The organism is Fusobacterium ulcerans (genome assembly GCF_003019675.1).
Classification (GTDB): Bacteria; Fusobacteriota; Fusobacteriia; order Fusobacteriales; family Fusobacteriaceae; genus Fusobacterium_A; species Fusobacterium_A ulcerans.
Map to the genome: position 1 here is coordinate 1730145 of NZ_CP028105.1, position 461373 is coordinate 2191517.

The 461373-nt window shown below is 30.8% G+C and carries 416 protein-coding genes, 1 pseudogene and 2 riboswitches (2 of these 419 running past the window's edge); of the genes and pseudogenes, 286 read left to right on the forward strand and 131 right to left on the reverse strand.

Going from position 1 to position 461373, the window contains the following annotated elements; all coding sequences use genetic code 11:
- Together C4N20_RS08085 and C4N20_RS08090 are read left to right on the forward strand one after the other, a co-directional pair.
- Nucleotides 1-202, forward strand: partial view of an ABC transporter ATP-binding protein gene (locus tag C4N20_RS08085; protein ID WP_005978873.1) — the final stretch only. The gene continues 725 nt to the left of window position 1, outside the view; only the last 202 of its 927 coding nucleotides appear in the window; the start codon falls outside the window, past its left edge; the stop codon is at nt 200-202.
- A 182-nt stretch (nt 203-384) separates the two neighbouring features.
- Nucleotides 385-999 (forward strand): dual specificity protein phosphatase family protein, encoded by a 615-nt coding sequence (locus C4N20_RS08090; protein WP_005978875.1) that lies wholly within the window; start codon nt 385-387, stop codon nt 997-999.
- Nucleotides 1000-1093: 94 nt separating this feature from the next.
- Here C4N20_RS08090 and C4N20_RS08095 read toward each other — a convergent pair whose 3' ends face one another.
- Nucleotides 1094-2014 (reverse strand): carbon-nitrogen hydrolase family protein, encoded by a 921-nt coding sequence (locus C4N20_RS08095; RefSeq protein WP_005978877.1) that lies wholly within the window; start codon nt 2012-2014, stop codon nt 1094-1096.
- A gap of 316 nt (nt 2015-2330) precedes the next feature.
- Here C4N20_RS08095 and C4N20_RS08100 point away from each other — a divergent pair, with 316 nt between their 5' ends.
- The 6 genes from C4N20_RS08100 to C4N20_RS08125 all read left to right on the forward strand — a co-directional run bounded on the left by C4N20_RS08100 (nt 2331) and on the right by C4N20_RS08125 (nt 7575).
- Nucleotides 2331-2825, forward strand: a complete 495-nt coding sequence (locus C4N20_RS08100; protein ID WP_005978879.1) for a GNAT family N-acetyltransferase — start codon at nt 2331-2333, stop codon at nt 2823-2825.
- A gap of 286 nt (nt 2826-3111) precedes the next feature.
- The gene (locus C4N20_RS08105; protein ID WP_005978881.1) at nt 3112-3402 is read left to right on the forward strand and encodes a Smr/MutS family protein; all 291 of its coding nucleotides are present in this window, start codon (nt 3112-3114) and stop codon (nt 3400-3402) included.
- 38 nt (nt 3403-3440) lie between these two features.
- A complete protein-coding gene (gene aroF / locus C4N20_RS08110; protein ID WP_005978883.1) occupies nt 3441-4454 on the forward strand; it encodes a 3-deoxy-7-phosphoheptulonate synthase in 1014 nt (337 codons plus the stop codon).
- A 13-nt stretch (nt 4455-4467) separates the two neighbouring features.
- The gene (pgeF, locus tag C4N20_RS08115) at nt 4468-5184 is read left to right on the forward strand and encodes a peptidoglycan editing factor PgeF (protein WP_005978885.1); all 717 of its coding nucleotides are present in this window, start codon (nt 4468-4470) and stop codon (nt 5182-5184) included.
- A 30-nt stretch (nt 5185-5214) separates the two neighbouring features.
- The gene (locus tag C4N20_RS08120; protein WP_005978886.1) at nt 5215-6549 is read left to right on the forward strand and encodes an MATE family efflux transporter; all 1335 of its coding nucleotides are present in this window, start codon (nt 5215-5217) and stop codon (nt 6547-6549) included.
- An 18-nt stretch (nt 6550-6567) separates the two neighbouring features.
- Nucleotides 6568-7575, forward strand: coding sequence for a hypothetical protein (locus C4N20_RS08125; protein WP_005978888.1), 1008 nt, complete (start codon nt 6568-6570; stop codon nt 7573-7575).
- 26 nt (nt 7576-7601) lie between these two features.
- Here C4N20_RS08125 and C4N20_RS08130 read toward each other — a convergent pair whose 3' ends face one another.
- On the reverse strand, nt 7602-8291 hold the full coding sequence (locus C4N20_RS08130) for a LexA family transcriptional regulator (RefSeq protein WP_005978890.1): 690 nt from the start codon (nt 8289-8291) through the stop codon (nt 7602-7604).
- 178 nt (nt 8292-8469) lie between these two features.
- Between C4N20_RS08130 and C4N20_RS08135 the strand changes: the two genes are divergently transcribed.
- From C4N20_RS08135 to ileS (C4N20_RS08150), 4 genes are all read left to right on the forward strand, one after another.
- Nucleotides 8470-8688, forward strand: coding sequence for a hypothetical protein (locus C4N20_RS08135; RefSeq protein ID WP_005978891.1), 219 nt, complete (start codon nt 8470-8472; stop codon nt 8686-8688).
- 246 nt (nt 8689-8934) lie between these two features.
- On the forward strand, nt 8935-9324 hold the full coding sequence (locus C4N20_RS08140; RefSeq protein ID WP_005978893.1) for a PTS-dependent dihydroxyacetone kinase phosphotransferase subunit DhaM: 390 nt from the start codon (nt 8935-8937) through the stop codon (nt 9322-9324).
- Nucleotides 9325-9396: 72 nt separating this feature from the next.
- Entirely contained in the window at nt 9397-10743 is a 1347-nt protein-coding gene (locus C4N20_RS08145; RefSeq protein ID WP_005978895.1) for an MATE family efflux transporter, read from the forward strand.
- 448 nt (nt 10744-11191) lie between these two features.
- Nucleotides 11192-14308: an isoleucine--tRNA ligase gene (gene ileS / locus C4N20_RS08150; RefSeq protein ID WP_005978897.1), complete on the forward strand. Its 3117-nt coding sequence runs from the start codon at nt 11192-11194 to the stop codon at nt 14306-14308.
- A 222-nt stretch (nt 14309-14530) separates the two neighbouring features.
- Here ileS (C4N20_RS08150) and C4N20_RS08155 read toward each other — a convergent pair whose 3' ends face one another.
- Together C4N20_RS08155 and C4N20_RS08160 are read right to left on the reverse strand one after the other, a co-directional pair.
- Nucleotides 14531-15034: a flavodoxin gene (locus tag C4N20_RS08155; protein ID WP_005978899.1), complete on the reverse strand. Its 504-nt coding sequence runs from the start codon at nt 15032-15034 to the stop codon at nt 14531-14533.
- 11 nt (nt 15035-15045) lie between these two features.
- Nucleotides 15046-15750: a tRNA threonylcarbamoyladenosine dehydratase gene (locus C4N20_RS08160; RefSeq protein ID WP_035960370.1), complete on the reverse strand. Its 705-nt coding sequence runs from the start codon at nt 15748-15750 to the stop codon at nt 15046-15048.
- A gap of 252 nt (nt 15751-16002) precedes the next feature.
- Here C4N20_RS08160 and C4N20_RS08165 point away from each other — a divergent pair, with 252 nt between their 5' ends.
- The 6 genes from C4N20_RS08165 to C4N20_RS08190 all read left to right on the forward strand — a co-directional run bounded on the left by C4N20_RS08165 (nt 16003) and on the right by C4N20_RS08190 (nt 22574).
- Nucleotides 16003-17016, forward strand: coding sequence for a LacI family DNA-binding transcriptional regulator (locus tag C4N20_RS08165; RefSeq protein ID WP_005978905.1), 1014 nt, complete (start codon nt 16003-16005; stop codon nt 17014-17016).
- Nucleotides 17017-17054: 38 nt separating this feature from the next.
- Entirely contained in the window at nt 17055-18053 is a 999-nt protein-coding gene (locus C4N20_RS08170) for a substrate-binding domain-containing protein (protein ID WP_005978907.1), read from the forward strand.
- An 89-nt stretch (nt 18054-18142) separates the two neighbouring features.
- The gene (locus C4N20_RS08175) at nt 18143-19615 is read left to right on the forward strand and encodes a sugar ABC transporter ATP-binding protein (protein ID WP_005978909.1); all 1473 of its coding nucleotides are present in this window, start codon (nt 18143-18145) and stop codon (nt 19613-19615) included.
- Nucleotides 19612-20574 (forward strand): ABC transporter permease, encoded by a 963-nt coding sequence (locus C4N20_RS08180; protein ID WP_005978911.1) that lies wholly within the window; start codon nt 19612-19614, stop codon nt 20572-20574. The genes C4N20_RS08175 and C4N20_RS08180 overlap by 4 nt, the downstream gene beginning before the upstream one ends.
- A gap of 26 nt (nt 20575-20600) precedes the next feature.
- Nucleotides 20601-21527 (forward strand): sugar phosphate isomerase/epimerase family protein, encoded by a 927-nt coding sequence (locus C4N20_RS08185; RefSeq protein ID WP_005978913.1) that lies wholly within the window; start codon nt 20601-20603, stop codon nt 21525-21527.
- A gap of 9 nt (nt 21528-21536) precedes the next feature.
- Nucleotides 21537-22574, forward strand: a complete 1038-nt coding sequence (locus C4N20_RS08190) for a Gfo/Idh/MocA family protein (protein WP_005978915.1) — start codon at nt 21537-21539, stop codon at nt 22572-22574.
- A gap of 65 nt (nt 22575-22639) precedes the next feature.
- Here C4N20_RS08190 and C4N20_RS08195 read toward each other — a convergent pair whose 3' ends face one another.
- Genes C4N20_RS08195 through C4N20_RS08230 form a run of 8 tightly spaced genes read right to left on the reverse strand, consistent with a single transcriptional unit; the run spans nt 22640 to nt 32469 of the window.
- The gene (locus C4N20_RS08195; protein WP_005978916.1) at nt 22640-23698 is read right to left on the reverse strand and encodes a hypothetical protein; all 1059 of its coding nucleotides are present in this window, start codon (nt 23696-23698) and stop codon (nt 22640-22642) included.
- Complete coding sequence (locus C4N20_RS08200; RefSeq protein ID WP_005978918.1) at nt 23682-25013, reverse strand: B12-binding domain-containing radical SAM protein; 1332 nt, start codon at nt 25011-25013, stop codon at nt 23682-23684. Before C4N20_RS08200 ends, C4N20_RS08195 begins: the two co-directional genes overlap by 17 nt.
- Before the next feature lie 3 nt (nt 25014-25016).
- A complete protein-coding gene (locus C4N20_RS08205) occupies nt 25017-26357 on the reverse strand; it encodes a B12-binding domain-containing radical SAM protein (protein WP_005978920.1) in 1341 nt (446 codons plus the stop codon).
- Nucleotides 26354-27880 carry a GH3 auxin-responsive promoter family protein gene (locus C4N20_RS08210; protein ID WP_005978922.1) on the reverse strand — a complete coding sequence of 509 codons (1527 nt, stop codon included), beginning with the start codon at nt 27878-27880 and terminating at the stop codon, nt 26354-26356. The genes C4N20_RS08205 and C4N20_RS08210 overlap by 4 nt, the downstream gene beginning before the upstream one ends.
- Nucleotides 27877-28593, reverse strand: coding sequence for a hypothetical protein (locus C4N20_RS08215; protein WP_005978924.1), 717 nt, complete (start codon nt 28591-28593; stop codon nt 27877-27879). The genes C4N20_RS08210 and C4N20_RS08215 overlap by 4 nt, the downstream gene beginning before the upstream one ends.
- Before the next feature lie 10 nt (nt 28594-28603).
- Complete coding sequence (locus tag C4N20_RS08220) at nt 28604-29938, reverse strand: B12-binding domain-containing radical SAM protein (protein ID WP_005978926.1); 1335 nt, start codon at nt 29936-29938, stop codon at nt 28604-28606.
- Nucleotide 29939: 1 nt separating this feature from the next.
- Complete coding sequence (locus tag C4N20_RS08225) at nt 29940-31244, reverse strand: B12-binding domain-containing radical SAM protein (RefSeq protein ID WP_005978928.1); 1305 nt, start codon at nt 31242-31244, stop codon at nt 29940-29942.
- Nucleotide 31245: 1 nt separating this feature from the next.
- Nucleotides 31246-32469, reverse strand: coding sequence for a B12-binding domain-containing radical SAM protein (locus tag C4N20_RS08230; RefSeq protein WP_005978929.1), 1224 nt, complete (start codon nt 32467-32469; stop codon nt 31246-31248).
- A 520-nt stretch (nt 32470-32989) separates the two neighbouring features.
- On the opposite strand from C4N20_RS08230, the gene rplU reads away from it, so the two are divergent.
- The 3 genes from rplU to rpmA are packed head-to-tail and all read left to right on the forward strand — an operon-like array spanning nt 32990 to nt 33929.
- Complete coding sequence (gene rplU, locus C4N20_RS08235) at nt 32990-33301, forward strand: 50S ribosomal protein L21 (RefSeq protein ID WP_005949930.1); 312 nt, start codon at nt 32990-32992, stop codon at nt 33299-33301.
- Between the two features lie 7 nt (nt 33302-33308).
- A complete protein-coding gene (locus C4N20_RS08240) occupies nt 33309-33644 on the forward strand; it encodes a ribosomal-processing cysteine protease Prp (RefSeq protein ID WP_005978932.1) in 336 nt (111 codons plus the stop codon).
- Nucleotides 33645-33929 carry a 50S ribosomal protein L27 gene (rpmA, locus tag C4N20_RS08245; protein WP_005978935.1) on the forward strand — a complete coding sequence of 95 codons (285 nt, stop codon included), beginning with the start codon at nt 33645-33647 and terminating at the stop codon, nt 33927-33929. It abuts the gene before it with no gap.
- Between the two features lie 52 nt (nt 33930-33981).
- On the opposite strand, the gene C4N20_RS08250 is transcribed toward rpmA, so the two are convergent.
- Entirely contained in the window at nt 33982-34851 is an 870-nt protein-coding gene (locus C4N20_RS08250) for a LysR family transcriptional regulator (protein ID WP_005978937.1), read from the reverse strand.
- Nucleotides 34852-34984: 133 nt separating this feature from the next.
- Between C4N20_RS08250 and C4N20_RS08255 the strand changes: the two genes are divergently transcribed.
- The 3 genes and pseudogenes from C4N20_RS08255 (at nt 34985) to C4N20_RS08265 (ending at nt 39250) form a co-directional block, all read left to right on the forward strand.
- Complete coding sequence (locus C4N20_RS08255) at nt 34985-36232, forward strand: threonine synthase (protein WP_005978939.1); 1248 nt, start codon at nt 34985-34987, stop codon at nt 36230-36232.
- A gap of 19 nt (nt 36233-36251) precedes the next feature.
- The gene (gene nhaC / locus C4N20_RS08260; protein WP_005978941.1) at nt 36252-37637 is read left to right on the forward strand and encodes a Na+/H+ antiporter NhaC; all 1386 of its coding nucleotides are present in this window, start codon (nt 36252-36254) and stop codon (nt 37635-37637) included.
- 145 nt (nt 37638-37782) lie between these two features.
- Nucleotides 37783-39250: pseudogene (locus C4N20_RS08265) on the forward strand (IS1182 family transposase).
- Between the two features lie 169 nt (nt 39251-39419).
- Here the strand turns inward: C4N20_RS08265 and C4N20_RS08270 are convergent.
- The 7 genes from C4N20_RS08270 to C4N20_RS08300 form a co-directional block, all read right to left on the reverse strand.
- Nucleotides 39420-40889 (reverse strand): glycoside hydrolase family 1 protein, encoded by a 1470-nt coding sequence (locus C4N20_RS08270; protein WP_005978947.1) that lies wholly within the window; start codon nt 40887-40889, stop codon nt 39420-39422.
- Between the two features lie 98 nt (nt 40890-40987).
- Nucleotides 40988-42859, reverse strand: coding sequence for a beta-glucoside-specific PTS transporter subunit IIABC (locus C4N20_RS08275; protein ID WP_005978948.1), 1872 nt, complete (start codon nt 42857-42859; stop codon nt 40988-40990).
- Nucleotides 42860-43024: 165 nt separating this feature from the next.
- Nucleotides 43025-43825 (reverse strand): MurR/RpiR family transcriptional regulator, encoded by an 801-nt coding sequence (locus C4N20_RS08280; RefSeq protein ID WP_005978949.1) that lies wholly within the window; start codon nt 43823-43825, stop codon nt 43025-43027.
- Nucleotides 43826-44219: 394 nt separating this feature from the next.
- Nucleotides 44220-44696, reverse strand: a complete 477-nt coding sequence (locus C4N20_RS08285) for a nucleoside recognition domain-containing protein (RefSeq protein ID WP_005978950.1) — start codon at nt 44694-44696, stop codon at nt 44220-44222.
- Nucleotides 44689-45330 (reverse strand): nucleoside recognition domain-containing protein, encoded by a 642-nt coding sequence (locus C4N20_RS08290; RefSeq protein WP_005978952.1) that lies wholly within the window; start codon nt 45328-45330, stop codon nt 44689-44691. Before C4N20_RS08290 ends, C4N20_RS08285 begins: the two co-directional genes overlap by 8 nt.
- Before the next feature lie 14 nt (nt 45331-45344).
- Nucleotides 45345-46520, reverse strand: coding sequence for a M20/M25/M40 family metallo-hydrolase (locus C4N20_RS08295; protein ID WP_005978955.1), 1176 nt, complete (start codon nt 46518-46520; stop codon nt 45345-45347).
- Nucleotides 46521-46530: 10 nt separating this feature from the next.
- Complete coding sequence (locus tag C4N20_RS08300) at nt 46531-47511, reverse strand: methyltransferase domain-containing protein (RefSeq protein ID WP_106878569.1); 981 nt, start codon at nt 47509-47511, stop codon at nt 46531-46533.
- A gap of 325 nt (nt 47512-47836) precedes the next feature.
- On the opposite strand from C4N20_RS08300, the gene C4N20_RS08305 reads away from it, so the two are divergent.
- From C4N20_RS08305 to C4N20_RS08330, 6 genes are all read left to right on the forward strand, one after another.
- Nucleotides 47837-49570, forward strand: coding sequence for a sigma-54 interaction domain-containing protein (locus C4N20_RS08305; RefSeq protein WP_005978959.1), 1734 nt, complete (start codon nt 47837-47839; stop codon nt 49568-49570).
- Between the two features lie 211 nt (nt 49571-49781).
- A complete protein-coding gene (gene dpaL / locus C4N20_RS08310) occupies nt 49782-51014 on the forward strand; it encodes a diaminopropionate ammonia-lyase (RefSeq protein WP_005978961.1) in 1233 nt (410 codons plus the stop codon).
- A gap of 14 nt (nt 51015-51028) precedes the next feature.
- Nucleotides 51029-51970: an AEC family transporter gene (locus C4N20_RS08315; RefSeq protein ID WP_005978963.1), complete on the forward strand. Its 942-nt coding sequence runs from the start codon at nt 51029-51031 to the stop codon at nt 51968-51970.
- A 24-nt stretch (nt 51971-51994) separates the two neighbouring features.
- Entirely contained in the window at nt 51995-53365 is a 1371-nt protein-coding gene (locus C4N20_RS08320) for a Na+/H+ antiporter NhaC family protein (RefSeq protein WP_005978965.1), read from the forward strand.
- 15 nt (nt 53366-53380) lie between these two features.
- Complete coding sequence (locus C4N20_RS08325) at nt 53381-54565, forward strand: M20/M25/M40 family metallo-hydrolase (RefSeq protein ID WP_005978966.1); 1185 nt, start codon at nt 53381-53383, stop codon at nt 54563-54565.
- Between the two features lie 12 nt (nt 54566-54577).
- A complete protein-coding gene (locus C4N20_RS08330; protein ID WP_106878570.1) occupies nt 54578-55489 on the forward strand; it encodes an AEC family transporter in 912 nt (303 codons plus the stop codon).
- A gap of 120 nt (nt 55490-55609) precedes the next feature.
- On the opposite strand, the gene C4N20_RS08335 is transcribed toward C4N20_RS08330, so the two are convergent.
- Nucleotides 55610-56851, reverse strand: coding sequence for a 2,3-bisphosphoglycerate-independent phosphoglycerate mutase (locus C4N20_RS08335; protein ID WP_005978968.1), 1242 nt, complete (start codon nt 56849-56851; stop codon nt 55610-55612).
- A 14-nt stretch (nt 56852-56865) separates the two neighbouring features.
- Nucleotides 56866-58305, reverse strand: a complete 1440-nt coding sequence (locus tag C4N20_RS08340; RefSeq protein ID WP_005978970.1) for an SLC13 family permease — start codon at nt 58303-58305, stop codon at nt 56866-56868.
- 172 nt (nt 58306-58477) lie between these two features.
- Here C4N20_RS08340 and C4N20_RS08345 point away from each other — a divergent pair, with 172 nt between their 5' ends.
- The 4 genes from C4N20_RS08345 (at nt 58478) to C4N20_RS08360 (ending at nt 62596) form a co-directional block, all read left to right on the forward strand.
- The gene (locus C4N20_RS08345; RefSeq protein ID WP_005978972.1) at nt 58478-59359 is read left to right on the forward strand and encodes a LysR family transcriptional regulator; all 882 of its coding nucleotides are present in this window, start codon (nt 58478-58480) and stop codon (nt 59357-59359) included.
- Between the two features lie 222 nt (nt 59360-59581).
- Complete coding sequence (gene tnpA / locus C4N20_RS08350; protein WP_005981031.1) at nt 59582-60043, forward strand: IS200/IS605 family transposase; 462 nt, start codon at nt 59582-59584, stop codon at nt 60041-60043.
- A gap of 279 nt (nt 60044-60322) precedes the next feature.
- Nucleotides 60323-61861, forward strand: a complete 1539-nt coding sequence (locus C4N20_RS08355) for an ABC transporter permease/substrate-binding protein (RefSeq protein ID WP_005978979.1) — start codon at nt 60323-60325, stop codon at nt 61859-61861.
- 3 nt (nt 61862-61864) lie between these two features.
- Nucleotides 61865-62596, forward strand: a complete 732-nt coding sequence (locus tag C4N20_RS08360; RefSeq protein ID WP_005978982.1) for an ATP-binding cassette domain-containing protein — start codon at nt 61865-61867, stop codon at nt 62594-62596.
- A 117-nt stretch (nt 62597-62713) separates the two neighbouring features.
- Here the strand turns inward: C4N20_RS08360 and C4N20_RS08365 are convergent, their stop codons facing one another.
- The 5 genes from C4N20_RS08365 to C4N20_RS08385 all read right to left on the reverse strand — a co-directional run bounded on the left by C4N20_RS08365 (nt 62714) and on the right by C4N20_RS08385 (nt 68636).
- The gene (locus C4N20_RS08365; RefSeq protein ID WP_005978984.1) at nt 62714-64069 is read right to left on the reverse strand and encodes a short-chain fatty acid transporter; all 1356 of its coding nucleotides are present in this window, start codon (nt 64067-64069) and stop codon (nt 62714-62716) included.
- Between the two features lie 37 nt (nt 64070-64106).
- Nucleotides 64107-65009 (reverse strand): beta-keto acid cleavage family enzyme, encoded by a 903-nt coding sequence (locus tag C4N20_RS08370; protein WP_005978986.1) that lies wholly within the window; start codon nt 65007-65009, stop codon nt 64107-64109.
- Nucleotides 65010-65028: 19 nt separating this feature from the next.
- Nucleotides 65029-65970 carry a 3-hydroxyacyl-CoA dehydrogenase family protein gene (locus tag C4N20_RS08375; protein ID WP_005978988.1) on the reverse strand — a complete coding sequence of 314 codons (942 nt, stop codon included), beginning with the start codon at nt 65968-65970 and terminating at the stop codon, nt 65029-65031.
- A 206-nt stretch (nt 65971-66176) separates the two neighbouring features.
- Nucleotides 66177-67556 (reverse strand): sigma-54 interaction domain-containing protein, encoded by a 1380-nt coding sequence (locus C4N20_RS08380; RefSeq protein ID WP_005978989.1) that lies wholly within the window; start codon nt 67554-67556, stop codon nt 66177-66179.
- A 168-nt stretch (nt 67557-67724) separates the two neighbouring features.
- Complete coding sequence (locus tag C4N20_RS08385) at nt 67725-68636, reverse strand: LysR family transcriptional regulator (RefSeq protein ID WP_005978991.1); 912 nt, start codon at nt 68634-68636, stop codon at nt 67725-67727.
- Between the two features lie 163 nt (nt 68637-68799).
- Here C4N20_RS08385 and C4N20_RS08390 point away from each other — a divergent pair, with 163 nt between their 5' ends.
- From C4N20_RS08390 to C4N20_RS08440, 11 genes are all read left to right on the forward strand, one after another.
- Nucleotides 68800-70212 (forward strand): YfcC family protein, encoded by a 1413-nt coding sequence (locus C4N20_RS08390; protein WP_005978993.1) that lies wholly within the window; start codon nt 68800-68802, stop codon nt 70210-70212.
- Nucleotides 70213-70228: 16 nt separating this feature from the next.
- Nucleotides 70229-71398 (forward strand): M20 family metallopeptidase, encoded by a 1170-nt coding sequence (locus tag C4N20_RS08395; protein ID WP_005978994.1) that lies wholly within the window; start codon nt 70229-70231, stop codon nt 71396-71398.
- 54 nt (nt 71399-71452) lie between these two features.
- Nucleotides 71453-72208 carry an HpcH/HpaI aldolase family protein gene (locus C4N20_RS08400; protein ID WP_005978995.1) on the forward strand — a complete coding sequence of 252 codons (756 nt, stop codon included), beginning with the start codon at nt 71453-71455 and terminating at the stop codon, nt 72206-72208.
- A gap of 157 nt (nt 72209-72365) precedes the next feature.
- Nucleotides 72366-72629, forward strand: a complete 264-nt coding sequence (gene citD, locus C4N20_RS08405; RefSeq protein ID WP_005978996.1) for a citrate lyase acyl carrier protein — start codon at nt 72366-72368, stop codon at nt 72627-72629.
- Nucleotides 72629-73510 carry an HpcH/HpaI aldolase/citrate lyase family protein gene (locus C4N20_RS08410; RefSeq protein WP_005978997.1) on the forward strand — a complete coding sequence of 294 codons (882 nt, stop codon included), beginning with the start codon at nt 72629-72631 and terminating at the stop codon, nt 73508-73510. Before citD ends, C4N20_RS08410 begins: the two co-directional genes overlap by 1 nt.
- 24 nt (nt 73511-73534) lie before the next feature.
- Nucleotides 73535-75085, forward strand: coding sequence for a citrate lyase subunit alpha (gene citF, locus C4N20_RS08415; protein ID WP_197712119.1), 1551 nt, complete (start codon nt 73535-73537; stop codon nt 75083-75085).
- A gap of 216 nt (nt 75086-75301) precedes the next feature.
- Nucleotides 75302-76630 carry a Na+/H+ antiporter NhaC family protein gene (locus tag C4N20_RS08420; RefSeq protein ID WP_005978999.1) on the forward strand — a complete coding sequence of 443 codons (1329 nt, stop codon included), beginning with the start codon at nt 75302-75304 and terminating at the stop codon, nt 76628-76630.
- A 16-nt stretch (nt 76631-76646) separates the two neighbouring features.
- Nucleotides 76647-77192: a YbaK/EbsC family protein gene (locus C4N20_RS08425; protein WP_005979000.1), complete on the forward strand. Its 546-nt coding sequence runs from the start codon at nt 76647-76649 to the stop codon at nt 77190-77192.
- A 51-nt stretch (nt 77193-77243) separates the two neighbouring features.
- Nucleotides 77244-77735, forward strand: a complete 492-nt coding sequence (locus tag C4N20_RS08430; RefSeq protein WP_005979001.1) for a GNAT family N-acetyltransferase — start codon at nt 77244-77246, stop codon at nt 77733-77735.
- Nucleotides 77736-77899: 164 nt separating this feature from the next.
- On the forward strand, nt 77900-78478 hold the full coding sequence (locus tag C4N20_RS08435) for a sugar O-acetyltransferase (RefSeq protein ID WP_005979003.1): 579 nt from the start codon (nt 77900-77902) through the stop codon (nt 78476-78478).
- Between the two features lie 42 nt (nt 78479-78520).
- Nucleotides 78521-78946 carry a cyclophilin-like fold protein gene (locus C4N20_RS08440; RefSeq protein WP_005979005.1) on the forward strand — a complete coding sequence of 142 codons (426 nt, stop codon included), beginning with the start codon at nt 78521-78523 and terminating at the stop codon, nt 78944-78946.
- A 173-nt stretch (nt 78947-79119) separates the two neighbouring features.
- On the opposite strand, the gene C4N20_RS08445 is transcribed toward C4N20_RS08440, so the two are convergent.
- Nucleotides 79120-79827: a YoaK family protein gene (locus tag C4N20_RS08445; RefSeq protein ID WP_005979007.1), complete on the reverse strand. Its 708-nt coding sequence runs from the start codon at nt 79825-79827 to the stop codon at nt 79120-79122.
- Between the two features lie 473 nt (nt 79828-80300).
- Between C4N20_RS08445 and C4N20_RS08450 the strand changes: the two genes are divergently transcribed.
- From C4N20_RS08450 to C4N20_RS08465, 4 genes are all read left to right on the forward strand, one after another.
- Nucleotides 80301-82088, forward strand: a complete 1788-nt coding sequence (locus C4N20_RS08450; RefSeq protein WP_231940491.1) for an FUSC family protein — start codon at nt 80301-80303, stop codon at nt 82086-82088.
- A gap of 89 nt (nt 82089-82177) precedes the next feature.
- On the forward strand, nt 82178-82915 hold the full coding sequence (locus tag C4N20_RS08455) for a MurR/RpiR family transcriptional regulator (protein WP_005979011.1): 738 nt from the start codon (nt 82178-82180) through the stop codon (nt 82913-82915).
- A gap of 141 nt (nt 82916-83056) precedes the next feature.
- A complete protein-coding gene (locus C4N20_RS08460) occupies nt 83057-84610 on the forward strand; it encodes a PTS transporter subunit EIIC (RefSeq protein ID WP_005979014.1) in 1554 nt (517 codons plus the stop codon).
- Nucleotides 84611-84638: 28 nt separating this feature from the next.
- Nucleotides 84639-85967 carry a family 4 glycosyl hydrolase gene (locus C4N20_RS08465; protein WP_005979015.1) on the forward strand — a complete coding sequence of 443 codons (1329 nt, stop codon included), beginning with the start codon at nt 84639-84641 and terminating at the stop codon, nt 85965-85967.
- A gap of 70 nt (nt 85968-86037) precedes the next feature.
- Here C4N20_RS08465 and C4N20_RS08470 read toward each other — a convergent pair whose 3' ends face one another.
- Nucleotides 86038-87111 (reverse strand): iron-containing alcohol dehydrogenase family protein, encoded by a 1074-nt coding sequence (locus C4N20_RS08470; protein WP_005979017.1) that lies wholly within the window; start codon nt 87109-87111, stop codon nt 86038-86040.
- Between the two features lie 40 nt (nt 87112-87151).
- Nucleotides 87152-88336: a hypothetical protein gene (locus C4N20_RS08475; RefSeq protein WP_005979019.1), complete on the reverse strand. Its 1185-nt coding sequence runs from the start codon at nt 88334-88336 to the stop codon at nt 87152-87154.
- Between the two features lie 739 nt (nt 88337-89075).
- Between C4N20_RS08475 and C4N20_RS08480 the strand changes: the two genes are divergently transcribed.
- The 17 genes from C4N20_RS08480 (at nt 89076) to C4N20_RS08560 (ending at nt 108953) form a co-directional block, all read left to right on the forward strand.
- Nucleotides 89076-89633, forward strand: coding sequence for a flavodoxin (locus C4N20_RS08480; RefSeq protein ID WP_005979021.1), 558 nt, complete (start codon nt 89076-89078; stop codon nt 89631-89633).
- Between the two features lie 52 nt (nt 89634-89685).
- Complete coding sequence (locus C4N20_RS08485) at nt 89686-90765, forward strand: metallophosphoesterase (RefSeq protein ID WP_005979023.1); 1080 nt, start codon at nt 89686-89688, stop codon at nt 90763-90765.
- Nucleotides 90766-91028: 263 nt separating this feature from the next.
- The gene (locus C4N20_RS08490; RefSeq protein ID WP_106878619.1) at nt 91029-93851 is read left to right on the forward strand and encodes a DUF3427 domain-containing protein; all 2823 of its coding nucleotides are present in this window, start codon (nt 91029-91031) and stop codon (nt 93849-93851) included.
- 408 nt (nt 93852-94259) lie between these two features.
- The gene (gene glsA / locus C4N20_RS08495) at nt 94260-95174 is read left to right on the forward strand and encodes a glutaminase A (RefSeq protein WP_005979025.1); all 915 of its coding nucleotides are present in this window, start codon (nt 94260-94262) and stop codon (nt 95172-95174) included.
- A gap of 82 nt (nt 95175-95256) precedes the next feature.
- Nucleotides 95257-96672: an alanine/glycine:cation symporter family protein gene (locus C4N20_RS08500; RefSeq protein ID WP_005979027.1), complete on the forward strand. Its 1416-nt coding sequence runs from the start codon at nt 95257-95259 to the stop codon at nt 96670-96672.
- A 253-nt stretch (nt 96673-96925) separates the two neighbouring features.
- Nucleotides 96926-97975, forward strand: coding sequence for an ROK family transcriptional regulator (locus C4N20_RS08505; protein ID WP_005979028.1), 1050 nt, complete (start codon nt 96926-96928; stop codon nt 97973-97975).
- A gap of 9 nt (nt 97976-97984) precedes the next feature.
- Nucleotides 97985-98896 (forward strand): N-acetylglucosamine kinase, encoded by a 912-nt coding sequence (locus C4N20_RS08510; protein ID WP_005979031.1) that lies wholly within the window; start codon nt 97985-97987, stop codon nt 98894-98896.
- 12 nt (nt 98897-98908) lie between these two features.
- Entirely contained in the window at nt 98909-100060 is a 1152-nt protein-coding gene (locus tag C4N20_RS08515; protein ID WP_005979033.1) for a hypothetical protein, read from the forward strand.
- Nucleotides 100054-101550 (forward strand): sugar ABC transporter ATP-binding protein, encoded by a 1497-nt coding sequence (locus tag C4N20_RS08520; RefSeq protein ID WP_005979035.1) that lies wholly within the window; start codon nt 100054-100056, stop codon nt 101548-101550. Before C4N20_RS08515 ends, C4N20_RS08520 begins: the two co-directional genes overlap by 7 nt.
- A 12-nt stretch (nt 101551-101562) precedes the next feature.
- Nucleotides 101563-102513 (forward strand): ABC transporter permease, encoded by a 951-nt coding sequence (locus C4N20_RS08525; protein WP_005979037.1) that lies wholly within the window; start codon nt 101563-101565, stop codon nt 102511-102513.
- 29 nt (nt 102514-102542) lie between these two features.
- On the forward strand, nt 102543-103466 hold the full coding sequence (locus C4N20_RS08530) for a sugar ABC transporter substrate-binding protein (protein ID WP_005979039.1): 924 nt from the start codon (nt 102543-102545) through the stop codon (nt 103464-103466).
- Between the two features lie 92 nt (nt 103467-103558).
- Nucleotides 103559-103981 carry a HutP family protein gene (locus C4N20_RS08535; protein ID WP_005979041.1) on the forward strand — a complete coding sequence of 141 codons (423 nt, stop codon included), beginning with the start codon at nt 103559-103561 and terminating at the stop codon, nt 103979-103981.
- A gap of 258 nt (nt 103982-104239) precedes the next feature.
- A complete protein-coding gene (locus C4N20_RS08540; protein WP_005979042.1) occupies nt 104240-105211 on the forward strand; it encodes an ABC transporter substrate-binding protein in 972 nt (323 codons plus the stop codon).
- 21 nt (nt 105212-105232) lie between these two features.
- Nucleotides 105233-106123 carry an ABC transporter permease gene (locus tag C4N20_RS08545; RefSeq protein WP_005979044.1) on the forward strand — a complete coding sequence of 297 codons (891 nt, stop codon included), beginning with the start codon at nt 105233-105235 and terminating at the stop codon, nt 106121-106123.
- The gene (locus tag C4N20_RS08550; protein WP_005979046.1) at nt 106089-106865 is read left to right on the forward strand and encodes an ABC transporter ATP-binding protein; all 777 of its coding nucleotides are present in this window, start codon (nt 106089-106091) and stop codon (nt 106863-106865) included. The genes C4N20_RS08545 and C4N20_RS08550 overlap by 35 nt, the downstream gene beginning before the upstream one ends.
- Nucleotides 106866-107043: 178 nt before the next feature.
- Complete coding sequence (locus C4N20_RS08555; RefSeq protein WP_005979049.1) at nt 107044-107865, forward strand: Mrp/NBP35 family ATP-binding protein; 822 nt, start codon at nt 107044-107046, stop codon at nt 107863-107865.
- A gap of 230 nt (nt 107866-108095) precedes the next feature.
- Entirely contained in the window at nt 108096-108953 is an 858-nt protein-coding gene (locus tag C4N20_RS08560) for an endonuclease/exonuclease/phosphatase family protein (RefSeq protein WP_005979051.1), read from the forward strand.
- A 62-nt stretch (nt 108954-109015) separates the two neighbouring features.
- Here the strand turns inward: C4N20_RS08560 and C4N20_RS08565 are convergent, their stop codons facing one another.
- Nucleotides 109016-110359, reverse strand: a complete 1344-nt coding sequence (locus tag C4N20_RS08565) for a Na+/H+ antiporter NhaC family protein (protein WP_005979053.1) — start codon at nt 110357-110359, stop codon at nt 109016-109018.
- Between the two features lie 20 nt (nt 110360-110379).
- Nucleotides 110380-111567: a methionine gamma-lyase gene (gene megL / locus C4N20_RS08570; protein ID WP_005979055.1), complete on the reverse strand. Its 1188-nt coding sequence runs from the start codon at nt 111565-111567 to the stop codon at nt 110380-110382.
- 185 nt (nt 111568-111752) lie between these two features.
- Here megL and pdxR point away from each other — a divergent pair, with 185 nt between their 5' ends.
- Nucleotides 111753-113192, forward strand: a complete 1440-nt coding sequence (gene pdxR, locus C4N20_RS08575; RefSeq protein WP_005979057.1) for a MocR-like pyridoxine biosynthesis transcription factor PdxR — start codon at nt 111753-111755, stop codon at nt 113190-113192.
- A gap of 87 nt (nt 113193-113279) precedes the next feature.
- Here pdxR and C4N20_RS08580 read toward each other — a convergent pair whose 3' ends face one another.
- Genes C4N20_RS08580 through kdpF form a run of 4 tightly spaced genes read right to left on the reverse strand, consistent with a single transcriptional unit; the run spans nt 113280 to nt 117645 of the window.
- Nucleotides 113280-113849 (reverse strand): potassium-transporting ATPase subunit C, encoded by a 570-nt coding sequence (locus C4N20_RS08580; RefSeq protein WP_005979059.1) that lies wholly within the window; start codon nt 113847-113849, stop codon nt 113280-113282.
- Between the two features lie 18 nt (nt 113850-113867).
- Nucleotides 113868-115922 carry a potassium-transporting ATPase subunit KdpB gene (gene kdpB, locus C4N20_RS08585; RefSeq protein WP_005979061.1) on the reverse strand — a complete coding sequence of 685 codons (2055 nt, stop codon included), beginning with the start codon at nt 115920-115922 and terminating at the stop codon, nt 113868-113870.
- Between the two features lie 6 nt (nt 115923-115928).
- Complete coding sequence (gene kdpA, locus C4N20_RS08590; protein WP_005979063.1) at nt 115929-117554, reverse strand: potassium-transporting ATPase subunit KdpA; 1626 nt, start codon at nt 117552-117554, stop codon at nt 115929-115931.
- Between the two features lie 13 nt (nt 117555-117567).
- Nucleotides 117568-117645: a K(+)-transporting ATPase subunit F gene (kdpF, locus tag C4N20_RS16845; protein ID WP_081583132.1), complete on the reverse strand. Its 78-nt coding sequence runs from the start codon at nt 117643-117645 to the stop codon at nt 117568-117570.
- A gap of 472 nt (nt 117646-118117) precedes the next feature.
- Nucleotides 118118-118251: riboswitch (cyclic di-AMP (ydaO/yuaA leader) on the forward strand.
- A 70-nt stretch (nt 118252-118321) separates the two neighbouring features.
- Here kdpF and C4N20_RS08600 point away from each other — a divergent pair.
- From C4N20_RS08600 to C4N20_RS08615, 4 genes are read left to right on the forward strand one after another with little or no spacing between them, the layout of a single operon-like run.
- Nucleotides 118322-120187, forward strand: a complete 1866-nt coding sequence (locus C4N20_RS08600) for an ATP-binding protein (protein WP_231940492.1) — start codon at nt 118322-118324, stop codon at nt 120185-120187.
- A gap of 19 nt (nt 120188-120206) precedes the next feature.
- A complete protein-coding gene (locus C4N20_RS08605; protein ID WP_040490792.1) occupies nt 120207-120584 on the forward strand; it encodes a response regulator in 378 nt (125 codons plus the stop codon).
- Entirely contained in the window at nt 120581-121252 is a 672-nt protein-coding gene (locus C4N20_RS08610; RefSeq protein ID WP_008698289.1) for a sigma-54-dependent transcriptional regulator, read from the forward strand. Before C4N20_RS08605 ends, C4N20_RS08610 begins: the two co-directional genes overlap by 4 nt.
- A gap of 9 nt (nt 121253-121261) precedes the next feature.
- Complete coding sequence (locus C4N20_RS08615; RefSeq protein ID WP_005979065.1) at nt 121262-122404, forward strand: universal stress protein; 1143 nt, start codon at nt 121262-121264, stop codon at nt 122402-122404.
- A gap of 63 nt (nt 122405-122467) precedes the next feature.
- Here the strand turns inward: C4N20_RS08615 and C4N20_RS08620 are convergent, their stop codons facing one another.
- Both C4N20_RS08620 and C4N20_RS08625 read right to left on the reverse strand, forming a co-directional pair.
- Entirely contained in the window at nt 122468-123301 is an 834-nt protein-coding gene (locus tag C4N20_RS08620) for a peptidoglycan DD-metalloendopeptidase family protein (RefSeq protein WP_040490796.1), read from the reverse strand.
- A gap of 17 nt (nt 123302-123318) precedes the next feature.
- Nucleotides 123319-124653, reverse strand: a complete 1335-nt coding sequence (locus C4N20_RS08625) for an MATE family efflux transporter (RefSeq protein WP_005979069.1) — start codon at nt 124651-124653, stop codon at nt 123319-123321.
- A gap of 171 nt (nt 124654-124824) precedes the next feature.
- Nucleotides 124825-124942: riboswitch (FMN riboswitch) on the forward strand.
- Between the two features lie 88 nt (nt 124943-125030).
- Between C4N20_RS08625 and ribH the strand changes: the two genes are divergently transcribed.
- The 33 genes from ribH to disA all read left to right on the forward strand — a co-directional run bounded on the left by ribH (nt 125031) and on the right by disA (nt 154515).
- Nucleotides 125031-125492 (forward strand): 6,7-dimethyl-8-ribityllumazine synthase, encoded by a 462-nt coding sequence (ribH, locus tag C4N20_RS08630; RefSeq protein ID WP_005979071.1) that lies wholly within the window; start codon nt 125031-125033, stop codon nt 125490-125492.
- Nucleotides 125493-125509: 17 nt separating this feature from the next.
- Nucleotides 125510-126571 (forward strand): bifunctional diaminohydroxyphosphoribosylaminopyrimidine deaminase/5-amino-6-(5-phosphoribosylamino)uracil reductase RibD, encoded by a 1062-nt coding sequence (gene ribD, locus C4N20_RS08635; RefSeq protein ID WP_005979073.1) that lies wholly within the window; start codon nt 125510-125512, stop codon nt 126569-126571.
- A gap of 17 nt (nt 126572-126588) precedes the next feature.
- Complete coding sequence (locus tag C4N20_RS08640) at nt 126589-127236, forward strand: riboflavin synthase (RefSeq protein ID WP_040490855.1); 648 nt, start codon at nt 126589-126591, stop codon at nt 127234-127236.
- 17 nt (nt 127237-127253) lie between these two features.
- Nucleotides 127254-128447, forward strand: a complete 1194-nt coding sequence (locus C4N20_RS08645) for a bifunctional 3,4-dihydroxy-2-butanone-4-phosphate synthase/GTP cyclohydrolase II (RefSeq protein WP_005979077.1) — start codon at nt 127254-127256, stop codon at nt 128445-128447.
- Between the two features lie 113 nt (nt 128448-128560).
- Nucleotides 128561-129502, forward strand: a complete 942-nt coding sequence (locus C4N20_RS08650; RefSeq protein ID WP_005979079.1) for an RluA family pseudouridine synthase — start codon at nt 128561-128563, stop codon at nt 129500-129502.
- Between the two features lie 13 nt (nt 129503-129515).
- Nucleotides 129516-130235: a ribonuclease HII gene (locus tag C4N20_RS08655; RefSeq protein ID WP_005979081.1), complete on the forward strand. Its 720-nt coding sequence runs from the start codon at nt 129516-129518 to the stop codon at nt 130233-130235.
- Nucleotides 130236-130250: 15 nt separating this feature from the next.
- A complete protein-coding gene (locus C4N20_RS08660) occupies nt 130251-130610 on the forward strand; it encodes a YraN family protein (RefSeq protein WP_005979083.1) in 360 nt (119 codons plus the stop codon).
- Nucleotides 130594-130797 carry a zinc ribbon domain-containing protein gene (locus tag C4N20_RS08665; RefSeq protein WP_008698156.1) on the forward strand — a complete coding sequence of 68 codons (204 nt, stop codon included), beginning with the start codon at nt 130594-130596 and terminating at the stop codon, nt 130795-130797. The genes C4N20_RS08660 and C4N20_RS08665 overlap by 17 nt, the downstream gene beginning before the upstream one ends.
- Nucleotides 130772-131410 (forward strand): ComF family protein, encoded by a 639-nt coding sequence (locus C4N20_RS08670; RefSeq protein ID WP_005979085.1) that lies wholly within the window; start codon nt 130772-130774, stop codon nt 131408-131410. The genes C4N20_RS08665 and C4N20_RS08670 overlap by 26 nt, the downstream gene beginning before the upstream one ends.
- Nucleotides 131411-131428: 18 nt before the next feature.
- Entirely contained in the window at nt 131429-132040 is a 612-nt protein-coding gene (locus C4N20_RS08675) for a hypothetical protein (RefSeq protein ID WP_005979087.1), read from the forward strand.
- A gap of 93 nt (nt 132041-132133) precedes the next feature.
- Nucleotides 132134-132889, forward strand: a complete 756-nt coding sequence (gene tpiA, locus C4N20_RS08680; RefSeq protein ID WP_005979089.1) for a triose-phosphate isomerase — start codon at nt 132134-132136, stop codon at nt 132887-132889.
- A gap of 17 nt (nt 132890-132906) precedes the next feature.
- On the forward strand, nt 132907-134427 hold the full coding sequence (gene gpmI / locus C4N20_RS08685; RefSeq protein ID WP_005979091.1) for a 2,3-bisphosphoglycerate-independent phosphoglycerate mutase: 1521 nt from the start codon (nt 132907-132909) through the stop codon (nt 134425-134427).
- A 182-nt stretch (nt 134428-134609) separates the two neighbouring features.
- Nucleotides 134610-134744 (forward strand): hypothetical protein, encoded by a 135-nt coding sequence (locus C4N20_RS16790; RefSeq protein ID WP_005979093.1) that lies wholly within the window; start codon nt 134610-134612, stop codon nt 134742-134744.
- 144 nt (nt 134745-134888) lie between these two features.
- Nucleotides 134889-136373: a Na+/H+ antiporter NhaC family protein gene (locus tag C4N20_RS08690; protein ID WP_005979095.1), complete on the forward strand. Its 1485-nt coding sequence runs from the start codon at nt 134889-134891 to the stop codon at nt 136371-136373.
- Nucleotides 136374-136573: 200 nt separating this feature from the next.
- Entirely contained in the window at nt 136574-136933 is a 360-nt protein-coding gene (locus tag C4N20_RS08695) for a hypothetical protein (protein ID WP_005979097.1), read from the forward strand.
- 53 nt (nt 136934-136986) lie between these two features.
- Entirely contained in the window at nt 136987-138477 is a 1491-nt protein-coding gene (locus tag C4N20_RS08700; RefSeq protein ID WP_005979099.1) for a Na+/H+ antiporter NhaC family protein, read from the forward strand.
- A gap of 116 nt (nt 138478-138593) precedes the next feature.
- Nucleotides 138594-138944 carry a hypothetical protein gene (locus C4N20_RS08705; protein ID WP_005979102.1) on the forward strand — a complete coding sequence of 117 codons (351 nt, stop codon included), beginning with the start codon at nt 138594-138596 and terminating at the stop codon, nt 138942-138944.
- 53 nt (nt 138945-138997) lie between these two features.
- The gene (gene gltS / locus C4N20_RS08710; protein ID WP_005979105.1) at nt 138998-140191 is read left to right on the forward strand and encodes a sodium/glutamate symporter; all 1194 of its coding nucleotides are present in this window, start codon (nt 138998-139000) and stop codon (nt 140189-140191) included.
- Between the two features lie 464 nt (nt 140192-140655).
- Nucleotides 140656-141588 carry a LysR family transcriptional regulator gene (locus tag C4N20_RS08715; RefSeq protein ID WP_005979107.1) on the forward strand — a complete coding sequence of 311 codons (933 nt, stop codon included), beginning with the start codon at nt 140656-140658 and terminating at the stop codon, nt 141586-141588.
- A 132-nt stretch (nt 141589-141720) separates the two neighbouring features.
- Nucleotides 141721-142818, forward strand: a complete 1098-nt coding sequence (gene ychF, locus C4N20_RS08720) for a redox-regulated ATPase YchF (RefSeq protein ID WP_005979110.1) — start codon at nt 141721-141723, stop codon at nt 142816-142818.
- An 84-nt stretch (nt 142819-142902) separates the two neighbouring features.
- Complete coding sequence (locus tag C4N20_RS08725) at nt 142903-143397, forward strand: YceD family protein (RefSeq protein ID WP_005979112.1); 495 nt, start codon at nt 142903-142905, stop codon at nt 143395-143397.
- Between the two features lie 36 nt (nt 143398-143433).
- Nucleotides 143434-143616: a 50S ribosomal protein L32 gene (gene rpmF / locus C4N20_RS08730; RefSeq protein WP_005949123.1), complete on the forward strand. Its 183-nt coding sequence runs from the start codon at nt 143434-143436 to the stop codon at nt 143614-143616.
- A 161-nt stretch (nt 143617-143777) separates the two neighbouring features.
- Nucleotides 143778-144794 (forward strand): phosphate acyltransferase PlsX, encoded by a 1017-nt coding sequence (plsX, locus tag C4N20_RS08735; RefSeq protein ID WP_005979114.1) that lies wholly within the window; start codon nt 143778-143780, stop codon nt 144792-144794.
- Nucleotides 144795-144802: 8 nt separating this feature from the next.
- The gene (locus tag C4N20_RS08740; protein ID WP_005979117.1) at nt 144803-145795 is read left to right on the forward strand and encodes a beta-ketoacyl-ACP synthase III; all 993 of its coding nucleotides are present in this window, start codon (nt 144803-144805) and stop codon (nt 145793-145795) included.
- 66 nt (nt 145796-145861) lie between these two features.
- Entirely contained in the window at nt 145862-146776 is a 915-nt protein-coding gene (gene fabD / locus C4N20_RS08745) for an ACP S-malonyltransferase (protein WP_005979119.1), read from the forward strand.
- Nucleotides 146777-146821: 45 nt separating this feature from the next.
- A complete protein-coding gene (gene acpP / locus C4N20_RS08750; protein WP_005979121.1) occupies nt 146822-147046 on the forward strand; it encodes an acyl carrier protein in 225 nt (74 codons plus the stop codon).
- Nucleotides 147047-147128: 82 nt separating this feature from the next.
- Complete coding sequence (fabF, locus tag C4N20_RS08755; protein WP_005979123.1) at nt 147129-148367, forward strand: beta-ketoacyl-ACP synthase II; 1239 nt, start codon at nt 147129-147131, stop codon at nt 148365-148367.
- An 18-nt stretch (nt 148368-148385) separates the two neighbouring features.
- The gene (rnc, locus tag C4N20_RS08760) at nt 148386-149093 is read left to right on the forward strand and encodes a ribonuclease III (protein WP_005979125.1); all 708 of its coding nucleotides are present in this window, start codon (nt 148386-148388) and stop codon (nt 149091-149093) included.
- Entirely contained in the window at nt 149080-150120 is a 1041-nt protein-coding gene (locus tag C4N20_RS08765) for an elongator complex protein 3 (protein ID WP_005979128.1), read from the forward strand. The genes rnc and C4N20_RS08765 overlap by 14 nt, the downstream gene beginning before the upstream one ends.
- Complete coding sequence (locus C4N20_RS08770; RefSeq protein WP_005979130.1) at nt 150101-151570, forward strand: Rne/Rng family ribonuclease; 1470 nt, start codon at nt 150101-150103, stop codon at nt 151568-151570. Before C4N20_RS08765 ends, C4N20_RS08770 begins: the two co-directional genes overlap by 20 nt.
- A gap of 11 nt (nt 151571-151581) precedes the next feature.
- Nucleotides 151582-152076: a pantetheine-phosphate adenylyltransferase gene (gene coaD / locus C4N20_RS08775; protein ID WP_005979132.1), complete on the forward strand. Its 495-nt coding sequence runs from the start codon at nt 151582-151584 to the stop codon at nt 152074-152076.
- A gap of 68 nt (nt 152077-152144) precedes the next feature.
- Nucleotides 152145-153476, forward strand: a complete 1332-nt coding sequence (radA, locus tag C4N20_RS08780; RefSeq protein WP_371417991.1) for a DNA repair protein RadA — start codon at nt 152145-152147, stop codon at nt 153474-153476.
- Nucleotides 153466-154515 carry a DNA integrity scanning diadenylate cyclase DisA gene (disA, locus tag C4N20_RS08785; RefSeq protein WP_005979138.1) on the forward strand — a complete coding sequence of 350 codons (1050 nt, stop codon included), beginning with the start codon at nt 153466-153468 and terminating at the stop codon, nt 154513-154515. The genes radA and disA overlap by 11 nt, the downstream gene beginning before the upstream one ends.
- A gap of 60 nt (nt 154516-154575) precedes the next feature.
- Here disA and C4N20_RS08790 read toward each other — a convergent pair whose 3' ends face one another.
- Nucleotides 154576-155463: an ABC transporter substrate-binding protein gene (locus C4N20_RS08790; RefSeq protein ID WP_005979141.1), complete on the reverse strand. Its 888-nt coding sequence runs from the start codon at nt 155461-155463 to the stop codon at nt 154576-154578.
- Between the two features lie 741 nt (nt 155464-156204).
- On the opposite strand from C4N20_RS08790, the gene C4N20_RS08795 reads away from it, so the two are divergent.
- Nucleotides 156205-157209 (forward strand): bile acid:sodium symporter family protein, encoded by a 1005-nt coding sequence (locus tag C4N20_RS08795; RefSeq protein WP_005979145.1) that lies wholly within the window; start codon nt 156205-156207, stop codon nt 157207-157209.
- Nucleotides 157210-157227: 18 nt separating this feature from the next.
- A complete protein-coding gene (locus tag C4N20_RS08800; protein ID WP_005979146.1) occupies nt 157228-158301 on the forward strand; it encodes an iron-containing alcohol dehydrogenase family protein in 1074 nt (357 codons plus the stop codon).
- Between the two features lie 110 nt (nt 158302-158411).
- Here the strand turns inward: C4N20_RS08800 and C4N20_RS08805 are convergent, their stop codons facing one another.
- The 3 genes from C4N20_RS08805 to C4N20_RS08815 all read right to left on the reverse strand — a co-directional run bounded on the left by C4N20_RS08805 (nt 158412) and on the right by C4N20_RS08815 (nt 162210).
- Nucleotides 158412-160148 carry an ABC transporter ATP-binding protein gene (locus C4N20_RS08805; RefSeq protein ID WP_005979148.1) on the reverse strand — a complete coding sequence of 579 codons (1737 nt, stop codon included), beginning with the start codon at nt 160146-160148 and terminating at the stop codon, nt 158412-158414.
- On the reverse strand, nt 160138-161868 hold the full coding sequence (locus C4N20_RS08810; RefSeq protein ID WP_005979150.1) for an ABC transporter ATP-binding protein: 1731 nt from the start codon (nt 161866-161868) through the stop codon (nt 160138-160140). Before C4N20_RS08810 ends, C4N20_RS08805 begins: the two co-directional genes overlap by 11 nt.
- Before the next feature lie 144 nt (nt 161869-162012).
- Nucleotides 162013-162210, reverse strand: coding sequence for a cold-shock protein (locus C4N20_RS08815; RefSeq protein WP_005979152.1), 198 nt, complete (start codon nt 162208-162210; stop codon nt 162013-162015).
- A gap of 317 nt (nt 162211-162527) precedes the next feature.
- Here C4N20_RS08815 and C4N20_RS08820 point away from each other — a divergent pair, with 317 nt between their 5' ends.
- From C4N20_RS08820 to dgoD, 9 genes are all read left to right on the forward strand, one after another.
- On the forward strand, nt 162528-163883 hold the full coding sequence (locus C4N20_RS08820; RefSeq protein WP_005979154.1) for an MATE family efflux transporter: 1356 nt from the start codon (nt 162528-162530) through the stop codon (nt 163881-163883).
- An 87-nt stretch (nt 163884-163970) separates the two neighbouring features.
- Complete coding sequence (locus C4N20_RS08825; protein ID WP_005979156.1) at nt 163971-164339, forward strand: pyridoxamine 5'-phosphate oxidase family protein; 369 nt, start codon at nt 163971-163973, stop codon at nt 164337-164339.
- Nucleotides 164340-164625: 286 nt separating this feature from the next.
- A complete protein-coding gene (locus C4N20_RS08830; RefSeq protein WP_005979158.1) occupies nt 164626-165264 on the forward strand; it encodes a bifunctional 4-hydroxy-2-oxoglutarate aldolase/2-dehydro-3-deoxy-phosphogluconate aldolase in 639 nt (212 codons plus the stop codon).
- Nucleotides 165265-165280: 16 nt separating this feature from the next.
- Complete coding sequence (locus C4N20_RS08835; protein ID WP_005979159.1) at nt 165281-166231, forward strand: 2-dehydro-3-deoxygalactonokinase; 951 nt, start codon at nt 165281-165283, stop codon at nt 166229-166231.
- 11 nt (nt 166232-166242) lie between these two features.
- Nucleotides 166243-166989, forward strand: a complete 747-nt coding sequence (locus C4N20_RS08840; protein ID WP_005979161.1) for an IclR family transcriptional regulator — start codon at nt 166243-166245, stop codon at nt 166987-166989.
- An 18-nt stretch (nt 166990-167007) separates the two neighbouring features.
- On the forward strand, nt 167008-167979 hold the full coding sequence (locus C4N20_RS08845; protein ID WP_005979163.1) for a TRAP transporter substrate-binding protein: 972 nt from the start codon (nt 167008-167010) through the stop codon (nt 167977-167979).
- Nucleotides 167980-168003: 24 nt separating this feature from the next.
- Entirely contained in the window at nt 168004-168468 is a 465-nt protein-coding gene (locus C4N20_RS08850; protein ID WP_005979165.1) for a TRAP transporter small permease, read from the forward strand.
- Nucleotides 168469-168470: 2 nt separating this feature from the next.
- Entirely contained in the window at nt 168471-169754 is a 1284-nt protein-coding gene (locus C4N20_RS08855) for a TRAP transporter large permease (RefSeq protein ID WP_005979167.1), read from the forward strand.
- A 16-nt stretch (nt 169755-169770) separates the two neighbouring features.
- Nucleotides 169771-170922: a galactonate dehydratase gene (gene dgoD / locus C4N20_RS08860; RefSeq protein WP_005979169.1), complete on the forward strand. Its 1152-nt coding sequence runs from the start codon at nt 169771-169773 to the stop codon at nt 170920-170922.
- 47 nt (nt 170923-170969) lie between these two features.
- Here the strand turns inward: dgoD and C4N20_RS08865 are convergent, their stop codons facing one another.
- On the reverse strand, nt 170970-171500 hold the full coding sequence (locus C4N20_RS08865; RefSeq protein WP_005979170.1) for a hypothetical protein: 531 nt from the start codon (nt 171498-171500) through the stop codon (nt 170970-170972).
- Between the two features lie 160 nt (nt 171501-171660).
- Here C4N20_RS08865 and C4N20_RS08870 point away from each other — a divergent pair, with 160 nt between their 5' ends.
- From C4N20_RS08870 to C4N20_RS08900, 7 genes are all read left to right on the forward strand, one after another.
- Nucleotides 171661-172644, forward strand: coding sequence for a D-isomer specific 2-hydroxyacid dehydrogenase family protein (locus C4N20_RS08870; protein ID WP_005979172.1), 984 nt, complete (start codon nt 171661-171663; stop codon nt 172642-172644).
- Between the two features lie 26 nt (nt 172645-172670).
- Nucleotides 172671-174185, forward strand: a complete 1515-nt coding sequence (locus C4N20_RS08875; protein WP_005979175.1) for a sigma-54 interaction domain-containing protein — start codon at nt 172671-172673, stop codon at nt 174183-174185.
- A 239-nt stretch (nt 174186-174424) separates the two neighbouring features.
- Nucleotides 174425-175255, forward strand: a complete 831-nt coding sequence (locus C4N20_RS08880) for a beta-keto acid cleavage family enzyme (protein WP_005979177.1) — start codon at nt 174425-174427, stop codon at nt 175253-175255.
- A 2-nt stretch (nt 175256-175257) separates the two neighbouring features.
- Nucleotides 175258-176205, forward strand: coding sequence for a 3-hydroxyacyl-CoA dehydrogenase family protein (locus C4N20_RS08885; protein ID WP_005979179.1), 948 nt, complete (start codon nt 175258-175260; stop codon nt 176203-176205).
- Nucleotides 176206-176222: 17 nt separating this feature from the next.
- On the forward strand, nt 176223-177593 hold the full coding sequence (locus tag C4N20_RS08890) for a short-chain fatty acid transporter (RefSeq protein WP_005979181.1): 1371 nt from the start codon (nt 176223-176225) through the stop codon (nt 177591-177593).
- Nucleotides 177594-177822: 229 nt separating this feature from the next.
- Nucleotides 177823-179316: a DUF1538 domain-containing protein gene (locus C4N20_RS08895; protein ID WP_005979183.1), complete on the forward strand. Its 1494-nt coding sequence runs from the start codon at nt 177823-177825 to the stop codon at nt 179314-179316.
- The gene (locus C4N20_RS08900; RefSeq protein ID WP_005979185.1) at nt 179306-179977 is read left to right on the forward strand and encodes a P-II family nitrogen regulator; all 672 of its coding nucleotides are present in this window, start codon (nt 179306-179308) and stop codon (nt 179975-179977) included. Before C4N20_RS08895 ends, C4N20_RS08900 begins: the two co-directional genes overlap by 11 nt.
- 68 nt (nt 179978-180045) lie before the next feature.
- On the opposite strand, the gene C4N20_RS08905 is transcribed toward C4N20_RS08900, so the two are convergent.
- The 3 genes from C4N20_RS08905 to C4N20_RS08915 all read right to left on the reverse strand — a co-directional run bounded on the left by C4N20_RS08905 (nt 180046) and on the right by C4N20_RS08915 (nt 181288).
- The gene (locus C4N20_RS08905) at nt 180046-180240 is read right to left on the reverse strand and encodes a YMGG-like glycine zipper-containing protein (RefSeq protein ID WP_005979187.1); all 195 of its coding nucleotides are present in this window, start codon (nt 180238-180240) and stop codon (nt 180046-180048) included.
- Nucleotides 180241-180317: 77 nt separating this feature from the next.
- Complete coding sequence (locus C4N20_RS08910) at nt 180318-180629, reverse strand: hypothetical protein (RefSeq protein WP_005979189.1); 312 nt, start codon at nt 180627-180629, stop codon at nt 180318-180320.
- Nucleotides 180626-181288: a flavin reductase family protein gene (locus C4N20_RS08915; protein ID WP_005979191.1), complete on the reverse strand. Its 663-nt coding sequence runs from the start codon at nt 181286-181288 to the stop codon at nt 180626-180628. Before C4N20_RS08915 ends, C4N20_RS08910 begins: the two co-directional genes overlap by 4 nt.
- A gap of 149 nt (nt 181289-181437) precedes the next feature.
- Here C4N20_RS08915 and C4N20_RS08920 point away from each other — a divergent pair, with 149 nt between their 5' ends.
- Genes C4N20_RS08920 through minE form a run of 3 tightly spaced genes read left to right on the forward strand, consistent with a single transcriptional unit; the run spans nt 181438 to nt 183198 of the window.
- On the forward strand, nt 181438-182100 hold the full coding sequence (locus tag C4N20_RS08920) for a septum site-determining protein MinC (protein ID WP_005979193.1): 663 nt from the start codon (nt 181438-181440) through the stop codon (nt 182098-182100).
- Between the two features lie 29 nt (nt 182101-182129).
- On the forward strand, nt 182130-182921 hold the full coding sequence (gene minD / locus C4N20_RS08925; protein WP_005979195.1) for a septum site-determining protein MinD: 792 nt from the start codon (nt 182130-182132) through the stop codon (nt 182919-182921).
- Between the two features lie 7 nt (nt 182922-182928).
- On the forward strand, nt 182929-183198 hold the full coding sequence (minE, locus tag C4N20_RS08930; RefSeq protein ID WP_005979197.1) for a cell division topological specificity factor MinE: 270 nt from the start codon (nt 182929-182931) through the stop codon (nt 183196-183198).
- Between the two features lie 112 nt (nt 183199-183310).
- Here minE and fomA read toward each other — a convergent pair whose 3' ends face one another.
- From fomA to C4N20_RS08965, 6 genes are all read right to left on the reverse strand, one after another.
- Nucleotides 183311-184393, reverse strand: coding sequence for a major outer membrane protein FomA (fomA, locus tag C4N20_RS08935; RefSeq protein WP_005979198.1), 1083 nt, complete (start codon nt 184391-184393; stop codon nt 183311-183313).
- A 173-nt stretch (nt 184394-184566) separates the two neighbouring features.
- Nucleotides 184567-186042 (reverse strand): ArnT family glycosyltransferase, encoded by a 1476-nt coding sequence (locus C4N20_RS08945; protein ID WP_005979200.1) that lies wholly within the window; start codon nt 186040-186042, stop codon nt 184567-184569.
- Nucleotides 186043-186091: 49 nt separating this feature from the next.
- The gene (locus tag C4N20_RS08950; RefSeq protein ID WP_005979202.1) at nt 186092-186904 is read right to left on the reverse strand and encodes a Cof-type HAD-IIB family hydrolase; all 813 of its coding nucleotides are present in this window, start codon (nt 186902-186904) and stop codon (nt 186092-186094) included.
- 47 nt (nt 186905-186951) lie between these two features.
- Complete coding sequence (locus tag C4N20_RS08955; RefSeq protein WP_005979204.1) at nt 186952-188445, reverse strand: DHA2 family efflux MFS transporter permease subunit; 1494 nt, start codon at nt 188443-188445, stop codon at nt 186952-186954.
- Between the two features lie 11 nt (nt 188446-188456).
- The gene (locus tag C4N20_RS08960) at nt 188457-189641 is read right to left on the reverse strand and encodes an HlyD family secretion protein (RefSeq protein WP_005979206.1); all 1185 of its coding nucleotides are present in this window, start codon (nt 189639-189641) and stop codon (nt 188457-188459) included.
- A 15-nt stretch (nt 189642-189656) separates the two neighbouring features.
- Nucleotides 189657-191078 carry a TolC family protein gene (locus C4N20_RS08965; RefSeq protein ID WP_005979207.1) on the reverse strand — a complete coding sequence of 474 codons (1422 nt, stop codon included), beginning with the start codon at nt 191076-191078 and terminating at the stop codon, nt 189657-189659.
- Nucleotides 191079-191569: 491 nt separating this feature from the next.
- Here C4N20_RS08965 and C4N20_RS08970 point away from each other — a divergent pair, with 491 nt between their 5' ends.
- Entirely contained in the window at nt 191570-191935 is a 366-nt protein-coding gene (locus C4N20_RS08970) for an adhesion protein FadA (protein ID WP_005979209.1), read from the forward strand.
- 18 nt (nt 191936-191953) lie between these two features.
- Nucleotides 191954-192169 (forward strand): hypothetical protein, encoded by a 216-nt coding sequence (locus C4N20_RS08975; protein ID WP_005979211.1) that lies wholly within the window; start codon nt 191954-191956, stop codon nt 192167-192169.
- A gap of 58 nt (nt 192170-192227) precedes the next feature.
- On the opposite strand, the gene C4N20_RS08980 is transcribed toward C4N20_RS08975, so the two are convergent.
- Entirely contained in the window at nt 192228-193580 is a 1353-nt protein-coding gene (locus tag C4N20_RS08980; RefSeq protein WP_005979213.1) for an MATE family efflux transporter, read from the reverse strand.
- 322 nt (nt 193581-193902) lie between these two features.
- On the opposite strand from C4N20_RS08980, the gene C4N20_RS08985 reads away from it, so the two are divergent.
- From C4N20_RS08985 to murI, 18 genes are all read left to right on the forward strand, one after another.
- Complete coding sequence (locus C4N20_RS08985) at nt 193903-194928, forward strand: type IV pilus twitching motility protein PilT (RefSeq protein ID WP_106878571.1); 1026 nt, start codon at nt 193903-193905, stop codon at nt 194926-194928.
- Nucleotides 194928-195530, forward strand: a complete 603-nt coding sequence (locus tag C4N20_RS08990) for a sugar O-acetyltransferase (protein WP_005979215.1) — start codon at nt 194928-194930, stop codon at nt 195528-195530. Before C4N20_RS08985 ends, C4N20_RS08990 begins: the two co-directional genes overlap by 1 nt.
- Nucleotides 195524-196927, forward strand: a complete 1404-nt coding sequence (locus C4N20_RS08995; protein WP_005979217.1) for a coproporphyrinogen III oxidase — start codon at nt 195524-195526, stop codon at nt 196925-196927. Before C4N20_RS08990 ends, C4N20_RS08995 begins: the two co-directional genes overlap by 7 nt.
- The gene (locus C4N20_RS09000; RefSeq protein WP_005979219.1) at nt 196928-197452 is read left to right on the forward strand and encodes a ComEA family DNA-binding protein; all 525 of its coding nucleotides are present in this window, start codon (nt 196928-196930) and stop codon (nt 197450-197452) included.
- Between the two features lie 11 nt (nt 197453-197463).
- The gene (gene hslO / locus C4N20_RS09005; RefSeq protein WP_005979221.1) at nt 197464-198357 is read left to right on the forward strand and encodes an Hsp33 family molecular chaperone HslO; all 894 of its coding nucleotides are present in this window, start codon (nt 197464-197466) and stop codon (nt 198355-198357) included.
- Nucleotides 198358-199116 carry a TatD family hydrolase gene (locus tag C4N20_RS09010; protein ID WP_005979223.1) on the forward strand — a complete coding sequence of 253 codons (759 nt, stop codon included), beginning with the start codon at nt 198358-198360 and terminating at the stop codon, nt 199114-199116.
- A 16-nt stretch (nt 199117-199132) separates the two neighbouring features.
- Nucleotides 199133-199954 carry a putative RNA methyltransferase gene (locus tag C4N20_RS09015; RefSeq protein WP_005979225.1) on the forward strand — a complete coding sequence of 274 codons (822 nt, stop codon included), beginning with the start codon at nt 199133-199135 and terminating at the stop codon, nt 199952-199954.
- Nucleotides 199955-199971: 17 nt separating this feature from the next.
- On the forward strand, nt 199972-200355 hold the full coding sequence (gene acpS, locus C4N20_RS09020; RefSeq protein ID WP_005979227.1) for a holo-ACP synthase: 384 nt from the start codon (nt 199972-199974) through the stop codon (nt 200353-200355).
- Entirely contained in the window at nt 200342-200806 is a 465-nt protein-coding gene (locus C4N20_RS09025; RefSeq protein ID WP_005979229.1) for an NADH-quinone oxidoreductase subunit NuoE family protein, read from the forward strand. Before acpS ends, C4N20_RS09025 begins: the two co-directional genes overlap by 14 nt.
- Nucleotides 200807-200826: 20 nt before the next feature.
- Nucleotides 200827-201928, forward strand: a protein-coding gene (prfB, locus tag C4N20_RS09030; RefSeq protein ID WP_106878572.1) for a peptide chain release factor 2 whose coding sequence is annotated in 2 segments (ribosomal slippage) — nt 200827-200898 and nt 200900-201928 — 1101 coding nt in all. Because the reading frame shifts where the segments join, the coding sequence is not laid out codon by codon here.
- Between the two features lie 70 nt (nt 201929-201998).
- Complete coding sequence (gene gltX, locus C4N20_RS09035) at nt 201999-203513, forward strand: glutamate--tRNA ligase (RefSeq protein ID WP_005979233.1); 1515 nt, start codon at nt 201999-202001, stop codon at nt 203511-203513.
- A 141-nt stretch (nt 203514-203654) separates the two neighbouring features.
- Complete coding sequence (locus tag C4N20_RS09040; RefSeq protein ID WP_005979237.1) at nt 203655-204233, forward strand: tetratricopeptide repeat protein; 579 nt, start codon at nt 203655-203657, stop codon at nt 204231-204233.
- Nucleotides 204234-204310: 77 nt separating this feature from the next.
- Nucleotides 204311-204856 (forward strand): J domain-containing protein, encoded by a 546-nt coding sequence (locus C4N20_RS09045; RefSeq protein WP_005979239.1) that lies wholly within the window; start codon nt 204311-204313, stop codon nt 204854-204856.
- A gap of 90 nt (nt 204857-204946) precedes the next feature.
- Nucleotides 204947-206296: a bifunctional UDP-N-acetylglucosamine diphosphorylase/glucosamine-1-phosphate N-acetyltransferase GlmU gene (gene glmU / locus C4N20_RS09050; protein WP_005979241.1), complete on the forward strand. Its 1350-nt coding sequence runs from the start codon at nt 204947-204949 to the stop codon at nt 206294-206296.
- A gap of 3 nt (nt 206297-206299) precedes the next feature.
- Nucleotides 206300-207277, forward strand: a complete 978-nt coding sequence (locus C4N20_RS09055) for a ribose-phosphate diphosphokinase (protein ID WP_005979243.1) — start codon at nt 206300-206302, stop codon at nt 207275-207277.
- A 125-nt stretch (nt 207278-207402) separates the two neighbouring features.
- On the forward strand, nt 207403-208053 hold the full coding sequence (locus C4N20_RS09060) for an L-threonylcarbamoyladenylate synthase (protein WP_005979245.1): 651 nt from the start codon (nt 207403-207405) through the stop codon (nt 208051-208053).
- Entirely contained in the window at nt 208053-208490 is a 438-nt protein-coding gene (locus C4N20_RS09065; RefSeq protein ID WP_005979247.1) for a hypothetical protein, read from the forward strand. Before C4N20_RS09060 ends, C4N20_RS09065 begins: the two co-directional genes overlap by 1 nt.
- A gap of 25 nt (nt 208491-208515) precedes the next feature.
- On the forward strand, nt 208516-209307 hold the full coding sequence (gene murI / locus C4N20_RS09070) for a glutamate racemase (RefSeq protein ID WP_005979249.1): 792 nt from the start codon (nt 208516-208518) through the stop codon (nt 209305-209307).
- Between the two features lie 20 nt (nt 209308-209327).
- On the opposite strand, the gene C4N20_RS09075 is transcribed toward murI, so the two are convergent.
- Nucleotides 209328-210245, reverse strand: a complete 918-nt coding sequence (locus tag C4N20_RS09075) for an aminoglycoside phosphotransferase family protein (protein WP_005979252.1) — start codon at nt 210243-210245, stop codon at nt 209328-209330.
- A 23-nt stretch (nt 210246-210268) separates the two neighbouring features.
- Complete coding sequence (gene trpS / locus C4N20_RS09080; RefSeq protein WP_005979254.1) at nt 210269-211255, reverse strand: tryptophan--tRNA ligase; 987 nt, start codon at nt 211253-211255, stop codon at nt 210269-210271.
- Nucleotides 211256-211402: 147 nt separating this feature from the next.
- On the opposite strand from trpS, the gene C4N20_RS09085 reads away from it, so the two are divergent.
- The 11 genes from C4N20_RS09085 to der all read left to right on the forward strand — a co-directional run bounded on the left by C4N20_RS09085 (nt 211403) and on the right by der (nt 225140).
- Nucleotides 211403-212350 (forward strand): ROK family protein, encoded by a 948-nt coding sequence (locus C4N20_RS09085; protein WP_005979255.1) that lies wholly within the window; start codon nt 211403-211405, stop codon nt 212348-212350.
- Between the two features lie 222 nt (nt 212351-212572).
- Entirely contained in the window at nt 212573-213610 is a 1038-nt protein-coding gene (gene mglB, locus C4N20_RS09090; protein WP_005979257.1) for a galactose/glucose ABC transporter substrate-binding protein MglB, read from the forward strand.
- Between the two features lie 117 nt (nt 213611-213727).
- Complete coding sequence (mglA, locus tag C4N20_RS09095; RefSeq protein WP_005979258.1) at nt 213728-215230, forward strand: galactose/methyl galactoside ABC transporter ATP-binding protein MglA; 1503 nt, start codon at nt 213728-213730, stop codon at nt 215228-215230.
- A gap of 18 nt (nt 215231-215248) precedes the next feature.
- Nucleotides 215249-216268: a galactose/methyl galactoside ABC transporter permease MglC gene (gene mglC / locus C4N20_RS09100; RefSeq protein WP_005979260.1), complete on the forward strand. Its 1020-nt coding sequence runs from the start codon at nt 215249-215251 to the stop codon at nt 216266-216268.
- 190 nt (nt 216269-216458) lie between these two features.
- Complete coding sequence (locus tag C4N20_RS09105; RefSeq protein WP_005979262.1) at nt 216459-217379, forward strand: AraC family transcriptional regulator; 921 nt, start codon at nt 216459-216461, stop codon at nt 217377-217379.
- A gap of 156 nt (nt 217380-217535) precedes the next feature.
- Complete coding sequence (locus C4N20_RS09110; RefSeq protein ID WP_005979264.1) at nt 217536-218483, forward strand: ABC transporter ATP-binding protein; 948 nt, start codon at nt 217536-217538, stop codon at nt 218481-218483.
- Nucleotides 218474-219229: an ABC transporter permease gene (locus C4N20_RS09115; protein ID WP_005979266.1), complete on the forward strand. Its 756-nt coding sequence runs from the start codon at nt 218474-218476 to the stop codon at nt 219227-219229. Before C4N20_RS09110 ends, C4N20_RS09115 begins: the two co-directional genes overlap by 10 nt.
- 46 nt (nt 219230-219275) lie before the next feature.
- Complete coding sequence (locus C4N20_RS09120) at nt 219276-220109, forward strand: AraC family transcriptional regulator (RefSeq protein WP_005979268.1); 834 nt, start codon at nt 219276-219278, stop codon at nt 220107-220109.
- A gap of 171 nt (nt 220110-220280) precedes the next feature.
- Nucleotides 220281-221888, forward strand: coding sequence for a CTP synthase (locus tag C4N20_RS09125; RefSeq protein ID WP_005979270.1), 1608 nt, complete (start codon nt 220281-220283; stop codon nt 221886-221888).
- Nucleotides 221889-222075: 187 nt separating this feature from the next.
- Nucleotides 222076-223785 carry a YgiQ family radical SAM protein gene (locus C4N20_RS09130; protein ID WP_005979272.1) on the forward strand — a complete coding sequence of 570 codons (1710 nt, stop codon included), beginning with the start codon at nt 222076-222078 and terminating at the stop codon, nt 223783-223785.
- A gap of 29 nt (nt 223786-223814) precedes the next feature.
- Nucleotides 223815-225140, forward strand: a complete 1326-nt coding sequence (der, locus tag C4N20_RS09135) for a ribosome biogenesis GTPase Der (protein ID WP_005979274.1) — start codon at nt 223815-223817, stop codon at nt 225138-225140.
- Nucleotides 225141-225183: 43 nt separating this feature from the next.
- Here the strand turns inward: der and C4N20_RS09140 are convergent, their stop codons facing one another.
- The 10 genes from C4N20_RS09140 to C4N20_RS09185 all read right to left on the reverse strand — a co-directional run bounded on the left by C4N20_RS09140 (nt 225184) and on the right by C4N20_RS09185 (nt 236185).
- Nucleotides 225184-225552, reverse strand: coding sequence for a VOC family protein (locus C4N20_RS09140; protein ID WP_005979276.1), 369 nt, complete (start codon nt 225550-225552; stop codon nt 225184-225186).
- A 278-nt stretch (nt 225553-225830) separates the two neighbouring features.
- Nucleotides 225831-227099, reverse strand: a complete 1269-nt coding sequence (locus C4N20_RS09145; protein WP_005979278.1) for a four-carbon acid sugar kinase family protein — start codon at nt 227097-227099, stop codon at nt 225831-225833.
- Nucleotides 227100-227115: 16 nt separating this feature from the next.
- Nucleotides 227116-228018 carry a 4-hydroxy-tetrahydrodipicolinate synthase gene (gene dapA / locus C4N20_RS09150; RefSeq protein WP_005979279.1) on the reverse strand — a complete coding sequence of 301 codons (903 nt, stop codon included), beginning with the start codon at nt 228016-228018 and terminating at the stop codon, nt 227116-227118.
- 18 nt (nt 228019-228036) lie between these two features.
- Nucleotides 228037-229563, reverse strand: a complete 1527-nt coding sequence (locus C4N20_RS09155; protein WP_005979280.1) for an FAD-binding protein — start codon at nt 229561-229563, stop codon at nt 228037-228039.
- Between the two features lie 19 nt (nt 229564-229582).
- The gene (locus tag C4N20_RS09160) at nt 229583-230026 is read right to left on the reverse strand and encodes a NanQ anomerase/TabA/YiaL family protein (protein ID WP_005979281.1); all 444 of its coding nucleotides are present in this window, start codon (nt 230024-230026) and stop codon (nt 229583-229585) included.
- 11 nt (nt 230027-230037) lie between these two features.
- The gene (locus C4N20_RS09165) at nt 230038-231927 is read right to left on the reverse strand and encodes a TRAP transporter permease (protein ID WP_005979286.1); all 1890 of its coding nucleotides are present in this window, start codon (nt 231925-231927) and stop codon (nt 230038-230040) included.
- Between the two features lie 70 nt (nt 231928-231997).
- Nucleotides 231998-233023 carry a TAXI family TRAP transporter solute-binding subunit gene (locus C4N20_RS09170; protein ID WP_005979288.1) on the reverse strand — a complete coding sequence of 342 codons (1026 nt, stop codon included), beginning with the start codon at nt 233021-233023 and terminating at the stop codon, nt 231998-232000.
- 23 nt (nt 233024-233046) lie between these two features.
- Entirely contained in the window at nt 233047-234084 is a 1038-nt protein-coding gene (pdxA, locus tag C4N20_RS09175) for a 4-hydroxythreonine-4-phosphate dehydrogenase PdxA (protein ID WP_231940493.1), read from the reverse strand.
- 13 nt (nt 234085-234097) lie between these two features.
- Complete coding sequence (locus C4N20_RS09180) at nt 234098-235255, reverse strand: iron-containing alcohol dehydrogenase (protein ID WP_005979292.1); 1158 nt, start codon at nt 235253-235255, stop codon at nt 234098-234100.
- Between the two features lie 249 nt (nt 235256-235504).
- The gene (locus C4N20_RS09185) at nt 235505-236185 is read right to left on the reverse strand and encodes a GntR family transcriptional regulator (protein WP_005979294.1); all 681 of its coding nucleotides are present in this window, start codon (nt 236183-236185) and stop codon (nt 235505-235507) included.
- Between the two features lie 446 nt (nt 236186-236631).
- On the opposite strand from C4N20_RS09185, the gene C4N20_RS09190 reads away from it, so the two are divergent.
- From C4N20_RS09190 to C4N20_RS09200, 3 genes are all read left to right on the forward strand, one after another.
- Nucleotides 236632-237345 carry an MBL fold metallo-hydrolase gene (locus C4N20_RS09190; RefSeq protein WP_005979296.1) on the forward strand — a complete coding sequence of 238 codons (714 nt, stop codon included), beginning with the start codon at nt 236632-236634 and terminating at the stop codon, nt 237343-237345.
- Between the two features lie 109 nt (nt 237346-237454).
- On the forward strand, nt 237455-240202 hold the full coding sequence (locus tag C4N20_RS09195) for a DEAD/DEAH box helicase (RefSeq protein WP_005979297.1): 2748 nt from the start codon (nt 237455-237457) through the stop codon (nt 240200-240202).
- A gap of 19 nt (nt 240203-240221) precedes the next feature.
- Complete coding sequence (locus C4N20_RS09200; RefSeq protein ID WP_005979300.1) at nt 240222-241988, forward strand: hypothetical protein; 1767 nt, start codon at nt 240222-240224, stop codon at nt 241986-241988.
- A gap of 306 nt (nt 241989-242294) precedes the next feature.
- On the opposite strand, the gene C4N20_RS09205 is transcribed toward C4N20_RS09200, so the two are convergent.
- Complete coding sequence (locus tag C4N20_RS09205) at nt 242295-243473, reverse strand: replication initiation protein (protein WP_005979302.1); 1179 nt, start codon at nt 243471-243473, stop codon at nt 242295-242297.
- Nucleotides 243474-243773: 300 nt separating this feature from the next.
- On the opposite strand from C4N20_RS09205, the gene C4N20_RS09210 reads away from it, so the two are divergent.
- From C4N20_RS09210 to C4N20_RS09325, 24 genes are all read left to right on the forward strand, one after another.
- Complete coding sequence (locus tag C4N20_RS09210; RefSeq protein WP_005979304.1) at nt 243774-244895, forward strand: amidohydrolase/deacetylase family metallohydrolase; 1122 nt, start codon at nt 243774-243776, stop codon at nt 244893-244895.
- Nucleotides 244895-245260, forward strand: a complete 366-nt coding sequence (locus tag C4N20_RS09215; protein WP_005979306.1) for a hypothetical protein — start codon at nt 244895-244897, stop codon at nt 245258-245260. The genes C4N20_RS09210 and C4N20_RS09215 overlap by 1 nt, the downstream gene beginning before the upstream one ends.
- 34 nt (nt 245261-245294) lie before the next feature.
- Nucleotides 245295-245660, forward strand: coding sequence for an SFCGS family glycine-rich protein (locus tag C4N20_RS09220; RefSeq protein ID WP_005979308.1), 366 nt, complete (start codon nt 245295-245297; stop codon nt 245658-245660).
- A gap of 23 nt (nt 245661-245683) precedes the next feature.
- A complete protein-coding gene (locus tag C4N20_RS09225; protein WP_005979310.1) occupies nt 245684-245968 on the forward strand; it encodes a DUF4312 family protein in 285 nt (94 codons plus the stop codon).
- 13 nt (nt 245969-245981) lie between these two features.
- Nucleotides 245982-246701 carry a DUF4311 domain-containing protein gene (locus C4N20_RS09230; protein ID WP_005979312.1) on the forward strand — a complete coding sequence of 240 codons (720 nt, stop codon included), beginning with the start codon at nt 245982-245984 and terminating at the stop codon, nt 246699-246701.
- Nucleotides 246702-246716: 15 nt separating this feature from the next.
- Nucleotides 246717-247355 (forward strand): DUF4310 family protein, encoded by a 639-nt coding sequence (locus C4N20_RS09235; RefSeq protein ID WP_005979314.1) that lies wholly within the window; start codon nt 246717-246719, stop codon nt 247353-247355.
- A 22-nt stretch (nt 247356-247377) separates the two neighbouring features.
- On the forward strand, nt 247378-248481 hold the full coding sequence (locus C4N20_RS09240) for a DgaE family pyridoxal phosphate-dependent ammonia lyase (protein ID WP_005979316.1): 1104 nt from the start codon (nt 247378-247380) through the stop codon (nt 248479-248481).
- Nucleotides 248482-248494: 13 nt separating this feature from the next.
- Nucleotides 248495-249244: a 2-dehydro-3-deoxy-phosphogluconate aldolase gene (gene dagF, locus C4N20_RS09245; protein ID WP_005979318.1), complete on the forward strand. Its 750-nt coding sequence runs from the start codon at nt 248495-248497 to the stop codon at nt 249242-249244.
- A 1-nt stretch (nt 249245) separates the two neighbouring features.
- Nucleotides 249246-249902, forward strand: a complete 657-nt coding sequence (locus C4N20_RS09250; RefSeq protein WP_005979320.1) for an HAD family hydrolase — start codon at nt 249246-249248, stop codon at nt 249900-249902.
- A gap of 168 nt (nt 249903-250070) precedes the next feature.
- Nucleotides 250071-253496, forward strand: a complete 3426-nt coding sequence (locus C4N20_RS09255; protein ID WP_005979322.1) for a DNA polymerase III subunit alpha — start codon at nt 250071-250073, stop codon at nt 253494-253496.
- Nucleotides 253497-253562: 66 nt separating this feature from the next.
- The gene (locus C4N20_RS09260) at nt 253563-253976 is read left to right on the forward strand and encodes an acetyl-CoA carboxylase biotin carboxyl carrier protein (protein WP_005979324.1); all 414 of its coding nucleotides are present in this window, start codon (nt 253563-253565) and stop codon (nt 253974-253976) included.
- Between the two features lie 39 nt (nt 253977-254015).
- Nucleotides 254016-255368: an acetyl-CoA carboxylase biotin carboxylase subunit gene (gene accC / locus C4N20_RS09265; RefSeq protein ID WP_005979325.1), complete on the forward strand. Its 1353-nt coding sequence runs from the start codon at nt 254016-254018 to the stop codon at nt 255366-255368.
- 62 nt (nt 255369-255430) lie between these two features.
- Nucleotides 255431-255811: an Asp23/Gls24 family envelope stress response protein gene (locus C4N20_RS09270; protein ID WP_005979326.1), complete on the forward strand. Its 381-nt coding sequence runs from the start codon at nt 255431-255433 to the stop codon at nt 255809-255811.
- A gap of 53 nt (nt 255812-255864) precedes the next feature.
- Nucleotides 255865-256383 (forward strand): alkaline shock response membrane anchor protein AmaP, encoded by a 519-nt coding sequence (gene amaP, locus C4N20_RS09275; protein ID WP_005979329.1) that lies wholly within the window; start codon nt 255865-255867, stop codon nt 256381-256383.
- Nucleotides 256384-256395: 12 nt separating this feature from the next.
- Nucleotides 256396-256620 carry a DUF2273 domain-containing protein gene (locus C4N20_RS09280; RefSeq protein ID WP_005979331.1) on the forward strand — a complete coding sequence of 75 codons (225 nt, stop codon included), beginning with the start codon at nt 256396-256398 and terminating at the stop codon, nt 256618-256620.
- Between the two features lie 12 nt (nt 256621-256632).
- Nucleotides 256633-257031, forward strand: a complete 399-nt coding sequence (nusB, locus tag C4N20_RS09285) for a transcription antitermination factor NusB (RefSeq protein ID WP_005979332.1) — start codon at nt 256633-256635, stop codon at nt 257029-257031.
- Nucleotides 257032-257211: 180 nt separating this feature from the next.
- Nucleotides 257212-257916, forward strand: a complete 705-nt coding sequence (locus tag C4N20_RS09290) for a hypothetical protein (protein WP_005979334.1) — start codon at nt 257212-257214, stop codon at nt 257914-257916.
- Between the two features lie 261 nt (nt 257917-258177).
- Entirely contained in the window at nt 258178-258648 is a 471-nt protein-coding gene (locus C4N20_RS09295) for a thermonuclease family protein (protein WP_005979338.1), read from the forward strand.
- Between the two features lie 4 nt (nt 258649-258652).
- On the forward strand, nt 258653-260152 hold the full coding sequence (locus C4N20_RS09300; RefSeq protein WP_005979341.1) for a carboxypeptidase M32: 1500 nt from the start codon (nt 258653-258655) through the stop codon (nt 260150-260152).
- Nucleotides 260153-260171: 19 nt separating this feature from the next.
- The gene (locus C4N20_RS09305; protein WP_005979343.1) at nt 260172-262031 is read left to right on the forward strand and encodes a DUF2207 domain-containing protein; all 1860 of its coding nucleotides are present in this window, start codon (nt 260172-260174) and stop codon (nt 262029-262031) included.
- 40 nt (nt 262032-262071) lie between these two features.
- A complete protein-coding gene (locus tag C4N20_RS09310) occupies nt 262072-262614 on the forward strand; it encodes a LemA family protein (RefSeq protein ID WP_005979345.1) in 543 nt (180 codons plus the stop codon).
- 252 nt (nt 262615-262866) lie between these two features.
- Nucleotides 262867-264138, forward strand: a complete 1272-nt coding sequence (locus C4N20_RS09315) for a 2-hydroxycarboxylate transporter family protein (protein WP_005979347.1) — start codon at nt 262867-262869, stop codon at nt 264136-264138.
- A gap of 234 nt (nt 264139-264372) precedes the next feature.
- The gene (locus C4N20_RS09320) at nt 264373-265644 is read left to right on the forward strand and encodes a 2-hydroxycarboxylate transporter family protein (RefSeq protein ID WP_005979349.1); all 1272 of its coding nucleotides are present in this window, start codon (nt 264373-264375) and stop codon (nt 265642-265644) included.
- A 258-nt stretch (nt 265645-265902) separates the two neighbouring features.
- Nucleotides 265903-266616, forward strand: coding sequence for an MgtC/SapB family protein (locus tag C4N20_RS09325; protein ID WP_005979351.1), 714 nt, complete (start codon nt 265903-265905; stop codon nt 266614-266616).
- A 45-nt stretch (nt 266617-266661) separates the two neighbouring features.
- Here C4N20_RS09325 and C4N20_RS09330 read toward each other — a convergent pair whose 3' ends face one another.
- Nucleotides 266662-268110 carry an SLC13 family permease gene (locus C4N20_RS09330; protein WP_005979353.1) on the reverse strand — a complete coding sequence of 483 codons (1449 nt, stop codon included), beginning with the start codon at nt 268108-268110 and terminating at the stop codon, nt 266662-266664.
- 253 nt (nt 268111-268363) lie between these two features.
- Nucleotides 268364-268807 carry a toxin-antitoxin system YwqK family antitoxin gene (locus C4N20_RS09335; RefSeq protein WP_005979355.1) on the reverse strand — a complete coding sequence of 148 codons (444 nt, stop codon included), beginning with the start codon at nt 268805-268807 and terminating at the stop codon, nt 268364-268366.
- A 229-nt stretch (nt 268808-269036) separates the two neighbouring features.
- Here C4N20_RS09335 and C4N20_RS09340 point away from each other — a divergent pair, with 229 nt between their 5' ends.
- From C4N20_RS09340 to C4N20_RS09355, 4 genes are read left to right on the forward strand one after another with little or no spacing between them, the layout of a single operon-like run.
- Nucleotides 269037-269795: an MgtC/SapB family protein gene (locus C4N20_RS09340; RefSeq protein WP_040490806.1), complete on the forward strand. Its 759-nt coding sequence runs from the start codon at nt 269037-269039 to the stop codon at nt 269793-269795.
- Nucleotides 269796-269840: 45 nt separating this feature from the next.
- Nucleotides 269841-270815, forward strand: coding sequence for a tripartite tricarboxylate transporter substrate binding protein (locus C4N20_RS09345; RefSeq protein WP_005979359.1), 975 nt, complete (start codon nt 269841-269843; stop codon nt 270813-270815).
- Nucleotides 270816-270823: 8 nt separating this feature from the next.
- Complete coding sequence (locus tag C4N20_RS09350; protein WP_005979360.1) at nt 270824-271252, forward strand: tripartite tricarboxylate transporter TctB family protein; 429 nt, start codon at nt 270824-270826, stop codon at nt 271250-271252.
- A gap of 11 nt (nt 271253-271263) precedes the next feature.
- Nucleotides 271264-272742 carry a tripartite tricarboxylate transporter permease gene (locus C4N20_RS09355; protein WP_005979362.1) on the forward strand — a complete coding sequence of 493 codons (1479 nt, stop codon included), beginning with the start codon at nt 271264-271266 and terminating at the stop codon, nt 272740-272742.
- A 30-nt stretch (nt 272743-272772) separates the two neighbouring features.
- Here C4N20_RS09355 and C4N20_RS09360 read toward each other — a convergent pair whose 3' ends face one another.
- From C4N20_RS09360 to C4N20_RS09380, 5 genes are all read right to left on the reverse strand, one after another.
- Nucleotides 272773-274524, reverse strand: coding sequence for a sensor histidine kinase (locus C4N20_RS09360; RefSeq protein ID WP_005979364.1), 1752 nt, complete (start codon nt 274522-274524; stop codon nt 272773-272775).
- Between the two features lie 15 nt (nt 274525-274539).
- Nucleotides 274540-275259, reverse strand: a complete 720-nt coding sequence (locus tag C4N20_RS09365; protein WP_005979366.1) for a response regulator transcription factor — start codon at nt 275257-275259, stop codon at nt 274540-274542.
- A 103-nt stretch (nt 275260-275362) separates the two neighbouring features.
- On the reverse strand, nt 275363-276352 hold the full coding sequence (galE, locus tag C4N20_RS09370; RefSeq protein ID WP_005979368.1) for a UDP-glucose 4-epimerase GalE: 990 nt from the start codon (nt 276350-276352) through the stop codon (nt 275363-275365).
- A gap of 61 nt (nt 276353-276413) precedes the next feature.
- A complete protein-coding gene (galT, locus tag C4N20_RS09375) occupies nt 276414-277934 on the reverse strand; it encodes a UDP-glucose--hexose-1-phosphate uridylyltransferase (protein ID WP_005979371.1) in 1521 nt (506 codons plus the stop codon).
- Entirely contained in the window at nt 277934-279109 is a 1176-nt protein-coding gene (locus C4N20_RS09380) for a galactokinase (protein WP_005979373.1), read from the reverse strand. The genes galT and C4N20_RS09380 overlap by 1 nt, the downstream gene beginning before the upstream one ends.
- 187 nt (nt 279110-279296) lie before the next feature.
- Between C4N20_RS09380 and C4N20_RS09385 the strand changes: the two genes are divergently transcribed.
- On the forward strand, nt 279297-280463 hold the full coding sequence (locus C4N20_RS09385; protein WP_005979375.1) for an ROK family protein: 1167 nt from the start codon (nt 279297-279299) through the stop codon (nt 280461-280463).
- 17 nt (nt 280464-280480) lie between these two features.
- Nucleotides 280481-281533, forward strand: coding sequence for a DUF6709 family protein (locus tag C4N20_RS09390; protein ID WP_005979377.1), 1053 nt, complete (start codon nt 280481-280483; stop codon nt 281531-281533).
- A 60-nt stretch (nt 281534-281593) separates the two neighbouring features.
- Here C4N20_RS09390 and C4N20_RS09395 read toward each other — a convergent pair whose 3' ends face one another.
- The gene (locus C4N20_RS09395; RefSeq protein WP_005979379.1) at nt 281594-281896 is read right to left on the reverse strand and encodes an FMN-binding protein; all 303 of its coding nucleotides are present in this window, start codon (nt 281894-281896) and stop codon (nt 281594-281596) included.
- A gap of 455 nt (nt 281897-282351) precedes the next feature.
- Between C4N20_RS09395 and obgE the strand changes: the two genes are divergently transcribed.
- From obgE to folK, 24 genes are all read left to right on the forward strand, one after another.
- Nucleotides 282352-283638 carry a GTPase ObgE gene (gene obgE, locus C4N20_RS09400; RefSeq protein ID WP_005979382.1) on the forward strand — a complete coding sequence of 429 codons (1287 nt, stop codon included), beginning with the start codon at nt 282352-282354 and terminating at the stop codon, nt 283636-283638.
- Nucleotides 283639-283709: 71 nt separating this feature from the next.
- On the forward strand, nt 283710-284612 hold the full coding sequence (gene miaA, locus C4N20_RS09405; protein ID WP_005979384.1) for a tRNA (adenosine(37)-N6)-dimethylallyltransferase MiaA: 903 nt from the start codon (nt 283710-283712) through the stop codon (nt 284610-284612).
- Between the two features lie 145 nt (nt 284613-284757).
- Entirely contained in the window at nt 284758-285219 is a 462-nt protein-coding gene (locus tag C4N20_RS09410) for a hypothetical protein (protein ID WP_231940495.1), read from the forward strand.
- A gap of 7 nt (nt 285220-285226) precedes the next feature.
- Nucleotides 285227-285619 (forward strand): ATP-binding protein, encoded by a 393-nt coding sequence (locus C4N20_RS09415; RefSeq protein WP_005979387.1) that lies wholly within the window; start codon nt 285227-285229, stop codon nt 285617-285619.
- A 3-nt stretch (nt 285620-285622) separates the two neighbouring features.
- Complete coding sequence (locus C4N20_RS09420) at nt 285623-285970, forward strand: STAS domain-containing protein (RefSeq protein WP_005979389.1); 348 nt, start codon at nt 285623-285625, stop codon at nt 285968-285970.
- 27 nt (nt 285971-285997) lie between these two features.
- Entirely contained in the window at nt 285998-287563 is a 1566-nt protein-coding gene (gene rny / locus C4N20_RS09425; RefSeq protein ID WP_005979392.1) for a ribonuclease Y, read from the forward strand.
- Between the two features lie 126 nt (nt 287564-287689).
- Nucleotides 287690-288481, forward strand: a complete 792-nt coding sequence (locus C4N20_RS09430) for a TIGR00282 family metallophosphoesterase (protein ID WP_005979393.1) — start codon at nt 287690-287692, stop codon at nt 288479-288481.
- Between the two features lie 11 nt (nt 288482-288492).
- On the forward strand, nt 288493-289425 hold the full coding sequence (gene prmA, locus C4N20_RS09435) for a 50S ribosomal protein L11 methyltransferase (protein WP_005979395.1): 933 nt from the start codon (nt 288493-288495) through the stop codon (nt 289423-289425).
- A gap of 15 nt (nt 289426-289440) precedes the next feature.
- The gene (gene cmk, locus C4N20_RS09440) at nt 289441-290100 is read left to right on the forward strand and encodes a (d)CMP kinase (RefSeq protein ID WP_005979397.1); all 660 of its coding nucleotides are present in this window, start codon (nt 289441-289443) and stop codon (nt 290098-290100) included.
- Complete coding sequence (locus C4N20_RS09445) at nt 290101-291342, forward strand: 3-deoxy-D-manno-octulosonic acid transferase (protein ID WP_040490812.1); 1242 nt, start codon at nt 290101-290103, stop codon at nt 291340-291342.
- Nucleotides 291342-292043 (forward strand): tRNA (guanosine(46)-N7)-methyltransferase TrmB, encoded by a 702-nt coding sequence (trmB, locus tag C4N20_RS09450; RefSeq protein ID WP_040490814.1) that lies wholly within the window; start codon nt 291342-291344, stop codon nt 292041-292043. Before C4N20_RS09445 ends, trmB begins: the two co-directional genes overlap by 1 nt.
- An 18-nt stretch (nt 292044-292061) precedes the next feature.
- A complete protein-coding gene (locus C4N20_RS09455) occupies nt 292062-293342 on the forward strand; it encodes an adenylosuccinate synthase (RefSeq protein WP_005979399.1) in 1281 nt (426 codons plus the stop codon).
- A gap of 143 nt (nt 293343-293485) precedes the next feature.
- The gene (gene ylxM, locus C4N20_RS09460) at nt 293486-293797 is read left to right on the forward strand and encodes a YlxM family DNA-binding protein (RefSeq protein ID WP_035960408.1); all 312 of its coding nucleotides are present in this window, start codon (nt 293486-293488) and stop codon (nt 293795-293797) included.
- 12 nt (nt 293798-293809) lie between these two features.
- Nucleotides 293810-295150 carry a signal recognition particle protein gene (gene ffh / locus C4N20_RS09465; RefSeq protein ID WP_005979403.1) on the forward strand — a complete coding sequence of 447 codons (1341 nt, stop codon included), beginning with the start codon at nt 293810-293812 and terminating at the stop codon, nt 295148-295150.
- Between the two features lie 42 nt (nt 295151-295192).
- Entirely contained in the window at nt 295193-295456 is a 264-nt protein-coding gene (rpsP, locus tag C4N20_RS09470) for a 30S ribosomal protein S16 (RefSeq protein WP_005949426.1), read from the forward strand.
- A 141-nt stretch (nt 295457-295597) separates the two neighbouring features.
- On the forward strand, nt 295598-297763 hold the full coding sequence (locus C4N20_RS09475) for a Tex family protein (protein ID WP_005979406.1): 2166 nt from the start codon (nt 295598-295600) through the stop codon (nt 297761-297763).
- A 3-nt stretch (nt 297764-297766) separates the two neighbouring features.
- Nucleotides 297767-300172 carry a sensor histidine kinase gene (locus tag C4N20_RS09480; RefSeq protein ID WP_005979409.1) on the forward strand — a complete coding sequence of 802 codons (2406 nt, stop codon included), beginning with the start codon at nt 297767-297769 and terminating at the stop codon, nt 300170-300172.
- A 2-nt stretch (nt 300173-300174) separates the two neighbouring features.
- The gene (gene ileS, locus C4N20_RS09485) at nt 300175-302976 is read left to right on the forward strand and encodes an isoleucine--tRNA ligase (protein ID WP_005979411.1); all 2802 of its coding nucleotides are present in this window, start codon (nt 300175-300177) and stop codon (nt 302974-302976) included.
- 8 nt (nt 302977-302984) lie between these two features.
- The gene (gene lspA / locus C4N20_RS09490) at nt 302985-303440 is read left to right on the forward strand and encodes a signal peptidase II (RefSeq protein WP_005979414.1); all 456 of its coding nucleotides are present in this window, start codon (nt 302985-302987) and stop codon (nt 303438-303440) included.
- A 13-nt stretch (nt 303441-303453) separates the two neighbouring features.
- Nucleotides 303454-304323, forward strand: coding sequence for a glycine--tRNA ligase subunit alpha (glyQ, locus tag C4N20_RS09495; protein ID WP_005979416.1), 870 nt, complete (start codon nt 303454-303456; stop codon nt 304321-304323).
- 58 nt (nt 304324-304381) lie between these two features.
- On the forward strand, nt 304382-306454 hold the full coding sequence (gene glyS, locus C4N20_RS09500; protein WP_005979418.1) for a glycine--tRNA ligase subunit beta: 2073 nt from the start codon (nt 304382-304384) through the stop codon (nt 306452-306454).
- Between the two features lie 60 nt (nt 306455-306514).
- Nucleotides 306515-307546 (forward strand): PTS sugar transporter subunit IIC, encoded by a 1032-nt coding sequence (locus tag C4N20_RS09505; RefSeq protein WP_005979420.1) that lies wholly within the window; start codon nt 306515-306517, stop codon nt 307544-307546.
- Nucleotides 307547-307561: 15 nt separating this feature from the next.
- Complete coding sequence (gene folE / locus C4N20_RS09510) at nt 307562-308122, forward strand: GTP cyclohydrolase I FolE (protein ID WP_005979422.1); 561 nt, start codon at nt 307562-307564, stop codon at nt 308120-308122.
- A gap of 18 nt (nt 308123-308140) precedes the next feature.
- Nucleotides 308141-308989, forward strand: a complete 849-nt coding sequence (gene folK, locus C4N20_RS09515) for a 2-amino-4-hydroxy-6-hydroxymethyldihydropteridine diphosphokinase (RefSeq protein WP_005979424.1) — start codon at nt 308141-308143, stop codon at nt 308987-308989.
- A gap of 87 nt (nt 308990-309076) precedes the next feature.
- On the opposite strand, the gene C4N20_RS09520 is transcribed toward folK, so the two are convergent.
- Together C4N20_RS09520 and ahpC are read right to left on the reverse strand one after the other, a co-directional pair.
- Nucleotides 309077-310708 (reverse strand): FAD-dependent oxidoreductase, encoded by a 1632-nt coding sequence (locus tag C4N20_RS09520; protein WP_005979427.1) that lies wholly within the window; start codon nt 310706-310708, stop codon nt 309077-309079.
- A 74-nt stretch (nt 310709-310782) separates the two neighbouring features.
- Nucleotides 310783-311343 carry an alkyl hydroperoxide reductase subunit C gene (gene ahpC, locus C4N20_RS09525; protein ID WP_005949472.1) on the reverse strand — a complete coding sequence of 187 codons (561 nt, stop codon included), beginning with the start codon at nt 311341-311343 and terminating at the stop codon, nt 310783-310785.
- Between the two features lie 207 nt (nt 311344-311550).
- Between ahpC and folP the strand changes: the two genes are divergently transcribed.
- Entirely contained in the window at nt 311551-312369 is an 819-nt protein-coding gene (gene folP / locus C4N20_RS09530) for a dihydropteroate synthase (protein WP_005979429.1), read from the forward strand.
- A 132-nt stretch (nt 312370-312501) separates the two neighbouring features.
- Here the strand turns inward: folP and C4N20_RS09535 are convergent, their stop codons facing one another.
- From C4N20_RS09535 to C4N20_RS09550, 4 genes are all read right to left on the reverse strand, one after another.
- Nucleotides 312502-313326, reverse strand: a complete 825-nt coding sequence (locus C4N20_RS09535) for an SIMPL domain-containing protein (protein ID WP_005979431.1) — start codon at nt 313324-313326, stop codon at nt 312502-312504.
- Nucleotides 313327-313338: 12 nt separating this feature from the next.
- Nucleotides 313339-313677 (reverse strand): hypothetical protein, encoded by a 339-nt coding sequence (locus C4N20_RS09540; RefSeq protein ID WP_005979433.1) that lies wholly within the window; start codon nt 313675-313677, stop codon nt 313339-313341.
- A 122-nt stretch (nt 313678-313799) separates the two neighbouring features.
- Nucleotides 313800-314444, reverse strand: coding sequence for a DUF421 domain-containing protein (locus C4N20_RS09545; RefSeq protein WP_005979436.1), 645 nt, complete (start codon nt 314442-314444; stop codon nt 313800-313802).
- 12 nt (nt 314445-314456) lie between these two features.
- Complete coding sequence (locus C4N20_RS09550) at nt 314457-314903, reverse strand: DUF3290 domain-containing protein (RefSeq protein WP_005979438.1); 447 nt, start codon at nt 314901-314903, stop codon at nt 314457-314459.
- 142 nt (nt 314904-315045) lie between these two features.
- Here C4N20_RS09550 and C4N20_RS09555 point away from each other — a divergent pair, with 142 nt between their 5' ends.
- On the forward strand, nt 315046-315702 hold the full coding sequence (locus C4N20_RS09555; RefSeq protein WP_005979440.1) for an SMI1/KNR4 family protein: 657 nt from the start codon (nt 315046-315048) through the stop codon (nt 315700-315702).
- Nucleotides 315703-315752: 50 nt separating this feature from the next.
- Here C4N20_RS09555 and C4N20_RS09560 read toward each other — a convergent pair whose 3' ends face one another.
- Entirely contained in the window at nt 315753-316349 is a 597-nt protein-coding gene (locus tag C4N20_RS09560) for a hypothetical protein (RefSeq protein WP_005979442.1), read from the reverse strand.
- Between the two features lie 339 nt (nt 316350-316688).
- Here C4N20_RS09560 and C4N20_RS09565 point away from each other — a divergent pair, with 339 nt between their 5' ends.
- The 3 genes from C4N20_RS09565 (at nt 316689) to C4N20_RS09575 (ending at nt 318363) form a co-directional block, all read left to right on the forward strand.
- Complete coding sequence (locus C4N20_RS09565; protein WP_005979444.1) at nt 316689-317213, forward strand: hypothetical protein; 525 nt, start codon at nt 316689-316691, stop codon at nt 317211-317213.
- Nucleotides 317214-317411: 198 nt separating this feature from the next.
- Nucleotides 317412-317639 (forward strand): hypothetical protein, encoded by a 228-nt coding sequence (locus C4N20_RS09570; protein ID WP_005979446.1) that lies wholly within the window; start codon nt 317412-317414, stop codon nt 317637-317639.
- A gap of 43 nt (nt 317640-317682) precedes the next feature.
- A complete protein-coding gene (locus C4N20_RS09575; protein WP_005979448.1) occupies nt 317683-318363 on the forward strand; it encodes a hypothetical protein in 681 nt (226 codons plus the stop codon).
- A 71-nt stretch (nt 318364-318434) separates the two neighbouring features.
- On the opposite strand, the gene C4N20_RS09580 is transcribed toward C4N20_RS09575, so the two are convergent.
- The 5 genes from C4N20_RS09580 to C4N20_RS09595 form a co-directional block, all read right to left on the reverse strand.
- Entirely contained in the window at nt 318435-319673 is a 1239-nt protein-coding gene (locus C4N20_RS09580) for a nitrogenase component 1 (protein ID WP_005979450.1), read from the reverse strand.
- Nucleotides 319660-320838: a nitrogenase component 1 gene (locus tag C4N20_RS09585; RefSeq protein ID WP_040490820.1), complete on the reverse strand. Its 1179-nt coding sequence runs from the start codon at nt 320836-320838 to the stop codon at nt 319660-319662. Before C4N20_RS09585 ends, C4N20_RS09580 begins: the two co-directional genes overlap by 14 nt.
- Nucleotides 320838-320990, reverse strand: coding sequence for a hypothetical protein (locus tag C4N20_RS16500; protein ID WP_167537214.1), 153 nt, complete (start codon nt 320988-320990; stop codon nt 320838-320840). The genes C4N20_RS09585 and C4N20_RS16500 overlap by 1 nt, the downstream gene beginning before the upstream one ends.
- A gap of 23 nt (nt 320991-321013) precedes the next feature.
- A complete protein-coding gene (locus tag C4N20_RS09590) occupies nt 321014-321775 on the reverse strand; it encodes a nucleotide-binding protein (protein ID WP_005979452.1) in 762 nt (253 codons plus the stop codon).
- Nucleotides 321776-322189: 414 nt separating this feature from the next.
- Complete coding sequence (locus C4N20_RS09595) at nt 322190-323326, reverse strand: ROK family protein (protein ID WP_005979454.1); 1137 nt, start codon at nt 323324-323326, stop codon at nt 322190-322192.
- A gap of 286 nt (nt 323327-323612) precedes the next feature.
- Between C4N20_RS09595 and C4N20_RS09600 the strand changes: the two genes are divergently transcribed.
- Both C4N20_RS09600 and C4N20_RS09605 read left to right on the forward strand, forming a co-directional pair.
- A complete protein-coding gene (locus C4N20_RS09600) occupies nt 323613-325145 on the forward strand; it encodes an AbgT family transporter (protein ID WP_005979456.1) in 1533 nt (510 codons plus the stop codon).
- A 24-nt stretch (nt 325146-325169) separates the two neighbouring features.
- Complete coding sequence (locus C4N20_RS09605) at nt 325170-326351, forward strand: M20 metallopeptidase family protein (RefSeq protein WP_005979458.1); 1182 nt, start codon at nt 325170-325172, stop codon at nt 326349-326351.
- A 79-nt stretch (nt 326352-326430) separates the two neighbouring features.
- Here the strand turns inward: C4N20_RS09605 and C4N20_RS09610 are convergent, their stop codons facing one another.
- Together C4N20_RS09610 and C4N20_RS09615 are read right to left on the reverse strand one after the other, a co-directional pair.
- Nucleotides 326431-327534: a linear amide C-N hydrolase gene (locus C4N20_RS09610; protein ID WP_005979460.1), complete on the reverse strand. Its 1104-nt coding sequence runs from the start codon at nt 327532-327534 to the stop codon at nt 326431-326433.
- 178 nt (nt 327535-327712) lie between these two features.
- A complete protein-coding gene (locus C4N20_RS09615) occupies nt 327713-328309 on the reverse strand; it encodes a tyrosine-type recombinase/integrase (RefSeq protein ID WP_005979463.1) in 597 nt (198 codons plus the stop codon).
- Nucleotides 328310-329043: 734 nt separating this feature from the next.
- On the opposite strand from C4N20_RS09615, the gene C4N20_RS09620 reads away from it, so the two are divergent.
- The 17 genes from C4N20_RS09620 (at nt 329044) to C4N20_RS09700 (ending at nt 353900) form a co-directional block, all read left to right on the forward strand.
- Nucleotides 329044-329544 carry a hypothetical protein gene (locus C4N20_RS09620; RefSeq protein ID WP_005979465.1) on the forward strand — a complete coding sequence of 167 codons (501 nt, stop codon included), beginning with the start codon at nt 329044-329046 and terminating at the stop codon, nt 329542-329544.
- 30 nt (nt 329545-329574) lie between these two features.
- Nucleotides 329575-330156, forward strand: coding sequence for a hypothetical protein (locus C4N20_RS09625; protein WP_005979467.1), 582 nt, complete (start codon nt 329575-329577; stop codon nt 330154-330156).
- A 14-nt stretch (nt 330157-330170) separates the two neighbouring features.
- Nucleotides 330171-340190, forward strand: coding sequence for an autotransporter-associated N-terminal domain-containing protein (locus C4N20_RS09630; protein WP_005979469.1), 10020 nt, complete (start codon nt 330171-330173; stop codon nt 340188-340190).
- Nucleotides 340191-340246: 56 nt separating this feature from the next.
- Nucleotides 340247-340573 (forward strand): hypothetical protein, encoded by a 327-nt coding sequence (locus C4N20_RS09635; protein ID WP_005979471.1) that lies wholly within the window; start codon nt 340247-340249, stop codon nt 340571-340573.
- A gap of 36 nt (nt 340574-340609) precedes the next feature.
- On the forward strand, nt 340610-341023 hold the full coding sequence (locus C4N20_RS09640) for a hypothetical protein (RefSeq protein WP_005979473.1): 414 nt from the start codon (nt 340610-340612) through the stop codon (nt 341021-341023).
- 8 nt (nt 341024-341031) lie between these two features.
- Nucleotides 341032-341394 (forward strand): adhesion protein FadA, encoded by a 363-nt coding sequence (locus C4N20_RS09645; RefSeq protein WP_005979476.1) that lies wholly within the window; start codon nt 341032-341034, stop codon nt 341392-341394.
- A 30-nt stretch (nt 341395-341424) separates the two neighbouring features.
- Complete coding sequence (locus tag C4N20_RS09650; RefSeq protein WP_005979477.1) at nt 341425-341613, forward strand: hypothetical protein; 189 nt, start codon at nt 341425-341427, stop codon at nt 341611-341613.
- A complete protein-coding gene (locus C4N20_RS09655; RefSeq protein ID WP_005979479.1) occupies nt 341610-341894 on the forward strand; it encodes an HU family DNA-binding protein in 285 nt (94 codons plus the stop codon). Before C4N20_RS09650 ends, C4N20_RS09655 begins: the two co-directional genes overlap by 4 nt.
- A gap of 314 nt (nt 341895-342208) precedes the next feature.
- The gene (locus C4N20_RS09660; RefSeq protein WP_005979480.1) at nt 342209-342853 is read left to right on the forward strand and encodes a GntR family transcriptional regulator; all 645 of its coding nucleotides are present in this window, start codon (nt 342209-342211) and stop codon (nt 342851-342853) included.
- Nucleotides 342854-342945: 92 nt separating this feature from the next.
- A complete protein-coding gene (locus C4N20_RS09665) occupies nt 342946-343926 on the forward strand; it encodes a TAXI family TRAP transporter solute-binding subunit (protein WP_005979482.1) in 981 nt (326 codons plus the stop codon).
- 17 nt (nt 343927-343943) lie between these two features.
- Entirely contained in the window at nt 343944-345830 is a 1887-nt protein-coding gene (locus C4N20_RS09670) for a TRAP transporter permease (protein ID WP_005979484.1), read from the forward strand.
- Nucleotides 345820-346779, forward strand: coding sequence for a hydroxyacid dehydrogenase (locus C4N20_RS09675; RefSeq protein ID WP_005979486.1), 960 nt, complete (start codon nt 345820-345822; stop codon nt 346777-346779). The genes C4N20_RS09670 and C4N20_RS09675 overlap by 11 nt, the downstream gene beginning before the upstream one ends.
- A gap of 460 nt (nt 346780-347239) precedes the next feature.
- Nucleotides 347240-348538: a Na+/H+ antiporter family protein gene (locus tag C4N20_RS09680; protein ID WP_005979488.1), complete on the forward strand. Its 1299-nt coding sequence runs from the start codon at nt 347240-347242 to the stop codon at nt 348536-348538.
- Between the two features lie 35 nt (nt 348539-348573).
- Nucleotides 348574-350109, forward strand: a complete 1536-nt coding sequence (hutH, locus tag C4N20_RS09685; RefSeq protein WP_005979489.1) for a histidine ammonia-lyase — start codon at nt 348574-348576, stop codon at nt 350107-350109.
- Nucleotides 350110-350121: 12 nt separating this feature from the next.
- A complete protein-coding gene (locus C4N20_RS09690; protein WP_005979491.1) occupies nt 350122-352149 on the forward strand; it encodes a urocanate hydratase in 2028 nt (675 codons plus the stop codon).
- Between the two features lie 28 nt (nt 352150-352177).
- A complete protein-coding gene (hutI, locus tag C4N20_RS09695) occupies nt 352178-353443 on the forward strand; it encodes an imidazolonepropionase (protein WP_005979494.1) in 1266 nt (421 codons plus the stop codon).
- Nucleotides 353444-353588: 145 nt separating this feature from the next.
- Nucleotides 353589-353900 (forward strand): hypothetical protein, encoded by a 312-nt coding sequence (locus tag C4N20_RS09700; protein ID WP_227373117.1) that lies wholly within the window; start codon nt 353589-353591, stop codon nt 353898-353900.
- Between the two features lie 58 nt (nt 353901-353958).
- Here the strand turns inward: C4N20_RS09700 and C4N20_RS09705 are convergent, their stop codons facing one another.
- Complete coding sequence (locus C4N20_RS09705) at nt 353959-354375, reverse strand: pyridoxamine 5'-phosphate oxidase family protein (protein ID WP_005979498.1); 417 nt, start codon at nt 354373-354375, stop codon at nt 353959-353961.
- A gap of 115 nt (nt 354376-354490) precedes the next feature.
- On the opposite strand from C4N20_RS09705, the gene C4N20_RS09710 reads away from it, so the two are divergent.
- Entirely contained in the window at nt 354491-355417 is a 927-nt protein-coding gene (locus C4N20_RS09710) for a helix-turn-helix transcriptional regulator (RefSeq protein WP_005979500.1), read from the forward strand.
- Between the two features lie 53 nt (nt 355418-355470).
- Here the strand turns inward: C4N20_RS09710 and C4N20_RS09715 are convergent, their stop codons facing one another.
- The 5 genes from C4N20_RS09715 to C4N20_RS09735 form a co-directional block, all read right to left on the reverse strand.
- Nucleotides 355471-355848, reverse strand: coding sequence for a RidA family protein (locus tag C4N20_RS09715; protein ID WP_005979502.1), 378 nt, complete (start codon nt 355846-355848; stop codon nt 355471-355473).
- Nucleotides 355849-355867: 19 nt separating this feature from the next.
- On the reverse strand, nt 355868-357205 hold the full coding sequence (hydA, locus tag C4N20_RS09720; protein ID WP_005979504.1) for a dihydropyrimidinase: 1338 nt from the start codon (nt 357203-357205) through the stop codon (nt 355868-355870).
- Between the two features lie 30 nt (nt 357206-357235).
- On the reverse strand, nt 357236-358420 hold the full coding sequence (locus tag C4N20_RS09725; protein ID WP_005979506.1) for a YgeY family selenium metabolism-linked hydrolase: 1185 nt from the start codon (nt 358418-358420) through the stop codon (nt 357236-357238).
- 36 nt (nt 358421-358456) lie between these two features.
- Nucleotides 358457-359677: a diaminopropionate ammonia-lyase gene (gene dpaL / locus C4N20_RS09730; RefSeq protein ID WP_106878557.1), complete on the reverse strand. Its 1221-nt coding sequence runs from the start codon at nt 359675-359677 to the stop codon at nt 358457-358459.
- A gap of 186 nt (nt 359678-359863) precedes the next feature.
- The gene (locus tag C4N20_RS09735) at nt 359864-361624 is read right to left on the reverse strand and encodes a sigma-54 interaction domain-containing protein (protein ID WP_005978381.1); all 1761 of its coding nucleotides are present in this window, start codon (nt 361622-361624) and stop codon (nt 359864-359866) included.
- A 278-nt stretch (nt 361625-361902) separates the two neighbouring features.
- Here C4N20_RS09735 and ssnA point away from each other — a divergent pair, with 278 nt between their 5' ends.
- The 8 genes from ssnA to C4N20_RS09785 all read left to right on the forward strand — a co-directional run bounded on the left by ssnA (nt 361903) and on the right by C4N20_RS09785 (nt 374988).
- A complete protein-coding gene (ssnA, locus tag C4N20_RS09740; protein WP_005978378.1) occupies nt 361903-363228 on the forward strand; it encodes a putative aminohydrolase SsnA in 1326 nt (441 codons plus the stop codon).
- A gap of 27 nt (nt 363229-363255) precedes the next feature.
- Nucleotides 363256-364608 (forward strand): nucleobase:cation symporter-2 family protein, encoded by a 1353-nt coding sequence (locus C4N20_RS09745; protein WP_005978375.1) that lies wholly within the window; start codon nt 363256-363258, stop codon nt 364606-364608.
- A 135-nt stretch (nt 364609-364743) separates the two neighbouring features.
- A complete protein-coding gene (locus tag C4N20_RS09750; protein ID WP_005978372.1) occupies nt 364744-365841 on the forward strand; it encodes a 4Fe-4S binding protein in 1098 nt (365 codons plus the stop codon).
- A 17-nt stretch (nt 365842-365858) separates the two neighbouring features.
- Nucleotides 365859-368429 carry a selenium-dependent xanthine dehydrogenase gene (gene xdh / locus C4N20_RS09755; protein WP_005978369.1) on the forward strand — a complete coding sequence of 857 codons (2571 nt, stop codon included), beginning with the start codon at nt 365859-365861 and terminating at the stop codon, nt 368427-368429.
- Between the two features lie 1132 nt (nt 368430-369561).
- Nucleotides 369562-369882 carry an HU family DNA-binding protein gene (locus C4N20_RS09770; RefSeq protein WP_005978367.1) on the forward strand — a complete coding sequence of 107 codons (321 nt, stop codon included), beginning with the start codon at nt 369562-369564 and terminating at the stop codon, nt 369880-369882.
- Between the two features lie 51 nt (nt 369883-369933).
- On the forward strand, nt 369934-374223 hold the full coding sequence (locus tag C4N20_RS09775; RefSeq protein ID WP_005978363.1) for an autotransporter domain-containing protein: 4290 nt from the start codon (nt 369934-369936) through the stop codon (nt 374221-374223).
- 99 nt (nt 374224-374322) lie between these two features.
- On the forward strand, nt 374323-374682 hold the full coding sequence (locus C4N20_RS09780) for a toxin-antitoxin system YwqK family antitoxin (protein ID WP_005978361.1): 360 nt from the start codon (nt 374323-374325) through the stop codon (nt 374680-374682).
- A 15-nt stretch (nt 374683-374697) separates the two neighbouring features.
- Nucleotides 374698-374988, forward strand: coding sequence for an HU family DNA-binding protein (locus C4N20_RS09785; RefSeq protein ID WP_005978358.1), 291 nt, complete (start codon nt 374698-374700; stop codon nt 374986-374988).
- Between the two features lie 96 nt (nt 374989-375084).
- On the opposite strand, the gene ggt (C4N20_RS09790) is transcribed toward C4N20_RS09785, so the two are convergent.
- From ggt (C4N20_RS09790) to C4N20_RS09845, 12 genes are all read right to left on the reverse strand, one after another.
- The gene (gene ggt / locus C4N20_RS09790; RefSeq protein WP_005978355.1) at nt 375085-376692 is read right to left on the reverse strand and encodes a gamma-glutamyltransferase; all 1608 of its coding nucleotides are present in this window, start codon (nt 376690-376692) and stop codon (nt 375085-375087) included.
- Between the two features lie 52 nt (nt 376693-376744).
- On the reverse strand, nt 376745-377929 hold the full coding sequence (locus tag C4N20_RS09795; RefSeq protein WP_005978352.1) for a hypothetical protein: 1185 nt from the start codon (nt 377927-377929) through the stop codon (nt 376745-376747).
- A 28-nt stretch (nt 377930-377957) separates the two neighbouring features.
- Nucleotides 377958-379475, reverse strand: a complete 1518-nt coding sequence (locus tag C4N20_RS09800; RefSeq protein WP_005978349.1) for an ABC transporter substrate-binding protein — start codon at nt 379473-379475, stop codon at nt 377958-377960.
- Between the two features lie 303 nt (nt 379476-379778).
- Entirely contained in the window at nt 379779-380465 is a 687-nt protein-coding gene (locus tag C4N20_RS09805; protein ID WP_005978346.1) for a DUF554 domain-containing protein, read from the reverse strand.
- A 23-nt stretch (nt 380466-380488) separates the two neighbouring features.
- Nucleotides 380489-381265, reverse strand: coding sequence for a Cof-type HAD-IIB family hydrolase (locus tag C4N20_RS09810; protein WP_005978343.1), 777 nt, complete (start codon nt 381263-381265; stop codon nt 380489-380491).
- Between the two features lie 173 nt (nt 381266-381438).
- Nucleotides 381439-381801 carry a hypothetical protein gene (locus tag C4N20_RS09815; RefSeq protein WP_005978340.1) on the reverse strand — a complete coding sequence of 121 codons (363 nt, stop codon included), beginning with the start codon at nt 381799-381801 and terminating at the stop codon, nt 381439-381441.
- Nucleotides 381802-381858: 57 nt separating this feature from the next.
- On the reverse strand, nt 381859-383184 hold the full coding sequence (locus C4N20_RS09820) for a sensor histidine kinase (protein ID WP_005978337.1): 1326 nt from the start codon (nt 383182-383184) through the stop codon (nt 381859-381861).
- The gene (locus C4N20_RS09825; protein ID WP_005978334.1) at nt 383168-383833 is read right to left on the reverse strand and encodes a response regulator transcription factor; all 666 of its coding nucleotides are present in this window, start codon (nt 383831-383833) and stop codon (nt 383168-383170) included. Before C4N20_RS09825 ends, C4N20_RS09820 begins: the two co-directional genes overlap by 17 nt.
- 19 nt (nt 383834-383852) lie before the next feature.
- Nucleotides 383853-388208, reverse strand: coding sequence for a DUF5724 domain-containing protein (locus tag C4N20_RS09830; protein WP_005978332.1), 4356 nt, complete (start codon nt 388206-388208; stop codon nt 383853-383855).
- A 118-nt stretch (nt 388209-388326) separates the two neighbouring features.
- Nucleotides 388327-389532 carry a response regulator gene (locus tag C4N20_RS09835; protein ID WP_016361809.1) on the reverse strand — a complete coding sequence of 402 codons (1206 nt, stop codon included), beginning with the start codon at nt 389530-389532 and terminating at the stop codon, nt 388327-388329.
- Nucleotides 389529-390899, reverse strand: a complete 1371-nt coding sequence (locus C4N20_RS09840) for a sodium/glutamate symporter (RefSeq protein ID WP_005978329.1) — start codon at nt 390897-390899, stop codon at nt 389529-389531. Before C4N20_RS09840 ends, C4N20_RS09835 begins: the two co-directional genes overlap by 4 nt.
- Nucleotides 390900-390921: 22 nt before the next feature.
- Nucleotides 390922-392322, reverse strand: coding sequence for a M20 family metallopeptidase (locus C4N20_RS09845; protein ID WP_005978326.1), 1401 nt, complete (start codon nt 392320-392322; stop codon nt 390922-390924).
- Between the two features lie 251 nt (nt 392323-392573).
- On the opposite strand from C4N20_RS09845, the gene C4N20_RS09850 reads away from it, so the two are divergent.
- A complete protein-coding gene (locus C4N20_RS09850) occupies nt 392574-392945 on the forward strand; it encodes a hypothetical protein (protein ID WP_005978324.1) in 372 nt (123 codons plus the stop codon).
- Nucleotides 392942-393613: a Crp/Fnr family transcriptional regulator gene (locus C4N20_RS09855; protein WP_005978321.1), complete on the forward strand. Its 672-nt coding sequence runs from the start codon at nt 392942-392944 to the stop codon at nt 393611-393613. Before C4N20_RS09850 ends, C4N20_RS09855 begins: the two co-directional genes overlap by 4 nt.
- 64 nt (nt 393614-393677) lie before the next feature.
- On the opposite strand, the gene trxA is transcribed toward C4N20_RS09855, so the two are convergent.
- Nucleotides 393678-393992: a thioredoxin gene (gene trxA / locus C4N20_RS09860; protein WP_005978318.1), complete on the reverse strand. Its 315-nt coding sequence runs from the start codon at nt 393990-393992 to the stop codon at nt 393678-393680.
- Between the two features lie 173 nt (nt 393993-394165).
- On the opposite strand from trxA, the gene C4N20_RS09865 reads away from it, so the two are divergent.
- On the forward strand, nt 394166-395110 hold the full coding sequence (locus C4N20_RS09865; RefSeq protein WP_005978314.1) for a D-2-hydroxyacid dehydrogenase: 945 nt from the start codon (nt 394166-394168) through the stop codon (nt 395108-395110).
- A 212-nt stretch (nt 395111-395322) separates the two neighbouring features.
- On the opposite strand, the gene C4N20_RS09870 is transcribed toward C4N20_RS09865, so the two are convergent.
- The 11 genes from C4N20_RS09870 to C4N20_RS09920 all read right to left on the reverse strand — a co-directional run bounded on the left by C4N20_RS09870 (nt 395323) and on the right by C4N20_RS09920 (nt 406912).
- Nucleotides 395323-395895 (reverse strand): TetR/AcrR family transcriptional regulator, encoded by a 573-nt coding sequence (locus C4N20_RS09870; protein ID WP_005978313.1) that lies wholly within the window; start codon nt 395893-395895, stop codon nt 395323-395325.
- A 22-nt stretch (nt 395896-395917) separates the two neighbouring features.
- Nucleotides 395918-397261: an OmpP1/FadL family transporter gene (locus C4N20_RS09875; protein ID WP_005978311.1), complete on the reverse strand. Its 1344-nt coding sequence runs from the start codon at nt 397259-397261 to the stop codon at nt 395918-395920.
- A 92-nt stretch (nt 397262-397353) separates the two neighbouring features.
- A complete protein-coding gene (locus C4N20_RS09880; RefSeq protein ID WP_005978308.1) occupies nt 397354-399318 on the reverse strand; it encodes a fructose-bisphosphatase class III in 1965 nt (654 codons plus the stop codon).
- A 28-nt stretch (nt 399319-399346) separates the two neighbouring features.
- The gene (gene ppdK / locus C4N20_RS09885) at nt 399347-401938 is read right to left on the reverse strand and encodes a pyruvate, phosphate dikinase (RefSeq protein WP_005978307.1); all 2592 of its coding nucleotides are present in this window, start codon (nt 401936-401938) and stop codon (nt 399347-399349) included.
- Nucleotides 401939-401947: 9 nt separating this feature from the next.
- The gene (locus tag C4N20_RS09890) at nt 401948-402553 is read right to left on the reverse strand and encodes a CBS domain-containing protein (protein ID WP_005978304.1); all 606 of its coding nucleotides are present in this window, start codon (nt 402551-402553) and stop codon (nt 401948-401950) included.
- 212 nt (nt 402554-402765) lie between these two features.
- Complete coding sequence (gene yfcE, locus C4N20_RS09895) at nt 402766-403308, reverse strand: phosphodiesterase (protein WP_005978301.1); 543 nt, start codon at nt 403306-403308, stop codon at nt 402766-402768.
- A gap of 23 nt (nt 403309-403331) precedes the next feature.
- A complete protein-coding gene (gene nadD / locus C4N20_RS09900) occupies nt 403332-403898 on the reverse strand; it encodes a nicotinate-nucleotide adenylyltransferase (protein WP_005978298.1) in 567 nt (188 codons plus the stop codon).
- A complete protein-coding gene (locus C4N20_RS09905) occupies nt 403895-404347 on the reverse strand; it encodes a PTS sugar transporter subunit IIA (RefSeq protein ID WP_005978295.1) in 453 nt (150 codons plus the stop codon). The genes nadD and C4N20_RS09905 overlap by 4 nt, the downstream gene beginning before the upstream one ends.
- 11 nt (nt 404348-404358) lie before the next feature.
- Nucleotides 404359-405171 (reverse strand): hypothetical protein, encoded by an 813-nt coding sequence (locus C4N20_RS09910; protein ID WP_005978293.1) that lies wholly within the window; start codon nt 405169-405171, stop codon nt 404359-404361.
- Nucleotides 405164-406183 (reverse strand): tetraacyldisaccharide 4'-kinase, encoded by a 1020-nt coding sequence (gene lpxK / locus C4N20_RS09915; RefSeq protein ID WP_005978290.1) that lies wholly within the window; start codon nt 406181-406183, stop codon nt 405164-405166. The genes C4N20_RS09910 and lpxK overlap by 8 nt, the downstream gene beginning before the upstream one ends.
- A 267-nt stretch (nt 406184-406450) precedes the next feature.
- The gene (locus C4N20_RS09920; protein WP_040490747.1) at nt 406451-406912 is read right to left on the reverse strand and encodes a CAP domain-containing protein; all 462 of its coding nucleotides are present in this window, start codon (nt 406910-406912) and stop codon (nt 406451-406453) included.
- Between the two features lie 178 nt (nt 406913-407090).
- Here C4N20_RS09920 and C4N20_RS09925 point away from each other — a divergent pair, with 178 nt between their 5' ends.
- From C4N20_RS09925 to C4N20_RS09935, 3 genes are all read left to right on the forward strand, one after another.
- Nucleotides 407091-409055, forward strand: coding sequence for a glycogen debranching protein (locus C4N20_RS09925; protein WP_005978282.1), 1965 nt, complete (start codon nt 407091-407093; stop codon nt 409053-409055).
- Between the two features lie 105 nt (nt 409056-409160).
- Nucleotides 409161-410939 (forward strand): DUF4401 domain-containing protein, encoded by a 1779-nt coding sequence (locus C4N20_RS09930; protein ID WP_005978279.1) that lies wholly within the window; start codon nt 409161-409163, stop codon nt 410937-410939.
- Nucleotides 410936-411412 (forward strand): GDYXXLXY domain-containing protein, encoded by a 477-nt coding sequence (locus C4N20_RS09935; RefSeq protein WP_005978276.1) that lies wholly within the window; start codon nt 410936-410938, stop codon nt 411410-411412. The genes C4N20_RS09930 and C4N20_RS09935 overlap by 4 nt, the downstream gene beginning before the upstream one ends.
- A gap of 156 nt (nt 411413-411568) precedes the next feature.
- Here C4N20_RS09935 and C4N20_RS09940 read toward each other — a convergent pair whose 3' ends face one another.
- From C4N20_RS09940 to C4N20_RS09965, 6 genes are all read right to left on the reverse strand, one after another.
- Nucleotides 411569-413068, reverse strand: coding sequence for a YifB family Mg chelatase-like AAA ATPase (locus C4N20_RS09940; protein WP_005978274.1), 1500 nt, complete (start codon nt 413066-413068; stop codon nt 411569-411571).
- Between the two features lie 87 nt (nt 413069-413155).
- Nucleotides 413156-414094 (reverse strand): thiamine pyrophosphate-dependent enzyme, encoded by a 939-nt coding sequence (locus C4N20_RS09945; protein ID WP_005978271.1) that lies wholly within the window; start codon nt 414092-414094, stop codon nt 413156-413158.
- Nucleotides 414095-414105: 11 nt separating this feature from the next.
- Nucleotides 414106-415284, reverse strand: coding sequence for a 2-ketoisovalerate ferredoxin oxidoreductase subunit alpha (gene porA / locus C4N20_RS09950; protein WP_005978268.1), 1179 nt, complete (start codon nt 415282-415284; stop codon nt 414106-414108).
- A gap of 16 nt (nt 415285-415300) precedes the next feature.
- Entirely contained in the window at nt 415301-415603 is a 303-nt protein-coding gene (locus tag C4N20_RS09955) for a 4Fe-4S binding protein (RefSeq protein ID WP_005978265.1), read from the reverse strand.
- Nucleotides 415603-416178 (reverse strand): 2-oxoacid:acceptor oxidoreductase subunit gamma family protein, encoded by a 576-nt coding sequence (locus tag C4N20_RS09960; protein ID WP_005978261.1) that lies wholly within the window; start codon nt 416176-416178, stop codon nt 415603-415605. Before C4N20_RS09960 ends, C4N20_RS09955 begins: the two co-directional genes overlap by 1 nt.
- A gap of 278 nt (nt 416179-416456) precedes the next feature.
- On the reverse strand, nt 416457-418067 hold the full coding sequence (locus tag C4N20_RS09965; RefSeq protein WP_005978252.1) for an AbgT family transporter: 1611 nt from the start codon (nt 418065-418067) through the stop codon (nt 416457-416459).
- A gap of 473 nt (nt 418068-418540) precedes the next feature.
- On the opposite strand from C4N20_RS09965, the gene C4N20_RS09970 reads away from it, so the two are divergent.
- The 7 genes from C4N20_RS09970 (at nt 418541) to C4N20_RS10000 (ending at nt 425790) form a co-directional block, all read left to right on the forward strand.
- Complete coding sequence (locus tag C4N20_RS09970; protein ID WP_231940496.1) at nt 418541-419107, forward strand: manganese efflux pump MntP; 567 nt, start codon at nt 418541-418543, stop codon at nt 419105-419107.
- A gap of 262 nt (nt 419108-419369) precedes the next feature.
- Nucleotides 419370-420995 carry an FAD-dependent oxidoreductase gene (locus C4N20_RS09975; RefSeq protein WP_005978247.1) on the forward strand — a complete coding sequence of 542 codons (1626 nt, stop codon included), beginning with the start codon at nt 419370-419372 and terminating at the stop codon, nt 420993-420995.
- A gap of 287 nt (nt 420996-421282) precedes the next feature.
- Nucleotides 421283-422473, forward strand: coding sequence for an ATP-grasp domain-containing protein (locus C4N20_RS09980; protein ID WP_005978244.1), 1191 nt, complete (start codon nt 421283-421285; stop codon nt 422471-422473).
- Between the two features lie 20 nt (nt 422474-422493).
- A complete protein-coding gene (locus tag C4N20_RS09985; protein ID WP_005978241.1) occupies nt 422494-423249 on the forward strand; it encodes an esterase family protein in 756 nt (251 codons plus the stop codon).
- A gap of 19 nt (nt 423250-423268) precedes the next feature.
- A complete protein-coding gene (locus C4N20_RS09990; protein WP_005978237.1) occupies nt 423269-424027 on the forward strand; it encodes an alpha/beta hydrolase-fold protein in 759 nt (252 codons plus the stop codon).
- A gap of 20 nt (nt 424028-424047) precedes the next feature.
- Nucleotides 424048-424329, forward strand: a complete 282-nt coding sequence (locus tag C4N20_RS09995) for a hypothetical protein (protein WP_005978234.1) — start codon at nt 424048-424050, stop codon at nt 424327-424329.
- 108 nt (nt 424330-424437) lie between these two features.
- Complete coding sequence (locus tag C4N20_RS10000; protein WP_005978231.1) at nt 424438-425790, forward strand: esterase/lipase family protein; 1353 nt, start codon at nt 424438-424440, stop codon at nt 425788-425790.
- A 155-nt stretch (nt 425791-425945) separates the two neighbouring features.
- Here C4N20_RS10000 and C4N20_RS10005 read toward each other — a convergent pair whose 3' ends face one another.
- The 5 genes from C4N20_RS10005 to C4N20_RS10025 are packed head-to-tail and all read right to left on the reverse strand — an operon-like array spanning nt 425946 to nt 431830.
- Complete coding sequence (locus C4N20_RS10005; protein WP_005978228.1) at nt 425946-428168, reverse strand: putative 2-aminoethylphosphonate ABC transporter permease subunit; 2223 nt, start codon at nt 428166-428168, stop codon at nt 425946-425948.
- Nucleotides 428169-428176: 8 nt separating this feature from the next.
- Complete coding sequence (locus tag C4N20_RS10010) at nt 428177-429142, reverse strand: ABC transporter ATP-binding protein (protein WP_005978226.1); 966 nt, start codon at nt 429140-429142, stop codon at nt 428177-428179.
- 2 nt (nt 429143-429144) lie between these two features.
- The gene (locus C4N20_RS10015; protein WP_005978223.1) at nt 429145-430167 is read right to left on the reverse strand and encodes an extracellular solute-binding protein; all 1023 of its coding nucleotides are present in this window, start codon (nt 430165-430167) and stop codon (nt 429145-429147) included.
- Nucleotides 430167-430895 carry a phosphocholine cytidylyltransferase family protein gene (locus C4N20_RS10020; protein WP_005978219.1) on the reverse strand — a complete coding sequence of 243 codons (729 nt, stop codon included), beginning with the start codon at nt 430893-430895 and terminating at the stop codon, nt 430167-430169. Before C4N20_RS10020 ends, C4N20_RS10015 begins: the two co-directional genes overlap by 1 nt.
- Complete coding sequence (locus C4N20_RS10025; protein WP_005978215.1) at nt 430892-431830, reverse strand: winged helix-turn-helix transcriptional regulator; 939 nt, start codon at nt 431828-431830, stop codon at nt 430892-430894. Before C4N20_RS10025 ends, C4N20_RS10020 begins: the two co-directional genes overlap by 4 nt.
- 304 nt (nt 431831-432134) lie before the next feature.
- Here C4N20_RS10025 and C4N20_RS10030 point away from each other — a divergent pair, with 304 nt between their 5' ends.
- Entirely contained in the window at nt 432135-433481 is a 1347-nt protein-coding gene (locus tag C4N20_RS10030) for an alanine/glycine:cation symporter family protein (RefSeq protein WP_005978212.1), read from the forward strand.
- 8 nt (nt 433482-433489) lie between these two features.
- Here C4N20_RS10030 and C4N20_RS10035 read toward each other — a convergent pair whose 3' ends face one another.
- Entirely contained in the window at nt 433490-434131 is a 642-nt protein-coding gene (locus tag C4N20_RS10035) for a response regulator (RefSeq protein ID WP_005978209.1), read from the reverse strand.
- Nucleotides 434121-435518: a sensor histidine kinase gene (locus C4N20_RS10040; RefSeq protein ID WP_005978205.1), complete on the reverse strand. Its 1398-nt coding sequence runs from the start codon at nt 435516-435518 to the stop codon at nt 434121-434123. The genes C4N20_RS10035 and C4N20_RS10040 overlap by 11 nt, the downstream gene beginning before the upstream one ends.
- Before the next feature lie 231 nt (nt 435519-435749).
- Here C4N20_RS10040 and ggt (C4N20_RS10045) point away from each other — a divergent pair, with 231 nt between their 5' ends.
- The 26 genes from ggt (C4N20_RS10045) to dnaB all read left to right on the forward strand — a co-directional run.
- Nucleotides 435750-437453 (forward strand): gamma-glutamyltransferase, encoded by a 1704-nt coding sequence (gene ggt / locus C4N20_RS10045; RefSeq protein ID WP_005978201.1) that lies wholly within the window; start codon nt 435750-435752, stop codon nt 437451-437453.
- Nucleotides 437454-437534: 81 nt separating this feature from the next.
- Nucleotides 437535-439289 (forward strand): gamma-glutamyltransferase, encoded by a 1755-nt coding sequence (gene ggt, locus C4N20_RS10050; protein WP_005978198.1) that lies wholly within the window; start codon nt 437535-437537, stop codon nt 439287-439289.
- A 55-nt stretch (nt 439290-439344) separates the two neighbouring features.
- Entirely contained in the window at nt 439345-439878 is a 534-nt protein-coding gene (locus C4N20_RS10055; RefSeq protein ID WP_005978196.1) for a DUF6305 family protein, read from the forward strand.
- Nucleotides 439879-439935: 57 nt separating this feature from the next.
- Nucleotides 439936-441207, forward strand: coding sequence for a TRAP transporter large permease subunit (locus C4N20_RS10060; RefSeq protein WP_005978193.1), 1272 nt, complete (start codon nt 439936-439938; stop codon nt 441205-441207).
- 17 nt (nt 441208-441224) lie between these two features.
- Entirely contained in the window at nt 441225-441371 is a 147-nt protein-coding gene (locus C4N20_RS16505; protein WP_005978189.1) for a hypothetical protein, read from the forward strand.
- A 12-nt stretch (nt 441372-441383) separates the two neighbouring features.
- Nucleotides 441384-442511: a succinylglutamate desuccinylase/aspartoacylase family protein gene (locus tag C4N20_RS10065; RefSeq protein ID WP_005978186.1), complete on the forward strand. Its 1128-nt coding sequence runs from the start codon at nt 441384-441386 to the stop codon at nt 442509-442511.
- Nucleotides 442512-442531: 20 nt separating this feature from the next.
- The gene (locus C4N20_RS10070) at nt 442532-443209 is read left to right on the forward strand and encodes a M99 family carboxypeptidase catalytic domain-containing protein (RefSeq protein ID WP_005978183.1); all 678 of its coding nucleotides are present in this window, start codon (nt 442532-442534) and stop codon (nt 443207-443209) included.
- Nucleotides 443210-443213: 4 nt separating this feature from the next.
- Nucleotides 443214-444359: a poly-gamma-glutamate synthase PgsB gene (pgsB, locus tag C4N20_RS10075; RefSeq protein WP_005978180.1), complete on the forward strand. Its 1146-nt coding sequence runs from the start codon at nt 443214-443216 to the stop codon at nt 444357-444359.
- Nucleotides 444352-444810 (forward strand): poly-gamma-glutamate biosynthesis protein PgsC, encoded by a 459-nt coding sequence (pgsC, locus tag C4N20_RS10080; RefSeq protein WP_005978178.1) that lies wholly within the window; start codon nt 444352-444354, stop codon nt 444808-444810. Before pgsB ends, pgsC begins: the two co-directional genes overlap by 8 nt.
- A complete protein-coding gene (pgsW, locus tag C4N20_RS10085; RefSeq protein WP_005978176.1) occupies nt 444807-445859 on the forward strand; it encodes a poly-gamma-glutamate system protein in 1053 nt (350 codons plus the stop codon). The genes pgsC and pgsW overlap by 4 nt, the downstream gene beginning before the upstream one ends.
- A gap of 96 nt (nt 445860-445955) precedes the next feature.
- Nucleotides 445956-446276, forward strand: a complete 321-nt coding sequence (locus C4N20_RS10090; protein ID WP_005946734.1) for an HU family DNA-binding protein — start codon at nt 445956-445958, stop codon at nt 446274-446276.
- 282 nt (nt 446277-446558) lie between these two features.
- Nucleotides 446559-447161 (forward strand): glycerol-3-phosphate 1-O-acyltransferase PlsY, encoded by a 603-nt coding sequence (gene plsY, locus C4N20_RS10095; RefSeq protein ID WP_005978172.1) that lies wholly within the window; start codon nt 446559-446561, stop codon nt 447159-447161.
- 12 nt (nt 447162-447173) lie between these two features.
- Complete coding sequence (locus C4N20_RS10100) at nt 447174-448175, forward strand: NAD(P)H-dependent glycerol-3-phosphate dehydrogenase (RefSeq protein WP_005978169.1); 1002 nt, start codon at nt 447174-447176, stop codon at nt 448173-448175.
- A 29-nt stretch (nt 448176-448204) separates the two neighbouring features.
- The gene (locus tag C4N20_RS10105) at nt 448205-449026 is read left to right on the forward strand and encodes a sigma-70 family RNA polymerase sigma factor (RefSeq protein ID WP_005978166.1); all 822 of its coding nucleotides are present in this window, start codon (nt 448205-448207) and stop codon (nt 449024-449026) included.
- Nucleotides 449027-449049: 23 nt separating this feature from the next.
- Nucleotides 449050-450180 (forward strand): DNA polymerase III subunit beta, encoded by a 1131-nt coding sequence (dnaN, locus tag C4N20_RS10110; protein WP_005978163.1) that lies wholly within the window; start codon nt 449050-449052, stop codon nt 450178-450180.
- Between the two features lie 123 nt (nt 450181-450303).
- Nucleotides 450304-450852: a DUF116 domain-containing protein gene (locus C4N20_RS10115; RefSeq protein WP_005978161.1), complete on the forward strand. Its 549-nt coding sequence runs from the start codon at nt 450304-450306 to the stop codon at nt 450850-450852.
- The gene (locus C4N20_RS10120; protein ID WP_005978159.1) at nt 450849-453701 is read left to right on the forward strand and encodes a tetratricopeptide repeat protein; all 2853 of its coding nucleotides are present in this window, start codon (nt 450849-450851) and stop codon (nt 453699-453701) included. The genes C4N20_RS10115 and C4N20_RS10120 overlap by 4 nt, the downstream gene beginning before the upstream one ends.
- Complete coding sequence (locus tag C4N20_RS10125) at nt 453698-454039, forward strand: hypothetical protein (protein ID WP_005978157.1); 342 nt, start codon at nt 453698-453700, stop codon at nt 454037-454039. Before C4N20_RS10120 ends, C4N20_RS10125 begins: the two co-directional genes overlap by 4 nt.
- 37 nt (nt 454040-454076) lie before the next feature.
- Entirely contained in the window at nt 454077-454688 is a 612-nt protein-coding gene (locus tag C4N20_RS10130; protein ID WP_005978154.1) for a MotA/TolQ/ExbB proton channel family protein, read from the forward strand.
- An 8-nt stretch (nt 454689-454696) separates the two neighbouring features.
- Nucleotides 454697-455134, forward strand: coding sequence for an ExbD/TolR family protein (locus C4N20_RS10135; RefSeq protein ID WP_005978151.1), 438 nt, complete (start codon nt 454697-454699; stop codon nt 455132-455134).
- 10 nt (nt 455135-455144) lie between these two features.
- The gene (locus tag C4N20_RS10140) at nt 455145-456080 is read left to right on the forward strand and encodes an energy transducer TonB (protein WP_005978149.1); all 936 of its coding nucleotides are present in this window, start codon (nt 455145-455147) and stop codon (nt 456078-456080) included.
- 17 nt (nt 456081-456097) lie between these two features.
- Complete coding sequence (locus C4N20_RS10145) at nt 456098-457489, forward strand: sigma-54-dependent transcriptional regulator (RefSeq protein WP_005978148.1); 1392 nt, start codon at nt 456098-456100, stop codon at nt 457487-457489.
- 6 nt (nt 457490-457495) lie between these two features.
- A complete protein-coding gene (gene dnaX / locus C4N20_RS10150) occupies nt 457496-458950 on the forward strand; it encodes a DNA polymerase III subunit gamma/tau (RefSeq protein ID WP_005978145.1) in 1455 nt (484 codons plus the stop codon).
- A 24-nt stretch (nt 458951-458974) separates the two neighbouring features.
- Nucleotides 458975-459781: a hypothetical protein gene (locus tag C4N20_RS10155; RefSeq protein ID WP_005978143.1), complete on the forward strand. Its 807-nt coding sequence runs from the start codon at nt 458975-458977 to the stop codon at nt 459779-459781.
- Between the two features lie 15 nt (nt 459782-459796).
- Nucleotides 459797-460246, forward strand: a complete 450-nt coding sequence (rplI, locus tag C4N20_RS10160) for a 50S ribosomal protein L9 (protein WP_005978141.1) — start codon at nt 459797-459799, stop codon at nt 460244-460246.
- Between the two features lie 26 nt (nt 460247-460272).
- Nucleotides 460273-461373, forward strand: partial view of a replicative DNA helicase gene (gene dnaB, locus C4N20_RS10165; RefSeq protein WP_005978138.1) — the 5' portion only. 240 nt of this gene lie beyond the right edge of the window; only the first 1101 of its 1341 coding nucleotides appear in the window; the start codon lies at nt 460273-460275; its stop codon lies beyond the right edge, outside the window.

A 461373-nucleotide genomic window follows, 5' to 3' on the forward strand; every position in this document is an offset into this window, starting at 1 on the left:
CAACCCTATACACCCATATACAAAAAGTCTTTTGTCAGCAATTCCATTGCCTGATCCGAGAGTGGAGAAGACAAGAATTGCAATGACTTATGACTACAAGAGCAGTGGAATAGATTACACAAAAGGAAAGCAGAATCACATAGATGGACAGCACTATGTATTGGCAACAGATGAAGAACTGAATCAATGGACTAAAAAATAAAATAAAAGACCTTGAAAAAAGAATCAGGGTCTTTTTTATTGCTTAAAAACAGCAAAAATAGATTTAAATAGTATTCTTCTCTATTTTCTTCTAAATATAAAACATATTAGAAAACAATAGTATATGCTATAATTAAGCTAAAATAAAAACAATACTGTTATCAAAGAAAGAGGGAATGCTATATGAATACTAAAACTCTAAAAATAAAAAAAATGCTGCCAATTATTATGATATTTTTTAGTTTTTTTATTTTAACTAATTGTTCAGCTCAATCAATAAATAAAACATCTGATTCAAAAAAATGGGCTGTTCCAATAAAAGTACAGGGAGCAGACAATTTTTATAAAGTTTCTGAAACCTTATTTCGTTCAGAACAACCTACAGAAGATGGGATGAAAAATATAGAAGCTTTTGGAATTGGAACTGTAATTTCTTTGCGTTCTAGACAAAAGGATGTGGAACTGGCTAAAAATACAGAATTAAATCTCATACATGTAAGTATGAGAGCATGGAATCCTAAATATGAAGATGCAGTAAAAGTGATGTATTTTTTAAATCCAAATAATCCAGAAACAAATAAGAAACCAATATTAATTCATTGCTATCATGGAGCAGATCGTACAGGAATGATGGTTGCCTTATATAGAATGGTCTATCAGAACTGGGAAAGAGAAGAAGCTCTAAATGAAATGCTGAATGGAGGATATGGCTACCATTCAATGTGGAAGGATATAGTTACTTTTATAAAAACAGTAGATGTAGAGCAGCTTAGAAAAGACAGCCAAATAGTAAATTAAAGTAAAAAATATTGAAGAAAATTAAAAAGAGGAAGACTTAAAGACAAGTTATATTCGACTTGTAAGTATTCCTCTTTTTTAATATATTTATAAATTATTCTTTAATTTTTAATTCAAGCACATCAGGTCTAGAATAGTGCCCACAGGCATCAAATTCCATACGGCTCATAGGAACTTTTTCCATATCCAGTTCTGCATAAATAATTTCTTCTTTATCCCAAACAGGATCAGTTACATAATGTCCATAAGGATCAACTATGCAGCTTCCACCACGGCATACAGTATCAGAAAGTTTTGCAATTTCATCTGGACAGTGTAAATCATCAGGATACATATCTTTTGTAAAGTACATATCGCAGTTGATGAAGTAGCAGTGACCTTCAATAGCTATGTGACGAATAGTTGCCTGCCATTCTTCATTATCATTAGTGTTAGGGGAAATATACAGAGTAACACCTTTCTCATATAGGGCAACTCTTGCTAAAGGCATATAGCTTTCCCAACAGATAAGGCTTCCCATTGTTCCCCAAGGAGTATCAACTACTGGGAAATATCCTTTGTCAGCATCTCCCCAAACAACACGTTCAGCACCAGTAGGTTTTAATTTTCTATGGACAGCGACTAGTTCTCCATCTGGCGAGAAAAATAGATTTGTATTATAAAGTGTAGCACTAACAGGGTCACGTTCAGAAACTCCAATACTCACATAGGCATTAGCTTTTTTGGCAGCTTCTCCTATAGCTTTTGTTTCTTCACCAGGGACTAAGATAGAATTGTCATAATACATTTTCCAGTCTTTACGACCTTCAGCATTACGGCTTCCTACAGTAAAACCAAAAGTCATTCCATATGGATATCCAGGAATAAACAGCTCTGGAAATACAATTAATTCGCTTTGTTTTTCAGCAGCTTCTTCAATAAACTTGATAGTTTTTTCAGTACAAAGCTGTTTATCAAACATTATTGGAGCAGCCTGCACAACAGCGATTTTACACTTGTTATTTAAATCTTTCATAATTTTCCCCCTTTTTAAACCAGAAATTTTATGTTAATCTTAAATATTTGACATTATTATTATATCAAAAATACAAGGGGGTTGTCATATATTTTATTTTTTATGCAGAATAATTTTATAAAAGTAAAGAACTTTTTTATATCTTTGGATAATCTTGGAGTGAAAAAATAATTGACTCAGTACAATAAAAATGTTAAAAGTAGATAGTTTTATTCTGTGAAGTAAGGAAGATATTATTGGGATCAATTAAATATTTTATATTAAATAAATATAAAGGTTTAGTGATTTTATACAGCAATTTTTGGAGGGGGAAACTATGAATTTCATAATCAGAGAGTATAAAAATGAAGATCTGGATTTTATTGTTGAGAAGCATTGGGATATATATTCAACAGAGTATGGATATGTAAAAAGAAGTTTTTACGATTATGTAAAAAAAACTTTGGAGGATTTCCTTGCTGTAACAAAGTTTGAAAGAGAAAAAATCTGGATTGCTGAAGCAGAAGGAAAGCCAATTGGAGCAATAGCTTTGATTATACCTGATTCTGACAAGCCATGGGAAGGGCAGCTTCGTTGGTTTATTGTTGAAAAAGAATATAGAAAATATGGAATAGGCAGAGCATTGATGGATAAACTACTGGAGTTTGCTGAAAAATGTGAGTATAAACATATTTTCCTCTGGACAGCAAGTAACTTAGGCAGAGCATTATCATTCTATAATCATCAAGGATTTTATGAAACAGATAGATTTTTGGAAACTGAATGGTGTGATGAACCAATTTATGAAATTAAATTAGAGAAAGATATTTAAAAATTATAAATAATAATTAATATGTAGAAAAATAAAAATCTAAATTAAATTAGAAAAATTTGTGTAATTAACGAAGCAAGTAAAATATAAAAAATAATATTGTTTGAACGAAGTGAGTTAAAATCCAGTAAATGATTAAAAAGTATTATTTTAAATAAAGTTATGAGGGATATTTCCATAAGAGGATATATCTCTTTTATTTTTTTGTAAATTATGTTATTCTATTAAATAAGGCTAAAGTTTTTGACAGGCTTTTTCGTAAAAAAAATTAGGAGATCTTGCTGAAATGTATAATGAAATCGACCTTCATCAAATGAACTTTGATGATGCTTTGAGGGTTTTTATAACTAAATATAATGCTTTATACAAAAAAGGCGAAAGAAAAGAGATAAAAGTGATACATGGATACGGCTCGAAATTTTTAGATGGAGAAGCTGTAATAAGAACGAAAATAAGGCAGTTCTTCTCTAAAAATAAAGACTGTGTAAGAATGAGAATAGATTTGAATCCTGGAGTGACATATGTCATGCCGTTGAAAAATCTTCCACAGCCTAAAAAGAAAAAAAATGGATTTTAGCTGATAGAGAATCTAAACTATTTAATCGGAAGGTAATTATGTATATAAAAACTAAAAAAAATATTGGTGAACAGGAAAAAGAAAAAATAATAGAATTTTTAAAAAGCAATGGATTAGGAATTATAATAACAGAAGATGAGGATATCCTGAAAATAGGAGTAATGGGAAATAAAAAAAATGTAGATCTAGATGTACTTCTGTCTTTTGATGGTGTTGATGAAATGGTTCCCATTGGAAAAAGCTATAAATTTGTCAGCAGGGAATTTCAAAAAGAAGATACTGTGATAGACATCAAAGGAAGAAAAATAGGTGGAGGAAACTTCATGCTTATGGCTGGTCCTTGTGCTGTTGAGAGCAGAAAATCAATATTTGAAATAGCTGAAAGAGTAAAAAAATCTGGAGCTCAGGCATTGAGAGGAGGAGCTTTTAAACCAAGAACATCTCCTTATGATTTTCAAGGTTTGGGAGAAGAGGGACTAAAATACATGAAAGAGGCAGCAGACAAGTACGACCTTTTAGTAGTAACAGAAGTAATGGATACTCAGGATATATCTCTTGTATCCAAATATGCTGATATACTTCAGGTAGGGGCAAGAAATATGCAGAACTTCAGCCTTCTTAAAATGCTGGGGAAATGTGATAAGCCTATACTTTTAAAGAGAGGGCTAAGTGCTACAATGAGAGATCTTCTTATGGCAGCAGAATATATAGTTGCATATGGAAATACAAAAATAATACTGTGTGAAAGAGGAATCAGAACCTTTGAAACAATAACTAGAAATACTGTGGATATAAATGCCATTCCTTTAATAAAAGAGAAATCACATCTTCCAATAATAATAGATGCAAGTCATGGAACAGGAAGAAGAAATCTTGTAGAGCCTGTAACATTGGCAGGAGTAATAGCTGGGGCAGATGGGGCAATGGTAGAAGTACATGAAAATCCAGAATGTGCAATTTCTGATGGAGTTCAATCATTAGATTTCCCTGGATTTGAAAAACTGACAGAAAATTTGAAAAAAGTTTTGGAAGTAAAGAAAAATCTCGTATAGAAAGAGGTAAGATATGTTTGAAGATAAAGGAAATCATTTAATAATAAAAGAATTTGAAGATATGGGAATAGGAACTATATTTACAGATATAACTTATGGAAATGCAAAACAGAAAACACGTGAAGAACTTGTAAAAGATTTTGCCCTTGGAGAGAGAAAACTTGTATCTGGATATCAGACTCACAGTAAAAATATACAGATAATAAAGGAGATAGAGAAAGAATATTTTGAAAATACAGATGGATTTATAACAGACAGGAAAGATGTTGTTATATTTACCAAATATGCAGACTGTCTTCCTGTATATATCTATGATCCTATAAAGGAAGTCATAGGACTGGTACATTCTGGATGGAGAGGAACTCTTCAGGAAATAGCTCTGGAAGCTGTAAAATTAATGGAAGAAAATTATGGAACAGATATAAAAAATGTTTATTTTGCTTTTGGTATAGGTATTGGTCAGGAAAATTATGAAGTAGGACAGGAATTTAAAGATCTATTTTCAGAAAAGTTTCCATCTGATATAGTAGCAGAAAGTTTTGTAGAAAAAAATGGAAAACTGTATTTTGATAATCAGAAATTTAATCATTTAAATTTAATAGCAAATGGAGCGGACAAATCTAAAATAATAACAAATGGATATTGTACATTCAGGGATAAGAGATTCCAATCTTTCAGAAGAGATAAAGAAAATTCGGGAAGAGCAGGAGGCTTTATTTATTTTAAATGATTATGAAACATTTATTGGGGGAGAGTAATCTTGGATAAAACTTTTTATAGAAATCTTTTGGCAATAACTATGCCCATTGCATTTCAAAATATAATTTCATACAGTGTAAATATGATGGATACACTTATGCTGGGAAGCTTAGGAGAAACTGTGTTGTCAGCTTCAAGTCTGGCTGGACAGGTATTTTTTCTGTTCTCTATACTTGTATCTGGATTGGGATGTGGAGCAGGAGTTTTATGCAGTCAATATTTTGGAAAAAGAGATTTAAAAAATCTGAGAAAAATAGCAGCAATGGTATTAAAACTGGCAATAGGATTGAGTGTCATATTTACTTTGATACTTTTAATATGTCCAGCTGCGGTTATGAAAATATTTACTCCTGAAGCAGCAGTAATAGAACAGGGAGCAAAATATTTAAGGGTAATTGCTGTGTCATATATATGTTTTGGAATAACTACAACATTTTTAATAGTATTGAGAAGCCTGCAAGATGTAAAGCTTTCTCTTTGGATATATACAGTATCATTTTTTACAAATGTATTTTTTAACTATGTATTCATCTTTGGACATTTTGGATTTCCAAGAATGGGAATAGTTGGAGCTGCATTAGGAACAGTAATGGCAAGAGGTGTAGAAGTAGCTCTTGTGATAATATATTTGAGAAAATATGAGAAAGTTTTAAAATTCAAGCCTATAATGTTAAAGCTTTATGATCGTATATTGTTTAAAGATATGATAAAATATGGGCTTCCTGTAATAGTTGGAGAATTGTTCTGGGGAATAGGACTTTCAGCTCACTCGGCAATCTTAGGGCATATGGGAGAAGCTGTAGTAGCAGCTAACAGTATATGTAATGTACTGCATCAATTTGCTCTTTCCTTTGTACAGGGAGTAGGAAGTGCTTCAGCTGTAATTATGGGGAGATATATTGGAGCTGGAGAATTTGATATGGCTAAGAAAGCTTCAAAAGCTCTTGTAAAATTCTTTGCTGTATGCGGAGTAATAACTGCTGCATTTTTATTGAGTGTAAGCGGACCATTTTTCTCATTCTACAGCTTACAGCCAGCTACATTGAAACTAGCTAAACATTTTATGCTTGCGTATGCTTTTATTACTATGTTCAGAGCAGTATCAGCCCCTATTATAGGAGGAATATTGTGGGGAAGTGGAGATACAAGATTTGCAGCAACTATAGATATATCATTCCTATGGTGTCTGCTTCCAATAGGATTTATGGCAGCTTTTAAATGGCACTGGAATCCAGCTCTAGTTCTTGTTATATTGAGGCTTGAGACGCCATTGAAAATGGTAGCCTGTTTGATAAGACTTCGTGGAGATAAATGGATAAAATCAACAGTGAGATAGAATATTCAGGAGGAAAAAATGAAAAAGAGTCTATTGATAATTTTAGCTGTACTTTCAATAAATCTTTATGGAGAAACTGTATATAGAGCAGCTGTAAAAGATTTAAAAATGGAAGAACTAGCAGGAACTTATTCAACAGAGAAAATAAGTAATTCTCTTAAAGGGTATAGAAATAAAAAAGAGGACTTGAATGAGCAGGCTGCAAAAGCAGTTCTTGTAGATTTAGGAGCATTATCTGTAGAAGATCTGAATTTTGGAAAGAATATAGATGAAAAACTAGGAAACTTTGTAACAGATTATATAAATACGCAAGAAAATTATATAGGAAATGTTTCTGATAAAAACCTTATAGAAAGATTAAATAATAAATGGAATAAAGGAAAAGTAATAGAAGATAGTTCTTTAAATTCTGCTTTGAATAAAGCTCTGCAAAAGGGGCTTACAACTGGATATAATATAAAAGACAGAAAAGAATATGCAAATTTTGATAAAAATCTTACAGTAAGCTATGGGCACAGTGATATGATACATGCCTCACAAATTATTGGACTTTTAAAAAGTGAAGGGATAGATGCTAAAGTACAGTTAGAACTTAAAACATCAGCTTTCATATATTTGCCAGAATGGGGAAAACCAGGTTACACACATACAAAAATGTCAGATGGAACTATAATAGCTCATCCATTGGAGTATGATCTTAAACTACAATTTGAAAATAAAAAAGACAAAGAAAAGTTTTTTGAGCTTATAGATAAATATGCTAAAAAAGATAGTGAAGATGAGAAAGGATTATTATATGAGTCATGGTGGCAGCCTTTTATACAGACAGAAAAAACAGAGGGGTATGAAATGCTTATAGACAACATAGCTTCTGACAGTAAATATGATGCTCATATTCTTACACTTCCTGAAAAATCAAAAGCTTTAGTTGAGGAATTGAAAAAAAATAAAAATATTAAAGTAACAACAAAGGAAGTATGGGTTAATCCAGCATTTTACAGATTCATGCTTGGAGAATATAAATAAAAAAAGAGGGTTCCCTCTTTTTTTATTTATTGAATATCATTTACAACTTTTAATACTTTCCCTATAACGCTAAACTCTTCACCAGGTCCAATATAAATAGGTTGATAATTAGGATTATCACTAATAAGTGCAATATAATTTGCAGTTATTTTTAATCTTTTTACATATGATTCTCCATTTACTATAAAAGCTCCTATTTCACCATTTCTAACTTCTACTCCTTTTCTGCAAAGTATTATAGAAGAATTTTTAATAGTAGGCTCCATAGAATCTCCTTTCACATTAACAGCAAAAAGAGTATCAATATTTCTTATTCCTGGGATAGAGATAAAGTCCACAGGCCCTTCTTCAGTAAATACTCCTATTCCAGCACTTATTCTTGAATAAAGAGGAATATAGTTGTCGAAATTTTTTAATTCATAAATATCAGCCTTTGGTGGAGCGTCTTTTTGTTTTTCTAGTCTTTTAAGCTCTTCTAATATAAGGGGAGGAGTTTTCTCAATAGCTGCCAGATATTTAAAATCAGCAGCTTCCTTATCACTAAGCTGTAGTATTGCAATCATCTTATCAAGTATCTCTTCACTAGGTGGATTTCTTACCTCTCCTCTTTCAATTGTATTATAATACGATTGAGTAATTCCTATTGTTTTGGCTAACTTATTTTGGCTGTAACCAAGTTCCTCTCTTTTGAATCTCAAAAAGGTTTTAAAGTCCATTGTAATACCTCCCATATCTATATATAATTAATTATAGTATAAAAATAAAAATTTTACAACAAAAATAAAAAAAAATACAATAAAAATAAAAAAGTATTGACAAAAGCGTCATCATATAATAATATATAATTAAATATAGATATCAGTGTTTTTAGATATGGTGAAGGGGGTAAAGGATATGAAAATATTAATAAAGAATAAAAAATGGGAGACTTCATTTAAGACTGTAAAGCTAATATGTAATGTATCTTCTGAAAATAAAATATTTAATATAAGCTTTAATTACAATGGGAAAAATATTAATATAAAGACTTACAACCTTGACTATACATTTAAATATCTTGAAAAACTTTTTGACAGCGCAAATATGCAGGAAGCAGCCAGACTTGCAAGCTGAATAGATATAAATAAAAAAAGATAATAAAATAAGAGGAAATTTTTATGATCTGTAGGATTTTAAAGATTTCTTTTTTTATTTTCAAAAAAAAATAACACTATATATAAAAGTTATGTTATAATATAAAAGTTGAAAAACAGTGTCAAAAGTATGAATAAAAACCAAAAAATATTTTCAGCTATTGACAATTAAATAAAAAGAAGTTATATAGGTTAGTATAAAAATATAAGTTTCTATGGGGGAAATATGGTAGGAATAGTAGTAGTTGCACATAATCCTAAACTTTCACAAGAGATAATCAATTTTTGTATGGAGCTTAAAAATAGTGATTTTATGCTGGAGAATGGTGGCGGACTAGAAAATGATAATGGGTATGGGACCTGTCCTGAAGTTATAACCAAAGCAATAAGAAGAGCTAATCAAGGTGATGGAGTAGTAATACTTTGCGATCTTGGAAGTTCAGTGAGCAATGCAGAAACAGCAAAAGAAAAACTAAAAAATGAAATAAGGGTAGAAATAGTGGATGCACCAATAGTGGAAGGAACAATAGTAGGAGTTTCTTCTAATCATCCAAAGGTAAATTTAGAGACATTAGTAGAATTTATAAAGGAATCAAAAGAGTTTCCAAAGTTTTAAGGGAAAGATAACTTAAGAGGGATACCAGCTTTTAGGTTATCTTTTTCTTTTGTAATAGAGAAGGTGAGAAAAATGAGTAATGAATTAGAAAGTAAAAATGTCAGCAGGCTGTTTTTTAAGTTTGCTGTTCCTAGTATAGTAGGAATGTTGATAGTATCTATACAAATGATGGTAGATGGTATATTTATAGCAAATACTCAGGGAGCTTCAGGACTTGCAGCAATTAATCTGTCTATGCCCATAATATTGTTTACCAACAGTATAGCCCTAATGATAGCAGCTGGTGGAGGAGTATACTGTTCAATTGCTTTAGGAAAAGGAAAATTTAAAAGAGCTAATGAGATAATGTCCTTTACTCTTCAAATATTTGTAGTGTTTTTAGGAAGCATATCTCTTTTAGGATTTCTTTTTATAAATGGAATAATAGGAATATTAGGAGCAACGGAAATTCTAGCACCATTAGTAAAAGCTTATCTTTTGACTATGCTGGTATTGAATATACCATATAATATACCAATATTTACAGAGGGATTTATAAAAATAGCTGGAAAGCCAAATCTTGTATTTTTAAGCTGTATGATATGTCTTACAGGAAATGTTTTAATGGACTATCTTTTCATAATAAAGTTGGATATGGGAGTATTTGGGGCAGCTCTTGCTACTTCTATAGCTAATGGAACTGCTGGAGTAGTTCTTATGTGGAATTATTTTAAAAACAGAAGCAGGCTTAATATAGTAAAACCTAATGGAAGCAGAATACTTTTAGGGAAAATATTATATAATGGAAGTTCTGAAATGCTGACAATGGTATCAAGTGCTCTTGCTACTTTTATCTTCAACTATATACTTATCAGAAGAATAGGAGAAATAGGAGTATCAGCCCTAACTATAGTTTTCTATGTGAATACAGTGGTAAATATATGCCTTTTTGGATTATCTCAGGCACTTCAGCCAATAGTTTCCTACAATCTTGGAGCTAGAAGAACGGAACAGATATACAAGGTAATGAAAACAGCTTTCTTTACTGGAGGGAGTATAGGATTTTTCTTTTTCTTTGTAATGAAATTCAACAGTGGCCCTATTATAAGAGTATTTTCAAAAGATAATGTTGATTTGATGGCTCTGACAGGAAGAGCTTTGAGTTTTGTAGTATTTCAATATCTGTTTTCATTTGTGAATGTTATAACCAGCTCATTTTTAACTGCTGTAGAAAAACCTATGGAATCAGCAGCTGTGGCAATGTGTCGTTCTCTTATATGTGTAGCAGGGCTCCTTTTCATATTGCCTATATTTTTGGGAGAAAAGGGATTGTGGCTGGCTCTTCCTCTGGGAGAACTTTTGTGCATGACTGTGAGTGTACCTCTTTTGATAGTATCATATAAGAAAATAAAAATAAGAATAACTAAAAATCTAGTATAGATAATTAGATAGTCATATAAACAAAAATAAAAAAATATGTTAGATTTCTTATAATAAAAAATTGTGAGGAAAAATAGAGATATAGAATTATTTAATAAGATTGAGGGAAATAAAAGAGATATAAAAGCGGAAATAACAAATAGATAAAAACTTGTTGAAAATATTAAGGATTATTATATAAACTTATACTTAAAGAAAATTAAAATGGGGTTTACTTTTGTATAGGATATGTGATATATTGTACTTAGAAAATATAACAAGGAGAAGAAAATGACTTTAAGAGCTGCCATAATTATAATAATATCAATAATATGCTTTCAATAAAAATATTATAGATGTTATTTATGTAGTCTAAGTTATTCTTCTTAAGGAAATAAATTAAAAGTTGAAGACAGCCTGCATAGCTGTCTTTTTTATTACAATCTAAACTTTTTATCAGGAGGGTTTTATGTACAAAAAAGTGTCTACGAGTTTGAATTTCGTAGAAAGAGAAAAAGAAATTGAAAAATACTGGGAAGAGAACAAAATTTTTGAAAAGAGTCTGGAATTAAGAAAAGGGGATAAGACATATACTTTCTATGACGGACCTCCTACAGCTAATGGGAAACCGCATATAGGGCACGTTTTAACTCGTGTAATAAAAGATATGGTACCTAGATACAGAACTATGAAAGGCTATGATGTACCAAGAAAAGCTGGATGGGATACTCATGGGCTTCCAGTAGAGCTTGAGGTAGAAAAATTATTGGGAATAAATGGAAAAGATCAAATAGAAAGTTATGGACTACAACCATTTATTGAAGAGTGTAAAACAAGTGTGTGGAAATATAAGGGAATGTGGGAGGACTTTTCTAAAACAGTTGGATTCTGGGCTGACATGGAAAATCCATATGTAACTTATGACAATAACTTCATTGAATCTGAATGGTGGGCATTGAAGCAAATATGGGAAAAAGATTTACTTTACAAAGGATTTAAAATCGTTCCTTACTGCCCAAGATGTGGAACACCTCTATCAAGTCACGAAGTGGCACAAGGATATAAAGATGTAAAAGAAAGATCTGCAATAGTTAGATTTAAAGTAAAAGATGAAGATGCATATATTTTAGCTTGGACAACTACTCCTTGGACACTGCCTTCAAATGTGGCTCTTTGTGTAAATCCAAATGAAACTTATGTAAAAGTTCAGCATGAAGGATATACTTACTACATGGCAGAAGCTTTAGTTCCAACAGTATTGAAAGAAAACTATACTATTCTTGAAAGTTATAAAGGAAAAGACTTAGAGTACAAAGAATATGTACCTCTATTTAATTTTGTAAAACCAGATAAAAAATGCTGGTATGTAACTTGTGATACTTATGTTACATTGACTGATGGTACTGGAGTAGTTCATACAGCCCCTGCATTTGGAGAAGATGACGCCAATGTAGGAAGAAAATATGATCTTCCATTTGTACAATTAGTAGATTCTAAAGGAGAAATGACAGAAGAAACACTTTGGCCTGGAGTATTCTGTAAAAAAGCAGATAAAGATATTTTGAAAACTCTTGAACAGAATGGACTTCTTTTTGATGCACCTGTATTCGAGCATAATTATCCTCACTGCTGGAGATGTGACACTCCTCTTATCTATTATGCAAGAGAATCTTGGTTTATCAAAATGACAGCTGTAAAAGAAGACCTTATCAGAAACAATGACACTATCAACTGGATACCAAAGACTATAGGAAAAGGACGTTTTGGTGACTGGCTTGAAAATGTTCAAGACTGGGGAATCAGCCGTAATCGTTACTGGGGAACTCCTCTGAATGTATGGGAATGTGAATGCGGACATAATCATGCTATTGGAAGCATAGAAGAATTAAAATCTATGTCACCTAACTGTCCAGAAAATATTGAGCTTCACCGTCCATATATAGATGCAGTAACTATAACTTGTCCTCATTGTGGAAAACAAATGACAAGAGTGCCAGAAGTTATTGACTGTTGGTTTGACTCAGGATCAATGCCTTTTGCTCAGCATCATTATCCATTTGAAAATAAAGATTTATTTGAAAAACAATTCCCAGCAGACTTCATATCTGAAGCTGTTGACCAAACAAGAGGTTGGTTCTATTCACTTCTTGCAATATCTACATTGATTTTCAATAAAGCACCATACAAAAATGTAATTGTATTGGGACATGTCCAAGATGAGAATGGACAGAAAATGTCTAAATCTAAAGGAAATGCAGTAGACCCATTTGATGCACTTGCTACTTATGGAGCAGATGCTATTCGTTGGTACTTCTATATAAATTCAGCTCCTTGGCTTCCTAACAGATTCCATGGAAAAGCAGTTCAGGAAGGACAGCGTAAATTCATGGCTACATTATGGAATACATATGCTTTCTTTGTTCTTTATGCTGAGATAGATCAGTTTGATGCTACAAAATATACTTTAGACAAAGATAAATTAACTGTTATGGATAAATGGCTTCTTTCTAAATTAAATACAGTAGTAAAAGGTGTAGATGAAAATCTTGCTGATTACAAACTTCTTGAAGCTGCAAGACTTCTTCAAGATTTTGTAGATGAATTAAGCAACTGGTATGTAAGAAGAAGCAGAGAACGTTTCTGGGTACAAGATATGACTGATGATAAAATCACAGCATATATGACTTTATATACAGCTCTTGTTACTATTTCAAAAGCTGCTGCACCAATGATTCCGTTTATGACAGAGGAAATTTATCGTAATCTGGTATGCAGTATAGATAAAAATGCACCTGAAAGTATTCATTTGACTGATTTCCCTGAAGTGCATGAAGACCTTATAGATAAAGCACTTGAAGAGGATATGGAAGAAGTTCTTCAGGTAGTTACTCTAGGAAGAGCAGCAAGAAATGCAGCTAATATTAAAAATAGACAACCAGTAGCTAATATCTATGTAAAAGCTGGGCATAAAGTTGGAGAGCTTTATCAAAATATTATAAAAGAAGAACTTAATATTAAAGAGATTCACTTTGTAGAGGATACATCGCAATTTACTTCATATACTTTCAAACCTCAGCTAAAAGTATTGGGGCAAAAGTATGGTAAGAAAGTAAATGAGATTCGTACTCTTCTGGCAGAGATGGATGGAAGCAAAGCTAAAAAAGAGCTGGACACTAATGGAGTTTTAGTTCTTAAATTAGCTGATGGAGAGGAAGCATCTCTTACTGTAGATGATCTGTTGATAGAAACAGCTCAAACAGAAGGATATATGCCGCTTGAAGATAGAGGAATAACTGTTGTACTTGATACTAAACTTACTCCTGAATTAATAGAAGAGGGATTTGTAAGAGAAATTATCAGTAAAATTCAATCTATGCGTAAAGAGGCAGACTTTGATGTAACTGACCACATTACATTCTATGAAAAAGATAATGACAAAATTAAAGAAATCATTGAAAGAAATGCTGAAGAAATTAAGCATGATACTCTTGCTGATGAAATAGTTTTTGGAGAAGCAGATGGATTCACAGGAGAATTTAATGTGAATGGAGAAAAGGTTGTCTTTGGAGTAAAAGTAAATAAGTAATATAAATAAAAAAGAGGTTGATTTATTAAGAAAAGTATAATTTTAGAACTTTTCCAGTAGAAAGGGTTGTTATTAATTTCGTTCCTAAAACTAAAAACAGTAAACTTATTGCATTCAAACATACTGTTTTTCACGTTTTACTTACTTCATTAATTACACAAGCCTTTCTAATTTCCAAATTTCTAAAATCTATCTTAGCTTATTAGTCAACCTCTTTAATTTTTAGTTGAAATATGGTTTAATTTTTTCTATCCATTCTTTAATTCTATCTGGAGTGTCTGTTCCTTGATTTCCTTCATCAAGAGCAAGACCTACAAATTTTCCATCTACAACTGCTTCAGTTTCTTCATAATGATATCCTTCTGTAGAAGTGAATCCAATAACTTTTGCCCCATTTTTTACAACAGCATCATAAAGTATTTTCATAGCTCCAACATATGATTCACCAAAAGCAAACTGGTTTCCAAGTCCTGCTATGGCAACAGTTTTACCAGTGAAATCTATATTTTTAAACTCTTCAAAAATATTGTTCCAATCCTCTTGTAATTCTCCAACTCCATAAGTAGGAGATACAAGAATAAGATTTTCATAATCTTTTATTTCAGATATTCCATCAGCTACATTATATGTTTGGTAGTCATCTTTTCTAAGATAGAATTCTATCTCATCAACTATACCAGTAGTATTTCCAGATGTTGTTCCATAAAAAATTCCTATTTTTTTCATCTTTATTCCTCCTATAAATTACAGATATCTTTTACAACTTCACTTGCTATTATAAGCCCAGCACTTGAAGGAACAAAAGATATGCTGCCAACATTTACTTTTTTCTCTCTGCTCCCAGTTTCATTTTCAGGCTTTCTGGGAATCTCTTTTGAATAAACCACTTTTAATTTTTTAATTCTTCTATTTTTTAATTCTTTTCTCATAACACGAGCTAAAGGGCATACAGAAGTTTTATAAATATCAGCTACTTCAAGCATTGTCGGCTCGATTTTATTTCCAGTTCCCATGGAAGAAATAATTGGAGTGCCAGTATTTTGAGCTGTTTCAGCTAATATCAGTTTAGAAGTTACTAAATCAATAGCATCAACTATATAATCATATTTTTTGTCTTTAAAAAATTTATCATAATTTTCCATTGAAAATTTTTCTGGATACTCATGTATTTTTATATCTGGATTGATAGAAAGAAGTCTGTCTTTCATAACAGAGGTTTTTAATTTTCCTACAGTATTTTGTAGGGCAATAATCTGTCTGTTAAGATTGGTGATATCCACAGTATCAAAATCTACAATGGATAATTCTCCAACACCAGCTCTGGCTAGAGCTTCTATGACAAAGCCTCCCACTCCTCCAACACCAAATACTATTACATGAGAATTTTGAAGTTTTTCAAGGTTTTCCTTTCCTATCAAAAGTTCAGTTCTTTGAAATATCATGTCATCATCCTCAAATATATTATTTACTATCTTAGTAAATAATATATTATTTTTCATAAAAAATCAACAATATATTTTTTATAATTTAAACATTACAGAGGGTTTTTAAAATAAAAAATGAAAATAATTGGAAGAAAATGTAAGTAAATAGAAAAAAATGTTTAAAAAGCTATTGACAAAGTAGAGATCATGAGTTATATAATTTATCAACAGGAGAAATGAAAACGTTTTCAAAAAGAGGTGTACAACAAGATGAAAATAAATGATGTAGCAGAATATGCAGGAGTTTCATTAGCTACTGTTTCGAGAGTTATAAATGGAAAAAATGTAAAAAAAGAGACAAGAGAAAAGGTAGAAGAAGCTATAAAAAAATTAAATTATACACCAAATTTTATGGCAAGCAGTCTTCAAAGAACTAAGAGTAATATGCTTTTGATAATAGTTCCAGAGATATCAAACCCTTACTACTCTGCTATTTTAGAAGGAGTAGAAGTAACAGCAAAAAGCATGGGGTACAATATTATTTTGGGAAGCAGCTACTCATCAGAAGCACAATTATTAGATTATCTCACTCTGCTAAATACCAAACTTGTAGATGGAATAATACTTATGGAGAAAATAAGAAAAGATAAGATAATGGAAAAGATAAAAGATGAAAACGTTTTCAAAAAGATAGTTCAGTGCAGTGAGTACATAGAAGAAAACGAACTTACTTATGTAACTATAGATCATAAAAAAGCAGCATATGAAGCTGTAAGTCATCTTATATCAATAGGGAAGAAAGATATATACCTTTTCTCAATGAAAAAAGATTATACATATTCTACATTGAGAAGAGAAGGTTTGATAGAAGCTATGAGAGATAATGGGCTGGAATTTAAAAAGGAAAATGAAGTACTTTTAGATGAATTATCTATAAAAGAAGCTCAAAAACATATGAATATAATTTTAAATAACAGAGAGGTAGAAAATATAGGAATATTTGCAGTATCAGATGTGATAGCGATAGGAATATTAAAAGCTCTCAATACTAAAAATATAAAAATACCACAGGAAGCAGCAGTGATAGGATTTGACAACATAGATTTTTCAGCAGTTACAGAACCATCACTTACAACAGTATCACAGCCGGGATATGAATTAGGAGCAGAATCAGTAAAAAGCTTGGTAAGAAAAATAACAGGAGAATGCAATGATCCTGAAAAAATTATTTTAGACCATGAGCTTATAGTCAGAGAAACAACCAATAAATTTGTTTTAAAGTAGAGAGACATCTCTAATAAAATATAAGGAGGATTGATTTGATGAAGAGATTTTTTACATTATTAGCGGCATTACTGCTTTTAAGTGTAGCTGCATTTGCAAGTGCTGGAGGGAAAGTTTTAGGAATTGTTATGCCTAATGCAACTCACGGATTTTTAGGAGAGAGTATAAAACACGCTAGAGCAGCAGCTGAAGAGTATTCTAAAGCTAATGGATTTAGCTACAAATTCCTTACTTCTGCTGAAGCATCAGAACAAAATAACCAGTTAGATACTTTAATCAATGAAAAAGTTGATTGTATTGTTTTATGGCCACACAATGGAAATGAATTGAGATCTGGGGCTATGAAAGTTATGGAAGCTAAGATTCCATTAATTATTTATGACCGTTTAATTGATGAATTTAAACCTACTGCTGAAGTTATGGGAGATAACTTTACAATAGGGGAAGAGACTGGAAGATATCTGAATAAATACTTTGCTGAAGATTTGAAAAAAGGAAAAGTTAATATCCTTGAGTTCAAAGGAGATAATTCAACAGTTCCTCAACAACGTTCAGATGGATTTGCAAAAACTGCTGATAAAAATATCAACATTCTTCAACAATTCAGTACTGACTGGCAAAGAGCAAAAGCTCAAGAACAAATGGAAACACTTCTTAACAGTTTGAAAAAAGATGAAGTAGAAAGTATAAAAGCTGTATTTACTCATGATGATGAAGTTATGCTTGGAGTATTAGATGCAATAATGAGTTATAGTGGAAATGCTAAACTTAACATTAAACTTGTAACTGGTGTTGGTGGAAGAAGGGAAAATATAGAAACTTTTGATATATTCAAAAATGATTTAGGAATAGATCAAGTAACTTATTTGTTCTCTCCTACAATGGTAAGAGACGCAGTTAAAATGGGTGCAGATATATTAGATGGAAAAACATTCTCTGGACTATATCTTATTCCTACAGAAACAATAGATAACAATAACTATAAAGACTATATGAAGAGTGAGCATTGGAAAATAAGATACGAAAGTGGAATCTAAAATAAATTAATTTGAGGGTGGGAATTCCCACCCTTATTTAAAAAATGGGGTGGGTGATAAAAATCATGCTTTTGGAGATGAGGAATATAGTGAAATGTTTTGGTCCTGTACAGGCTTTGAAAGATGTTTCCCTCAGTGTAGATAAAGGTGAAATACATGGACTATTAGGAGAGAATGGAGCAGGGAAATCCACTCTGATGAATATTCTGGCAGGGACATTTCCGCCTACACAGGGAGAGATTTATTTTAATGGAGAGAAAATAGAGGACCTGAATACTAAGAAAACACAGGGAATGGGGATAAGATTTATACATCAGGAATTAAATCTTGTAAATGATCTTACTGTCTATGAAAATCTTTTTCTTGGAGAGGAGCTTCTTAATAAATATGGACTTCTAAATAAAAAAGAAATGATAAAACGATCTAAAGAAATTCTTGAAAAAATGAATCTAGATATTGATCCTGAAATGGAAGTAAGACATTTGGAGACATCAAGAAAACAGCTCGTTGAAATAGCGAAAGCTCTTCTTTTTGACGCGAAGCTTATAATAATGGACGAACCTACAACAGCCTTAACTAATAAAGAGATAGAAATGCTTTTTGTTCTTATGAGAAGATTAAAGGAACAGGGAGTAACTATGATTTATATATCTCATAAAATGCCGGAGCTTTTCAGTATCTGTGACAGATATACAGTGCTTAGAGATGGAAGATTTATAGAAAGCGGTTATTTTAAGGATATAAACGAAAGAAAAGCTACTGAACTTTTAGTGGGAAGATGTATAGAAAATGAAAAGATAGAAAAAGAAAAAATATCAGAAGAAATATTGATGGAAGTAAAAAATATAACTTCAGAAGGAAAATTTAAAGATATATCTTTTAATTTGAGAAAAGGGGAAGTTATAGCAGTTACAGGACTGCATGGAGATGGAAGAGATCAGCTTGCAGAGGCGTTATACGGGGTATGTAAAATAAATTCTGGAGAAGTATGGGTAAATGGAAAGAAACTTGGATATAGAAGTATAAAAGATACAGTGGAAAATGGAATAAGTATGGTACAGAGAAATAGAAAAGAACGTTCTATTATAAAAGATATGAGTATACTTAATAATTTTTCTGTTTCAAGATTTGTTTCAAAACATAAAAAACTTTTTATTGATGATAAATCAGAAATAGAAAGATTTGATACAAGAAAAAAAGAGATGTCCACAAAAATTGGACACTATGATGACTATATAACATCACTTTCAGGAGGAAATCAGCAAAAGATAATTATTGGAAGATGTCTTGAACTGGATACTGATGTGATAATTTTAGATAATCCTACACAGGGGATAGATGTAGGGGCTAAATTTGAAATTTACAAGATAATCAATGAATTGGCTAAAACTGGAAAGGGAATAATAATATTCAGTTCTGAATATCCAGAGATAAATAAAGTAGCAGACAGGTGTTTTGTAATGTATAAAGGAAGAATAAATAAAGAACTGACAAGAGATGAGTTCAGTGAGATAAATATCATGCACTATGCTACAGGAGCAAATATGGAGGAAAAAATATGAGTCAGTTGAATAAAAATCTAGATATGAAAAAAATATATTCTAATTATACATTTGTATTTTCTTTTTTAGTACTTGTTGTAATAGCAACTGTAATAAACCACTCATTCCTGTCATGGACAAATTTATCTACACTTATGCTTCAATCATCTATTAAAGGGATAATAGCACTTGGAATGACTCTTATTATCATATCAGGGCAGATAGATTTGTCAGTGGGATCACAATGTGCCCTTGTAGCAGGATTAGGAGTAGTTGTTCTCAACAGAACAGAGAGCCCTTTTATAATGCTCCTTTTCTGTATGGCATTTGGAGCTTTGCTTGGAACTATCAATGGACTGATAACAAATAAAGGAAAAATAGCTCCTTTCATAGTTACCCTTGCTACAATGAGTGCCTACAGATCAATAATAGTTCAGCTTGGACAAGGTGGACCTTTCAATATTAAGATGAAGATACTTATGAGTTTCAGAAAGATAGCAGCAGGAAAATTTTTAGGTGTGCCTAACCTTGCAATAATTTTTGTAATAATAACTATACTTATGGTTATTTTAGTGAAATATACAAAATTTGGAAGATATGTTTATGCTGTAGGTTCTAATGAGAATGCTACTTTCCTTACTGGAGTAAATGTAGTGAAAGTAAAAACATTATGTTTTACCCTTACAGGATTTTTAACAGGAATAGCTTCATTCCTTCTATCATCAAGACTTACTTCTATCACAGCAGCCAATGTGGGAATGTCTTTTGAGTTGGATGCAATAGCAGCAGTTGCTATTGGAGGAACATCTATGAGTGGAGGAAGAGGAAAAATAATGGGAACTTTTCTGGGAGCTATAATGCTTCAAATGATAGAAGGTATCCTTATAGCAGCTCGTATTCCGCCATTCCTGTCAGGTTTGGTAAAAGGAATAATAATAATTCTGGCAGTAATTTTCCAAAGTAAAAAAGGTAATGATTAAAATATAACAAACTTATGGAGGTTCATATGAAATTAGGATTTTTAACTGGTATCATGGGAGATATGTCTATATATGAAAAAATAGAATGGGCTCATAAGATAGGTTTTGAAACATTAGAAGTTTCATGCTGGCCTAAAACTAATTCCAGAGATTATTCAGGAAGTGATATAGATGTAGCGAATTTTACTAAGGAAGAGGCGGATAAATTAAACAGATTCCTTAAAGAAAATGAGATGACTATTGTAACTCTTGCTTACTATGATAATAACTTAGACCATGATCCTGTAAAGAGAAAGGGATATAATGATCATTTGATAAAAGTAATAGATGCAGCTTCACTTTTAGGAGTAAAAAATGTAGGAACTTTCATAGGAAGAGATATGACACTTCCAATAGAGGAAAACTTTGATGAAATGGAAAAAGTTTTTAAGCCTATACTTGAGTATGCAAAAGAAAAAAATGTGAGAATAATAATAGAAAATTGCTCTATGCCAGGATGGCATGAAAGCGGATGGGCAGGAACTATATCATATTCTCCAGAATTATGGGATGAGATGTTTAAAAGACTTCCATATGATAATTTTGGATTGAACTATGATCCATCACATTTGTTATGGCTGGGAATAGACTATACTCAAGCTTTGAAAGATTACAAGGATAAAATATTTGAAGTTCATGCTAAAGATACAGAGGTATTTGAGGACAAAAAAAAATATTACAGTATTTTAGGAAAACAATTAGGGAGAAAAGATAACTGGGATCTGGGATTCTGGAGACATAGAATGCCTGGAAAAGGTGATATAGACTGGAAAAAATTTATTGATACACTAAAAGAGATTGGTTATGATGATGAATTGGTAATAGAACATGAAGATTTAGAGTATCAGGATACAGTTAAAAAAGTAAAAGAGGGTCTTGAATTGGGGTATAAATATTTAAAGGAAAGGATGTAGGAGGCAGAGATGAAAAAAATAAAAGTAGGAATAATCGGATGTGGTTCTATAACTGAAAAAAGACATGCTCCTGAATATTTAGACAACCCTCATGTAGAGATAACAGCATTTTATGATTTGAATAAAAAAAGAGCTGAATTGATGGTGGAAAAATTCGGTGGAAAAGTTGTAGATGAATATATGGAAATCTTAAATGATCCAGAAATAGATGCTGTAAGTGACTGTACTCCTAATAATATGCATTGTATTATATCTACCAAAGCTATGGAGCTAGGAAAACATGTATTGTGCGAAAAACCTATGACTAAAAATGTAGAGGAAGCAGAAGAAATAGCAGAGATGCAGAAAAAAACTAGAAAAATATTTATGATGGATCATAATCAGAGATTTACAGAAGCTCATAAAAGAGTGAGAGATATAATAAGAAGTGGGAAATTAGGAAAAGTAATTACTTTCAGAACCACTTTTGGGCATGGAGGCCCTGAATCATGGACAGAGAGTAAATCTAAAAATACATGGTTCTTCCAGAAAGATAAGTGTGAATTTGGAGTAATAGGAGATTTGGGAGTTCATAAAATAGATCTTATCAGATATCTTACAGAGTCAGAATTTGAAAGTGTATGTGGAATGGGAGGAACTCTTCATAAAACTTTTGAAAATGGAGATCCTGTAGAAGTTTATGATAATGCAATCTGTGTATTGAAAATGGTGTGTGGAGCAATAGGAACAGGAACTTTCAGCTGGACATATTATGGACAGGAAGATAATTCAACTATTTTGTACATGGAGAAAGGGATAATCAGAATATATGATGACCCTAAATATCAAATAAAAATAATCTATGAAGATGGAAAAATGGAAGAATTGGAAGTTGAAGCTATACAGACAAATGATAATCAGACAAAAACTGGAGTGATAGATGCTTTTGTAGATACTATTTTGGAGAATAAGAAATCTCCTGTAACAGCGGAAGATGGACTTATTTCTATTAGAGTAGTAAAAGGAATAATAAAAGCTATTGAAGAGAAAAAAGAGATAAGACTATAAAGAGGTGTAAATAAAAAATAATAAGGACAGTTGTTTAAGCTAACAGCTGTCCTTTTTTTATGTTATTATAAAAATGCTACCTCTAATTTCAAAAGAGCTTCTTTGAGTTCATCAGTGGTTTTATCTTCTTTATCCCAAGTTACATGATATATCCTGCTTCGATATTTAATATTTTTGATTCGTGAAAAGGCTTTATTTAAAGGATCTTTTTCTAAAAGCCCTAACATTACAAAATCACGTTTGGGGGAAATTTTTAGCAGCTGTGTGATAAGTTCATATCCAAGTTCGACATTGTTATCCTTTACCATTATACCCATAGATGTATAGTCAGCAGAATGATTTTCTTTTGGAAATGAAGGATATTTTAAAAGCCGTGTAGGAAGTTTTGAAATATATTTGTAGATTCCTGAATAACTTTTTATCACATAGTTTTTATAATCCTGTTGATTGAGAAAGTATCCTATTCCTAATAATTGAGAATTTTCATAGATACCGTAAAATTCTCCATTTTTTAAATCATTGCTGTTCAATGAAGGGTATATGAGATTATATTTTTCAGCTTCTTTTATATAAAACTCTTCAGCTTGAGAGAAATCACATCTAGCTATTTGAAAATTCGTTTTCTTGAAATTTCCTGTTTTACAAAAATATACAATATAACTGTCAAGAAATCTATATTCAGGCATATTTTTATGTCTTTTTTCCAAAAGCAGGAGAGCAGCTGTATTTTCTTCAAGAATAGAGCTGTAGTAAAAGTCTATATAATTTTTAGTTTCTTCATAAAGAAATCTGTATATCTCTGGAATGCACATAACTCTTCTTTGATATTCAGGAATAACCTTTAACCCTGTAAGATATCCAGCTCTTTTAATTTTTCCATTTACAAGAGCAGGTCTTACTATACATCCCCCCATTCCAACAGCTTCTCCATGTTCCTTTTCCCTGAGAATATATATATAAGATTCAGTTCCCTCTTTCTCAAAAGAAGCAAGGGGATCGTCTCCTCTTAAATACTGTATTTCTATTCCCCCGCTAAAACTTCCACTTTTCATAATTTTTTCAATATCTGCGGTATCCTTTTTTTCTGCCCTTGTTAGAGTAAATTTTTTATTTTGGAAACTCATCTAAATTCCTCCCTATAGGTACATTTATTTTTTGATCAATTTCGCTGTTTATACTTAAATTCATTATCCAAAAGAGGCTCCACAGCATAGGACTGCTGTATCTCATAGCCTGTATTCCTCTTTTGAATACAGTTTTAAAAGAAGCAAATTCCTTTCTTGCATTCTGACATGCTTTACTCAGTTCTTCAGGACTCATTTGTTTAGGCTTAAATGCCAGCTCTCCATAGTTGTAATTTTCTTCCAGCCACCATTTATCATACAACAGTCTGTTGTCGCTTTTCAATCTATCATAGAGTTTTGTTCCAGGAAAGGGAAGTAAATGATTGAATGCTGCTGTATAAAAATTATGTTTCTTGGAAAATTCGACTGCCTTTTTGATAGTATTTTGTGTATCATTGTCATAGCCAAAGACAAAAGTGGCATAAATTCCTATTCCAGCATTATGTATTCGCTGAACAAGCTCATCTCGTTCAGCTTCCATAATATTCACAGCTTTATTCATCTGTTTAAGATTATCTGTATCAAGACTTTCAAAACCTATCAATATTATTTCGCAGCCACTTTTTTTCATTGCAGTAAGAAGATCCTTGTCTTTTGCCATATTTAGAGTTCCTTGTCCAGCCCATTTTATTTTTAAAGGTTCTAGTTTTCTAAAAAGTTCCATGGCATTTTTTCTGTCTGCTACTAGATTATCATCTACTAAAAAGTGATACTTATGTTTAGAATCTTTTATATCTCTTACTATGTCTTCATGAGGTCTAGGGTAGTAATGAAATTTATAGTACCCTGCTATAGCACAAAATTCACAGCTGTTACAACACCCCCGTCCTGTTTCCACAAGAGATACAGGTACATATTTTTTCCCTTCAAATATGCTTTTATCAGGCTGGGTATGAAGGTATGTCGTTTCTCCCTTATATCTTTTCTTTAGAGTGCTGCAACGGCAGTCTTCTATCACCTCATTCCATACCCTCTCTGCATTTCCTGTGATAATGCAGTCTGCATACTTTTCAGCTTCTTCAGGTATCAAAGTAACATGATATCCTCCTAATATTACTTTTATTCCTCTTCTCCTGAAATTCTCTGCTATTTCATAGCTTCTTTTAGCAGTATAGGTTTCCACAGGAATTACCACTGCATCAGCTTTATCTTCATAATCTATCAATTCGATTCTATCATCATAGAGAACTGTTTCTACATCTGAAGGAGTAAGAGATTTTAATACTGCTATTGTAAGAGGTTCCATTTTCCAGGTCCCTATATATTTTTCGCCTTTTTTCTTTCCAATGGCAGGAACAATAAATATTATTTTCAATTCTTATTTCCCCCCCTCTGATAAAGGTATATCTGAGTTATCACACATAACTTCTTTAGTGAAATACTCATATTTTTTTGCGTAATTTCTATAACCAAAATTTAAAGGAAAAGAAAGCCATGGACTATGATTGAAAGGAGCCAGCCTCTTTAAAATATTTTTTGTTTTATATGTCTCATTCCATGCCCATGCAGTTCCATCTTCCAATTGCTTTTTTGTCATTTTTTTAGGTTGAAATACACAATGCTCTACATCGTACATTGCCCAATTATGCTCTATTATTCTTCCCTGTTTTTCCAGTTCAGCATAGAAATCAGTTTTGGGAAAAGGAGTAAGAATACTGTATCTAGGAAGATCAATTTTTGATTTTATTACAGCCTCAACTGTTCTTTCAAAAACAGAAGCATCCTCTTCATCTCCTCCAAAAGCAAAACATCCTTGTACAAGTATTCCATTATCATGAAGTCTCTTCATAAGTTCCGAATATCCATTTACATTATTTATTCCCTTGTTCACATATTTTTGAGAGTCCTGAGAGATAGATTCAAAACCTATAAGAAGACCTTTGCAGCCACTTTTATGAAAAACATCTATCAGCTCATCATCTATTCCAACTGATGAGGTTGCCAGCCCTAACCAATATTTTTTTAGAGGTATCATTTCTCTGAAAAGTTCTAATGCATACTCTCTATCTGCTATGAGATTTACATCAGGAAATAGAACTATTTTTGAGTTAAAAGTTTCTATTTCTTCTATTACTTCTTTCACAGGACGTTTATATATTTTCTTTCCAAAAGCTGCTGGGTAGGCACAGAAAGTACAAGGAAGAGAACAACCTCTTACAGCTTCTATTGTATTTTTTGTTATGTATCCTTTTTTTAATAAATCTCTTCTTGGCAATGGCTTTCCTGCCATGGAAAAATCATTTCCCTGTACATAGAGTCTTTTTAACTGTTTTAGTTTAAAATCCATTATCATTTGAGGAAATGTAAATTCTGAAAATCCTGTCATTACAACATCTGCATGCTTTAGAGCTTCGTCTGGCATAAGAGAAGGATGTACCCCTCCAAGGACAGTTTTTATACCTCTGCTTCTGAAATAATCTGAATAAGCATAACATCTTTGAGCTGTTCCTGTAATACAGGTAATAACAATGAGGTCAGCTTTTATGTTTAAAGGTATTTTTTCAGATGATTCATCAAATATTTCAACCTCTGCATCTATCTCTGCTGGTATAAGTGATGCCAGTGTTGTGAGAGTAAGAGGTGCATAATGAAGCACCTTTCCAAAATTTCCATTATATCTGTGCATAGCCCCAGATGGAGCTAAGAAAACTATCCTCATTTTTCCCCCTTTTGTAAATATCCTGTATATACTTTATCCCATCCGTTTTCCAGAGAAAGTATTTTCAGTTTTATGTCTCCTAATCTCTGCCCTTTTTTTAAGCAGTATTCTGTATATTCTTTTTCAGGTTCTCCTGTAAGTATGAATACTTCAATCTCTTTTAACTGACCAAGTTTTCTGCAATAATCATAATGGAAGTTTCTTCTGAACATCTCATCTATTTTCAAGTTAGAGATTTTCCACTGACTTTTCAAATAAAGTCTGTATCTATTTTTTTCTGGTGTCAGCATAAAATATTGTGCTTTCAGCTCTTCATAAATTTTACCTGCAAACTCTTCACTTATCTTTTCTCCAAAGAGATCAGAGACAATTCCTTTTCTTCCAGAAAATCTGATGACAGGATTTCCATTTTTAACAGTTGTTACTGTGATTATATCTCCTATACAATATCTATACAAACCACCACTTGTAGTAAGTACTATTTCATAATTTTTTCCAGCTTCCAATTGATAAGCAAGTTTTACATCTCTGGTTTCCATTTCTATAAATTCAAAAAAATGTGAATAGTAACTTATTCTGCTTCCCTCTTCATCTCCAATAGGAAAGGAAAGAAATCCCTCTGTAGCTAGAATTCCCTTTGGCTGTATTGCTGCTGTCTTAAAAATGTTTTTCAGATCATTAATATAGTGGGCAGCATTTCCATCACCCCAGCAGCTGATAACTTTTAAATCTTTCCACACTTCAGAATATTCCCCATTGATAAGATACTTTTCTATATCTTTTCTTCTTCTGAATGAAATTTTTTTTAAGAGCTTCTTTTTATTTTTCTCTATGTATTGTATCAGCAGAAGTAAAAATGATGGACTCCATACAGATATAAGAGAAAGATTTTTTGTTTCTAAAAGTTTTACAGTTGTTTTCAAATAAAAATTATCCATATCTTTCTCTAGCTTTATATTTTTAGGAGAGGCAAATATTATATCCATAAGATAATTTTCTATTTTGCCAAAATATTCACTATCCTCTTCAAAACCAATTGGAATTCCTCCAGATGTATATTTTTTTTCAGTAGCCATAGGAGTAACAGACCAGTAACTTTTCCCTTTTTTTATTTCAGGAAAATTATTATATAGTGAGTATATCCAAGGTTTAATCCCAGCTTGAAACTCTCTTTTTAATCCTTCTGTATATGGAATTAATTTACTGGATGACGTAGAGCCGCTTGTTGGTTCCAAAAGAATTATTTCCTCTTTAGTAAGGATATTTTTTTCACCATTTTTTATCAGTTCTATATATTCCAGATAGTCTTCATAATTTGTGAGAGGAACTTTTTCTCTATATTCTTCAGGTGTTTTTATCTCACTGAAGTTGTATTTTTTTCCATATAAAGTATCTTTATTTTTTTCAAGTATTTCTTTGAGCTTTTCTTCTTGAACTTCTTTAATATTTTTACAGCTCGTATATTTTTCATACTCTTTTTTATAAATGGAGCAGATGAGTGTATTTACAAACCAACATATCATTTTTCTCTCTCCAGTGAAAGCAAAGATTTTACCTCATTTAAGAGATTCTCTTTTTTGAGTTTTGTTATGCATACCATATCATTTCCCATAAAATATTTGGGATTTTTTTCTTGAAAAAATTTTATATCTTTATTTTTCAAATGCCTTTCTGTAATATCTGCAACTCCCTCTTTCAATTTATCTTTTTTTATTTTTTTATATTCTATAACTCCAGTTTTTTTATTATATTCTTCAGGATAGAAATTTTTACCAAAATTATCCATTATTTTTTTCATCTCTACTGGTATTCCTGTAAGGGAGTTTGGATAAAATTCTTTAAAAAAAGTTGGAAGGATTTTATATGTTTTATATCCTTTGACAATGAGAAACCAGTAAAAATCTTCATATTTTTCACCTATATCAAAGAAAAAATCTGCAAATATTCTAAATAGTTCCAAGCTTCCCCAGCTATTTTTATGTATTATTGTATCTCCAGAAAATATTCCATGTATTTCCTTTCCCTCAACAGAAAAATTTATCAGCTTTTGTGTTGAAAATCCCTTTATATTTCCTTTTTCATCTTTTAATATTATACAGTAATCTTTGTTGTAAAAATCCATTGTAAAAACATCTTTCTCCATGTTGTCATAAAATTTTGTCATAAGTTCATACATTTCATCAATAGCTTTATTGCTAATTTTGTCTATACTAACAATTTTTCCTTTTAGATTCATTTGTTCTCCCTTATTTATTTCCAAATTTCATTCCTTGTTTTTTATGCACCTCTTTTCTGAAAAGAGGATTATAGATAAGATATGTAAAAAATCTATATGGTGTTCTCATATTTGTTTTAAAATCAAAAGCTCTTCTAAATATAGAGAAAGGGCTGTTGAATTTTTTTCGACACCAAAAAGAAATTTCTGTTAATTCATCAGGTGTCATATTTTTAGGAAGAATAGCTGAATAGTTAAATTTATATTCATCATGAAGCCACCATTTTCCATCATAGAGAAGCCTTCCTTCCTCCTTTAGTTTTTCATAAAGGGGAGTTCCAGGATAAGGCATCAAAATATTGTATGCTGCGAAACAGAATTTATTTTCAATAGCAAAGTTACAAGTTTCCTGAATACTCTCCATGGTATCTCCATCATGCCCAACTGTAAATGCCGCCCATGTCTGAAGACCCCAGCTTCTCAATATTTCTATTTCTTTTTTATATTTATCAAACTTTTTTTGTCTATTTGAACTTTTATTCATGTTCTTAAGGTTTTCTTCATTTATAGATTCAAATCCTATTACTAATCCTAAACAGCCGCTTTTTACCATGAGTTCCATGAGTTCATTGTCATAAAGCATATCCATACTTCCTTGACTTACCCATTTTATTTTTAATGGTATTAATGCTTTGAATAGTTCTTTTGCTTTTTGAAAATCTGCTGTGATATTGTCATCTACAAAGAAAATTAATTTTCTTTTCTGGCTTTTTATTTCTGTAACAACATCTTCTACTCTTCTGCAAAAGTGTCTATTTTTGAAATATGCACTGGAAGCACAGAAATTACATCTATACCTGCACCCTCTGGAAAATTGGATAAGAGTTATGGGAAGATATCCCTTTCCCTCAAAGATATCTCTTCTTGTAATGATATTTTTTTGAGGAATGAGAGGCTGTTCACCCTCATATTTTTTTTTCAGTTTTCCAACTCTTAGATCTTCTATCATTTCTTCCCATACAGGTTCAGCATCTCCCACTATGATAGAATCACAATATTCCTGAACTTCAGATGGTATCAGCATTGCATGCATTCCACCCATAAGGGTTTTTACTCCTTTATTTCTATAGTTTTCAGCTATTTCATAAGCTCGTTTAGCTGTGAAAGTTTCTACTGTGAGCACTGCTAAATCTGTATATTCATCATAAGGAATTTCTTCCATTCTGTCATCATACATCACTACTTTTATATCTTCTGGGGTAAGGGCAGCTAATATTCCTAACTGGAGAGGTTCCATTCGTCCTTCATCTACATAAAGATTATCTCCTTTTTTTCCTATATTAGGCTTTATCAATGTTATTTTCACTTCATCTTCCTCCCAGTACTCTTCCTTGTTTTAGATGAATCTCTTTTCTGGAAACTATATTTATCAAAAGATATATCCACATATTTTTCAAAGAAAGATGAAGTTTGTTTTTTATCAATCTTTTTAATATATTCTTTATGCTGTAAAATTCAAAACGAGCATTTTTACATAGATTTTTTAAATCCTCAGGAGACATTCCTACAGGGGCATATACAGTATCTCCATAACAATACCCTTCTTCCAGCCACCATTTTTTATACAACAATCTTTCTGATTTTTCCAGTCTATCATAAAGTTTTGTGCCTGGCATAGGTATTAAAGGGTTAAAATTTGCAACTGCAAAGTTATGTTTGTGAGCAAAATCTATTGTTCCTTTTACATTTTCCAAGGTATCATAGTCGTATCCAAAAATGAAAGTACCATATATAAGCAATCCATGTTTATATATATTTTCCACAGCATTATCATAATCACTGATTGTTAGATTAGCTTTTTTATTCATCTGTTGAAGATTCAGACTGTTCATAGATTCAAAACCTATCACTACCATAAAACAGCCGCTTTTTTTCATTTCTTCCAGTATATCATCTTGGAAAGCTATCTCTAAACTTATTTGGCATACCCATCTTTTTTTTAAAGGCTTTATTATCTGAAGAAATTTAAAAAAACTTTCTTTATTATAAAAGAGATTATCATCAATAAAGAATAGTATTTTTTCATTAAGAACTTTCAATTCTCTTTCTAGAATATCCCAGTTTTTCTGCCTTACATTTTCTCGATACATTGATTTTATAGAGCAGAAATCACAGTCAAATTTACACCCTCTGGAAAATTGCACTATTCCCACAGGCTGATATTTCCTTCCTTCAAAAGATTTGTGATAATGATCTATATATCCAAGCTCTCTGCTAAATTTTGATGTATATCTTTTTTTTAATTTGCCTTTCTGGTAGTCTTCAATCATTTTGCTCCATGTATCTTCAGCATCTCCTACTAAGACACAATCGCAGTATAGTTCACTCTCCTCTGGTAGTACAGTGGAATGAAATCCTCCTACAACAGTGATATTACTATCTTTTTTATATTTTTGGGATAACATATATGTTCTCTTGATAGAAAAAGTCTCTGCTGAAAAAACAATTATATCAGAAGCTATTTCTTCAGGAAGTTTTTCTATCCTGTCATCAAAAAATTCTAACTCAATTCCTTCAGGGGTAAGACTGTCAAGTATAGGAAATATAAGAGGTTTCATTGCATCACTGCTGTTCTTCTCAAACATATTTACTCTTATTATTGTTACCTTCATTCTAATCTCCTTGTATTCCTAGGTATTTAAAGCCTATATTTGCTCCAAGGAGTATGAACTTTTCTGTGAGAGTTTTATTTGAAGAATTTTTTATTCTAAACCATATATTTTTAAATGTGTAGGTTTTTCTCCATACTTCTCTGTATATTTCATCAAGTCTCTTCATAGACATATTTTCTGGTTGAAAAACTGTGTTGTTTTGTGTATATTTAGACCAGTCTTTTATAATTATTCGGCCTTCTTTGTCCATTTTTCTATATAGCTCAGAATTTGGCAAAGGAGTCAAAATAGAAAATCTTGCCAAATCTAGTCCTAAATATTTTATTTTTTCAGGGAGTGCCAGCAAATCTTCTTCAGTGTCTCCATCCATTCCTAATACAAAACAACCATTTATTGCTATATTATATTTATGAGCTCTATCTATGCAATCTTTATATCTTTCTACATTGGAAAATTTTTTATTTACTCCTTTTAAAGTTTCTTCTCTAAGAGATTCAAACCCTATGAGAATACCTGAACATCCGCTTCTTTTGGCAGCTTCCATAAGCTCATCATCAAAAGGAGCATCAGCTGTGCCATTTCCAGCCCATTTTATTTTTAACTTTTCCATTTCTTTCATTAATTTTAAAGAATATTCTTTAGGATAAAAGAAATTTGGATCAAAAAATATTATTTTATCACTCTTTAAACTTTTTATTTCTTCAATCACATCTTCTACTGGTCTGGGATTACTTTTCCACATCTCGCTTATAGCACAAAAACTGCATTTGTTGTCACAGCCTCTATCAGCTATTACTGGCGATACCTTCATATATCTTTTACTTTTTATCAAATTTCTTGGAACCATTTTTATTTTTCTTACATCTATATTTTGGTTATTATATATTTTTTTGGGTTCTCCTTTGAGATAATCATGAAAAAATTCAGGAAGAGATATCTCACCTGCTCCTATTATTACAGTATCACAATGTTCTGCTGCTTCTTTAGGTACAGCAGAGGTATGATATCCTCCCATAACAATATATGCACCTCTTTTTTTAAATTCTTTTGAATGTATATATGCCTGTTTGCTGGAAGAGGTATCAAAAGATATTACAATAATGTCATATTTTTTCTTATCATAATCTACTTTATAGGATATCTCATCACAAGCATCTATTTCTGCAATTATATCTTTTGGTACTAGTGATACCAATGTAGGTAGAGTAAGTGATGGATATGTCATTAGATTGGAAAATATTCCTCTGTATGATTTTTCTGTTTTGTTCCAAGCATGAATAAAAAGTATTTTTAAAATATCAATCCCTCCCTTAATGTTTCTTATTACTATTATAGTATATTTTTTCTATAAAAATAAGAAGTAATATTTAGTGAGAATCAAGATACAGGAACTGTTTTAATAGAAATTTGTATATAATAATATTTATAAGATATAAAACAAATTAGGTTCAAAGAAAAATAGTAGTTAAATTTTTCTTTTTTAGGTATTTATTAAAAAGTTATAACTTTTATTACAGAATTGTAAAAAGTAAAAAAATTATAAAATTAAAATGTTCTAATAAAATTTATCATAGAGTTTTTTTATTCTCCTTGAGGAAAGAAAATATTTTACATCAAAGCTTAATAAATCTCTTCTTTTTATTGACATTTCATATATATTATGATATACTTTACCGTAGATTACGCTTGGAAAGGGTCATCAGCAACCCTAGGCCAGCGATTGCAATACTTTTGGAGGTGTTAAAATGTACGCAGTTATAAAAACTGGTGGTAAACAGTACAAAGTAGCAGAAGGTGACGTATTAAGAGTAGAAAAATTAAATGCTGAAGTTAACGCAACTGTAGAATTAACTGAAGTTCTTTTAGTAGCTAATGGAGAAACTGTAAAAGTTGGAACTCCTGTAGTTGACGGAGCTAAAGTAGTAGCAGAAGTAGTAGCTCAAGGTAAAGGTGCTAAAGTTGTTAACTTCAAATACAAGCCAAAAACAGGATACCACAGAAAAAAAGGTCACAGACAATTATTTACTGAGATCAAAGTTACTTCAATCAACGCTTAATTAATTTATGACAAGAGTTGAAATCTTTAGAAAAAATGGTAGAATTGTGGGATACAAGGCTACTGGTCATTCAGACTATGCTGAATATGGAGAAGATATAGTATGTGCAGCACTGTCAATGGCATTACAAATGCCCTTGGGAGGAATGCAGGACGTTCTTGAGCTGATACCCAAATTTGATATAGATTCTGATGGATACCTTAGGGTAGATATGAGAGGAATGGATAATAAAGGTAAAGAAAGGGAACTAGATACTCTTCTAGAAAGCATGGCTTTAATGGTTGAAAATTTATCAAAAGAATATCCTAAAAATGTAAAGCTTGTAGAGAAGGAGGAAAAATAGATGCAATTTACTTTAAATATACAATTATTTGCACATAAAAAAGGGCAAGGTTCTGTTAAAAACGGAAGAGACTCAAATCCTAAATATCTTGGAATCAAAAAATATGATGGAGAAGTTGTTAAAGCTGGAAACATCATAGTTAGACAAAGAGGAACTGCTATCCATGCAGGAAACAACATGGGAGTTGGGAAAGACCACACTTTATTTGCTTTAATTGATGGTTATGTAAAATTTGAAAGACTTGGAAAAGACAAAAAACAAGTTTCAATTTACTCTGAAAAATAATAGCATTTAATAAAAATACTGAGAAGCTAGAGAAATCAAAGCTTCTCATTTTTTATATAAATTTTATTTCTTTCAAAAAAGAATTTATATATTTATTATCAAATCTTTCTTTCCTCACAGAGATAAAAATATTAGTAACCATTTCCTCTCTATCTAAAATTGGAATTTCAATAAGAGTTCCCTTTTTTATCTCATTTTTCACCATAGCAAATGGAAGAAAAGTAACACCCTTTCCAAGCAAAACAAATTTTTTAGAAGTTGCTAACATGTTGGGCTGAATATTGTAAACTTTGTTTTGAGTAAAAATATTTTTTGATAAATCAACCATACTTCCACTCCAAACATCAGAAAATATAACAGAAAGATTCCTTAATTCTGATAATTCTATCCCTCCTTTCAATAAGTTATATTTTTCATTTCCTACCAAAATTACTCTTTCTTTTTTATATAGTTTTGAAATTATTCTTGAATTAGTTATTTCATAGGTAGTAAAAGTAATATCAAAAATTCCGTTATTCACCATAGGAATTAGTTCTTCTGTATGAGAAATAAATATTTCCGTTGCTATTTCTGGATTATTTTCTACAAACTTTTCTAAATATTCCTCTATAAGAGCGTCATAAAACCATTGAACAGCTCCTATTTTAACTCTCTCTTGGTAAATATTTAAATAATTTATCTCCTTCAAAATATTATCAGATAATTTATCCATTGTCTTAGCATATTCTAAAAAGATTTTTCCTTCTGGAGTCAAAGAAACATATTTTTTATCTCTAACAAATAACTTTTTTCCTACTTCATTTTCTAAATTTTTTATTCTTAAAGAAACTGTTGACTGGACCACATGAACTAGTTCCGCCGTTCTATTGAAATTTTGACAAGAAGCTAATACTATAAAAGTTTTTATTTCATCTAAGCTCATCTACCATCACCTCTTTAATTTATTTTTCCGATTATAGCAATTATAACAAATCGTTATACAAAAGTAAATGGATATGTTATATTTCAATTATAAAAAATACACTTTAACTAAAAAACTAACAGAGGGTGATGAAATGAGCTATTTAAAAAATATTGTATGTCCTCATTGCGGAAGAGAATTAGAAACAGAATTTTATAAAGCATGTCCATACTGCAAAGAAAAAGGAATTTATACAAACTATGAGACAATCTATGATTTAAAAAATACAAAACTAGACAAAAATAATAACGAGAAAGGAATTTATAAATATTCATCTTTTTTTCCACTAAAAGAAAATTCTTCTAAAATAAGTATTAACGAAGGAAATACTCCTTTAATAAAACTAGAAAGATTAGGAAAGCTATGGGGATTAGATAATCTTTATTTAAAAGATGAAAGCAAAAATCCTACAATGTCTCATAAAGACAGAATGTGTTCTTTAATGATTTCCAAAGCAATAGAGATGAAGGCTCCTGGAGTAGTAATTGCCTCTACTGGAAATCAGGGAGCAGCTGTTGCTGCATACTGTGCAGTAGCTAAAATTCCTTGTGTTATCTTTACTACACCAAATGTTTCTCCAACTATGAAAATATTTATGCAGTCTTTTGGAGCTTATGTTTTTGTAACTCCAACTATGGAAGATAGAGTTACAATGATGAAAAAATTAGTTGAGGAATACAATTATTTTCCTGCAAGTGGATTAGAAAATCCTCCTATTGGAAGTTGCTGTTTTGCTATTGATGCATATAAGACAATAGCATTTGAAGTTTTTGAGCAGCTAAATAATAATATTCCTGATTACTTTATTGTTCCTATTTCCTATGGAGATACCCTCTATGGAATATATAAAGGAATGAGTGACTTAAAGGAGATGGGATATGTAGACAAAACTCCAAAATTTGTTGCTGCTGAAGTATTTGGAGCTGCAAAAACAACTTTGGCTGCTGATTCTTCTGTTCCTTTAGCTGTAGAAACTTCTTCATCTATACAAACATCTATAGCAGCTGGAAATATAGCATACCTTACATTAAAAGCTTTAAAAGAAAGCAATGGATCTGCTGAAACTAGTTGTGATGAAGAAGCATTAGAGATGCAGAAACTTCTTTGTGAAACTGAAGGAATCCTTGCAGAGACATCCTCAGTAGCTAGCTTAGTTGCTTTGAAAAAAATGCTGGAAAATAAAAAAATATCTTCATCAGATAAAATTGTTCTTCTCCTTACATCTACAGGAGTAAAAACTCCTGAGATTATTGAACAATGGCTACCTAAACTACCTAGTATAAATCCTAATATGGAATCTTTTAAAGAGGAAATGTTAAATACGTATAAATTTAAATTTTAAATAACAAGGGGGAAAAATTATGGAATTAGTTAGACAAAAAGCTACTACAAAATATGCTGTATTTGTTTTATTTACTATACTTTTTATTGCCTTAGGAGCAAATATTTTGTTGAAAGCTCCTATTCAACCTATGTTCTTAATTGTATGGCTATTTATCTATCCAGCTTGTATGCGTTTAGGTTACTCTTTTAAAGAGATAGATGATGGAGTTATGGAATCATGCAAAAAAGGATTAGGAGCGGTTTTAATATTAATGGCTGTTGGAGCTATAATAAGTACTTGGATAGCAGCTGGAACTGTTCCTGCAATTATATACTACGGTTTGAAATTGATAAGCCCTAAAATGTTTCTTCTTGCTACTTTCTTGTTATGTAGTTTTGTTTCAATAGCTTGTGGTACTTCTTGGGGAACAATGGGAACAGCTGGAATAGCTATGTTTGCTATTGGAGAAAGTTTAGGTATTCCTACTGGAATGACCATTGGAGCTATTATTAGTGGATCGTATCTTGGAGATATGATTTCACCTATGTCTGACAGTACCAATGTTGCTGCCGCTGCTGCGGGAACTGATTTGATAACTCATTGTAAAGAACTACTTTATTTAGCTTTCCCTGTATCTGTAGTTACAGGAATAATATACTATATCTTAGGTTTAAAATTTGCTGTTGATAATTTTGATGATAGTTATATAGTTCATGTTAGCAGCTTGCTAACTTCAAATTTTAAAACTGGATTAATTGCTTTTATTCCAATGATATTTCTGTTACTTTTATTATTCTTTAAAAAGCCAGCAATGTTATCAATGGTTGCCTCATCTCTTGTAGCAGGATTAATAGCAGTTCTCTATCAAGGAATGCCTCTAAAAAATATGATTCCTGTATTCTGGGCTGGATTTAAAATTAATAGTGGCGAGGTTTTTCTGGATACTCTTTTAAATAGAGGAGGAGTTCAAAGTATGTTCTCTTCAGCTTGTATGATGCTATTTGCCTTTGGAATGATAGGAGCCCTAAATGTAGTGGGAATATTAGATGCTTTAGTAAATCCAATAGTAAAAAAGATAAAAACTGTAACTCAGTTAACTGGAATCAGCCAGCTTATTTCAATAATAGGAAATACTATGGGAACAAATACATTTTCACTTTTAATGACAGGTTCTCTTTTAGCACCTGTATATAAGAAATTTAATCTAGATCCAACAAATCTTTCTAAAGCAATAAATTCTACTTCAACAGTTATATGTCCATTTATCCCTTGGAATGCTTCAGGAATATTTGTATTAGGACTTTTTGGTGGAAGTGTCACAGACTTTATCCCTTATGCTTTTTATTCATACTTGATGCCTATAACAGCTTTCATGGCAGTAGTTTTCAGATTGAAAGTTAAATATAATAAAAATACTGATTAAAAAATACTGGGGCTGTTGCAAATTCAAAATAGCCCAATTACCCAAAAAGCTGACTTGAAGTTTTCTTCTTGTCAGCTTTTTCTTTTAAAATAAAAAAAGGTATAAAATACTAAAAATTTTTTCAAATTTCTAATATAATATACCTATGCAAAAACCAATTAATAATAACATTTTTTTTCAATTAAATCAACCCAAACTTTTTAACTTTTTACAATATGAAATTTCTGATAATGATCCTGTAAGAAAACTTAGCTCAATATTGGAGGGATTAGATTTTAGTAGTTTAATGCAAGTATTTTCTTACAAAACAAAGGTACATCCTATCAGAATGTTTTCTATCATTGTTTATGCCTATTCGCGCAATTTAACTTCTACTAGAGATATAGAAATGGCTTGCCATGAAAATATTAAATTTAGGTTTCTTTTACAAAATTCTAAAATTCCTGTTCACTCTACTATTTCTAGATTTTTAGCAAAAACTGAAGATATTCTTCAAGATCTATTTGAACAATTCATTGAAAAAATTTTTGAAATGGAAGATATTTCTACTGAAACAATATATATTGATGGTACTAAAATTGAAGCATATGCTAATAAATATACATTTGTTTGGAAAAAATCTATTGAGAAATACAGAGATAGATTAGATGAAAAAATTCTTGAACTAATTTCAAATTTTAATGATGATTTCAACTTACAATATGACAACTTCCTTGAAATATATTCGTATCTTTCTAATTTGAATTTTCAAATAGTCAAAGGTAGAGGAAAGCGAAAATCTAAAGAACAAAAATATTTAGAATTATGCGCAGAATACTTAGAAAAGTATCAAAAATATTCTAATCATTTTAAAAATCTTAATGGTAGAAATAGCTATTCAAAAACCGATATAGATGCTACTTTTATAAGAATGAAAGATGACCATATGAGAAATGGTCAATTAAAACCTGGATATAATCTACAAATAGGAGTGATTAGCGAATATATTTCTTCATATGAAATTTTTTCTAACCCTTCTGATTCTAAAACTTTGATTCCATTTTTAGAGAAAATTTCATCTCAAAATTTAGAAATTAAAAATATTGTAGCTGATGCAGGATATGAAAGTATTTCAAATTATGAATATTTGGAAAAAATGGACTTTACTTCATATATAAAACCAATATATTTTGAAAAATCTAAAATCAGAAAGTTTAAAAATGATTTAAACAGAGTAGAAAATTTAATATATGATCATTCTGAAAATAAGCTATTTAGAAAAGATGGATTAGAATTAGAATTTCTATACTCTAACAAAAATAATACAGTTCAATATTTTTGGAATCCTGAAACTAACAAAAAAATTAAGTACAATGCGTTTATCAAATAAATCAAAAGAGAATGTATCAAGCGATTATGGAAAACAATTAAGAATGAATAGAAGTATTCAAGTAGAAGGTGCTTTTGCAGTTTTGAAAGAAGATATGAAATTGCGAAAATTAAAAGTTCGAAGTAAAAAAAGTGTTTTAAGAGAAATATGTCTGTTTTGTATAGCTTACAACTTCAACAGATATCTAAGCAGAAATATAAATAATCGCTTAGGAACAACACTTCACTCATTAAAAGTAGCTTAGATAAATAAAAAATCATCTACTTCTTTTTTTGATACTTAAAAATAAATATAAAAATATAAGTTAGCAGAAATCTATAAAATAGATTTCTATTTTTTTATGTAAAATAAGAGAGGCTGCACAAATTAGTTTATAAATCACTAATTTGTAACAGCCCCTAAAATGATATTATTTAATCTAAAAGATTATTTCCATTAGTAACTATTACTTCTTTATACCATTCAAATGACTTTTTTTTGTATCTTTTATAACTGCCATTTCCATCATCATCTAAATCAACATAGATAAATCCATAACGTTTACTCATTTGACAAGTTGACATGCTTATTAAATCTATACAACCCCAAGGAGTATATCCCATTACCTCTACTCCCTCTTCTATTGCTTCTGCAATAGCTGAAATATGTTCTTTAAAATATTGAATACGATAATCATCTTGAATAGTTCCATCAGCTTCAATAGTATCATTATATCCCAAACCATTTTCAACTATAAATAATGGTTTTTCATATCTGTCATATAAGTCAATCAATGAAGTTGTTAAACCTGTAGGATCGATTTGCCAGTCCCAATCTGTTATATCCAGATATGGATTTTTAACACTGCTGCTTATATTTCCACTTACTCTTTCTTTTCCCTCTTCATTTATACTTGAAATTTTACTCATGTAATAACTGAATGCTACATAGTCAACAGTATATTTCTTTAAGACTTCCTCATCTTCTTTTTCAAAATGGATAGTAAGATTCTTTCTTTCCCACTCGTTTTTTATATGCTGTGGGTAAGCACCTCTTACCTGAACATCTGAATAAAAATTATTTTTTCTATTATCTTTTAAAGCTAATAACACATTTTGAGGATGGCAATTTTCTGGATAAGATAATGTTTTAGTAATCATACATCCCATCTCAGCTTCTGGTATCATCTCATGCAGATATTTTGTTGCTAATGCACTTGCCACAAATTGATGATGTAAAGATTGATATACAACTTCTTCAAATTTATCTTTTGGGAATCTGTCAGGAACCATTCCTAATGTTGTAAAAGGATGTCTGAATACACTATCAATTTCATTAAATGTAAGCCAATATTTTACCAATCCTTTATATCTTGTATAAACTGTTTTACAAAATTTTAAAAATAATTCTATTACTTCACGTTGATACCATCCTTGAAAATTGTTGCAGATATATAGTGGAAGTTCATAGTGATGCAGTGTTACAAGTGGTTCTATATTTCTTTTTTTCATTTCTTTGAAAAGATCTTCATAAAATTTTAATCCTGCTTCATTTGGTTTTTCTTCCATTCCTGTTGGATATATTCTTGTCCACTGAATAGATACTCTAAGTGTTTTAAATCCCATCTCTTGAAATAAGTCCAAATCTTCTTTGTAGTGATGATAAAAATCTATTCCGTGTCTTTTTGGATATTCAACAGTATCATCTGTAGCCATCGCACGTTCAATATCTTCGCTTTTGATTTCATGAAGAGATTTATAATCTTTTTTATTAACATTCTTTTTTATTCTAGTGCAATCTGCAATAGATATTCCTTTTCCATCTATATTCCAAGCTCCTTCACATTGATTCGCCGCAGTAGCTCCTCCCCACAAAAAATCTGCTGGAAAAATATTTTTTTTCACAAAATTACCTCCTAATTTAAACTAAATATAAATTTTAAAGATTTAATAAATCTTTTTTTGTTATGATCAAAAACTTTAAATTAAATTTATTTTAAATATTATTGATTTTTAATAACTGGTCTGATTATTAAAATATCATTATTTTGTTTTACTTCACCTAGATTTAATACTCCTATATCAGAATATTCTTCACTATTAGAAATTACCATCATTGTAGTTGTATCATATCCTGCCCTTTTTATTTTTTCTATATCAAATTCTATTAAGATATCTCCTGCTTTTACTTTCTGCCCATCTTTTACCTTTTTTATAAATCCTTCTCCATTCATTTCAACTGTATTAATACCAATGTGCATCAATATTTCTGCTTCTTTATCAGTTACCATTCCTACTGCATGTCCTGTGACAAATACAGTTGAAATTTCTCCATCAGCAGGAGCATAAAGTACTCCTTTTTGAGGTATGATTCCTACTCCTTTTCCAATAGATCCTGATGCAAAAGCTTCATCTTTTACCTTGCTTAATTCTATTGCCTCTCCTTCAATACAAGATTTGATAATTATATCCTCAGCTTCATTTTTAGTATTACTGCTATTTTTCTCATGAATTTCTATGTCATCTTTTTCATCTATTCCTAAAAAGTAAGTGATTACTGCTGTTATTACAAAGGCAAGTGTAATTCCAATAACATAATATACAAATGTTTCTCCTAAAAATGCAGGTAAAGTAGTCAGTGCTGGAAATACATAGACTATAGCTTTAGTATGCATCATTCCCATAAATCCACCTGCTATTGCTCCTCCTATTACTTGAGCTATAAAAGGCTTTCTATATTTTAAAGAAATTCCATATACAATTGGTTCTGTAATTCCTCCTAGTAAAGCTGGAATTGTAGCTGAAAGTGCATATGCTTTATTTTCTTTATTTTTTGCTTTCAAAAATACTCCAAATGCAGCTCCTGCACTGGCAAATGTTGCTGCTGCTATCATAGGACGTATTACATCATAACCATATGTTGAAATATTATTGATCATAATAGGTACAACACCCCACTGAACTCCCAACATTACAAGAAAAGTCCATCCAGCTCCAATAACGGCTCCTGTTAATAGCCCATTTTTTACACTTAAAAAATTAACTAAATTACCTACCTGATCTGCAAGGTATACTCCAATTGGTCCAATTACAATAATAGTAAGAGGAACCATTATAAGAAGAGCAACAAATGAAAGAGCAAATAATTCTATATTTTTAGGAATGAATTTTTTTAAAACCTTTTCTAATTTAGAATAAATCAAAATAGAAACAATAGCTGGAACCAGACTTCCAGAATAGCCTATCAAGACTACAGGAATTCCTAAAAATGATGTCATATCACCTGGTTTTGACATAAGCTTTGTAAAATTTGGCTCCATTAATGTCGCCACTATTGCTAGTGCTATATATGGATTGCATTTAAAAGCTTTTGCAGAAGAATAAGCTAAAAATAATGGTAAAAAGTAAAATACACTGTTTCCAGCTGCTGCTAAAATCTTGTATGTTCCCCCACTTGTATCCAATATTCCTAATGTTGTTGTAAGAATAACAAGAAGAGCTTTTATCATACCAGCTCCTGCTAAAGCAATAACAATTGGATTTAGAATTGCTGACATCATATTTAAAGCTCGTGTAAACAAAGTTCCACTTTTTTTCTCTTCTTTTACTTCTGTTTCTCCTATTGAATACTGTCTTTGAATTGCATTAAAAATATCTTCTACAGCATTTCCCACTACCACTTGAAATTGACCATTTCCTTTTACTATTGAAATTACTCCCTTAAGTTTTGATAAACTATTTTCATCAGTTTTTGTTTCATCTTTCAGTTTAAATCTTAATCTAGTTACACAATGTGTCAAATTTACTATATTATTCTCTCCACCAATAAGAAATATAATCTCTTTTGCTAATTGGTCATAATTTTGTTTCGCCATGTTATAACCTCCATAATATTTTACTTTCTGAATTTATAGCCATATCATATCATATTTTTTTATCAACATTTAAAAGTTCGTTTTTTGGAAACTATATACTATTAATCTCTTAAAAATAAAAATAGTGTATTATTTAATTTGATATAATACACTATTTCTATAAAATTATTTGTTTTTTATTAACTGACGATATTTATTTACAATATGATCATTTATCAAAGGATAAATTATAGAATGACTTTGAATTTCTGAATTATGATGGAAGGCTATGCAATTATCAATACCAGAATAATTTTTCATCTCTTCATTTCCAGTTATCAAAACGATCTTTGCTTTTGTTCTTGAATAATCTTTTTCTTCTTGAAATTCAGATAACTGATATTTTTTTAAATAAAATCCAGAATTAGAATATATAATTATCAATGTTTCTTCATCTGCTCTTCTAATAAATGTATCTTGTTTCACATCATCTAAATTTGTAATTAAAAATTTACCATTATAAGCTAATTTCATTTGCAGATCAATAGCCCCAATTTCTGAAAACAGCAAGCCAAAACTTGCTACTTTTTTGTAACGAATGAGGTCTTGTGCCAGTTTCTCTATATTTTTTAAATTTTCCTCTCCATTTAATGAGTCTATATCCTGCTGAATACATTTTAAATATGAGCTGTAGCCATATTTTTCTATATATTCAGCTATATTTTGATTATAATTTAAATTATAGCCATATCTATTTTCCTTGAAAGAGGCAGAAGCTTTAAAATCTGCATAATCTTCAAAATTTAAAATTCTGATAAATTTAGAGATTGTAGACTTTGATACACTGCATAATTTTGCTACTTCTCCAATAGAAAGCTCATGCAATGAATGAAAATTCATTAATAATGTCATTGCAATGTGATAGTTTGTAGAATCTAAATCATTATCATTTAACATAATTAAAAGTCTATTTAATAAATTCCCCATATTATTCCTCCAATATATTTCCATATTGTTATAATAAAAATTTAATGATTTAATAAAGTATAAATTATATTTTATATTATGTCAAGAAATGCCCTCTAGCTTACTTCTCTTATGTTGATAGTAAAACTAAAGTTAGAAGATGGAGAAGATATATTATAATGGAGAATCTAAAATCCTTTATAATTTTTAGTATGGTATTTTGTAAGCTGAAGAAATTTACTGGTTTCAATTAATGAAAATATATAAAAAAACTCCTTTGATATAATTAATTAGGTTTGCTGGCCAATCAACTAATCAAAGGAGGTCATAAGGTGTATGACAAAACAGTTTATCACACAAAATATGGAATTGTAAATACTATATTATATAATAAGAGCAATTAAAGTATTTACATCTATCTAAATATCCCCAGTATTATTTTTGTTATAAACATTGCTACAGCTGCGTCAATTAAAGGAATGAATAATAATATTTTATAATATTTTTTTGAAACTCCTGATACCAATACGATTCTGGCATAGTGTCCAATCAAAGTTCCCATTAATATTACAGCTGGATATAGTATAGTAGCCTGTTCCTGAGTAATTGTTCCATTTTGATAGAGCATTAATCCAGCAGCAGCCCCAGCAGCTTTAGCAAAAAAGGCAGCGATGATAACTAATGCAGCTTCACCTGGAAGCCCAAATATTCCCATAACAGGATTCAATACTTTGGCTATTATATTCATCAGCCCTGTTGTCTGAAGAAAAACTATCAAAGCATAAGCTAGTACCATGGCTGGAGCAATTTGTTCAAGTGCAATAGTTAATCCTTTTTTTGCTCCTTTCATAAATACTTCAACAGTACTTACATTATTTTTAATATTATCCATATTGAACTTCCCCCTCTGTTACTTTATTTCTGTTCTTATAGATCATAAATCTTATAATATTAGCCCCCATTATTTTTACTACTAACTGAATTAATATTATTCCCCCAAGTGGAAGAAGTGATATAGAAAGAAGAGGTCCCCCTGCTGAAATAGTATTTGTTACTACTGCTGAAGCAGCATATTGATAAGAAACAAAAATAGCTCTTTCTTCATCAGTTATATATTTATCATCATATAATTCTTTTGTCATTACAGCACCTATATCTGATGAAGTAAAAGAACTTACAAAAGCCAGTCCTGCTACACCTGGAATTCCCATTATAGGTTTTAGAATAGGTTTAAAAAATTTAGCTGCTGCTTCCAGTGCTCCGAGCTCTTGTGCCACTGCAATCAATCCAGAAGAAAGCATCAGTGATGGAACTAATGTAAGAGCTACTAAGAATCCTTGTCTTGTACCTATTCCTCCTTTTCCTGCAAAGTCTGCCCCTTCAGATATTTTTCCAAATGTACCTAGTAAATAACTGAAATCCAATGCTCTTAGTGTTGGATGATTTTTAAGTAACCCTGAGAACATGACTATTAATGTAAATAGTGATACCCATCCTGTAATTTCTCTTTTTTTCTCTGCTGTCATTTTCTTTCCCCCTGTTAGAACTTTTCTGGTAAAGTTAAGATTGTTTTAAGAATAAGTTTAGCTCTTTCTGTCATAGAACTTATTATAGCTCTTTCTCTAATAGTATGGTTTTCAAATCCTCTTACTCCCATACCACATAGAGTTGGAATTCCTAAAGCTACACTATATGCAGCATCAGATCCTCCACCTAAATAACATGGATATGGAGATCCGAATCCTAATTCTTCTGAGTTCTTTTTCAATAGTTCAAAAAGTTTGTGATTTTTTTCTGTTTCTTCCATTGGATCAGATAAAGAAAGTTTTTCTATTACAGCTGTAGTCCCCTCTACATAAGATGTATCTGCTATTTTCTTTAAAAATGCTTCAAGAATAGGGACATCACTGCTTTTTCTGAACCTTACATTTATTGTCATTGTACAATTTTCAGGAATTGTATTTTGGCTTGTTCCCCCATCAAATAGTCCTACATTATAGTGAATATTGTCATAATCATTTTCTTTTTCAATGTTTAGAGTTTTGTATGCAGCTTCTCTTATTGCACTGATTCCATTTTGAGGCTCATTTCCAGAGTGGGCAGCTTTTCCTTTTATAGTTATCTTGTAGTTAGCAGCTCCTTTTCTTCCAACGACTACTCTTCCATCTTCAAATCCTGTTTCACAGTCAATGGCAGCTTTGAACCCTTTTACTTCTTCTAGGAAAAAGTCTTTTCCTTCCCCATTAGTAAACCTATGTCCTACTTCTTCATCCCCAGAAAAAGCCAGTTTTACAAATTTATCATAACCGATGTGGTTCAAAGCTCTTGCTACAAGAATAGCTACTATTACTCCCCCTTTACAGTCCAAAACCCCAGGGCCATACATCATATTATTTTCTTCATCAACTTTAACTATTTCTTCCCCAAATAGCCCTTTATTATGAACTGTATCAAGGTGTCCAAGAAGAGCCATTTCTAAATCCTTACTGCCATTATCAAAATATGCTGATATACTGTTAGCTCCTACTGGAAATTTACGAATTTTAGTAGTCATTCCAAAATTTTTAAGATTTTTCTCTAAAAACTCTGTTGCAGCATTAACACTTTCAATGTCTGCTGATGGACTTTCATATTTACATAAATCTACCCATAGCTTTTTCATTGTTTTTTCTTCTTGATCAATAAAACTAAATGCTTCTTTTAAATTGTAGTTCATACTTTCCCTCCTATTTGATGTTAGTAACTTTTATTAAAACCATTTTCTGGTCAAATCTGATTTCATTGTTTTCTAATCTTAAATTAGCCCCAATATCGATATTATTCAAAGCAAATCCTCGCATTATATTAAATAATAGGTTGTTTGGATCTTTAAAATTTGAAAGTGAAATCCAATTATAAAATTCTCTTTCTGTTTTCCAAGTTTGAATTTTAGCTTCTATGAAAGAATTGTCTTTTAAGAATTTTTTTATTTCATTCAATGTATAAAAACGATTGTGTGAAAAATCTCTGATTTTATTAAATGTATCTTGTAAAATAGCTTCTTCCTTATCTTCAGAAGCAACTATATCAACCAAGATTACTTCACCAAAATTTTTTAAAACTCTTTTTATTTCTGAAAAAACGATGTGTGGATTGGCAAAATGATGAACGGCAAGCCTTGTTATTACTGTATCAAAAGTGTTGTCTTCAAATTGTAAATTATGAGCATCTCCTTCAACAGCTATGATATTGTCTATTTTTTTCTCTATACAATCTTTTTTTAATTTTTCTGTCATAGCCTTACTTATATCCAGAGCATAAACTTCTTTTGCGTATTTTGCTGTTTCAATAGCCAGCATTCCTGTTCCGCATCCTAAGTCTAAGACTTTTTTATTTTTATATGGATAACCAGCATTTATTATTTTCTCTATATATTCCTTTTTAATAATAAATTCGAATTTATTATATTCCTCAGCTTGATTATCAAATGAATATTTGTTTTTTTCAGCATAATTTTCTAAAGATTGAGCATTATCAATTTCTAATGTTATTAATAGTTTTTTCTCTGAATTGAAACTGATTTTTTCTCCATTTTCATATCGACTTAGGGTTTTTAAAGAAATGCCTGATTTTTTTGCTAATTCAGCTTGAGTCATTTTATTTTTTTTTCTAGTATCAATTACTTTTAAGTAAGTATTATTATTACTTTCTATATTATTTTCGGACATAATTATCACATTTTGATCTTTTTTTATTTTTAATGATAAAATATATTGATTATATTGTCAATAAAAAAAATTTTTTGCCTATTTTATGGGTCTTTTGGAAATATTCTTATTTTCACTGTCTCAAAAATGTCTTTTAAAAAAATAAATATAAGAATCTTAAAATGATTAATTGTAAGAAATTATAGTTGAGTATAAAAAAGCAGGAAACTAGAAAACAAAAGAGATTTTCTTATGTTATTAAAAATAAATTGTTTTAGAATTAAAAAATAAGTGATATAGTAATAAATAATAGAGGTAAAATAAAACTTTCAGTGGGGGGAGAAAAATGGAAGGAATTTTACAGCAGATGCAGGGGATAGCTCAAAAATATGTAGATATTTTGTCTGAAATTTTAAAAATCGATGTAACTATAATTGATATAAGGCAGATAAGAATAGCTGGAAGTGGAAGAATGCAAGAGCGATTGGGAGATATGTCGTCATATGGTTATATAGTTAAAACTTGTTTAGAAAGTAAAAAAAGAATTGTTTTAACTAATCCAGAAGATTCAGAAATATGTTTTTCTTGTCCTAAGAAAGCTACTTGTGATAATAAAAGTGAAGTATGGCAGCCGCTTATTTTAGATGATAAAGTAATTGGTGCATTGGGATTTGTATGCTTTAATCAAAAGCAAAAGAATCATTTTGAAAAAAACTATAATTTATTTTTAAAATTTTTAGAGCAGTTTAGTGATCTTATAGTGAGTAAAGCAAGAGATGTAATAGAATTTAATAGGAATAAAGATGTACTTTTGCTATTTGAAAATGTAATAGATAGAGTAGAAATGGGAATGATAGTTCTCAATAAAGAAGAAGAGGCAGTAAAAATAAATCAGCTTGCAAGAAAAATATTACATATAAACGAAGCAGGGAAAAAACTGCCAGATATACTTTTTTCTGAAACTGGTAAAAAGGTTTTGGATTTAAAAGAATATCAAATTCAGATAGAAAATATAACATATACTGCTATAGGGAAATTTTATGATGTAGAGCTAGAAGATTACAAAAAAGTATTTCTCTTTCAGAATGCAGTATATGATGAAGAGAATATTTTAGGAATAAATAATTCTTTACAAAAACGTGATATTGATAAAATACTTGGGGTATCTTCTAAAATTATGAGTATAAAAGAAAAGATACAAATAATAGCCCCTTCTGCTTCAAGTGTATTTATAACAGGAGAAAGTGGAACTGGAAAAGAGTTAGTAGCTACAGCACTTCATTCTGAAAGTGAAAGAAAAAATTTTCCATTTATAGCATTTAATTGTGCTTCCATTCCTGAAAACTTATTAGAAAGTGAGTTATTTGGATATGTCAAAGGAGCTTTTACAGGAGCTGATAATAAAGGAAGAATAGGAATATTTGAAGCAGCAAATGGAGGAACTCTGTTTTTAGATGAAGTTGGAGATATGCCATCATATTTACAAGTGAAATTACTGCGTGTTTTGGAAAGAAAAGAAATTACAAGATTGGGAAGCAACCAAGTAATAAAGATAGATGTAAGATTAATTGCTGCAACTAATAAAAATATGGAAGAATTAGTGACAAAAGGTGAGTTTAGGGAAGACCTGTACTATAGACTCAATGTCATTCCTATAAAGTTACCACCTTTGAGAGAAAGAAAAGAGGATATAAAAATATTAGCTAAAAATTTTATAGATAAATACAGCAGTATACTGAATAAGACAGTGAGTGGTATAGATCAAAATTTCTGGAGAAAGATGGAAGAATATTCATGGCCTGGAAATGTAAGAGAGCTGCAAAATAGTATGGAATATGTAGTTAATATGATGAAATATACAGAAGTAATAAACTTCAGGCTGCTTCCTCATAAAGTTTTAGGAAAACATATTACAATAGATGAGGAAGAAAATTTTAATTTGGAACATATGGAAAAAAGAATGATAGAAAAACTTTTGAATATTTATGGATATTCACCAGAGGCAAAACAGGAAATAGCAAAGAAATTAGGAATTGGAATAGCTACCTTATACAGAAAGATAAAAGTATATGAACTATAATTATTGTAATTCCGTTCTGTTATTGAAATGATAACAAGGTATCATTTCAATATGATTAAAAATAAAGAGCTGATATCAAAATGATAACAGAGAAATTATTTACAGAGAGAAACTGTGAAAATTTCTCTGTTTTTTTATGTGGAAAAATAAAATAGATATGGCATGAAACTTGCTTTTATTTAAAGCAAGTAAATTACAGTAGGAAAGTTTTATGAAAGAATGGAAGGATAAATTTTATGTAGATATCATAAAAAATGAAAAAATATCAGATGAAGCAGAGATAAGATTCTTAGCAGTGGAAGATATGGAAAAAGTAAAAAGTTTTCATCAGTCTTTAGACAGTTATAAAAGAACACCTTTAGTAAGGTTAAAAAGCTTAGCCGAAAAATTGAAAGTAAAAGAAATACTTGTAAAAGATGAATCATATCGTTTTGGGTTGAAGGCATTTAAAGGATTGGGAGGAATATATGCTCTTAGCAGAGTGGTATGTAAAAAACTGGGATTAAATATAGAGGATATAAGCTTTTCAGATTTAAAATCAGAAGAAATAAGAGAAAAGATATCAGATATGACTTTTATAACAGCAACAGATGGAAATCATGGAAAGGGAGTAGCATGGTCAGCAGCACAATTAGGCTGTAAAGCAGTGGTCTTTATGCCAAAAGGTTCGTCAGAAACAAGGGCACAGGCAATAAGAAATATGGGAGATACAGAAGTAACAATAACAAATATGGGGTATGACGATACAGTAAGATTTGCATCAAAAATGAGTGAAGAAAATGGCTGGTATTTAGTACAGGATACTTCATGGGAAGGATATCAGGAGATACCAAAATGGATAATTCAAGGATATACAACTATGGGTGCAGAAGCAGCAGAACAAATGGAAGAAATGGAAATAGAAGCACCAACACATATATTTTTGCAGGCAGGAGTAGGAGCAATGTCTGGAGGAATAATGGGATATTTAAAAAATAGATATAAGGATAATAAACCTGTATTTGCAGTAGTGGAACCTAAAGAGGTTGCCTGTATCTATGAATCAGCAAGAGTAAATGACAGTGAACCTCATGCAGCAACAGGGACTGGGGAAACAATAATGGCAGGTTTAAACTGTGGAGAACCATGCACAGTTACATGGCCGATACTGAGAGAATATTCAGATTATTATTTTTCATGTCCAGATTTTACAGCTGCTAAGGGAATGAGAATGATGGCAAATCCAATAGGAAAGGACAGAAAAATAATATCAGGGGAATCAGGAGCAGTAACCTTAGGAATAACAGCATTATTACTGGAAAAGAAGGAACTGGAAGATATAAAAGAGGATATGAAATTGAATGAAAATTCAATAATACTTTTGTTCAGCACTGAGGGAGATACAGATCCAGAAGTTTATAAAAGTATTATAGAAAATAGGCAGAACATAGAACCAGAGAAATAAGAGAGGGATAAAATATGAATAGCTTTCAAACTGCTTTAAGTGCAGTGCTGCCAATGTTTGTTATGTTGGTGATGGGAAATTTTTTGAAAAGAATAAAAATGGTAGATGAGCATACTTTAAATAAGATGAATACTTTATGCTTTAAAACATTTTTATCAATATCTTTATACTATAACATTTACGGGGCAAATATAGCAGAAGTTTTTAATGGAAAACTATTGATGTTTGCAGTAATAACTCAGTTTATTATACTTGGAATTTCATTTATAGCAGCTATACCAGTAACAAAAGGTAAAAAGAAAAGAGGAGCTTTAATACATGGAATTTTTCATACAAACTTTGTTATTTTTGGAACATTGATAGGTACAGCACTATGTGGAGAAGGAAATATTGGGGCAATTTCATTGTTGATAGCAGTAATAGTCCCAGTGCAGAATATATTGTCAGTTATCACTTTAGAAATGTTTAGGGAAGGAGGGAAAATAAGTTTTAAACAGATAGCAAAAGGAGTTATAAAAAATCCTTATGTCATAGCAGCTATACTTGGATGTTTGACTCATTTATTTGGAATAAAATATCCAGATTTAATAGCCAATATATTTCGTGATTTAGGGAGATGCGGTACACCAGTAGCTTTGATTGTAATGGGAGGGTTATTTAATTTCGGAGCTGTCTATGAAAATATTAAAAGTATCGTGACAGGAGTTGTATGCAGACTGATAATAGTTCCAGCTATATTAATACCTATATCTATATGGCTTGGATTCAGAGGGGGAGATTTAATAGGTCTTATGTGTATATTCGTTGCTCCATGTGCAATTACATCTTTTAATTTAGCAAGTGCAATGGATTCAGATGCAGATTTAGCAGCTCAGCTGGTGGTATTTACATCAGTAGTATCTATTTTTACAATTTTTATTTGGATATTTACTTTAAGTCAATTAGGCTTAATTTAAGTTTTTAATTTAAGGGGAGGGACTATGAAAAAAGAATTGAGTTTTAGTTATGCATTATTTACCGTGATATTATCATTTTCTGTTATTATGATTCCAGCAGTTTTTTTAGGAGCAAGAACACAGCCGTTATTTTTAATTTCATGGATGATAGCAATTCCATTATGTATGAGGCTGGGATATACTTATAAAGAACTACAGACAGGATTAATGACTTTCGCAGCTAAGTCATTAGTTCCAATGACAATAGTATTATGTGTTGGAGCTTTAATAGGAACATGGAATGCTTGTGGAACAGTACCACTTATAACAAAGTTGGGGCTTCTTACAATTAATCCCAAATATTTCTTAATTATGTCATTCTTTATATGTATAATTTTTTCATTATTTACAGGAACATCATTTGGAACTTGTGGAACAGCTGGTGTAGCTCTAATGGGAGTAGGGTTAAGCATGGGAATAAATCCACTGATTATAGCTGCTCCAATAATAGGAGGAGCATATTTTGGAGATGCTATATCGCCATTATCAGACAGTACAAATGTTGCTGCTGGAACAGTGGGTATCGATTTATTTGATAGTATAAAATATCAGGCAATAACAACATTGCCAGCAGCTTTAATATGTGGAGTAATATATTTTATGATGGGAAGAAATGTTGACTACTCTATGGCTGATATTACAGTAATAAATGAAGTTGTAAAAGGAATAGACAGTAGTTACAAATTAGGAATAATACCTTTGATTCCAATGGTTGTAGTATTAATTATGTTGTTGAAGAAAGTTCCATCAATTCCTTCAATATTAAGTGGAAGTATTTCAGGATTTTTAGTAGCATGGCTGTATCAGGGACAGAGTTTTAAAAATGTAGTTCAAAGTATGTGGGGAGGATTTGTACTTAATAGTGATAATGCATTTATAAAGCAGATATTCAGTCGTGGAGGAATTACAAGCATGTCAGGAACAGCATTTTTATTTGTTTTTGCCTTTGGATTATTTGGAATTTTAAATACAGCAGGGATAATAGATAAAGTAGTAGAACCTTTGACAAAAAAAGTTAAAGGACGTCTTGGAGGAACAATTTGTACAGTTATACTTGGATTTATTTCTAATATAACATCAGCTTCTGGAAACTTTTCATTTGTATTTACAGGAAGTCTGATGACGCCAGTATATGAAAAAGCTAATTTGAGCAAATGGGATTTAACTCGTGCTATGTCTGTAGGATGTCTTTTAAGTGGACTTCTTGTTCCTTGGAATTCTAATCCTTTGACAGTAACAGGATTTTTAGGAGTAGATACAATAGATATGTTGCCATATATGTTTACTCCATTGGTAACAGCAGCAGTTCTTTTTGTAGTAACAGGTTTGAACTTAGATAAAAAATTTAAAAAATAAAAGGAGAAAATAAATATGAATAAATATTATAATGAAATAAATAATTTTATAGAGGAACATAGAGAGGAAATGCTAAAAAAATGGGAGACTTTTGTCAACCTCGAAGGACATTATAATGAAAAAGAAAATGTAGAAAAAGCTCAGGAATGGTTGAGAAAAGAATTTGAAGAAGAGGGATTTGAATGCTATATAAAAGAAGTAGCATCAGATAAAGCAGGGATATTAGTAGGGATGTTGGGGAAAGAGAGAGGAACTGCTCCTATTATTTTTTCAGGGCATATAGATACAGTACATCGTACAGGCTCATTTGGAGAAAAACCGTTTAAAATAGAGGATGGAAAAGCATTTGGTCCTGGGGTATTAGATATGAAAGGTGGGATATTAATTTCTCTTTATGCAGTAAAAGCTTTAAATTCAATTGGATACAATGAGCATCCAATAAAAATAATGTATGCAGGAGAAGAGGAATCTGATCATATAGGAAATGATGCAGATTTATTCTATGAAAATGAGAGCAGAGGGGCAATTTGTGCTTTTAATATGGAAACAGGGCATATAACAAATAGTTTATGTGTAGGACGTAAAGCTCAGTATACATTTTTTGCAACAATAAAAGGACTTGGAGGGCATGCTGGAAATGAATTTACAAAAGGGAAAAATGCTATTCATGAAGCTGTATATAAAATAAATGAGATGATGAAATTAACAGATTTGAATAAAGGAACTACAGTTACAACAAGTGTCATCCATGCTGGAGAAAATACTTCATCTATTCCAGATTTATGTAAAGTTGTATTTGATGTTCGTTTCACCAATGCAAAAGAGGGAGAATATATTGCTGAATATGTAGATAAGGTTATGAATACTGCATATATAGAAGGGACTGTAACTGAGTATTATAAAAATCTAGCAAAATTAAAAGCCTTTGATGGAGAGCCTCAAGTAATGAAGTTGTTTAATTTTGTTAATGAGGTGGCTAAAGAAAATGAATTCTCAGAATTTGGGCAGATAAAATTGGGAGGGGCATCTGATGCTGGAAATATAGCAGCTTCAGGAATACCAGTAATATGTTCATGTGGAGTAATAGGAGAATTTAATCATAATATAAGAGAGTATGCAGTAGTGGAGTCGTTATTTGACAGAAGTAAAATATTTGCATTAGCAGTTTTAGAAATAAATAAAATGATAGAAAATAAATAAAAGGAGCTAGCCATGATTACAATGGTATTATTAAATCAAATTATAGTTATGTTTTTATTGATGGGAGTAGGAATAGTACTGTATAGAAAAAAATTATTAAGTGAACAGGGAGCAAAGGATTTAGGAGCTATTTTAATAAAAGTGATAATACCATGTGTAATAATAAAATCATATTTTATAAAATTTTCTATAGAAAAATTAGAAGAACTTGCTATTTCTGGAGGATTATCTTTGCTATCTTTATTAATAGCGATGGCAGTAGCTGGTTTTATTTATAAAAAAAATAAAAAGATAGAAAATTTTGCATCTTCATTTTCAAATGCTGGATTTATAGGAATTCCATTAGTACAGGCTGCTTTTGGAGATTCAGCAGTATTTTATATAGCTTCATATATAGCATTGTTAAATTTATTTCAATGGACTTATGGAGTATTTATTATAACTGAAAATAGAGACGCTATAAAATTGAAAAAAATAATCTGTAATTCTGTATTTATAAGTTTGATTGTAGGGATAGGTATATTTATGCTGAATATACCAATTCCTGAAACAATAAAAAGAACAGTAGGATTTATTGCTGGAATGAATTCTCCAGTTGCTATGATAATATTGGGGGTATATCTATCAAAAATAGAAATAAAAAGTATTTTTACAAATAAGGATATATATTTCTGTGTTTTGCTGAGAGTAATTATTATTCCAGTTATTACATTATTTATATTTTATTTCTTACCAATAGATAATATGCTGATTATAATGATAATATTAATAGCGGCATGTACTCCAGTAGGAGCTAATATAGTTATTTTTGCTCAGCAGTATGATAAAGATTACCTCTTATCTTTAAAAACAGTTTGTTTAAGCACAGTTATATCAATTATAACTATTCCTTTGTTTTTTATGTTGGTTCAAATTATATATTAAAGTATTATTTGGAGGAGATTATAATTAAAAAATAGGTGTTGGGATTTTTAGGTACCAACACCTATTTTTATGGGGTGCAAAAAACAGGCTAACTTCTAATATCAATTAAATTTAAAATAATTAATTTCCCTGTTTAACTGTTAATTCTAAATAATCAAGCAGAATACTTATAAGATCAGAACCTTTAATTCTATTTAATCCACCTTGACTGCAAGAAATTTCATCATATTTCTCAACATAATCTTTTCTGATACTTTTTCCATTTATTAAAACGGGAACAGGATCTCCGCTATGTTCTTTTCTTTCACAAGGAGTTGAATGATCAGCAGCTAGAGCAATGATTACATCATCTAATTTTTCTTCTTTAATAAGATCAAGAACAATTTTCAGCATGTTATCATATTTCTCTATAGTCTCAACTTTTCCCTGAGGATTATTGTCATGCCCCATTAAGTCAGTAGCTTTATAATGAAGAACAACAAGATCATTAGTTTTTAAAGCTTCCACTGCTGCTTTTGCCTTCTCTTCAATATTTGTATCAATATTTCCTGTAAAACTGCTTTTGTGTATAGTTTCAAACCCAGCTAGATTTGCAACACCTAATACTGTATCTTCAGCAGCGACACAACAAGCTTTAAATTTTAATTTTTCTGTTATTTTTTTGATTTTAGGCATTTTTCCTGCACCTCTTGTAACAATACAGTTGGCAGAGAATTTACCCTCTTCGATTCTTTTTATATTTAAAGGATGATTTTTCAAAATCTCATGAGCTTTTACAATAACCTTATTCAATAGATCAGCAGTGAAAGCAGCTTCTTTGCTGTCATCTTTTGCTGTAGAAGTTTTTATTCTAAGTCCTTCTTTTTTAGGGTCTGTGTCAGAGATAGCAGAAGATAGATTTTCTCCTCTAAGAACCATAACTGCTCTATGTTCAGTTGCTTCTTTGAAAAGAACTGTAATTCCATCAATTACTATTCCGTTTAAAGCATCTGCCAGTTCCTTTGTACCCTCTCTGATTCTTCCAGCTCTACGGTCAACTATGTGCATCTCATCATCCACAGTAGCAAAGTTGCATCTAAAGGCAACATCTCCCTCTATTAATTCCATTCCTTTTCCAAAAGCTTCAATAGGTCCTCTTCCGGGATAATCTTCAATTCCATAACCAAATAGAATCAAGTGTCCAAGGTCTGTACCTACTGGTACTCCTGCTTTGTATAAATCCATAATTCCTGTTGTTCCATTTTTTGCAAGCATATCTAAAGTTTCAGTTTTAGCATATTCTAAAGGAGTCTTATTTCCAAGTACCTCACAAGGTCTGTCTCCTAATCCATCTGCAATAGCTAAAAGTACTTTTCTTTCCATAATTATTTATCTCCTTATATAACGAATTTTATCCATGTGAAGTAAATCAATGATAGTGAACATGATCCTATGAAACAAGAAATTAATCCATACACAAGTTCATCTTTAACATCAAAGTAGCCAGTACCAAAGTATAGAGTATTAACTTTTGAATGTGGTGGTAGTGTAATTGTATATGCTATTCCAAAAGAACAAACAAGAGCTAGTGCCACAGGATCTATTCCAAGCTGTTTTGATAATGCAATAACAGCTGGAATCAAGATAGTTGTTCTTACTGTTTTGCTTGTAAAGATAAGGTGACTGAATACAGTTATGAAAATTAAAGTAACTGCTACTAAAGAATGAGACATTTTGTCTAATCCAATAAGATTTATTAATTTATCAATAGCCCATGCAGCTCCCCCGCTGTTATCTACTGCATTTCCTACAGCATAAGCCCCTGCTGAGAATACCATTAAGTCCCATTTGATATTAGCTTGTTTCCAAGTTATAACTCCGATTCCAGGAAGCAGGCAAAGAAGCATACTTAAAACAGCAGTTTGCTCAGTACTGATTTTAAATCCAAACCATGCTTGCTGATAATCTCCTGTTGCCCATAAGAATAGTGTTAACATGAAGATAACTAAAGCTTTCTTTTCATTAAGTGACATAGGTCCAAGATCAGCCAGTTGTTTTTTCAATGAAATTGTTGCATTGCTCATTACATCACCAAGTTCATTTTTATGGCTGTATAGTTTAAGTCCTACAATAAAGGCAATTATAGTAGTAAGAAGAGCTTGAGGCAGAGAACCTAATAACCAAGACATATATCCAACGCTTGCTCCAGTCTGTTCATTTATAAATCCAAGAGCTAGGACTTGTGCTGAAGTTGCTGTCATTACTACTGATGTAGCAAAAGCATTGTTCTGTACTCCCTGAAGCATTATCAGTTTTCCAAAATTACTTTTTCCTGGTACAGCTTTGTACACTTCAAGTATAACTAAGATAATTGGAGCAATCAATGAAGCTCTTGCAGTTGTAGATGGTACAAAGAATGCTAGTATATAGTTGATGAATACAAAAACTATTAATGTTTGAGTAGGAGTTTTTGAGAACTTAGTTGTTAGAATAAGTGCAATTCTTTTTCCAAGATTTGAAGCACTCATTGCTGAAGTTAATACGAATGCAGCTACCATAAGCCAGATAATACTGTAACCTAAAGTTTCAAAAGCTTGACTTTGTTTTTTTACAGCTCCGATTAATGGAAGCAACAGAATGATAATAATTGAAGTTTGATAAATAGGAATTGGCTTGGCAATCCACATTATTAAGGCAAATGTAAATAGAGCTAAACTTTTTTGAGCTGCTACTGACATACCTTGAGGCAGAGACATTAATAGTATTGCAAAGAATACAATAACCGCCCCTATGATACTGAGTATGGGTACTAGATTTTTCTTTTGAGTGTCTGACATTTTAATTCTTCCTCCCTTTGTTTTAACACTTACTAATAAATCGATTTTAGTAATTTTTGTATTTTATAAGTTACTGTTGAATCTATTATAAACATTTCAGTTTATTAATGCAATCGAATTATCTTTACATTTTGATAACTTTTTGTTATCATTTGTATGGGAGGAGATTTTTATGGATATAGATAAAATAGAATCATTTGTAACTTTAGCGGAAATAAAGCACTTTGCAAAAGCGTCAGAAGTGCTCTATATTTCACAGCCAGCTTTAAGTAAAAGAATTCAGGCTCTGGAAGATGAGCTTAATGTACCTCTTTTTAATCGGATTGGGAAGAAAATATTTCTTACTGTTCAGGGGGAATATTTTAAAAAATATGCAGAGGAAATGCTGGCATCTTATTATAATGCAAGAGAATATATAAAGCAGATTGAAAATTTAGAACATGGAACTTTAAATTTTGGAACAACAAACTTTATTGGAGTGTATCTGATGCCAGAATTTATTTCAAAGTTTCATAATAAATACCCAAAGATAGAGATAAATATGGTAATTAATTCTTCTAAAAATATATTAAATATGCTTCATAAAAATCAGCTGGAATTTATTTTTCTTTCAGATTACATTGTGGAGGAAGATGACTACTATGTTATTAAGAAATATATTGATGATAATCTGAAATTGATAGTTGGGAATAAACATAGGTTATTTGGACAAAAATCATGCTCTTTATTTGATGTTGCAGATGATTTATATATAACTAAAGAACCTACTTCATCTCAGTCTAAATTTTTAGATAAAATATTTAAGAAACATAATTTTGATTTTAATAATAAACTTTTCATCAGTCATCAGGAGGCTATTAAAGAATCTGTTATTAATAATATTGGAATTTCAATTCTTTCTGTAAATTCTGTAAAGAGAGAGTTGGAAAGTGGATTGGTAACAGCTCTTGATTTTGATGAAGAGGATATTCAAAGGGAGATACAGTATGTTTATATAAAAAATAAATTTCTGACTCCTGCTGCAAATGAGTTTATAAAATTAATATCTGAGTAGATGTAAGAGATGTATTTTAATGTTTAGAAGGAATAAAACTTACAATTTAACAAAAAATGGTGCTGGGTTTTAATACAGCACCATTTTTCTATTTGTATAAAAAAACCACTTGCTAAGCGAGTGGTACAAAAAAGCCGGAAGGCTATGCTTAGAAAATAAAAGCTCCTTTGATATAATTAATTAGGTTTGCCGGCCGATTAACTAATCAAAGGAGGTCATAAAATGTATGACAATAATAGTCTATCACATACAACATGGAATTGTAAATATCATATCATATTCGCACCAAAATATAGAAGGCAGGTAATATATGGAAAAATCAAAGGAGATATAGGGCAGATATTAAGAAAACTCTGCGAATTTAAAGGAGTAGAAATAATAGAGGCTAATGCCTGTAAAGACCATATACATATGTTGGTAAGTATACCTCCGAAAATAAGCATATCAAGTTTTATGGGATATTTGAAAGGGAAAAGTTCATTGATGATATTTGATAAACATGCAAATTTAAAATATAAATATGGGAATAGACATTTTTGGTGTAGAGGATATTATGTTGATACAGTAGGAAGAAATAAAGAAAGGATCGCAAAATATATAAGAGAACAGTTGCAAGAAGATATAGCGAATGATCAATTGACATTGAAAGAGTATATAGATCCTTTCGGAGAAAAAACAAACTAAAGCACACCAGCTACTTAAGTAGCTGAATGAAGAATTACGCGGTTGGCAAACCATTCAGTAAGGCTTAAGCCTAAGCTAGTACCATACCCTTATAGGGTGGAGCAAACCACCACTTGAAGTGGTGGTTTGTGATTATATCTATTTTTCATATCTATTATAATTTTTTAATTTCTTAAATTTTTATTTTTAAACTATGACACACTGATGTCAGAATTTAAATGCTATACTTAAATAACAAAAGCCTAGTGGGACCCATTAAAAAAAGATTAAGGAGTTTTTATGATTATACAAATTTTTAAAATATTATTGGAACGAAAAAATTTCTTTCTGGATTTGCTCTGGCAGCATATTTATATTTCATTTACAGCAGTAATAATTGCAGCTGTAATAGGACTTGGAATTGGTATTTTTATCGAGAGGTTTCGTTATACTTCAAAGATAGTTTTATTAGCAGTAAATTTTCTGTATACTATTCCATCTATTGCCCTGCTGGGATTTCTAATTCCTTTTTCAGGAATAGGAAACAAGACAGCAATTACTGCACTTATTATATATGCAATGCTTCCAATGGTACGAAATACGTATATAGGGCTTGCAAATGTTTCTCCAGCTATATTAGAAGCTTCAAAGGGAATGGGAAGTACAAAGTGGCAGACTCTTTTCAGAATAAAGTTCCCTCTGGCGTTTCCAGTTATTTTTTCAGGATTCAGGAGTATGGTTACTATGACGATTGCACTAGCTGGAATAGCTTCCTTCATAGGAGCAGGGGGACTGGGAGTAGCAATTTATCGAGGAATTACAACAAACAATCCAATCATGACTATGGCAGGAAGTCTGCTTATTGCTCTGCTGGCAATATTCTTTGATACAATTCTTAATTTTGGAGAAAAATTATTAATAAAAAGAAAAAAGAGAAAACCTCTTTGTAGTATTATTATAGGAATAATTGGTGTAATAGTATTAATTAAACTTAGTGTTTCTCTATTTTTTACACCTGTTTCTAATATAATTCATATAGCTACAAAACCTATGACAGAACAATATATTTTAGGAGAGATGTTAAAGGAATTAATAGAGCATGATACAGATTTAACTGTAAAGCTCACATCTGGAGTTGGTGGAGGGACTACTAACATCCAACTGGGAATGGAGGCTGGAAAATTTGACTTATATCCAGAGTATACAGGAACTGGATGGAACCAAGTGTTGAAAGAAAAAGGAATCTATACAGAAAAGTTTTTTGGAGAGATGAATAAGAAATATCAGGAAGAGTTTAAAATGGTATGGCTTGGAATGTATGGGTTTAATAATACTTATGGTTTAGCAGTTAATAAAAAAACAGCAGATAAATATAATTTGAAAACTTATTCAGATTTGGCAAAAATATCTGACAGTTTAATTTTTGGAGCAGAGTATGATTTCTTTGAACGTGAAGATGGATATGATGCTTTATCAAAAGCTTACAATATGAGATTTTCTTCTACAATGGATATGGATATTGGTTTGAAATATCAGGCGATGAAAGATGGGAAAATAGATGTTATGAATATATTTACAACAGATGGACAGCTAGCAGGAGCTGATATTGTTGTACTTGAAGATGATCTCTCTTTTTATCCTTCATACAAGGCTGGAAATATTGTGAGAATAGAGGTGCTTGAAGCTCATCCAGAGTTAAAAGATGTCCTCTTAAAACTTGAAAACACTATAACTGACAGTGACATGGCAGAGATGAATTATCAGGTTGAAAGTATGAAACAGGAACCTAGTAATGTAGCACATAAATTTTTAGCTGAAAAAGGATATGTAAAGGAGTAAAATATGAAGGAGAAAATTATATTTGAAAATATTTCTAAAAGCTATGGGGATAAAAAAATTCTCAAAGATATAAATTTGAAAATAGAAGAGGGGGAGTTTGTTACAATTTTAGGTCCTTCAGGATGTGGAAAAACTACTCTTCTAAAACTGGTAAACAGACTTCTTAGTTTTGATGAGGGAAGTATATTGATTGATGGAAAAGATATTTTAAAAAGCAATCCAGTAGATTTACGGCGTAATATTGGGTATGCCATTCAGGGAAGTGTACTTTTCCCTCATATGATTGTAGAACAGAATATTTCATATGTTCCCTCTCTCCTCAACGGAAATGATAAAAAAAGAACAGAGACGGCAGTTCATAAATGGCTGAAAATTGTAGGATTAGATGAGAGCCTTTTAGAGCATTATCCAGATGAAATTTCAGGAGGACAGCAGCAGAGAGTTGGTATAGCAAGAGCTTTGGCAGCTTCACCAGATATTCTTCTCATGGATGAACCTTTTAGTGCAGTAGATGAAATTACTCGTAAAAATTTACAGGATGAGATAATGAGAATACAGAGTGAAACAGGGATCACAATACTATTTGTGACACACGATGTGGAAGAAGCTTTGAGATTGGGAACAAAAGTTCTGATTTTAAATAATGGTTCAATAGAGCAGTTTGATATTCCAGAAAATATATTGAAAAACCCTGCAAGCAATTTTATAAAGGAATTAATAAAATATCAGAAATAAAAGAGAAAAAATTTATGGAAAATACAGAAAGTTTTAAATTAGATCACAAAAAGATGTACTGAATATTCAAAAAAAGAGGTTGATTTCTAAGTCAACCTCTTTTAGTTTTAAAGTTTTTTAGAATAAAAATGTCCACATAAGTATTGATGCCAGAATAATAATTCCTGTCCATAAGAATACCATAACACAGTATCCCATAATATCTCTGACTCCAAGTTTAGCTATTCCTAAAGCAGGTAATGCCCAAAATGGTTGTATCATATTTGTCCAAGTATCCCCCCAGCACAAAGACATAGTAGTCAATGCTGGACTTACTCCCAAAGCATGTCCTGCTGGAAATAGTACTGGTGCCTGTACTGCCCATTGCCCTCCAGCAGATGGAACAAACATATTTACTATGGCTGCACTTCCAAAAGATAGTAATGGGAATGTATTTATTGTAGACATAGCTACCATTTTTTCAGATATCAATCCTGCTATTGAGACTCCAGTGGAATTTAATCCTGTCATCATTCCCATAATTCCAGCATAGAATGGAAACTGTAATATGATTCCAGCTGAATTTCTTGCAGCATTTCCAACAGCCTGTATATAGTTGATAGGTGTTTTATGTAGTAAAATTCCAAATATCAGAAGAATGAAGTTCATTATATCTATATTAAGACTTTTACCAAGGATGAAAAAGTGATTTATTACAAAAGTGATTCCTGATATAAATATCAATACTGGTATGATCTTACTGTATTCAAGACGTTGAGCTACAGTAGGTTTTGCAGGTCTTTCCATTACTACAGTTTCTTCTTTTAATAAATTTGCATCAATAGTTTTTGTATTTTCTTCACTAGGATGCATAGCTGCATTTAGCAGAGGAAGAGTTATAAGCATTATTAAAAGAGCTATTAAAGTAGTGATATGGTAACTTGTACTTCCTAAAGAAATAAGTTCAGTAACTGTTCCCCCAGTTATTTTTGTAAGTTCATCTACATTACTTGCTGCTTTCAATGTGATTGAACTAGTTAAAACAGACAGCATGAATGTTGAATATGCAGATGCTATTAAAAGAGGATAATCTACTTTTCTTACTGTTTTTGCAACTTCTTTTGCAAGAATAGCTCCAATTACTAATCCAAATCCCCATTGAATCAGAGTAGCTATAGCTGCTGAAAAAGTAACAAAAGCAACTGCCTGCTTTGGAGTTTTTGGAATCAAGGCAAGTTTTTTTACCAATTTATGAAAAATTGGAGCAGTTGCTAGACAGTTTCCGAATATTATTACAAGTACCATCTGCATTGAAAATCCCAGAAACCCCCAGAATCCATTTCCCCAATGTAATACCATTTGATAAGGTGTTTCTCCATTTGTCAGGACTCCTAACAAAAATACTATTGCTGATAATATTAATGCAAAAATAAAAGGATCAGGTAAAAATGCCTGTACCATGTTTGTACAGAAATTTGTTAACTTTTTAATCATGTCTTACCTCCAAGATATTTTTTATTTTAGATAAATTTTATTTGGCAAAAAGAATTTCTCTTGCTTCATCTGATGTAGCTATTTCTTTTCCTAACAATTCTATTATTTCTTTTATTTTTTTCACTCCATCAGCATTTGATTTTGCTAGCTTTCCTTTTTCTATGTATAGGTTATCTTCCATTCCAACTCTTGCGTTTCCCCCCAGAATAACAGCTGTTGTTACTATATCAAATTGATCTTTTCCAGCAGCGGCACATGACCATACAAAGTTATCTCCTAATTGTTTTTTTGCTGTGTTATATAAAAACAGAAGATTATCTACTGTAGCAGGAAGTCCTCCCATAATTCCCAGAACAAATTGAATATATACAGGACCTTTTAATAAGCCTTTTTTCATAAAATATGCAATATTATTTATCATACCTACTTCATATACTTCGAATTCAGGCTTTGTACCATTTTCTCCCATAACTTTTATATAATCTTCTATCCCTTGAAAAGTATTTACAAAGGGAAGATTATATGTATTTTTGACAAATGGAATTTCCCAGTCATATTTTGGTTCTTTTATTTTGTCAGCAATAGGAGAAAAACAGAAATTTACAGAGCCAGCATTACATGAAGCAAGTTCTGCTTTGCATGAGGGAACAGCTGCAAGTCTTTCTTCAGAAGACATTCCAATGGCTCCTCCAGTAGTTATTCCTATCACAACTTTACATCTTTTTCTTATCTCTTCTACAATGCTTTTCATTATTTTAGGATCACCAGTAGGTTCTCCATTTTCTTCTTTTCGAGCATGTATATGAACTACTGCTGCTCCTGCTTCATAAGCGGCTACTGCCTCGTCTATTATCTGTTGTGGAGTAACTGGAAGGTATTCAGACATACTTGGAATATGTACTGCTCCAGTTATTGCTGCTGTGATAATTGTTTTCTTCATGTTCATTCCCCCTTCTGTTTTAATAATTCTTACTTGCTTTAAGCTGAATTATTAATCGTCTAAAAAAATCTTTTCTTATTTTTTCTTTTTTATCTTTAGGATATTTAAAAAACCCTTCATCTGTTTTTAAACCTAAACAGCCTTCTTTAATTTTTTGTTTCATCAAATCACAGGCTTTGTCTGAGTTATTTAATTCCTTAAAAAGATTATCTTCCACTGCACACCAGATATCTAACCCTCCTAAATCAGCTGATTCTAATATTCCAGTTGTAGCACTTCTAAATCCTGGGCCATACTTTAATGCTTTTTCAACATCTTCTGATGAAGCAGCTCCTGTTTCAATAAGATGAAAAACTTCCCTTGCCAATGCATGAAGCAGCCTGTTGGCTATCATTCCTGGAATATCTTTCTTTACTTTTATTGGTTGTTTTTCAATACTTATATACAGAGCATAGACATCTGAAAATATATCTTCAGACATATTTCCAAAATATGAAAGTTCTATTATAGGCATAAGATGAGCTGGATTATACCAATGACATATCATTACACGTTTTTTTCTTTCAATAGAAATATCTTTTGTAATTTCTGATAATGATAAGCTTGATGTATTACTGGATAATATTGTATGTATAGGACAGATTTTATCTAATTGATTAAATAATTCCTGTTTTGATTTTATATCTTCAGATATTGTTTCTATTACATAGTCAGCATTTTCTATAGTTTCTTTTAGGCTGGAAAAAATTTTTATATTAGATAAAGTTAAGTTTATTAATTCTTTATCTATATATTTTTCTTCTGCCATAAATTCTAATTCAGATTTTATTTCATCTATTACATTTTCATGATTTTTTTTATTTCTGTCATACATACTTACTTTATAGCCATACATAGCAAATACATTTGCTATGCCATGTCCCATTGTTCCAGCACCAATTACACTTATATTTTTGATCATAGAATACCTCCAATTACTTTACTACTATACTATTCTTTGTCTATGTTATAGAGATGTTGTATTTTGGGGATATGGTGAATACAGGTTAGCTTTATATAAGCATTTTTTGTGCCAATCAAAATATCCCTTTATTTCAGAAAAATTATTTTTTATAAAATGAAAAAAGTCCTATTTCTAGGACAAAATGTTGCAGTTATTGACAGGTGTTACTGTTCAATATCATATTTTTTCATTTTAAAATAGAGTAAACTTCTGTTTATATTCAATAATAAAGCTGCTTTTGTTTTGTTGTTTTTAGATTTTTCTAAAGCTGCAATTATTGCATTTTTTTCACTGTCATTCTTTATATTTCTTAGAGAATCCTTATTTTTCATAATGTTTTTAGAATTGTTTATCTTGTCTAGAAAAAATTGACAGTCTTTTAATTCTATACTGTCACCTTTACATAAAAAAGCTGCTCTTTCTATAACATGTTTTAATTCCCTTACATTACCTGGCCAGTCATATTTTTTAAATATTTCTAATACTTGTGGAGATATTTTCTTAATTTCAAAATACTCTTCTTCATTAAATTTATTTATAAAATATTTGCATAAAATAGGAATATCTTTTATATGTTCTCTCAAAGGAGGAATATTCAGTTCTACTACATTTATTCTATAATATAAATCCTCTCTGAATTTTTTTTCTTTTACTAGATTTTCTAAATCAGAGTTTGTACAGCAGATTATTCTTATATTTAATTTTATTGTTTCCAGTCCTCCAACTCTCTCTATCTCTTTTTCCTGAAGGACACGAAGTAATTTTGCCTGTAATGAAAGAGGCATCTCTCCTATTTCATCTAATAAAATAGTTCCATTGTTTGCTAATTCAAATTTTCCAATTTTCCCACCTTTTCTAGCTCCTGAAAAAGCCCCCTCTTCATAACCAAACAACTCAGCTTCAAGGAGGTCTTTTGGAATAGATGCACAGTTTATTTTTATGTAATTGTTTAAACTACGATTACTTAAATATTGAATTGCATCAGCAAAAACTTCTTTTCCTACTCCTGTTTCTCCAGTTATAAGTATAGGGAAATTAGATTTTGCATATTCTTCTATCAAGTTTTTTGATTTTTTGATTTCAGGAGATATTCCAATTATTCGTGATAATGGATTTGAAGTTTGTTGATAATGTTCCAGTTGTTTTTTAATTTTTCTGTTTTCTTCTTTAATTTTTGTTATCTCTTTTTCTAAAGCTTTTACTTCTGACATATTGTTTAGAGTAGTCATAGCTACTGCTCCAATAATTTTTTCTTCATATATGATAGGATATCTGTTGCATATCAAGGTTATATTTTTATTATGTTCATAATCAAAAAAATTCATGACTGCTCCTATTTCAGGAATACCAGTATTTATAACATTCAGTAACCTGGTATTAGGAATGATTTTATCCACTCTTTTACCTATGGCGTTTTCTTGTTTTATTCCTAATAATCGAGCATAGATTCTGTTAAGATAAATTACTTCTCCAGCAGCATTTATTATTATAAAATTAGAAAAAGCTTCCAATCCTTCTCTTAATAAAGTGTTGTTGTCTATCATATACTTTCCCTCCAATGTTTTATGAAAAACAGGTATATATTCAATTTTTATACTTTTTTATTTAGTGTTTATAAAAATATTGTATAATTTTTTCAAATAAAAGTATAGACTTAATATTATGAGTGAATGAAATCTAAGAAAGCCTTGAAAAAGCAAAAAGATTTATTTTTATACAAATGTTTTCCTAATCAATGAAATGAAATCTTGAATATATGTAGGAAGATAAAAATCTTTTCTATAGGCAACACAAATGTTTACAAAAAAATCAGGAGCTCCTACTTCATAGAAATTAACTGGCTTGTAGTAAGAAAAATATTTTGCATAACTTGCCATAGTAAAGGCAACGCCATATTCTTCAGCAGCAAGTTGGGAAGCAGCTTCCATATTTCTGATAACAAAAATTTTTTCAGGATTGACTTTAGCATGTGCCAAAGCTTTGTTAGTAAAAGTTCTCGTAGCTTGTTCAATATCTTGAATTATAAACCTATTATTTTTTACATGATTTAAGTCTAGCCATGGGTATTCATGGCCTTTAATTTTAACAGCATATTTACAGGCAGGGTTATTGGGAGATATAGCAATAAGGAGTTTGTCTTTGTAGATAGAAATAACATTCAACTTATCAAGAGAGACTAACTTATTTGTAAAAATGATATCCAATTCACCTTCTAATAACATTTTCTCCATTTCTTCACTGCTTATTTCAGAACAAATAATCTCTATATTTGGGTAGCTTTTTTCAAATTTTACGAGTAATTCTGGAATAAAAAAGCTAGTACGGCGAATATGGGTCCCAATTCTTATTCTACCAGTATATCCAGCAACTAAATCTGAAAGCTCTCCTAAAAATTGATTTTGAATTATAAGAAGTTCTTTTGCTCTTTTCACATATAATTCTCCAGCTTGAGTAAGAACCATTTTTTTCCCAATATATTGAAATAACTTTATTCCCATTCTCTCTTCCAAACGTTTTAGAAAAATACTGAGAGTAGGTTGTGAGACATATAATTCTTCAGCAGCTTTTGTAATATTTCCGTGTTTAGCTAAAACTGTAACATATTCCTGTTCTCTTAAGTCCATATTCCTTCTCCTTTTTCTAAAATATAGCTTTAAGCTATACTAAATAAAACAATTTTAAATTAGACTAATAGTTATAATTGTATTATAATAATTTTAATTTAAAAAAGCAATACAAAACTATGCATGGTTTTAATACAAAAAAATAGGAAAGAGGAGAAAAGTTATGGAAAAAGGAAAAGAAAAAGCCAAAAAACAATTTAAAATGCCGCACACTTTTGTAATTATCTTTGTTATTATAGTATCAGCCGTAGTTTTGACTTGGATTATTCCAGGAGGAGAATATGCAAGATATGCTAATGAAAAAGGGATAAAAGTAATAGATCCAACTAAATTTAATTATATAAAAAATACTCCAGTGAATCCACTGATGATTCCTATGTATATAGTAGAAGCCTTTATTAAAAATATAGATCTTCTATTGGTAATATTGTTTTCAGGTGGAGCATTTCATATGCTGACTAAAAGTGAAGCTCTTCAAACTGTAATAGCTAAACTGGCAAAGAAATTTTCTAATCATATAGGGGTATTTATTCCTATTCTTACTTTAGTATTTGGACTTATATGCACAACTCAAGGAGTAAATATGTTTATTGCCTTTGCTCCTGTAATGGTAATGATGTCACTGGCATTGGGATTGGATTCTCTTTGTGGAGTAGCTATAATTCTATTAGGAGGAGCTATTGGTTTCTCTACAGGAACTCTTAATGTCAGTACAACAATAATCAGCCAAAAAATAGCAGATCTTCCTTTGTATTCAGGAATAGGATATCGTTCTATATGTTTTGTAGTATATTTTATAGCAACAAATATATATCTGGTAAGATATGCAAAGAAAGTAAGAAAAAATCCAGAGCTTTCTCCTATGTATGATTTAGATTTGAAAAATGAACTTAAAGAAACTACTAATTTAGAAAATTTTGGAGATATGGATGGACGTAAATGGGCTATAATTTTATGTTTGGTAGCAGCATTGGGAGCAATAGTTTATGGATGTATACTTCTTGGTTGGAGCCTGAAGGAACAATCTTGTATTTTTCTTACTTTAGGAATAGTAGTAGGAATAATAGCTGGATTTGACGCTAATACAATATGTAAAGAATTTCTAAATGGATGTAAAATAATGTTGGGAGCAGCATTTATAATTGGACTTGCAAGAAGTATAGGTAGTATAATGGCAGATGGACAGATCATTGATACTGTTGTTCATTCCCTAGCTAAAGTACTGAATCTTATTCCTTTTTATCTACAGGGAGTAGGAATGTTGATTGCTAATACTATAATTAATGTATTTATAACATCAGGTTCAGGACAGGCATCAGTGGTTATGCCAATAATGATTCCTTTAGCTGACTTAATTGGAATGACAAGACAGACTACAATTTTAGCATTTAACTTTGGAGATGGATTCTGTAACTATATTCTTCCTACATCAACTGCATTAATGGGAATAATAGGAGCAGCCAATATTCCTTATGATCGTTGGATGAAATTTATGTGGAAATGTTTTGTTCTATGGTTGGTAGTAGGATCAGTCATGATTATAATAGCACAAATTATAAAATTAGGCCCAATGTAAAAAAGAGGAGAAAAAAATGAAAGAAAACTTATTTAAAGAAATAGAAATAGAGAAAAAGAAATTAATAGAGATGTCAGATTTTATCTTTGATAATCCAGAGTATGATGGAAACGAGATAAAAGCAGCAGAGATATTGACAAAATATTTAGAAGAAAATGGCTTTCAGGTGGAGAGAGGAATAGCTGATCTGCCTACAGCTTTTAGAGCAGTATATAAAAAGGGAAATGAAGGGGCAAGAATAGGAATACTTTGTGAGTATGATGCATTACAGGGACTGGGACATGGATGTGGTCATCATATGCAAGGACCTTCTTGTGTAGGAGCAGCAGTAGCACTAAAAAATATAATTAAAGATAAAGACTTTTCAATAGTGGTCTATGGAACTCCTGGAGAAGAAACTTTTGGAGGAAAGCTAAATATGCTCAAAGCAGGATATTTCAAAGATATAGATGTAGCTTTGATGATGCATGGAGCACCAGATACTTGTACAGATATAAAATGTCTGGCTCAATCAGCTTTTACTGTAACTTATCATGGAAAGAGAGCTCATGCTGCTCTTATGCCAGAAAGTGGAAGAAGTGCTTTTGATGCTTTATTATTATCATTCCAAGGAATAGAATTTATGAGGGAACATGTAAAAGATGATGTACGTATGCACTATACTGTTAAAGAGTTGCCTGGACCAGAAAATGTAGTTCCAGCAAGAGCAGTAGGGAAATTTTCACTTCGTTCTTTTTCAAGAGAATATCTTGATACTGTAGTAGAACGTTTCAAAGATGTAATCAGAGGAGCAGCTATTATGAGTGGAGTAGAATATGAACTCACAGAAGGAAAGGCTCTTGATAATAAAATACCAGTATTGTCATTAAATGACCTCTTTATTAAAAATGCTGAATTAATAGGAATCCCTGGAATTACAAAACCTAGAGAAAAAACTGGTTCAACTGATTTTGGAAATGTTATGCATGAGATACCAGGAAGCTGTATCAGAGTAAAATTTGTTCCAACAGGAACATCTTCACATTCTCTTGATTATGTAAATGCTGGAAAGTCAGAGGATGCACATAATTGTGTAATATATGGAGCAAAAGCTATTGCTGGAACAGCTTATGACATGATTAATGATGAAAAAATATTGCAGGAAATTAAAGAAGAGTATATAAATAATAGAAAGATATATAAATAAAATTTAAAATAGAAGGAGGAGTATGGTAATTTCTGTAATTATCATATAAGAAATATGGAGAAGAATTTAAAAAAAAGATTAAAAGAAGAAACTTTATATGGAACATTTGTTCCTTTTGCATTGGGAGATGTTGCTGACTATACTTCAAGACTTGGATTTGATTTTATTATTATTGATAACGAACATGGAATTATGAATCAGGAAACAATATTCGATATGATAAGAGCAGCTCAATGCCAGAGAACTCCTGTTCTTGTTAGATGTACAAACAGTACTCCAGATATGATTCATAAGGTGCTGGATATGGGAGCAGAGGGAATACTTGTCCCTGTTATAAATACAGCTGAAGATGCCAGAGAAGTATTAAAATCAGCACTTTATCCACCAATGGGAGAGAGAGGAATAGCATATTTCACAAGAGCATCATCATATGGAATGATAGAAGATAAAACTGAATTTCTGAAAAAAGCAAATGAAGAGGTCTTTATAAGTATTCAACTGGAAACAGGAGCTGCTATAGAAAATCTAGATGAAATATTAGAGGTAGAAGGAATAGATATGTTCTTCATAGGGCCAAATGATCTGGCAGCATCTTTAGGACTTCCAAATTCACATCCAGAAATGGGAAGAATTATAAAGGAAACTATAGATAAAATTACAGCTAAAGGAAAAACAGCAGGAATTTTTGTAACTGATGATGAAACAGCTAGAAAATACACTGGATATGGAGCTAAGCTTATACTTACTTCTATAACTAAATATTTGACACAGGGAGTAAAAGAATATTTGAGAAAAGCTAAGAATAGTTAATACTGATAAAAGAGGATGACACTTAAGCAGAGATTTAGGTCTGGTTTTTAGTCACCTCTTTTATGAACTTTATATTAATTCTATATTAAGAAAAAATTGGGTATAATATGAATATCTAAAAAGCAAGATTAATAAGAGAAACAAAGGAGGAAGTAATATGGTGGGAGTATGTGGAAATGAAAAAGATTCAGATGCTTTGGTTACTGTGAATTTAGATAATGTTGGAATTAAAATAGAGATAGAATCAAAGAATAAAAAGATGTTTGGGAATCTTATGGAAAAAGCTGTAAGAGAAGTACTGGCTGATATGAAAATAGAAAATGCAAAAGTACTGGTACAAGATTTTGGAGCTTTGGACTTTGTAATAAAAGGAAGAACAAGAACAGCAGTGAGAAGAGCTGTAGCAGGAGGGGAGAAATAATGGAAAGAAGAGCAAGAAGAACCATGATGTTTGCACCAGCAAATAATCCCAAAATGTTGGTAACAGCTCATCTTTATGGTCCAGACTGTGTATTGTTTGATCTGGAAGATGCTGTTAAATATGCAGATAAAGATGCTGCAAGAGATTTGTTGGCTGAAGCATTAAAAGTGGTAGATTATGGAGATACTGAAATTTTTGCAAGAATTAATCCTTTAAGTACAGAATTTGGAAAAGATGATGTAAGAGTATTGGTTCCAGCTGGGCTTAGAAAAATGAGACTGGCTATGTGTGAAACTCCAGAACAGGTAAAAGAACTAGACCAGTTATTAACTAAAGTTGAGAAAGAACATGGAATAGAAAATGGAGCCTGTAAAATACAGTGTTCTTTAGAAACTCCTTTGGCAGTTATGAATGCAGTAAGCATTGCAACAGCATCTTCAAGGGTGATATCTATATCTTTTGGAGCAGAGGATTTCACAAGAACTATGGGAGCAGAGAGAACTAAAGAGGGAAAAGAACTGTTTGTAGCTAGAACTATGGTAGTAATGGCAGCTGCTATTGCAGGAGTAGATGCTATTGATACTGTATGGTCTGACTTAGATGATGAAGAAGGATTCAAAGAAGAGGTAAAAACATCAATGAACTTAGGATTTGCAGGAAAATCTTGTATTCATCCATCACAGGTAAAAATAGTTCATAAGATATTTACACCAAATAAAGAGGAACTTGAAAAATCATTGGAAATAGTGAAAGCGGCAGAAGCTGCCAATATTAATAAAGGTGGAGTAATCACTGTAAATGGAAAAATGGTAGATATTCCAGTAATAGCCAAAGCAGAAAAAGTAGTTAGACTGGCTAAAAGTGCAGGAATGATTAAATAGTTAGGAGGACGAGATAAGGTGGAAATAAAAAATATAAAAAATAAAGCAGAAAGAGAAATCCCTGAATATATTGAAGGATATGGAGAGGTAAAACCTTATGCTGGGCCTTTTGCTACAGAACCAACAGGAAGAAAATATGCTCCATTAAAAAGTTTTTCCAGACCAGGGGACTCAAAAATATTAAGTTCAATAAAGGAAGCGGTAGAGAAATGTGAAATAAAAGATGGAATGACAATATCTTTCCATCATCATTTAAGAAATGGAGACTATGTACTTAATATGGTAATGGATGAAATTGCTAAGTTAGGAATAAAAAACCTTAATTTAGTATGTTCTTCATTGACAAAGGCACATGAACCATTGATTGAACATATCAGAAATGGAGTAGTTACTGGGATAAATACTTCTGGTCTGAGAGGTGAAATAGCTAAAGAAATTTCTAAAAATAACATTTTGGGAAGACCAGTAGTATTTAGAACTCATGGTGGAAGAGCAAGAGCTATAGAAGCAGGAGAATTGAAAATAGATGTAGCCTTTATAGCAGCTCCAGCCTGTGACAGAATGGGAAATATGAATGGAACAGAAGGAAAATCAGCATTTGGAGCTATGGGGTATCCAATGGTGGATGCTCAATATGCAGAAAAAGTTGTGGCTATAACTGACAACTTAATGCCATTTCCTCTAAAGAAAATAAGTATTCCAATGACACAGACAGATTATGTAGTAGAAGTTGAATCTATTGGAGATCCTGAACAGATAGCAACTGGAGCAACAAGAATAACTAAAAATCCTCAGGAGCTTTTAATTGCTGAGAAAGCATCTGAAGTATTGACAGCATCTGGATATATAAAAAATGGTTTTTCATTTCAGGCAGGTTCTGGAGGAGCTTCTCTGGCAGTGTGCAAATATTTGAAAGAATATATGAATGAAAATAATATCAAGGGGTCATTTGCAGCTGGAGGAATAACAGCTACTATGGTTGAACTTTTAGAAGAGGGATATTTTGAAGCTTTGCTGGATACTCAGAGTTTTGACAGTGCAGCAGCAGAATCAATGATTAAAAATCCAACTCATATAGAGATGTCAGCTTCTATGTATGCCAATCCCCATAATAAAGGATGTAGTGCTCATCAATTGGATGTAATGATATTGTCAGCAACAGAAATAGATGTGAGCTACAATATAAATTCACTTACTGGGTCAACAGGAATAATAATGGGAGCATTGGGGGGAGCACCTGATACAGCAGCAGGAGCAAAACTTACAGTGGTAGTAGCTCCGACTATGAGAAAGAGAATCCCAATAGTTACAGACAGAGTGACTACTGTGGTAACACCGGGAGAGACAGTTGATGTATTGGTAACTGAGAGAGGAATCTGTGTAAATCCTAAGAGAACGGAGTTGATAGAGATATTGACAGCAGCTGGAATTCCTTTAAAAACGATAGAGGAATTGAAAGAAGAAGTTGAAAAATTAACAGGAGTTCCAGAAAAGTTTTCTACTTCTGATACAGTGGTAGCAGTAGTGGAATACAGAGATGGAACTGTAATAGATGTAGTGAGACAGGCTAAATAGAAATAAAAATAATTGAGGATGAACTTACAAAGTGTATTTTTATAAGTCATCCTCTTTTTTTATTATATTATTTCTTATACAGCTCTGTTATTCTCAATTATTATAGGAAGAGCTGGAATTTATTTTTTTATAGCTTAAATATAATGGAATTTAGTGATAGAATAAACTATAATACTTCGTAAATAGATGTATTTTTACTCAAGGGAGGAAAGAGGTATGAAAAAAATTCTATTTTTGCTTATGTTCTTTTTTTTATTTTCATATGTTGCAGTAAATAAATTTACTCTTGGAATAATAGTTTTTATAGTGTATATAGGATTTGCCCTACTGGCACTAAAAAAAGAAAATACACTGGATTCTATTATAGATATTTCTCTTGAGTACAGCAAAAAGTCTAAAGTAGTTTTAATGATATTTATGTTTGTAGGAGCTTTGACAGCCAGCTGGCTTTCTTCAGGAACGATTCCCGGGATTGTATATTTTGGAATAAAATTTATAAATCCGGGTCTTTTCATATTCTTTTCTTTTCTCATAACAAGTATAATAGCCTTTTTTCTTGGTAGTTCATTTGGAACGGCAAGTACAATAGGGATTGCTCTTATGGCGATAGCCAGAAGTGGAAATATAGATGTTAATATTGTGGGAGCTTCAATAATCTCTGGAATATATTTTGGAGACAGGTGGTCTCCTCTTTCGTCTAGTGCCAATTTAGTAGCTGTTCTTACAAGAGTGGACATATATTCAAATTTAAAAAATATGATAAAATCAATGATAATTCCATATATCTTAACGAGTCTGTTCTATATATTTTTATCTAGAAGTTATGTTCTTGATATAACAGAAAATAGTATTTCAGGGCTTATTTTTAATAACTATAATTTAGATGTAAAGTTTATATTTGTTCCTGTTGTATCAATCATTATTTTTTCGCTTTTAAGGATAAATGTAAGAATATCTATGGGAGTAAGCATACTTTTAGCTTCGATTGTAGCTGTAGTCGTTCAAAAAGAAACGATTATGAATGTGGTAAAATATTTAACTTTAGGGTATTATAAGTTTGATGGAACAGCTTTAGAGAAAATTATCAAAGGGGGAGGGGTTAAATCAATGCTGAATGCTTCCGCCCTCATAATTATTTCATGTGCTCTTATAGGAGTTTTAGAACAGCTGAATATACTTAGTTATATAAAAAATAAAATAATGAATGTAAAAAATAGAGCTGAGTTATTCAGAAATACGATACTTGTAAGTATTATAACAGGAATGGTAGGAGCTAATCAGACTATTGCAGTGATAATGACTGAAAATATTGTAGAAAAAGTTTATGATGAAAAGAAAGTTCACAGATTAGAATTGGCAAAAGATATAGAGAATTCAGCAATAGTTTTACCAGCAATTATACCATGGAATATAGCCTGTTATCTTCCATGCACAATGCTGGGAATTGGAAGCATAAAATTTATTCCCTATGCAGCATATATATACCTGATTCCAGCGTGTACTTACATATATTATAGATTTATTCTAAAGGAAAAAGAACTTTAAAAGAAAGGATAAGATTATGGAAGAAAAATTTGAAGTATCAGAGTTATTATCAGGAAGACCAGACAGAGAGATTTCAGACAAAGAAAAAGATTGTTATGATATGCTGGATGAATTAGGTATTTCTTATGAAAGAGTAGAATTTAATATCTTTCCTGAAACACTGGAAGATTTATGCAAATCAGATGAGAAATTGAAAATGCCTGGTATAAAAAATTTAATGTTTAAAACTAAAAATGGAAGTCAGTTTTTTTTACTGGTCTTAGCAAGAAGTGAAAAGTTGGATATAAAAGAATTTAGAGCAAAACATGGTCTTTCTAAGATAGAAATGGCAAAGGATGTCGACTTGGAAAAAGTTTTGAATACTCACTCTGGAGCAGTGAGCATAACAGAATTGATGTATGATAAAGATAATAAAATAAAATTATATATAGATGAGAAGCTTTTAGAGCAGGAATATATGCGTTTTCATCCAAATGAAAATTTAGCTACTCTTAAAATAAAGATGAAAGACTTTAAGGAAAAGGTGATTCCATATTTAAAGCATGAAGTTAATATCTTATAATTCAGAAAAGACTAATTTAAATATAATATTGGTAAAAAAGGGGAGATTAAGATGGTAGAAATAAGAATGGCTGAAAAAGAAGATGTGGCAAAAATAGTAATGATCGAGAGGGAATGTTTTCCAGCAGCTGAAGCAGCAAAAGAGGAAGATATTTATAAAAGATTTGAAGTATTTGGAGAGAATTTTATAGTAGCAGTGGAAGATGGAAAAGTGATTGGTTTTGTAAATGGCTGTACAACAGATAAACCAGAACTTCCAGATGAATTATACCATAATCCATTATTGCATAATGCAGCAGGAGATTATCAGACAGTATTTGGACTTGATGTGCTTCCAGAATATAGAAAAAAAGGAGTAGCTGGAGAGTTGCTGAAACACATGATATCTTTGAGTAAAGCAAGAAAGAAAAAAGGTATTATTTTAACTTGTAAAGATTATTTAATTGGATACTATGAAAAATTTGGATTTGAAAATCAGGGAGTATCTGCATCTTCTCATGGAGGAGCAAAGTGGAATAATATGTTTTTGAATCTTGAAAAATAGAAAAAAATAGAAGTAAAGATAAATATTTGAAAAAATATAAAATGCTTTTTAAGCATTGGCTGCAATACAACATAGGTATTTGACGTGATGTGAATAGAATAGTAATATAAAAGTAGTTAAATACAAATTTTAGCTACTTTTTTTAATTAATTTAGGAGGTTCTTATGACTGAGTTTGAAAAAATGATTAATGGACAGGAATATAATACTAAGGACAAAGAACTTAGAGCATTGAGCAGCAGAGGAAAAAATTTAATCAAAGAATATAATATGCTTCTTGCTGAGGATATAAATGAGAGAGAAAAGAAGATAAAAGAAATATTGGAGAAATGCGGAAAAAATGTCAGAATTAATCAACCTTTCTATGTGGACTATGGCTGCAATATTTCAGTGGGAGATAATGTTGTAATTAATATGAACTGCACATTTTTAGATACTTCTAAAATTACAATAGGAAATAATGTATTGATAGCTCCAGATGTAAAAATATATACAGCTGTTCATCCTTTAAGGGGAGAAGAGAGAATGATAATCAATAGTGATGGAAGTGTAAATATAAAAACAAATGCTTCTCCTGTAACGATAGGAAATGATGTGTGGATAGGAGGAGGAACTATCATAATATCTGGGGTGACAATAGGAAATAATGTTGTCATAGGAGCTGGGAGTGTAGTAACAAAATCTGTTCCAGATAATACAATAGCCTTTGGAAATCCTTGTAAAGTAATAAAAGAAAATAAGTAGATGATATAAAAACTATAAAAAATTAAATAAGGAGGGAGAAAAATGAGTATGGAAATGTTACTGATGGGAATTATGGTATTTTTTTCAATAACAGCATTTGGAGAAATAGAAGCTGAGAGAATAAAATTTTCCTTTGAAGGAAAGGAAATAGTAGTATTGCTGAGAGATAACAGTGCAGCAAAAAGTTTGCTGGAGCAGCTGCCATTGACATTGAAATTTGAAAATTATGGAGGAACAGAAAAAATAAGCTATCCACCTGAAAAGTTGGATATCAGCAAAGCACCAAACAACTGTACTCCATCAGCAGGAGATTTGACATACTACGCTCCTTGGGGAAATTTAGCATTTTTCCATAAAGATTATAGAAATTCTGATGGATTGGTACCACTTGGAAGAATTGAGACTGGAATTGAAAATCTGCAAGAAATCAATGAAAATTTTTCTGTAACAGTTGAAAGAATAAAATAACAGAAAAAGTTTATGAAAAATATATGTATATGAGCAATAATAATATGAGGGATTTATGGAAGAAAGATCGTAGGGAAATAAGAAAAAGTATAGAGATAATGCTGAAAAATTTTTAAGCCCATGTTTTAGAAAAAAATTCTAAAATCTATGGGCTTTTTATATTGGATTTTAAATCATTTTATAAACTCATCAAGCTCCTTCTGTTTCTCTTCCTCCTTGATAAACATCATCAAGAAAACTAAAAGAAGTATTACACATGGAATAAGAACAGCTTTTTCTAGAAATCGATTAGTGAGAAAGTAACTTGCAACAGCACCAAAGAGAAAAAACAGAATAATTATAAAGCAAAGGAATCCTTTACCTTTTGCACTTTTATCTCTTTTTTTACGCCAGATAAAAAAATATTCAGTACCTGAACGCAAATTTCCTGTGCACATAGTTGTAGTAAGAGAACAGCCTTGAATTTTTCGAAATGCCTCAAACTGCATAGAGCATACAAAAGAAACGTTGATATTTACCAAAATATTATATTTCTGTGGGATAAAGGCATCAGCTATAAGTATTATCAGCTCAATAAGTATAATAACTTGCCGCCAGTGTATGTTGATATCTTGATTTTCTTTTTCTTGATAGTGAGACCTGACTCTTTCCACTAAAATTACAGCAAGTGCAAAAGCAATAATTGGAAAGATATATCGTATTGCATGTTTCCATTCTCTTTGAGCTAGATAGAGAGATAAAAATATCATGTTGCCTGTTTGAGCATTAGCAAATACTTCTCCACGACAAACATAGGTATACAAATCTAAAAAACCGCCAGAAAAAGCAAGCAGAGCACCAAGCAGAAAAGATTCTGACATTTGTCCATGACTTTTTTTCATTTAATTCATCTCCTCTTATTTTAAGGTATGAATGGGCAGTCGAACTTACAGTGAAAAGTTAAGTATCAAAGAGCTCTTTATAAAAATTATATCACAAAATAGATACTAGATATATAAACTATTTTTAAATGAAAAATTCTGTAAAAATAAAAAAAATATATAGTAACCTTGTATCTTATAAGTTTTAAATGATTATTATAAAGAATTATATAAAAAAGAGGAAATATGTATTATAATATAGATATGAAGAATAAAGTCTTATAAGGGTGAGTACAATGAAACAGACTAAAATAAATCTATTAAAAATAAAAGAACGGTTTAAAAAAGTTTTTCCAGTTATATTTGTTTCGCTTTTCCTCTTTTTTACACTGTGGCACTTTTTTGGAATAGGTAATACTATATTGCCTCCTTTTCTAACTTTGCTGTTTTTATTCAGATATCAGGAAGATTTTAATATAAAGAAACTTTTGAGAATGTATGGAATTATATTTGTTGTAGCACTTATGGCATTTCTGAGCAGAAGAAATCTTTTCCTTTGTGCATCTCTGAATTTTTTAGTTCCTTTTATGCTGGTGTATCTATTTACAAATAAATTTAATCCAAAAGCTTATTATATTTATGGAATGGAATTTATCTTTTTGCAGTTCATTCCTCTTCCATTAGAAGGATTTATACTACAGTTGGGAGCTTTGCTCTATGGGGTTTCGGTTATTACTATAGCACTGTATGTTCATTCTAAAATAATCAAGAGAAAGAGAAATTATGGTACAGTGAGAAAAGGAATGAAAAATCTCACATGTCAAATTGAAAAATTGATAAAGAATGAAGATTTTTCAACTGAAGCAGAAGAACTTATGGAAATGATGGTTCATCTGAATCAGGTTATTTACTCGACACGAAATTATAAATATCTAGCAACTGGATATGGAAAAATCAACTATTATTTTATGGTTATTTTTCAAAGATTCCACTATTTTATGAAGTATCTATCTGAAGAAAAGCAAGAACTTAATGCAGAAGATAAGGAATATCTTCTGCATTTAAGTGAGATTTTTACTCTTGTGGGAGAAAATCTAAATGAGAAAGATAACAATTTTTTGAAAGAGAAAATTGAAGAATTTTTAAATGGATATGATTTGAGTTTGCTTAAAGAGAGAGAAGCAATAACAGCAATATTAGACGTTTTAAAATTTATTCTCTCTGAGATAGAAAAAACTTCTAAGTATAAAACAGAAAAGAAATGGCAGCTTCCAAATCCAGTTCATAAACCTGAAAGTATAAGAGAAATATTAAAATTAGATTTGTTTCAGGTAAGATTTGCAATTCGTCTTTCAATAACTTTGTGTATAGCTTTTTCTTTTGTGCAGTATACTAAACTGGATCACTCTTACTGGTATCCAATGAGTGTATTCTTTATGCTTATGCCTTATTCTGAGGAAAGTATTTTAAAAATAAATAATCGTATATTGGGAACAGTAATCGGACTTTTTATTGTATTCTTTATGGGAGTATTTTTTCAGGGAACAGTGGAAAGAGGAATTCTTATAGTTCTTCTTACTTCACTGATGTATTATTCCACTCCTACTTCATGGATAATGACTATGTATAGTACTTGTTTTGGAATGGTTCTTACAACAATGATTCTGCAAGTGGAACAGGCAGTTATTTTAAGGACAATGTATGTGGGAATGGCTGTTGTTACAGCATTTTTCATGAACTATTTTGTATTTCCGAATACAGTAAAAAGAGAATTTCAGCATAATCTAAATCAGCTCTTTGATATAGATACTAAAATAATCAAGGAAATAACTAAAACTTTAAAGGGAAATATAGATTTTAATGTAGTTCGTGATTTGATTGTTCATTCAAATATGGTTTCCAAAGAGATAAAAACATATGTAAGCGAAAATTTATCAGAGGGAGAAAAGGAATTTTATCTGCATCTTCTTTCAATAAATCATAAGCTTATCATGGAGATGGAGCAGCTCAATGGATATATTTACAAGAATAAATCCGATATGGATTTAGAAAACAATATGATTATTCAGGAATTGTTTAATAACTTTGAAGAAGCTATAAATGAGATACAGAAAAATTATGAGAAAAATGAGTTATCTAATTTTCCAAAATTAGACAAAGAATTAAGATTTTCTAAAAAGTTAGATGACAAACTGTATTTTAATTTTCTGGCATTTAACTGCTTGAAAACAGTGGGACATTTGACAGAATATACTTCTAAAATTCATGCAGGTTCTCATTAGATTATAAAATATGGAAGTATATAAAAAATAATCTAAATAGAGTATAATACAGATAACAGCTTCAGAGATATCAGCTTTAGGAGGAAAATATGGTAGAATTGGCAAAATATTTTGATGATTTGACTAATAGTGAAAAGATAGTTTTTAACTATATATATAACCATCAAAAAGAAGTAATAAATATGAAAATAACTGATCTTGCCAGAGAAGCTTTGACTTCTAAAACAGTTATCATTAATATGGCGCAGAAATTAGGATTTTTAGGATATGCAGATTTTAAATATTATTTAAAAAGTGGTAATCTTCCTAAGAAAAATAAAAATAAATATGAAGAGCTAGAAGATGAATTAAAGGATAATATCCAAAAAACATTTTCTCTGGTAAATATAGAAAGTATAAAAGGGGTAATTAAAGAGATACAGAAGGCTAAAACAATTTATATAGCTGCCAGAGGAACAAGTAAATCTGTAGGTTCTCATTTGAATCATCTTTTACTTACATTAGGAATAAGATGTATATTTTTAGAAGATTATAACCTTACGTCTATAGTGAGCAGGACATTAGATATAAATGAAATGGTTATACTGATTTCACTTTCTGGAAAAACTGAAAAAATATTAGAAGTGGCTAATATAGCAAAATTAAAAAAGGCTAAAGTTATTTCAGTAACATGTTTTGATAGAAATCCTTTAAGTGATATAGCTGATTACAAACTTTATTGTGCTTCCCAAAGTTGTGATACAAAATTTAATGACAGTGTTTCAAGGATAGGAATGTTTTTAATAGTAGAAATGATAATAGCAATGTTGAAAGATAAAATGACCTAGGTCATTTTAAGTGACATAAGTAATGAGATAAGTGCTAGGTCAGCTGTTTTTTGTTGTACCTGTAATATAAGTATGATAACATGAAATCACTTAGGGGGAAACTAAGAGGATTTCATGTTTTTTATTTAAAAGGGAGGGAAAATGTTAAAAAAATACAGCGATCAAATACAAAAATTTGGACGATCATTGTTACTGCCAATAGGAGTAATGGCACCAGTAGGAATGATTTTGGGAATTACAGGAGCATTTGTGCAGTCATATATGATTGCTAGATTTCCAGGACTTGGTAATCCTATTATTAATACAACATTAGTGAGTTTGAGAACTATAGCTGGAACAGTTTTTGACAACATACCATTGATGTTTGCTATGGGAGTGGCATATGGTATGAGTAAAAGGGATAAGGGAATAGCAGTTTTTGCTTCTGTTCTGGGGTATCTTATTTTAATAATATCAATGAGTGTATGGTTGAGCGTAACAGGAAATATGGCAGCACCAAATGTAATGAGTCAAATGGGGCAGATAAAGGTATTGGGTATTCAAACATTAAATATAAATGCAATGGGTGGAATAGCAGCAGGATTAGTAGCAGCATGGGCAACAGATAAATTTTATAATTTAGAACTGCCAATAGCTTTTGCATTCTTTGCTGGAAAGAAATCAGTTTCTATAATATGTATGGGAATAATGTTGGTAATTGGAATTACATTACCATTTATATGGCAATATTTTGTAACTGGCTTAACAGGACTGTCTGTTATATTTTTGAGTAAAGTCGGACCTTTTTTTACTGCTGCTGGAGAGAGATTATTTATACCATTTGGATTACATCATTTATGGAATGCTCTTTTTAGATTTACAGAAGCAGGAGGAAGTTATGTAATAGATGGAACTACTTATGTAGGAGTGGTGCCAACTATGAATCATGTATTATTTACACTTGGACCTAATAGTGAGTATTGGGCACTTATGCCGAAACTTACTAGATTTATGGCTCAACAGCAAATGTTATGTACAATGTTTGCTTTTCCAGCAATAGCACTTGCCATGTATCATACAGCATATAAGGAAAATAAGAAAATGGTAAAAGGTTTGATGATTACATGTGTAATGACAGCATTATTAGGAAATGTAACAGAACCCCTTGAGTTTTCATTTGTTTTTATAGCTCCATTGCTATATGTTATTTATGCTTGTATCATAGGAATTGGAGCAGTTGCACTTTCTCTGGTAAATGTAGGAATAGGGTATATTCGTGGAACGATATTTGACTTTGCTATTTTTGGATTATTATATAAAGATACAAATTGGGTATCTTTCATAATTGTAGGATTAATATTATCAGTAGCTACTTATTTTATATTTAAATATTTTATACTGAAATTTAATATAAAGACACCAGGTAGAGAAGATGCTCCATCATTAGATAATACTTTAATAAAGGAAAAAAGATATAGTGAAATAGCAGATATAGTAATAGAAGGACTTGGAGGAAGAAGTAATATAGTTAATGTAGATAATTGCATTACAAGATTAAGAATAGATTTAGTAGATACAAAATTAGTAGATCAAAAAATATTAGAGAAATCAGGATATTCTGGATTATTTTTTCCACTGCCAAAACATATACATATTGTTTATGGACCATTAGTTGAATTTGTAAGAAATGCCATAGATGATAAATTAAAGAAATAATAAACTGAAAATAAGGAAGGTAAAACAGATGAAAAGAAAATCACATATTATAACTATAGCTGGAGCTGGAAGTGCTCGTGTACCTGCACTTTTGGGGAATTTAATAGAATATAAAGATAGATTTCCAGTAAGTAAAATAATTATGTATGATATAGACAATGAACGTATGGGACAAATGGAAGCTTATGACAGACTTGTATTAAAATGTTATTATCCAGAAGCAGAAATTGTATTTACAACAGATGCAGAGACTGCATATTCAAAAACAGATTTCATATTTTGCCAGATGCGTGTGGGTAAGGGAGAAATGCGTAGTAATGATGAAAAAATTCCATTAAAATATGGTCTTGTAGGTCAGGAAACATGTGGACCGGGAGGGTTTTCATATGGAATGCGTTCTTTACAGGGAATGAAAGAAATGGTGGAAAAGGTTCGTTCATATTCAAAAGAAACATGGATATTGAATTATACTAATCCAGCAGCTATAGTGGCTTTGGGGTTGGATCGTATGTTTCCTGAGGATAAAAGAATATTAAATTTATGTGATCAGCCATATTCATTATTAAAATCTTATGCCAAGATATTAGAAGTGGATCAGGAAGAGCTTGTACCTAAATATTTTGGACTTAATCATTTTGGGTGGTTTACTGATTTAAAAGATAAAGCTGGAAATGATCTTTTTGAAAAATTAAGAACATATTTAAGAGATCATGATTTTCAGCCGTTTAATGCAGAGCAAAGAGCAAAATCTTGGCTGGACACTTATGTGAGAGTAAATAAATATATGAAGTTTTTTGATGAATATATTCCAACTACATATATGCAGTATTATATGTTTGCTGATGAAATAGTAGAAGAATCTGATCCTGAATATACGAGGGCAGATGAAGCTAAAGATGGAAGAGAAAAAGAGGTGTTTGAAACTTGTAAATCGGCAGAAGGCAAAACTACTATGGAAGGTATCGAGATGCTGACAAATAGTGTATTTGGAAAATTGATGGTGGAAGTTGCAGAATCAATAGCATATGATTTAAATAATCCTTTTGTTGTAATGGTGAAAAATAATGGACTTATAACTAATTTTCCAGCAGAAGCGATAGTGGAAGTAGATGGAACAATAGGAAAAGATGGAGCTAAGGGAAATTATGTAGGAGAAATAAAACCATTCTATAAAGGGCTTATGGAAGGACAGTATGCTTATGAATTATTAACAGTTGAAGCTTTTATGGAAAAAAGTTATACGAAAGCTCTTCAGGCATTAACATTAAATAGGACAGTAATAAGTCCTGTAAAAGCAAAAATGGTGTTGGATGACTTAATGAGTGTGAGCAAAGATTTCTGGGTTTTAGAAAAGTAACATATAAATAAGCTGACTATAAAGTTAGAATGATTTCTACTTATAAGTCAGCTTTTTTTTCATATTTTAATTATTTTTCGTAGGCTTCTAATTTTCTTACAGCTTCCCAAATTATTTCTTTAGTAACAGGGAAAGCAGATACATTTAAATCAGGAACATCTACAGCTTTTTGAATTACTCCCTCCATTTCCTTTTCACTTGTATCAAGATTTTTATACGATACAGGAAGTCCAATACTCTTATAAAATGGCATTATTCTATTGATTTCATCAGTTTTTCCATCTACCATAAGCAGTACAAGAACTCCATAAGAAACTATCTCACCGTGCAAATGACTGACTTCAACATGATGTATAGTGGAGAATCCATAGCACAGTGCATGAGCAATAGAACTGTTGTAGTCATTTATTACATAGTTTGAAACGATTCCAGTTGTAACAATTATAGCAAGGATTGTTTCTTCTAATTCAGTAGATACTCTATCTGCTTTGCAGTCATCAAGAGCTTTTTTCCCATATTTAACAAGGGGCTCCTGACATAGTTTTGATAGAGTTACTCCTAGAGCATTTGAATGATTCAAAGATTTACCCCTAGAAGAAAATTCAGGCTCATATCCCTTTGCCATAGTATCTCCAATTCCTGCCCACAGATACCTCTCTGGAGCTTCTGTAATTATTTTTGTGCTGATGAAAGTGTGTTCTGCTGGTGCAAATCTCCAGTATAGATTTTTAAAAGACCCATTTTCATTATACATTGCACAAACTGAAGTAACAGAAGCACAAGTTGAAGATATAGTTGGAAAAGTGAAAAGAGGCTTTTTTAATTGTCCAGTAAGACATTTACAGGTATCAATAGCTTTTCCACCTCCAAAGACAAAAACCATATCAGCTTCTATAACTGATTTTTCCTGTTTCAGTTTTTCAATATTCTCATAACATGCCTCCCCGCCAAACCAAAGAGTATCAATAACTTCAAGAGTGCTGTTTTTAATCGCCTCTTTTACTATATCGCTGGCTTTGGACAAAGCTGTTTTTCCTCCTATAAAGACTACTTTTTTCCCATATGCTTCACAAATAGAAGGAACTTCTGTGTAAGGGTTTTCTCCAATGCTGTAATTTGGTAAAAATATATTTTTTGTTTCCATTTAAATTTCTCCTTTATATTTTAGTTTTGTATGATAATTTCTATTTAGCAAAAGCCTGTTTCCCTTTTACAACTACTGTAAAATTATTTTCAGCTGCATATTTTTTATTTTTATAGACTCCAACTGTTAAAAATGGAATGATGATAATTGCAATTCCTAAGTATCCACAATACCCATATCCATATTTTATGATTTTGCTAAGTCCTATCATTGATACACTCATAGATATAATCATACAGAAACTTGAAGTTATAATTCTTCTTATGATTGGTTTTTCAATTTTTTCCATAATTTTTATAGAAGAGAATCTTGAAACAAATCCATATATAGTAGTTACACCAGTTGAGATGAAACATAACAGCAAAGCAATATTATAGAACCAGTACAAAATATTAGTATCTAACTGCTGACAGATATACAAAGAAGGCAATGTAGTAGCTCCAGCCTGAGTAAAGTCACCATGCCATCCCAACAGCATAACTACTGACATTCCCAAAGCAATAGAATTCATTACAAAAGCTATTATCATTGATTTTGATACATTTTCCTTTTCTCCTAATTGCTTTCCACAGGCTATCATTGTAGGAATGACAACTGACTGGAATCCAGCATATGTAAAAGCATTTAAAATAGATTTTTTTACTACAGCTCCATCTGTAAAAAATCCCTGAGAAAAGATTAGAGATATTTCAGGAGCTTTAGCTTTTATTCCCATGAAAAATATTATGAAAGTAGATATTAAAATGCATATAGACATTACAGTAGAAACTTTAGACACCAAACTGGAACCAAATATAGTCATAACAAGTAAAATAGCTCCGACGCTCATTGCAGCCATTTTATATCCCATGATTCCATTAGCTGATATCAATGAAGCTGCTCCAGCAATAACTGCTCCCACAGCACAGATTACCATTATATTGAAATATACTTCAAAGACCCATTCCAATTTATCAAAAGGGTGGTACAAAGTTTCAAAAAGTTCCTTGTAGTTTTTTAAATTTCTTGAATTTCTCATAATGATGCATTCTCTTATAGTAAGAGCTAAAAGAGCCATTGCTACTATGGCAGAAACTATTCCCCATACACCAGTTACAACAAAGTATTGTGTAGTCTGATTACCACTGGCAAAACCTCCTCCAGCATGTGAGCTGAATAAAACACTTGCAACTGCAAATACTGCTCCGAATCCAATTTTAGCATAGTTATTATTTTCTTTTATCATGATTTCTCTCCTCTGTCTTATATTTTCTAAATAATGATGAATCTCCACAACTAGCAGCCCTATTTAGAAACAGAGTAGTATTGATTTGAAATTGATATATTTTATTATTATTTTATTTATATTTTTTTCTTTAAAGTTTTTTTCAAATATTATTTTCATACTAACCTCCAAAATTTTCTAATAAAAAAAGACCCTAACCAAAATTAGGGTCTCCAAGTTTCAAATTTAAAACTTAATATTTTATATAATAAAATTTAGAGGAAGTTCCTAATATGATTTTTCGTACTCAAAAATATATTGCTTATAAGAGTTATAACCAATAAACTGAGTATGAGGTTTGTCATATTAGAAATAAACATACTGTGCTTTCTCCTTTTTAATTATTTTTTTAAATTAATTGACTAATGATACAACATATAAAAATAAAATGCAAGTATTTTTTCAAAAATAATTTTGAAGAAAATAAATTATTACATGAATAAATAAAAAATGAATAAGATTATACAATAGCAAAGAATTCTTTTTTTCTGAAATTATTTTAGCTCTAAATTTTTTGAAAAGACTGAATAAAATACAAAATAAAGTTTTTAGAAAAAATATACTTGACTTAGAGTTAACTCTAGGTGATACACTAATTTAACTAAAGTTAGTTATTCATGTGCAATTGGGCATATTTTATGAAACTTGACTGATTATTGATTTATTTTTTATAAATCTTGATATTTGAAGGAGGAAAATTATGAAAAAATTATTGCTCATCCTGTCTTTATTCAGTATTTTTTCTTTAACTGGATATGGTGCTGAAAGTAAAATTTTGATAGCTTATTTTACACGTACTAACAACACTGAAAAAATAGCTGAGATGATACAGGAATATACAAAAGGAGATATATTTAAAATAGAAGTTCTCAATCCTTATCCTGAAGCATACAGAGCAACTACTGACCAGGCAAAAAAAGAATTGGAATCAGAATATCTTCCACCTTTAAAATCTAAAATTGAAAACTTAGATTCTTATGATACAATATTTATTGAATATCCTATCTGGTGGGGAACTGTTCCTACTCCAATGAGAACTTTCCTATCAGAAAATGATATATCTGGAAAAACTATCATTCCTTTCTGCACACATGGTGGAGGCGGAGCAGGTACAAGTACAGCAGATTTAACAGCCCTTGCTCCAAAGTCTACAGTAGTAAGTGATGGATATGTAACAAGAAATGCTGGTGCTGGAAGAACTCAGGGAGAAGTTACTCAGTGGCTGGATTCACTAAAAGACAGATGGAACAAAAATTAATTTTGAGAAGAGATAAAAAATTATATACAAATTTTAGAACGGAGTTGAAGAAATGAGTTATTTTTTTCTAGCATTATCCACAACACTATTTATTCTTAATTTTTTTGTTATGTGGAAAACAGTTAAATATGTATTTCCCTCAGATAAAAAAATATTTTTTATAATACTATTTTTAATATTAATTGTACTTTTATATGGATATCAGTTTTTCAACTCATATTTTGTATCTAATTTTTCATATGGAAGTAATAGAATTCTTTCATATATAGTTTACTATTATTTAGCATTTGTTATCTATGGATCAATGGTATACTTTATAGTTTCGATTATAGAAATGATATTTAGATATAAATTAAATCTGAATTTATATAAGCCTGGCTTTATAATTATCTTTATAATATTAGCAATAGGAACTTTTTATAAACACAATACTTTATTGACTGAATATGAAATAGATAGTGGAGGGAAAATATCTGCTCCTCTGAATATAGTTTTGGTTTCAGATGTTCATTTAGGACATATAAACGGAAATGCTTCATTAATAAAGATGATAGACAAAGTAAATTCTCTGAAACCAGATGTTGTTCTTATAGCTGGAGATCTTATAGATATGTATTTAGAACCTGTTTTAGAAAGAAATATGTTAGATGAATTAAAAAATATAAAAAGCACTTATGGATCTTATTTCACTCTTGGAAATCATGATATATATGGAAGTAAAGCTGACATGCTTACAGAAATACTTAGGAATAATGCTGTAACTATCGTATTGAGAGATGAAAAAATGCTTGTTAATAATGAAATATATATAGCTGGAAGAGATAATTTTTCTAAAAAGCCTATAAGTGAGATATTAAATGGAAAAGAGGATAAACCTGTTATTCTTATCCAACATACACCTGATACAATAGATGAAGCAGTGGAGAATAAAACTTTTCTGCAAGTTTCGGGACATACTCACAAAGGACAGATGTTTCCAGGGAGATTATTTACTAAAAAAATGTTTAAAGTTGATTATGGACATGAAAAGATAGAAGATACTAATATAATAGTTTCTTCTGGATATGGAACTTGGGGGCCTCCTATTCGTATAGGAAGTCAGTCAGAAATAGTTTTAATTAAAATTAGATAAAATATCTAAGAACAGAGCAAAGTTAAAGTGATAAAATAAATCTAAAAAAATTATATGTGTAGCTGAAAGTTGATAAGCTCCTTTACAGTAGACAGATGAAATAATAAAAATTTCTCTGCTGTGAAGGGGCATTTTTTATGGAAAAATTATTATATAGATTCTCTTCATATCATATTTTTTATAAAAAAGTTAAACTTCCTATCAAATTTAGCTGTAAAATGATAAAATATTCTTTGGATAGTGTTCAAACAGGAGGAAAAAATATGGAAACGAATTTAATTGAAAGCTTCAAAACAAGCTCAATAAATTTAAATATAGAATCAAGTAAAAACTTTCAGCATAGACTGCTTTGTAATAAAGATGAGAAAATTATAACAACTTTAAGAAAAGAACTGGAGAGCTGTGATGAGTTTATAATTTCAGTAGCCTTTATAACAGAAGGAGGGCTGGCTCTGATTTTAGAAGAACTGAAAGAACTTGAAAACAGGAATATAAAAGGGAAAATTCTTACAGGAGATTATTTGAATTTTACTGAGCCTAAAGCTCTAAAGAGACTGCTAAATTATAAAAATATAGAATTGAAAATATTATCTAAAGAAAAATTTCATGCTAAGGGATATTTTTTTAGAAAAGATAATTTGTGGACTTTAGTAGTTGGGAGCAGCAATTTAACTCAGACAGCTTTAACAGTAAATTTCGAGTGGAATTTAAAAGTAAATTCTCTGGAAAATGGGAAGATTGCAAAGGATATTTTAAGCAGCTTCAATGATATTTTTGAAAGACTTCCAAAGTTGGATTTAGAAATGATAGAAAACTATGAAAAAGTATATAAACTTTCAAAGAGTTATTCTAAAGCTCAGGAAAAATTACAAAATCCTTTGTTTAAAAAAGAGATAAAGCCAAATATTATGCAGAAAGAAGCATTGGATAATTTAAGTGAGCTGAGAGAAAATGAAAAAGAAGGACTATTGATTAGTGCAACTGGAACAGGAAAAACATATTTAAGTGCCTTTGATGTAAAAAAAGTAAAACCTGAAAAAATGCTTTTTATAGCTCATAGAAAAACTATAATAAAAAAAGCTAAGTATACTTTTGAAAGTATTATAAGCAATAAAAAAATGGCAATCTATGGAGATGAAGATATTTCAGATGCAGACTATATATTTGCCATGGTTCAGACTTTAAATAAAAAAGAACATTTAGAAAGATTTCCTAAAGACTATTTTAATTATATAATAATTGATGAAGTTCATCACAGTGGAGCTAAAACTTATCAAAGTGTAATAAATTATTTTAAGCCAGATTTTCTGTTGGGAATGACAGCAACTCCAGAGAGAAGTGATGATTTTGATATATATGGACTTTTTAATCACAATATAGCTTATGAAATAAGACTTTATGATGCTTTGAGAGAAAATCTTCTGTGTCCATTTCATTATTTTGGAATCTCAGATATAACTGTAAATGGTGAATGTATTGATGGAAAAACTTCTATAAAAAATCTTACTTTAGATCAAAGGATAGATCATATAATTGAAAAGAGCAGATATTATGGATATAGTGGAGAAAAACTCCATGGGCTGATGTTTGTATCAAGAGTGGAAGAGGCAAATATATTAGCTGAAAAGCTTAATGAAAAAGGAATAAAATCTATAGCACTTACAGGAGACCATGGGGATAATGCAAGAGAAAATGCTATTGAAAAGCTAGAGAAAGGTGAAGTAGAATATCTGATAACTGTTGATATATTTAATGAAGGAGTTGATATACCATGTGTAAATCAAGTTATTCTTCTAAGACCAACAGAATCTTCTATTGTATATATTCAGCAACTTGGAAGAGGGTTGAGAAAAAATGAGAATAAGGAGTTTGTTGTAGTTTTAGACTTTATAGGAAACTATGAAAAGAACTTCTTAATTCCAACTGCTATTTCCCAAAATAATAGCTTTGACAAAGATTTTATGAAGAGATTTATTTTAAATGGAACAAATATGATTCCAGGAGAAAGCTCAATATCTTTTGAAGAAATAGTAAAAGAGAGAATATTTGAAAATATAAACAAGACAAATTTTTCAACTAAGAAAAATATAGAGCATGATTTTGAACTTCTGGAAAAACAATTAGGAAGGATCCCATTGTTAAATGATTTCTTTGTAAGAAATATGATAGATCCAAGTGTAATATTAAAGTTTAAAAAAGATTATGACAGTGTTTTGAAAGCTTTGAGACCTGATACAGAATTTGGTATTTTATCAGAGATGGAAAAGAATTTTTTGACTTTCCTGTCAAGTTTCTTTACTCCTGCTAAAAGAGTTCATGAAATGGTAATATTGCTGGAAGGTATTAAGGAGTCAAAAATTTCAATAGAAAAGATAGAAGAGATTTTAGAGAAAGAATATAAGCTAAAAGATCAAAAAGAAAATATTGAAAATGGAATAAAACATCTTTCTAAAGAAATATTTACTAGCCTTTCTACTATGAAGGGATTTGAACCTATTTTAGAAAAAGCTGGCGGAGAATATCAAATAGATAAAAATTTTAAAAATGGATATAAAAATAATAAATATTTTAGAGATTTAATTGATGACTTGATTAAATATAATCTTGCTTATGTAGAGAAAAACTATAAACAATATGGAAAAGATTCTATTCAAAAATATAAACAATACACAAAACTGGAAGGATTCTGGCAGCTGAATCTGGACTTTAATAATGGATATCAGGTGAGTGGTTATATGGTATTTGAAGAAGCTAAAAAAGTTGTAATGTTTGTGACAATGGAAGACTCAAGTATTTTTGATAATAAGTTTTTAGATCAGCAAAGATTTCCATGGTTTTCTAAAAATAACAGATGCCTGAGCAGAAATAATAAGTTGACAGCTGAGGGAAAAATAGCAAAAAATTATTATATATTGGAAATATTTGTTAAGAAAAGTTCAGGAGAAAGTTTTTACTATTTAGGTCAAGCTGAAAAGGTTTTAAAAGCAAAGGAATGCTTTACTGAAAAGGGAGTTCCTCGTGTGGAGTATGAACTGAAATTAAAGAATGAAGTGCCAAAGGATCTTTTTGATTATTTAATGGTATAGTTAAAAAGAGAAGGAAATGCAGAGATGCTTTCAAAATATATAATAAAATTTGTACAGAAAAATAGAAATTAAGAAGTTTAAAACAAATATATATTTCATATAAAAATTGAATTGATTAAATGAATACAAAAATTATCTGTCTAAGAAAAAATATTTTTAAAATTATTATTATTGAAATATATTTTCAGAATATATTTAAAGTATATATAAAATACAAAGGGAAGCAACATAAAAAAGAACAAAGAGAAAATATAAATCATAGATTCACCAAGATATAATATTTATATTCTATAAATTGTATTAATATTGAAAATTCATTGACAAAATGTTACACTAAGTTTATATTATAAATGGATGTTTTTTATTTTTTATAAAATTAAAAAACCTTTATGATATCAGGAGGAACTCATGAAAGATTTATTAGATAAGTTAGTAAAGAAAAATATAGCAGAAACAAAATTAGGGACAGTTGCAAGCTATATTCCAGAACTTGATAAGGCTAAAAAAGATGCATTGGGATTATACATAATTGATGTAAATGGAAATGAATATTGTTCTGGAGATTGGGATACAAAATTTACAATTCAGAGCATATCTAAAATAGTAACTTTGATGTTGGCAATATTAGATAATGGAGAGGAATATGTTTTTTCTAAAGTGGGAATGGAGCCAACAGGAGATCCATTCAATTCTATTAAAAAGCTTGAAACTTCAAGCAGAAGAAAACCTTACAATCCTCTTATAAATGCAGGAGCTATAGCAATAGCTTCAATGATAAAAGGAAAAGATGTAAGAGATAAATTTCAGAGACTTTTAGATTTTCTTAGAAAAATATCTGAAGATGAAACTTTAGATGTAAATTATAAGATTTATTGTGGAGAATCTGAAACAGGAAATAGAAACAGAGCGATGGGATATTTCCTTAAAGGAGAAGGAATAATAGAGGGAGATGTTGAAGACGCATTGGATATATATTTTAAACAATGTTCAATAGAAGTAACAGCAAAAACACTTGCAAAGATAGCATTATTTTTAGCAAATAATGGTAAACTAAGCAGTGGAGAAATTGTAATTACTCCTAGAATAGCTACTATTGTAAAAACTTTAATGGTAACTTGTGGAATGTATGATAGCTCTGGAGAATTTGCTGTAAGAGCAGGAATTCCATCTAAAAGTGGTGTAGGAGGAGGAATTCTTTCTGTAGTACCAGGAAAAATGGGAATAGGAGTGTACGGACCATCTCTTGATAAAAAAGGAAATTCAATTGCAGGGGTACTTTTGCTGGAAGATTTATCCAGTGAGTTAAATCTGACAATATTTTAACCAGAAAAAATTTTGTTCAAGTAAATAAAATATGGTAAAATAAACAGAACTATATAATAAAATACTAGCATAGGAGGAAAGAATGGTTTTTTTGTATGATGCATTTAACTGGCTGAACAATTTTATCTGGTCGTATATATTGATTATACTTCTTGTAGGATTAGGTGTATATTTTAGTTTTAAAACAGGGTTTGTTCAATTTAGAATGTTAGGGGAAATGTTTAGACTTCTTGGTGAAGGAGCTATGAAGAATGAAAGCTCTAATGAAAAACATGGGTCAAGTGGAATTTCTTCATTTCAGGCATTTTGTATTTCAACAGCTTCGAGAGTTGGGACAGGAAATATGGCAGGAGTTGCTATAGCTATTGTTATAGGAGGTCCAGGAGCTGTATTCTGGATGTGGGTAATGGCTCTTATAGGTTCAAGTTCAAGCTTTGTAGAAAGTACACTTGCACAAATATATAAAGTAAAAGAGGGAGATCACTTTAGAGGTGGACCAGCTTACTATATGGAAAAAGCTTTAGGAAAAAGATGGATGGGAGTTGTATTTTCAATTCTTATTTCTATAACTTTTGGACTTATATTTAATTCAGTACAGGCTAATACAGTATCATTTGCATTTGAAAAAGCTTTTAACGTTAATAGAATGTATTTAGGAATAGCAATATCTATTGCTACTGCTATTATCATTTTTGGTGGAGTAAAAAGAATAGCTCGTGCAGTGGAATATATAGTTCCTGTAATGGCTGTAGCATATGTTGCTGTAGCGTTGTTCGTTCTAGTAAAAAATTTTACAATGATACCATCTGTTATTGAATCTATAGTTTCTAATGCTCTTGGATTTAAACAAGCAGTAGGTGGAGGACTTGGAGTAGTAATAATGCAGGGGGTAAAAAGAGGATTATTCTCAAATGAGGCTGGAATGGGAAGTGCTCCCAATGCAGCAGCAACTGCAAATGTTACACATCCAGTAAAGCAAGGACTTATTCAAACTTTGGGAGTATTTACAGATACTATATTAATATGTTCTGCAACTGCTTTCATTATATTGATGTCTGGAGTAGATTTACAGGGAGAATCTAATGGAATACAGCTGACTCAGGAAGCTCTTGTTTCACAGGTTGGACCTTGGGGAAGTATATTCATTGCTATATGTATATTTTTATTTGCCTTCTCGTCTATCATAGGAAATTATTACTATGGAGAAACAAATATAGAATTCTTAAATGGAAATAAAATATGGTTAAATATTTACAGATGCTTTGTTGTATTTATGGTAATGTATGGATGTCTTGCTAAAGTTCAGATAGTTTGGGATATGGCAGACTTATTTATGGGATTCATGGCGATAATGAATCTAGTGGTAATAGCAATACTTTATAAAGTGGCAATTGCAGCTCTTCGCGATTATATAACTCAGAAGAAAAAAGGTTTAAATCCTCAATTTAAAACTTCAGCTGTTCCAGGATTAAAAAATGCTGAATGTTGGGATGAATAAAAATAACTAGATAATAATTAATAAAAAGATGATCAAGAGTTTGATGATATTTCAACTTTTAGTCATCTTTTTTTATTGCTTAATTTTTTTTTGAAAAATTAATTCTTTTTATGATGTGTGATATTGAAAAATGATTCAGTATAAGAAAAAAACGTTTTAAAATAAGTCACAAAAAAGTTGACAACAAAAAAATGATAGAGTATACTAATATTAATTAATAAAGTTTCTTTATTAGAAAAGAGAGGGGAATATTATGACAACAATTAATGGAAAACCTAAAATAATAAAAGAAATAAACATGGCTTTAGTTAGAAAAAATATCATAAGAAATTCACCTATAACAAAGCCAGAGTTGTCAAAATTATTAGGGCTCAGCCTTCCTACTATAAATAAATGTGTAGATGAACTTCTTGAAAAAGAAATTGTAAAAGTATTTGAAGGAGAAGTAGAAGTAAAGGGGAGTGGAAAGAAACCTATATTCTATGAGATAAACAGCGATCATGTATCATATATAGCTGCGTACTTTAAAGGAACTGTCCTTACAGTGAGAGAATACAATCTTCTTGGTAAAGTGAAAAATGAAAAAGTAAAAAAATTAAAAGAAGACAGTGATGAAAAAATATTGATTTCTGTTTTAGATAAAATGATAAAAGAATCTAAAAATAAAGAGAATATAGAGGCTATTTCCATTGGAATAGCAGGAATAATGGAAGAAAATGGAAGTATAAACAATGTCTATACTCTGAAAAATTTTAATGGAATATTTTTGAAAGAGGTATTGGAAGAAAGATATGATATTCCAATAATAATAGAAAATGATGCAAATCTAGTAACTTTTGGACTTGTGGATAAGATAGAATTTAATACAAGAGATCTTGTATATATTTATTTAGGAACTGGAATAGGAACTGGAACTGTAATAAATGGAAAACTTCACAAAGGAAAATCTAATTTTTCAGGAGAGATAGGGGAGCTTCCAGTATCAACAGATAAGACTTTGGAAGATGACTATAAGGAAATAATAAAAAGAAAAGATATGGAAAAATTTGAGAAACTGATAATCTTTATACTTATGATAAATATTTCTATATTAAATCCTGAAATAATAGTATTGAGCAGTGATATATTAAAAATAGAAAAAAGTCTGTTAAAACGTATAATCAAGAAAATATCTGAAAGATTTGGAGAAGAAAATATGCCAGAGATAATTCTTGACAGCAATGATATTGAAAATGGAATGAAGGGAGCTTTAAAACTAGCTCTTCAAGAAAGTGACAAGGACTTGAAAATAATAGGGAAATAGAGGTAGAAAATGGGATATATATTATCAGTAGATGGTGGGGGAAGTAAAACTTCATATTGCCTTTATGAGATAGAAAGTAGTCATAAAGAATATATTAAAGGAGAAAGTACCAACTATAAAAATATAGGGATAGAAACAGTAAAAAAAAATCTGGAAGAAAATATAAATAAAATAATGGAAAGTAGGAATATTACTTTTCAAGATATAAAATATTTTGTATTTGGTCTTTCTAGTTGTGATACAGCTGAAGATTACAAGCTTTTCAAAGAATTACTTAATAGTATTGGGATAAAAGAAAATCTTGTGATAATGAATGATGCAGAACTGGCATTCAGAGCTATATGTCCATTTGAAGATGGAGGAGTTATTGTATCAGGAACAGGGTCTATAGGTTTTGCTTTTGACAAAGACAAAGTCATAAGAGTTGGAGGCTGGGGAAAGGACCTCAGTGATCTTGGTTCAGGATACTGGATTGGAAGAAAATTTCTTGAGAAATATATTCTTTATTTAGAAGATATGGAAGAGAAAGATGATTCTTTTGACAGAATGGAAATTTTGGGAAATGACAGAAAAAAACAACTGGAAAAAATAGTTGAAAAATATGACACAGCAGAAAAAATAGCAAGTATAGCAAGATTTGTTATAGAGGAAAAAGATACTTCTCTATGCAGTAAAATATTGGATAAAGCAGTGGAAAAACTTATGATGATGATAAAAGAAATATCTAAGAGCATAGAAAAAGACAGCTACATATTGGTATTATCTGGAGGAGTAGCTATAAGTGATGCAGTTACAGATAAGATACAGAAAAAAATAGTAGAAAATGCTTTAGGAAACAGAATAAAGCTGATACCTAATAGATATGAACCAGTAGATGGAGGAATAAATATAGGACTTAACTATCTTCAAAAGAATAAATAAATGGTGGTGGAAATGAAAAAGTATTTACAGGTATTTTCTGGAGGATTCTCAAATTTAGAAGTAGATATAGACAAACTAAAAGAAAAACTTTTAAAGATAATGGCTATAAAGAAAATAGATGGAATTATTATTGGATGGAATGAAAATAGGGAACTGTATAGAGAATTGAAAGATTTTCTAAAATCTTATGGAACAAAACTATATTTCTGGCTTCCTGTATTTTCTGAACTGTCACATTACAAAGAATTTAATAAAGTTTTAGATTATACTGGAAAAGAAATAGAAAATTTCTCATTTCAAGAGGGAGAAAATTTTGAATTTTACTGTCCTAATACCATTAAAAATATAGAAAATGTAAAAAGTATATTTGATGAAAAGTTTTCAGATTATGAGATAGATGGAGTATTTCTGGATAAAATAAGATACCCAGCATTTTCAAATGGAGGAAAAGCTGTATTCAGCTGTTTCTGTCCTGTATGCGTGGAAAAAATGAAAAAAAGAGGGATAGATGTAGAAAAATTAAAAGAATACATTGATAAAACTTTTGAAAATCAAGGAAATAATCCACTTGAAATACAAAGTTATAAAGATTTTAGGTATGAATTTCAAGATAAAGAAATGAATCAATATTTTCAATTTAAAAATGATTCAATAACTGAAAAAATAAATGAACTGATAAATTTCTTTAAAAATAAGGGATTGGAAGTGGGGCTGGATACATATGCCTCTGATATTTCTTATCTCTTTGGGCAGGATATAATCAGGCTCAGTGAGAAAGCGGATTTTATAAAACCTATGTATTATAGAAAAACTTATGCTCCAGCAGGAATTCCTTTTGAAATACAGACTTATGGAGAACTATATAATAAAAAAGCTGGAGAGTTTCTTTTGAATATCATAGGAGAAAAGGATTTAAAAGATAATATAGGAAAAGAACAGATGATAAAAGAGATAAAATATCTGACTGAAAATTTAAAAAATATATGTGTAGGAATAGATTTCAATAAGAAGGAAAATATAGCATTAAGTGATGCAGAATATATAAAAGAGGTATTTGATATTTTAGAAGAGGGAAATTCAGAAGGGATAGTTCTTTCATGGGATTTAATGAGCATACCAGAGGAACATCTGGATATATTTTTGAAAAGGGAGGAGAAATGCTAGTAGGAGATGTAATTCTAAATTGTAAAAACATAAGCAAATCTTTTTCTAAAGTAGAAGTTTTAAAAAATATAAACATTGAAATAAAAAAGGGAGAAGTTCATGCCATAATAGGTGCAAATGGGGCTGGGAAATCTACTTTGATGAAAATAATCTGCGGAGTGCATGAAGCTAACGGTGGAGAGCTGATTTATAAAGGGAAGGCAGAGAAATTTAAAACGCCTCTTGAAGCACAGGAAAAAGGAATTAGTATAATATATCAAGAGCTGAGTCTTGTATCTACACTTAAAAACTATGAAAATCTTTTTGTAGGAAATGAAATAAAAAAATATGGAATATTTACTGATGACACAGCAATGATAAAAAGATTTAAGGAACTGTGTGAGAGACTGAATTTTGATATAGATCCTATGGAAATAACAAGAAATATGAGTATATCAAAACAGCAGATGATAGAGATACTTAAAGTAGTGGCAAATGATTCTGACATTATAATAATGGATGAACCAACAACTTCACTATCAGAAAAAGAAAAAAAATCTTTGTTTGATGTAATAAGAAAATTGAAAGAAGCAGGAAAAACAGTTATATATATTTCCCATATGCTGGAAGAAGTATTTTCAGTATGTGACAGGATAAGTGTATTGAGAGATGGAGAATTTATAGCTACTAAAAAAGTTTCAGAGCTTACAAAGGATAAAGTAGTGGAACTGATGACAGGAAAAGTAGTTAAAAGAGGAAGCATAAGAGAGAAAAAAGATAATAGAAATGAAACAGTCCTTGAGGTAAAGGGTCTGGAATATAAGAATATATTAAAAGATCTATCTTTTCAGGTAAAAAGAGGGGAAGTAGTAGGGATAGCAGGGCTGGTTGGCTCTGGAAGAAGTGAACTGGCAGAATGTATATTTGGAGCAAGGGAGATAAATAAAGGAGATATTTATTTAGAAGGAGAAAAGCAGAACTTCTCGCATCCTAAAGATGCTATAAAAAATGGAATAGGGCTGATACCTGAAGACAGAAAGAATTTTGGGCTTATAATGAAACATACAATTAAAGATAACTCCACATTGATACAGATAAAGAAAATGTTAGCAGGACCTCTTTTGAGTAATAAAAAAGAGAATGAACATATTGAGGAAGCTATAAAAGATCTTTCAATAAAAGTTTCAGATTATAATTTAAAAGTATCAAGTCTCAGTGGTGGAAATCAGCAGAAAATAGTTATATCAAAGTGGAAAGATATGGACTTAAAAATATTAATATTTGATGAGCCTACAAAAGGAATAGATGTAAATGCCAAAGAAGATATTTTTAAAGTAATAGAGGATTATGCAGCTAAAGGAGTGGGAATAATCTTTATATCCTCTGATCTTGAAGAGGTAGAAAGAGTAGCTGACAGAGTTCTTGTTTTGAAAAGAGGAAATTTTATCAGTGAACTTAGGGGAAATGATATAAATATAGAAAAAATAAACTATTTGGCGTTGAATGGTTAGAATGGAGGATATATGTTAGAACAGGTAAAAAATTCTTTTAGAAGAGAGAATCTTTTGAAAAATTATGGAATAATAATAGGGTTTTTAGTACTATGTACAATAATAAGTTTTGCAACACCTAATTTTCTTACTAGAAACAATATACTTAATTTATTGAGACAATCATCTATAATCGGAGTTATTGCAACAGGAATGACTTTTGTAATAATATCTGGAAATTTTGACATATCAGTAGGAAAAATAGCTGCCTTAGGAGGAACTATAATAATGAGTATGATTTCAAATGGTCATAGCTTTATTGTTGCTCTTCTAGCTGCACTTTTAGCAGGAGCAGTTATTGGATTAATTAACGGATTTGCAGTTGCAGTCATTAAAATACCATCTCTTATAGCAACTATGGGAATGGTCGTAATTTTACAGGGGCTCATTTTTATATATACAGGGGGATATCCAATTTCAGGAACTAATCCAGTTCTTTCTCTTATTGGAAGAGGCTATATCTTAGGAATACCTGTACCTGTTATAATTTTCTTCCTTGGGGTAATACTGGCTAATGTAGTTTTAAGAAAAACAGTAATGGGAAGAAGAATATATGCAGTAGGAGGGAATGAAGATTCCAGCAGACTGTCAGGTATAGATACTATAAAGTATAAAATAATGGTATTCATGATAAATGGTATGGCCTCAATAATAGGGGGACTTATTCTTGTATCAAGATTGAGCACAGCTACTCCTACAGCAGGAGAGGGATACGATATGGATGCAATAGCTTCAGTAGTTATCGGGGGAACAAGTGTAAATGGTGGAGAAGGAAACGTTATGAGAACAATAATCGGAGTTCTTCTCATGAGTGTTATAAGCAATAGTTTCAATCTTATAGGTGTGAGTATATATTTCCAATATGTATTTAAAGGAATAATAATACTGGCAGCAGTAGGATTTGGAAGTTTTAAGAAAAAATAGATTTCAATATAATAAAAAGGAGGAAGAAGATGAAAAAATTATTATTAGGTGCTTTATGTTTAGTAGTTGGTGCAACTGCTTTTGCAGCAGAAAAAGTTATTGGAGTGTCTTTACCTGGACCAGTAGGATATTTTATAGCAGTAAGAGATGGAATGGATACACAGGCTAAAAAAGAGGGATTAAAGTTGGAATATACTGATGCTAACTGGGATCCAATCAAACAGTTATCACAAATAGAAGATCTAGTAGCTAAAAAAGTAGATGTAATAGCAGTAGCAGCAGCAGATTCAGAAGCTATCAAAGGAGCAATTGCAATAGCTAATGAAGCAAAAATACCAGTTATAGCTTTTACAAATGCAATTGGAAGTGACGAAGATGGTAAGTATGATGGTGTAGTTACTTATGTTGGACAAAACGAAGTAAAAACAGGAGCTTTAACAGGGAAAATAGCTAAAAATTTATTAAAAAAAGATGACGCTAAAATAGTTCTTATAGAAGGAGTTCCAGGAACACCTCCTCAAAGAAACAGAAAAAAAGGACTTACTGAAGAAATAGCTGGAACAAAAATGGAAATTGTATATAATCAAACAAGCAGATGGGAAAAAGAAAGAGCTATGAAAATAGTTGAAGACCTTATCCAAAAAAATCAAAAGATGGATATAATAATAACTCAAGATGATAACTCAGCTATGGGTGCTGGAATGGCTTTACAAGAAGCTGGATTAAAAGATAAAATATATGTAATAGGACTTGGAGGAAGCAAGGAAGGGCTTGCAGCAATAAAAGATGGTCTTATTGATGGAACTACATATATGTCAGCAGTAGAAGAGGGAGCAAAAACTATAGAAGCAGCAGGAAAATTATTAAAAGGTGAAAAACTTGATCCTGTGACTCCTATGATTCAAGTGGAAGTAAATAAAGAAAATGTAAATAACTTTAAAGGTGAATGGTAAAATAATTTAGAAGGAAGTGCAAAATACTTTGTACTTCCTTCTTTTTTTGTGGTATGCTATATTTGTATATATGAAAATTGAGAGGTGTAAAAATGCAGTATAAAAGTAAAGATATAGCAAAAGCTTCAGTTATAATGGCTATGAGTTCAAGAGAGGAAGAAGCAGAACTTAAAATAAAATATTTAGATTCAGGAATAAAAACAGCTGCTGTAGATATAGGAGGAAATGTTGTAGATTCTATCTCTAAAATATTGGAGAGAGCTCTGGTAGCATCTAAAAGAAATGGAATAATATCAGAATCACATATATATGAAGGAGCTTTGACAGGAGCAACTAGAGAAGCTATAGCACAGATAATGGATAAAGCAGTTGGATTTAATGTAGGAGGAAAAATAGGAATTGCAAGATGTCAGGAACATCTTTCAGTATGTATTTTTCTTACAATAGGTATGTTCAGACTAGATGAAGTAGTAATAGGGCTTGGTCACAGAGCAGTACCAATAGATCACGAATAAAATAACGGTTGACAAAAGTGAGGATTTTTTATATAATCATCATTAATAAAATATGTAGAATTGTAGAATAGTAGAAATTGAAGAAGAAATGAAAAACAGTAGAGTAGAATTGTAGGATAGTAGGAAAATTTAATACTTTGTAGCAGAGTCACCTTATTTTTAAGGGGGATTTGTTGTATTATGTTTATTTTACCTTTTTACAATTTTATGTAAAAAGGTTTTTTTAATTTCCTCATCAATAATAATCAGGAGGAGAGAATGAAGATGAGAGTAGGACAGAGATTAATAATGATGGTGATAATGTTTTTAGTTATAGCAGGAGTAAAGAGTAATGCACAGGAAGGAAAAAAATTTAAAATAGGTATTTCACAATTTGCAGAACACCCAGCATTAGATGATGTTAGAAGAGGTTTTGAAGATGAATTAAAATCTTTAGGGGTAGAGGCAGATATAACATATAAAAACTCACAGGGAGATACTGGTGTAGCTGGAGTAATAGCACAGAAATTTGTATCAGATAAATCAGATCTTATTTTTGGAATAGCAACTGTATCAGCTCAGGCTGCTAAACAGTCAACTGATAAGATCCCAGTTCTTTTCAGTGCAGTAACAGATCCAGTAAATTCTCAACTAGTAAAAACAATGGATAAGGTAGGAGGAAATGTAACAGGAACTACTGATGCAACTCCTATGGAAAAACAGTTGGAACTGTTTAAGAAAATTAATCCTGAAATTAAAAGGATAGGAATAATATATAATACAAGTGAATCAAACTCAGAAATCCAAGTAGCAAATGCAAAAGAAATAGGAGCAAAATTGGGACTTGAAATAAGAGCTGTTGGTGTAAATAATATAAATGATATACCTCAGGCTGTAAATTCTCTAGTATCTAAAGTAGATGGATTTTACACTATCACAGATAATATAGTTGCTTCTGCTATAAATCTTATCTCTATGGCAGCTAATGAAAGAGGATTGGTAACAGTGGGAGCAGAGGAAGCTCATGTAAAAGGAGGAATACTTTTAACAGATGGGCTTAGCTACTATGAATTGGGAAGACAAACTGGCCGTATGGCTAAAGAAATACTTGTAGATGGAAAGAAACCAGAAGATATGCCAGTGGAAACATTGGCTAACACTACTAAAGTAGTAAATGAAAAAACAATGAAAAAACTTAAATTAAATAAAGAGCTTCCAGTTTTTGAAGGAGCAGAGTTTATAGAACAATAGGAAAAGAAAAAGGGGTAAAAAATGAATTCATTAATGACTATATCAATAGAACAGGGACTCATATTTGCAGTATTGGCAATGGGAGTATTTATAACATATAAAATATTGGATTTTCCTGACTTATCAGTTGAAGGAACATTTCCATTTGGAGCATTTATCTTTGCAAGATTTGCAACTTTAGGTCTTGATCCAGTGACAAGCACAATATTAGCATTTGCCTTTGGCACATTAGCTGGAGTGATAACATATTTTCTTCATATAAAAATGAAAATAGCTCCGATATTAGCTGGAATCCTTACAATGACTATACTTTATTCTGTAAATTTAAGAATAAATGGAAAAGCTAATATTCCTCTATATAATAGCCCATCTGTTTTCTCATTTGGAAATAAGATAGTAGTTCTTGTGATAATAGTCGTAATTATAAAAGTATTGATGGATATGTTTCTTAAAACAGAGATAGGATATCTTCTCATAGCAACTGGAGATAATGAAACACTTGTAAAATCTCTAGGTGTAAGCTGTGATAAATTTAAACTTTTAGGACTTATGCTTTCAAATGGACTTGTAGCTGTAAGTGGAGCTCTTATGGGACAGATACAGGGATTTGCAGATATAAATATGGGGACATCTATAATAGTTTCTGCACTTGCTTCTATAATAATAGGAGATACAATCCTTAAAAAATCTACAAAACTAAGAGGGACAACAAGGGCTATAATGGGAGCCATAAGTTATAAGATAATAGGTGGAGCAGCAATAGATTTAGGACTTGCTCCAACAGATTTGAAGGCTATCAGTGCAATAATAGTGATAATATTTATAGGATATAACAATGCATCATTCTTTAGTTTGAAAAAGAAGGGAGGAGAAGAGAATGCTGGAAATAAAAAACTTGTCAAAGAGCTTTAATAGTGGAACTGAAAATGAATTAAATATATTTGAAAATTTTAATCTTAATATAGAGGAAAGTGAATTTGTAGCAATACTGGGATCAAATGGGTGTGGAAAAAGTACTCTTTTTAATCTTATCAGTGGTTCATTAAAAGAGGATGCTGGAAGTATCTCTCTTGATGAAACATCAATAAATAATTTAAAAGAGGAAGATAGAGCATGGGGAATAGGAAAAGTTCACCAAGATCCATCAAAAGGAGTATCTCCTTCTCTTACTATATTGGAAAATCTTTCTTTGGCAGATAAAAAATGTGAAAAATTTTCTTTGAGAAATCTTATAAAAAAAGATAAAATAAAAAGATTTGTAGAGATTTTAAAAGAAGTGGATTTAGGACTTGAAAATAAACTGGATACTCAGGTAAAATTTCTTTCAGGAGGACAAAGACAGGCTCTTTCTCTTATTATGGCAACTCTTAAAAAGCCAAAACTTCTCCTTTTAGATGAACATACAGCAGCTCTTGATCCTAAGACATCAAAGGTAATAATGGAAAAAACAAAGCAGCTTATTGATAAGCAGCATATTACAGCTATGATGATATCTCATAATTTAAGAGATGCAGTGCAGTATGCTGACAGGATAATTATGTTGGATAAAGGAAGAGTTATCCTTGATGTAGAAAGTAAAAAAATAACTGAATCAGAACTTGCTAAAATCTATAATTCCAAGATAGAAAAGGAACAGATGAGAGCAGCAGGATAAAATAAAATCAAGTTTTAGAGTTTTTAAGTTAGAAATATTCTAGTGAAAAAGTTCTAAGACTTTTTTATTTGAAAAAATATTTTTATATCTTGACAAGTGTTTGATACTAATTGACAAAAAAGGATGTAAGTAGTATTATAATAGATAGTTTGGTAGAAAAATTTAGGGAGGGAATCAAATGTCAGATTGTAATACTTGTCCATCAGGAAGCAGTTGTACAAAAGATAAAGAGAGCTGTGGAATAGTAAATAATCCACACAATAACATAAAAAAAGTAATCGGAGTAATGAGTGGAAAAGGTGGAGTTGGAAAATCTACAGTAACAACTTTATTTGCAAAAGAACTTAGTAAATTGGGATACAAAGTTGGAATAATGGATGCAGATATAACTGGACCAAGCATTCCTAGATTAATGGGAATGAAAGATGAAAAGGCTATGGGAGATGGAGAAAGCATATATCCTGTAATGTCTAAAGAGGGAATAAAAGTTATTTCTCTTAACCTGTTAATAGATGATGAAAACGAGCCAGTAATCTGGAGAGGACCAGTAGTAGGGGGAGCTGTAAAACAGTTCTGGGAAGATGTAATATGGGGAGACCTTGACTTCCTGCTAATAGATATGCCGCCAGGAACAGGAGACGTAGCTTTGACAGTTATGCAGTCTACACCAGTTAATGGAGTAGTAATGGTATCTGTTCCTCAGGATATGGTATCTATGATAGTTGCAAAAGCTGTAAATATGACTAAGAAAATGAATATACCTGTACTAGGTGTAGTAGAAAATATGAGCTATATAGTTTGCCCAGGATGTGAAACTAAAATAAGCTTCAACGAAGAAAATGGAACTAACGATTTCTTAAATGAAATGGGACTTACTCTATTGGGAGAACTTCCTATGACTAGAGGAATAGCAGGGCTTACAAAAGGTAAAGAAGATGGAATAGGAGAATTATTCACACCTATTGCTATAAATATTATTAAAGAAATTGAAAAATTATAATAAATAATTATTTGGAAAAATGTGGATGGTTAATCAATGAGCTATTCACATTTTTTTATTGCTTTACACATTGAAATAGAACGAAACATATTAAAATAAAATAATAATTTCCGATTTTTTAATAATAAAAATAAAAAAACAGTTGAAATTTTAATTCATAAGTGTTACTATGAAGTTGGATATTGAATACAAAATATCCTGTTAAAAATTAAAAAAATAGGGGGATTAATATGAAAAAAGCATTAGCATTATTATTTGTAATTCTTTCTGTTGTATCTTTTGCAGAAACAAAAGTTTTATACAATAAGAAGATAACAAAAAATAATCCAAAGATGAAAATCATGACTTACAACATTGCAGCAGGGGCGAATAATTTCAAAGTAGATTTAAAGGTAACAGCAGAAACAATTAAAAAGGTAAATCCAGACATTGTTGCAATACAGGAAGTAGATAGAAATACTAATCGTAGTGGTAAAATAGATCAAGCTCAAATTCTAGCAGATCTTACTGGATATAATATGGTATTTGGAAAGACTATAGACCATGATGGTGGGGACTATGGAATAGCAATTTTATCTAAACATCCTATTTTGAGTCAGCAAAGTCTTATTTTACCTTCTTTCCCTAATGGAGATACAACAAGTCCTGGCTATGAACAAAGAATAGCTTTAATTACTCAAATAGAGGTTCCAGGATTTGAAGTGCCAATTACATTTATTAATACTCATTTAGACTGGCATGAAGATCCAGCAGTTCGTTTACAGCAAATAAGAACTATAAATGAAATAACTCTTGATATGAGAGGAATAAAAATATTAGCAGGAGATTTCAACGATACTGTTAATTCTGTAATAGGAAAAGAAATGGAAAGATATTGGGTGTCAGTTTTTGATGATAAGATAGATCACAGAACATGGCCAGCAGTAAATCCAGAAGTTGCAATTGATCAGATATATTTAAATAAAGCACAAGTGTGGGAAGCAAAAACATATGTGCCTAACAAAGAAAATGAAAAAGATGGAATTCAATGGAATAAAGTAAGTGATCATATTCCTGTAATTGTAGATTTAAAATTATTAGAACAATAATTAGTTGTAATAAAAGAAAAAGAGGGTGAAAATTATTTCACCCTCTTTTTGTATAATAATATTTAATTTGCTTTTACTTTATTTTTGTCTAATTTAGCAATGATTTTTTCATTGATAGAGAAGAATATGAATACTACTGTGAAGATGAACAATAATAATTGATACCATAATAGAGGTATGATGTCTAATGGAGAAACTTTTCCAGCTGTAAATCCTAAGAGGATAAGCATTTGAGCTCCATAAGGGATAAGTCCTTGGAATATACAAGAGAATATATCCAATATAGCAGCACTTTCTCTGAGATCAACATTATATTTTTGGCATATTTTTTTGGCAATAGAACCATTTATAATGATAGCAACAGTATTATTAGCAACTGCCATATCTGTTACTGCAACCAGAAGTCCAACACCAATTTTAGCACTTTTCTTACCAACTATTATTTTTTGTATCTGTTCAATCAACCATTGTATACCACCAGCTTTTGTAGACATAGTAGCCAGCCCTCCTGTCAATAATGAAAGAAGGAATATTTCATTCATACCTAGGAAACCATTGTATATTTCATTTGTTAAAGAAAGTAAAGTAAAGTCTCCATGAGCTAATCCAATTATTCCTGAAAGGAATATACCACTAGTAAGTACAACGAAAACGTTTATACCTGTGATAGCTAAGATTAGAACTACAAGATATGGTAATACTTTCAAGAAATTATATGCAAGAACTTCTATGTGAGGAACATGGTCAGGTTTTCCAAATACTAAGAGAAGAATAATTGTAATAATAGCAGCTGGAGCAGCTATGTACAAGTTTACTCTAAATTTATCTCTCATTTCTACACCTTGTGTTTTTGTTGCTGCAATAGTAGTATCAGATATAACAGAAAGGTTGTCCCCAAACATTGCTCCACCCATAACAGCAGCTAAGATAAGAGGAAGAGGAACTCCACTCTTTTCAGCCAGACCTACTGCAATTGGAGTAATAGAAACTATCGCTCCTACAGAAGTACCTGTAGCTGTAGATATAAAAGAAGCTATTATAAATAATCCTGCTGCTATATAGTGAGCTGGGATATAAGTAAGTCCCATATTAACAGTAGCATCTACTCCACCCATGGCTTTAGATACACCTGCAAAAGCTCCTGCAAGCAGATAAATTATACACATTGTAATTATATCCTGATGCCCACAACCTTCAAGGAAAGTATCGAATTTTTCTATGATACTTCCTTTGAATAATATGAAAGCAGCAATTATACCAACAAAAACAGCTACTGGTGCTGGCAATTGATAGAATGCCATTCCAACACCTTTCATTTGAAGCACTACTCCTGTTCCGAGGTAGATAGCAACAAATATTAGAAAGGGAATTAACCCTACAAAACTTGGTTTAGCTTTGTTCTCCATATAGACCTCCTATTGTATTTCTATATTTTGCTGAGACCGTATTCTAAATCTGCAATAATATCTTCGATATTTTCAAGACCAACTGATAATCTTACTAATCCATCAGTTATTCCAGCTTCCATTCTTTCCTCTTTAGTGTAAGGAGAGTGAGTCATAGAAGCAGGGTGTTGAATTAAAGTTTCAGTGTCTCCAAGAGATACAGCCAAAGAACATAGTTTTAAATTATTTAGAAGAATCTTTCCAGCTTCAAATCCACCTTTTAATTCAAAAGACATGATTCCGCCAAAAGCATCCATTTGTTTTGCTGCAATTTCGTGACCTGGGTGAGATTTAAGTCCAGGGAAATAAACTTCAGCAACTTTATCGTGAGCTTCTAAGAATTCAGCAACTTTTAGAGCATTTTCACAATGTTTTCTCATTCTTACTTCTAGAGTTTTCATTCCTCTGATTATCAAGTAAGCTTCCATAGGTCCTAAAACTGATCCTGTCATATCTTTTATTCCAACTAATCTTATTTGATCAACTAAATCTTTTCTAGAAATAACCATACCTGCAATAACGTCTCCATGTCCGTTTAGGTATTTTGTAGCTGAGTGAACAACTATATCTGCTCCCAATTCAAGAGGTCTTTGACAATAAGGAGTAGAGAATGTATTGTCAACAACAACTAAAGTATTTGGGTTAGTATGAGCTATCTCAGCTATTGCTTTAATATCAACTATTTTTAAGTTAGGGTTAGCTGGAGTTTCAAGATATACAGCTCTAGTATTAGGCTTCATAGCTTTTTTAACAGCTTCTCCATCAGCAGTATCAACAAAACTTACTTCGATTCCAAATCTTGATAATCCATGACTGAAGAAAGCGAAAGTACATCCATAAAGAGTTTTATCAGAAATAATATGATCTCCAGCTTTTAGGATAGTCCACATAACTGAAGAGATAGCTCCCATACCAGATGATGTAGCTACAGCTGCTTCACCAGATTCTAATTGAGCTATTTTATCTTCTAAAACAGTAGTTGTAGGATTTCCAAGTCTTGAGTATATATATCCTGGTTCTTCTAGTGCAAATCTTTTCCCACCTTGTTCTGCTGAATCAAATACGAAAGTAGAAGTTTGAAATATAGGCACAGCAAGTGTACCATAAGGGTTTTTACAGCTACCTCCATGAATACTTACAGTTCCAAATCCTGCTTTTTTGTTTTCCATAATTATTTCCTCCTTGAAAATGTTAATTAAATGATATAAATATATAATATGAGAATAAAACGCTTTGTTATAATACGATTTTATTATATAATATAAGAAAAATCAAACATTCAACCTTGAAAGTGTCTTATGACACTTTAAAAAATTATTATTAGGTCACCTCAAAATGGGAGGAAAATATTACTATGAATGAAAAAATCATTAGGAATACAGGAACCAATTTTTATACTCAGCTGTATGAACTATTGAAAGCAGAAATAGTTGCAAAAAAAATGAAACCTGATTCAAAGTTTTATTCTGTAAGACAAACAGTTATTAAGTTTGATGTAAATATCAATACAGTTTTGAGAGTCTACAGAATGCTTGAGGAGAATGGGTATATATATTCAATAAAAGGAAAGGGCTGCTTTGTAAAAGAGCACTCAGATTTCACTATAAGCGATAAAGTTATTCCTATTATGGAGAGCTTTAGATATGGACAGCAAAATGAACTTCCTGAGATAAATTTTTCAAATGGTACACCATCAAAAGATTTCTTTCCAGTAGAAGTGTATCAGAAACTTTCGGAAAAAGCAATAAAAGATTGTGGAAGAGAGCTATTTGGTTATCAACATGTACAGGGGCTGACAAGTTTAAGAGAAGTGCTGGCTGATTATCTTGAAAAAGATGATATCTTTGTAGAAAGGGAAGATATAATTATAACATCAGGAACACAGCAATCTTTGGATATAGTAGTAAAAGCTTTTGGATGCCACCCAGTAAAAACAGTGGTTATATCCAATCCTACTTATCCAAATGCTATAAATCTTTTAGGAGATATATGTAATGTAAAAACTATGGATCTTGAAAATGATGGCTGGGATATGGAAAAATTTGAAGAAATGATAAAAAAAGAAAAAATACATATGGTATATGTAGTTTCTAATTTTCAAAATCCAACTGGAATAGTGTGGTCAGATGAGAAGAAAAAGAAGCTTATTCAATTAGCAGAAGAATATGATTTTTATATAATAGAGGATGACTGCTTCTCTGAATTTTATTATGATGAAAATAAGGTTTATTCTATAAAAAGTATGGATAAGACTGGAGAAGAGAGAGTAATTTATATAAGAACATATTCAAAAATGTTTATGCCAGGAATAGCACTAGCTTTTATGATACCTCCTAGAAAATTTATGGAGAAGTTTGTATTGATAAAATATGGGCTTGATCCAAATACTCCAGGATTAAATCAGAAGATATTAGAATATTTTATAGCTGAAGGACATCTTGACAGACATTTAGAGGAATCAAAAAAGATTCTGGCAGTTAAGTTTCAAAAAATGCTGTCTCTATTATTGAAAATACCTCATATAAAAATAATAAATGTTCCAAGAGGAGGATTTTTTGTCTGGATAGAGCTGGCTGATTATATAGATGGAGAAAAATTTTATTATAAGTGCAAGTTGAGAGGATTATCAATACTTCCAGGAAGTATATTCTATTATAATAAGAGAAACTCATGTAAAATAAGAATCAGTTTTCTCTCTACAACTATGGAAGAAATAGAAACAGGAATGAGAATTATGGAAAATGTTCTTATAAATTGTGAAGGAACAAAGAAAATAGTAAAAGAAAAAATATAAAAATAAAACCCCCTCTGAAAGAAATTTTAATAAAACCAGAAGGGGTTTTTTATAAGATTATGAAAATTTATAAATGATATGAAAACATTATTTAAATAATTCCTCCAAAGCTATATTTAATTCTAAAACATTAATCATATCATTTTCTATATTATTTTTTACTAATTCTATAACTTTTTCTTTAGGAATATTATTTGCTTTAGAAATTCTCTCAACCTGTATCATAGCTCCTTGAATTGATATATTAGGATCAACACCTGAACCAGAAGAAGTTATCATTTCTATAGGAATTTCTTTTGTTTCTAAATTAGGATTTTTTTTAAGTAAAAGATCTATATTATTTTTAATATTTTCGTTGTATACAGGGTTGCTTAAAGCAAGATTTGTCCCACCAGAAGCAGGAAGTGTTTCAGCTTCTTCCTTAGAATCATATGTATTATAGTTATAAGCTGAAGGCCTTCCATGAAAATATTTGTCACTTGTGAAAAACTGTCCAATATATTTACTTCCTACAGCTTGGTTATTTTTATATATAATACTTCCATTTGCACTGTCTTTGAAAAAGGTTTGAGCAAATACATTAATTATAATTGTATAAAGTACAGCAATTATGAATAAAGAAATTGTAGTGTAAATACTTTTTTTTATCAATTCCATTTTATTTTCCTCCTATTATTACATTCCTAAAATTGAAAGGAATGGTGTGACGATTAAGTCAATAAATTTTATTCCTATAAATGGAGCAATAATTCCTCCCACTCCATATATACCTAGATTTTTTAATAACATTATTTGAACATTCATAGGTTTATACTTAACTCCTTTTAGAGCAATAGGAACTAAGAGAGGAATGATTACAGCGTTAAAAATTAATGCCGAAATTATTGCACTCATTGGAGAAGAAAGATGCATAATATTAAGTTTTTCCATTTGGGGAATAGCAGCTATAAACATAGCAGGAATAATAGCAAAATATTTTGCTACATCATTAGCTATACTGAATGTAGTTAAAGCCCCACGAGTTATTAATAATTGTTTACCTATTTCTACTACTTCAAGAATTTTTGTAGGGTTAGAATCTAAATCCACCATATTAGCAGCTTCTTTAGCAGCAATAGTACCGCTGTTCATCGCAATACCTACATCAGCTTGAGCAAGTGCAGGAGCATCATTAGTTCCATCACCTGTCATAGCTACCAATTTTCCTTGAGCCTGTTCTCTTTTTATAACTTCAATTTTTTCTTCTGGTGTACATTCAGCTACAAATTCATCTATTCCAGCTTCTTTAGCTATTGTTTCAGCAGTTAAAGGGTTGTCTCCAGTACACATAATAGTTTTGATTCCCATTTTTCTTATGTTATCAAATCTTTCTTTTAGCCCAGGTTTTACTGTATCTTTTAAGTAGATGACTCCATAGATTTTATTATCAACAGCAAGAACTAAAGGAGTTCCACCAAGTCTTGATATTCTATCAATTATATTATCAAGATCTTTAGGTATATCCCCATTTTGTTCATGGACAAATTTTTTGATTGAAGAGCCAGAACCTTTTCTAATTTTTTGACCATTTTCTAGATTTATTCCACTAGTTTTTGTTTGAGCACTAAATTCAATAAATTCAGCTTTATCAAAATCCTTTTCAGCTAAAATAATACCAAGTTTTTTACTTAATTCCACAATAGATCTTCCTTCTGGAGTCAGATCTTTTAATGAGGAAATGGCAGAATATTTTATCATTTCATCTTTTGGGATTCCAGTAACAGGGAAAAAGTCATCAGCAAGTCTGTTACCAAATGTAATAGTTCCTGTTTTATCTAAAATGATGGTATTAATATCTCCACATGTTTCTACAGCTTTACCAGACATTGCAATAACATTAAATTTATTTACTCTGTCCATACCAGCTATTCCTATTGCTGAAAGTAAACCACCAATGGTAGTAGGAATTAAGCATACAAGTAAAGCTATAAGTGTAGATAATGGAAGATGAACTCCAGCATATAATCCCATTGGAAACAGAGTTACAATAACTACTAAAAATATTAGTGTCAAACCAACAAGAACAGTATTTAGAGCAATTTCATTAGGAGTTTTCTTTCTTTCGGCTCCTTCCACAAGATTAATCATTTTATCAAGGAAAGATTCTCCACTTGAAACAGATATTTGAACTTTGATTTTATCACTTACTACACGAGTCCCTCCAGTGACAGAAGAGAAATCTCCCCCAGCCTCTTTTATTACTGGAGCAGATTCTCCAGTAATAGCAGATTCATCTACAGATGCTATTCCTTCAATAACAGTTCCATCATTAGGAATAAGTTCACCAGTATTTACAATGACAATATCTCCCTTTTTTAAAGAACCAGCATCTATTACTACTAGACTTCCATCTTCTTTCAAAAGATTTGCAGAAGTTTCTTTTCTAGTTTTTTTCAAACTGTCGGCTTGAGCTTTTCCTCTCCCTTCAGCAATGGATTCAGCAAAGTTTGCAAAGATTACAGTAACAAAAAGAATAAATGAAATTATACCATTAAATATTCTTAAATCAGCTTCATTTTCTGTAAATAATGAAGGATTTATAGTTAAAATTAAAGTAAGGAAAAAACCTATTTCAACAACAAATATAACTGGATTTTTAATTAAAATTCTAGGATCAAATTTTTTAAAAGATTCAATAAAAGCTTTATTTAATATTTCTTTAGAAATAGATTTAACTTGTTTTTTGCTCATAGTCAATTACCCCCAGATGCTCAAGTGCTCAGCAATAGGTCCTAAAGCCAAAGCTGGTAAAAATGTAAGAGCACCAATTATTAAAATTATAAAGAATAAAATAAAAGAAAAAGTTAAGTTGTCTGTTTTAAATGTAGAAGCATTAACAGGGACAGCTTGTTTTTTATAAAGTGAATATCCAACCATTAACATTAATATCATGCTTATATATCTTCCTAAAAGCATTACTATTCCAGTCATAATATTCCAAAATGCAGTTCCATCTCCAAGACCTTCAAATCCAGAGCCATTATTAGCAGCACTTGAAGTATATTCATAAAGTACTTGAGATATTCCATGAAATCCCGAATTTGTAATTCCAGAGATTCCTAAATCGTTAATCAGAGATATAGCACTAGGAACCAGTATTATAATTGGATGTATCAATATTAAAAATGTTATTATCTGCATTTCTTTGGCTTCAAGTTTTTTTCCAAAAAATTCAGGAGTTCTTCCAACCATAAGTCCACATAGGAAAACTCCAAACATCATATACATAAGGATATTCATAAATCCTACTCCCTTTCCTCCAAAGATACAATTTAGCATCATATTCCATAGAGGCATCATTCCACCTATTGGAGTCAAAGAGTCATGCATATTATTAACGCTTCCTGTTGTAAAGGATGTTGTTATATCTGTAAATAATATAGAGGCTATAAGCCCAAATCTCATCTCTTTACCTTCCATATTAATACCATTTAATCCATATTTAGAGAATATTGGAACGCCCTGTTTTTCAAAGTGGTATAACATGAAGAAAGAAAAAAGAAATAAAGCAAATATTGGTAAAAATATAAACCAAACTTGTTTTTTATTTTTGGCAGCCATTCCAAAACCTATAATAGTAGCTCCTGGAATAATCATCATACACATCATTTCAATATAGTTTGTATACAAAGAAATATTTTCAAAAGGGTGTGATGAATTGGCAGAAAATATTCCTCCTCCATTTGTTCCTAGATGTTTTATTGCTTCCCAAGCAGCCGAAGGTCCTAAGGTAAGTACTTGATATTGTCCTTCAAGTGTTTTTACTACTGCTTGAGTATTAAAAGTTTGAGGAATACCTAAGATAACCAATATAATTGCTGCAATGATTGAGAGAGGAAGTAAAAGTCTAGTTATAGATTTTACTAAATCCTCAAAGAAATTACCTAATCTGATTTTTAATATTCCTCTAATAATTGCCATTGACACAGCAAGTCCACTTGCTGCTGATGTGAACATTAGATTTATTAAGGCTAATCTTGACATTGTTCCATTTAACCATTCACCAGAATAATGCTGTAAATTTGTATTTGTCATAAAACTTACTGCGGTATTAAAAGCTAATGATGGAGAAGAACCATCTAATGCAAGAATAATATATGTTAAAATAAGCATTGTTAAATTGACTCCTAAAAAAGCTCCAATATAAGTTTTAATATTCATATTCTGATTTTTGGTAATCTTAAAAATAAATTTTTCTATTTTTGAAAAAAAAGATTCAAAAATTGTTTCTTCATGCAAAATTAATTTAGATATATGTTTTCCTACAGGAACTATTAATAAAATAAAAACAATAAGAAAAATAAATACATCAAATAGTGACATCTAAAATCCCTCCCTAAAATTTTTCTGGTTTGAATAAAGCATAAAATAAATAACAAAATAAAAAAAATACAACTATTCCCAAAATTATCATTTTGAAATCCTCCTATTATTTAAAAATTTAAAATATTTTAAAAATAGTATTTTTTATATTGAAAATACTATTTTTTTAACAAAAATTGACCAAATTAAAACTGCTGTTAATGCTTAAAATATTTTGAGATTTAAAAAACTAAAAATCTCAAAATATAAAAAAATATTAAGACAAAAAGAGCAGTAGGCAATAAAGAAAATAATTTTATCATATTATAAAACACCTCCAATACAAAATTTAGAATAAAAATAATAATGGTGAAAAATTATTTTTATTTACAAAGAGGTTTCACAGCTATGGATATTACCATTAATTTTTCATAAAAGTCAATAGTTTTTTTATATTTTTTTTTCTTAATTTTTTGCTATACTATAAAAGCAGAGTGAAAAAAAAGCAGAGTGAAAATTTTTTTGTGCAAAAGTACTTGACTTTTATTTTATTTAGGAGTATTATCTGAAAATGAAAATTGAATAATACCAAATCGCTTAGTTTATTTTATTAAATAAAGCGGGGGAACCATTATTTTGGGGCGTATTTCCACTAGGAATAGGATACTTTTCAATCCGAGCCCGTCAGCTAACCTCGTCAGCGTTGAAAAGAGCCTGGGTTTGTTTATTTACAACACCATGACTTTTTTGTTGTGGTGTTTTTTTAGTTTCAAATTACAAAGAGGTAAATGGTGAAAGAGATGAAAGCAGGTATTAAAAGTGTTAAATCAAGAGTTTTTTTAATTTTCATTACAGCTTTGGGAATTTTTACTTTGAACAGTTTATGGGCTATTTTTAATTTTAATATTTTAAACAATTCAATCGAGGGGATATTGGATTCAAATTACAAAAGTATAGTGGCTGCCCAAAATATGACAACATCAGTTGAAAGGCAGGATAGTTTGCAGTTATCTTATATTTTTACACGAGATAAAAAATATATAGCAGATTTTACAAAAAATGAATCACAATTTTATAATTTCTTAAAAAATGCTCAAGATAATGTGACAGAAATTGGAGAAAAAGAAATAGTAGATAAGCTTGGAAATTCTTATGAAGAATATATAAAAAAGTTTTATATTTTTATGAAAATAGAAAATACAGAGGAACAGAGAAATTTTTATTTTAAAGAAATATTTCCCAGATTTGAAAAAATAAAAAATATTTCTAAAAAACTTTTAGAAATTAATCAGGACTCTATGGTGAAAAAAAGATATGAAGCAGGGAAAATAGCAGCTAAAGCTACTCTCTTTACAACAATAATAGCAGTAGTTACAATTCTTTTAGGAATGTTGATAATTATTTATCTTGTTAAAAAGATTTTAAAACAATTTCAAATCTTTATTGAAAAAATAGAAGAAATATCGAAAGAAAATTATTCTCAAAGAATACCTACAAACTTAGATAAAGAATTTAATGAATTAGGAATTGCTTTTAATCAAATGGCAGAAAAATTAAATGATTACAAGAATATAAATATAAAAAAAATAATGACAGAAAAAAGTAAAGCAGAAGCAATTGTTGAGAGCATAAGTGATGGAATAATTGTAACAGATAAGGAAAATAAAATACTTCTTATCAATAATGCTGCTGAAAAACTTTTAAATGTAGAGGAATCAGAATTGCTGGATAAATCATTTTTAACAGCAATTCCAAATAGAAAAATATATGACAGTATTACAGAAGTTAAAAACAATAATGATATAAAATCTACTTTTAAGCAATTAGAAATATCTTTAAACTCCAATGTAGAGAAAAATATTTACTGTAGAGTTTTTATAAATTCCATAATTGGAAAAAATAAAGAAAATTTAGGGATAGTAACTTTGTTGCAGGATATAACAAAACTAAAAGAAATAGATCAGATGAAATCAGATTTTGTGTCAACAGTTTCACATGAATTCAGAACTCCTCTAACTTCTATGGGAATGGCTGTAGAGTTATTGGGAGATGGTTCTGTGGGAACAATAAATGAAACACAGAAAGAACTTTTAAAAGTAATAAAAGAGGATAATGAAAGATTAAATTTCCTTATTAGAGATCTTTTAGATTTATCAAGGTTGGAATCTGGAAAAACTCACATGAAATTTGAAGAATGCAGTATTAAAAAAATTGTGGAAACAGCAGTAAATTCTTTAAAAAACTTTTCTGAAAATAGAAATGTTAAAATAGAAATCAGAAATATAAAAGATTCATTTTTAGTTTTTGCTGATTTGAATAAGATTTTATTAGTTTTGACTAACCTTCTAACCAATGCTATAAAATATAAAAGTGAGGAAAGGGAAGGGAATATAATAGTAGAAGCGTTTAAGAAAGGAAAAAATATAGTTGTTTCTGTAAAAGATAATGGTAAGGGAATTCCAGAGGAATATAAAGAGAAAATATTTAATAAATTTATACAAGTTAAAATTTCTAATGATGGAAAAATAGAAGGAACAGGATTAGGACTTTCTATATGTAAAGAAATTATAAAAGCTCATGGAGGAGAAATATGGGTTGATAGTGTTTTAAATAAAGGAAGTATTTTTTATTTTTCATTAAAAAGTGTAGATTAATATAAAGAACAGGAGAAAAATGTCAAAAAAAATTCTTGTTATAGATGATGAAAAAAATATTTTATTAACTTTAAATTTAATTTTAAGAAATGAGGGTTACGATGTTTTAGTAGCTTCAGATAGTTTAGATGGAGTGATAAAAGCTGGAGAATTAAAACCTGATTTGATATTGTTAGATATATGCCTGCCAAGAGTGGATGGATATTCTGTATGCAGATCATTGAGGTGTGATGTTGATATTGATAAAATACCAATAGTATTTATGAGTTCAAAAAATCAGGAAGAAGATATAAAGGAAGCTTTTGATTCAGGGGGAAATGACTATTTATTAAAACCTTTTACAAAAGAAAAACTATTAGATATTGTTGAGAAAAACATATCAAAAGGAGAAAAATGAAAAAGAAAATATTAATTACAGATGATGAAAAAAATATAAGAACCACTTTAAATTACTGCCTTTCAGCTGAAGGGTTTGAAATAGAAACTGCATCTAATGGCAGCGAGGCATTGGAACTGCTTTTAGAACAGGGAAAAAGTTATGATTTAATATTACTGGATATTAAAATGCCAGATATAAGTGGAATGGAAGTATTGAGAAAGTTGAGGGGAGCAGATAATAAAACTAATATTATTATGATGACTGCATATGGAACTATAAAAGAAGCAGTAGAAGCAATGAAATTAAATGCTATTGACTTTATAAGTAAACCATTCACTCCTGAGCAGATAAGAGTATTAGTAAAGAAAGTATTTTCAAGAGAGGAATTAGAGGAAGAGAAGCTTGAAACTTATGAAGATTATATAGAATATGCAAAATTAAATATAATTGGAAAAAAATTTGAAAAAGGAGAAAGTCTTTTAAAAATAGCTATTGGAAAAAATGTTAATTCCCCAGAAGCACATAATTTATTAGGAGTAATAGCAGAATGTAAAGGAAAGATAGGAGAAGCTCAGAAACAATATAGAGCTGCTTTAGCTTTAGATTCTTCATATGAGCCTGCTGCATGTAATCTTGAAAGAATAACTGAAATGGATTATTCTAATGAAAATATAAAGTTGGGATAGGGATAGGATATGGATGAAGGAAAAAGATTAACCCCAGAAGAAGCATTGAAAATATATAATAAAGAAAAGAATGGAAAACTTAAAATATATCTTGGTTATTCTCCTGGAGTAGGAAAAACTTATACAATGCTCAGAGAAGCAAATATAAGAGCAAGAAGAGGGGAAGATATTTGTATAGGATATATTGAACCTCATGATAGAAAAGCTACAACAGAGCAAATAGGAATATTAGAAGAAATTCCTCCTTTAGAAATAGAATATTGTGGAAAAAGATATAAAGAAGTAGATGTAGAAGGTATAAAAAAAAGAAAACCTGCAACAGTTCTTGTAGATGAACTTGCTCACACTAATATAAAAGGAAGTAAAAATAAAAAAAGATATGAAGATATATTAGAAATACTTGGAGCAGGAATAAATGTTCATACGACTATGAATATACAACATCTTGAAAGTTTAAATGATACAATACACATAATAACAGGTATAGTAGTAAGAGAAACCATTCCTGATAAAATAATAAATATTGCTAATGAAGTGGAAGTTATAGATATTTCATTTACAAGTCTTGAAGAGAGGCTTAAAAGAGGAGAAATATATAATTTTCAAACAGTTCCCAATGCATTAAAAAATTTTTTTAGACAGGGAAATTTAAATGCATTAAGAGAAATAGCATTAAGACAGATAGCTCAAGAGGTTGATAATAATCTAATTGAATACATGAAAGATAAAAAGATAACAACTAATTGGCATACTACAGAAAGAGTTTTAGTGTCAATATCATCAAGCCCTAAAGCAGGAAGGGTAGTTAGATATGGTGCGAGAATAGCTCAAAGATATAAATGTGAATTTTATGTTATATCAATTGAAACTACTGGAATTTTAAAAAAAGGATTCACAGAAGAGGAATGGAAAGTAATAGAGGAACATGAGAATCTAGCTAAAACTTTAGGAGCAGAAGTTGTAAGATTAAAAGGAAAGGATATTGTCAAAGAGATATTAAAATTTTCTTCAGAAAAGAGAATAACTCAGATAGTCTTAGGACATAGTAAAAGAAGCAGATTAACTACTTTTTTTAGAGGGTCAGTTATAAATAAAATAATAGAAAATTCAAAAGGAGCAGAGATAAGAATAGTTCCTTGGGAAAATATGTAAAACTTCCTTTATAATAGACAGAGAAAAGTGAGAAAGATGTTTATTATAAAGGAAGTTTATTTTTTATTTTTCCAATACTGGAGAATCAATGAAAAGGTATGGATTTACAAAAGTTGTTCCAACACTGATTGTAAAATGCAGATGAGGTCCAGTAGTAAAACCTGTATTTCCACTTTTTCCAATTATATCCCCTTTTTTTACTGTATCTCCCTCTTTTACATTTAAAACACTCATATGAGCATAGCTTGAAAATACATTCATTCCATGGTCAATAACAAGAGTATTTCCAGTAGAAGTAAGCTCTTTTGCAAGAACTACCTTTCCAGAATTTGATGCTTTTAAAGGAGTTCCTACAGAAACAGGAAAATCAATACCTGAATGATATCCCACTACCTTATTATTTACAAATCTCATAGCACCAAAGGGGCTGCTGATTTTACTTTGTACAGGAAGGATAAAATTACTGTCCCAAAGTTTTTTTACAGCTGGGCTTTTCTTAGCTTCTGCTACAAAATTAGTCATAACCTTCATATTCTTTTCAGAACGTTTTTCTGACATAGTTTTAGAAACTGTGATATAGCTTTTTTTAAAATTTCCATCAAGAACTTTTACAGTTTTAGAAAAAACTTCATTGTCCCCTTCAGATATTTTTACAGTATACACACCTTCAGGAGTAGAATAATGTACAGGAATAAGAGCCACTTTTTTTCCATCTTCATCAAAGCTTTTTATTTTTATATAAGAATTTTTAAAAGTGATTTTGTAGTCTTTATCAGCAGGATATTCAATATAGAAAAACCCTCCCTGATTGACTTTATCACTTGAAAATACAATATTTTCTGAAGCAGAAGTTAAAATAGTCAAAGTAAGAAACATAAACAATAGTAATTTTTTCATCTTCATCTCCTTTATTTTTAAGCAGAAGCTTCTATATAATTTGTAACAATGATTTTCTTCATAAATGGAATAGTCAGTATAGCTGTCATAAAATCTGCAAAAGGCAGAGCAAGCCAAATACCATTTACTCCTACTAATTTTGGAAGAATAACCAAACCTATAAACACGAAAAGAAAACTTCTAGACATACATATTACATTAGAAAACATAGGTCTGTCAACTGCCTGAAGATAGGCAATGTTTACAAAATTGAATCCAAGAAATGAAAGAGCTACGGAATAAAGAATAAATCCTTTAGCTGATTCAACAACAAGAGGTGCATCATGAGTAAAAATTCTTACTACTGGAGTAGCAAGGAGAATAATTATAAACAGAGAGCCTATTGAAGCTATAAAAGTTATTTTATGAGCAAAGATAAGCATTTTTTTTACTCTTTCCAAATTTGATCTTCCATAGTTAAAACTTACTATTGGCTGTATTCCTTGAGAAAGACCTGTGAAAAGCATTCTAAAGAACATAAAGCTATATGAAATTATTCCATAAGCAGAAGCTCCAAATACTCCTATTGCATTCATAAATGCTATATTGAGAAGAACTGTAATTACAGCAACTGCAAATTCTAAGACAAATGAAGGAAATCCTATTGAAAGAAGTTTCTTTAAAAGAAAGAAATCTATATTTTTTAAAGAAAGATCGAGCTTAAATGTAGAACCAATAAAGTGTTTGCAAAGATATATAGCGGAAACTATCTGACTTATGGCAGTAGCATAAGCTCCCCCCTCAATTCCCAGATTAAATTTAAAGATAAATAAATAATCCAAAACAATATTCATTCCAGCACCTAATAAAGTAGAGACCATTGCTCTCCTTGGAGCATTGTCATTTCTTACAACTGCATTCAATGACATAGACATCATAAGAAAGAAAGTAGCTACTGTACATGGGTACATATATCCTTTTATCATAGGAAGAAGTTTTTCATTTGCTCCCATTGCCATCATCAAAGGATTGGTAAATAAAAATATCATACTTGCTACTATTATATATACAAAAATATTTAGAAGAATTATATGAGAGAAACATTTATTCTGGTATTTTATATCACCTTTCTTAAATGCAATAAGAGTAGCTCCTCCTATTCCAAACATCAGACTAAGGGCAACAGTAAAGTTAATGATAGGATATCCGATATTTACAGCAGCAATTCCATCACTTCCTACTCCTCTTGTAATAAAGACACCATCAGCAATAGTATAAAGAGATGTCACTATCATGCTGATAGTAGAAGGAACAGCAAAACTAAAAAAAAGTTTTGATATCTTTCCAGTCTCCAGATTTAAATTTTGTTTCATTTTTTCACCTTCCAAATATTAATCAAATTTATATGAACAATACATATCATACACTATAAATAAAAATTTTCAATAGAATTTAAGGGAAAATTTTAAAAAACACTGGAAATATCTAGTTGACAAAAATAGAAAGCAGCTTTATACTATTTATGTAGAGAAATTAAATAAAAAAATTATCTTCAGGGCAGGGTGTGATTCCCGACCGGCGGTAAAAGTCCGCGAAGACCTTTGGTCTTGATTTGGTGCAACTCCAAAACCGACAGTATAGTCTGGATGGAAGAAGAGGAAAGAAATCTTTTTTGATTGTCTTTTTTATGCTTTTACAGCCTGGAGTTTATCTGGGCTTTTTTATTTGTCCTGAATCACAAGGAGGAAAAATGAAAGTATTAGAAGGAAATTATGCAGGTAGAGGGTTAAGAGTTGGAATTGTAGCAGCAAGATTTAATGAGTTCATCACATCTAAATTAATAGGTGGAGCAGAAGATGCACTAGTTAGACATGAAGTTGCAAAAGATGATATTGAATTAGCTTGGGTACCTGGAGCATTTGAAATTCCTTTAGCAGCAAAGAAAATGGCAGAATCAGGGAGATATGATGCTGTAATTACTCTAGGAGCAGTAATTAAAGGATCAACACCGCATTTTGATTACGTTTGTGCAGAAGTTTCTAAAGGAGTAGCTACTGTAAGTCTTCAAAGTAATATACCAGTAATATTTGGTGTACTTACTACAAACACTATAGAAGAAGCTATCCAAAGAGCTGGAACAAAAGCAGGAAATAAAGGATTTGATGCTGGAGTTACAGCTATTGAAATGGTAAACTTACTAAAGGGGATGTAATCATGGATAAGAAGTACATGGAGAGGGCATTGGAACTTGCTGCTCTGGGAGAGGGAAATGTAAATCCTAATCCTATGGTAGGAGCAGTAGTAGTAAAAGATGGAAAAATCTTAGGGGAAGGATATCATAGAAAATATGGTGGACCTCATGCAGAAGTTTTTGCTCTGGAAGAAGCTGGAGAAAAAGCTAAGGGAGCAACTATCTATGTTACTTTAGAACCATGTTCTCATTATGGAAAAACTCCTCCATGTGCCAAAAAAATAATAGATATGGGGATAAAAAGATGCGTTATCGCATCTTTAGACCCTAATCCGCTAGTATCTGGAAGAGGTATAAAAATGATGACAGATGCTGGGATTGAAGTAATTACTGGCATCATGGAAAAAGAAGCTTTAGAACTCAATAGAGTTTTTATGAAATATATATCAACAAAGACGCCATATCTATTTTTGAAATGTGGTATAACATTAGATGGAAAAATAGCCAGCAGAACAGGAAATTCAAAATGGATAACTAACGAACTGGCGAGAGAAAAAGTACAAAGACTGAGAAATAAATATATGGGAATAATGGTAGGAATAAATACAGTTCTTGCAGATGACCCAAGTCTTACAGCTAGAATAGAAAATGGAAGAAATCCATATAGAATAGTAATAGACCCATTTTTAGATATTCCTTTAGATTCAAAGTTTGTAAATTTTGAAGATGGAAAAAGTATTCTGGTTACTTCATATAATAATGTAGAAAAAGAAAAAATATCTCTTTTAAAAAATAAAAATGTAAATGTGATTTTTTTAGAAGGGACAAATTTTAAAATATGTGATATATTAAAAAAAGTTGGTGAAACAGGAATAGATGCAGTTCTTTTAGAAGGTGGAAGTTTCCTAATATCAAGAGCTTTTGCTGAAAAAGCTATAGATGGCGGAGAGATATTTATTGCTCCAAAGATACTTGGAGATGGTGAAGCGGTACCTTTTATAAAGGGATTTACCTGTGAAAATATTTCTGATGGATTTCAGCTGGAAAATGTTAAAATAAATAATTATGGAAATAATGTATCGATGGAATTTTACAGATAGAGAGGAGAGTGAGTTCTATTTTTACAGGACTTGTAGAAGAGATGGGAGAAGTCCTTGCTATTGAAAATGGTGAGAAATCTCTTAAAATAAAAATAAAATGTAAAAAAGTCTTAGATAAAAGTAAGATTGGAGATAGTATAGCAACAAATGGAACTTGTCTTACTGCTGTTGAAATAGGAGAGAATTATTTTACTGCTGACTGTATGTATGAAACAGTAAAAAGAACTAATCTGAAAAGACTTAAAGCAGGGGATAAAGTAAATCTTGAAAAATCTATCACATTGGCAACTCCTCTTGGAGGACATCTTGTAACAGGAGATGTAGACTGTGAAGGAACTATTGCTTCAATAGCTTCTGAAGGAATAGCAAAGATATATGAGATAGAGATAGACAGACAATATATGAAATATGTAGTGGAAAAAGGAAGAGTAACTTTAGATGGAGCAAGTCTGACAGTTATGAGAATGACAGACAGTAGTCTGAGTGTATCTCTTATACCACATACACAGGAAATGGTAACATTAGGAAGTAAAAATATAGGAGATCATATAAATGTAGAAACTGATCTCATAGGAAAATATGTAGAAAGACTGCTTAATTTTTCTGGTGAAGATAAAAAAGAAGGAATACTTACAAGAGAGTTTCTCTTGGAAAATGGATTTTAGAGGAGAGTGAATTAAGAATGTTAGATAGAATAGAAGATGCTCTGGAAGACCTAAGAGCTGGTAAATCAATAATTGTAGTAGATGATGAAAATCGTGAAAATGAAGGAGATATAATCTGTGCAGCAGAGTTTGCAACATTGGAAAATGTAAATCTTATGGCAGCTCATGCAAGAGGGCTTATCTGTATGCCTATGTCACAAGAATATATAGAAAAATTAGACCTGCCTCAAATGTGCAGTGACAATACTGATAACCATTGTACAGCTTTCACTGTGTCTATCGACCATGTGGACACAACAACTGGAATATCAGCATATGAACGTGGAATTACAGCTATGAAAGTAGTTGAGGAAGGAGCAAAACCAAAAGATTTCAGAAGACCTGGACATATGTTTCCTCTTAGAGCAAAAGAAGGAGGAGTTCTTGTAAGAAATGGACATACAGAAGCAACTGTAGATCTTATGGTACTTGCAGGACTTAAACCAGTAGGATTATGCTGTGAAATAATGAAAGAAGATGGAATGATGGCAAGAATGGACGATCTTCAAGAATTTGCTAAAAAATTCAATCTTAAAATGATATCTATAGAAGATCTTCAAAAATATAGAAGAAAAAATGAAAAACTTATGGAAATATCTGTAAAAGCAAAAATGCCAACAGCTCAAGGAGAATTTGAAATAGTTGGTTTTGATAATAAACTTGATGATAAGGAACATATTGCTCTTATAAAAGGAGATTTAGAAGGAAAAGAAGATGTTCTTATAAGAATCCATTCAGAATGTTTCACAGGAGATATTCTAGGATCATTGAGATGTGACTGCGGTTCTCAATTGAAAAGAGCTATGAAGAGAGTAGATGAAGAGGGAGAGGGAGCTGTTCTTTATTTAAGACAGGAAGGAAGAGGAATTGGACTTCTTAATAAACTTAGAGCTTATACTCTTCAAGATAATGGAGCAGATACTGTAGAGGCAAATGTAAAACTTGGATTTGATCCAGATATGAGAGATTATTCTATAGCAGCTCAAATGATAAAAGCTCTTGGAATAAAATCAGTAAGAATAATGACAAACAACCCTGAAAAAATTAAAGGGCTGGAAGAATATGGAATAAAAGTAACTGGAAGAGAAGCTATTGAGACAGGATTTAATCCATCAAATGAAAGATATATGAAAACTAAAAAAGAAAAAATGGGTCATATACTTCACATCTAATCTAAGAAAATAAAGTGTTTTGGGAAATGAGTTCACCATTTAAAGAAATGGACTCATTTCTTTTTTTTCTAATAAATGCTATAATTAAAAAAAATAAAAAGTGTGGAGAAATTATGGAAAATATTAAAGAAACTATAACTGTATATGCTGATGAAAATGATAAAGGAAAGAGAATAGACAGTTTTTTGAATGAAGTCATAGATGATGCAACAAGATCCTATATTCAGAAAATAATTGATGGTGGATATGTGGAGATAACTGGAAAGAAAGTTACTAAGAGCGGAAATAAACTCAAAGGAACAGAAACAATTACAGTAAATATTCCAGAAGATGAAATTCTTGATGTGATACCAGAAAATATCCCTCTTAATATAATATATGAAGATAAAGATATAGTTGTTATAAATAAAGCACCTGATATGGTAGTGCATCCTGCACATGGAAATTATAATGGAACCCTTGTGAATGCTCTGTTGTATCATATAAAAGATCTCTCTACTATCAATGGAGTGATAAGACCTGGAATTGTTCACAGGCTGGATAAGGATACAAGTGGAGTCATAGTGGTAGCTAAAAATGATGAAGCTCACTCGACTCTTTCAGATATGTTTAAGGAAAAAACTTTGGAAAAAACATATATCTGTATAGCAAAGGGAATATTTAAAGATAAATCTGGAAGGATAGAAACTCTTATAGGAAGAGATTCAAGAGATAGAAAAAAAATGGCGGTAGTAGATATAAATGGAAAAAATGCTATTTCAAATTATGAAATATTAGATGAAGAGAAAAATTTCTCTCTTGTAAAAGTGAGAATAGAAACTGGAAGAACACATCAGATAAGAGTTCATATGAAATATCTTAATCATCCAATACTGGGAGATTCTGTATATGGAAGCAGTGGTGAAGGAGCCAAGAGACAAATGCTTCATGCGTATAGATTAAAATTTACCCATCCTGTAACAAAAAAAGAGATGGAAGTTACAGCAGATATACCAGAGGATTTTAAAAAGGCAGCAAAATTTGCTGGAGTAAATATAGATAAAATAAATTTCTAAAGAAGGACTGATCATGAAAAATAAAAAAAATGATGAAAGACCAGAAAATCAGCTGGGACTTTTTTCTGTGGAAGAGAAAAAAGTGACAAGAGGAAGAAAGAAGAAAAATATTTTAAGTGAAGAGAAAGAAGCTGCATCACTTCATGACTTTGATATTAACATAGGTGAAGAAATTATAGGAGTAGATGAAGCAGGAAGAGGGCCACTGGCAGGATCTGTAGTAGCTGCTGCTGTAAAGATAAAAGATTATAACAGTGACCTTGATGAGATAAATGATTCAAAACAAATATCGGAAAAAAAGAGAGAAAGACTTTATGATGTGGTAAAAGAACATTTTTATGTAGGAGTAGGAGTAGCTGATGCTAAAGAGATAGATGAAATAAATATACTTAATGCTACTTTTTTAGCAATGAGAAGAGCTCTGGAGAATTTAAAAAAAGAGTGTGAAGGAGAATACCTTGTACTAGTAGATGGAAATTTCAAGATAAGAGAATATAAAGGAAGACAGGAACCTATAGTTAAAGGGGATGGGAAAAGTCTTTCAATAGCGGCCGCTTCTATAATAGCAAAAGTGACAAGGGACAGAATGATGAGAGAGGAAGCTGTTAAATATCCTCTCTATGGATTTGAGAAGCATAAAGGCTATGGAACAAAACAGCACAGAGATGCAATAGAAGAACATGGAGTATTAGATATACACAGAAAAAGTTTTCTCACTAAAATATTAAAATAAAGACTGGAGATTCTTATGAATAAAAGAGAAAAAGGTAGTATTTATGAGGAGAGGGCAGCAGAGTTTTTAGAAAAAAATTCATATAGAATTTTAGATAAAAACTACCATGGAAAACATGGAGAGATAGATTTGATAGCATTAAAGGATAGACAAATCGTATTTATCGAGGTAAAATATAGAGAAACATCTAAATATGGTGATGGTGTAGAGGCTGTAGATAAAAGAAAAGCTGTAAGAATATATAAAACAGCAGAAGAGTATCTTATAAAAAATCATATAGTAGATCACGATGTCAGATTCGACTGTATAAGCTATTTAGGAGATAAACAGAAATGGCTTAAAAATATTTTATGGGGTGATGAAATTGGATTTTAAGTGTGTAAAATGCGGATGTGATAAATATCAGGTAAAAACTTCGATTTTACCAGAAAAAAGTCCAGGGCTAAAGCTGGAATTAAGTACTTATTATATAAAGACATGCTTGAATTGTGGATATACAGAAATATATTCCGCCAAAATAGTGGACATGGAAAAAGATGAAGAGCTTAAGCCAGAGTTTTAGGAAGCTTTTCTTTTCAGTAAAGTGTTCAGTATGTGGAAAAATTATAGAAGATGAAAATAATTATATATGTCATGAGTGTTTCAAAATATTGAAAAGAAAAGCTGAGATGAAAAATATATTTAATTACTATTTTTTATATTATTATGATGAGGATATAAAAAAAATTATAGCAGATTATAAACTTAAGAATAGAAAGGGACTTTCAAGAGAAATTTCTATTTTAATAAAAAAACCTTTAAAGGAACTGATACAAGAAAAAAGAATAAATATAGTGATACCAGTTCCAATAAGCAGAAACAGAATGAGAGAAAGAGGATTTAATCAGATAGAAGAAATATTGGAAGAATTGGATATAGATTATAAAACAATGGATAGAATAAAGGATACAGAACATATGTATTCTATACTGGAAGAGAAAAAAAGAGAAGAAAACATTAAAAAAGCCTTTAAACATAATGAGGTAGATGCAGATGGGAAAAACATACTTATAATAGATGATATAGTAACTACAGGAAGTACAATAAGAGAAGTAGTGAAGGAGATAAGGAAAAGGAGTTCTCCAAAAGAGATCTATGTTTTTTCAATAGCAATGTCGAGATTCTTTAAAAAATAAATGAAAACAGAGGTTATGATGGAAGTATATGTAGATAATGTAAAAGTGGAGATGAAACAGAAAAATTTTAAAAGTTTGGGAAATGCAATTTCTGCAATCAATAAAAAACTTATGAAAGAAAATAAAATACCCCATGAAATATATGTAAATGGGAGCACTTTAAGAGATAATAGTATTATAGGAGGTAAAGATCTCAAAGTTATTGAAGTAATAACAAAAACTCATGGAGCTATGATACTGGAATCAATTCTTACAGCTAAGGAGTCAATTGACAGATATTTTGAAATATTTGATGATATGGAAGAAAGTGGTCAAGAAAGTCTTAATGATGAAGATGAAATTCAGCTCATTGAAATGGTGATTTTTTTGAGATGGTTTTATAATCTTCTTCTTTTAATAAAAGAAAACCACATACTTGATTTTATATATGAAGATTTTGATGAATATATAGAAGATTTCAAAAAAGAACTGGAAGTTGCAGAGCAGGCATATGAAGCAAGAGATCTGATAGGATTTATAGATATACTTGAATTTTCAATAGGAGATCTTCTAATAGAATTTTATGATAATGTAGAAGATTATTACAATGATATCGCAGAAGAAGAAAATCGTAAAAGATTGCTCAATTAATAGTTATTATATGACCAATGATACATTTGAAAAATAATGATTACTGTGATAATATTTATTGAAAAGTAAATATAAAAATGGAGGTTATTTAGGATGAGAAAAAAAGTTATAGCTGGGAACTGGAAAATGAATAAAACTAATGCAGAAGCGGTAGAAATGCTTACTGAATTAAAAGAACTTGTAAAAGGAATAGATAATGTAGGAATAATAATAGGAGCTCCATTCACTGCACTTTCTGATGCTGTAAAAGCTGTAAAAGGAAGTAATATAGCAATAGCAGCGGAAAATGTTTATCCAAAAGATTCAGGAGCATACACAGGAGAAGTTTCTCCATCTATGCTTAAAGCTATAGGAGTAGAATATGTTATTCTAGGACATTCAGAAAGAAGAGAATACTTCAAAGAAAGTGATGAATTCATAAATGAAAAGGTAAAAGCTGTCTTAGCTGCTGGAATGCTGCCAATACTATGTATTGGGGAAAAATTAGAAGAAAGAGAATCAGGAAAAACTGGTGAAGTTACTGAAACTCAAATCAGAGGTGGATTGAAAGATCTTACTGCTGAAGAAGCTAAAAAAGTAATAGTTGCTTATGAACCAGTATGGGCAATAGGAACAGGTAAAACTGCTACACCTGAAATGGCTCAGGAAACACACAGACAAGTAAGAGATGTACTTGTATCTATGTTTGGAAATGAAACTGCTGAAGAGATGATAATCCAATATGGTGGATCAATGAAGCCTGATAATGCTGTTGAATTATTAGCACAAAAGGATATTGATGGAGGACTTATAGGAGGAGCATCTTTAAAAGCTTCTTCATTTGCTGAAATAGTTGTAGCAGGAAAATAAAAGAGGTGGAAAATTAAATGAACAAAAAACCATTAATGCTTATGATATTAGATGGATGGGGTATCAATAAACATCCAGAACAAAAAAATGCAATAGTAGCTGCAAACCCTGAAAATTTTTACAGACTTGAAAAAGAATATCCTCATTCTGAACTGGAAGCTTCTGGTGAAGCTGTTGGTCTTCCAGATGGACAAATGGGAAATTCAGAAGTAGGACATTTAAACATAGGTTCAGGAAGAGTAGTTTATCAGCCATTAGTTGAAATTTCAAAAGATATAAGAGAGGGAACTTTTTTCAATAATAAGGTTCTTAAAGAAGCTTTTGAATATGCTGCAAAAGAAGGAAAATCAGTACATTTTGGAGGATTAGTTTCTCCAGGAGGAGTACACTCACATACTGATCATCTTTATGGTCTTTTGATGATGGCTAAAAAATATGGAGTAAAAGCTTATGTTCATGCTTTTCTTGATGGAAGAGATACAGCTCCTGAGTCTGGAGAAGGATTTTTAAAAGAACTTGAAGCTAAAATGAAAGAAATAGGTGAAGGAACAATAGCAACTATATCTGGTAGATATTATGCTATGGATAGAGACAAGAACTGGGACAGAGTAAAAAAAGCCTATGATGCTATGGTATATGGAATAGGAAATCATGCTTCTTCAGCTATTGAAGCAATAGAAAAATCATATGCTGAAAAAGTAAGTGATGAATTTGTAATTCCTACTGTAGTATGTTCAGAGGGAATTATCAAAAAAGGAGATGTATTTATAAACTTCAACTTTAGACCTGACAGAGCAAGAGAAATAACAAGAGCTTTAAATGATAAAGAATTCTCTGGATTTGAAAGAGAATATCTAGGGCTAAAATATTATTGTATGCGTCAGTATGATTCTACTATAGATGCACCAGTGATTTATGGAGAAAAAGATATAACTAATACTCTTGGTGAAGTTATATCGAAGGCAGGATTAAAACAATTAAGAACTGCTGAAACAGAAAAATATGCCCATGTAACTTTCTTCTTTAATGGAGGAAAGGAAGCTCAATATGAAGGAGAAGAGAGAAAACTTGTAGCATCACCTAAAGTAGCTACATATGATCTCCAGCCTGAGATGTCAGCATGCGGAGTTACAGAAGGACTTATGGAAGCTCTGGATTCAGGGAAATTCGATGTTATTATAGTCAACTATGCCAACCCTGACATGGTAGGTCACACAGGGGTATTTGAAGCTGCTGTAGCTGCTGTGAAGAAAATAGATTTCTGTTTAGGAAAAGTTTCTCAGAAAGTACTTGAACTTGGAGGAACACTTTTAGTGACTGCTGATCATGGAAATGTTGAACTTATGGAAGATCCAGTTACTAAAATACCATTTACTGCACATACAACTAATAGAGTTCCATTTATAATGGTGTCAAATGAGTATAAGAATTATAAACTAGAAGATGGAAAATTATCAGATATAGCTCCAACTATGTTGGAAATTTTGGGTATAAATAAACCAGAAGAAATGAATGGAAAATCACTATTAGTAAAATAAAAAAAATTATAATCTTTTTTTAAAAGGTATCTGTTTTTTAAACAGATACCTTTTTTGTTTGATTAAAAAAATTTTAAGAGATAAAAAGAATAGAAATTTTTTTTAAAATAAAGGATTTTAAAAATAAAAATTGAGAAAGGGGCAATTTTTATACATTTCTCTTAGTAAAAGAAGGTATACAAATGTTAAAAAACATGTGTAATATGTTTAGTTTTGAAATATATAGCTTGACAACTAAACGAAAAGATGGTAAAAAAGTAATAGGAAATGGGAATAAAAGCAGAATGAGTATACCTATGAAAGTTTTATTTTTATGAACTATTCTAGCAGAAGAAAAAAGAAAGTATAGGTTAGGGATATATTTTTTTATTTTTTTTGAAAGAATATAAAATAAAATTTGTAGATACCACTGCTATTGCTTATTCTTAATTTAAACCTAATAATATTTTGGAGGTAAAAATATGATAGCAGTACTTAAGTTAAGTCCGGTTTTTGTGCTAGCAGCACTTATGATAAGCGGATTTGATGCTCTGATCGCAGCACCTTTGGCAACAATAGTTGCAGCATTGATAGCTATGTGGACAGAGAAGAAAAACTTCGCATACATCTTGGATGCAGCGATAACAAATGTAAGAGAAATAACAATAGCATTGTTTATTTTGATGGCAGCTTATGCTCTTGCAGAGACATTCATGTCAACTGGAGTTGGAGCATCAATCATCAATATGGCATTAAACTTGGGGATAACAGGAAAGACTGTTGCACTTACAGGAGCAATAGTAACTTCTGTATTATCAATAGCTACAGGAACAAGCTGGGGAACATTTGCAGCCTGTGCACCTATCTTCTTATGGCTTAACCATATAGTTGGAGGAAATATTCTTCTTACTACAGCAGCAATAGCTGGAGGAGCATGTTTTGGAGATAACATTGGTCTTATTTCTGATACTACAATAGTAAGTTCTGGTATACAAGGGGTAGAAGTTGTTAGAAGAATCAGACACCAAGGTGTATGGTCTGGGCTTGTACTATTATGTGGAGTAGTAGCTTTTGGAGTTGCAGGAATGATGATGGGACTTCCATCAGTAACTGGAAATGGATCTGAAGCTATTAATCAAATACCAGCAGAAGTATGGACAAAACTAGCTGAAGAAAGAGAATCAGCAGTTACATTATTGAATCAAGTAAGAGATGGAGTTCCTTATTATATGGTAATCCCTCTAGTATTGGTTCTTGTTGCAGCATTTATGGGATATCAAACATTTATCTGTTTATTCTTAGGAATAGCAGCAGCATATGTACTTGGTAAATTTGCAGGTACTGTAACTAGTACAACTGATTACTTAAATGACCTTGTAATGACTGGATTTGCAGATGCAGGATCATGGGTTGTAGTAATGATGATGTGGGTAGCAGCCTTTGGTGGAATAATGAAGGTAATGGATGCCTTCAAACCTGTGTCAGACTTAGTTGGAAAAATTTCAAAAAATGTAAGACAGCTTATGTTCTGGAATGCAATTCTTTCAATATTTGGAAACATGGCACTTGCAGATGAAATGGCACAAATAGTAACTATTGGACCAATCATCAGAAACCTTGTTGAAAAGAATGTAGTTGGAAGTGAAGAGGATATATATACTCTTAAACTTAGAAATGCAACATTCAGTGACGCAATGGGAGTATTTGGATCTCAATTGATTCCATGGCACGTTTATATTGGATTCTATATAGGTATAGCTTCTACAGTATATCCTTTACATGAATTCATAGCAATAGATATTATAAAGTATAACTTTATAGCTTTCATAGCTGTATTTAGTATGTTATTCTTAACTTTAACAGGTTTTGATAGATTTATACCTAAATTTGCTCTGCCTAGAGAACCTAAAGTAAGATTAAAAACTGCTGAAGAAAAAAAAGCTGATGAAGCGGCAATTCATGCATAGTAATTAAAAATTGAATAATATGGGGGCAGATTCTATTGCTGTCCCCTATTATTTTACAAAAGTTAAAAATAAAAGAAAAATTTTATATGAAAATTTATGTGGAATAATATTTTTATAAATGTTGACAAAAGGTATAAAAGGTGGTAGTAATATACTTAATATAGACCTTTGAAATTAAACTGAAGGAGGATGGACTGATTATGAAAATAAAATTATTTTATTTTATAATTTCATGTGTATTTGCTGTAATTACTTCAACAAATAATAAAATAGATAAAGTCCATTGGCAGTTTAAAGAAAAAGGACAAAATATACTTTTGTTGGAGATACAGGAAAGTAAAATAAAAAATTATACTTCTATCTTTATTAATAAAATAGAACCAGAAAATGATTTAACTAATAAGATAAAAGGAAAATTTGAAATCTTTTATGAAAATGTTTTTCATACAGAAATAAGCGAAGAGATTAATAGAAATAATAAAGAAGCAGAAATAACGGGCAGGGAATTGCCTTATTATACAATTTTATATCGCTATAAAGATCGAGTACTCCGAATTTGATTTTACCCATCTTTCAGATAATTAAAATCAAATAAAATTAACCGGAGGCAAAGATGGGAATAATAGCAATAATTAAATTAGTACCAGTATTGGTTTTGGCAGCACTTATGATGAGCGGGTTTGATGCTTTAATAGCAGCACCATTAGCAACAATAGTTGCAGCAGCAGTAGCAATGTGGACAGAAAAGAAAAACTTTTCACATGTTTTAGATGCTGCAATAACAAATGTAAGAGAGATAACTATTGCATTGTTTATTCTAATGGCAGCATATGCTATGGCTGAAGTATTTATGGCAACTGGAGTAGGAGCATCAATCATCAATATGGCATTGACTCTTGGAATTACAGGGAAAACAGTTGCTCTTGTAGGAGCAATAGTGACATCTATATTGTCAATAGCTACTGGAACAAGCTGGGGAACATTTGCAGCCTGTGCACCTATCTTCTTATGGCTTAATCACATAGTTGGAGGAAATATTCTGTTAACTGTTGGAGCTATAGCAGGTGGAGCATGCTTTGGTGACAACATTGGTCTTATTTCAGATACTACAATAGTAAGTTCTGGAATACAGGGAGTAGAAGTTGTCAGAAGAGTAAAACATCAAGGTGTATGGTCTGGATTAGTATTGTTATTTGGAATAGTATCTTTTGGTATAGCAGGAATGATTATGGTACCTTCATCAGTAGCTGGAAATGGAGCAGAAGCTATTAGTCAAATACCAGCAGAAGTATGGGCAAAACTAGCTGAAGAGAGAGAATCAGCAGTTATATTGCTGAATCAAGTAAGAGATGGAGTTCCATATTATATGATAATACCATTAATATTAGTTCTTATTACAGCATTTATGGGATATCAGACATTTATATGCCTATTCTTAGGAATAGCATCAGCTTATATTTTAGGAAGATTTGCAGGTACAGTAACTAGCACTGACTCTTTCTTGAATGATCTAATCATGTCAGGATTTGCAGGAGCAGGAGGTTGGGTTGTTGTAATGATGATGTGGGTAGCAGCATTTGGTGGAATAATGAAAATGATGGATGCTTTTAAACCATTATCAGATCTTCTAGGAAGAATATCAAGAAATGTAAGACAGCTTATGTTCTGGAATGCTGTTCTTTCAATATTTGGAAATATGGCTCTTGCAGATGAGATGGCTCAAATAGTTACTATTGGACCTATCATTAAGAACCTTGTAGAAAAAAATGTAGTTGCCAGTGAAGAAGATATGTATACACTGAAATTGAGAAATGCAACATTCAGTGACGCAATGGGAGTATTTGGATCACAATTAATTCCATGGCATGTATACATAGGATTTTATATTGGTATAGCAGCTACAGTTTATCCTTTACATGAATTTGTGCCTATGGACATAATAAAATATAATTTTATTGCGTACATAGCTGTTTTTAGTATGCTTATTTTAACATTGACTGGATGGGATAGATTTATACCTAAATTTGCTCTGCCTAGAGAGCCAAAAGTAAGATTAAAAACAAAAGAAGAGATAGCAGCAGATGAGGCAGCTCTTCGTGTATAGGCATATATTTATGAAAAAACAATACTGTTTTTTATAAAAAAAGACTTCATATTGACATTAATGTTTAAAAGTGGTATAAAGAGTTATGGACAAAAAATAAAAGGGAGGGAAGTATGATGAGAGAGAAAATTTTATATTTTATGATATCTTGTGTATTTGCTATAGTAACTACATCAAGTGCTGCTCCAAATACTTCTCAACCTGTTTTTAGAGAAACGACAACAGATAGATTATTTGAAGCTGGTCAAGGAAATAGTGAGAAAAATTATGTGATTCTCACATTAGAAAAAGTAAAAATGGAAAGCAGGCTTGCTCCTAAAGAAGATATATTTTGGTCAGATGTATTTTTTAAGACAGAAGGTTCTTCTGTTCCAGGAATAAAAACTGAACTAATAGAAAAAACTATTGGAGTAAGAGCTGATTATACAATATTATCACGATACAAGGAGCGGGTGCTTCGGAATTAAAACCTTCATATATTTTTATTTAAAACAATAAAATATTATATGGAGGGAAAATTATGTTGACAGTAAACTTTAATATGGCAGAAACACTGGCGGTTGCAATAGTTGTACTTTTACTTGGTAGAGAGGTTAAGAAAAGAGTTAATTTTCTTGAAAAATTCTTTATCCCTGCTCCAGTTGTAGGAGGAGTTATATTTTCTATACTTCTATTGATTGGTAATAACACTGGTGCTTTTACCTTTAATTTTGATGGTGTCTTGAAAGATTTTCTAATGCTGATATTCTTTACTACAATAGGATTTACTGCAAGTGGAAAACTGTTGAAAAAAGGTGGAGTTGGAGTTGTTATATTCTTAATAACTGCCACAGTTCTTGTAATAATTCAAGACGTAGTTGGAGTTTCAATGGCTAAAGTTTTTGGACTTAATCCATTACTTGGACTAGCTGTAGGTTCTATTCCATTAACAGGAGGACATGGAACTTCTGGAGCTTTTGGACCAGTTCTAGAACAATTAGGAGTTACTGGAGGACTTTCAGTTTCAATAGCTGCTGCAACTTATGGATTAATTGCAGGATGTCTAATTGGTGGACCAATTGCTAAAAGACTTAAAGAAAAATATAATTTAAAACCAAATTTAGAAGAAACAGGAATGTCAATTGAAGAATTAGAAGATGCAACTGTTAATCCTGTTTCAGAATCTACTTTATTTGATGCAGTAGTTGTTATATCATTGGCAATGGGAATTGGATACTGGATAGCACCATTCTTGAAAACTTATGGAGTAGTAATTCCAGCATATATTGGACCAATGTTTATCGCTGCTATAATCAGAAATATAGCTGATATGTCGAAAAAAGAGCTTCCTATGAAAGAAATATCTATCACAGGAAATATAGCACTGTCTCTATTCTTGGCAATGGCATTAATGACATTGAAATTGTGGGAACTTGCTGCACTTGCTGTACCAATAGTAACAATACTATTAATACAAACAGTGATCATGGCAGCTTATGCATACTTTATTACATTCAATTTCAATGGAAAAGACTACGATGCTGCTGTTATAGCAACAGGACACTGTGGATTTGGACTTGGAGCAACTCCAAATGCAATGGCTAACATGGAAGTATTTACTAAAGAAAATGGGCCTGCAACAAGAGCTTTCTTTGTTCTACCTATCGTTGGAGCATTATTTATAGATTTTACAAACGCAACAGTAATAACATTTTTCATCAATATGTTTAAATAAAACCTATTGTTGAACTTTCTATATTTGTTGTGAATACCCTAACTCACAAGGGCTGGTCTTTTATGACCAGCCTTATTTTTATATAATGATATTTTAAATTTAAACATAAAAAAAGTAAAACAGTATATAATTTAATATCTCACAAGAATAATCTTGTAAGACAAAGAGAAATTAATATGTTAAAATTGATATAAGAAGTAAAAAACTACAGTTACAGCTGTAGCTTTTTATAGGGTATGACAAAATTATCTAAAAGATTCAGATAATTTTTTTATCAATCTGGTATATTAATTATGTGTGATATACAAGTGAAATATAATTTTATAGTATAAAAATTTTTTTAGTTTCTATGATTTATATTTAAATTATAGATTTTAAATAGAAAAAAGTAAAACAGTATATAGTTTAACAACTCACAAGAATAAACTTGTGAATATATAATAAGAGGAGAGGGGGAGAAAAATATGACAACAAGTTTTGAAATATTTTTAAAGGTAGCTGAAGAGTTAAGTGTAAGCAGAGCAGCAGCAAGATGTTTTGTAACACAGCAATGTGTAAGTGATCATATAAAAAGATTAGAAGAGGATTATGGAATTTTACTTTTTAATAGAAAACCACATTTTTCTCTGACTGAAGCAGGGCAGATACTTTATGAATCTGTTTTGGATATGCAAAAAATAGAAGAAAATATAAAAATGAAGTTTGATAGATTAAAGAATAATAAAAAACTTACAGTAGGAATGAATGCCACTAGGATAAGCCTTATACTTCCTGAACTTCTTCCTATATATAATGAAATATTTCCAGATGTAGAAATATCTTTTGTGATGCGTGAAACACGGGTGCTTGAACAGATGCTGCTAAAGGGAGAGATAGATGTATTTGTAGGGGTAAATGCAAACAGCAGTTCGAAATACTCTGCTGACCTTCTTGGAATGGAAAAAATAAATATAATAATTTCTTCGAAACTTTTTAAAAAGAATTTTAATTCTAAAAATTTAAAAGAAATGAAAAAAGGAGTAGATTTTTCTGAATTTAAAAATATTTCCTTTGTAAAAGAACCAGGATGGAGCAGAATAAACGAATTAATAGATTTCTATTCAAAACGTGAGGATGTATATTTGAAACCTCTTTACTATACAAGGGATTATGATACACAGATGGCTTTGTGCTCTTCAGGTCTTGTAGCTGTAGTTTGTCCTGGTATGATAACTAAAAAAATTCTGGAACATAATGAAAAAAATTCTAAGGAAAATGAAATATTTATATTTCCTTTGAATAATCAGACTGAGCTCTTAAAAATAGAATTAATAACATTAAAAAAATCTGATGAAAGTGATTATAAAATTAAATTTATAGAGCTGTTAAAAAAACATATGAAAGAAAATATTAATTAATGTAGAAACTCTTTCAAGTAAATAAAAAATGGAGAGCTGTATTATTTTATATGGAGATTTTCTCAGTATTTACAAATATTCTAATATGTGGTAAAATTTGTAGTAATATAAATTTTTAGGAGGGGCTTTTTAATGATTGGAATAGGAATAGTGGGTCTTCCAAATGTAGGAAAATCTACACTTTTTAATGCTATAACGAAAGCTGGAGCTGCTGAGGCAGCAAACTATCCCTTTTGTACAATAGAACCAAATGTAGGGATGGTAACTGTACCAGATAAAAGACTTGATCAACTTTCTGCTATAATTAATCCACAAAGAGTAGTACAGGCAACTGTTGAGTTTATAGATATTGCAGGACTTGTAAAAGGAGCAGCTAAAGGAGAAGGACTTGGAAATAAATTCCTTTCAAATATAAGAACTACTGCTGCTATATGTCAAGTAGTAAGATGTTTTGAAGATGAAAATGTCATTCATGTAAGTGGATCAGTAGATCCAATCAGAGATATCGAGATTATTAATACTGAGCTTATTTTTGCTGATATGGAAACTATAGAGAAAGCTATTGAAAAACATAAAAAATTAGTAACAAGCAAAAATAAAGAATCAATGGAATTAATGCCAGTATTGCTAAAATGCAAGGAACATCTTGATGGTTTTCAGTTGTTGAAAGTATTGACATTGACTCCTGAGGAGACAGAATTATTAAGAACATATCAACTGCTTACTTTAAAACCTATGATATTTGCAGCAAATGTATCTGAAGATGATCTTGCATCTGGAAATGAATATGTTGAAAAGGTAAAAGAATATGCTGAAACAGTAGGATCACAAGTAGTAATAGTTTCTGCAAAAGTGGAAGCTGAACTTCAAGAAATGGATGATGAAGCTGAGAAGCAGGAATACTTAGAAACATTGGGAGTAGAGGAAGCAGGACTTAGTAGATTGATAAGAGCAAGTTTTAAACTTCTGGGGCTTCAGACTTACTTCACAGCAGGAGTGAAGGAAGTAAGAGCTTGGACTATAAAAATAGGAGATACTGCACCTAAAGCAGCTGGAGAAATTCATACTGATTTTGAAAAAGGATTTATTAGAGCTAAAGTAGTTTCTTTTGATGATTTTATCAAATATTCAGGATGGAAAGGGTCGCAGGAAGCAGGAGTGTTAAGATTGGAAGGAAAAGAATATATCGTAAAAGATGGAGACTTAATGGAATTCCTGTTTAATGTTTAAAATAAAATCTTTGTGAAGAAATTTTACTTGACAAGGTTTAAAAAAATTAGTAAAATATCTAGGTATAGATTGGAGGAGGTTGTCTTGAAACTAAGAGTTAAAGATTTTAGCAGCGTTCTTAACAATACTATAAGGTTTGATTTTTATGCAGAAAGCATTGGTGACATTGAACTTTCAGATAAAATACATGTACTAGGAAGTGCAGTTTCTGATAACAATGGAAAGATAGAAATCAGTGGAAAATATTCTACAAAAGCTATTGTCCAATGTGTAAGATGCCTAAAAAATATTGAAATAGATCTAAGTGGAGAATTTACAGGAAGTTTTTTAGATGAAGGAGCATATAGACAATATATGAAAAATCTGAAAGCAGAATGTGAAATAGACAGTAATGAAATTTATGATGAAATCATAGATGGAGAGATAGATCTGTTAGAATTGGTAAGAGAGTATATAATACTTGATCTGCCTCCATACCCACAATGTAATCCTAAGTGCGAAGACGATTCTGAAATAGAAAAGTATAGTGATGATGGAATAAATTCAAGGTGGCAGCAATTATTACAAATAAAAAATTAATTTTTTAAATATGAGTGTAGTAGGAGGGAAACTAAGATGGCAGTACCTAAGAAAAAGACATCTAAGGCTAAAAAGAACATGAGAAGATCTCATCACGCTTTAACTGGAACTGGTTTAGCAACTTGTGAAGTTTGCGGAGCACCAAAAAGACCTCACAGAGTTTGTTTAAGCTGTGGAGACTATAATGGTAAAAAAGTTTTAGCTGGAGACGCTGAGTAATCAACGTAGGATGCAAATTAAATAAAAAAAGACAAGAACCATAATCTTGTCTTTTTTTATATGTATATATTTTTTAAAATTATTGAAATATCTAGTTTTCTATTTCGAAAAAGTAATGTATAATATATGAGAAAATGTTTTTTTATTTTAGGGAGGAAAGAATGAGAATAGCTTTAGATGCTATGGGTGGAGATAATGCCCCAGTGGAAACAATCAAGGGAGCAATAGCCGCTTTGAGTGAAATAGAAAAGTTACAACTTGTATTAGTTGGAAAAAAAGAAGTGATTGAAGCTGAACTTTCTAAATATAAGTATTCTAAAGAGAGAATAGAAATAGTAGATACAAGAGAAGTAATAGAGATGACTGATGATCCTGTGACAGCAGTGAAAACAAAAAAGGATTCTTCTATGAATAGAACTCTTGAATTAGCAAAAGAAGGAACTGTAGATGCTTCTGTTTCAGCAGGAAATACAGGGGCTCTTATCACAGCCAGTCAACTTAAGCTGAAAAGAATAAAGGGAGTGTTAAGACCAGCTATCGCAACTATGTTTCCTAATAAAAAAGGACATATGTTGATGCTTGATGTTGGGGCTACAGCAGATTGTAAACCAGAATTCCTTAATCAGTATGCAATGATGGGTTCTAAGTATGTAGAAATTCTTTTAGGGAGAAAAAAGCCTAAAGTAGGACTTCTAAATATAGGAACAGAAGAAGGAAAAGGTAATGAGGTAACAAGAGGAGCATACGAACTTTTAAAGGAAAATAAAGCAATAAATTTTGTGGGAAATGTTGAAAGTACAGAAGTAATGAATGGTGAAATAGATGTTGTTGTAACAGATGGATTTACAGGAAACATGGTTTTAAAAACAGCAGAAGGAATTGCAAAATTTGTACTGAGTATAATAAAAACTGAGATTAAGAAGAGTGTTATTTATATGTTAGGAGCTCTTCTGCTTCGTCCTGCTTTAAAAATGATAAAATTAAAAATGGATTCTTCTGAATATGGAGGAGCAATATTTTTAGGGCTTAATGGTCTTTCTATAAAAGCACATGGAAATTCAGATTCTAATGGAATAAAAAATGCAATAAAAGTTGCAAACAGATTTGCTGAAATAAACTTTGTAGAGGAATTAAAGAAAGTCATAGATATTGATGTTGATAAAGAAGAAACAAATTAGGAGGTAGAATGGAATTTAAAAGTGTAGGAATCAAAGGAATGGGATATTATGTTCCAGAAAGAATTATGTCTAACTTTGATTTCGAGAAGATATTAGATACTAGTGATGAGTGGATAAGAACAATGACAGGAGTAGAGGAAAGAAGATTTGCAGCTCCTGAAGAAGCAACTTCTGATCTTTGTGTAAAAGCAGCTGAAAAAGCACTGAAAGTTGCAGGAATGACTATAGAAGATATAGACATGATAATTGTAGCCACAGTTACACCAGACTACCCTGTTCAAAGTGCAGCTTGTCTTGTACAGCATAAAATGGGAGCAAGAAATGTACCATCATTTGATGTAAATGCTGCATGTAGTGGATTTATATACTCACTTACAATAGCAGGATCAATGATAAGAAGTGGGATATATAAAAATGTTTTAGTAATTGGAGCAGAAGTTCTTTCAAGAATACTTGATATGACTAATAGAAGTAACTGTATCCTTTTTGGAGATGGAGCAGCGGCAGCTGTAGTATCTGAAGTAGAGGAAGGATATGGAATGCTTTCTACATACCTTGGAGCAGAAGGAGAGGACAATTATGTTCTTAAAATACCAGCAGGAGGAAGTAAAAAACCTAATGATGCTGAAACAATAGCAAATAGAGAGAATTTTCTTGTAATGAAAGGACCGGAAGTTTTCAAATTTGCTGTACACGCTCTTCCATCAGCAACAAACAAAGCTTTAAAAATAGCAAATGTAAAATCTGAAGAGTTAAAAATGATATTTCCACATCAGGCTAATGTAAGAATAATAGAATCAGCAGCTAAAAGAATTCATGTGCCTATGGATAAATTCTATATGAATATTCAAAGATATGGAAATACTTCAGCAGCTTCTGTAGGAATTGCTTTAGGAGAAGCGTTAGAAAAAGGAATGCTTCAAAAAGGAGATTTAATTGCTCTTACAGGATTCGGTGCTGGACTTACTTATGGGTCAATCGTAATGAAATGGGCTTATTAATTATTGACATATTTTGAATGCTGTGATATATTAAAAAAACAGGTGTAATTAATAAGGGGGCTTTTTATGTCAAAAATTGCTTTTGTATTTCCAGGACAGGGAACACAATATGTGGGAATGGGAAAAGAACTTTATGAGAACAGTGAACTGGCAAAAAAAGAATTTGACAGTCTGTTTTCAAAGCTTGATTTTGATCTTAAGACAGTAATGTTTGAAGGACCAGAAGAAGCATTGAAAGAAACAAAAAATACTCAACCGGCTATCGTTTCTATGAGCCTTATACTTACAAAATTATTAGAAGCTAAAGGGGTAAAACCTGATTATGTTGCTGGACACTCAGTTGGGGAATATGCAGCTTTTGGAGCAGCAGGATATTTGAGCACAGAAGATACAGTAAAACTTACAAGTGCAAGAGGAAAATTTATGAATGATACAGCTGTAAAAGTAAATGGTGGAATGGCTGCAATCATTGGACTTGACTCAGAAAAAATAAAAGAAGTATTAACAAATGTTGAAGGAATAGTAGAAGCAGTAAACTTTAATGAACCAAACCAGACAGTAATAGCTGGTCAAAAAGATGCTATTGAAAGAGCATGCACAGCTTTAAAAGAAGCTGGAGCAAGAAGAGCAATGCCTTTAGCAGTATCTGGTCCTTTCCATTCTTCTCTAATGAAAGAAGCTGGAGAGAAATTAAAAGAAGAAGCAGAAAAATATACTTTCCAAATGACAGATGTAAAGCTTGTAGCTAATACTACAGCTGATACTTTAAACAGTATTGAAGATATAAAAAATGAGATATATGCTCAAAGTTTTGGACCAGTAAAATGGGTAGATACTGTAAAAAAATTAAAATCTGAGGGAGTAACAAAAATTTATGAAATTGGTCCTGGTAAAGTATTGGCGGGGCTTGTGAAAAAAATCGACAAGGAAATAGAAATAAAAAATATAGAAAAACTTGAAGATTTGGAAAATTTAATGTAAAATCTAAGTATAATGCATAGATAAAGAATTTTAAGGAGGAAAAAAATGTTAGATAAAATAAGAGAAATCGTAGTAGAACAATTAGGGGTTGACGCTGAACAAGTAACTCCAGAGGCTAACTTCGTAGAAGATTTAGGAGCAGATTCACTAGATACAGTTGAATTAATAATGGCTTTTGAAGAAGAATTCGATGTAGAAATTCCTGATACAGATGCTGAAAAAATCAAAACTGTACAAGACGTTATGGATTACATTGAAGCAAAAAGATAAGAAAATCTAATATATTAAGAAACGGGGTATGAATGTACCCCGTTCCTTATATATAGTATAATTATAAAGTAGAGGTGAGAGTGTGAAAAGAGTAGTAGTTACTGGACTTGGATTAATAACTGCGTTGGGGACTGGTTTAGAAAAAAGTTGGAAAAAAATATTAGCAGGAGAAACTGGAGTAGGGCTTATAGAGTCATATGATACTACAGATATGCCTGTTAAAATAGCAGCTGAAGTAAAAGATTTTGATCCATTAGAATTTGGAATTGAAAAAAAAGAAGTTAAAAAATTGGCAAGAAACACTCAATTTGCTATCGCTGCAACTAAAATGGCATTGGCAGATTCTGGTCTTGTTATAGATGAAAATAATTGTGAAGATGTAGGAGTAATTGTTTCTTCTGGTATTGGAGGAATAGAAATATTCGAAGGACAACATCAGACTATGCTTGAAAAGGGAGTAAAAAGAATATCTCCTTTTACTATACCTGGAATGATATCTAACATGGCAGCAGGAAATATAGGGATATATTTTGGTGCAAAAGGACCAAATAAATCTATAGTTACAGCTTGTGCAGCAGGAACTCATTCGGTTGGGGATGCTTTTGAAATGATAAAAACAGGAAGAGCTAAAGTGATGATAGCTGGAGGAACTGAAGCTTCTATTACTCCATTTGCAATGAATGCTTTTGCTAACATGAAGGCACTATCTACTAGAAATGATGAGCCTCAAAAAGCTTCAAGACCATTCTCAGCAGACAGAGACGGATTTGTAATGGGAGAAGGAGCTGGAATTCTTATTCTTGAAGAATTAGAATCAGCTAAAGCAAGAGGAGCAAAAATATATGCTGAAGTAGTAGGGTATGGAGAAACTTGTGATGCATATCATATAACTGCACCAGCTGATGGTGGAGAGGGAGCTGCAAGAGCTTTCAAAATGGCATTAAAAGAGGGAGACATTGATTTAAATGATGTTGACTATATAAATGCACATGGAACATCTACACCTGCAAATGATAAAAATGAAACTATGGCAATAAAAACTGTATTTGGTGAAAGAGCTAAAGAACTTTTAGTTTCTTCTACTAAGGGAGCTACAGGGCATGGACTAGGGGCAGCAGGAGGAATTGAAGCTGTATTAATAGCTAATACTATTTTTACAGGAGTAGTACCGCCTACTATCAACTATGATAATCCTGATGAAGTTTGTGACCTTAACTATGTACCAAATGCACCAGTAGAAAGAACTGTAGAAGTAGCTATGTCAAGTTCTCTTGGATTTGGTGGACATAATGCTGTTATAGCAATGAGAAAATATAAATAATATAATAAGGAGGATAAGTTGAAAAGGAATTATTTAGAGCTTGAAGGAAACTTAGGTTATTCTTTTAATAATAAAGAGCTTTTAAAAAATTCACTTATCCATAGATCTTTTGGAAATGAACACTGGAGATATAAAAAAATAAGCAATGAAAGACTAGAACTGCTGGGAGATGCAGTTCTAGATCTTGTTGTTACTGAATATCTTTATAAAAGCCATGAAAGTTCAACTGAGGGAGACTTAGCCAAAATAAAATCTATGGTTGTAAGTGAACCTGTACTGGCATCTATTTCTAAAAAAATGGATGTTGGAAAATATCTTCTTTTAAGCAAAGGAGAAGAAATGACAGGTGGAAGAGAGAGAAGCTCTATATTGGGAGATGCATTTGAAGCAATATTAGGAGCAATATATCTTGATTCAGATTTTGAAACAGCAAAAAAATATGCTTTGAGTCATATACAGGATTCAATAGATCATGTAGATAAAAATGAAGATATATTAGATTTTAAAACTATACTGCAAGAATACAGTCAAAGAGAATATAAAATAATACCATCTTATGAAGTGATAAGAGAAACTGGGCCTGATCATCAGAAAATATTTGAAATAGAAGTAAAGATTGGTGATAGAACAGGAAGAGGAACAGGAAAAAATAAAAAAAGTGCAGAACAATCAGCAGCTAAAGAATTATGTAAAAAGTTAGGTGTAAAAACACATGAAGCACTATAATATTCCCATCTTCATAAGTCATTTTGGATGCCCTAATGCTTGTGTTTTCTGTAATCAAAAGAAAATAAATGGACGTGAAACTGATGTGACAATGGAAGATCTGAAAGAAACAATAGAAACATATTTAGAAACTCTGCCAAAGAATTCCAAAAAAGAAGTGGCTTTTTTTGGTGGAACTTTTACAGGGATCTCTTTTGATCTCCAGAGACAATATCTAGAGACGGTACATGAATATATTAAGAAGGGATTAGTAGACGGTATAAGACTATCTACAAGGCCTGACTGCATAAATAAAGAGATAGTGGAACAGTTGAAAAAATATGGAGTGACTTCAGTAGAACTTGGAGTTCAGTCTTTAGATGAAAAAGTATTGAAAGCAACAGCAAGGTACTATCCAGCAGAGGTAGTAGCTGAAGCATGCAGTTTGTTGAAAGAATATAATATAGAACTGGGAATACAGCTTATGATAGGTCTTCCTGAATCAACATTTGAAAGTGATTTTTTCACAGCAGAAAAAGCTCTGAAAATGAATCCTGATACAGCAAGAATATACCCAACTCTTGTAATAAAAGGAACAAAGATGGAAGAGATGTTCAAAGATGGAGAGTATAAGGCTTTATCTATTGAAGAGGCAGTGGAAAGAACTAGAAAAATATACTCACTCCTAGAGAGTAGTGGGGTGAATGTAATAAGAGTTGGATTGCAACCAAGTGAAGACTTAAGAGAAGAAGGGGTAGTTTTGGGAGGACCCTTTCATCCAGCTTTCAGAGAACTTGTGGAGACAGAGATCTACTATAATTTTTTTAAAACTATAGCAGATAGAGAAAAAAAATTAGATATAAGAGCAAATGAGAGAAATATATCAAGACTAGTAGGAATAAAAAAAGCAAATAGAGAGAGACTGAAGGAATATTTTAATATAAAAATAGACAATAGTATTGGAAAAAATGAAGTCATTGTAAATGACAGAATATATTCAAGACTAGATATCCTTAGAAAGGAGATTAATGAACCAGATAGTAATTAATATAGATGAGTTTCAATCCAGAGCAGCAATAATAGAAGATGGAAAAGTTGTAGAAATTCTTGTAGAGAGAGAAGAAGAGGGAAGAATAAATGGAAGTATATACAAGGGAAAAGTAGCCAATGTCCTTCCAGGAATGGAGTCAGCTTTTGTTAATATCGGACTGGAAAAAAATGGTTTTCTTTATGTAAATGATTTGAGAGAATTTGAAGAAAAATATTTAGATGGGATATTAAACAGCAGCAGGCCTATAGAAGATATACTTAATGTAGGAGACGATGTAGTGGTACAGATACTCAATGAGCCTCGAGGAACAAAAGGAGCTAGAGTCACTACACATTTTACAATACCAGGAAAATATCTGGTGCTTATGCCTAATAATGATCATATAGCTATTTCAAAAAAAATAAGAGATGAAGAAGAGAGAGAAAGATTAGAAAATATATTTAAAGAGATAAAGCCTGAAAATATGGGTGTAATAATAAGAACAGCTGCTTTTGGAAAAAGTGAGTTCCATTTTGAAAGGGAGATAGAATATCTTGTAAAGAAATGGGAGGATATAGAAAAGAAAATAAAGGGAGCTAAAATAGGAGAGGTACTGTATAAAGATAATGGAATTATAACTACAGTATTAAGAGATATTTTCTCTAATGACATAGACGAGCTTATAGTAGACAATGAAGAGGTATACTGGGAGGTAATAGATTATATTAACGCTTTCAGTGAGAAGACTCTTAAAACAAAAATAAAGCTGTACAGAGATGGAAAAGAAAAGGATATCTTTGATTTATATGGTATAAATGAAGAGATAGATAAAGCACTTAATGAAGTGGTATGGTTAGAGTGTGGAGGATATCTTGTTATTCAGAAGACAGAAGCTCTTATCAGTATTGATGTAAATACAGGAAAGAACACGGGAAGTTTAAATCTTGAAGAGACAGTTGTAAATACTAATATAGAGGCAGCCAAAGAGATACCTAGACAGCTTAGACTTAGAAATTTTGGTGGGATAATAATAATAGATTTTATTGATATGAGAGTGGAAGAGGATAAAATCAAAGTACTTGAAGCTTTGGAAAAACATTTACAAAGAGACAGAATAAAAAATAATATAGTTCATTTCACTGATCTGGGACTTGTAGAGATGACAAGAAAACGTGCTGGGAAACCTCTGGCATATTATTTTCAGGAAGTATGTCCACATTGTAATGGAACTGGAAAAATAAAATCACAAGATGCACTTATTCATGAGCTCATGAAAGAAATCAAGATGTGTTCAGAAGATAAAGATATCAGTACAATAAAAGTGAAATTATCAAAAACACTTATAGAATCTTTTAAGGAAATATATTTTGAAATTATTAAAGAGTTCTTAAAAATGAAGAAAAAGGCTATAGAATTAGAAGTTGATACAAATAATAGTTGCCAATATGAAATAATTCTGGTTAAATAGAGGAGAGAACTATGAAAATAGGTGTTTATGCTGGAAGCTTTGATCCTATAACTAAGGGTCATTATGATGTTATAAAAAAATCATTAAAAATAACAGATAAGCTTATTGTGGCAGTTATGAACAATAGCAATAAAAAAGGATGGTTTTCTCTTGAAGAGAGAAAAGATATGATAAAACTCCTAGTTGGAGAAGATAGTGATAGAATAGAAGTGAAAAGTTTTGACGGACTACTGATAAATTTTATGAAAGAAAATGGAGCTGATATAATAATCAGAGGATTGAGAGCGGTTTCAGATTATGAATATGAACTGGGATATGCTTTTGCCAATCATGATCTCTCTTATGGAGAAATAGAGACTGTATTTATTCCAGCTGCAAGAGAATATATGTATTTGAGTTCTAGTTCAGTAAGAGAAGCAGCCATGGTAGGAGCCAGACTTGATATATTTGTAGATGATAAAATAGCTGAGATAGTGAAGGAAAAAGCAAAAACTATCAAAGGATAGGAGAAAAAGTGGCTAAAAATAAAAGTTTTTATGTTTGTGGTGAATGTGGATATAAATCATCTAAATGGATGGGAAAGTGTCCTCAATGCAATGAATGGGGTACTTTTGAGGAAGAGATAGAGATAACATCAGCAGGGGCACCTGTAGTTTCTTCAGCTGTTTCTGTAAAAGAGACTGCTGAAAAAGTATATTCATTTTCAGATATAAAAATGGAAGATATGTATAGATACAAAACTGGAGTAGAAGAATTTGACAGAGTACTTGGAGGAGGACTCCTTCAGGGAGAAGTAGTACTGGTAACAGGAAATCCAGGGATAGGAAAATCTACTCTTTTGCTTCAGGTAGCAGATAAATATACATCCTATGGAACAGTCATATATATTTCTGGAGAGGAATCACCTTCTCAGGTAAAAAACAGGGGAGAGAGACTTAAAATAAATGCAAAAGATCTATTCCTTATGGCTGAAACAGATGTTTCAAGTATTTATGAGTATCTTATAGCCAAAAAACCTAAAGTAGTAATAGTGGACTCAATACAGACTTTGTATAATTCTTCACTGGATTCTATACCAGGAACTCCTACACAAATCAGAGAGTGCACTTTAAAGATAATAGAGCTTGCTAAAAAATATAATATATCATTTTTTATAGTAGGACATATAACTAAAGATGGAAAAGTGGCAGGACCAAAAATGCTTGAGCATATGGTAGATGCTGTATTTAATTTTGAAGGAGAAGAGGGGCTCTTCTACAGGATATTGAGAAGTACTAAAAATAGATTTGGTTCAACTAATGAACTGGCTGTTTTCAGTATGGAAGAAGATGGAATGAAAGAGATAAAAAACTCCTCTGAATATTTTTTAAGTGAAAGAGACGAAAAAAATGCAGGAAGCATGGTAGTTCCTGTTTTAGAAGGAACAAAAGTATTTCTTTTAGAGATACAGACACTTCTTACTGAATCAAGTGTTGGGATACCAAAAAGAATAGTTCAGGGATTTGACAGAAACAGAATACAGATACTTACCGCAATAGCAGAGAAAAAAATGCACATGAGCCTTGCTATGAAGGATATGTTTGTAAATATACCAGGGGGCTTGAATATAGAAGACCCAGCAGCAGATTTAGCTGTCCTTATATCCCTTCTGTCAGTATACAGAGGAGTAGAAATAAGTCAAAAAATAGCAGCTATTGGAGAGTTAGGATTAAGGGGAGAAATCAGAAAAGTTTTTTTTATTGAAAAAAGGCTGAAAGAGCTTGAAAAATTAGGATTTAAAGGAGTATATATTCCAGAAGCTAATAGAAAAGAGATAGAAAAAAATAGTAATAAATATAAATTAAAATTAATATATTTAAAAAATTTAGAAGAACTTTTAGAAAGGATGAACAAGGATGGTCAATAAAAAGCTTGAAGAAATGCTCTTGCAAATAACTCCCGGAACGCCTCTGAGAGAAGGATTGTATAATATCATTGATGCAGGAATAGGTGCTTTGATAGTAGTTGGAATGGATGAATCAGTAGAAAAAATGCTTGATGGTGGATTTTATATAAATTGTGACTATACACCAGAAAGAATGTTTGAGTTGGCTAAAATGGATGGAGCTATAATAGTTGATGAAGAATGTAAAACAATAATATATGCAAATGTACATCTTCAAGTTGACAGAAAATATTCATCTGAAGAAAGCGGAACTAGACACAGAACTGCTCAAAGAGCAGGTAAACAGACTGGGAAATTAGTCGTAGCTGTATCTGAAAGAAGAAAAACTATAAGTTTATATAAAGGCGACATGAGATATAAACTTAAAAATATGGCTGAGATTATGAATGAAGCATCACAAGCTTTAAAAACTATGGAAAGATACAGATATGTATTGGATAAATCATTGGCAAATCTAACTATATTGGAACTTGATGATATAGTGACTATTTATGATGCTGCATTAGTTTTACAAAGATTTGAAATGATGATGAGAATAGAGGAAGAGCTAGAAGGCTATGTAGTGGAACTTGGAACAGAAGGAAGACTCATAGAACTTCAATTAGAAGATTTAGCTCAGGATATTCATGAAGAGATGCTGGAATTTTTAAGTGACTATAAGAGTGAAGAAGTTGAATATGAAAGTATCATTACACAGCTTAGGGAATTTACTAATACTGAACTTCTTGAAATTGAAAACTTTGCAAGTGTTCTTGGATATAAGAAAAGCTACAGCAGCTTAGATAATAAAATAAGCCCTAAGGGATATAGAATTCTTGGAAAAATAAGCAAACTTACAAAGAAAGATATTGAAAAATTAGTATCTAACTATGGAGAACTTTCTTCTATACAGGAAGCTCCTATTGAAGAACTATCAGATACAAAGTTGAGTAAATTAAAAATAAAAGCTATAAAAAATGGTTTGAAAAGGCTTAAATTTACAGTAGAATTAGAAAAATAAAAAAAATTATTGAGGATAACCTTTAAGCAGAAATATTGCTTTTATAGGTTATCCTCTTTTTTATTTTTTTATCTCATTCAGCTGTTCATAAAGGACTTCCATAGTTTCGAAAAGTCTTGGAGATCCCCTCAAAAAATCAATAGCATCAAAGACAATAATATTTTTTTCTTTTGCAGCTTTTGTTTCAGAGAGAAGAGGGTTTACTTTTAGTAATTCTCCAACTCCTCCAACATTTTTTGAAATAATAATAACATCTAAATTTTTAGCTAAAATATGTTCAGATGAGATTATTGGCATATTTCCAGTGAGGTCACCAGCAATATTCTCAACTCCCATATAAGTCAAAGTTTTTCCTGGAAGATATTTATTGCTGAATGAAACCAATGGGGAAGCTGAATAAACTATCATTCCTTTTAATTTTAAAGGATTTACTTTCTCTTTTTCTTTTATATTTTCTAATTTTTTCAAACTTTCATTATATAAAATATCTGCTTCTTTTTCTTTATCTAACAGAGCTCCAAATATTTTTATACTTTCCAATATTGTATCAGGACTTTTTATAGTATTATGACAAATAAATGGAACTTTCAATTCTTTTAATGAAGAGACTAAGGAAGAACCTTCATTTAATATTACTAAATCAGGTTCTAAAGAAATAATTTTTTCAAATGATGGTTTATGAGGAGTACCAACAGAAGTTAATTTTTCTGTTTTCTCATATGGCCAGACTTTACTTTGAGAATTTTTTACAATTCCAGCTATACACTCTTCTCCATTGAGCATGAATATAGTTTCAGCTACAGCTAAATCTATAATTACTACTCTGTTATATTTTTTCAATTCTATGGAGTTTCCAAAAGTATCATGCAGAAAATTATCTTTAATTTCATAAGAGTATAAAGAAATACTGGTAAAGAAAGATACTATAAGTAATATTATTTTTTTCACTTTTAACACTCCTTTTATTTTAGTTAAAATTGATACTACAGAAAAATATAATTTAAATAAAGGTTGTTATAATATCTAAATTTAAATCTGTATTATAAACTTTTTTATGATAGGATTATATCAATATAATTATTTTGTGTCAATAAAATTTTGATAATCAAATTAATTTAAAAAGAATAATTTACAGTAAAAATTTATTATAAGAGGCTATGAATTTTAATTTGTTTTAACATTCAATGATAAAAAATTAAGTTTTTTATAGCTAAAGTAATATTTAAAAAATAAAGAGAGTATTAATAGGAAAATGAAAAATAATTTTATTTTTTTCAAAAAAACACTTGTATTTTTTTAGAAAAAGGAGTATTATAAAAAAAATAAAAAATTAAAAAAGGAGTTCAGATATGTATTCATCAGCTAACGTAATAATAATAAGCATATGTATAATATTGGTTATAATAGTCATTATAAGCAATAAATTTTTATATGCAAAAGATTACGTTAGGAAAAATGGACTGAACTTAAGATATTTAGGATAGAATAAATAGATCTGACTAAGTATATTTAGAGTGTATGTTTAACAGCCTGACAGGGCTGTTTTTTTTTACAAAAATTTTTAAAAAATGAAAGGGGAAATAAAATGAAAAAGTACATAACAGATCGGATAAAAAGATCAGAAGCGGACAAAATGGTAAATGGGTATTTAAAACGGAAATTTGATAGGAATAAATAAGGAGATATAAAATGAAATTATTAAATAAATTAAGTGACTTTTTAGGGAAATATTTTATTGTTTTGGTTTTACTTATGGTGGTAGCTGCTATGGCATTGCCACAGGCGTTTATTGCATTGGGGAGAACAAGAGTTTTTGGACAGTCTTTAGTTACAGTAGGGCTGGGATTGATTATGTTTGTTATGGGACTTACTCTTAATGAAAAAGATTTCAAAGTAATTGTAACAAGACCTAAAGATGTATTTATTGGATGTCTTGCTCAATTTACTGTAATGCCTTTTATGGCTTATTTTTTAGCAAAGACATTAAGACTTCCCCCTGAATTGGCAGTAGGACTGGTTCTTTTAGGAACTTGTCCAGGAGGAACTGCAAGTAATGTTATGACTTACCTTGCTAAAGGGGATGTAGCTCTTTCTATTGGAATGACTACTGTATCAACATTGGCAGCACCTATTTTAACACCAGCTCTTACATATTTTCTAGCAGGTCAGTGGGTAGAAATTAATATGTATGCTATGCTCCTTGATATTGTAAAAGTTGTCATTGTTCCTATCTTCTTGGGAATGGCAGTCCATAAAGCATTTGGAGAAAAGGTACATAAAGTATCTAAAGTATTGGTAATTATTCCAATTGTATGTATTCTGATGATTATGGGACTGTGTGTAGCACCTAATAAAATGAATCTTATTAATTCTGGAGCTGTTCTTATTATGGCAGTATGTCTTCATAACTGGTTTGGATTTATTTTAGGATATGCTATTGGGATGTTTGCTAAAATGGATGACTCTAAGAAAAAAGCACTTTCTATTGAAGTGGGATTACAAAATTCTGGACTGGCAGTAGGATTAGCGGCACAATTTGCAAATCCTTTATGTGCATTGCCAGCAGCAGTAGCAACTGTAGTACATCAGGTATCAGGTTCTCTGTTAGCTAATGTATTTTCAGGAAATCTGTCATTTAATTTTTTCAGAAGAAGAGTCAAATCAGCAGCTAATATCAGCATGATGAACAAATAATAAAAGGAGATAAGAAAAATGTCAAATAGAAGCGTATTTTTACCAAATTATAGTATTGGAGATTCAGCATATGATGAAATTATAAAAGTTTGTTCTAACTATGGAAAAAAAGTTGTATTCATTGGAGGAAAAACAGCTTTGGAAAAAGCAAGTCATTTAGTGAAAAATTTAATGGAAGGAAGTGAGCTGGAAGTAGTTGATACATTGTGGTATGGAGGAGAAGCTGCATATGCCAATGTGGAAAAATTGAAAGAGATGAAAGCAGTTCATGAAGCAGATATGATTTTTGCCTTTGGTGGTGGAAAAGCAATAGATACATGCAAAGTTCTTACTGGAGATTTGAATAAGCCTCTATTTGTATTCCCTACTATCTCGTCTACCTGCGCAGCGGTTACATCAGTCTGTGCTATTTACACTGTAAATGGAGTATTTGATGGGCTGTATTGGAGAAGTGCTCCAGCTGAACATACTTTTATCAATACAAAAATTATAGCAGAAGCACCAGATAAATATTTGTGGGCTGGAATAGGAGATACTCTGGCAAAAGGATATGAACCTGAGTTTTCATCAAGAGGAAGAAAGCTGGATCACCCTAATGCTTTGGGAGTGACATTGTCTAAACTTTGTCAGGAACCATTGGTAGAATACGGGTCAAAGGCATTGGCAGACTGTAAAGAAAATAGAGTGTCTGATGATCTTGAGGAAACTGTATTGTCTATTATTGTAAATACAGGGCTTGTATCTAATCATGTTATCAATGACTATAACAGCTGTGTAGCTCATGCAATGTGCTATGGATTCTCTACTATGCCAAAGGTAGAGCATAATCATCTTCATGGAGAAATTGTATCATATGGAGTATTGGTACAGCTAATGCTAGATAATGCTACTAAAGAGATAGATAAACTTCTGCCTTTCTACAGAGAGATAGGACTTCCTACATCATATAAGGACTTTGGAGTGACAAGGGAAGAGATGGAAGGGGTATTGCAGAAAGCTTCTGAAGTAAATGATGTAAAGGTAGCTGCTATGGATATCACCAAGGATAAACTGGCAGATGCAGTAGATAGATTAGAGAGATATGTCAGATAATAAAATGAAAAGGTTAATCAAAGAATTAAACTAAATTAATATATATAATAGTTTTAGATTATAGAGAATAAAAAGAGAGCAAATCAAAAACTTAGATTCACTCTCTTTTGTTATAAAGCATATTGAGTACTGTACAGATTAAAATAAAATCCATTTTGATTCATTAATTCATCATGAGTTCCCTGCTCAGCTATTTTTCCATCTTTTAAGACAAGGATAAGATCAGCATTTTTAATAGTAGAAAGTCTGTGAGCTATTATGAAGCTTGTTCTTCCTTTGATAAGATTAGCTATAGCCTTTTGCAGTCTTATTTCTGTTCTTGTATCAACTCCACTGGTAGCCTCATCGAGAATAAGGAACTTAGGATCAGAAGCAATAATTCTTGCTATTGTAATAAGCTGTTTTTGCCCTTGGGAAAGAATCATATTATCTTCAGTTATCATAGTGTCATAACCATCAGGGAATTTCATGATAAAGTCATGGGCACATGCAAGTTTTGCACTTTCTACAACTTTATCAAATGAAATATCAGTATTTCCATAGCTTATATTATCTCTGATGGTTCCTGTAAAGAGCCAGCTGTCTTGCAGCACCATACCAAAGAGTTTTCTTATTTCACTTTTCTTGTATTCTTCTATATTTATTCCATCCAGAAGTATCTCTCCAGATGTTATGTCGTAAAATCTCATTAAAAGATTTACAATGGTAGTCTTTCCACCTCCAGTAGGTCCTACTATAGCAACTACTTCTCCATTTCCTGTTTTAAAGGAAAGGTTTTTTAGTACAGGAGTTTCTTTATTGTATGCAAAATCTACATTTCTAAATTCAATATTTCCTTTTAAGGAATCAAAATTAATATCTTTTTTACCTACATCTAAGTCTTCCTCTTGATCCATAAATTGGAAGAATCTCTCAGCACTTACCAAAACAGTCTGAATAATACTGTAAGCTTCAGAGATGCTAGCTATTGGTCTGTTAAAAAGTTTTGAGTAAATGACAAAACTTGAAAGTCCTCCAAGAGTTATTTTACCTTGAAGCATAAATATAGCACCAACGAGAATAATGAGAGAATATCCCAGATTTCCTATAAAGTTAAGAGTAGGAAAGTTAAATCCTGCAAGGAAAATTGACTTGATTGCATTTTCCTTATAAGAGGAATTTAGATTTCTAAAATTCTCAATAGCCCTCTCTTCATATGAGAAAGATTTTACTTCTGCCTGACCTGTAAGAATTTCATCTATATATCCACTTAGTTTTCCAAGATACCTTTGCTGGACTCTTCTTTTTTCACGACTTTTTTCAGTTATCTTCTTTAAGAATACTCCTGTAAATGATACCAGCAGAAGCTGTATCAAAGTAAGGGAAGGACTGATATACAGCATTATTCCCAGAGCTGTAAATATAGTAAGTATATTTACTATTACTCTTGTCCCTATTTGTGAAAGGGAACCACTGATATTATCTATATCATTTATCATTATACTGATGATATTTCCCTGTGAGATTCCATCAAAATATTTTAATGGGAATCTGTGAATTTTTTCAATTCCATCTTTTCTCATCTTATTTACAATATCCTGCGATATTATATTCATCTTTATATTTTGCACCAAAGTAAGAACTGCTCCAGTTACATAGGAGAAAAGAAGCAGTATAGACATTTTTCCAAGCTGTAAGAAATTACTTTTGCTCATTTGAAAATGTATCTGGTTTATTCCTTTTCCTACTAGATAAGGTCCTACCAGAGTAAGAAGATTTCCTATTATTGCAAGAAAAATCAGAAAGATAAACTCAGCTTTATATTTTTTTAAATAAGGGAGCAGTTTTTTAAATAAATTATACTTCACAATAAGACCCCCCTGGTATGCAGATTTCCTGTGATTCACATATTTCTCTGTATACCTCACATTTCTCAGCAAGGGCAGCATGAGAATCAAATCCTACTACTTTTCCATTATCCATGACTATGATTCTGTCCATTTTCATAAGAGAAGCAACTCTTTGTGAAATAGTAAGGATAGTAGTATTTTTTAGATAATTTTTAAGTTCATTTTTTAGATTGTATTCTGTAATGAAGTCTAAGGCACTGAAACTGTCATCAAATATTAGAATCTCAGGTTCTTTGATTAAAGTTCTGGCTATGGAAAGCCTTTGTTTCTGTCCACCAGAGAAATTAGTTCCACCTTTAGTCACTTCAGTTTTGTACTGTTCAGGAAGTTTTTCAACAAAATCTTTTCCTTGAACAATAGAGATAACATTTTTTACAGCTTCTTCAGAAGCTTTTTCATTTCCCCATTTGATATTTTGTTCAATACTTTGTGAGAAAAGGAATGACTTCTGCATTACTATTCCAATTTTATCTCTCAATTCTTTTTCTTTGTATTTATTGACATTGATTCCATCTATAAGAACTTCACCTTTAGTTACTTCATAGAATTTAGGAATAAGAGCTATAAGGGAAGTTTTTCCAGAACCTATACCTCCAATTATTCCAATATTTTCACCTTTTTTTATCTTTAAATTTATATTTTCCAGAATATAATTATCAGTTTTATCATATGAGAATGAGACATTTTTAAATTCAATAACTGTATCTGTAAATACTTTTTCAAACTCTTCTTCTGACATATTAGATACATCTTCAAAAAGAACTTCTTTTACCCTTCTATATGATATAGCAGTTCTGCTGTACAAAGTGAAAAGGAACGAAAGAGCATTCATAGAGAAAAGAAGCATATTAAGGTAGTTTATAAAAGCAACAACTTCCCCCAGATGCATTTTTCCATAATTTACTCTGATACCTCCAAACCATAGAACAGCTACAACTCCAATATTCATTATAAGAGTAATAAACGGAAGTTTACTTGCCATTAGATTATCGGCTTCAATTGTTTTTAGTTTAAGATCATCATTTTTTTCTTTAAATCTTTCAGCTTCAATTTTTTCCTTTGAAAGAGCACGGATAACTCTGATACCAGTAAGATTTTCTCTCATTACCAGTGTAAGATTATCAAGTTTTTTCTGTACCTCTGCATATATACCAAAAGATTTTTTCATATAGTACATAGTGGTTCCAACAATAGTAGGTACTATGAATATAAAAAGTATAGCCAGAACAGGATTGATAGAGACAGCCATAATTACAGCTCCTACTCCTGTTACCAGACCTCTTAATACCATTCTTATGCACATAAGAAACATATTCATAATCTGATCTACATCTTTAGTCATTCTTGTAATAAGAGATGCCTGTGTAAATTTATTAAGATGTACAAAATTGAAGCTCTGTATTTTAGTAAATACTTTATCTCTGAGAGTTGCTCCAAAATTTTGAGTTGCATGAACAGAAAAATAGTTGCAGAAGATAGAACAAATATATCCTCCTAATGCAATGGCTACCATAGTTCCACCCATTCGAGTAATATATGTCAAATCTTTATTAGAAACACCTATGTCTATTATTTTAGCCATTATCAAAGGAAGAGATAAATCACAGAATGCTTCTCCCATTTTGAAGAATGCAGCTAACAGAGCTTTAGGTATGAAAGGTTTAAAAATTTTGAACATCATTCCTCCTAAAATTTATATATTTTCCATTTATAATTTTACCATAAAAACCGCAAGAAACAAATACTTTTATAATCAAAATTTTAGAGTATAAAAAAAGGAACTAAGTTTCCTTAGTTCCGATTAAATTCAATACTAAATCAATTATTTTACTTTGATGTTAGCAGCTTGAGGTCCTTTTTGACCTTCGATTACATCATAAGTAACTTCTTCATTTTCATTTAAAGTTTTGAATCCATCTTTTTGGATTTGAGAGAAGTGAGCGAATATATCTTTTCCATCCTCACCAGTAATAAATCCGAATCCTTTTTCTTGGTTAAACCATTTAACTGTACCTTTCATTTGTTTCCTCCATAAATATAAATTTTTTAATGATATAACTTGTGATATTTTGGCAATAGTTATGACAAACTATCAGGTATAAACTTAATACTTAGGAAGATACTTCTTGAAAGACCTTTAAATATTAAAACCTCAAAACTCATAAATCTTTTATCACTACAAAAGATATTATACACTATTTTTTATTAAATGTATAGCTTTATTTTTAAAATTGACATGAAGCAAGTAAAATAGTATAATATACGAGGTCAAATAAAGAAAAAAGCAGGTGGGCAGCTGATAACCCAGCTGCTTTTATTTTTTTAGGAGGAAAATTAATGTTGGATAAATTGAAATTGGATAAAAGATTTATAAAAACTCTATTGGTACTAGCAGTTCCAATAATATTACAAAGTTTAGTTACTGCTTCATTAAATCTTTTGGATAATCTCATGATAGGAAGTCTGGGAGAAAATGAAATAGCAGCTGTAGGAATATCAAATCAATTCTATATGGTGTATTATTATTCTATAATGGGAATAACTCTGGGAGCTGGAATTTTTATGTCACAGTTCTGGGGGAAAAAAGATGTATCCAGTATTCATAAATTTCTGGGGATATCTCTTGTATTTGGAATGGCAGCAACTATATTCTTTGCAGCAGCAGCCTTTTTTGTTCCTGAGAAGATAATGAGTATATTTACAAAAGAATTTATAGTGATATCTTTAGGAAGAGACTATTTGAGAATGGTAGCTTTAAGTTATATATTTACAACTATATCTTTAGCTTTTGCAGCTTCCCTCAGAAGTATAGGGCAGACTAAAATACCAATGTATGGAAGTCTTGTAGGGCTTATGTTTAATGGAATACTTAATTATATATTTATATTTGGAAAATTTGGAGCACCTGCTATGGGAGTTGCTGGAGCAGCTCTGGGAACTACTGTATCAAGATGCATGGAGCTTTCTTTTATTCTTTTCATTATATATAAAAATAAGAATATAGTGGCAGGAAGTATATCACAGCTTTTAGACTTTAACTTTGCTCTTGTGATAAAATTTTTTAAAACAGCTACACCTGTTATTTTTAATGATGTAATGTGGATAGGAGGAATAACAGCATATTTTGTAGCTTATTCAAAACTGGGAACAAATGCTACAGCAACTATGCAGATAGCTAATACAATAAATAATGTATTTAATATATTTGGAATAGGAATAGCCTCAGCTTCTGCTATATTGATAGGGAATAAGATTGGAGCAGGACTTGAAGAGGAAGCAAAAAAGGATGCTCTAAAGATATCGGTATTTGGAGTGATGATTGGAGTGGTCATAGGGATATTATTCTTTGCAGTAGCTCCTCTTATAGCTATGCTCTTTAAGATAACTCCAGAAACATATCATAATGTAATAATTGTACTGAGAATAATGGCAACAGCTCTTCCATTGAGATTCTTTGGAATAGTACAGATTATTGGTGTGCTTCGTGGAGGGGGAGATGTCCTCTATGCTATAATTACAGAACTTGTAGCTGTATGGTGCATTGGTGTTCCATTGTCATTCTTGGGAGCTGTATACTTTAAGTTTCCAATAGTTTTAGTTTATCTCATGGTGTGTCTGGAAGAACCATTTAAAGTAATAGCTACTATTCCAAGGCTGCGTTCAGGAAAGTGGATAAAAAATTTGATAAAATAATATAAGATGAAAAGGAATCAAGAAATATAAATCGTAAACAATATTACAAGAATAAAAAAATAAATTATATAATTAGGAGGAATAAATATGTTTAATGAAGTTTTCACTAATGTTTTAGCACACAATGGTGTTGTATCTATCACAACATGGGCAGATAATTTAGTACATGTTTCTAATACTTGGAATAAATATTTGCAGATTGTGGATAATAAAATTTTGATTCCAGCTGCATGGCTCCATAAAACTGAAAAAAATATAAAAATAAATAATCAGGTAATATTGACATTGGGAAGTCCTGATGTACAAGGAAAAATTGGAATGGGAACTGGGTTTGTAGTAGAGGGAACAGCAAAGTTTCTTGACTCTGGAAAAGAATTTGATATGATGAAAGAGAAGTTTCCATTTTTAACAAGAGTATTGGAAGTAACTGCAAAGAATGTAAGACAGACAATATAGAAGATATAAATAAATATTGAAATTTTTTAATTTTAAAAATTGTATTTATACTAAAAATTGAAGGCAGAGAGAAATCTCTGTTTTTTTTATGGAAAAGCCTAAAAAGTGACATCATTTCGTTTTTAATAACGCAAATACGTTTAAAAATATACATAAGAAACTTTTTTAGAATTTTTTGTATTTTTTATTGACATGGAATAAAAAATATTATATATTTATACCAAGAAGATAATGTATATACATCAAAGAAACGTATTTACGTTATAAAAGGAGGTGTAAATAAAAAATGTATGAAGAATTATTGAAAACATTGAGGGAAGAAAAAGTAGTAGCAATATTAAGAGATGTTCCTTTGGAAAAATTTGAAAAGACATTGGATATTTTAAAAGAAGAAGGAATAAAAATACTTGAAATAACATTGAACAGTAAAGATGTAGAGAAACAATTTGAGATAGTGAATAAAAAATATTCTAATGACTTTATAATAGGAGCAGGAACAGTTGTAACATTGGAAGGATTAGATTTTGCAGCAAAGAATAGATCTAAGTTTATACTTACACCTAATCTGGATGAAGAAATACTGAAAGAAGCAGAAAAAATTGGAATGTTTTGTGTATGTGGTTTCTTTACAGCTTCAGAAGCTATGAAAGCTAAAAAATACAGCTGCTGTAAAATTTTAAAATTATTTCCAGCAGGAGAAGTACCATTCTCTTATTTAAAATCTTTGAGAGGACCGATCAATGATCTTGAATGTATGGCAGTAGGAGGAGTTAACAGAAATAATGTTTCAGAATTTTTAAAAGCAGGTTTCAGCTGTCTTGGAATAGGAAGTTCTCTAGTAGATAATAAACTTATAAAAGCAGATAAATTTGATGAATTAAGAGAAAATATAATTGCTATAAAAAAAGCTGCTGAAATTTTTTAGCAAGGAAATGGTGAGAATGAAAAAAATAGTAACAATTGATGCAGGAACTTCTAATTTAAGAATAAGAATTGTAGAAGGAAAAAACATAATTTTTGAAAGAAAAGAAAATTATGGAGTAAAAATTGGAAAAGAAAAATTTGAAAATGAACTGTATAAACTTTTGAAAGAATGTATAAAAGAGAATGGAATAGAAAAAGAGGAAATTGAATGTATAATTGCTTCTGGAATGATAACCTCAGCTTTAGGATTATTGGAAATTGAGCACTTGCATGTTCCTGTATCTCTGGAGAAATTTTCGAAGAATATAAAAAAAATTAAATTTTTTGAATTTGAAATACATCTAATAACAGGAATAAAAGTAGAAAAGAAATATTTCAGGGAAGAACATCTAAAAAGTATAGATGTAATACGGGGAGAAGAGGTAGAAGTATTTGGGATACTTGAAGAGATAAAGGTAGAAGAACCAACACTTGTAATTCTTCCAGGTTCACATAATAAATTTATAGAAGTATCTGATGGAAATATAGTAGACCTTCTTACAACTATGAGTGGAGAAATCTATGATGTAATGACAAGATACACTATATTAAAAACTTCTGTAGATGAAAAATTTGCTGATAAAATAGAAAAAAAATACTTATCTTTGGGGAATAGAGCTGGTAGAAAATACGGAATAAACCAAGGCTCATTTATGCTTAGAGGACTTGATTTATCAGAAAAACTTACAATAAATGAAAAATCTAATTACCTTTTAGGACTGGTTTTAAGTGAGGATATATCTTCTTTAGAAAAAAATGGATACTTAACAAAATACAAGAAAATAATAATAGCAGGAGGAAATATAATTGCTAAAGGATTGTTTGAACTGTTAGCAGATATGAATTTAGATAATGATATTCAAGTTATTATCTCCAGTGAATTAGCAACAAGAGGAGCATTAAAAATCTGGGAAGAAAGTAAAAAATAAGGTGGGATATTATGTTGAACAAGTCGACTTTGAAAACAATGGAAATACTAGAAAAAATTTCTAACTCAAAAAATGGAATGACAATAACACAACTTTCAAAAGAACTGGAAATTCCAAGAAGTACTGTAGATGATATAGTAAAAGCACTGGTTTCTAAAAAATATCTTTATTGTTCTGATGAAAGCTTAAAATTATATCAGCTTGGGAACAAAATATTTGAACTTTCATTAAAAATGAGAGATAAAAGAGAAGTATTGGATATAGTAACACCATTTTTAAAAGAGTTGGTTGATGAATTTAATGACACATTATTCTTTGGATTAAAGGATGGAGATGATGTGTTGTATCTTTCGAAGATGGAAAGTTCAAAAACTGTAAGGACTACAGCAGTACTTGGAAGCAGAAAATCATTTTACTATACAGGGCTTGGGAAAGCTATCTTATCAACTTATTCTGAAAAGGATTTAGATGAATATATTGCCAGAACAAAATTAGAACCTAGAACTGATTATACAATAATTGAGCCAGAAAAATTAAAAGAAGATATTTTAGGAGCAAAGAGAAGAGGCTACTCTACAGATTATAGGGAAGGGGATATAGAAGTTTCCTGTGTAGCAGCTCCAATATATCAAGAAGGAAAAATATTTGGAGCAATAAGTTTAGCAGGTTTGTACACAACGATAGATGAAGAGGAAACAAAAAGAAGAGGGAAGAAAATAAAAGATACAGCAGAAAAAATATCAGAAATTTTAAGTTAAAAATTAGGAGGAGTGAAGATGAAAAGATTTTTAATGGTATGTATGTTTATTGTTTTGTCAACATTGGGGTATGCTGAGAAAGTTATGAGAGTAGGATTAGGGGTTCCAGAATCACATTTTGAATATAAAGGAATGGAACTTTTTAAGAAAAATCTTGAAGAAAAAACAAATAAGGAGATAAGGGTAGAACTTTATCCATCAAACCAAATAGGAGTTGATCAGGAAGTACTTGAACAAATCAAATTTGGAGCGGCACATATGAATCTTCCTGACCCAGCAGTATTAGGAACATTTGTAAAAGAATTTCAGTTTTTATCATTTCCTTTCATATTTGATAGTCAAGAAAAAGCTATGGAAGTATGCAATGGTGAATGGGGACAGGAATTATTAAAAAAATTAGAAAAAGCAGGATATGTAGGATTAGGTTTTGGACCGTTTGGTTTTAGACATGTAACAAACAATGCAAGAGAAATAAAATCTTTAGAAGATTTTAAAGGATTAAAAATCAGAACAATGCAAAATCCTTTACATTTGAGAGTATTCAGAGCTTTGGGAGCAAATCCTACTCCGATGCCTTTTAGTGAATTATTTTCTGCTCTTCAACAAGGGGTTGTTGATGGACAAGAAAATCCAATGATGAATATTTATTCTCAAAAAATTTCAGAAGTTCAAAAATATGGAACAATGACAGGGCATGTTTACAGCTGGGTTGTATTAGTAGTAGGAAAGAATTTCCATGATTCATTGACACCAGAACAACAAGCTATAATGCAGGAATCTGCTGATATGGCTATAGCTTATATGGCAGAATCAGTAGCAAAAGATGATGAAACAGCAAGAGAAGAAATGGAAAAATCAGGGTTAGTATTTGTGGAACCTTCTGATGAATTTAAAACAAAAATAAAAGAAATAGTAGCTCCAATATTAGAAAAAGAAGGAGATAAAATTAATAAAGATATGTATGAAAAACTTAAAGAAGCAACAAAATAAATCTTTAATGAATAGGAGATAAAAATGGGTGAAAGAAAAGAATTTGAGTATTATGTAATAACAGGAGCAATGTTATTACTTGTACTTATGGGAGTATTGCAAATATTATTCAGATTTGTTCTCAATTTTTCTTTATCATGGACAGAGGAATTAAGTAGATATTTATTTATCTTAATGGTCTATACTGGAGCTTCATTGGCTCTGAAAAGAAAAAAACATGTTAGAGTAGAATTGATAGATATTTATGTAAAAAGCAAAATAAAAAGATGTATTTTTATATTTAATGATATAGTAATGATTTGGTTGCTATTATTAGTAGGATATGCAGGATTAAAAATCTCTATAACAACATATGAAATGGAACAGTTATCTCCTGCTTTGGGATTACCTATGTATTTAGTCTATGGAATAATTCCACTGACTTTCTTATTTGGAGCTTGCAGAGCCTTCCAAGTTTTGATTGCTGAAATCAAAGGAGGGAAAGAATAACAATGCAGATATTTATGATAATGATGATAGTATTTATAATTGCCATTTTTATAGGAATTCCTATTGCATATTGTATAGGTATTTCTGGATTGGTAGGATTGTTTATTAGTGGAATAAGTGTAGAATTTGTAGCCAAAACAGTTTTTACAGGATTGGATAGTTACACGTTTCTAGCTATACCAATGTTTATTCTTGCAGGACTGATAATGGAAAAAGGTGGAATATCCAATAGGCTGATAAAGCTTGCTACTTCATTAGTAGGAAATGTTTATGGAGGATTGGGAATAATAACAGTTATAGCTTGTTTCTTCTTTGCTGCTATTTCAGGATCTTCTCCAGCAACAGTTGCAGCTATTGGGGCAATGATGATTCCAGCAATGAAAGAAGAAGGATATGATACAGCTTTTGCAGGAGCTTTAACGGCAGCTTCTGGTTCTATGGGAGTATTAGTTCCTCCATCAGTTACAATGATAATATATGCAATTACAGCAGAAGTATCAATAGGAGAATTATTCCTTGCAGGATTTGTACCTGGAGCACTTTTAACAGTGTGCTTGATAGTTACTGTATATATAATAGCTAAAAAGAATAATTACAGAAGCAAAAAAGTTGAAAGATTGTCAGGTAAAGATTTTCTTAAAGCAGTTTGGGATGCTAAGTGGTCAATGCTGATTCCATTTATAATTCTAGGAGGGATATACAGTGGAATATTTACAGCAACTGAGTCTGCAATAGTAGCCGTTGTTTATGCTCTGGTAATAAGTATATTTGTTCATAAAGAATTAAAGTTTTCACAAGTGCCTGCAATAGTAGCACAAGCAGCTCTAACAACATCTACTGTAGTAATAATTTTAGGATTTGCAATTGCATTTGCAAGATATTTAACAATGGCACAAATCCCACAAGAATTTGCTAAAGAAATATTGAGATTAACAAATAATGTATATGTAATATATTTAATGTTTATAGCTTTAGCATTTGTAGCAGGAACTTTTATGGCTATAGAAGCACAGATTTTAATTTTTACACCAATGTTTCTTCCAATTTTGAAAAACTTAGGAGTAGATCCAATACATTTTGGAATAATCTTTATAATTTCAGCGCAAATAGGATTCTTAACACCACCAGTTGGAGTAAATCTATTTGTTGCACAAGGAATATCAAACTGTTCAATAGTGGATCTTTCTAAGAAGATATTGCCATTTTTAGCTGCAATGACTTTTGCCCAAATGATATTATTGGTATTCCCAGATATTGTAATGTGTTTACCTAGACTATTTTTTTAAGGAGATGAAATAGAAAATGAAAATAACAAAATATGAATTGTTTGAAATTCCACCAAGATGGTTATTCTTAAAAATAGAAACTGATACTGGATTAGTTGGATGGGGAGAACCAGTAGTGGAAGGAAGAGCAAGTACTGTAAAAGGTGCTGTAAAAGAATTGATGGATAATTACATGATTGGAAAAAATCCATTAACGATAGAAGATCATTGGAATGTATTATACAGAGGAGGGTTCTATAGAGGAGGAGCTATCATGATGAGTGCTCTTGCTGGAATAGATCAAGCACTTTGGGATATAAAAGGAAAATATTTAAATCAGCCAGTGTATGAATTAATGGGTGGAAAATGCAGAGATAAAATGAAGGTTTATTCTTGGATAGGTGGAGATAGACCTAATGATGTAGCAGCAGCAGCTAAAGAAAAGCAGGAGCAAGGATTTACAGCAATAAAAATGAATGCTACTGAGGAATTACAATTTATTGATTCATATGAAAAAGTAGATGCTGTATTAGAAAGAGTAGCTGCTATAAGAAAAGCAACTGGCAAATATTTTGGTATTGCTGTAGATTTTCATGGAAGAGTTCATAAACCAATGGCTAAAATATTGGCTAAAAAATTGGAAGAATATGATTTAATGTTTATTGAAGAACCAGTTTTATGCGAGAATAAAGAATCTTTCAGAGATATTGCCAATGCCACTTCTATTCCAATAGCAACAGGAGAAAGACTATTTTCAAGATGGGACTTTAAAGATATATTATCTAGTGGATATGTAGATATAATACAGCCAGATTTATCACATGCTGGAGGAATTACAGAAGTTAAAAAAATTGCGTCAATGGCAGAAGCATATGATATAGCCGTAGCTCCACATTGTCCATTAGGGCCAATAGCACTTGCTGCATGTCTTCACTTAGATGCAACAACATATAATGCTGTAATTCAGGAACAAAGTATGGGAATACATTATAATAAGGGAAAAGATGTTTTAGATTATGTAAAAAATAAAGAAGATTTTAAGTTTACAGATGGCTATGTAGACATTTGTTCAAAGGCAGGATTAGGAGTAGATGTTAATGAAGAACTTGTAAGAGAACTTTCAAAGACTCTTCATAACTGGAAAAATCCTATATGGAGACATAAGGATGGATCATTTGCTGAATGGTAAAAAATCAAAGATAGGTGGAGTTTCCACCTATCTTTTTGTATTTGGAGTTACATATCCAAAATTATTTTATTCAGAACTTCTAAGGGTGACAGATCACGAAATTCATCTCTCAGCTTTTTTTCTTTCGCTTCCATTTCCTCTTTTTCTTCTGGAGTAAGGGCATTAGGATCATACTCTGGAGGAGCCATATATTTTCTTATACCATATTTTGATACTACTCTGTCTACAGGATCAAAATATATTGTAAGAATAGTTTCTTTCAGCTCATCTTCTCTTTTTAATACTTTTTTAGGAAGGAGTTTTTTTAATATTTCTTTGTGTTCTTCAGTATTTTTTAGATAGTAGCTGCCATTGTAGTAAGTTATGCCATAGAATCTATTTTTCTTGGAAATAACAAAATCAGGTTTTCCAAAGAATTCTCTCATTTCTTTTTCAGTAGATCGGTATGGAATTATCACAGGATTAAGAGATCTTTCCACATGAAAGACAAACATTTTTTCTGTGATAGAAGAGCACCCAGTTAAGAAAATAGTAAAAATAATGATATATAGAAGTCTGGGAACTTTATTTGATTTCAAGGGAATACCCTCCTTAAATTTTTAGTATAATTATCTGTGAAAATTATAGCATAGAATTGTGTCTTTTTTGGAAAATTTCAAAATAAAAAATATAGAAAAAATTCATAAGTATGATATCATAATTATTAAGATAGATTATTAGAGAAATAGGGTGAAAAGTATGAAAATAGCATTTTTTGAATTGAGAAAAGATGAAGAAGAAATATTGAAAAAATTAGAAAAAGAATATAGTGTTGATGTTGTAAAAACAGAGGAGATACTCACACAGGAGACTCTTCTTATGGCTAAAGGCTGTGAAGGAATAAGTATTCTAGGGCACAGCAAATTAGAAAGAGATTTGCTGGACATGATAAAAGAGGCAGGAATAAAATACATATCTACCAGAATAATTGGCTACAATCATATAGATATAGAGCATGCTAAAAAGATAGGATTAAAAATATGTAATGCAGACTATGCTCCTAATGGAGTGGCAGACTTTACAATAATGCTTATACTTTTAACAATAAGGAATTATAAACCGGCTATGTGGAGACAAAATGTAAATGATTATTCTCTTAGTGGCTTAATGGGAAGAGAGATAAGAAATCTTACTATTGGAGTAATTGGAACAGGAAAAATAGGTGGAACAGTAATAAAAAGTCTAGCAGGATTTCAATGCAAAATATTAGCGAATAGTGAATATGAAAGTGATGAGATAAAAAAATATGCTCAATATGTAAGTATGGAAACTTTATACAAAGAATCAGATGTGATTTCTCTCCATGTTCCTTTAACAGATGAATCTTATCATATGATAAATGAGGAAACTATAGATAAAATGAAAGATGGAGTGATACTTATAAATGCTGCCAGAGGAGAACTTATGGATATTCAGGCTTTGATAAAAGGGATAGAAGATCAAAAGATAGGAGCACTGGGGTTGGATGTAATAGAGAATGAAAATGGAATATATCATATGGATAGAAAATCGGATATAATTCAAAATAGAGATATGGCCTACTTACGTCAATTTCCAAATGTAGTATTAACACAACATATGGCTTTTTATACTGATTCTGCAACTGAAAGCATGGTAAGATGTGGAGTAGAAGGACTGGTGGAATTTAAGAAAAAAGGTACATATAGATGTGAGATAGCATAGAATAAATTTTGGGGAGGAAAACTGATATGAGGGAGAGAGATAGTTTAGAAAAAATATGGAAAGATATTGAAAAAGTATTTTTAAAAGCTATGGAAAAAGATAAAACAGTAAAAGAAAAATACGATTTTATCTACAAGGAATATCAGGAGTTTCTCAATAACTATTTTGATTTTAAAGAGATAGCAGATAATCTTTTTGATGGTATTTATATTTCTAATGGTGAAGGAAAAACTCTTTTTATAAATGAGGCTTATACAAGAATAACTGGGATAACAAAAGAAGAAATAATTGGAAAAAATGTCAGAGATATATTGGCAAAAGGGGATATTTATAAAGGAGCAGTAACCTTAGATGTAATAAAAGAAAAAAAGAGAATAAATAATATTGGAAAAATAGTTAAACTGGATAAAGATGTTTTAGTAACTGGAAGCCCAATATTTGATAAATATGGAAATGTAGAACTTGTTGTTATAAATAATAGAGATATAAGTGAATTGAAAGATTTAGAAAATAAAATTGAAAAATTGAAAAAAACATCTTTAAAAGTGGATGAAGAGATTAAGTTTTTAAGAAGCAGACAAATGTCTAATAGGAAACTTATATATAAAAGTGAAAAAATGAATTCTATATTTACTTTAATAAATACAATCGCTCCAACAGATGTAACAGTTTTAATAACTGGAGAATCAGGGACAGGAAAGGAATTAGTAGCTGATGAGATTTTTTATAAAAGTTTTAGAAAAGACAAGCCTTTTATTAAAGTGAATTGTGCTGCTATTCCAAGTGAATTATTAGAAGCAGAATTGTTTGGATATGAAGGGGGAGCATTTACAGATTCTAAGAAAAATGGAAAGATAGGAATGTTTGAGTTGGCAAACGAAGGAACTATTCTATTGGATGAAATAGGGGATATGCCGATAAAACTACAGACAAAACTTTTAAGAGTTCTTCAACAAAAAGAAATTATGAAACTGGGAGGAACACAGCCGATAAAATTAAATATAAGAATTATAGCTTCTACTAATCAAAATTTGAAAGAACAGATAAAGAATGGAAAATTCAGAGAAGATTTGTTTTATCGATTGAATGTAGTTCCAATAGATATAGAACCATTAAGAAAAAGAAAAGAGGATATACCAGAGCTAATATTTGAATTTTTAAATATATTCAATAAAAAATATAATAAAAATACAAAAATAGATAAAGAGGCTATAGAACTTTTAGTAAAATATAAATGGCCTGGAAATATCAGAGAATTAGAAAATTTTCTTGAAAGAATGGTAGTAATAAATACAACTGGAATAATAACTGTAAGAGAAGTAGCTCCAATGATAGATAGTGATGATTTTTTTATGGAAGTAAGTGATTATGATTTAAAAAAAGCAGTATCCTATCTGGAGAAAAGGATGATAAGTAAAGCTTTAAAAAATTTTGGCTCAACAAGAAAGGCGGCTAAACACTTAGGGATTGATCAATCAACAGTGGTAAAAAAATGTAAAAGTTTAGAGATAGATATTCTTAAATTAAAAGAATATGAGTGATGAAATTTGGAATAGGTCAGATGAATTTTTTCATCTGACCTGTTTTTCTTTAGTTTAGAGTTAAAAGTATAAAATTTCACATTTTTAAAATAAAACGATGAAAATAATCATCTATAATAAAAATGCACTTTTTCATAAACCATGAATAAATGTAAATTTTATAATTTAGTGAAAGATGGCATAGCATTTGCTTTATTAATTCATACTATTAATAAAACATAAATGGAGGATGAATTAATATGAGTAAAATAATAATAACAGTAGCTCCAACAGGAGCTTGGCCATCTAAAAAAGATAATCCTAATATACCTTTAACACCAGAAGAAATTGCAAATGATGTGTATGAATGCTATAAGGCAGGAGCGTCTATAGCACATCTTCATATGAGAGATGATATGGGAAAAGGAACAATGGATACTAAAAAATTTGAAGAAACAGTTAAACTTATAAAAGAAAAATGTGATATAGTTATTAATTTAACAACATCAGGAGATCTGAATGCTACTGATGAAACTAGACAGGCACATTTAAAATCAATAAAACCTGATCTTGCTTCTTATGATTGTGGTTCTATGAACTGGATGCATAATAGTTTGTTTATTAATCACCCTAAATTTTTAGAGGAATTAGGATATACAATGCAGGAAAATAATGTCAAACCAGAAATTGAAATTTTTGATGCTGGAATGATATATAATTCATTGTATTATATAAAAAAAGGAGTTTTAAAAGAGCCAGTACACTATCAATTTGTGTTAGGAGCTGCTGGGGGAACAGCTGCAACTGTTGAAAATCTAGTTTATTTAAAAAGTTTAATACCTGAAGGAAGTACTTGGTCAGCACTGGGAATTGGAAGAGGACATATACCTATTCTAATGACAGCTATTGCCATGGGAGGACATGTGCGTGTGGGAATGGAAGATAATGTATATTATGGACCAGCAGAATTAGCTGTTTCAAATGCTCAGCTTGTGGAAAGGGCAGCCAGATTGATTAAAAATTCTATGAATGAAGTAGCAACTCCTGCTGAAGCCAGAGAGATTTTAGGCTTAAAAAATGGAGATGAATAGTTATGATAAAAAATATTTCAGTTATAGGTGCTGGAACAATGGGACATGGAATAGCCGAAGTTTTTGCTCTGCATGGATACAATGTCAGCTTGTATGAGACTAATGCAGAAATAAGAGGGAATGCAAAGAAGGTAATAGAAGATGAGCTCTTGTTTTTATTAGAAAATGATTTTATAAAAAAAGATGATATTCAAAAAACATTAGAAAATATAGAGATGTTTTCTGATTTAAAAGAAGCAGTAAAAGATGCTGATTATGTGATAGAAGCAATTCCAGAAAAAATTGAATTGAAACAAAAATTATTTAAACAATTAGATGAATATTGTAAAAAAGAAACAATTTTTGCAAGTAATACATCAAGTTTGAAATTAGATGAAATGAGCAGAGATATAAGTGAGGACAGAAAAAAAAGAATAATGGTATGTCATTGGTATAATCCAGCTCACTTAATGCCTATTGGAGAACTATCATTTTTTGGAAATATGCCTGAAGAAATATATAAAGAAGTGGAAGAACTTTATTCTAATTCTGGAAAACAAACTGTAAAGATTTTAAAAGATATACCAGGGTTAGTTGCTAATCGGATACAGCAGGCAATAGCCAGAGAAGTCTTTTCATTGATAGAGATGGAAGTGGCAGAACCAGAAGATATAGATAAAGCATTAAAATTTGGACCAGCATTTAGATATGCAACATCTGGTCAATTGGAAATAGCTGATATAGGAGGGTTAGATATTTGGTGTACTGTAGGAGATAATTTATTGAATGTTATGGATAATAGAAAAGAAGCCAATCCTTTATTAAGAAAAAAAGTACTTGAAAATAAACTGGGAATGAAATCAGGAGAAGGTTTTTTCAAGTATCCTAAAGAAAAAATAAATGATATTAAGAATAAATTCAATAAGAAATTGATCATACAGCTAAAAACATCAAAAAACTATGTAGAATAAAATTAGGGGGATAAGATATGGAAAATACTAAATCAACAAATAAAGGAACATTTTTGTGGAGATTAAGTAAAAAATTTCAATTTGCAGCAGATAAATTGATTCCTGATTCATTTGTATTTTGTTTAATACTTACTTTTATAGTTTTTGTTTTAGGAATAATTTTTACAAAGACTGGCCCTGTAAAAATGGTTATACACTGGTATAATGGATTATGGACTCAAATGACTTTTGCATTTCAAATGGCATTTATGGTAGTCACATGTGCTGTATGTGCAAAATCTAAGCAAGTAAAAAAAGTATTAAGATGGATTGCAAGTGTGCCAAAAACACCAATGGGAGCTATGATACTCTTAATGGGATTTGGGTATGTTTCTAGCTTTGTCAACTGGGCTTTTTGTACAGTTGTTACTCCAATTTTAGCTATGCAGCTTTCAAAACAGATAAAAGGGTTGCATTTCCCTATGATGATTGCAGCAGGATATTCTACAATGATTTTAGGGCAGTGCCTAGGACCAAGTGCATCTGTTTACGCTCTTGTTGCAACAAAAGGACATTTTCTTGAGAAAGAAATAGGAATACTTACACAGGCAGATACTGTATATAACAATGTAAATGTGGCTTTGTTTATAATCATGGCAGTGTTTACTGTATTATTAAGTATTTTTACAGTTCCTCCAAAAGAAGAGATTGTAGAATTTAAAACTGCTTTAGATGATGAAGAAATTAATGAAGAAATAGAAGAAAATGAGACAGTTGCAGATAAATTAAATGGAAGCAAAATAATAATGTATCTTATAGGAATATCTGGAATCTTAGTTTTAGGAAATACATTTATAACAAAAGGTTTTCTAGGAGCTTTGAGTGTAAATTTTATTATATTTCTGTTTATTACATTGAATTGCTTCCTGTATAATACTCCAAGAAAATTTGTTGAAGCATATAAAGAAAATATGTTTTTAACTACTGAGATAATAATTCAGTTTCCATTTTATGGGGGAATAGCAGGAATGATGATGGATTCAGGATTTGGAGCTGTTGTAGTTGCAGCAATTATAAACGTTGCAAATGCTTCTACTATGCCAGTTTGGGCATATATATCAGCTTCTGTAACTAACTTATTTATTCCTTCACAAGGAGGACAGTGGATAGTTCAAGGTCCATTATTAGTAGATGCTGCAAAGCAGGTAGATGCTAATATGCTATATGTAATAAATGCTTTTGTATATGGAGATGAAGCAACTAATTTATTACAGCCTTTATATGTTATTCCAGCGTTGTCTGTTGTAGGAATGAAATTAAAAGATGTATGGGGGTTCATGGCATTTATTTGGGTGTTCTGGTTAGTAATTACAACAATTGGACTTTATGTAATACCTATGTTTGTATAAATAATTGAATAAAAATAAATATAAAGCAGTTTTCTTTTGAATTAAATTTAGAGAAAGCTGCTTTTTATATTTATTTCCTTTGGGGAAGAATGAAAATGTGTTAGAATAAAGCTATTAAGTATAAAAGATAATTAAATATCTAACAAGAAAGGAGAGTTTTTATCAAAATTTTTAGTTAGGTTAATTATTTATAAAAAAGAGCGATTATTTAAGAAAGGAAGATGGTAACTTGAATATTTATACTGAAAAATTTAAAGAGGCATTGTCTTCAATACTGCCTATTACAATCATTGTGATAATATTGAATTTTACACTGACACCTCTGGGGACACCTTTGATTATTAGATTTATAATTGGAGCAATTTTAATAACTATTGGACTTTCTATATTTTTGATAGGGGTGGATATAGCGATTACACCTTTGGGAAGTCAGGTAGGAGCCACTCTTGCAAAATCAAATAAAATGTGGATTGTGGTTGTTGGGGGGCTGATTGTAGGATTTTTTATCTCAATTGCTGAACCAGGATTAATTATTTTAGCTGATCAGGTGGATATAGTTACATCTGGACAGATATCAAGCTTGAGTATCCTTGGCATTGTATCAATAGGACTGGCACTTATGCTGGCAATGGGTTTTGTTAGAATTGTAACAAATATACCTTTATACAAGGTACTTACTGTACTTTATATTTTGGTTTTTATATTGGCACTATTTACACCAATAGAATTTTTAACAATTGCCTTTGATGCTTCTGGGGCAACTACAGGAATTTTAGCTGTACCTTTTATACTTGCTTTGGCACTAGGTGTATCTGCGATGAAAAAAGATAGTAAAGCTTCAGAAATGGATAGTTTTGGACTGGTAGCAATAGCATCAGTAGGAGCAATAATGTCAGTTATGATACTGAGTATCTTTTCAGGAACTAGAGATTTTACAGCAAAGCTTGAATTTAATCTCACAGAATCAAATTCTATATTTGGACCTTTTATAGAAAATACACCAGGTTTATTTAAAGAGGGATTTTTAACTATTTTACCTCTGCTTATAATATTTCTTTTCTTTCAAAAGGTTTATTTTAAAATGAGCAGCAAAAATGTTGCAAAGATGGTAAAAGGATTTATTTATGCTTTTATTGGTTTATTTTTGTTTTTGGTAGGAGTTAATACAGGATTTATGGATGTTGGTGGGATTATAGGGCATACTCTGGCATCTTTTGATAATAAGACATATGTGGTTATTATAGCTTTTATTCTTGGGTTTGTAACGATTTTGGCAGAACCAGCAGTTTATGTTCTTACTCATCAGATCGAAAATGTAACTAGTGGATATGTAAAAAGAAAAGCTATTTTAATTGCTCTTTCAATAGGAGTAGGAATTGCAGTGGGATTATCAATGATAAGAATTATTGTGCCTGGGATACAGCTATGGCATTATCTTTTGCCTGGGTATATTATAAGTCTTTCTATGATGTATTTTATTCCTAAACTGTTTGTGGGAATTGCTTTTGATGCTGGAGGGGTAGCAACTGGACCAATGACTACAACTTTTATTCTGGCTTTTACACAAGGGGCCGCAGAGGCAGTAGAGGGAGCAAATATACTTACTGATGGTTTTGGAATGATTGCTACAGTAGCTATGACACCAATAATAACGCTACAGATATTAGGGTTTATTTTTGGAATGAACTTAAAGAAGGGGGAAAGTCTGAAAAATGCAGAATGATTTTATGGATGTAGAACTTGAATTAATGTATATAATAGTTAATTATGGGTTGGGAAGTAAAATAATTAAATATGCAAAAAAATTTGGAGTGACAGGAAGTACAATATGCTTGGGGATAGGAACAATAAAAAATTCCTTCTTAGAATTTCTTGCAATTAATGAGTCTAGAAAAGAGATTATATTAATGGCTGGAGAAAGGAAGATAATTTATTCAACAATGGAGGAATTGAATAAAAAGTTTTCTTTTGATAAACCAAATAAAGGAGTTGCATTTACTGTTCCTGTAAAAGAAGCAATAGGTGTTAGAGGGCTGAAAGAAATTAATTATAATCCTGAAGAAAGTAGAGGTGTAGAAAAATCTATGTATAATCTTATAGTTGTTATTGTTGAAAAAGGTAATGGAGAACATGTTGTTGAAGCTGCAAATAAGGCAGGGTCAAGGGGAGCTACAGTTATCAATGGAAGAGGCTCTGGGATACAGGAAACAAGCAAGCTTTTTGCTATGGATATAGAGCCAGAAAAAGAAATTGTAATGATTATTTCTCAAAGTTCTTTGACTGAAAAGATTGTTTCTTCAATAAGAAAAGATCTTAATATAGATGAGCCTGGAAGAGGAGTTATTTTTGTTCAGGAAGTTAATAAAGCTTGTGGGCTATATTAAAATTGATTAATTTAATTTAAATTAAAATAAAAAAATGAGGCTGGTCTTTTTGACCAGCCTCAAATGTTCTACTTAGTTTTTTCAGATATAATAGCACCAGAAGCTGCTCCAACACCAGCACCAACAATAGTACCAGTATTACCACCTATTATATGCCCAGCTACAGCACCAACTGCTGCACCAGTAGCTATATGTTTTTCAGTACGAGTACATCCTGCAAATACTATAGCTAATACAGCTGCTATTAAAAAAGTCTTTTTCATTTTTATCCCTCCTTTTTATAATGAAAATAAAATGCTCTTCTCATTAAGAGATATACAAAAAAATTAAACTAATCCTTCTATAATTTAATGATAACATATTTTTTACCTTTATAGGTAATATTTTCTTGAATTTTTTTATTTATTTTTTCAAATTTTCTGTGAGTATATTTTCTGGCATGCTTTGGAGGATAGTCCTCAAAGGTTCTGGAAGCCATAAGAGCAATAGTGAGATCCAGTTCAGCTTTATCTGGAGTTACAAGATAATCTTCTCCAGCAAAAGAGAAAAGTATACCTGGGTACATATGGTCGCTTTTTATTGATTTAAAGTTAAAAGTTTTTCCTGTTTGATTTACAAGAAACTGTCCAAGAGCGTTTATTCTATCTATCATTTGTTTTTCACCTTCTTTTTTCCTGTTTGAGTTTTTTTATTTTTTACTGATGGAGCACCAGTTTTTTTAGAAGCAGCTTTTTTTTCAATAGTTTTCTTTTTAGCAACAGAATAACCGAAGCTTCCAATAGCTTCTTTAGGCATTGGGAAATATTCTCCATGAGAATAACTTATGAGGTTTGCCCATTCAAAATGAATTTTTTCATTTTCATCAAGGAGTTTTGAATCTATATGAGAACAAAGAACTTCTGCAAGGAAAAGGTCATGTGTTCCAAGAGGAATTATATCTTTTACTTTACACTCTATATTTATAGGGCATTCATCAATATATGGACTTTTTACTTCTCTCCCTTCCTTCATAGTAAATTTCATTTCCTCTATTTTGTTGTTGGTTCTTCCTGAACGAACACCACAGTAGTCAGTCTCTCTAGTCAGTTTTCTTGTAGGAAGATTTACAGTAAATTCCATAGTTTCTTTTATATATTCATATGAAAGTCTTTCAGGTCTGATAGATATAGACAGCATAGGAGGTTTTGTACAAATAGTTCCAGTCCATGCTACAGTGAAAACATTTTCTTTACCTTCGGAATTTCTGCTGGTAATAAGGACCACAGGAACAGGGTTAAGCACAACGCTGCCCTTAAATAGGTTTTTTTTCATGGGATATCCTTTCTTTATTTAATTCATTTTTAGAAAATTATAACATTTTTTCTCGATTGGTACAAATAATAAAATAAGGATTGTTGTTGCTTATAAAAAAACCATATGATATACTAAGATTATAAAGTTGAGTGAAAAAGGTGAAACTTATGAATAATTATGTTATTTTAAAAGGGAAAAAAGACAGATTAGTGATACACTTAAATTCAGAAGTAGATTTTTTGACTCTTAGAGACAGCTTGGTCGAAAAAGTAAGAGAAGCTAGGAATTTTATTGGAAATGTTCAGCTGGCTATTGAATTTAGCAATAGAATATTATCAGAATTAGAGGAAAATGTACTAATTGATCTAATAAAATTAAATAGTGATATTAATATCACTTATGTATTTTCTGAAAGTGGACCTGAAAAAAAAGATAAGATAAAGTTTTTTAAAGCTGTGACAGAAGAAGGGCCTACAAAGTTTTTTAAAGGGACCTTGAGATCTGGGAGTAAGCTGGAATATGATGGAAATATAGTAATCTTAGGGGATGTAAATCCAGGGGCATTAGTTAGGGCCAGAGGAAATGTAATCGTTCTGGGATATTTGAATGGTACTATTTATGCTGGACTAGATGAAGATTCAGATGCTTTTATAGGTGCTAATTTTATGAATCCTATCCAGATGGTAATCGGTGCAGTTACTGCAAAGCCTATGCAAAAAGAGATTCTTGATACCAACAAGATAGACAGAAAAGGCGGATTCAAAATAGCTTACATCAGAAACAATGAAATATTTATCGAAGATTTTAGTACACGTTCATTTTGTGAATAACCAAAAATTTATGTTGGGAGTGGATTAAGATGGCAAAGGTGTTTGTAGTTACATCAGGAAAAGGAGGAGTAGGAAAAACTACTACTACTGCTAACCTTGGAGCTGGATTGGCTCTTAAAGGGAATAAAGTACTTTTAATAGATACTGATATTGGGTTAAGAAATCTTGATGTTGTAATAGGACTTGAAAATAGAATAGTATATGATCTGGTTGATGTTATAGAAGGGAGATGCAGAATAGCACAGGCTCTTATCAAAGATAAAAGATGTTCTAATTTATGTCTTCTGCCAGCTGCACAGATCAGAGATAAAAATGATATTAATGGTGATCAGATGAAAACTCTGATAGAAGCCTTGAGAAAAGATTTTGATTATATAATAATAGACTGCCCTGCTGGAATAGAACAGGGATTTAAAAATGCAATAGCAGCAGCAGATGAAGCTATTGTAGTTACAACTCCAGAGATATCTGCTACAAGAGATGCAGATAGAATAATAGGATTATTAGAAGCTAATGACATAAGAAGTCCAAAGCTTATAATAAATCGTATAAAAATGGATATGGTAAAAGCTGGAAATATGCTTGGAGTAGAAGATATATTGGATATTCTTGCAATACCACTGCTTGGAGTTATACCTGATGATGAAAATATAGTTATATCAACAAATAAAGGAGAACCTTTAGTATATAAAGGAGAATCTCTGGCAGCAGAAGCATACAGAAATGTTGTAGGAAGAATGACAGGGAAAGATGTTCCTTTCCTTAATCTAGATGTGAAACATGGATTTTTTGATAAACTAAAAATGGTTTTTGGAAAGTAGGTGTGTTATGGGAATTTTTGATTTTTTTAAAAAAAGTGATAATCAATCTAAAAATATTGCCAAGGACAGACTGAAATTGGTTCTGATCCATGATAGAGCGATGCTTCCTTCTGGTGTGCTTGAAGATATGAAAGATGATATAATAGCTGCAATATCTAAATATGTGGATATTGATAGAGACAGTCTGAACATAGAAGTGGCTCAAAGTCCTGAAAATAAAAGAAGAACGACTTTGATAGCTAATATACCATTGATAATAAAAAAAGATGGAGAATAAAAACTAATATAAAAGAGATAAGAGATTGAATAAAAAGCTAAAATTATTTTTTGGCTTAGAAATCAATCTCTTATTATTTTTCAGAATATTTTTTATGGCAAAATTATATTAATTAGAATACAGTAGTCATTCCTACAGTAACAGTAGGCTGCCATCTCCAATGACTTGCTGATTTTTCAGATTCTATTGCCCAGTTTCTGTATTCTGCTCCAGCTATAGCATATACACTGAAAGCAGGAGTGACTTGATAAGTTCCTTGGATTCCAGGATAAGCATATAGAGAGTAAGCTGATTTTTGGCTATCTTCATTTTCGTGTCCATAAAGTTTATATTGGCTCCAGTTGTACTGGTCATATCCACCTTCAAATACAAAGTCCAGCATGAAGTTTTCACTGCTGTTAGTATAAAGATTTGTTACATTATATAAATATGCTTCTACATCAACAGTGAAATCTTTATCTTTTTCCTTTCTTCCACTATCAAATCCATATTTTTTACCTAAGAAGTTTTGTTGAGCAAAAATATTTAATTCAAAAGCAAAATTCAAAGGCAATTCAGTCATTGATTCTAGATTAATTCCTATTTTATTAGCATATTCATCATCATTTGAATCTGCCCATTCATATTCATATTTTGGCCCAATAGTGAAATCTGTAGTTTTGATATAATCATTGTTGAACATATATTCAGCTAAATTAAATCCAGCCCAGTACTCTATTTTTTGAGTTTCATCGGCACTTACATTTTCATATTCTATTCTAGATACAAATTCTACTTTAGAATCTCCAATAGTTCCATGATTATAGAAATAATCTAATTTTATTTCATTTCCATCTTCACCTTTTTGCTTTGGATTGTCTGAGCCATGATTCCAGTCAGAGAATGATTTAACTTCAAATGCAAAAGATTGATTTTCAGTCATTTGAATATCTCCAGAGAGATTGAGTTCAGTATAGTTATTCTTAACCTCATTGTTCCTGTAATTTAGTTCCTCTGCTTTTCCATAGAATCTAGTTTCCAGATTCAATACTCCATTAGGTCTAAATCCTTCTGCTCTGTCTCTGTAGACAATAACTTCTTTTTCAATTACTTGTACAGGAGCCTCTTCAACTACAATAGGAGCTGGAACAACTTCTTTTGCAGATGCAGATGCTGCAACAAGTAAAGAACCTAGTAAAAGGGATAATTTTCTCATTTATGTTTCTCCTTTCAAAATATTTGGTTGCAATAATAAAAATGTTATCATTTTTTAAGAATAAAGTAAAATTCAATAAAATTCTAATAACTATTCAAAAAATTTATAATACAAATATTTTGAAAATAAAATTAAAAAATGGATACATCTTTGACATCCATTTTTTTAATTCTTTAATTACTATATAGATAATAAGCTCTATTATTGTAAAGAAGTTTAAATTTATTATTTTCTTCAATTTCGTCTTTATATTTTTCTCTGCTCACTATAAATATTTTTCTATTTTTTGGAATCTTGGAAATAATATCTTTATTTTCAAGATCTTCTATATTTTTATTTACTTCATAAGAGATATTCAGAAAATCAGAGAACTTATAGGTAATTATTTTGTTGTTGGTATTTTGAATAAGTTGAACTATATTTTTCAAGGTAAATTCATCATTATACTTTGTGAGTAAAAATGGAAAAGTCAAATAGAGAACAAGGGTAGTTCCTATCAGATACTTTATACATTTCTCTCTATTTTTTTCTTTATTGAATAATATGTCAAGGAGCAAAGGAATTATTAAAAGAACCTCTGTTATTTTTATGAAAATATTTCCAATTTTACTATATTTAATTCTCTCCATAAAGGTAAAACCTAAAACAACAAACCCAGTATAAAGAGGAAGAAGATATATTTCCAGCTTACCACTTACAAAAGAGAAGAATATCAATGGAACTACACTCCATGCAAATCCAATTTTTTCAATCAGTGACCATGAGAAATATTTTCTTATATTTTTTAAATAATATATGAAAGCTCCAAGATAGATTATTCCATATGGATAAAGTATCAATGGCAGCCTTACAAGATAAAAATATAGTGGTCTTGAATGAGTTTTTGCTTTTACCATTCTTCCTAGGGTCTCTTGACCTAGGAGAAGAGAAATATATTCTTTTCCATCAGGTTGTATATATATTCCATAAAACCAGATTCCTAAGATTACCAGTATCAGTAATATTCCTCTAAAAAAATGAATTTTTTTGAGGAATGACAGATTTTTTTCAAGAACAAGAAAAGTCAGAATAACTAGAATAGGAATAATAAATCCTGCTCCTCCTTTTGTAAGGACAGCAATACCTATACTCGTATACATGACAATAAGTTTTATTATTCTTGGTTTATTATTATTGATATATGTAGTAAAAAAGAGATAGAGAGCTAATGAAATGAAAAAACTCATAAGCATATCCATTCTTAAAAAAACTGATATTCCTGTAAAATATGGAATAGTCATTAAGATTAAAGTGATAAAAAATCCAAATTTTTCATCTTTTAATTTTGTAAAAAGTTTGAAAGATAAAATTGATATCCCAAAAGATGGAAGAAGACTTCCGAATAAAAGAGATAATGAAAAAAACATATTACTGAAATATGTTTTAAAAAATATTAATATCCAAAAATACAGTGGGGGCTTGTCTGGGTAAAGTTCAGAAAAGTATTTTAATATGAGATAATTTTTAGCTTTTATCATATCTTCAGTTATCACAAAATATTTAAGTTCATTTCTGGCATCTGGATATCTGAGAAAAACTAAAGGAATGAAAATGATAAGATAGATAAGAATAATAAAAATATATTGTTTTTTATGAGATTTCTTTTCCATATTTCCTCCAAAATAAAAGATTTATATGGAAAAGTATCTCATATCAAGGTTAATTTTTAGTAAAAATAAATTTATTTATAAGTTCTGCCATTCCACCTTCATCATTAGATGAAACAACAAAATCCACAATTTCTTTTATTTCAGGCTGAGCATTTGCAACAGCAACAGAAGTCCCAGCAGCTTTAAGCATTGGAAGATCATTGAATGAATCTCCAGCTGCAATTACCTCTTCTATTTTTATTCCCAAAATATCAGCTAATTTTTTTACAGCAGTTCCTTTATCTACACCTAGCTTTGTTACTTCAAGGAAGAAAGGTTTTGATATAGCTATGCTGTATTTGTTTCCATATTCTTTTTTTAATTCCTCTTCTACTTTTTTAAGGTATGAAGGTTCTTCCAGAAGCATACATTTTACAGCATCTCTATCTACAGTTTTTTTAAAATCTTCAACTTTTTTGTGATTCATTTTAGTAAGATTTACTTCTACATCTATATATTCACTATCAGTTTCAGAGATTATTTCATCGTTTATGTATGTAAGAATATGAGTATTGTGTTTTTTACTGAAATCATACATCAAATGGATATCCTCTTTAGTCAGTGTCTCTTCAGTGATATTTTTTCCTGTGCTGCACTCTGTAATAATAGAGCCGTTAAAAGAAAGTATATAGCTTCCATAATCAGCAAGCTTTAATTCCTGAGCAAGTTCTTTCATAGCAAAAGTAGGTCTTCCAGAAGCAAGAATAAATTTTATTCCAGCTTTCTGAGCCTTCATTATAGCTTCTTTATCTATAGGAGATACCTGCTTTTTAGAGTTCAAAAGAGTATCATCTAAATCTGTAACTATCATTTTATATTTCACAATAATCCTCCGTAAAAAGTTCTTTCATAATTATAGCAACAGGAAGATTATTTTACAACAGATTTTTTAGCCAGAAATATTAAAGGAGTAAGAAGAAGTACCAACAAAGCACTTCCTATAATTATATCATTTACTCCCATAAGAGCAGATTGTTCTGTGATCATCTGATTGATAAGAGCAAGTTTTGCTTGTATGGGTCCTTCAACTTGATGAATATAGCTTAAATAATTTGGATTTCCAATGTTGATTGCAGAAATCAAATCCTGATGATGCATAGAAATTCTATGATCCCAGAAGTTTATAGCAAGGGAAGTTCCAAAGCTGTTTCCTATATTTCTTGTGAAATTGTATAGTCCAGAAGCTCCAGCCATATCTTCAGGCTGAATATTTGATAATGTAATAGTATTCAATGGGATGAAGAACATTCCAAGTCCGATACCTGTCAAAAATCTGGAAACAGATATATAAGTTGATGTTACATCAGGAGGATAATTTCCTGTAAGTATAGCAGTTATTGAGAAAAGAATAAAGCCGGTGACGACAACCTTTCTTGCATCTAATCTATTCAATACACTTCCCAACACTGGAGCTATAAACAGTATGGAAATCCCAAGGGTGGCAGTAGTCATACCGCTTTGAAGAGCAGTATATCCCATGTAATTTTGCAGCCATAGGGGAATTACAACAACAGAAGCAAAGAACGCCATTGAGGATACTGTTAAGGTGATAGCTCCAATAGCAAAATTTCTGTTAAGAAATAATTTAACATTGACTACTGGATTTTCTTGATGCCATTCCCAGATAACCAGTATAGTAATAAAAATAAATGCCATAAGAGCTAGAACTACAATAAAAGGACTTGAGAACCAGTCCAGATCATTTCCTTTATCCAACATTATTTGCAGAGCAGCAATTCCCAAAGCTAAAAATGTAAGACCCCATTTATCTATAGGAACTTTTTCTATTTTATCTTTATGACCTTTTTTCTTAAAAATAGAATAAACTATGTATGTAGATATTATTCCAAAAGGAAGATTGATGTAAAAACACCATCTCCAAGAGAAAGAGTCAGTTATCCAACCTCCTATAACAGGCCCAAGAACTGGGGCGATGACTACAGTCATGGACCATATTCCCATAGCCATAGCTTTTTTATCTTTTGGATAAAAACTCAACATCAGAGTTTGAGAAAGTGGTATCATACTGGCACCAACTATTCCCTGAAGAACTCTTGCAAAAAGCAAAAATCCAAAAGAAAAACTTATACCACAGAGCATGCTTGCAAGGGTAAATAAAAGAGTGGCAGCAATATATTGCCTTACTATTCCAAATCTTTTAGTCAGCCATCCTATTAAAGGAAGAAAGATCGCTTCTGAAACAGCATAAGATGTAATTACCCATGTTCCCTGTGTTGGTGCTACTGCAAAATCTCCTGCTATATGTGTAAGAGATACATTTACAATTGTGCTGTCCAGTACATTCATAAATGAACCTATTGCCAGAGCTAAGGTGGCTAGTATGAGTTCAAAAGATATTCCCATGATATGCCTCCTTAATTTTTACCTATATTAGCCTTTATAATATTATCAATTTCCTTATTCATTACATTTTCATCAATTGAGTAAAGATTTGAAGATTTTTTCAGATATGGAAGTATATTTTTAGTTTCTTTTCTTACATCAACAATAGCTTCCATTGAACTTCCTATAGGGAGCATACCGTTTTTTTGAAGACTGTCTTTATCTATAACTATACGTACTGGGACTCTCTGAACTATTTTTATCCAGTTACCAGTTGCGTTTTGTGCTGGAAGGAGGGAAAGGGAACTTCCTGTACCAGCAGATAATCCCTGTACATAACCAATATATTTTTTACCGTTGATATCACTTATAAGTTCAGCTTCATCTCCTGGTTTGACATTTTTCATTTGAGTTTCTTTTAAATTAGCATCTACCCATATATTGTTTAGATCTATAATAGTCACAAGTTCTTGAGAAGCAGAAACTTTTTGACCTAGAAAAGCAGATTTTTTTGCTATATTTCCAGATTCAGGAGCATATATTTTTGTCCTCATAAGATTAACATAGGCAGTTTTGTATGCTGCTATTGCCTGTTGGACATCTGGATGATTGTATATAGAGTTGCTTTCAGCTTGTATCTTTGCATTTTCCAAAGCTTTTTTGCTTTGATTTAAAGAAGAAACAGCAATATTCAAATTATTTTTACTTGTTTCATATTGATGCTTGCTTGTCAAACCAGCATTGTATGAAGCCCTGTCCATTGCAAAATCAGTTTCAGCTTTTTTTAATTGACTTTCTTTTACTTTTACATTATCTTCAGCCTGAGCTACATCTGAAGAAAGATTTGAATAAGCTCGAACGGCTTTTCCTAAACTTGCAGCGGCATTCTCCAAAGCTATTTTATAATCTGTATCGTCTAAGACAGCAAGTAGCTGACCTTTCTCAACAAATTGAGTATCTTCAATGTAGATTTGAGTAATAGTTCCTTCTACTTGAGAAGTTATTACATTTTGATTTCCATTGACATAAGCGTCATCAGTTTTTACATAATTTCTTCCATATAAAAACCAGTAAGCTCCATATATTGCTCCTAGTATTATAAGAATAATCAGAAAAATAGAGATTTTTTTAATTGCTTTTTCTTTTTTTATTTTTGGGCTTTCAGAGTGGTTTTCAGTTTCCTCCACATTATCTTTAGTTATTGTTTTATTTTCCATATTATCCTCCATGTTTTATTTATCAATTTTATATGTTCCACCAAGAGAGTTAATAAGCTGTAATTGCTGAGTATATAAATTAAAATGCTGCTGTTCATTATCTAATTTACTGTCATACCAGCTGTATTTTTTAGATAAATAATCATATTTTGAAATAGTTCCAATATCCAATCTTTTTTTATCTCTTGAAAGTAGATTAGTTTGTGTTTTAAAATTTTCATCTGAATCATTTAAAGTGCTCCATAGAGTTTTAGTTTTGTAAAGTTCATTATCTACATCATTATAAGCATTGATAATAGCTTTATTGTATTCTTCTATAAATATATTCATATCAGTACCAGCTATTTTATATGTACTTTTGATAGCTCCTGAATGAAAAATAGGAAGATAGATACTTGGGCCTATGAAACCTAACAGAGAATCTTTTCTCAATATTTTATTAAAATTAATTCCTTCAAATTCATATTCACCTGTGATAGAAAATTGAGGATAAAAATCTGCTTTGGCAGCATCCAAATGTTTTTCCTGTCCTTTTATCAACATTAGATAATATTCTACATCTGGTCTGTTTATAATAATATCAGAAGAGATGGAAGATGGGATACTGACTTTTTCTTTAAAGGTTGTTTTTAAATTTTGAGAATTTTTTTGCAGAAGAGAAGATATTTCAGTACTGTGCTTGTTTCCTGATAAGATATTCAAATTGTTAATTGTAAGTTGTTTATTAAGTTCATTTTCTTTAAGAAGTGTATCAATTCCTCTTATCTCATCTTGAACAGCCCATACATCATCTTCTATACCATTTCCAATTTTTAAATTTGTTTTTTGTAATTTCTCTATTTCAGTAAGGATATTTTTTTGTTCAGTAAGAATGGCATTTTCTTGATATAAATATTTCCAGTATACATAAAGTCTTGTTACTCTGTTAGATAAATCTAGTTCAATCCATTTTGAATTAAGTTTAACAGCTTCAGCTTTATATTTTTGTTCAGCAGTTAAAGAACTGGTTTTGTTAAATAGATCAATATTGTAATCAGCCTGAAGGCCGATATTTCCAATATTAATTATTTTTCCGCCAAATGGTGGTGGAGTAGTTCCATTTTTTCCGAGCTTTTCTCTTTTTAAATCTCCTGCTAAATTTATTGTTATTCCTGAATCAGCTTTTGCAAGATTTATGGCTTCATCAGCTTTTAAAATATTTAACTTGGCTATTTTTAGATCTTCATTTTCTTTTAATGCAAAATCTACCAATTGGTCAAGAACAGGATCATTATACATTTTCCACCAGTTTGTGTTGGAAAATGTAAGTTTTTGATTTCCAAAAGTATCTGTTGAGATGCTATCTGGAGTTATGATTTCATTTTTAGTGATTTTAGGTATGGGGGAACATCCTAAAAATGTTAATAATATGAGTAGCAAAATAATTTTTTTCTTCATCTCTCCTCCTATTTCGCATAAAATTTCTTATACTATACTCTTCTAAAATAATCCTGAAATCCTTTTTAAACATTATAACTTTATATCTAACAGGTTAAAAGGATAAATGAAGTTTAATATAATTAGTAAAAAGAGCAGATTCTAAAACCATTTTAGAATATTTCATAAAAAATTGATATAAAACTAATGAAGTTAAGAAATTAGCAAGATAAGTTTTTAAAACAGATATTATAAAATTTTATGTATTTAAATCTTTGGTTTTAAGAAAAGATATAGTCCGATAAAAGAACTTTATGTTTTTAAAAAAAGAAAATGTGATATAATATAATTAAAATAAGCTTTTTGATAACAAAATAGAACACGTTTCTATAAAAAAACATCAGCATATTATAGAATTATAGTGTGTGATAAAATTTATGATTGAGACAAGCGAAAAATGTTTTATAAGTCAAAAGTTTTTTAGAAATTATTAAAAGACATAAGGGGGAAAAATGAAAAAGGTACTACTAGGATGTATTCTACTTGCAGCATCAATAACAACATTTGCTGAATCTAATGTTTTATCTACATTAGAGCAGTTAGAACTTAATTTTCAGCAGCTTGAAGCTGAAGAAAAAGCCATGTATGAAAAAAGAAAATCAGAGGCTGAAGAAGCTCAAAGAACTCTTGCTCAACAAAGAGAAATGTATCAGAAAATAATAACACAGGAAAAACGTATAGCAGATGTAAAAGGAAATAGATACTACAAAGATCAGTATAATCAGCTTGCAAAAAAATATGCTGACTCTAAAAAAGTATTGGAAGAGGATATGAGAAAACAGGAAGAGATAATTAATTTATTTGAAATGATTAAATAGGGAAAAGGGGAAAGATTTATGAAGGGAGAAAAAGCTAAACCAACAAGAGGACGACCACTAGGAAGTGGAGTTAAAAAGTATAGAATTTTAGGTTGTAGGTTTACTAGAGAAGAATACACATTTATAAACAAGAGTTTGAGTAAATTGAGAAGAAAATACCAAACTAACAGCAGAGTATTGATGGAACTTTTTAAAGTTTATAGTCAGGAAATGAATCAAACAGCAATAGATTAGAGTAAATTAAAAAGCGGCAAAGCCGCTTTTTTCTATTCTTAAATATTTTTAATTGCTTTTATCTGCTTTTCAACATAGTACTCTTTTTCCAACTTCCATATCTCATATAGATTATGCACATGATTAAAGATACAAAAGTAGCCAATGGAGCTCCAAATCCTATTTCAAAAAGAGTTATTCCTTTCATTCTGCTCAGAGCAAAAGAAACAGGAATTCTTATTAAAAATGTAGCTATAAGACTATGTACCATTGGGAAGACAGGGTGCCCGCATCCACTGAAAAAGGAGTTCATACAGAAAATAAAGCAAACTAGAATACAATCTATACTATATGATCTTAAATACATAGCAGCTGTATATATAACTTCCTTGTCATTAGAAAACAGAGATGTAATACTTTCTGGGGAAATTTGTGAATATATCCAGAAAGCAATTCCTATAACTAAAGAGCAGGCAATCCCCCCATAAAGTGATTTTTGTGCTCTCTCTATTTTTCCTGCCCCCATATTTTGAGCAGTCATTACAGCTATAGCAGAAGCAAAAGCTGTTGGAGGAAGCATAGCAAATACAATAACCTTTTCAACCACTCCTACAGCAGCTGAAGCTGTAAGTCCCATAGTATTTATAATAGTTGTAATAAGTAAAAAAGATATATTTATAAGCCCATCCTGCAATGCAATAGGAAGTCCAAGATGAAATATTATCTTAGCTTTTTTAGGAAACAGCCAGATATATTTTTTCCCAAACTCAAAAGGAAATCCTTTTTTCCATAAAAAGAGAACTGCAAGGATAAAGCTTATTCCTTGTGCTCCTACAGTGGCAATAGCAGCTCCAATAGCTCCCATCTTAAAAAAATCTACTAAAATAATATCAACTGCTATATTTATTACACAAGCAATAGCTATAAAATAAAGAGGAGTTTTAGAATCACCCATTCCTCTTAAAATACCACTTACAGCATTATATCCTATAATAAAGGGAATACCACATGAGCATATAAAAATATACTGCTGAGTATATTTTAGAGACTCAACTGGAGTGTGCATTATTGTAGCAATGGGGTTAGTAAATAATGTCATGAAAATAGTAAGTACTATAGAAAATAAGCCAAATACACAGATAATAGTTCCTACAGTTTTTGCCATATCTTTTTCTCGTTTAGCCCCTAGATACTGTCCAATAAGAATAGTACCTCCAGTGGTTATTCCTAAGATAACCCCAGTAATTGTCTGCATTACCTGACTTCCTATAGCTACAGCAGATACAGCAGCAGAATCTGCATACTGTCCAACTACAAAAAGGTCAGCAGCTCCATAAAGTGCTTGGAGAAGGCTCGCCAGAAGAAAGGGAAATGAAAATCTCATCAAATTTTTGAAAATACTTCCCTCGGTTAATAAATTTTTTTGTTCCATAAATAAAAAATCCTCCTGTAATTAAAAAATGCTGGATAAAACAGTTGGGCTTTATCCAACCATCTTATCCAGCATATAAAATTTTCTATATACCCTCCGATGAACTAACTAAGTATACAATATTTCAGTCGAATAATCAAGAAAAAGATATGTGTATATAAATAAAAATAAAAAATATACTGTATTGTTTCCAATAGTTAGACCTGAATGAAAAATCGTGATATAATTACCTAGAAAAATAGTTTTAAAAAGAGTCAGCAGAAGACAAAGGGTATAAAATATGCTATAATATAAAGTAAAAATTTATCTAAGGGAAGGTATAATGATTTTATTAGATATCTTAGAAAAAGGACAGAAAAAAAGAGCATCAGATATTCATCTTGTGAACAATGAAAAAGTGATCTATAGAGTAAATGGAGAGTTGATAAGAGATGATGAATTTGATAAAGTTTCAGAAGAATTTTTAATAAATTCTATAAGAGAGATATTAACAGAAAAGCAGAAAGAAATATTTGAAAAGAATAAAGAAATTGACATAGCATTTGAAGATATAAAAAAAAGAAGATACAGAATAAACTTGTATAATGAAAAAGGATATCCAGCATATTCTATAAGAATTTTAACAAAAAAGATACAGAGTTTTGAAGAACTGAATCTTCCAAAATCATTGAAAAATATGATAAGATATAAAAATGGGCTGGTACTTATAACAGGACCTACCGGAAGTGGAAAAAGTACAACTTTATCAGCTATGATAGAAGAGATAAATAAGAGGGAATCTTTAAGTATAGTAACTATTGAAGATCCTGTTGAATATATTTTTGAAAATAAAAAAAGTTTGATAAGGCAAAGAGAGATAGGGAGAGATACCCTGTCTTTTGCAAATGCTTTAAAAAGTGTTCTCAGGCAAGATCCCGATATAATAATGGTAGGAGAACTAAGGGATAAAGAGAGTATAGAAGCAGCTCTTACAGCAGCAGAGACAGGACACCTTGTGTTCAGTACTCTTCATACTAATGGTGCAGCAGAAACAATCAATCGTCTTATAGATGTTTTTTCAAAAGAAAAACAGGAACAGATAAAAGCTCAGCTTAGTTTAGTACTGAGAGGTATTGTGAGTCAACAGTTATTGCTGGATAAAGAAAATAAAATTATTCCAGCTTTTGAAATACTTTTTGTAAATACTGCCATATCTAATCAAATAGCCTCTGGGAAAATAAATCAGATACTTACAGCTATTGAGACAGGACAGAAATATGGAATGATATCTATGAGAGAATATATTTCCAATATGCATAAAGATGGGGTCATAAATAAAAAAGAATATGATGAAAAAAGAGGGAACTAATGAATAGAGAGAAAGAGAGAATGCTTTCAGGAAAATTATATCAGGGAAATACTGAGGAATTGGTTGCTGAAAGAGCTGAAGCAAAGAAAAAATGTTTTGAAATAAATAATATCTCTCCTGAAAAATCTCACGAAATAATGCAAAAGGTAAGGGAACTTTTTGGAGAAACTGGAGAAAATACTTCTGTTAAAACTCCGATTATGTGTGATTATGGATATAATATTTCACTGGGAGAAAACAGTTTTATAAATCATGACTGCATATTTCTTGACATAGGAAAAGTAAAAATAGGAAAAAATGTATTGATAGGTCCAAGAGTATCATTTTTAGCTGTAAATCACCCTCTGTTTCCAAGTGAAAGAGAAACGGGATATGAATATGGAACTCATATAACAATAGAAGATGGTGTATGGATAGGTGGAGCAGTTACAATAAATGATGGAGTAACCATTGGAAAAAATAGTGTAATAGGTTCTGGAAGTGTAGTTGTAAAAGATATTCCTGAAAATGTTATAGCAGTTGGAAATCCATGCAGAGTATTAAGAAAAATTGATGAAAAAGATAAGATGATGAAAGAATTTCATTTGGAGGAAAAGTGTTAATTAATTCAGATTTTGAAATAAATATCAGGAGTATAGAGGAATTTGCAAGGGTAATGGTCCCAGAGGCACTGGATAAAACTATGAATCTTACCATGAAAGAAACTTCTGATACAATAGAAATAGATATGGAAATAGATGGGAGAAAAGGAAATTTCATTTATGCAAATCAAGAGGATAAAATAGATGAGCAGAAACAGACTATGGTGAAAATACTTCTGCTGAAAGTATATAATAAAGAGTATTCTTGGGGTGGGCTTATGGGAGTAAGACCTACTAAAGTATTGAGAAGACTTCTGTCTTTAGGATATTCATATGAGCAGGCAGAAGATATGCTTAGGGATTTCTATATTGTAAGTAATGAGAAAATAGAGCTCCTTATAGATACTGTGAAAAAAGAGCTGGAATTTTTGAATAGAGAGTATATAAATCTATATATAGGAGTGCCTTTCTGCCCAACTAAATGTAAGTACTGTTCATTTGCTTCTTATGAAATAAATGGAGGAGTAGGAAGATACTATAAAGGATTTGTTGAAACTTTGCTGGAAGAGATAGAAATGGCAGGAAAGTTTTTGAAAGATGAAGGATATAAGATAGAATCTATCTATATAGGTGGAGGAACTCCAAGTACTCTTACAGAAGAGGATTTAGAAAAAGTATTAAGAAAAGTAAATGAAAATATTGATATGACTTATCTGAAAGAATTTACTTTTGAAGCAGGAAGAGAAGATTCTCTTACTGAGAAAAAACTGGAGCTTGTAAAACAATATGGTGCTGATAGAATAAGCTTGAATCCTCAAACTTTCAATGAAGAAACTTTAAGAAAAGTAAATAGAAATTTTAATAGAGAAAATTTTGATAAATATTTTAAAATAGCCAAAGAGATGGGCTTTATAATAAATATGGATCTGATAATAGGGCTTCCAGATGAAACAACAGAAGATGTACTTCACACATTAAATGAGGTAGAAAAATATGATATAGAAAACCTTACTGTGCACTCTTTAGCATTTAAAAGAGCCTCTAAGCTTTTTAAAGAGGATAAAAGCAGAAAAGAACTGGACAGGGAAATAATTGAGAAAAGAATAAGAGAACTTACAGAGAAAAAACAGATGAAACCATATTATATGTACAGACAGAAAAATATTATGGAATGGGGAGAGAATGTAGGTTATGCAAAAGAGGGAAAAGAATCAGTATTCAATATAGAGATGATAGAGGAAAATCAATCAACTATGGGATTGGGTGGAGGAGCTATTACTAAAATAGTAATAGAAGAAACTGAATTTAGAGACTATATTGAAAGAATAATTAATCCTAAAGATCCAGCATTGTATATAAAAGAGATGAAAGAAAGAATGGAGAGTAAATATAAATTATTTAAAAAAGGAGAAAAATAGATGAAAAGCTGTAAAGGTATACTTATTGCAGTTATGCTTGCAATTATCAGCAGTTTTACTTTTGGAGAAGATGAAACATCAAAACCATTTAAATTGATAATGAGTGAAAATATGCTTGAAAAAAAAGATAATCTTATTGATATAAATAGTGCTTCTAAAGAAGAGATGGTATCTCAAGGAATTGGAATAGGATATGTTGGTAAGATTTTAAGCTACAGAGAAAAAACAGGTGGTTTTGAAAAGCTGGAAGAGATGAAAAGAATAAAAGGGATAGGAGATGCAACTTATGAAAAACTTTCTAAAAAGTTTAAGATAGAAAGTGAAATTGAGAAAAGTTCCCTTTACATAAATGAAGCTAATGATGAACTTTTAAAATATTTTGGCTTTGAGAAAAAAGAGATCAAAAAAATTAGAGAATATATTAATAAGAATAAAAGAATAGATAATAATATTCAATTAATGGAGATACTTTCAAAGAAAAGATATGAAGAATATAAAGAAATAATTAAATACGATAAATTTTAGAGGTGATATAAATGGGTAAAATAATAAGAGGAGTAAGTAAAAATGCCAGATTTTTTCTGGTGGATTCAACAGATATAGTACAGGAGGCATTGGATATTCATAAATGCAGTCCTACTGGAATAGACGCTTTTGGAAGACTTCTTACAGCAGGAGTAATGATGGGAAGCACTTTAAAAGGAAAAGATTTATTAACTTTGAGAACAGATACTGATGGACTGCTTAATAATATGGTAGTTACAGCAGATTCTGAAGGAGGGGTAAAGGGATATGTTTCTAACCCTTCAGCTGATGTGACACTAAAAGATAATGGAAGATCAAATGTAGGAGCTTTAGTTGGAAAAGGAATGCTGAGAATAATAAAAGATATGGGATTAAAAGAACCATATGTTGGAATGTCTCCAATAGATTCAGGAGAGATAGCTCAGGATTTGGCTTACTATTTTTTCAATTCTGATCAGACGCCAACTGTAATAGCATTAGGAGTTAATTTAAAAGATGAAAAAACTGTAGCTTGTGCTGGAGGATATATGATACAGCTTCTTCCTGGGGCAGAGGAATGTTTTATAGAAGCTTTGGAAGAAAAAATAAATGCAATCAGACCTATGACTGAACTTATGATGGGCGGAATGGATCTTAAAAGAATCTTGAAGCTTCTGTATGAAGATATGAGCAGTGAAGATAATGAAAAATTGATTGAGGAATATGAAATACTTGAAGAAAAAGAAGTAGAATATAATTGTAATTGTGATAAAGATAAATTTTATAGAGGACTTATCACTCTTGGTAAAAAAGAATTGAATGAAATATTTGAAACACAGGAATTTCTAGAAACTGAATGTCATTTCTGTGGAAAAAAATATAAGTTCACTAGGGAAGATTTTAAAGATATTTTAGAGGTGAAATAAATGAAACTTATAGATTCTCATGCTCATATGGATTCTGAGCAATTTAATTCAGATAGAGCAGAGGTATTTCAAAGAATAAAAGATAATATGGATTTCATAGTCAATATAGGGTATGATATAGAAAGCAGCAAACAAGGTGTTGAATACAGTAAAAAATATGATTTTATATATGCTGCTGTGGGAATACATCCTGATGATATAGAGGGATATGATGATAAACTTGAACAGGAATTGGAAGAACTGGCTAAGAATGAAAAAGTGCTGGCTATTGGAGAAATAGGACTGGACTATCACTGGATGACTCGTCCGAAGGAAGAGCAGCAGGAGATATTCAGAAGACAGATGAAAGTGGCAGAAAGAGTTGGAAAGCCAGTGGTAATACATTCAAGAGATGCTATAGAGGATACTGTGAAAATATTGAAAGAATTTCCTTCAGTAAAAGGAATATTTCACTGCTATCCAGGATCAGTGGAAACAGCTCTTCAAGTAATAGATAACTACTATTTTGGTATTGGAGGGGTTCTTACTTTTAAAAATGCAAAAAAACTGGTTGAAGTAGTGAAGAATATACCTTTAGAAAAATTAATTCTTGAAACTGATTGTCCATATATGGCTCCCACTCCATTTAGAGGGAAAAGAAATGAGCCTGTATATGTGGAATATGTAGCTAAAAAAATAGCAGAGATAAAGGGAATAACATATGATGAAGTAGCAGAAGCTACAAATTTAAATACAAGAAAAGCCTATAATATGGCATAGGAATGAAGGGGAAAAAATGATAATTTGTCCTGTTTGTAAAAAAGTTTTAAACAAAGAAGGAAAAACGTATAGATGTGAAAATAATCACTGTTTTGATGAAGGGAAGCAGGGGTATCTAAACCTTCTTCTTTCAAATCAGAAGCACAGTAAAGCTCCTGGTGATGATAAGGAAATGGTGCTCAGCAGAAAGGGATTTCTAGAGAAAGATTATTATAAAATAATATCGGAGACAGTAAATAGATTAGTTTTAGATAATAGATCATCTGATGATGCAGAGATACTGGATATAGGATGTGGAGAAGGATACTATACTGGAAGATTAAAAAAATCTCTTGAAGAAAAGGGGATAAAATCTAATATAACAGGGATAGATATTTCTAAAGAGGCAGTAATATGTGCTGCAAGAACATATAAAAATATAGACTGGATAGTAGCCAGTGCAACTAATATTCCTTTGGAAGATGAATCGCTGAACTATATAATCTGTATGTTTGCCAAAATAATTCCAGAAGAGAAAATGAGAACATTAAAAAAAGGTGGAAAACTGATAATAGTTTCTACTGGAGAAAATCATTTGTTGGAATTAAAAAAAGTTGTGTATGATAATGTAAGAACAGAATTTTATTCTCCAATAGAGGATCTGAAAATATTCAAGCATATAAAGACAGTAAACTGTACAGGGAAATCTTTCATAAAAGAAAATGAAAGTATAAGAAATCTTTTTGATATGACTCCATATAAATGGAGAAGTCCAAAAGAAGGCGTGGATAAACTCTTTGCATTGAATGAGTTGGAAATAACTATTGATGTGAATATAGATATTTTTGAGAAAGAATAATCCTCAAGGAGAAAAATATGATTCTAGGGATAGGAAATGATATTGTAGAGATAACAAGAATAGAAAAAGCTATATCTAATGAAAAATTCAAAAAGAGAGTATATACAGAAAAAGAGATAGAGATTACAGAAAAAAAAGGCAGTAAAGCTGCCAGTTATGCTGGAAGATTTTCAGCAAAAGAAGCAATATCTAAAGCATTGGGAACAGGGGTAAGAGATTTTAATCTGACTGATATAGAAATATTAAATGATGAACTGGGAAAGCCATATGTTGTATTTAAAAATATATTAAAAGACAAAATGGCAGGTATGAGAATGGAAATATCCATTTCTCATTCTAAAGAGTATGCAACAGCAGTAGCAGTTATGTTTAAAAGGAGTGCTGAAGATGGAAGTAAATAAAGAGTTTTATACTGAACTGGAAGAATTTATCAATGGATTGAAGGACAAAAAAAATGATGTAAAAATTCTTAACTTTGTATTGGAAAAGCTGGATGCTATTCCAGTAGAGGTACAAAAATTTATAGCAGATAAAACGGGATTACTTGAAATATCAATAGAAAATACAATAAATTTTTACCCTAAATTTAGAAATAAAGCTGGTGGGAAAAAAATTAAAGAAGTTTCTATATGTGTAGGAATGACTTGTGGTGTATATGGAAAAGGATTTTATGATGAGTTGGCTGAAATATTAGAAGTAGATGAAAATGGAGTATCAAAAGATGGAAAGATACTTTTAACAACAAAAAGATGTTTTGGAAGATGTAATAAAGGTCCAAATGTTTCAATTGACGGGGAAATTTATAGTATGATGACTATGCCTGAATTGAAAAATAGATTGGGATTGAAATAATATAATTAAGGAGGAAAAGTTTGGATATATTAGACATAAAAAGAGAATTCTCTGAATATAAGCAAAAAATAAGTGATATAAGGGGGTCTCTTTGACCTAGAAAAAAGAGAAAAAAAGATATCAGAGCTTGAGAAAATGACTATGGAAGAAAATTTCTGGAATGATAAGAGAAGCAGTTCAGCTATTATAAAAGAGATGAATGATGAAAAGGAAATTGTAGCTGAATTTAAAAAACTGGAATCAGAAATGGGAGAAGAGGAAGTATTAATAGATTTTGTTGAGATGGGTGAAGCAGATTTTCAGACTGAGCTTGAAGAAAAACATATGATACTTGGAAAAGATATAGATCACTTTGATACAAGACTTCTTTTAGATGGAGAATTTGATTCTAATAATGCTATTGTTACTATTCACTCAGGAGCTGGAGGAACAGAAGCTTGTGATTGGGCAGATATGCTCTACAGAATGTATTCAAGATGGTGCAATGAAAAAAAATATAAAATAAGTGAAATGGATTTTATGCCTGGAGACAGTGTGGGAATAAAATCTATAACTTTTCTTGTAGAGGGCAGAAATGCTTATGGATATATGAAAAGTGAAAAAGGAATTCACAGACTTGTAAGAATTTCTCCTTTTGATGCCAATAAAAAAAGGCATACATCTTTTGCTTCAGTGGAAGTTATGCCAGAAGTAGATGAAAGTGTAGAGGTAAATATAGATGCTGGAGATTTGAGAATAGATACATACAGAGCCAGTGGAGCTGGAGGTCAGCATGTAAATATGACAGACTCAGCAGTAAGAATTACTCATATTCCAACAGGGATAGTTGTTACATGCCAAAGGGAAAGATCTCAGTTGAATAACAGAGAAACAGCTATGAAAATGTTAAAATCTAAATTGATTGAACTTGAAATGAAGAAAAAAGAAGAAGAAATGAAGAGAATACAGGGAGAACAAAGTGAAATAGGATGGGGAAATCAAATAAGATCATATGTATTCCAGCCTTACACTTTGGTGAAAGATCACAGAACATCAGCTGAATCAGGAAATATCAAGGCTGTTATGGATGGAGACATAGATATTTTTATAAATACATATCTAAGATGGAATAAAACAAAATAATCCTTTAAAAATGATAAAAATTGTGGTAAAATTTGTATTAAATTATTAAAACTTAAGAGGGGTGGAAAAAATGGAAAAGAGAGTAAGAACTAGAATAGCACCATCACCTACTGGAGATCCTCATGTAGGGACTGCGTATATAGCGCTTTTCAACTTAGCATTTGCACATATTAATAACGGAGACTTTATTTTAAGAATAGAGGACACTGATCAGAATAGATATACTGCCGGTTCAGAACAGATGATTTTTGATGCGTTAAAGTGGCTTGATCTGACTTATGCAGAAGGTCCAGATGTAGGAGGACCTTATGGGCCATACAGACAATCAGAGAGATTTGAACTTTATGGTGACTATGCAAAACAATTAGTAGAAAAAGGTGGAGCATACTATTGTTTCTGTACACAAGAAAGACTTGAAAAATTAAGAGAAAGACAAAAAGCTATGGGAAAAGCTCCAGGGTATGATGGACATTGCAGATCATTAACTCCTGAAGAAATTCAAGCTAAATTAGCTGCTGGAGAACCATATGTAATAAGATTAAAAATGCCTTATGAAGGTGAAACTATCATAAAAGACAGACTGAGAGGAGATATCGTATTTGAAAATAATAAGATAGATGATCAAGTGCTTTTAAAAGCAGATGGATATCCTACTTATCACCTTGCCAATGTAGTTGATGACCATTTAATGGAAGTTACTCATGTAATAAGAGCAGAGGAATGGATAGCTTCAACACCTAAACATATTCAGTTGTACAAAGCTTTTGGATGGGATGCACCAGAATTTATTCATATGCCTTTACTTAGAAATGCAGACAGAACTAAAATATCTAAGAGAAAAAATCCTGTATCATTAAACTGGTATAGAGATGAAGGATATCTTAAAGAAGGTATAGTAAACTTCTTAGGACTTATGGGATATTCATTTGGAGAAAATAAAGAAATATTTACATTGGAAGAGTTTAAAGATAACTTTAATATAGATAAAGTATCTCTTGGAGGACCTGTATTTGACCTTGTGAAACTAGGATGGGTAAATAATCAGCATATGAGAATGAAAGATCTTGATGAACTTTCTAAATTAGCTGTTCCTTTCTTCCAACAGCAAGGACATGTGGGAGAAAATGTTTCTGAAAAAGAATATGAAGCTATTGTTAAAATAGTTGGAATATTAAGAGAAAGTGCTCAAACTCTAAAAGAGATTGCGGTAGAAGCAACAGCTTACTATCAGGATGAATTTGAACTTCCAGAAGTAAATGAAGAAATGAATAAAAAAGAGAGAAAAAGTGTAGAAAAATTATGTTCATCTATAGAAGATCCAGTTGGAAAAGAATCTATAAAATTATTTATGGACAAACTTGAGAAATGGGAAAAAGATGAATTTACAGTAGATGAGGCAAAAGATCTATTACATCATACAATGGATGAAATAGGAGAAGGACCAGCAAAAGTATTTATGCCATTGAGAGCAGTAATTACTGGTCAAGCTAGAGGAGCTGACCTTTTCAATGTTCTTTACATAATAGGAAAAGAAAGAACATTAAAAAGAATGAAGACTATGATAGCTAAATACAACGTTCTTTAATATGAAGGATAAAAGGGAAAGAGTAAAACTCTTTCCTTTTTTTGTAATATTTAAGTAAAAGCAGAAATTGTTTTTACATGAAGAGAATTTATGTTATAATATTCTAGGAGCAAATCTTTTTAATAGGAGGATGATCACAAGTTGTTAAAAACAGAATTATTAAAAACTGAGATATTCAGGGATTATAGTGATAAAGATCTGGTTAAAGAGGAAGAGGAAATAAGATTTTCACTTTTAGAAAATCCTCAAAACATAGAAAATTTAAAAAGTTTAGCAGCAATATTATATTATAAAAGAGACTATAATGGAGCAATCAAGTTATACGAGAAGATAGTGAACACGAATCCTGAAAATGCAGATTATGCAGCTTTTTTAGGATATCTTTATTATGAAAATGAAAATTATGAGAATGCTATTGATTATTTCAACAAGTCATTGGAAATAGCACCAGATAATTCATTTGCTCATTTTCTTCTTGGAAATACTTATTCTAGAGCAGGACTTATAAAAGAAGCCATTAACAGCTATGATTTTGCTATATTTTTGGACTTAGATATTTATACTGCACATTTAGACTTTGCAAAAAAATATGAGGCAATAGGTCAGAAGCAAAGAGCTTTAAAAGAATATATCATAGCTTATGAAATAGACCCTAGAGAAAAGAGTATTATCAATAAGATAAATGAATTAAAAGCGGATATAGGATCTAAGAAATATTAAAAATTTCTAATAGAAGGAAAAGTGTTTCTTTTCTTTCTATTTTTACTTTTTAATATTTAATTTTTAAAGGAGAAAAAATGATATATAGTGTTTCATTAGTATTTATACTAATAATATTTTTATTTATAGGGATGGCATTTGGATTTAACAGAGCAGTAGCTCTTATTCCAGTTTTGTTTATCCTCTTCTTAATTGTTGCGTTTTTTGGATGGTTTGCAGTAAACTTTTTTTGGCTGATACTTCTTGTAATGCTGATAAATTATATTAAAAATCAAAATCAGCCTAAAGGCACTAAAAAAAGAACGTATTACTATAAGTTTGAAAGAACAGAGGATTTTGATGATTTTTTTCGTCAGGCTGGTCAACAAAATGGAGGGTATTCTTATGGGGGAAATTCTGGAAATCCCTTTGGATATGCTGAAGATAAAACAAAATATTATAAAATTTTAGGTGTTAACTCTAATTCAACAAAAGAGGAGATAAAAAAAGCTTATAGAGATCTTGTAAAACAGCATCATCCTGATAGGTTTACCAATGCAAGCGAGGCAGATAAGAAATACCATGAAAATAGAATAAAAGAGATAAATGAGGCTTACGATAAATTGTCAAAAGATTTTTCTTAGCTTGAAATGATTTATAAGCTATGCTATAATTATATGGGTTTAAGTTTAGTAAAAAATTTAACTTATTCTTAACAGACAAAGGAGAAAAAAATGAAACTGAAAACATTGATTCTTGCTGCTGGAAAAGGTACTAGAATGAAGTCAGAACTTCCTAAAGTTATTCATGAGGTAAATGGAATTCCAATGATTTCTAAAATAATCAAAGTTTTAGAGGTTTTAAAACCTGAAGAAAACATACTTATTTTAGGACATAAAAAAGAAGAAGTTTTGAAAGTGGTAGGAGAAGATGCAGATTATGTAGTGCAAACTGAGCAACTTGGAACAGGACATGCAGTGCTGCAAGCAAAAGATAAATTAAAAGACTATGATGGAGATGTAATGGTACTGTGCGGAGATACTCCTCTGTTAAGAGAAGAAACTTTGGAAGAACTTTATAAATTCCATAGAGATACAGATTCAGTGACGACAATACTTACTTCTATCTATGATAATCCATTTGGTTATGGAAGAATAGTGAAAAAAAATGGATTAGTTAAAGCAATAGTTGAAGAAAAAGAGGCAGATGCTGAAATTAAGAAAATAAAAGAAGTAAATGCTGGAGTTTACTGTTTCAAAGGAAGAGAACTTTTTGATGCTCTTTCAAAAATAACTAATAACAATGAAAAAGGGGAATATTACCTCACTGATGTAATAGGTATACAAGTAGGAGAAGGGAAAAAAGTACAAAGTTTTGTGTTGAATGACAATATAGAAATATTGGGAGTAAACTCAAAAGTAGAACTTGCTCAGGCTTCAAAAGTATTGAGAGATAGAAAAAATATAGATCTTATGGAAAAAGGGGCTATCCTTATAGATCCATCAGCTGTATATGCAGAAGAAGATGTAGTGGTAGGACGAGATACTGTTATTTATCCTGGAGCAATACTGCAAGGTAAAACAGTAATTGGTGAAAATTGTCAAATTTTAGGAACTACTAGAATAATAGATAGTACTTTAGGAAATGATATCAAAGTGGAAAGTTCTGTAATAGAGGAAAGTATACTGGAAGACGGAGTAACTATGGGACCTTTTGCACATTTGAGACCAAAAAGCCATTTAAAAGAAAAAGTACATGTGGGAAACTTTGTAGAAGTGAAAAAATCTACTCTGGAAAAAGGAGTAAAAGCTGGACATCTAACTTATTTGGGAGATGCTCAGATTGGTGAGGACACAAATATTGGTGCTGGAACTATAACTTGTAATTATGATGGAAAAAACAAGTTTAAAACTGTTATAGGAAAGAATTCTTTTATTGGAAGTGATTCTATGCTGGTAGCTCCAGTAATCATTGGAGAAAATGCTCTGGTAGGAGCAGGATCAGTAATAACTAAGGATGTTCCTGATAACTCATTGGCTGTATCGAGAAGTAAACAAATTATTAAAAATGATTGGAGGAAATAAAAAATGGTTAAATCTGAAAATGTTAAGATTTTTGCTGGGACATCAAATGTGGCTTTGGCTACAAAAATCGCTGAGAGGTATGGACTGCCACTAGGAGAAGCAGAAGTAGTTAGATTTAAAGATGGAGAGGTTTTTGTTAAAATTGATGAAACAGTTAGAGGTAGAGATGTGTTTGTTGTACAATCAACTTCAGAACCTGTTAACGAAAATTTAATGGAACTTTTAATTTTCATCGACGCATTGAAAAGAGCATCTGCAAAAAGTATCACTGTCATCATTCCTTACTATGGATATGCAAGACAAGATAGAAAATCTAGTCCTAGAGAACCAATTACTTCTAAATTAGTAGCAAATTTATTAACAAAATCAGGGGCTAACAGAATTGTTGCCATGGACCTACATGCTGATCAAATACAAGGATTTTTTGACATCCCAGTTGATCATATGCAAGCTTTACCATTAATGGTAAAATATTTCATGAAGAAAGGGCTTTATGGAGATGATGTAGTAGTAGTTTCTCCAGATATTGGTGGAGTAAAAAGAGCTAGAAAATTAGCTGAATGGCTAGATTGTAAAATAGCTATCATCGATAAAAGAAGACCTAAACCAAATATGTCAGAGGTTATGAATCTAATAGGAGAAGTTCAAGGAAAAACTGCTATATTCATAGATGACATGATTGATACAGCTGGAACTATTACAAATGGTGCTGCTGCTATAATTGCAAGAGGAGCAAAGGAAGCTTATGCTTGTTGTACACATGCAGTATTCTCTGATCCTGCTATTGAAAGATTAGCAGAATCTCCTTTAAAAGAAGTTATAGTAACTGACTCTATTGCTTTACCAGAAAGAAAGAAATTAGATAAAATAACTGTTCTTTCAGTTGATGAAATCTTCTCAGAAGCTATTAACAGAATTGTAAATAATCAATCAGTTTCTGAATTGTTTGAAAAAGCTGAAACAAAAAGAAATGTTAAATAATTCACTCACAAAGGTAAAAAAATAATTTTTTCTGATAAAAGCTAGTAGTTTTACTAGCTTTTTATTTGTATATATGATAAAATTATGGATATTTTAATAATGATATGTTAGGTTAGGTGTATAGAATGAACAAAGTAAAATATACTTCTTTAAATGCCGACTATGATGAGATAGGAAGACTATTAAAAGATGGAAATTTAATAATTTATCCTACAGATACAGTGTATGGTGTGGGAGGAATAATAGAATCTGATGAAGCTATAACTAAAGTATATAAAGCTAAAGAAAGAAGTTTTAAATCACCTCTTATTGTTTTAGTAAGTGATGTATCTAAAATAGAAGAAATAGCATATATTGAAGAAAAAAATAGAGAAAAAATAGAAAAACTGATAAAAAAATTCTGGCCTGGAGGACTTACTATTATACTGAATAAAAAAGAGAATGTTCCAGATATAATGGTATCAGGTGGAAAAACAGTAGGAGTCAGAATGCCTGATCTTGATACTGCTTTAAAGATAATTGAAGCAGCTGGAGGATTACTTCCTACTACAAGTGCGAACATATCTGGTGAGGCCACACCAAAAAGCTATGAGGAACTTTCAGAGGCTTTTAAAGAGAGAGTGGAGATATTAGTTGATGGAGGAAAATGCCCAATAGGAAATGCCTCAACTATAATAGATATGAGTGACAAACCAAAGATACTTAGAACAGGAGCCATATCTATTGAAGAGATAGAAAAAATTATTGGAAAATTAAATGGGGAGGAAATAAATTAATGAAAACACAAAGAGTAAATCCAAATGCAATGAATCCTATGCAGATGAATAATATGTCATCTATGATGGGAATGATGAACAGCATTCAAAAAATAGGTAAGGGAAAAAGAAAATATTCTATTATGCTGGACAAAAATAATAAAAAATTCTTAGCTAAATTTATAGATGAAGTAAAAAAACAATTTGCTTCTTCACCTCTAGGAACACAAGGACAAGGGGTTAGTGATTTTTTTGATTATGTTAAAAAAATGTGTGAAGATAAAAATCAAATGGAACTTAAAGTTAGCTTTGAAGAGTATGAGTTTCTTAAAAAGATGGTAATTGATTCTGTAAAAGGAATGGAAGCTATGGAATTTAAATGGTACCAACTTATCAAAAAAGGTATGATAAAAATGATGGTAAAACAATACAGAGAACTTCTGACAAAATTAAAATAAAGTTTGCCTTTATGAAGGGGGAGTAATGAAGAAAGATTACAGTATTGGAGTATTTGACTCTGGAGTTGGAGGCACAACTGTACTAAAGATAATGGCAGAAATATTACCCCATGAAAATATGATATATTATGCTGACAGTGGAAACGCTCCATATGGGAAAAAAACTGTAGAAGAACTGCAAAGTCTATGCTTTAATATAATGGATTTTTTTCTGAAAAATAGATGCAAAGCTGTTGTTATAGCATGCAATACTGCTACAGCTGCCGCTTTAACTGCAATAAAAGAAAGATATGATATACCTGTGATAGGAGTGATAACTCCAGGATCAAAAGCAGCTGCAAATATAAGTAAAAATGGACATATAGCTGTACTAGCAACTCCATTTACTGCTAATTCAAATGCTTATGGAGAGGAAATAAAAAAGTTTGCTAAAAAAGCTTCTGTTTATCAAGAAGGATGCTCTGAACTATGTACTATGATAGAAGAGGGATGGGAAACTTTTGAAGATAGAGGAGAAATTTTAGATGGACATATATCTCAATTTCCAGGATCAGCAGATACATTAGTACTGGGATGTACTCACTATCCTATTATAAGAGAGGATATAGAGAAGTATTTTTCTGGAAAGATAGTTGATCCAGCTAGAGAAACTGTTATTGAACTTATTGAGAGTTTGAGAGATGAAGATATGCTGAATAACTCTAAAGAAAAAGGGAAAATAGAATTCTTTGTTAGTGGAGATAAAGAACAATTCAGAAGGACAGCAGAAAAGTTTTTAGGATTTGAAGTAAAAAAACTTTATCAAATAGAAAAATAATTAAAAAAAAGAAGTATCCTTTAAAAAGATACTTCTTTTTTTGTTATATACCATGACGGAATAATTTTTTCAAATCCATCAAAATGCTTATAAGTTTCATAATATCTATTTTTCATTCCAGTGATTTCATTGTCATCAAAATTTTCAGCCCAAGCTATTGAAATTAAAGATGAAAAAGCACAATAAAAAGAAAAATTTTTCCAAAATTTATGAGGGGGGTCATCATTAAAGTATCCATGAATCTGCCCAATAGAAAATGGAATACTGCTTTCTATACTGAAACTTTGTAGTTTAAAAAACTCTTCATACCTATTACCACAACTATAACGATTAAAGTCAATAACACCTATATGTTCATCAGGGGTAAGAATGAGATTTCCAACATGAAAATCACCATGAAGATAAACAGCAGCAGAGGAATTTGCTAAATCTATATTATCTCTAACATATTTTAAAACCTTAGAATCATTTTTCACTCTGTTGAAACCTTTTTCAAAATTTTCTAATTTCCAAAGAAGATATTTTTCTTTATTTGGAGGGATGTCTTTTTCTTCTACTGGGATAGAATGAATTTTTTTTAATATCTGACCAGCTTCAATTCCTAAAAGATATTGTTTCTTTTCAGATAAATGAGGTAGGATTTCATCTAATGTTTTTCCCTCAATCCAATTTAATATCATATATACATAAGAATCTTCAATATCTTTTCCAAAATATAAAGCCTTAGACATTTGGAAATCTAAGGCATTTACTATTTTTATAAATTCAAATTCTTTTCTTTTATTTTCATAAAATTTGATATCAGAAGTACGTAGAAGAAGCTTTTTATTATCTTTGGTTTCAATGTAATATTTCTTGTCATTTGACCAACCTTTTTTTACCTTAGATATAATTGTCCAATTTTCTGAAGAAGGTATACCTTTAAATGAAAAAAGCATTTCTATCACCTCAAATTTTATTATTATTTATAAGCGTTTCCTATAAGCCCTACAGCTTCTTTAGCTCTCATGATTTTTTCTCTAGCAATAGCTCTTGCTTTTTTAGCTCCCTCATTAAGAACTTCTTGTACATAATCACTGTTTTCCACTAAGTGCTCTCTTCTCTCTCTTGCTTCTCCAAAATATTCAAGGATAGCATTTAAAAGTTCAGTCTTAGCATGACCATAACCAAAGTTTCCAGCAAGGAATTTTTCTTTAAGTTCGTTTTGTTTTTCAATAGAAGCAAAAAGAGCATAAAGTTTTGCTATATTATTATTTGGATCTTTTGGTTCTTCTAAAGGGGTAGAATCAGTAACGATACTCATAACCTGCTTTTTAAGCTCTTTTTTAGAAGCAAACATATTTATTGTGTTTCCATAAGATTTACTCATTTTTTGTCCATCTGTTCCTGGAATAACTGCAAGATTGTCCATGATAAGAGGATCAGGAAGTTTGAAAAGTTCAACTCCATACTGCTGATTAAATTTCATAGCAATATCCCTTGTCATTTCAAGATGTTGTTTTTGATCTTTTCCAACTGGTACTATATCAGTATCATAGATAAGGATATCAGCAGCCATAAGTACAGGATAAGTCATAAGTCCAGCATTTGGAGTGAAGCCTTTAGCTATTTTATCTTTATATGAATGTCCTCTTTCTAACAATCCTACAGGAGTAACATTTGAAAGAAGCCAAGAAAGCTCAACATGTTCTGGTATATCAGATTGAAGAAATATAGTAGACTTATCAGGATCTAATCCAAGAGCAAGATAATCTAATACAATATTGTATGTATTTTCTTTTAAAGATTTTGGATCAGTAAGGGAAGTAAGCGAATGATAGTCAGCGATAAAGTAGAAACCTTCAAATTCACCACTGTTTTGATTTTTTACAAACTGGCTGATTGCACCAAAGTAGTTTCCAAGATGAAGGATCCCGCTAGGTTGAATACCAGATAAACTTCTTTTCATAGAAATTCCTCCTAAAACTAAATATATTCTACATAGTACCATATATATAAAAAAAATTCAATAATACAGCTCTTTTTAAAAAAGAAGTAATATAGTATAATGAAGTAGGCAAACAGAAAAATAGAAAGAAAATTTTGGAGGGATAATATGGATTACTATGTGGGAATAGACTTGGGAGGGACAAATACAAAGATAGGACTGTTAAATATAGAGGGAGATATATTAAAAAGTTCTATAATAAAGACTCTTTCTTCAGAAGGAGTAGATAAGACAATGGAAAGAATATGGGGAGTAATACAAGAACTTGCAAAAGAAGCTAATATAAATATCAAAAATGTAAAAGGAATAGGAATGGGGATTCCTGGTCCTGTGGAAGATCAAAGTATAGTGGCATTTTTTGCAAATTTTCCATGGGGAACTAATGTAAATGTAAAAGAGAAGCTGGAAAAAATAACTGGAATAGAAACTAAATTAGACAATGATGCTAATATCATAGCATTGGGAGAAGCAAAATATGGAGCTGCAAAAGGAAGTAAAAGCAGTGTGACAGTTGCACTTGGAACAGGTATTGGCGGGGGAATATATGTAAATGGAATGCTTGTATCTGGGTTTAAAGGTGCTGGGGGAGAAATAGGCCACATGAAAATAGTAAAAGATGGAAGAGTATGTGGATGTGGGCAGAAAGGTTGTTTTGAAGCTTATGCTTCAGCTACAGGACTAATAAGAGAAGCTGTGTCAAGACTTACTGTAAATAAGCAGAACCTTCTTTATACTATGATTGAAGGAAACATAGCAGGACTTGAAGCAAAAGATATATTTGACGCTGCTAAAGAGGGAGATGCTTTTTCATTGGATCTTGTAGACTATGAGGCAGAATATTTAGCTATGGGTATAGCTAATATTTTAAATATAATAAATCCTGAAACAATAGTTCTAGGTGGAGGAGTTGCTCTGGCTGGAGATATACTATTGGATCCTCTTAGAAAAAAATTAGAAAAATATGCTCTGCCAGTTACATTGGAGGATTTGAAAATTGTTCAGGGAATATTAGGGAATGAAGCAGGAATAAAAGGAGCAGTAGGACTTTTTTCATAAAAACAAGATAAGTTTATAAAAAAGTTTTTAAATAAGTTTGAATTATTTATCTTTAGTTTACAAAGTTTTCAGAATTTTTATGTAAAGATATTGACAAAGATTGAATAAAAGATTATATTAATTAGTGAAAGTATAGTTTTAAAATCTTAGTTTCATAAATAAATTATAAAGTTCTAAAAAAGTACAGAAGAGCTTTATAAAAACTTAGGAGGTATTTTAGCTATGAAAAAAACAAGTTTAATACTAGGGGCACTATTGTTAGCAGCAGGATTAACTGGATGTGGTGACAAAAAAGAAGCTGCTCCAGCAGATACAGCATCAGCACCAAAAGCAGAGAAAAAATTAAGAATAGGTTTCACAGCTTATAAATTTGACGATAACTTTATTGCTTTATACAGAAAAGTAGTACTAGACGAAGCTAAGAAAATAGAAGATAAAGTTGATTTAACAATGGTTGACTCTCAAAACAGCCAACAAACTCAAAATGACCAGATTGATGTAATGCTTTCAAAAGGAACAGATGCATTAGCAGTAAACTTAGTTGACCCAGCAGCTGGACAAACAGTAATGGAAAAAATTAAAGCTGAAAATGTACCAGTTGTATTCTATAATAAAAAACCTGCAAAGGAAGTTTTAGCAGCTTATGATAAAGCTTATTATGTAGGAATCGACCCTAATGCTCAAGGAATAGCTCAAGGGGAACTTATCATGAAAGCTTGGAAAGCTAATCCAGATTTAGACTTAAATAAAGATGGAAAAATCCAATATGTAATGATTAAAGGAGAACCAGGACATCCAGATGCTGAAGCAAGAACTATTTATTCAATCAAAACTTTAAATGATAATGGAATAGAAACTGAAGAATTACATCTAGATGCTGCTATGTGGGATACTGCACAAGCAAAAGATAAAATGGATGCATGGTTATCAGGACCTAATGGAGATAAAATTGAAGTTGTTATCTGTAATAATGATGGAATGGCTTTAGGAGCTATTGAATCAATGAAAGCTGTTGGAAAGAAACTTCCAGTATTTGGAGTAGATGCTTTACCAGAAGCTATTGTTAAGATTGAAGCTGGAGAAATGGCTGGAACTGTTCTTAATGATGCTAAAGGTCAAGGAAAAGCTACTTGGGATATGGTAGTTAATCTAGCAGAAGGAAAAGCTCCAACTGAAGGAACTGAATGGAAATTAGATGAAAAAGAAATTTTAATACCTAGTATTGGAATTGATAAAGATAATGTAGCAGAATTTAAATAAGATAAAATTATATAAATAAATTATTTTGGGAAGAGAAGGGGGATTGTTTTGTAGACACATCTCCCTTTTTCCCAAAAAGGATATAGAAAAGAAAGTTAGTTATAGTGAGGAGACAATATGAAAAATTTAGAATATATGCTAGAAATGGATAATATCTCTAAAGAGTTTCCGGGGGTAAAAGCATTAGATGGGGCTAATTTGAAAGTTAGACCTCACTCTGTTCATGCACTTATGGGTGAGAATGGTGCTGGAAAATCAACTCTGATGAAATGTTTATTTGGAATCTATGAGAAAGATAGTGGAAAGATACTTTTTGAAGGGAAAGAAATAAACTTTACTTCTGCAAAGGAAGCTCTAGATAATGGAGTATCAATGGTTCATCAAGAACTTAATCAAGTACTTCAAAGAAATGTGCTTGATAATATCTGGCTTGGAAGATACCCACAAAAAGGATTTTTTATAGATGAAAAAAAAATGTATAATGACACTAAAAAAATATTTGAAGAACTTGAGATAGATGTAGATCCACGTTCAAAAGTAGCAGACCTAGCTGTTTCAGAAAGACAAATGATAGAAATAGCAAAAGCAGTATCATATAATTCGAAAATAATCGTGATGGACGAACCAACTTCTTCACTTACTGAAAAAGAGGTAGAACATCTGTTTAAAATAATTAATAAATTAAGAGATAGAGGATGCGGAATTGTATATATTTCTCATAAAATGGAAGAGATAAAAGCTATATCTGATGATATAACTATCCTTAGAGATGGTAAATGGATAGCTACAGAATCAGTTGCAGATCTTTCAACTGACCAAATAATAAATATGATGGTAGGAAGAGATTTGACTAATCGTTTTCCTCCAAAAGATAATGTGGTAAAAGAGTGTATTTTAAAGGTTGAAGGACTTACAGCTGCAAAACAGCCATCTATTAATAATATCAGCTTTGAACTTCATAAAGGTGAAATATTGGGAGTAGCTGGACTGGTTGGAGCCAAGAGAACAGATATTGTAGAAACAATATTTGGTATAAGAGAAAAAGCAGCAGGAAATATATTTTTAAATGGAAAGGAAGTTAAAAATAAGACTCCTAATGAAGCAATAGAAAATGGATTTGCTTTAGTAACAGAGGAACGTAGAGCTACAGGTATATACAGTATGCTGAATGTAGGTTTCAACTCAACTATTTCAAATCTTGATAGATATTTAAGTAAATTCCGTTTATTAAGTGATAAGGGGATTAAAAAAGATACTCAATGGGTAATTGACAGTATGAGAGTAAAAACACCTTCTCAATCAACAAGTATAGGTTCTTTGTCTGGAGGAAATCAGCAGAAAGTAATATTAGGAAGATGGCTTTTAACAGAGCCAGATGTACTTATGCTGGATGAACCTACAAGAGGAATAGATGTTTTGGCAAAGTTTGAAATTTATCAGCTTATGATTGAACTTGCTAAAAAAGATAAAGGAATTATTATGATTTCTTCTGAAATGCCAGAACTTCTGGGAGTAACAGACAGAATACTTGTTATGAGTAATGGTAGAGTTGCAGGGATAGTAAAAACATCTGAAACAACCCAGGAAGAAATAATGACTTTATCAGCAAAATATCTATAGAAAAAAAGGGAGAAAAAAATGAATATACGTACAAAAGATGGAAAAATTGATTTTAAAAAATTATTTATACAAAGTGGACTTTATCTTGTTCTTTTCTTAATGCTGATTTTAATAATAGCTAAAGAACCTTCGTTTTTAAGTATAAGAAATTTTAAGAATATTCTTACTCAATCATCAGTTAGAGCAATTATAGCTCTTGGAGTTGCTGGATTGATTGTAACTCAAGGTACTGACCTTTCAGTAGGTAGACAGGTAGGATTTTCAGCTGTTATCTCTGCAACATTGCTGCAGGCCACTACCAATGTAAATAAAGTATTTCCTAATTTAGAGGAATTCCCAGTTATTGGAGCAATTCTAATTGTAATGGTTGTAGGTATGATAATTGGATCAATAAATGGTCTTATAGTTGCAAAACTTAATGTTCATCCCTTTATTGCTACTTTGGGAATGATGACTATTGTTTATGGAATCAATTCATTATATTATGACTATGTTGGTGCTTCTCCAATATCAGGATTCAGTAAAAGTTACAGTTCATTTGCACAGGGATATATAGGAACTCCAAGTTTTAATATGTCTTATCTTATTATATATGCTGCAATTGCTACTGTAATAATGTGGATATTGTGGAATAAAACAAAATTTGGAAAAAATGTTTTTGCCGTTGGTGGAAATCCAGAAGCAGCAAAAGTATCTGGAGTAAATGTAGCTTGGACACTTGTAAAAATATATGCCCTATCAGGAATGTATTATGCTTTTGGTGGACTGCTTGAAGCTGGGCGTATTGGATCAGCTACAAACAACTTAGGAAATATGTATGAAATGGATGCCATTGCAGCCTGTGTTATTGGTGGAGTTTCATTCTATGGAGGAGTTGGAAAGATATCTGGGGTAATAACAGGAGTTATCATCCTTACTGTTATCAACTATGGTTTGACTTATGTAGGAGTAAGTCCATACTGGCAATATATCATAAAAGGTATGATAATTGTAGCTGCTGTGGCATTTGATGCTATCAAATACTCTAAGAAAAAATAGTTGAAACATTATAATATACAGAGAAAATAAATTTTGAGCCTGGCTTGTAGAAGTCAGGCTTTTTTTACAGATATCTTCCATCCTCACATTGACAAAATGTCGAATCTACAATATAATTATATAGACATAAAAGCATATAATCAACAAGTATATAGACTAATAATATAACTATAACGACTAAGGAGTGAAAATGCAGTGTACTAAGATACTAACTGATAAAAATAATGAAGAACTTGCTGTACATGGAAATTATGAATTTCCCTGTGCTGTGTATTTTTCAGATGTATCTAAATATACAGCTGGAGAGATAGCATGGCACTGGCATAAAGAAATAGAGATAATAACTATATACAAAGGGACACTCTATATTGAGATAGAAAATAAAAAGTTTACTCTTAAAAAGGGAGAAAGTCTTTTTATAAATTCAGAAGAGATGCATTTTATGAGAATGGATGCAAGAGAGGAATGTAGAATAATATCTTTTGTATTTGATAAAGTGCTGATATGTGGAGAAAAGGGGAGTAAGATAGATCAGAAATACATAATACCTCTTATTAACTGCAAGGAGCTTTCAGCATTGGAGCTAACAGAAGAGGATTCTCAGAAACTCATACAAGGATATTTTTCCTATGCTGATGAAATATTAGGCTATGAAATAGTAATAAGAAATGTACTAAGTGAAATACTATTGAATATAGTGAGAGAAAATCAGGAGCTTTTAGAAAAATCCAATGGGAGTAATAATACAGACAGAGAACGAATGAAGTATATGCTGACTTTTATACATAAAAATTACTCTGAAGATATAAGTCTTGGAGATATAGCAAAGGAAGCATTTATAGGAGAAAGGGAAGCATTGAGATGTTTTGCAAGAACAATAGGAACATCACCAATAGAATATCTACAGAAATATCGGATATATACAGCAGCAGAACTCCTTAGAAAAAGTGAACTTCCAGTAACAGAGATATGCTTGCAGGCTGGATTTAATAGTCCAAGCTACTTTTCAAAAGTATTTTGCAGAATGCTGGGAATGACTCCAAGAGAATACAGAAAAAATAAATTAAATTTAGATATAAAAAACAAGATTTTTTTATTAGATGACAAATAAATAATTTTTATTGAATATACCTTATCTGTTGAATGTGAACAGCAGATTGAGGTATATTTTTTTATGCCATTTTTGTGCAGAGATTGAGAGGAATTATAATTTATATTATGCTAAACTTTATTTACTATCGATAGAAATTAGTTAAAGGAGCAATCTATGGAAATAATTCAGATAAATAATCTTATAAAAAATTATAAAAACAGAGAGAAAGTATTAGATATAGAAAAACTTATAATTAAACAGGGAGAAATTTTTTCACTTTTAGGACCTAATGGAGCTGGGAAATCAACTTTGATAAATATATTGACCACTTATTTAAATTATAATGGTGGTGAAGTGAAAATATCAGGAAAAGATTTAAGAAAAGAGAGTCAGGAAATAAGAAAAGAAATAGCTTGTGTAGCACAAAATATATCTATTGATGAACATCTTTCTTTAGAGGAAAATTTAATTTTTCAAGGGGAATTGTATGGAATAGCAAAAAATGAACTTAAAAACAGAGTAGAAATATTCATACATGAATTTGACTTGGAAGAATATAGAGAATATCCAGTTTCTACATATTCAGGAGGGGTAAAAAGAAGATTGGATATTGCTGTGAATATGATATCATATCCTAAAATATTATTTTTAGATGAACCAACAGTGGGAATAGATATACATTCAAGAAAATCTATATGGAAAATGATGAGAAGAATAAAAGAAAAATATGGTGCAACTATTTTTTTAACGACACATTACCTTGAAGAAGCTCAGGAATTAAGTGATTATATATGTATATTAAAAAATGGAAATATAGCAGCTCAGGGAACTATTGATAGTTTAGGAAAATACATAAATCAAAAGATTGTAAAGATAGGATTTGAAAATGAAGAAATTGCTGAATATGTAAAAGAAAAAATTTTTGAGAGAGATGATATAGAGTTAAAAAAAGATGAACTTTATTTAAAAATAAATAATCAGAGTGAAATTACCCATTTAAATAAGATTTTATTGGATAACAAAATAAACTTTGTATATTTTGGGTTATTAAAACCAGATTTAGAAGAAATTTTTTTGAATATTATGAAGGAAAGTAAAGAGGGTGAAAAAATATGGCTCTAGGAACAATTTTCAGAAGAAATTTAAAGTGGCGTATCCAGAATCCAATAACTATAATAATGAGTATCCTACAACCTATGTTATGGCTTATTTTTTATAGCAAAGCAGCTGAAATGACCATGAAAGGAGAGACAGGAGGAAATTATATTGAATTTATACTTCCAGGAATATTAGTGCTTGTTATTTTTTCAAGTTCAGGGAGTAGTGGGATAAGTAACTATATAACTAAAAAGAATGGAAGTTTTTACAGAATATTAATATCACCTGTAAAAAGAAGTGATATTATTTTAGGACATCTTCTTGAAACTATTACTGTTTCTTTTTTAGAAATTGGGATATTGATTGCAATTTCAGCTTTTTCATCTATCTATATAAGAAGTGGAATAAAAGGAATAATTGTAATTATAATTCTTCTCTTTTTAACTGCTTTCTTTACAGCAGGGGTATCATATTTTTTAAGTCTTCTTCTCCCAAATGAAGATGCTTTTTTTACAGTAATCAATACTTTAGTTCTTCCAGTATTTTTTATAAGTACAGCACTTTTTCCATTAAAAAATATGACAGGAAATTTTAGAACAGCAGTACTCATGAATCCATTTACTCATATAATAGAAAATATAAGAAATCTTATGATGAATCAATATATTTGCTGGAAAGAAGTAATATTTACAGGAGGAATATTTTTTATACTGTGCTGTATAATTTTTGGAGCAATATTGAGTAAACTAAAAGGTGATAAAAAAGTATAGGGAGAATTTTTTTATAATGTTATGATAGAAAGAAAGGAGAAATATGATGGAATGGATAGAAAGACTCAATGAAGCTGTTGAATATATAGAAATGAATCTTGAAAATAAAATAGATTATACTAAAGCTTCTAAAATAGCCTGCTGTTCTGTCTATCATTTTCAGAGAATGTTTTCATATATTGCAGGGGTAACATTGGGAGAATATATCAGAAGAAGAAAAATGACAAAAGCTGCTTTTGAGCTCCAAAGAAGTGATATAAAGATACTGGAACTTTCAGCTAAATATGGATATGATTCACCAACTTCTTTCAGTAGAGCTTTTCAAAGTATACATAAAATTTCTCCCTCTATTGCTAGAAATAAAAATATAACATTAAAAACATATCCTAAATTAACATTTTCACTTTCAGTTAAAGGAGAAGAGGAATTAGAGTACTATATAACTGAAAAAGATTCTCTTGATATATTAGGAATTGGAAAAAAGATTGAATTGGATATGGAGAAAAATTTTTTTGAAATTCCTGATTTCTGGAATGAAAATATAAAAAATAAAAATATAGAAAAATTATTAAAATATAATGCAAAGGATAAAAATATCCTTGGAGTTTCATTATATAACAATAAGGAAGTTTGGTACTATATAGCTGTCTTTAATGATAGAGAAGGTGAAGATGGTATGGAAAGGCATAAAATACCTGGAGGAACATGGGCAGTTTTTAGATGTTCATCTCCTTTTTTAGAAAATTCACAGAAAATTTACAGAAGATTCTATACTGAGTGGCTTCCACATTCAGGATATACTTATGGTGAGACTGCAGATATAGAAATTTATCCTGACAGCAATGAAAAGGATATGGAAATATGGTTTTCTATAAAATAAAAAAAATATTGTGCTTTAAAAAAAAGTATGATATACTCATTAAGTAAAAAATATTTACAAATAAAAAAAATATCCAAAGAAAAACGTGCAATTTTTCTTTAAAATAAAAGACGATTTTTTTTTCGTCTTTTTTTGATTATTGAAAATAAAATTACTTTATGGAGGATATTTATGAAAGAAACTAAGTACATATTTGTAACAGGGGGAGTAGTATCATCATTAGGAAAAGGGATAACAGCATCTTCATTAGGTAGACTGCTTAGAGAAAGAGGATATAATGTAACTATCCAAAAATTCGACCCATATATTAATATTGATCCGGGAACAATGAATCCATATGAACATGGAGAGGTTTTTGTAACTGATGATGGAGCTGAAACAGACTTAGATTTAGGACATTATGAAAGATTCATTGATCAGAATCTTACAAAATATAATAATATAACAACAGGAAAAATATATCAGTCAGTTATAAACAAAGAGAGAAAAGGGGAATATTTAGGTAAAACTGTTCAGATAATTCCTCATATTACAAATGAGATAAAATCAAAAATAGAGATAGTAGGAAAAGCTAATGGTTCAGATATAGTTATAACAGAAATTGGAGGAACAGTAGGAGATATTGAGTCTACTCCATTTTTGGAAGCAATAAGACAATTCAGATATGATGTGGGAAGAGAAAATGTTATCTACATTCATGTGACGCTTCTTCCTTACTTAAAAGCAGCAGGAGAATTAAAAACTAAGCCTTCACAGCACTCAGTAAAAGAACTTATGGGACTTGGAATAAGACCAGATATTCTTGTGTGCAGAACAGAGCATCCTATTAGTGATGATATAAGAAGAAAACTTTCAATGTTTTGTGACATAGATATAGATGCAGTAATAGAAGCACAAGATGCTGGAACTATATATGAACTTCCTCTTGTGATGGAAGAAAAGGGACTGGCAAAAACAGCTTGTAAAAAATTAGGAATAGAAGACAGAGAGATTGATCTTACACCTTGGAAAGAAGTTGTAGATAAAATAAAAAATCCAAAGGAAAGAATAAGATTAGCAGTAGTAGGAAAATATGTTGAATTAAAGGATGCCTATATCAGTGTAAATGAAGCTATAGAAAATGCAGCATATGCTCAAGGGTACAAAGCTGAAATTGACTATATTCAGGCGGAAAATCTTGATATGAAAAGACTAGAGGGATATAACGGGATACTTGTTCCAGGTGGATTTGGGAGCAGAGGAATCGAAGGGAAAATGGAGGCAATAAAATTTGCCAGAGAGAATAAAATTCCTTTTCTTGGAATATGTCTGGGAATGCAGCTTGCAGTAATTGAGTTTGCCAGAAATGTAATGGGAATGTCTGGAGCAAATTCTACAGAATTTGATAAGGATACTAAGTATCCAGTAATAGATATTATGATTGATCAAAAAAATATAGAAAACATGGGTGGAACAATGAGATTAGGAGCATATCCATGTGTGCTTAAAGAGGGAACACTTGCAAAAGAATTGTATAGTGAAGAGCTGATACATGAAAGACATAGACACAGATTTGAATTTAATAATAAATTTAAAGATGAGATACAAAAGGCAGGACTTTTAATATCAGGGAATTCTCCTGATGGGACACTGGCAGAGATAGTGGAGCTTTCAAAAGAAGTTCATCCATTCTTTATAGCAGGGCAATTCCATCCAGAATTTAAAACAAGGCCTAATAATCCTCATCCATTATTCAGAGGATTTGTAGAGGCAATATATAAAAAGCAATATAACAAATAAAAAATATAAACATATTAAGAGGCTATCTCATAAGCAGAAGAATATTTTAAAAATTTTATCTGCTTATTTGATAGTTTTTTTTATGAAATGGTTCTGATTTTAGGATTATACTTTGTAAAGAAAATATAGCTAATATCAGTATTTTATGATAAAATAAAGGGAAGTCTTAAAGAACAGGTGATTAAATATGTTTTTGCCTACAACAATGGAAGAGGTAAGGAAATTAGGATGGGATTCTTTAGATATAATATTAATATCTGGAGATACATATATAGATTCTTCCTATAATGGAAGTGCACTGATAGGAAAATGGTTATATAAGCATGGATTTAAAGTTGGAATAATAGCTCAGCCAGATATCAACAGTGATAAGGATATTACAAGACTGGGAGAGCCTAATTTATACTGGGCAGTTTCAGCAGGATGTGTAGATTCCATGGTAGCCAACTATACAGCAACAAAAAAGAAAAGAAAAAGTGATGATTTTACTCCAGGAGGAGAAAATACAAGAAGACCAGACAGGGCTTCTATGGTGTATACCAATCTCATAAAAAGATTCTTTAAAAATGGAAATGCTCCTATAGTTTTAGGAGGAATCGAAGCAAGTTTGAGAAGAATCACTCATTATGATTACTGGAGCAATAATTTGAGAAGACCTTTGATATTTGATGCAAAGGCAGATATTCTTTCTTATGGAATGGGAGAAAAATCTATGCTGGCTCTGGCTCAGGCACTGAAAGGTGGAAGAGAATGGAGAAACATAAGAGGATTAAGTTATATAGCTAAAGAAAAAAAGGACAGCTATTTGGAGCTGCCATCTTTTGAAGAGTGTGTGAAGGACAAGAAGGAGTTTGCAAAAGCTTTTGATATATTCTATCACAACTGCGATCCAATTACGGCTAAAGGATTATGTCAGCCTTGTGGGGACAGATATTTGATACAGAATCCTCCATGTGAAAATTTTACTTCTGAGGAACTGGACAGTATTTATTCTATGGACTTTGAAAGAGATGTACATCCTTATTATAAAGCTATGGGAGAAGTGAGAGCTCTGGATACTATTAGAACTTCTGTGACTACTCATAGAGGATGCTATGGAGAATGTAATTTCTGTGCAATAGCTATTCATCAAGGAAGAACAGTTATATCAAGAAGTCAGGATTCTATTGTGGAAGAGGTAAAAGAGATAGCCTCTGCTCCTAAATTTAAAGGATACATAGCAGATGTAGGAGGACCTACTGCTAATATGTATGATGTAGAATGCAGCAAGAAATTGAAGCTGGGAGCCTGTCAGGATAGAAGATGCCTCTATCCACAGAAATGTCCAGCATTGAAAATAGATCATAACAATCAGGTAGAACTTTTAGATAAATTAAAAAATATTGATAAAATAAAAAAAATATTTATTGCATCTGGAATAAGATATGATATGATTTTAGATGATAAAAGAAATGGACAGATCTATCTTGAAGAAATAATCAAAGATCATGTATCTGGACAGATGAAAATAGCTCCTGAACATACAGAGGACAAAGTTTTAGCTCTTATGGGTAAACAGGGAAAAGCTCCTTTGAAGGAATTCAAAGAAAAATTCTATAAGATAAACAGTAAATTGGGAAAAAAACAGTTTTTAACTTATTATTTGATAGCGGCTCATCCAGGGTGTGATGAAAAAGATATGCTTGATCTGAGAAGATTTGCCTCATCTGAACTAAGGATAAATCCAGAACAGGTACAGGTATTTACCCCTACACCGTCTACATATTCTACACTTATGTACTATACAGAAATAAATCCTTTTACAAATAAGAAACTTTTTGTAGAAAAAGATAATGGAAAGAAGCAAAAACAAAAGGATATTTTAATTCCTAGAGAAAATAATAATAAGAGAAGATAAATAATTTTAATTAAATAGGGAGGTATATAATGAAGCCTATTGTTGCAATCGTTGGAAGACCAAATGTTGGAAAATCGACACTTTTCAATAATCTGGTAGGAGACAGAATAGCTATAGTTGATGACATGCCAGGTGTTACAAGAGACAGACTATATAGAGAGACAGAATGGAATGGAGTGGAATTTGTTGTTGTAGATACTGGAGGTCTTGAGCCAAGAAACAATGAATTTATGATGACAAAAATAAAGGAACAGGCAGAAGTTGCTATGAATGAAGCTGATGTTATCCTTTTTGTAGTTGATGGAAAATCAGGAGTTAACCCTCTTGATGAAGAGATAGCATATATCCTTAGAAAAAAACAGAAGCCTATTATTTTATGTGTAAATAAGATAGATAATTTCCTTCAGCAGCAAGATGATGTTTATGATTTCTGGGGACTTGGATTTGAACACCTTATCCCAGTTTCAGGAGCACACAAGGTAAACCTTGGAGATATGCTGGATATGGTAACTGAAATGATAGAAAAAATCGACTTGCCAGAAGAGGAAGAAGATGTATTGAAACTTGCTATCATCGGGAAGCCAAATGCTGGAAAATCTTCACTGGTAAACAGATTATCAGGAGAAGAGAGAACTATTGTAAGTGATATAGCAGGAACTACAAGAGATGCTATTGACACTATAGTTCAATACAAAGATAACAAATACATGATAATAGATACTGCTGGTATCAGAAGAAAATCAAAAGTAGAAGAAAGCCTTGAATACTATTCTGTATTGAGAGCTATTAAAACTATAAAGAGAGCAGATGTATGTATCCTTATGCTTGATGGTAAAGAGGGACTTACTGAGCAGGACAAAAGAATAGCAGGAATAGCTGCTGAAGAATTGAAGCCAATAGTTGTAGTAGTTAACAAATGGGACTTGGTAGATAAGAATAAAGTATCTATGAAGAGTATGAAAGAGGAACTTTATGCTGAGCTTCCTTTCTTATCATATGCTCCAATAGAGTTTGTTTCAGCTCTTACAGGACAAAGAACTACAAAAATACTTGAAATATCAGATACAATCTATGAAGAATATACTAAGAGAATATCTACTGGTATCTTGAATACAGTATTGAAAGACGCAGTATTGATGAATAATCCACCTACTAGAAAAGGTAGAGTAGTTAAAATCAATTATGCTACACAAGTTTCAAGTGCACCACCAAAATTTGTATTGTTCTGTAACTATCCAGAACTTATACACTTCTCATATGCTAGATATATTGAGAATAAATTCAGAGAGGCATTTGGATTTGATGGATCACCTATCCTTATCAGCTTTGAAAAGAAAAATGCAGAAAAAGACTAGAAATAAAAAAAGCTCCCTTGGTTTATCCAAAGGAGCTTTTATATTATCTTTTAGGTACTATTTCTATCCAGTATCCATCAGGATCAGTTACAAAATAGATTCCCATAGTAGGATTTTCAAAAGCTATACATCCCATCTCTTTATGCTTTTTGTAGGCAGCATCATAATCATCAGTAACTAAAGCTAAGTGAAATTCCTCATCTCCAAGATCATAAGGCTCTTCTCTATCTCTCATCCAAGTCAGTTCCAAAGAGAAGTTAGTTTTTCCATCTCCTAAATATACAAGGATAAAACTTCCATCTTCTGCTTCTTTTCTTCTTACTTCTTTAAGTCCAAGAGCTTCTTCGTAGAATTTTAAACTTCTAGGCAGATTAAAAATATTAAAATTAAAGTGGTTAAATGTAAAGTTCATATATTACCTCCTGAGAAAATTATCGTATATATTTAGAGTATCTCAAATGAACAGTATTGTCAATTAAAAAGAGAATGACTTCTAGTTGAAATATAATTTTAGAACTTTTCCAGTATAAATATTTGTTATTAATTTCGATCTTAAAACTAAAAATAGTAAACTCACTTCGTTCAGACATACTATTTTTCACGTTTTATTCTCTTCATTAATTACACAAATTTTTATAATTTCCAAATTTCTAAAATATAATCTAACTTTTTATTCATTCTCTTTAAATTTTAAATGCTGTGTTTTTCTAAAAATTCATTGATTCTCTCTATGATGCTCTCTTCTCCAAATCCACCAGCTTTAGTAATAACATTTATAGCAGTATCTTTTCCTACTGCTCTAGTAAATACTACACCTGGGAAGATTTCACTCACAGGGATTATATATTGACATCCTATATTTTTTAGGATACCCATAAGAGTATCTCCGCCAAAAATTATCAGATTTCTTATCTCATGTTCTCTTATCAAGTCAGAAACAAGCTGTCCTGTACTGTTTGCTATATTAGAAGTTAAATCTTCCATAGAAATACTATTTTTCTCTGTATATTCAATAGCTTTTTTTATTACATCTTCTGAATCAGAAGTTCTTAAAAGGAACTTTTTATTATTGTTAATTTTTTCCTTAAAATATTCTTTATCAGTTATATAATTGTCAGAATTCTTATAATCTTCTGAAATTATATTCCCAAACTTCAAGCTATCTGAACAATATCCAATTTTTTCTGCATATTTACACTGTTTAAGAGAGGTAATATTTACACTTCCACATACAAAAAGAATTCTGTCATCTTCTAAAATAATCTCTTCTTTTTTAGTATCGCTCTTGATATAGTGTGTAAGGATTTCTGCAAATCCAGCATTTCCAATAGTATAGTTCAATTTGTTTTTATTATACAGAACTTTTCCAATATTTTCCATGTCCTCCATATTTTCAGAATCAAAAATATAGATATGTTTTTCTTTATCATCTAGTGGAGAAAATTCCTCGTTGATATCTTTTAATTTTACATTTATATCTGACTGCTTTTTTATTATGTCAGGAATAAAGCTATCTGTTACAGGATTCAGTATATCCATAGCAAATTGAGTTTCTGCTAATTTTACATTATTTACATAGAGTACACCATCTTTTACAGTTCTCTTTCCTGATGGGAAAGCTGGTATAAATGAAACCTCATTAATATTCAACCCCTCCATAAATCCTTCTATTTCACTTCCTAGATTCCCTCTCAAAGTGGAATCAGTTTTCTTGTAGAAGAATCTTATTTCTTTTTTATTAAATTTAGAAAGGATAGATTTTACTCTTTCCTTAGCTTCAGCAGCAGGAATATGTCTGCTTTCAGTGTCAACGACTACTACATCAGCTTCTTTGCAGATATCTTCGAAGTTGAAGTTTAAGTCAGTTGTAACAATGGTAGACATATTTTTTTTAGAAAACTGAACCCCTGTATCTAAAGCACCAGTTAAATCATCAGCAATAATTACAAGCTTTATCATAAGAACTCCTTATTGATTATTTCATTCCTTTTGCAGCATTTGCTTCAAGAACTTTTTTAATAGCTTCTACTCCAGCTTCTGGAACTTGACAGAAAGGTTTTCTGCATTTTCCAACAGGGAATCCAAGAAGAGATACAGCTGTTTTTACAATTGTATTTGGGTTTCCAAATTTAAAACAATCTCTGAAAGAACGAATACTATCTTGAATTTCTCTAGCTTTTTCTAAATCTCCAGCTACAAAAGTATCATAGATAGAAGCCATTGTAGAAGGGAAAACGTTGGCACAACCAGCTATTCCTCCTTTTCCTCCAGCTAAAAGACACCATAAGATAAGAGAGTCATTTCCTGACAGTACAGCAAAATCTTTTCTGTATCTTGTTTTTTCTATATATTGAAGCATATTATCAAAGTTTCCGCTGCTGTCTTTTACTCCAACTATATTAGGGATTTTACTTAATTTTTCAACTGTAGCAGGGGCTAAGGCATTTCCTGTTCTTGCTGGGATATTGTATAAAACTATTGGAAGATCTACAGCTTCAGCCACTTCTCTATAGTGCTCATAAAGTTCATCTTGAGATGCAGCAGCAAATGATGGAGTGATGATAGAAAGAACATCTATTCCTATCTCTTTAGCTTTTAGAGATAATTCTATCGTTTCTTTTGTACTTACACAGCCAGTTCCACCATACACAGGAACTCTTCCTTTTGCTTCATCTACTACTATTTTCAAAACCTGTTCTTTTTCTTCACGGCTTAATATGTAAGCTTCTCCATTTGTTCCAAGAGGAAATAATGCATGTATTCCTGATTTGATTTGATGATTTACTTGATTTCTCAATTCTTTTTCATTTATTGTTTCGTCAGCATTCATAGGAGTTAATAGAGGTACTATAACTCCTTTTATTTCTACATTTTTCATTTATATTTTCCCCCTTGATTAAATAGTGATTTCTTTTTCAAATTCTTTAGATTCTTCTGGATAATCCAGTCTCATGTGAGTTCCTCTGCTCTCTTTACGTTCAGAAGCAGCTTTCAGCATGAAGTAAATAGACTCTGCTATTTGTAAAGTTTCTGTATCCTTAACTAATTCATCTTTTTCCAAGATATCAGCAATTATTTTCTTAGCTTCTTCCAATATTTTTCCATCTCTGTATATTCCCAAAGCTTTAACAGCTATTTCTTTTATTTGAGGAACATACTTATTATATATCTCTTTGTCTGTGTTGTATTCAATAGGAAATTCTTTCTTTACTTCTGTTTTGTTTGCAGCAGCTTTAACAACTGCCTGCCCACAAAGCAACCCTGAAAGAACTGCCTGACTGGCTGCATTTCCAGCACAACGACAAGCTCCATGAAGTCCTCCACAAGCTTCACCAATAGCATAGAATCCCTTAACTGTAGATTCATAATTACTATCCACTTTGATTCCACCAGAGAAACTGTGAGCCATAGGGCTTACTTCTAGTAATTGTTCATTAAGGTCTACTCCATTTTCCATCAAACGATCAAAGAACCATGGATAAGCTTTCAGCACTTCTCTATCTATATGTCTTAAATCAACATAAACTCCTCCATGCTCAGTTCCATTTCCTAGATTAACTTCCTTCCATATCTGTTTATTCAGCAACGTCTTAGGTGAACCAGCTTCTCCCTGTGGTCTTACTTTAAGAAGGAATCTATCCCCTTTTGAATTTAGCAGATGAGCTCCCTCCCCAAGCATAGCAGTAGGGCAAGGTTCTCCAACTGCTCCAGGAGGATATGCTACAACCATAGGCTCATATTCTAAGAACTCTACATCTATTAAATCTGCTCCAGCTTCTTTAGCTATTGACAGAGTATTTCCTTTGATATCCATTGGATAAGTAGAAGAACCAAATAGATTTCCTACACCACCCCATGCAGCTATGACAGTTTCAGAATAAACATTTTCTAAATTTCCGTTTTTATCTTTAACTGTGATTCCATAGACCTTATTTTTCTCACTTAGAACTTTTACACATTCATATCCTTCATAGAATTTAACTCCTTTTTCTTTTAAAGAAGCTATTAATTTATCAACAATTTCTACTCCTATTAACTCTTTAGTAGAACATAGTGATCTTGGGAATGTGTGTCCAGATACATGTCTAAGTTTTGTAGTTCCATCAGGATTCTTAGCAAATTCTATTCCCCATCTAGTAAGGAGGTCATATCCGTTCATTGTATTTTCAGCCATTTCATTTACAAGCTTTCTATTGGCTACTCTATAACCAGCATTAAACATATCATCTGCATATTTTTCTATAGTATCTCCATAAGGATTGTCAGGTAAAACAAAATTTATTGCAGCAATAACTGGACTTCCTCCATATCCCTTAGTATAAATTGCAATATCTCTTATACCAAGTTCATACATTCTTGCTGCTGATGCCAGAGCCGCTAACCCCATCCCAGCAATAACAACTTCATGATGTGTATATTCCATATTTATATCCCCTTTTTTATTATTTTGGTAATTTTAAAACAAGCTTTTTATATCTTGTTGAGAACTCTGTATGTCTTACTGCTTTATGCCCATCATGTGGGAAGCAGATATAGAACATTCCCGGAGTTATTTTCATTCTGTTTTCAAGACTGCCATTCTTGTAATAAGTAGCATCTTTTGTTTCATTATATGGTTCTGGATCAAATAATTCTTTATGCTCAGCCCAGGCAAGGACTTCAGACCCTTCTAAAAGAATCTGAATGTCTATATATTTGTCATGAGTTTCGAAATTTCCTTCTGCAATTCCTTTAGTAACGCCCTCTTGAACCATGAAGAATCCCCAGTCATATTCATATCTTCCAGTTTCAAAAGTTTTAAATTCTCCTAATGTTTTAACTGCCGCAGAAAGATTTTTTACCATTCCTTCATAAAATGATATATTTTCTATTTTATCTATTATCATTTAATTACTCCTTATGCTTCTACTGGAACTTTTTTCTTTTTAAGAAGACCAGTTGTAATGATGTATACTCCAATAACTAATCCAATTATATCTGTTATAGTTTCTGGGGCTATCATGCAGAGAGCACCAATAAAGAGGATTCCTCTGTTGAACTTGTTTAGTGGTGCTACCATATATCCTGAAATTGCTCCTGCAAGAAGATATGTTCCAAAGAACAAGATAGCTGTAGCTTTAGCAATTTCTGCTGGAGTTCCCATTAACAGAAGTTCAGGATTGTAAACAAATACAAATGGTACTAAGAAAGCAACCAGTGCATACATAAATCCTGTGAATCCTGTTTTCAAAGAATCGGCACCAGCTATTCCTGCTGCTGTATATGAAGCAAGACATACTGGAGGAGTAATTTGAGCCATTATTCCAAAGTAGAATACGAACATATTTGCAGATAATGGATTTACATTAAGTTTTATTAATACAGGTACAAAAAGTATGTTTGATACAAGGTAAGCAGCAACTGTAGGAAGAGCCATACCAAGAAGCATACATCCAAACATTGCTATTATAAGAGCTATACTTAAATGAGAAGTACCTATTTTAGCAATTATATTAGAGAATCTTGTAGCAAGTCCTGATTGTATAACAACACCAATGATTATTCCACAAGCAGCAGTAGGAATAGCAATATTAGAAGCTTGCTTTACACCATCTACAGCAGTATTGGCTGTTGTAGCAAGAGCCTGATAATATTTTCCCCCTTTGTAGAACTTACTGAATAAGTTACAAAGCAGAACTGCAAATATACCAACCATTCCACTTCTCATCAATGATTTTCCTGAGATGATGTATATAACAAGAACAATAGCAGGAATTATCATATAGACTCTCTCAAGAAGAGGATCTTTTATTTCAATAGTCACAGCTTCTTTATCAGAATCAATAGCTTCTTTTTTAGCCATGAATGTAACAAGAAAGAATACTGACCCATAATATGCAAGAGCTGGAATAATTGCTGCAAAAGCTACTGTTTTATATGGAACTCCAAGCATTTCTGCCATGATGAAAGCTCCTACTCCCATGATTGGAGGCATAATCTGTCCACCTGTAGAAGCAACAGCTTCAATAGCTCCAGCCTGATGAGGTTCATATCCTACTTTTTTCATCATAGGGATAGTCATAACTCCAGTAGTTGATACATTGGCAACAGCACTTCCAGATATCATTCCCATAAGTCCAGAAGAGATGATGGCAGCTTTCGCTGGTCCACCAGCACTTTTATTAGAGAATTTCATACCGAAATCTATAAGCAGCTGACCTCCACCACATTGAGAGAAGAATGCTCCAAATAGAATAAAGTAGAATAAGCTTGTTGCTGAAGTATATAGAGGTGTTCCAAATATTCCTCCAGAACCAAGCATCATTGTTTCAGTAAAGCTTCTCATATTTGTACCTTTGAAATACAATATTCCTGGGCAGTACATTCCAAGCCAGTCATATATTATAAATAGAAGTATAAATATGAAAAGAATTTTTCCAAGAGTTCTACGAACAGCTTCCAGCAGGATTATTATACAGATAACAGTTGCTGCTTTGTCCAGAGCAGTAACAATATCTACATATTGTACTCTGATACTAAGACGAGGAAACTCAACTATTGTATAGTAAAGAAGAAAGATGATACCAGCAAAAAATGGGATATCCAACAATTTCATCCATTTTTTTCCAGAATTTTTGTCAGCAGGATTCACTATAAAAATAACTAAAAGGGCCAAAATCAAGTGCATTGGATTTTGAAGCATAGGGTCCAACGGTTTTATCAAAGCTAAATATAACTGGAATCCAATGAAAATGACAACAATTGTATTTAGAATATAATTTCGTATACTATTAGAACTTTTTTCCATTTTATCTCCTTTTTATATAAGGGTGATCAAAGATCACCCTTAGTATTATCACATTCAGTTAAAGTTAATTTTATTTTAAGTATCCTTTTTCTTTGTAGTATCTCTCTGCACCTGGATGTAATTTAACTCCAGTTTGTGCAGGAGTTCCTGCTGTTGCAGGATTAAAGTAAGATAGAGCTGCAAGTTGAGAAGCAAGTTCATCTTTTCCTTCACAAAGAGATTTAGCTAAACTGTAAGCTGTATCATTATCCATATTTTTATGAACAAGAATAACTTGTTGAGAACCAACAGATTTAATAACATTTGTTTGTCCATTCCATGTATTAGCGTCAATATCAATATAGTCAAATCCTGCATTTGCAAGTTTGTTCAAAGTATCTTGACTTAATTGAGGGAAATACATAGCTTTAGTCATACAAAGTTCAGTAGTATTTGCCTGACCAGCTGCAACGTGGTCAATAGTCATATCAGCTTTACCATCTTGAAGATAAATCTTTATAGCATCTCCACCTAGTAAATCAACACTTCCACCCCAAGATCTTATATCATCAAATGTGACACCAAAAGTTTCAAAAAGTTTAACTCCAGCTAGATTTCCAAGAGTACCTATTTTTTTGATAGCTATTCTTACTGGATATTTTTTTTCTACTAATTCTTCTACTGTTGTAATTCCAGTTTTATCAACAAACTCTTTTGTAAATAAAACGTTTAAGAAGTCATGTCCTAATCCACCAGCAATAGCTGTTGTAGATTTTGTAGGCTCTTTTCCTAATATTCCAGATTCTTCAGACCATTTTGCTGGACCAGCATTACTCATTATAATGTCGCATTGTTCATTTTCCAAAACTATCGGAGCTCCAACTCCACCAGGAGACTCAGTAGTAAGATCAATGTTTGAACCTTCAGGAAGTCCTTTTAAGAATATATTAGATATGGCAGATGCATATTGATATGCTCCTGTTCCTACTTCTTGAGTAGCAAATGTTAAATGTACTTTTTTACCAGCTGTTGCTGACGTCGCTGCATCTTCAGATTTTTTCTCACCACAAGCTACGAATGTTCCACATAAACATAACATTAATAACAATTTTTTCATGATTTACCCCCAATTTTTATATTTTATTTTATGTTGTTTTCTGCTAACTTGATTCCATAATCTATTGCATTTATAAGGCTTAGCTCATTTGCTGTTCCAGTTCCTGATTGATCAAAGGCTGTACCGTGATCTACAGAACTTCTTATTATAGGAAGACCTAAAGTTATATTTACACCAGCAACTGCTTCCCACTTCTGATCTTTTTGATTATATACAAATCCTATAACTTTCAGAGGAATATGTCCTTGGTCATGATACATAGCTACAACAATGTCATACCATCCTCCACGAGCTTTAGAAAAGATAGTATCAGGAGGAATAGGACCTATAACATTGATACCTTCCTGCTGAGCTTTTTCTATTGCAGGAATTATTTCGTCTACTTCTTCTGTACCGAAAAGGCCGTTTTCACCACAGTGAGGATTAAGTCCTGCCACTCCAATTTTAGGATTTTTTATTCCAAGTTTTTTACAAGCGTCATCAGCTATTTTTATAACATCATACACTCTTTCTTTCTTACATCTGTCACAAGCTTCTCTTAAAGATACATGAGTACTTACATGAACAACTCTTAAATTTTCATGAGCAAGCATCATTGTATATTTTTTTGTTTTTGTGAATTCAGCATAGATTTCAGTATGTCCTGAGTAGTGATGCCCAGCAAGGTTTATAGATTCCTTATTAAGAGCATTTGTAATAGTAGCATCTATTTCATTGTTTTGTGCCAGTTCTATTACTTTTTTTACATATTGGAAAGCTGCATTTCCAGCTGCCTTTGAAACTTTTCCAATTTCAAAGTCTTCAGGATTTACAATTCCCATATCATAGACATCTACAGTTCCATGTTGGAATAGAGCCTCTGATATATTTTTGATAGAATGAATCTTTAGATTAGTTAATCCTGTGTACTCAATAGCTTTCTTCATCACTGAAGCATCTCCTATGATAACAGGTCTGCATCTGTCATAGATGTCTTTGTTGTTTAAAGCTTTAAGAGATATTTCAGGACCTATACTTGCTGGATCTCCCATAGTGATTCCTATTATAGGTAGTTTGTTCAATTTTTTCACCTTCCTAATTTAAAACTTTTAAATAAATATTTTTAATATCATCTAGGCTAAGTTCTTTTAAATTATTTGAAAGCAGTCTAGTTACTTTGCTTCCTGCATCAACTAAGAAATCAAGATCATTCATAGTTACTCCAAATTCTTTTAAGTTAACAGGTATTTCTGTAACTTCAACAATATTTTTTATTTCATCTATAATATATTGAGCTTTTTCTTCAGAAGTATTTTTGCTCATATCTGGTCTTAAACGGTCGCACATTCTTGAAAATTGCTCTAAGCAAGCATCTTTATTGAACTCCATTACTGGACTCATCATTATTGCATTAGAGATTCCATGAGGGATATGATATTTTCCTCCTAGCGGGTAAGAAAGTGCATGGACTGCTGTAGTTCCTGATGAAGTTATTGCTATTCCTCCATAAAAGGCTCCCATAAGCATATTAGTTTTTGCTTCCATATCATCTGGATTCAGATAAGCTTTCCTTATATTATTGAATATAAGTTCTCCCCCAGCCAGTGCATATAAGTCACTGAAAGGATTAGCTTTCTTAGAAGTAAGACATTCTACACAGTGAGCAAGAGCATCTACTCCAGTAGAAGCTATAAGCTTCTTAGGAAGTTTTTCTATCATTGTAGGATCCAGTATCACATAATCAGGAATGAGGCTGTTATTAACAATTCCCACTTTAAGTCCCTCTTCAGGAACAGCAACTATTGAATTGCATGTTGCTTCTGAACCAGTTCCGCAAGTTGTAGGTATCATTAATGATTTTATCTGTTTGCTTCCTTGTGATGGATTTTTTAAAAGATCTTTTACTGAGTAAGAAGCATCTTTTAAAATAGAACATAATTTTGCAATGTCCATTACACTTCCTCCACCTACTGCTATGATAAAATCACTTTTATATTTGTCCAGTTCTTCCATAACCTTTTCTACATCATGGTAGCTTGGCTCAGTAGCTAGATCATCTATTATGTTGTAATTTACTTTTGTGTTTTCAACTTTTTCAATTATTGCAGAAAAGAAACTGCTTCCTCTAACACCTTTATCGGTAAATACTATAACATTAGAAACTTTTTCCTTATTTAAAATTGTTTCAATATGCTCTATACTTCCAAACCCTCCATAGACATTAGAAGGGATATTCATATTGTATGAGTTCATTTTTCCCCCTTGTAACTTTCAAAGAAAATACTTTTTGTTAAATGTCGACAATCAACTTTCTACTTGAATGATACCCCCAAATTTTTAATTTGTCAATAGAAAATTTTAAAAAAATATTCTGAAAAATTACAAAAAGGTTTTTTATCAGTATGTTTGTATTTGAAATCGAATATAAAAAAACAAAAGATGAAAATATAAAAAGGACTAAACCATGTAAAATACAAGATTTAGTCCTTAATAGTATAACGATTAAATTTCTTCACTCTTTAAAAGATAATTAATAAGAACTTCTCCTGAGTTCATTATATGATCTTTCATTTCTTTTTCTGCTTTTTCTTTATCTTTTTCTTTGATTAGTTCTATAAGTTTGTCATGTACACCATATTCAATAGAAAGACTTGAATTTATCAGCATATTGTATTTTGACATTCTCATGTAAAGCTTTGTCTGAAGAACAAAGTTTTCTATTAATTTTTGAAGCTTTGTATGATTTGATCTCTGACAAATAAGACTATGGAAAGCTACATCACAATTAATAAAATTTTCTACATCTTGTTTTTTTAAGCTTTCTGTCATAGTTTTAGAAAGAGCTATCATATTTTTTATATCCTCTGGTGTAAAATTATCTATAGCAAGGCTCACTGCCATTCCTTCTAAAAGAGCACGAAGAGAGTAAGTCTCCTCTATACTTTTTTTATTCAGTGTAGCAACAGTTGCTCCTTTTTTAGGAATATACTCAACAATTCCCTGAGCTGCCAGTTCTCTTATAGCTTCCCTTATTGGAGCTCTGCTGATGTTCATTTCAGTGGCAATAGTCTGTTCAATTATTTTTTCTCCTGACTTGAGCTCTCCTGTGGCAATAGCTGTAATAATAGAATTTATTACTTCAACATATAAATTTGTATTTGATATTGGTTTAAAAGTCCCCATATTCCTCTCCGTCCTTGTATATTATAATCTTATTATTTTGTTGTTTGTAGAAAGTCGACATTTGTTTTCTTTTAAAAAAAATTGAGGCATAAAATATATTCTATTGTAGAAATCATCAATTCTTTAACTGAAATTTTAAAAAAGTTTAAAATCTCATTATAGATTATTGTAACATTTTTTTGAATATCAATCAACTTAATTAAAAATTAAAATAACTATAAAATTGTATAAAAGTAATAAAAGGGAATTTTTTAAATATATTTGATTTAGTAAAAAAGATGAATAAAAAATAGCTCTATTAAATTTTTTATTGTTTAGAATATTAAAATAAATTTAATTTTTTAGATTGGAAAAATTTACTAAAAATAAAAAGTAAAAAAAATTTGATTTTAGATTTTTAAGAAAGATGGTATAATATATAGTCGAAATTTAAAAGGAGGAGAAATATGAATATTTATTATATCTATCACAGTTGTTTTGTAGTTGAAAATTCAGAGTATGTTTTAATCTTTGATTATTACAAAACTCCAAGAAAGAAAAAACCTTTATTTAATATAGAAGATTTTGTTATCAAGATGGATAAAAAAGTAGTAGTTTTTTCTTCTCATGTACATGCTGATCATTTCAATCCTGAAATAATGAAATGGCAGGAGAAGAATCCGCAGATATCTTATGTACTTAGTAATGATATAGAATTAAAAACAATCCCTGATAGATGTCATATGGTTTCTGAAGGAGAAGAGATTACAGTAGAAGGATTGAATATAAAAATATATGGTTCTACTGATGCAGGAGTATCTTTTTGGATAAAAATGGGAGATAAGGTTGTATTTCATGCTGGAGATCTCAACTGGTGGTATTGGTCAGATGATACAAAAGAGGAAGAGAATTTTATGAGAAATTCTTTTCAAAAAATAATAAGAGATATAAAAGAAAATAAAGAAAAAATAAATATAGCTTTTTTCCCTGTTGATCCACGTTTGGAAGAAAATGCTTTTCTTGGGGGAAAATATTTTGTTCAGGAGCTTCAGCCTGAAATTATTATTCCAATGCATTTTGGAAAAAGTTACAATGTAATAAAAGAGTTTTGTGATGATCTGAAGGGAACTGGAACAAAAGGTGTAGTAATAAATGAATGTTTGGAGAAATTAGAAATATAATCTTTCTGAAAAAGCGCCAAATAGGAATTAGAAAAAATTTAAACGTTGATAAACCATATATTATTTGATATAATATATGTTAAATAAAATTATAATAAGGAAAATGGGTATGAATTGGGAAAAAATGGATTACAGATTAGATGCTATCTACTTTATGCTTAAAACAGATGAAAAAGGAAAATATATAGTGCCAGTTTTTTCTGATGGAACAGTGCTGGATAGTCTGGATTTTGTTGAAATAGATGATTATACAGATAAAACACAATCAATTCTTTCTTATATAAAAGGAATAAAGGAAGACAGTTTTTTTATTGATTGGGAAAAAGAGTATCAGGAAGCTTATTTGAGCGAACACTCTAACCTTATTCCACAGCTTATTGATAATGATAAGTTTGTTGATGAAAATATGAATAAGATACAATGGGTAAAGGAAAACAATACCCTTTCATTAATTATAAAAGAAAAAGAAGAAGATGAAAATATTTTATATACAGAACTTCTTTTAAATGGAAGTTTTAGTGATTTTGAAATAATAAATGAAGAGCTGGCTGTAAGAAATGGTATTTTTTACATTTTAGAAAATGAAGATAATGGACTTCATACTATAAAAGAACTAGTAGGAAATATTCATAAAAAAGAACTTGAAAATTTTATAACTATTACTATGAAATATTTCAAAAATATAGAGATAGAATATCAAGACTATAAAGTAGTGCAGGGAGAAAAGAATACTCCAGTTCCTCAAATAATAATAGAAAAAATATCACAAGACAACAGCCTGTACCTTCAGGTAACACTTATGATATCTACTATGGACTATGAATTTTTGAAAAAAAATGAAATAGAGTATACAGCTGTAGTAAATAATCTTGAAAAGAAAATATTTATAAGTGAAGTTGATTTAAGCAGACTTCCAGAAGCTATGGAGGAAATAGCTAAGGTATTAGCTAAACTGCAAAAGAATATAAAAATAAAATCAGGTTTTTATGTGGATGAAGATAATCTTGTCATAATGCAGGAAAAACTTGCTAAAGAATTTATAATGAAAGAGTTGTTGCAGCTTGCATCAAAATATAAAGTAGTAGGAACAGATAAATTAAGAAAATATAATATAAAAGCAGTAAAGCCGAAAGTAGTTGGAAATTTCAGCCATTCTATAGATTTCCTTGAAGGAGAGATAGAGCTGGAAATAGAAGGAGAAAAATTCTCTATATTAGATGTACTTTCATCATACAGAAAAGATTCATATATAATGTTGAGTGATGGAACAAGTGCTCTTATAAACAGAAAATATATAGAGAAATTAGAAAGACTTTTTAAAGATAGTGATAAGAAAAAAGTAAAATTATCATTCTTTGATCTGCCATTAGTTGAAGAGTTGATAGAGGATAAAATATTCTCACAAGAGATGAATAAAAGCAGAGATTTCTTTAAAGGAATAAATAATGTAAAAAATTACGGCATAGAACCACCTAATGTAAAAGCTCAGCTTAGAGAATATCAGGAATATGGGTTTAAGTGGCTGGCATATCTGATGGATAATAATTTAGGAGGATGTCTGGCTGATGATATGGGACTTGGAAAAACTCTTCAAGCAATAGCAGTTTTGACAAGGCTTCATGAAGAAAAAGGAAAGAAAAGCCTCGTAATAATGCCTAAAAGTTTGATATATAACTGGGAAGGGGAAATAAAAAGATTCAGTCCTAAGTTGAAAGTAGGCATCTATTATGGAAATTTTAGAAATGTAGATATAATCAAGAAGAACAGCGTAATACTTACTACATATGGAACAATAAGAAATGATATTGAAACTTTAAAAGAGATGAAATTTGATACAATAATTCTTGATGAATCTCAAAATATAAAGAATATCAATGCACAGACAACAAAAGCAATAATGCTTCTTGATTCAAAAAATAGAATAGCATTGAGTGGTACTCCTATTGAAAATAATCTTGGAGAACTTTATTCATTATTTAGATTCTTGAACCCAGCAATGTTTGGGACAGCAGAAGAGTTCAATAATTACTATGCTGTACCTATTCAGAAGGAAAATGATCAGGAAGCTATTGAGGAATTGAAAAAGAAAATATATCCTTTTATATTGAGAAGGGTAAAGAAAGAAGTACTGAAAGATCTTCCAGATAAAATAGAAAAAACTATGTTCATAGAAATGAATGCAGAACAGAAGAAACTTTATGAAGAGAGAAGAAGTTATTACTATAAAATGGTAAACAGTCAGATAAGAGAGAATGGAATAGGAAAGACACAGTTTTTTATACTTCAGGCTCTTAATGAACTTAGACAGATAACAAGCTGTCCAGAAGCGAAAAGTAATGGAGTTACTTCAAGCAAGAGAGAAGTTCTGGTAAATAATATAGTAGAAGCTGTAGAAAATGGTCACAAGGTGCTTGTATTTACAAACTACATAAATTCCATAGAAAATATATGTGAAGATTTGAAAAGATATGGAATAAATTATCTTTCAATGACTGGAAGTACAAAGGACAGACAATCTCTGGTAGATAGATTCCAGAAAGATAATAAATACAAAGTATTCATTATGACATTGAAAACAGGAGGAGTTGGATTAAATCTTACTGCTGCTGATACAATATTCATATATGATCCATGGTGGAATAAAACAGTAGAAAATCAGGCTATTGACAGAGCTTACAGATTGGGACAGGATAGAACGGTGTTTTCATATAAACTGATACTGAAAGATACAATAGAAGAAAAAATATTGCAGTTACAAGATACAAAAAGCAAGTTATTAGATAATTTGATATCTGAAGACAGTTCATCTATGAAAATACTTACAGAAAAAGATATTGAATTTATACTTGGAGAATAGATTACAGGGAGAAAATAAAATGGGAATAAGTAAAGACAGATTTAGAGAAGCACTGAATGAGTTCTACCCTAAAGATATATTGTTTAGATTATATAACAGATATTTTCTGGACTGGATAGCCGAGGGATATATTGGAAGTAATTTAGGACTTTTTGAAATATCTCTGATTTGTGAAAACAGCAACAAACAAACTTTCATGGATCTGATAGAGCAGGTATACCTTAAAGAAGAGGTGTTCTGTTCAGTGTTTGCAACATTAGATGCAGATGTAAAAAAAGTTTTTGAAGAAATAATGTGGAATGAAAAGTTTTTTATTCCATCTAAGGATAGAGAAAAATATCTGAAATTAGAAAATAACTATGACTTAAATAAGGATTTAAAAGAGGAGTATTTATTTTTCAAGGCAGAAAAAGATAATAAAAGAGGGGAATACCTCTATATGGATTATGACTTGATAAGAGTAATAAGAAGATTTATGCCAAAACCTCCTGAATATAATATAATTCCTTTAACTAAAATAGAAGAGTGTCTTGTAAATAATAATGAAAAAGAACTGGCAGAAAATCTAAAAATTTACTATGATTTCTATAAACAAGGTGGAATAGTTCTTTCTAACAGTGGGAAAATATTAAAAGAATCAAAAGTTAATATGAAAAAATACTGTAATATAAATGAGTATTACGAAAATTCAAAAGACTTGGATTTCTTGAAAACTGAAACTATAGCACTGTTTTTCTTTTTAGTGAAAGAAAAATATATGAATGAAGAATATTTCAGAGTTTCTAATATAAAAACAATAGTGCAGGATTTCCTTGCAGGAGAGCTGATACAGGAAGAAAATTATCATTATACTTCTCTATACTTGAACTATTTAAAAGGTGTAAAAAACATCTGGAAATCTAAAGAAGAGATAAAAAGAGGTCTTATTACTATTAAAAAAATAATTGATGAGATACCTGATGATAAAATTGTAAGTGTAGATAATATAATAAAAGCTATATTGTATAGAGATGAATTTATAGAAATAATAGATATAAAAGATGCTTATGACTATATCTATATAAATGAAGCTAACTATGAAAGAACAAAAATACTCAACTATGAGAGATATCTTTCATATGTTGTAATTCCATTTATAAAATCGGTATTATTCCTTCTTGGAACAATGGGAGTATTGGAGCTGTATTATGACTATCCATCTATTAATAATTGCCTGTATCTAAAAAATGGATATCTGAGTAAATATGATGGACTTAAATATGTAAAGATAACCGCCCTAGGAAAATATTGTCTGGGAAGAATAGAGGATTTCGACTTTGCTCATACAAAGGATGAAGGGGAAGTAGTTCTGGATGAAGACAGACTTATAGCTACAATAATAGGAGATGTTCCAGTAAAGACTATGTTTTTGGAGAGAGTATCTCAGAAAATAGCTGTAAATAAATATAAGTTCACAAAAGAAAATTTCCTTAGAGGCCTCAATGGATATCAAGAGCTTGAGGATAGAATAGCTGAATTTAAAACAAAGATATCTGATAATCTCAATGAGTTATGGCAGGGATTCTTTGATGATCTGGTAGAGAAAAGTAGTGCTATAAAAGCTGAGCATCAGTTTGTAGTATTGAAACTTAAAAATGACAGAGAGCTTATCAGTACAATAACAAAAGATGAAAGATTTAAATCTCTTTTATTGAAGGGAGAAGACTTTCATGTCCTTGTAAAAAGTGAAAATGTAGGACAGGTAGTTGATCTGTTTAAAGAATATGGATATTATGTAAATTTTTAAATAACTCAAGAATAAATAAAAAAGTGAAATTAAAGTAGAAAAAATATAATTTTAGAATTCTTCCAGTAGAAAGGTTTGTTATTAATCTTGTTCATAAAACATAGAAGAATAGTTGAAGGATTACAACAGTTACACTGTTGCATCTCAGTAATTATAGCAGTTAAAATTCTAACTGCTTAATTACTGGAAACTTGCTTTGCTCAAACATACTATTTTTTACGTTTTACTTACTTCATTAATTACACAAACCTTTCTAATTTCCAAATTTCTAAAATTCAATTCAACTTTTTAATTCACTTTTTTTTATTAATTTTCAAATAAAGAAATATAGCTTATCTCGTTATCGTTATATTCAGCAAAGATTATAAAATCATTATCAAAATATTCCAGCTCTTTTCTTATTTTTAAAGATTGCAGAGACTTCAAAAATTGGGGATTTAAAGTAAGATAGTTAAACTTTAAATTTGCTAATATCTTAAATAGATCAGAGTGCAGCTGAGCTAAAGAAGTATATTTTTTCTCAATATTCTCTATACATTTAAATGTTTCAGAAAATTTTGTTATTTTATTTTTAAATCTGTTTTCTGCATAATTCAGATCAATAGCTTCTTCAAAGAAGACTTTAAAACCATTTTTAGGGTAATGAGCTATACTGTAATTTACATTTTTTATAATATAGTCATAACTTTTATCATCAAGAGACTTGAAGACTTTTGTCCAAAGGTCTTTTTTTATGTCCGAAATTGAAATTGCCCCTTCTATCTTTTCAATAATGCCATTAGCAAGAGTTGCTTTTTCCTGCTCGTTGATATCCTTTATTTCAAGAAGTAATCCAATAATTTTTGAGTTAGAAGAATCTCTATTCTTAATTTTTGTATATTCAAGATTTTTTTTAGTTACTTTGGATATTTCTTGAAATGCTGGTTTTAATATCATTTTTTCAAAATCAAAAAATCTATCATATGAATCTTCCAATCCCAGTAAATTTTTTAATTTCTGTATGGAAATCTCAATGGATTTATTCATGGAAATATTAAATTTAAGAAAGTTATATAGTGCAATTGCATAATCGTTCTGGAAAAAAAGAAGTATGTCAAAATCATTTTTTTGAAAGTAAGAATTTTTTTGGAAAATTGATCTGAACTCTTCTGTAAAAATTACCTTGATATAATTTTTTTCTATATGGTATGAAGATATAATAGAGAAAGCTCCCTTTTTTTCAATTAGTTCCAGCTTAAAAACAGTATAGATAATTATTTTTTCTGTAAGCTTCTGAAATATTTTAAGAATATTTTCCAGCTCTCCCAGCATTAAAAGCTTTTTTATTTTTAATATTGGAACAAGAATATTATTATTTAATATATCTTCTTTGTCTTTTAACAAAAAATCAAAGAGAATTTTTTCTTTTTTTGAAAAAACTTTATTAAATTTGATATCTATCTCTTTTTCACTCAAACTAATATAATCATTAAAATTTTTCTTCAAAAAAATTCCTCCTTTTTAAAATTATTTTATACGATATTTTATATTTTTTCTATTTTGCAAACGATAAATTTTAAAACTAAAAATCGTCTATAAGAAAATAATAGCATAAAAATTCAATAAAATAAATATATAGTTTAATAAACTACATAAAGAAATATAGTGTTATATGAAAAATAACGACGAAAATTGAAAATTTGACAAAGTAAAATAAAAAATGTATAACTGATATCAAGAAGATGAGGTTGATAAAAAGATTATTTGGTTCAAAATAACACATAATTTAGGGCGGTGTTTTTAGAAATGAAGACTGTTATAAAAAATGGAAGGCTTTTAGATAAGAAAAATAACTTCCATATGACAAAAGCGGATATCTTAATAGAGAATGGAGTAATAAAGAAGATTGGTGAAAACATCAATGAAGAGGCAAGCAGAATAATAGATGTGGAAAATAGCATAGTATCTCCAGGATTTATAGATATACATGTTCATTGTTATCCTTCAGAAAATACAAATGGAGTATTTCCAGATGAAATAGGAGTGAAAAAAGGAGTTACAACAATAGTTGATGCTGGAACAGCTGGTGGAGAAACAATAGAGGACTTTGTTGAAAATGTAATAAAAAAGTCTAAAACAAGAGTATATTCACTATTAAATATTTCATCTATGGGATTGAAAATAAAAAGTGAACTTAGTGATATGAAAAATATAGATAAAGAAAAAATAAAAGAAGCATTAAATAAATATCCAGATTTAATAGTAGGATTAAAAGCAAGAGCCAGTGGTTCAGTAGTAAAAGAAAATGGGATAAAGCCAATAGCTGAAGGGAAGAAAATAGCTTCAGAATTAGAAGTTCCATTAGTAGTGCATATAGGAAATACTCCTCCAAAAATAGAAGAAGTACTAGAACTATTAGGAAAAGGAGATATAGCTACTCACTGTTACAATAATAAAGTAAATGGGTTGGTAAGAGAAGGAAAAGTTATTCCTGAAGTTAGAGAAGCAATAAACCGTGGAGTGCTTTTTGATGTAGGACATGGTTCAGAAAGTTTTTCTTTGGATACAGCAGATGAAGGAATAGAAGAGGGATTTGAAGCAGATATAATAAGTACAGATATCTATTCTAAAAATATAATTACACCAGTGGGAAGTCTTGAAAATACAATGAATAAGATGATGTATCTTGGATGGTCAGTAGAGAAATGTGTGGAGAAAGTAACAAATGTTCCTGCTGAGGCGTTAAAATTAAAAGGCCTTGGAGAACTTAAAGAGGGTTATATGGGAGATCTTACTATATTTGACATAGTAGAAAATGGGAAGTTAGAATTAAAAGACAGTGTAAATAAAGTAATAACAGCAGAGAAATATATAAAAACAAAGTATGTATTTATAAAAGATGAATTAATTAAAAAGGAGGATATTTAGTGAAAGATTTATTGAAAAATGTTCAAACAAGATTAAAAATGACAGATGAGGAGTTTGAAATGTATCTTCCAGATGCTGAACATGCAACTAAAGTATTAGCAGAGGAAAAAATAGAATTTCTTCCAGATTTTAAACTTGTATTTTATGCACATATGGTAAGCTTGGCAAAGAGATTAAAAGAAGATATTGGATTAGATTGTGGAGATGACTGTCCAGAAGATGAAGTAGAAAGAGAAGCGATAGAGGTTTCAGAAAAAATAATTATGCCTTTGGCAGAAAAATATAAAAGAGATTTAGATAGAATGGAAATAGTTCTAGCAGCTATTCAATTACAATTGGCAATGGAGATGCAACAAGAAAATTAATTAATGATATAATATACTTTAGGAGGTAAAGAAGATGGAAAAAGAAATCGTAGTAGTAATAGCACACAGACTAGGGAAAGGTCAAAATGTAGCAAAGGGAGTGGAAGCAGCTGGAGGAAAAGCAATAGTTGTACCTGGTATGGCAGCAGATATGAAGCTTGGAGATGTAATGAAGGAAAATAATGCAACATTTGGAATTTCTTTCTGTGGAAGTGGAGGAGCTGGAGCGATAATGGCTCAAACAAAATATGGATATAAAGCAACTTCTCATTTAAGATCAGTAGAAGCAGGAGTTACAGCTATTAAACAAGGATATCAAGTGGTAGGATTTGGTTTCTTAGATACAGAAGAATTAGGAAGAAGATTAGTAGAAGAATATAAAAGAGTAAATGGTTTATAGAATAAAATAGGAGGCATAAAATTATGAAAGAGGCAAAGTTACAGAAAGAAGTAAAAACTTTGATTATAAAGGGATCTGGAAAAACAAAGGAGGAAGCTCTGGGGAAAGTCTTTGCTCTATTCAGAAAGAAAGTTCAGGATGAAACAGATGGAGTTATAGTGAAATTAGAACCTTTAGAAACATACCTGATTAATATAAAGGAAGAAAAGAAAATAGAAAAATTTCTTGAACTTTTTATGCCAAGAGAAAAAACTACTTATTTTATTGAAATGGAAATTGAGTATGAAATCAAGTATATAAAACTCTAAGAGGGAGGAAAATATGATAGTTATAGTTATAAAATCATTAATTATTGGATTTATAGGGGGAGCAGCAGTAGCAGCAGGGGCAGCTAGAATGTTTCACACACCTAATTCACAATCAATGGGAGCATTTCGTACACTAGGAGAACTTAATGCATGTCAAGGAGACCCAATGGCACATTTCTCATTTGGTTTAGGTTTTCTATTTAATGCAGCAGCAGCAGTAATGGCAGCAGGAGCACTTACTCAGGATGTTTTCCATAGAATAGTTCCTAACTTTGCAGCAGCAAGTTTGCTAATAAAGAATAAAAATGTAGAAGAGACAATGCATGATCCATTAAAAATGGGAATAATGGGAGGATTTATAGGAGCTATAGTAGTAACTTTTTTAAATACTGTTGCCTCTCTTATACCAACAGCGTTATCTCAAATAGCTAAAGAAATATTATCTCCAGCAGCAGCTTTAATGATTAATCCAGTAATGCCGATAGTATTCTGGCTAGCAGCTTTAGATGCAGGTAAGATAACTGGAGTATGGGCAACAGTTCTAGGTGGAATGGCTCATATGATCATGGGAAATGCTGTTCCAGGAATAGTTTTAGGTATCCTTATAGGACAAACGATTGATGAAAATGGATATAATAAGTCTGTAAAAGTAATGGGAGCAATAGTAATAGTTTTATTTATAGTAATTGCTTATTTTAGAGGATTCTTTGCAAAACTTGGATTATTTATGTAAACTGGAGGGATAATTATGGAAAATAAAAAAAGTAATTTTTTACTAGCAGATATGTCATTTCCAATATTAGTAGGAATGGCATGTGCAGCAATATTTGCAGGAACTCATATGTTTGTTGTTCATGGTGTAGGAGCTTTTAATGAAATATTTACTGTAAAACTTTTGGAACAAGGGATAACTAGTGGGGATTATGCAGCAGCAGCAGGATATGCAGCTGGATTTCTTATTGCCAGAGTATTGGAAGGACCATTGGTAGGATTGCTAGATATTGGAGGATCTCTAATGACTGGAGTAGGAATTGGGATACCTGCTATGTTATTAGCTTCTGGAATAGAAAGTCCTGTAAAAAGTTTTCCTTTAGCTTTATTGGTAGGATTAGTAATAGGATTAATTATAGGAATTATTATTATCGCTATTAGAAAAGCTGTTCCAGATGGAATGTCAGCTGGTGGTACAGGAATAATGATGGGAGCTGGAAATGCTACTGGAAGATTCCTTGGTCCTCTTATCATATTATCTGCTATTCAATATAATATTCCAGCAGGAGTAGGGTCATTTTTAGGAGCAGCTCTTTTCTATAAATTTGACAGACATATAGCAGGAGGAGCAATAATAGGAGCTATGCTTATTGGAGGATTAGCTTTACTTTTCTAAATGACATGGAGATGAAATAGTTATGAATATATATGAAAAAATAGGATTGAAAAGAGTTATCAACGGAAGTGGAAAGATGACAGCTCTAGGAGTATCAAAAATAAGTGATACTGTAGCTGAAACAATGAAAGAAGCAGGACAGAATTTTGTAGTCATTGATGATCTTATTGATAAAGTGGGAGAGATGATATCTGAAGTTACAGGAGGAGAAGATACTTGTGTTACATCTAGTGCTTCAGCAGCAATTGCTCTTTCAGTAGCAGGATTGATAACAGGAAAAAGTCTTACTTTAATAGAAAGACTTCCAGACACAACTGGATTAAAAAATAAAGTTGTCCTTCAAAAAGGGCATGCTGTAAACTATGGAGCTCCAATCACTACAATGATAAGATTGGGTGGAGGAATACCAGTAGAAGCAGGATGCAGCAATGAAGTAAAACCAGAACATGTAGAAGAGGCAATAGATGAAAATACAATAGCTCTTCTGTATGTAAAATCACATCATGCAGTACAAAAGGGAATGCTTTCTATAGAAGAAATGTCAGAGATAGCTAAAAAACATTCTCTTCCATTAATAATAGACGCAGCAGCTGAAGAGGATATACATAGATATCTTAAATTAGGTGGGGACCTTGTAATATATTCTGGAGCAAAGGCATTGTGTGGACCAGCTTCTGGATTTGTTACAGGGAAAAAACAATACATAGATGCAATAAAAATGCAGTATAAAGGTATTGGAAGAGCTATGAAAATAGGAAAAGTATGTATGATGGGGCTGATGAAAGCTGTAGAAGAATATTCAAAAAGAGATGAAAAAGCTGTTGTAGATGAACAGATGAGATTGGCAGGTCTTTTGATGGAAGAATTAAAAGATGAACCAAAAGTAGAAACATCTATAGTGCAGGATGAAGCTGGAAGAGAGATATATAGAGTACAGATAAAATTAAATGAGAAACTTACTAATATGTCAGGAAAAGATTTCATGAAACATTTAAGAGAAGGAGAAGCAGAAATTCATGTGAGAAAGCATTATGCTAATCTTGGAATTGTAAATGTAGATATGAGAGCTCTTACAGAAAGTGATATTAAATTTATAGGTGCAAGAATAAAAGAGATTTTAAAATAATCAGGAGGAACAAATGCAGACAAAGATCAAATTTTATAAAGATAGAGTAGCAGTAAACTTTTTAGCTAAAGATAAGAAAAATGGAGCAGATGTATTTAATGCTATAGATGGATATACAGCTATTGGAGTATTGTCAAAACAATTTGATACAGTAGAAGAGGGAATTGAATATGTAAAAGATTACATGAAAGATGTACCAGTTGTATCAGTAGGACTTGGAGCAGGGGATCCAGCTCAATTCCAAAAAGCAGCTTTAATAGCAGCAGCAACTGATCCAGGACATGTAAATCAGGTATTTACAGGAGCAGCATATGCAGCAGGAGCATTAAAAGCAATGAAAGCAGAAAACACAGCAGTGAATGTCTTGATGAGCCCAACAGGAATAGTAGGAAAAGTAAAAATCTCAACTGGAGAGTTAAGTGCAAAAGAAGAGCCAGCAATAGTTGATGTAGATACAGCAATGGCAATGGTATTAGATATGAGAGCTCAGGGGATAAAATATTTTCCAATGGGGGGACTAAAATCAAAAGATGAATTAAAAGCAGTGGCAGAAGCATGTGCAAGACATGGAGTGCCAATGATGGAACCATCAGGTGGAGTAGATTTAAGCAACTTTAAAGAGATTACTAAAATATGTCTGGATGCAGGGGTAGAAAAAGTTATGCCTCATATCTATGGAGCGGTAATAGATAAAGAGAGCGGAAATACAAAAATTGAAGATGTAAAAGCAGTGTACCAAATGGTTAAGGAACTTCTTGATTAATATGGAAGAGACAAAACTGGTAATCTTTGATATGGATGGACTGCTTTTAGATACAGAGAGACTTTCCAATATTGCCTGGATAGAAGCAGGAGAAAATATGGAAATAGATATTACCCATGATATTTTAAGAAGAATAAAGGGTAGTAATTTAAAAAATACAGTAAGTGTTTTAATGAGTTTTTTAGATGAAGAGAAATATAAAAAACTTATTGAAGAGAAAAAAAGAATACAAGTAAGAGTTGAAGAAGAAGAAGGGATAAGGTTAAAAAAGGGAGTATTAGAATTATTGACTTTTTTAAAGGAAAAGAAAATAAAAACAGCAGTGGCAACATCTACTGGAAGAGAGCTGGCAACAAGAGAATTACAAGATACAGGTATATATGAATATTTTGATGGATTTGTTTTTGGGGACGAAGTGAAGAATGGGAAGCCAAATCCAGAAATATTTTTAACAGCTTGTGAGAAGTTTTATGTTACTCCAGAAAATGCAGTTGTTCTTGAGGATTCTGTATTGGGATTGAAAGCAGCCGTTTCTGGTGGTATAAAATGTATAGTGGTAGAAGATACTGTACAGCTTACTGATGAGGAAAACAGACTGCCATATAGAAAGTGTGAAAGTTTGTTGGAAGTGAGAGATTTCTTTAAAGAAGTAATATAAATGGGGAAAGAAAAGAGAGGCAGTTGATTTCAATATCAACTGCCTTCTTTGATTCAGTTTCAATGACAAAATATAGTTTTAGATACAATTTAAGGAAAAACTAGTAAAATTTGTGGTATAATATATCATTGAGGAAAAATAAACTCTAAAAGAGGAGGAGATATTTTTATGATAAAAAACTTTGTGCATCTGCATCTTCATACTGAGTACAGCCTCCTTGATGGAGTAGGGAAAATAGATGATTATTTAGACAGAGCAAAAGTTCTTGGGATGCAGGCAATAGCTATAACAGATCATGGAAATCTTTTTGGAGTGCTGGAGCTTTACAAAAAGGCAATGAAAAAAGGAATAAAACCTGTAATTGGTCTGGAAGCTTATGTATCAGAATTTTCTATGCTTGAAAAAGATGGAAGAATATTTCATCTGGTGCTTCTTGCTGAAAATAATAAAGGGTATCAGAATCTTCTTAAAATAAGTTCTGAAAGTTATATAAAGGGATTTTATTATAAGCCGAGAATTGACAAGGAGTTTTTAAAAAATCATAGTGAAGGTATAATAGCACTTTCAGCATGTATGCAGGGAGAGATTCCAAGAAGAATACTGGATAATGAGAGTGAAGAAAAAGTAGATGAAATAGTAAATGAATATGTAGATATTTTTGGAAAAGATAATTTTTATATAGAAGTACAGGCAAATGGAGTAAAAGGGCAGACAGCTCTCAATGAAAAACTTTATGATCTGGCTCAAAAACATCAGTTGAAAATGATAGCAACAAATGATACACATTATGTAAATGAAGGGGAGCATACACTTCAGGATATTCTTATATGTGTTCAGACAGGAGCAAAGGTGTCTGATGAAAAGAGAATGAGGATAGAGACTGATGAACTTTTTCTTAAAAGCAGAGAACAGATAATAGATGGACTGGGAGCAAAATATCTGGAAGCGGTGAATAATACTGTTGAAATAGCTGAAAGATGTAATGTAGATATAGAGTTTGGTAAATTTAAGTTTCCAGATTATAAAATACCATCTTGTGCAAAAAGTATAGAAGAATTTTTAAGAAAACTCGTATATTTTGGACTTTCAAAGAGATATCCTCAGGGATTAACAGTAACAGTTTTAGAAAGAGTGGAATATGAGCTTTCAGTTATAGAAAAAATGGGATATGCTGCCTACTTTGTAGTTGTATGGGATTTTATAGACTATGCCAAAAGGAACAGAATACCAATAGGACCTGGAAGAGGATCAGCAGCAGGAAGTCTGGTAGCTTATGCTTTGAGAATAACAGAACTAGATCCGTTGAGTTATAATCTGATCTTTGAGAGATTTTTGAATCCTGAAAGAATATCTATGCCAGATATAGATATAGATATATGTCAGGAGAGAAGGCAGGAAGTAATAGAATATGTTATCAGAAAATATGGAGAAGATAAAGTAGCGCAGATTATAACATTTGGAACAATGAAAGCAAGAGCTGCAATAAGAGATGTAGGAAGGGTTATGGATACATCTCTTTCTAAGATAGACAGTGTTGCCAAGCTAGTTCCATTTAATGCAACTATACAGCAGACTTTAAATAATGTAGAAGAATTTAAAAATATGTATCTCAATGATCCTGAGATACAAAAAGTAATTGATATATCAGCAAGACTGGAAAATAAAGTAAGGCATGCTTCTGTCCATGCTGCTGGAATAGTTATAACCAAAGATCCTTTAACAGATACAGTTCCATTGTATAGTGATAACAAAAATAAAATAGTTTCTACACAATATCAGATGAAAGAACTGGAAGATCTTGGATTATTGAAAATGGACTTCCTTGGACTGAGAAATCTTACTAATCTTCAAAGGGCAATAGATTATATAAAAGAAGATTTAGGAGAGGATATAGAATTATCAGAGATACCTCTTAATTCCAAGAAAGTATATGAAATGCTTTCAAGAGGAGACACATCTGGAGTATTCCAGCTGGAATCTCAGGGAATAAGAAAGATATTGTTGAAATTAAAACCAGATAGATTTGAAGATATAATAGCCTTGTTGGCTCTATACAGACCAGGACCTTTAGGTTCGGGGATGGTAGATGATTTTATAAATGGAAAAAATGGAATATCAGAAATAATTTATCCACATCCATCTCTTGAACTTACATTGAAAGAAACTTATGGGGTAATACTCTATCAGGAACAGGTAATGAAAATAGCTAATATAATGGCAAATTATTCATTGGGAGAAGCAGATCTGTTAAGAAGAGCCATGGGGAAAAAGAATGTTCAGATTATGGAAGAAAACAGAGAAAAATTTGTTGAAAGATCTATGGAGAATGGATACACAAAAGAAAAAGCAATAGAGATGTTTGAGTTAATAGATAAGTTTGCTGGATATGGTTTTAATAAGTCTCACTCAGCAGCCTATGCTCTTATAGCTTACTGGACAGCATACTTTAAGGCTTATTATATGAAGCATTATTATGCTTCACTTATGACTTCAGAAATGAGCCATGTGGAAGACATAGCTTTTTATATGGAAGATGCTAAAGCTCATAATATGAAATTGCATCTCCCAGATGTAAATAGAGCAAGCTCGAAATTTAGAGTGGATAAAGAAGGGATAATATTTTCTCTTGCAGCAATAAAAAATGTAGGAGAAGGGGTATCAGCAAAAATACTTGAAGAGTGTAATGAAAATGGAGATTATAAAAACTTTGAAGACTTTGTAGTTCGTACAAGAAAACATGGCTTAAATAAGAAAGCGTTGGAATCTCTTATATTGGCAGGTGCACTGGACAGTCTTCCAGGGAACAGAAAGCAAAAATTTGAATCAGTAGACAAGATACTGGATTATGCAACAAGAAAAATAAAAGAAGATGAAATACAACAGATGAATCTTTTTGGAGAAGCTAAATCTTCTCTTGGAGTTTTTACTCTTCCACAGGTACCTGAATATTCTCTAGAAGAGCTTTTGGCAAGGGAAAAAGAATATCTTGGATTCTATTTCAGTGCTCATCCTTTGGATAATTACAGAAGGCTGATAGAGGTGTACAGACTTTCTAAAATATCAGAACTAAAAGAACTGAAAGAGGAAAAAAGTGTGCAGATTTTCAGAACATGTGGTATACTTAGAGAGATAAAAAAAATAGTTACAAAAAAAACCGGACAAATAATGTGCTTGTTTGAATTAGAGGACTACTATGAAAAAATAAATTGTGTGGTTTTCCCAAAAGATTATGCAGAAAATGCTCATATATTTATGGAAGGAAAAACTGTATATATAGAAGGAACTATTCAGACAGATTATTTCAAAGGGGCAGAGACTAAAAAGCTGATTGTTAGAAATATAAAATTTTTAGATGATATAGTGAGGGATAAGAGACTTACAGCTTATATACTTTTGAAAGAGGAAGATAGAGATAAATTCAGCAGGTTGAAGAAAATAATTCTTTCTTACCCTGGAGATACAAAGCTGAGCTTTGCAATAAAAACAAAAACAGCTAAGGAAATAAGAGCTACGAAATATAAAATAGCTCCTTCAAGATTGTTTATAGATGAAATCATAGATTTGATCGGAATAGATAAGCTCACTATAAAATAACATATGTAATTTTTGTTGAAATAAAAGTCTTGTAGTGGTAAAATATAAAAAAATGAGGAGGTTTTTATGAGGGGAGATATAAAGGCAGTTGAAGAATTGATGAAAGTTCTGCATGAGCAGAAACTTACAGAGATATCATATGAGGATTCTAATTTTAAAGTTACAATTAAAGGACCCCTTACTGCATCAGTAAAAAAAGAAACAGTAAAAGAAACGAAAGTTATAGAAAATAAAGAAGCAGTAAACTATAAAGAGGTGCTGTCTGATCATATAGGAAGATATTTCTACATGAAAAAGAATGGAGAACCTGTAATAGAAGTGGGGCAGAAAATAAAAGCTGGACAGGAAATCGGATATATTTCAACTGTTGGAGTAAATACTACTATTGCTTCTAATTACTCTGGAACTATAGAGGAAATATATATCGAAAATGGTAATCCAGTAGATTATGGAAGACCACTATTAAAGATCAAAATTTAATAATCTGAAATGATTTGGATTACCAGGAGGAAAGAAAATATGTTTAAAAAAATACTTATCGCTAATAGAGGAGAGATAGCAGTCAGAATCATAAGAGCAGCAAAAGAACTGGGAATAAAAACAGTTGCTGTATATTCAGAGGCTGATAAAGAAAGTCTTCATGTGACTCTTGCAGATGAGGCTGTATGTATAGGAGGAATATCAAGTTCAGAATCATATCTGAAGATACCAAACATAATAGCAGCAGCAGAGATCACAGGTGCAGATGCTATCCATCCAGGTTATGGATTCCTTTCTGAAAATGCAAGATTTGGAAAAATATGTGAAATGCATAATCTAACTTTCATTGGACCGAGACCTGAATGTATAATAAAAATGGGAGATAAGGCAACTGCTAGAGCAACTGCTATAGAAAATGGGGTTCCTATAACTAATGGAACTGGAATAATCAAAAGTATTGCAGAAGCTAAAAAAGAAGTAAATGAAAGAATAACATACCCTGTAATGATCAAAGCCACTGCTGGTGGTGGAGGAAAAGGTATGAGAATTGCCAGAAATGATGAAGAATTAGCTGCAAATATAGTAGCTGCTCAAAATGAAGCAGAATCTGCATTTGGAAATCCAGATGTATATATAGAAAAATTTGTAGAAGATCCTAGACACATAGAAATTCAGATAATGGGAGATAAGCATGGAAATGTTATCTATTTAGGTGAAAGAGACTGTTCTATTCAAAGAAGACATCAGAAGCTTATAGAAGAAGCTCCATCTTTTTCATTACCTTATAATATCAGAAAAGCTATGGGAGAGGCAGCTGTAACTCTTGCTAAAGCTATAAATTATGACTCAGCAGGAACTTTGGAATTTCTTGTTGATAAAAATAATGATTTCTTCTTTATGGAAATGAATACAAGAGTGCAGGTAGAACATACTGTAACTGAAATGGTAACAGGTGTAGATATCATAAAACTTCAAATAAAAGTGGCAGCTGGAGAAAAATTAAACATAGCTCAAGATGACGTTATATTATATGGACACGCTATTGAATGCAGAATTAATGCTGAAGATCCAGAAAATGATTTTCTTCCATCACCAGGAGTACTTACAAAATATATAGTTCCTGGAGGAAATGGAATAAGAGTAGATTCACATTCGTATCAAGGATATGAAATCAGTCCTTATTATGATTCAATGATAGGGAAATTAATAGCTTTTGGAATAAACAGAGAGGAAGCTATTGCAAAAATGAAAAGAGCCCTGAGCGAATATATAATTGAAGGAATAGATACTACTATTCCGTTTCATTTAGAAGTTTTCAACAATGAATTATATCTTGAAGGAAAAACTTCAACTAACTTCATAGAAGAGAATTTTTCTAAAAAAAATAATTAAGTGTAGTTTTTTTCAGTAAAATTAGATATAATAGTGTTACATAATACATGGAGGTGTTTTCAATGAATGAATTAGGAAATATAAGAATAGCTGATGATGTAGTGAAAACAATAGCTGCGAAAGCCGCAGGAGATGTAGAAGGTGTTTACAAACTTGCTGGTGGAGTAGTAGATGAAGTTAGTAAAATGTTGGGGAAAAAAAGACCAACTAATGGTGTTAAAGTAGAAGTCGGAGAAAAAGAGTGCAGCATCGAAGTATTTGTAATCGTAGAATTTGGATATCCAATTTCAGAAGTAGCTCACGAAATTCAAAAATCTGTATTAAAAGCAGTATCTGAATTAAGTGGACTAAAAGTTGTTGAAGTGAATGTATATGTTCAAGATGTAAAAATCAGAACAGAAGGTACTTCTGAAGAAGAGGAAGATACAGAAGAAGGATTATAATATAAAGAGGCGTCTCAAAGCGCCTCTAAACTTTTATTAAAGGTGGTATTATTATGACTAATAAATTTCTTTTTTTTCTGGGGTGGATAGGAATATTTATACTATCAATCACTGGAATAGTATGTATTGTAATGCCGGATTTTATTGTAAAATTTAATCCATTGGATTCGACAAAAACTAATGTTGCTATTGTTGTTATATGTGTAGCGTACTTTCTGCTTTGTATCTTAAAGCTTTTCTCTATGTTTGAAAAAACTGGGGACTATGAAATAAAAACAGAAAATGGGAAAGTAACTATATCAGCAGCTTCTGTTACAAATTTTGTAAAAGAAATGCTTTCTAGAGATAAAGATGTAGAAGGAGTTAAAGTTTTTACAGGAAAAAGAGGAAGAAAATTCTTTGTAAAAATAAAACTTGATATGCTTACAGATGGAAATATTGCTGAAAAGACTGCTTCTATTCAAGATGGATTGAGAAAAAGATTAGCTGATAAGATGGGACTGGAAGTTGATACTGTAGAAGTACAAATTTCTAAACTGTCAATAAAATCTCAAGATACTTCAGAAGAATAGAGGTGATCATATATGTTAGCTGAAATGCTTGAAAAGTTGTTAGTGTCCCTTGTAAATAACTGGAAAAAATATCTAGGATGTTTTATAGGATTTGTTTTAGGGATTCTCCTTGTAGAATATGGTCTGCCTAAAACGGTTTTTATAATAGTTCTAAGTATTGTAGGATATAAAATGGGAGATACAACACTTATAAAAAAATTAAAAAAATTTATATTAGAGAAAATAAAAGAGGATTAGAAAGGAAATTTAATGAGTAGAAGATTAGCGAGGGAAGAGTTATTTAAATTAGTATTTGAAGGAGAAATAAAAGAGGAAAATACTAAGGATATATTGGAAAGTTATTTGAAGAGAGAAGAAGTTCTTCAAAATGAAAATGAGATAACTTTTATTAAAAAATATATGAATGGAATAGCTGAAAATAATGATAGGATCTTAAAAACAATAGAAGAAAAGATAACAGGATGGAGCTTTGAAAGAATAGGTAATGTAGAAAAAGCTCTTTTAAAAATTTCTGTTTATGAGATCTTATGTGAAGACACACCTCACGAAATAGTTATAAATGAAGCAGTAGAGCTTGCAAAAATGTATGGAGATGAAAAAACATCTGAATTCATAAATGGAGTTCTAGCTAAGGTAGTTAATAGCTAAATACTGGAAATGAAATCAAGACAGCCGTTTTTACGGCTGTTTTTTTTATCTAAATATAAATGAGGAACAGAGGCTGTTGAACCAAGAGTAGTCATAAAAGCAACTCTTGGTTGATAGAATGATATATTATAATATGGTAAAATCATAAAAGATGAGCAAAATGATATAGAAAGGGGAAATATGATAGAACTAGAAAAGCACCCAGTTGAAACAGAAGCTGGGGATCAATTTAGAGAATGTATTATAATGACAGCTTTAAAAAATTCGAGATTAAAAATGAGAGAGCTTTTAGAAATGAGTCGGGAAATAGGCTTTTTAATAGATGAACCTCAACATGAAGATTACTTTGATCCTTTTGCTATTATGTTGGCAGAACTATTTACAGAGTATCAAGAATATGGAAGATTTCCTAATTGGACATATAATATGGATGATGTCAAAGAATTTGTTATAGATAAGGAGGCTAAAGATTTTCTTTTACAGACTCTTGATGATATTTATAATGAAAGTAAAATAGAAGGAAGAGAAAGAGAAATTTGTATTCAATGGCAGAAAACAGAAATGACAGAAATATGGAAAAGACATTTAGAATCTTTGATATCTTCATTAAGAAAGTCTATTCCTTATAAAGAAACAGAAGAGGAAATAATTGAAAGAAAAAAGAAAGAAGAAAAAGAAAATAAATCTGGAAAGGGAATAATTTTATTTTTTGTATTGATGTTTGGAATTATATTAGCAATGGGGGTCTATATATTATTCAACTCAATATTACTTTTAAAAACAGGAAAAATTTTACAAGGGACAGTAGCGTTATTGTTTTCTGTAATAACTTTATTTTTTTCAGGAAAATTATTTTTAGGATTTTTTAAGGGTTTGTTTAAATAAGAAAGAATAATAATACAGGGGGAGAAAGATGGTTAAAAATGTACACATAGGAAGAATTTATAGAAAAAAGATAAAATCCAGAATAAAAATAATTACTATCCTAGTAATAGTATTAGGAGCAATAGTATTATATTGCAGATATAAATAAATTTTATAAAATAAAAGGTTGAAAGAATAAATTATCATTACTATTAAAATATTTTAAAATAAAGTATAATATATTCAAAGTAGTTTTATGATTAATAGAAAAGAGGGATATAAATGAGAAAAATAATGTTTGCAATATTCATATTTTCTTTGAGTATAATAGCTGTAGCTGTCAGTGGAAAAGTAATCAGAGTATCTGATGGAGATACTATTTTAATTCAGTCTGGAAGTCAAAAGATAAGAGTAAGAATGTATGGAATAGATGCTCCTGAATTAAAACAGAAATATGGAGAGGAATCTAAAAAATATTTAGAAAAAAGAATAATGGATAAAAATGTTGATATAAAAGTAATAAATCAAGATCAATATGGAAGAAAAGTAGGAAAAGTATTTTATAAAAATAAAGATATAAATTTAGAAATGTTGGAAACAGGAAATGCATGGTTTTATGAGTATCATGCTAAACATGAAAAAGATTATAGAAAAGCGTTTAAAAATGCTAAGGAACAAAAATTAGGATTATGGAAGGATAAAAATCCACAAAATCCTAGAAACTTTAGATTAGATCATAGAAGAGAGGGCTAGAAACATGAAAAAAGAAGTGAAAAGATTTAGAGAACTGATTAAAGAGAAAAAACTTATTGATTCATCGCTGGGAATACTACAATGGGACTTGGAGACAACTACTCCAAGAAAAGGAAAGGAGCTCCTTTCTGAAATGGTAGGATACCTAAGTATGAAAAGTTATGATATAGTTACTTCAGAAGAGTTCTTGAACCTTGTAAAATTTTTAAAAGCAAATGAGAAGGAATTGGATGATATTCAAAGAAAAGAAATAGATGATATGGCAGAAGAGATAGAAAAGATAAGTAAAATACCTCCTCATGAATATCAGGAATATTCAGAATTGGCTGCTAAAACCCAAGGAGTATGGGAAGAGGCAAAAGCTAAAAATGATTTTAGTATGTTTAAAGAAAATTTAAAAAAGATATTTGAATTTAATATAAAATTTGCAGAATATCAAGGAAAGAAAGACAAAAAAATATATGATATAATTTTAGATGAATATGAAAAAGGAATGGATACAGAAAAATTAGATGAATTTTTTAGTGCATTGAGGGGAGAAATAGTCCCTCTTCTAAAAAAGATAATGGAAAAAAATAAAAATAGTAAAATATCTTGTATAAATAGAACAGTAAATATTGATGAGCAGAAAAAATTTAATAGATTTTTGAGTGAATATTTGGGATTTGATTTTAACAGAGGAGTAACAGCTGAAAGTGAACATCCTTTTACACTGAATTTGGATAAGAATGATGTAAGGCTGACTACTAAATATATAGAGAATGCACCTTTCTCTTCAATATTCAGTACTATTCATGAAACAGGACATGGAATATATGAACAGCAAGTGGGAGATGACTTGCAGGGAACTACTTTAGCTACTGGGGGTTCTATGGGATTACATGAATCTCAGTCAAGATTTTATGAAAATATGATAGGAAGAAGCATGAGTTTCTGGAAAGGAATATATGATAAGAATATAGATGTATTTCCAGTTCTTAAAGAGATAAATATAGATGAACTTTATAGAGAAATAAATAGAGTAGAACCTTCTTTTATAAGAACAGAGGCAGATGAACTTACATATTCACTTCATATAATGATAAGATATGAAATAGAAAAAGGAATAATCAATGGAGAAATAGAAATCGATGATCTTCCAGAAGTATGGAATAAAAAGATGGAGGAATATCTGGGAGTAGTACCAGAGACAGATAGAGATGGAGTATTGCAGGATGTTCACTGGGCATGCGGACTTATAGGATATTTTCCATCTTATGCACTTGGAAATGTATACGCAGCTCAACTATATAATACTATGAAAAAGGATATGGATGTAAATTCTCATCTTGAAAATGGTAAGCTGGATAGAATAAAAGGATGGCTGAGAGACAGAATACATATTTATGGAAAATTGAGAGAAACAGCTGAACTTATTCAAGAGATAACAGGAGAGGAACTTGAACCAAAATACTATATAGAATATTTAAAAGAAAAGTATTCAAAAATATATGATCTTGATTAAACAACAGGAGGGGAAGCATTTGAAAAGACTAAGAAAGATTTATTTGATTATAGCTGTATTTTTCACAGTTTTTTCGGTTATATTTTCAGCACCATCATATAGGATAGACAGTCTGGATATAACAGCTAAAATACAGGAAGATGGATCAGTGGTTATTGAAGAGATAGCTTTGTATAATGCCAGTGAAATAAATGGAGTATTATATAATATTGATGCTAAAGGATATGGGAAATTACAGTCTCTGGAAGTATTTTATGAAAAAAATGGAGAGTTTGTTTCAGCTGTAAATGATAGAGGGACAGCTTCAGGAATGTACACAGTGTCAGTAAGTGACGAGCTCTATAAGATAAAACTTTATTCTCCTATGAGAAATGAAAAAAGATATTTTGGCTTCAGGTATGTTCTTCCTAGAGGAGTAACTGTATATGAGGATATAGCTCAATTTAATAGGAAAATGGTAGGAAGAGGCTGGCAGAACAGTATAAGAGACGTTTCTGTAAAAGTGATCCTTCCTAAAGAGGCAGATAAAGATAAAATACATGCTTTTGGACATGGACCTCTCACAGGTAATATTGAAATATTAAATGGAAGAGAAATATTTTTCACATTGAAAAATTATAGACCAGGAGAGTTTGTTGAAACAAATATACTTTTTCCAAAAGAGATAGTAAGTAAAATAAATCCAAGCTATGTTAAAAAAACAAAAGGTTATGACAGTATCATGGCTATGGAAGGGAAACTAGCTGAAGAATCTAACAGAGAAAGAGACAGAGCAGTAAGAGGAATGATATTAGGCAGAGTTGTTTTCTTTGGAGGAGTAGCATGGTGGCTGTTCTTGATGGTATTTATTTATCTGAAAAATGGTAAAAAATATAAAGTGATCAATCCTTATGGAGAGTATTTTAGAGAGCTTCCAGATGATTATACTCCAGCTGTAGCAGGAACATTAGTATCAAGAAAAATGTATCCAGCTCCAACACACCTTTTTGCTACTGTAATGGATTTAGTGAGAAAAGATTATTTAGAAATGGAAGAAATAAATGAAGTTAATTCTAAAGGAAAAAGTATTAAAAAAACTATATTGAAAAAAGTAAGAGAAGTAACTTCAGAATTAAAAGATTATGAAAAATTAGTTTTTAAATGGTATATAAATGAACTTGGAGATGGAGAAAAAGTAGTTTTGGAAGATGTGGAAAAATATGTTTCTAAAAATCTTACAAATGCTAAGAAATTTAATGCTAATTTTGAAAAATGGAAAACATTGGTATATACTGATATGCTTTCTAAGGGATTAAAGCAAGATAAAAGAAATAAACTAGCTGTAACTCTCGGGGTTATAACAGGAATACTTTTATTTATTGGAGGAATGATTCTTATAGTTATATTCCAGGATCCTAAATTTATGCTGTTTAATTTCTTAGGAATACCATTAATAGTATTTTCAGTAGCAGTAAACAGACCAAGCAAAGAAAAAGAGGAAGCTTATTCAAGATGGAAAGCTTTTAAGAAATTCCTTGTAGATTACAGTAATTTAGAAGAGGCGAAGTTAGCTTCAATACATTTGTGGGAACATTATTTTGTATATGCAATAGCTCTTGGAGTAGCTGAGAAGGTAGCAGCAGGATACAAGAAAATAGCTGCACTAAGAGGAGAAGATGTTGTAAATCTGAGAGTTGGAAGAAATAGAATGTCTCTTATGAATACATATCTTTACAGCAGAGCTTTCAGAACTATGGAAAGTTCAACAGTAAAAGCAGCAGCTCGTTCTATGAGTGAAGTTGCAAAATCTACAAGATCTTCTTCAAGCGGCAGCGGCGGTGGATTCAGCAGAGGATCTTCTGGCGGCGGTGGAGGCCGTGGTGGTGGAGGAGCATTCTAATAGAGAAAGCTTTATAAAAAAATATAAAAGGAGTGAGAATATGCTGTTTCTTATAATTGTAATTGTTTTATTAGTTCTTTTAACTGTGTCTTATCAAAATAAATTTGTCAAACTTCATGAAAGAGTAAAAAACTCTTGGAGCCAGATAGATGTCCAGCTTCAAAAAAGAGTGGATTTAATTCCTAACTTAGTGGAAACTGTAAAAGGATATGCAACACATGAGAAAGAAACACTGGATGCTGTAATTTCAGCAAGAACTCGTTATACAACTGCTTCTACAGTGGATGAAAAAATGAAGGCCAGTGGAGAGTTAAGTGGTCTTTTAAGCAGATTGATGATGGTATCAGAAAGCTATCCTGATCTTAAAGCAAATGTTAATTTTATGGATCTACAAAAACAGCTGAAAGATATAGAAGATAAAATAGGTTATGCCCGTCAATTTTATAATGACACTGTTACATCATATAACCAGAGTATAAAAATGATACCTGGAAGTATTTTTGCAGGAATCTTTAAATTTACAGAAGAGCCTTTATTTAAAGCTGATGAAGGAGCAAAAGAGGCACCTAAAGTTAAGTTTTAAATTTAAGAAGAAAAAATCAAGACAACTTTCTTTATAAAATACGGTTTAATTCTAATGAATCGTTGATTATAAAGGAAGTTTTTTTATTATTGTTTTTTAATTTCTATCTAGAGAAATAAAGAATATTACATAAGTAAAAAATAGCTGTTATTTTGTAATAGGATACTATATATAGTTGACTTTGAGAGGTAAAAGGAATAGTATAGAATATATCTACAACAATAAAATTTATCAGTACTAGGAAGGTTTATTATGAAAGAAAAGTTTAAGCTGGCAGGCTTGGAAATGAAGTATTTTATTCCCATAGTCGTAGTACTTGCAGTGGCAGTAGCTCTGGGAAAGCTTCCACAAGGAATGCTTGGAGCATTTCCAATAATGATAGCTATTGGTGCTATTTTAGATTATATTGGAAGTAAAATTCCAATAGTAAAAGATTATTTGGGTGGTGGACCTATAGTTATAATATTTGTTTCAGCAGCACTAGTTTATTACAATCTCATGCCAACCAAAGAAGTAAAGATAGTCACAGATTTTATGACAACACAAAGTTTTTTGGATTTCTATATTGCAGCCTTGATAGTGGGAAGTATTATGGGAATGAACAGAAAGCTTTTGATTAAAGCAGCAATGGGATATCTTCCTGTTATTCTTGGAGGAGTAGTATGTGCAATACTTTTTGCAGGAGTGATAGGATTTATTTCTGGATATGGATTCATCAATGCAGTATTTTACATTGCTATTCCTATAATGGGAGGAGGAATGGGAGCAGGAGCAGTACCATTATCACAAATTTTCGGACAGGCTTTTCATAGACAGCCAACAGAATTACTGGCAGTAATGGTTCCAGCAGTAGCCTTGGGAAATGCTTTGGCAATAGTATCTGGAGGTTTGCTGGATAAATTAGGAAAAAAAGTTCCAAGTCTTACAGGAAATGGAAAGCTTATAAAATCTCAGGATGCTGAAATGACTGAAGAGAGAAAACAAGCTCCTCTTCAATATGAAGAGCTTGGAACAGGACTTCTTGTAGCTACATCATTCTTTATTTTTGGAAATATTTTAAGTAAATTTATACCTATTCATGCTTATGCTTTGATGATAATATCAGTAGCTATTGCAAAAATATTAGGATTATTAAATGAACATTATGAAGAATGCTGTGCTAAATGGTATAACTTTATAATGAAAAATTTTACATCAGCTTTATTGGTAGGTATAGGAATAGCCTATACAAGTCTTGAAGAAGTAATAAATTCATTGAGTCCTATATATATTTTGTTGGTTATAGCAACAGTAGCTGGAGCTATAATAGGAACAGCAATTGTTGGGCATTTTCTGAATTTCTATATGATAGAAGCTTCTATCACAGCTGGACTGTGTATGGCAAATATGGGTGGAACTGGAGATGTAGCAGTAATGTCAGCAGCTCACAGAATGGAACTTATGCCATTCTCTCAAATTTCCTCAAGAATAGGAGGAGCTTTTATGCTGCTTTTAACTTCACTTTTGGTAAATATATTTATTTAAAATTAAAATAATTAATTGAAAATATTATGGAGGAAGGTTTAATAATATATGAAATCTTCTTCCTTTTTTTATTATTTCAAGGAAAAGCTCAAAATGGAACGAATAATAAGATATAAATTGATAATATTTGTCATTTCATAATAATATGATTCAAACGATTGACTTTTAGATGTAAAAGGAATAATATAGAGGATATCTGTATAAAAAACATTTATAACATTGGGAGGAGTTGTTATGAAAGAAAAATTTAAATTGGCAGGGTTGGAGATGAAGTATTTTATCCCTGTAGTTCTGGTGCTTACAGCAGCAGTAGCATTAGGAAAGCTTCCAAAAGGGATGCTTGGAGCATTTCCTATAATGATAGCCATTGGAGCTATCTTGGATTATATTGGGAATAAAACTCCAATAGTAAAAGATTATCTTGGTGGAGGACCTATAGTTATAATATTTGTTTCAGCAGCATTGGTTTATTACAATATAATACCAGCTAACGAAACAAAAATAATTAAAGATTTTATGACTACACAAAGTTTCCTTGATTTCTATATTGCAGCATTGATAGTAGGAAGCATCATGGGAATGAACAGAAAACTTTTAATCAAAGCAGCAATGGGATATCTTCCAGTTATCATTGGGGGAGTAACAGTTTCAATACTTCTTACTGGTGTAATTGGAGCTATTTCTGGATATGGTTTTGTAAATGCCGTATTTTATATTGCTATCCCTATAATGGGAGGAGGAATGGGAGCAGGAGCAGTACCATTATCACAAATCTTTGGTCAGGCTCTTAACAAACAGCCGACAGAACTATTGGCAGTAATGGTTCCAGCAGTAGCATTGGGAAATGCTTTGGCAATAGTAGCAGCAGGATTATTGGATAAGTTAGGAAAAAGATTCCCAAGTCTTACAGGAAATGGAAAACTTTTAAAAACTCAAGATGCTGAAATGACTGAAGAAAGAAAACATACACCTCTTCAATATGAAGAACTTGGAATGGGGCTTCTTATAGCTACATCATTCTTTATTTTTGGAAATACTTTAAGTAAATTTATACCTATTCATGCTTATGCTTTGATGATAATATCAGTGGCAATTGCAAAAATATTTGGACTGGTTAATGAATATTATGAAGAATGCTGTGCTAAATGGTTTAACTTTATAATGAAAAACTTTACATCAGCTCTATTAGTAGGAATAGGAGTAGCTTATACAAGTCTTAAAGAAGTAATAGAAGCTTTCAGTCCTATATATCTTTTATTAGTTGCAGCTACAGTAATTGGAGCTATTATAGGAACAGCAATTGTTGGACATTTGATAGGATTCTATGTAATAGAAGGATCTATTACAGCTGGATTATGTATGGCAAATATGGGTGGAACTGGAGACGTGGCAGTAATGTCAGCAGCTCACAGAATGGAACTTATGCCATTCTCTCAAATTTCTTCAAGAATAGGAGGGGCTTTTATGCTGCTCTTAACCTCACTCTTGATAAATATATTTGTATAAAGTAAAAAATAATTAAGGTAAATATATGGAGGGGGATCTAAAAATATAGTTGATTTCTCTCCATTCTTTATATTGAAAACAGCAGTGAAAATAATAGGCAGAGAAGCAATTAATTATAAGGAAATGAAAATTAATTATCTATTGATTTTTAAAAAAAAATGCTTTATTATGTAAAAATATATATTTTATGTTTTTAATACATATAAATATAAAAGATTTGAAATAAAGTCGTTGATCACAAGGAGGGAGGGATACTTGATGGATAATTTTACTATGAACCTTAGTGTCTATGAGATAGGTTTAAGAATTGGAATGGCTATAATTATTGGTGGAATGATAGGATATGAGAGAGGGCATAATAATAGACCTGCTGGATTTAGAACTCACATACTTGTATGTTTAGGAGCAGCAGTAGTTTCTATGGTACAGGATCATCTGCGGATAAATATAGTCAGATTTGCCATGGAAAATGGAAATGCAGCTCAAGTAATAAAAACAGACTTAGGAAGAATAGGAGCACAGGTAGTTAGTGGAATAGGTTTCTTAGGTGCTGGAACTATAATGAGAGATAAGGGAACTATTGGTGGACTTACAACAGCAGCATCTATATGGGTAACAGGATGTATAGGATTGGGAGTAGGCTGGGGATTTTACAGTATGTCTTTTCTTTCAGGACTGGCAGTTCTTTTAGTTTTGATAACATTAAAAAAAGTAGAAAGAAGATTCATTGATGATAGAACAATTTCAAAAATAGAGATAGAGTATGACAGTGAAATTAATAACGGAATGTATTACTCTAATACTAATGAAATATTCAAAGAATTCAGCATAAGAGTAAGAAGTATGAAAAAAGATCCTAATGAAAATAGGATATTATATACTCTTGTTATTCCAAGACAGTATAGTATTTTAGATCTTACATCTGAATTTTCTAAGAATAAAGAAGTAACTTCAATAAAAATAATTAAATAAAAAATGAGGGTCAGATTCGAAACTTGAAATGAGACCCTCTTTTTATTACATTAGTATTGAAGCTATAGGATATCCTACAAAAATAGTAACTATTACTGCAACTATCATAAAGATAAATCCATATTTAAACATATCAGTAGACTCTACCCATTCTGATCCAATAGCTATAGCTATATGAGGCATAGCTGGAGGAGTGGCAAAAGCAAAAGCTGACATCATTCCAATAATAGAAACAATTGCTGGAGCTGATACTGCACCATTAGTCGCCTGTACAAGAGGAATAGCCACAGTAGTAACGACTGTAACAGTAACCATATTAGATGAGAAGTTTGTTTGAATACAAGCCCACAGAGTAAATATAAGAACTAGGAGCATAGGACTTACTTCTTTCAATATAGGATTTAAAGTTTCTACAAGATATTGAGCCAGCCCTACATGTTGATTTGTCATAGCACTACCTAGAGCGAGAGTACCAGCAGCCATTATAATACTTGACCATTGTACCCCTTTTCTCATTCCCTCTGCAAAATTCAATACAGGTTTTTCATCAAAAGACATTATAGAATAGCAGATAACTCCGAGCATAGGAGGCATAGCAGTTCCCATAGTTGAGATTTTTTTGCATATTACAGGAAAATAAGGCTTTAATATACTTGGAAGCACCCATAGAGCAACTATTATGCAGAATACTCCAAGAATAGCTTTTTCTTTCTTTTCCATTGGTTTTATTTCGTTTTTTAAAGCAGAAACATCTATATTTTTTATTTTTGTCATGTCAGGATTAAGTATAAATCTAAATATAAGAATTAAAAATATTGTACATATAATTCCTACAGGAACAGCAAAAGCCATGTATTCAGCATATCCAATAGTGAGTCCAGTAGCAGTTGCATAAAATCCCATAGCCATAATACTAAATACATGAGCAATAGGAGTCATTCCAGCAGCAACAGATACACAAAATGCAAGACTGATCATAAGCATTTTTCCTATTTTATCTCCTTTTTTTAATCCTAATATTTCATTAATTTTTTCTAATATAGGAAGAAAAACAACAAACAATACAGATGGAGATACAAAACATCCAATAAATATTATTGCTGAAATAAAAGAGATAACAAAAAGCCATGGACCTTTTTTAGCTATAGGACTTGTTATAAAAGAAACAGCGCATCTTTTCAGAAATGGAGTCTCTGCTAAAACATAAGTACATAGGAAAGTACACATTAAGAAAGCAAAAGTATCATTTCCAAAAGAACTTAGAAAAACATTTTTAAATCCAATTTCTGGAATCAGTCCTATTGCAGTTATACAAAGCAAACTAGGCCAGTCAATAGCAACAGTAAGCCATAATAATAAACTTCCTAAAAATATACCTATTACATTCATCCCTAATGGTTTCATCCCAGTTGGAAGTGGAAGATGCTTTACAAATAGAATTAGAAGTAATGCAAGAAAGATACAAGAATATCTTTTTACACTTTTAGCAGACATAAATTTTCCCCCTTTATTTTACATCAATATCACTTTATGTAGATATTATAAATACATATAATAATTCATAGAGTTTTGAAAATTATATCCTCATAAGGCTTCTTTGTCAATTTAAATCAAAAATCAGGAGCATTTAACTCCTGATAGTTCTAAAATTGTTGCTATTATTCAAATTATATCGAAAAATATAAAATAGTGTGCACAATATAAAAAATAAATATATAATAATAGTAAAATTTTTAAAAATAAAAGCTTATTCTTGAATAATTTCTACAATTTTTCCTTTATTATATTTTATTTCTTTAATTTTTTCTCCTTCTTTCGAGTATTCTAAATAGATTCCATCAGGCTCTCCAGAAACATAATTTATTTCTAAAACAATCTGCCCAGTATAATGATATTTTTTATATGAACCATTGAGTTTTCCATCTTTATATTCACTGTCTATGTATATTTGTCCATTTCTATAGAAATGCACATATTTTCCATCTAGTTTTCCATTTTTATAACTCATTAAAAGAAGTATCTGTCCATTATCATACTTCCTTAAAATCTTACCAGAATAAGGTTTACTTTCATTAATTATATAAACGATTCCATTTCTTTCTTGTTTTTTAGAGATATCAATTTCTCTTTCTTTGTCATAGCAGCTGCTAAGTAATATTATTGAAAAAATAAGCAGTAAAAGTTTCTTCATTCAGCTTCCTCCATAGATGTAAAGTATTTATATTATAACACGAGTAAAAAAGTTTTCCAATTAAAAATCAAATAGTAATTTAATAAAAAATTAAATAATTAATATAATTAGTGTGCCCATTAAATTAAATTTATTTCAAAAAAAATAATGTTAAATTCTAAAAAAAATATAATGATATAAAACAAAACATTTTTATTGATTTTTATATTCAAATGATTTATAATAGATTATGTTAAAAATGTTAAAAATGTTAATAAAAAAAGAGGGGGAGATTTTTTTGGGAGAATTTACATTAAACCTCAGTATAAAAAGCATTGTTTTGAGAATTTTTATGGCGATAATTATTGGGGGAATAATTGGATATGAAAGAGGATGTAATAATAGACCAGCAGGATTTAGAACACACATATTAGTTTGTTTAGGTGCTGCTATTGTTTCATTGACTCAAGATCAACTTAGAATAAATATAGTAAAATTTGCTATGGAAACATCTACAGTAACTCAAGTTTTGAAGACAGATTTAGGGAGAATGGGAGCTCAAGTAGTAAGTGGAATAGGATTTTTAGGAGCAGGCTCTATAATGAGAGAGAAAAAAACTATAGGTGGTCTTACAACAGCAGCATCTATATGGGCTACAGGATGTATAGGATTAGGAATAGGATGGGGATTTCATAATATAGCAGTATCTGCGGGAATAGCTGTGATAATTGTTCTTGTTACTCTAAAGAAATTGGAAGTTACATTAATTGAAAAGAAATTTATAGAAAAAATAGAGATTATTTATAATGAGGAAAGAAATATGGGAGTCAATTTACAAGAAACATATGAAATTTTTAAAAGCTATAATATTAAAATAAAAAATTTAAAAAAGGAATTAAAAGAGAAAAAGGTGTTATTTACTTTGATCATACCAAAACATTTTACACTTTTAGATTTAACATCTGAATTATCAACTTTAAAAAGTATCTCTGAGATAAGAGACTTTTAAATAAAATAATTTTAAAATTTATAAAATATCTAGGAGGAATGAATTATGAGAAAGGCATTTAAATTATTTGGAGTATTATTTACAGCAGCAGCATTATTTACAGCTTGTGGAAAGGAAAAAGAAACAGAATTGACTACAAAATATCCAAGCAAAGCAGTAAATGTTATTGTTGCGTATAAAGCAGGAGGAGGAACAGATGTAGGAGCACGTATTTTAGTTTCAGAAGCTCAAAAATCATTTTCTCAACCTTTTGTTATAGTTAATAAACCAGGGGCAGATGGAGAGATTGGATACACAGAACTATTAAAAGCAAAGCCTGATGGATATACGATTGGATTTATAAATCTTCCTACTTTTGTAAGTATCCCTTTACAAAGAAAAACAAACTTTAAAAAAGAAGATGCAGCAGCTATAATGAACCATGTTTTTGATCCAGGAGTTTTAGCAGTTAAAGCAGATAGTAAATGGCAGACTTTAGAGGATTTTATAGAAGATGCTAAAGCTAATCCAGATAAATTAACAGTTTCAAATAATGGTACTGGAGCTTCTAACCATATAGGAGCAGCTCATTTTGCATATGAAGCTGGAGTAAAAATAACTCATGTTCCTTTTGGAGGAAGTACAGATATGATTGCAGCTCTTCGTGGAAACCATGTAGATGCAACAGTAGCAAAAATTAGTGAAGTTGGAAATTTAGTTAAAAATAATGAGTTACGTATTTTAGCTACATTTACTGAAAAAAGATTGGAGAATTTTTCTGAAGTGCCAACTTTAAAAGAAAAGGGATATAATGTTTTATTTGGTTCAGCTCGTGCTATAGTGGCTCCTAAAGGAACACCAGATGAAATAATAAATATATTGCATACTACATTTAAAACAGCTTTAGAAGCACCAGAAAATGTAGAAAAATCTAATAATTCAAATCTTCCTTTGCAATATATGTCACCTGAAGAACTTACAAATTATATAAATGAGCAGGAAATTTATATAAAAGAAATTGTACCTAAGCTAGGAATATAGGAGGAATAATGGGTAAGTATGATAAAATATTAACAATAGGGTTGTTGATATTGGAAACATTCTATTTTGTTTTAATAAAATCTCTGCCAGAAAATGCAGCTAAATATCCAATGTTTGTTTGTATGTTATTATTAGTTTTAACTATCATGTTAGGAATAAAAAGTTTTACATCTAAAGAAAAATATGAAGAGAAAATTTTTGCAGATCTTCAGCTAAAACAGTTTTTATTTATTATAGTAATTTCTGCAATATATATTTTTTTAATAGAATTACTAGGTTTTTTCGTAACAACACTTGTTTATTTGATGTTAACAATGATAGGCTTAAAAGCAAATATTAAACTTAGTGCCATCACTAGTGTAGGTTTTTGTATTCTTATATATTTGGTATTTGTAGCTTTCTTGAGAGTACCTGTGCCTAGCGGATTTTTAATTTAAAGGAGGAGATTATGTCAGATATATTATATGGGTTTATGACAGCACTCAGCCCAATAAACTTAATAGCAGCATGTGTCAGTGTAGCTATAGGAATAACAATAGGGGCTCTTCCTGGATTATCTGCTGCAATGGGAGTGGCTCTTCTTATTCCAATAACATTTGGAATGCCTGCTTCAACAGGGTTGATAGTGTTAGCAGGAGTATATTGCGGAGCTATTTTTGGAGGATCAATATCAGCTATACTTATCCGTACACCAGGAACACCAGCAGCAGCAGCAACTGCAATTGATGGATATGAACTTACAGTACAGGGGAAAGCAGGAAAAGCTTTAGGAACAGCAGTAATAGCTTCTTTTATAGGAGGAATACTAAGTTCAATTTCGTTATATTTATTTGCTCCAACTCTAGCAACTCTTGCATTGAAATTTGGTCCTGCTGAATATTTTTGGCTGTCAATATTTGGATTGACAATAATAGCAGGAGCAAGTACAAAATCAATAACAAAAGGACTTATTTCAGGTGGATTAGGATTGATGATATCTACAATAGGAATGGATCCAATGCTTGGAAATCCAAGATTTACTTTTGGAATACCAAGTCTTCTTTCAGGAGTACCATTTACAGCTTCATTAATAGGATTGTTTTCTATGTCGCAAGTATTGATGCTGGCTGAAAAAAAGATAAAAGCTTCTGGTAAGATGATAGACTTTGATGACAGAGTCCTTTTAAGCAGAGCAGAATTAAAAAGAATACTTCCTACAACACTTAGATCAACAGTAATTGGAAATCTTATAGGAATACTTCCAGGAGCAGGGGCAAGTATAGCATCATTTTTAGGATACAATGAAGCTAAGAGATTTTCTAAACATAAAGAAGAATTTGGACATGGAAGTATAGAGGGAATAGCAGGAGCAGAGGCAGCTAATAATGCTGTAACTGGAGGGTCGCTAATTCCAACATTTACATTGGGAATACCTGGAGAAAGTGTAACAGCTGTTTTATTAGGAGGACTATTAATTCAAGGGTTACAACCAGGACCTGATCTATTTACTATTCATGGGAAAATAACTTATACTTTCTTTGCAGGATTTATAGTAGTTAATATTTTTATGTTATTGTTAGGATTGACTGGTTCAAAAATGTTTGCCAGAATATCAAGAGTTCCTGATAATTATCTTATTCCGCTTATTTTTTCGTTAAGCGTGATAGGGTCATATGCTATAAATAATCAAATGACAGATGTAGGAATAATGTTTGTATTTGGTATAATAGGATATTTTGTTAATAAATTCCAGTTAAATTCAGCATCTATAGTATTGGCATTGATTTTAGGGCCAATTGGAGAAGCTGGGTTAAGAAGATCTATAATATTGAATCATGGAAATATGGATATATTATTCAAAAGTTCAGTATCAAAAGTTTTAATACTATTTACAATATTATCTCTATTTTCTCCAATAGTAATGGCAAAATTACAAAAAGAAAAATAAAATATATTTAATTAAAAAAAGGCTGAACTCTTATGAGTTTAGCCTTTTTGATTTGATTTCTAAGATATCGATAATTAAAGTGAAAGTACTTCCTTTATTGATTTCACTTTTTACTTTAATTTTGCCTTTCATATTTAAAATCATATTTTTAACAATTGAAAGTCCAAGACCAGTACCTTCTATTTTACTATTGCGTGATTTATCTACTCTGTAAAATCTATGAAAAATTTTTTTAAGTTCATTTTTTTCAATTCCACGACCAAAATCTTCAACAGATACAGTTAATTTTAAATTTTTAACAGAAGCTTTGACATTTATAGAAGTTGAAGCTTCTGTATATTTTATAGCATTATCAATTAAATTTCCAACTACTGTTCTTAACCATTCTTCAGAAATATAAGATATAATGGTTATGTTTTCAACAGTTGTATTTATAGTTATATCTTTTTTTATAGCTATATTTTTATAAAGAGAAGTAATTGTATTAAATGAATCTAATAAAGAAATTGTATAGATATTTTTTTCATTTTTAGATGAATTTTCTATATGAGATAGTTGTAATAAATCATTTACTAGATGATTTAATCTTTGAGTTTCCCTATCTATAATATCTATAAAATATTCTAATTGTTTTCTATCTTTAAAATGACCTAATTTTATAGTTTCAATAAATCCCCCTATAATGGTAATAGGAGTTTTTAATTCATGAGAAGCATTGGATACAAACTCTCTACGAAGTTCTTCAACTAATTCAAGTTTTGTGATATTTTGAATAATAATAATAACTTGTTCACTTCCATCTTTCATAAAATTTGTTTTTATCTGATAAGTATTCTTATTCTTAGCAATTTTATTATTGAGGGGTTTTTTACTAGCAAGAGATTTTTTTATATATTCATTAAAAAATTCTAGTTCAGGATATGCAAATATATCAGAATGTCTATTTTGAAGATGAAATTCTTTTACTGCAAAATTATTAATCAAAATAATTTTCCCTGAATAGTCAATTACAATAATTCCTTCATGCAAGTTATCAATTATAGCTTGAAGATTATCAGCTTTTTTTTGTATATCTTTTAATAGAGCATTTATTTTAAAATTCATATAATTGAAATTTTCAGCTAATTCTTCAATTTCATCATGGGATTCAATAAGAATGGAATTGCTGAAATCCCCTTTTGCAGTATCTTTAGTAGCTTTTATTAAGAGGTCAATAGGTTTAGTAGCTCTGTTGATAAAATAAATAGATAAAATAATGGATAATATTCCTGATATGGTTATTCCTAAGGAAATAATAAGAATAGTTTCTTTTTTAAAAGCATCAAAAAGGAGTAAATCTTTGGATAACATAATAATTACAGGTTTATTATTAAGGGAGATTGCTCCAGTAAAAATCTCAATAGTTTTAATTTTCTTGGGAATATTTTTTACAACCCTATAAGAAGTAATTCCTTTTTTTGCTCTTTGAAATTCAGGAATATCTTTAAGAGTTGCAAAAATTATACTGTTATCATTAGAGTCAGCAATAGGAAAGCCATCTTCGTTGATAAAAGTTACTCTGAAATCAGTTTTTTTAGAAAAAGATTGAGAAAGTTTATAGAGATATAAATGAGCATTTTTATTTTCTGATAAAAATACACTAATTAATTTACTGTTAGATATTCCATTAAAAAAAATAGATTGAATATAATTTTTTTTTATCATTTTATTAAAAATAAGACCAACAATCAAGGTGCTTGTTAAAATAATTGAAAAACAAATAAGAATAAATTTTCTTTTCATAGCATACTCCTAAGATTATATATTGTCAGGTATTTTATATCCAGTTCCTCGGATTGTTTCTATATAGGAGTTATTTTCATCACCTAATTTTTGTCTTAGCTTTCTTATATGAACATCTAAAGAACGAGTTTGATTATTATTTTCATAATTCCATACTGATTCAAATATTTTTTCCCTTGAGATAACTTTTCCTTTGTTATTTAATAAAAAAATAAAAAGTTTGAACTCTCTAATAGTAAGTTCTAGAGGATTATTATTTTTATAAACTAGATTTTTTACTAAGTCTATTTTTAAATCTTTATAATATATATAATTTGCGTTGCTTTTTACAGGAGAATCATTTGAAATAATTGTTGAATCAGATTCTATTCTTCTTGAAAAAGCATTTATACGGGCAATCATTTCTCTTAAACTAAAAGGCTTAGTGATGTAATCATCAGCTCCAATTTCAAGGCAGACTATTTTATCTATTTCTTCAGATTTTGCACTAATTATTAATATTCTTATTTTATTAAGTAAAGGATTGTTTCTTATTTTTTTGCAAATATCAATTCCATTCATTCCAGGAAGCATTAAATCTAACAAAATAATATTTGGATTTATTTTTTCAATCAGAGACATGACATTATTTCCAGTATCAGTTGTGAAAACTTCATATCCATAAATTTCTAGATTTAATTTTAATAATTCTAATATATGTATTTCATCATCTATAATTAATATTTTTTTTCCCACAAAAGCCTCCTGCTAAAGCTAGATTATTTAAAGTTATTATAGCATATTTTTAGAAATAATAAAAAGCTGAACTAAAAGCAGTCCAGCTTTATTTTTATATATTTTAATCTTCATATCCATTTGGATGATTTTTATGCCATGTCCATGCTGTATCAATTATTTTTTCAAGAGTGTTATATTTAGGCTTCCATTTTAATTCTTTCATAGCTTTATCAGAACTTGCTACAAGTTTAGCAGGATCTCCAGCTCTTCTAGGTGAAACGATTGCTGGAATAGGATGCTTAGTTACTTTTCTGGCTACTTCAATAACCTCTTTTACAGAGAATCCCTCTCCATTTCCTAGATTGAATATTTCACTTTCTCCTCCATTATTTAATCTTTTTAGAGCAAGAATGTGAGCATCAGCAAGGTCCATTACATGAATGTAATCTCTGATACAAGTTCCATCAGCAGTAGGATAGTCATCTCCATATATTCCTATGTGTTCTCTTTTACCAAGAGCTACCTGAAGTATAATTGGAATGAGATGGCTTTCAGGACTGTGATCTTCTCCTATTTCACCAGTAGGATGAGCACCAGCAACATTGAAATATCTCAAAGCTGTATATTTTATTCCGTAAGCTTTATCACACCATTTGAGCATTTTTTCAACAGCTAGCTTACTTTCTCCATATGGATTAGTAGGGAAAGTTGCATCGCTTTCGAGAATAGGTATATTCTCAGGTTCTCCATATGTAGCAGCAGTTGATGAGAAAACTATTTTATTGACATTATATTTTTTCATAGCTTTTAATAGACATAAAGTTCCATAGAAGTTATTTTCAAAATATTTTAAAGGCTCTTCTACACTTTCTCCAACTAAAGAGAAAGCAGCAAAATCAATTACACCATCTATTTTATTATCTTTAAATACTCTTTCCATAAACTCGTCATCTCTTAGATCTCCAAGAACAAGTTTTGCTTTTTCGTGAACTGCATCAACATGACCAGTTTGAAGATTATCAAGTACAATTACCTCTTCTCCACTGTCAATAAGAGCTCTAGTAACATGACTTCCAATATACCCAGCTCCACCACAAACTAAAATTGCCATTTTATCCTCCTTAGAAAATAGTGTTTTTTATATTATACATCATATTTTTAAAAATTTTAATCTAATTCATGTTAATATATTCAACAAATCTCAGCAGACCTTTTTGACCCTCTGGGGTTCTTTTGTACACTCCAGCATCTTCAAGGACTCTTGAAAAAGTTATTCCAACTTCATCTTTTAAGATAGCTTCTACATTTTTAGGAGTTATTTCAAAGTGCTTTTTCTGAATATTAACAGCCCAGTTTAAATGTTTTTCAACTTTAGGATCATTTTTAATTTTAGTTTCAAAGTCAGGTTCTGTCATATATTTTCCTAGTATTTCCAGTTCTTCCTTCAATCTTCCAGGAAGTACAGCAAGTCCCATAACTTCAATAAGCCCTATATTTTCTTTTTTTATATTATGGACATCTTCATGTGGATGGAATATTCCTAAAGGATGCTCATCACTTGTTCTGTTATTTCTAAGGACAAGGTCAAGCTCAAAATCTTTTCCTCTTCTCCTTCCAATAGGAGTCACAGTATTATGAGGAGTATCTCCAGAGAATGCGTATATTCCCAGAGATTCGTCACTGTATCCTCTCCAGTTATCAAGTATTTTTACTGCAAGGTCCACCAGTTTTTTTCTGTCAGGACTTTTTATTCTTATAACTGACATAGGCCATTTAACTATTCCCGCTTCAACATCTTCAAACCCTTTAAAAATTATAGATTTTTCTACAGGAGATTTTGCCATTGGAAATTCATGATGTCCTCCCTGATAGTGATCATGACTTAAAATTGATCCTCCAACAATTGGAAGGTCAGCATTTGATCCTACAAAATAATGAGGAACCTGTTCAACAAAAGCTGTTATTCTATTAAAAGCATCTCTGTTTATTTTCATAGGTCTATGTTCCCCAGAAAAAATAATAGCATGTTCATTGTAATAAACATATGGAGAATATTGAAGGAACCATTGCTCTCCCTCTAAGAAAAATGGAAGAACTCTATGATTTTGTCTGGCAGGATGATTTAATCTTCCTGCATATCCAACATTTTCATAACATAAAAGACACTTAGGATATGCTGATGGAGGAAGAAGTCTTTCTTTGGCTATATCTCTTGGATCTTTTTCAGGCTTTGAAAGATTTACAGTTATTTCCATATCTCCATATTCTGTATTTGAATACCAGTACATATTTTTTGCTATTCTGTCTGTTCTTATATAGTTAGTTTTTTGAGCAAATTCATAATAATTGTCAGTAGCCTTTTCTATTCCTCCAAGACTTGATATTTTTATAAATTTATCTATTACATGAGTGGCAGATGGAGTTATTTTCCCCATTATCTCTGTATCAAAAAGATCTTTTACAACAATACTGTCTTCAATTATACCTTTTTCCACAGCCCAGTTACATATATTTTCCAGTATTTCATTTGGATATTGAGGGATAGTTCTGGAAGAGATATCTGTATCTTCCCAGTCTTCAAGTTTTAAAAGGGATATAATCTCATTTCTGGATATAATTTCATCATATTTTCCTATGAGGTCATTTTTTAATCCATAAGCCAGCAGTAACTTTACCTCTTCAAATATATTCATTAAAAATCACCTAACTTTCTACTTCCATCACCAATTTTAGCTACATAGAAATCAGCAGTTAATCCAGTTTTTGCTTTGTATTTTTCTCCAACAGATTTTATAAATTCATCAATGAATTCATCTTTTACAATGCTTACAGTACATCCTCCAAACCCAGCACCAGTCATACGAGCACCTATTACACCTTTTGCTTCCCATGCAGCTTCTACTAGAGAATCAAGTTCAAATCCTGTTACTTCATAGTCATCTCTCAAAGAAATATGAGATTGATTCATAAGTTTTCCAAAGGCTTCTACATCACCAGAATTTAATTTTTCAACAGCTGTTTTAGTTCTTTCATTTTCAGTTACTGCATGAGTGGCTCTTTTTAATTGCTCCTCATCAGTTATAAAATGTTTTACTTCATTGAATTTTTCTACTGAAAGTTCTCCAAGATTTTTTATATTTATTCCATTTTCATTTAAGACTTTAACAGCTGCTTCACAAGAATTTCTTCTTTCATTATATTTAGAATCAGCAAGTCCTCTTTTTTTATTTGTGTTAGCTATAACTATTGATGCTCCATCTAATTCTACAGTAGCATAGTGATATTCAAGAGTATTGCAGTCTAAAAGAATAGCATTATCTTTTTTACCCATTCCAATAGCAAATTGATCCATTATTCCACAGTTTACTCCTATAAATTCGTTCTCAGCTTTTTGAGAAAGCTTTACCATTTCTACCATATCTATATCAAGTTTAAAGATTTCTTTTAAGATAACTGATGTAAGAAGCTCTATTGAAGCTGAAGAAGAAAGTCCAGCACCATTTGGAATATTTCCAAAGAACATTACATCAAATCCTTTATCTATTTTATATCCAGCATCTATAAAAGTTTTTATTACTCCTTTAGGATAATTAGCCCAATTATCAGATGGAGTATTTATAAGCTTATCCAAAGAAAATTCTTTTGTTCCTAATTTTTCAAAGTTTTTAGAATACATTCTAAAAATATTATCATCTCTTCTTTTTACAACTGCGTAAGTACCAAAATCCAATGCACAAGGGAATACAAATCCACCATTATAGTCAGTATGTTCTCCTATAAGATTTACTCTTCCAGGAGAAAAGAATACCTCAACAGCTCCTGAATGATTAAATAGAGTTTTAAAATCTTGTACCAATCCTTTTATCATATTATATTCAACCTCCGCAAATTCTTTTCTAAAAATCTAGCCTACCTTAATATAAGTATATAGTATAAATTGATTTTAACAACTAAAATTACAAAAAAACACCTCATCTTTATAAACTTAGTAAAATAAGTTTTTGGAGTTTTCTGAAAAATGTTGTATAATAAGAGTATATATGAAAGGGGGAAATATGAAACCAACAAGTGCAAAAATGAAGACATTGGAATTTATAAAAAATAGTAATGGAACTTCAAGAGTAGAGCTGGCAAAAGAACTCAATATTACCCCAGCAGGAATCGGAAAAATTGTAAATGCCTTTTTAGAGAAAGGGATTATAAAAGAATATAGTGAAGGAGTTTCTACTGGTGGAAGAAAACCACTTATACTTAGAATAAATGAAGAAAATATAGGAATGATACTTGGAGTATCATTGGCACCAAGATTTATTCAAATATCTATTGGAGACATAAATGGAAAAATATTGAGGACTAAAAGATATTCGTTAAAGAAAAGGCTGGCTAAAAAGGAAAATAATATATTAAAAGCAGTTGAAGCCCTCATAAAAAAAGAACTAAGAAGCGAAGAGATAACAATAATATCTATAATAATGAATGGGATGGTAGATAGTGAAGCAGGAATATCTATATTTTCTCCACATTATAATTGGAAAAATATAAAGCTCAAAAAACTGCTAGAGGAAAAGTTTAAGAAAAGAGTCTTTATAGAAAATGATGTAAGAGGGATGGCACTTACTGAAAAAATATTTGGTTCCTGCAAAGAGAAACATAATTTTGTTGTATTGAGCATAGGAGATGGAGTAGGAGGAAGTATTTTCTTAAATGATTCTCTTTATCATGGATATGGATCTATGTCAGGAGAGCTTGGACATATGGTGGTAAAAAGAAATAGCTCAGAGAAATGTTCATGTGGAAAGAGAGGATGCCTTGAAACAGAAGTATCCAATGTAGCAGTTATTAAAAAGGTAGTATCTCAAATAAAACTGAATAATTACAGCAGTCTTAAAAATACTCTTAGTGAAAAAGGGAGTTTGGATATCGGAGACATAATAAATGCTGTAAAAGAAAAAGATATGCTTACTTTAAATATAATGAATGAGGCAATTTATCTCACAGCTCATGCTGTTGATGGAATAATTTCAGTAATAAATCCTGAAAAGATAATTCTTTTTGGTGCTATATTTAAGAGTAGCTTTTTATTTAAAACACTTGTTAATGAAGTGAAAAAAGTAACTTTAGATGAACAGAATTATGAAATAAAAGTATCGGAATTTTCAGATAATATTTATGAAATATCACCATTTGCAGTGGTTAATTATAATATATTTAAAGAGCTATAAAAATAAGGGGAAATATAATGGGAATTAATAATATTGGATATTCAATAAAGAGAAAAAATAGATTAGCTGCATTTCTTTTTATAATGGGAGCAATATTAATTTTTTTATTTTGTTTAAGAGGTTACATATCTTATTTTGGAGGACCTATATCAATAGAAAAATTAAAAAGCTTAAAATTAAAAGGTGAATATGTTCAAATAGAAACAGACTTTTTATTGGGTCCATTTGCAGGATATGATTATGGAATGGGAGAAACATCAGATAAAGCATATATAATTCCAATAGATGAAAATAAACAGAAATGGATTGCTGTCTATGTGAAAGGGAAAAAAGCAAGAGAGTTTGAAGAGTTAAAAGAGACTCTGATAAAGGCTTCACAGACAAAAGATAGAAGTGAATTTAAAAATTATACTGTAAATTTAAAAGGAACAATATTGAATATGGAGAGAGAGTTAAAAAAATATTATTTAGAATTTACAAAAGCTCCATATGATCAAAAAAGAACTTTTTTACCTTTGATTATTCAAGTGGACAAAGTTCCATCTTCAATTGATGGAATTGCTATAGATATTACAGTAATGTGGCTGTTAACAGGTCTTTCTTTTTTCTTGGTGACAGCAGCATCTTACTTAATAATAAAATCAGAAAAAGATAGTTATTTAGGTTATTTAAAAGATTATTGTGAAAAATCATCAAGTTATGAATATACTTGGCAGAAAATAAATGAATTATGCAGTGAAAAACCATTGATAAAAAATGTTTGGATAAATGAAAAATGGATGCTTTTTAGACTTGAAAAATATTTATATATCATGGATATTGATAATATAGTATGGATTTATTTAGAAGAAGCAAGAAGCAACTACAGCAGAAAACCTATCTATGGATTATGTATTGCAGAAGAAACGAAAAAAAAATATTGTATTCCCATCACTGAAAATGAAACATGGATTATAGATTATTTATTTAAAATACATAAACGAGCCTTATTTGGATATAATGAAGAATGGCAGAGATTATTTGAAAATGAATTTGAAAAGTTTAAAAGATTTGCAAGAAAAATAAATTAAAGAAATAAAAAAGAGGATAGATCAAATCTTTGATTATGGCTATCCTCTTTTAATTATGTGCTATTTTTTTAAAGCGTCAGCTACAGCTTCTTTAAATCCTTGTGAAGTATAAGTAGCACCTGCTACATCATCAACATCAACAGATTGTTTAGCTATAATTTCAGAAGTTAATTTTTCAATAGCTGGCTCAGCTATTCTTTTAGTATCTTTCATTTCTAAAACTTTTATAGCAACGATTTTGTCTCCATTTTTTTCAACAGAAACTTTAATTTCATCTTTGTATCCAAATCCTACTCCCTCTGATGCTGCTAAAGCTGCAACTGAAGATACGATTAGTAATGCAGAAATAAATAATTTTTTCATTTTTATCCTCCTGTTAAATTCAAGTAATATTAAGATTAAAAAAGTTTGATAAAGAACATAAGCATTATAAGTATAATTCTAAAAATTACTTTATCAATAACAATTTTCAATTAAATACATATTTAATAGCAGTAAAGAATTTTATTTTTTGTATATTTAAATTGAAGAAATAATTTATAAAATTTTTCTTTAAAGCTTTAATATTATTATATAATAATTTTCTAAAATTAATAAAATTTCTGTGAATATACAGTTAGATTTATATATTCATTATAAAAATTAGAGATAAAGTATTAGATAACATATAGATATTATATACAATAAATTCTAAAAAAAAGCAATAAAAAAATATTTCATTCATGTTCAAACCTTATGAAGAAAACTTGCAAAAAGATATAAATTAAGGTAAAATATATTGATAGAAAATTTGATATATAATCGGGAGTGAAAATAAGATGTTTATAGATGAGGTAATAGTAACGGTCAAAGCCGGTAATGGAGGAGATGGATCAGCAGCTTTCAGAAGAGAGAAGTACATCCAATTCGGTGGACCAGATGGAGGAGATGGAGGAAATGGAGGAAATGTAATATTCATTGCAGATCCTAACATAAATACTCTGATTGACTTTAAATTTAAAAAAGTATTTAAAGCTGAAAATGGAGAAAATGGACAAAAAAAACAAATGTATGGAAAAACAGGAGAAGATCTTGTTATAAAAGTACCAGTTGGAACTCAAGTGAGAGATATAGAAACTGGAAAACTTCTTCTAGATATGAATGTAGAAGGGGAGCCTAGAATATTATTAAAAGGTGGAAGAGGAGGAGCAGGAAATGTTCACTTTAAATCTTCTACAAGAAAGACTCCAAGAATTGCTGGAAAAGGTAGAGAAGGAGCAGAAATAAAAGTAAAACTTGAATTAAAACTTTTAGCTGATGTAGCTCTTGTAGGGTATCCATCAGTTGGAAAATCAAGCTTTATCAATAGAGTGTCAGCAGCTAACTCTAAAGTAGGAAGCTATCACTTCACTACTCTTGAACCAAAATTAGGAGTAGTAAGACTTGAAGAGGGAAAATCATTTGTAATAGCAGACATACCAGGACTTATAGAGGGAGCTCATGAAGGTGTAGGACTTGGAGATAAATTTCTTAGACATATAGAGAGATGTAAAATGATATATCATCTTGTGGATGTGGCTGAAATAGAAGGAAGAGATGCTATTGAAGATTATGAAAAAATAAATTTTGAATTAAAGAAGTTTAGTGAAAAACTTTCAACTAAAAAACAGATAATTCTTGCCAATAAAATGGATTTATTATGGGATATGGAAAAATATGAAAAGTTTAAGGCTCATGTAGAAGCTCAAGGTCATGAGGTTTTCCCAGTTTCTGTTATCTTAAATGAAGGAATCAAAGAGGTGCTTTACAGAAGTTACTCAATGCTTCAAGAAATAGAGAGAGAACCATTGGAAGATGAAGTAAATGTAAATGAAGTGTTGAGAGAAATAAAAGGAAATATGGAAAATTTTGTAATAACTCAGGATGAAGAGGGAACATATGTAATAGAAGGAAGAATTTTAGATGAAGTTCTTGCTAAATATGTTATTACTATGGAAGAAGAATCTATCATTAATTTCCTTCATATGATGAGATCACTTGGATTGGAAGAAGCTATGAGAGAAGCTGGAATTCAAGATGGAGACAATGTAAGAATAGCAGATGTAGAGTTTGAATATGTAGAGTAATGAATATATAAAAACATGAAAGCTGAATTTACATTATTCAGCTTTTTTGTGATTTTTAGAAAGGAAAATAGATGTTGAGGGGATTAGTAATTGCAGGTCCTACTGGAGTAGGGAAAACAGATTTATCTATTAAAATGGCAAAACTATTGAAGGCGGATATAATTTCAGCAGATTCTGCTCAAGTATATAAAGGAATGGATATAGGAACAGCTAAAATTACTACAGAAGAGATGCAGGGAATAAAACACTATATGCTTGATATAGTAGAACCTGTAAAAAAATACAATGTAGGAGATTTCCAAAAAGATGTGGATAACATTTTGAAAGAAAAAGAAACTAAGAAAAAAAATATTATCCTCACAGGAGGAACTGGATTGTATATAAGTTCGATAACTGATGGATTATCCTCTTTACCAGCAGGAGACCCAGTACTTCGTGAGGAACTTATGAAAAAAGATATAGAAGAACTATATAATGAACTTGCAGCTGTAGATCCACAAGCTGCATTGGATATACATAAAAATAATAGAAGAAGAGTAGAACGGGCTTTGGAAGTATTTAAATTAACAGGAGAAAAATTTTCTGTTTTGGCTAAAAAAAATATAAAAGGGAATAATTACAGCTTTTTAAAAGTAGCTTTAGAAAGAAATAGAGATGTTCTTTATGAAAGAATAAATATGAGAGTAGATATAATGTTGGAAAAAGGTCTTTCAGAAGAAGTGAGAAAATTGTATGAAAAATATGGAGACAATTTAAGAAAAATAAATATTATAGGTTATACACAATTAATAGATTATTTTAATAATAACTGTACCTTTGAAGAAGCAGTTGAAAATATTAAAAGAGATTCAAGAAGATATGCAAAAAGACAGTTTACATGGTTTAAAAATGATTCTTCATATACATGGTATAATTTAGATGAAATGAGTGAAGAGGAAATAATTGATAAAATAACATCTGAATTAAAGTTGTGATTAACTGCGATCAAGTGTAATTAAATTCTTGATAAAAACATAGTGATATGGTATTATTAATAGTAATAGGGATTAGGTGTATGTAATTATGAGAAAGATTTTTATTTGGATAATTTCAATCTTTTTTTTAACAGGATGTTCTAATTTGATAAATAAAAAAGTTGAGAATGAGTATGAAAAACAATATGTATACTTATATGAAAATTGGGAATTAGAAAAACTCAAAAAACAACTTAATGAGAACAAAATGATTCAAGGTGAAAATCCTTTGATTATTAAATATCAAAAATTATTAACTGAAAGAGAAAAAGATAAAAACACTCTAGAAACATTGATAGAGAAGATAAAGATAGATTTACAAAATGGTGATACAGAAAGTTTGCAGAAAACGCTTAATTTTTCTTTGAAAAATGTTTTTTTAGGGAAAGAAATAGAAAAAATAGATTTTTCCCAAATAAATATATTTGTTACTAAGCCAAAGTTTTATAATAAAAATGCTAGTAACATAACTGCATTTAATTTTGAAGATAGAACCATATATTTTGATGTAAAATTTTTATTAGAAAAAGGGGAATGGAAAATAACAGAATTTAAAGAGAGAAGGTGATAGGAGAGTGAAAAATATCATTAGGATGTCAATCCCATCTTCTTTAGAGAATTTATCTCTTATTAGAGCTTTGGTAAAAACTTATTTAGAAGTTCAGCATATAAATGAAAAAGATATATTTCAGTTGTTGTCTGTTGTAGATGAACTTTCAACAAATGTGGTAGAACATGGATATAAGTATAAGCCAGGAGACATTATTCTAGAAATACAGAAGTCAAATGATATAATACAGTTGATAGTAGAAGATAATGGAATAGGTTTTGATGAGGAAAAATTGAGTAAAGAAGAAGGCGGAATGGGATTGTATATAGCAAGAGCCATAGCTGACAATTTTAAAATTGAAAAAAAGTTGAATGGAACACTGTTTAAGATAGAAAAGAGAATTAAGGAGGCTGTATAAAAAATGGTAGAAAATTTTGATATAATCGAAAAAAATGTTGGGGATATAAAAGTTATAAAAGTGATTGGTGAATTAGATGCTTTAGTAGCTCCAAAATTAAAAGAAAGAATAACAAAACTTGTTGAGATGGACACAATAAAATTCATAATCGATTTTGAGGAATTAGTTCACATTAACAGTCTGGCTATGGGAATCCTAAGAGGGAAATTAAGAGTAGTAAAAGATATAGGTGGAGACATTAAACTTATAAATTTAAATGAGAATATTAAGACTATATTTGAAATGATAGGATTAGACGAAATATTCGAAATATACGAAACAGAAGATGAGGCAGTAGAAAGTTTTAAATAAAATAAAAAAATGGAGAAAGGATAAATTATGAATATAGGAATAAGTATAGGATTAGCGATAATCGGACTTAGTATCATCATTTCGTTGATGTATAAAAAGTCTGTTATAGATAAAAAGATAAATGAATTAAATGATTTAGAGGATGAGGTTACAAAATCAAAAATAAAGGCTAAAGAAATAATAGAATTAGCTGAAAAAGAAGCAGCAGCAAAGGGAAAAGAGATAGAGCTGAAAGCTAAAGAACATGTGTATCAATTAAAAGAGGAAGCTGAAAGAGAGATTAAAAACTCTAAAAATGAACTTCTTCAAAAAGAAGCAAGACTTACTAAAAAAGAAGAAGCTTTGGATAATAAAATAGAAAAATTAGAAGTTAAGAGTCAGGAACTTGAAAGAACAACTGAAGAACTTGAGCTAAAAAGAGAAGAAATAGATAAAATAAGATTACAACAGGAAAATGAACTTGAAAGAATATCTGGACTTTCAAAAGTAGAAGCAAGAGATATTCTGATAGCAAAATTAAGAGATGATCTTACTCATGAAACTGCTGTAGCTATTAAAGAATATGAATGCAAACTTGAAGATGAGAAAGACAGAATATCTAGAAGAATACTTTCAACTTCTATAGGTAAAGCATCAGCTGATTATGTGGTAGATGCGACTGTTTCAGTTGTAAATCTTCCTAATGATGAAATGAAAGGAAGAATAATTGGAAGAGAAGGAAGAAATATAAGAGCTATTGAAGCTTTAACAGGTGTAGATATTATAATTGATGATACTCCAGAAGCAGTAGTGCTTTCTAGTTTTGATGGAGTAAAAAGAGAAATAGCAAGAATAGCTATTGAAAAACTTATCACTGATGGAAGAATCCATCCAGGTAAAATCGAAGAAGTAGTAAACAAAGCTAAAAAAGAAATAGAGAAAGAAATTGTAGATGCTGGAGAAGAAGCATTAATTGAATTAGGAATACCAGCAATGCATCCTGAAGTAATAAGAACTTTAGGAAGATTGAAATTTAGAACAAGTTATGGACAAAATGTGCTTACTCATTCAATAGAGGTAGCTAAATTATCGGCTAATCTAGCAGCTGAGATAGGTGCAGATACAGAATTGGCAAAAAGAGCAGGACTTTTACACGATGTAGGAAAAGTTCTTGAAAATGATATAGAAGCTTCTCATGCTATTATTGGTGGAGAATTCTTGAAAAAATTCGGAGAGAAATCAGATGTAATAAATGCTGTTATGGCCCATCACAATGAAGTAGAATTTGAAACTGTGGAGGCTATACTTGTACAGGCAGCAGATGCTATATCAGCATCAAGACCAGGAGCAAGAAGAGAAACTCTTACTGCTTATCTAAAGAGATTGGAAAGTCTTGAAGAAATAGCAAATTCATTCAATGGTGTTGAATCATCTTATGCTATACAAGCTGGAAGAGAAATTAGAATAATAATCAATCCAGATTCTATAAGTGATGATGCAGCTACTAAAATGTCTAGAGATGTGGCTAAGAAAATCGAGGAAACAATGCAGTATCCTGGACAGATAAAAGTTACTATTGTTAGAGAAACTAGAGCAGTAGAATACGCTAAGTAAGAAAAAATGTAATAGAAAATAATCACCCCACTAAAATACTAATCATATATTTTAGTGGGGTTTTAAAATTAGAGAAAAAATGATATAATTTGTGTTGGATAAAACGTTATAGAAAGAAGGACGAAAATGAAAGTTTTAATAGTTGGAGATATAGTAGGAAATCCAGGAAGAGAAACATTAAGAACATATTTGGAAAGAAAGAGAAAAGATTATGATCTGGTTATAGTAAATGGGGAAAATTCAGCAGCAGGATTTGGAATAACAGGAAAACTGGCAGATCAATTATTTAGCTGGGGATGTGATGTTATAACTGGTGGAAATCATATCTGGGATAAAAAAGAATTTTATGATTATCTTGATAAAACAGACAAAGTATTGAGACCAGCAAATTACCCAGATGGAGTACCAGGAGTAGGGCACACTATAGTAAAAGATAGAAATGGAAATAAAGTTGGGATAATATCTCTTCAAGGAAGAGTTTTTATGCCTCCTATTGACTGTCCATTTAAAAAAGCAAAAGAACTAATAGAAGAGATAAAAAAAGAAACAAAAATTATCATAATAGATTTTCATGCTGAAGCTACTTCAGAGAAAATAGCCATGGGTTGGCATGTAGATGGATATGTTTCAGTAGTATATGGAACACATACACATATCCAGACAGCAGATAATAAGATACTTCCAGAGGGAACAGGATATATTACTGATGTGGGAATGACTGGATCAGATAATGGAGTTATAGGAATGTCTGTTGAATCAATACTTCCAAAATTTTTAAATGCACTTCCTCAGAGATTTGAAATAGCTGAAGGAAATGAGAGATTAAACGGAATAGAAGTAGAGATAGATATGGAAACAGGAGAATGTAAAAGTATAGAGAGAGTAAATAAATCGCTTACTGAAATAAGTTTTAGTTAATGGAGATGAGAATGAAAGTAGTAGAAATAAAAGTAATTTATGAAAGTGACGATATAGAAAAAGCTACAAAAGAAATATCAGATATATTTTATGATTTTGGAGTTACAGGATTGAAGATAGAAGAGCCTCTTGCTCATAAAAATCCTTTGGACTTTTATAAAAATGAAAAAGATTTTTTAATGGTGGATCATGCTATATCAGCTTATTTTCCATTGAATCCATATTCTGAAAAAAGAAAAACTGCCATATTAGAAAGATTTCAAGAGCAATTTTCAGAAAGAGATGATATAATATATACTGTTGATTTTTATGAATATGATGAGGAAGATTACCAAAATAGCTGGAAAAAGTATCTTTTCCCTGAAAAAGTAAGTGAAAAGTTTGTAGTTAAACCTACTTGGAGAGAATATGAACCAGAAGAAGATGAACTTATAATAGAACTTGACCCTGGAAGAGCTTTTGGAACAGGATCTCATCCTACAACTTCTCTTTGTCTCAAATTAATGGAAGAAAACATTAAAGCAGGAGATAGTGTTATAGATGTGGGAACTGGATCAGGAATCTTGATGATAGCAGCTGACAGACTTGGAGCTTCTGAAATATATGGAACAGATATAGATGAATTAGCTGTAGAGTCAGCAAAAGAAAATCTTGAGCTTAATAAAATAGATGGAAATAAGGCTAAAGTATTTAAAGGTGATCTTATATCTGTAGTTGAAAATAAAAAATTTGATGTAGTAGTAGCTAATATATTGGCAGATGTACTTTTAATTCTGCTGAATGATATATCTAAGGTAGTAAAAAAAGATGGGTTAATAATTTTTTCTGGTATCATTGAAGATAAATGTGAGATCTTGAAAAAGGAAATAGAAGCATTAGGATTTGAGATATTGGAAATAAAAGCTGATAAAGAATGGAGAGCAATGCTCATAAAAGCTAATTAATAATCAGGGGGAAAAATGGAAGAATTCATAGTAACAGTAGATGGACCAGCAGGAAGTGGAAAAAGTACAATAGCTAAAATAGTTGCATCTAAGTATGGACTTACATATTTAGATACAGGAGCAATGTACAGAATGATTGCTCTTTATGCATTGGAGAACAATGTAAATCTTGAAGATGAAAAAAGTGTAGAAGCAATGCTGGAAAATACAAAACTGGATATTGTAGGAAATAAATTTTTTCTTAATGGAAAAGATGTGTCAGAAGAAATAAGAACTCCTGAAGTAAGTGGGATAGTTTCTCCAGTAGCAGCTATAAAAGCTGTAAGAGTAAAACTGGTAGAACTGCAAAGAGAAATAAGCAAAGGGAAGAAAACTATTTTAGATGGAAGAGATATTGGAACAGTAGTTTTTCCAAATGCACAAGTGAAAATATTTTTAGTGGCTTCACCTGAAGAGAGAGCTAGAAGAAGACTTAATGAATATAAAGAAAAAGGGATAGAGGCTGATTTTGAATCTGTGATAACTTCTATAAAAGAAAGAGATCATATAGATTCTACAAGAAAAGAGAGTCCTCTTATGAAAGCAGATGATGCTGTGGAAATAGACAGCAGCGTAATGACAATAGAGGAAGTGGTTCAAGCTATATCAGAATGCATAGACAGGAAGGTAAAATAAATGTTGTACAATGTCATAAGGGTATTGATCACTCCATTTTTATATATGTATATGCTTGTAAATAAAGAAAAAAAAGAATTTTTTTATAAGAGAATAAAGCAAAACTTAGATATATTGAAAAAAGAAAAATATATCTGGGTACACTGTTCTTCAGTGGGAGAAGTAAATCTTTCAGAAGCGTTGGTAAAAAAGATACTTTCTGAGAGAAAGGAAAGAATACTTCTTACAGTAATGACAGATACAGGGATGGGGACGGCAAAAGAAAAATATAAAAACAATGAAAGAGTGGATATATTATACTTTCCTTTAGATGATAAGAATGTTATAAAAAATATACTTGAAAGAATAGAGATGAAAATTCTTATTCTCATTGAAACAGAGATATGGCCAAATCTTATCACTGAATGTCATAAAAATGGGAAAGTAATAGTAGTTAATGGAAGAATATCTGACAGAAGCTTTGGAAGATATGAGAAGTTGAGCTTTTATCTTAGAGGTGTTTTTAAAGATGTAGATGGATTCTATATGCAGTCGAAACTTGACAGTGAAAGAATAATAAAGATAGGAGCAGATGAAAACAGAGTAGAAACTCTTGGAAATCTGAAATTTGATATAGATCTTGAGAGATTTGATGAAAAAACTAAAGAGGAACTGAAAAAATTTTTAGGAGTACATGGAAGAAAAGTTTTTACTGCTGGAAGCACAAGGACAGGAGAGAATGAAATCATTCTTCAGGTGTTCAAAAAACTTACAAACACAATACTTATACTGGTACCAAGACATATTGAAAGAGTCCCTGTAATAGAGGAATTGATAAAAAAAGAGGGGCTGACATATAAGAAATATAGTAAAATAGATAGTGACAATTTTGAAAAAACTGATATAATACTTGTGGATAAAATTGGAGTATTAAGAAAGTTATACTCAATTGCTGATATAGCATTTGTTGGAGGAACTCTTGTAGATATAGGTGGGCATAGTCTTTTAGAACCACTTTTCTATGGAAAGACACCAATATTTGGACCCTATTTACAAAATGTAAAAGATATTTCAAAAGAAGTATTGAATAAAAATATAGGTTATAAAGTAGAAAATGTAGATGAGTTTTTGGAAGCTGTGAATCAAATAGAAAGAAACAGCGATATGTATAAAAAAAATATAGAAGTTTTTTTTGAAGAAAACAACAGAACAGCTGATAAAATTTTAGAAAAAATAGATAAGCTTTTAGAAGTGGAGGATTAATGGTAAACGATAGCATAAAAGATGATTTGTGGAGACATTTTTTCAAAAATCCAAGAAAAAATTATAATCCATATATATTAAGACTTCTTGACTATCCAGAGTATATTATTTTTGATAAGGAAATCATGGATTCATACAAAGGAAAATGGAAAGAGTTTTTTAAAAATGATAACCCTGTTTATCTTGAGATAGGATCTGGAAGTGGAAACTTTGCTCAAGGTATGGCGATGAGATATCCAGAAAGAAATCACATAGGACTTGAACTTAGATTTAAGAGACTTGTGCTTTCTGCAACTAAAGTAAAAAGAGATAATTCTAAAAATGTTTTATTTTTGAGAAGAAGAGGAGAAGAGGTACTTTCTTTTGTTGCTGAAAATGAAATAGAAGGAGTGTATGTAAATTTTCCTGATCCTTGGGAAGAAAATGAAAAGAATAGAGTGGTACAGGAAAGTTTCTTTAAAATACTTGATGTAGTATTGAAAAAAGGCGGGAAATTTTTCTTTAAAACTGACCATGATAAATATTATCAAGATGTTATTGATCTTGTAAATTCAATAGATGGATATGAAGTAATATATCATACGCCAGATCTTCATAACAGTGAAAAAGCAGCAGATAATATTAAAACTGAATTTGAACAGCTGTTTTTATGTAAACATAACAAAAACATCAATTATATTGAGATAGAAAAAACAAAATAACCGTAATAGGAGGTCTATATGGCAGGATATGTAGTAGTTGGTACCCAATGGGGAGACGAAGGAAAAGGAAAAATAATAGATGTTTTGGCAAACAAAGCTGACTATGTAGTTAGATTTCAAGGTGGAAATAATGCAGGACATACAGTAGTAGTAAATGGAGAAAAATTTGTATTACATCTATTACCATCTGGAATGCTTCATGGAAATGGAAAATGTATAATAGGACCAGGAGTTGTTATTGATCCTAAAGTTTTATTGCAAGAATTAGATACATTAGAGGCTAAGGGAGCAAAAGTAGATCATCTGTTTATCAGTGACAGAGCTCACATAATAATGCCTTATCATGTAAGAATGGATGAACTGTGTGAAGAAAACAGCGGAGAACATAAAATAGGAACTACTAAAAGAGGAATCGGGCCTTGCTATGCTGATAAAATCAATAGGGTAGGAATAAGAGCAGTAGATCTTTTAGATATGAATATTTTTGCAGATAAATTAAAAAGAGGGCTTGAAGCTAAAAATTTAATATTTACTAAAATATATGGAGCAGAGCCTTTATCATTTGATACTATTTTTGAAGAGTACAAAGGATATGCAGACAGACTTAAACATAGAATAATGGATTCAATCCCTGAAATAAATAAAGCTTTAGATGATGGAAAATTAGTTCTTTTTGAAGGAGCACAAGCTATGATGCTTGATATCAACTATGGAACATATCCATATGTTACATCATCTTCACCTACTACTGGAGGAGTAACTACAGGAGCAGGAGTATCTCCTAGAAAAATAACTAAAGGTATAGGAGTGATGAAAGCATATACAACAAGAGTTGGAGAGGGACCATTTGTAACTGAACTTACAGATGAACTTGGAGAGCAGTTAAGAAAAACTGGATTTGAATATGGAGCAACTACTGGAAGACCTAGAAGATGTGGATGGCTGGATCTTGTAGTAGGAAAATATGCTGTAGATATCAATGGACTTACAGATATAGTTATTACTAAAATAGATGTTCTTAGTGGACTAGATACTGTAAAAATATGTGTAGCATATGACATAGATGGTAAAAGATATACATCTGTTCCAGCATCTACAGAAATATTAAGCAGAGCAATTCCTGTATATGAAGAATTACCAGGATGGAAGGAAGATATTACTCAAATGAAAAATTATGATGAACTTCCAGAAAATTGTAAAAAATATATCAAGAGAATGGAAGAATTCTTAGGATGTCCTATTAGTGTTGTATCAGTAGGACCAGACAGAACACAAAATATCCATATAAGAGAAATTTAATATTATAGAAGAGGTTGATTGAAGAACTGGATAAATTTTAGAACTTTAATCAACCTCTTTTCTATAATTTGCAAAAAATAATAATGTAAAGAAAAAACACTTGACATAAATTATAAAATTTTATATAATACATTGGTGATATGATGGAGTTAGATGAGTTTTTAGAAGTTTCAACTCTTTTAGATTATTATAAAAATCTTCTTAGTGATAAGCAGAGAGAATATCTTATAAATCATTTTGAAGATGATCTTTCACTGTCTGAGATTGCTAAAAATAATGATGTGAGCAGACAGGCTGTTTATGATAATATCAAAAGAGGGATCAAATTATTGAAAGATTATGAAGAGAAACTAGGTTTTCATGAAAAAGAAAAACAGGTTTATCAAGAACTTTTGGAACTTAAAAAAGATTTCAAAATAGAAAAGTTGGACGATATAATTGAAAAGTTATTTTAGTTAGAGGTGGATATGTTAGATAATTTAGGTTCTAGATTTCAGGAAATTTTTAAAAAAGTAAGAGGTCATGGAAAACTAAGTGAAAGTAATATAAAAGAAGCTTTAAAAGAAGTAAGAATGTCGTTGCTGGAAGCCGATGTCAATTACAAAGTAGTAAAGGATTTTACAAATAAGATACTTGAAAAATCTGTGGGAACAGATGTATTGAAAGGTATAAATCCAGGTCAGCAGTTTATCAAAGTTGTTAATGATGAGCTTGTTGAACTTCTTGGTGGAACAAATTCAAGACTTACTAAGGGAGTAAGAAATCCCACTGTGTTGATGCTTTCTGGATTGCAAGGGGCAGGAAAAACTACTTTCGCAGCAAAATTAGCTAACTATCTGAAAAAACAGGGAGAATCTGTTTTGATGGTAGGGGCTGATGTATACAGACCAGCAGCTATAAAACAGCTTCAGGTATTAGGAGAACAGGTAGATGTTCCTGTATATGCAGAAGAGGACAACAAAGATGCAGTAGCTATCTGTGAACATGGACTGGCTAAGGCAAAAGAATTGAACTCAACATACATGATAATAGATACAGCTGGAAGACTTCATATAGATGAAAAACTTATGGATGAACTTAGAAATATAAAAAAAGCTGTAAGACCTCAGGAAATATTATTGGTAGTAGATGCTATGATAGGGCAGGATGCTGTTAATCTGGCAGAATCTTTCAACAATGTACTTAGTATAGATGGAATAGTACTTACGAAATTAGATGGAGATACAAGAGGGGGAGCAGCCCTTTCTATAAAATCTGTTGTAGGTAAACCTATAAAATTTGTAGGAGTTGGAGAAAGAATAGATGATATAGAACTTTTCCATCCAGAGAGACTTGTATCAAGAATCTTAGGAATGGGAGATGTAGTATCACTAGTTGAAAAAGCACAAAGTGCTATAGATGAAGAAGATGCAAAGTCGCTGGAAGAGAAGATAAGAACACAGAAATTTGACTTAAATGACTTTTTGAAACAGCTTCAGAATATAAAAAAATTAGGTTCTCTTGGAAGTATTTTAAAAATGATCCCAGGAATGGGACAGGTTGGAGACTTAGCACCTGCTGAAAAGGAAATGAAAAAAGTAGAGGCTATAATTCAGTCAATGACTAAAGAGGAAAGAAAGAAACCTGATATACTTAAAGCAAACAGAAAGAAAAGAATAGCTTTAGGAAGTGGTACAGAAGTTGCTGACATCAACAGACTTTTAAAACAGTTTGAACAGATGAAAGGCATGATGAAAATGTTCAGTGGTGGAAAAATGCCACAGTTCCCTGGAATGAAAGGTGGAAAGGGAGGAAGATTCCCTTTTTAAAAAATAAATAAAATTCAAAAGAATAAAAGGAGACGTGAAACAATGTTAAAATTAAGACTTACAAGATTAGGAGACAAAAAAAGACCTTCTTATAGAATCGTAGCTATGGAAGCTTTATCAAAAAGAGATGGGCAAGCTATCGCTTACTTAGGAAATTATTTCCCATTAGAAGATTCTAGAGTAGTATTAAAAGAAGAAGAAATCATTAAATTCCTAAGCAATGGAGCACAACCTACTAGAACTGTAAAATCAATTTTAGTTAAGGCTGGAGTATGGGCAAAATTCGAAGAAGCTAAAAGAAAATAGTCTAGAAATATTATAAAGGGAGGCTTTATACCGAGGTGTAGAGCCTCTTTTTCTAATCTTTAGTTAGACAACAATTAAAAGATTTGGTATAATATAGAGAAATTCGTATGAAAATTTATAATAATTTAAAGAAGGGGAAATATGGAAAAAATATATAATATAGTAGCCAAAAACTTAGGTTTAAAAATATCTCAAGTTACTAACACAATGCAGCTTTTAGACGAAGGAGCAACAGTACCCTTCATTTCAAGATATAGAAAAGAAGTAACTGAAAACCTAGATGAGATACAGATAGGAAACATACTTGAAAGTGTAACTTACCTTAGAAACTTGGAAAAAAGAAAAGAAGAGGTAATCAGATTAATTGAAGAGCAGGGAAAACTTACTGAAGAAATACAAAAAAGTGTTGAAGCTGCTGAAAAACTTCAGGAAGTAGAGGATATATACTTCCCATACAGAAAGAAAAGAAAGACTAAGGCTGATGTGGCTAAAGAGAGAGGATTAGAACCTCTTGCTGATGAAATGATGAAGCTTCCATCTATGGAAAAAGTAATGGAAAAAGCACAGGAATTTATAACAGAAGAAGTACCTACACCAGAAGAAGCTGTGGAAGGTGCTATGCTTATAATTGCTCAAAATATCTCTGAAACTCCTGTATATAGAGAACAGATCAGAGAAATAATGCTTAAATCAGGAATCTTAGTTACAAAAGAAACAAAAAAAGCTAAAGAATTAGATGTAAAAAAAGTATATGGAGATTATTATGAATACAAAGAACCTGTATCAAAAATGCCTCCACATAGAATACTTGCAGTAAATAGAGGAGAAAAGGAAGATATCCTTTCAGTTTCTGTAACTCTTGATGAAATGAGCAGAAGCAGAGTAGAAACTCTGATTCTTAGAAATTTTCTTAATAAGAATCTAAAAGAAACTTACCTTAAAATAATAGGTGATTCTCTAGACAGACTTATTCTTCCATCAATAGAGAGAGAAGTAAGAAATATACTTACTGATAAGGCTGAACTTGAAGCAATAGCCGTATTTAAAGAGAACCTTAAAAATCTTTTGATGCAGGCGCCTTTAAAAGAGAAAAGTGTACTGGCTCTTGATCCGGGATATAGAACAGGTTGTAAAGTGGCAGTTATAGACAGAAACGGATTCTATATAGAGAAAGATGTTTTCTTCCTTGTTGAAGAGATGCACTCTCCAAGACAATTAGCTGAAGCTGAAAAAAGAATAGTAGATTATGTAAAAAAATATGAAATAGATATAATTGTTATAGGAAACGGAACTGCTTCAAGAGAGACAGAAAGCTTTGTTGCAAATGTAATAAAGAAAAATCATCTTTCAGCAAAATACCTTATAGCAAATGAGGCAGGAGCTTCGATATACTCTGCATCTAAAATAGCAGCAGAGGAATTTCCTGATTTAGATGTAACTGTAAGAGGAGCTATTTCAATTGGTAGAAGAGTACAGGATCCACTTGCTGAACTTGTAAAAATAGATCCTAAATCAATAGGTGTAGGAATGTACCAGCATGATGTTAATCAGGGGCGTCTTGATGAATCACTTGATTCAGTTATAACTTATGTGGTAAATAATGTAGGAGCTAATCTTAATACTGCTTCTTGGGCATTGTTATCTCATATATCAGGAATAAAAAAGAACATAGCTAAAAATATTGTTGATTACAGAAAAGAAAATGGAAACTTTGGAAACAGAAAGCAACTTCTGAAGGTAAAAGGAGTAGGAGCAAAAGCTTATGAACAAATGGCTGGATTCCTTGTTATACCTGAGGGGGAAAATGTACTTGATAATACAATAATCCATCCAGAATCTTATCATATAGCAAAAGAGATATTAGAAAAAGTAGGATTTACATTAGAAAATTACAGAGAAGACTTGAATGGAGCAAGAGAAAAACTTAAATCTTTTGACTACACTTCATTTGCTAAAGAAAAAGAGTATGGTGTGGAAACTGTAAAAGATATATATCAGTCTCTGATTAGAGATAGAAGGGACCCTAGAGATAGTTTTGAAAAACCTTTATTGAAATCTGATATACTTAAAATAGAGAACTTGAAAGTAGGAATGGAAATAGAAGGAACAGTAAGAAATGTTGTTAAATTTGGGGCTTTTGTGGATATTGGACTAAAAAATGATGCTCTGCTTCATATTTCTGAAATATCTAATAAATTCATAGATGATCCAAGTAAAGTTCTTTCAGTAGGACAAATTATAAAAGTAAGGATCAAAGATGTAGATAAAGAAAGAGAAAGAGTGGCGTTAACTAAAAAGGAGATTTAATTGATGAGAATAAAAAAGAATTCTCTTCTTATTAAAATAATATTTTATAACGATATAGCAATAATGATAACCTCTGTTACTATTGCTCTTTTTCTGATTTTCATATCTTTTGAAAGTCTTGAAAATAAAGTGGTAGATTCAGGAAGGGATAAAATAATCCTTTTGAGCAGAGGATATAATGCTGCAATGATAAATGCAAAAGATGATCTTTTTCAAATATCTAGAAACATAAATGTACTTGCTGGAAAAAATCTGAATAGTACCCTTACATATAATACAGTAGCTAAGCTTATAAGAAATCAGCTTACTAAAAAAAATCTCAAGATGTATTCTGAAAGTTTAATTACCATAGTTTCTGCTGATGGGACAACATTGGGAGAATCAGGAAATGGAAAAGATTATTTCAGAATAGATGAAAGAAGCAGACATATACTTGAAAAAAACCTTTCAAGAAGTGAAAGTGAAATGAGTAATTATTATTTTTCCAAGGTAGGTAAAGATATATATGCAAGAATACTTCTGCCTTATACTTCTGAAGGAAATAACAGCAAGAAAAAATTTATTGTAATGACTATGCCTATAAATGACAATGTTCTGAATGAATTGAGAAACTTTGTAGGTTTAACTGAGGAAGATAAAATATTTCTGGTAGTTGATAATACATATCAACTGGGGGATATGAAATTAAAAAAAGGTGAAAGATTCTTTAAGAAAAAGCTAAATTTAGAGTATGACTATTTTTATGGAAAGAAAACTGTAGATAATAAATCATACTATCTTTCAATGTATAATATTCACAATTACAATAAACAATATATAGGAAATATAGGAATAGCTCTTTCTGGAGAAAGTATACTTAGGACTAAAGTTAAAGTTTCTTTTTCAATACTGTTGATAGTAGTAGGACTTATAGTAACAAGTACAACTATTTGTGCTCGTATATTTTATGAGCTTTTATCTCCTCTCAATAAACTTATAGATGCTGCTGAAGGAATAAGTAAAGGAAATTACGATTTTACTCTGGAAAATGAAGATGTAGAAGAGATAAGAACACTTTCAAAATCTTTTGAGCAAATGGCTGAGAGTGTTAGAAATAATGAAAAAATGATGAAAGAAAAAAATATAAAATTACAGGAAAATTTAAATAGAATTGATGCTATTGAAAAAATTCTTATGGGATTGCAGATAGAAGATGATATAACTTTAACTGTAAGAAGCCTTCAAGCAGCATTTACTTCTGAAATGGGATTGGGATACAGCAGAGCTATGTATTTCAGATACAGCAGAGAGATAGATACCCTTGTGGGAGAATGTTCTCATGTAAATAGTGTAGTAAAAAATGATATGATGAAAGCTGAAAAAGAGGAAAGTGATGGATTTGAATTCCAGATAAGTACTCTTACTAAATTGGTTGCTCTTATGAAGATTCCTTTTAAGGATGACAATCTTTTAGGAAAGGCATTAAAGGAAAAGAGAATTATCTATCATAATGATAAAGGTTATAAATATAATCTTGGAAATGATCTGTTTAAAAGTTTAGGAATTAATAATTTCTTGATATTTCCTGTATATAGTGAGTCTAGAAATTATGGTTGTATTCTTGTAGATTATTTTGGAAAGGATAATCTGATTTCTCAGGAAGAAGCTGAACTTATGACACTGTTATGTATAAATACTTCTATTAGAATTGGAAATAAAATGCTGGAAGAGGAGAAAATAGACTATGAAAGAACTGCCACTATTGGTAAGCTTGCAGATAGATTCTTTGGAAGAAGAGAAGATTCTTTGAAAAAAATAATTTCTGTTGTTGAAAGAATGACAGAATGCGATTATAATAATAGTTGTCTTAAAGATGGTATAAATTCTATCAGAGATGAAGTAATTAAAATAAAACATGAAAATGCCATATTAAAAGAGTATTCTAAGAGCTATGTAAATAATATGGAAATAATAGAATTTGAAAAATTCATGTATGATGTTATAGAAAAAATGCAGCCAGATCTGGAAGCTAATAACATAACACTTTCTCTTTTCATTAATTATAATGGAAAGATAATGGGAGATAGAAAACAACTTGAAAAAGCATTTAATGAATTAATAAAAAATGCTAAGCAAGCTGTTATGAGTAAAGATACAAGCAGCAAAAAAATTAATTTAATAGTAACAAAAGATAAGAATATAGATAAAATAAGGATAAATATAATAGATAATGGAATAGGAATGACTGAAGAGCAGCTTTCTAATGTGTTTGATCCATTTATAAGTTTTAATGAAAATACTCCTGGATTAGGGCTTGCATTGGTACAAAGAATTATAAAAGACCATCATGGAGTAATTAAATTCTCATCTAAGATAGATGAGGGAACAGATGTAAAAATAACTTTAAATGTATATAAGGAGGAGATTTAACAATGAGCGAAAAAGATTATGGTGCTACATTGAACCTTCCGAAGACGAGCTTCCAAATGAAAGCCAATCTTCCGAACAAGGAACCGAAATTTATAAAAATGTGGCAGGAAAAGGATATCTATTCAAAGGGCTTGGAGAAAGGAACTCAAACTTTCATTCTGCATGATGGACCACCATATGCAAATGGTGAAATTCATATAGGACATGCTTTGAATAAAATTCTTAAAGATATAATCTTAAAATATAAAAGATTAAGAGGATATAAAGTACCATATGTACCTGGTTGGGATACACATGGACTTCCTATTGAACTGAAAGTTACTGAGAAATTAGGATCAAAAGCAAAAGAGATGTCAGCAGTAGAAATCAGAGAATTATGTGCTGAATATGCTAAAAAATGGGTAGGAATCCAAAGAGAAGGATTTGTTAGATTAGGAATATTAGGAGATTGGGAAAATCCATATCTTACTTTAAAACCAGAGTATGAAGCAAAACAATTAGAAGTATTTGGAGAGCTTTATGAAAATGGATATATATTTAAAGGGTTAAAACCAATATACTGGTCACCAGTAACAGAAACAGCTCTGGCAGAAGCAGAGATAGAATATAAAAATGTATCATCACCTTCAATATATGTAAAAATGAAAGCTAATGCTGATCTTTTAGAAAGATTAGGGCTTACTGAAGAAGCATGGGTAGTAATATGGACAACTACACCTTGGACTCTTCCTGCAAACGTTGCAATAACTTTAAATCCAGAATTTGAATATGGAGTATATAAAACTGAAAAAGGAAATCTAATCCTAGGAAAAGATCTTGCAGAAAAAGCATTTACTGAAATGGATCTTGAGCAATTTGAATTAATAAAAGAATTCCAAGGAAAAGATTTAGAAAGAACTACTTATCAACATCCATTCCTTGACAGAACTGGATTAATTATACTTGGTACTCACGTAACTGCTGATGCAGGAACAGGTTGTGTACATACAGCTCCAGGACATGGACAAGATGACTATGTAGTAGGAGTTAGATATGGGCTTCCAGTTATTTCTCCGATCAACAATAAAGGGGTATTAACAGAGGAAGCTGGAGAATTTGCCGGATTATTCTATGCACAGGCTAATAAGGCAATATGTGCTCACTTGGAAAAATCAGGGCATTTAATGAAATTAAAAATGATAGAACACTCATATCCACATGACTGGAGATCGAGAACTCCTGTTATATTCAGAGCTACAGAACAATGGTTTGTAAATGTAGAAGGATCAGATATAAGAGAGAGAGCTTTAAAAGCTTTAGATGATGTTGAATTCATACCAGCATGGGGAAGAAATAGAATTGGATCTATGCTTGAAACAAGACCTGACTGGTGTATCTCAAGACAAAGAGTATGGGGAGTGCCAATTCCAGTATTCTTTAATGAAGCAACAGGAAAAGAGATATTCAACAAGGAAATTCTTGCAAGAATAGTTGGAATAGTTAAAAAAGAGGGAACAGCAGCATGGCTTAAATATACAGCTGAAGAACTTATCGGTGAAGAACTGATGGAAAAATATGATCTTAAAGGCTTAGAACTTAGAAAAGAAACAAATATTATGGACGTTTGGTTTGACTCAGGAGTATCTCACAGAGCAGTGCTTGAAACAAGAGGAGATCTTTTACACAGACCAGCAGATATGTATTTAGAGGGATCAGATCAGCACAGAGGTTGGTTCCAAACATCACTTTTAACTTCTATAGGTTCTACACATGATGCTCCATTTAAAAAGATACTGACTCATGGATTTGTAAATGATGGAGAAGGTAAAAAAATGTCTAAGTCAGTTGGAAATACAGTAGTTCCATCTGATGTAATAAAACTATATGGAGCAGATATCCTTAGATTATGGTGTGCTTCTGTAGATTACAGAGAAGATGTAAAAATATCTGACAATATCTTAAAACAAATGGCTGAAGCTTACAGAAGAGTAAGAAATACAGCAAGATACATATTAGGAAACAGTAATGACTTTGATCCTAATACAGATAAAGTTCCATATGAGCAATTAATGGAAATAGACAAATGGGCATTAAACAAGCTTGAAATACTAAAAAGAAAAGTTACAGAAAATTATGATAGGTATGAATTTTATAATCTTTTCCAAGATATTCACTATTTTGCTGGAATAGATATGTCTGCGTTCTATCTTGATATAATAAAAGATAGATTATACACTGAAGGAACTAATTCAATAGAGAGAAGAGCAGCTCAAACTGTTATGACAGAAATTTTAGTTACTCTTACTAAAATGATAACTCCTATACTTTCATTTACTTCAGAAGAAATATGGGAAACTCTGCCAGAAGTATTGAAAGACAGCGAATCAGTTTTATTGACAGACTGGTATGAAGAAAATGATCAATATCTAAATCCTGAGATAGAAAATAAATGGATAGAGATAATTAAAGTGAGAAAAGAAGCTAATAAAATACTTGAAAAAGCAAGACAGGGAGAAAACAGAATAATTGGAAACTCACTTGATGCTAAAGTAATACTTCATTCAACAGATGCAGAAATACAAAAATTCTTAGTTGAAAATAGAGAGAAACTCGAACTTGCTCTTATTGTTTCAGAAGTAGAGATTGCAGAAAATGCAGATGATACTTTTGTAAAGGGAGAAGAGGCTCAAGATCTTTATATCAAAGTGCTTCATGCTGATGGTGAGAAATGTGAAAGATGCTGGAAATATTCTACTGAACTTGGAAAAGACTCTGAGCATCCAACTCTTTGTCCAAGATGTGCAAGTGTACTAAAGAATAGCTAGGAGATAATATGATCTATATAATTTTAGTCTTTATACTGGTTCTATTAGACCAAATATCTAAATACATCGTTGATAAAAACTTTTTTGAGGGAGATACTATCGGTGTACTGACTGATTTTTTCCATTTTACATATGTAAAAAATAGAGGAATAGCCTTTGGGATGTTTCAAGGGAAGCTTGATGTAATAAGTATAGCTACAGTTATAGCAATTGTAGCTATTGCATATTATTTGTATAAGGGCAGAAATAAAATGCCTTTATTAGAAAAATTAGGATTTACTTTTGTTTTAGCTGGAGCAATAGGAAACATGATAGACAGAATATGGAGAGGATTTGTCATTGATATGATAGACTTTAGAGGTATCTGGTCTTTTGTTTTCAATCTAGCTGATGTATGGATAAATATAGGAGTTGTATTGATACTTCTAGATTACTTTTTTGCAGAAAAAAAGAAGAAAAAATAGAGGAGGATTAAAAATGACATTTCAAGAGATAATTTTTGCTCTTCAAAAATACTGGAGTTCTAAAGGATGCGTATTGGGGAATCCTTATGACATCGAAAAAGGTGCAGGAACATTTAACCCTAACACATTCTTAATGTCTTTAGGACCTGAACCATGGAATGTTGCTTATGTAGAGCCATCAAGAAGACCAAAAGACGGAAGATATGGAGAAAACCCTAACAGGGTTTATCAACATCATCAATTTCAGGTTATTATGAAACCATCTCCATTAAACATTCAGGAACTTTATCTTGAAAGTTTAAAAGTATTGGGAATTGACCCTGAAAAACATGATATTCGTTTTGTTGAGGATGACTGGGAGTCACCAACTCTTGGAGCTTGGGGACTTGGTTGGGAAGTATGGTTAGATGGTATGGAAGTTACTCAGTTTACATATTTTCAACAAGTAGGTGGGTTAGAACTAGATCCTATACCTGTAGAGATAACTTATGGATTAGAAAGACTTGCTCTTTATATTCAAAATAAAGAAAATGTATATGATCTTGAATGGGCACCTGGAGTAAAATATGGAGATATGAGATTCCAGTTTGAATATGAAAACTCAAAATATTCATTTGAATTAGCAGACTTAGAAAGCCATTTCAGATGGTTTGATGAATATGAAAAAGAAGCAGCTAAGATTTTAGATGCAGGATTGGTTCTGCCAGCTTATGACTATGTATTAAAATGCTCTCATACATTCAACGTTTTAGATTCAAGAGGAGCTATATCTACAACTGAGAGAATGGCTTATATTTTAAGAGTTAGAAACTTAGCAAGAAGATGTGCTGAGGTTTATGTACAAAATAGAAAGGATCTAGGTTACCCTCTTTTAAAAAAATAGTTGATTTTGAGAAAATTATTTTATTAGAGTGGATTGAAATGGAAGAGGAGGAAGAACATTGAGATTACTATTTGAAATTGGAATGGAAGAACTGCCTGCAAGATTTCTAAATCAGGCATTGAAAGATTTAAAAAATAATTTAGAAGCAAAACTTAAAGATGGAAGAATTAGTTTTAAAGATATAAAAACTTATGGAACTCCTAGAAGATTGGTTTTAGATGTTCATGAACTAGGGGAACAACAGGAAGATCTTAATATAGTTAATATGGGACCAGCTAAAAATGTAGCTTATGGAAGCAATGGAGAAATATCAAGAGCAGGACTTGGATTTGCTAAATCTCAAGGAATAGAAGCAGAAGATCTTGAGATAGTAAGCACTCCAAAAGGTGAATATATAGCTGCAAGAAAATTTATGAAAGGGAAAGAAACTAAAGAGCTTCTTCCTGAAATATTAAAAAGTCTTGTATTGGAATTAAACTTCCAAAAATCTATGACTTGGTCAGACAAAAAATTAAGATTTGCAAGACCAGTACAATGGTTCTTAGCACTTTGTGATAATGAAGTAGTAAAATTTGAAATTGAAGGAATGGAAAGTGGAAACAAATCTAGAGGACACAGATTCTTTGGTAAAGAGTTTGAAGTAAATACTATAGATGAATACTTTGAAAAAATAAGAGAAAATAATGTAATAATAGACATTGAAGAAAGAAAAGCTCTTATTAAAAAGCTTATCAATGAAAACTGCACAAATTCTGGAGAACAAGTACTTGTAGAAGATGAACTTTTAGACGAAGTAACTAACCTTATAGAATATCCATGTCCTATAGTTGGAAGCTTTAACTCAGACTTCTTAGAAGTACCACAAGAGGTCCTTATAATATCAATGGAAGTACATCAAAGATATTTCCCTATACTTGATTCAAATGGAAAACTTCTGCCTAAGTTTGTAGTTGTAAGAAATGGTGTAGAGACTTCTGAACAAGTAAGAAAAGGAAATGAAAAAGTATTATCTGCAAGACTTGCTGATGCTAGATTCTTCTATCAGGAAGATTTAAAATCACCTCTTGCTGACAATATAGAAAAATTAAAAACAGTAGTATTCCAAAAAGATCTTGGAACTATTTATTCTAAAATAGAAAGAGCAACTGAAATAGCAAAGTATTTAATAGATACTCTTGGATACAATGACAGAAAAGACAGTATTTTAAGAACTGTATTACTTGCTAAAGCTGACCTTGTTTCTAATATGATAGGAGAAAAAGAGTTTACTAAACTTCAAGGATTTATGGGAGCAGATTATGCACTGAAATCTGGAGAGGGAGAAAAAGTTTCTCTTGGTATAAAAGAGCACTACTATCCAAGATTCCAGGGAGATAATCTTCCTACAGAATTAGAAGGAATAGTAGCAGGAATCTCTGATAGATTAGATACATTAGTAGGATGTTTTGGTGTAGGAGTTATCCCAAGTGGTTCGAAAGACCCATTTGCTCTAAGAAGAGCAGCTCTTGGAATAGTAAATGTAATACTTAATTCAGGATTAGATATTTCTTTAAAAGCTTTAACTGAAAAAGCATTAGATGCTCTTCAAGGATGTGGAGTATTAAAAAGAGATAGAGAGACTGTACTTGCAGAAGTATTAGAGTTCTTCAAGCAAAGAGAAATGAATATCTTTACTGAAATGAAATACAGCAAAGATATAGTTACAGCAGTTCTTAATACTAACAGCGATAATGCTGTAGAAGCTTTGGAAAAAATAAAAACTTTAGAAGCTTTTGCTAAAGAAGAAGCATTTGAAACACTTCTTCCAGTATTAAAAAGAGTTGGAAATATTTCTAAAGATCATGAAAAAGGTATCATAAATCAAGATTTATTCAAAGAACCAGTAGAGACTGAATTATATAATTTCTCATTGGAATTAAATTCAAAAGTAATAGATGCTTTAAATAATAAAGACTATAATAGATATCTTCAAGCTATAGTTTCAGGAAAAGATATCATCAATAGATACTTTAATGAAGTAATGGTAATGGACAAAGATGAGGATGTTAAAAACAACAGACTTTCTCAACTTAAATTCCTAGCTGATCTATTTATAAAAATGGCTGACCTTAACCAGATAGAAGAAAGATAATATAATACTTGAAGAGCCTGAGAAATCAGGCTCTTCTCATAAAGAATAAAGGGGAAGAAAGTGGAATCATTAAAAAGTTTTTTTAAAAGGAAAAATATAGAGATAACAGTAAAAAGATACTGTATAGATGCCTTTAGCCATATGGCTTTAGGACTTTTTTCAACACTTCTTATAGGAACTATACTTAATACAATAGGTGGAAAACTAGGAATAACTTTTCTTACAGATGTTATCTGGAAAATAGCAAGAGATATGACAGGACCAGCTATTGGAGTAGCAGTTGCCTATGGACTTCAGGCACCTCATCTCGTATTGTTTTCATCTACAATAACTGGAGCAGCAGGAGCTATTTATGGAGGACCAGTAGGAGCTTTCATAGGGGCAGTAGTTGGAGCAGAATTTGGAAAAATGGTATCTAAAGAAACAAAAATAGATATAATAGTGACTCCAGCAGTTACTATCCTTACAGGAGCATTGGTTGTATATTATGTAGGGCCTGGAGTGGCAAGATTTATGGAGGCATTTGGAGCTTTCATAATGTATGCAACAGAACTTCAGCCATTCTATATGGGAATAATAGTATCAGTAGTAGTAGGGATAGCATTAACACTTCCCATCAGCAGTGCAGCACTGTGTATGATGGTGGGGCTGAGCGGATTAGCAGCAGGAGCTTCTACAGTTGGATGCTCTGCACAAATGGTTGGATTTGCAGTGATGAGTTTTAAGGAAAATGGATGGGGAGGTCTTGTAGCACAAGGACTGGGAACATCTATGCTGCAAATAGGAAATATTGTTAAGAACTGGAAAATATGGATACCTCCTACATTGGCTTCAGCTATATTAGGACCAGTATCAACTGTAATATTGAAATATCAAAATATTCCAATAGCAGCAGGAATGGGAACAAGTGGACTAGTAGGACAATTTGGTACTCTTTCTACCATGGAAGGGTTAGGAAGAGGAGGAGCATCTCTTTATATAGGGATCCTAATGCTTCATTTTATTCTTCCAGCTGTACTTACACTTCTCATAGCTAATTTTATGAGAAAGAAAAATTGGATAAAAGATGGAGATTTGAAATTGGATCTGTAATTTCAAAGGAGAAAAATGAAAAAAATAGATGTAGATAAGATAGAAAATGCCTTTAGAGATATACTGGATGCTTTAGGAGAAAATGTAAAAAGAGAGGGATTGGAAGATACACCAAAAAGAGTGGCACAAAGTTATGGGGAACTTTTTTCTGGACTTTTTCAAAATCCTGAAGATGTACTTAAAAGAACATTTGAAGTGGAAAAGAATGATCTCATAGTAGAAAAAAATATAGATTTTTATTCTATGTGTGAACATCATTTTCTGCCTATATTTGGGAAAATAGATATTGCCTATATTCCAAATGGAAAAATAGTTGGATTTGGTGATATAATAAAAGTAATAGATATACTTTCTAAAAGACCTCAGATACAAGAGAGACTGGGAGCTCAGATAGCTGATGCAATATATGAAACTCTTAATTGCCAAGGGGTAATGATAATCATAAAAGCTAAGCATATGTGCATGACTATGAGAGGAGAAAAGAAAGTAAACAGTGAGATAATAACAACTTCTTACAGAGGTGTATTTGAAGATGATGCTGTGAGAAGAATGGAGATTCTTTCACTGCTAAAATAAAATTTTATGGAGAATGTCATGGATAAAATATATATCAACAACCTTGAATTCATAGCATATCATGGAGTATTTCCAGAAGAAAAGAAGCTGGGACAAAAGTTTTTAGTTTCAGCAGAGATGACAACATCAACTAGAGAAGCTGGAAAAACTGGTAATTTGAAAAAGTCTACTCATTATGGACTTGTAGCTAATGATATAGGAGAAATATTTACTGGAAAAAGCATAGATTTGATAGAAACTTGTGCTGAAGATATAGCAGAGATGATATTAAGTAAGTATCCTTTGATTTCTGAAGTAAAAGTGACAGTAAAAAAACCTTGGGCACCTTTGCAGATGCATTTTGAAAATGTAGCTGTAGAGATAACAAGAAAAAGACATACAGTGTATCTTTCTATAGGATCTAATATGGGAGATAAGAAACAAAATCTTCTCACTGCTATAGAAAAGATAAAAGAGCTTAAAAATACAAGTGTTGGAAAAGTAAGTACTATTGTTGAAACAGAACCCTTTGGAGTAAAAGAACAGGATGATTTTCTCAATGCCTGTCTTGAAGTGAAAACGCTTCTATACCCTCATGAGCTTTTAGAAAAGCTTTTGGGAATAGAAGAGGAGATGGGAAGAAAGAGAATAAAAAAATGGGGACCTAGAATTATTGATATTGATATACTTCTTTTTGATAAAGAAGTAATAGAAGATGATGATCTGGCTGTACCTCATCCATGGATGTGTGATAGAAGCTTTGTTCTTGATCCATTGTGTGAAATAGCTCCCAATGTAGTTCATCCTTTAGAGAGAAAGAGCATTTTTAATCTAAAGAGAGCTTTGGATGAAACTGTAGACGAAAAAGAAAATGAAATATTGAGTTAAAATATGAAGGAGAATGTAGAAATATGTTCTTCTTTTTATATAATAAAAAGAGCAGTCTCTAATCAGATTGCTCTTTTTCAATATCAACTACATTAGTGTTTCAATTACTTCATCTATGTTTTTCTGTCCAAAGAAGATATCTTTGTCATTGATTATCATAGCTGGAACACTCATAATATCATATTTTTCTTTGAAGTCAGGGAATGTGAATACATCAATAACTTCAACATTTACATTTTTATTCTCTATAGCTATTTTTTGTGCTGCCTGAACAGTCTCAGGGCACTTAGTACAGCTAAGTGAAATTCCTATTTTTATACTTACAGGAGAAGAGATATTCTGAATGTTCTTCATAGTATCATCAGATATTTTCTGTCCTGGTCCAGCTATATTGTACATAGCAAGGATAAAGGAATTTAATTCATGTCCGCTAGGAAGTGAAGAGAATTTAACTCCTGAAAAATCTCCATTTTTATCTAAAATAGCTATTGTTGGAAATCTGTCAGCTTTTATTTTCTTTTCAAGTTCAGGATTTTCACCTTTTTCAAAAGAGCTGAATTTCAATTTATCAGAAACAGAAGATATTTCTTTTACCATAGCCTCAATCATTGAAGATTTTTCCACAGCAGAATCTTTTACAACAACAAGCTCAATATTATTTTCGAATCTTGAAACAATATCTCCAAGCTGTTCTTTTAGACTACTGTCAAGCAATTCCACTTCTTTAACTTGAGCGTGAGAAGTACTCTTGCTCTCTTTTTCCTCTTTTGTCAGTCCGAGTTTTTCTCTTAAATCATGGACATATTTTTCAATATTTACAGCAGCAACAGCACCATCTGACACAGCAGTAACAAGCTGTCTTAGTTTTTTAGGTCTGATATCTCCAGCTGCATATACACCTTTTACATTAGTTTGTAAATCTTCATCAGTAGGGATAAAGCCATATTGATCAAGTTCTATATGATTTTTGAAAAGTTTACTTTGAGGCTCATAACCTACAAAAATAAATATTCCAAAAGATTTTCCATCTTTAGCTTTGTATTCAGATATTTCTTCAGTTACATTATTTTTGAATACAGCACTTCTTAATTGGATATCTCCTTTAGCTTCAAGAAGTTCAGTATTGAATCTAACCTCTATTTTAGGATGATTTAAAACTTTCTCTGCTATTGATTTAGCACAAGTAAATTCAGGTTCTCTTGCAATTATAGTAACCTTTGTAGCATATTTTGTAAGGAATATTGCTTCTTCAGCAGCAGCAAAGCCAGCTCCTACTACAAAAACTTCCATTCCAGTAAAAAATTCTCCATCACAAGTAGCACAATATGCTACCCCTCTTCCTGTGTATTCTTCTTCTCCAGGAAAATTGAGTTTTCTAGGTGAAGCACCAGTAGCAAGAACTACTGAAAGAGCTTTGTATTCTCCAGAAGATGTTTTTACAGTTTTTATATCTTGTGAAAAGTTCATATCTTTCACTTCATCAGAGATAAATTCAACTCCAAAGCTTTCAGCCTGTTTTTTCAGCTGAGCTCCAAATTCACTTCCAGATATTTCAGTTATTCCAGGATAATTGACTATTTCATTAGTCAGACATATCTGTCCTCCAGCTTTATCTTTTTCTATAATAAGGACATCCATCATGGCTCTTCCAGCATATATTCCTGCTGACAATCCAGAAGGTCCTCCTCCTATCACTATTAAATCGTATATTCTTTCCATATCGTTTCCTTTCTATATCTAAAAAAAGAGGAGACTTCTGAATGAATCTCTGTCAGTCTTCCTCTTTTGTATTTTTAAAGTTTTCCAACAAGATCAATAGTTGGTTTTATAGTATCACTTCCAGGTTTCCATTTAGCAGGGCAAACTTCTCCATGCTCAGCCACAAATTTAGCAGCCTGAAGTTTTCTAAGCAGTTCTCCAGCTTCTCTTCCAATACCGTTGTCATGTACTTCATAAGCTACAATAACTCCTTCAGGATTGATGATAAAGCTTCCTCTTAGAGCTAAACCTTCCTCTTCAATCATAACTTCAAAATCTCTAGCTAATTTTCCAGTAGGATCTGCAAGCATAGGATATTGTACTTTCTTTATTCTGTCTGATGTGTCATGCCATGCTTTATGCACGAAGTGAGTATCTGTAGAAACTGAATATACTTCACACCCCTCAGCTTTAAATTGCTCATAATGTTCTGCCAGATCCTCAAGCTCTGTAGGACATACAAATGTAAAGTCTGCTGGATAAAATACTACAGCTGCCCATTTCCCCTTCATAGATTCATTAGTTATTTCTTTAAAGTCTCCCATATGGTAGGCCATTGTTTTAAATTCTGATACTTTTTTTCCAATTAACGACATAATATTATTCCTCCTTAATTAATTTGAATTACTTTATTTTGTAATAACTTTTAATTTGCAATTATTATATTTTGATTATATAATTAATTACTTGCTATGTCAAGAATTATTTTTCAGTATTTTCTTGTTTTTATTTTCTACTTATATTAAAATCTATATGTAGAGGTATTTTTATTCAAAAAAAATTAGAAAAAAGAAAGGAGAAAAATGTTACTTAAATGCAGAGACAAAGAGATTGAACTTGGAAAGAGAACTTTAATAATGGGAATACTTAATGTAACACCAGATTCTTTTTCAGATGGAGGAAAGTACAATAATATAGAGATAGCTGTAAAACAGGCTGAAAAATTAATAAAAGATGGGGCAGATATAATAGACATTGGAGGAGAATCAACAAGACCAGGGCATGAGCAGATATCTGAGGAAGAAGAAATAGCAAGGGTAGTTCCAGTGATAGAAAGAATAAGCAAAGAACTTGATACAATAATTTCCATAGATACATACAAGTATAAAGTGGCAGAAGCAGCATTAAAAGCTGGGGCACATATAGTCAATGATATATGGGGATTGCAGTATGATAAGGGAGAAATGGCTGAGCTAGTAAAAAAATATGATGTTCCCCTTGTAGCTATGCACAATCAAAATAATAAAATATATGAAAAAGATATAATTTTAAGTATGAGAAAATTTTTTAAGAGAACATATGAAATAGCAGATAAGTATGAGATAGACAGAGAGAAAATAATACTTGATCCAGGAATAGGATTTGGAAAGGATATAGAGCTTAATCTGGAAGTATTAAGCAGAATGGAAGAATTAAGAGATTTAGGAAGAATACTTTTAGGAACTTCAAGAAAGAGATTTATAGGAACAATATTAAATGATGCTCCTGTAGATCAGAGAGTGGAAGGAACTGTTGCTACAACTGTAATAGGAATAGAAAAAGGTGCAGATATAGTGAGAGTCCATGATGTTCTTGAGAATAAAAGAGCTGCTATGGTAGCTGATAGAATTTTAAGGAGATAAAATAAATTTATAAATTAAAAAGAGTTTGTAGTTATTGAGATGTAAATGATTTCAAAATAATAAACTGCCTTTATAGAGAGAGATAAGATAATAAAAATTTCTCTACTATGTAAGGCAGTTTTTTATGTAGAATTATTTTACTTTTTTTACCATATCAAAAGAGCAAACTAAAGTTACAGAAATTTTAAAATCCTGAGTTACTGAAATAGGAATAGGAGCTTCACTTTTGCTTATTGATTCAGTGCTTTTAGCCTTCATATTGAAGTTTGCAATTCTGTTTTCAACTCTATTTACAGAAGCACCTTTATTTTCATAGACATTTCTAAGATCTCCAAGCTGGCTGTTTCCAGTTTTAGTAAGTATTTTAGCCTGATTAACAGCATCTTCCATGGCAATTTCATAAGCTTTTAGTTTTGCTTCTTTTTTAGTTTTTTCTGATACTCCATAAACTATATCACCAATATATCTTATATCAGTAGGTTCAATTTTTTTAAGAACTGCTCCAACATCTGTTGAAATATCAAATTTTACTTTTATTTCATGGTTAACACTTGCTGATTGAGATACCACTGATTTAGAAGCAGTATTAGAAGTGTATCTAGTTGTTGCTATATTTTCTGGTTTTACCCCAATTGAGATAAGATAATCTTTAAATTCTTTAATAGTTTTAGCATTCTCTTCAGAAGCCTTTATTTTGTTCTCTTTATCATTTCCAAATGCTACTGAACTTTCTTCAGTTTTAAGTCCAAAGTTCATTACAAAAAATTCTGGGTTTAGATTAACTGTTCCTTCTCCAATAATATCATTAAGTTTACCAATGATAACATATTCTCCTTTGTACTGCTCTTTTTCAATTTCATATCTTAATTTTTCTAATTGGTAAAGAGAATTATTATCTTCTCCATAAGCACTGAAGCTTAAAATAATTAACAATAAAAACCAACATTTCTTCAACATTAACTGCCCCCTTTATTCTATAATCAAATTGTCTTTTGTATCTTCCACATCTAGTAATATTTTGATATTATCTAAGAGGCATTTTCTTTTTTCTTCAAGAGTTTGGTAACGTGTGTATTCCAGAGAAAAATAGATTTTTTGAGATTTAACTTTTGATAAAAGTTCCATTACATCTCCAACATAGTATTCATCTTTTATTTCTTCCAATTCCAGAAAATTAAGATTAAAAAATTTTTCCAGTTCATAAAATATATTTTCCAATTCATGTTCCTGAAGATCTTTTTCTGATTTTAAAACTTTTTGCTGAATAAGTAAATTTTCTCTAAATCCATATTTAAAACTATATGACATAAGCATACCTCCAATCAGTACTTTATAAGAGTATACTTTGTTTTATAAGGTGCAGTCAATCTTATTTTTTCTTTAGAGTGATTTAGGGCTAAAATTGTGAGATAATTTTTTAGAAAATTAATTTATTTTTTTCCTGTTTTGTATGGATAAATGATAAGTTTTTTTGAAATATATTCTCCAATGTAGACTTGAGAAAGTTCAAAATCTGATTCTTTAAGCTTTTCAAACACCCATTCTTTATCTTTCTGGATTAATTCCAAAACGTCTTCATTTATCTGTCCATCAGCTATAAGGGGATATTTAATATTATCTTTTTCGTCAATTTGCACTATAGTAAATTGTCCATTTTGTTCAAGGACAACCCTTTTTAGACTGCTTATATGATATACTCCAGCAGAACGAAGTTTGAAAGTTAAATCATTAGCTGAAATGCCATACTTCATACATTCATCTGTAAGTATATTTCCATTTAGTATTAATGTTACAGGGCGTCCATCTAATAATCTTTTTGCATATCTGTTATGTATCTTTATAAATTTAAGTCCAAATATCAAAAGAGTCCAGATTATAAGAACCAGAAAAAATTCCAGAGTAGTAATGGAACGATTGTATATAACCCCTCCAATAATTCCGCCAAGAACATAGTTTTGTACCTGATCCATAGCAGATGTAGGGGCTAGATTCCCCTTACCCATTAGATTTATTTGAAAAGTCAGACATAGTATTCCTAATCCTAATTTAATAAAAACATCATAAAAAGAAATCATATTCATCTTCTCCTATTTATCAATTATCTCTATATTTAAATTTAAAAGTTTAACTTTATCCAATGAATAAAATTGAAAACTATTGTTGAAATTTACCCGATAATAGTCTTCATTCATTTTGATAATCATGCCATTATATAAATAAGTGCTGTTGGCTAATATTTTTTCAATAGGAATATTTTCCTCTTTGCTCAATTCTTTTAAAAAATAGACTGCTTGTGAAGTTTGAGCAGATACAGCTTTACTTCTGCTGTAATGAGTATATTCTATTCCAAGCATAAGAATAATACTCAATATTGAAATAATAATAAGGTCACGATATTTAGATGAAAGTCTGTTTTGTAAGTACTTTATTATTGTAAAGAAAAAGAATAGTAAAATAACAAACCCTATTAAATATTTAAAAATATTATTTATTTTAGATTGATTTTCAAAATACTGATATGTGTAAAACAGCATAAGCAGACTCCTTTAAAAATATTTATTGTATTTAAAAAATTTTACAAGAAATAAGAATCCTTTCCTTTAAAAATAAAACAGAAATAAAAACCCTAAATATGATATACTTAAAATAATTATACTGGAATAGAAGGGGGCAAATATGGAGATAAAAATTATTAAGGAAAAATTAGAAAAACTAATAAAGCTGGATAAAGATTTTTCTATTTTTGGTTCAAGTTCACATGAATATATAATAAATCCAAAGCTTACAGAGGAAGAGATACAAAACTTTGAAGAGAAAAATCAAATAACTTTGCCAGATGAATATAGAGAATATTTAAAAAATATAGGAAATGGAGGAGCAGGACCATTTTATGGACTCCTTGAATTAGAAGATAATGATAATAATTTAATGGATTTATCTATGGAATTTCCATACACATATGATAAACCTTTAAAATTGTTTGAAGTATATGAAACAATGGATGAGATGGATGATGAAAATGAAGAGGAACAGGAGCAATTTCTGAATGAAATATATGAAAAATCTGTAAGAGGAATTATTTTTCTGACACATGAAGGATGTGGAATGTATAGTGTCCTTGTTGTAAAAGGAGAAGAATATGGAAATGTATGGTATTTTGATTTTGCTAATGATGCTGGAGTTTATCCCTTAACAAGTGAAAAAACTGGAAAAAGTATGAGGTTTTTTGAATGGATGGAACTATGGATTGATAAATCTTTAGCTTGTGTAGAAAAGGGAGAAGAGGAACTCAAAGGATATGCATTTTATATAAAAGATATTGGGGAAGAATAATAAAAATGAGGATGGTTTTTAGTCATCCTCATTATTTATTTTATTAATTTTTAAGATTGACTTGCAGTGTCACTATTAACAGTTTTATCAAGAGTTTCTTCAGTTTTTTGAAGAGCTTTTTCTTTAAGTTCATCTAATTTTTTTGAAGCAGCATCCTTAGTTTCGTCAATTTTTTGATCAGCTTTATCAGTATTTTCTTTAACGACTGTTTTTGCATCTTCTACTTTTTGGTCAGCTTTGTTTTTTAATTCTTCAGCTTTTTGAGCAGCAGCATCCTTAGTTTCATCCACTTTTTGAGTAGCTTCATTTTTTAGAGATTCAACTTTTTCAGTAGCTTGAGCTTTTACCTCTTCAGCTGTTTTAGCAGCTTCAGTTTTTATTTCCTCTACTTTTTGAGCAGCAGCGTCTTTAGTTTCATCTACTTTTTGATTGATTTCTTCAGCTTTCTTATCCACAGCATCTTTAGTTTCATCTAATTTTTTATCAGCCTCTTCTTTAACCTCATCTACCTTTTTACCAGTTTCTGTTTTAACTTCTTCAACTTTTTGAGTAGTTTCTGATTTTGCACTTTCTATAGTTTTTTCACCACAACCTGTTAAAAGAACTGTAGTTAAAAGTGCTAATGTAAAAATTGATATTTTTTTCATGATTAATTCCTCCTTATTTTTGTATATATTACTATTACAAGTAGATTATTGTATTTCCTTTAAAAAATAGATCTTTTTATTAAAGAAAATGTTTTTTTATTTTGTAAGCATATTTGTTTAAAAATGTTTTTTTAAATTCCAAGAAATGAAATAAAATATTAGAAAGAAAAAAATAAAATAGAGCAAAAGTCAAAAATTATATCATAGAAAATATTCTCTAAAAAGGTAAAAATGACAAAAAATAGGAGTTTTTTTCTATGAAATATGGTATAATAAAAAACAATTAAGAAATATGAAATCTAAAAATAAATTAAATGTGATAAAACTTGGAGAGATAAAATGTTTAAAGAGATTTCTATTATAGGGAGAACAGCATATGGAATTTATGCTTTAGAAGAATATTTAAAAGAAGCAGGAGAAAATCTAGCTGAATGGGACGTTCTTTTTAAAAAACTGTGGTCTTTTCCAGAATTTGAGTATGTTGATGACTATTCATATATGTTTATTGAGTGTATTCCCCATTGTATACTTGAATTTGAAGATTTTTCATCTGGAGGAGAATGGGAATATTTTACAGAAGATGAGTTTAAAGTTTTACAAAGATTATATAAAAACAGTAAAAATATAGATGTAATAGAACAAGTAATGGATTGGTTAAGAGAGATGCTCAGTGTTCATTTGTATACAGCAAATATCCCTCCAGCACAAGAATCATTGAATATTATGAATGATAAAGTATATCCATTTTTAAAAGAAAAATTAAAAAATATTCCATCAATAGAGCCATTTAAAATATATTCTATTAAAGAAGAAAAATGTTGGGGAAGATTTTATTCCAAGGAAATTTTATTAAAGAAAATATAAATAAAAAAAAGTTTTATAGAAAGAAAAGGCAAGTTTCTGTAATAATGGATTTGAGAAAATAAATTTCCTAAAATAAAAATATATGCTAAAATAAAAACATTAATCAGTACTATTTATAATATTAAAATAATTAATTAATAAGTTAATATAAATATAATAAAGAATTAATCTAGAAAGGTTCTTGAAAGAAGGGGGATCATGAAGACTGAAAAAACTGAAAAAACCGTAAAAGCAACTAAAAAAAAGAAAGTGAAAAAGTATCGTTTTTTAGACAACAAATATGATAAGGAAGATTATGACTTTGTAAAAAAATATTTTGAAATATTGAAAAGTAAATACAAGAAAAATGGAAAAGTTATGATAGAGTTGTTGGAATTTTATGAGAAAAATGTAGCTGTCAAAAATAAAAATAAAAAAGAAGTGTGAGAATGAGGGTTCTTATCTAAAATTATAAAAGGAATGGTAATATATGGAAGATAAAGAGATGGTAAAAGCAGAAACTAAGCCTCAAGCTGCTGTTAAAGGAAAAGCTAAGAAAAAAACTTCAGCCAAAAGAAAGAAAAGGAAAAAAGCTAGTGAGGAAAAAATATATAGAGCAATTGGATGTCGCTTTACAGAAGAAGAATATAAATATGTAGAAAAAATGCTGATTAAACTGGAACCTATATATAAAACTAAAAATAAAATTTTATTGGAGCTTATGAAAGAATTTGTAAGCAGTCCTTTAAATGATGAAGTATTAAATAGAAATGGAAGAATATCTCTTGGAAAATGGGCAACAATATTTAGAAGTTGTGATATAAGAAGGGTATTGATAGTATATCTTCAATTAACAAGAAATCTTTATGCTGCACCTACTAGAAAATATACTAAATATTCTTTTATAGATTTTGAAATGCTGGATACAGATGGAAACAGAATTGGAATTATTGTCAGAAGTGATGATGCACCAGTAGAATTAGATGAAATTGATAATATGAAGAAAAAAATAAAAATGTTTTTATTTACAACTGATGAAAAAAAGAAAAATCTTGGAGATAGAGATATAGAACATATACCTTTAAAAAATGTTTTTGAAGTTATAGAAAAACATAAATTTCTTTTACCTTTTTCTATCGTGAGAAAATTTAAACGTATAGGAAATTTATAATCTAAAATATTTTTTATAAGAAATAAGGCGAGAATGATATAGATGTCCATCTCACCTTTTTTTTATTAAATTTATCTCATATTTGAAAAGTATTCTCTTATTATCTCCATAAGATAATCTGTCCCCCTCTCTCCCATAAATGGAAGATGTGTAGCTATTTGTGTTTTACTGGGATAAGGAAAACTTACACATACTTTGGTGTTGGAATTATCACAAATACCAATAGAAATTTCATCACCAAATACAAGCTGTCCTTTTATATTTTTAAGATCATTGATTTTATCTTTTTCTTTTTTGTAGGAAACTATATTTTCATTTTCTGTATCAATATTTTTTAAAGAATGGTTGCAGATTTTTTTATCTATTATGAAACCAAATTCTTTGCAAAAATTACTAAGTCCAATTATTATATCATAATCACCAATTATTGAAGCTGTAGGCTGTATTCTCATTCGAGTAGCCATCATCATTCTGGACATATCTCTGACATCTTTTATTTTTTCTTCAAGCTGTTTTTTAAAAGGAATATTAATTTCTTTGGATAATATTTCAGCCATCTCATTTATCCATTCTAATGTTCCAGTATATCCATAAGGACACTGGTATATATATGGTGTACCAAACTTTTCTTTCAATAATTTTGCTGCTGGAAGGGCCTCTTTTCTAAGGACGATATTTAAAGCTGCACCTCCCATATTTTTTAAATCTTCTATTCCAGCTTCAAGACCTAAGGTCACTCCATTTTCCATATTGAAAGATCTTTTCATTAGATCTTTTATTTCCCATATATCTGATCTTATTCTGTAAGATGCAGCTGAAGCTCCAAGAATATTGTATTTGTCAAGATTTTTAATTGGATTTTCAGGAAGTGCAAATTCTTTAACAAAGAGTGTATAGGTGTTTTCTATCCCCATAGTATAATCACCGCCAAATCCTCCATCATCAAAACAGATAAGTTTTGCTTTAACTTTATCCTGCATATATGTACAGACTCCCTTTATATCAGTTCCAATTACTGCAACTACTGCTGAAGCAACTATAAAGATAACTTCAGGTTTATAATTTTCATCTACTTCAAGTATCGCTTTTTCCAGTCTTGATACATCTCCCATAATAATATCATCTTCACTTATATGAGTAGTAAATAATGAATTTTCCAAGTCTATATCAAAAGAACCATAAAAACCAGCACCAAAGTGAGTAGTTCCAGCTGGACCATATTCTAAAACAACAGAATTTTTTATAGGCATCAGACTCCACATAACAGCCATTCTGTTTGATGGAGTAGGATAATTTCTACATAAACTCATTTTTAACTCCCCCTTTTAAATATTTTACATCTTTATTAGCTTTGGAAATAGTTTCCAATACCATACTATTTACTTCAAACCCCAATATATTATATGCATTAGTCAGTACAGTAGGGACTACACCATATTTTCTCATTTCAGCAGAATTTCCAGCTCCTATACTTAGATCGGGTTTTAATACACTATAAAGATATTTAAGAGGACCTATATTAGCAGCTCTTGTTACAAAAGGATCTGCTTTTTCAAGAATAATTTTTAAATGGGGATTATCCTCTGATGGAATATCAGAAGTTTGAATCAAAATAGGATCAAGTCCTAGTTCAATCAGATATGAATGAAATTCATAAGTTGAAAGAGCAGTATTACCACTGAAATATTTTAATTTTTCTATAGAATTTTTTACTTCTTTCTCCTTTTCTTTAGCTGTCCTATACAACATCTCTACTTCTTCAGGAAGTGGTTTTTCAAGCAGTTGAAATAATTCTTTATATGAATTATAAATATTATCTGGAGCAGACATTCGTTCAAACATTATGTATGGAGTACCAAATTTCTTTTTCATTTTTTTAGCAAGAGGAAGTCCAATAGGATGGACTATTATATTTACTTTAGCTGAAGGAGCGGTTTTTATTTGCTCTAAAGTACAATGTCCAGGTAATTGTAATCCTTTTGGAACCTCAGCCTCTTTTAATATTCTATAGAGTTCAGATCTGTTAAAATCTCCAAGACGCTGTCCAAGAACATTAACACTTCCATTACATTCCTGCTCTTCCATAAGATCAACACATACAGTCATTGTATCTTGTATTCCAGGTAAATGATCATCAGTTTTAAAGTTTTCTGCATGAACGACTTTCACAGGAAAATTATATCTTTCTTCAAAAATTTCAGCTAATGAATCAATATCATCTCCAATTACCTCTACAACGCAGGTAGTGACCAAGAAAACAGTTTTAGGCTGATATTCCTCTACTAATTCTTCAAAAGCTTCTTCCAATTTTTCTTTGCATCCAAAAGTGACATCGTGCCCATCTAAAACTAAAGAAACTATATTTCCTTCTAATCCTCCAGAAGCTCCTACTGCTCCAGTCATTCCTACACCACGCATTCTGCTGGTAGCCATTTTAGTATAGTAAGTACATTCATCAGGACCAATGACCATCATTATTGCATCTTCGTTTCTTTGATTGTAAGCATAGCTCCCATCAAAGGACAGTGGTATCCAGGAAACAATGCGTTGCTTAAAGGTTCTACATCTTTAATTTTTTTTACATCTCTTAGTTTTTTTAGGTTTTCAGCCATTTTTATTCCATTCATTATTTTATCTCCATTCTTATATTTTAATAATCTTGAGCTAACACATATTCTGCCAATTGCTGATATACTTTTTGCATTTCTGATTGAGTAAATGCTTCAAATACAGTTCCACCAATATTTTCAGCTTTTTGTATTTCTGGGGATCTAGGAATATATTGAACAATCTTTGTATCAATTTCCTTGACAGCTTCTTCTACAATAGCCATTTCATTTTCAATATTTTTAGAATTTAGTATAAGACCATTTAATTTAGCATATCCACGTTTTCCAAAACCTCTGATTGCCATAGCTATATTATTAGCTGCATATAGTGACATCATTTCTCCAGAACTCACTATGTACACTTCTCTGGCATATCCCCCTCTTATAGGCATAGCAAATCCACCACAGACTACATCCCCTAGTACATCATAAATAACAATATCAGGTTTATATTTTTCAAAAGCATTTAACTCCTCAAGCTTTTCAAATGCAGATATTATTCCTCGACCAGCACAGCCCACTCCTGGAGTAGGACCTCCAGCTTCTACACATAGTACTCCACCGAATCCTTCATATACTATATCTTCTAATTTTAAATCTTCCCCTTTTTCTTTTATCATTTCTAAAACTGTAGGAATTCTTTTTCCCTTCATGAGATTTTTTGTAGAATCTGATTTGGGGTCACATCCTACCTGCATTACTTTCTTTCCCATTACAGCTAGAGCTGCTGACAAATTAGATGTTGTAGTAGATTTTCCTATTCCCCCTTTTCCATATATTGCTATTTTTCTGATATTATCCATCCTCAACTGCTCCTTTAAAAATTTTTTGATTATCATTACTCTATATTATACCTTGTTAAAAATATTTTATAAAGCAAAATATTTTATAATTAAACTATAAAATTTTTATCATGTTAATGGGAAAAAGTCAAGTGAAGAAGTAGCTATTATATAGGGAAAAAATGGATAGAGAAGAGTTGAAAAATAGAGTAAAGAAAAATGTTTAAGAACTAAAGAAATATTTGATAATATTATTTTTCTTTAAACAAATTAAAATTATGAAAAATAAAGATAAAAAATTTGAAAACTCTAAAAAAGTGAAGAAATCTGCTGAAAGGAATAGCTATATTTTTTATGGAAGAGAAAAGAGGAATGATGATTTTACAGGAAAGAAGTTGAAATAAAAAAGCTGCCCGCAGGCAGCTTTGATGCATTTTAGAATAATGAGTCTACTATTGGAAATAAAGCAGCCCCTATAAGGCTTGAGCTTTCTTCAAAAGAAGAGAAAATTATAGTTTCTTTTCCACGATAAAAAATATGATCAGTATATATTTCTTCTAAAAGTCTTTCTTTTATATATTTCTGCTGAAGGCATATTTTACCAGAGATTATAAGTTTTTCTGGGTTAGAGAAAAATAACAGATTTTTTATACCAATAGCAAGATACTTGATATATTCATCCAATATTTTTTTACCTTCCTCAGTTTCTAAATATTCATCTTGAAAGATATTTTCATATTTTTTTACTTTTTTAAATACTTCGTGAAATTCTTCAACTAAAGCTTTATTAGAGACATATGCTCCCCAGCAGCCTCTTGAACCGCAGCCGCAAGATTTTCCTTCTGGGTTTACAATCATATGATGCATTCTTCCAGCTTTGAAGTGAAAGTCATTTTGATTTTTTTCTCTAGTAAAAGAACTTATTCCTACATAGTCATTAAGAGTAAGAGCTGTAAAATTTGATAAAAGTGAATTTTCACTTAAAAAAGCTTCAGCAATTGCAGAAAGGTTTGATTCATTTTCTACAAGAACAGGGATATTGAATCTTTTTTTAATTTTTTCAATTATAGAAATATCAGTTTTGTTTTTAGAATTGAATTCTATAAATTTCCCCTCTTCATTTACTATTCCGGGAACAGATATTCCTATTCCAATAATACTTTTAAAAATAGTTTTAGATAATCTGCTCAAAAAGAATTCTAGTTCTTCCATTAAAGAATCAGTAATAGAAAGTCCACCTTTTTGAAGTGTTTTAGAATGCTTTTTGATAACAATACCTTTGGCATTTGTAAGTATCATTTTAATTTTTTCTTCTGAAATCTGTACCCCTACAGAATGGCAGAAAAAGTCATTAAAGGAATATTCTCTGGCTTTTCTTCCTACTCCACTACCTACTTTGTCCTCTTCGATTATGATGTTTTTTTCCAGAAAAAAAGTTATTATCCTTTTTACTGTCGGAAAACTCATATCCATTTTTTCAGCAACTTCATTAATAACAAAATTGTGATTAGAGTTGAAAACATATTCAAATATTTTGTTTTCATTATTCTCTTTGATATTCTTTTGATACATGACGACTCCCCCTTTATATTCCCCCGGTAAAAAATTTGTTATAAGTTATTATATAATATTTGTCTGTAAAAACAAAACAATAGTTTTTAAATTTGCCATTTTATTTTAAAAATGGAATTTGTGGTAAAAAATCAAAATTATATATTTAATATATTTGAGTTTTTTACGTTAGGAGAGTATATTTTTAATTATGATAAAAATATTTTAAAATAATATTTTTTAAAAATAAATTTGTATATCTTTTGGAGAAATATTGGCATTTATTGAGCTGCAAGGAGGAAAGTGAATGGGCAATGGTGGACAAAAAGGAAAAGCTTCAGGTGTAAAAAGTATAAGTGTATTGGATAAAATTTTAAATTATTTTGAAGTAATTGGAAATAAACTTCCAGACCCAGTATCTATATTTGTGATATTATGTGCAGCTGTATTAATTATATCTTTTATATGCAGTAAAACAGGAGTTGCAGTAGAACATCCCCTTACACATAAGATGATAACTGCTGAGAATCTTTTAGATAAAGAAAATCTAAAGCAGATACTTATAAGTATGGTAACAGTATTCCAAACATATCCGCCTTTAGGGGTTGTACTGGTAGCAATGATTGGAATAGGCCTTGCAGATAAAAGTGGTTTTTTAGAATGTCTTCTTACTGTTGTAGTAAAAAAAGTACCAAGCAATTTAATATATTTTACAGTTGTAATAATGGGGCTTATATTTACTGGAATAGGAGATGCGGGATTTATTGTGCTCCCTCCTTTAGCAGCACTTATATTTCTCAATCTTGGAAAAAATCCAATTATTGGAATGCTTCTTTCATTTGCTGGAGCAGCAATAGGGTTTAGTTCAGGATTATTTGTAACTTTGAATGATATTCTTCTCACATCTTTTACTATACCAGCAGCACAGCTTCTATCACCAACATTTACTAAAAGCCCAGCTATGACTATTTATTTTAATGTGACAAATTCGATACTTCAGATATTTGTTATCACATGGGTAACAATAAAATTTGTAGAGCCAAGATTTCCTGCTCCTGAAAAAAAATTAGAAGAAAATGAAGGAAAAGAAATGCCGAGCATAGAGAGAAAAGGACTTAAATATGCTGGGATTTCTTTTATAATATATATGGCAGTAATTGTATTTTTAACAATAGGAAAGGGAGCTTTTTTAAGAGATGACGCAGGTTCGCTTGTATCAACTAAATCTCCATTAATGAGTGGACTTATACCTATAATGGCACTTGCTTTTTTTATACCAGGTCTTGTTTTTGGAAAAATTACTGGAAAGATAAAAAATGACAAAGATGCTGTAAAAATGATATCACAGACTTTGGGAGAAATGGGAGGATATATATTTATAGTTTTTGTATCAGCTCAATTTTTAAGCCTTTTCTCTAAAAGTAATCTAGGGATAATTATGGCAATAAAAGGTGCAAGTGAAATAAAAGATTTAGGGCTTGCAGGTATGCCGCTGTTGATAGCATATATTCTCCTTGTTGCTTTTATAAATCTGTTTATAGGAAGTGCATCAGCAAAATGGGCTATTCTTTTTCCAGTATTTATACCAATGTTTATGCTGCTGGGATACGATCCTTCACTTACACAGATGGCGTATAGAATAGGAGATTCTTCAACAAATATGATCTCACCATTATTTCCATATCTACCATTAATATTAGCAGTTGCAAGAAAATATGATAAAAATTTTGGTTTGGGAACTTTGATAGCAAATATGATTCCTTATTCACTAATAACACTTGTAGCAAGTATTCTTCTTCTTACAGTGTTCTTTACTTGTGGACTTCCATTTGGATTATAATATGATGTATCAGGAGGGAATATAATGAAAGAAAAAATTGAGCAGTTAGCAGAAAAGTATTTAGAGAGAATAATGGAAATGAGGAGAGAGCTTCATAGATTTCCAGAACTTGGGTTTAAAGAATTTAAAACAGCAGAAATAATAAAGAAAGAGCTGGACAGAATAGGAATACCATATGAAAGTGAAATAGCAGCAACAGGAATAGTAGGATTAATAAAGGGAAAAAAAGAGGGAAAAACAGTTTTATTGAGAGCAGATATGGATGCTTTGCCTGTAGAAGAAGAAAGCAGATGTGAATTTAAATCTGAAATAGCAGGAAATATGCACGCCTGCGGACATGATGGACATGTTGCTGGACTGTTGGGAGCAGCAATGATATTAAATGATTTGAAAGATGAAATAGCAGGGAATGTAAAACTTGTATTTCAGCCAGCAGAAGAAGGACCAGGAGGAGCTGATCCTATGATAAAAGCTGGAATACTTGAGAATCCAAAAGTAGATGCAGCATTTGGATGCCATATATGGCCAGCATGTAAAGCAGGGCAGATAATGATAAAAGATGGAGATATGATGTCTCATACTACTTCTTTTGATATTATGATACAAGGAGTAGGTGGTCATGGTTCACAGCCTGAGAAGACTATTGATCCTATTATAATAGGAAGTCAGATAATAATTAATTTTCAGAATATAATAAGCAGAAATATATCTACACTCAAACCAGCAGTTTTATCTTGTTGTACTATAAAAGCAGGAGAGGCATGCAATGTAATTCCTGATAAATTAATCATAAAAGGAACTATAAGAACATTTGATGAAGAACTTACAAATGAAATTGTAGATAGAATGGAAAATATCATAAAAGGAATCACAAGTTCTTATGGAGCTTCCTATGTTTTTGATGTAAATAGAATGTATCCAGCACTTAAAAATGATCATGAAATGTTTGAATTATCAAAAAAAACATTAGGGAAAATAGTAGGAGAAGAAAATGTAATAGTGATGGAAGAACCTCTTATGGGATCAGAAGATTTCTCTTATTTTGGAAAGAAAGTGCCGTCTAATTTCTTCCTTGTAGGAGTAAGAGATGCTCAGGAAGATATCGAATCTATGCTTCATCATCCAAGATTGCTATGGAATGAAAAGCATCTAAAAATAAATGCAAAAGCTTTATCTCAGTTAGCAATAGATTTTTTAAATAAATAAAATATAGGAATAATAAAATATAAAAGAGAATGGCAAAAAACTAGAATTTTGTCATTCTCTTTTTTGATATATTTAATATTTATTTAACATCTATCTCTAAAACACCCTCTTCAAAACTTTGATCCATAGGTAAAACCTGATAATTTATTCTTGAAAAATCTATTTTCTTTAAATCTATTTTTCTTATCTGACTGTTGTACATAGTTTTGTAATAAAATTCTTTGTCATTTAAACTGCATACTGATGTCCATTGAGTTACAGTTAAAAGATTATCAGGGATATCTTTTTTATGTTCAGGAGGATATTCTGCTCCAATAGGAATATCAAAATTATTTAAAATATGAAAAGCTTCTTGTATTCCTTCTTGAGAAGTGTTTGCAGGCTTCATTGTATTCAAGTAGTAAAAAGCTCTGATAAATCTGGAAGGAGGTGTAATATCACCTGGGAGTCCCAATGCTCCAGTTCCTGCTCCAAATGAAAATATTTTATGATTATTCATAGTATAGTTTTTGGCATTTCCTGAATAAAGATTAATATAGTTATTTAAGTTTTTTAGATGCCAGTCATAGTCAGGAGAATTTGTTAAAACTCCTACTTCATTATTGTATATTTTTATCTCTCCATTGTTTATAATTTCAAGCACTATATTTTCTCCAGAAGCATCAGCAATTCTCCAGTGAGCTGTAGGAAAAGGCTCTCCATTTTCGTCATAACCAATATTAACTACTTTGATTTTTTTTAATCCTTCTTTTACTTCTTTAACATTTGAAAAATTTGAAAGTATCCAAGTTACTAACTGCATATCTGTTACAGATTCTTTAGAAATTTTATCACTGTATTTTGTAAGGCTTCCATAATGTGGGAAATAAAAAAGTCCAGCATTAAGTCCAGCCTCATTGATTCCCTCTCCTATAAACATATCTGAAATAATAGCAATCCCTGCAAAGCCATACTTAGCTTTCCACTTATGACCTTTTAATTCTCCATGTGGAGTTAGGGATTGAAATTCTTTTCCTCTGGGAGAGATAATAATTTTACTGTTTAAATTTCCTTCTCCATACTCTATTGTTCTAGCCTGAACCATTTTATTGTCATTAGTTTTTATACTGATTCCTGTACAAGCATAAGAGATTGCAGAAGTCAGCATAAAAACAATTCCAATTAGTATAATACTTATTTTCATGATTTCCTCCTTAATATTTATAAATTAGTATTTCATAATTTGAATATATAAATTAATATATTTATTATATCATTTTTTTGTTGTGAAAAAAAGACATACCATAGATGATATTTTATCATTAAAAGTATGTCAGAAAATTATTTTAAGAAATTTTCATCGTTAAAATCAATATTTTATTTTAAATTTTAAAACTTTCATAAATTTCATTTATTTTATCCTCTTCTATTCCGATGTACTTCAATGTCTGTTCTGCTGAAGAGTGATTCAGTATAGACATTACTATTGCTATATCAAGAGTACCCTTGTAAACTCTATGCCCCCATGTTTTTCTTAGTGAATGAGTTCCAATAGGATAACTAATATTTAAATCTTTTTTAGCTTTATTAAGATATTTAGAAATGCCAACATTTGAAATAGGTTTATCATATAGTTCTTTTACATATTTTCTATTTAGAGATTTAAATAAAAATCCTTTTTCTGATGAATAACCCAATTCTTTATAGTATTTTTTTAAATCTTCTATTGCCCTTTGACATATTAAATTAAACTTAACCTTTCGTATTTTTTTTGTTTTTTTCTCCTTCAATTTTATTGTATGGTCTGGATTTATATTTTCAAATTTTAATCTAGAAAGATCTGAGATTCTTAGGCCAACATTTACTCCTATATTTATCAATGAAAGAATTACTATTTTTTTATTATTTTTAAAATAATTTCTCAGGTGTAATAAATCGTCAGGATTAATATATCTGACTTCTTGTCCTCTTTTATTCATAAAAACTCTCCTTAGTAAATTCAGTATTATGACATCAAAATCTTTTGAAAGTTTTTTGGAAAAACTACTTAAATATTTAAAGAAAATTTCTAAAAGTTCCATGGACAATTTTTTATAAAATAATTCAAATTAAATATTACTATATTCAACTTAAAAATTCAAGTTTATTTTATTGAATGTATAGTACTAAGTTAAATTTTTTTAAAACTGAAATAAAAAAAAATAAAAGAAAATTAATTTGTTAAATTTTTAAGAAAAAAAATTGAATATAATCGAATTTGATTTATTAATTATGAAAAAATATAAATTTATTATGTTGTTAAAGTGTGTTTTGTGTGATATTATTTTATGTATTTCTAAAATATATAAAAAAGTTATATAAAAATATACTTTTTATATCGATGAAACTTTGTACAATTATAGAAAATAATCGAATTTTTATATGTTGATATAATATGTATTCTTTGAAAAAGTAAGAACTAATTTTATAAAAATTATTCTAAAAAAAAGCATATAAAATTTTCAATAATATTCTTTAAAATTATAAAGAAATTACTTGTAATAAACTATTTATTACAGATAAAAACATAAAAAAAATATCCATAAAATAGAACTTAAAAATTAGAATTTACCTGTATTATTAAAAGCACTAAAATGCAGTATAATATCACTATTAAAACTTTAAAAGTTTTATTCTGAGCATAAGTTTTAATTTATGATCTGGGAGGAAAATTTTGAAAGAAAAAATTAAAGTTGCAGTTCCTGAGTTCGTATTAAAGACTTTAAAGGAGGATCAAAAACATTTTGATATAACCAAAGAAAAACTTTGTAATGAAATTTTATTGAAGTTTTCAATAGAAAATTTGAATTGTTATTGTGATATTCAGTTTAATAAAAATGAATATCTTCAATTTAATTTAAATAAGACCAATAAAATTTACTATGAAGAATTGAGTAAAAAAATAGATGGAAAAAATGATTCAGAAAAAATCAGAAAAATTTTTTCTGAATATGCTATTCTTCAGCCATTTGTTAGAGAGGCTATTCTATTTAGGGAAAAAATCATATGTATGAATTCTTTTGAAAAAAATAAAAAAATTTTAAAAATATGTACAAATGGAGAAATATATGAAGGGAAAGTTGAAAAAATATTTATAGATGAAGAAAAAAAATACTTGATGGCAAGAATAAATAAATCAAATCATTACATAAGTGAAATAAAAATTTTAAATTAAAAATATTTAAGAATAAAAAAGGGAGGATTTATGAGAAAAATAGTTATAGGAATTTTTCTTTTATCTAGTTTGGGATCTATTCTTTATTCACAAGAAATAAGTGAAAAAGAAGGAATGAAAGTATTAAAAGAAATAAGAAAAGAAATTCAATTAGAAGAAAAAGAAAAACAAAAAGCTATTGAAGAGGCTGAAAAAGCAAAGAAAGCAGAAGAGAAAGCAAGGTTAGCAGCAGAAAAAGCTAAGGAAAAAGAAGGGAAAAAAGTAATTGAGGAAATCAAAAGAGATATGAATGAATCTCTTGAAGAGAAGGTATTCCGAAGTGAAAATAATCCTGAAGCTAGAATAGCAGCTGCTGGAGCAGCCTTTGAAATAGGAAAAGAAAGAGTAGCATTTTTAAAAATGGAAGAAGAAGAAATTATAAAACTTGAAGAATCTTTGGGAATAGAAGCAGACAAAAACAGAGTATTTTTAGGACAGAAATTTGATGAGGTATATGACAAATTTAATTCAAATAATAATGAAATTGAACTACTTCTTTTAGAAAATGAAAAGTTAAAAGAATATTTAACTAGACTGGATCAAATGGAACAAAAAGTAAAAGCAGGAAACTAAAGGGGAGAAGATAAATGAGAAAAAATGATATTGAAAAATCTTTAAAAAGATTTTTGAAAAGAAAAATTAGTTACTCTCTTTCACTTTTGATAGCCTTCATGATAACAGGAGGAATATCTTTTGGTGCGGGAATAACAACAGAAGAGATACAGGAAACGAAAAATGATATTTTAACTAGAATAGAAACAGAACGTGAAGAAATAAAAAGGAAAATAGCTGAAAATGAAAGACTGATAAAAGAATATAATTCAGACTTTGTGGAGCTTGTAAGAAAAGGAGATTTTTATTCTAAACCTTTAATTCCAAGTACACAAGTTTTTTTTAGTTATCAATATTTAGATAATGGAAAAACAAAAGACAGAACAGCCAAAGAATTTAAAGAAACTATAGATGCTGTTAATAAGCATTATGGAACAACAAGTGGAGAAAGTTTATTAAAATCTACAGGAAATATAGGAAAAGACAAGGTGTTATCTGGAAATGGAGTGGTAGTTGATAATGAAGTATTTAGAGAAACAATAGAAGTGGGGGCTAATATAAAACCTGTTGAGCCAGTATTACCAACAATCAGTCCAAATGTATCAGTAAATGTATCAGCACCAGTGGTAAATCTTGGGACATTGCCAGGGACAGTAAACCCTATAATGCCATCAGTACCATCAGTAATAGCACCAACAATAACAGCACCGTCAACTCCTGGAGGGATAAATGTAAATGTATCAACTCCAGCAGCAGTTGCTAAAATTACAGTAACAGCACCAACAGCAAAAACACCTGCAATTCCAGCAGAGAAAAATATAGAAATAAAAACTCCTACTTTGCCTCAGGGATATGAGCCAACTATGATAACTTTACCTACAGCTCCAACATTACCAGTTGTAGTTCCTGTAAATGTCTCATCTCCTTCAATAGCTGGAAGTGGGGCAAATCCAAGTGTACAATACTTTTGGTGGAATGGAAATAATGGAGTAATATCTCAAATAAGTTTAAAATCTGGAGAATATATTATAAATGGAAACTCAGGAAACTATAGTGTGGGAGTAACAGGATATGATGCAGAAGCATTTCCTGGAACAACTCCTAGTGGAACTAAACCAACAGAAAATAAAGTCTATAATGTTCCTCAACAATTTTTTCATACTTTATTAAATGTACCATATTCATATTATGGAGAAAATACAAAAATAGTTTTTAATTCAAATAATGCTAAACTTATTGATCTTGAAACTGAAGGAATGGTAAATGGAAATTTAGATAATAGAGTAACAGAAGGACTTATAACTTCAGCAACACGTGATAGATTAAGGGAGTATCAGACATATACTGGAATTAAAGGAGAAGATGGAACGGAACTTTTATTCGTTAATAAAGGTGAGATAGAAATAAATGGAACAGGATCAGCATATTTTTTTACAACATCACATACTAATGGAAATTATAGAACTAATTATTTAGATAATGAAGGAACAATTACTGTCAATGGAGATAAATCTATTGTATATATGCATTCTCCTGATACAAGTCAGTCTAAAGCATATATTTATTCAAATGGGCCAACTGGAAAAATATATGTAGATGGAGTAGGAGCTTCATTGATGCAGTGGGCTTATTCAAATTTACCTCATAACAGAGCTGCATTTGTAAATGAAGGAACTGCTGAAATAAGAGGAGCAGAGGCAATTGCTCTATATATGTCGAATAATAGTGCATTTAATAATGGGCATGCGGCTTATATTAAAAAAGCTATTGATCTGTTAGGGGATAAGAGTATTGGAATGGTTGCTCAAAATACCAATATAATAAATGAAAAAAATATCGTAAAATTTAATATTGGAAATAAAGAACAAACTATAGTAAAAGGGAATTCGTTAACTAGTATTTTTACTAATGCTGATGGGACTCCAAGAGCAAATGATCCAACTTTAGTAGAGCAGGGTATTGGAATATTGATGGACAATAGTTCTACAACTAAAACAGCTGCTCAAATAGAAATTGGAAAATATTCATATGGTGGGATAGGTATCTTTGGAAAGCAAGGTACAATAGAAATATTAGCTCCATCTGGAACTTCTGGAGAGAAAAGCAATATAACAATTTCAGATGGAGAAAAAAATACTGGAATTATTGCTAAAGGTGGAGATGTAAAGTTTAATGGAGACATCTTAATAAAAGGTGGAAAAGATAATAGAGCAGCAGTTGCAGAAAGCGGGAAAAAAATAACTATAACTGGAAATGTAACAGCTGGAAGTAATGATAAAAAAATTGAAGACAGTGTTATTTTATATGCAAAAGATAATGGAACAGTAATAACTGTAGAAAATGACAAATTAAATTTAAAATTGTCAGGGGATAGTACTGGAATTTTTGCAACAAGTCAGGGAAAAGTAGCTGCAAATAGAACTTCTTTAACTCTTTCACAACCTGATGCCAGTGGAAATATTCCAGAACCTACTGCGGAAGTCAACATTTATGTAGAAGGGAAAAAAGATACTGATGGAAAGATCAAAGGTCTAGGATTGTATACAAGTTCTGGAGGAAATATCAGTGCTAAAAATACTTATGTTAAAGTTAAAAATGGTGCTGTTGGAATAGCTTCAGTAGGTAATGGATCAAAAGTTGACTTGACAGGAGGTATAATAGATTATGAAGGAAATGGATATGCTGTTTATACTTCTGACAATGGAGAAATTGATTTAACAAATGGAGAAATAATTTTAAGAGGTAAGGCTACTGCATTGGAATTAGATTTTGCAGGAGGAGTTAATCCAATAAAGCTTCAAGGTGCAAGAATTACTGTTATGTCTAATGATGCAATAATAGCTAACTTAAAAAATGCTGGTGTCCTAAATATAGCAGACTTAGAAAGTAATATTTCTACAAACTTAGGTGGAGTAACTTTTAAGAATGGAACAAACGGCAGTGAAGTATTTGATAAATATAAAGTTGCAGCAATAGATGGAGGAACTCTTAATATTGATACAAATATAGATAAGGGAGATACTTCAACAAGCAGTCCAGGATTTTATTATTATAGAAGATTCTTAGGACAAAGACTTAAAATAAGTGTTCTAGATAATGTAACAGTTAATGCTTCGATAAATAGTGCTTATGCTTCAGAATATTTTAAAGGACAAGTTGTAGGACTTGAAATAAACTCTAGCTCTTCTGCTACAGGAATAAGCGATACTCAAATAAATCTTGGACAGGGAGCTAAAATTGTGGCGTCGAGACTGGATAGTGGAAGTGGAGCAATTGGAGCATATATAAATTATGGTGAAATTACTCTTGATACAGGAAGTTCTATAGAAGTGGAAAAAACTTTAAAAAATGAAAATGGAGTAGGAATATATGCTGTAAATGGAAGTAAAGTAACTAATAAAGGAAATATTACTGTTGATGGAAACTATGGAATAGGTATCTTTGGTACAGCATATAGAACAGATTCATCTAATATCCCTGTTGTTAATGAATTTGGTGGAAAAGCTGGCGAAGGTGAATTAGAAATAAATAATGCTCAGAACATCACTTTATTAGGTATGGGTACTGTTGGTATTTATGCAAAAAATAATAATGGTTCTGTTTCTAGTGAAAAAACTAAAGTAAACAATACAGGAAATATAACTGTAGGGGATTCAAATACATCTACTTCAGTAGGGATTTATGGTGAAAAAGCCGAAATTTCAAACACAGGAACAATTTCAGTGGGAGCTGGAGGGGTAGCTATATATGCAACAACTGGAAGTAAAGTTACAAATCTTGGAACTTTAAAACTTGGTTCTGATGGTATAGGAATTATGGCTGATGGAACTTCTACTATTACAGCAACTAATGTAATTCTGGGAAGTAATGCTGGAACAGATGATAGTGGAAAAACTGGTGTTTTCTATAAAGGTTCAGCAAGTGGAATTGATAATAAAAGTATAGCCTTAAATGTAAATGCAGAAAACCTTGATAAAGGAACAGCTATATACGTTGAAAATATGAATGTAACTTCTTCTGGAGCTTTAAATGTAGGTAAAGAAGGAATAGGTATTTTTGTAAAAGGAAATTCAACTCAGACAGGTACAAATACTGGAACTATAGATCTTACAGCTGGGAAAAATGATGCAGTAGGTATGTATACAACAACTGCAAATATTCTTAATAATACAGGGGGAAGTATAAATGTAAATGATACTTCTCAAATAGGAATGTATGCAGAAGAGGCGAATCATAAAGCAACAAACAAGGGAACAATTAATCTGAATGCAGATAGTTCTACTGGTATATATGTGAAATTAGGTGCTGTAGCAGAGCTTGATACAGGAAACAGCATAGTATTTAACAAGAAATTCAGTGTAGGAGTTTTTGCTGAGAATGCTACAGTAAACTTTAAAGATGATTTGACTTTTGCAAATAATAATGAAAATAAGAATATATATGTTTATGGTAAAGGTGCAACAGTTGGAATAGATCCTGGAAAAATTGTAACAGTAGATGGAATGGAAACTCCAACAACAGCAGGAAATAAAACTGTAGGAATCTATCTTGAAAATGCTGGTACTGGAAGTACATTTACAAGTAATACAACAGGCCAACTTGTTGTTCAAAGAGAAGCTGTAGGTATCTATTCAAAAGGCAATAATACTTTAAATGTAAATGTAACAGCTACAGGAGAAAAAACTACAGGAGTATTTATTGATGGAGGATCAACTATAACAGGAACTGTAACTGCTCAAGGAACATCAACAGCTGGAGCAGTAGGAGTATATGGAAGTGGCGGAGCTGTAACAATAGGCGCTGGAGGCCTTGCTCTTAAAACAGATACAGGTAAAGGAACAGGAATGTATCTTACTGATGGGGCTCATGCAGCAGGAGGAAAAATCACTGTAAACAATACAGCTACAGTTGATAATATAGGAGTATACTACAGCAAGGGAACAGCTTCAGGAACTGTGACAAATGGAGCTGAAGTTGAACTTACAGGAAATAAAAGTATAGGAATATATGCAGCAGATGGAATAAATCTTGTAAATACTAAAAATATAACATCTACAGGGTTAAATAATAATATAGCTTCATATGTAGGAGGAAACTCAACACTGACTTCAAATGGAAATATAACTATGACAGGTACAGACGGCAACATAGGTATATATACAGGAAAGGGAAGTGGAATAAATAATGGAGCTATTGATTTAACAGGATCTATAGGAAGATCATCAGCAGGGATGGTGGCTAAAACTGATACATCATCAGATACAGCTTCTGTAGAAAACAAGAATAGAATTACAGTAGGAAGCAATCTTGGAATGTATGTAGCAGGAAACGGAACAAGTTCAGGAAAAAATACAGGAACAATAACTGCAACAACAGGAACAGGAGTGTATGTAAATGGTTCTGGAAATAGTTTTAATGGAACTGGAGGAACTATCACATCAAATGCAGTAGGAATTTATCTGAAGGATACAGGTGCAAATAAAATCACTGCTGGAACTTTAAATATAGCTTCAGGAGGAGTAGGAGTATTTGGAGAAAATGCCAAGATAGACTTTGCAGTAAATGTAACAGGAACAGGAGCGGTAGGAGTTGCAGCTAAAAGTGGAACAGTAATATCAGGAAATATAACAACAGGACAGGGTTCGGTTGGAGCATATCTTCTTGATGGTACAGTAACATTTAATGGAGCAAATATAACAACAGGAGCTAATAGTAGTTCAGGAACATCAGTAGGAGTCCTATTTGACAATACAATAGCAGGTCCATACACTATGAATAATGTAAGTGTAAATGCCAAAAATGGAGTGGGAATATATCTAGGCGGAGCTGGAATGACTCTTAACCATAATGGAACTGTAACTACTGAAGGTGGAATTGGTATATATGTAAAAAATGGAACTACATTGACAACAGGAGAATCAACATTAAATATAAGCAATGGTGGAACAGGAGTATATATAGATGGTGGTATAGCTAATCTTGGAACATCAGGAAATCTTAAATTTAATTTTGGAACTGGTGGTGGAATAGGAGTATTCAATAATGGAGGAACTCTTAATCTTGGAAACAACATAACAGCAATTGGTTCAGGATCTCTTGCAGCAACTTCAAATGGAAGTTTGATTTCATCTGGAAATTTGAACATAGGTGAAGGTGGAACAGGACTTCTTGGAACATATGATAATGGAACTACAACACTAAAGAATATAACAAATAATGGTGGAACAATAACAGCCCATACTGGTGGAATAGGTCTTGCAGCTATAAAAGGAACAAGTACTCCAACAGCAAAAGTCACTATAAATAATAGTGGAATAATTAATGCAAATGGAATCTCAAATGGAGTTAACCCTTCTCCTTCTATCGGTATCTTTACAGATGTAGCTGATGTAATAAATACTGGAACTATTAATGTAGGAAGTAATGGAATAGGAATTTATTCTAATCATAATGGAGTTCTTACATCAGTAAAAAATGATAATATGAAAATGACAGGAACAGATGGAATAGGAGTATATCTTAAAGGGACAACAGCTGGACTTACATCAAATAATATAAATTCAACAGGATCAAGAAATACAGGAGTAGTTCTTGAGGGAGTAACATCAGCTATTGATGCAGGAACTATTACTTTAGGAAATGAAAGTATAGGAGTGTTAGCAACAAATGGAACAAATTCTCTAATAGATGGAACTATTTCAGTAGGTGCTTCAAGTGGAACTAAGAGTGCAATAGGAATAGTAGCAAATGGTGGTTCTAATGTCACTGTAGCAGGAACATCGACTATTACAGCTGGAAATGGTGGTATAGGAGTATACGCTGAAGGAGCTGGAACGATAGTTACAGTAGCTGATACAGGAAATATTACAGTAGGAACAGATGGAATATATATGTATTCAAAAGGTGCTGCCTTGACTTTCACAGGAAATATTACCGCAGACAACCAAATAGGAATAGTAGCAGATGGAGGAAGTGTAACTTCCAGCGGAAGCTCAAGTATAACAGCTAAAAATGGTGGAATAGGTGCATATGTAAAAAATGCAGCTCCTGCATTTGGTACAACAGCAATTACGGTTCAAAGTGGAGTTGCTGAGACAACTTCTGCTCCAGCAAAATATTCAGTAGGAATTTACTATGATAGTGTAGCATCAGCAGGAATAATACCAACAGTTACACAGACAGGAAATTATACAATTGGTAGGGTTTTAAATAAATCAACAGGAACTGTATCTGGTGGAATTTCTATAGGAAGTTCTGGAAATAATCAGGTAGGAGTAATGGCAAAAGAAAACTCTAATCTTACAGTAACAGGAGGAATATCTGTAATAGGAGGAAATAGTAATATTGGTGTATATGGAAAAAGCAGTGCAATAGCAGTTAATGGAAATATATCAGTTGCTTCTGCTGCTTCATTAACAAATTCATCAATAGGAGTATTTATAGATAAAGGGATATATAATGGAACTACAGGAGATATTTCAGTTGGTAATAATAGTATTGGAATCTATGGAAAAGATTTGAATGGAGGATCAATTTCTCAAACTGGAACTGTTATGACTGTAAGTAATAGTGGAGTTGGTATATATGGAACTGGTACAGGTAATGGAACAGAAAATATCAATTTAACAATGACTACAGGAATAACACTTGGAAATAATAATTCTATAGGAGTATATGCAAAAAATATAAATACATCTGTCACAGGTGATATACATGTTGGAACAAATACAAGTATAGGAATAGTAAGTGAAGGAAATGGAAATGTAACATATACAGGTGACTTGGCAATAGCGAATAAAGGAACTGGGGAAAAGGATACTGGATCAGTAGGTATCTATAAGTTGAATGGAACTGGAACTATAAATACATTAGCAGGTAACTGGAATGTAGGAAATAATGGATATGGAATTTTCTTGAAACAAGCAGCAGGACAATCAGCAACAATTAACAATAATGCTGATATGACTTTAGGAACAGCAGCTGTAGGAATATTCTCAAGTGGAAAAAATACAGTAAATAATACTGGAGATATAATTGTAGGGAAAACTGATGTAAAAGGTGATCACGATAATATAGAAAATCATCTTAATTCAATAGGAATCTATGCAACTGGCGGAACTAAAGTAAATAATGCAGGAAATATAACTGTAAATTATGATCATTCAGTAGGAATCTATGGAGATGGAGCAGAAACAAGGATTCAAAATACAGGAACTATTAATGTTGATGGTGGAGGAGTAGGAATCCTTGTAAGAGATGGAGCAGTAGCAGTAAATGCTGTTGGAGGAAATATCATCTTAGGAAGTACATCAGCACCAGATCCTTGTACAGCGATTACAGTAGGAATGGCAGCATATTCAGGAGCTAGAATAGAAAATGCAGGAACAATAACTGTTAATGAAGGTGTTGGAATGCTTATAGGACAAGGTGCAACATTTAATAACAGTGGAACTATTTATTTAAAAAATGGAATAGGGATAGAAGGACCAGGAGCTGTAAATAACTATGGGGATATAGTTATTCTTCCAGGTGGAAATGGAACTCCAGGAGCAAATGTAGGAGTATCCAAAGCGGAAGTAGGAAGTGTAAAAATTGAATCAGATGGAACAATAACAATCAATGATAAATATGTATCTATTGGAGGAACACTTTCAACAGCAGGAAATATAGTAGTAAATGGAGCCTATGTAGATGTAACAACAGGAACACCTCTATTTAATGCAAATAGTGTAAGTGGAGAAGTAAAACTACTTCCAAACTTTGCAGCAACAGGAAATGGAATTTCATATGAGATAGAAGGCTTTATAAATACAGCAATGGGAACAATAACAGGAAACAAACTTACTCCTGTGACATCACCTCTGTTTATTGCAAAAGTAACAGATAAAGGAAGCCTTGTTATTGCTAAGAAGCCTTATGCTGATTTGACAATAGGTGATCAGTTTGATGCGCTTGATAAAGGATTGGATAATATTCTTAAAAATAGTGGCGGAAATGGAAAAGATGCTGAAATTCTGAAAGGCTTGAATGAATATCTGGAAGGACTTCCAGCAGACCAGTTTGAAAGAGAGACATCATTGAAGCTAGCTGAAACAAGAGGAGATATCTATGCAACTATTCAAGGAAGAATGCAGGATATCAACAGAGCATTTGACAACTCTTTCTATGAACTTGAATCTTCATATAATCTGACAAAAGACAGCAGTAAATACAGCGTTATCTATACTGATGGAAACTATAAAGATTCTACATTGGGAATAGACGACTATGATTACAAAGTAATGGGAGTTCTTTATATGAAAGAGAAGGAAGGAACAGAGTATGGAAGCAAGTATGGATATACATTAGGATTTACAGGATCAAAGTTTGACTTTGATGATGGTGGATCAAAAGAGGATGTATACTCATTAAGAGTAGGAGCACATAGAGTTAAAAATCTAAGTGAGGAACATAAAGTATCATGGCTGTCAAGAATAGAGCTTGGATACAACAGACATATTGCGAAGAGAAAGCTTAATCTTCAAGAAACATTTGAAAATAAGGGAGAATACAATACTTACTCTGTAGCACTTGACAACAGACTTACAAAGGTTATCTATACAGATCTTTCTAGACAGTTAGATGTATATGCTGATTTAGATTTAGAGTATGGAAAAGTAGATGACTTTAAAGAAAGTGCTGGAAGCAAAGGCGGACTTGAAGTGCAGATTAAAGACAATGATTATCTAAGCGCACAGGCAGGAGCTGGAGTGAAGGCATCTCAAAGAATCTATGCAGGAAATGACGTCTCAGTAAAAGTAACAGCAGATGTAAAATATGCATATGAGCTTGGAGACAACTATGATGGAAACAAAGCAAGACTTAAAAATGGAAGAGAAGGATATTACAGTCTAATCACTCCAGAAGAGAGCGAAGGAAAACTGACTGGTAAAATTGGACTTACAATAGAAAAAGCCAACCACATGGGAGTAACATTCGAAGTGGAAGCAGCAGATGAAGGAAATAGAAAAGATTCATCAATTAAATATGGAATGAGATTCAATTACAAATTTTAAATTAGTAAAACTGTCCCTGAAAAGGGACAGTTTATTAGACTAAAGGTGGAAAAAATATGGATGAAAAGACAGAAAAAAGAGGAAGGCCTTTAGGAAGTGGAAACAAAAAAGATGTCATTTTAGGCATAAGAGTCAGTAAGGAAGAATACAATATAATAAAAGAGGGCCTTGCTAAATTAAAAGGTAAATATAAAACAAATAAAAACATAATATTATATTTATTTAAAAAATATAATATTCTTGAAGAGAACAATAAAAAATCAGATAAAATGTTTCTTAAAATAATAATTGAAGAAATGAAAAAGAAAAAATATACAAAAGAAGAAAAAGAACAGTTAATAAAAGAAATATATAAGACTATTGAAAATAAAGATGAAGAATAGTTTTTTAATTAAAGGAATTTAAGATGAGGAGAAAACATGCAAATAAAATTAACTAAAGAAGAGACAGAAAAATTAGGTGAAAATAAAGATGGAATAGCTCAGCTTCTAGTAAGAAAAGCTATTCTTGCAGAGATGGAAAAGAAAAAATATACAGAAGAAGAAAAAAAATATCTTGAAGAAATGAAAATAAATATAGAAGTTGAGTTTTATCTTAATTCAATAGCACAAAAAGCAGTTCAAATATATGATTATGAACTTTTAGAAGTATATAAAAATAATAGTGAACTACTAAAAGATAAAAATACAGTAGAAATATATCCACAACTTCAACAGGCTTTATTTAATAAAAAACTTGGAGAAGAAAAAGTAAAGGTAATAAATGAAATAGTTGAAAAATATAAAATAAATGATGTATTAAAAGAGTATATAAAACCAGAAGAAGAGAAATAGGAGGGAATGTGAAAAAGATATTAGTAGGATGTATTTTAGCAGTATCAGTGGCGTCATATTCAGCAACAGATGTAATGTCAACATTGGAACAGCTTGAACTCAATCTCCAGCAACTGGAGGCTGAGGAAAAAGCTATGTATAATCAAAGAAAAGCAGAGGCCGAGGAAGCAGAAAGAACTTTAGCAAATCAAAGAAAAATGTATGCAGAAATATCAGAGAAAGAGAAAAAAATATCAAGTGTAAAAGATAATAAATTTTATAAAGATCAATATCAGGAACTAGCAAAAAAATATGGAGAGGCTAAAAAAGAATTGGAAATAGATATGAAAAAGCAAGAAGAAATAATAAATATTTTTGAAGCTATAAAATAAAAAATATCTGGAGATAAAAAGGGAAAGAAAATGAATACAAAAGATTATAGGTTATATGGATGTCATTTTACAAAAGAAGAATATGGTTTTATAAAAAGAAAATTAAAGAAATTATCTAACAGGAATAGTGAAACAAAAATAACTGATACCCAAGTATTATTAGAACTTTTTAAACTTGCGTTAAAGGAAGAAAAAGAAGAGAAAGGGCAGGAAATATGAAAGAAACAGAAATTATAAGAGAATATAAAGAAAAAAGAAAATTAAAAAACTTAAAAACTGCAAAAGAAAAAATAGAAGCTTTTTGGGAAACTTTAATAGATAGTTTGCAGGAAGATGAAAGGCTAATTTTTAAAGGATGGGGAACTTTTGAAGTAAAAAAAATTAAAGAAAGAATATTTAATAATCCAAGAACAAAGAAAATAGAAAAAATATCACCAATAAATAAAATAGTATTTAAACAAGGGAAGATATTAAAGAAAAAATTTAATGAGGAAATATAAAAAAGAATAGAAATTTTATAAATATACAGGGTAGGGAATTTTCTCTACCCTTATTAAGTTAAAAAATAAATTTGCTCTCATTTAATCTAGTAGAGGAATAGTTCAAATTTTTTGTTATATATAATATATTTTATTTGATAATTTTAGTATGGAGAATATATTCATAAAATTTAAACTGTGATACAATTCACTAAAATAGTTAATTTCGTTTTACTATAAGTACAGATGTACTGAATATAGATATTTTTATATAAAATAATAATATTTAAAGTGTTATAACAGTAATTTCAGGAATGATCGAGGGAGTGTTAACAATGTTAGAAGAGAACTTTCAAACTGCATCAGATATAGCTTATAGAATAATTTCACAAAAAATCTTAGATGGAGAATTTTCTCCAGGGATGAAATTATCAAGAAGAAAAATGGCTGAGGTAACAGGAGTCAGTGTAATTCCTGTAATTGAAGCTTTAAAAAAATTAGAAGAAAATTATTTGGTTGAATCTAAACCTCAGTGGGGCTCTTATGTAATAGTTCCCACTAAAGAAAAAATTATAGAAAACTATCAGCTTAGAGAAGCAATAGAATGTCAGTCAGCAAGAATATTATCTAAAACTATGACTGGAGAACAGCGTGAAGAATTAATGGCCATTGCTACAGAATTGGATACTATACCTTATACTGATGAAACAATTTTTGACAGCAGAAATTCACATATATTATTTCATGCAAAACTTACAGAATTTACAGGAAATAGTTTATTAATAAATACTTTAAAAAAAATAAATATGTTCTGGATTTTATGCAAAGCCATAGGAACAAATGCACCTAAGGCTACTTATCCAAGATATTGGCACAGATATTTAGTTGATACTATTGCAAAAGGAAATCCTGATGAAACAGAAAAATTAATGAGAGAACATGTGAATGATTCTTTGGATTTGATAATAGCAAATTTATAAAAAAGTATTTAAATAGTTGTAAAAGTTATCAAAATTTGTTTTATAAAAGTGTTATAACAGTTATATTACAAAATAAAAAGTGGAGGTATTTTATGAAAAACTTTAAAATTTCAAAGGTCATTGGCAGTTTTATATTATTGTTGGTATTAGGAATAACTACATATGCAGCTGGGGTAAGATATATTTCTATTGCAACTTCAAGTGCAGGAGGAGCTTTTTCGATTATAGGGACAGCAATGTCTGATATCATAAATAAAAATGATCCAAATGTTTCTGCAAATATAGAAATAACAGGAGGTTCATCAGAAAATATTTTATTGGCTAAAAATAAAAACGTAGAATTAGCTATGACAGCATCAGATGTATTGGCTCTTGCATTGGAGGGTAAGGGAAGTTTTGAAGGTAAAAAAATAGATAAAGATGATTTAAGAGGAGTAATGGGTGGGCACATGACAACATTACAAGTATATACATTAAGAGATGGGAAAATAAAAAGCTTTAAAGATCTAAAAGGTAAAAAGATAGCTGTAGGTCCTGCTGGAAGTGTTGCTGGAGATGCAATGAAAACTATAATGGATGCTTATGGATATGAAATAAATAAAGATTGGAAACCAGAATACTTATCTCATGGTGATGGAGCAGAAGCTTTAACTGATGGAAATGTAGATGCAGTATGTATAATGAGTACTTTACCTGCTTCTCCAGTAACAACAGCAGCAGCTTCAAAACCTATTCGTTTATTAGAGTTAGAAAAAGAATATTTTGATAAAATAATGACAGAATGCCCATATTATATTCCAGCTAAAATAGATGCTGATGTATATAATGGACAAGATGAAAAAGTGGAGTATACTTTTGGAAGTGCCAGTATTTTAATAACTTATAAAGATATGCCAGAAGAAGATATCTATAATATGGCAAAAGCTTTATTTGAAAATAATGAACTGTTAGTAGCTGCTTATCCTCAATGTAATGAGTGGAATATTGAAAATGCAACAAGAGGATTAGAAGGATTAGTAGAAATGCATCCAGGAGTTATAAAATATTTGAAAGAAAAAGGGGTTATGAATTAATATAGAAGGGGGTAAAAATGGAGGGTAAAAACAAAAATAGTCAATTAAGCAAAATTCTGCTTTTTATAATAGGGTTGGCACTGGCATTGTTTCATATATATACTTCATACTTTGGAGCGTTGCCGTCTTATCAACATAGAGTAGTCCATCTGGCACTTAGCATGATGCTGGTACCATTGTGTTATAATTTGTTCAATATAAAAAATGAGAAAATAAAAAATGTATTTTCAATAGGGATAATTGCTGTAGTATCAGTTATAGGTTTATATTCATATTCCATAGCAGATACAATGTGGAAATCCAGTGGAACTATGTCTGGTCTGGAAATTATACTGGCAACAATTCTGTTGATTCTGCTTCTTTCTTTTACATGGAAGACAGTTGGAGCAGCAATGCCTATAATAGCTATTTTATGTATTCTCTATGCACTTTTTGGACCTAATCTTCCTAGAAGTATTGCACACAGAGGATATACATGGGTAAGGATTACAGAAGTTTTATTCAAAGGAACAAATGGTATATTTAATACACCTTTGGGGGTTTCTTCCATATATGTATCTATCTTTGTAATATTTGCAGGAGTTTTGGAAGCGTCAGGAGCAGGAGATATATTTATAAGATTGACACAAGCATTACTTGGGGGATTTAGAGGAGGACCAGCAAAAGTCGCTGTAGTTGCCAGCAGTTTATTTGGAACTATTTCTGGAAGTGCTGTAGCAAATGTTGTAGGAACAGGATCTTTTACTATTCCATTGATGAAAAAAAGTGGATTTGATTCAGAATTTTCAGGAGCAGTAGAAACAGCTGCTTCTAGTGGAGGACAGCTTATGCCGCCAGTTATGGGAGCTGCTGCTTTCATCATGGCTGACTATATTGGTTCATATCAAGAAGTATTAACAGCTGCGATAATTCCAGCAATTCTGTTCTATATAGCATTATTTATAATGATAGACTTAGAAGCATTAAAAAAAGATCTGAAGGGGCAAAGTAAAGATGAACTTCCTAATTTCATGGAAGAATTGAAAAAAGGGTGGCTTCTTCTGATGCCTTTGGTACTATTGGTATTCTTATTAGTTGGAGTGAGATATTCTGCACAGAAGTCGGCTTTCTTTTCTATAATATTTTTAGTAGTGATAATGCTGGTATATCCAGGAAAGAAAAGATCTGTTTCTGAAATACTGCACCTTATTGCCAGCTCATCAAAAGGAATGGTAAGCGTTGCTCTTACAACAGGTACTGCTGGTATAATAGTTGGAATGCTTATGCTTACAGGAATAGGATATAAATTGTCTTCTCTTCTTATAAGCTTATCTCAAGGAAATGTAATGCTGTTATTGATTCTTACTATGGTGACATCTGTAATATTGGGAATGGGAATGCCTACATCAGCAGCTTATGTTCTGTTGGCTACATTGATTGTTCCGGCATTGGAAAATCTTGGAATAGCAAAAATTGCTGCTCACTTCTTTGTATTTTATTTTGGAATCATGGCAAATGTTACTCCACCAGTGGCAGTAGCAGCCTATACAGCAGCTGGAATTGCAAAAGGAGATGCTATGAAAACCGGATTTGTAGCTTGGCGTCTCAGTCTTGCAGGATTCCTGATGCCGTTTATGTTCTGCATGAATCCAGCTTTACTTGGAAAAGGAACAAATGGAGAAATTATTCTCGCTATTATGAGTGCCTTGATAGGAGCTTATGGATTAGCAACAGCAGTTCAAAGATATTTTAAAGGAAACTTATCTTGGCCAAAAACAATAGTTGTTCTTTTGGGAAGCGTTTCTACAATGATGCCAGGAATTAAATCAGATATATTTGGTCTTATCTGTTTAGGGTCAATATATGCTATTCAAATAATAAAATCTAAAAAAAGTTATGATGAGGGTGAAGTAAATGTCGCATAAAGTATTGATACCACAAGCAGTGGCAAAAGAGGGAGTAGAATTATTAAAAAGTTATGGTTTTGAAATAAAACATGGATCAGGAGCATCAGAGGAAGACTTAATAAAAGATGTAGCAGATTGTGATGCTATCTTGTTAAGAACAGCCCCTTGTACAGAAGCTGTATTGAAAGCAGGAAAAAATTTGAAAATAGTAGCAAGGCATGGTGCTGGATACAATAATGTGGATTTAGAAGCAGCAGCTAAACTAGGAATATGGGCAACTAATGCTCCAGATTCTACTACTAATACAGTGGCAGAATTTGTGCTGGGAGCTATTCTGGCAGTTTCTAAAAGAATATTTTTAATGAATAAAAAGATAAAAGAAGGGGATTTTTTCTTCAAAAATAACCATAAAGGAATGGACTTAACAGGAAAAAAATTAGGAGTTGTTGGATTCGGACGTATAGGAAGAAAAGTAGCCTACAAAGCTTTTTATGGATTGGGAATGGAGATACTGGCTTATGATCCATTCTTAACAAAAGAAAATTGTCCTGATTATGTAACTATTTGTGATTGGGAAACTATATTTAAAGAATCAGATATTATATCATTACACATGCCTCTTATAAAAGAAAATATTGGATGCGTAGGGAAAAAAGAATTTACAAATATGAAAAAATCAGCCCACTTTATAAACTGTGCTCGTGGAGAAGTGGTGAATGAGAAAGAGCTTATTGAGGCACTGAAAACTGAAGAGATTGCAGGAGCATTTTTAGATGTGTTTGAACAGGAGCCACCTTTAGAGGATAACCCATTATTATCAATGGATAATGTGATTGTTACTCCGCATATGGCTTCAAATACAGAGGAATGTATGATACTTATGGCAGTACAGGCAGCTTCTGAAATTGTTAAAGTTTTATCAAATGAAAAACCTTGCTGGCCAGTTAATAATCCAGTAGGAAAATAGACATACAAAAATGGGCAGAGTTTTCTTTCTGCCCATTTTTCTATTGTTATATTTTTATGATTCTATATTTTTACGAATATTTTCAGAAAAAATATATGAATATAAATAAAATGAAATGTCCTATTAAAGAATTGAAAAATGAAAAATAAAACAAAAAATAAAAACAGTATATTAAATTATATATTTATTATATTAGACTTTTGTTAAATTAATGTGTAATCTATTATTAGATAAAAATATTATTAAAACGTTTTTAATAATTAAGAAAGGTTTTCTCTTAATTTATTTTTAAAATATTATTAAAATGTTTTTAATAATATAAGGAAAAGAAATATTTATTAGAACCTAGGTTAAGTTTTATTTTATGTCGCGATATCATAGAACAACAAGGAAAAAATCTAAGCTTCACTAAAATTATTCAAACATATAAAATGAGATTTTATAACTTAGGAGGTTTTTTATGCTGCTTAATCCGGTAATACTATCAGTTTTAACTATGATAATTCTTTGTTTATTAAAATTAAATGTGATTTTTTCTATGCTCGCAGCAGCCTTGGTAGCTGGGATAACTTCTGGAATTGGAATGCCAGAGACTATGAAGATATTAATAGGAGGTATGGGAGGAAATTCTGAAACAGCACTTAGTTATCTTTTGCTTGGAACCTTGGCAGTAGCTATAAACAGCACAGGAGTAGCCAGTATAATATCGAAAAAAATAGCTGGAATAGTAAGCGGAAGGAAAAGAGTACTTCTTCTTTTAATAGCAGCAGTAGCTTGTTTTTCTCAAAATCTTATACCTGTTCATATAGCTTTTATTCCTATATTGATTCCACCATTGTTGAAATTAATGAATAAATTAAAAGTGGACAGGAGAGCAATGGCGTGTTCACTTACATTTGGGTTAAAAACTCCATATGTGGTTTTACCAGTTGGATTTGGTTTGATATTTCATACAATAGTAAAAGATCAGATATCGGCTAATGGCTACAATATAGAACTTGGAGAAGTATGGAGAGCTACTTGGATATTAGGATTAGCTATGGTTATAGGATTATTTATTGCAATATTTATAACTTATAAAAAAGATAGAGATTATGAAGATCTTCCTTTAAAAGGAATGGAAGAAGTAGAGAGTGAAAAAATGGAAAAAAAGCACTGGGTAACTCTGATTGCTGCACTAACAGCTTTTGGAATACAGCTTTATACAGGGTCGCTTCCATTAGGAGCTCTTGCAGCTCTTGGAATAATGCTGGTTTTTAAAGTGGTAAAATGGAATGAATTGGATAATGTATTAAATGATGGATTACTAATAATGGGATTAATAGCATTTATCATGCTAGTGGCAGCAGGATATGGCAGAGTGATAAGAGAAACAGGAGCTATAGAAACCCTTGTAACAGGAGTAGTAGGAATATGTGGTGGAAGTAAAGCAATAGCATCTCTGGCAATGTTGACAGTAGGTCTTTTTATTACAATGGGAATAGGAACGTCTTTTGGAACTGTACCTATATTAGCAACAATTTATGTTCCTCTCACAATAGAAATGGGATATTCATCAGCAGCAATGATAGTTCTTATTACAGCAGCTTCTATAATAGGAGATGCAGGTTCACCAGCATCAGACTCTACATTAGGGCCGACATCAGGGCTCAATGCTGATGGACAGCATGAACACATAAGAAATACATGTATGGCAACGTTTATACATTTCTGTATACCATTATTTATAGCAGGATTTATAGGAAGTTTAATATTTTAAAGATAAATACAAAATAACTCAGGAGGCGATTTTTAATGAGATTGGTAATAGGAGACAGAAGACTTACACTTGAAGATCTGATCAATGTCACAAGGAAAGGTTATAAAGTAGAAATATCAGAAGGGGCATATAAAAAAGTAGCAGAAGCTAGAGAGCTTGTAGATAGATATGTAAAAGAAAAAAAGGTGTCTTATGGAATAACAACAGGATTTGGAAAATTTTCTGATACAGTTATTTCAGAAGAACAGACAGGACTGCTGCAAAAAAATCTAATAATGAGTCATTCATGTGGAGTGGGAAATCCTATTCCAGTGGATATGGCAAAGGGAATAATGCTTTTGAGAATAGTAAATTTGTCAAAAGGACATTCAGGAGTAAGAAAAATAGTTTTAGATACATTGGTAGATATGCTGAATAAAGATGTAACTCCATTCATACCAGAAAAAGGATCACTGGGAGCTTCAGGAGATTTGGCACCACTATCACATATGGTGCTGGTAATGCTTGGAATGGGAAAAGCATATGTAAATGGAGAACTTTTAGATGGAGCAGAGGCTATGAAAAAAGCTGGAGTTCCTGTATTGGAAGAACTTTCATCAAAAGAGGGACTGGCACTTATCAATGGAACACAGGTAATGACATCAATTGGAGCACATGTAACATATGATGCAATCAATCTTATGAAACATCTGGATATAGCTGGGGCACTTACTATGGAAGCCTTAAATGGAATAACTTGTGCATTTGATCATAGAGTTCATGAAGTAAGAGGACATCAGGGACAAATAAGAACAGCTGAAAATTTCAGAAATATTCTGAAAGAAAGTAAATGTACAACAAAACAAGGAGAAATGAGAACACAAGATCCATATACACTGAGATGTATACCACAAATACATGGAGCTAGTAAAGATGCACTTGAATTTGTAAGAGAAAAAGTTGAAATAGAGATGGATGCAGTAACTGATAATCCAATAATTTTCTGTGATACAGATGATGTTATTTCAGGAGGAAATTTTCATGGACAGCCTATGGCACTTCCATTTGATTTCTTAGGAATAGCAGTATCAGAGATGGCGAATGTTTCTGAAAGAAGAATAGAAAGACTTGTAAATCCTCATCTTAATTGTGGACTTCCAGCATTTTTAGTTGAGAATGGAGGAGTAAATTCAGGATTTATGATAGTGCAGTACAGTGCAGCTTCTCTTGTATCTGAGAATAAAGTTCTGGCTCATCCAGCTTCTGTAGATTCTATACCTTCATCAGCAAATCAGGAAGATCATGTATCTATGGGAACTATTGCAGCTAGAAAAGCAGGAGAAATACTGAAAAATGCAAGAAAAGTAATAGCTATGGAAATACTGTCAGCTTGTCAGGGAATAGATCTGAAAAAAGTAAATAAGGATCTTGGACTTGGAACTGAAAAAGCGTATACAGCAGTAAGAGAAACAGTATCATACTATGACAAAGACAGAGTAATGAATCTGGATATCAATGCAGTGGAAGAATTAATCGAAAGAAATAAGATAGTAGAAAATGTAGAAAAAGTTATAGGGGAATTGAAAATATAGGGGGAATAAAAAATGATAAATAAAGATATATATAATGCAATGACAATAAAACTTACAGCTCAGGATATACCAATGAAAATGCCTGAGATGGATCCAAAGATAAGAAGAGCTCCAAAGAGAGTAGTACATTTGGAAAAAGATGAAATTGAATTAGCATTGAAAAATGCTTTGAGATATATACCAGAAGAGTATCATGAAATGCTGGCACCAGAATTTTTAAATGAATTGATGGAGCATGGAAGAATATATGGATATAGATTCAGACCAGAGGGAAGAATTTATGGAAAACCTATAGATGAATATACAGGAAGATGTACAGAAGCTAGAGCCATGCAGGTAATGATAGACAATAATTTAGACTTTGAAATAGCACTTTATCCTTATGAGTTGGTTACTTATGGAGAAACAGGGCAGGTATGTCAAAACTGGATGCAGTATAGACTTATAAAAAAATATCTTGAAAATCTAACTCAAGATCAAACTTTAGTAGTGGCATCAGGACATCCTACTGGATTATTCAGATCAAATCCATATGCACCAAGAGCTATCATAACTAATGCACTTATGGTAGGAGAATTTGACGATTATGATAACTGGGCAAGAGCAGCAGCTATTGGAGTAGCTAATTATGGACAGATGACAGCTGGAGGATGGATGTACATCGGGCCTCAGGGAATAGTTCATGGAACTTATTCAACTATACTTAATGCTGCAAGACTTTTCTGCGAAGTGCCTAAAGATGGAGACCTTACAGGAAAATTATTTGTTACTTCTGGGCTTGGAGGAATGAGCGGAGCTCAAGGAAAAGCTACTGTAATAGCTAAGGGAGTAGGAATAGTAGCAGAAGTAGATATTTCTAGAATCCATACAAGACTTGAACAGGGATGGGTAGATAAAATAGCCAGAACTCCAGAGGAAGCATTTAATATGGCAAGAGAAAAGCAGGAAGCTAAAGTTCCATATGCAATAGCATTCCATGGGAATATAGTAGATCTTTTAGAATATGCAGATAAAAACAATATACATATAGACCTGCTTTCAGATCAGACATCATGTCATGCTGTCTATGATGGTGGATATTGTCCAGCAGGAATAACTTTTGAAGAAAGAACGAGATTGTTGGCAGAGGACAGAGAAACTTTTAATAAACTTATAGATGAAACATTGAGAAGACATTATGAAGTTATTAAAAAACTTACAGCTAAAGGAGTATACTTCTTTGACTATGGAAACAGTTTCCTTAAAGCTATCTACGATATAGGAGTTAAGGAAATATCTAAAAATGGAAGAGATGATAAAGGTGGATTTATATTCCCTTCATATGTAGAGGATATATTAGGACCAGAATTATTTGACTATGGATATGGACCATTTAGATGGGTATGTCTGTCTGGTAAAAAAGATGATTTATTGAAAACTGACCATGCAGCTCTTGAACTTGTAGATCCAAATAGAAGATACCAAGATAGAGACAACTACATGTGGATAAAAGACGCTGACAAAAATGGACTTGTAGTGGGAACACAGGCAAGAATATTCTATCAAGATGCAATGAGCAGAACAAGAGTAGCATTGAAATTCAATGAAATGGTAAGAAATGGAGAGATAGGGCCAGTTATGCTGGGAAGAGATCACCATGATGTATCAGGAACTGACTCACCATTTAGAGAGACATCAAATATAAAAGATGGAAGTAATATAATGGCAGATATGGCAACTCAATGTTTTGCAGGAAATGCAGCAAGAGGAATGACTATGATAGCTCTTCATAATGGTGGAGGAGTAGGAATAGGAAAATCTATTAATGGAGGATTTGGAATGGTCCTTGATGGAAGTCATAGAGTAGATGAGATACTGATGCAGGCAATGCCTTGGGATGTAATGGGAGGCGTAGCAAGAAGAGCATGGGCTAGAAATCCACATTCTATAGAAACAGTAATTGAATATAATAATGATAACAAAGGAACAGACCATATTACACTTCCATATATAGCCAATGATGATTTGATTAAAAAACTTGTTGATGGAAAAATAAAATAGGCAAAAATCATACAAGATGGAGGTATAAATGAAGGCAGACTTGATACTATATAATATTGGAACTCTGGTAACTTCCAGAGAATTAGATAAAAAAGATTTTGATAATGGAATGGAAAATATAGAAATATTGAAAGATGCTTATTTAGTTGTAGAGGATGGAAAAATACTTCAAATAGGAACAGGAAAGGTGCCTGAAAGTTTAAAATCAGAATGGACAAAACTTATAGATGCAGAAGGAAAAGTAGTAACTCCTGGGATAATAGATTCACATACCCACCTTGTACATTATGGTTCCAGAGAAAATGAGCTTCCTATGAAATTAAAAGGAGTCCCTTATCTTGAAATACTTAGAAATGGCGGTGGAATTCTCAGCACAGTAAGAGCAACAAGAAAAGCAACAAGGTATGAACTTTTTGATAAGGCCTATGAAGTATTGGACAGAATGCTTTGTTTTGGAGTAACTACAGTGGAAGCCAAAAGTGGATATGGGCTTGATTTGGAAAATGAGATAAAGCAGCTGGAAGTAAATAAGAAACTTGATGAAAAGCATCCAGTTGATATAATTTCTACATTTATGGGAGCTCATGCTATACCAGAAGAATATAAGGGCAATTCACAGGGGTATATGGAAGAACTTTTTAAAATGCTTCCTATAATAAAAGAAAGAAAGCTTGCAGAATTTTGTGATATCTTTTGTGAAGATGAAGTATTCTCAATAGAAGAGAGCAGAAAAATATTAAATGAAGCTAAAAAACAAGGATTTATGCTGAAAATACATGCTGATGAAATAGTATCTCTAGGTGGAGGAGAATTGGCAGGAGAAGTGGGAGCAGTATCTTCAGAGCATCTCATGGCAGTAAGTAATGAGGGAATAAAAAGTCTAAAGGAAAATGGAGTAATTGCCGACATTCTTCCAGCTACATCTTTTAATCTTGGAAAAGCCTATGCACCAGTAAGAAAGATGATAAATGAAGGAGTAAATGTAGCTGTTTCTACTGACTATAATCCAGGATCATGTCCTTGTGAAAATATGCAGCTAGTAATGCAGATATGTTCTTCACAATTGAGAATGACACCAGCAGAAATATTCAAAGCAGTAACTCTCAATGGAGCAAGGGCAGTAAAAAGAGAGGATAATATAGGAAGTCTGGAAAAAGGAAAAAAGGCAGACTTTGTAATATTTGATACAGATAATCTTAATTATATATTCTATAATTTTGGAATAAATCATGTAAAAGATGTATTCAAGGAAGGAAAGCAAGTAGTAAAAAATAAACATGTTTGTTACAAATAAAAAATATTTTTTTAATATTTAATATCTTTAAAACTAAAATTTATCAGTGAATAAAAAAGAAGAATCAAAAACTATTGGTTCTTCTTTTTGTTTTAGTGTAGAATATAGTAAAAGAATAAAAACATATTATCAAGGGGATGATTGTATGCAGATATTTATTTTAATCATAAGCAACATAATTAATTTAATACTGGGTTTTATTCTGCAACCATGGTTGGAACTTTCATTTGGTTCTATTAATGGCAAGGCTATAGGGAGTTATGAAATATTAGAAGCAGAAGTTGAAGCACATCCAGCATTAGGATGGGCTACTGTAGTTATTTATGTTGTAATATTTCTTCTTTTAAATATTCTTTTTTTGAAATGGAGCAAATTAAAATTTTTTAAATATATTAAATATAACTGTCTGGCCTTTGTTATAGGCTTTATCCTTTCTATTGGCGGAAGAATATTTTAATAAAATTAAAGAGAAGAGGTAAACCAAATAATTGATTTAAATCTTCTCTTTTTCAATTCTATAGAGCTATTTTGTATTCGTCATAATTTATTGTGATAGCAACTTCTTTAAAAGATATTTCATATAAAACAAGCTTATCTTCAAAGTTATCTATTATCTCTTTGTAACCAGGTACTTTTTCACAAATAACCTGTTTGAAGTCAGACATAGGAAGATCACTCTTTTTAACTATTCCGCAATTTGTACGTGCAAACTCTTCACTTTCTTTTGGGATAGTTGTAAAAGATACTTTATTATTTTTTTCAAATTCTTTTGTTTTTACTTCATCTTTAAAGGTACCAAAATATAGAATATTTTCATCTGGACAGAAATAAAAACTTACTATTCTAACATTTGGAATATCATTTACGCTTGTAGCCAATGCAATATCAGATTGCTCCTCCATTATTTTATGAAATTCTTTAAGTAAATCCATTTTTTACCTCCATAAATTATTTTCTCAATAGATCTATTGTTACTTAAGTATAACATTTAAAATCTGACATCAGTATGTCATAGTTTAAAAATAAAAATTCAGGATGTGATAAAATTTGAAAATTGACAGGCTTCTCTCTATTGTTATAGTACTTCTTGAGCAAAATAAAATAAGTGCAACTAAATTAGCTGAAATGTTTGAGGTAACTACCAGAACTATTTACAGAGACATAGAAACAATACAAGCAGCAGGAATCCCCATTGTTACTTATACTGGTATCAATGGAGGTATTGGCATTTTAGAAAAATATAAAATAGATAAAAAATTTTTTACAAAAGAAGATATAACTACTCTTATGACAGGTTTAGGGAGTATATCTTCATCAGTTTCCAATGTTGAATTAACCAAAGTACTTACGAAATTACAAAGCCTTATTCCAGAAGAACATATTCAGGAGATAAAGCTTAAATCAGGGCAGATAATAATCGATCTGACTACATGGAGTGGAAATAAGAAGCTTCAAAGTAATCTCAATAAAATAAAAGAAGGATTAAATGAAAGAAAATATCTTGAATTTCATTACTTAGATGGAAGTGGAAGAAGCTCAAAAAGAAAAGTAGAGCCATACCAGCTTTTATGGAAAGAAGAAAAATGGTATATGAACAGCTACTGTACTTTAAGAAATGATTTTCGTCTTTTTAAATTAGCAAGAATTTCATATTTAAAAGTACTTGATGAAACTTTTACTTTAAGAAAATTTGATATAAAAGATCTGGAAATGAACTGGATAGAAAAAAGAATAATAAATATAAAGCTTCTTGCAGATATCTCTCTTAAAGAAAGAATACTGGAAAGGTGTGAAGAAGACAGAATAACTTATTGTGATGAAAATAAAATGATAGTTGATTTTCCTTTTGTAGATGATGATTTTGACTATGAGGAACTTCTTAGTTTTGGAAATAGATGTGAATGTTTGGAACCAGCAGAAGTAAGGGAAAAACTTATAAAAATGATAAGGGATACAATGAAGATATATGAATAAAAAAATGGAGGAAATCCAACTGTTGAATTTCTCCCCATTTTAATTATGTATCACTATTTTACAGCAATAACTTCTATTTCAACTTTTACATCTTTTGGAAGTCTAGCAACTTCTACACATGCTCTTGCAGGTTTTACATCTCCAAGATATTCAGCATAAACTTCGTTTACAGCTGCGAAATCGTTCATATCTTTAATGAACACTCCAGCTCTTACTACATCTTTGAAAGTATATCCAGCAGCTTCAAGTATAGCTTTGATATTTTCTAGAGATTGTTTAGTTTGAGCTTTTACGCAGTCAGAAACTAAAGTCATTGTTTCAGGAACAAATGGAATTTGTCCAGATACATAAAGAGTTCCGTTAGCTTCAACAGCTTGTGAGTATGGTCCTAAAGCAGCAGGTGCTTTTTCAGTGTGAATTATTTTTTTCATTAATTTTTCCTCCTAGATTTTATATTCTTTTTATAAACTTACCTGATGATTTCATGATAAGTTCATTGTTTCTTATTATTATATTTCCTCTAAGTATAACTGTATCTATTACTGCTGAAAGAGGAAAATTTTCATAACAGCTGTATTTAGCAGCAGTATGCATATTTTCTATCTTTGAATTTTTTTTCTCAAATATTACTATATCAGCATCACTGCCTTTTGTCAATATACCTTTTTTAGGGAACAATCCAAATATTTTAGCTGGATTTTCACAGGCTGTTTTTAAAAATGTCTCTACAGAAAGCCTTCCATTGATTACTTCATTAAATAATAAAGGGATTCTCTCTTCTACTCCGGGAATTCCATTGGGACACAATTTAAAATCATTTTTTCCTTTTGATTTATCCTCTAAAGTAAAAGAACAATGATCAGTTGCTATGACATCTATTCTGTTGCTGGCTAAAGCTTTTTTTATATATTCTGTATCCTCTTTTTTTCTCAAAGGCGGGCTTAAAATATAGTCAAGTCCATTTTCTTCCATATATTTTTCTTCTGTAAGGAAAAGATATTGAGGACAAGACTCTACAAAAAATCTGACTCCTCTTCTTCTGAAATCTTCAATTATTTCCATTGATTCTTTAGATGAAATATGAACCAGATAAAGCTTTTCAAAACCAGTTATTTCAGCATAAGAGAGAAGCTTATACACTGAACATCCCTCAATAAAATCAGGTCTTGATTCAGCATGATATATAGGAGTGAGCTTATTTTCTTCAGTAAATTTACCTCTTAAAAATTCTATTCCCTTATCATCTTCAGAATGAACACAAACAACCATATCTAATTTTTTTGCATATTCAAACATTCTTAAAACATCATCATCAGTCATCTTATAGGCATATGTCATGTATATTTTCACACTGTTGATGCCTCTTTTTTTCAAATCCTCCATCTGTGAAAATATATCACTGTAGACTTCTTGTACTACTCCATGAAAAGAATAATCTATATTGGAATTTTCAGCATCTTTCATATATTTATTTATCTGATAATCCAGTCCACATCCCTTTGGTCCAAATCCTGGGTGATCTACAATAGTTGTAGTTCCACCAAAAGCTGCTGCTGCACTTCCAGAATAAAAGTCATCAGCTGATATTATTCCTACATCAATATTAAAATGAGTGTGGACATCAACTCCACCAGGAATAATATATTTTCCCTCAGCATCAAATATATTGCTGCAAATATCTTCAGAAATATCTTTATCTATTTTCTTTATTTTTTCATTCTCTATTAAAATATCCAGCTTTTCAATTTTGTTTCCTATTAATATATTTCCATTTTTTATCAACAGCATAAAAATACTCCTTCTTAAAGAAAATAGAATCTATTTTGTTAAATAAGCTTTTAAAATTGCATAATATCCTTCAGTTACATTATATAGACTATCTAATTCTATGTATTCATCTATTGTATGTGCTAAGTTTTCTCTTGATGGTCCATATCCTATTGTTTTTATTCCTGCTTCTCCTGCATAGTGAGATCCATTTGTACAGAAATTATAGTGAGTGATTGTAGGAGTCTGTCCTATTCCCTCTAAAGCTTTTAATGCTTTTTGTACATACTCATCTTTCTCTTCAAATAACCATCCTGGGAAGAATCTCTCTCCTTCTATTGTTGCACCAGTCCAGCATTTTTCTACTCCTCTTGCATATGATACTTTTGCTTTAAGAGTTTCATCTTCTTTTGCCATTTCATCTAGTAATTTTTGAATAGGTGCCAATACACTTTCAGGAGTTTCTCCTACTAGAAGTCTTCTGTCATAAGTTGCTCTGCAATAGTCAGGGACTACTGATGCTCCTGGGTATGGAGATGATTTTACATCTGTTAATTCAAGTATTCCATATCCCAATGTGTCATGGTGAGTCATTGGTAGTTTTTGAATATTTTCAATTATTTTCATCATTTTATATACTGCATTTATTCCTTTTTCTGGGTTAGCTGAGTGAGCAGGTTTTCCAAAAGTTTCTACTACTATTTCCCCTCTTCCTCTTTGTCCTATTTTAAGATTAAGCTGAGAAGCTTCTCCTATTATTACATAATCAGGTTTTACATATTTACTGATCTCTCTTGCTGCTACTCCTTCGAAACACTCTTCATGAACTACACCAGCTATGAATATTTCTCCAGCAAATTCTTTTTTAAGGTCTTGAGCTAAATATGCCCCAGCTAAAAGCATTGCGCACACAGCACCTTTCATGTCAGTAGTTCCTCTACCATATAGTTTACCATCTTCTATATTTCCAGCAAAAGGTTTCTTAGTCCATTTTTCTTCATCTACTGGAACAGTGTCTATATGACCGTCCATAAGTACTTTTGGCCCTTCATATTTTCCTTTTACAGAACCAATAACATTTCCGTACTTGTCTACATGTACAGTATCATACCCTACTTCAAGGCATAATTTTTTAATATATTCTGCTACTTCTTTTTCTTCTCCTGAATAACTTCTTCTTTGAATAAGGTTTTGAAGTACTTCTACTATCTGTTCTTTTCTTTCATTAGTCAACATTTAAATTCCTCCTGAATTTTTTATTTAAAATATGATTTATTTATTTGGATAAGCTCCGTTCCATACTACATTTTTGAACCCTTCTACATCTGTATCTCCTTCAGTGCTGATACATAGTATTCTTGAGTTTTCATCTAATTTAAGTTCTTTCATAAGTTCTTTGTATTCTTCTTTCTTTTCTGAAAGAATAGTGAATAGTCCCAGCCCTACAGCTCCTGATTCCCCAGAAATAACTCTTGTATCTGTTCCAAGAGGACTAGAAAGTACTCTCATTCCTCTAGCTGCAACCTGATCATCACATGATACAGAGAAGTCTGCATTGTCTCTTAATATTTTCCAGCTGATAGTATTTGGTTCTCCACAAGCAAGTCCAGCCATTATAGTAGTAAGATCTCCAGTTACATTATGTGGATTTCCATCATTAGCTTCCATAGATTTATATATACAGTTAGCTCCATGAGGTTCACAGATAACTGTTATTGGTCTGTCATCTCCATAAAGGTGAGCTAAATATCCTTGTACTGCCCCTGCGAATGATCCTACCCCAGCTTGAAGAAATACATGAGTAGGTTTTTCTTCTTTAGCTGCTTCCAGCTGCTCTACTACTTCATTTATTATTGTTGAATATCCCTGCATGATCCATAGAGGAATTTCTTCATATCCGTCCCATGCAGTATCCTGTACCATTATCCATCCATGATCTTGTGCACCTTTATTAGCAAGTCTTACAGCATCATCATAGTTAAGATCAGTTATACTTACATCTGCTCCTTCTTTAGCTATTGCATCAAATCTCATTTGAGCAGAACCTTTAGGCATATATACAACAGATTTTTGTCTAAGTCTTGCAGCCATCCATGCTACACCTCTACCGTGGTTACCATCAGTAGCAGTAACAAAAGTAACATCTCCAAGCTGTTTTTTTACTTCATCAGAGATAAGCACATTGAAAGGAAGATCTTTCATGTCTCTATTAAGTTTTTGACTAAGATATTTCCCTATTGCATATGATCCCCCAAGTACTTTGAAAGCATTCAGTCCGAATCTTTTAGATTCATCCTTCATCCATACTTTTTTAACACCATAGTATGAAGCAAGAGTTTTCAGATCAACTAAAGGAGTTGCCTGATAATCAGGGAGACTTTTATGAAAGTCATAAACCTCTTTCATTTCCTCAGAGCTAAATCCTGAAAGTTCAGATTTTTTATATCCAGCATCTCTGCTTTTTTTATTGTGTACCCATTTTAATAATTCCACTTTAAAATCCTCCTCAATATATTATTTTATTTTTAATTATATAACAAGCAATTTTTATGCCAGAGCAAATATTTTTTTTATAGTATTTATTTTTAAAGAAAAAGTGGTTTTTTATATGAAAATTTAATTATTTAAAAAAATCCTATCATTATGATAATTTCAATATCATAATGATAGGGAATATAGTTACACTTCATTTAATTTATATTTGTCTATTTTTCTATAGAGAGTTGCAATTCCTATACCAAGTCTATCAGCAGCTTTGTTTTTACAGTTTGAATCATCCTTATACAGGTCTAAAGCTTTTTTTATCATAACTTTTTCCATTTCTTCAATGGTACATATATCATCACTGTCATTGAGAGAAATAACTTTACTACTTTTTACATTTTCTTTATTCTTTAAGATATTGTCATAAAGCATAGTTTTAGTTATTCTTCCAGAATCATCAGCCATATTTACCATAAATTCTATAATGTTTTCAAGTTCTCTGACATTTCCAGGCCATGAATAATTTTTTAATATCTCTTTTACATCATCATCTATTGTATGAACATATTTATTGAAAATGTTGTTGTATTTTTCTATAAGCTTATCAATGATAAGGAAAAGGTCGTGGTCTCTTTCGCAAAGAGGGGGAATTTCAATAGGAATTACATTTAATCTATAATATAGATCCTCTCTGAATTTATTTTCCTCTACCATTTTTTTTAAATCCATATTAGTAGCAGCTATTACTCTGAGATCTAGATTAATAAGCTTGTTTGATCCTATTCTTACCAAAGTTCTTTCCTGTAATACTCTTAGAAGTTTTACCTGTAAAGAGTATGGCATTTCCCCTATCTCATCCAGAAATATATCTCCAGTATTGGCAAGTTCAAATTTTCCTACTCTACCTTCTGAACTGGCACCACTAAATGCACCTTTTACATAACCAAAGAGCTCACTTTCTAAAAGAGAGTCAGGAATAGCACCGCAGTTGATTGCTATAAAAGGTCTGTTTCTTCTTTCACCGCTGTCATGAATGGCTCTGGCTACTAATTCTTTTCCAGTTCCGCTTTTTCCAGTGATAAGGACAGTAGATTTAGTATCTGCCACTTTTCTTATTTTATTTTTCAAACTTTGCATTACTTCAGATTCCCCAATTATAGCATCTAAAGCTGATGATTCATTATTTCCCTTTGTACTTTTGGGAATATCAGTATTTACATTATCAAAGATAAATATAGTATAGGCTTTTTCATTTATTGAAGATATCGGAATTGAAACTCCAACCATATTAAAATATTTATCATCAATTGTCATTTCAAATATATCTTTTCCAAGAATAGTAAGTTTTTTAGAAACAATATTTACCTGCTTTGAAGTATAGTCTGCTCCTAGCTTCATAGTTTTCATTGCAGGTTTATTTGCATTGACGATGTAATTATTAGCATCTAAAGAAAGGACACATTTATCCATATTATTTAATATTTGTTTGAAAACATCATTCACTTCTTGAGTTTTTATTTCATTTTGATATTCATATACTTTTCCAGATATAAAGTCACCTATTTGTTCAAGAAACTTAAGATAAGAGTCAAGGTTGCTAAGAACTTTATTTTTTTGTAAATCCGTAGTACATATAAGTCCAATTACTCCGATTACTTCATCTTTATATAATATAGGAGAAGAGAGCTCCAGCTTTTCTTTACATTCTTTTTTATAATTACATTTTTTACAAAGTTCATGTTTTCTAGGCTCTGTAATTAAAAGACTTTTTTTAGTATTAATTACTTCTTTATATACAACACCACTTACTATTTCATTATTTTTATCTTGAAATAAACCAGTTCCAGCTATTCTTACAAGATCAGCATCAACTATTTCTACTTCTGCTTCAATTACATTAGATATTATATTAGCATACTTTTTTACATGATTTTCTATATTTTTTAGTTTAGACATCTGTGACCTCCATAAAAGAGCAGTCAAAAATTATGACCGCTTTTAACCATTATATCATATATTTTATAAAAAGAAAGGAAGAGTTTATCAAAATGATATTTATTTTTTATCATTATGATAATGAGAAGAGATTTAGTGAATGATTTTTTTAAAATTTAAATGGTTTTTATATTAATAATGAAAAATTAGGTGACTGTGGAAGAATTTGTATATTTTTATTGTATTGGCATACATATTGCTTTTAAATTTAACAAGCAAATAAGATAGGAGGGAATATTTTGATATTAATCAATGGAAGAATAATAACTCAAGATATTGAAAGACCATACATAGAAAATGGAAGTATAGTCATAAAGGGAGAAAAAATAGTAGATTTAGGTAATACTGAAGATATGATAAAAAAATATCCCCATGAAGAAATTGAAGATGTCAAAGGAAAAGTAATAATGCCTGGGCTGATAAATACTCATCATCATATTTATAGCGCCTTTGCCAGAGGGATGAAATCTAATGGAAAACCTTCAAAAGATTTTATTGAAATACTTGAAAATCTTTGGTGGAAGCTGGACAAAAAATTAAACTTGGAAGATGTGGAATACAGTGCTTTGACAACATATACAGATTGTATAAAAAATGGAGTAACAACAGTATTTGACCACCATGCAAGTCCTTATGCCATAACAGGAAGTCTGGAAACTATAGCAGAAGCAGCAAATAAATTAGGAATAAGAACATGCCTTTGTTATGAAGTTTCTGATAGAGACGGAATGGAAATAATGGAAGAAGGAATAAAAGAAAATATAAACTTTATAAAAAAATATAACACTGATTCTCAAAATATGATAAAGGGAATGTTTGGACTTCATGCTTCTTTTACTCTGTCAGATGCAAGTCTGAGAAGATGTGATGAAGAGATGAAAGGACTTAATGCTGGATATCATGTACATACAGCTGAAGGAAAAGCTGATCTAGAAGATTCATTGAAAAAATATAATAAAAGAGTAGTTGAAAGATTGAGAGATTTTAATATTCTTGGAGATAAAACTATAGCAGTTCACTGTATCCATATAAATGAAGAGGAAATGAACATCCTTAGAGATACAAAAACAAATGTAGTACATAATGCTGAATCTAATATGGGAAATGCAGTTGGATGTTCTCCATTTTTGGAAATGTTTGCTAAAGGAATAAATATAGGAATAGGAACAGATGGGTATACAAGTGATATGTTTGAGTCTATGAAAGTAGCTAATATTTTGCACAAACATGAAAAGAAAGATCCTTCAGCAGCATGGGGAGAAGTACCAACAGCTCTATTTGAAAATAATAGAAAAATAGCTGAAAAATATTTTAAGGGAGATATAGGAGTAATCAAAGCAGGAGCATTAGCTGATGTAATAGTAGTAGATTATGATCCTCTTACTCCAATGGATGGAAATAACACTAATGGTCACATACTTTTTGGAATGATGGGAAGAAGTGTAGTGACAACTATAATAAATGGAAAAATAGTAATGAAAGACAGAAAACTCCTTACAGGAGATGAAAAAGGAATATTTGGACACTCAAGGGAAACAGCACAAAAATTGTGGAATAGAATGTAATACAAATTATGGGTTGGGGGTATTTTAATGATGGATATCAAAGCAGCAAATGTAGGACAAATCAGCTCAATAGATACAATGCTGAGCCCAAAAGAACTTTTTCTTTTTGGAATGCAGCATATAGCAGCAATGTGTGCAGGAGCTATGGCAGTTCCTATCATTCTTGGAAATTCTTTGGGAATGACATATGATCAAATAAGTATATTAGTAGCTGCCTCTTTTATGATGGCAGGATTGGGAACTATTATACAAACTTTAGGTATTGGAAAAAAAATAGGGTCAAGACTTCCAATGGTGGAAGGAGTAAGTTTTGCAGGAGTAGCAGCTCTATCTGCTGTAGGAGTGGCATATAGAGATGCAGATCCAGTAATGGGAATACAAGTGATGATGGGAGCAACTATTATTTCAGGAGTATTTTGTATAGTGGTAGCACCAGTGTTTGGAAAATTACTGAAATTTTTTCCACCTCTTGTATCAGGAGTAGTAGTTACATGTATGGGATTATCCCTTATACCAGTAGCTATTAGATGGATAGGAGGAGGAAATCCTTCAGCAGAAAATTTTGGTAATTTTAAAAGTATACTTTTAGCTGGAATAACTTTGATAATAATAGTGGGAATTCAGAAAATATCAAAGGGATTTCTTGGAAATATAGCTATTTTATTAGGAATAATAGCAGGAACATTAATAGCTATACCTATGGGAATGGTAGAATTTTCAAATGTTTCTGAAGCAGGAATTTTTAACCTTAATACACCATTGTATTTTGGAATGCCAAAGTTTGATATAACAGCAGTACTGTCTCTGTTTTTGGTACAGTTAGTAATTATGACAGATGCAACTGGGAATCAACTGAATCTCAGTAATATCTGTAAGGCTGATGAAAAAGATGAAGGAAGGCTGGTAGCAGGATTGAGAGCCCATGGACTTTCTTCAGTATTAGGTGGGCTATTTAATACATTTCCACACTCACTTTTTGGGCAGAATGTAGGAATAGCTGCAATAACAGGAGTATCAAGCCGTTTTGTAGGAACCGCAGCAGGAGTAATGCTTCTGGCAGTGAGTTTTTTTCCTAAGCTCATAAATATACTTACATCTATTCCAGAACCAGTATTAGGCGGAGCAGGAATAATAATGTTTGGTATAGTTGCAGCCAATGGAATAAAAAGACTTGGAGAAGTAAACTACAATGGAAATAAAAATCTTATGATAGTTGCTACAAGTATAGGAATAGCCCTTATACCAATAGCAGTACCAGAGTTTTTTAAACATTTTCCAAGCTGGGGAAAAATACTTTTTCAAAGTCCAGTAACTTTAGGATGCCTTTCAGTGCTTATACTGAATATAATCTTCAATGAATTAGGAAAGAGCAAGAAGTAAGCAGCAATCAAGAAAAGTAAGAAATGAGAAGTAGGAGAAAATAAAAAATAAAGTAAAAATAGAGAAGTAAAAATTGAAGAAAATAAAAAATAGAAATTAAAATATAAAAATTAAAATGTAATTTTAGGAGGAAAAATGGCAGATATAAGAGTTAAAATAGCAGGTTTAGAATATGAGAATCCAGTGATAGTGGCAGCAGGACCACCTTCAAAGGATGCAGAAGCATGCAGAGCATGTGTAGAAAATGGAGCAGCAGGAGTAGTTGCAAAAACTGTATCAGCAGTTCCAGCAAATGTACCAAAACCATGTATGCACGACTTTAAAGGAAAACTATTTCTTAATACAGAATTATGGTCTGAACTTTCAGTGGAACACTGGATGGCAGAGGAATATGAAAAATGTAAAGTAAATAATGAACCATTAATAATAGGAATGGGATATGTAGAATCTGATATTAGAACCCTTATACCTATGCTGGATAAATATGCAGATGCTTATGAGATTTCAAGCCACTATGTAGGAAGAGATCTTACTCCTATGCTGAATACATTGAGAGCAGCAAAGGAACTTACTAAAAAGCCGGTATTTATGAAAGTGTCTCCAGGAGTTGAGAATTTAGGAGAAGTAGGAAGAATTTTAGAAGAAAATGGAGCTGATGGGTTAGTAGCTATCAACTCAGTAGGTCCTTGTCTTTCAATAGATATAGAAACTGGAAAACCATTTATGGGAAGTGCAACAGGATATGGTTGGATGTCAGGAGCAGCTATAAAACCAATAGCATTGAGAGTTGTATATGAACTTGCAAAAGCAGTAAAAATCCCAGTATTTGGTGTAGGTGGAGTTACTTGCGGAGCAGATGTTATAGAAATGGTAATGGCAGGAGCAGCAGCAGTTCAAGTATGTACTCAGGGAATAATCGAAGGGCCTAAAGCTTTTGGAAGAATAGCAAAAGAGACTAATGAGTGGCTGGATAAACATGGGTATAATTCGTTAGATGAAATAAGAGGAATAACAATAAAATATTTAGCTGAAAGAGAAAAAGCTAACTATATTACAAATCCTCCAGTTGTATCAGAAGATAAATGTATAGGATGTGGAATCTGTAAAACTGTATGTGGATATAAAGCAATAGAAATAGTTGAGAAAAAAGCTGTTATTAATAAGGATAAATGTTTTGGATGCGGAGTATGCGTTTCTAAATGTCCTACAAAAGCTATGGATATAGCTAGATAAAAATAATGGAGGGAAATATGGGAGAGGTATACACTTTTATAGTAAATGGGCAAAAAATAGAAACTTCCCAAGATAAAAATTTATTAGATTTCCTTAGGGACGATTTGGGACTTATTTCAGTAAAAAATGGTTGTAAAGAAGGTGCCTGTGGTACTTGTACAGTACTCATAGATGGGAAGGCAATGAAATCTTGTATATTTACTACTAAGAAAATAGCTGGTAAAGTGATAGGAACTATAGAAGGATTTTCAGAAAGAGACAAAGAAGTCTTTGCCTATGCATTCACTGAGTGTGGAGCAGTACAGTGTGGATTCTGTATTCCAGGAATGGTTATAGCAGCAAAAAGTCTTTTTATGAAGACTCTTGCTCCTACTAGAGAGGAAGTAAAAAAGGCTCTGGTTGGAAATATTTGCAGATGTACTGGATATGTAAAGATAGAGGAAGCAATACTTCTGGCAGCAGAATTATTCAGAGAAAATAAAGAAGTTCCAAAAACTCAATGTGCAGGATTGGTGGGAACACATGTACCAAGAGTAGATGGAGCTGTAAAAACATTAGGAACAGCAAAATATGCTGAAGACTATAAAGAAGATGGAATGTACTATGGAAGTGCAGTGAGAACAAAATATCCTAGAGCAAAAGTACTGTCTATTGATTACAGTGAGGCTTTGAAACTGGATGGAGTTCTAGGTGTACTTACAGCAGCAGATGTTCCAGGAAAAAATAATATAGGACATTTGGAATTTATCTCTGACTGGGATGCCCTCATACCAGTTGGAGGTATAACAAGATATATTGGTGATGCAGTAGCATTAGTAGCTGCTAAAGATAAGAAAACACTTGAAGAAGCTAAAAAGCTTGTAAAAGTAGAATATGAAGAACTTGAGGGATTATTCACAATAGAAGATGCCATGGCTGACGGAGCTCCTCTTATCCATTCTAAACCTAATAATGTTTTGGTAAGAGAGGTATTGAAAAGAGGGGATTATGAAGGGGCTCTGTTAAATTCAAAATATAGTGTGACAAATGTATATGAAACACCTGCAACAGAACATGCTTATCTGGAGCCTGAATCAGCTCTTGCTATGCCTGATGGAAATGGAGGTATAGAAATACATACTTCCAGTCAGTCTGTATATGATGAACAAAGAGAAATAGCAAGACTTCTTGGATTGGAAAAAGATCAGGTAAGAGTAAAATCAGCATATGTAGGTGGAGGATTTGGTGGAAAAGAGGATATGTCTGTGCAGCACCATGCAGCTCTTCTGGCATATGTTCTGAAAAAACCTGTTCAAGTAACTTTGAGCAGACAGGAAAGTATAAATATAAGCACTAAAAGACATCCTATGAAAATAGAAATGACTACATGTTGTGATGAAAATGGAATACTTACAGGAATGAAATGTAAAATATACGCTGATACAGGAGCTTATGCTTCATTGGGAGGACCCGTACTGCAAAGAGCATGTACTCATGCAGCTGGACCATATAATTATCAGAATATTGATATTGAAGGAATAGCTGTTTACACAAATAATCCTGTGGGAGGAGCATTCAGAGGATTTGGAGTTACACAATCAGCTTTTGCCATAGAGGCAAATATAAATCAGCTGGCAGAACTTACAGGACTTTCTCCATGGGAAATAAGATATAGAAATGCTATCAGACCAGGGCAGGTACTTCCTAATGGACAGATAGCTGATGAAGGAACGGCTCTAGTAGAAACACTTGAAGCTGTAAAGGATGAATATTTTAATAATAAGATAGTAGGAATTGCATGTGCAATGAAAAATGCAGGAGTGGGAGTAGGACTTCCAGATATAGGGAAATGCCGACTTACTGTAGAAGATGGAAAAGTAAGGATAAGAACATCAGCAGCTTGTATAGGACAGGGAATGGCAACAGTTTGTTTACAGATGCTGTGTGAAACTACTGGACTAACAGCAGATAAAGTAATAGTTGATTCTCCAGATACAGGGATAACTCCTAATAGTGGAACTACGACTGCTTCAAGGCAGACAGTATTCACAGGAGAGGCAACAAGGGTAGCTTCTCTGGAACTAAAGAAACAACTTAAAACAAAAACACTGGAAGAGCTGGAAGGTTGGGATTATGAAGGACAGTATTCAGGAATTACAGACAAATTGGGATCGGATAAGCCTAATCCTGTAAGTCATGTGGCTTATGGATATGCTACTCAGATAGTAATATTGGATGAAAATGGAAAAGTTAAGAAAGTAACTGCTGCTCATGATGTAGGTCGTGCTATCAATCCAAAAGCTTTAGAAGGACAGATAGAAGGTGGAGTAGTTATGGGACTTGGATATGGACTTACTGAAATTATGCCTGTGGAAAAAGGAGTACCTAAAGTAAAATTTGGAACTCTGGGACTATTCAGAGCTACAAATACTCCAGAAATTGAAGCTGTAATAGTAGAAAAAAACAAAGAAGAACTAGCTTATGGAGCAAAGGGAGTAGGAGAAATAGTTGTTATTCCTACAGCACCAGCTATTCAAAATGCTTATTTTAAATATGATGGGGAGTTTAGAACTTCTCTTCCACTTCAAAAAACAGCATATAGAAAATAAAAATTTAAAAAGAACTGCACCTGAAATCTTAATTGATAAGAAAAAAGGTGCAGTTTATTTTTATAATCAAAAATGAAGAAAATTTTATTAGCCAATTTTCATTATCTGTTTTTTTATTGGATAATTTATACTATATATCAGAATTGATATATGAAATGAATTTTTACTTTTATCTTTACTTTAAATTTTAAATTAAATTTATAGATAAGGAGAGAATATTTTGTTCATATAATATCATTATATTTAAAATAATTTTTAAACTTTTATATAATTAAAAAAAGTATGAGATAGAAAAAATGTTAAAAATTATTATGAACTTGTAGGAAAGAGACAAAGGAAAGTTTAAAGGAAAAAAATTAATATTCACTCCTAAAAATATTGAAGAAATGAAAAAATTTCCCAATGCATAAAAAACCAATGTTGAGAATAACATTACTGATAAAACCATTACTGAATTTTTGGAGCCATCAGAAGATAGTTTTTATTTAGAAGATAATAAAAGAGTAAAAGATATAAATAATACACACAGGGAATGAAGATGATGAAATGTAAATATTGTGGGAAAGAGTATGTGAAGAATGAGAGTGATTATTTTAAAAATCTTTCTGGATTTTTTTACTGGAATAAAATTTAATAGGAAATATACAAAAAATCTCAGATAAATGTGTCTGAGTTTTTTTATTTTCAGAAAAAATAAAAATGGCGGTAAAAAATAAGAGATGATTCTTAAAAATTATTTTATAATTTAAATTTATATTTTTGCTTTTACTTAGAAAGAAATATAGAGAATTAAAAAAAATGAGAAAAAGAAAAAAAGAGCAGAAAAAGATAAAAAAATTATAGAGAAATAAAAAAATAAAAAACAAGAGTTCTCGTTTGTATATAAATGCGAACTTTTTTAAATTTTAATTTTTTGTTAAAAATTACCTTAAATTCAATTTTTAAAATATATTTTTTTTAGAATTAGAGATTTTTAAAAAAATAAAAATTGATTATTTTATTTTTTTATGGTATATATAGTTAGTAGGAATAAAGATTGTTTTAGACAATTATAATCTTTACAAGTGTTCGCATTTATATACAAAGGCGAACAGTTTTTTGAGGTGGCTATTTCAAAGGAAAAGAGAATGTTATGACAGAGATTGAATTTCTTAAATTGTATAAAAACAAGAGAAAATTGAAAAGTATAAAAGAAGCAAAAGAGAAGTTGAAAATATTTTGGGACATTATTTTCGCAGGAATTGCTCTTGAAAAAAAAGTAACAGTAAAAGATTTTGGGACATTTGAAGTGAAGAAACTCAAGTCAAGAAAGATATACAACATTCATAAAAATAGTTTGTATATGACAAAAGAGAGAACAGCATTAAAGTTCAGAGTAAAAAATGAGTTTATGAAAATTGTAAATAAAAAAGTAAGTAGCTGCAACTTAACAGATGAAACTGGGATAAAGTAAAGTAGTCTGGAAAAAGGGCAGTTAAAATAAAACAATGGGAGGAATATAGTTATGATTAGCAATTTTAGTGAAGTAGAGAAATCTCTAAAGAGATGTCTAAAAGAAAAAGTATCAATAACCGCAGCCACTGTGGTAGGGTTCCTAATAGCTGGAACGGTAGCATTTGGGGTAGAAAAAACTGTAACTTTTACAACAACAACTGATGGACAAGTGACAGTTCAAGTAGAAGGAGTAGAAGGAGCAGCTCCAATAACTGGTGCTAATAAGTCTATTTCTGTAGAGAAATATCTTGAATTAGTAAAAGCTGAAACTGAATCAGAACAAGCAGGAGCTCTTGCAGGTTTATTAACTGTAAAAACTGATGATAAGGGAGTAACTACTTTTGCTGGAGCTGTTGGAGGAGAGGATACTTTAGGAACAGTTTCAGCAACTGCAACAGATAAAGGAGCACTTACTCTTATAACAACAGATGAGACTAATACATCAATAACAAGTAGTTTAAAAATTGAGGCTGCTGGAGAAGAGGGAAAACTAGCTACAGCAATGTCAGCTGATGGAGAAGGACATACAGTAACAAATGATGGAGCAATCGCAGTTGGAAAGTATGCAGTTGGTATGTCAGCTAAAAATGGTGGAACTGCTGTAAATAATGCAGAAAAAACAATTACTGTAAATGGAACAGGTGCAGTTGGTATGTCAGCTGAAAATGGGGCATCTATTGAAAACCAAAAAGATGCAACAATTGCAATAAGTAGTGCTGCTGGTAAGGGAATGGTAGTAACTGGAAATGGAACAGCAACAAATGCAGGAACTATTGAAGTAAATAATGAAGAATCAGTAGGTATGTTGGCTACTACAGAAGCAGGACAAACAGCTACTTTAATAAATAATGGAACAATTGATGTACAAGCTGGTACAGGTATAAAAGTTGCTGGAGAAGGAACTACAACAATAACTGGTGGAACAATAACAGGAACAACAACAGCTGTAGGAATAGATGTAGCTAGTAGTACTGGAACTCTAACAATAAAAAATACAAAAATTACTGTTGGAGCTGGAGGAACAGGAATTAAGGCTACAGGAAATACAAATATAACACTTAAAGATGGAGTTATTCTTGGTCTAAATGCTGCTGGAACAGGTATTGCTTATACTGGAGATAATGGTACTACAGTAACAACAGCTAATATATCTACAGGAGATATTGATGTACAAGCTGGTAATGGAATAATTGCAACTATGTCAAAAGCAACTGGAAGTACTCTTGATATTACAACTGGAACTATTAAAACAGAAAACTCTAAAATTGGTATTAAAATAACTGGAGCAGATGGTGCAACAACAAGTAAAGATAAAGAAAATACTACTGCCACTGTAACTACTACATTGGGAGAAACAGCTGGAACTGGAGTAAGTGTAGCAGGAGAAGCATATAATGATATTACTGTAAATCTTGGAGCTGCTGATGTAGCAGCAATAGCAGAAGAAACATCTAAAGCAGAAGTATCAGGAACTGGAGTAGAAATAACTGCTAATAAAGCAAATGGAAAAGTAGTTGTAAATGTTAACCAAGATAACCTTCAAGTAACAGATGGAAAAAAATTAGTTGGAGTAACTGCTAATGCTGGAGATTTGACTATAAATACAGAAAAAGCTGTAGAATTATTAACTGGAGCTAATCTAGTTGATGTAACTGCCAACACTGGAAACTTAACTGTAAACCTAAATGCTGATAAACAATCAGTAGTAAAAGGAAGCTTAGTAAATATAGCAAGTGCTACTGGAACTACAAATGTAAATATTAATGAAAATGTTGAACTTAAAGACAACGATGGAAGCATAGTTAAAGCTGCTATGACTGCTGGAAAATTAAATATAAACCTTAATGTTGAAGGAGATGGATTGACTGTAGGAGCAGATAAAGTAGCTCTTGATTTGTCTGGTGTTGCTTCTTCTGGTACAGCTTCAGTTAAAAATACTGGAAGTGTAACAATAAAAGGAACTGGAACATTAGTTGAAGGACATGGAAGCAATGCTACTACAACTCTTACTAACCAAGGATTAATTACTGTAAGTGCTGTAAATGCATCAAATCCTAATGACAGCTCTCATATCTCAGTAAATAAAGTAGCTGTAGAAAACTACGGAACTATTAAATTAGATATAAGTTCAGAAGACTTTATAGCTAAAGCTGGAGATACAGCTGCAGGAAAATCTTTAGATCAATTAACTATAGCGGAAGTTCAAACTGCTTTAAGTACTTTAGGAGTAATAGGTAGTTCAGATGAAGCTTTCTCATCTATCGGATATATTGATTTTAAAGATGAGGATAAATCATTCACTACAGCTAAAGAACTTTCTGGAGAAGAAACAGTAGATGATCTTGCTGCAAATCTAGATCACCAGCCAGAGGATGAAAGAGGATTTGAAGTAAAAGCAAATAATACACTTACTCTATCTTCAGAATCTAAAAATGATAAATTAGAAAATGTACAATTTAACTTAAAAGGTACAATGGAAATAGGCGGAACAGAAGAAGTAAAAATTGATAATGCTGGTGCTGGTGTTAAAAATCAAATACAGATTAAAGAAGATGGTCAATTAAAAGTAGCTGCTGGAGCAGAATTAAATTATTCAGGAAATATATCAGCTACTAACACTGAAAATACAGCTTCTGGTAAGGCCGCTATTATAAATGAGGGAACTCTTACTCTTTCAAACGGAACTCTTAATATGGTAGAACCAGACCCAAATCCACAAGTACCAGTAATGGCTTCAGTATTTTCAGCACCAACAGATAGAGTGGCAATATTTGTAGATGGAGATAAAATTACTAACTTAGATGGCTTCACTATAAATGGTAATATTTTAGGAAAACTTAATGTTAGTTCTTTACAAGGAACAATCAACTTTAAAGGAATTTCAGCTGTAAACGGTACAGTTACTGATATAAAAACTATTGAAGTTAAAGATGGAATGCTTACTTTTGGAGCAGACTCTGCAATAGTATCTAATGCTACAACAGAAACAACTGACATAAAGCTTACTGGTGGTAAAATGGGAGTAAAAATAGGAGAAAATGGTGGAAATGTACTTGAAAATTCTGAAGGGGAAATAAAATTTACAGGACTAAACCAAACTGGAAAAGTAGTCCTATTAACTGGTGATCTTACAGAGAATACTACATTTAGATTAGGAACTCATACAGGATTAAATGATGGAGATGTAACAGCTGATGGAGATATTTACTACAAAATAACACAAGGTGAAGGTGGTAAATGGAATGCAACATTTAATGAAGATGCTCTATTAGAAGCAACTGGAACTAAATATTTGGAATTAGGTAATATATTTGTTGGTACTCAAGCAATTCATGACCTATTATCAAAAGATCCTAATGTAAGAGTAGCTCAATTAGATGATCTTTACTCTAACAATATCTATTCTGAAACTGTAAAAATGTCTTTAGATACATTGAAAATGAATGAAGATGCAGTTTTATCTCTAAATGTAAGACCTAAACAAGGTGAATTCACTGCTCAAGGTAAATTCCTATTCAATAATACTGATTATGATAGAGAAGGAGTAACAAGAGATTACAAAGTTGAAACTAAAAACAATGGATTGTTAGGTGTTTTAGAATATGGATTAACTGATACTTCATCAGTAGGATTCGCATTCTCTGGAACTAAACAAGATCTTGATATGAAAAATGGAGCAAGCGCTGATGGAGATGCTTTCTACTTCGGACTATATAGAAATGATACATTCAACAATATAGATTTAACTACTGGATTAGGATATATGATAGACAGAGTAGATGCTGAAAACTTTATCGGAAAAGATAAATTTGATTCTACAGCTTTAAGTGGATATATCCAAGGTAAATACAATTATGCAATAGGAGAAAACTTAACATTATCTCCAAAAGCTAGATTGACAGTAACTAGATTCCAACAGGATTCTATCAATAATGGAAGAATGAAACAGGAAGAAATCAAAGATACTATAGCTGATGTAGAATTAGGAGTAGAACTTAAAAAAGGAATAGCACTTGAAACAGGTAAAATGAATTTGTTGGCAGGAGCAAGTTTCACTACTAATGTAGCTGGAAAAGATGACGACTACTACAAAGTAAACTTCATAAGTAAAGCAGGAAATAATGGAGCTTCTACAAAAGTTAAAGGAGCAAACTTAGAGAAAAACAGTTTGAAACTTAATGTAGGAGCAGATGTAGAATTAACAAATGGTGTATTCTACAATGGAGGATTGTCTTATGAATTTGATGACGAAGACAGAGATTCTATTGGAGTTACATTAGGAGCAGGATACAAATTCTAATTATAGATATAGTAAAGATTTGTCATAACTAAATCCCAGCAACGAGGATGACCAGATGAGTCATCCTTGTTGTACTTTGCAGAATAAAAGGAGAACTGAATGAAAAAAACATTAATACTAATAGCAGCTCTATTGATGATAAGCTGTGGAAATAATTCAAAAGAAATAGAACTTTCATTATTAGAGAATAAAAGCGGAGTTTTCTATGAAAAGGGAATAGAAAAACCATTTACAGGGAAAGTAACAGCTAAATATCCAGATGGACAGAAAATGCTGGAAAGTCATTGGAAAGATGGAAAACAAGAAGGGAAACAAACTCAATACTATGAATCTGGAAAGCCTAAAATAGAAGGGATATTCAAAGATGGAAAGGCAAATGGCCTTATAAAAGTATATGATGAAACAGGAAAAATAATAGTACAGGAAGAATGGAGAGACGGAATAAAAGTAAAAAAATAAGTGTAGAGGAAAATAATGAATAGTAAGGAATTTTTACACTATTACAGAAAAATGAGTATCTTAAAAAATCAAGAAGTAAGCTTGAAAGAAGCTGAAGAAGATATAGAAATGATGGTAGAAAGCATAGCAGAAGCTATTGCAATGGAAAATGAATTGAAATTCAAGAATAAAGGTAAATTTATTCTTGAAGACAGAAAAAGAAAAACAGTGCAAAATATTCACACAGGAAAGAAGACTAAACTTCCTCCTAAGAAGATATTCAAATATATTCAACCTAAAAGTTTGAATATACCAGAAGAAAAATAATATATATTATTGTAAAGCTGATATAAATATCTAATATAAAAAATGGGGACAAAAAGATAAACTAATATGTCCCCATTTTCTTATTAAAATTTTATTTTAGTATAAAGCTATATGTCCATCTGTTCTTGGTTCAGTTCCTCCTACAAGAACTCCATTTTCCATTCTCCAGATGATCTCTCCTCTTCCCATCATAAGAGGGTCATAGAGCACTTTTATATCATGTCCCATAGCTGCAAGCTCGTAAGCTATGTGCTCAGGAACTCCATATTCCAGTTCAATATTTTTCTTACCTACCCACTGCCATCTTGGAGCATCTAATGCTGCCTGTGGATTCATCAGGAAGTCCACTGTATTAGTTACTACCTGTACATGACCTTGCGGCTGCATAAATCCTCCCATTACTCCAAATGGTCCGATAGCTTTTCCATCTTTTCCAAGGAATCCCGGAATAATTGTATGGTAAGGTCTTTTTGCTGGTCCAACACAGTTTGCACTTTCAAGATCAAGGTTAAAATTGTTTCCTCTATTATGAAGAGCTATTCCTGTTCCTGGAACTACCATTCCAGAACCAAATCCCATATAGTTACTTTGAATATATGATATCATATTTCCTTCATTGTCTGCTGCTGCAAGATATACAGTTCCTCCACAGAATGGATCTCCTGCTTCTGGCATTATAGCTGTATTTCCTATTAGTTTAGCTCTATCTTCTGCATATGCTTTAGATAGCAGCTGTTCAACTGTTACTTTCATAAATCTAGGGTCAGCTACATATTTTTGTACATCTACAAAGGCAAGCTTCATAGCTTCTATCATTGTATGATATGATCTTACTGTCTCTCTTGCTTCAAACTGGAATCTATCAAGAATATTAAGAGCCATAAGAGCACTTATTCCATGTCCGTTAGGAGGAAGTTCATATACATCATATCCATGATATTTTACAGTAATAGGCTCTACCCATTCTGCTTCAAATTCTTCCAAGTCATCTTTTCTAAGATATCCATTATATTTTTTAGAGAATGCATCTATTTTATCAGCAAGCTCTCCCTTGTAGAAAGCATCTGCATAAGTATCTCCTATCATTTCAAGAGTATCTGCATGATCAGGAAGTCTTACTACATCTCCTATCTCAGGACATTTTCCATCTTGAGTGAAAGTATCAAACCAATATTTAAATTCTTCTCCTTCTTCTTTTCCAAAATTCACAGCAGCTTTTTTCCAAAGTTTAGCAACATTTACAGGTACAGCATACCCTTCCCTTGCTAATTTTACAGCTGGAGCTACAACTTCGCTCAAAGGAAGTTTACCAAATTTTTTACTTAGCTCTGCCCATGCTTTAGGTATTCCTGGTACATTTACAGGGATAAATCCATATTTAGGCATCTCTTTTAATCCTTTATTTAAAAGGTCTTGGGCTTTGATAAGTTTTGGTGAAGGACCACTTGCATTAAGTCCATACATTTTATTATTTACACTGAGGATAGCAAATCCATCTCCTCCTATACCATTACCTGTAGGCTCTACAACAGTAAGAGCAGCAGCAGTGGCAATAGCAGCGTCGATTGCATTTCCACCTTTTTTCAATATTTCAAGTCCAGCTTGTGCAGCAAGTGGAGAGCCAGTTGCCACCATACCATTTTTAGCATACATCACATTTCTTCTTGATGGATATGGATATATAGTAGAATCAAATTTTAACATCTTATGCCTCCTAAAAGATTAGTTTCAAAATTTATATTAAGATATGTTTCTATTAAAGAAATTCAACAAATATTCCTGCAATAATGATAGAAATAGTAGTTACTGAAGCAAGTCCTGCAACAACATATGCTGGAATTATTCTTTTAAGTATAGCATTTTTTTCCTCTTCATCATCTGTAAGAGCAGTAGCTATTTCATTAGCAATAAGGTAAGTTGCTGGGAATCCAAGAAGCTGTGCCATTGCGATACCCATTGCAAGATCTCTTGATCCAACTATTTTCCATGTAGGAAGTAAGTAAATTAAGATATATGTTCCCACTACAAATGCAGCAAAGATTATTAATAATTGGAATCCTAAAGTAGTAAGGTCTCCAAAAGATATTTTAGCAAGAGATGGAATCAAACTTGCAAAAACTGCAAATGAAAGGAATCCAGAAACTTTTGCTTTATCAAGGATAGCATTAGGAACAGCTCCACTGTATGAAAGTACAGTTCCTAATAAAAGTGCAGTGATACTTGCATTAAGTCCAGTTTTTTCCTGAACCATTCTTGAAATGAAAGCAGCACCAGCAGCAATAGCCATACAAGTAAAAGAAGTAAAATATTTTTCATTTTTCTTAGCAAAAGTTATTCTAGCTTCTTTAACAGGAGCTTTTTTATTATCCTCAGCAGCAGCTTGAATCTTTCCAGCTCTGAACTGCTCAAGAACTTTTCTTCCTTCTCTCATACCAAAGTATGAAGCTGGAGGAGTTCCAACGAATTTTTGAATAGCATATACAAGAGTACCCAGTGCAGCAACAGTTTGGAATCCTTTTTCCATAGCAGCACCAGTCATTATTTGAGTGGCGATTATTCCACCATTAATAATAGGGATAGAAACAACAGCTGCTTCTTTTCCTACTAGAGGAATAACAGCAAAGACAGCTATAATTCCTACTATCATAGAAATAATAGCCATAACCACAGTTCTCCACTCATCAATAAGTTCCTTTATATTAATCATAGTTCCCATATGGAAAATAAGCAAAGGTGCACTCCAAGCAGCTGATTGAGATAATCCTGCTTTTTGAATCATATCAGCTGGAATTACTTTAGTCATGAATCCAACAAGGAATAAAAACATTGCAACAAAAACTGATGAAAGTTTAGCTTTTGTAAAAACTCCTAAAAAGTCACCAATTGCAAAGAATAGTACCGTTAAAAATAAAAATAAAAACATGTAACCTGCGTTCGTCATAAATTTTCCCCCTTAATTATGTAGTAGATTAAAATTCAATGTCTTTTATGACATGGAAGTATGTAGATCTGAATTTAAAGTTTTTAATATTTTTTCTCATAACCATATTATCCATTGAATAATAAAGTGGTACACAAGCGATATCATCTTGAATCATTTGCTGAGCTATTTCATAATTACGTTTTCTTTCTGCTGGATCAGAAGTTGCTCTTCCAGCTTCTATATATTTATCAAGTTCAGGATTTTTATATCTTCCATGGTTTCCAGCTGCTCCAGCTGAACTGCTGTGATATAGTGGGAAAAGGATATTATCAGAATCTCCAGTTCCTCCGCTCCATCCTCCAAGCTTCATTTCAAAGTTTGCATTAGCAAGATCTTGAAGATAAGTAGCCCATGCTACAACTTCTATTTCAAGTTCTAAACCTATTTCTTTAAGATTAGATTGAATAATTTGTGCTACCTGCACTCTTGATGGATTATCATTAGTTATTACTTTTAATTTAGTTCCAGTTAAACCATTTTCTTCAACTATTTTCTTAGCTTTTTCCATATCTCTAGGAAGTCCAGTTACTTTATCTGAATATCCAAAAGCCACATTGCTGACTGGTGAGTTTGCTTCAATAGCAAGTCCATTGTAGATAGCATCTATGATACCTTTTTTATCTATAGCCATAGCGATAGCTTCTCTAAGAGCTTTGTTATGGAATTTTTCTTTATCAAAGTTAAATGTAATTGCTTCAGTAAGAACTACTGGTTTGCTTATAATTACAAGATCTGGATTATTTTTAAGATTTTCTAAGTCAATAGGTGCAACTGTATAGGCAATGTCCACATCTTTTGCTTCTAGTGCCATAGCTCTTGAAGTGTTTTCAGTTATAGTTTTAACTACAAGTTTATCAAATTTAGGTGCTCCTTGGAAATGATCTTTGAAAGATTCTAAAGTGATCTGTTCACCAGTTCCCCATTCAATAAGCTTGAAAGGTCCAGTTCCTACACCAGCTATAGAAAGATCATCATTTTGTTCTTTTACACTTCTTTCATTCAATATAGAAGTTCTTGGATGAGCAAGATTATACAATATTGATGAGAAAGGTTTTGACAGAGTAATTTTTACAGTGTAGTCATCAAGTGCTTCCACTCCAGAAATTGGATCAACCATAACCATACTTGCTGGTTTGTTTTTCATTCTGTTGACACTGAATACCACATCTGAAGCTTTCAGTTCATCACCATTATGGAATTTAACTCCTTTTTGCAAGTTAAATACAAGTGTAGTAGGATCTTTAAATTCCCAGCTTTCTGCCAATTCAGGAATTATGTTTCCATTTTCATCTATCTCTACCAGACTGTTAAAAATCTGTTGAGACATTATTCCCCCAATTACCTCTGAATACATATGAGGGTCAACCCCTTTTGGTTTTCCATTCAGACCAACTCTTAAGACTTGCTCCTTTTTTGTTTTTTCAGTTCCTACTGTTTTTTCTTCTTTGTCAGAACATCCTACGAGTCCCAACATAACAAGAAAGATAAAAAATACTTTTTTCATGTTCTCCCCCTTAAAAATTTTAATAAAAAAAGCTTAGGTCTATAAATATAGAATAGGCCTAAGCTTTTAACCCCTTTTTAATCCCAAGCCTTGTATTTTGTATACTTAAAACAGGCTTGACTAACATAAGAAATTTATGTATAAGATCAACCCTTTAAATTATGATATGAGTAATATATGAATGTATATGACTGTTTTCAAAGTGTTGCTTACCATAAAACTCTCCTTTTTAATCGAATTTTTATTTATTTTACTAATATTACTACTTTTTTTTTCATGTGTCAATATTTTTTTATTGTAGTACTAAAAAAATGATACAATAACTTTATATATAATAGGAATGAATAATGCTGGCATAAGATTTCCTATTTTTATATTTTTGTTGAATAAAAGATTTATCCCTAATCCTATCATCATAAGACCACCAACAACAGATATCTGATTGATAACAATATCATCTAATCCACTTTTAATGAAGAAGGCAAAAAGGAATATAGATCCTTGATATATAAATACTGTAGCTGCTGAAAATAAAACTCCTATTCCATATTTTGATGAAAAAATGAGAGAAGCAACTCCATCCAGAAGTGCTTTTATAAAGAGGATTTCATTGTTGCCAGAAAGTCCGCTTTTAATAGAACCAACAATAGCCATTGCTCCTACATTAAACATGATACTTGTAGTAACAAAACCTTTGACTATATCATTTCCATCATTTTTAGAAAATCTTTTTTCTAGATAAACTCCCAGCATAGTAAGCCTTTCATCTATTCTCAAAAGTTCTCCAATAATTCCACCTATGACCATAAAAAGTATTATGAGCATACCATTGTCAAAATTTATTCCATCTTTAACTCCTAAAGCTAAAATAGAAAGTCCCATAGAAGTCATTATTATATCTTTTATTCTGTCAGGAATCCCTTTTTTCAGCCACATACCAAGCAGGCTTCCAAGAATTACAGCAGCTGTGTTTACAATATTTCCCAGCATTTTACTCTCCCTGATGTTTTAATTTAAAGTTTAAAATATTTTTCTAAATATAAGGCTACACCATTTTCAATATTTTTAGGTGCAGTATTATTTATTTCTTTTTTCACTATTTCCTGAGCATTCTCCATAACTACTGGATGTCCTACTTTTCTAAGCATGTCGAGGTCATTTTCTCCATCACCAAAAGCCATAATTTTATTCATTTCTATTCCAAGCTGTTGGGCTATAACTTTAAGTGCATTTCCTTTACTGCATTCCTTAGGAACTATATCAATACATTCAGGATCGGAAATAGTTATTTCTACTACATCAGAAAATTTTTCTCTCAGCTCTTTATTTATTTTGAGAATAATATCAGCATCTTCTACTATTATTATTTTATGAAGAGCAGGGCATTCTTCAATATCTCCAAGAACGTGCTCTACAAAATCAAGTCTTCTGCTGTAATCATTTTTATCATATTCATCTCTATAAAAATCATCATCAATAAATCCATTATATGCTACTTTTCTTTCTCTTAAAAGTCTTATAATTTCATGGGATGTTTTTTTATCAATAATTTTTTCAAATATACTTTTTTCTTCCTTGTCATATATATTAGCTCCATTATTACAAATAAGGTATATGTCCAGCCCTATATCTTTTTTCAATTTTACAGCAGAGGCTCTTCCTCTTCCAGTAGCTATAGCAAACTCAACACCATTACTAACAAGTTTTTTTACAGCTGCTTTTGTATAATCTGTGATCTGACTTTGCATATTCAAGAGAGTTCCGTCTAGATCTGATACAACTAATTTCATTTTTTGTTTCCCCCTGTCCCATATCTGATTTAATTTTTTCAAGTATTATGCCTATATTTTAACCTATTATGACAGTGAAAGTAAAGAGAACATTTAATTAAAAAAATGAAAAAGAGGCGACCCGAAAGTCAGCCTCTTGATATTTTTAATGGTTGGAAGTTATTATTTTTATTTTATTGTTGTGGTTTGTTTACAAGATTTTGATTATATTCAACTCTTGTTTTCATAGCAGTTGTTCTCATTCTTCCTTGTTCATTAGCAATTTCAGTATTTAGCTTTTCAACTTTATTCCAATCTGGTTTATCTTTGATAAGCTCTTTTTTGATTTCTAATCTTTTTTCATCCATAACAAGTCTTGATCTTTCCATTTCAGGACTTCTTTTAAATCCATTCTGATTTGCTCCTGAACCACAGTATGAAGATCCTGAATGATGGTATCCTCTACCCATATCCCCATTCCAATTTTGATGTCCTCTAGCAAATGCTGTAGCTCCTAAAGCAAATATCATAATTCCTATTATTGTGAATTTTTTCATAATTATCACCCTCCATATATTTTGTTCTTTCTTATGTAACAAAATAATATCATGTGATTATGACCTCAGTATGTCAAACCAAAAAGTAAATTTTTTATCCTTTAAATCGATGCCGCAATTAATTTTATTTAATTCCATAATTTTTTTTACTATTGAAAGTCCCAGTCCATTTCCGTCAATGCTTAACTCATTTGCATTATCTCCACGAGAAAAAGGTTCCCATAATTTAGATATTTCTCCAGTTCCTTCTCCATCAACACTATTTTCAATGCAGATTTTTCCATCAGTTTCATAGATTGAGATAATATCATTTTCTTTAGAATATTTTAAAGCATTTTGAACAATATTATCCAAAGCTATTTTAAATATCTTTATATCACAGAAGATTTTCTGTTCTTTGAGTTTTATATCCCATTCAATATCTTTTTCAAGTTCCAGCATTTCGTATTTTTCTATACTTTGTTTTAAAATATTTAAAATATTAGTTTCGTTCATTTCTAGTTTTATTCCAGGGGAAGAAAGTCTTGAAATAGTAAGAAGATTTCCAACTAGTTCATTCATATCCATACTTTCTTTTGCTATTGCTTTATAATATTGAGATTTCTCCTGATCAGTTTTAACTATTCCGTTAATAAGAGCCTGAGCATAAGTACTTATAACTGTAATAGGGGTTCTCAACTCATGAGAAGCATTTGAAGCAAAAGCTTTTAGATTCTCAATAGAAAGAGAGAGATTAGCAGACATTTTATCAATACTCTGACTTAGCTCTTCTATTTCATCTCCACTATCAACATCAGCTTTTTCAGAGAAATCCAGTATAGATATTTTACCTGCTACTCTATTTAGTTTTTTTATATTTTTAGTTATCTGTTTAGAGAAAACTCTTCCTATTAGCATACTTAAAAGTACCGATGTTACAGTTGTAATAAAATTAAATACATACATTTCATGTTTATGTGCACTCATAACAGATAGAGAGGTTCTTAAAGCAAGAATACGTCCATCAGGGAGTACTTCATTATATATGAGAAGTTTTATATTTGTTTTTGAAATACTTGTAACGCTGAAACCTGTAGGAGGAGCATCATTGTTGTGCATATCCTCTCTTCTTCCTCTCATTTTATGCATGCCATTTTTTTTAAATACGCTTATATCTATTCCTTCTTTGTCCCTTAGGTCTTCTACATATTCTTTAAAAACTTCCTCATTATTTAGAAGCGATTTGGAAATCTCAACAGCTTCCATCATTTTTTCTTTTTTTCTATATACATAGAAATCATCAAGAAAAAATATATTGAGGATATATCCAGTTAAAACAGTAAAGATAACTATAAAGACTGAAAAGATAAAAATTTTCTGGAAAAAATTAATTTTTATTTTCATCAAATATGTACCCCATTCCTCTTACAGTTTTTATCATATCACTATAGTCACCAAGCTTCTTTCTAAGCCTTTTTACCAAAGTGTCTACAACTCTGTCGTCGCCTTCAAAGTCAAAACCCCATACTTCATTTAAAAGTACATCCCTTGAGAAGATTATCCCCTTATTTTTTATAAGGTATTCTAAAAATTGAATCTCTCTTCTTGTGAGTTCAATACTTTCGCTGTTCACTATAAGTTCTCCACTTCTGAAATCAAAAGAGAGATTATTAAATTTATAAGAACTATTTTCATCTATTTTAAGCATTTTTTTGATTTTTATATTTAAAACCTTCAAACTGAAAGGCTTTGTTATATAATCATCAGCTCCAATACTTAATCCTTTTAATTCATCAATTTCTGAATCTCTGGCAGTCATCATTATTATAGGAATATTAGATTCTTTCCTTATATTTTGACATACTTCCCATCCATTCATTTTTGGAAGGTTTATATCAAGAAGTATAAGATCAGGATTATGTTCATAAAACATTTCCAGAGCAGTTTCTCCATCCAATGCCTTATAAGTAAGAAAAGACTCTTCTAATAGAGTATCTTCTATTACTTTTATTAAATTTTTTTCATCTTCTACTATTAATATTTTTTTTGTCATATCTTATCTCCATGTTATTTTAATTTTGATTATCAGCGTGACTGAAAATATGATTTAAATCATATAAAATGTCTGATAAAATTCTAATAGGTATTTTTGAAAATGATTCAATGATGTTGTTTTGGATATCAAAAAAAGTTACTGAATCAATAGAAACTGTTTTTTTACTATTAGGAGCAGCAGTATTTTCATATTGAATTTCTAATTTAACAGCCAGATTATCTTGAAGATATGCTTTAAGAAAAACATTTTCATCAATTTTTTCCCATCTGTGATCAATAAGAAGTTCATATAAAATATTATAGCAAAGATATTTGTCAAGAAAATGAATTATTTCCTTTTTATAAGATTCTTTATTTTTTAGTAGATAAGTTTCCATTTCAAGCTGTTTAAATTCCTGAATAATATTATTCTTTTTAAAATAATTTCTGAATTTTTTTATAGTATCAGCAGGCATTTCCAATGGATGAGCTATTTTTATTTTATTTGATTTTCCAACTGAAATTGATTTACCTTCCAATGTAATAAAAAAATCTCCTTTAGGAAATCCAAAATGTTCCCCATCAATATCGAATATAATATTTTTTATAATTAAAGAAGTTAAAGGATTTTTACTGGCAAGAGATATCTCAGTATGTAGCATTTCACTTCTTGTATTCATACAAAATTTAAGATGTTCTATTAAATCTTTTATTAGAATATTATAATTTCTTACAGCCTCATAAGCTTTCATTATATATTTTTCTCTTTGATAACTGTTTGGTTTTTCTGTATCATATTTTTTTAAGACAAACTTATCTGGTGGAATAAAATCAATATATGCAGCTGTTATATGATCATTTTTTAGAAAATTTCTTAATAAAGGCTGATGCTCTTTATCCAGACTCAACTCTAAGAATACTCTTGAAGAAAATCCAATATTATCCAAAAAATTATTTAATGCAACATTAGTTATTTCTAACTGGCTTTTTGTTATTGAGTCATCTGTTCTAGCTCGATATCTAATAGTATCATAAATGTCTTCAATTGATTTATCCAAAAGTTTTCCATAAGGGAGAAGAGAATAACAAAGCATGGCTTTCTTATTCTTGTTCTCTATCTCTTTTTCTAAAGAATCAATATCTTTAAAATTAAAAATACCAGATAAAGATGCTGTGAATTTTTCAGAAATTTCAGATTTTATAAGATTGGTTTTAAAAGAACCATAAATTTGTTCAAATTCTAATTCTCCAACTGAATCATGGAGTTTTCTAAACCATTTAATATCAAACCTTCCTTTTTCAAATTCTTCAGGTTTTATTGAAGTATATTTAAGGAGGGTCATTCTGTTTTTAAAGTTTTTTTCATAGTTTAAATGAGCTTTAAAGAACCAGTATACTTCATCTAAATATTTATAATTTAGGTAGAGAGATAATATTTTCCTCCACTTTAAAATATGAACTGCTGTAAATAACAAAGCTTTTTTCAATGAATAAGGATTATCCAGTAAAAAAGTTAATTCTTTTATGTCTGCTACTGTGTCATTTCTAGCAGGTTGAGAAATTGAAAGAAGATAATTTAAAGTTTCTTTTTTTGTCAGAAATTTTAATGAAAAATCAGCTACTATTTCGATTTTATTATATTCCATAGTTTCTAATATAGAAAAAAGAAGAGATACTCCTTCTACTTTCTTTAAAGCAGGAACTAAATGAGTCAGCTCACTTTTTTTGAAATGACTTTTTCTGTTTCTTTCAAGTCTTACTATGGCTGAAACTATTTTTGATTCTGCTTTAGAATCAAAAGGATATTTTTTCTTTTCATCATAAGATAAATTTAAAAAGTCTGAAAGATGCTTAAAGCAATTTTCTCTTTCAAGAAGCTCTTTATAGACTTCATCTGATGAAATAAGACCCATATTAAAAGCTTTGATATAATGTAGTATATTTAATTTATTAAATTCATAAAAATTACTTTTATAGTAGAAAACATAATAAGTAGAGAAAAAAGTTCTAAACATATTAGTACTTCCTAGTTCTTTATCAGATATAAGGGAGAACAAAGCTTTCATAAAATTAATTATTTTAATGTTTAAACATTCTCTATCAGACAGTGTTTTAAAAAAACAGTTTATGAGATCCATTTTTACATTAAATACTTCTTTTGCGTTAAATTTAACATAATATTTCTTTTGTATTTTTTCTAATATTTTTTGAGGAGTATTATTTTCTTTTCTAGCAAGAATAGAAATTTTTTTCATTTTTTCTATGTTGAAACTGTTTGATATAGAAAGTGAAAAAGTAGAATGAGTTCTGTTATTTACTTTATTTTCTAAATCAAAAAACTTTTCAAAAGTCAGAGCAAAATTTATTTCAAGTAAATTACTTAATGAAAAATCTTTAAGAAAATGATAAGATGTAAATCTATTTAGCTCAAATTCAAAATCTTTTATATTTAAATTAAAAAAGTCTTTAATAGAAGAAATTTCAGAAGTAACAGTATTTTCTGGATCAAATAAAAAGGGAGGATTTTCAGAATTATATATTCCAAATCCACTTCTTTTAACTGTTTTTCGCAAATATATTTTTTCTTTTTCACTGGCTTCTTCAGTTTCTTCTTCTAATGAAATTGCTTCCTTTTTTTTCTTTCTCATAGAGGCATTTTCTTTTTTTTGCTTATATTCCTGAAAAAAGAAAGGGAAGCTAGCATCATTCCGAAGACGTTTTAAAAATATTTCTGTTGCTTCTTTTTTTAAAGGATTATTTTTTGAAAGGATAATTTCACTTACAATTTCCAACATTGAATCCTTTTCAAAGCCTAAAATATGTGTAATTATTAATAGTCTGTGGGAAGTTTTTATAGAAGAATTAAAAAGATTTATAACAGCTGTTTTTTCTTCAGGAGCAAGAATCTTTTTAGATCTTTTTATGGCAAGGACTGCTCTTTCTTTTAAAAGAGAAGATCCCTCCTTTAAAAGAAAAAGAACGAATTTTTTTTGCCTTTCTGTTCTTCCTCCTTTTACAAAATTAATAAGAAAGAAAAGAATTACTTCATCAACTGAATATAATACAATATCACAAAGTTTATCAATTTTTTCTTCTGAAAAATTGTCATAAACAACAATATCGAAAAGTTTAAAAAATATTTCTTTAGGGTCTTTTATATATTCAGACCAACAAAAAGGTTTTTCATAAGAATATAAATACTGACTCATTTCTATTGCTAAATTATAAAATACTTCAAAATGTTTCTCCAAAGTATTAGCATCTTTTAAAAATGAGTTTGCAGAAATAGTTGTCATCTTTTTTTGCTCTTCTATTGAATATTTAAATCCTTTTGCTGAATTAGGATAAGTAACAGAGGTTACATAATTTTGAATAACATAATAAGCATATAGAGGATTTATTTTTTTTTTCATTCTAAATAGAGTAGCTTCTATTTTTTCTTCTTCAGTACCAATTAAATGGAGGTAATGGAGAGCATTCAGAATTTCTATATTATTTTTTCCAGTATTTAAAAGCAAAAGTTTCTCTTTCATTGCAGAAAGATTTCTTAATCCGTCAGCCCAAAGAGAGAAAAAAATATATTCAGATTCATTCCCCTGAGAATATATTACATTTTTTTTATTTTTATCAATAAGCACATCATTTATTATAGTAAAAAATAATTTTATTTCATCAGTGTATAAAAATATTAATTTAATTCCAGTCCAGCCATAGATTGAATCTACAACTTCATTAGAATAGTAGAGCTCCTTATCTAAAATAAAGCTGATGAGAGTTTTAAATGCTTCAATATGCCCACAATCAGCATTAGAAAGAATAGATTTCTTTAACTCAACATCAGTATTTTCGTTAAGGAGAAGCTCAAATAATTTTAAATGAAGAGAATTAAGGGAACTTTTTATTATTCCTCTAATTATATCAGGATTAATATAGGAATTGTTTTTTTCTATATGTGCTGATAAAAAAGGTAAAAGTTTTTCAGTTCTATTATTGATTCCATAAGCAAGTATATCTTCAATAATGCAATTATCTGGAATATTTTTTGATTTGGCAAGATTGAGAATATTAAAATCGTCATTCCATAGTCTTAATAAATTCCATAATTTATTTATTGCAATGGGAAAATAAAGTTCAAAATTATTTTTATCTCTAAAAGAAGTTTTTAGAGGATCAGTTTCATAGGTGAAATTTAGGGTATCAGCCCATATTTGATTTAATATTTTAATAAATTCTTTACCATAAAGAGTTTCAAGCTGTTTAAAAAATTTACATTGAATTGCATCTAATAGAGAAGTGTGATTATCCTCAAGTATCAAATTTTTAGCAAAATCAAAAAAATCATTTTTACTTTCTAATTTTTTGTTTAATTCAAGATGTAATTTATTAATGTCCACAATTCCCCCTAAAATTATAATGCAAGTATTATATTTATATGAAATATTATAGCATATAATAAATTATCCATAAATAAAAAATGTAGATGGCTTTTTAACCATCTACATCTTAACTTAATTAGAAGTTTAGTTTATATTTTTTAGCAGGTCTTCCAATGACTCCCTCTTCTAAAGTCATATCAGCAAGACAATTTTCTTCCAGCTTTATTAATATTCTGCTGGCAGTTCTCCTACTGAGACCTATATATCCAGATAACTCTTCAGCTGTTATCCAGATGTTTTTTTCATAGATTTTCAGCAGAGTTTCAAAAAGAGTTTTTGAGATATTGAGTTTTCTTAGTTTTTCATAGATACCAAAGTCTCTCACATCTTTTTTTCTGAGTCCTTTTAAAGCTGTAAATTTTCCTTTTTCGAGAAAATAACTGACTTCTTCCCCATATGCTTCACTTTTTTCATAAGCTTTTTCTGCATTGAGTCTAGCTTCTGAGATGTTGTCCCCACAACCCCAGCCTACTGTTATCGTGCCTATTGCAGAAAAAACTTTTCCAGATAAGTTTTCTGTAAAATCAGTGAAATCTCCTTTAATCATTATTATCTCGATTTCATTTCCAAGTTCATAAATTATTGAATTTTTAATATGTTTTTCTAATATAGATTTATAGTTTTTGTCAGTATCAAAATGTTTAATTTTTCCTACTACTATTTTTTTATCATCCAACCCTGCTATTTTTATTTCTGAAATCATATATTCGATAGTATCTTTTATATTATCCTCAGAAGGAAACAGGAATATAAATGGAATATCTTTCTTTTCAAGTTTTTCTGTAAGGTTGCTGAACCTTGTAATAGAGAGCTGTATTCTATTTTTTTCATGAAGAACAAAATGATTATGAAGTATTTTTTCATAAATTTTTGGATCTTCAATAATAAAGTCAGCAATAAGAGGTTCCTCTCCATCAAAGATATTTTTAAAATAAAAATCTTTGTTCTCTTTATTTATGAAGTCAATATATACTTTTGAAAAATCTAGATTGGGATTATTTTTCAGAACCTTAAAAAATGTTTCATAAAGCTCTTCTCTTTTTATCTCTAAATAATAAATAGGTTTAATAATTTTTTTTAATTTTCCTTCGAGAAATTTTTTTCCTAATTCTCCACTTGTAAGAAAAACATCAAACTTATGAAAATTTTTTTTATAGATATCCAGAGTCTCTTCCAATTTTTCATAGATAAAATATTCTACACAATATTTATCTGTCTCTCTTATTCCTTTTTTTATAAAAGGAAGAGAGTTTTCAGGAGAGATTACTGCTATTTTGATCATGCAGTTCTTCCTTTTTTATCCAGCAAGATTATGATTCCAAGGAATATTACTATAAGTCCAAGATTTAAAAATACTGGAACAAGAGGACCATAAGCTATACTCAAAGAAATACATGATACCATAAGGATAGGTCCCATAAGTGCTGTAAGAGAGAATCCTAGTGAATAATCTCCCAATACAGGTGTAGAAAATTCAGGATCACATATCCTTAATAACAGAAGACCAGTAAGAAATACTCCAAGACAAGTTCCAAGCATTGCAACTGCCCTTTCAAATGCATAGTTTCCTTTGTAATATCTATATGAGAAGTATTTGATACACCACCAAGTAGCTATGAATCCAAGTATCATCATTGCCATTATTGGAACAAAGTATGAGAATACTGCCTTCAAAGGAAGAGTAGCTACAGCACTTACTACTGCAAATTCAGTGAGCATACTTGTTATTTTACTTTTAACTTTAGTGTCAACACACCATTCTAACCCTAATTTTTTAATTGCTTTCCATACAAGTATCATTATTACCATTGCAAAGGCCCATACAGAGAATGATGAAAGTACAGGGACCTTATATTTTTTTATGAGAGCAAGGATGATATATGAAACACCACACACTGAAAATATTATTGCCACATGAAAAGCAAGAACATCAATAGATGATGAAAGCATAGTTTCTCTTCCGATACTTGCTTGTTTAGTTATATCTGTATAGTAACCTCTTTTTAGTTCCATAGGTATGTCAGAAGGTTTTTTCAAAAGAGAAGTTTCACCCTTACGACATGCTCTATTGATTAAGAATATTCCTAAAAGAATTCCACCAATAAGACCAAAAGTTGCAGTAGTAGTGGCGATTCCCTGAGCTAATGCCCAGTAATCCATATTCATTTCATGCAGAGTTCTTCCTATCATACCAGCTGTTCCATGTCCACCAGAAAATCCAGCATTTAACTCAACACCAAAAGATTTATAAAGATCAATATTGAAAAATTTTGTACATACAAAATTTACAAAATATCCAATTATTTCTTGTAAGAATGTTACAACAAAAAGTATTCCTCCCATTATTCCAACATCTCTTACAACACCCTTCCCGTTGCTCCCTTTAAATTCCAACCCTAAAGGAACAGCAGCAACAACTGGAACTATTAATATTCCAGGGAGAAGAACCATCTCTTTCAACCATGTAACAGGAAGAGAAAATGAAAATATTCTTCCTAAAACTTCAGGCCCTAATATCAACCCTATAAATCCTCCTATGACAGAAGCTGGAATAAAAAGTTCCTGAAATACTTTGACCTTTGACTTAATAAAAACTCCTAGGATAAGAAGAAAACTTAAATAACATAATACATAAAATATCTGCTGCATTATAACCCCCCTTTTTTTAATTTTATAGTTCTATTGGCACTTTATCATACTTTAAAGGTGAAACATATTCCTCATAATTTTCATCAAACTCTTTTTTTATTTTCTCATAAAGAGCAGGATCTTCAAGGATATCAATAGCAGTCTGTCCCAATACCTGACCAGCATATTTCATACCTTTCATTGCAATGCCATTTTTCCCTTGAGCTACCATCTGCCATGAGTGAGAAGGAGTCCCAAGAGCATAACAAGCTGTAAAGATTTGTCCAGTAGGCATTTTTTTACTTACATCTCCTACATCTGTAGAACCAGACAGAAGATAATTAAAGTTTTCATCATATGGAATATTTCCTCTAAAAACATAGTCATTAAGCATCATATCTTTGATTTGTTTCCATTCTTTTCCACTGGCTTTTTCTATCCAGCCAAATTCAGAAGTTATTTCTTTTTCAGTAAGAGTATCTTTGAATTTTTTAGCATAAGCAAGTTCCTCTTCTGTATATTCTATATTTTCAAATTTTTTCAAATTCTTAAACATTACTTTTTCTATTTCTTTATTTCCTTTGTATTCATTAGTTCCTCTGTCAAAAACCATTTTAACTTTAGTTTCTGTCATAAGAGCAGCCCCTCTTGCTATATTGCATATTCTTTGGAATATTTCTTCTACCTGATTTAATTTTGGAGCTCTTACCAGATATAGAACTTCAGCATCAGGTTGTACAACATTTGGAGATATTCCTCCAGTATTAGTTACAGCATAGTGAAATCTAGCTTCCTGTATCACATGTTCTCTAAGATAATTGGCTCCTACATTCATCAGTTCCACAGCATCAAGAGCACTTCTTCCAAGTTGTGGACTGGCAGCAGCATGAGAACCTCTTCCTTCAAATCTGAAATATGCTTGATAATTTGCTAGTGTAGCCAGTGAGAAAACTCCGTTATATGGGAAAGGATGCCATGTAAGAGCTAAGTCTACACCTTCAAAAGCACCGTTTTTCATCATCCATGTTTTTCCTGATCCACCCTCTTCAGCAGGACATCCATAGAAAACAACAGTTCCTTTTAACTTGTTTTCTTCCAGATAATTTTTTACTATTTCTGCTCCATAGAGAGCTCCAGCTCCAAGCAAATGGTGTCCACATCCGTGACCATTTATTTCCTGTTTTCCTTTTTCTTTGTGAGTGACATCTTCTGCCTGTGAAAGTCCTTGAAGAGCATCATATTCTCCCAGTATAGCTATTACAGGATGACCTTCACCATAAGTAGCTTTGAAAGCAGTTTCTAATCCACCTATTCCCATTTCTACCTGAAATCCTGCTTCACGAGCATATTCGGCTAACTCTTCTGCTGATTTGAATTCTTTGAATCTTATTTCAGCATATTCCCAAATATTTTTTGCAACTTCTTCAATAGTTTTTTTACTCATTTGTACCCCTCCATTTATTTTGGACATTGTTTTGGTCAAAATTATACTTGTTTTATTTCAAAAGAAGTATACTATATATTTTTTTATTGTCAATTATATTATTTTAATTGAAATAATATAACTGGTATATTTTTATCACGCCAATTATATCTTTTTGATATATGTTTTCTTATTCTAAATATCTTTTTTTGAATTGATTAAAAAATATGATATAATATAAAATAAATCAAAATTCAGGGGGCATAAAATAAATGAGCAGCAGAAGAGCATACTATGAACAAGAAAAAAATAATCTTAAAGAACTTATGATAGCACTTCATTCCATTATAATTCAATCCCCTTATATAGCTTCAGTAAAAGGGGCAGAAGTAAATGTGAGTATAGCTTATGGAGTATGTCTAAAATTTATAAAGAATATATTAAAAGAAAATGATGAAGTAGATTATGTAAAAGTAGAAGATATAATAGACTTTACAAAAAGAACAGCACTTTATCCAATGATGGATAAAAGTAGTATAGATGGGAAAAAATTTGATATGGTAATAAAGGATATTGAAACTATTTTGAGAAATTGCAAATACATATCTGAAGCTGGCAGAAAACAAGCTAGGAGGGAAAAATGATAAATTCAGAAAATGAAAATTTTTTTTCTGAGTCATTTCCATTTTGGAAGGCACTCTCTTCTGATGAAAAAAAACTGATAAATAATAATACGGAACTGAAATTATATAAGGCAGGAAGTACTATACATGATTCTACTGAATGTACAGGAGTTCTTTTGATAAAGTCAGGAGAATTGAGAGTATATATTCTTTCTCCAGAGGGAAGGGAAGTCACTTTGTACAGATTGGGAAGTGGGTCGACATGTCTTCTTACAGCATCATGTATTTTAAAAAATATTACATTTAGTGTAATGGTAGATGCTGAGGTAGACAGTGAAGTATTTCTTATAAGTTCCTCTGCATTTAAAGAGCTGAAAAATAAAAATATACAAGTAGAAAGCTTCAGCAATGATATAATAAATTGTCATTTTTCTGAAACTATGTGGGCAATGGAGCAGATACTTTTTACAAGTTTTGATAAAAGATTGGCTTTTTTTCTGTTGGAGCAGAGTGAAGAGAAAAAGACTGAAACACTTAATTTTACTCATGAATATATTGCTAAAAATCTTGGAAGTGCAAGAGAAGTGGTATCTCGTATGCTGAAATATTTTCAGAATGAAGGAATTGTTTCTTTAGCTAGAGGGAGTATCATTATAAAAGATAGGAAGAAATTGGAAGAATTAAAATAAAGAGGTCAATCAAATTTCTAAAATTTACTTTAGATTTTTGATCAACCTCTTTTTTATATTTATACTATTTTTTTCCTAATTCAAGAACTTTATCTTTAGATACAAGTCCTACTGACTTTTCAACAGGTTGTCCATTTTTGAAAAGTATTAATGTAGGGATGCTCATTACTCTAAATTGACCAGCTAAGTCCTCTTGTTCGTCTATATTTATTTTAGCTATTTTTACTCCAGGAGCTAATTCACTTTCTGCTTCTTCAAGGATAGGTCCTAAAGCTTTACAAGGTCCACACCAAGCTGCCCAGAAATCAACTAATACAGGTACATCTGATTTTAAAACCTCTTGTTCAAAATTTTCTTTTGTTATATGTAAAATTGCCATGCCATTTCCTCCTTATTAATATATTTTATTCCTATTTATGTTTTTATTATACAACATATTTTAAAATTTGTCTGTGACTAAATCACATTAAGCTGAAATAAAAAAATAAATATTTGAAATTTTTGCAGGAATGGGATATAAATTAATAATCAGAACTTTTTAAGGAGGAAATTATGAAAATCGTTATTTTAGATGGATATACAGAAAATCCTGGTGATCTCTCTTGGGATATGTTCAAAAAATTGGGGGATATAACAATATATGACAGGACTCCAGAAGAAGAAGTACTGGAAAGAATAGGAGATGCAGAAATTGTAATTACTAATAAAGTTCCTTTTGATAGAGAAAGAATGGAGCAGCTTCCTAATTTAAAGCATATAGCTGTAACAGCAGCAGGATATAATATTATAGACTTAGGAGCAGCAAAGGAATTAGGAATAACAGTAACGAATACTCCTAATTATGGATCGAGCGGTGTAGCACAAATGACTTTTGCTCATATACTTGAAATAACTAATAATGTAGCTCTTCATAGTGATTCAGTAAAAAGAGGAGAATGGGCTAATAATATAGAGTGGTGTTACTGGTACAAACCAATTATCGGATTAAACGGAAAAAGAATAGGGATAATAGGTTATGGAAATATTGGTAAAGAGGTAGGAAACATAGCAAAGGCTTTTGGAATGGAAGTAGCAGTATATGACAGAAATACTCATTCAGATGTAATTAATTTATCTCTTGATGAAATTTTTAAAACATCAGATATAATTACTCTTCATTGTCCTCTTCTTCCAGAAACTAAAAATCTTATATGCAGAGAAAATATAGAAAAGATGAAAGATGGGGTAATAATAATTAATACATCAAGAGGACCGTTGGTAAATGGAGAAGATCTTGCAGAGGCTGTTAAAAGAGGAAAAGTATATGCAGCTGGAGTAGATGTCTTGAGTGTCGAGCCTCCTGCTTTAAATGACCCAATGACAAGCTGTGAAGGAATAAATGTAACACCTCATATAGCATGGGCAGCTATAGAATCAAGACAAAATATAATGGATATCTGTTTTGATAATTTAAAATCATATTTAGAAGGAAATCCAAAGAATGTTGTAAATAAGTAATATAAAAAGAGGATGTGAAGATTAGATTAATTTTTGGAAGTTTGGAAATTAGAAAGATTTGTGTAATTAATGAAGTGAGTAAAATGTGAAAAACAGTATGTCTGAACATAGTGAGTTTACTGTTTTTAGTTTTATGAACAAAATTAATAACAAACCTTTCTACTGGAAAACTTCTAAAATTATATCCTATTTCTATCCTCTTTTATATTAAATTAATTTTTTTTATTGTAATCTCTTAATCTTTTATACAGCATAGTTGCTGCTCCCTCTACCAGTCTTTCTTTTATAAAGTCATCTGATACATCTTTGAAATAATTAGTAGCTATCAATGTAGAAAAACCATGAGCATACATCCAGCAGTCTAGGAAAAGTTTTGTTTTAAACTCTTCATCTAATTTATCAAATCTGCTGTCTTTAGACATCTCAACTTTTATTAAGTCTCTAAATTCCCTTACAAGTCCGCTGTATGAACTGTCTTTCAAGAAAATAGTATGGAAAAGCTGTTTTTCCTCTCTTGCAAACATACACACACCTATTCCTATATTGAGAAATATATATTCTGTATTAGGTTTTTTTACATATTCCATGAATACATCTTTAGCTTTATTTATCAGATCCTTCTTTAAAATATCCAATGAAGTATAAAAACTGTATATTGGAGCTGGAGAGGAATTCAGAGATTTTGCCAGATTTCTAGCAGTGATAGCTTCCAATCCATTCTGCTTGAACACCTCAAAGGCTTTTTTAAATATTTGTTCTTTTGTAAATATGGCTTTTTTAGGCACTGTATTCCTCCTCCATTCTTAATTAAAATTTCTTAGTAAATCCTAATCCAACTGCACTTATGCTCTTATCATATTTTTGTTCAACAACTTGTGCTTTACCAGGGTATTTTTCTACATAGTTCCCAGTTTTACCATCATAGAAGAAATGTGTAACTGTAGCTACCCATTCCATAGTATCATTTGGTTTATATTTCAATCCTGTACCTACCATAATAGAGTTTAAAGCATATTCTATATCATCATATGAATTTTTCTTAGCTCCAGTATCAGCATAGTTGACACTTCCTATCCAAGTCCATTTATCAGTTAATTTATACTCTGTTCCAACTGCAATTTCCCAACCATTATCATATTCAGGTTCTAAATGTTTTACTCCAAGTCCTTTTAACACAGCACTTTCTTTAGTTTTATCCATTTTAGCATCTTTATTAAAATAGTAGTTTCCACTTAGAGCCATAGTCCATCTGTCAGTTATCTTGTATGAAGCTCCAGCTGCTAAAATAGCAGGTAAGTCTCTTCTATATTTTGTTCCATCTTTATATTCAGGATAAAAATCACTGAATCCTAAATTAAGGCTTTGACCAGGGCCAATGCCTAAAACTATTGGAGTTGGTTTTTCAGTACCAGAGGCTTTAAAATTCATTTTGACTCTTGTATCATATCTTAAAGCTAAGTTTAATCTATCAGAAGCCTTATAGTTAAATCCTATCTGTCCTCCAAATCCCCAAGCAGTTCTTTCAGAATCTATATCAGCATGAAGTTTTTGAGTAACCCCTGAAGAAGAAGCATCAACATTTAAATCTCCTTTAAGATTTCTCATTCCCAATACAGCTCTTGCAGCTATTGACATAGAAAGTTTATCATTAATCATCCATGCTCTTCCTAAAGTATTTTGTACATACATATTAGTTCCTTCAGCAGATGAACCTATATCTTTTGCACTTGAAAAACCAAGACTTGTTAAAATATCTGGAACTACAGCTATTCCTGCAACTCCATCTTTATATTCAAGGTCTCCACCTCCACCTAATGCACCAAATGTCCAGAATATAGCTCTTTCATCTCTTACACTGTATAGTGAAAAGTTTGGAATAGGTTGAAATAAATCAGCTTCATATTTTTTTCCTTTATATTTCATTTCTTCAGTACCAAATGCAATCTGCATTCCAGCATGGAAATATGTTCCTCTTTCTAGCTGCATAAGTCCAGCAGGGTTGTAGTAAACTGAAACGTTGTTTATCATACCGTTTTGTGCTTGGTTACCTAAATATTCAGGGGTATAAGTCTGAATATGGTCAATTGATGCAGCATAAGCTCCTGTTCCTAATACAGCAGTTAGTGCAAGTATACCTAATTTTTTTCTCATTTTTCCTCCCACGAATTTTGTAATATAACATATGTAATATAACACTAGTTAGTTAAAATAAAATGAATAAAGCATTAAAATTTTTTAATGCTTTATTCATCATTACTCTTTATTATTCCTTTTCTGTAGGCATTCAGTAGCTTTTTTAAATCATTAATCTGATTTTGCAGCTCCTTACCTATATCTGTATCTTTAACTCTTATTCTATTCTGACTAGTGTTTACTATACGGCTGGAAGAGATTATATCTTTTCCTTCCTTTATAGCTTTTTCTGTAGATTCAAAAGGTGCATGAGAAACTAATTTTAATCCATATGAATTATAAATTAGAGTATATCCTGCAATACCTGTTTCAGGTTGGTATGCTCTTGAAAAACCACCATCAATGATGTATAATTTTCCATTTGCTTTTATAGGAGATTCACCTTTTTTTACTTTTACAGGAACATGTCCATTTACTATGTGAGATATTTTAGGATTCAAGTCAAATTCTTCCAGCAACATATCACAAGTTGTTTCTTCATTATAGAAAGTATAATAGTGATTTTTCTTTTCAGTATGAGTAGCTTTATCTTCTACAAAATATCTTTCAAAGGTTTTCATAGAATCTTTACCAAACATAGGAGAATCTTTACCACACCACATATACCATACATAGTCGCAATTTAATTTTTCTTTAGCACTGTTGGCTCTGTTGAAATATGCTTCTCTGCATATTTTTTCAGCAAGATCCAAATATTTTCTTCCTTTGACTTTCTGACCTCTTACATATACATCCTTTAATTTTCCATCTTCAGTCAGTGGGATACATCCATGATAAAGAAGATTGGAATTACATCTTAAATAGATGCTTCCTTTAGCAAAAAGGAATCTGATATGTCTTTGTAATCTTTCACTTCTCAAGAAAGCAAGTCTAAGATTTTCCATAATTTCACTTTCTTCAGGAGTTAGTTTTAAAGGATTATTAATATCAACTGTTGGGAAATTTTTATCTCTTAACTCATATTCTACTCCATCAATTGTTACAATACCTCTTTCAAAATCAGTTTTTCTGAACATATTTCTATGATCCATATCAAATTCTGGATTTCTTTCAATTACATTTCCCTCTATTTTCATCTGTATAATAGTGATGGCTTTATGTATTTGAGCTTTTAGAGGAGTAGTTTTATTTGTTTTGATTTTAAAATGTTCACAAGGATCATTTGCATATTTTTCCATAGCAAAAGCTGCAAGAGGAAGAAGGTTTATTCCATAGCCATCTTCTAAGATATCATTATTTCCATATCTTGCACATATCCTTATGACATTGGCAATACAGGCTTTACTTCCAAGCCCTGCACCCATCCAAAGAATGTCATGGTTTCCCCATTGAATATCCACATTATGATAATCTATAAGAGTATCCATTATAAGATGAGGACTAGGTCCTCTGTCATAGATATCTCCAACTATATGGAGTCTGTCTATTATCAGTCTTTGAATCAGATTAGAAATAGCTATTACGAAATCTTTAGCTCTTCCTATTGAAATGATAGTATCAATGATATTAGCTATGTACTCTCTTTTATTTCTGAGTTCTTTTCTTTCATATATTATTTCTTGAATGATATATGAAAAATCTTTTGGCATAGCTTTTCTTACTTTTGAACTTGTATATTTAGAAGATACAACACTGCACACTTCAATTAAACGGTATATGATAGTCTTATACCATTTATCCATATTTTTAAGTTCTTTTCCAAGAAATTCTATCTTTTCTTTAGGATAATATATAACAGTAGCCAGTTCTTTTTTTTCAAAGGTGTTCAGGTCATCCCCAAACACCTCATCTATTTTTTGTCTTACTGCACCAGAACCATTTTTTAGCACATGGTTAAAAGCTTCATATTCTCCATGAATATCTGTAAGAAAATGTTCTGTTCCCTTAGGCAGATTCATTATTGCTTGAAGATTGATTATTTCAGTAGCAGTTTCTCCAATGTTTTTAAATTTAGTAGAAAGAAGAGTCAAATATTTTTTTTCTTGTTCAGCTATTTCTTTTTCTAATCCACTCATATGTTATCCCCTTTACTGAATAAATTTTCTATTTTTTGTTTTTGATGTAGCTTTGAGCAGCAGCAACAATAGCTACCAGTACTCTAAATGGAGAACAACTTACATAGTCAAGACCAGTTTCTTCAAAGAAGTTAATACTCTTAGGATCTCCACCATGCTCTCCACATATACCAATTTCAAGCTCAGGATTTGCTTTTTTACCTAAGTCAACACCAAGTTTAACAAGTTTTCCAACTCCTCTTACATCTATAGATGCGAATGGTTCAAGTTTGAAAATTCCATGCTCATGATATTCATCCATGAATTTAACAGAGTCGTCTCTAGAAAGTCCCATTGTAGTTTGAGTAAGGTCATTAGTTCCAAATGAGAAGAATTCAGCTTCACCAGCTATTTCATCTGCAAGAAGACAAGCTCTTGGAGTTTCCATCATTGTTCCTATTTTATATTCTACTTTCATTCCTTGCTCTTCAAAAACTTTATCTATTTCAGTTTTGATATTTCCTTTGATAAATTTAAGCTCTCCAACACCAATGATAAGAGGAATCATAATTTCAGGTTTAACTTTTATTCCTTCTCTTTCACATTGAATAGCAGCTTCAATTATTGCTCTAGCCTGAGTATTATAGATTTCAGGATAAGTAACAGCAAGTCTGCATCCTCTGTGTCCTAACATTGGGTTTTCATCTTTCATATTTCTTATTCTTCTCTCAATTTCTATTAGAGGAAGATTTAATATCTCAGCCATTTTTTCTTTATCTTTTGGTTCTTTTGGTAAAAATTCATGTAGAGGTGGATCAAGAAGTCTAACTATTACTATTTCATCTCCAACTATTTTGAAAATGTTATAGAAGTCTTCTCTTTGCATTTCAAGCATTTTTTTCAAAGCCTCTGCTCTTTCTTCAGGATTCTCACTCATGATCATTCCTCTGATAGTCCAGATCTTATCTTTTTGGAAAAACATATGCTCAGTTCTGCAAAGTCCAATTCCCTCTGCTCCAAATCCTTTTCCTAGGAAAGCATCAGCAGGAGTATCAGCATTCATTCTTACACCCATTCTTTTTATTTCTTTACACCAAGAAACAAATTCTTTAAGGTTATCATCAAATTGTGGTTCAGTAAGTTTTACTTTACCTAAGAAAATTTCACCAGTGTATCCACTTATAGAGATGAAATCTCCCTCTTTAACTGTGTATCCACCAATATACATTTCTCTTTTTATATCATTAATTTGAATTTCTCCACATCCAGTAACACAGCATTTACCCATTCCTCTTGCAACAACTGCTCCGTGAGATGTAGCTCCACCTTTTACAGTTACAATTCCTTGTGCAAGACTGATACCTTTGATATCCTCAGGAGAAGTTTCTTCTCTTACAAGGATAGAAAGTGCTCTAGTTTCAACTCTTTCAGAAGCGAACATTACTCTTCCTATCGCCACTCCAGCAGATCCAGGAAGTCCTTTTCCAAGAAGTACAGCAGTTTTAGTAGCTTCTGGGTCAAAGTTTCCATGTAATAATTGAGGAAGTACACTAGGGTCAACTTTCATTATAGCTTCTTCTTTAGTAACGATTCCTTCATTAACCATATCAACAGCAATTTTTACAGCTGCATAAGGACTTCTTTTACCATTTCTTGTTTGAAGAAGATATAGTTTACCATTTTCAATAGTGAATTCAATATCCTGCATATCTTTGTTATGATCTTCAAGAACTTTAGCAAGTTTGATGAATTGATAATATATTTCAGGAAGCTGCTCTTTTAATTTAGATATAGGTTCAGGAGTTCTTATACCAGCAACAATATCTTCTCCCTGAGCCTTTAATAGATATTCTCCAAATACTTCTTTGTCACCATTAGAAGGGTTTCTAGAGAAAGCAACACCAGTACCTGATATTTCATTAAGGTTACCAAATACCATTTCTTGAATTACAACAGCAGTACCCATAGAATCATCTATTCCGTTTATTCTTCTGTAAAGGATAGCTCTGTCATTTTCCCAAGAGTTAAATATAGCATTTACAGCCATAAATAATTGTTCTTTTGGAGATTCAGGGAAATCTTTTCCAGTTTCTTTTTTGTATAACTCTTTAGATGCTTTGATTACCATTTTATATGTTTCTATTTTATCTTCATCTTTTCTTTCAGCAAAAAGCTGTTCTTTTAATTTAAAGAAATGTTCTTTTTCTATTCCCATTACTATGTCAGAGAACATTTGAATAAATCTACTATATAATTCATAAACAAAAACTTTATCTTTGAATATAGCTATCATTTTTTCAGTTGTATTATCATTCATTCCAAGGTTTAATATAGTGTCCATCATACCAGGCATCGAAACAGGTGCTCCTGATCTAACAGATACTAATAGAGGATTTTCACCTTCAAATCTCTTTCCAGTTACTTCTTGTAAATATTCTAATTTTTCTAGAATTTCACTTTCCAGCTCTTTTGTAATTTTCTTCCCATCTTTAAAAAATTCTTTACATGCAGTAGTAGAGATAATAATACCTTCTGGTATAGGAAGACCTATTTTTTTCATTTCAGAAAGGTTACCACCTTTTCCTCCTAATATGTTTATTAAATCCTTACCACCTTCGTTAAATGCATAAACTTTTTTCATTTTTCCTCCTTAATTCTTAGATAAAGTTTCCATGAATAATTTTGCTATATTAGTTTTTGTCAAACGTCCCACTGTGTGATAGATTTTTTTCCCGCCTTTTTCTTCAATTCTTACTACAGGTAGAGAATCTATCTGATGTTTAATGAGTTTTTTTACACTTTCAAGAATAGTTTCATCTTCTTCAGCATAAATTATATTTGGCATCCTAGTCATTATAATATTTATTGGAATTTTTTCTATATCAGTTCTTCCAATAGCTATTTTTAAAAGGTCTTTTCTCGAGACAACTCCTACCAGTGAACCTTGATCAGTTATGAAAATAGTTCCTACATCCTTAGAGAATATATTAAGTATAGTTTCATAAACTGAAAGATTAGTGTCTACAGTTATAGAAGGTCCCATAATATCTTTTACTTTTTCAGAATCTTTTTTTTCAATATAGCTGTATCCAATTTTAGGTTTGGATTCCAATATTTTCATTCCTGTCAGTATTGAAAAATCAGTTCTTAAAGCTGATCTTGTAAGATATAGCCTTTCCCCAATTTCTTTTCCAGTAATTGGTTGATATTTTTTTACAATATCTATAATTTCTTTCTGTCTTTCCGTTAGTGTCAAATTTTTTTCCTCCTTTTATATAGTGTTCACTATTTAAAAGTGTAGTTGTTATTAATTGTTGTTAATATTATATTTACCACAGTTTTTAAAATATTTCAACTCTTTTTTATTGTGCACACTAAAAAAAATACAAAAAATAAAAAAACAGAAAGGGATATGACATTGTCAAAACCTCTCTGTTGTATACTCTGTTAAATCTTATTTAACAAAAATCAGATTTTAAATTTTTTTATAATTTTTTCTTCAAGATTTTTTATAATAAAATAATCATCTTGAAAAATACCATAAGTATTTTCAGAATTTTCTTTAGGCAGAGATATAGAGCCTGGGTTTAAAAATATTTTTCCGTTTATTTTTTCTGCCATTGGGATATGAAAATGACCATATAAAAGTATATCTCCATCCTCCATTGAGGGAGGATTGTCCTTGTTAAATATATGTCCATGAGTCATAATTATTTTCCTGTTATTCCAGAATAGAATATTATAATCACTCATAATAGGATAGTTAAGTACCATTTGATCTACTTCACTGTCACAGTTTCCTCTCACAGCAAGTATTTTATCTTTGTATTTATTCAGTATTTCTATTACTTCCTTGGGAGAATAATCTCGAGGAAGAGGATTTCTAGGTCCGTGATAAAGCTCATCGCCAAGGATAAGTATTTTATCATATTTTTCTTTTTCAAATATTTCCATAACTTTTTTTAAATAATATAATGAGCCATGAATATCTGATATAACAAACAGTTTCATTATTCTCCTTTCAAGATAAAAAATTACCTGTACAGATTTTTTTCTTCTATAATTTTTTTTACTTTTTCAGGAACAAGGGTACTTATATCTATTTTATTTTTTATCTTTTCTCTTATTTCAGTGGAAGAAACATCAAAAAAAGGACTTTCAAGATAAATCATATTTTTATGCTGAATCTCTCCAGTATATCCCTTTCTTCTAAGTACAACTACTTTACTTAGTTCAAGTATCTCTTCATAATTTTTCCACTCTTTGAAATGATAAGCAGAATCTTCTCCTATTATTTCATAAAATTCATTCTTATTTCCATATATTTCTATGATTTTTTTTAATGTATTTATTGTATAGGAAGTTTTATCCTTATCAGTTTCTATTCCTGAAACTTCTACACCAGAGATATTTTCAAAAGCTGCTATGCACATCTCAGTTCTTAATGTACCTGCTTCTAAATTATTTGCTCTATGAGAAGGTCTTCCCACTGGAATGACAATAATTTTATCAAGATTTAATTGATTAAGAACATATTTAACTATATTTAGATGTCCATTGTGGACGGGATCAAAACTACCGCCATATATGCCTATCTTCACTTTTTCAACTCCGCTAGTATGCCGATAAGTTCCTGTTTGTCCCCAGCTTCAAAAATAGATGTTCTGGTTTTAGGATTTCTAAAAGCTCTCATTAAATCAGAAACAAGAGATAAGTATTCTTTTGTAGATTTTTTAGGAGCTCCCACTAAAACAACAAGTTTTACATTTTCTCCATCAAGTGAATTAAAATCTATACTTTCTTTTAAAAGTCCTACAGCAACTACTATTTGCTTTATGTTTTCACATCTGGCATGAGGAAGGGCTATACCCATACCTATCCCTGTACTGCCAACTTTTTCTCTGGCTAAGATATTATCATAGAAATCAGTTTCATTATCTAAAATATCAGAATTTTCTCTAATAAGATTTACTAAAATTTGCAATACTTCCTCTTTAGAATGTTTCCCCTCTATTGTAGTTATGAGTTTATTGTTGAAGTATTTTAACATCATTTCCCCCCTTATAAAAAAGCTGCTGATAATTTTTTTGTAGTTTCATCTAAGGCAGTCAGATTTTTTAACATTCTGATTTCAACAGCTATTTTTGATAAATATTTATCAAAATTTTTAAAGTTATACATTTCTAATGCTTTTAATGTAGAAAGTATTTCAAGTCCTTCTTTACTTTCCAGAAGCTCTTTGTTAAAAATTACACTTTCTTTCAATTTTTCAAGTTCAACAATGCTGTCATCTTTTTCACAGTTTTCATAGAAATAAAAGTTATCTCTATACTTAGTAAGATAAGATATTAAAAGAAAAAATACATTTTCTTCATATTCTTTATTTTCAAAAAGTTTCTTGAAAGAAAGAACTAAAAGAGGTTTTAAACTTTTTGCATCTCCTAAAAGGCTAAATTCTAAAACTGTTTTATAAAATTCTTCTCTATCTCTTAAAAAAAGTTCTTTTCCATATCTTTTTGAAAAATCTAGATTTCCATTAGACAAAGTTTTCATTAATTTTTCTTTAAGTTTTGGAATATCTATATTTGAAAATCTGTTGATACTGCTTATTTTTTCTCTTTCTCTTAAATCAGAAAAATTAATTACAGAATCAGCCAGATAATCAAAATCACCAGAAAAAGCAAATATCGGAAGAATAAAATTTAATTCTTTTCTTTTGATTTCACCTTCGCTATCTAATGTGAAGTATGATCTTTTATCCAATACTTCAGCAAAAAATGAAAGTGTTTTTATTTTTCCATCTGTTTCAAGCATTTGAATTATTTCGCTTTTATTTTTTTCTTTTATTATTGTAAGTAGTCTATCATTACTCATTATCTGTTTTTCCTCCAATATCTTTGAGACTATTATCTTCTAAAACTGTAAATTCTATTTTTAATACAAAAAGATTTTCAATGTTCAAATCCCTAGGAAGTTTTACAAGGTCTTTTTCAGTTGTTATAATGAAAGAAGCCTGCATACTGTCTGCTCTTTTTTGTATAAGTTCAATATCTCTTTTTTTGAAATTATGGTGATCCATAAAATCAACTCGCTCTATATAAGAAGGTTCTAAAGAGATAACTGTTTTTTCAAAATTTAACGGATTAGCTAAACCAGAAAATAAAAGGACTCTTTTTCCTTTTATCCAGAAAAGCGGTTTAGGATTTCCTTTTAAATCACAAAGTGAGGTTACTCCATGCTTAGCTGTCGAAACCTCTTTTTCTAATTTTTTTCTTAAATATTTTTTTATTCTTTCTACTTCTCTGTCACTTACAAGATCAGACTTTGTTATTATAAATTCGCTGGCTCTCTTAGCAGCTTTTTTAAAATCTTCTCTCAACATACCTTTAGGAAGCAGCTCTCCCCAACCAAAAGGATTTGTTGCATCTATAAGAACGATATCTCTGTCTCTTGAAAGTTTTCTATGTTGAAATCCATCATCTAGGACTATAGTATCCACTCCAAAATGTTTTTTTGCAAATAGACATCCCTTATATCTATTAGAGCTTACAATGACAGGTACTTTGAGATTGAGAGCATGTATAAATGGCTCATCACCACTTTCTCTTGTAGTGGCAAATATTTCTCGTCCATCACTTACCAAGAGAGGCTCTCTTTTTCTTTTTCCTCTGTATCCTCTGGAAACTACAGCTACTTTTCGTCCCATCTTCTGAAGTTTTTTTGTAAAATATTGAACTGCTGGAGTTTTTCCTGTTCCCCCAACTGTTATATTTCCTATACAAATGATTTCTACTCCAGATACTTTTCTTGCTGGAAGGACTCCTTTGTCATAGAGAAAGTTTCTAAAAGAAGTTATTAAATAATATATAAATGATAATATCCTCATTATTCCCTCACATATTGTTACCATGATAAAATCATGATCAAATTTGATTTTTGGTCTTTAAATAATGTTTTAAGTAAATAGAACTTTAATATTGAAAAAACGAAATAGATAAACTAGATAAAAGATGTATTTTATTGCGTTAAATCGGTATTTAAATCTAATTCATTATATAAAAAGCAAAATGGTTTTAGAATTAAGTGTTATTCCACAATTATAGAGTTTTCCACAAGAAAAGTCAATACAATATTTAGGAGTGAAAATACAACATTATTTCTTTTTTTCAATAAATATCTGTACCCAGTAATTTTTTCCATCTTTATCTACAGCTTTTCCAATTCCTATTTCATTATAATTCTTGCTTAGTATATTATCTCTATGTCCCTTGGATTTCATCCATCTTTCCATAACAAATTCTGGAGTATCATGCCATCTTGCTATATTTTCAGCAGCTGACTTATATTTTATATTTTCTTTTTTTATCAGATTGAAAGTCATTCCAAATTTTTTACTGTCATGAGAAAGTTTTTCTTCCTTAGCCATATCAGCAGCTTTTATAACTGCTATTTTATTTAGCTTTTCATTCATAACAAGCGGTGCAAGTCTCTTGGCTTTTCTTTCTTGATTTACATATTTTAATATTGTTTTTTGATATCCTTCAGCAGAATACAGATTAGAAACTAAACTAAAAGTAATAATCACCATTAAAAATATTTTTGTAATTTTTCTCATTGATTCCCCCTTGAGTATTGTATAGTCTTTTATTTTCTGCTCAATACATTTTAACATAGATATTATTAAATATAAATTTAAGTTTAAGAAAATTAGGATTTTGAACTGTAATTGACTTTTCACTGGCTGCATTATATAATTTACTTATAATGGAAGAAAAAATTTAAAAGGAGAACATATGTGTGTTTGGGAAGCTGGGGTTCCTAAATTAGGGGTAACCGTAGAAAATGAGGGAATTAATTTTGCTATATTTGCTAAAAATAAAAAGAAAGTAGTTTTGAATATTTATAGTTCAGGTTCAGATTTAGCTCCTAAAAAAAGCTTTGTTTTAGATCCGACTATGAATAAAACAGGAAATATATGGCATATTTATTTAAAAGGTGCTTCTGCAAAGACTTTATATACTTGGAAATTAGATGATTCTCCTGAATTATTAGACCCATATGCTTTATCATATACGAACAATAAAAATTATTCAAGAAGAAAAAGTATAGCTGTGAAAAAAGATCATATTAGAAAAAAGCATTTAAATAGAGAGTTAGAAGATACAATTATTTACGAGGTACACATAAAACTTTTTACACAAAATTTTAATTCGATGGTAAAATTTCCAGGAACTTATAGTGGATTTATGGATAAAATACCATATTTAAAAGAATTGGGAATAACAGCTGTGGAATTTCTGCCAGTATATGAATGGGATGATTTTACAGGAAATACAGGAATAACTAATGGAGCTAAATTAAAAAATGTGTGGGGATATAATCCTATAAGTTTTTTTGCACCAACTAAGAAATTTTCAAAAAATCAAACTTTGGATTCAGATAGTGAAGTAGTTGAATTTAAAGAATTGGTAAAAGCTCTCCATGAACATGGGATAGAAGTGATTCTTGATGTGGTGTATAATCACACTGCTGAAGGTGGAAATGGAGGAAAAATATATAACTTTAAGGCAATGGATAATAAGACTTTTTATATGCTGGAAAATAAAGATACTCAATATAAAAATTATTCAGGCTGTGGAAATACTTTTAATTGTAATAATAAAGTAGTAAAAGATGTGATTGTAGATTCTTTGAGATACTGGTATCTTGAAATGGGAGTAGATGGTTTTAGATTTGATCTGGCTTCTATTCTTGGAAGAGGAGAAGATGGCCAGTGGAATGAAGTTTCTCTTTTAAATGAACTTGTGCAGGATCCTATTTTATCACATTGTAAATTAATTTCAGAAAGCTGGGATCTTGGAGGGTACTATGTAGGAGATATGCCAGCTGGATGGAGTGAATGGAATGGAAAATATAGAGATGTTGTAAGAAAATTTATAAAGGGAGAGTTTGGGTTGATTCCTGAACTGCTAAAAAGAATATTTGGAAGTCCTGATATTTTTAAAAGAAATAACAGAGGACCAATGAGTAATATAAATTTTGTCACTTGTCATGATGGTTTTACCATGTGGGATCTTGTTAGTTATAATAACAAGCATAATCTTAGTAATGGAGAAAATAATAATGATGGGGAAAATAACAACAATTCATATAATTATGGGGTAGAAGGTGGAACTGACGACCCTGCTATTCTTGAGCTGAGAAAAAGGCAGATTAAAAATATGTTTTTAATACTTTTTATTTCTCAGGGAGTCCCTATGCTTCTTATGGGAGATGAAATGGGAAGAACCCAGTTTGGAAATAATAATGCTTACTGCCAAAATAACCGTTCTACATGGGTGGACTGGGAAAGAGGTTCAAAATTTTCTGAAATAACCAACTTTGTAAAAAATATGATAAAAATTCGTAAAAAGTATTCTATTTTTAGAAGAAAAAATTATTTAGAACTTAATGAATGTGAAAATTGTGAGGTTTCTCTGCATGGAGTGAAACTTAATACACCAGATTATTCATATTATTCATTGAGTATAGCATTTGTTTTACATGATACTGAAACAGATACATCATTTTATGTAGCTTTAAATTCTTATCATGGCGAATTAACATTTGAGCTTCCAATTCTTCAAGAAAAAAAATGGCATTTGTTAGTTGATACTTCCAAGACAGAGAAGGAAAATTTTAGAGAAGATACAAAAGCTTTAATAGATAGAAAATATCTTGTAAAACCAAGAAGTTCTATAATTTTAATAAGTAAATAAAGATAACAATTCAGGCAGACTTTTAAGTAAAACTTTGAAGTCTGCTTTTTCCATAGTATAATATACTGAAATATAATTTTCCTGTCTTAAATAGGAGGTAATAAAATGTTAAGCAAATTAAAAAATTCTTTTTTATATTTTTCTATATTATTTGTCATAACAGGAGTATCATGCTTTGTTGCATATAACTGGAATAAAATGGGAAATTTTACAAAAATGACCATTCCAATGTCTTTGATTATATTAGGAATAATTGGCTGGTTCATTTTTCAAAATAAAAAATTATACAGAGAGCTTTCACTTTTTTCATCGTCATTTTTTATAGGGACATTATTTGCTGTATTTGGACAGATATATCAGACAGGAGCTGATCCATATACACTCTTCAGAAACTGGGGGATATTTATACTGATTTTTTCTTTTGTAGAAAAATTTTATCCACTCTGGACTCTGAATGTAACAGTTTTTACAATAAGTGGAATGCTTTATTCGAGGCTATATGGAAATTTTACAATGATATGTATTACAGGCTCTATAGTTGTTCTATTTTTCCTTCTTATTTACATTATCATGATAAAAAAAATGTCATTGGAAATAAAAGAATGGTTTTTCTATATTCTTGCTTTTTCTTCAACAGCTTTAATGACTGTAGGAATATTCTGGAATGTTTTAGGGATAGGATACTATAGAAATATTAATATCTATGGACCATTATATCTATTGATATATGTTGTATTTATAGGATTATTATTTTTGCTTGGAAAAAGAATAATGAAAAAGCAAGGCTTGATTATTTTGGATATAGTTTCAATAACCTTCGTTATTTCTTCTTGCATAATGAGAGAAATATCAGGTATAGGATCAGGTGTTGCTGGAGTATTTTTAATTATATGTATTTTTGTAGGAAGTACTATAATTATTACTAAAAATTATTTATCCTCAAATTCAGTAAGACTTATTTTAAATTTTTTCAAAGTAATTTTGGTAGTGTTGACAATAGCTTTTTTCTCATTATTAATGTCTTTCTTCAAACTTGGAGAAGAGGCGATTTTAATAGCAGGAATAGGGCTTCTTGCAGCATCTTGTTTTTTGCCAAGAATTTTAGAGTATAAAGAGGAAAAAAATGAAATTATAACATTTGTATCAGGTTTGATACTAATTCTTGTGTATCTTCAATGGAAAATGAGATTACCAACAACAACAATAGTTGTAATAGGCTGGTTGATATATGGAGGATTCTATATTTTAAGACATTCAAAAATTTTAGATTTTTTAGTTGTTCCTACAATAATTTCAGGACTGATAATGATTTTCCCAAGTACAAGAGGATATTCAGAGACTATAGTGCTTGTAATTCCACTTATCTTCATTTTAGTATCTTGCTGCAAGGAGAAAATGGAGATAATAAAAATGGAAAGAGTGAAGAGAATGGTCAGAGGAGCAGAGATAACTGCTATTATTCAAGCAATAGTGGTCAATAGCAGAATATTTAGATATAGTTATTATGACTCATATATTATTAATGGAATAATACTAGCAATAGCATTGGGATTACTTTATAAAGTATTTGATAGAAAAAATTATTTTACATTTTTTATTATAGCTATACTAATAGGATTTTTGAGTTTTTTCTGTTTAAGTGTATATGGAATAAATCTAGGAATAATGTTGATTTTGCTGTATATGTATAGAAATGAAAAATACATGATAGGAGCAGCAGTAATATTTTTAGGAGGTGAGATATCCTTCTATTACTATAATCTTCATATAACATTGCTTGAAAAATCTTATCTTATGATAAAAAGCGGTGCCTTATTATTTGTGGGGTTTCTTATTCTATCTAAGTTTGCTTGTAAAGAAAAAGAGAAGGAGGAAGAGCTATGAAAAAAATATTTGTAGTACTTAATCTCCTGTTATTGATGCTGGCTTTTGGATATTCAGTAATAAAAGAGGAGAGAAATTTAAAACAGGAAACTTTCTATATAAAAACAGCTCCTGTTGATCCTCGTTCTTTGATACAAGGAGATTATATGATTCTTAATTATGATATTACAGAATCAGCCAGAAAAGAAGCAAGGGGTCTAAGAAAAGGATATATAAGAGTTAGGATAAATGACTTGAAAGTTGCAGAATTTGTAAGAGTGGATAACAAATATCTTCCATCATCAGATAATGAAATTTCTATTCAATTTCATCAAAATAATTCTACTATGGATATAGGTGTTAATTCATATTTATTTCAAGAAGGAACTGGAAATAGATTTCAAAAGGCACAATATGCAGAAGTTATAAAATTAAAAAATGGTGAGCTAAGATTAAAACATTTATTGGACAGAAATTTTGATAGAATAAAATAAGAAAATAATCCAGAGTTTTTAGTAGAAAGGTTTGTTATTAATCTCACTTTTAATGATTAATTATACAAATCTTTCTACTTTTTAATTTCCCAAATTTATTTATTAACTTTTTTAAAAATTTTAATATAGAATAGAACTTCAATTTAAAATAAGATATTATTTTTTTCTAAAAGAAACAGCTTCCATCAAATGTTGCTTTTTTATATCTTTACATCCTTCTAAATCAGCAATAGTTCTTGCTACTTTCAAAATTTTATCATAACCTCTTGCAGATATTTCCATTATTTTCATGGCGTTTTTAAAATATTCCTTATCTTCATCAGCTATTTTACAATATGTTTTTATTTCTTTTTGACCTAAGTTTCCATTTAAGAGATCAGTGCCATATCTTTCTCTCTGTATTTTTCTGGCTTTAATTACTCTGTCTTTTATAGTATTTGAATTTTCTACATCAGATGAATTCATTAATTCATCTTCAGATAATCTTCTCATTTCAATGTGGATATCAATTCTATCCATAATAGGACCAGAAAGTTTTTTCATGTATTTATTTACTTCATGTTGAGTGCAGGTACAAGAAGCTCCTTCATAATAGTTTCCACAGAAACAGGGATTACTTGTAGCAAGCAGCTGAAATTTACTTAGAAATTCAACTCTGTATTGAGCTCTTGTAATGGAAACCATTCCATCTTCTAAGGGCTGTCTTAAACTCTCTAAAACACTTCTAGGAAATTCTGCAAGTTCATCTAATAATAAGACTCCATTAGAAGCCAAGCTTATTTCTCCAGGTTTTATTCTTTTACCTCCTCCTATGATGGAAGTAAGTGAGCTAGTGTGGTGAGGAGACCGAAAAGGTCTTTGGTTGATTATAGGTTTTTTACTATTGAGTTCCCCAGCAACACTGTATATTTTTGTAGATTCAATTATTTCCTCCTCACTCATTGCAGGGAGAATTGTTATCATTCTTTTAGCAAGCATTGATTTTCCAGAACCAGGACTTCCTATTAGAATTATATTATGTCCTCCAGCAGCAGCAATTTCCAATCCTCTTTTTCCTAATGCCTGACCTTTTACCTCTGAGAAATCAATACTGTAATCTTTTTCTTCAAGAAATGGCTCTATATTTAATGGTTTTATTTCACCTTTAGAAATAAAATCAGCGACTTCTCTTAGTGTTGAAACAGGAATAATATCTATTCCCTTGATAAGAGAAGCCTCTTGGACATTATCTTCTGGAATAATTACACCTTTATATCCTTTTTCTCTTACTAAAATCATTGTATTTATTATTCCTTTTACTCCTCTGATTTTTCCATCTAAAGAAAGTTCTCCAAGAAAAAGATAATTATCAAGAATAGAATTTCTGTCCCTTACAAATCCCATAGCAACCATAATTCCAACAGCTATGGGGAGATCAAATTGAGCTCCTTCTTTTTTTATTCCAGCTGGGGAAAGATTTACTATTATTTTTTTGGGTTCCATTCTGAAATCACTATTTTTTAGGGCAGTTCTTACTCTATCTTTACTTTCTGAAATGGCAGTATCTCCTAGACCTACTATTGAAAAGAAGGGAAGTCCGCTGCTGATATCTACTTCTGCCTCTACTAAAAAAGGTTCTACTCCTAAATAACTGGAACTTAAAACTCTTATATTCATAAATTAAGGTGCTCCTCTAATAAGTATTTTTGTACAAAAAATGAGTGGGACCTTAGGTCCCACTTTTGCATTAAATTTCATATTTAATTAAAGCTCTTCTCCACATCTTTTAAGAAGTCTTTCCCATTTCAAATCTACATCTTTTTGAATTCTATCTATGATGTGTCTGTTTTGTGGTTTAAATAGATGCTTGAATCTTCCTTGTTTCTTTAAGAACTCTTCTACAGGTAGTTTTACTTTTGGTCTGTAGCTTAATTTCCATTCTCCATCTATTACTTCAAATAGTGGCCAGTAGCAAGTTTCTACTGCTAATTTACACATTTCCATTAGGTCTTCACCTTCATATCTCCATCCTCTTGGGCATGGTGCTAATATGTTTAGGAATGCTGCTCCTTCTGTATAGATTGCTTTTTCTGCTTTCTCATGAAGGTCTTTAAAGTTTCCTATAAATGTTGTCTGAGCTACATATGCTACATTGTGAGCTGATATTACATCTGTAAGATCTTTTCTTCCTTGTGGTTTTCCAGCGCTTTCTTTTCCTATTGGAGTTGTAGTTGTATCTGCTCCTATAGGTGTCGCTGATGATCTTTGGATACCTGTATTCATGTATGCTTCGTTATCGTAACATACATAAACCATGTCATGTCCTCTTTCCATTGCTCCAGAAAGTGATTGGAATCCTATATCGTAAGTTCCTCCGTCTCCTCCGAAAGCTATGAATTTATATGACTCGTCTATTTTACCTTTTTTCTTTAATACTTTGTATGCAGTCTGCGCTCCACTTATTGTTGCTGCTGCGTTTTCAAATGCTGAGTGAATAAATGAATCTTTCCATGCTGTATATGGATAAAGGAAAGTTGATACTTCAAGACAGCTTGTTGCACTGCATATTACTGCCTCATCTTCCTCTTTTAATGCTCTTAATACTCCTCTTACTGCTACTGGTGCTCCACACCCTGCACACATTCTGTGTCCTCCAGTAAGTCTTTCAGGTTTTTCCATTTCTTTTTTGAAATTATATGCCATATCCTTTCCTCCTACCCTCTTACACCAAAATGTCTATATGTATCTTTTACTTCTTGATCTTTCTCTGCCAATAGAGTATTAAAGATCTCTTTTATATGATTTACAGTTATATCTCTTCCTCCAAGTCCGTATACATAGTTGATCATTTTAGGTCTTGGGCTACAGTCATAAAGTGCTGATCTTACCTCTGCAAAAACTGGTCCTCCAGCTGCTGAGAATCCTTCACATTTATCCATTACTGCTACCATTTTTACATTTTTAAGCGCTTGTGCTATTTCTTCCATAGGGAATGGTCTGAATACTCTGATTTTTAGAAGTCCAACTTTTTTACCTTCTTTTCTCATTTCTTCTATAGCTGCTTTAGCTGTTCCAGCAGTTGAGTTGATAACTACTATTGCTACTTCTGCATCGTCCAATTTATATTCTTCAAATAGTCCATATTTTCTTCCAGTAAGTTTTTCATACTCTGCTGCTACTTCAAGAATTACTTTTTTAGCATTCATCATAGCATGAGCTTGACTTACTTTATGTTCCATATAGTAAGAAACGATATCATATGGTCCTACTGCTGTAGGTCTTTTTGCATTTAGAAGATAATCTTCTGGGTTGTATTCTCCAACAAAAGCTTTAGCTTTGTCATCTTCTAATAATTCTATATTTTCAACAGCGTGGCTTGTGATAAATCCATCTTGACATACCATTACAGGAAGCTGAACATCTGGATGCTCTCCTATTCTGTTAGCTTGAAGCATATTATCATAAGCTTCTTGGTTTGTTTCACTATATAGCTGAATCCATCCAGCATCTCTTGCACCCATAGAGTCACTATGATCTGCATTGATATTGATAGGTCCTGTAAGGGCTCTGTTTACACAAGCTAAAGTTACAGGTAATCTTGCTGAAGATACTACATAAAGCATTTCCCACATCAATGCAAGTCCGCATGATGAAGTAGCAGTCATAGTTCTTGCTCCTGCTGCCTGTGATCCCATTGCAGCTGACATAGCGCTGTGCTCTGATTCCACTGGAATAAATTCACTGTCTACTGAACCATCAGCAACATATTGAGAGAAATATTGTGGTATTTCTGTCGATGGAGTGATTGGAAAAGCAGGCACTACATCTGGATTTATTTGTCTCATTGCTATTGCAATAGCTTCGTTTCCTGACATTCTTTCTCTTATACTCATTAATTCTACCTCCGAACTACTCTTTTATCAATTCTATTGCTTTGAATGGACATGCTTTAACGCAGATTCCACATCCTTTGCAATGATCCATATCGAAATCTAATCTCTTTCCATCTTTTACAGGTATCGCTGAATCTGGGCAGCAAGGAACACATAAAAGACAGTCAATACATTTATCTCTCAAAAGAACTGGCTTCATTGATCTCCAGTCTCCAGTTCTGAAGTGCTGAGCACTTCCAGCTTCATAAACCACTCCACCAGGAGTTATATCTCTCCAGCTAATATCTTCAGTAATTGGTACACCAGCTTTATTTTTCATTATTCTTTCACCTCATTCATAGAACGTACTAATGCAGCCATATTTCCTTTTAGTACTTCTGGTTTACTTGCAAATTTGTGCGCAAAAGAGTTTTCCATTGCTTCAAGGAAAGCTTTCTCTTCCATAACTCCACTTACTTTTACTACTGCTCCAAGCATAGGAGTGTTAGGGAAGTTCTTACCAAGAGTTTCCTCAGAAATAGTTCTTGCATCACAAGTACATACTCTTCCTTTGTATCCTTTTAAAAGAGCTTTAAATTCAGAAGCAGGTTTAGAACTATTGATAATGATAGCTCCATCCTCTTTAAGACCTTTAGTAACATCTACACTTTCGATAAGAGTTTCATCAACAACAACTACGAAATCAGGTTCATAAATGTTAGAATGAACAGTAACTCTTTCTTTAGAGATACGATTGTAAGCTGTAATAGGAGCACCCATTCTCTCAGGTCCATACTCTGGGAACCCTTGAACGAACATTCCACCACTGAATGCTGCATCTGCCAATAGTAGAGAAGCTGTTTTTGCTCCTTGCCCACCTCTTCCATGCCATCTTATTTCAAAAATTTCTTTCATAAATCCCCTTCCCTTTCTAAAATTTTTTAAAAAAGAGAAAGACTGAAATTGCCCCTCTCTTTACTTGTTACACGCCAAAATTTAACCACTTTAAACATGTTCGCATAGAATTATTATATACCATTTTCAATCTAAATGCTATATTTTTTTAACAAATGATTTGAAAAAAACACTTAAAATTTTTAAAAAAAGAAAATATATATATTAAATAAATTATTAAAAAACTTTCTGCTCTGAAAAAGTATCTCAAAACAGAAAGTTTTTTTATCTATCATTTATTACATAAACATATGCACTCCAGGTCCAATAGGAATACCTAAGAAAGTCCATGCTAAGAATAAGATTGTCCAAGCTACTAAGAATACCATTGAGTATGGAAGCATCATTGCAATAACAGTTCCTAATCCCATATCTTCTTCATTTTTAGCATACTTAGCTGCAAATCCAACTATAATTGGGAAGTATGACATTAATGGAGAAATAATATTTGTAGTAGAATCTCCTATTCTATAAGCTAACTGGGTATATTCAGGAGTAAGTCCAAGTTCTACAAACATTGGAATAAATACAGGAGAAAGCATAAGCCATTTTGAAGAAGCTCCTCCAATAAACAGATTTACAAAAGCTGTAAGGAAAATAAGTCCTACTGCTGCTGCAACTCCTGTGATACCCATATCTTTTAGGATATTTGCTAATTTTACAGCTATTACAATTCCGATATTAGATTTTGTAAATACGTAAACAAACTGAGCTGAAATAAAGATGATAACAAATACTTGTCCACATGAAGCCATGGCTTTTACCAAAGCTTTAATAACATCTTTGTGTGATTTAACAGTTCCAGCAGAAATTCCATAGAATAAACCAGGAATGAAAAATGCAAGCATTAATACAAATACAATAGATTCACTGAAGAATGGTTTTAAAAGCTCCATTGTACCAGGTTGTCTGTGGTTGGCAGCAACAAAAGCTTCAATTTCTTTTGCATTTAATTTGAAAATAGCATTTTCAGGTAATACCATGAATAAAATAACTCCAACAAAAATAATTATTGAAACAGCAGAAACTCTTAGTCCTTTTTTCTCTCCAGTAGTTAGTTGAGAATTACTGTCAACTTCTAATCTTGGTCCTGTGTATTCTCCAAGTCTAGGTTCAACTATCTTATCAGTAATCCATGCTCCAATTATAGTAATAAGGAAAGTAGAAGCAAACATGAAGAAGTAGTTTGCAGTTGCATCAACAGAATATCCTGGAAGAACTATTTGAGCAGCAGATGTACTGATACCTCCTAAAAGTGGGTCAGTAGTTCCTATAAGAAGGTTAGCTGAGAATCCTCCAGATACTCCAGCAAATGCAGCAGCTATACCAGCTAATGGGTGTCTTCCAAATGAAGCAAATATTACTGCTCCTAATGGAATCAAAACAACATATCCAGCATCAGAAGCTATATTTGACATAACTCCAGCAAATACAACTATAGCAGATACCATAACTTTTGGTGTAGATAAAACTAATTTTTTAATAAGAGCACTTAAAAGCCCTGTTCCATCAGCAAGTCCAACTCCAAGCATAGCCACAACTATTGATCCAAGAGCAGCATGTCCTGTAAAGTTTTTAACAGCTGAAGTAAAAATTCCCCTAATGCCACTTACAGTTAAAAGATTTTGTACCATAGTAGTTTTTTGAACTACTTTACCAGTACCTTTAGCAATTTCTGAATAAGTAACAGAAACTCCTGCTTTTGATAGTATAAACGAGAAAATAATAGTTATTACGAAAAATCCGAAGAACATTGCTACTGGATGAGGTAATTTGTTTCCTGCAACTTCAACAAAGTTCAAGAATCTTTCAAACAATCCATTTTTTTTCATTTGTACATTTTTTTCCATTTGTTCACATCCCTTTGTATTATTTTATTTAGTTTGCATATTGTGTTGAAAATTTATTTTTACTATTTTTTTTAATAAAATATTATTTTATTAATATTTAAAAATAATTACAATTAGTATATATATGTTAAAATTTATAATATAAATTTACTGATGTACAAAAATTATTCTATCACATGTTGTGTCTTTTTTCAACTTTTTTTGTTTTGAAATAGTCTCTGAATTTGAAAAATAATATTATTTTTAATGTAAATTAAAATTAATTTTCAATAAAAGTGTTTAAAAAAATGACATAAAATTTATAAAAAGTTCAAAAAATAGTAAAAATAGAAATAGGATAAGTGTTGTTTATTTTTTTAGACTAAATTATTCAAAAGTTATATAAATGAAATAATTTTATTATTTTTTAAATATCATTTAATTTCTATAAATATTATGGTAAAATAAAAAGGTTATAAAATTTAAAATACGAGGTGTTTGGATTGGGATTTTTTCAAATTTTTCTAATAGGAGTAGGTCTTTCAATGGATGCTTTTGCTATTTCTTTATGTCAAGGACTTATAATGGGAAAAGTAAAAATAGGAAAAACTGCAAAGATAGCATTTACCTTTGGAATATTTCAGGCAATTATGCCAATATTAGGATATTATGTAGGAAGTATTTTTAGTGGAAAAGTTTCACAATACAGCAATATTATAGCTTTTATTATTTTAGGATATTTAGGATTTAACATGATAAGAGAAGCTAGAAAAGAAAATGACTGCTGTACAGATGAAGGATGCAGCTCAAAGGCTCTTTTAGCATTGGGAATAGCTACAAGTATTGATGCCTTAGCAATAGGTTTTACTTTTTCATTTTTAAAGAATTTCAATATTTTTGTATCTTCTATTGAAATTGGAATAATTACTTTTATAATTTCAGCTGTTGGAGTAGTTTTAGGAACAAAGTTTGGAACTCTGCTAGAAAGTAAAGCCCAATATTTAGGAGGAATTATTCTTATACTTATAGGAATAAAAAGTCTGGCAGGAAATTTTGCTTAATTTTTTAGAAATATAAATTTTGAATAAAATGAGATTAATTTAAATGGTGATTTAGAAAGTTAAAGCAGGCTGTAGAGATTTCTTTATTGAAAAAATCTAAAGCTGTATTTATCTTAATGAATCACTATTTTTATTTCTAAAAAATTATATTTTGATATTTTATTTATTATTTTATAAGTGGTATAATATTTATCATAGAAATTGGATGCTTATTTAAATTATAGAATCATTTCAACTTAAATTGTTAAGGAGGATGTTAGATATGAAAGTAATAATAGTAGGTGGTGTGGCAGCAGGAACTAAAGTTGCAGCAAAACTAAAAAGAGAAGATCGCAGTAATGAAGTAATCATTTTGACTAAAAGTAAAGAAATTTCTTATGCAGGATGTGGATTGCCTTATTATGTTGGAGATGTAATAAAAAATAAAGAACAGCTTATTGTAAATACTCCTGAAAAATTTTCTAAACTTACTGGAGCAGAAGTCCATAATGAAATAGAAGTTACTGGTTTGGATAGAGAGAAGAAAATTATAAAAGCTAAAGATTTGAAAACTGGTAAAGAGGTTGTATATCCTTATGATAAATTAGTTATTTCCACAGGAACAAGACCTGTAAAACCTCCATTAAAAGGAATAGATCTTCCAGGAGTATATTTTATGAGAACTCCAGATGATGCTGTTAATTTGAAAGCTGATATAGAAGCTGGAAAAATAAAAAGAGCAGCTGTAATTGGAGGAGGATACATAGGTCTTGAAGTAGCTGAAAACCTAGCTCTTCAAAATATAAAAGTATCAGTTATAGAAATGGCTCCTCATATTCTTACAGGGTTTGATAAAGAATTTGCAGAGTATGCAGAAGATCATTTAGCAGAGCATGGAATAATGGTTTTTTCTGGAACTAAGTTAGAATCAATAGAAGGAACTGACAGAGTAGAAAAGATACAGACTTCAAAAAAAACTATGGAGGTAGATGCTGTAATTATGTCAGTTGGTATTCGTCCAAATACAGAATTCTTAGCTGATAGTGGAATAGAACTTCTGCCTAATAAAACAATAAAAGTAAATGAATATTTACAGACAAATGACGAAAATATATATGCTGCTGGAGATTGTGTTTCAGTAAAAAATATACTTACTGATAAATTAGTGTGGTCTCCAATGGGATCTTCAGCAAATATAGAGGGGCGTATTTTAGCTCAAAATTTAAATGGAAAAAAAATTAAATTCAAAGGTGTTCTTGGAACTGCTGTAGCAAAACTTCCAGAATTAAATGTTGGAAGAACAGGACTTACAGAAGCTGCTGCTAAAGAGATGGGATTTGATGCTGTAAGTGTTATAACTGTTGAAGATGATAAAGCTCATTATTATGCTGGAGCTGCTAATTTTATAATAAAGCTTATTGCTGACAGAAAAACTTTAAAAATACTTGGAGTACAAGTCTTTGGTAAAGGAGCAGTGGATAAAGTAGTTGATATAGTAGTAACAGCTATGTCTATGAGAGGAACACTTCACGATATAGAGGACTTGGATCTGGCTTATGCACCGCCATTTTCTACTGCAATACATCCAATAGTTCATACAGTAAATGTTCTTTTTAATAAAATAAATGGAGCACTTGAAACTATAACACCAGCTGAATATTTAGAAGGTAAAGGAAATGGATATGCAGTATTTGATTCATGCAGTGTTGCAACAATAGAGGGAGCTCCTTATTTAGAGCTTACAGATATAAATGGAAAACTTGAAGGTTATGATTTAGATGATAGATTATTGCTGGTATGTAATAAAGGAAAAAAAGCATATCTTGTTCAAAATCGTTTGAAATACTATGGATATACAAATACAAGAGTATTGGAAGGTGGAGTTACTTTTAATAAAGTTAAAGTTTAAAATCTAACAATAAAAAAGATTGTGATAAAAAATTAATTAACTTATTTGAAAATATAAGGAGGCACCATAAAAAAAGTGCCTCTTTTTTCATTTTTATATTTAATTTTTAGACTTAAAAAACAGAGTATTATATTTATAAAGTGAATATTGAGCAAATTTTAATCTGATTTATAAAAAAATACAAGCTTTCTTCAAGTTCTGAGAATATTTTATTTGATTATGGACTCCTGTTGTGGTAGTATGTAAAGAAAATATTTTTTAAACTTAACAAAAAAGGGGGGAGCTGTATGAATTTTATTTTTATTTCACCAAACTTTCCAAAAAACTATTGGAATTTTTGCAGAGGATTAAAAAACAATGGAGTAAATACTTTAGCAATAGGAGAAGAGGAGTATTATAGTCTGACGCCAGAATTAAGGAGCTCATTAAATGAATATTACAAAGTTTCTTCATTGGAAAATTACGATGAAGTTTATCGTGCATGTGCATACTTTGCATATAAATATGGGCGTATAGACTGGTTGGAATCGAATAATGAATATTGGCTTTTAAGAGATGCACAGCTTCGTACAGATTTTAATATTAATACAGGACTTAAAAATGATAAGATAGCTGGAATAAAATATAAAAGTGTAATGAAGAAATTTTATGAAAAAGCTGGAGTGCCAAGTGCTCGTTATCATATTGTAACTAATTATGAAGAGGGAAAAGCATTTATAGATAAAGTTGGATATCCTGTAGTTGTAAAGCCTAATAATGGTGTAGGTGCAGCAGCTACATACAAATTGATAAATGATGTAGAATTAGGGTATTTTTATAGAGATCTTCCACCAGTTGAATATATTATGGAAGAATATGTAAATGGAGAGCTTTTATCATATGATGGAATAGCAGGAAAAGATAAAGAAATAATATTTGAAACTGCTCATGCATATCCTATTCCAATAATGGATATAGTAAATGAACAGGCAGATGTAATGTACTATTCGTATAAAGATATTCCTGAAGATTTAAAAGAAGCTGGAAGAAAGGTAGTACAAGCTTTTGATACTAACAGTCGTTTTTTTCATTGTGAATTTTTCAGACTGTCAGAAGATAAAAAAGGGCTTGGAAAAAAAGGTGATATAATAGGACTTGAAGTAAATATGCGTCCACCTGGTGGATATACTCCTGACATGATGAACTTTGCAAATGATATAGATGTTTATCAGATATGGGCAAATATGGTAGCATATAATCAAGGATATTTTGATACAGAGTCTAGACCATATAATTGTGTATATGCAGCTAGAAGAGATGCTCACAGATATGTTTACAGCAAAGAGGAAATTTTAGCTAAATATAGAGACAATATAGTAATGAAAGAAAGAATGCCAGAGATTTTTTCAGTAGCTATGGGGAATGATATGCTTACTGCGAGATTCTGTGACTTAGAAGAATGCTTTGAATTTATTGATTTGTATTTAAAAAAATATTAGAATGTAGGAGGAGATAGAATATGCATACTGCTTATTATAAAGAATACAGTCATATACTGGGAAGAGAAATGGAATTTACAGTATATGGACATAGTGGAAAACCTTGCATAGTTTTTCCTGCACAAGATGGAAGATTTTATGATTTTTTTAATTTTGGAATGGTAGATGCTTCTTCAAAATTTATTGAAGAGGGAAAATTACAGCTATTTTGTGTAGATGGAATTGATTGGGAAAGCTGGTCAAAAATAGGGGGAGACTACCATTGGAGAATAATGCAGCATGAGAAATGGTTTAATTATATAACTGAAGAGGCTGTTCCAAGATTTAGAGAAATTCACGGAGAAACTTCTGGAGAGTATTACAGAGGAAAATTTTTAACAACAGGATGCAGCATGGGAGCATATCATGCATTGAATTTTTTCCTTCGTCGTCCAGATATTTTTGATGGAGTAATTGCTTTGAGCGGACTTTATCATGCTGGATACTTCTTCCCAAATTATAGTCATGAGATGATTTATAATAATTCTCCAGTTGATTATATGAAAAATATGCCATGGAATCATTATTATTTAGATATGTATAGAAACTCAAAAATAATTCTTTGCTGTGGTCAGGGAAGATGGGAAAAAGAATGTATAGAGGATACTAACAGTTTGAAAGAAAGTTTTAAACGTCTTCAAGTTCCAGCATGGACAGATTTTTGGGGATATGATGTAGACCATGACTGGCCTTGGTGGAGAATACAATTTCCATATTTCTTAGATATAGTACTATAAATTACTGAAGGAGCTTACTATGGTTTTAAAACATGAAATTTTTATTGAACCTTTTGGTCTAAATAGAATTTTACATATATATATTCCTGATAATATAAAAGAGGGAGAAAGATTTCCTGTAATGTATATGTTTGATGGACATAATCTGTTTTTTGATTCAGAAGCAACCTATGGAAAATCTTGGGGAATAAAAGATTTCTTGGATAATTCCAATACAAGAATAATAGTGGTAGGATTAGAGTGCAATCATGAAGGAAATAAGAGACTTTGGGAATTTTCCCCTTACTCTTTTAAAGATAAACATTTTGGAACTGTTAAAGGATATGGTAAAATATTAATAGACTGGATGGCTGATTTTTTAAAACCAATGATAGACAAAAATTTTCCAACACTGCCAGAAAGAGAATTTACTGGTCTTGGAGGAAGTTCTATGGGAGGACTTATGTCAGTATATGGAACTGCCATGAGGTCAGATATTTTTTCTATGGGAGCTTGTCTTTCTCCTTTTTATGATCATATATTTAAAAAGCTGGTAGAGGAGCTTTCAGCAGCAGAAGTAAATTCAGCTACAAAGTTTTATATCAGTTGGGGAAGATATGAAGTACACTCTAAAAAGCAATTAGCTGTAGAATCTGAAAAAAATCTTATTATAAGCAGAATATTGACTTTTAAAGGAGTTCAGGTATTTCCTCATTTAATGGTAGAGGGTGCACATAATGAAGCTTCATGGGAAACAGAAAATCCTATATGGATGACAGAACTGGGGCTTATAAAATAATATTAAATATGGAGGGGTATATGTATTATAGTATTTTTTTAGAAATGAAAAATGATCCTGAAATAAAGAAATGGCTCAATATGAATACTAAAGATAAAGTTACTGAAATATTAAAAGGATTGTCTGATGAAGGAATAAAAAAATTAAAAATAGTTGAAACTTCTACTGAAACTAATGGAGAATATGATCTTATAAAAAGATTCATTAGAGAAACTCAAATTTTAGGAGAGAAATTTTTTAATGAGAAATATCCTTTTTATTATGCTAAAGATATTACAGAAGAAATTATAAAAAGAAAATAGTGAGTACAAGAGGATGGCTTGTAGATAGAAATATAATTTTAGAATTAAAGTTTAATCTAGCTTCTTAGCCATCCTCTTTTTTTAAACTGAAAGGGGAGAAAAGGAAAAATGATACATCATTTGATAAAAAAGTTATTTGTAATTTTTTATATACCTGCTGCTGCTAATATTCCTTTGCTCATATATTACTATTATAAGAATGGCGGAAATATTTTATTATTAGTTTTAATTAGTATGATGGTATTTATTTTGTGGGGGTATATTAATATTTTTCCATATAAAAAAGAAAAATATGCAAGAAAGCGATTGAGAATAATGATGGGTGGAAGAGCTTTATGCTTTTATTCTTTTTATGGTTTTCTAGCTCAAATAGGAATAATTGTATTTTTATATCCTTTATTGAGAGAAAAAATAAATAATAGTGAAATATTATGGTTCAATGGATTGTATGCTTTAGGAACAAACTTTTTTCTTTTTTTTAATGGAATTATACGGATATTTTTCACTTCAAAATGGCTAAGCTTTAGAAAAAGAGTTCTGTTGATACTTACTATTTGGATTCCTTTTATAAATATCTTGGTTCTTTTTTATATTTTAAGAATTATAAAGTGGGAGTATGAATTTGAATGTTATAAAGTTTCTTTGAGGGAAACAAGAGCAGAATCAGATATGTGTAAAACTAAATATCCTATAATACTTGTACATGGAGTAGGGTTCAGAGATTTCAGACATTTCAATTATTGGGGGCGTATTCCAAGAGAATTGATAAGATATGGAGCTTCTATTTATTATGGAAATCAAGAAGCTTTTGGAACTATCGAATACAATGGAGAGGATATTAAGAAAAAAATATTAGAAGTGATAGAGAAAACAGGGTGTGAAAAAGTAAATATAATAGCACATTCAAAAGGTGGATTGGATTCACGATATGCTATAAGTATATTGGGAATGGATAAATATACAGCTTCTCTTACAACTATAAGTACTCCACATAGAGGATGTCTTTTTGTTGATAAAATGTGCAGGCTGCCTGAAAAGTTACATAGAGGAGTTGCTAAGTTTTATGATAATATGTTTAAAAGATTAGGAGATAAAAATCCAGACTTTTATGGTGCAACTCATCAATTTACTACTCACAACAGTAAAGAATTTAATGAAAAAGTAATAGATTCTCCAGAAGTTTATTATCAAAGTTATATCTCTGTAATGAAAGATTGTTTAAGTGATGTTTTGCTTACTATACCATATTGTTTTATCAAGAAAGTAGATGAAGAAAATGATGGTTTGGTAAGCATTTCTTCTGCCAAGTGGGGAAATTTTAAAGGAGTTATAAGAAATAAATATCATAGAGGAATATCTCATGGAGATATTATAGATTTGAAAAGACAGGATTATAAAGGCTTTGATGTTATAGAATTTTATATACAGCTTGTTTCTGAATTGAAAGAAATGGGTTTTTAAAGAGATTATCATAAATTTAAAATAGCCCAATTATTAAAAAGCTGACTTGAAGTTTTTCTTCTTGTCAACTTTTTTCTTTTAAAATAAAAAGGGATACTATATTAAAAAATTTTTCAAATTTCTAATACAGTATTCCTATAAAATTCAGTTAATAATTATATGTCTTTAATTTTTTCAGAAATATATCTGCTTGGACTCATCTCTTCTTTCCAGTTAGGGTCAGAAATATTAAAATTCTTACCATATATTTCAAGAAGCCTCTTTAAAGAATTTCTTGGAATATATGTATCAATTCCCATAAACTTAATCTCTTTCAATGTAGAGTTTGACAGCTTGTAAGCCGAAATAATTCCATTCTTATCTTCAAGATAGCAAACTACCTTATCATCTTCTCTGTCAAAAAGAAATATCTCAATTTCAATTCCTTTGTATTCATATTTGATATTTTTAAGTCCTTCATTTTTTAAGCTCAACGAAGAAATTCTTTTAAATCCTTCACTTTCTATATCTATTATGAATTTAGGAATAAGTTCTTCCTTCATTATTCCAATGTCAAAGTTAATGTCATGTCCTATAAAATTATTTTCTCTGATTTTTCCAAGAAGAGTTCCAAATTCAAGCCAATATTTTACACCTGTTTTTTGAGAAGTTTTATTCAAAATTTCAAGGACTTCCTTACCTGTTAAAAGTAAATTTTCTCCTTGTTTTTCCTTCTTTATTGAATCTTTTCTCTTTTTATTATAGATTCTATTTCTTATATATTTCATTGAAAGATCAAAAACTACTTTGAAAAATATATTTACAAGAATGATCATTACAGATATTGCTGCTGCCGCCCCAATATCTCCAGCATCATTTTTACTTATCATCATTACAGAAATAAGTCTTGTTTTTGTTGTATAAAGAAAAATAACTGCTGAAATAGTTATCATAGAATTTATAAAATAATATGAAAAGCTTTCAAGGATAGAATCTATTGATAAAGGAATAATAACTTTAAAAATAGTTCTGTACCATGGAACTCCCATGATATTAGATATAGTTTCATACTCACTGTCTAAAGTTTTTAATCTTGCAGTTATAGCTAAAAAAGGTGTTGCAAAGAAATGAACTATATTTGCAAGTATAATTATTCCAAAGCTTCCATAGAGGAAATTCAGAATATTATCTTTAGAGTTGAAGAAGAAAATATATGCAAGTCCTATTGTCAATCCAGGGAGAGCATTAGGAAGGATAGAAAGAAAATATCCTATTTTTCTTACAACTATGTAATCCTTTTCTCTTTCAATCATATATGCAGTAAGGAAGCATAAAAAAGTACCAAGTATTGCAGAGAAAACTGAGACAAGAATACTGTTCCCGAATATTCTCCAGATACTTTCACCCATTATTGTAAAATTATATGATTTAAAAGATAAAGTCATATCATAAGGCCATGTTTTTACAAGAGAAGCCAAAATAACTATTCCGAAGAAAGATACTATAATCAAGCTTAAAATATAATTGAAAAGTTTAAAAAAGATATCTCTTGCTTTATTTTCTTTTATAATATATTTAGTAGATTTTGAATCTATTTTCGAACTTTTGCTTTTAATGACAATATCAAACACAAAGGCAATAAAAGCAGGGATTATAAGTAGTATTCCAACAGCTGATCCCATGGAAAAATTTTGCTGCCCTATTACTTGTTTAAATATATCAGTAGCAAGGACATTATAATTTCCTCCAACTACCTTTGGAGCTCCAAAGTCTGTAAAGCTTAAAGTAAAGCCAGAGAAAAAACAAGTGATCAATGTATATTTAATGTTAGGAATTGTTATTGTGAAAAATTGTTTTAATCTGCATATTCCCATTATTTCTGCCATTTCATATTTTCTATAATCCTCTGAATCAAAAGCTAGTACCAGCATAAAGAAAAGCACTGGGAATATAAAGATAGTTTCTGCAAAAACTATTCCCCAGAATCCATATATAGAAATTGAAAGATCAAAAGCTTTAGTAATAATTCCCTGTCTTCCAAAAAGGTATATAAGAGCAATACCATGTGTCATAGTAGGAGAAAACAAAGGTAAAAGTGCAATTCCTTTTAAAAGAGATTTTCCTCTCAAATTACTTCTGTTTATTCCATAAGAAAAAAGGAAAGCCAGTATTATTGTAAGAATAGTTACAGTTATAGAAACTTTCAAACTGTTAGTAAGAGAACTTGCTGTAACTGGGTTGCTGAAATATTCAGCAAAGTTTTTTAAACCTATATAATTACCATTCTTTCCTTGAAAAGCTTTTATAAAAAGATTGAAAATAGGAAAAATTATGGAAATAACAAGAAAAAGAACTAAAACTAAAGAAAGCATTATTTTTATTAATTTATCTTTTTTCATGAGATCTCCTAAATACTATTTTTTTCATTTAATTTAATGTAAAGAGAATCGTTAATTTTAAGATTTAACTTTTCTTTTTCTTTAGAAAGTATATCAATGTAGATATTATCTCCAAATAGTTCTAATGTAATTCTATAAAAAGCGCCTCTAAATTCAATATTTTTTATAACACCTCTATGTGTTTCTTCTTTTTCCTCTGTAAAATATTCTACATCCTCAGGTCTTACAGTATATATATCATTGTTTTTATCAGTGATAAAATTTATTTTCCCTATAAAATCGGCTACAAATATATCTTTAGGTTTACTGTAAATTTCTTCAGGTGTGCCAAATTGAACTATTTCTCCACCATTGATAATAGCAATTTTATCTCCCATTGTAAGAGCTTCCTCTTGATCATGAGTTACCATAATTGTAGTTATTTTTAATTTCTGCTGAATTTCTCTTATTTCTTTTCTCAGGGATTCTCTTACTTTTGCATCTAAAGCTGACAGAGGTTCATCAAGTAACAAGATATTAGGTTCAAGAGCTAGAGCTCTGGCTAGAGATACTCTTTGCTGTTGACCTCCACTCATTTCATCTGGATATTTAGAAATTATATGATCAAGTCCTACCATTTTAAGAACTTCCATAATTTTTTCTTTTCTCTGTTGTTTATCTTTTATTTTCTTTTTTAATCCGTATTCTATATTTTCAAATACTGTCATATTTGGAAAGAGAGCATAGGATTGAAATACCATACTTAAATTTCTTTGAGAAGGTTCCAAAGTTGTTATCTCTTTTTCATTAATTAAGATATTTCCAGAATCAAGCTTTTCAAGTCCAGCTATTATACGAAGCAGAGTTGTTTTACCACATCCGCTTGGACCTAAAAAACATATAAATTCTCCTTTTTCTATTTCCAAATCAATACCTTTTAAAACTTCTACTTTATTAAATTGTTTTTTTACTTTTTTTATAGCTAAGTAAGGCATTTTTATTCTCCTTTACCATATCTTATTTCCCATTCTTTAAGCAATCTTTCCCTATTATCTGAAGCCCATTTGAAATCTATTTTGGCTAATTTTTCTTTGAAATCTGCTGGATAACCCTCAAGTTTAGTAGTGACTCCTTTATATGAAACCAGTCCAATATTTTTAGAATATTCTTCCATCATTTTTTTAGAAAGAGCCCATTTAATAAAATCAACAGCTTCTGGTTTGATTGTATCTTTTTTTACAAGAGCAATTCCTTCCATATCCCATCCATATCCTTCAGCAGGCAGAATAGTAACTATAGATTCATTAGTTTTTCCAAGTCTTATACTTTCACTGTCCATTCCAATTCCAATTAATTGTTCCCCTTGCATAGCCATTTTAACTGGAGCACTTCCTGAATGAGTATATTGAGATATGTTTTTATGAAGCTGATCCATGTATTCCCATGCTTTTTCTTCACCCCAAATACTTATCCATCCTAATATTGTAAGATAACCTGTTCCAGAAGAAGCTGGATTAGGCATAACTATTTCTTTAGAATACTTCTCATCAAGAAGATCTGTATATGAAGTTGGAATAGGTAAATTTTTAGCTGCAAGTTCATATTTATTAGCTGTAATAGCAGATGTCCAAGCAGTCATACCTGTCCATTGAGGTTTTTCACTGATAGAATCAATATATGTAGGATCAATATTTGTCAACCATTCATTATTCAATTCAGATAATCTTCCTTCTTTAGCAAGATCAATAAGGTTGATACTTGCCATACCCCATAAGACATCAGCTACAGGATTATTTCCTTCAGCAATTACTTTAGCAGCAATAGCTCCTTGAGAATCTCTTATTATATTAAGCTCTACATTGGGGAAATCTGCTTTGTACATTTCAATGTAATGATTTAGATATTCTTCTTCAAGTCCAGTATAAACATTTAAGACAGTTTTATTTTCTTTACTCCCACATCCAAAAAGAAATGCTGAAAGAATAAAAAGAACAGAAATTTTTAATAGCTTTTTCATCATTAATTTTCTCCTTTTTCTAATAATTTAGGGTAAATAGTTTCCATTACTCTATTTAATTGAAACTCATCATCTATTTCAGACCAGATAATACCATCTACTCTTTTACAAAATATTCTTCTTTCTTTTGCTATTTTTTCTATACAATATTCATAACCTAATTTAAGATTTTTTTCATCTTCATATTTTTTGAACATAAGCTGGCACAATTCATTAGATAATTTTTGTAATCCAGTAAGTTCACCATATTCTCCTTTGATCTCAAAAAGGTTGAAAGTAAGTTTTCCAATACTATTGTCTATAATTTCATAGTAATAATCATCAGACATTTTTTTATCTTCTGATAAAAGAATAGTATCTTTTTCAGGAGAGGTAATTAATATATCAAGACAGTTTTTTTCATAGATAAGATCCCCTTCTAAAAGCAGAATATCTTCATCACCAATTAATTCTTTAGCACAATAAAAACTTCCCATACTGCTTGTATTAGCATAGTTGCTGTTTTTTATTGTAACAACACTGCTGTATTTTTTCTTTAAAGGTTCAAAAAAATAATCTAAATGTCCTGTTACTAATATTATTTTTTTAATTCCTGAGTCTAAAAGCTTCTCTATTGATCTTTCAATAAGAGATAATCCATTTATTGCTAAAAAAGGTTTTGGAATCTCATCATTAGTTATTCCTCTGAGTCTCGTTCCCATACCTGCTACAAGTATTACTGCTGTTTTCATAAATCTTTCTCCTTTTTATATAAACTTTTGACTATATTATTTTTAATATATTCATATTGTTTTTGATTATCTATTTCTCCCCAAATATTTTCTTTGGAGGATATGCATTTTAGATCAGAAAAAATATTTTTATCTAAAAAACTATATTCATAAAAAAATAATTTATTTTCTATTTGTGTGAATTTATCCAACATTTTTAAGTAGGAACTATATTTTAATTTGCTGATTCCTATAAGCTCACCTGAAATTTTTTCAAGGCTGTATTTTCCTTTTGAAATATTTAAAAGTTCATTTTTTTTAGTAGTAACATAGAGAGAATCTTCTTTGTCTGATATGGAAGTATCTATCATAGTTACATTCTTATCTTTTGAGTTCAGCAAAAGAGATATTATATTTTCTTCGAAAATAAGGTCCCCTTCTAAAAGGATAAAATCTTCCTGTAAATGTTTTCTTAAAAGATAGAGAGAGTACATATTTCCTGTGGTCTTATATTTTTTATTTTCTATTATTTTAAGGTTAGAATATTCTTTAGCTAGTTTTTTATAATATTCTGCTTTGTATCCAGCAGCAATTATTATTTTATCTATATTATATTTTGATAGTAGTTTTATAGTTCTTTTAATGAGAGTTGAATTTAAAATTTCAAGAAATCCTACTGGTTTATCAAAATCTAAAGTTTCTCCAGCAGCCAAAATAACCGCAGTTTTTATTCTATTATTATTAGACTTCAAAAGCTCATTTCCAGAATCTGTAATAATATATTTAGTTTCTCTGTATGAAATATTTTCTTTAATAAGGCAGCCCTCGTTTAAAAGAGAATTAATATATTTATTAACAGAACCAAGAGAAATATTTAGATATTCAGATATTTTTCTCTGACTTATTATGCTGTTCTCATGTATAAGAGATATGATTTTTTCTTTTATCTGAATCACCACCTTATGTTAAAAATGAACGATTATATTTTTACACTGTGAACGATTTTTGTCAAGAATAAAATATTTACAACTCTCATTCTAAAAAATAATCACAAAAGAAATAAAAGATAATGTAAGAAAATAAAAAAAACAAATTTTTTATATCGAACAAATTATTTTAATAAAAATAAATGAAAATTCTTAAAAAATAGAGAGTTATATTGAAAAGATACGAACAAAAAATATTTTTTTTTGAAGGTGTTAATTTGTATCAAATAATGTTAATATATAAGTTAAGAAAAATTGTCAGGAGGAAATTAGTTTGGAAAGTATAAGATCAATAATCAATTTTGTAAATAATTTGTTGTGGGGGAAAAATATATTAGTTGTTATGTTGATAGGTACAGCTGTATATTTTACTTTTAAGACAAAATTTATGCAATTTAGATTATTTGGAGATATAATAAGAATATTGAAGGGAAATGGAGATGAGAAAAGAGATGGAATCAGCTCATTGGAAACATTTTTTCTTGGAACAGCTTGCAGAGTAGGAGCAGGAAATATCTCAGGAGTTGTTGCAGCAGTTTCTATTGGAGGACCAGGAGCACTTTTCTGGATGTGGCTGGTAGCACTTCTTGGAGCAGCAACTTCTTTTGTTGAATCAAGTCTTGCTGTTATGTATAGAACTAAAATAAAAGATGGTGAATACCAGGGAGGAACTCCTTGGATTATAAAAAAAAGACTTAATATGAAATGGCTTGGGGCTATATATGTAGTTGCTTCTATTATATGCTATATAGGAGTTATACAGGTAATGTCCAATTCAGTAACAGAATCAGTAGTCAGTGCATATGGATTCAATCCTAAGATAATAGCTGTTGTATTGGCTCTCGTTGTAGGTTTGATAATATTTGGAAAAAGTAAAAAAGATAAAATAATATTAGCACTTAATAAGATAGTTCCTGTAATGGCTATCATGTATCTTTTGGTAGTTATTTATGTTATTATTACTAATCTGACAGGAATTCCAGCAATGATAGGGAATATATTTTATCAGGCCTTTGGAGGAAAAGAATTCTTAGGTGGAGCTGTAGGTGGAATTATAATGCAGGGTGTAAGAAGAGGATTATTTTCTAATGAGGCTGGAAGTGGAAATTCAAACTATGCAGCAGCAGTGGTTGATATAGATGAACCAGCTAAGCAGGGAATGGTACAGGCTTTAGGTGTTTTTGTTGATACTCTTATAATATGTAGTGCTACAGCATTCGTTATTCTATTAGCTGATAAAGATGTAGTAAATGGACTTACAGGAATGACTCTTTTTCAAGAAGCATTAAAAAATCATATTGGATGGATTGGGATACCTTTTACTGTAATTGTCTTATTTTTCTTTTCTCTTAGTACAATATTGGGAGTTACATATTATGGGAAAAATGCTATGAATTTTATAAGCTCAAAGGCAATTGTAAAAGAAGTATATCATGTAGTAGTGGTTATTATGGTATATATAGGTGGAATTGAGCAAAATTTCTTCGTTTGGTCTCTGGCAGATTTTGGATTGGGAATAATGACAGTAATTAATATATTGTGTATTATACCTATTTCAGGAGAGGCTTTAAATGAATTGAAAAAATATGAAATAAAATTGAAAAGTAAAAAGAGAGCCTAAAAGCTCTCTTATTTTTTCCATGAATACTCGTTTCTAGGTCTTCCAATTTTTCCATAAATAATTTTCAAGTCGACCATTTCTATTTCAACAAGATAGTTCATATATTTATTTACTGTTTGAGAAGCAAGACCAGTAGCTTCTGATATTTCCTCAATTGTAATGTATGAATTAATTTGTTTCATTTTATTTTCAATTAATGAAATAGTGTTGACACTTATTCCTTTTTTATAATCCCCATACTTTTCTTTTTTTGCTGTAGAAATTTCAGGAAAAGATTCTGTTGTTTTTTTCTTATTAAGGTGTACATTTACTCTCGAGTATAAATCAAGAACTTTAATAGGTTTGATAGCAAAATCATCAGCTCCAGCAAGGAAAAATTCCTCAGCAATGTTTTCTAATCCTTCAATAGTAAGAGCTATTATAGATACATTTTCATTCATCTGTCTTATTAATTTTACTCCAAGTACTCCATTTATATAAGGCATATGATAATCAATTATTATGATATCAAGCTCTTTAGTACTCACTATTTTTAAAGCTTCTTCCATTGAAAGTGCTGTGTACACTTCCCAATCCTTCATAAGAAAAAATTCTGAGACAGCAAAGATAATATCCTTAGAATCATCTATGATAAGAATTTTATTTTTCATTTCCTAAAACCTCCCCCTGCATAACGATATATACTCCAATCCCTCTTTTTTTTCTATTTTTAATAAATATTTTAGATTTATGTTCTTCCATAACTGTTTTTACAAAATTTAACCCCACTCCACTGGAATTTTTAGTTGAAAAACCATTTATAAAAGCATTTTCAAGTTCTTTTTCAGACATTCCTTTTCCATAATCTTCAATTTTTATAAGTACAAATTTTTTATAATCTTTTATAGTAAGCTCAATTTTGTTATTTTCATATTCTGTAAAAGCTTCATAAGAATTTATAATTAAATTAGTGATAGCTCTTGAAAAAACTATTTTATTAACTTTTATTTTTCTTCCAGTGCAGTAATTGTTATAGATTAAAAATTCAATGCACTTATGTGTTGAAAGATAAGAAAGAATAAAATTGAATACTTTGTTTATATCAATAGGATTTTTGTGTGTATCCCTTAAAATTTCAGATACCATTATATTACATCTTTCCAGAGATTTTTCAATTCTGTTATAATAATCTTTTTTCTTTTCATTTTCTTCCTGCATATCAAGTATTTCAATAAGAGTCCCCATAGAAAATAATGGAGTTTTTAAATCGTGAACTAAATATTGAATTTCTTTTAGATATCTATTTTCAACTTCTTGTAATTTCAAATCTGAAAGAGCTTTTGTCATATCTTTTTCTTTTTCATATATATTCTGCCTTCTCTCCTGCTCGAAAAATACAAGGAGGAGAGTTATGGAAAATATAAAGAAAAGGATAAAGAATAAAAAACCAATAAGGTTTAAGATGTTATCAGCTTCCATTAATGAAGAAATATTTTTTAGATCAAAAAAGATTTCTCCAGTTGATTTATAGTCCAATACAGAAAAATATTTTGTAATATCAAGCCATTGGATACCAGTAAATACAAGGAGAAGAACAACATTTCTTTTAAATAAACTAATATTCTTAAAACGATTGCTTGAATGAAATGCTAGATAAATCATTTCAAGTATAGATACTTTACCAAAATAATAATCCATATCATAGTATACTTTGTATATTATAAAATAAATTGCCTGAATTATCAACATTCCAAAAATAACCTTTAAAGTATTATTCAATTTACCATTTATTTCTATATCGATAGAATCCATGAGGAGGAAAACAGAAAAAAATATTGGAAATGATTTTATTGTATTTAGAAAAACTAAACCAAATGCAGCATGGAGAAGATATTCTTTATCCCAAAAGTCTATACTTTTTTCTAAAGAATCATAAATATCAAAATTTTTATATAATAAAAAATTAGGCAGGACAATACTTATTAAAACCATTAGTATTCCTAATGAAAGTTCTGTTTTATGAATTTGAATATGAAATTTTTTCCCCAAAATTTTCATGATCATTCCCCTTAAATCTAGAAATTATTAATTTCTTCTTTATGATTACAAATTAAATTAATGATACCACATTTTAAGTAAAAATAGTAGGAAAAAGATGAGAGGAAAAAGAGGAAAAAGAGAAATAAAAGTATAAGATTTACTTTTTATATATCTTGAAATATAATTAATAGTAGGAAAAAAGATATAAAAATTTCAAAATAGAACAAAAAAATAAAAAAGGGGGAACATATGATTTCGTTGAAGAGATTTATGAAAGTTGGGAGTGTAATAGTTGGTTTAATGGTAAGTGTTTTTACTGTGTCTAGTGCAGCCAACCCTGACAATCTTTATGGAAGACATGCTGAAGGGAAAAATGGAGTGGTAGCAGCAGCTAATCCAGAAGCATCTAAAATAGGTGTAGAAGTGATGAAAAAAGGTGGAAATGCAGTGGATGCAGCAGTTGCAACAGCATTTGCTATCAGTGTATTTGAACCTAATGCATCAGGAATTGGTGGAGGAGGATTCATGTTAATCAGAATGGCTAAAACTGGTAAAACAGTAGTCATAGATTATAGAGAAAAAGCTCCAGCTAAAGCAACACCTGATATGTTTGTACTTGATGAAAATGGAAAAGTAGTAAATGATGAAATAACTGTTGGAGGAAAAGCTTCAGGAGTTCCTGGAACAGTAGCAGGACTTTTAACAGCATTAGAAAAATATGGAACTATGAAAAGAGCAGATGTTATGGCTCCAGCTATAAAACATGCAGGTGAAGGAATAATAGTTTCAAAGAACTTAGAAGGAATAATTCAAGACAACTATGAGAAATTAGTTAAATTTGATGCAGCATCAGAAGTATATTTAAAAGATGGATTACCATATGAAGCTGGAGACAGACTTGTAAATAAGGATTTAGCAGCAACTCTTACAAAAATATCAAAAGAGGGTAAAAAAGCTTTCTATGAAGGAGAAATAGCTAAGAAAATAGCTGATGAAGTTCAAAAACAAGGCGGTCTTATGACAGTTGAAGACCTTAAAAATTATACAATTGAAGAAAGAGAGCCAGTAGTTGGAAAATACAGAGATTATACAATTATATCTTGTCCACCAGCAAGTTCTGGAGGAACTCATATAGTACAACTTTTAAATATGGTAGAAAATTATGACCTTAAAGCAATGGGAGACAACACTCCTGAGAGCTGGCATATATGGGCTGAAAGTATGAAACAAGCTTTTGCAGACAGAGCAGAATATATGGGAGATACAGCTTATGTAAAAGTTCCTTTAAAAGGTCTTACTTCTAAAGAATATGCAAAAGAAGTAGTTAAGAAAATAGATCTGGAAAAAGCTGGAAAAGATATTAAAATTGGAGATCCTAGCAAATATGAAAGTGGAAGTACAACTCACTTTTCTGTAATGGACAAAGATGGAAATATGGTTGCAGTAACTCAAACTATTAACTATTTCTTTGGTTCTGGAGTTGTAGTGCCAGGAACTGGAATAATGATGAATAATGAGATGGACGACTTTGTTCCACAAAAAAATATGAAAAACTCTATTGAAGGTGGAAAAAGACCTCTAAGCAGCATGTCACCTACTTTAGTTCTTGATCCTAAAAACAGACCATTAATGACAATTGGTTCTCCAGGGGCTACAAGAATTATACCAGCAGTAGCATTGACTATAAGTAACGTAATAGATCATGGAATGACTCTTCAAGAAGCTATCAATGCACCTAGAATTGCTCAATTCCAATCAGGAAAATTAAATGCTGAAGGAAGAATGTCTTTTGAATCTTATAATAAATTACAAGAAATGGGACATGAGATTAACATGAGAGGAACTTATGATAATTACTTTGGTGGAGTACAAGGAATTATGATGGACTATGATACAAAAACTCTTCAAGGTGGAGCAGATCCAAGAAGAGATGGACAAGCAGCAGCATTCTAAATAAAAATGTAAGTTATAAAACTGCTTCTGAAATAAGTTTCAGAAGCAGTTTATAAAAATAAACAAATTGGAGGAAAGATAATGAAAAAAAGATTCTTTTTTGCAAGTGTTATAGCAGCATTAGCATTATCAATAGCTGCATGTACAACTACTCAAACAAATCTGGGGTCTAAGGGTACAGCTTCAACAATTCAACAGTCAAAAGAATGGGTTCCTTATGATGCCGCAGGAAATATTTTAAGAAGTGACAGAGATGCAACTGGGGTAAATGGAGTAGTATCAACAGGGAAATACGAAGCAACAAAAATAGGAGTAGATATAATAAAACAAGGTGGAAACGCAATAGATGCTGCGGTTGCTGCTGGATTTGCATTAGGAATATGTGAACCTCAATCTTCTGGAATTGGTGGTGGAGGATTTATGGTAATTCGTTTCGCTAAAACTGGAGAAACTAAATTTATAGATTTTAGAGAAATAGCTCCTAAAAATGCAACTCCAGATATGTGGAAAGAAGATAAAGATGGAAATGTAATAGGAAATGAAAAAGTTGTTGGAGGAAAATCTATAGGAGTTCCAGGAGAAGTAAAGGGAATGCTGTATGCATTAGAAAAATATGGAACTATGTCAAGAGAAAAAGTTATGCAGCCAGCAATTGATTTAGCAGAAAATGGATATAAAGTATCAGCAGTACTGAATAGGGATATGAAGAATTCTTTTGAGAGAATAGAACAATATCCTGAAACAGCTGAAATATACCTAGATGGAGGACTTCCTTTTGAAGTTGGTTCTACATTAAAAAATCCTGATTTGGCTAATACATTGAAAAAAATAATGAAAAATGGAGAAAAAGCCTTTTATGAAGGGGAAATAGCAGAGGCAATAGTAAAATCAGCACAAGATGCTGGTGGGCCTTTAACTATGGAAGATATGAAAAATTATAATATAAGAGTTAGTGATCCTTTAGTAGGACATTATAGAGGATATGAAATAATAACATCAGCACCACCTTCATCTGGGGGAGCACATATAGTCCAAATTCTTAATATTTTAGAAAATTATAATATGAAAGATATAAAACCAGGATCAGCAGAATATTATCATCTATTCTCAGAAGCAATTAAAATGGCATTTGCAGATAGAGCTAAGTTCTGTGGAGATACTGAGTTTGTAGATGTTCCAGTTGATGGAATAATTTCTAAAGATTATGCAAAAGAACTTGTAAAAAAATTAGACATGAAAAAATCTAAAGATTATTTAGCAGGGAATCCATGGAAATGGAATGAATCAAAAGATACAACTCACTATTCAATAGTTGATAAAGAAGGAAATATAGTAGCTGTTACAAAAACTGTAAATGATGTTTTTGCTTCTGGAGTAGTAGCAGAAGGAACTGGAATACTTTTAAATGATGAAATGGATGATTTTGATACTGGACATGGGAAAGCTAACTCAGTAGAACCAGGGAAAAAACCGTTAAGTTCAATGAGTCCTACAATAGTATTAAAAGATGGAAAACCAGTAATGAGTTTAGGTGCTCCAGGGTCTACTAGAATTATAACAGGAGTAGCTCAAGTAATAAGTCTTGTTCTTGACTATGGAATGGATATTCAGGAAGCGATAAACTTCCCGAGAATTCATGATGATTATCAAGAATTAGTATATGAAACAAGAATAGATCCAGCAGTTGTAGCAAAATTAAAAGCTATGGGACATACAGTAGTAGAAGAGGGAGAATGGTTTGAATATCCTTGCGTTCAAGGTGTAACAATGGGAGAAGATGGAAAACTTAGAGGAGGGGCAGACCCAAGAAGAGATGGTAAAGCTCTGGGATTCTAATAGAAAAAATATTCATATGAGAAGGCAATAATAAAATACAGGAGGAATAAATAAAATGAAAAAATTATTAACAGTATTGATGTTTGTATTAACAGCAATGGCAGCAATGGCAGCAAAATTTGAAAAACCAATAATGCTTACTTCAGTAGGACAAAGTGCTGATGTACAAATGGTAAAAGCTCTATTGAAAAAAGGTGGATTGGAATCTGAATTTGACAAATCAATAACAGCAGAAGGATTAACAAATGAGAAAACTTTAATTCTTGCTATAGGAGGAAGTTCTAAAGGGCTTGGAGCAGCTGGAATAAAAGTTGAAGATGAACTTGACAGAACTGCTAAATTAATAAAAGGTGCAAGAGATAAAGGGATAAAAATAATTGGAATGCACATTGGTGGAGCAGCAAGAAGAGGAGAATTATCTGATAAATTCGTAAATGCAGCAGCACCAAATGTAGATTATTTAATCATTGTAGAAGAAGGAAATAAAGACGGTTTATTTACAAAAATGTCAACTGAAAAGAATATTCCTATGGACACAGTTCCAAAGATTACTAATGCAGTAGATCCATTGAAAAAAGCATTTGAATAATTTGATTAATAGGGGACAATGCATTGTCCCCTATTATTTAAAGGAGGGAAAGAAGATATGTCACTTGAACTTATATTATTTTTAGCTATGGTAGCTGTCTTTATGATTGCATGTTTTGCAGCAAAATTACCAGTAAGTATAGCTATGGTATTATCATCTATAACAGCAACACTTATAGCAGGGAAAGGTATCCCTGTTAGACATTTAATTGAAGGAACTTTTGGATATATAGATACAATTCTTGTAATAGCAACAGCTATGATTTTTATGAAAGTTATTCAGGAAATAGGAACATTGAATGCTTTGAGTGCTTCAATAATTCGTAAATTTCATAAAACATCTTGGCTTTTACTTGTATTATTAATGTTTATATCAATGTTCCCAGGAATGATAACTGGATCATCAACAGCATCTGTATTAACAGCAGGAAGTATAGTTGCTCCTATCTTGATGCTTATAGGAATACCTATGGTAGAAACAGCTACTATTATAGCTCTTGGAGGGATATTAGGGATGATAGCTCCTCCAGTTAACGTACCAGCTATGATTATAGGTGGAGGAATAGATATGCCTTATGTTGGATTTACTATTCCATTATTACTATTGACAGTACCAGTAGCAATATTCTCAGTATTGTATCTTGGGTTGAAACATGTAAATAAAATAGATTACAGCGAAATAAAAAATGAAATAGATTTTACAGCAATTGATGAATATGGAATGAAGCTGTATATACCTATCATTATAGCAATGTTTTTAATGACTATGGATAAAGTTGCTCCAAGCCTATTTGGTTTGGGAATGCCTCTGATATTTATTTTGAGTGCTATATCAGGACTTTTCTGTGGTAAAAAAATAAACTTCTTTAAAGTTTCAAAAGAAGCAGTTAATCAAACTCTTCCAGTAATGGGAATCTTAATGGGAGTTGGGATGTTTATTCAGGTAATGACATTAACAGGAGTGAGAGGATATATTGTTGTTAGCAGCTTAAGTCTTCCTCCATCTTTGATATATGTTGCAATGGCTATAACTATACCGTTATTTGGAGCAGTATCATCATTTGGAGCAGCTTCAGTTCTTGGAGTTCCTTTTTTAATGGTATTTTTATCACAAAATCAAATTATCACAGGTTCAGCTATATCTTTTATAGCTTCTCTTGGAGATTTGATGCCGCCTACAGCACTTGCAGGAATATTTGCAGCTCAAGTAGTAGGAATGAAAGACTATACTCCTGTGCTAAGAAAAGCAGCAGTTCCAGCAGTAGTTATCATAATTTATTCTATAGTTATGATAATTTTCTCTAACCAATTAGGATCTATCATATACTAGGATGAGGTGATGAAAATATGATGATGTATATATACTTAGCTTTAGTTTTATATGTTTTAGTAATGGTTGTTTTAAATCTATTAGAGGAAAAAGATTTGATGAAACAAGTAAATGCAGCTCTTGTTATAATTCCTCTATTATTGAGAATATTAATGATAAAATAAGGGGGAAAGAAAATGAAAGGAAATAGAGGAACAGGAATTGCAATGATTTTTCTTTCTCTGATTGTTGCATTTCTAGCAGGAAAAGAATTTTTAAAAATGAGAGAGGCAGAGCCTATAGTAAAAGGTGAAGGTGTAACTTCAATGCAAAAATTAAGTGACTATCTTCCAGCATTAAAAGGGACTTCTGGAGACAGTGATGTCTATATCCTTCAAGGAAAAGAAGAAGGTGGAAGTGTTCTTGTATTAGGAGGAACTCATGGAAATGAACCTTCAGGATATATGACAGCAATACTTATGATAGAAAATCTAAAAGTTGATAAAGGAACTGTTTATATTCTTCCAAGAACTAATGGAAGCGGACTTACACACAATGACCCTCAAGAAGGATCACCACAAAGATTTACATTAAAAACTCCATATGGAGAAAGATGGTTTAGATATGGATCAAGAGCAACTAACCCTCTGGACCAATGGCCTGACCCTGATGTATATATTCATGCTGCATCTGGTCAGCAACTTTCAGGAAATGAAACTAGAAATATCAACAGAGCATATCCAGGAAGACCTGATGGAACTTATACTGAAAAAATGGCTTATGCAATAACAGAAATGATAAGACAAAATAAAATAGATATGACTATTGACCTTCATGAAGCATCTCCTGAATACCCAGTAATTAATGCTATAGTATCTCATGAAAGAGCAATGCCTATAACATCACAAGTGGTTATGAATATGGAATTTGATGATATAGCAATTGGATTAGAGCCATCTCCAGTATCTTTGAGAGGACTTACTCACAGAGAATTAGGAGATTATACAGATACTTATGCTGTACTTATGGAATCAGCAAATGCTGCTCAGGGAAGACTTAGAGGAAAAACAGATGAAGCTCTTGTATTAACAGGAAAAGATCCTAGATATGTAGAAGCTCAAAAGTTAGGAAGATTATTTGTACCTTATGATGAAAATGGACATCCTTTAGAAGAAAGAGTAGGAAGACACTTGACAGGAGTTGTTCAACTTGTTACAGTAATGGGTGAAAATGAACCTGAAAAAGAAATTATACTAGAAGGAGCACCATCTTATTCAGAGCTTCTTGAAAACGGTGTAGGATATTATTTAAAAGAGGTAAAATAATTTAAAAAAGAGGTAGAAATTTGATAAAAAAAATCTTGTTTATATTGATATTTAATTCTATCATATGCTATCCAAATGAAAAAGTTTCATTATCTGAAATTGATTATTTTAAAACTGGAAGGGGAAAGCCAGTGGTTATGATAATTGGTGGAATACATGGTGATGAAATATCTGGAATAGAAAAAGCCAGAGAGTTTAAAGAATATAAAATTTCAAAAGGAACTCTTGTAATAATTCCAGAAGCAAATAAAGAAGCAGTAAGAAGTGGAAATAGAACTGAATATTATATGCAAGATTTGAATAGATCTTTTTTTCAAAATAATAATGATAAATCTTCTAAAAAAGCTCAAGAAATTATAAAAGTAATAGAGCAGTACAAACCAAATATAATATTAGATTGTCATGAATCCTATTATAATTATGATGAAAATAAAGACCCAAATTTTTATATTGGAAATACCTTAATATTTCAGCAAAATACAATGGATGAATATCCAGAACTTATATTCAGCCTGCTTGAAGAGGGATTTATTCCTCTTCAAGGGGCAGAAAAAGGAAGCCTCAATAGAGAGGTTTCAGAAAAAATGAATATTTCAGTAATAACTATTGAAAGTTCTAGAGAAGATACAGTAGAAGTGAGAAAAGAAAAATATGAAACTGTTTTTAAGAAAACCTTAAAATATTTAAAAATGGAGTAAAATTATGGAAAAAATAATTCTTATACTATGTTTTATCTGCATAGGGTATCTTTTTTTTGAGAAAAAAAGAGCCACGAATCAGAGAAAAACTTTTAAATATGTCATCCATGTAAATGGAATCAGGGGGAAATCAACAGTTTCCAGGCTTATAGATGCAGGAGTACGTGCTGGAGGCTATAAGACATTCACAAAAACTACTGGAACATCTCCTAGAACTATTTCTGTTTTTGGAGAAGAAAAAGAAATAAGCAGAAAAGGTAAGGCGAATATAAAAGAGCAGATAAAAGCAATAAACTGGGCTTATAAAGAAGGAGCAGAGGTTCTGATTTTAGAATGTATGGCTGTAAAACCAGAGTTGCAGCATATATGTGAGAATAAAATATTAGATTCTGACATTGGAGTAATTACTAATGTAAGAGAAGATCATCTTGATGAAATGGGGAAAACTTTAGATGAGATAGCAGAATCGCTTTCCAATACAGTTCCAAAAAATGGAGCTTTTTTCACAAGTGATAAAAAATATTTTGAATTTTTTAAAAGAAAAGCTGAAGAAAAAAATTCTAAAGCATTTATAAATGAAAAAGAAAAAAAAGAGTATTGGGAGATTGATTTTGCCAACAATGTGGCTTTAGCAGTAGAGGTATGTAAATACATGGGTATAGATGAAGAAAAGGCTTTAAAAGGAATGAGAGAATATTACAAAGACCCTGGATGTTTAAAAACTTTAGCATATAAAAATGAAAAGGGACATGAAGTGTTTTTTGTAAATGCTATGGCTGCAAATGATCCGAATTCTACAGATATAATTTTAGAAAGAATATCTAAAAGACCTTACTGGAAAAATAAAAGATATCTTTTAGTAAATAACAGAGGAGATAGAGTAAGCAGATGGGAGCAGTACATAAAATTTGTAAAGAGTGTTGAAGATAAATTTGATAAAATAGTAGTTTCTGGAGAAAATAGAGAGCTTTTTAAAAAATATTTATTAAAAAACAGAGTAGATGAAAATAAAATAGAAATATTACAAAATGAAAAATATTTTGATGAAATAGAAGATGGAATACTTATTTTTGCTGTTGGAAATATATGTGGGCATGGGAAAAAATTAGTGGACTATCTGGAGAACAAGGGGGAGATAATAGATGGCTAATGACATAATAATATTTGGTATTATACTTAGTATAATATTTTATGAAATTACAGAAATATCTCCTGGAGGTTTAATTGTACCAGCATATATAGCTTTTTATATAAATACGCCTCAGAGAATTATTATAACTATAATTGCTGGAATACTGACTTTTCTTATTGTGAAATTTATATCAAATCATACTATAATTTATGGAAGAAGAAAATTTGCACTATGTATCATGATAAGCTTTATGATAAGACTCATATTAAAATATTTCAATATTTATATAGTGAACGAATATGAGATTTATATTTTAGGCGGAAGTGTAATAGGAGTAATAATTCCAGGAATAATGGCACAGGAAATGGATAGACATGGAATAGTAAGAACTGTGTCTTCTCTTATGATACTTTCAATATTTATAAAAGCTGTAGTAGAGGTTATCTATAAGGCAGGTGGAGTCAATTGAATAAAAAAATCAATAATATCACCCTTGCAGTTATAGCTTTACTGTTTATTTTTATTCAATATGGATTGAAAAATAAAGAGATAAAAGTGAAGAGCCCTTATTATAATGAGATGATAGAAGCTTCTACGAAAATGAAAAATATGAGTGCAGAAATAAAAAGTGAAAGAATAAGAAGAGGAATAGAGATAGATAAAAGTCTGGATATTAATGAAACTGGACTTATTGGAGAAGAATGGAGTGGAATAACAACTACTCTTGGGAATCTTGAAAGTAAAAGAACAAGTACAAATCCTGATTTTGCAGCTCTTATGGTAAAATTATTCAAAGAAAAAGGTTTGAAAAAAGGTGATATAATAGCTGCAAATATTTCAAGTTCTTTTCCAGCTCTAAATTTATCGTTAATAGCTGCTGCTGATACTCTTGGACTGAATGCAATAATGGTAAATTCAGTTGGAGCCTCTACATATGGAGGAAATATTGAAAACTTTACATATCTTGATATGGAAAATCATCTTTTTTCTAAGGGAATGATTCAAAATAGGAGCAGAGGATTTTCTTTGGGAGGAATAGGAGACATTGGAAGAGAATTTGAAGATGAGATAAAAGAAAAAATAATAGAGAAAAACAAAGGATATGGACTCCATTTTTTTTATAATGAAAATTTAGAAAAAAATATAGAGGAAAGATATAGTTATTTCGTAAAAGAAAGTAACAATAAAATAAAAGCTTTTGTAAATATAGGAGGAAATCTTTTAGCTATTGGAGACAGTGTAGATATCATAGTAAATTCAAAAGTACTTTTGGATAAAAATACAAATATGAAAAAGGGATTAGTAGGGAAATTTTTAAAAGATGAAATTCCAGTTTTTTATCTTCTAAACCTCAAAGGAATAGCAACAGCATATAATTTACCTTTTGATCAATCTAATCTTCAAAACAAAACAATTTCTGATATTTATTTTAAAAAAAATGGCAATATATGGAACTATTTGATCATTGTAATTTTCTTAGTGTTTATATTGAAAACGATATTTATGAAAAAAAAATAAAAAAATTTATGAAAAGTATTGAGTTTATTGAAAAAAAATGCTACTGTAATAGTAGTAGCAACACAATATCATATAAAATAGTTGGGAGTGATAAGAATGACAAAAAAAGAATTTGTAGAATTATTTGGAACTAAAGCTGGAATAAAAACTAAAGTAGAAGCAGACAAACTTACAAAAGCATTTATAGATACTCTTGAAGAAATTTTAGTAAAAGGTGAAAATGTGTCATTCATAGGATTTGGAAAATTCGAAGCTGCTGAAAGAGCTGCTAGAACTTGTGTTAACCCACAAACTAAAAAACCTATGAAAGTAGAAGCTAAAAAAGTTGCTAAATTTAGAGCTGGAAAAAATTTATTAGAAAAAATGAATCCAGTTGTTGAAAAGAAAGCTGCAAAATCTAAGAAAAAAGGAAAATAGTTAAATATATGAAATAGCTGCTTACGGGCAGCTGTTTTTTATATATCTGCTTATATTTTATTAGCAAGTGCAAATCAAATTTTTATTAAAATAAAATTTGTACAAAAAACAGGACTAAAAACTTTGAAAAAACAAAGTTTTATGCGCAAGATATAGAGAATTTTGAATTCTAGCTTTATACTTCTTTTTTTATATGATATAATTTAAAGTGAGAAAAAATTTATTTGAAAATTAATAGAAGTCTATACGGTATAGAAGAGATATAAACATAGGAGAGAAATCATGAAAGAAATATTATTTTTAGTTTTAGGTTATGTAATGGGAGCGCTTCCAAACGGTGTATGGATAGGAAAATATTTTAAAAAAATAGATATAAGAGAGCATGGCAGTAAAAATTCAGGAGCAACAAATGCTTACAGAGTATTGGGGCCTAAATATGGACTTATGGTACTGGCAGCAGATGCATTAAAAGGATTTCTGCCTCCATTTATAGCTAGTAGATATGGAGTGACGGGAAATATGCTGTTATTAATAGGAGTTTTAGCTATTGTTGGACATTCTCTATCTTTCTTCCTTCATTTTAAAGGTGGAAAAGGAGTAGCAACAAGTTTAGGAGTATTTCTTTTTCTAATCCCAAATGTAACTCTTGCTCTATTAATAGTTTTTATATTAGTGGTTTATTTTACAAGATATATTTCTTTAGGATCAATTATAGCGGCAGCAGCACTACCTATTCTTACTGCATTAAGTCCAGTAGGATATGGAATAGGAAAGACCCCTCTTCTAGTAATGACTACTTTAATAGGAGTTTTCGTAATATACAGACATAGAACTAACATCAAAAGGCTTATGGAAGGAACAGAAAATAAATTTAAGCTTAAATAAGGAGTGATTGGCATGAAAAAAGTAGTAATCATAGGAGCGGGAAGCTGGGGAACAGCTTTAGGATTGGTACTAGCTAGAAAAGGTTATGATATTACTTTATGGGAATTCAATAAAGAGAGAGCTGAAGAAATACAAAACAATAGAGAAAATAAGAGATATTTACCAGGAATAAAGTTTCCAGATAATTTAAATGTTACATATGAAAAAGAAGGTCTTTTAGAAGGAATAAAATATGTAGTATTCTCAGTTCCGTCACAAGTATTAAGAGGAGTAATAAGAGGATTTTCAAATGATTTGACAGAAGATATGCTTCTTGTAAATACAGCAAAAGGAATAGAAGTATCAACAGGAATGAGACTTTCAGAAGTAATGAAAGATGAAATAAAAGGAAAATTTCATAAGAATATAGTAGTTTTATCAGGACCTACACATGCAGAAGAAGTAGCAGTAGGAATACCAACAACAATAGTTGCAGCAGGAGAAAAAGAAAAAGCAGCAGAAATACAGGAACTTTTCAACAGTAAAGTATTCAGAGTATATTTAAGTGAGGATGTAGTAGGAGTTGAATTAGGAGCTGCTGTAAAAAACTGCCTGGCTATAGGAGCTGGAATAGCTGATGGAATGGGATTTGGAGATAACACAAAAGCAGCCTTGATAACTAGAGGAATAGCTGAAATGATAAGATATGGAAAGGCTTGTGGAGCTAAAGAAATAACTTTCTCTGGACTTAGTGGAATAGGAGACTTAATAGTAACATGTGCAAGTAAACACAGTAGAAACAGACATGTTGGTGAATGTTTAGGAAAAGGTCAGGATATACAAACTATTTTAAATGAGATGACTATGGTTGCTGAAGGTGTCCCTACAGTAAAAGCAGTGTATGAGCAAATTCAAAAACTAAATATCTCAATGCCGATATTAGAAGCTACATACAATATTATATATAAAAATGCAAATGCTGGAAATATGGTAGAAGAACTTATGGAGAGAACTTTGAAAGAGGAATTTTACTAAAATAAAATTGACAAAAGCGGGGAATGGCAATGATAGAGAAGGATCTTATTTCACTTTATTTAGCAGATATAAGAAAATATAAAATATTAGATAAAGATGAGGAATTAAACCTTTTAATTAAAGCTAAAGCTGGAGATGAAGAGGCTAAAAATCAGCTGATTTTATCAAATCTCAGATTAGTTGTTAATATTGCAAAAGGATATATAAACAAAGGATTGAGTTTTATAGATTTAATCAGTGAAGGAAATTTAGGTCTTATTTATGCAATAGAAAAATTTGATATTACAAAAGGGTTTAGATTTTCAACATATGCAGTATGGTGGATAAAGCAATCTATAAGTAAAGCTGTTATAGTAAAAGGAAGAGAAATAAGAATTCCGTCATATAAATACGACCTGTTAAATAAAGTAAATCGTTATGTTATGTCAAGATTGAAAGATGAGGGCAATTATCCTTCAGTAGAAGAAATAGCGGCAGAGCTGAATATTGAAGCTGATAAGGTGCAGGATATAATAATGGACTTTCAAGATCCTATGTCTTTAAGTACACAGATAGGAGATGATATATATCTGGAAGATACTTTAGCTCAACAGGAAGATTTTTCTATGGAAGAGGAAATCTTTAATGAAATGGGTAGAAAACAAGTAAGAGATATGGTCAATCAATTGGAAGAACGTGAAAAAGAAATATTGAAATTGAGATATGGGTTAGATGGGTATGAAATACATACTTTAGAAGAGATTGGAAATACTCTTAATATAACTAGGGAAAGAGTAAGGCAGATAGAGAAAAAAACTTTACAAAAGCTTAGATCAAAATATACTAAAGAATTAAAAGGGGACCTTTTTTAGAAGCTTAAACAGGAGGAAAAAAAGTGATTGTAAAATTAAAAAGACAGGATTTTTTAAAAAGATTAAAAATAGTTGAAAAAGCTATAAATGAAAATAAGATAAAGCCTATAATTTCTTGTGCTTACATAGAAACAAGAGGAGAAAATCTATTTTTTTGTGGGACTAATCTTGAAACTACTATTACTACTGAAATGAAATGTGAAGAGATAGTAGAAGAAGGAAGAATAGTGTTTCAGCATCAATTAGTAGATGAGTATTTAAGAGAGATTAAAGATGAAATTGTGACTTTAAGTGTAAGAGATAATAATCTTTTTATAGAAAGTTCTGATTCTTCTTCTGAATTTTCTCTTATGGAAGCAGAAGATTTTCCAAAAATACTTGTAGAAGCTGACTTTTTTCAAAGACAGGAAGATTTTAAAATGAACAGTGTAGAGCTGGCTGATATATTTGAAAAGGTAAAATTTGCTGCATCTACTTCTAGTGATAATCTTTCTATAAATTGTGTAAGATTAGAAAGCGAAGTAAATAACTTAAAGTTTATAACAACTGATACTTACAGACTTGTATTTTTAGAAAAAGAATTAGAAAAAGTAAATGAAAAGCTTGAAGTAAGCATTCCTTTAAATACAATTGAAGCTTTAACAAAACTTTTAAGAAGTATAGAAGAAACAGAAATAAAATTCTATTTTTACAATAAACAGGTGTATTTTAAATTAGAAGATACTCTTATAATAAGTAGAGTTATTGATTTGGCATTCCCTAATTACAAAGGAATATTAGGAAATAATACATATAATAAAACTCTTCTTATAAACAGTGAAAAGTTTTTAAAAGTTCTTAGAAGAATAATAATCTTTGTAAGAAATAATGCTGAGTCAAAATATGGGGCAACATTTGAACTGGAAGGAAAGGATCTTAAAGTAAATGGTGTAAATGATATTGCTAAAATAAATGAGCAATTAGAAGTAGAATATGAGGGAGATAGAATAAAGATATCTCTTAATGCTAAGTTTCTTTCTGATTTTATACAAAACTTAAATAAAGAAAGTAATATTATGCTTAATTTCATTAGTTCAAATGGTTCAGTTAAAATAAAAAAAGAAAATGATGATAATTATCTTTACATAGTAATGCCATTGGCGTTAAAAGATTAATTTTAAATGAGAGCTAATAGAAAATATTAGCTCCATTTTTTCTTTAATGATTAATTTTTGATTGTTTGAAATATGGACTCAAATATGATATAATTTCCTTAATAATTTTGAAGAGGTAAAAAGATGAGCAGTAATTTTTTCAGAAAAATGGTATATGATTTTTATTATCTGCTATTTTTATTTGTGGATAGGAAAAAAAGAGAAGTAGAGACGAATGACGTAGCTGTGAAATTTTTAGATTACAATAATAAAAAAGTAATGGCTTCTTTAAAAGGAAAGGATATAAAAAAACTATTAATTTTGCTTCCTCACTGTGTTCAAAAATATACATGTCCATATAAAGTAACTTCCAATATAGAAAACTGTAGGAATTGTGGACAATGTGTAATAGGTGAACTTTTGAGCATGAAAAAAGAATTTCCGATAGAGATAAGAATAGCTACTGGAGGGACTCTTGCAAGAAAACACATAAAGGAATTAAAACCAGATTTAGTAGCAGCGGTTGCCTGCAAGAGAGATCTTATGTCTGGGATACATGATGCATTTCCAGTGAAAGTTTATGGGATATTCAATAAAATTATTAATGAACCCTGTGTAGATACAACGGTTTCTGGAGAAAAAATAAGGAGTTTTTTAAAAGAAATATACAAAACTCAAGGAGGAGAAATGTGAAAAAGATACACTTGATACTTGCATTATTATTAAGCACAAATATCATTTTAGCTGCCTCAGAGAGAGAAGATATTGCATTCTTGGATGAACTTTATAAGCAGAAAAAATTCTCAATGGCTATAACAGAGTCGGTGAGTTTTTTAAAAAGATATCCTGATTCTAGATATACAAGAAATATTCAAGATAGAATAGCAAAGACATACTTTCTTCAGGAAGATTATAATAATGCCATAAAATATTTTAAAATAATTCTAATGAATAATGATGTGAAAGCAAAAGAAAAAGACGAGATAAACTTTTATCTTATGAGAAGTTATACAGCATTGGGAGATGCTAAAAATAGTGATTTCTTTATGGAGTCTTTAGATAAAAATGGAGATTTTTATGAGAGAGCATTGTATGATTCAGGAATGACTTATTTAGCTAAAGAAAATTATAAAAAAGCAGAGGAATTATTTCAAAGAGTTATACAGCTAAACAAAAAATATTATAGTGAAGCTGTTTTAAGTATGGCAATGTCAGCGTACAATCAAGCAGATTATAAAAGGACTCTTCTATTTTTAAATGAGTACTCAAATGGAAAAGATAAAAATAAAAATCAGTCTCTTTTTAATTATCTTTATGGTTCAGCTTATTACAAACTTAACTCAACTGATGATGCAATAACATATTTTCAAAAAGTTACCAGCAAAGATAAAACAAGTTCTTATGGGAAAAAATCTGTATTAAGTTTGATAGAGATCTATAGCAATAGAGGAGATGTCAACTCTATGCAGAAATATCTTGCTATGCTTGAAAATACTAAAGAGTATGGAGAAGCAATGAGAATGATAGGAGATCTTTATGCTACAAGAGGAGAATATGAAAAAGCTGTAAGCTATTATTCAAAAACAAATACTCCAAATGATCCAAAGCTTATGTATGGATATGGATTTTCATTGTATAAGTTAAATAGATTAAAAGAAGCTCAAAAATATTTTGAAGGATTAAGAAATACTACTTATTATAATCAGTCTATATATTATATCTTTGCAATTGATTATAAATTAAAAAATTATAAAAAGATAGTGAGAAATAGAGATGAAGTAAAAAGAGTAGTTGTAAATCAACAGGATACTGACAATATCAATTTAATGATAGCTAACTCAGCATATGAAATTGGTGAGTATGCTCTCTCAAAAGATTACTATGGAAGACTTTATGCAAGAAATGCTAATAAAGAAAATCTTTATAGAATAATCGTTATAGATAATAAAGTTGGAGATACTGATGATATTGCAAAGAGATTTAATGAGTACAAAACTAAATACCCAGATGACAAAGAATATAAAAGAAATATATATTTTTCTGTAGGAGAAGCATATTACAAAAAAAATAAAGTGCCAGAAGCAATAGATGTATATAAAGAATTCCTAGCAACAGATAAAGATTTCAGCATTTTAAATAATCTTATTGTTTCATTGCTTAGTGAACAAAGATATGATGAAATGCTTGTGTATCTTAATGATGAAGGAACAGAAAATACAAAAGATAATATATATCTAAAAGGAATAGCTTTTGTAGGAATGGGAAAATATGCAGAAGCAGATACAGCTTTTAATCAATTAGAGGCAGATACAACTTCTGATGCAGCTCTTCTGACAAAAGTAAAGTTTAATAAAATGAGAAATTATTTTCTATGGGGAAAATATGAAGATGCGATAAAATATGGAGAAGAGTATCTTACATTAGAAAATCCAGAAGGAAAAAATGAAATAATGGATAAATTGGCTATCAGTTATTTTAGAATAGACAATTTTGAAAAGAGCAGAGAATATTACAACAAACTTTCTGCTGTTCCAGAATATGAAGCATATTGCAGATTCCAAATAGCAGATACTTATTATGCTGAAAAGAATTTTGAGAAAGCTAAAGAAGAATATAAGCATGTTGCAGAGCAATATGGAGATGGACAGTATGGAGAAAAAGCATACTACTGGTATTTAACTACTTTAATTAATTTAGGAGAAACAGAAACTTTTGAAAAAGAAAAAGATGCATTTCTTGTGAAGTATCCAGGAAGTAAAATGAGAGATAATCTTCTTATACTATCTGGAGAAGTATATGAAAGTGGAAATAATAATGACAAAGCACTTGAAAATTACAAAGAACTTCTTTCAACTTCAGAGGATAAAGTGGTTAAAGAAAATACAGCTTCTAAAATATTAGATATACACTTAAGTAAAAATAATATAGAGGAGGCTAAAAAGTATATAGAAGATATTACTAACATAGATACTAAGAATTACTATAATTCACTTATCTATGAAAAACAGAATAATAAAGAAGCTGCAATGAAGGAATATGAAAAACTTTTGGAAAGCAGCAGATATAAAGATTATGCTTGTGTAAATATAGCCTCTAAACTATTTACTGAAAAGAACTATAAAAAGGCGAGAGAATACTATGAGCAGGTAAATAATATGGAAAATAGTATTTATAAAGATCTTGTATTATTCCAAATAGCTTCTATTGATGAGATAGAAAAGAAAAACGAAGAAGCTTTGAGAGGCTATACAAAAGGTTATGTAATGTACAATGGAAAATATTCTCAAGTATCAAAATTGAAGGCAGCTCAATTGACCGAAAAAATGGGTAAGGAAAAAGATGCAAAAGTATTATACAAAGAACTTTATGACCTTGATAAAAAATTAATTTATAAAGAGTTTATACTTGAAAAAATGATCTATTTTGCTTTAAAAGATGAAAATAAAACAGATGGTAAAAAATATTATTTAGAATTAAAAGCAATTAACCCTAAAAAAGCAGAAAAATATGCAGATTTTTTTAAAGAGGAGGAAAATAAATGAAAAAATTAGTAGTATCTTTATTTTTATTAAGTGCCCTTGTAGTGAGTGCAGAAGACAGTATGACTGCAATAGACAAAGAAGTAACTGGTGTAAACAAAGAACAGCTTGAAATGAAAGAGATAGAAACAAAAGAAATGTTGCTGAAAGGACAAAAAATTGATTCTGGCTCAGTTGAGTTATCAGGAGAAAATCTTAAAAATCAACAACAAAAAATAAAAGTAGTTCAAAATGAGAAATCAGCTTTAGAAGATGAGTTATCACAAGGAGTGGAGAAAAAATCATTCCTTAAATATGTAATAGGAGCATTAGGAGTAGTAGTTTTAATTATAGCACTTTAATTAAATTTACATAAGAGAGTATAAAGGAGAAATAGATATGTATTGGATTAAAAATGGTGGAATTCTAATGTATTTTATTTTAGCTATGTCTATCATAGGACTGGCTGTAGTAATAGAGAGATTTATTTATTTTAAATTAAGTGAGAGAGATAGTTTCAATAAAATAAATCCAGAGCTTAGACAGCTTATAGAAAAAGGGTCTGTAAAGGAAGCAATAGTTTTACTTAATAATCAAAAAGCTTCAGCAGCTAGAGTTTTAAAAGATATATTAATACAATATTATAAAAGCAACAGTAAGGATCCTGTAATGTTGGAAGAGAAGGGGAAAGAAAGTGCAATGGCACAGGTACCTCTTTTAGAAAAACATATGTGGATGCTTTCATTGGTTGCTCATATAACTCCTTTATTGGGATTATTAGGAACTGTTACAGGAATGATCAAAGCATTCCAGGCAGTATCTGTTCATGGAACTGGAGATGCTTCAGTTCTTGCAAAAGGAATATCAGAAGCACTGTTTACTACTGCTGGAGGACTTTTTGTAGCTATTCCTGCTACTATTTTCTATAACTATTTTAATAAAAAAATAGATGAAACAATAAATGATATGGAAAAAACTAGTACAGAGTTGATAAACTACTTCAGAAGATAGGAGAAATTATGAAAATCGAAAGAACGAAAAGACGTGGAAAGGGAGAACTAGCATTAGAGATAACTCCCCTTATTGATGTTGTGTTTCTTTTATTGATATTTTTTCTGGTTGCAACTACTTTTGAAGATATTAACAGTGGGATTAAAATAGATTTACCACAATCGACGATCAGAGAGATAAAAAATATAAAAGAAATACAAGTTGCAATAAATAAAAATAAAGAGATTATTCTTAATTTTAAAGATAAAGGAAAAAGTCAAAAGATTAAAGTTAATAAGAATAATTTAAAGGCAGAACTTGAAAATAAATTGAAGGAATCTGAAGAGAAAAATATAGTGATAAGTGCTGATAAAAGTCTGGATTATGGATTTATAGTGGAAATAATGACTATTTCTAAAGAAGCAGGAGCAGCCTCACTGGATATTGATACAGCAAGCAGTAAATAAGGAGAGGATTATGAAAAGAGTCGATTATGTAAGTTTTGGTCTTTCTATACTTCTGAACCTGCTTATCATACTGCTTATACCTGGTCTTTCAGTGGAAACTATAGTTGATAAAAAAATTAAAGTTGGATTAGTTTCTTATGATAATAACAGTAGACTAAAGATGGAAGGAACTAAAAATACTAACTCTAAAACTAAAAATCTGACAGCTGAGACTAGAAAAAAGACAGAAAAAATTGAAACTCAGGTGAAGAAAGAAAGTACAGTAAAAAAAGAACCTGTTACTCAGGTAAAAGCAAAAGAACCTGAAAAGAAACCAACTTTAAGTGATATAGCTAAATCTATATCAGGTCCTGAAATAGACGTTTTATCTGGAATAAGTGATATAAGCCATCCTGTTGTCAGAGAAAAAGTAAAAACAATTCCTAAAAGACAAAATGATAATAAAGAAGGAGTGGTTTCAAAAGATAATCTTGTTGGAGAAAAACTAGATTTAGCATCTGATTCCGATATGAATATTCAAGGAAAGGAACAATTCTTAGTCAAGGAAGATGGAAAGCTTGCCTTTAACTCAGAAGAGGGAAAAGATTTGGAATTTGAAAGAATATTGAAAGCAGATGGTGATGTAGAGGGTTTACCAAGTGGATATAGACTTGGAACAGAAGATGGAAATATTGTTGCTAGATGGGATAATACTAACAGGGAGCCTGTGTATCCAGAAAGTGCTCAATTAAGAGGGCTTCATGGAACAGTGAAGATAAGAATGAATATTGATGAAAACGGAAATGTAAATTCTTTATTTCTTGAAAAAGGAAGTGGAGTTCCAGAAATCAATAGTGCTATAGAAGAGATAGGAAGAACTTGGAAGATATATTTGAGTAAAAATGGAATGAATGTAAAAGGTGATGTTATATTGGAATATAACTTTACATTAAGAGGAAAAAATTAATTTGTGAGGTGGATGGTTTGATTCTTTTAGGGTTTAGATTAGATAAAAGTTTAAAAGAGGAATTAGAAAATAATTTTGAAAACGAATTAACTTTCGCAGAAAATATAACTGATTTTATAGAATATCTAAAAAACAAAAAGTATGAAACTATAGTTATAGAGGAGAGAAATCTTCAAGAAGAAGCTCTTATTAATTTAGTAAAAAAAGTTGGAGAACATCAAAAAAAAGGTGTTATAATAATTCTTGGAGAAACTTCTAATTTAAAAGTAGTTGCAGGAAGTGTAAAGGCAGGAGCTTATGATTATATATTAAAACCAGTGGATAATAATACTGTTATAAAAATAATAGAAAAATCTGTAAAAGATTATAAATTATTGGCTGAAAGAGTAGATAAACATAAAAGCTCTGGAGATAAACTTATAGGACAGACAAAAGAAATAGTAGAACTTTATAAAATGATAGGAAAAGTTGCAAGCAGTAGAGTACCAGTTTTAGTAGTGGGAGAAAAGGGAACTGGGAAAACAAGTGTAGCAAAATCTATTCATCAATTCAGTGACTGGTCAAATGAACCTCTTATAAGTATTAACTGTACTTCTTTCCAGAATGAGTTATTAGAAAGAAAGATGTTTGGTTATGAAAAAGGTGCTTTTACAGGAGCTGTTTTTTCTCAGATAGGAGATCTCGAAAAAGCTAATGGAGGAACACTTCATCTAGGAAATGTAGAGTCTTTAAGCTTGGATTTACAATCTAAGATACTATATTTTTTAGAAGAGGGAGAATTTTTCAGAATGGGTGGAGCAGACCCTATAAAGATTGATTTAAGAGTAGTAGCAAGTACAAGTGAAAATCTCGAAGAACTTATAAATCAGGGTAAATTTATTGATGAACTATATAGAAAATTAAAAGTTCTTGAAGTAAATATCCCACCATTAAGAGAAAGAAAAGATGACATACCTTTGATAATAGATCACTATTTAATAGAGTGTAATGAAGAGCTTCATAAAAATGTAAAAGGTGTGAGTAAGCCAGCGTTAAAGAAAATATTAAGATATGACTGGCCTGGAAATGTAAATGAACTTAAAAATGCGGTTAAATCTGCTGTAGCATTGTGCAGAGGAGGTTCTATACTTATAGAAGATCTTCCAAGCAATGTACTGGGTACAAAGGTCACAAAGAGAAAAGGAGATGCACAGACGAGTGCACTTAAAGAATGGGTAAAAGTAGAGATGGAAATGTATAAAACAGGTAATCAAAAAGGTTATTATGGAAATATTATCTCAAAAGTAGAAAAGGAACTTATCCATCAAGTATTGGAAATGACTAATGGAAAAAAAGTAGAGACAGCAGAGATACTAGGAATAACAAGAAATACATTGAGAACAAAAATGAGTAACTATGGTTTGGAGTAGGATGAAATGCATATAACATTATATAGAAAATATAGACCTAAAAACTTTGAGGAGATAGCAGGACAAAAGGAAATAGTAAAGACTCTGAAAGCATCATTGAGAAATGGTAAAACTTCCCATGCATATCTTTTCACAGGTCCTAGAGGTGTGGGAAAAACTACAATAGCCAGACTTATAGCTAAAGGTGTCAATTGCTTGGAAAATGGTATTACTGATGAGCCATGTAATAAATGTGAAAACTGTCTTTCTATAAATGATGGAAGTTTTATGGATATGATTGAAATTGACGCTGCTTCTAATAGAGGAATAGATGAAATCAGACAACTGAAAGAAAAAATAAATTATCAACCCTCAAAGGGAAGAAAAAAAATATATATTATAGATGAGGTTCACATGCTGACAAAGGAAGCTTTTAATGCTCTTTTGAAAACATTGGAAGAACCACCTGAACATGTAATATTTATACTTGCAACAACAGAAGCAGATAAAATACTTCCAACTATTATTTCAAGATGTCAGAGATATGATTTTAAAACTCTTTCTCCAGCTGAAATGAAAGAAAAACTTGGAGAAATATCTGAAAATGAAGGAGTTTCTGTACCAGATGATGTATTGGACCTGATTTATGAAAATTCTGGCGGAAGTATGAGGGATGCCACTTCAATATTAGAAAGACTTATGATAACATGTTTAGATGAAGAGATAACTTTAGAGAAATGTGAAAAAGTTCTTGGAGTAACTCCAGTAAAGAAAATGAAAGATTTTCTAGACAATGTTACAGAAAAAAAATATAAAGAACTTGTAAAAATGCTAGATGAGTTTTGGAGCGAGTCTTTGGAGATAGAGCTTTTCTTTAAGGACTTTGCTAAATATTGTAAAACTCTTATGAGCAGATCAGAACTAGAAGTAGATAAAGGACTTAAAATAATTGGAGCTGTCTATGATTCTCTGAATAAATTTAAATATGAAGAGGACAAGAGAATGGTCGGTTATGTAGTCATTAATAATATTTTAAGTACTAAAGCAGCTGTAGTTCAAGAAAGAGTAGTAGAAAAAATAATTGAAAAACCAGTAGTAATACATCAAGATAGTTCTAATATTGAAGAAACTGCTGATCTCTCAGGAATTACCTTGGAATATGTAATAAGCCAGTGGAGAGATATAGTTGAAGAAGCTAAAAAAGAGAAAATAACTTTGGGAGCATTTTTAATAAGTGCTAAACCATATAAAATTGAAGGAGATACGTTATTTATTGGATTTGAAAGCGAAAATTCATTTGCTAAAGAGCAGATGGAAACAAGTGCTTATGATGATGTATTCTTAGAAGTGGTAAAGAAAATAATCAATCCAAAAATAAAAGTAAAATATATACTTGTTGGTAAAAAAAGAGAAGTCAGCAGGGGTGAAAATGATTTTACTAAAAAAATAGTAGATTTTTTTGGTGGAGAGATTATGAAATAAACACCAATAAAAACAGGGGGAAAAATGTTTGTAGTTCACGGAATGGCAGTAGCAGCATTATTTATGATTTCTCTTATGATGCCAATATTTAGTTTTTTATTGCCAGTTTATAAGATAAAGAAAATGAAAGAATTAGATTTTAGACAAAAAGTATTGATCAATATTATTGCCATTATGTTTATAATATTGATGAACCCCATGCTTTTAAGTATATATATAGGATTTTTTATCGTAATAGAACTTTTTTATTATTATTTTGAAAAGATAAATTATTCTGTAAAAAAATTTGATAGAATAACTATTACAGCAATAGTAGTAACAGCTTTTATGGCAGGGATATTTATCCTTGTTAAAAAAGATGTAGATGCTAACCTAGGTACATTAATGACAATGTATCAGCAAAGAACAAACTTCAGTATGGAAGATGTTCAGATGATATTTAAAGAACTGAAAGCTAATTCTTTATGGCTTATGTTTACTTACTCGATGCTATGCTCGTTCATGACATATTTTTCTTTAGATAAGAAAGATTATGCCAATTGGGAAGTGTCATATGGTTGGGTATTAATCTACATAATAACATTCTTTATGTCAAAAATATTTAAGATAGATAATTTTTATATATATAATTTGATGGAAATAGGAAAAGTAATATTTATATTCTTTGGATTAAAAAGCATATATATAACATTGAATAAAATATTAAAAATAAGAATTCTAAATAGCTTTATAGCAATTTTTACTTCTGTAATGTTCCCATTTGCAGCCTTTGTGATTGGGGTACTTTCAGGATTTAAAATAAATAAAGTATTATTTAACGAAAAAAAATAATTGGAGGAAAATCAAATGGCAAAAATACAAGTTATACTAACGCAGGATGTAGCAGGACAAGGAAGAAAAGGAGACTTAATAACTGTTTCTGATGGTTATGCTCATAACTTCCTAATAAAAAATAAAAAAGGTATGATAGCAACTGAAGAGGAATTGAAGAAGATAGAAAACAGAAAGAAAAGAGAAGAAAAGAAACTTCAGGAAGATAAAGAAAAATCAATCGAATTGAAAAAACAGCTTGAATCTAAAAAGATAGAAATTGGAGTAAAAATCGGAGAAAATGGGAAACTATTTGGAGCTATAACTAACAAAGAGGTTTCAGCAGCAATAGAGCAGATTTTTGGTGTAGCTATTGATAGAAAAAAAATAGAATGTAATATTAAGAGTTTAGGTGAACATATTGCAGTTATAAAACTTCATACTGATGTAAAGGCTGAAGTTAAAGTTGTAGCAAAAGCTCAATAATTTTTTTGTTAAAATAAGGAGAAAAAATGCCAGAAATTGAAAATTTGAGAAAAATTCCAAGTGACCTAGAGGCTGAAAGGTCTGTTTTAGGAGGTATATTCCTTAAACAAGATGTATTTGGTGATATAATAGAGATACTTTCTCCTGATGACTTTTATAAAAATGCTCATAAAATAATCTATGAAACTATGAGAGAAATTTACAATAAAGGAGAACCTCTTGATCCTCTAGTAGTAATGAATAGATTGAGAAAAAGTGAAAAATTTGATGAAGTGGGAGGGGAACAGATATTCTACGATATAGTAGAAGAGGTTCCTACTGCTGCTAATATCACTGCTTATGCAAAAATAGTTAAAGAAAAAGCTATATTAAGAAGACTGGGAGATGTTGGAACTAAGATAGTAGAGATGACATATAGCGGTTATGAAGAAGCTGAAAATATTTTAGACAGAGCAGAAGGAATGATATTTAAGATATCAGAAAACAGCGAGTCAAAAGATTTAGTGAAAATAAGAGATGCTATGTCAGATGAATTTCTTAGACTTGAGAAAGTATATGCAAATAAAGGAACTACAATTGGTATTTCATCAGGGTTTACAGATTTTGATCAGATGACAAGTGGATTTCAGCCATCTGACCTTGTAATACTTGCAGCAAGACCAGCAATGGGAAAAACTGCCTTTGCACTTAACCTTGCTCTTAATGCAGCATTAAAAAGTGAGAAAGCAGTACTTTTATTCAGTATGGAGATGTCAAGTTCTCAGTTGCTTCAAAGACTTCTTGCTGTAGAGGCAGGAGTAGGTCTTCAGAAAATAAAAACAGGATTTTTGGCACCAGAAGACTGGGGAAGGCTGGGAATAGCCAGTGGAAAACTTTCTAATACAGAAATAAATATAGCAGATGTACCTAATCTAGGGGTACTTGAAATAAGAGCCATAGCCAGAAGATTAAAAGCGGCAGGAAAGTTAGATATGATACTTATTGACTATTTACAGTTGATAAAAGGAAGCAGTGGAAAAACAGAAAACAGACAACAAGAGATATCTGATATCTCAAGATCACTTAAAGGAATTGCCAGAGAGCTTGATGTACCTATTATAGCTCTTTCACAGCTTTCACGGGCTACA

Bases quoted from the DNA above. Each gene is read 5' to 3' on its own strand.
- C4N20_RS09325 (WP_005979351.1), top strand. From the start codon at position 265,903: ATGGATAATTTTACTATGAACCTTAGTGTCTATGAGATAGGTTTAAGA.
- C4N20_RS09160 (WP_005979281.1), bottom strand. From the start codon at position 230,026: ATGATAATAGATAAAATAGAAAATATATCATTTTATGAAGGAATGGTA.
- C4N20_RS09110 (WP_005979264.1), top strand. From the start codon at position 217,536: ATGGAAATAATTCAGATAAATAATCTTATAAAAAATTATAAAAACAGA.
- C4N20_RS09595 (WP_005979454.1), bottom strand. From the start codon at position 323,326: ATGTATCAAAAGAATATCAAAGAGAATAATGAAAACAAAATATTTGAA.
- murI (WP_005979249.1), top strand. From the start codon at position 208,516: ATGAAGAAAGATTACAGTATTGGAGTATTTGACTCTGGAGTTGGAGGC.
- C4N20_RS08425 (WP_005979000.1), top strand. From the start codon at position 76,647: ATGGAAGAAAAATTTGAAGTATCAGAGTTATTATCAGGAAGACCAGAC.
- C4N20_RS10060 (WP_005978193.1), top strand. From the start codon at position 439,936: ATGTCACTTGAACTTATATTATTTTTAGCTATGGTAGCTGTCTTTATG.
- C4N20_RS08975 (WP_005979211.1), top strand. From the start codon at position 191,954: ATGAAGGGAGAAAAAGCTAAACCAACAAGAGGACGACCACTAGGAAGT.
- C4N20_RS09670 (WP_005979484.1), top strand. From the start codon at position 343,944: ATGGAGGGTAAAAACAAAAATAGTCAATTAAGCAAAATTCTGCTTTTT.
- kdpF (WP_081583132.1), bottom strand. From the start codon at position 117,645: ATGATAATTTTGGGAATAGTTGTATTTTTTTTATTTTGTTATTTATTT.
- C4N20_RS08145 (WP_005978895.1), top strand. From the start codon at position 9,397: ATGAGTAATGAATTAGAAAGTAAAAATGTCAGCAGGCTGTTTTTTAAG.
- C4N20_RS08465 (WP_005979015.1), top strand. From the start codon at position 84,639: ATGAAAAGAAAATCACATATTATAACTATAGCTGGAGCTGGAAGTGCT.
- C4N20_RS08435 (WP_005979003.1), top strand. From the start codon at position 77,900: ATGACTGAGTTTGAAAAAATGATTAATGGACAGGAATATAATACTAAG.
- C4N20_RS09615 (WP_005979463.1), bottom strand. From the start codon at position 328,309: ATGAATAAAAGAGGACAAGAAGTCAGATATATTAATCCTGACGATTTA.
- C4N20_RS09560 (WP_005979442.1), bottom strand. From the start codon at position 316,349: ATGAAAAAAATATCAATTTTTACATTAGCACTTTTAACTACAGTTCTT.
- C4N20_RS08830 (WP_005979158.1), top strand. From the start codon at position 164,626: ATGTATGAAGAATTATTGAAAACATTGAGGGAAGAAAAAGTAGTAGCA.
- C4N20_RS08555 (WP_005979049.1), top strand. From the start codon at position 107,044: ATGTCAGATTGTAATACTTGTCCATCAGGAAGCAGTTGTACAAAAGAT.
- C4N20_RS09960 (WP_005978261.1), bottom strand. From the start codon at position 416,178: ATGAAAGAAATTTTTGAAATAAGATGGCATGGAAGAGGTGGGCAAGGA.
- C4N20_RS16505 (WP_005978189.1), top strand. From the start codon at position 441,225: ATGATGATGTATATATACTTAGCTTTAGTTTTATATGTTTTAGTAATG.
- C4N20_RS09640 (WP_005979473.1), top strand. From the start codon at position 340,610: ATGCAAATAAAATTAACTAAAGAAGAGACAGAAAAATTAGGTGAAAAT.
- C4N20_RS08445 (WP_005979007.1), bottom strand. From the start codon at position 79,827: ATGAAAAAAAGTCATGGACAAATGTCAGAATCTTTTCTGCTTGGTGCT.
- C4N20_RS09565 (WP_005979444.1), top strand. From the start codon at position 316,689: ATGTTTAAAGAGATTTCTATTATAGGGAGAACAGCATATGGAATTTAT.
- C4N20_RS09085 (WP_005979255.1), top strand. From the start codon at position 211,403: ATGGATTACTATGTGGGAATAGACTTGGGAGGGACAAATACAAAGATA.
- C4N20_RS09455 (WP_005979399.1), top strand. From the start codon at position 292,062: ATGGCAGGATATGTAGTAGTTGGTACCCAATGGGGAGACGAAGGAAAA.
- C4N20_RS09280 (WP_005979331.1), top strand. From the start codon at position 256,396: ATGTTAGCTGAAATGCTTGAAAAGTTGTTAGTGTCCCTTGTAAATAAC.
- C4N20_RS09825 (WP_005978334.1), bottom strand. From the start codon at position 383,833: ATGACAAAAAAAATATTAATAGTAGAAGATGAAAAAAATTTAATAAAA.
- C4N20_RS09570 (WP_005979446.1), top strand. From the start codon at position 317,412: ATGAAGACTGAAAAAACTGAAAAAACCGTAAAAGCAACTAAAAAAAAG.
- fomA (WP_005979198.1), bottom strand. From the start codon at position 184,393: ATGAGAAAATTATCCCTTTTACTAGGTTCTTTACTTGTTGCAGCATCT.
- C4N20_RS08195 (WP_005978916.1), bottom strand. From the start codon at position 23,698: ATGAGTTTCCAAAATAAAAAATTTACTCTAACAAGGGCAGAAAAAAAG.
- C4N20_RS08470 (WP_005979017.1), bottom strand. From the start codon at position 87,111: ATGGAAACAAAAAATATATTTTTACCAAATTACAGCATTGGAGAAAAC.
- C4N20_RS09735 (WP_005978381.1), bottom strand. From the start codon at position 361,624: ATGTCTAAACTAAAAAATATAGAAAATCATGTAAAAAAGTATGCTAAT.
- dgoD (WP_005979169.1), top strand. From the start codon at position 169,771: ATGAAAATAACAAAATATGAATTGTTTGAAATTCCACCAAGATGGTTA.
- C4N20_RS09045 (WP_005979239.1), top strand. From the start codon at position 204,311: ATGATATATAGTGTTTCATTAGTATTTATACTAATAATATTTTTATTT.
- C4N20_RS08670 (WP_005979085.1), top strand. From the start codon at position 130,772: ATGAAGAGCTTAAGCCAGAGTTTTAGGAAGCTTTTCTTTTCAGTAAAG.
- C4N20_RS10005 (WP_005978228.1), bottom strand. From the start codon at position 428,168: ATGAAAAAAGATAAATTAATAAAAATAATGCTTTCTTTAGTTTTAGTT.
- C4N20_RS09850 (WP_005978324.1), top strand. From the start codon at position 392,574: ATGAGCAGCAGAAGAGCATACTATGAACAAGAAAAAAATAATCTTAAA.
- dpaL (WP_005978961.1), top strand. From the start codon at position 49,782: ATGAAAGAATGGAAGGATAAATTTTATGTAGATATCATAAAAAATGAA.
- coaD (WP_005979132.1), top strand. From the start codon at position 151,582: ATGAAAATAGGTGTTTATGCTGGAAGCTTTGATCCTATAACTAAGGGT.
- C4N20_RS09255 (WP_005979322.1), top strand. From the start codon at position 250,071: ATGATAAAAAACTTTGTGCATCTGCATCTTCATACTGAGTACAGCCTC.
- lpxK (WP_005978290.1), bottom strand. From the start codon at position 406,183: ATGAGGATATTATCATTTATATATTATTTAATAACTTCTTTTAGAAAC.
- C4N20_RS09705 (WP_005979498.1), bottom strand. From the start codon at position 354,375: ATGGATTTACTTAAAGAATTTCATAAAATAATGGAGGAGCAATCTGAT.
- citD (WP_005978996.1), top strand. From the start codon at position 72,366: ATGGTGGGAGTATGTGGAAATGAAAAAGATTCAGATGCTTTGGTTACT.
- C4N20_RS08515 (WP_005979033.1), top strand. From the start codon at position 98,909: ATGAAAAAGTATTTACAGGTATTTTCTGGAGGATTCTCAAATTTAGAA.
- C4N20_RS09665 (WP_005979482.1), top strand. From the start codon at position 342,946: ATGAAAAACTTTAAAATTTCAAAGGTCATTGGCAGTTTTATATTATTG.
- C4N20_RS09360 (WP_005979364.1), bottom strand. From the start codon at position 274,524: ATGAAAAGAAAATTTATTCTTATTTGTTTTTCAATTATTTTAACAAGC.
- C4N20_RS09715 (WP_005979502.1), bottom strand. From the start codon at position 355,848: ATGAAAAAAATAATTCACACTGAAAAAGCACCTGCTGCTTTAGGACCA.
- C4N20_RS09075 (WP_005979252.1), bottom strand. From the start codon at position 210,245: ATGCTTTTTTCATTTAAAGGTATACCTTCTTCAGAAAATTGGACAATT.
- C4N20_RS08295 (WP_005978955.1), bottom strand. From the start codon at position 46,520: ATGAACTACAATTTAAAAGAAGCATTTAGTTTTATTGATCAAGAAGAA.
- C4N20_RS08360 (WP_005978982.1), top strand. From the start codon at position 61,865: ATGAAGGAGAAAATTATATTTGAAAATATTTCTAAAAGCTATGGGGAT.
- C4N20_RS09700 (WP_227373117.1), top strand. From the start codon at position 353,589: ATGCAGATATTTATTTTAATCATAAGCAACATAATTAATTTAATACTG.
- C4N20_RS08380 (WP_005978989.1), bottom strand. From the start codon at position 67,556: ATGATAGACAACAACACTTTATTAAGAGAAGGATTGGAAGCTTTTTCT.
- C4N20_RS09250 (WP_005979320.1), top strand. From the start codon at position 249,246: ATGGAAGAGACAAAACTGGTAATCTTTGATATGGATGGACTGCTTTTA.
- lspA (WP_005979414.1), top strand. From the start codon at position 302,985: ATGATCTATATAATTTTAGTCTTTATACTGGTTCTATTAGACCAAATA.
- C4N20_RS08810 (WP_005979150.1), bottom strand. From the start codon at position 161,868: ATGTTCAAAATTTTTAAACCTTTCATACCTAAAGCTCTGTTAGCTGCA.
- C4N20_RS08820 (WP_005979154.1), top strand. From the start codon at position 162,528: ATGTTGGATAAATTGAAATTGGATAAAAGATTTATAAAAACTCTATTG.
- C4N20_RS08370 (WP_005978986.1), bottom strand. From the start codon at position 65,009: ATGAAGAAAACAATTATCACAGCAGCAATAACTGGAGCAGTACATATT.
- C4N20_RS09125 (WP_005979270.1), top strand. From the start codon at position 220,281: ATGAAAGAAACTAAGTACATATTTGTAACAGGGGGAGTAGTATCATCA.
- folP (WP_005979429.1), top strand. From the start codon at position 311,551: ATGTTACTTAAATGCAGAGACAAAGAGATTGAACTTGGAAAGAGAACT.
- glyQ (WP_005979416.1), top strand. From the start codon at position 303,454: ATGACATTTCAAGAGATAATTTTTGCTCTTCAAAAATACTGGAGTTCT.
- C4N20_RS08395 (WP_005978994.1), top strand. From the start codon at position 70,229: ATGAAAGAAAACTTATTTAAAGAAATAGAAATAGAGAAAAAGAAATTA.
- trpS (WP_005979254.1), bottom strand. From the start codon at position 211,255: ATGAAAAGAAGTTTATCTGGTATTCAACCTAGCGGGATCCTTCATCTT.
- C4N20_RS08525 (WP_005979037.1), top strand. From the start codon at position 101,563: ATGTTAGAACAGGTAAAAAATTCTTTTAGAAGAGAGAATCTTTTGAAA.
- mglC (WP_005979260.1), top strand. From the start codon at position 215,249: ATGAATATACGTACAAAAGATGGAAAAATTGATTTTAAAAAATTATTT.
- acpS (WP_005979227.1), top strand. From the start codon at position 199,972: ATGATTCTAGGGATAGGAAATGATATTGTAGAGATAACAAGAATAGAA.
- C4N20_RS08960 (WP_005979206.1), bottom strand. From the start codon at position 189,641: ATGGAAAATAAAACAATAACTAAAGATAATGTGGAGGAAACTGAAAAC.
- C4N20_RS09920 (WP_040490747.1), bottom strand. From the start codon at position 406,912: ATGAGAAAAATTACAAAAATATTTTTAATGGTGATTATTACTTTTAGT.
- C4N20_RS08510 (WP_005979031.1), top strand. From the start codon at position 97,985: ATGGGATATATATTATCAGTAGATGGTGGGGGAAGTAAAACTTCATAT.
- C4N20_RS08210 (WP_005978922.1), bottom strand. From the start codon at position 27,880: ATGATATGTTGGTTTGTAAATACACTCATCTGCTCCATTTATAAAAAA.
- C4N20_RS08905 (WP_005979187.1), bottom strand. From the start codon at position 180,240: ATGAAAAAGACTTTTTTAATAGCAGCTGTATTAGCTATAGTATTTGCA.
- C4N20_RS09545 (WP_005979436.1), bottom strand. From the start codon at position 314,444: ATGATTTCTTTTTATGATGTTTTTATTAAATTAGGATTAGGAATACTA.
- C4N20_RS09635 (WP_005979471.1), top strand. From the start codon at position 340,247: ATGGATGAAAAGACAGAAAAAAGAGGAAGGCCTTTAGGAAGTGGAAAC.
- C4N20_RS10135 (WP_005978151.1), top strand. From the start codon at position 454,697: ATGAAAATCGAAAGAACGAAAAGACGTGGAAAGGGAGAACTAGCATTA.
- C4N20_RS09355 (WP_005979362.1), top strand. From the start codon at position 271,264: ATGTCAGATATATTATATGGGTTTATGACAGCACTCAGCCCAATAAAC.
- ggt (WP_005978355.1), bottom strand. From the start codon at position 376,692: ATGTTAAAATTTGATTCTACTATATATCCATATCCATCAAGAAGAAAT.
- C4N20_RS10000 (WP_005978231.1), top strand. From the start codon at position 424,438: ATGATACATCATTTGATAAAAAAGTTATTTGTAATTTTTTATATACCT.
- C4N20_RS09630 (WP_005979469.1), top strand. From the start codon at position 330,171: ATGAGAAAAAATGATATTGAAAAATCTTTAAAAAGATTTTTGAAAAGA.
- plsY (WP_005978172.1), top strand. From the start codon at position 446,559: ATGAAAGAAATATTATTTTTAGTTTTAGGTTATGTAATGGGAGCGCTT.
- C4N20_RS08620 (WP_040490796.1), bottom strand. From the start codon at position 123,301: ATGAAAAAATTACTATTGTTTATGTTTCTTACTTTGACTATTTTAACT.
- C4N20_RS08160 (WP_035960370.1), bottom strand. From the start codon at position 15,750: ATGATATTTCAAAGAACTGAACTTTTGATAGGAAAGGAAAACCTTGAA.
- C4N20_RS09315 (WP_005979347.1), top strand. From the start codon at position 262,867: ATGAAAGAAAAGTTTAAGCTGGCAGGCTTGGAAATGAAGTATTTTATT.
- C4N20_RS10055 (WP_005978196.1), top strand. From the start codon at position 439,345: ATGAAAAAATTATTAACAGTATTGATGTTTGTATTAACAGCAATGGCA.
- C4N20_RS08985 (WP_106878571.1), top strand. From the start codon at position 193,903: ATGATTTTATTAGATATCTTAGAAAAAGGACAGAAAAAAAGAGCATCA.
- C4N20_RS09935 (WP_005978276.1), top strand. From the start codon at position 410,936: ATGAAAAAAATATTTGTAGTACTTAATCTCCTGTTATTGATGCTGGCT.
- dapA (WP_005979279.1), bottom strand. From the start codon at position 228,018: ATGAAAAATGTAGAAATAAAAGGAGTTATAGTACCTCTATTAACTCCT.
- plsX (WP_005979114.1), top strand. From the start codon at position 143,778: ATGAGAATAGCTTTAGATGCTATGGGTGGAGATAATGCCCCAGTGGAA.
- C4N20_RS08580 (WP_005979059.1), bottom strand. From the start codon at position 113,849: ATGGAATTGATAAAAAAAAGTATTTACACTACAATTTCTTTATTCATA.
- C4N20_RS08345 (WP_005978972.1), top strand. From the start codon at position 58,478: ATGGATATAGATAAAATAGAATCATTTGTAACTTTAGCGGAAATAAAG.
- C4N20_RS09390 (WP_005979377.1), top strand. From the start codon at position 280,481: ATGGGAATTAATAATATTGGATATTCAATAAAGAGAAAAAATAGATTA.
- C4N20_RS09660 (WP_005979480.1), top strand. From the start codon at position 342,209: ATGTTAGAAGAGAACTTTCAAACTGCATCAGATATAGCTTATAGAATA.
- C4N20_RS08565 (WP_005979053.1), bottom strand. From the start codon at position 110,359: ATGGAGAACAAAGCTAAACCAAGTTTTGTAGGGTTAATTCCCTTTCTA.
- C4N20_RS08215 (WP_005978924.1), bottom strand. From the start codon at position 28,593: ATGAATCTAAAAGGAAAAATTGTTAGTATAGACAAAATTAGCAATAAA.
- C4N20_RS08390 (WP_005978993.1), top strand. From the start codon at position 68,800: ATGGAAAAAGGAAAAGAAAAAGCCAAAAAACAATTTAAAATGCCGCAC.
- C4N20_RS09220 (WP_005979308.1), top strand. From the start codon at position 245,295: ATGGAAAAAGAAATCGTAGTAGTAATAGCACACAGACTAGGGAAAGGT.
- C4N20_RS10155 (WP_005978143.1), top strand. From the start codon at position 458,975: ATGTTTGTAGTTCACGGAATGGCAGTAGCAGCATTATTTATGATTTCT.
- C4N20_RS09880 (WP_005978308.1), bottom strand. From the start codon at position 399,318: ATGAGTGGATTAGAAAAAGAAATAGCTGAACAAGAAAAAAAATATTTG.
- C4N20_RS08625 (WP_005979069.1), bottom strand. From the start codon at position 124,653: ATGAAACAAAATTTAAATCTGGAGACTGGAAAGATATCAAAACTTTTT.
- C4N20_RS09780 (WP_005978361.1), top strand. From the start codon at position 374,323: ATGAAAAAAACATTAATACTAATAGCAGCTCTATTGATGATAAGCTGT.
- C4N20_RS09925 (WP_005978282.1), top strand. From the start codon at position 407,091: ATGTGTGTTTGGGAAGCTGGGGTTCCTAAATTAGGGGTAACCGTAGAA.
- C4N20_RS09650 (WP_005979477.1), top strand. From the start codon at position 341,425: ATGAATACAAAAGATTATAGGTTATATGGATGTCATTTTACAAAAGAA.
- C4N20_RS08170 (WP_005978907.1), top strand. From the start codon at position 17,055: ATGAAGAGATTTTTTACATTATTAGCGGCATTACTGCTTTTAAGTGTA.
- C4N20_RS08105 (WP_005978881.1), top strand. From the start codon at position 3,112: ATGTATAATGAAATCGACCTTCATCAAATGAACTTTGATGATGCTTTG.
- C4N20_RS09055 (WP_005979243.1), top strand. From the start codon at position 206,300: ATGGTTAAATCTGAAAATGTTAAGATTTTTGCTGGGACATCAAATGTG.
- C4N20_RS09120 (WP_005979268.1), top strand. From the start codon at position 219,276: ATGGAATGGATAGAAAGACTCAATGAAGCTGTTGAATATATAGAAATG.
- rpsP (WP_005949426.1), top strand. From the start codon at position 295,193: ATGTTAAAATTAAGACTTACAAGATTAGGAGACAAAAAAAGACCTTCT.
- C4N20_RS09195 (WP_005979297.1), top strand. From the start codon at position 237,455: ATGAATTGGGAAAAAATGGATTACAGATTAGATGCTATCTACTTTATG.
- dagF (WP_005979318.1), top strand. From the start codon at position 248,495: ATGCAGACAAAGATCAAATTTTATAAAGATAGAGTAGCAGTAAACTTT.
- C4N20_RS09475 (WP_005979406.1), top strand. From the start codon at position 295,598: ATGGAAAAAATATATAATATAGTAGCCAAAAACTTAGGTTTAAAAATA.
- C4N20_RS08650 (WP_005979079.1), top strand. From the start codon at position 128,561: ATGGAAAATATTAAAGAAACTATAACTGTATATGCTGATGAAAATGAT.
- amaP (WP_005979329.1), top strand. From the start codon at position 255,865: ATGACTAATAAATTTCTTTTTTTTCTGGGGTGGATAGGAATATTTATA.
- C4N20_RS08535 (WP_005979041.1), top strand. From the start codon at position 103,559: ATGCAGTATAAAAGTAAAGATATAGCAAAAGCTTCAGTTATAATGGCT.
- rpmF (WP_005949123.1), top strand. From the start codon at position 143,434: ATGGCAGTACCTAAGAAAAAGACATCTAAGGCTAAAAAGAACATGAGA.
- C4N20_RS09025 (WP_005979229.1), top strand. From the start codon at position 200,342: ATGGAAGTAAATAAAGAGTTTTATACTGAACTGGAAGAATTTATCAAT.
- C4N20_RS09580 (WP_005979450.1), bottom strand. From the start codon at position 319,673: ATGAGTTTATGTAGAAATTATCCTACTCCATCAAACAGAATGGCTGTT.
- ileS (WP_005979411.1), top strand. From the start codon at position 300,175: ATGAGCGAAAAAGATTATGGTGCTACATTGAACCTTCCGAAGACGAGC.
- C4N20_RS09585 (WP_040490820.1), bottom strand. From the start codon at position 320,838: ATGATGGTCATTGGTCCTGATGAATGTACTTACTATACTAAAATGGCT.
- ppdK (WP_005978307.1), bottom strand. From the start codon at position 401,938: ATGAAAAAAGTTTATGCATTTAACGAAGGTGGTAAGGATTTAATAAAC.
- C4N20_RS08400 (WP_005978995.1), top strand. From the start codon at position 71,453: ATGGAGAAGAATTTAAAAAAAAGATTAAAAGAAGAAACTTTATATGGA.
- gpmI (WP_005979091.1), top strand. From the start codon at position 132,907: ATGAACAAAAAACCATTAATGCTTATGATATTAGATGGATGGGGTATC.
- hutI (WP_005979494.1), top strand. From the start codon at position 352,178: ATGAAGGCAGACTTGATACTATATAATATTGGAACTCTGGTAACTTCC.
- ychF (WP_005979110.1), top strand. From the start codon at position 141,721: ATGATTGGAATAGGAATAGTGGGTCTTCCAAATGTAGGAAAATCTACA.
- yfcE (WP_005978301.1), bottom strand. From the start codon at position 403,308: ATGAAACTGTTTGTTATATCAGATATTCATGGCTCATTATATTATTTA.
- C4N20_RS08540 (WP_005979042.1), top strand. From the start codon at position 104,240: ATGAAGATGAGAGTAGGACAGAGATTAATAATGATGGTGATAATGTTT.
- C4N20_RS08915 (WP_005979191.1), bottom strand. From the start codon at position 181,288: ATGAAAAAAAACCTATTTAAGGGCAGCGTTGTGCTTAACCCTGTTCCT.
- C4N20_RS09605 (WP_005979458.1), top strand. From the start codon at position 325,170: ATGAAAGAAAAAATTGAGCAGTTAGCAGAAAAGTATTTAGAGAGAATA.
- C4N20_RS10065 (WP_005978186.1), top strand. From the start codon at position 441,384: ATGAAAGGAAATAGAGGAACAGGAATTGCAATGATTTTTCTTTCTCTG.
- C4N20_RS08450 (WP_231940491.1), top strand. From the start codon at position 80,301: ATGTATGGAATTATATTTGTTGTAGCACTTATGGCATTTCTGAGCAGA.
- C4N20_RS09430 (WP_005979393.1), top strand. From the start codon at position 287,690: ATGAAAGTTTTAATAGTTGGAGATATAGTAGGAAATCCAGGAAGAGAA.
- ahpC (WP_005949472.1), bottom strand. From the start codon at position 311,343: ATGTCGTTAATTGGAAAAAAAGTATCAGAATTTAAAACAATGGCCTAC.
- C4N20_RS09540 (WP_005979433.1), bottom strand. From the start codon at position 313,677: ATGTCATATAGTTTTAAATATGGATTTAGAGAAAATTTACTTATTCAG.
- C4N20_RS09675 (WP_005979486.1), top strand. From the start codon at position 345,820: ATGTCGCATAAAGTATTGATACCACAAGCAGTGGCAAAAGAGGGAGTA.
- C4N20_RS08835 (WP_005979159.1), top strand. From the start codon at position 165,281: ATGAAAAAAATAGTAACAATTGATGCAGGAACTTCTAATTTAAGAATA.
- C4N20_RS09575 (WP_005979448.1), top strand. From the start codon at position 317,683: ATGGAAGATAAAGAGATGGTAAAAGCAGAAACTAAGCCTCAAGCTGCT.
- C4N20_RS10090 (WP_005946734.1), top strand. From the start codon at position 445,956: ATGACAAAAAAAGAATTTGTAGAATTATTTGGAACTAAAGCTGGAATA.
- C4N20_RS10015 (WP_005978223.1), bottom strand. From the start codon at position 430,167: ATGATGAAAAAGCTATTAAAAATTTCTGTTCTTTTTATTCTTTCAGCA.
- C4N20_RS09155 (WP_005979280.1), bottom strand. From the start codon at position 229,563: ATGGAATATACACATCATGAAGTTGTTATTGCTGGGATGGGGTTAGCG.
- C4N20_RS08460 (WP_005979014.1), top strand. From the start codon at position 83,057: ATGTTAAAAAAATACAGCGATCAAATACAAAAATTTGGACGATCATTG.
- folK (WP_005979424.1), top strand. From the start codon at position 308,141: ATGGATAAAATATATATCAACAACCTTGAATTCATAGCATATCATGGA.
- C4N20_RS08880 (WP_005979177.1), top strand. From the start codon at position 174,425: ATGAGTAAAATAATAATAACAGTAGCTCCAACAGGAGCTTGGCCATCT.
- der (WP_005979274.1), top strand. From the start codon at position 223,815: ATGAAGCCTATTGTTGCAATCGTTGGAAGACCAAATGTTGGAAAATCG.
- C4N20_RS09745 (WP_005978375.1), top strand. From the start codon at position 363,256: ATGATGGATATCAAAGCAGCAAATGTAGGACAAATCAGCTCAATAGAT.
- C4N20_RS09200 (WP_005979300.1), top strand. From the start codon at position 240,222: ATGGGAATAAGTAAAGACAGATTTAGAGAAGCACTGAATGAGTTCTAC.
- C4N20_RS09800 (WP_005978349.1), bottom strand. From the start codon at position 379,475: ATGAAAAAAGTATTTTTTATCTTTCTTGTTATGTTGGGACTCGTAGGA.
- C4N20_RS09330 (WP_005979353.1), bottom strand. From the start codon at position 268,110: ATGTCTGCTAAAAGTGTAAAAAGATATTCTTGTATCTTTCTTGCATTA.
- C4N20_RS08485 (WP_005979023.1), top strand. From the start codon at position 89,686: ATGAGTTATTTTTTTCTAGCATTATCCACAACACTATTTATTCTTAAT.
- C4N20_RS09015 (WP_005979225.1), top strand. From the start codon at position 199,133: ATGATAATTTGTCCTGTTTGTAAAAAAGTTTTAAACAAAGAAGGAAAA.
- C4N20_RS10020 (WP_005978219.1), bottom strand. From the start codon at position 430,895: ATGAAAACAGCAGTAATACTTGTAGCAGGTATGGGAACGAGACTCAGA.
- C4N20_RS08190 (WP_005978915.1), top strand. From the start codon at position 21,537: ATGAAAAAAATAAAAGTAGGAATAATCGGATGTGGTTCTATAACTGAA.
- C4N20_RS09840 (WP_005978329.1), bottom strand. From the start codon at position 390,899: ATGCAGCAGATATTTTATGTATTATGTTATTTAAGTTTTCTTCTTATC.
- C4N20_RS08615 (WP_005979065.1), top strand. From the start codon at position 121,262: ATGGATGAAGGAAAAAGATTAACCCCAGAAGAAGCATTGAAAATATAT.
- rplU (WP_005949930.1), top strand. From the start codon at position 32,990: ATGTACGCAGTTATAAAAACTGGTGGTAAACAGTACAAAGTAGCAGAA.
- C4N20_RS08375 (WP_005978988.1), bottom strand. From the start codon at position 65,970: ATGATCAAAAATATAAGTGTAATTGGTGCTGGAACAATGGGACATGGC.
- C4N20_RS09340 (WP_040490806.1), top strand. From the start codon at position 269,037: ATGTTAAAAATGTTAAAAATGTTAATAAAAAAAGAGGGGGAGATTTTT.
- C4N20_RS08795 (WP_005979145.1), top strand. From the start codon at position 156,205: ATGAAATTATTAAATAAATTAAGTGACTTTTTAGGGAAATATTTTATT.
- C4N20_RS08365 (WP_005978984.1), bottom strand. From the start codon at position 64,069: ATGATTAAAAAGTTAACAAATTTCTGTACAAACATGGTACAGGCATTT.
- pdxR (WP_005979057.1), top strand. From the start codon at position 111,753: ATGAATGAAAAAATCATTAGGAATACAGGAACCAATTTTTATACTCAG.
- C4N20_RS08970 (WP_005979209.1), top strand. From the start codon at position 191,570: ATGAAAAAGGTACTACTAGGATGTATTCTACTTGCAGCATCAATAACA.
- C4N20_RS09550 (WP_005979438.1), bottom strand. From the start codon at position 314,903: ATGCTGTTTTACACATATCAGTATTTTGAAAATCAATCTAAAATAAAT.
- C4N20_RS09905 (WP_005978295.1), bottom strand. From the start codon at position 404,347: ATGTTAAAATACTTCAACAATAAACTCATAACTACAATAGAGGGGAAA.
- pgsB (WP_005978180.1), top strand. From the start codon at position 443,214: ATGGAAAAAATAATTCTTATACTATGTTTTATCTGCATAGGGTATCTT.
- C4N20_RS08130 (WP_005978890.1), bottom strand. From the start codon at position 8,291: ATGGACTTTAAAACCTTTTTGAGATTCAAAAGAGAGGAACTTGGTTAC.
- C4N20_RS08665 (WP_008698156.1), top strand. From the start codon at position 130,594: ATGAAATTGGATTTTAAGTGTGTAAAATGCGGATGTGATAAATATCAG.
- C4N20_RS08140 (WP_005978893.1), top strand. From the start codon at position 8,935: ATGGTAGGAATAGTAGTAGTTGCACATAATCCTAAACTTTCACAAGAG.
- C4N20_RS09855 (WP_005978321.1), top strand. From the start codon at position 392,942: ATGATAAATTCAGAAAATGAAAATTTTTTTTCTGAGTCATTTCCATTT.
- C4N20_RS09300 (WP_005979341.1), top strand. From the start codon at position 258,653: ATGAAAAAAGAAGTGAAAAGATTTAGAGAACTGATTAAAGAGAAAAAA.
- C4N20_RS09750 (WP_005978372.1), top strand. From the start codon at position 364,744: ATGGCAGATATAAGAGTTAAAATAGCAGGTTTAGAATATGAGAATCCA.
- tpiA (WP_005979089.1), top strand. From the start codon at position 132,134: ATGAGAAAAAAAGTTATAGCTGGGAACTGGAAAATGAATAAAACTAAT.
- C4N20_RS09290 (WP_005979334.1), top strand. From the start codon at position 257,212: ATGATAGAACTAGAAAAGCACCCAGTTGAAACAGAAGCTGGGGATCAA.
- C4N20_RS10035 (WP_005978209.1), bottom strand. From the start codon at position 434,131: ATGAAAAATAAAATTCTTATCATAGATGATTCTAAGGATATTATCTTT.
- C4N20_RS08095 (WP_005978877.1), bottom strand. From the start codon at position 2,014: ATGAAAGATTTAAATAACAAGTGTAAAATCGCTGTTGTGCAGGCTGCT.
- C4N20_RS09610 (WP_005979460.1), bottom strand. From the start codon at position 327,534: ATGAAAATAAGTATTATACTAATTGGAATTGTTTTTATGCTGACTTCT.
- C4N20_RS08355 (WP_005978979.1), top strand. From the start codon at position 60,323: ATGATTATACAAATTTTTAAAATATTATTGGAACGAAAAAATTTCTTT.
- C4N20_RS08480 (WP_005979021.1), top strand. From the start codon at position 89,076: ATGAAAAAATTATTGCTCATCCTGTCTTTATTCAGTATTTTTTCTTTA.
- accC (WP_005979325.1), top strand. From the start codon at position 254,016: ATGTTTAAAAAAATACTTATCGCTAATAGAGGAGAGATAGCAGTCAGA.
- C4N20_RS08920 (WP_005979193.1), top strand. From the start codon at position 181,438: ATGAATAATTATGTTATTTTAAAAGGGAAAAAAGACAGATTAGTGATA.
- C4N20_RS10130 (WP_005978154.1), top strand. From the start codon at position 454,077: ATGTATTGGATTAAAAATGGTGGAATTCTAATGTATTTTATTTTAGCT.
- C4N20_RS09260 (WP_005979324.1), top strand. From the start codon at position 253,563: ATGAGGGGAGATATAAAGGCAGTTGAAGAATTGATGAAAGTTCTGCAT.
- C4N20_RS09190 (WP_005979296.1), top strand. From the start codon at position 236,632: ATGAATATTTATTATATCTATCACAGTTGTTTTGTAGTTGAAAATTCA.
- C4N20_RS09965 (WP_005978252.1), bottom strand. From the start codon at position 418,067: ATGGAAAAAAATGTACAAATGAAAAAAAATGGATTGTTTGAAAGATTC.
- C4N20_RS08520 (WP_005979035.1), top strand. From the start codon at position 100,054: ATGCTAGTAGGAGATGTAATTCTAAATTGTAAAAACATAAGCAAATCT.
- C4N20_RS09230 (WP_005979312.1), top strand. From the start codon at position 245,982: ATGATAGTTATAGTTATAAAATCATTAATTATTGGATTTATAGGGGGA.
- trmB (WP_040490814.1), top strand. From the start codon at position 291,342: ATGGTAAACGATAGCATAAAAGATGATTTGTGGAGACATTTTTTCAAA.
- C4N20_RS16790 (WP_005979093.1), top strand. From the start codon at position 134,610: ATGTTAAAAAACATGTGTAATATGTTTAGTTTTGAAATATATAGCTTG.
- C4N20_RS08605 (WP_040490792.1), top strand. From the start codon at position 120,207: ATGTCAAAAAAAATTCTTGTTATAGATGATGAAAAAAATATTTTATTA.
- C4N20_RS09345 (WP_005979359.1), top strand. From the start codon at position 269,841: ATGAGAAAGGCATTTAAATTATTTGGAGTATTATTTACAGCAGCAGCA.
- C4N20_RS08330 (WP_106878570.1), top strand. From the start codon at position 54,578: ATGATTACAATGGTATTATTAAATCAAATTATAGTTATGTTTTTATTG.
- C4N20_RS09655 (WP_005979479.1), top strand. From the start codon at position 341,610: ATGAAAGAAACAGAAATTATAAGAGAATATAAAGAAAAAAGAAAATTA.
- C4N20_RS10010 (WP_005978226.1), bottom strand. From the start codon at position 429,142: ATGCCTTACTTAGCTATAAAAAAAGTAAAAAAACAATTTAATAAAGTA.
- C4N20_RS09180 (WP_005979292.1), bottom strand. From the start codon at position 235,255: ATGAACTCATACAATATGAATATCCCTTCTAATGTCTATGGAGGGTTT.
- C4N20_RS08320 (WP_005978965.1), top strand. From the start codon at position 51,995: ATGAAAAAAGAATTGAGTTTTAGTTATGCATTATTTACCGTGATATTA.
- C4N20_RS09170 (WP_005979288.1), bottom strand. From the start codon at position 233,023: ATGAAAAAATTGTTATTAATGTTATGTTTATGTGGAACATTCGTAGCT.
- cmk (WP_005979397.1), top strand. From the start codon at position 289,441: ATGGAAGAATTCATAGTAACAGTAGATGGACCAGCAGGAAGTGGAAAA.
- C4N20_RS08275 (WP_005978948.1), bottom strand. From the start codon at position 42,859: ATGGCGAAACAAAATTATGACCAATTAGCAAAAGAGATTATATTTCTT.
- C4N20_RS09770 (WP_005978367.1), top strand. From the start codon at position 369,562: ATGACAGAGATTGAATTTCTTAAATTGTATAAAAACAAGAGAAAATTG.
- C4N20_RS09990 (WP_005978237.1), top strand. From the start codon at position 423,269: ATGGTTTTAAAACATGAAATTTTTATTGAACCTTTTGGTCTAAATAGA.
- ggt (WP_005978198.1), top strand. From the start codon at position 437,535: ATGAAAAAAAGATTCTTTTTTGCAAGTGTTATAGCAGCATTAGCATTA.
- obgE (WP_005979382.1), top strand. From the start codon at position 282,352: ATGTTTATAGATGAGGTAATAGTAACGGTCAAAGCCGGTAATGGAGGA.
- ribH (WP_005979071.1), top strand. From the start codon at position 125,031: ATGAAAGTATTAGAAGGAAATTATGCAGGTAGAGGGTTAAGAGTTGGA.
- C4N20_RS09680 (WP_005979488.1), top strand. From the start codon at position 347,240: ATGCTGCTTAATCCGGTAATACTATCAGTTTTAACTATGATAATTCTT.
- C4N20_RS08305 (WP_005978959.1), top strand. From the start codon at position 47,837: ATGGAAGGAATTTTACAGCAGATGCAGGGGATAGCTCAAAAATATGTA.
- C4N20_RS16500 (WP_167537214.1), bottom strand. From the start codon at position 320,990: ATGAATGGAATAAAAATGGCTGAAAACCTAAAAAAACTAAGAGATGTA.
- C4N20_RS09975 (WP_005978247.1), top strand. From the start codon at position 419,370: ATGAAAGTAATAATAGTAGGTGGTGTGGCAGCAGGAACTAAAGTTGCA.
- C4N20_RS08420 (WP_005978999.1), top strand. From the start codon at position 75,302: ATGAAAAAAATTCTATTTTTGCTTATGTTCTTTTTTTTATTTTCATAT.
- C4N20_RS08855 (WP_005979167.1), top strand. From the start codon at position 168,471: ATGCAGATATTTATGATAATGATGATAGTATTTATAATTGCCATTTTT.
- C4N20_RS08250 (WP_005978937.1), bottom strand. From the start codon at position 34,851: ATGAGCTTAGATGAAATAAAAACTTTTATAGTATTAGCTTCTTGTCAA.
- nusB (WP_005979332.1), top strand. From the start codon at position 256,633: ATGAGTAGAAGATTAGCGAGGGAAGAGTTATTTAAATTAGTATTTGAA.
- C4N20_RS08180 (WP_005978911.1), top strand. From the start codon at position 19,612: ATGAGTCAGTTGAATAAAAATCTAGATATGAAAAAAATATATTCTAAT.
- C4N20_RS09590 (WP_005979452.1), bottom strand. From the start codon at position 321,775: ATGGATAATATCAGAAAAATAGCAATATATGGAAAAGGGGGAATAGGA.
- acpP (WP_005979121.1), top strand. From the start codon at position 146,822: ATGTTAGATAAAATAAGAGAAATCGTAGTAGAACAATTAGGGGTTGAC.
- C4N20_RS08740 (WP_005979117.1), top strand. From the start codon at position 144,803: ATGGAATTTAAAAGTGTAGGAATCAAAGGAATGGGATATTATGTTCCA.
- folE (WP_005979422.1), top strand. From the start codon at position 307,562: ATGAAAAAAATAGATGTAGATAAGATAGAAAATGCCTTTAGAGATATA.
- C4N20_RS09445 (WP_040490812.1), top strand. From the start codon at position 290,101: ATGTTGTACAATGTCATAAGGGTATTGATCACTCCATTTTTATATATG.
- C4N20_RS09105 (WP_005979262.1), top strand. From the start codon at position 216,459: ATGCAGTGTACTAAGATACTAACTGATAAAAATAATGAAGAACTTGCT.
- C4N20_RS09810 (WP_005978343.1), bottom strand. From the start codon at position 381,265: ATGAAATTAGTTGTATCAGATCTAGACGGAACTCTCTTGAATATGCAA.
- C4N20_RS08335 (WP_005978968.1), bottom strand. From the start codon at position 56,851: ATGGAAAGAAAAGTACTTTTAGCTATTGCAGATGGATTAGGAGACAGA.
- C4N20_RS08475 (WP_005979019.1), bottom strand. From the start codon at position 88,336: ATGATAAAAGAAAATAATAACTATGCTAAAATTGGATTCGGAGCAGTA.
- C4N20_RS09380 (WP_005979373.1), bottom strand. From the start codon at position 279,109: ATGATAAAAGGATTGGTACAAGATTTTAAAACTCTATTTAATCATTCA.
- gltS (WP_005979105.1), top strand. From the start codon at position 138,998: ATGTTGACAGTAAACTTTAATATGGCAGAAACACTGGCGGTTGCAATA.
- C4N20_RS08765 (WP_005979128.1), top strand. From the start codon at position 149,080: ATGAAGCACTATAATATTCCCATCTTCATAAGTCATTTTGGATGCCCT.
- C4N20_RS09270 (WP_005979326.1), top strand. From the start codon at position 255,431: ATGAATGAATTAGGAAATATAAGAATAGCTGATGATGTAGTGAAAACA.
- C4N20_RS08490 (WP_106878619.1), top strand. From the start codon at position 91,029: ATGGAAACGAATTTAATTGAAAGCTTCAAAACAAGCTCAATAAATTTA.
- C4N20_RS09140 (WP_005979276.1), bottom strand. From the start codon at position 225,552: ATGAACTTTACATTTAACCACTTTAATTTTAATATTTTTAATCTGCCT.
- C4N20_RS09555 (WP_005979440.1), top strand. From the start codon at position 315,046: ATGGAGATAAAAATTATTAAGGAAAAATTAGAAAAACTAATAAAGCTG.
- C4N20_RS08255 (WP_005978939.1), top strand. From the start codon at position 34,985: ATGAGCTATTTAAAAAATATTGTATGTCCTCATTGCGGAAGAGAATTA.
- C4N20_RS09910 (WP_005978293.1), bottom strand. From the start codon at position 405,171: ATGAGTAATGATAGACTACTTACAATAATAAAAGAAAAAAATAAAAGC.
- C4N20_RS08965 (WP_005979207.1), bottom strand. From the start codon at position 191,078: ATGAAGAAAAAAATTATTTTGCTACTCATATTATTAACATTTTTAGGA.
- trxA (WP_005978318.1), bottom strand. From the start codon at position 393,992: ATGGCAATTTTACATATAACAAAAGAAAATTTTGAACAAGAGGTTTTA.
- C4N20_RS09785 (WP_005978358.1), top strand. From the start codon at position 374,698: ATGAATAGTAAGGAATTTTTACACTATTACAGAAAAATGAGTATCTTA.
- ribD (WP_005979073.1), top strand. From the start codon at position 125,510: ATGGAGAGGGCATTGGAACTTGCTGCTCTGGGAGAGGGAAATGTAAAT.
- galT (WP_005979371.1), bottom strand. From the start codon at position 277,934: ATGAATATATTTGAAGAGGTAAAGTTACTGCTGGCTTATGGATTAAAA.
- C4N20_RS08545 (WP_005979044.1), top strand. From the start codon at position 105,233: ATGAATTCATTAATGACTATATCAATAGAACAGGGACTCATATTTGCA.
- C4N20_RS08945 (WP_005979200.1), bottom strand. From the start codon at position 186,042: ATGGAAAAGAAATCTCATAAAAAACAATATATTTTTATTATTCTTATC.
- C4N20_RS09980 (WP_005978244.1), top strand. From the start codon at position 421,283: ATGAATTTTATTTTTATTTCACCAAACTTTCCAAAAAACTATTGGAAT.
- C4N20_RS09995 (WP_005978234.1), top strand. From the start codon at position 424,048: ATGTATTATAGTATTTTTTTAGAAATGAAAAATGATCCTGAAATAAAG.
- C4N20_RS09225 (WP_005979310.1), top strand. From the start codon at position 245,684: ATGAAAGAGGCAAAGTTACAGAAAGAAGTAAAAACTTTGATTATAAAG.
- C4N20_RS08890 (WP_005979181.1), top strand. From the start codon at position 176,223: ATGGAAAATACTAAATCAACAAATAAAGGAACATTTTTGTGGAGATTA.
- glsA (WP_005979025.1), top strand. From the start codon at position 94,260: ATGAAAGATTTATTAGATAAGTTAGTAAAGAAAAATATAGCAGAAACA.
- hutH (WP_005979489.1), top strand. From the start codon at position 348,574: ATGAGATTGGTAATAGGAGACAGAAGACTTACACTTGAAGATCTGATC.
- C4N20_RS08700 (WP_005979099.1), top strand. From the start codon at position 136,987: ATGGGAATAATAGCAATAATTAAATTAGTACCAGTATTGGTTTTGGCA.
- C4N20_RS10100 (WP_005978169.1), top strand. From the start codon at position 447,174: ATGAAAAAAGTAGTAATCATAGGAGCGGGAAGCTGGGGAACAGCTTTA.
- C4N20_RS08655 (WP_005979081.1), top strand. From the start codon at position 129,516: ATGAAAAATAAAAAAAATGATGAAAGACCAGAAAATCAGCTGGGACTT.
- C4N20_RS09690 (WP_005979491.1), top strand. From the start codon at position 350,122: ATGATAAATAAAGATATATATAATGCAATGACAATAAAACTTACAGCT.
- nhaC (WP_005978941.1), top strand. From the start codon at position 36,252: ATGGAATTAGTTAGACAAAAAGCTACTACAAAATATGCTGTATTTGTT.
- C4N20_RS10125 (WP_005978157.1), top strand. From the start codon at position 453,698: ATGAAAAAATTAGTAGTATCTTTATTTTTATTAAGTGCCCTTGTAGTG.
- C4N20_RS09295 (WP_005979338.1), top strand. From the start codon at position 258,178: ATGAGAAAAATAATGTTTGCAATATTCATATTTTCTTTGAGTATAATA.
- C4N20_RS08185 (WP_005978913.1), top strand. From the start codon at position 20,601: ATGAAATTAGGATTTTTAACTGGTATCATGGGAGATATGTCTATATAT.
- C4N20_RS09600 (WP_005979456.1), top strand. From the start codon at position 323,613: ATGGGCAATGGTGGACAAAAAGGAAAAGCTTCAGGTGTAAAAAGTATA.
- C4N20_RS10105 (WP_005978166.1), top strand. From the start codon at position 448,205: ATGATAGAGAAGGATCTTATTTCACTTTATTTAGCAGATATAAGAAAA.
- minE (WP_005979197.1), top strand. From the start codon at position 182,929: ATGGGAATTTTTGATTTTTTTAAAAAAAGTGATAATCAATCTAAAAAT.
- C4N20_RS08125 (WP_005978888.1), top strand. From the start codon at position 6,568: ATGAAAAAGAGTCTATTGATAATTTTAGCTGTACTTTCAATAAATCTT.
- C4N20_RS08690 (WP_005979095.1), top strand. From the start codon at position 134,889: ATGATAGCAGTACTTAAGTTAAGTCCGGTTTTTGTGCTAGCAGCACTT.
- C4N20_RS08530 (WP_005979039.1), top strand. From the start codon at position 102,543: ATGAAAAAATTATTATTAGGTGCTTTATGTTTAGTAGTTGGTGCAACT.
- ggt (WP_005978201.1), top strand. From the start codon at position 435,750: ATGATTTCGTTGAAGAGATTTATGAAAGTTGGGAGTGTAATAGTTGGT.
- C4N20_RS09385 (WP_005979375.1), top strand. From the start codon at position 279,297: ATGAAACCAACAAGTGCAAAAATGAAGACATTGGAATTTATAAAAAAT.
- C4N20_RS08875 (WP_005979175.1), top strand. From the start codon at position 172,671: ATGAGGGAGAGAGATAGTTTAGAAAAAATATGGAAAGATATTGAAAAA.
- C4N20_RS08100 (WP_005978879.1), top strand. From the start codon at position 2,331: ATGAATTTCATAATCAGAGAGTATAAAAATGAAGATCTGGATTTTATT.
- C4N20_RS09815 (WP_005978340.1), bottom strand. From the start codon at position 381,801: ATGAAAAAATTCACAATAATAGGAATTATGATATTTGCTTTAGGAGCT.
- C4N20_RS09420 (WP_005979389.1), top strand. From the start codon at position 285,623: ATGGTAGAAAATTTTGATATAATCGAAAAAAATGTTGGGGATATAAAA.
- C4N20_RS09240 (WP_005979316.1), top strand. From the start codon at position 247,378: ATGAATATATATGAAAAAATAGGATTGAAAAGAGTTATCAACGGAAGT.
- C4N20_RS08385 (WP_005978991.1), bottom strand. From the start codon at position 68,636: ATGGACTTAAGAGAACAGGAATATGTTACAGTTTTAGCTAAACACGGA.
- C4N20_RS08440 (WP_005979005.1), top strand. From the start codon at position 78,521: ATGAGTATGGAAATGTTACTGATGGGAATTATGGTATTTTTTTCAATA.
- C4N20_RS09625 (WP_005979467.1), top strand. From the start codon at position 329,575: ATGAGAAAAATAGTTATAGGAATTTTTCTTTTATCTAGTTTGGGATCT.
- rpmA (WP_005978935.1), top strand. From the start codon at position 33,645: ATGCAATTTACTTTAAATATACAATTATTTGCACATAAAAAAGGGCAA.
- C4N20_RS09865 (WP_005978314.1), top strand. From the start codon at position 394,166: ATGAAAATCGTTATTTTAGATGGATATACAGAAAATCCTGGTGATCTC.
- C4N20_RS08705 (WP_005979102.1), top strand. From the start codon at position 138,594: ATGAGAGAGAAAATTTTATATTTTATGATATCTTGTGTATTTGCTATA.
- C4N20_RS09010 (WP_005979223.1), top strand. From the start codon at position 198,358: ATGAAACTTATAGATTCTCATGCTCATATGGATTCTGAGCAATTTAAT.
- C4N20_RS08155 (WP_005978899.1), bottom strand. From the start codon at position 15,034: ATGAAAAAAATAGGAATTTTTTATGGAACAACATCTGGAAATACTACT.
- gltX (WP_005979233.1), top strand. From the start codon at position 201,999: ATGGAAAAGAGAGTAAGAACTAGAATAGCACCATCACCTACTGGAGAT.
- C4N20_RS09310 (WP_005979345.1), top strand. From the start codon at position 262,072: ATGCTGTTTCTTATAATTGTAATTGTTTTATTAGTTCTTTTAACTGTG.
- C4N20_RS09000 (WP_005979219.1), top strand. From the start codon at position 196,928: ATGAAAAGCTGTAAAGGTATACTTATTGCAGTTATGCTTGCAATTATC.
- rny (WP_005979392.1), top strand. From the start codon at position 285,998: ATGAATATAGGAATAAGTATAGGATTAGCGATAATCGGACTTAGTATC.
- C4N20_RS09795 (WP_005978352.1), bottom strand. From the start codon at position 377,929: ATGACGAACGCAGGTTACATGTTTTTATTTTTATTTTTAACGGTACTA.
- C4N20_RS09060 (WP_005979245.1), top strand. From the start codon at position 207,403: ATGAACAAAGTAAAATATACTTCTTTAAATGCCGACTATGATGAGATA.
- C4N20_RS08870 (WP_005979172.1), top strand. From the start codon at position 171,661: ATGAAAATAGCATTTTTTGAATTGAGAAAAGATGAAGAAGAAATATTG.
- radA (WP_371417991.1), top strand. From the start codon at position 152,145: ATGGGAAAGTGTCCTCAATGCAATGAATGGGGTACTTTTGAGGAAGAG.
- C4N20_RS08550 (WP_005979046.1), top strand. From the start codon at position 106,089: ATGCTGGAAATAAAAAACTTGTCAAAGAGCTTTAATAGTGGAACTGAA.
- C4N20_RS08500 (WP_005979027.1), top strand. From the start codon at position 95,257: ATGGTTTTTTTGTATGATGCATTTAACTGGCTGAACAATTTTATCTGG.
- C4N20_RS09775 (WP_005978363.1), top strand. From the start codon at position 369,934: ATGATTAGCAATTTTAGTGAAGTAGAGAAATCTCTAAAGAGATGTCTA.
- C4N20_RS08770 (WP_005979130.1), top strand. From the start codon at position 150,101: ATGAACCAGATAGTAATTAATATAGATGAGTTTCAATCCAGAGCAGCA.
- C4N20_RS08285 (WP_005978950.1), bottom strand. From the start codon at position 44,696: ATGGATAATATTAAAAATAATGTAAGTACTGTTGAAGTATTTATGAAA.
- C4N20_RS09115 (WP_005979266.1), top strand. From the start codon at position 218,474: ATGGCTCTAGGAACAATTTTCAGAAGAAATTTAAAGTGGCGTATCCAG.
- miaA (WP_005979384.1), top strand. From the start codon at position 283,710: ATGTTGAGGGGATTAGTAATTGCAGGTCCTACTGGAGTAGGGAAAACA.
- C4N20_RS08205 (WP_005978920.1), bottom strand. From the start codon at position 26,357: ATGAGGATAGTTTTCTTAGCTCCATCTGGGGCTATGCACAGATATAAT.
- xdh (WP_005978369.1), top strand. From the start codon at position 365,859: ATGGGAGAGGTATACACTTTTATAGTAAATGGGCAAAAAATAGAAACT.
- C4N20_RS08900 (WP_005979185.1), top strand. From the start codon at position 179,306: ATGCAGAATGATTTTATGGATGTAGAACTTGAATTAATGTATATAATA.
- C4N20_RS08990 (WP_005979215.1), top strand. From the start codon at position 194,928: ATGAATAGAGAGAAAGAGAGAATGCTTTCAGGAAAATTATATCAGGGA.
- rplI (WP_005978141.1), top strand. From the start codon at position 459,797: ATGGCAAAAATACAAGTTATACTAACGCAGGATGTAGCAGGACAAGGA.
- C4N20_RS08455 (WP_005979011.1), top strand. From the start codon at position 82,178: ATGGTAGAATTGGCAAAATATTTTGATGATTTGACTAATAGTGAAAAG.
- C4N20_RS08645 (WP_005979077.1), top strand. From the start codon at position 127,254: ATGTTAGATAGAATAGAAGATGCTCTGGAAGACCTAAGAGCTGGTAAA.
- C4N20_RS09065 (WP_005979247.1), top strand. From the start codon at position 208,053: ATGAAAACACAAAGAGTAAATCCAAATGCAATGAATCCTATGCAGATG.
- C4N20_RS08315 (WP_005978963.1), top strand. From the start codon at position 51,029: ATGAATAGCTTTCAAACTGCTTTAAGTGCAGTGCTGCCAATGTTTGTT.
- C4N20_RS09395 (WP_005979379.1), bottom strand. From the start codon at position 281,896: ATGAAAAAATTATTTATTTCTGCATTACTAATCGTATCTTCAGTTGCA.
- C4N20_RS09955 (WP_005978265.1), bottom strand. From the start codon at position 415,603: ATGAAAAATAAAGCTGGTGTACCAATTACTGAAGATATTAGCTGGAGA.
- C4N20_RS09130 (WP_005979272.1), top strand. From the start codon at position 222,076: ATGTTTTTGCCTACAACAATGGAAGAGGTAAGGAAATTAGGATGGGAT.
- dnaX (WP_005978145.1), top strand. From the start codon at position 457,496: ATGCATATAACATTATATAGAAAATATAGACCTAAAAACTTTGAGGAG.
- hydA (WP_005979504.1), bottom strand. From the start codon at position 357,205: ATGCTGTTGATAAAAAATGGAAATATATTAATAGGAAACAAAATTGAA.
- C4N20_RS09930 (WP_005978279.1), top strand. From the start codon at position 409,161: ATGTTAAGCAAATTAAAAAATTCTTTTTTATATTTTTCTATATTATTT.
- C4N20_RS08135 (WP_005978891.1), top strand. From the start codon at position 8,470: ATGAAAATATTAATAAAGAATAAAAAATGGGAGACTTCATTTAAGACT.
- C4N20_RS08660 (WP_005979083.1), top strand. From the start codon at position 130,251: ATGAATAAAAGAGAAAAAGGTAGTATTTATGAGGAGAGGGCAGCAGAG.
- pgeF (WP_005978885.1), top strand. From the start codon at position 4,468: ATGTTTGAAGATAAAGGAAATCATTTAATAATAAAAGAATTTGAAGAT.
- C4N20_RS10040 (WP_005978205.1), bottom strand. From the start codon at position 435,518: ATGAAAATTTTGGGGAAAAAATTTCATATTCAAATTCATAAAACAGAA.
- C4N20_RS08695 (WP_005979097.1), top strand. From the start codon at position 136,574: ATGAAAATAAAATTATTTTATTTTATAATTTCATGTGTATTTGCTGTA.
- C4N20_RS08675 (WP_005979087.1), top strand. From the start codon at position 131,429: ATGGAAGTATATGTAGATAATGTAAAAGTGGAGATGAAACAGAAAAAT.
- C4N20_RS09940 (WP_005978274.1), bottom strand. From the start codon at position 413,068: ATGAATATAAGAGTTTTAAGTTCCAGTTATTTAGGAGTAGAACCTTTT.
- C4N20_RS08325 (WP_005978966.1), top strand. From the start codon at position 53,381: ATGAATAAATATTATAATGAAATAAATAATTTTATAGAGGAACATAGA.
- C4N20_RS08280 (WP_005978949.1), bottom strand. From the start codon at position 43,825: ATGGGGAATTTATTAAATAGACTTTTAATTATGTTAAATGATAATGAT.
- hslO (WP_005979221.1), top strand. From the start codon at position 197,464: ATGGGTAAAATAATAAGAGGAGTAAGTAAAAATGCCAGATTTTTTCTG.
- C4N20_RS09480 (WP_005979409.1), top strand. From the start codon at position 297,767: ATGAGAATAAAAAAGAATTCTCTTCTTATTAAAATAATATTTTATAAC.
- ffh (WP_005979403.1), top strand. From the start codon at position 293,810: ATGTTAGATAATTTAGGTTCTAGATTTCAGGAAATTTTTAAAAAAGTA.
- C4N20_RS09725 (WP_005979506.1), bottom strand. From the start codon at position 358,420: ATGTTGACTAATGAAAGAAAAGAACAGATAGTAGAAGTACTTCAAAAC.
- fabD (WP_005979119.1), top strand. From the start codon at position 145,862: ATGTCAAAAATTGCTTTTGTATTTCCAGGACAGGGAACACAATATGTG.
- C4N20_RS09845 (WP_005978326.1), bottom strand. From the start codon at position 392,322: ATGAGTAAAAAAACTATTGAAGAAGTTGCAAAAAATATTTGGGAATAT.
- C4N20_RS08505 (WP_005979028.1), top strand. From the start codon at position 96,926: ATGACAACAATTAATGGAAAACCTAAAATAATAAAAGAAATAAACATG.
- mglA (WP_005979258.1), top strand. From the start codon at position 213,728: ATGAAAAATTTAGAATATATGCTAGAAATGGATAATATCTCTAAAGAG.
- mglB (WP_005979257.1), top strand. From the start codon at position 212,573: ATGAAAAAAACAAGTTTAATACTAGGGGCACTATTGTTAGCAGCAGGA.
- disA (WP_005979138.1), top strand. From the start codon at position 153,466: ATGGTCAATAAAAAGCTTGAAGAAATGCTCTTGCAAATAACTCCCGGA.
- C4N20_RS08715 (WP_005979107.1), top strand. From the start codon at position 140,656: ATGACAACAAGTTTTGAAATATTTTTAAAGGTAGCTGAAGAGTTAAGT.
- C4N20_RS08340 (WP_005978970.1), bottom strand. From the start codon at position 58,305: ATGTCAGACACTCAAAAGAAAAATCTAGTACCCATACTCAGTATCATA.
- C4N20_RS09320 (WP_005979349.1), top strand. From the start codon at position 264,373: ATGAAAGAAAAATTTAAATTGGCAGGGTTGGAGATGAAGTATTTTATC.
- C4N20_RS09210 (WP_005979304.1), top strand. From the start codon at position 243,774: ATGAAGACTGTTATAAAAAATGGAAGGCTTTTAGATAAGAAAAATAAC.
- megL (WP_005979055.1), bottom strand. From the start codon at position 111,567: ATGGAAAACAAAAAAGCAGGATTTGGAACTGTAAGTATTCATGGAGGT.
- C4N20_RS09165 (WP_005979286.1), bottom strand. From the start codon at position 231,927: ATGGAAAAAAGTTCTAATAGTATACGAAATTATATTCTAAATACAATT.
- galE (WP_005979368.1), bottom strand. From the start codon at position 276,352: ATGGCAATTTTAGTTTGTGGTGGAGCTGGGTATATTGGAAGTCATGTT.
- C4N20_RS08225 (WP_005978928.1), bottom strand. From the start codon at position 31,244: ATGAAGGTAACAATAATAAGAGTAAATATGTTTGAGAAGAACAGCAGT.
- C4N20_RS08825 (WP_005979156.1), top strand. From the start codon at position 163,971: ATGTTTAATGAAGTTTTCACTAATGTTTTAGCACACAATGGTGTTGTA.
- minD (WP_005979195.1), top strand. From the start codon at position 182,130: ATGGCAAAGGTGTTTGTAGTTACATCAGGAAAAGGAGGAGTAGGAAAA.
- C4N20_RS09145 (WP_005979278.1), bottom strand. From the start codon at position 227,099: ATGATAAAGCTTGTAATTATTGCTGATGATTTAACTGGTGCTTTAGAT.
- C4N20_RS08815 (WP_005979152.1), bottom strand. From the start codon at position 162,210: ATGAAAGGTACAGTTAAATGGTTTAACCAAGAAAAAGGATTCGGATTT.
- C4N20_RS08300 (WP_106878569.1), bottom strand. From the start codon at position 47,511: ATGTCCGAAAATAATATAGAAAGTAATAATAATACTTACTTAAAAGTA.
- C4N20_RS09350 (WP_005979360.1), top strand. From the start codon at position 270,824: ATGGGTAAGTATGATAAAATATTAACAATAGGGTTGTTGATATTGGAA.
- C4N20_RS08410 (WP_005978997.1), top strand. From the start codon at position 72,629: ATGGAAAGAAGAGCAAGAAGAACCATGATGTTTGCACCAGCAAATAAT.
- C4N20_RS08165 (WP_005978905.1), top strand. From the start codon at position 16,003: ATGAAAATAAATGATGTAGCAGAATATGCAGGAGTTTCATTAGCTACT.
- ylxM (WP_035960408.1), top strand. From the start codon at position 293,486: ATGGAGTTAGATGAGTTTTTAGAAGTTTCAACTCTTTTAGATTATTAT.
- kdpB (WP_005979061.1), bottom strand. From the start codon at position 115,922: ATGAGCAAAAAACAAGTTAAATCTATTTCTAAAGAAATATTAAATAAA.
- C4N20_RS09185 (WP_005979294.1), bottom strand. From the start codon at position 236,185: ATGGGGACTTTTAAACCAATATCAAATACAAATTTATATGTTGAAGTA.
- C4N20_RS09235 (WP_005979314.1), top strand. From the start codon at position 246,717: ATGGAAAATAAAAAAAGTAATTTTTTACTAGCAGATATGTCATTTCCA.
- pgsC (WP_005978178.1), top strand. From the start codon at position 444,352: ATGGCTAATGACATAATAATATTTGGTATTATACTTAGTATAATATTT.
- aroF (WP_005978883.1), top strand. From the start codon at position 3,441: ATGTATATAAAAACTAAAAAAAATATTGGTGAACAGGAAAAAGAAAAA.
- C4N20_RS10140 (WP_005978149.1), top strand. From the start codon at position 455,145: ATGAAAAGAGTCGATTATGTAAGTTTTGGTCTTTCTATACTTCTGAAC.
- C4N20_RS08290 (WP_005978952.1), bottom strand. From the start codon at position 45,330: ATGACAGCAGAGAAAAAAAGAGAAATTACAGGATGGGTATCACTATTT.
- C4N20_RS08240 (WP_005978932.1), top strand. From the start codon at position 33,309: ATGACAAGAGTTGAAATCTTTAGAAAAAATGGTAGAATTGTGGGATAC.
- C4N20_RS08800 (WP_005979146.1), top strand. From the start codon at position 157,228: ATGTCAAATAGAAGCGTATTTTTACCAAATTATAGTATTGGAGATTCA.
- C4N20_RS09335 (WP_005979355.1), bottom strand. From the start codon at position 268,807: ATGAAGAAACTTTTACTGCTTATTTTTTCAATAATATTACTTAGCAGC.
- C4N20_RS08600 (WP_231940492.1), top strand. From the start codon at position 118,322: ATGGTGAAAGAGATGAAAGCAGGTATTAAAAGTGTTAAATCAAGAGTT.
- C4N20_RS09875 (WP_005978311.1), bottom strand. From the start codon at position 397,261: ATGAGAAAAAAATTAGGTATACTTGCACTAACTGCTGTATTAGGAACA.
- C4N20_RS09945 (WP_005978271.1), bottom strand. From the start codon at position 414,094: ATGGCATATAATTTCAAAAAAGAAATGGAAAAACCTGAAAGACTTACT.
- C4N20_RS08955 (WP_005979204.1), bottom strand. From the start codon at position 188,445: ATGGGAATATCTTTTGAACTCATACTAGCCACCTTAGCTCTGGCAATA.
- C4N20_RS08850 (WP_005979165.1), top strand. From the start codon at position 168,004: ATGGGTGAAAGAAAAGAATTTGAGTATTATGTAATAACAGGAGCAATG.
- C4N20_RS08980 (WP_005979213.1), bottom strand. From the start codon at position 193,580: ATGGAACAAAAAAATTTATTAACCGAGGGAAGTATTTTCAAAAATTTG.
- glmU (WP_005979241.1), top strand. From the start codon at position 204,947: ATGAAACTGAAAACATTGATTCTTGCTGCTGGAAAAGGTACTAGAATG.
- C4N20_RS10115 (WP_005978161.1), top strand. From the start codon at position 450,304: ATGAGCAGTAATTTTTTCAGAAAAATGGTATATGATTTTTATTATCTG.
- ileS (WP_005978897.1), top strand. From the start codon at position 11,192: ATGTACAAAAAAGTGTCTACGAGTTTGAATTTCGTAGAAAGAGAAAAA.
- C4N20_RS08610 (WP_008698289.1), top strand. From the start codon at position 120,581: ATGAAAAAGAAAATATTAATTACAGATGATGAAAAAAATATAAGAACC.
- C4N20_RS08430 (WP_005979001.1), top strand. From the start codon at position 77,244: ATGGTAGAAATAAGAATGGCTGAAAAAGAAGATGTGGCAAAAATAGTA.
- C4N20_RS08560 (WP_005979051.1), top strand. From the start codon at position 108,096: ATGAAAAAAGCATTAGCATTATTATTTGTAATTCTTTCTGTTGTATCT.
- C4N20_RS09835 (WP_016361809.1), bottom strand. From the start codon at position 389,532: ATGATCAAAATAGCAGTAATCTCTCCTGAAAACTCTCTTCCTTTTATA.
- prmA (WP_005979395.1), top strand. From the start codon at position 288,493: ATGAAAGTAGTAGAAATAAAAGTAATTTATGAAAGTGACGATATAGAA.
- tnpA (WP_005981031.1), top strand. From the start codon at position 59,582: ATGTATGACAATAATAGTCTATCACATACAACATGGAATTGTAAATAT.
- C4N20_RS08840 (WP_005979161.1), top strand. From the start codon at position 166,243: ATGTTGAACAAGTCGACTTTGAAAACAATGGAAATACTAGAAAAAATT.
- C4N20_RS08230 (WP_005978929.1), bottom strand. From the start codon at position 32,469: ATGACATATCCATCACTTACTCTACCTACATTGGTATCACTAGTACCA.
- porA (WP_005978268.1), bottom strand. From the start codon at position 415,284: ATGAGTATAAGAGAAAGAATGTCAGGAAACGAAGCTATTGCAATAGCA.
- C4N20_RS09520 (WP_005979427.1), bottom strand. From the start codon at position 310,708: ATGGAAAGAATATACGATTTAATAGTGATAGGAGGAGGACCTTCTGGA.
- C4N20_RS09535 (WP_005979431.1), bottom strand. From the start codon at position 313,326: ATGTTGAAGAAATGTTGGTTTTTATTGTTAATTATTTTAAGCTTCAGT.
- C4N20_RS08910 (WP_005979189.1), bottom strand. From the start codon at position 180,629: ATGATAGATAGAATAAACGCTCTTGGACAGTTTCTTGTAAATCAAACA.
- C4N20_RS09820 (WP_005978337.1), bottom strand. From the start codon at position 383,184: ATGAAAATAAAAATTAATTTTTTCCAGAAAATTTTTATCTTTTCAGTC.
- C4N20_RS08090 (WP_005978875.1), top strand. From the start codon at position 385: ATGAATACTAAAACTCTAAAAATAAAAAAAATGCTGCCAATTATTATG.
- C4N20_RS08885 (WP_005979179.1), top strand. From the start codon at position 175,258: ATGATAAAAAATATTTCAGTTATAGGTGCTGGAACAATGGGACATGGA.
- C4N20_RS08845 (WP_005979163.1), top strand. From the start codon at position 167,008: ATGAAAAGATTTTTAATGGTATGTATGTTTATTGTTTTGTCAACATTG.
- kdpA (WP_005979063.1), bottom strand. From the start codon at position 117,554: ATGTCACTATTTGATGTATTTATTTTTCTTATTGTTTTTATTTTATTA.
- C4N20_RS09805 (WP_005978346.1), bottom strand. From the start codon at position 380,465: ATGCTGGGAAATATTGTAAACACAGCTGCTGTAATTCTTGGAAGCCTG.
- C4N20_RS09985 (WP_005978241.1), top strand. From the start codon at position 422,494: ATGCATACTGCTTATTATAAAGAATACAGTCATATACTGGGAAGAGAA.